This is a genomic window from Acinetobacter schindleri, from assembly GCF_010918895.1.
Lineage (GTDB): Bacteria > Pseudomonadota > Gammaproteobacteria > Pseudomonadales > Moraxellaceae > Acinetobacter > Acinetobacter schindleri.
On record NZ_CP044483.1, the window covers coordinates 922,621 to 1,383,993 of the forward strand.

Consider the following 461,373-nt stretch of genomic DNA (forward strand, 5'->3'; position numbering starts at 1 on the left):
GTATTGCTTGCGGATGATGCTGCTTATGCAAACCAGTTGGCTGAAAACGTAGCGAAACTGGTTGCTGAATTGGGCAAAGGCTATAGCCATATTCTTGCTGCTTCTACCACGACTGGTAAAAACATCCTGCCACGTGCAGCTGCATTACTAGACGTAAGCATGATCACAGATATCATTGCTGTTGATTCTGCAAACACATTCAAGCGTCCGATCTATGCAGGTAACGCAATTGCAACTGTAGAATCTTCTGAATCAGTTGTTGTTGCAACTGTTCGTGGTACTGCATTCGATCCAGTTGCTGCTGAAGGTGGTTCTGCTGCTGTTGAAGCTGCTACAGCGACTGGTGATGCTGGTATTTCTAAGTTCATTAACGAAGAAATCGTTAAATCTGAACGTCCAGAATTAACAGCTGCTCGTATCGTTGTTTCTGGTGGTCGTGGTGTGGGTTCTGGTGAGAACTATCACAAAATCCTTGATCCACTTGCAGACAAACTGGGTGCAGCTCAAGGCGCATCTCGTGCAGCTGTTGACGCAGGCTTCGTTCCTAACGATATGCAGGTTGGTCAAACTGGTAAGATCGTTGCGCCTGACCTGTACATCGCTGTAGGTATCTCTGGTGCGATCCAGCACTTGGCAGGTATGAAAGAATCTAAAGTGATCGTTGCGATCAACAAAGATGAAGAAGCTCCAATCAATGCTGTCGCTGACTACTGGTTAGTAGGTGACTTGAACACTGTTATTCCAGAATTAGTATCTAAAATCTAATTCCTGAATACAGTTTTAAAAGACGCTCTTGCGTGAGCGGTAAGTGAATACTTACTGCTCTGTTCAGGGGCGTTTTTTATTTATAATGAGAAATGAATAAAATAATAATGAAAGTTTCTATATTGCCTGTATATCAGCCTTTAATCGAAAATGCTCGATTTTATCGATTGTTTTGTTCAACTCTAATACTATTCATTCTTGCTGTATCGGCTTATTTGATCATCTTAATACAGATCGCTGGACTATGGCTTATTTTTGCTGCCTGTAGTTTTGTAGGGTTTATCCATCTGATCTATTTTAATGCGCTTTCAGATGCACAGATACTTGCGAAAGCAGAGCAATGGATCGAGCTTAATAATCAGCGATTTCAGAACAGTGCTTATGGTATCCAAGGCGATGCGCTGATGGTATTGGCGCCTATTTTTCCTTTTGTATTATCTACGTGGTTGTTATATGGATGTTCTAAATTATTTAAAAATTAAGTATGAAAATTTGAATAATGATTAGAAAATTGGACTGAAAATAAAGATTGGATATGTTGCTTTTGGTGCTTAATAGGGCAGATATTAAGCGAGCTTTAGAAGATTTAAAAGTAATACTAATATTCATATTTTAATTTACTTGCCGGTTTAGCGGCGTCTTCCTGTGAACTTTGATGATCTGTTACCCTGACGCATGCTGGTGATATTGATTGTCGTCCAGTATTTAATTACCTAGCCATTGATGCAGCTGGATTGCACGCAGGAAAATCTTCTTTGTATACTTGATCAAGAAAGAAACAGGGGATTCAGTACAAGATATTTCCGTGTATAAAATGCGATAATTCAAGCTAAGAATGAACCTCTGTGTGCAGAGGTTTTTTTATGCGTTAAAAATTGTGAAGTGGTTAAAATTTCTACTAAAAATCCTTTGGATAGTTGGGTCTGAAACGGCTTAATTTAGCCTGATTTATGCTATACTGTCCGACTGAATTTTAAATATTGGTTCAGCGTTTTTTGAACCAATTTATAGCTGGATTTACGACATATAAATACAGGTCAAACAGGGCCTGTAGAATAAGGAGTATGCATGAGCGTATCGGAAATTAGACCGATTGCCATTGAGGATGAACTTAAAAGCTCATATCTCGATTATGCGATGAGCGTGATTGTGTCACGTGCATTGCCAGATGTACGAGATGGTTTAAAACCGGTTCATCGTCGTGTGCTTTTCGCAATGCACGAATTAGGCAATGACTATAACAAAGCATATAAAAAATCTGCACGTGTAGTCGGTGACGTGATCGGTAAATATCACCCGCATGGTGATTTTGCCGTTTATGAAACGATTGTCCGTATGGCACAAGACTTTAGCTTGCGTTACCAGTTGGTTGATGGCCAGGGTAACTTCGGTTCTGTCGATGGTGATAGTGCAGCGGCAATGCGTTATACCGAAGTACGTATGCGTAAGCTGACCCATGAGCTCCTTGCTGATCTTGAAAAAGATACAGTGGAATGGGAAGACAACTACGACGGTTCTGAGCGCATTCCACAAGTCATGCCTACGCGTATTCCTAACCTGTTGATTAATGGTGTTGCTGGTATTGCCGTAGGTATGGCGACCAATATGGCACCGCATAACATGACTGAAGTCATCAATGCGTGTTTAGCCTATGCCAATGATCCGAATATCAGCATTGAAGGGCTGATGGAACATATTTCGGGTCCAGATTTCCCTACTGGCGGTATTATTTACGGTAAATCGGGTATTGTAGATGCCTACCGTACCGGTAAAGGCCGTTTGCATATCCGTGGTAAATACCACATCGAAGAAGATGCCAAAACTGGTCGTAGCACGATTGTATTCACTGAAATTCCTTATCAGGTCAACAAAGCGAGAACCATTGAGCGTATTGCTGAGCTGGTGAAAGAGAAAAAACTCGAAGGGATTTCTGAACTTCGTGACGAATCTGATAAAGAAGGGATGCGTATTGCGATTGACCTGAAGCGTGGTGAAAACGCTGAAGTGATCGTGAACAATCTGTTCCAGAATACCCAGTTAGAAAACTCATTCAGCATCAACATGGTTTGTCTGGACAATGGCCAACCGAAGCTGATGAACCTGAAAGACATCATTGCGGCATTTATCCGTCACCGTCAGGAAGTCGTGACACGTCGTACCATGTTTGAGTTACGCAAAGCGCGTGAACGTGGTCATATCCTGGAAGGTTTGACAGTTGCGCTTGCAAATATCGATCAGATTATTGAAACCATCAAAACTTCTGCAAACCCGGCTGAGGCGCGTGAGCGTCTACAAGCGGGCGAGTGGGCAGCAGGCGGTGTAGCAGCCCTGCTTGAAAAAGCAGGCGCGGTTTCTGTGCGTCCTGACGAAATTGAAGGTGAAGATCCTAGCCGTCCATTTGGTATTGATGGCGATATCTATCGTTTATCACCGACCCAAGTGAACGCAATCATGGAGCTGCGTCTCCATCGCTTAACAGGTCTTGAACAAGATAAGCTGCAAGTTGAATATTCTGAAATTCTTGCGCAAATCGCTGAATATACTGCCATCTTGAATGATTTTAATTTATTGATGAACGTAATTCGTGAAGAGCTTGCACTGATTCTTCAGCAGTATGGTGATGCACGTAAGACCGATATCGTTGAATCACGTATCGACTTCTCTCGTGAAGATTTGATTCCTGAAGAGCAAATGGTGCTGACAGTTTCAAAAACTGGTTATGCAAAAACTCAACCATTGTCTGACTACGCGGCTCAGCGTCGTGGCGGCCGTGGTAAGTCTGCAACCAGCATGAAAGAAGACGATTATATCCAGCATATGGTGGTTACTTCGAACCATGCAACCGTGCTTTGCTTCACCAATGTCGGTAAGGTTTACCGTCTGAAAGTCTACGAAGTACCACAAGCCTCTCGTGGTGCCAAAGGTCGTCCAATGGTGAACTTGCTGCCACTAGATGACAACGAAACCATTACTGCAATCTTGCCAGTGATTGATGCACCGAAGAAATTCAAAGAACGTTTGGAAGACTTTAAAGCATTTGCAAAAGCCAATGCTGCTCAGCTACAAAGCAACGAAGTGATCAACAGTCACTTTGCTGCACTAGAAGCGGCACTTGCTGAATCTGAAGAGGGTGCAGATGACATTTCTGATGCACTGCGTGTTCAGTTGAAAGAATTGGGCTTAGCGCTTTCAACCACTGATCTTGATGACGACATCATCAATGACTTTGCTCAACAAGCTGAAGCCGTTCGCAAGAATTTCTATGTGTTTATGGCGACCGAGTACGGTACGATTAAACGGGTAGAACTGGAACAGTTCTCGAATGTTCGTTCAAACGGTTTGCGTGCGATTGAACTGAATGGCGATGACACCTTAATTGGTGTTGCGATTACTGACGGTGAACAGCAAATCATGTTGTTCTCGAACGAAGGTAAAGCCATTCGCTTTGCAGAAACAGACGTACGCTCAATGGGTCGTTCAGCCAAAGGTGTACGCGGTATGCGTGTGACCATCGGTGCTTCGCAAGTTGAAGATACAGAAGATGCAGAGGTTGAATCTGATGATGAAGATGCAACTGAAGCGAATTTCATTAGCCGTATCGTATCTCTGGTTGTCGTACCTGAAACGGGTGAAGTACTGTGTGCCTCTGCAAATGGCTATGGTAAACGTACGCCTGTAGATGACTTCCCAACCAAAAAACGTGGCGGTAAGGGCGTGATTGCGATCAAGACTTCTGAACGTAACGGTGAGCTGGTGGGTGCAGTGGCAATTGATGCATCTAAAGAACTGATGCTAATTTCTGATGGCGGCACTCTGGTTCGTACCCGTGCTTCTGAAGTGGCACAAACTGGCCGTAATGCACAAGGTGTTCGTCTGATCCGTCTGGCTGAAGATGAAAAACTGGTTGGTGTAGAAGCGATTGAAGCCGTTGAAGATGAAGAATTGGATGTATTGGAAGAAACAGAAGTTTCTGAAGATAATCTGGCTGAAACTCCTGAGGCTGTAGATGCGGCTCAAGATGGCGAAAATACAGCAGAAGACTAAGTCTTCAATTCTTATAAAAAGGGCGCTTCGGCGTCCTTTTTTACAGACTTTACTGGAAATGACCATGATGAAAACTAAATTGATGTCACTTGCTGGGCTAGCTCTTCTTGCCGGCTGTAGCACTAACGAGCAGGTAGCAGATCCAAGTACAGCCCAAGCCCAGGCAGCAGAAATTGCCTATAACGACTTGCGTGATGGTAAATATGAAGAATTTTTAAGTTATCTGGATCCGAAATTACAGCAGTATTTTCAGGAAAATCAGAAAAACATGAAGAAGTTTTCGCATTCCATTCCTGAAGGTGGGTATAAGTCTAAGACCTTGATGGTAAAAACTTTTGTTGAAAAATCAGGTCAACCAAGTGAATACAAGGTCAGCTATGAAATCGCTTATCCAAACAATCTGGTGCAATACGATGTCAGCTTTGACAAGCCCAACGGCAGCAGCAAAATCCAGAACTTTTATATCCGCGTATATGGGGAATAAGCTTTTAGCTTAACAGGGTTCAAGCTTATTTAATGCGTGAGCATAGGCGATAATAACCTAAGCTAAAGCAAAAAAATCCAACAACCAGCAGATAGGCGAATTTCCCCAAAATCATGCTGGTCGGTACGCCCATCTGATTCAGTTGAATAAACATCTGTACGATCTGTGTGGAAGGCAAGGCCTGTCCAAACATCTGCATCCAGACGGGCATCGCAGCATGTGGCCAGGCGACCCCGGACAGCATAAATAAGGGAATTGAGGTAAAGACAATAACATGGCCGGCACGCTCTGGCATATCCAGAAAACTGGCAAACAGGGTCGTGATGCCGATGATGCAGAATACAAAAACCGGAACAGCCAGCAGCATGCCCCAGAAATTCCCGCCACGTGGATAGTCAAACAACCAGAAGGTGAAACCAAACAGGTAGTAGCAACCCAGACAGCCAATAGTCAAAATTGCCAGACTGATTCCACATAAGATCGTCAAATTGATCACCTGTTTATTTTCACGATACAGCGCAATTAACATGCTCAGTCCCAGAAAAATCGTCTGATGAATAATCAATGGGGCAACCGCTGGAAATACATAGCTTCCATAGCCAGAAAGTGGATTAAATAGTGGAATCTGGTGAATCGATAGGGCAGGAGAGAAATGCGAAATTTCGCTAAAGCGTTCTGCATATTCACTTAAGGTATTTTCGACAGAACCAACCAGGCCTAAACCGATCTGTTTGGTAATCAGAAAATTCGCTGCACTTAAATATAGCCCAATCCCGCCATTTTCACCATGTCGAATGGATTGTGAAAGGTTGTCTGGTAATAATAAAATCCCGTCAGCCTTTTGAGCCTCTACCCATTGTTTGGCCTCCGCAAAATTTCCAGTGACTGCCTTGATCTGTACATTCGGGCTTTGGCTAACATGACTGATAATAGTATTGGTTAAGTTGCTTTGCTCTTCATCGACAATAATAATGGGCAAGGCTTCGGCGTGTTCAGCCTTATACGCGGTTGGATAGAAAAAGCTGTAAAACAGTACAGATAGGATTAACGTAGTAAAAATACTGGTATTGCTAACAATATCTTTAAAAGTTTTGCAGTAAGCTGCCCAGAGTGCTTTCATGTGGACACTCCTTTCGCTATTTTCTTTAAAAATACATAGGCCAATGCAGCATAAAGTACCACATAGGCAGTCAGTATGAACATTGGTTGAGCTGAGAGATACAAGGGACTACCAATCACCCATTGTTCAGTCTGTAATTTTGCATAGGGTGTATAGGGAATAATATTGGCCCAGAGCTGGGTAAACAGTGGCGCATTATTGAGAGGCAACGTGACACCGGCGAAGCTGAGCGATGAGCCACCATAGACTGCCAGCAAACCAAAAGATTTGCTTAGATCCTGCGTTGCCAGTACGACCGCGCTACTGATAAAGGCATAAGCACTATAGAATAAGAATTGTGCCAATAAAATCAGCCATAATGAACCAGCAATAAACCAGCCACGAAACTCCACCATCCACAGCATCCAGGCCCAAGTCCAGAAACAGAAAATCGCGATATAGACCAGATTTTTAGACAGTAATACTGACCAGAGATTTTGTCCATTAATCCAATGATTAAAAGTATGACGCTTGATTTCCTGTCCTACAGCAAACGCCACACAGCAGCACAATAATAGATGCAAAATTGCCGGAACCATATAAGGTTCCAGATAAAATTCATAATTTAATTGCGGGTTATACAGCGGGGAAATTTTAATATTAGGTGTCGGTGCCTCCAGATAAGGTAGGGTATTACCCAGATACTGCCTGCCAGTAAATTCTGCCATTGCCTGAAGCGTGCTCAAGAACATAGCCGAAGAAATAGTATTGCCAATACTAAAATAGCTCTGATTAAAGGCAATACTAATTTCAGCATCCTGGGCTGTGACTAATCGTTGTTCTGCGCCCGCAGGAATATGGATATAACCCCAGATTTTATTCTGATTCAGCAGTTTTTCTACTTCAACGGTCTGATCAGAAACAATATATATCTGTAGGGTATGATTTAGCGATAAATGATTATAAATCTGGGTACTCAGGCGGCTTTGATCCTGATCAATAATCGCAATCGCTAAATGATCGGGCTTGCCTTGAGCAAACATGCTGCCGAGTAAAATCAAAATGCAGGCAGGGGCAAGTACAACCAAAGCCAGATCCCATTTTTCCCTGAGTAAATAGCACAGTTCACGCCGGATACCTGCCCACATTATTTTGAAGACTCTTGCAGCTTAAACAGCACACTCATGCCAGCTTTCAGTTCAGGAATTGTAGTCGCTGGTACAAGGTGGACTTTGAAGCTGCGAATATCGTAGCCACCAGTCTGACGTGTGGTTTTAATGGTGGCAAATTCACCTTCAGCACTAATACTTTTTACTTTAAATATTGCGTTTTTATTGAGTGCCGGGATAAAACCTTCGAGCTGCTTTTGTTCACCTAGAGAAGCATATTGGTCTTCACGAATATTCACACTGACCCAGCGTTCTGCCGAAATCAGACTGACCACAGGTACTGCGGTTGCAACCAGCTCAGAGAGATTGCCATAGGTTTTAGATACTGTGCCATCAATAGGCGCCAGTAGTTCGGTCTCTGCTTCCAGGGCATTGGCTTCAGCGACTGCTGCACGGGCAATGTCGACCTGTGCATCTGCTGAACTCTTCTGTTCTGGTGTGCTGCCACGTTTAGCGCGAATATATTGCTGATAAGCAGCTTCGGTCATCTGGGAGGCAGACTGTGAGGCAGCAAATAGCTCATCTCGGCGTTGACGGGAAATTACACCTTCTTGAAACAGGTTTGCACCGCGCTGATAAGAGGTTTTTGCCAGCTGTTCCTGTGCTTTGAGAGATTGCCAGTTGGCATACAGTGAAGCGACATTTTCTTCTTGTGATCCGCGTTCGGCTGTCGATTGTAAGGCTAAGGCAGATTGCAAGCTTGCTAAAGCCTGCTGTTTTTTCGCTTCTATTTCAGGACTATGCAACTTAACTAATACCTGACCTTGCTTGACGTCATCACCTTCCTGCACATAAATTTTTTCAATCCGGCTTGGAACTTTGGTCGCGACCTGTACGGTTTCAGCCTCAACCCGACCTTGCAGTTCGATGTCTTTAGGCTGATAAGTTTTCCACAAGCCAAAGCCAATTAAAACCAGGATGACTGGAATCAGACCTAACAGCAGGTATTTTTTGGTAGATTTGTCCTGTTTAGTTTCAGTAGGACTTTGTTTTGGTGAATCGATATGATTCATTTCTGAAGCCGGTTCATCAACAGGAAATTCTGGCTTTTGCTCATCAGTCATGTTTGGCTCCATTAACGAATATAGTGAGTATTGGCATGTTGCATATAGTCTGGAAATTCAGTAATTGAGCCATGGCTTTGCAATAAAGTGGCAAGTGACATGATGTATTTATAGGCATTCAGGGCCATTTCAGCTTTCAGGCCACTCAACATATTTTGCGCATCAATTACCTGCGTCGCGGTGCCAACATCTTCCTTAAAAGACAGTTCCTGAATACGCAGATTTTCTTGTGCTGCTTTCAGGTTTCGTTGTAATAACAGATCACTTTGCTGGGCGCTGACTGCTTCACTAAATGATTTATAAATCAGATTCTCAATTTCCTGTTGGGTACGTGCCGTCATCAATTCTGCTGCATGGCGCTTCAGTTCGGCAGCCTGAATATTCTTGTTTTTATCAATGCCGGAAAATAAGTTATAACGTGCTGCAACGCCTACAATCCAGTTCTGGTTTTCATCCAGACTATATTCACCAAAGGCAAATACATTGGGTCTTTTTGTTGCCTGCTGGGCTTTAACATTAGCTTTGGCCAGCTCAGTATCCATTTTCATCTTTTTAATAAGCGGGGAGTTCTGGCTAAAACTGCTGAGCAGAATATTTACATTTTGAGGTCCAGCACGATTTACAAATAAAGGTGTGCTCAGTTCGGTAATATGGCTGCCCTGTAGAAAGTTATTCAGCTGGAATAAGGCAGCATTCAGATTCGCCTGCGTATTTTGTTGTGTGCGTTCAGCATTGTTGCGTGCCACTTCGAACTGCATGCGCTGACCCTTACTGATGAATCCCTGCTTTTCCATTTTCAGCGCATTACGGTAATGTTGCTGCATGGCATTTGAATTAAAACGTGCGGCTTCCAATAACTGTTTTTGCAGTTGCACATTAAAATAAGCCTGAATCAGTTCAAAGCGTTGTGTATCCTGCTGTTGCTGGTTGCTCAATTCACTGCGTCCCGCCTGAATACTGGCTATTTCTTTGGCACTACGGGTGAGGCCTCCGGTATAAAGTGGCATCATCACTGAAATAGTAGGGCGAATAACTTCATCTCTAAGTACAACATTGGATGAATCTGGAATTAAACTAACACCATCCTGAATAGGTTGCTTCAAGCTTTCTTTAAGCGGGTCGGCAATAGCCTGGTCTAAATTAAACTCATCAATTTTATTATTTAAGCCATTGGTAAGTGACTGCTCAAGGTTATTTTTAATAGTACCTAAAGGAATGTCTAATTCATTACGAAAGGCATAAGCACGAACATTCAGATCAACCCGTGGCAAACCAATGCCTTTAACCGCTTCTGCTTCAAGTTTTGCAGCCTGTTCCAGATTCTGGAAAGCCTGACTGGTATAGGAACGTTGCAGCAGTTGTCGTTCTGCATCCTGAAAGCTGATAGTTTGTGCATAGGCAAAACCGCCATACATCATGGATGCAAGTACAGACAGACCCCAGTAAACACATCGTTTATTTTTCTTCATATTCATAAAGTAGAGATGCAAAAGCACATTAAATCAGTTTTATGAGTATTATAAGTCAAGTGCTTGTAGGTTAGGAGAAAAGGAAAGTTGTAATAGTGTTATAATCACGACTTATAGGAATCATTTATATAAGAATCAAATTCTATGGTTAATATCAAAATATATATTTTGTGTAAAATATAAACATAAATATTGAGATTGATTCTAAAAAATTGATAAAAAAACATTAGAAAATTTAGCAGAATTCATATGTGGAACAAATGAAGAAATATATCCGGTTTGTCGAAAAGGTTCAGATCTAACTTCTTTTTTTCATAGTGTAGGTATATCTGTTTATCATGATGGATCAACACGTGCTAAATGGGTATTCGAGCAACTTGTAAGTTGTAGTAAAAGTCAGCTAGCTGATGTTTTAAAAAGATTGGCTTCTCTAAAAGAATATAGTGGAAATCATTCAAAAGTAATAAGTGCATTAAGACTTCTTAACAAAATTTTGTATATAGAAGGCTTCGAAATTTATCTGGAAGGAATTGAACCCAAGTTTAAAAAAATACAAATAAATTTTAGTGAGAAGATTGAACCTGAATTCAAGCCAATCCCTAGACCCAATTTTCTAGTATTAGGTTTAGAACCTGGTGTAGGAGAAATTCTTGATTATAGATGGGACGAAATCCAACGTTGTATCGAAGCTGATGCTGATTTATCGGCGGTAATTCTTATGGGAAGCTTATTGGAAGGATTACTTTTAGGAGTAATTCATAAAAATATTAAGCTTGCTAATCAAGCATATTCAGCTCCTAAAACCCGAGAAGGAAAGGTTAAACCTTTTTCAGAATGGAAATTGAGTGAAATGATTGATGTTGCGCATTCATTAGGTTGGATTGAAATTGATGTAAAAAGATTCTCCCATTCTCTCAGAGAATTTAGAAATTTAATTCATCCTTATGAACATATGATATCGAATTTTAATCCTAATAAAGATACTACTAGTATTTCTTGGTTGGTTGTTCAGGCCGCTATAAACGATTTAACGAAAACTTTAAGTTAACAGTAGAAATTAAATTTATCCCTCGAATCTACATTGATTTTTTGACTCTATCTTCATTCATGGATTGAAATAATTTTGTGCAAGCTAAGTCCAGATATGGTTAAATGCCATCATTTTATTGTGTTTCACTCTGAAAGGAAAAATCATGCGCGCGTACAACTTCTGTGCTGGTCCTGCTGCATTACCTACTGCCGTTCTTGAAAAAGCTCAAGCTGAAATGCTCGACTGGCAGGGCAAGGGTCTTTCGATCATGGAAATGAGTCACCGTAGTGCAGACTATGTCGCGGTTGCTGAGAAAGCAGAAGCAGATCTACGCAAACTCATGAACATTCCTGAGAATTATAAAGTATTGTTCTTACAGGGTGGTGCATCGCTACAGTTCTCTGCAATTCCGTTGAACTTGTTGGGTAAAAACAACAAGGCTGACTATATCCATACTGGCATCTGGTCTGAAAAAGCATTGAAAGAAGCAAAACGCTATGGCGACATCAATGTCATTGAAGCAGGTACTAAAACTGCTGATGGTAAATTAGCGATTACTGAGCAAAGTACCTGGAACCTGTCAGATGATGCTGCTTATGTGCACTATGCAGATAACGAAACGATTGGTGGCCTGCAATTTGCCCATATTCCTGAAACTGACAAGCCATTGGTGTGTGATTTCTCTTCAAGCATTTTATCTGCGCCAATCGATGTAACTAAATTTGGCCTGATCTATGCCGGTGCACAAAAGAATATTGGTCCTGCTGGTCTGACGCTGGTCATTATCCGTGAAGATCTATTGGATCAAGCGAAACCGGAAATTCCAAGCATCCTGAAATATGCAGATCAAGCGAAAAATGGCTCTATGGTGAACACTCCATCAACTTATGCCTGGTACCTGTCAGGTCTGGTATTTGAATGGTTGTTAGAGCAGGGCGGTGTAGACGCAATTTATAAAGCTAACCTCGCAAAAGCTGAACTGCTGTATGGTTATATCGACTCTAGCGATTTCTATGCAAACCCGATTGCTAAAGAAAACCGTTCAATGATGAACGTGCCATTTACTTTGGCGAAACCTGAACTGGAAAAACAGTTCCTGAAAGAAGCTGAAGAAAATCATCTGTTGAACCTTGCAGGTCACCGTTCAGTAGGTGGTATGCGTGCAAGTATCTACAATGCGGTTCCGCTTGAAGGTGTTCAGGCACTGGTAAAATTCATGGATGAGTTTGCAAAACGCAATGCTTAAATCCAGCATGCAAAAAACCCAGCTCAGGCTGGGTTTTTTTATCTTCCGATTCTGAAAATTAAAACACGAAAAGATGAAGTAGAAAGGCGCAGATCAGCATGCCCAAGGCAAAAAACAAGCATGACATCATGTCAATGTCATAGCTCGAGCGAAGATGATGCTCGACTTGATGTAAATTTTCTTCCTGTACGATTTTCATAGATATTATTGTCCGATCTATTTATCGTTAATTACTATTTGTTATGAGCCTTTTTATCATAAAAAATTGGTCAAATAAAGTACATTTTTAATTTAACTGCATAAAGTTATTATTTTTCTCATCCATTAGATAAATCTACCTATTAATCCTGCAAAAGCAAGAGTCACTGTTTACAGGGTATTGCCAATATCATAAATAATATTCATTATTTTAAAAATGAATTTGTTTGAATTTAAAATTGTGGATAAGTGATTAATTTATGAATTTATAAAGTGTATTTAGAAGGGTAAATTGTGGATAAAATAACCAGCTCAATAAAAATCATTAATGAAAAATCTTTATTTAAAAAAACAGGAGATATTCAACGGATGTGAATATTTCCTGTTTTTGAATTTAAACTGTAAAATTTTTAGGCTTTGCTATAAATGTTGGCCTGAATCCATAGATTGCCACGGATATATTGCCCGATACTAAAGTCTTTATGTGCTGGATTGCGCGTAGCAACACGGAGCAGGGTGGCAGGGCGACCTTCATCATGAATCAAGGTGACATCATAAAGAGTGTATTCCTGATCCATAAATTGCATTGAAGTCTTACCGACAATATTGCCCTGGAACCAGGCTTCATCTTCCTGACCAATGGTTTCACCATAGAGGTAAGCCACCATTTTAGAGAAATCTACAGTAACCGGAGCTTTATCATCTTCAGATTTAGGTTCCCACGCATCAATCTGTTCCTGCAGATTTTCTGGTGCAACGCCATTGTTGGCTGCCAGAATATCATTCAGCGCACGGTGATGTTTGATTGAAGCCGGATCATCGACAATCAGATGTTCATGTTCCGCTACAGGCTCGAGTTCATAAGCCCAGGCATTCAGATTCACCAGATAATTTTGATCTTTATCATATTGTGTATGATTGACGCTATACAGACTGTCAAACGCATACACAATATTGTTCAGACCCAGATTCAGGCGTAATACGGCTTGAGTATTGGACTTGCAGCTGATAATCCGTTCAATTTGTGCCTTTACTTTATAAGGACTGTCGAAGCATGGAAAGGCAGTTTTGACTGCTTTGGGTTTATTGCTTTCCACCTCAATGATCTGGCTTAACTGCACAGTGGCCTTGCTCGGACCCTGAATCAGCCAGGTGTTTTCATCCATATCGCATTCTTGTTTGCAGAGACCCATCGGCATGACCGGGGCATCAAGTGCCTGAGTTAACCACTTCGGTACATCGGTACCTGGATTGTCTGTAAGGAGATTCCAGTGTTCAACATGACTACCGAAGTTTTGATCATCGATAGTGATGATCTCAGGACTATTTGAATTTTTCATATGCACAATTGATCTGGGATTGCTTATTTATAGTTAATCGAGGGTCATTCTGATTTTTCAAGTCAATCAGATGAATTTTAAAATTAAATTGCCATCAGATTCTTGTCAATTCTTATTCGCAGTCTAGAGATCAGCATAGTTGTAATTGTCCAAAGGGTGTACCAAACATGGTCATATCAAAAGGGTATAAAGAAAACCGGAACGATGAGCACTGCATTTGCTAGAATAGATGACATTCATTTCTATCCCGGACCCATGCGTGTTGCCATTTAAACTTTGGGTAGATGCCGATGCATTACCCCGTATTCTTAAAGATGTCATTATTCGCGCTTCAGACCGTTATCAGCTTGAAGTGACTTTTGTAGCAAACCAGCCTGTAGGGATCACTCCTTCAATTCGTATTAACTCGATTCAGGCACTCAGTGGTGCCGATGCGGCAGATCAGGAAATTGTAGATCGCATGAATGAACATGACATCGTGATTACCCAGGATATTCCGCTGGCGGCACAGGTCATTGAAAAAGGTGGTATTGCCATTCATCCACGAGGTGAAATCTATACCACGGCGAATGTCAAAGCGCGTCTGCATTTACGTGATTTTATGGATACGCTGCGTGGCGCAGGGGTACAAACTGGCGGACCGCCACCAATTTCTGAGCGTGATAAACGCGAGTTTTCCAGTTCACTCGATCAAACCATTCAAAAGCAAAAGCGTAAAACAGCTGCAAAATAACGAGAAAATTTTCAAATGCCCAAACAAAGTAACCTGATGGTAACCTATGCCTTACTGGTTTTCATCTGGTCCACCACACCACTGGCAATTGTCTGGAGTGTGGAAGATCTGCATCCAATGTGGGCATTGGCAATCCGGTTCTTTCTGGCTCTGCCTTTGGCTTTGGGACTACTTTGGCTGTTTAAAACCCGGTTACCATTTGATCGTGTTTCCTTGCACAGCTATCTGGCAGGGGCCTGCAGTTTTATCGGCTCGCAGACCTTTACCTATTGGTCTACAGACTATCTTAGCTCCGGTATCATTGCCCTGATGTTTGGTCTTTCACCTGTGATTTCCGGCCTGATTGGGCGCTTCATGTTTGGGATGCATCTTTCTCTCAATCAATGGCTAGGGATGACAATTGCCTTAACAGGACTTTCTATTATTTGTCTGGGGGATGCGGATCAGCATATTCAACCAGTCGGGATTGTGATTGCGCTAATTGGTGTGCTGGTTTATTGCATGTCCATGTATTGGGTGAAAAAGATTAATGCGCCAATTGACCCGATGGCACAGGCAGCAGGCTCGATTGGCTTGTCGGTAATCTTCTCTATCGGTATGCTGCCTTTTATCTGGCAATACGCACCTACTGCCATGCCACATGCCAAGAGTCTATTTGGATTAGGGTATGCCGTGATAATGGCTTCGCTGATTGCGATGTTCTGTTATTTTAAACTGGTGCAGAAGATCAAACCGACTACCTTGTCGCTTACCAATGTATTGACACCGATGTTGGCACTAATGATAGGCGCTTTACTGAATAATGAAAAATTGCCCCTCATTGCTTTGGTGGGGGTCGTAATTTTATTGTCTGGTCTTGTTGTATATTTCCTGAAAGAAATTCGGGCGAGCATTCAGGCCCGTCATAAAAAGCAATAATTTAGTCAGATTATGAAATTTCGTAAGCTTTCACACATTCGCTAATTTTTGCCCGGTCCTGTGGATGTAGAGTAATGAAATAAGCCCCAGTGCGGAATTGGCCATTATCTTCGGCACGGCTATAAACCACTTGCGCTGTCGCTGCAATATGGAAGAAGTTCTCCGGATGGCTTAAGGTCAGGTGAATATAGGTGCCTTCCTTGATGAGATGTTTACTAAAAAAGCTTAAGCCAGACTCGGAAAAGTTCACATCTTCAGGGACAGGTAACATGCTCTGTACAATTGAATCGTATAAAGACCCGGTGATCAGGTTTAATTTTTGGTTAAATAAGGATAAGATTCGAGCAATTTGTTGATCTTTTTCAGCTAATTGTTCTAATTCGTAGTTGAGTGCATGATCAAATTGATCTAACTCAGCAAGTAGTAGAAAATAGCGGGGCAATACGAAATTAGCATCGTAAGGATCATTTAAGGCTACATCATCGGAAATAATCTGATAATTAATTCGTAAGGCAGCATCGATGCGTGACATGACACGTCTTTCAGTAACTCCATGCTGATGCTGTAAATTTTCCATAATTTATTACCTCGGACTAGATGGTTATGTTCAAACCAATCTCGCTGTACATAGGGTTGAAATATACTCGCGCACGGCGCAGTAACCACTTTATTTCTTTTATCGCTTTAGTCTCTATGATCGGCCTCACGCTTGGTGTGGCAGTCCTCATTACAGTACTGTCTGTAATGAATGGTTTTGATCGAGAATTAAAAAATCGTGTCTTAGGAATGATACCTCAAGCCACTGTTTCTTCAACACAAATTTTAACAAATTGGCCTGAACTTGCAAAAAAAATTGAACAACATGAACATGTTCAAGGTGTTGCTCCATTTACCCAGTTACAGGGAATGTTGACTGCGCAAGGGCAGGTTGCCGGGATCATGGTCACAGGAATCGAACCAGATTATGAAAAGAATGTTTCTATCATTCAAAATCATATGGTTGAAGGCAGTATCGATCAGCTGAAAAAAGGTGAGTTCGGAATTGTGCTGGGCAAGCAGATGGCAGACTCAATGGGGGTCGGTTTAAACGACAGTATTACCCTGGTATTGCCGGAAGCCACGCCGTCACCTGCTGGTGTAGTGCCACGCTTTAAGCGCTTTAATGTGGTCGGAATATTCAGCATTGGTGCTGAAGTGGATTCAATGATGGGCTATATCGCCCTGAATGATGCGGCAACTTTGCTGCGTCTGCCAGATGGTGCACAGGGGATCCGCATGAAGCTGGATGATATCTTCCTGGCACCGCAAGTTTCACGTGATATTGTCATGAATTTGCCAGCAAACTTCTATGCATCTGACTGGACTTATACTCACGGTAACCTGTTTAGTGCCATTCAGATGGAAAAGGCAATGGTAAGTTTGCTGCTGTTCCTGATTGTCTTGGTCGCAGCGTTTAATATTGTCTCCTCTCTGGTGATGGTGGTAACTGACAAGAAATCGGATATTGCCATTCTGCGTACCTTAGGTGCTTCACCTGCAACTATTACCAAAATCTTCATGGTGCAGGGCACTGTCATTGGTGTAATTGGTACCTGTGCCGGCGCAATTCTGGGTATTATTGCTGCAACCAGTATTAGTAGTCTGGTGGGCTGGCTGAACAATACTTTAGGTCTGCATATGTTTGATGCTTATTTCATTAATTACTTGCCGTCTTATCTACGCTGGCAGGATGTAGTGCTGATTGTCGTATTGTCATTGGTCTTAAGTTTTGTAGCAACAATCTATCCTGCGCTACGAGCAGCCAAGATTCAGCCTGCGGAGGCATTGCGTTATGAGTAATATCATTCTAGATGCCCAGAATATTCAAAAATCTTTTACCGATGGTAAATCTACAGTTGAAGTGATCCGTGGTCTGTCTTTGCAGGTGCAGGCGGGTGAATTTGTTTCAATTGTTGGTTCAAGTGGTTCAGGCAAAAGTACTTTGCTGCATGTGCTCGGTGGTTTAGATCGTCCAACTTCGGGTCACGTGATGGTGAACGGCCAGCGTTTTGATACGCTGTCTGAAGCTGAGCGCGGTTATGTGCGTAATGAGCACTTGGGCTTTGTGTATCAGTTCCACCACCTTCTGCCTGAGTTTACCGCGCTTGAAAATGTGGCGATGCCACTGATGCTACGTAAGGCCAGCAAATTCAAGGAAGTAAAAAAACAAGCTGAGTATCTGCTGGAACGTGTGGGCTTAAGTCATCGTTTAACCCATAAACCGGGCGAGTTGTCTGGTGGTGAACGCCAGCGTGTGGCCATGGCGCGTGCCTTAGTGGGGAAACCAAAATTGATGATGGCCGATGAACCGACCGGGAATCTGGATCGTAAAACTGCGGTAAAAATTTTTGAGCTACTGACCGAATTACGTCAGGAGTTCAATATGGCCATGCTGATTGTAACCCATGATGAGCAATTGGCTCAGTCAGCAGACCGTATTCTGCATATGCAGGATGGATTATGGGTGAATGACTGATATTGTCCTAAAAATATTGGAATAATCCTCTTTGATTGAAGCTCACTCCGGTGGGCTTTATTATTGCGTCATAAAATAACAATAAAAAGAAAAATCATGCTGCAATGGCTAGGTGTAGGCTGGATTCTTGGCTTGACAACAATGGGGTGGAGTAAAGCTGAATACCAGTTATCAGCAGGATCAGTCTGCTTGATTATGCTGGTATGGCTGCTTATCTACCGGGTCATCCATTTAAGGCTGCATCATGTTTATCTACGTTTTATTTCTATTTTATTTTCCTTAAGTCTGAGCTTTTTATTAGGGCAGGGCTTTGCCAATCATGCTCTTGATCAGCGATTGCAATTTATCGAGAAAGAAGTTGGGCAGCGAGAAGTTATCGTTTATATCTCCCGGCTCAACAAAATAAATACCAATATTATTCAGCAACCCTTACAGGTATTACAGCCGAATGGGACGCTAGTGCAGTGGCTGGGTTCTGTTAAACAGGAAGGACCAGTGCAGGCTGCGTTTAATATGTCAAATCAACTCCAGCTGGGACAGTATTATCGACTGAATGGGGAAGTGCGACCGGCACATGCCTATGCCACGCCTGGTGCATTCGATGTGGAGAAATGGTATCTCGAACAGAATCTGATGGCAGGATTTCGTATTCAACAGATTCAGCCTATAACCCAGCAAGAAGTTTATGCACTCGGTTTTAGCCAGCATGTACGCCAACAGCAAAGTTTAAGATCCCAGCTACTTCTTTGGATTGAACAAAAACGATTAGAGTTAAGGGTATTTATTTATCAACAGCCAATACGAAACAAAGGGTTGATGCTGGCTCTGCTAACGGGTGATGAGAGTTTACTGGATCCAGCAATTGAACAGCAGTTTCGCCGTTTCGGCATGAGTCACCTCCTGGCAATTTCTGGGCCGCATGTAGTGATTTTTGCACTGATATTCTGTGCGAGTTTACAGTTTTTGACAGCCAGGATTTTTCCAGCTCTCTATCTGAAATGGCCCAGACAATATTACCTGAGTATACCTTTTTTACTTTGTGTCTTGCTGTACTGTGCCTTTGTGGGTTTTGAAATTCCGGCCTTACGTACTTTGTTGATCTGTGTGATGATCACGGCCAGTATCTGGTTGAGGCAGTATGTACAACCTTTAAAGTTACTGATCTTAAGTGCAGCAATATTACTGTTACTGGATCCCTTTAGTATTTTGTCCGCAGCTTTCTGGTTGTCTTATGGTGCCTGTTTTGTCTTGCTGCGAATTTATCAGACCATACAGCGACAACCACGAGATGTAATCCAAAGTCCAGGACAACGTCTGTATTTTGCAGTAAAAGTTTTAGTCGAATCTCAGTGGAAAATTTTTGTCGCGTTATTTCCCTTAATGATTATTTTCTTTAAACAGCTGGCCTGGATCGCACCATTGAGTAATTTGTTCGCGATTCCATGGATTGGTCTACTTATTGTGCCACTGGATATTATTGCCGCTCTATTTTTCTTCATTGTGGAACCATTCGCGGCACTGATCTTTCAAATGAACGATCTGATGATCAGTATGTTAGTTGGTTTTTTAAATCTACTGGATCATCTGTTTTCACCTGAACTGATCCCGGTCGCTATGACACCATGGCTACTGATATTGAGTATCATTATTCTTGTAATTCTTTTTATACCGTGTGGAGCGGTACCTAAGTCATGGGCAGCGTGTGGACTGGTACCCATCATAGCAATGCCCCTTTATCATTCGCCATTTCAATTGCATGTGCTGGATGTGGGGCAGGGTCAAAGCATCTTTATCCGTCAAGGCCAACATAACATGATGGTGGATACTGGTGGCAATTATGATGAAAGCCGTTTTAGTGTCGGTGAACAGATCATTCTTCCATTTCTATCCGTGCAGGGAATATCTAAGCTTGATCAGCTGGTATTGACCCATTTGGATCAGGATCATAGCGGAGCTTATATGCATATCCGTGATCAACTTAAGGTTTCAGAGCTTATCGCCAGTGAACAGCCTGAACTGAATGAAAGCACTCAATTTAAATTATGTCAGAAGGAACAGTCCTGGAACTGGAATGAACAGGTTTATTTTCAGGTGTTATCACCGCGGTCAGACTCACTTAATCAGTTTAAACCTGATAAAAATGAAAATTCCTGTGTTATCCATATACAAGTTAAAGATGCCTGGCCTTATCAGTATTTTTTACTGATGGGCGATACAGGCTGGCAAACTGAGTTTCAATTGCTAAGAGATTATCCGGATTTAAAAGTCGATGTGTTGATCTTGGGGCATCATGGTAGCCAGCACAGTTCAGCCTATCAGTTTTTACAGCATTACCGCCCCAAAATCGCGATTGCTTCTGCTGGGCGATTTAATCGTTATGGCCATCCCAGTCGATTGACTCAAGCACGATTACAAGCTTTAAATATTCCACTGTTAAGTACGCCAGAGCACGGTAGCATCGAGTTTTTTATTAAAGAAAAACAAATACATCTTGCATCTTATCGATCAAAATATAGATGGTTGCAGAGAGAAGATCTTAAGATTCAATAGCTGTATTCGTATTTAAAGTCTGTAAAGTTTCTGCTGCAAGTTTTGCCTGTTCGTCCTGATAGGCCTGGCGCAGATCATTAATTTTAGCTAGTGCTTCATCTTGTGGAATGCGATAAATGGTGCCGCCCAGAGACTCATGCGCTTTAAAGCGTTTATAGCTCCAATGGTAATGCTCAGGGTAACGATGAATCAATTCTTCCATTTTCTTGAAAATAATCTCGGTACCCTGATTCGGGGTAGAGCTATAAATTTGCTCATCGAGGGGCTCGAAGAATACATCAAAGCCTCCTTCAGTATTACGCATTGCAAAAAGGAACAGGCATTTTGCCTTGGTCTTTTGAATCAGTTTGGCGCTGAGATTACTTGAGCTGAGTGGTACACCAAAAAAAGGAATATATTCACCGCCTGCAGTTGGGGTATGGTCTGGAAGGATGACTGTCGTGCCACCTTGTTTCAAGGCTTTAAAAATCTGACGAACGCCTGTTTCATCGGTGGGTAATAAGGTGGCCTGCTCACGACTCCGTGCCTCACGAACAAAGTCATCCACAGCAGGATCTTTGACCGGCTTATACATAATGCTCATTTGAGTAAATTGAGCGAGATAAGCATTCATGATTTCCCAGGTACCAAAATGCGGCACAATCAGTACCAGTCCTTTATTTGCTGCAAGTGCTTCCTTAAGTAAATGTTGTCCTTCTACACGGTGGACACGTTGAAGATTTTTTTCATTGCTCGAGCCCCAAATACTAAAAAACTCAAAATAAGACATCAATTCATTCCGGATTGAGGCACGCGTAATCTCTTCGCGTTGCTGCTCTGAAAGCTCCGGAAGTGCAATTTTCAGATTAAAGCGAATGGTTTCTGAGGTCTTGGAAGTCTTCAATAGATTTACAATGCCCGCAAGACTGCTTGCCATCAATCTCGTAATTGGAAGTGGAAGTCGGCTGACGAATTTAAGCAAACCATAGGTTGAATTCTTTGAGCTTTGTGCAGTCATTGAATTGATATTAAGAGCAATGGGAAGGAATAATTGAAATTTATTATAGGATAAAACTGCTGGTTTAGACAGAAATACTCAAATCGGTGTATATAATGGGCACAATATAATTATGTGTTGGATTGTTTATGTCCGATTGGCCACCAAAACCTGAAAATCAAATACAAAATACGCCACAACCTCAGCAACCAACAGGACCTGAGTGGAAACTGCTTGAAAAAGCGGTACTTGCCTCTGTAGAAGAGCAGCGCCGTGCACGTCGTTGGGGAATCTTCTTTAAATTCCTGACGTTTGCCTATTTGCTGTTTATTATACTTGCCATGGGCAAAAGCTGCAGTACAGCATCGACTGATGCCACTAAAACTTCAGATGAGCATCTGGCGGTGGTTGATATTATTGGCACGATTGCATCAGACAAGCAAAGTGTGAATAGTAACAACACCATCAAGTCGCTGAAGAAAGCTTATGCAAGTAAGCAGGCGAAAGCAGTGGTTCTGAATATCAATTCTCCAGGTGGTTCACCAGTGCAATCTGATGAAATCTGGCAGGAAATTCAGTACCTGAAAAAGCAGTATCCGCAGAAAAAGCTGTATGCTGTAATTGGTGATACTGGCGCTTCGGGTGCTTATTATATTGCTTCTGCTGCAGATGAAATTATTGTCAATCCATCGAGTCTGGTCGGTTCAATTGGCGTAATCATGCCGAACTATGGCGTGAGTAACCTGATGCAGAAACTGGGCGTGGAAGACCGTACCATGACTTCGGGTGAAAATAAGGCACTACTTTCGATGACCCAGCCAGTTGATGCTGCACAGAAAGCCCATGTTCAAGGAGTGTTGGACAATGTACATGCTCACTTTATCAATGCAGTGAAACAAGGTCGTGGAGCAAAGCTTAAATCAACTGATCCTGCAATTTTCTCTGGTCTGTTCTGGACGGGTGAACAGGCAGTACAATTAGGTATTGCTGACCGTACCGGTAGCTTACAAACCCTGAAGCGTGAGCTGAAAACTGATAAAGCCTTGAACTACACCGTTGAATATAGCCCATTTGAGTCTATCTTAGGTCGTATGGGGGCTTCCCTAGGCGAAGGTATTGCCAGCTCGGTTGCTCAGAAACTCAGTACTGAAAGTCAGACCAAACTGCAATGAAGCCAATTATTCATTTTGCGCACGCCAATGGCGTGCCTTCTCGTGTCTATCAGAAACTGTTTGATGGACTAAAAGATGAGTATGACATTATCTATGTGCCGTTGCTGGGTCCAGATAAACGTTATCCGATTGATAATCATTGGAATAGCCTGACCCAGCAAGTGATCGACAGTATCGTATGCCAAGCGCAAGGTCGCCAGGTGATTGGTCTGGGGCATTCGCTAGGTGGAGCCTTAACCATGATGGCTGCTCGGCAACGGCCCGAACTGTTCGAGCAGGTGATCATGCTGGACCCACCTTTGATTATGGGACCATCTTCATTGATGCTGCATATGGCAAAAGTGTTAAAGCTAAAGGCTGTAGATACGATGTCACCTGCTGCTTTGTCTTTACGCCGTCGTGATCATTGGGAATCCCGTGAGCAGGCAACAGAATTACTACGTTCAAAGGGCTTTTATAAAGATTTTGATCAGGAGTGTTTTCAAGCCTATATTGATCATGCCTTGAAAGATGACCCAGTGCGGGGTGGGGTTGAGCTGACCATTCCCAAAATGGACGAAGTGAATATCTTTCGTACCAATCCATCCTTATGGTGGTTACCGCAAGCAAAGGTCAAACTGCCGATGCATCTTGTTGTAGGTGATGAAAGCCTGTTTCATAAAAGACAGTTTCCAAGATTGGTTCAGAAGAAGTTTGGTATTCCCTTTACGGTAACGCCAGGTGGACACATGTTTCCTTTAGAAAGACCGTATGAAGTCGTTGGTCTGATCAAGCAGCTCATCGCAGAGCAGTCTTTAAAGTAAAAAAAGTGAAGCATAAAAAAACGCATCCGGGGATGCGTTTTTTTATGCAGTGTATTCTTTAGAATTTGCAGAATTGAACCGGTTCCTGCATCAACTCACCGCGATACATTACGCCAGCAGCAGTATGCTGAATCGTACCAGTACAGATCCATTCCACCACTTGCGGGTAAATCAGATGTTCCAGTACATGCACGCGCTGAGCTAAAGTATGTGTTGTATCTTGATGAGATACTTTTAAAATACCTTGAGCCAAGGCCTGACCGGCATCCAATTCAGCGGTTACATAATGTACGGTACAGCCGTGCAGGGTATCCCCAGTATTCAGCACCCGTTGATGCGTGTGCATACCTTTGTAATTCGGCAAGAGAGAAGGATGGATGTTCACCATTTTACCTTCCCAGGCTTTAACAAATTTTTCACTTAAAATTCGCATAAAGCCTGCCAGTACTACTAAATCCACATCCCAATCTAACAGTTGTTGATGCATCACATCATCAAAAGCTTCACGATTCGGATACTGCTTGTGTTCAATCACTGCAGTCTGAATTCTAGCTTTTTGCGCACGCGCTAAAGCATAAGCTTCAGGTTTATTGGAAATTACGCCGACAATTTGCCCTGACAGATTGGCATCAATCAAGGCTTGCAGGTTAGATCCACTGCCTGAAACAAGAACAGCAATTTTAATCATGCGATTATGCGAAGATCACACGGATTTTTTCATCAGCGCCTTCTACAGACTCGGCATTGTCCGCAATGTGACCCATCGTCCATGCTTTTTCGCCAAGGCTGTTCAATACGTCTACAGTTTTGTCTGCATCTGCTGCATCAACAACAAGTACCATACCTACGCCGCAGTTAAATGTACGATACATTTCAAACTGTTCTACACCACCTTCGCGTTGAAGAAGCTTGAATAGTTCAGGCCATTCCCAAGAAGACTCATTCACAACTGCTTGAGCACCGTTTGGAAGTACGCGAGGCAGGTTACCTGGCAAACCGCCACCAGTGATGTGTGCCATTGCATGCACATCTACCTGTTTAAGCAATTCAAGAATCGGTTTTACATAAATACGTGTTGGTTCCATTGCTACGTCAGCAAGTGGTCGACCATCGATGATCTGGTTTAAATCAACGTTTTTCACGTCAAGAATTTTACGAAGTAGTGAGTAACCATTTGAGTGTGCACCTGAAGATGCAACACCAACTAGCACATCGCCTGCTTTAACTTTAGAGCCATCAATAATTTTACTTTGCTCAACAATACCCACACAGAAACCTGCAAGGTCGTAGTCTTCACCTTCATACATGCCTGGCATTTCAGCAGTTTCACCGCCAACCAATGCACAACCAGCAAGTTCACAGCCAGCACCAATGCCAGTAACAACATTTGCTGCGACATCAACATTCAAGTGACCAGTTGCATAGTAATCCAGGAAGAACAGTGGTTCAGCACCACAAACGAGAAGGTCGTTTACACACATTGCAACCAGATCCTGACCAATTGTGTCATGACGGTTCAAATTCAATGCTAAACGTAATTTTGTACCAACACCATCAGTGCCAGATACGAGAACAGGTTCTTCATAACCTTTAGGGATTTTACAAAGTGCACCAAAGCCACCAAGACCGCCCATAACTTCAGGACGTTTAGTGCGCTTAGCGACGGACTTGATTCGGTCGACTAACGCGTCTCCCGCTTCAATATCGACACCTGCATCTTTGTAGCTTAAACCAGTGTTTGGGGTAGAAGTTGAGTTGCTCATAATGAAGTCTCCGCATTCGCGGCGCTGATTATACCCGAATATACGAAACTCTTATGTTATTTATGTCCTAAAATGCTATCTTTATTCAAATATTTTACTTTTTATAATGATTAATAGAGAAAAGGCAAGACTTTATGGTAGATCGTACCTTACGTCGCATTTTTATCTTGGCTGGTATCGCCTTGATTATTTGGGTCTTATACCTGCTTAAGCCTGTTGTTGTTCCATTTGTCGGCGCATTTTTTATCGCCTATTTATTTAGTCCTTTGGTTGATCGTTTACATCGTATTGGTCTGCCGCGCTGGCTCTCTATCAGTATTGTTTTTATCGGGATTGGGGTAGTGCTGACTCTAGCCATGTGGTACTTGGTACCGTTGGTATGGAAACAGTTAATGTATGCCCGCGACAGCATTCCTGCAGGAATTCACTGGGTCAATTATACTTTCCTGCCATGGCTGTCTGATACCTTTAATCTCGTGCCAATGGAAATTGACACCAACCAGATTTCCAGTGTGGTCATGGATTATGTCCAGACCAATTATAGTGCCGACAGCATTCAGGCAATGGCCTTGAAATTGGCACAATCAGGGATCAGTTTTATTCAGATTGGTGGAACGATTGTTCTTGTTCCCATCATTGCTTTTTATTTTCTGCTCGACTGGGAACGTATGCTCGACAGCATGCGCCGACTCATTCCACGTCCATACGAGCGTAGTACTTTGGAAGTTGTTGGTGAATGCCACGAAGTTTTGGGTGCATTTGTGAAAGGACAATTTCTGGTCATGGTATTACTAGGCGTTGTTTATGCCGTCGGTTTACAATTGATTGGCCTGGAAATCGGCCTGATCATCGGGATGGTCGCGGGCCTTTGCAGTATTATCCCGTATCTGGGTTTTGCAGTTGGGATTATTGCAGCAGTAGTGGCGACTTTATTCCAGTTTGGAATTGACTGGTGGCAACTGGTTCTAGTGGGTATTGTATTCATGGTGGGTCAGGCGGTAGAAGGCTATATCCTGCAACCATTCCTGCTTGGCGATAAAATAGGCCTGTCACCAGTGGCTGTAGTATTTGCCGTATTGGCAGGTGCTCAACTGGCAGGCTTCCTAGGTATGCTGATTGCCTTGCCAGTCGCTGCAGTGATCGTTGTATTGCTGCGTCATGCGCGTGAATTCTATGAAAAAAGTGCACTCTACGATAATAGAACCCTCATCATCCAAAAAGCCTCTACTGGCTCTATCAATATTGAAACCCCTAATGTAGATGTAGATATTGACCTGAAATCGCCTCATGAGAAAGCACTGCAAGCAGATGAAAAATCGAGTAAGATTGAACAAACCCAGCTTAAAGATGGATAGGCCAAAAAATAGATATGCGTCAATTGCAACTTGATATTGAACCCCAGCTCGATGCCCGAATCAGTGATTTTTCGGGTCCGGGATGGGGGCATGTAATTGATGCGATTCGCCAGCTCCATGCGGGTCTGATTAATCGTTTCTATGTCTATGGTGGTGCTGGAACAGGTAAGAGTCATTTACTTTCTGCGATTTGTGATTCTTATCTGGAAGTGGGGAAAACTGCAATTCAGGTCTCTTTATTGGAACTTTTGGATGCACCTACAGAAGCCATTACCTCACTTGACCGCTATGATCTGGTAGCTTTAGATGATATTGAAGCGATTAGTGGCGTACCCCACTGGCAAAAGGCAGTTTTTCACTTAATTAATTATAATAATGAAGGCGGTGGTCAGCTGGTCTTTTCTTCAAGGTTTGCTCCGATTGAACTTAAGCTGGAATTACCGGATTTACAGTCTCGTTTGACCCAGGCGGTAAGTACGCGCGTTCCGAACGGAAGTCTTTATGCTGACCGTTTTGCTTTAGTATCATCAGTATTGGATAGACGTGGGATTCATCTGGATCAGCAAATTTTTGATTACCTGCTGAGTCATGGTCCGCATCAGACCTCAGTACTTTTACAAACACTTGAACAAATTATTCAACTTTTAAAGGGCGAGAAACTCAAAGTGAGTAATGCTAATTTAAGGCAGATTTATGCATTGATTGACGAATATCGATAAATAATAAAAATTCTTGAGTAATTACTCAAGTTATGACAGATTAGAGCAAAATAATTCAAATATCGCTAGGATGATGCGATTTTAGAATAAAAAGAAAGAATATAAGAAATTAGGAGAAGGTCATGCTCAAGAAGAGCTTAGGCATTGCTTTGCTATGTATTATGGGGCAGGCATACAGTGCTGAAATTGTCGTCACTACCACTGAAGATATCGTCAGGGATGATAAAGAATGTTCCCTACGTGAGGCTGTGCAATATATTAATCAGGGGATGGATAAGCCTTATCTGGGCTGTGGGGATGACAAGCCTGTTCCTGTTATCAAGTTAAAAGAGAAGGAAATTTATAAGCTAAATTCTCCATTACAAATAATACGCTCCATGTATATCCATACCACCTATGAAAAGAAGATGGGGGATAATCTAGAGAATGGTTTGAGCAATGCAACTATAAGAATTATGGACAATCTGCCTGCTAATACCTTGGGCGGAATTTTCAATATTGCTAATTCTGAAACAGTTTCAGAAAAAAATCAGACCGTATCTGTCAGACTGCGTGAAGTTACACTAGAAGGATGTGGTGCTATCAGTTGTAAAGTGAGCAAAGGGGGCTTAATTTATAACCAAGGTAAGCTCACCCTAGAGTATGTGAAATTACATCGTGGTATGGCCAACGATGGAGGAGCAATTTATATCGCTGGCACAAATAAGACCGATCAAACTAAAAATGGTAGCCTCACGGTTCAAAACTCCTTACTCGAAAACAATACAGCGAATGAAGGGGGGGCTATTTATAATGAATTACCAAACTTCCATATCAGGCAATCTGTAATTAGTAAAAATACGACGACAGCTACAAGTTCTCGTTCATCCAATATTTATACTGAAGATGTATTATCCAATGAAGAAACTGATGTACTTGTTTTGCCACAATCTTCAATTTACAGTTCTACTCTGTATGGAAATACAGGGGCAGCAGTAACTATTCTTGATGCTATTGCTATTAATAACACCACAATTATAAATAATTCAATTGGGGTCAAGTTTGATGTAGTAAACAAACCTGGTTATCTAGCAAATAGTATTGTATTGAATAATCCAGGGAGTACTTCTGCTAACACTGATCAGAACTGTCAATTTAGTTCTGAGCAAGTCAAAATGAGTTCCATTTTGCAGAATAACTTGGTAGGGAATTCCTGTGGTACGGGAGCTTCTATTTATGCGAATGAAATTCTGGATGATGCTTATACGGTTCTTGCTGGTGATCAGTTAGAGGGCAAGTGTCCGAATATTACCACTTCAGCAAATGCGATTTTATGCCCCTATTTTAAAAATGAAAAACAATTTTTGGGGTATTTCAGGCCAAGAATCCTGATGACATATACAAGTTTGAATACCACTCCAATCCTGAATAAAGGTGAACAGAATACTGATAAAACTAAAGCTGGATGTGTAGGTTATGACCAGCGTGGTAAGTCACCATTCGGTAAATGTGATCGAGGAGCAATCGAAATCCAGGATTCCAGAGATACGAGTCTGGTGGGACAGGATTTACTGATTGGTAAGTTAAATAATCAGGTGGCCCGGATTTCTATCATAGAAGCATTAGGTGATAGCGATCTTCTGCCTAAAGAGAAATGTAAGGAAGTTGTACTAGACCATCCTCAGGGTGAAGAATGGCAAGACGGCTGTTTACTGATTGAACAACAGGCTCATGTAAGTTCTAAGGGAACCGTTTCTTTGGATTTGGATGGTAATTTGGTTTATACCCCAAGAAACCCTAAAGCAGGCGCAGATCTATTTACTATACGTGTAGTGACTACGATGAATCGTTTTGATTCAAATGCAGCTTATCTTCCAATTCGAGTAAATATCGTAATGGAAGCAGAAAATAATATGAAAAGCGATAAGGTTAAAACATCAGGTGGGGCAACCAGTATATTCTGGCTGGTACTATTGATGGGCGGCTTGACCTGGCGAAAACTAAAAAAATAATTTGGAAATATATGATGAAGAATTATAAAAAAGGACTTTTCACAGCTGTCTTTTTGTCGACTATGTCATTGATGGCAGCTGAAAGTAGAATTATCCAAGTAACGACGACTTTGGATATAGATGATTTTAAATTATGTTCACTACGACAAGCAATCAGAACAGCTTATGAAAATAAAAGTTATGGAAGCTGTAATGTAGGCAATCGTTTACCTGGACAGCCTGATTATATTCAGTTAGAAAAAGGTGAATATATACTTACTCGGGGTGAGCTCAAGTTAAATTCACCAATATCTTTGTATGGTGCATTACCATTTGATGAGCAGGCTAAAGACTTATTAAAAGGAACTTTCCCGGCCCAACAGCCAATTCAGACCAGTATTAATGCACAAGGCCAGTCACGAATTTTTAATACGGTTACTTCTGGAACTACACTTGAAATTAATAATATTGCGCTAAAGAATGGTTATGCCAAGGCATCTAGTACCGATCGTGGCAATGGTGGAGCTTTATTTATTGGGGGAATACTCAAAATCTACAATTCCGCCATTCTCGATTCCAAAGCGGATAATGAGGGCGGAGCGATCTACTTTGTCGGTAGTGATAGTGAAAGAACCGTATCTCTCATTAAAACCCTGATCATGCGTAATCATGCACCACTGGGTAGTGTCTGGGCAATGGATTGTGAGCGTAAAGGACTACCAACGACCTCACCAACTAGTATCAGTCATAGCAGTATTGTCGAGAATGGTAATTATCAAACGGGAATGAGTTCCAGCACAAGCATTATTGATTATTGTGGCGCAGGCAGTATTGATATTCATGCTTCTACTATTGCTAAAAATAGGGTAGATGAAGAAGATGGTGCAATTATTCAGTTCAGCTCTCGTGCTAAAAAGCCTCTTAATGGTTTAGCTTTATTAGGTTTCGTGAGTAATACGATTGTAGAAAATGAAGCTGCTGCAACCCTCTTATATGATGATAAGGGAATGAAAGCATTTAACTCTAATATATTGGCATTTAATACCGGTCAATCCTGTAGTTATGCCTTAAATGGAGGGAATACGGCAGATCAGTCAATTAATATGATTCTGACAAATAATGCATTAGATAGTACATGTACGGTTCCGGCCGTAAAATTAATAGATGCTGCGAAAAACATCATCATCCCTGCAGCCATAGAACGTTCAGAATTGCTCTCGGATTATAAACCTGCCTCTCCATATAATATATATTTGCCACTGTATTACCCTATAGATAAAAACAGTAATACAGATTTTGTAAATGCTGGACATCTTAACTGTAGTGAAAGTGATCAGCGTGAAATTTTCCGTGTTTCGAATGGAACATTATTGCTCAATCCAGAGAATGCCAATACCTGCGATATTGGTTCTGTTGAATTGATGCGCCTAACTGCAGCGGATATACAGTCATTAAGTAATATCGCATATAGTGAAATGATTACTGTTTATGAAGATCGAATCCAGCAGCTGAAAGCTATGCTGGATGATCCTGGAAATGCACCAAGAAAATTGCAAATTCAGGCTGAACTCGATGACTTTAATTCTTTATTAACAAATACGAAAATATCTGCAAAATACCGTGCAATTTATATCGATCCATTTGAATTGGCATTACCTAAACAAATTGAAAAAGATGGTGAACTACGAAATAAACCATTTGATGCAGATCAGTATTCGATAAGTACTCAAGCCAAAGGTGTAGGAAAATTGGATGCCAGTGCTACAGGTGGAACTAACTTATTTCCTTTTGGTCCAGACGAACAACAAGTATGTGAATGGGTGCCTGAGCTGAAACGTATTATGTTTTACCGTAAGGATGGTGCTATCACACCGCCTGGTGTGAGTGAGTATTGTGTTTATACTCTTACAGAGAATCTTTCCGATAGTGAAAGAGCGAATGGTGTAGTGGCAGAAAGTTCATCGGGTGTATTAGCTGCAACCTTTAACAATATTGCACCTGTAGCTAAAAATGATATTTATACCATTCGTCCAGAAAATGATTTAAGGGTAGAAGTCAATCCATTAAGTAATGACTTCGACGATGATGGACCAATGGATAATTTAGCGCCACAATACAGGAAAACTCCAACTCATTTGGATAACACGGCAGCACCTATTCGCTTTGAAGATATTGATCCTTCATTAATCAATATGTATGCGGAACGTGAGGGAGTGTGTCTGGATGGAACGACGAGTGAGAAATGTTATGGTGGTAAAATTACTTTCGAGATTAAAAATAATTTAAGTCAGTTTGATTATCCAATTAAGTATCACTATTATGATACAGAAGGTATAAAGTCAAATACTGCAACTATTATTTTAAGAAATAGCGCGAAAAATACCAATAGCGATAGCAGCGGTGGCGGTGCCATTAATATCATTGCTTTATTCGGTCTGCTTGGCATTGCAGCTTATCGTTCACGTCGTTTATTCAAGAGCTAAAGCATTATAGAAACAATAAAAAAGCCTCAATTGAGGCTTTTTTAATATCTTTTATTTTTGGCAATAATTTTAATAGTCGGGCTGGGAGAGTTAGTTTTCAGCAACTATCAAATGTTTGTTGAAATATTCTTCACGAATCACAGGGCGTTGTTCAGGCGTTGCTTTTTGCATACGTGAAGCTAACTCTTTGCGTTCATGAGAACTCATTTTCTGCCAGGTTTCGCGCATCTTTTGCTTTTCAGCTTCGGGCAGTTGGGTAAACCAGTCCATGCGCTGTTGTAAGCTTACGCTTTGCTCTGCAGGAAGTTCTTTTAAGGTCTGATAACGCTTAATTAAAGCAACCTGTTCTGCATCTGAAAGACTATTCCAGGTTTCATTGACTTGTGTATCAGCATCTTTGGAAAAAATCCAAAAACGCTCAAATCCGGCAAAGCTGGTTTGCAGAAAGCCGAATGCACAAAATGCGAGTGCTAGTTTTTTAGCTGCCATGTGGAACCTGGTCCTCACCTAAAACCATTAACATTTCTAAGTCTTCAACCATTTGGGGTGAAAGCTTAGGTACGGACACTACCTGGGTTTGAGGCTCCTCTTGGTTAGCGACATTTGGTAAAACAACAATACCTGCAATGGCAGCTGCAAGTGCAAAACCTGACATTTTGAAGAATGCAAAACGAGAATGCTTGGTCTCCTGAATTTCTTCAAGAACACGGTTCATCACAACAGGTTTGTCCTTATGCTGTTGTGCCATACCATCAAGTTTGGAAGTTACTTTTTTTAAGAAATCATCTTGATTCATTCGGATGACCCTCCCAGAAATGGATTTAAATGTGCAAGTGAGGCACGCAGACCCTGAATTGCACGGTGATAGTGAGTTTTCACACTGCCTTCGCTGCAGTTCATAATTTGTGCGGTGGTATGCGTATCAAAGCCTTCCCATGCACGAAGCATGAAAGCCTGTTGCTGACGAACAGGCAATTGGGCAATGGCTTGCTGGATTTCTTCGGCTGTAACGGCTTGATCCAGAAACTCTAATGGGGATGGCGTTGCTTCATCGACAACATCATTGAGTTCGGCATCATCGTCATCGAGCTGAACTTTTTTAAAAAATGAAAATGGCTGATTACGACGCATTTCTTTACGTCGCCAGTCCTGTAACTTGTTATTTAAAATGGTGTAAAACAGGGGATACCATTCTTCAGTGGATCGGTCTGCATAGGATTTATGCAGGGAAATAAACGCTTCCTGGACCAGATCCATGGCAATGCCATGCTGGCTTTGGGTTGCACTTTCCATCATCACCAATGCACGACCCGTCACATCTTGCATAAAATTCTTCAGGCGTGACTCAGCTGTACTCTTTAGAGTACTAGCATCTTGCGACTGAAGCTGTTTTGGCGCTAAATCCATAGAGATGGAAAATCCTGTCATTGGATACCCACCATTATTTTCAAGTACATGTCTATATAACGTTGAAAATAATGGTTTGGTTGACATTACACTTGATTATTTCTTCTAGTGTAATCTATTTTTTATGCAGGTCGCTGAGAAATAAAATAAAGTAACTTAAATGTGTGATCAGATCCGTTGACGGACCATTTCAAAGAAACAGATTGAACCTGCAATGGCAACATTCAGTGATTCCTGACCGCCCGGTTGAGGGATAGTGACGGCTTCGGCATGTTCCAGTGCATAGTCAGAAACGCCTTGACCTTCATTGCCCAGAATCCATACACAGGCCTTACGCAAATCTTTGCTATATAAACTGCTAGAACGGTGAGAGCTGGTCACATAAACAGGAATCTTAAAGTTGTTGAGCACTTCTTCTAAAGTGACATTTTCAAAACACTGTAAAGAAAAATGTGCACCCATTCCTGCACGTAATACCCGTGGAGACCAGAGCGATGCAGAACCTTTGGTACAAATGATCTGATCAATGCCAGCCGCAGCAGCTGAGCGGAGCAGGGTGCCGACATTGCCCGGATCTTGAACATTTTCAAGAATCAGTGTGTCTGCGGTGTAATCCAATGCTTGGCTAGAGCTTGGAATATCCACGATCGCCATGCAGGCAATCGAAGTCCCTAATGTACTCAAGTCTTTATATAAAGATTCACCAATAACGAAAACGACACCGGTGTATTTCTGTAAAATGATCTCAAAGTCCGGATGTTGCAGGGCATGTTCGGTGGTGAAAATAGAATTGATTTTCTTGCTTTCATGAAGCCATGCAAGACAAAGGTGTGTGCCTTCAAGCACAGTTTGTCCTTGCTTTTTTCGATACGAATTCTGTTCAATCAAGCCACGCAAGTGCTTAATTTTAGGATTATCTTTAGATTCAAGGAAGATCGTTGGCATGGGAGAGAAGTCCACGGCAGTCAGCAGAACGCCAACTGCCGTTTTTAAATATTAGTTATGGTAGCTAGTGACAAGATCCACTTCGTTTTTCGAACCGATGATCACTGGAACACGCTGATGCAAGTCAGTAGGCTGGATGTCAAGAATGCGAACACGACCAGTCGTAGATGCACCACCTGCCTGTTCCATCAACATACTCATTGGATTTGCCTCATACATAAGACGTAAACGGCCAGCTTTTTTCGGATCTTTCAGGTCATATGGATACATGAAGATACCGCTACGGCACAGGATACGGTGAATGTCGCCTACCATACATGCAACCCAGCGCATGTTAAAGTCTTTTTCACGAGGACCAGTTTTGCCTGCAAGAAGTTCATCGATATAACGTTTTACAGGTTCTTCCCAATGACGTTGGTTTGATGCATTAATTGCATATTCTTTAGTATCTGCAGCAACCTGAATATTTTCAGAAGTCAGCAGGAATTCCTGGGTTTCTGGATCGAAAGTGAAAAAGATTGTACCTGCACCTACAGTCAGTGCCATCATGGTAGATGGACCATACAATACATAACCGGCTGCAACCTGATTGACACCCGCTTGCATGAAGTCTTCTGCCTGAGTTACAGCATTCTTAGCAGGTAAAATCGAGAAGATGGTGCCAACACACATATTGATATCAATATTGCTTGAACCATCAAGTGGATCGAACAATACCAGGAACTGACCATTTTCCTGTGCAGGAGTGAACTCATCCAGTTCTTCAGATGCCAGACCACCTACATTTGGATGAATTTTTAATGCATCGATCAAATAGTCATTAGAGATGACATCCAGTTTTTTTTGTTCTTCGCCCTGAACGTTCTCATGCTGAGCACTGCCCAATACGCCAGCCAATGCACCTTTTTGCAGTGCTTGATCAATTGTCTTACATGTATTTGCAATTGTTTCAATCACTTGTGCAAGTTCAGGTGTGAGATTCCCAGTTTTTTGCTGTAAAAATTGGGAAAGGCTTAGGTAAGACATGTCAGAAAAACTCCGAATAAAAATTTATCAGAATGATAAAAATGTAATTGGGCTATATTTTAGATGAGAACGAGGTAAAAGAAAAATTAAACTGAGACTATTTGCTATGATTTTACACTTGCAAGTCCGCTAGAAAATGCTATGTTGATTAAAAGGAAAACATAGGTTCAGGAGCACAAATATGACAACATTAAAGTTTGATGCGACTCCTACGCCGAGCGAAGCCATTAATTTAGATGAAATTTCTGAAGATAAGATGAAGGAAGCCTGGAAGGCTTATGAGGCTAAGCCGGAGTATAAAGAGTTCAATAAACACGACATGATTGAGTCGATGCAGCATCCCGAGGACGAAGAAGCTCAACACTAAAATATTTTTCGCATTCAAAAAAAGCACTCATCAATGAGTGCTTTTTTATTTGCAGAACTGAGAACAGTTCCGGCAGTTTTATTTGAGTAGTGGTGGAACCGCTTCGTAGTTAATTTCTACACGACGGTTTTCTTTCCAGGCATTTTCGTCATGACCTGGATTCACTGGCATTTCTTTACCATAGCTCACCGCTTCAAGTTGACCTGCATTCACGCCAGTTGTTATCAGGAAGCTTTCTACCGCTTTGGCACGACGTTCACCAAGTGCCATGTTGTATTCACGTGTACCACGTTCATCGGTGTGACCTGTCAAAGCAACACGTGAATTGGCATTTGCCATCAGGAATTGGGCATGGGCTTGCAGGGTAAGAAGATCGTCATTTGACAGTTCGCTACTGTCATAGTCGAAGTGCACCACACGTTTTGCCAGGTAAGCTTTATTTTCAGCAGTCACACCTTTAGAAGATGCACCAGCCATGCTTTGTGCATTTAGTGCAGCATCTTCGCTCAAACCTTGAGTGTCGACAGTTGTTGCTGAACCTGTGCCAAGTTCACCAGTTTGCGTTTGTGTTGCCGGTTTACGGCTGGCACAGCCAGTCATCACTAGTGCAGCAGCCAGTAATGGAAGTGCGAATAATTGTACTTTTTTCATCTTCATCTCCATGAAGTTTTGAGTATGTTGAAGTAATGGATTATTTAGGTGCCCAAGCTGGTTCACGAACTTCACCTTGTTCACTTGGCAGGTTCATACGGAAACGGCCATCAAGTGACATGATCGATAGCAGCCCACGTGAACCTTCACGTGTTGCATAGACTACCATCTGACCATTTGGTGAGAAGCTTGGTGATTCATCCAGACTGGTAGGCGTGAGGATATTATTCACACCTGAATTCAAGTCTTGAATGGCAACTTTGTAATTACTGCCACTTGGACGGTGAACTAATGCCAGTTTTTTACCATCTGCGCTTAAAGTACCGCGAGCATTGAAAGCACCACGGAAAGTAAGACGCTTGGTTGCACTGTTGGCAAAATCATAACGATAGATCTGTGGTGAACCGCCGCGGTCAGAGGTAAAAATAAAAGATTTGCCATCTGGTGCATAACGCGCCTCAGTATCAATCGCTGAGTCATTTGTCAGTCGTTTTAACTGGCGAGTTTCCAGATTCATTTCATAGATTTCAGGATTGCCATGCATAGAAGCTGTAAATAGCATGCTCTTGCCATCTGGGGAAAAACTTGGCGCACCATTGAGACCACGGAAGCTGGCCAATTTTTCACGTTGACCAGTTGCCAGATTTTGTAGGTAAATTGCCGGACGTTTGGTTTCAAATGAAACATAGGCAATCTTTTTCGCATCTGGTGTCCAGGCTGGGGACAGGATTGGATCACGTGAAGTCAGGATGGTTTTTGGTTGTTCACCATCGGTATCAGCAATCTGCAGGGTATAACGCTGATCAGGTGTCGCAGGATTGCGCAGTACATAAGCAATACGGCCGCTGAAATCGCCCGGAATACCGGTCAATGCCTGGAAAATGGCATCACTGATCATGTGAGCAGCTTGACGGGTGCGTGTAGCCGGTACTGTTAACAGTTCATTCAATAGATACTGTTTTTTCTCAATATCATAAAGCTGATATTGAATTTCATAAGAACCATCAGCATTGGTTTTGGATGAGCCTGTTACCACATAAGGGACACCTGCAGTCGCCCAGGCATCCGCATTCGGATTATTCAGGGTTGCTGTTGCCGGCAGGTTTTTTGAAGCACTAGTAAACTTGCCAGAACGGTTCAGGTCATTTTCCACAATCGGGTAGATGCTCTGGTCCTGACTGAATGGCACGATCGCAATCTTTGGAGCTGCTTCAGGAGCCTTGGTAATTTCAAGATGCAGTTGCGCCTGTGATTGTGTTGCAGTCAGTGTGCCCAGCGCAGCGAATATGGCAAGGCAGAGTAAGTGTTTGCGCGTTTTTTCCATCATTCGTTATTTACTCAAATCAACGGATTTATTGTGAATATGATTGCGTTACATCATCGCATGAATTTGGCTGAATGAAACCACTCAGCAATGATCAAACTGTTATAACACTGTGAAAAGTGAATATTATTTTGCCGCTTTTTGCTGAAGTTTAACTTAAAAAAATAAAAGCCATAACTGTTTTTCAGATTATGGCTTAAATTTTCATTGTGCAGTGAAGGTAGAGGTGAAACTCCGGGCTTCACGCCGTGCATCTGGATCTGATGGCATCGGGTAGGGTGCAGCAGCACGAACTGCGGCTTCTACACTGGCTTTCATGTCCGGATCGCTGGCATTCACGATCACAGAAACCACAGAACCGCTGTCACTTAAGGTAACCCGGGCAGTCGCTTTCTGACCGGAAGAACCAGTAGGCGTATCCCAGGCACGCTTGATCTTATTTTCAAAGTCGCGTTTTGCTGTAGAGGCAATCCGTTTTACTTCAGCTTTTTTCTGGGCAGCTTCTTCAGCAGCCTGTTTAGCAGCAGAAGCTTTTGCCTCAGCCTCAGCCTGTGCTTTAGCTTCGGCATCCGCTTTAGCTTTCGCATCGGCAGCAGCTTTATTTTTGGCGGCGGCATCCGCTTTAGCTTTGGCATCTGCTTCGGCTTTGCGTTTGGCCTCAGCATCGGCTTTCGCTTTTGCAGCGGTATCCGATTTTTCCTTGGCAGCGGCATCTGCTTTGGCTTTCGCGGCAGCATCAGCCTTACGTTTTGCTTCGGCATCAGCTTTCGCTTTTGCATCAGCGGCAGCTTTATTTTTCGCAGCAGCATCGGCTTTTGCCTTAGCAGCAGCTTCAGCCTTGGCTTTCGCCTGTGCATCCGCTTGCTGTTTAGCTGCTAAGTCAGCTCGCTTTTGTGCTTCTAGTTTTGCTTTTTCTGCAGCAGCTGCTTTCTGCTGAGCTTGCTGTTCTGCACGGCGGGCAGCTTCTTGTTCAGCTTTTGATTTATTTGCAGAATCAGCTTTTGCTTTAGCAGCCGCTGCCTTGGCCTGTTCTGCAGCCTCAGCACGTTTTGCTGCTTCTGCTGCTTGTTGTTCAGTCTTGCGTTGTGCTGCTTCTGCGACTTTCGCTTCTTGTGCGGCCTTTTGAGTATCTACTTTTGGTGCCGGTGGCGTCACTGGAGGGGCAGCAGTTGGAATTACTGAGGCTGCTTCCGTAGGCTCAGCAGTCTGCGTGATCTGTTCTGCCACATTTTCATGGGCAGTTTCATCAAACTCGGTTTCTTCACGTGTGACCGGTTTTAGGTCTTCAGGATTTACCAGTACAGTTTTAATCTGTTTTGGCGGTTCCGGCGGTTTGCTCATCCCCAGATAAAGTAATCCCACCAAAGCGACTGTATGGACTCCGATCGTGAATCCAATCGCAAGCACTTTCTGCTTAGAGGGTGGCTTTTTGAAATCTTTCATAAATTACTTTATAGGGGCGGTAAGCAAGCCGACTTGTGCGAGACCGGCATCCTGTAGGGCAGACATGAGTTTCATGACTTCGCCATAAGGACGAGTCTCACTCCCATTAATCAAAACGCTAAGCTGTTTGTTCGCAGTCTGTGCTTCATTTTGTGCATTGGTCAGGACTGTTTTTAATTCATCGAGCGTTAACACATCATTTGCGTGATTTTTATCTTCTAATTTAATCGTACCATCTGCTTCTAAAGTCACGATGGCAGGGCGGTCCTCAGCTTGAATCGGATTGCTATTGGCTTGTGGCAAATCAACCTTAATACCGGTAGTAATCATAGGTGCCGTCACCATAAAAATCACCAGAAGCACCAACATCACGTCAATATAAGGCACGACGTTCATGTCACTTTTCAGTGGTTTTTTAATACGCTCAAAGCGTCCTGAACGTTGAATAGCCATTAGTCATTGTCCTGAGGCCGGCCAAGTGACTGACGTTGTAACAGGGCCACCATTTCTTCTGCGAACAGGGCACGATCAGAATAAACTGCTTCACCTTTAGCTGTGTAATGGTTGAATGCCAGGACTGCTGGAATGGCAGCAAATAAACCAATTGCAGTTGCAATTAAAGCTTCCGCAATGCCTGGCGCTACAGTTGCTAGCGTGACCTGATCCATATCTGCCAGACCAATGAAAGCATTCATGATGCCCCAGACTGTACCGAACAGACCGACATAAGGCGCAACTGAACCGATACTGGCCAAGGCACCTAAGCCATTTTCCAGGCTACCCTGATCACGGCTTAAGCCCACGCGCAGAATACGTTCAGTGCCTTCAATCGACTGGGTGGTAGAGGCATTGCGTTTTTTCAGTTTAAGAAATTCACCCAAGCCCTGATAGAAAATATCTTCCAGACCAGTACGTTTAGAGTTCAGCTGAGCATTGTTATAAAGCGTATTCAGTTCAGCACCAGACCAGAAGATCTTCTGAAAATGTTCATCTTCAGCCTGTGCTTTTTTGTAGCCCATGTAAAGCTTGGCAATCAGATACCAGCTATACAGAGATGCCAGTAAAAGAGACAGCATAACCAGTTGTACGACAGGGCTTGCTTGTAAAATAAGATCTGATACTTGTAGGGATGATGCTAACTCGGTTGCCATAGTGTTTACATGTGCCAATTCATTTTTTTAATCTTGTTCCAATTCTTGTCGAATCAGGTCGCGTATTTCATCAGGTAGGCGACGTGGACGCATATCAGCGCCGATACAGGCCAGCTCTACCTCACCCGATGCAAGCATGATTTCACCACGATAAATATTTTGTTGCAATACAAAAGATGAAGCTTTAAGTGAAACGACACTTGCAGTGACGGTAATTAAGTCATCCATCATAATAGGACGCGAATATTTCACGTTAATTTTATGTACGACAAAATTGTAATCTTTTTGATGCCAGTAGTGGCTAATGCCTGATGCACGCAGCCATTCGGTACGTGTACGTTCCATAAAGCGAATATGATTGGCGTGATAGACAATGCCACCCGCATCTGTGTCTTCAATATAAACGCGGATATTGAATTCAAATTTATTCGCCATAATGCTTTTCCATTGGTTTTACATGCAGATTAATGCTGCTTTCTGCACCTAATTTTGAGCTTAGAATTTGCCAAAATCAGGCTACAAGTCAAGTGATATCAGGCTGGGCAGTTTAGCATACTGACTTTTTTGACCAATGGCACAAGATTTCAAAGACGTGAAAAATTTTACCTGTAGGGGCGGTATTAGAGAGACCGCTAGCGATAAGAACTAATCAATTAATTTTTAAACAGTCCTACATTGAACTGGATGATTGTCATAGTCGCCTTTAAAGAAAATGGATTGCGTATCGCGGTTTATGGACAGTACATAACTTGGACTGTTATGAGGGTGATCACGATCTACCCAGCGAATTTGAGGAAGTTGAAGTAGGGGTTGAGCGTTGACGTAAGTCAATGAAGCTTCACCATTCCAGCAGGCATTTTCGGCACAGATGGAGACATGTTTATGACGATTGACTGAGATTGTTAATTTATCTGGTGAAGAACTAGATGGGTTTTTAATACAATTTGGATGCGGGCAAAGACTTTGCAAAATTGCATTATTGCACTCCCAGACATCTTGGGCAGAAGTCATTGCTGGATATAAAATAGCGCAGGTCGCCAATAAGAACACTTTCATGACTTAATCCTCATTGAATACTTTTTTATAGTCTTAGAATGCCTATCTGCTGATCTTTATTTGTATTTTGAAAAGGATGTATGGAAGAAAATTTAATCAGAATAGACAGTTTAAGCTTTATATTTTTTCTGAAGAATTTTAATCACTTTTTATTTTAAGTGAGTATTGCTTCTCATTTTTTAATTTAAAAGGTTTATATAGACCGATCAATATCTTCAGAAAAAGGATTTGTAGCGAACGGTAAAGAGTAAGCATAATATGTAATAAAGAATTAAAGTTTTAAATCATATAATATATTTAACATGCTTGAATATTAGACGATAAGAGAGGAGATATTGAAGAAAAAATATACTTGAAAATACAAGTTATTTAGACAGCTTTTAAATAGATGAATGGCATGCATGCTATTAAATAATAGCTAAAAGAAATTAATCTCATCTTATACAGGTTTTTATTAAATTAATTGAAAAATATTAAGAATCACCAGCAAAAAAGTGAGTAAATCACCTGTTCTGATTCAAACACTAGACTCTAGCTGATTTGATCTGTTTTTTATTATAAGAGTTCATAAACTGATTTTCTTTCTAAGGGGAGCTGTAAATAGTACGGTAAATATCTACCTAGGATTATTCCGGAATATAAGACAAGAGAGCAGATGTTTAATCAGAATAGATAAAAAAGTGTTGTATCGAAAGATGAAAAAATGAATGAGTCTAAAAACTCATTCATTTAGATGCATCATATTATTTCTTCTTTTTCCAGTTGGCCTGCACCTGCTCAGCTACTTTTGGATAGTCCATAATAAAGCGAACATGACTTTCTATACCGGTTTTCAGGGTCGCATCATCCACAATGAAATTCGGGTTATGGTTTGGTGCGGCCTGATTCATATCCTGATCAGCTGGTGTTGCTCCAACAAACACAAACAGGGATGGCATCAGCTGGCCATAGTAAGCAAAATCTTCACTAGCGCTGGCATTGTTGTCTAAAACATGCAGTTTATCTTCGCCATGTACGCTTGCTAAGGTCGGATGCATTAATTCAGTCAAGGTTTTATCATTGGTGGTGACTGGTGCATAGGGAGAGATTTCAACCTTGACCTTGACATCGTTGGCAGCAGCATTGTGTTCCAGCATTTTCGGCAAGTCTTTTAAAATGCCTTGACGCACATCTTCACTATTGGAGCGGATGGTGCCGACCATATTGACCTGATCTGGAATGACATTACCGGTTGTGCCGCCCTGTATGCTGCCAATACTGACCACGCCCATCCCTTTAGTCAGGTCGGCTTTACGGCTGATCAGACTTTGTAAATTGGTCACCATCTGGGCAGAAGCATAGATCGGGTCTTTACCTGCCCAAGGCATGGAACCATGTACCTGACTGCCATTCACTTGAATACGTAGATGATCGGCACTATTCAAAATTGCGCCATCTTTATAGAAAATATTGCCACTTGGCATACCTGCCATGACATGCATCCCGAAAATCACTTCAGGTTTTGGATTGTTCAAGGCACCATCGGCAATCATTTTGCGTGAGCCAATCTGATCACCATGGGTGAAGTTATCGATATCGGCACCGCCTTCTTCGGCCGGCTGGAATACAAACACCACTGTTCCTGTAATCTTGTCCTTATTAGCGGCCAGAACCTTGGCTGCACCCAATAACATCGCAGTATGTGCATCATGTCCACAGGCATGCATCACATAAGATTCTTTGCCTTGATAAATGGCTTTTTGTTTGCTGGCGAAAGGCACAGGTGCAGTTTCTTTAATTGGTAGTGCATCCATATCTGCGCGTAAGGCCATCACAGGGCCAGGTTTTGCACCTTTTAATACACCGATTACACCGGTTTTGGCATAGCCTTTACGTACTTCAATACCATAGGACTTCAGTTCCCTTTGCACCAGTTCGGAGGTTTTAAATTCCATATTGCCTAGTTCCGGGTGTTGGTGGATATGCTGGCGTAATTTGATGGTATGAGCTTCAGCTTTCTGCACAGAATTATCAATCCAGTCTGCCAGACTCATCTGACTGGCAAACGCAAGTGGAAGACAAAGACAAAGCTGCTTATACATATTCATATCTGGGGAGAACCTTAAGAATCGGAGATGGTTAAAAGGATATTCTAGAATGGCATACTGGCTTTAAATTAACCAAAACCTGCACGGTATATAGTCAATACTTCTAAGGTATAAAGAGGGAGTTACCTTGCTGTTTAAGGAAATTATTCAGTAAGTTTTATTGTAATTTTATGTATCACAGGGACATGTAGTTTTTCTCTCTTCATATACCTGCTTTCTATATTGAAATTTATTCAAAGAAGTATAGATCGATCAAATGATTAAATTTTGAATATTTATGATGGGGTATGTACCAGATTGGCATTGGGATTGCATGAAGTTAGCTTGCATTAATTTTTCATGGAATTTGAACATATGTTAAAACCTTTAGCTTTGTCTCTTGCTGTTGCAGCAAGCTTTTCTTTTATTTCTGCACATGCGGTAGCTGAAGATTTTAAAATTTTAAAACAGCTTGAAAGTAAACCAGTCTTACTCAAAAGTGGGGAATATAAAGGGAATTATTATGTTCCAAGCACCTTGAATACCATCACTTGGGGCTATTTACCTAACAAAGATGCCAAACCTGTGTTGACCATTCCATCAGGCAGCACTATTACCTTTGATACAGTTTCGCATGAAGGCTTGCTTGAAGACCAAGGGCGTGATGCTGAAAAGTATTTCACTTCTAAAGGTGTGAAACCTGAGCATATTTTGCCTGAAGCGAAACTAATTACAGGTTCAAAGCTGAAACACGATTTCCATAAAGACGGTCCACATATTATTACCGGACCTGTCTATGTTAAAGATGCGATGCCAGGTGATATTTTAAAAGTCGAGATTTTAAAGGTTGAGCCACGTGTGCCGTATGGTGTGATTTCGAACCGCCATGGTAAAGGCACATTGCCTGAGTTTCCTAAGCGTCAAAAGCATGATCATGCATCGCCTGCAAACCCAGAAGCCTATGGCAATGTTTCCATCTTTACTCCAATTGAAAAGAATAAAGAGGGTGTTTGGGAAGGTATTTTAAAAACCGAGTCAGGCAAAGCAATTCGTTTCCCATTGAATCCATTTATGGGCACGATGGGCGTTGCACCAAATACGAGCGACCCTGTGCATTCTGTGCCACCATCGTTCTATGGCGGTAACATTGATATTAATGATTTAACCGCAGGTGCGACGGCTTATTATCCTGTACAAGTGCCGGGTGCGTTGTTCTATACAGGTGATAGTCACTTTGTTCAAGGTGATGGTGAGGTCGCACTGACCGCACTTGAAGGTTCTGCACGTGCGACCTTTAAAATTACGGTGTTAAAAGCGGGGAGTGACAAAATACCAGGTAAGTCATTAAAGCAGCCTTTGGGTGAAAATGATGAGTTTTGGATTACACCAGGTTTAGATGAAGACCTTGATGAAGCGATGCGTAAGTCGACTCGTGAAGCAGTACGTTTTCTGGTTGATGAATATGGGATTTCAGAAGAAATTGCCTATGCGTATTTAAGCGCTGCGACGGATTTTGAGGTGTCTCAAGTGGTCGATAAAACCAAAGGGATTCATGCCATGATTCGTAAAGCGGACTTTAAGGAGTTTAAGAAAGAAGAAAAATAAGCAGAATAAAACTTAGAAAAAGGTTTGTGCTTTTGCCAACTGATTTAGACATGGTCAGTTGGCTTTTTCTTTTGTCACGATTTGAAAGTGTTTAGAATATAAAGAATTATTAGTCGATTTTAAATAAGAAAGGGGATAACGTGGCAATAGAAGAAAAACAAGCTTTGGTACTAGAACAGCCTAAAGATCAGAAAGTATATTTAGATTTGCAGCATTCAACAGATACCACAGCGATTTGGTCTTTTGCCATTGCGATGGTAATTGCTTTTATATTAGGAATATCAGCCACAATTATTGCAATTTGGTATGGAAGAAAAAGTTTTGATTTAACAAAGCAATCTTTTGACTCATTAGTTAAACAAATCGAGAGTTCTGAAAAAATAACAGTTGCCTCTAATAATGGACTTGCACAATCTCAGGCAGATAGTAAGTTAACTGAATTAAGATTTTTGTATAAGAATTCAGAAATACAAAATCTTAGAAAAATGATCGCAGACTATTTTGCAACAGTCGTTGCTTTGAATACCCATATGGTATTTAAGGTAAGTTTTTTGAAAGATAATAAATTTTTAAATGATAATGATGAAAATAAATATATTCATGAATTATTTGATGAGATAAAAAGATATGCCAATGAAATTTTTACATTTAGTTTTCAAATTGATCTAATGCTGGATATGGATAATTCTAATGAAGAGAAAAAAATTGGAAATGAGCTAAATAATTTAAATAAAGCTCTTAATAAAATAATAGGAAATTTAGCTATGAATAAAAAAGATATTATAGATTCTGTAGTCGAATTTGGATTTGTATTTGACAGAGTTAAAGAAAAGCTTACTAAATATATATTAGCTGAAATTCAACTACATAAGGGAGAATAAATCTCCCTTATAAATCACTTCTATTTCGGTTCAGGCGGTGTCATCCCAAACTGCAAATACGCCATATTGGTTGCAATACGACCACGTGCAGTACGCATGACATACCCTTGCTGAATTAAATACGGCTCAATCACATCTTCAAGCGTTCCTGAATCTTCAGCCATTGCTGCAGCCAACGCTTCAACACCCGCAGGACCACCATCAAAACGCTCAAGCAGCATGGACAAATAACGACGGTCAAGCGTATCTAAACCATCTTTATCGACTTTCAGCATATCTAGCGCACGTTGTGCCATGTCTTGGGTCACTTCGCCTGTGCCTTTAACCTGTGCATAGTCACGCACACGACGTAATAAACGGTTAGCAATACGTGGTGTACCACGAGAGCGGCGAGCAACTTCAAGCGCACCTTCGTTAGTCATTGGCACATCCATCAAACTCGCTGAACGTTTCACAATATGGGTTAAGTCTTCAACTGAATAGAACTCTAGACGCTGCACAATCCCGAAACGGTCACGCAGCGGAGAGGTGAGCAAACCTGCACGTGTGGTAGCAGCCACCAACGTAAATGGCGGTAAATCCAGTTTAATCGAACGTGCCGCAGGACCTTCACCAATCATGATGTCGAGTTGGTAATCTTCCATCGCCGGGTAAAGAATTTCTTCAATCACGGGTGAAAGACGATGAATTTCATCAATAAATAAAACGTCACCTTCCTCTAAGTTGGTCAGCATGGCTGCCAAGTCACCCGCACGCTCTAAAACTGGACCAGAAGTCGACTTTAAGTTACCGCCCATTTCACGTGCGATAATATTGGCCAGCGTGGTCTTGCCCAGACCGGGAGGACCAAAGATCAGGGTATGATCAAGAGCTTCTTCACGGCCACGGGCTGCACCGATAAAAATTTCCATTTGCTCACGAACCACTGGCTGACCAATGTAGTCATCGAGGGAGGTTGGGCGAATCGCACGATCAAACTGATCTTCGGGTTTTTCAGAACCACTGATGAGACGGTCTTGCATATCTATTAACTTAATCTCTTTATTGAAGCTGTTTGATGCTGCGGAAACAGCCTCAAATAATGATTTGTGTTTAGCTGCCATTGTGTAGGCGTTGTTTTACTTTTGAAAGATCAAAAGTAACAAAAATCTTTTGTTGAGTTGAGGGTACGTCCTGTACCCCAACTCAACTGGCGACATCCATGTCGCGAGTAATTTATATAAATAGGAGAATAAACAAACTTATTTAACATTAAGTCATTTTCCTATTATTTATTCATCGACTTTAATGCCGCACGGATAATATCACTGGCTTCAGTAAAATCACCTTTGGCTGCATTAACCAGTTTTTGGGCTTCCAGAGGTTTGTAACCCAATGACTGTAATGCAGCTTCCGCTTCTGCCACTGCAGAATTGCCAGTAAATTGAATTTGCTCAGTGGTAGAGTTGCTTGGTGCTGTACCTGAAGCCATGGCTTTAAAGCGATCACGTAATTCAATCATTAAACGTTCTGCAGTTTTTTTGCCGACACCTGGCACTTTCACCAGTGTATTCACATCTTCATGTTCAACGGTATGAATCAGCATTTCTACACTCAGGGTAGACAGAATGCCAAGTGCCATTCTAGGGCCAACGCCGTTCACCTTTAATAAAGTGCGGAAAATAGTTTTTTCCTGGGCATTGATAAAGCCATAAAGTAACTGGGCATCTTCACGCACAGCTAGATGCGTCCATAGGGTAATTTTCTGGCCTTTTTGCAACTGACAAAAAGTGGTCAGTGGTGTATCAATTTCATAACCGACACCATTTACATTCAACAAAACAGTCGGTGCTTCCAGTACCAGCACTTCACCAATCAGACATCCAATCATTTTTTATAAATACTCAATTTCAATACGGGCATATTAGTCAGCATTCGGGCCAAAGGCAAAATACTGCAAATTAAAAAGTTGCGATTTGCCGAGATTATCAGCAAATCGTGTAAATCATTAAATTAATCCAGCTTTATTGCCATGCAGTTCCTGAGCCAGGTTATAAGCCTGATGATCCGAAAACTTGGAAATAATATCCAGTACCTGCATGATATTGTCATAATGATCTGCATGGAACTGTGCACCTGAACGGTTCAGAATCGCCATCAGGCGCTGTTCCTTAAAGCTCAGGTTTTTATGGGGTGTGGTTAAGGGAATAAAGGCATCCAGAATGGTTTGCAGACTCTGATGGGCAATAATTTCCAGACCGGCTTTTTGCGGATGTTCAAAGATTTTGTCTCTCGCCAGTTCTTTGGCCCGGTTAATCCCGATCTCTATGTCTGAACTGCAATAACCTAGCAATGAGCCTTTTAGCTGACCCATCAAAATTTCCTGCTGGTGATGGGCAAATGCCGTCGTGACTTCAGCTACCAGACGTTTCATTACCCGACCACGCAGGGCAGCAATTTTTTGCTGCCAGGTTGTATCCGGCATCCCGATCTCGGAAGGTGTTCCATAATCGCCTAACAAGTTTAAAAATACTGGTTCTACTTCGGCATAGCTGAGCATATTCAGACTGATGCCATCTTCGAGATCAATCAGGGCATAACAGATATCATCGGCAGCTTCGAGCAGATAGGTTAGGGGATGACGACAGTAGCGATATTCACCCAGCTGTATCAGTCCAAGCTGTTCAGCAATTTCTTTTAAAATCTCTTTTTCAGACTGATAACAACCAAATTTCGGACGATGGCTGGCTGGCGTATTGCCAGTAGGATCGATGGTCTGAGAGAGCCATGGATATTTCAAGTAAGCACCTAAAGTGGCATAGGTCAAACGCATACCGCCATCGTTAGGATGATAGTCAATCTTGGTCAGCAGGCGCAGACCTTGAGCATTACCTTCAAACTGACGAACATCGGCTTCCTGCTCCGGACTTAAGTTTTTCAGGAAATCAGTATGAGAGGCATCATCAAACCATTCACGAATAGCGTATTCACCGGCATGGCCAAAAGGCGGATTACCAATATCATGTGCCAGACAGGCAGCCTGAATGATGGCACCGACATCGGCAGGAGAAATCCAGGGAGGTAACTGATCCTTAATTTTTTCCGCAGCCAGCATACCCAGGGAACGCCCAATACAGGACACTTCCAGTGAATGGGTTAAACGGGTATGAATGCCATCATGCTGAGTCAGAGGGTGGACCTGGGTTTTACGATTTAGCTGGCGAAAACTTTGCGAAAAAATAATACGATCATAGTCTTTATGGAACGGGCTACGCGCCAGTTCAGAACTTTGCTTTTTGCTGCCAATACGGACAGTGGAGAGTAATTCCAGCCAACGCATTTGAGTCATTTATCATTATTCAATCAATTCTTTAACGCATGATGCCAAAAATGGAGCTAAAAATATATGGAGTTGCGACATAAGTTGCCGTCTTAAAGTGAGATAAGAGTAAAGAGTTTTTAAAAGATGATTTTAATATTGAGATACTTCAATAGACGACAAGAAATATTTATTTTCAAATAAAGGGAGTTTTTTTAAGGTATTCGGCACACTGAAGCAAGTAAGAAGGTTTAATTCTAGATAAATTTGTTGTTGAAAAATAATACAATTTTGCGACTAAAAATAAAACTTTAACGGTTTTGATTTTTCTGCAAGAAAATGTGTTAATCTAATCGACTACATTAAATTTTTTTAACTGAAAATAAAAGTATTATTTTAAAAATCCTGATAGTTTAGCGATCAGATTTATTAATTCCTCACTAGCTGATTCCAGTATTTCACAGTAGAATATGCGCTCTCTCAAGTCACATTGTGGCATGGTTCACAAGACCATCCCGTGGAGCCAAAATCAGCATGTTTATCGTTGCCGGTGCACCTGCACATTCTTCTTTTAAGAAAACTCAACTACTTTCGCGTTTGTCGTCAATTAGTTCTGTTCAATCACTAGAAAGTCAATTTGTTTATCTTTTTGACCAAGCGCTCAACGAGCAAAAACAGCAATCCGCTTTACAGCTTCTCAACGATGGTCAATCATTTGAACTGCACCAGGCTGCAAGTGATGAAATCCAGATTTTAGTCACACCGCGTGTCGGCACGATTTCGCCGTGGTCCTCGAAAGCGACTGATATTTTCAAGAATTGTAATACACCGGTTCATCGTCTTGAACGCGGTGTTTTATTTACGCTGAAGGGTGTAAAAGAGCTTTCTACAGAAGCATTACAGGTCTTGCATGACCGCATGACTGAAAGCGTATTTAACGCAATTGACGATGCGGCTGCACTATTCATCGAAACTGCGCCAAAACCTTTGAACTCGATTGATATTCTGGGTCAAGGAAAAGAAGCACTGGTAAAAGCCAATAACGAGTTTGGTTTTGCACTGTCTGATCAGGAAATTGATTATCTGACAGAAGCGTTCACTAAACTGGGCCGTAACCCGAATGACATCGAACTGATGATGTTTGCTCAGGCAAACTCTGAACACTGCCGTCATAAAATCTTTGGTTCTGAATGGACCATTGATGGTGAAGTTCAGCCATTGTCATTGTTCCAGATGATCAAAAATACCTATAAAGAATCACCAACAGACGTATTGTCAGCATATAAAGACAACGCATCCGTGATTGTTGGTTTTGATACCCAGCGTTTCTACCCAACGCAAGAAGAAAACGGTCAACACATTTATAAATACAAGAGCCAGGCTGCTCACATCCTGATGAAAGTGGAAACCCACAACCATCCAACAGCGATTGCACCATTTGCCGGTGCAGCGACAGGTTCAGGCGGCGAAATCCGTGATGAAGGCGCAACAGGTCGTGGTGGTAAGCCAAAAGCTGGTTTAACTGGTTTCACCGTATCTAACCTGAATATTCCTGGCTTTGAACAGCCTTGGGAAGAAAATTACGGCAAACCATCACGTATGGCATCTCCACTTCAAATCATGATTGAAGGTCCATTGGGTGGTGCCGCGTTTAACAATGAATTTGGTCGTCCTGCATTAAATGGTTACTTCCGTACTTTTGAACAAAATGTAAATGGCGAAGTCAAAGGTTTCCATAAGCCAATCATGATTGCCGGTGGCTACGGTAATATCCGTTCAGACCATGTTGAAAAAGATGCAATCCAGCCAGGCGATTTACTGATCGTTCTTGGTGGTCCTGCGATGCTGATCGGTCTTGGCGGTGGTGCAGCGTCTTCTGTAGACAGCGGTAAACTTGGTGAAAACCTGGACTTTGCTTCGGTACAACGTGAAAACCCGGAAATGGAACGCCGTTGTCAGGAAGTGATTGATACTTGCTGGCGCATGGAAGATCACAACCCGATCGTTTCAGTACACGATGTAGGTGCGGGTGGTATTTCAAATGCAATGCCTGAACTTGTGAACGATCATGAGCTTGGTGCGGTACTTGATCTGCGTAAGATTCCATCGCTTGAACCAGGTATGTCTCCAATGGAAATCTGGTCAAACGAAGCACAAGAGCGTTATGTACTTGCGATCCGTCCGTCTTCATTAGAATTATTTGAATCAATCTGTGCACGTGAACGTTGTCCGTTTGCGGTACTGGGTGAAGCGACTGAAGCGCGTCATTTAACTGTTGAAGATCCGTTATTCGGCAACAAACCTGTGGATATGCCAATGCAGGTGATGCTTGGCGGTACACCACGTATGAGCCGCTCATACGAAACGGCTGAACGCAAAGGCGACGACTTCGATGCGTCTAAAGTGACTGATCTTAAAGATGCGATTTATCGTGTCATTAAGAACCCGACGGTTGCCTCTAAATCATTCTTGATCACCATTGGTGACCGTTCGATTACCGGTATGGTTGCACGTGACCAGATGGTTGGTCCATGGCAAGTGCCTGTAGCCGATGCTGCAGTCACCACAACAAGCCTTGTAGGTTACACTGGTGAAGCAATGGCAATGGGCGAACGTCCACCAGTTGCATTGTTAAACCCAGCAGCTTCTGCGCGTTTATCTGTTGCTGAATCAATCTCGAATATCATGTCTGCCAAGATTGAGCAAATCAGCGATATTAAATTGTCTGCGAACTGGATGGCTGCTGCTGGTCAACCGGGTGAAGACCAAGCATTGTTCGAAGGCGTTAAAGCGATTGGTATGGAAATGTGCCCAGCATTGGGTATCGCGATTCCAGTGGGTAAAGACTCATTGTCTATGCGTACCACGTGGAATGACGAAGGCGAAGACAAATCTGTCACTTCTCCAATGTCAGGCGTGATCACTGCATTTGCACCAGTCACTGATGTTCGTAAAACATTAACACCTGAGCTTAAAAACCTTGAGTCTGTACTGGTACGTATCGACTTGTCTAAAGGTCAATTCCGCCTTGGCGGTTCGATCCTGGCTCAGGTTTACAAAGCAATCGGTTCAGTAACTCCCGATGTCGATAGCTTCGATGACTTCAAAGCATTCTTTGCTCTAGTTCAAGACTGGAACAACCGTGGTCTGATCAAGGCTTACCATGACATCGGTGATGGTGGTTTACTAGCAACTGTTACGGAAATGATGTTTGCTTCACGTCTGGGTGTGGCATTAGAAGAACAATCGGTTGCAGGTCTATTTGCTGAAGAAATTGGTGCAGTGCTTCAAATCGCGAAAGCAGATTGGGAAGCGTTACAAGCTGAAGTTGCAGCATCTACATTGAAAGATGCAATCAGCGTAGTTGGTACTGTGAACAATACAGACCAATTGTCTGTAAACGGTCTTGTACTTGAACGTGCTGATCTGCAAGTAGCTTGGACTGAAGTTTCTCACCAAATCCAACGTTTACGTGACAACGTAGAAACTGCGGACCAAGAATTTGCATTAGTTACAGACAAAGCGCACAAAGGTTTGATTGCTCAACCGACATTCGACCTGAATGAGCAAATCGAAGCACCGTTCATTAACTCACGTCGTCCAAGTATGGCTATTCTGCGTGAGCAAGGTGTCAACGGTCATGTCGAAATGGCAGCTGCGTTCGACAAAGTTGGTTTTAGTACAGTTGACGTACACATGAGCGACCTGCTGGCAGGCCGTATCAGCCTTGATGATTTCGAAGGTCTGGTGACATGTGGTGGCTTCTCTTATGGTGACGTATTGGGTGCAGGCGGCGGCTGGGCAAAATCAGTACTGTTTAACCAGCAACTGCGTGACCAGTTTGAGAAATTCTTTAACCGCCAGGAAACCTTCTCTTTAGGTATTTGTAACGGTTGTCAGATGTTGTCTCAATTGGCTCCATTGATTCCAGGTGCGGATGCATGGCCTCGTTTCCATCGCAACAAGTCAGAAGTATTTGAAGCGCGTAGCGTAAACGTTCGTGTAGAGAAATCTCATTCTGTATTGCTTGAAGGTATGGAAGGCTCAATCCTGCCAATCGCTGTGGCTCATGGTGAAGGTCGTGTGGTTGCATCAGCTCAAAGCATTGCTGCGTTGAATGCCAATAACCAGGTAATCATGCGTTATGTAGATAGCCAGGGTAATGCAACGGAGCAATATCCATTGAACCCGAACGGTTCGCCTGAAGGTATCTCTGGTGTGACCTCTAAAGATGGTCGTGCAACGATCCTGATGCCACACCCTGAGCGTAACTTCCGTGCAATCCAGCATTCTTGGAAACCAGAAGACTGGGATCAGGATGGTGCTTGGTTACGTATGTTCCGTAATGCTCGTAAATTTATTGGTTAATTAAATCAGTGAATTGAGAAAGCCACCGGAAGGTGGCTTTTTTTATTTGCCAAAACTCGTTTTGTATAATTCTCATATGTCAGTTGAATTTAGCTGAATTGTATTATGAAGTTAGAGGTAGAGTTTATTACAGCTTTATTTGATGCATAAAATAATTATAAAAATAATGACAGTGTTTATATTCACGTTTTTAGCAGGTTGTGAGTGGTATATGTGGGGAGTGAACTTTCATCGAATCGATACGGCTAAAAAATAGGATAGTTGCCAAAGCTCAGCGCAAGCAGTATTAATGGTAGATAAAACTGACACGATTCATGTGAGAAGATTAAATTTTGAAGTCGCACGAGCAATCTCTTACATATATGATGTATTTCCTCTAGAAAATCATGTTTCATCGAATGTTGTGAAAAGTATGAGGACAATCACAACCAATACTAAACAACGCTTTCACGAAAAATTAGAATTTTCTAAAGCATTGGATGGTACTTCGATGATAATGCCGCGAGATGATTATTGTAATTAATAGTTTTTAAAACAATAACTAAAATTTATCATATGGAAAAATAGTAATTTATTCAGTAAGATGTAGATACTCAGCCACTCATTCGGTGGTTTTTTGTTTTAAAGCATTTTGCTTTTATTTTTAATCTCTCACTGAACTGGTTTGGATTTTGCTTTTATATAGGTATAGAGGTGATATTGTGTAATTTATGCACAATAGATATGCATTTTAAAGCAAAGATGATATAGATCATTTCAGTATCAACACTCATGTATGAGGTGATGACATGGCTAAAACACTCAGAATAATAGATAGAACGGAACTACGTCAGAAAGGTTGGTGGTTATTTGGTTTTGTTGTTGGTTTACAGGTGCTATTTTTGCTAGGCAGTTATTTGCTACAGGGTTCTTGATCATCAGATTTAATAAAAGCCACCGAGAGGTGGCTTTTTTCATTTTTGATTTTATGTGTGTATTACTTTTAATGAAGCGTCTTGGTTACTTTGAAGAATGAGAAATATATTCCGTAAAGTAACCAAAATCCTTTGTTAGCCTGATGGGCATCTATGTCCTACGAGTTGACGAGTGGCATCTATGCCGTAGGGTATTTGTAAAATAATGAGATATTAGGGAAAAGATGTATGATCTTAATGATCGACAACTGTGATTCTTTTACCACTAATAAAGAAAAACCACCCGAAGGTGGCTCTTTATCTCTAAACAGTTAATTGAATCTGTTTCAACACCGCCTTCAGTGTATTCACAAAATCAAACTGATCATTGGTACTGTCCTGATAACGCCATGCCACATAACCATCCGGACGAACCAGAATTGCACCAGAGTCATGAATTTCAGACTTGGCATTCCAGGTACCATACACATCGCGGTAGTCACGTGAACCGATCTGAATGACATCCAAATAAGGTAAGTTCAGTGATTCGGTCGCCTGTTTCCAGCCTTTACCCGATAAACCAGTCAGCAGGGTAAAACGACCTTTACCGGTAATATCCAGGGTGGACTGCTTTTGACCATTGGCATTAACCAGCCAGGTATGTGGCACTTTAGCACCCGGACGTGTTGTTGCTTGCAGATAAAGCTGCTGATCACGCTCAAATCTTTCAGGCTCAGCTTCGCTAATGACTGCATTAGAGGTATAGCGCTGATTTAACTCTACACCTTGCGCATTAAACTCATAGTTTTTAACTGCCAATGCTTTAAACAGCTTTTGACGGATTTCAGCACCTTGCTCATCTTCAGCAAAGATACGTTCCAGCATTTGTTTTTGTGTAGCCACGCCTTGATCAAAACCAAAGACTTCTTTCAGGTATTTATAGTCAAAACGTGACTGGTTCGCTCGCGACACGATCTGTTTGCCCACAGGTGCACGTTCAGTTGTATAGGAATCCAGCAGGGAAGGCGCAGCCCAGCCCTTGACCGCATAAGCCAGTTTCCAGCCCAGGTTAAAGGCATCCTGCATACAGGTATTCGAACCTAAACCACTGGATGGTGGATGACGATGCACTGCATCTCCGCCACAGAACACACGGCCTTTGGAATATTCGGTTGCCCAGGTCTGGTTCACATACCAGTAAGACAGTTTTTGAATTTCGACATCTTCTACTTCAGCACCAACAAATGTATTGAGACGTGCCCGAACCTGTTCTTCAGTGACTTGTGGCTCACCTTTGGAAATGTCAAAGCCCCAGCCCATAATCCATTCATTCCATGGTGTAATGGCACGCAGTAAGCCCATACCAAGATCACCAAAACTCGCTTCCGGATTGACAATCCATTGTAGGATGGCAGGGCGGTGCTGCACATATTTAGTCAAATCAGCCTTAAAGGTCACATACACTGTACCGGCACGGGCCATGACACCTTCCAATAGCAAACCAAGTTGTTCCAGTACGCGTGACTTGGCACCATCCATACCGACCAGATATTTCGCTCTTAAGCTAAATTCAGTATTGGTAATCCGGTTCAGGAAAGTTGCTGTGACGCCATCTTCATCCTGTACATGAGAGAAATATTCAGTATTAAAGTTATAAATGGCGCCACGTTCACCAGCATTCTTCACCAGTAAAGCTTCCATTTTTGGCTGAATCAGATCAACCAGTGGGCATGGACTGCCTTTGATATAGTCACCATGACGTTCATCACCGGTACCCCAGGCACTCATGCGCGCAATTTCTTCGCCAACCAGGCTGGTAGTAATCAGGCTTTCACCCATTTGTTCCCAAGGTGTAGCAATTTCTTTGACCTGTTCTTCAACTCCTAAATCACGTAATACCTCCATGGCACGTTGGTTAGTAATATGTGCGCGTGGACTATTGGCCAGCCAGCTAAACTGGGTAAACAGTTGTACCTTGATACCATAATTGGCCAAAGCCAAACCCAATGTTGAACCTGCAGGACCGGTACCAATGATCAAAACATCAGTGTCATAATGCTGTGTCATACAAGACTCCATGTATATGCGTGAAGAACAAGCCATCTATATGGTCATGCAGTCTAGTAAAACAGGATCTGTTCATATAGCGATATTCATATAAACTATCGACCTATTCTTATTTGCAATGCGCGGGTCATAATCTTAAGATGCTGACCTGATCAGAAACCGGGCAGCTTATGGAACTTCGACATTTACGCTATTTTATGACTGTGGCGCAGCAACAAAGTTTTACCAAGGCTGCCGAAAAGCTGTTTACCGCTCAACCGTCATTAAGCCAGCAAATTAAGGATCTGGAACAGGAAGTTGGGGTAAACCTGTTTGATCGTTCATCCAGAAAAGTCAAACTTACCGATGAAGGGCGGGCTTTTCTGATCTATGCGGAAAAAGCACTGGAAAATGCCAAGCTGGCAGTGGCAGCAGCACGCCAAGTCGCACAGCAAAAAAATAATCAGATTCATATTGGCTTTCTGAATGTTGCAGAAATCAAGGTGATGCCTCAGATTCTGGCCCAGCTTAAAAAAACCATGCCGGACTTAAAAATTCACTTGCATAGCCTGACCTGTATGGAGCAGATTCAGCGGCTAAAAAATGCTGAACTGGATTTATGTATTACCCGTTTTCATCTGGATCATCCAGATTTTGACAATATTCATTTATTGACCGAACAGATTTACTTGCTAGCTGCTCAGCATTTGCATCCTACAGATCGAATCCTGAAACTACAGGAACTGAAAAATCACAATATAATTATGTGTGAGCAGAATGCATCACCCGTGTTTTATGAAAAGCTGGATCAGTTGCTCAATATTGATCAGCTAGAACATGAACAGCTACTGTGGGTGACCAATGTGTTGCAACACATCAATTTGACCAATATGGGAATGGGTTTTAGTTTTGCTCCTGAGTATTTACTGAGATTTTTGAATGATCATGTGAAAATCATCCAGACGGATCAGGTGCTCCCAAAACTAGGCTTGTATGCAACATTTAACAAGAATTCTCAAAATCCTGCATTGAAGATAATTACCCAAGCCCTTAAAAATACAATAAATATCTGAATTTCAGGAAAGAATATATGTTAAAGCTGATTTATTACGTACCGGACGAAAATCTGGAAGACACTAAAAATGCAGTCTTTGCAGCAGGAGGCGGTGGCATTGGGGAATATACCAATTGCGCTTGGCAGGTTTTAGGAACCGGACAGTTTAAGCCGCAAGAAGGTGCAGATCCTCATATTGGTGAAGTCGGTAAAATGGAACAGGTAGAGGAATGGCGGGTAGAAATTCTGGTGCCAGATGAAAAGGCAGTCGAGGTCGCTAAAGCCTTAAAAGACAGCCATCCTTATGAAGAGCCAGCTTTTGAGTTTATCCAGCTGCTGGATATCAAAGTCTAAACCTCAAAGTATTATTCATATCATATTCATTACGGCGTGTTCATCCTGGCGCGCCATCAGTCTACATTTAAAAAACAGTCAAACTGCTTTTGTTATTATAAAATTTGCCATAGCACTCCACATAAAAAATACAATAAGGAAAATAACAATGCAGTGGCCAAAACCGCTGAGCAGAATGCTCAAAAATACGCTTAGTAAATCCATTCAATACAGTGCAGAAATTCTGCATAGTCGTACTCCCTATTCCAATGATAATCCTTATCTGGATGGTATATTTGCTCCGCAACGGCAGGAGCATTTCTCTACTCAACTCATGGTAGAAGGACAGATTCCGGCAGAACTCGATGGTGCACTAATGCGGATTGGCCCAAATCCAATTCTGGTCAAAAATCCCAGAAATTATCATTGGTTCACTGGCGATGGCATGATTCATGCCTTGAGACTGAAAGGCGGTAGGGCACATTGGTATAAAAGCAGTTACGTCGGAGTTGCCAGCGTGCAGAAGAAACTTCACCGACCACTGATTCCAGGCAAAACGCGAGGTGTTGCTGATGCCGTGAATACCAATGTTATTAACTTTGCCGGAAAAATCTGGGCTTTAGTTGAAGCGGGTGCTTATCCAGTTGAAGTCAATAGTAAGCTGGAATCCGAACGACATCATCTTTTTGAAAATGAAGAGGATTTACCATTCACAGCTCATCCGCATGTTGATCCAGAAACAGGGGATATTCATGCAGTTTGCTATGATGCCTTGAGTCAAAATAAAGTTTTTTATCTGCATATAGATTCGCACGGTAAATTGAAACACCAGGTGGAGATTCCAGTGAAACATGGACCGATGATTCATGATTGTGCTATTACCAAATCTCAGGTGCTGATTCTGGATCTGAATGTAAATTTCTCGGTTCGCAGTGCTTTAAAAGGTTCAATGCTGCCTTATCAATGGAATCCAAAACGACAGGCACGTATAGGTGTATTACCTTTTGGTGGCAAAGTCACTGACATGCGCTGGTATGAGATTGATCCCTGTTTTATTTTTCATACCGTGAATGCCTATGACCTGAATACTGGCGATATAGTGATGGATGCGGTAGTACACTCCAAAGCATTGATCCGCTCGATTCAGGGACCGATCGAAGATCAGGATATACGACTAGAGCGCTTTATTTTTGAACAAGGAACGGGAAAAGTGACACGTACCGTATTATCAAATATCAAGCAGGAATTTCCACGGATTAATGAAGCATTTATTGGACGACAGTATCGTTATATCTATAGTATTTCTTTTGGTGAATTTGACGATCCTTCCCATGTCAGCTGCAATACGGTGATGTGTTTTAATTTAAGAACCAGAACCACAGAAAGTTACTCCTTTGGAGAAAACTGGGTCACTGGTGAGGCAGTCTTTGTCGCACAGGAAAATGCTCAGGCAGAAAATGATGGCTGGTTAATGTCTTATATCCATGCTTTAGATTGTAGCCCCTCGAAAGTGGTAATTCTGGATGCCCAGCATATTACAGAAGGACCCATTGCAACGATTCATTTACCAGTTCGGGTACCGGTTGGATTTCATTGTAACTGGATTGATTATCGGAAATTAAGAGCGAACTATTCTTAAAAAATCATTTAGCATCGACTTGTATTTGCTCTAAATAGATTTCTTCCTTTTCGCCATCCGCGTATCAAATATTATTTCTTTTCAAAATAGTAGTGAATTTACATTGAGGTGACATGGATGTCACCTGCCAGACAGAGGTTCAAGGATGAACCTTCTGTCTGGCAATGGCTTTGGTTACTTTGGCCTGTCAAAGTAACGAACATGCCTACGCGTATATCAGTTGATTTAAGAAAACAGTTGAGGCCGTAATATTCATTCAATAAACGTACTTAAATCTTCTGAATAAACAACTCACGATCAAAACGGTACTGCGGGAAGAACACACCATCTTTAGCACGTTCACCTGCACCAATCACCATGACCGGATACTGTTCGTCATTTAATTCCAGAATTTCACGAACCATCGGCTCATCGAAGCCTTCCATCATACAGCTATCAAAACCATAAGCGCGTAAAGCTAAAACCAGATTTTCACATGCCAGCGCCTTGGTTTTAGTCGCCCATAGTTTTGCATCAGCGGGGCTGAAAGCAGAAACTGGCATCTGCTTATCCAGAGTACGGGCTACTTTGAAAGCGACTTTCTTAAAGTTACCAAAGGCATTCAGATAACCTGTCTTGTAGTTATAGGGAATGTACTTATAGTACTTTTTGATTGCTGGAGGCGCCTCAGGAAATGGAAACTCACTAATATTCAGTTTCGCCATTTCATCAATGCGGTCAGTACGTGCAATACAAACAATCAATTCAGAAGCCGTTTTAGCCGCCAGTTGGCTCATGCAGGCTTTCACTAGATGCTTTTTCTTGGACGGGTTCTGCACAACATAAAATGTCCATGGCTGCAGATTTGATGAATTTGGTGCCAGTAGTGCCAGATCCAGACAGGCATCCAGTACCTCAGCAGGGATTGGTTTTTTGGTAAATTTACGCACTGAACGGCGGCTTTCAATGACCTTACGGAAATTCTCTACATCAATATCCTGTGGTGCTGGCTCGTAATAACGTTTCTTGTCAGGATTTGAACTATCGGTTGTTTGAGAAGTCGTTTGGGAGTTTTCATTTGTCATAAGCTGGATTCTTTCAAAAATATAAAAGATTGAGGCAGTCTAAACTGCCTCAATTAAAAGATAAGTTTCAGAATTAGTTGAATTGTGTGAAATCAGGTTTCCGTTTTTGCATAAAGGCCTGAACTGCTTCCATCATTTCAGGTGAGCCTACACGCTTCATAAAGATTTCTGCCTCATCATCAATACATTCAATAATTTCAGCCAGATTATGCTTCATTAGTGCTTTGGTCTGCTTAATAGACGCCAATGGCAAAGCAGCAAGAGTTTGAGCCTGTTTTTGTGCAGCTGCATACACATCTTCTTCGATGCTATTGATCAAACCCGCACTTAAGGCTTTTTCACTATTAAATCTTTGAGCTGTCAGGAGCAGTTCAGCAGCTTTGTGATAGCCAGCCTGTTGTACCAGCAGTTTGCTTGATGCACCTTCAGGAGACAGGCCAAGGCTGACAAATGGAATCTGGAACAGGGCCGTATTGTCGCTATACACCAGATCGGCGTGCAGCAGAATCGTTACCCCGATGCCAATGGCAACACCACGCACTGCAGCGATCAACGGCTTGGAGAATTTTGCAGCAGACTTCAACAGGACAAATGGCGGTGTATCACCGGCTTTACCCTGTAAAGGCGTCTGGATGAACTTCATAAAGTCCTGCATGTCATTGCCGGCACTAAAGTCCGCATCCTGACCACGCAAAATCACCACACGCACGCTACTATCCTGATCCGCTTCATCCAGGGCCTGAGCAATCCATAAGTAAAGCTCGCCATAGAGCGCATTTTTCGCTTCAGGACGGTGAATGGCTAAGGTCAGTATGCCATTGTCTAAATTTGCATTTAAATGCTGATGCGGTTGTTGAATACAGCTCAGTGTCATCGTACTATCCTTGCTTTATTAATATGAATTTATTGGCGCTTATTATGTCGTAAAAATTTCCCTACGACATAACTGATGCGTTCATAAAAGTAAGATGTGCTATGAAATATAAATTTGATTATCTGGTTTTTATTGGTCGCTTCCAGCCTTTTCATCTGGCACATATGCAAACCATTAAAATTGCTTTGCAGCAAAGCCAGCAGGTGATTCTGGCTTTAGGATCAGCGCAGCAGGAACGTAATATCAAAAACCCATTTCTAGCCTCTGAACGTGAAGAAATGATCCTGTCGAATTTTTCCGAAGCAGATCAAAAGCGTATTAAATTCGTACATGTCATTGATGTCTATAATGATGAAAAATGGCAAAAACTGGTAAAATTACTGGTTGCCGGAGTGGCAGAGCTAAATGCCAAAGTTGGTCTGATTGGACATTTTAAAGATGAGTCCTCTTATTATTTAAGACTGTTCCCAGAATGGGAAATGGTGGAACTAGACAGTCTAGTCGGTGCCATTTCAGCAACACCATTACGGGAAGCCTATTATCGTGGTGACATTATGGAATCAGCATTTCCTTTAGGAACCAGCGAGTTTTTACATAAGTTTAAAAATACTGAGACTTATCAACAATTGGCACACAAGTTTAAAACGAATGATAAAACGAATCTGAGCTAAAACTGTTTTAAGGTGAGGAGTTCATTTGATTGTTAGGGAGCAACACAATGAATCTTATCCTAAAAAATATAGCCTATGCAGGATGCCTTTCAGTAGTAAGTATATCAGCAGCCTACGCCAGCTGGAGCTTGACGCCTAAAAGTAGTGTGGGTTTTAGTATTAATTCATTGGGTTTGACTGTCGTAAAGGGAAGTTTTCAGCAATTCCAGGCCTCGATGCAGTTTGATCCTCAAAAACCACAACAGGCTTCAACTGAATTTACCATGCAGGTGGATAGCCTGCAGCTGTCCAAGCCAAGTCTAAAAAATATGATTATGGGTGAGGATTTGTTTGATGCTTCACGTTATAAAACTGTGAATTTTAAAAGTACCCAGTTTAAACCAAATGGAACGAATCGCTATCAAGTATTGGGTAATTTGACTTTACGGGGTGTGACGCGTCCAGTTGTTTTTGATACCACGCTAACACCAAATAAAACCAACCCGAATCTACTTGATGTAAATTCGAAAACAGTGATTAACCGTTCAGATTTTGGTATGAAAAAAGCCACGGCTGGTGTAGGTGAAAAGGTTAATATTCATCTGATCGGGCAGTGGAAAGCCTCATAATTTAGCTGTTCATTTCTTTGAATGTGGCAGAGCAGTCTAAATTGGAATGGAATAATTTAAATGTTACTCTGCCTGTTCTAGAATAGTTTGGGTGAGTTGTTGTAAAGCTTGTGACTGCTGTTTCCAGTGATGCCACTACAGTTTCACATCTGTTCTGCATTCTGGAAGGATTTTTAACAAAGCGTTTTGTTGAAACCGATCTAAAATCTAATAATCCGGCACCAGACCATAACCCAGTCCGGTAAAGACTGCTTCTGCAAAAGTAGTCGAAGAAGGAATATAGTAAGAAGGATAGCTTTGTTGAAAAAGACCGTAATGAGTCAGTCAAGCTTTATCATGCATGTGATCCTGATCATTATAAATAATCGCAGGGGCCTTACGTAGAGACTCGCGATGGATGCCTTGACCAAACCATCGCTGAAAAAATGCAGGTGTCGCTACCATTCTATAACGCATAGCACCAATCAGTTGAGCCTGACAGCCTTTCATGGCTTGTTGCTGTGAACTGATATCTTGATGTACTGATTGCGATGGTAATGTGGGGGAGTTGCAGTATCCCTGATCTTTGTGTGAGTGATAAAAAATGAGTCTAATTGGGACTCATTTTTTTATATCAAATAGATTTTAAGCTGCTTGGAGTGCTTTTAAATCTTCTAAAACCTGTTCAGCATGACCCGCTGCTTTTACTTTACGGTATTCCTTCACCAGTTTGCCATTATGGAAAATGAAAGTAGAACGCTCAATGCCCATAACTTTTTTGCCATACATGTTCTTTTCTTTAATCACGTCAAAATGATTGCAGAGTAGTTCTTCTTTATCACTGATCAGGTTGATGCTAAGGTTCTGCTTTTCCGTAAAGTTTTGGTGAGCTTTAACTGAATCGCGTGATACTCCCAGAATTGTTGTATTTAGTGCATCAAACTGGTCTTTTAAACAGGAAAAACCAACAGCTTGTGTAGTACAACCTGGGGTGGAGTCTTTTGGATAAAAATAGATGATTAACCACGCTGCATCTAATTGAGCCAAGTTGATTTCACCAGTCGTAGTAGGGAAAAAATGGTCAAGCAAGCCGATCTCAGACATAAAAAACTCCATTGCTGTTGTAATTTTCACAAAAAAATAAGCCACATTATAGTGGCTTATTTATGCAAAGAATAATCAGAAATTATTTTTTGGCAGCAGCAGCTTTTTGGGCCTGTTCAGTTAAGGTTTTTAACTTACCGGTTAACTGTGGACCAAAACATGTTTGCAAATCTTTATTTTGCTTTTGTACAAAAGCTAAAGTTGCTGGACTTTTCTTCTGGTTAATCGTGCTTTGAATTTCCCATTTCTGTGCATTGGTTAATTTACCATCTGCTTCAACAGCACAAGTACAATATTTGCTCACTTCAGAGCTGGTCAGCTGTTTGCCTTTGCCAGTTTCTTCTTTACAAACATTGATCAGAGCAGCTTTAATATTGGTACTTTTGTAAGCATTTTGCAGTTTGCTGTCATCTGCTTGAGCAGTAGTTGCAAACAGCGCAGCGGCTGAAACTAAAGCTGAAAGAACAATATTTGACTTAAAATTTTTCATAAACTTTACCTTGTTATTACGGTATATAACGTGTCGGATCTTCAACACCTGCATCTGCAAAACCTTGTTTACGCAGACGGCAACTGTCACATGTACCACAAGCACGTCCTTGGTCATCTGCCTGGTAGCAAGATACCGTTTGGCTATAGTCTACGCCATGATCAAGACCTAAGCGAATGATATTTGCTTTGGATAAATGTAACAGAGGTGTTTCAAATTTGAGCGCTTGACCTTCTACACCGACCTTGGTTGCAAGGCGTGCCATATTGGCAAAGGCTTCAATAAATTCAGGACGACAGTCAGGATAACCGGAATAATCGACGGCATTAATTCCGATCACAATTGCTTCTGCACCAAAAACTTCAGCTGCAGCCAGTGCATAAGACAAGAAAATTGTATTGCGTGCTGGGACATACGTCACAGGAATACCTTCCTGAAGTTGGTCTGGCACATCAATACTGTGATCAGTCAGGGCAGAGCCACCGAGGTTGCCTAAGTCAATATTGATGACACGATGTTCCACACCTGCACGACCAGTCAAAGCTCTTGCTGCATCAAGTTCAGTGGTCGAACGCTGGCCATACATAAAACTTAAAGCAATACATTCGTAGCGTGCCTGCGCCCAGGCTAAACACGTGGTTGAGTCTAATCCGCCAGATAACAATACAATGGCACGAGGGCGCATAGCTAAATCTCCAAAATATTTGATAAATAATTAACGACCAGTTTCGTCATTCCATAACAGTTTATGTAACTGTAGCTGGAAGCGAACAGGGAGATGGTCTTCTAAAATCCATTGGGCCAGATCACGTGCCAGCTGTGGCATACGCGCCGTACCTTTTTCAACTTCAAAAGCAGGCGAGAACCAGACCGTACTGACTTTTTCATTAAGCTGGTACTGTTCAACCTGCTGTTTGGACCATTCATAATCTTCACGATTACAGATTACGAACTTGATCTGATCGTGCTGGGTTAAATGGTCGAGATTGGAAAGCAAATTTCGTGCAACTTCACCCGAAGTTGGCGTTTTCAAGTCTAATACTTTTGATACACGAGGGTCTACCTTAGACACATCCAGCGCACCGCTGGTTTCCAAGGAGACTTCACAGCCTGCATCGGCCAGGCGCTGCATTAACGGCAAGGCATTCGGCTGCGCCAGTGGTTCTCCACCAGTCACGCAGATATAAGGTGTCTTAAAATCGAGTGTGGTTTGAATGATTTCTTCTAAAGATTTACGCTCACCACCTTCAAAAGAATAGGTAGTATCGCAATAGGTACAACGCAGTGGACAACCCGTCAAACGGATAAAGACTGTTGGCAGACCAGCTGTATTGGCTTCACCTTGTAATGAATAAAAGATCTCCGTGATGCGTAAACCCGCAGACGGATCAGAAACAGGGATAGCAGAAGATCGAAGCGTACTCATAACAAAATTAACCAGGGAAGAAAGAACAATGTATAAAAATAAAAATCCCTACGATCATTACTAACCGTAGAGACGAAGAGCGACTAAAGCTCTGAGGAACATTAAGTTCCTAAAAAGTTAAGACTTAGTCTTCACGCAACAGATCGTTCAGGCTAGTTTTCGCACGTGTTTTCGCGTCAACTTTTTTCACGATCACAGCAGCGTACAGGCTGTATTTACCGCATTTAGAAGGAAGGCTGCCAGATACAACGACTGAACCAGCAGGTACACGGCCGTAGTGGATTTCGCCAGTTTCACGGTCATAAATCTTGGTGGATTGACCAATAAATACGCCCATAGAAATCACAGAGCCTTCTTCTACGATTACGCCTTCTACGATTTCAGAACGTGCACCGATAAAGCAGTTGTCTTCGATAATGGTTGGGTTTGCTTGAAGTGGCTCAAGAACACCACCAATCCCTACACCACCTGAAAGGTGAACATTTTTACCGATTTGCGCACATGAACCTACAGTTGCCCATGTATCAACCATCGTACCTTCATCAACATACGCACCGATGTTCACATAAGAAGGCATCAATACCACATTTTTCGCCTGGTAAGAACCTTTACGTGCTACAGCAGGTGGTACTACACGTACACCAGCAGCTTTGAACTGTTCTTCAGTCCAGTCACCAAATTTAGTATCTACTTTGTCATAGAAGCGAAGATCACATGCTTCCATTGGTTTGTTGTCATTCAGTTTGAAAGACAACAATACAGCTTTCTTAATCCATTGATGAACAACCCATTCACCATCGATTTTTTCAGCTACACGTAAAGAGCCATTGTCCAGGCCAGCAATTACTTCCTCAACTGCTTGACGAACTTCAGCAGGACAATCCGCTGCTGTGAAATTCGCACGGTCTTCAAACGCTTGTTCAATGATTGTTGAAAGCTGAGACATGATCTTCCTTCCAGAAAAAAAATTTCCAAGATTTTACACTATATTGAGCAAAGATTAGATGGAAAACACGACTTGTATCAAAATTAATTCTTCCGAATTATGGAGAAAATGGATGTGTCAAGTTTCATTAAAAAATTAATGAATATTATATTTATATAGCTCATGATTTAATCAATAAACAGAAAATTTCCCGTAAAAGCATCCAATTAAGGTGACTGTGCAAAAAACCTCATGAAAATCATATAAAAGGCATCAAATGTATCAAAAGTTTACATAAACTCAGCAAAACTTGAATAAAGAGTGATCAGATTGTGAATTAAGATGCAGGCATAACGAAGAGTAAAAACGTTAAAAATAATTTTTTTGAGGAGACATAGATGAAAACTTTTGCTAAATATTTTGCGCTGTCTGTACTTGCTGCAGCAACCACTTCTGTCATGGCAGCTGATGAAGTCATTGTAACCGATGAAGGCGTTGCTGAATTCTCTTTCTTTAAGCCAGCATCTGTACGTGCTGAAGTCGGTACTACTGGTTACGGTGGTGCAATCTCTTGGAGCGCTAACCCATATGTAGGTGTAACCTTAGGTTATAACGGCGGTGATATCTCTTGGTCAGACGATGTTGAAGTAGACGATGTGAACTATGATGTAGACATGGACAATAATTTGACTTATTTAAATGCAGAAATTCGTCCTTGGGCTAACTGGTTCTATATGGCATTTGGGGTAGGGTATCTTGATCAACAATATGGTTTATTAGCACGTAATGATGGCGGTACTATTGAAGTAAATGGTGAAAATACAGGTCTAGAGCGATTAGGTTATGATCTAGATTACAGTAATAAAATTGCCCCTTATGTAGGTATCGGTTTCTCTCCAGCAATTACTAATCGTTGGGGCTTGTTTGGAGAATTAGGAGCGTATTATGCCGGTAATCCAACCGTTACCAATGTAAATTATTATGGTGGAACTCCAACTGATGTTGCTCTAGTAGAAGAGCACATTAATGAAGTACGTAATGATGATAAATACGAATGGCTTCCAGTAGCTAAACTGGGTGTAAGCTTCCGCTTCTAATGATTAGATTCAAGAAAAAACGAGCTTCGGCTCGTTTTTTTATATCTATCAAGTTATTAAATTAATTTAAGTGTTTAATCTTACTTCAATAAATCAAGCTAAAAATCCAGAAGCTTCTTAGTTTTTAAATATTATTTTAAAGTTCAATTATGCCTGTATTTTGAACCTACTCATTTCAAACAAACATAAAAAAGAGGCTAAAAAGCCTCATTTCATCTATTTAGATTTTATAGATTAGTCATCCGGATAAGCCACTTTTTTTAATGCTCGAATGTCTGCATCTGGAGAGCAAAGCGAGATAAATTCGTAGCCATAACCACGTAATAAATGGCCTTTACGTACAGCAATCCATGTGGTATTTACACCAAAAATATCAGTTTTAATCTGTTTTAAGCGATAATCACGTTCTGGGTCGTATGCCACATCATTGACAATACCGACCCCCATATTCAGCTCTACATAAGTTTTGATTACGTCGGCATCTAGGGCGGACATTACAATATCCACATCAAAACCCGCTTCTTCAAAAGCGGTATCAATTTTAGAGCGACCTGTAAAACCACCGTGATAAGTGATGATCGGATAATTCGCCAGATCTTCAATACGGATATTATCTTTCTTGGTTAATGGGTGGTTTTGAGGCGTGATAATGCTGTGTTGCCAGTTATAGTACGGCACACTGGCCAGGTTATCTTCAGTCGTTAAGGCTTCAGTCGCAATCCCGATGTCTGCTTCACCTTGTAGCAGCATTTCGGTAATTTCAACCGGACTGGCCTGTTGCAGAATCAGATGAACTTTTGGAAATTCTTTTTTAAACTGATTCACGATCGGCGGTAATACATAACGTGCCTGGGTATGCGTTGTCGCAATGGTCAATGTCCCTTCATCAACCTTGTTAAAGTCATCTGCCAGACGTTTGATATTGTCAGCATCGACCAGCATGCGTTCCACAATTCCGAGCAGTGCCTGACCTGGTTCAGTCAAACCGAGTAGACGCTTACCTTTACGAATGAACAGCTGTACACCAAGTTCATCTTCTAGGTCTTTAATATGCTTACTCACACCCGATTGTGAGGTATACAGTGCTGCAGAAGCTTCAGTTAAATTAAAGTTTTGACGAACAGTTTCTCGAATAATTCTTAATTGTTGGAAATTCATTTTCTATATACCCTATAAGCGGATGGGGCTGAAATGGCCCCATCTGAATGTGTCTTAAGCAACCTGATTCGCAAATAAATGCAGGTTAAGTGGACTTAACCATACAGTCTGATTTGGTCGGAATTGATGCGCTCGCGCTTCTTCCGGTGTTAGTGAAATTTCAATCAGGTTACCCTGACGGTCCTTCAGTTCTGCAACGACTTTACCGGCAATCCATAATTCACGAATAAAGGTCGCCTGAATTGCATTGTCCTGTGGCTGAGCAGAGATACGCAGTTCATCAGGACGGGCAAATACAATGACATCACCTTGTGGATGTTGTTGTGCCGCAGCAAATTGGATGCGATCTTCACCCAACTGAATGATGCCGCCATTATTCTGACCTTCGAAACGGTTGGCTTGACCCAAGAAGTCGAACACGAATGGCGTTTTCGGAGTTTCATATACTTCACGTGGTGAACCAATCTGTTCGACATTCCCTTTGTTCATCACCACAATTTGATCTGCAACTTCCAGTGCCTCTTCCTGATCATGCGTCACGAAAATAGAAGTGATATGCAGCTCATCATGCAGGGTACGTAACCAGCGACGCAGTTCTTTACGCACTTTGGCATCTAGCGCACCAAAAGGTTCATCTAGTAATAGTACGCGTGGTTCAACCGCTAGGGCACGCGCAAGCGCAATACGCTGACGCTGACCACCAGACAATTGAGCAGGGTAGCGATCTGCTAGGAAGCCAAGTTGTACCAGATCCAGTAAACGGGTGACACGTTTCTTGATTTCAGTCTCTGATGGACGGGTTGAACGTGGGCGAACACGTAAACCAAATGCCACGTTGTCATACACTGTCATATGACGGAATAGCGCATAGTGCTGGAAGACAAAACCGACTTCACGTTCACGCACATGAACATTGGTTGCATCCTGACCTTCTAGAATGACCTGACCACCATCTGCAGATTCAAGACCAGCAATAATACGCAGCAGAGTGGTTTTACCACAGCCTGAAGGACCCAAAAGTGCAACTAGCTGGCCATCCGGGAAATCCAGGGAAATATTATTCAGTGCATGGAATGCACCAAAGTGTTTTTCAATATTTTTAACTTGAATACTCATGTGGGCATTCCTTAAGAAACTGTTAAATCGTCATTACGTTTGTTTTGTTTTTCCTGGCGCATTTCTACCCAGGTTTTAAGCACCAGGGTTACAATTGCGAGGAGAGCCAGGAGCGAAGACACAGCAAACGCAGCACTAAAGGTATATTCGTTATAGAGAATTTCGACATGTAGCGGCAAAGTATTGGTTTCACCGCGGATATGACCAGATACTACCGATACCGCGCCGAACTCACCCATGGCACGTGCATTACACAGAATTACGCCATAGATCAGACCCCATTTAATGTTTGGCAGAGTCACTTTCCAGAAGGTTTTCCAGCCTGATGCACCGAGTACAATTGCAGCCTCTTCTTCTTCGGTGCCTTGAGCTTCCATTAAAGGAATCAATTCACGCGCTACGAAAGGTACCGTAATAAAGATGGTGGCCAAAACAATTGCGGGTACGGCATACAGGATCTTAATGTCATTATCCATTAACCAGCTGCCCATCCAGCCTTGGGTACCGAAAATCAGCACCAGCATCATACCGGCGATGACCGGTGATACCGAGAAGGGTAGATCGATAATCGTGGTCAGAATGGACTTGCCCGGGAAGTTAAACTTCGCCACTGACCAGGCAGCAGCCACACCAAATACCACGTTTAACGGTACTGCAATTGCAGCAGTTAATAGTGTTAGTTTTACCGCAGATAATGTGTCTGGATGAACCAGTGCCTGAGTATATACCCCGACGCCTTGCTTGAACGCTTCAACAAAGACCAATACCAGCGGCAGAATCAGGCAGCTTAAGAAGAAGATCAGGGCAATGGTGAGCAGGGTATAACGTACCCATTTTGGCTCGCGAGTTGCATCACGGGATTGCAGCTTTTCAGCAAGTGCATTGCTGTTGGTATTTAAACTCATCGTGCAGTTCTCCCTGTGCGACGGCTAGCCCAAGCTTGTAACAAGTTAATCAGGAACAGCATCACAAATGAAATCAATAGCATCACGACAGCAATCGTGGTTGCACCCGCATAGTCATATTCTTCCAGACGCGAGATAATCATGAGAGGAGCAATTTCCGTTTTAAACGGCTGGTTACCGGCAATAAAGATGACCGAACCGTATTCACCCACGCCACGTGCAAATGCCAGTGCAAAGCCTGTAATCAATGCGGGTAGCAGAATCGGGAAAATAATTTTGGTCACGATTTGGAAGCGGTTTGCCCCGAGCGCAGAAGCAGCTTCCTCAAGTTCAGTTTCCAGATCAGACAGTACCGGTTGAACCGTACGCACCACAAAAGGAATCCCAATAAAGATCAGCGCCAGCGTAATACCTATTGGGGTATAAGCCACTTGAATACCTATTGGTTCCAGATACTGACCGATCCAGCCTGTAGGTGCATACAGTGAAGTTAATGCAATACCGGCTACGGCAGTCGGCAGGGCAAATGGTAAATCTACCAGAGCATCAATAATACGTTTACCTGGGAAGCTATACCGTACCAGACACCAAGCCAGTAATAGACCAAAAACAACATTGATCAGGGCTGCGATAATGGCGGCACTAAAACTCAGCTGAAGTGACTTGAGAATACGTTCAGAGCTCAGGATTTCCCATAAGCCATCCCAGCCAATGCCAAGTGATTTAATAAATACGGCAGACAGCGGAATAAGAACGATTAATGACAAATACGCTAGGGTAAAGCCTAGAGATAGACCAAATCCTGGCAGCACTCGGGATCGCTGCGACATGATTACTCCTCAAAAGAGAGAATGCTGATTGAAGACAACCAGCGAATATTAAAAATGAAATTTGCGACAAGCATAATTTGCAACATCTAAAATGCAAATTTAAAAAAATACTTGCCTTCATCAGCATTACTGATATGTTGCATCGACATCTCTGAATTCAGGTATTGTTTAATTTCAGGGAAGGGGCCAAAGCCCGAAGCAACATTGACATGACCGACGGCGCCCAGATTAACCGGCTGGATTTTCCAGGATTTGGCAAAAGCATGTGCATCTTCAAAATTCAGCCAAGGATCATTTTCACTGATCAGCATGATGGTCGGAACCTGAAGCTTGAGCTGATGGAAATAAGCGCTGTAATCTGTTTGGCTATCACGTGCAAAGCCATTTTCACCAAAACGGGCCGGATTGGCCGGAGCCACCAGAACCAGCTTTTTAATTTTTCGACAAAGTTCTGGATGCTGGTCAAGCGCTGCAAGACTGGTCAGGCAGCCAAAGCTGTGCGCTACGATTTCAATATCATCTTCAATCTGCTGTACAGATTTGACAAACTGCGTTACCCAGGTACTCAGTACCGGATGGTTCCAGTCTTGCTGTTGAACACGGGAGCATTGCATCAGGCCACGTTGTAACCAGGATTGCCAGTGATCATGTTCACTGCCACCAACACCTGGAACAATGAGGGTATGTATCATGTGAATGCTCCTTGTCTGTTCAATACAAAACTTATTTTGCTGTATTGGCTTTTACGATTTGATCGAAAATTCCACCATTTTCAAAGTGAGCTTTTTGCACTTTGTCCCAACCTCCAAATTCCTGATCAATCGTCACCAGTTTTAGTGGCTTGAAGACCTGACTGTACTTTGCCAATACTTTTTCATTGCGTGGGCGGTAGAAGTTACGTGCTGAAATTTCTTGACCTAGTGGTGAGTAGAGGAAGTTCAGGTAACCTTGTGCCAGGTATTTGTTGCCTTTTTTCGCTACTGTTTTTTCTACGATCGCAACTGGTGGTTCAGCCAGAATAGACAGAGAAGGTGTGATGATTTCAAACTTGCCGGGTTGTTCACGAAGTGCCAGATGCGCTTCATTTTCCCACGCCAGTAATACGTCACCGATACCGCGTTCAGCAAATGTCGTTGTTGAACCACGTGCACCTGAATCTAGGACTTTGGTCTGCTTATAGATTTTGCGAACAAATTCTTGTGCCTTGGCATCATTACCGCCTGGGAGGTGTTTTGCATAAGCCCAAGCTGCCAGATAATTCCAACGCGCCCCACCAGAGGTTTTCGGATTTGGTGTAATGATTGCGACATTAGGTTTAACCAGATCGCCCCAGTCTTTAATGTTTTTTGGATTGCCTTTACGCACCAGAAATACGATGGTTGATGTATACGGTGTAGAATTGTGAGGCAATTTTTTTTGCCAGTCCGCAGGGAGTAATTTGGCTTTTTCTGCAATAACGTCAATATCAGCAGCCAGTGCTAATGTCACTACATCAGCTTGCAGACCATCAATCACAGCACGTGCCTGTTTACCAGAACCACCGTGTGACTGTTTAAAGTTAATAGTTTGGCCGGTACGGCTTTTCCAGTATTTGCCAAATTCTTTATTGACGTCTTCATAGAGTTCACGCGTCGGATCATAAGAGACATTCAGAAAATCCCGCGCTGCTGCACCAAAAGAAGTTGCTGAAACAACAGCAGCCAAAACCCCAATTTTTAATTTTGTTGTAATGCTCATGTGAACCTCAAACTCTTACACGTTTTGTAACATGAGTGAAGAATAAACTTATTCTTTATGCATAAAAAATAATTAAAAATGAATTTTATATGAAAATAAAAGATAAGTGGATAGGTAAGTATTTGAAAGAAAAATGGCCTTATTAAATAAGGCCATTAACGCTGCATTTATAAGACTTTATTTTGCACTGTTCGCTTTTACTATCTGGTCAAAGATACCGCCATTGTCAAAGTGTTGCTTCTGAACCTTAGTCCAGCCTCCAAATTCTTTATCAATCGTAACCAGTTTTAGTGATTTAAATACATGACTGTATTGCTTTAACACGGCTGCATTACGAGGACGATAGAAGTTCTTTGCTGCAACTGCTTGGCCAGCAGGTGAGTACAGATAGTTGAGGTAGGCTTTAGCCAGATTTTCATTACCATCTTTCTTGGCATTCTTTTCTACAATTGCCACAGGTGGTTCAGCCAGAATAGACAGAGAAGGCGTGATGATTTCAAACTTGCCGGGTTGTTCACGAAGTGCCAGATGTGCTTCATTTTCCCAAGCCAGCAATACATCACCAATGCCGCGTTCAGCAAATGTCGTTGTTGCACCACGCGCACCAGAATCCAGTACTTTGGTCTGTTTATAAATCTGGCGAACGAATTCTTGTGCCTTGGCATCATTACCCCCTGGCTGGTGTTTTGCCCATGCCCAAGCTGCCAGGTAGTTCCAGCGCGCGCCACCAGAAGTCTTCGGGTTTGGCGTAATGATATCTACACCCGGTTTAACCAGATCGCCCCAGTCCTTAATGCCTTTCGGATTGCCTTTTTTGACTAAGAAAACAATTGTTGAGGTATATGGTGTCGAGTTTTGCGGGAATTTCTTCTGCCAGTCTGCCGGTAATAGGCCACGTTTAGCAATTTCATCAATATCTGCTGCCAGAGCCAGTGTAACGACATCTGCATCCAGACCATCAATCACGGCACGTGCCTGTTTGCCTGAACCGCCATGTGATTGTTTAAAATTAATATCTTGGCCAGTAGATTTTTTCCAGTAAGCACTGAATTCTTTGTTAAAGTTGTCGTACAATTCGCGAGTTGGGTCATAGGATACATTTAAAAAATCCTTTGCAGACACACTAAATGCAGTCGCTGAAATCAGTGCTGCAAGTACCCCAATTTTTAATTTACGGACGTTCATATTTGCCTCAAGTGTTCTTGGTTTTTATTGGATGAGGCAAGAATAGCTGGAGTTTTTTTACATAAAAAATAATTAAAAAAGAATTTTATGTGAGTAAAACAGATATGTGGATGCAGTATAGCTTTGCATACCGTGACATCGACCTGAGAGGTGGGAAATCATGCTGTGTTTTAAAAATGCACAACAAGTCAATCAGATAGATTTGCTTGATCGCGCCTTTCATTATGGCGATGGCTGCTTTACTACAGCCCGAATTCGCAATAACCGTATTGAACTGCAGGAACGGCATTTATCACGCCTGCATATAAGTAGTCAGAAAATGCAGCTACAAGCGGACTTAAGCCTGATTGATGTAACCTTAGAAAAATTACGTGAATTAACTTCTAGCTTAAACGGCACCTTGAAAATTATTCTGAGTCGGGGCATTGGCCAGCGCGGCTATAGCTTGCCAGACCATCCAGCAGATGTTTGGCTGTATTACTATCCGCAAATGCTTCCTGAGCATCACTTTGAGCAGATTGAAAGTGGTGTCCTAAATACTGCACTTGGTCTGTGTATGCCGCAATTAGTTGGGTTAAAAACACTGAATCGTTTAGAGCAGGTCATGCTCAAACAGGAAGCAGATCAGCAGGGTTGGAGTGAAGCACTGGTTTGTGATGTGCAGGGTGAAATTGTTGAAGGGGTGAGCAGTAATTGTTTTTTAAGGATAAACAACACGTGGATTACTCCGGAACTTCGCTATAATGGTGTTACCGGGGTAATGCGTGCCGAGATTCTGGAACGTATGTTGCAGCAAGGCATTATTTGTGAACAGCGCAGTCTGGATTTGAATGAAATTTCTTCTATTCAGAGTCTATTCTTCTGCAATGCACTGAGCCCTATGAAAATTGTTACTCAATTTGAACAAAAAACACTGGATACAGAAGTCTGTATTGAGTTATTTCATCGTCTTCATTTACATCAGATCATTTAAAATATGTCCGCCAGCAAATCCACACGAAAAAAGAAAAATAAAGCGAAATCAGCTTTTCCACTTAAAGGTGTATTGGTCGTTGTCCTGGGTCTTGTATTGATCTTGGCCGTGATTCTCAAAAGCAGCCTGTTTAGAGATTATCCGGTTGAAGGTAAAAAACAGATGCTGGCGATCAGTGCTGGGGATACCTATTCTGGCTTTATTGACCGTCTGGCGAAAGAAGGTCATGTCAGCTTTCCGATCCTTTTGAAAGTTTATCAGCGCTTCATCATTCATGACACGATGAAAGCAGGTGTTTATGAAGTACGCGATGGCATGAGTATCTGTCAGGTGCTGGAAATGATTTCCAATTCGGAAAATGCCCAGATGAACCGTATTCTGGTGATTGAAGGTACCACTTTCAAACAGCTGATCGATATTTTAAAGAAAGATGATTTAGTCACGAAAGAAGTAGTAAATCTGCCAACTGATCAATTGTTGAAAGAGTTAAATATTCCGTTTGATCATCCTGAGGGTTTATTTGCACCGAATACCTATTTCTTTGCCAAAGGTGAAACCGACCGTAAGATTCTGACAGATTTGTATCGTCATCAGATGCAGTCTTTAGATGAGGCTTGGAAAAACCGTGCCAGTGATTTGCCTTATCAGAATAAATACGAAGCACTGATTATGGCCTCGATTATTGAAAAAGAAACCAGTCTGGACAGCGAACTGGAGCAGGTGTCTGGTGTATTTGTACGCCGTCTGAAAATGGGGATGCGTTTGCAAACCGATCCAACTGTAATTTATGGCATGGGCGATAAATATCAAGGCAATATTACCCGTCAGGATCTGCGCACACCGACAGCATATAACACCTATACCATTTCAGGCTTGCCGCCAACACCAATTGCCCTGCCGAGCAAAAAAGCGATTGAAGCAGCGATGCATCCAGATAATTCACAAAATATTTACTTTGTTGCAACGGGTAATGGTGGGCATAAGTTCAGTACGAATCTACAAGATCACAATAGAGCAGTGCAGGAATATCTCACTGTTTTACGTTCAAAAAATTAAGGAGTGAGCATGTTTATCAGCTTTGAAGGCACTGAAGGTGTAGGGAAAACCACGCTCATTCGTCGTATCTATGATGATTTTGTTGCACAGGGCAAAGAAGTGGTGTTGACCCGTGAACCGGGTGGCACGCCAATGGCTGAACAAATCCGTTCCCTATTGCTGACGGTGAATCATGAAGAAGCCATGTGTAATGACACTGAGCTGTTATTGATGTATGCCGCAAGAGCCCAGCATTTAGCACAGGTAATTCTGCCTGCGCTTGAGGCAGGTAAGATAGTCCTGTGTGACCGTTTTACTGATGCCAGTTTTGCTTATCAATGTGCAGGGCGTGGACTCAGTGAAGCCAAGCTGAATTTGCTGAATGATAATTTTGTGAAACGTATGCCAGATGTCACTTTCTGGCTGGATGCGCCAATTGAACTAGGCATGAACCGTGCCCGTGAACGTGGTGCGCTGGATCGTTTTGAACAAGAGAAAGTCTCTTTCTTTGAGAAAGTAAGAAGCGGTTATGAAACTTTGTGGCAGCGTCATCCGCAACGTATGAAGCGTCTCGATGCGACTCAAGCTCCAAAGCAGGTTTTTGCTCAAGCCATGGCAGAATTACAGGTGGTCTGAGCAGTCAGATTAAAACCAGTTCAATTCTTTAAAAATCTTCTATATTGTTTTCAATATGGAAGATTTTTTATGAAAAGTACACTTGAACAGATTCAGCAGTTTTTAGAAGTAGAATTTCCACAAAGCCTTGAGCATTGTGAGGTCATGGATATACAGCCTCAAACCTCAACTGTTCGTTACCGTGTGAGTGATAGTCAGCTGCGCCCGGGTGGCACGATTTCTGGGCCAACCATAATGACGATCGCAGACTTTGGTTTGTATGTCGCAATTTTAGGAGAGATTGGTCTGGTGGGGTTGGCTGTCACCACCAATATCAATATTAATTTTTTGCGTAAGCCGGATGGACAACGTGATCTGATTGGAAAATGTCGCCTGATGAAAGTTGGAAAAGCGCTTATTGTCGGGGAAGTTTGGGTCTATTCAGAAAGTATAGAAGAACCTGTCGCACATGTCACCGGAACTTATTCGATTCCGCTTAAATCAGTATCTTAATCACATAAAATAAAAGAACTATATTTTTTTCATAATGATAAAAATTAATAAATTCAATTGGTTGTGTTTTAATTGTTATTTATGCAGCTGATTTTGAAACGGCGATACAAAAGCTGGCCCTGCGCAAATAATGAGGCACAATTGACCGGAAGATTGGAAAGGTCAATGGCAACCGTAGATCATAAAATGGACAGCTATTTCAGCAGAAGCTGTATTCACTTGCGGGAAAAATTGCTAGAGAGACTTAATGAGCATTATTCACATCAGACTGCACGCCGTAGTTGTGCTTATATTCAAGTGATGAGTTCAGATCTATCTAAAAATCTTGAAAGCTGCAATCAAGATATGTAGCAAATAAAAAACCGGATCATGAGATCCGGTTTTTTACACTTAAGTATTTAAACTTCTGCTGCATTCACCAATGGTTGTTCCACTTTAAAACTTGGTGGAATCAGTACGGTTTTGCGTAACTCAGGTAACTGTTCCGGATAGTCCAAGGTATAGTGCAGACCACGGGATTCTTTACGTTGCATGGCACAGCGCACAATCATCTCCGATACCAGCACCAGATTACGCAGTTCTATCAGGTTTTTGCTGACCTGATAATCCTGATAATATTCGGTAATTTCTTTTTTCAGCATTTCAATCCGGTGTAAGGCACGTTCCAGACGCTTGGTGGTACGGACAATGCCTACATAGTTCCACATGGTCTGACGCAGCTCATCCCAGTTTTGCAGAATCACTACATCTTCATCCGGATTCGTTACCTGGGAATCATCCCAAGCTGGGACTTCAGGTACGGATTGATCCGCTTTAAAATTTTCCTGAATATGCTTGGCTGCACTCATGCCATACACAAAGCATTCCAGCAGTGAATTACTGGCCATACGATTCGCGCCATGCAGACCGGTATAAGACGTCTCCCCAATAGCATATAGACCAGCAATATCAGTCTGACTATTCTCATCAACCACTACACCGCCACAGGTATAGTGTGCTGCTGGTACGACCGGAATCATTTCCTTGGTGATATCAATTCCCAGCTCTAATAGGCGTGCATACAGCGTCGGGAAGTGCTCTTTAATAAAGCCTTCATCTTTATGGGTAATGTCCAGCCAGACATGACGGATCCCCAGGCGTTTAATTTCATAGTCAATGGCACGCGCCACGATGTCGCGCGGTGCCAGTTCAGCACGTTCATCAAAACGCAGCATGAAACGTTCACCATCCGGTAGACGCAAGTATGCTCCTTCACCACGCATGGCTTCAGTAATCAGGAATGAACGCGCTTGCGGGTGGTATAAACAGGTCGGATGAAACTGGTTAAACTCCATATTGGCGACACGGCAGCCGGCACGATAAGCCATCGCAATACCGTCACCAGTGGCAATATCTGGATTGGAGGTATAAAGATACGCCTTCATTGCACCACCACAGGCTAGGGCAGTAAATGGTGCTAGGAAAGTATGTACCTGTTCGGTGTGTTCATCCAATGCATACAGGCCGAGTGCCCGGTTTTCACCTGCATGACCAAGCTTTTTGGAGCAGATCAGATCAATCGCAATATAATTTTCAAAGATATGAATATTCTGCTTTTCTTGGGCGCGCTGTACCAAAGTAGTGGAAATTGCACGTCCTGTAGCATCTGCTGCGTGAATAATACGGCGCTGAGAATGGCCCCCTTCACGGGTCAAATGCAGTTGTTCCTGTTCATCTAGTGTGAACTGCACGCCATGCTTAAGCAGGAAATCGACTGAAGGCTTGCCCCCTTCAACGGTCTGCTTGACTGCATCCATTTCACACAATTGTGCCCCGGCAATCATGGTGTCATCGATATGCTGCTCGAGAGAATCCATTTCATCAAGTACAGCTGCCACACCCCCCTGGGCATAAAATGTACTCGCATCCGTAAGCGTTGATTTGGCTAAAACTGCAATATTAAAATGTTCTGGTAGAGATAAGGCTAAACTTAAGCCGGCGCCGCCGCTGCCCACAATAATCACATCAAAATGATGTGTCGTGTGTAAATTAGACATGACTATTCAGCTAACTGAAAAAAAGTCCGGCTATCACAGCGCTTTTTTGTACAAAAGGCAAGCATTTATCTACCCATAAATTTATGAAAAAAAGTAATGAAAGCTGAAACTTAAGTCTTTAAAAATGGCATAATATCAGCAAGTAGAATAAGAACATTTCGTTACTTAAATTTTGTATAGTTTATGATAAAACTAATTTAAATAGGTTTATCAGTCATTTGAGTGAATAAATATATGAAAATCTTGGATGTTAAACACGGAATATTTGCAGCAACGTTAACAATGACAGCATTGCAGGCGGGGGCAGCCACTCCAGTTGATTTTTCAAATCTGGTTGCACAAGTCAGTCCGGCAGTGGTGAGTGTCAATGTTGTTAAAAAAATGTCCGAAGAAGAACTATTACAACAACAAATTCCAGATATTTTACGCCGTTTCTTTGGTAATCAGGTCATTATTCCTCAGCCACGTGCACCTCAAGAAAAAACAGGGTATGGCAGCGCCTTCTTTATCAGTAAAGACGGCTATTTGCTGACTAATCACCATGTGATTGAAAATGCATCCAAGGTGACCATTACCTTAAATGACCGTCGTGAAATTGATGCGACAGTTGTAGGTAGCGATGAACGTACTGACGTGGCTTTACTGAAGGTCAATGGTGCAGGTTTCCCGGAATTACGCACGGGAGATGTGGGGCGTTTACGTGTCGGTGAGCCTGTACTCGCCATCGGTTCACCATTTGGTTTTGACTATTCGGCTTCTGCCGGAATTGTCAGCGCCAAGATGCGTAATATGATGGGTGAAACTGCAGTGCCATTCATTCAGACTGACGTAGCTTTAAACCCGGGGAATTCTGGTGGGCCGCTGTTTAACCAGCAGGGTGAAGTAGTCGGGGTGAATTCACGTATCTTTAGTGGAACTGGCGGTTATATGGGCTTGTCATTCTCCATTCCCATTGATGTCGCAATGGAAGTGGCAGACCAGTTGAAACGCAATGGTAAAGTTACCCGTTCTTATCTGGGCGTAAGCTTGCAAGATATTGACCGTAATCTGGCAGAATCTTATAAGCTGTCTAAGCCGGAAGGTTCATTGGTAACCCAGATTGCACCCAACTCGCCAGCGGCCAAAGCAGGCTTACAGGCGGGAGATGTCATTCTTAAATATAACGGGACTGATATTTCTCGGACCAGTGAATTGTTGAATTACTTAAACCGTTCTGCACCAAAACAGCAGATCCAGTTAGAAGTCTTGCGTGATGACAAACGCCGTAATATCAATGCCACTTTAAGTGCAGCACCGGACGATACCCCAGCGAATGCCAGCAATCAGGCGCAACCAAACAAAGGACCAGTCATCGGGGTCACTATTCGTAACCTGACACCAAATGAAATGAGTAGTTTAGATATCAAAGGTGGTGTAGTGATTCAGGATGTGCGTCCAGGTGGAGTTGCGGCACAAGCACGTATTATGCCGAATGATGTGGTGACCAATATTAATGGCAAGACTGTTCTGAACAGCAACCAGTTTGTGGAAACTGTATCTGAATTAAACAAAGGCAGCGTCGCGCGGGTAACACTTATCCGTCAAGGACAGCGCGTGATCGTGGGCATGCGGGTCTCATAAACGCATCATTGGTTGGTAAAAACCGTCTGAACTCAGGCGGTTTTTTTAATATTTGGCAATTTACCATGCAAATAAAATCTGTAGACTCTAAGTCGCTATATGATCTAAAGGATAAGAAACGCGTGAAGGGTATTTTTGATCTGAAGTTAACAGTAAAACCAGAACATATTGATATCTTGGGGCATGTAAATAATGTGGTCTATGTGCAGTGGATGCAGGATGTTGCAACCGCGCATATTGAACAGATCGGTTTGGGTCTAGAGCAGTACCTGGAATTAAAGCATGCCATGGTCGCAGTCGAGCATCATGTGCAATATCGCAAGGCAGCATTTGAAGGTGATGAGCTGATTTTGCGTACTTGGTTAAATGATATCAATGCACTCTATTCATTCCGCCAATATGCCTTCTATCGCCCGGCAGATCAGAACCTAATCTTTAGAGGGAGTACGCAATGGGCCTGTGTGGAAATTGCCACTGGTCGTCCGAAGCGGATGTCACCGACATTTACCCAAGCCTATCAACCCTTATTAGCAGATATCAATCCTTTGGATTTTAGTCAGTTGTATCTGACAGATTAAATATCAACAATGAAGCACACTTAAATGTGGTTGTGTGTATTTAAACGACAATCGCTCTGATGTTGCCAAAACTTGGTCAGAGCGATTTCATGGCAAACAAAGTAGTGGAATGAGCGACGAAAATATAATTCTTTTTCTGTAACTGCATTCTGCTATAATCCTCGGCAATTTCTATTCGGCTTTTGTTGTGCAATCCCTTTATATTGCATGGCGCGTTTTTTTCTCAAGGTAGCCCATGGCGCAAGCTAAAAAATCTGTTGATATTAAAAACATTCGTAACTTCTCGATTATTGCGCATATTGACCACGGTAAATCGACCCTGGCGGATCGATTCATTCAAACCTGTGGTGGTTTGCAGGATCGTGAAATGCAGGCTCAGGTTCTCGATTCTATGGAACTTGAACGCGAACGTGGGATTACCATTAAAGCGGCATCGGTGACCTTGTACTACACACACCCGAATGGCCAGGAATATCAGCTAAACTTCATTGATACTCCGGGACACGTGGACTTCTCGTATGAAGTATCGCGTTCACTTGCTGCGTGTGAAGGTGCATTGCTGGTTGTAGATGCAGCACAGGGTGTAGAAGCACAGTCTGTTGCAAACTGCTATACCGCAATTGAGCAAGGTTTGGAAGTATTGCCAGTTCTGAACAAGATTGACTTGCCGCAGGCTGAACCTGAACGTGTGATTCAGGAAATTGAAGACATCATTGGTATTGAAGCCACTGAAGCACCGACCTGTTCTGCAAAAACAGGCCTGGGTATTGAAGGTGTGCTGGAAACTCTGGTGAATGTGATTCCTGCGCCAAGAGGTGACCGTGATGCACCGCTGCAAGCATTGATTATCGACTCATGGTTTGATAACTACCTGGGCGTTGTGTCTTTAGTTCGTGTGAAACAGGGTCGTGTGCGTAAAGGCGACAAGATGTTGATGAAATCAACTGGTCAGACGCACATCATTACTTCAGTAGGTATCTTCAATCCAAAGCATACCGAAACCGATATTCTTGAAGCGGGTGAAGTAGGTTTTGTGATTGCGGGCATTAAAGACATCTTTGGTGCGCCAGTTGGTGATACGATCACACTTGCCTCTACTCCAGATGTTGAAGTATTGCCAGGTTTCAAGAAGGTAAAACCTCAGGTTTATGCAGGTCTGTTCCCGATTGATGCCAGTGACTTTGAACCTTTCCGTGAAGCGCTGCAAAAATTACAGATTAACGACTCTGCCTTGTTCTTTGAACCTGAAAGTTCAGATGCACTTGGTTTTGGTTTCCGTTGTGGCTTCTTGGGTATGCTGCATATGGAGATCGTACAGGAGCGTTTAGAACGTGAATACGATCTGGATCTGATTTCATCTGCACCGACTGTAATTTATGAAGCGGTGATGAAAAATGGTCAAACGATCTATGTCGACAGTCCATCAAAAATGCCAGACGGTTCAACAGTAGAAGACCTGCGTGAACCGATTGCAGAATGTCATATCTTAGTACCACAAGAATATCTGGGTAATGTGATGACCTTGTGTGTTGAGCGCCGTGGTGTGCAAAAAGACATGAAGTTCATGAGTAATCAGGTTTCAATTACCTTTGAAATTCCAATGGCTGAAGTGGTCATGGATTTCTTCGACAAACTGAAGTCTTGCTCACGCGGTTTTGCCTCACTGGACTATAACTTTGTGCGCTTTGAAAGTTCATCATTGGTTAAAGTTGATGTTCTGATTAATGGTGACAAAGTGGATGCCTTGGCGATGATCTGTCACCGTCAGGATGCACGTCACCGTGGTATTGCCCTGGTTGAAAAAATGAAAGACCTGATTCCACGTCAAATGTTCGATGTCGCGATTCAGGCAGCCATTGGTGCACAAATTATTGCCCGTTCTACTGTAAAAGCGATGCGTAAAAACGTATTGGCGAAGTGTTATGGTGGTGACGTGTCACGTAAGAAAAAACTTCTGTCTAAACAGAAAGAAGGTAAGAAACGTATGAAACAGGTGGGTAGCGTAGAAATCCCACAGGAAGCGTTCTTAGCCGTATTAAAAGTCGAACGCTAAAATAATAAGGATATAAGCCCATGGATTTTGATTTTAATTTAATTCTTGTTCCTGCCACGCTGTTTTTTATTGCAATATGGCTGCTTGATAAGTTTGTTCTGAAACAGCGACAGACCAAAGGCAAGGGCAATGAAAATTTTATCATTACCTGGGCTTATGACTTCTGGCCAGTGCTGACCGTTGTGCTGGTTCTGCGTTCATTCTTATATGAGCCTTTTAATATTCCATCTGATTCCATGGTGCCCACCCTGGAAACAGGTGACTTCATTCTGGTCAATAAATTCGAGTATGGTGTGCGTCTGCCCATCATAAATAGCAAAATTATTGATACTGGAAGTCCAGAACGTGGTGAAGTGGCGGTATTCCGTTATCCACCACAACCTGGTATTAGCTATATTAAACGTATTGTAGGTTTACCGGGTGATCATATTGTCTATGATCATGGTCAATTGATTATTAATGGTGAAAAAGTCACTAAAGTTCCCGTTGAATTTAGCCGTGAAAAAGACCGTTTAGATACGCCTGAATCAATTTATCACAAAGAGACTTTAGGTAAGCATACCTTTACCATGCGTGAGCTTGAAGGGGTAAATGTGGCGCGTCAGGCACCATTTATCAACTTTGTGGAAAATGGTAAATATTCAGGTGAAAATGGTTTATATTGGGAAGTAAAAGTTCCAGAAGGTCAGTACTTTGCGATGGGGGATAATCGTGATCAGAGTGCTGATAGTCGCTTCTGGGGATTTGTTCCGGAAGAAAATTTAACCGGTCGCGCATTCTATGTATGGATGCATAAAGAGCCAGGTTTTAAATTACCTTCGTTTAGCCGAAACGGAACAATTGACTAATTTATTGTTTCAATTGGGAAAATAAAAATGAGACATCAACAAGGTGCATCGTATATTGCAATATTGTTTGCAATTATGGGGTTTGCTTTTCTGGCAAAAATCGCAATTGCGGTATGGGGTCCGTATTTCGATGATCGTCTGGTAGATAGCCAGATTGAGGAGATATTAAAAACAGCTCCTGCAAATATCACGCCGGAGAAATTTAATTCGGAACTGTCTAAGCGTTTAGAGATGAATAACATTCGCGATTTTGACATTAAGCAGAATGTTATTCTCGACAATGCGCAAGCGATGGTCGTAAGAAAGAATTATGAAGTTCGCAAGAATTTTCTAATGAATATCGATTTAGTGATGAAGTTTGAGAAAGAGTTTGATCAAAGCACAGTCAAAGCTAAATGATGAACGTCTTGCCAAGCGGATCGGCTATCAGTTTAAACAGGCTGATTTGCTGAAACTGGCATTGACCCATCGTTCAGTCAGTCATAAACACAACTACGAGCGCCTGGAATTTCTGGGCGATTCGCTTTTAGGGATGATCATTGCCAATTATCTCTTCACTGCTTATCCACACGAAAATGAAGGCCGTTTAACGCGTATGCGTGCGACTCTGGTTCGTCAGGAAGCATTAGGAAAAATCGCCAATGATTTAAAGCTGAGCCAGAATTTAATTCTCAGTACCGGTGAATTGAAATCTGGTGGTCATCATCGTGAGTCTATACTGGCAGATACGGTAGAAGCCATTATTGGTGCGATCTATGTCGATTGCGGTGATCTCACCGTGTTAGAGCCGATTGTGTTAAAATGGTACGAACCGTATTTAGACCATATTGAGCCGACCGATCAGCTTAAAGACCCTAAATCTCGCTTACAAGAGTATTTACAAGCACGTAAGAAACCTCTCCCAGTTTACGAGGTTGTAGATATTCAAGGGGATGCCCCAAACCAGCATTTCAAAGTGGAGTGCCGGATTGAGGACTTACCTATCCTGATCGGCGAGGGTTCAAGTCGCCGTTTTGCTGAACAAGCAGTTGCAGCAGAAATTTTAAAACTATTGGAGCATAAGTCTTAATGACTACTCATTCCGATCACATCGATGCTGATCACGAGTCGCAAAGCGACAGCAATGACTTAATTAGTCAATTTTTTAGCGAACAAGGCACTGAAATCCCTTCGGATTACCGCAGTGGTTTTGTTGCGATTGTTGGTCGTCCAAACGTGGGTAAATCAACCTTGATGAACCATATTTTGGGACAGAAACTTTCGATTACTTCACGTAAGCCACAAACCACACGTCACAAGATTGTGGGCATTGATTCACATGAGAAATCTCAGGCAGTATTTGTGGATACTCCAGGGATGCACAAGAAAGAAGTACGTGCCATCAATAAAATGATGAACCGCGCTGCACACTCTGCACTACGGGATGTAAACCTGGTTTTATTTGTTGTTGATGCAGATAAGTGGACGCCAAACGACGACCTGGTTTTGGAAAAGCTGAAAAATGCGGATATGCCGGTCATTCTGGTGATCAATAAGATTGATACACTAGAAAATAAAAACCATGCATTACCTTTGATTCAAGAACGTGCCAAGCTGATGAACTTTGCTGAAATCGTACCGGTTTCTGCGCTTCGTGGTGCTAACCTTGAGCATCTGCGTACAACGATTGCTAACTATCTGCCGTTCCAGCCACCGTTATATTCACTGGATCAGCTGACTGACCGTTCAGAGCGTTTCCTGGCATCTGAAATTATCCGTGAAAAGATCATGCGTCAGTTGGGCGAAGAGCTGCCATACGACTTAACTGTTCAGATCGAATCCTTTAAAACGGAAGAGCCGACCCTGAATGAGAAAACCGGTCGCATGAAACCGGCATGTACCTATATTGATGCGACGATTTTTGTTGATCGCCCTGGCCAGAAAGCCATTGTGATTGGTGAAAAAGGCTCTAAGTTGAAAAAAATTGGCATGGATGCACGTGTCGATATGGAAAAAATGTTCGAACAGAAAATCATGCTGACACTTTGGGTGAAAGTCAAAGGTGGCTGGTCTGATGATGAACGAGCATTAAAAAGCTTAGGTTATAGCGATATTTAATTTTGCAGGAACGGATCATGATGAAATTGCTGGCAATTACTGCATGTGTTTTATTCTTGCAGGGTTGTATTCATAAAGTTGTGACCGTTCCAGTAAAAGTTGCTTATAAAACTACAAAAGTCGCAGTCAAAGGTACTGCGGCTGTTGTGGGCGCCGCCATTCCGGATGGGGATGACGAAGAAGATGAGAAAAATTCAAAAAAGAATAAAGATTAAAGAAGCAGCCTATGCGTAATGAAGTGCTGCATGGATACCTGATTCATCACCGAAAATATCGTGATCGCAGCCATATTGTGCATTTATTTACCCAGGAATACGGCCGTATCGATGGGATTTTAAGACAGACGCCACCACCACAATATCAGCCAATCAGCTTGCAAGCATCCGGTAAATCTGAACTCAAAAATTTTACTAAACTCGAAATTGTCAATCAGCCTATTTTCTTTTTTGGGGATGCATTCTTTTCAGGATTTTATCTGAACGAGATTCTGCTGCGACTTTGCCCACTCGAAGTAGAAATGCCGCAGACTTATGCCAAATATGGCGAAACTTTAGTGGCTTTACAGCAGCTTTCTACACAAACTGATCCGAATACCTATCTCAAGCAGATCTTGCGCCAGTTTGAGCATGTTTTGCTGGAAGAACTTGGTTATGGTCTGGACTTTTCAGTTGATGCGAATCAGGCAGTTATCGCTCCTCAACAGCATTACTATTTTCAGCTCAATGATGGTTTCATGCCTTCTGCCAAAGCCTCACGTTCAACCCTGTCGGGGCAGCAGATTTTAACTATGTTGAGCTATGAAAACGGTAGGGATTTTAATCCAGAACAGTTACAATTATTGACGAAGCTTTATCGACAGGTCATCACTGCCTTACTTGGTGATCGGCCACTCAAAAGTCGACAATTGTGGATCCAAAATTCTCAATCTCAATCGTAGTTAGGAAAATATTATGGCTGCATTACTTGGTGTCAATATTGACCATGTCGCAACTTTAAGACAAGCACGTGGTACGACGTACCCAGACCCAGTCAATGCTGCATTGATCTGCGAACAGGCGGGTGCAGAGGGCATTACCTTGCATTTACGTGAAGACCGTCGTCATATCCAGGATGATGATGTACGTCGTATGCGTCCGGTATTGACCACGCATATGAATCTGGAAATGGCTGTGACTGATGAAATGGTGGCTTTTGCTAAAGAAATTCAGCCGCAGCATGTCTGTTTCGTGCCTGAAAAACGTCAGGAAGTCACTACTGAAGGCGGTCTGGATGTGGTTGGTCATTTTGAAGATGTAAAGAAGGCTACTCAAGAGCTAACTACGATTGGCTGTGATGTGTCACTATTTATTGATGCTGATTTTGCCCAGATTGATGCTGCGGTCGCGTGTGGTGCACCAACGATTGAAATCCATACCGGTGCTTATGCGGATGCTGAAACACCTGAAGCACAAAAGGCCGAACTAGAGCGTATTATCAAAGGGGCTGAGTATGCAGCTTCTAAAGGTCTGGTGGTGAATGCCGGGCATGGTCTGAATCTGGATAATGTCACTCCAATTGCTGCAATTCCGCAAATTCATGAATTAAACATTGGTCACTCGATTATTGCAGATGCAGTTTTTGTTGGTCTGGCCCAAGCTGTACAACAAATGAAGGCTGCAATTAAAGCTGCACGTTAAGATTAAAAAGTTATGTCGAATATTGATTATGATGAACTCATGAAACCAGTCATTGGTTTTCTGGGTTGTGAAACTCCTAAATCCTGGCTTGATGAAGCCTTACAGAATCTGGAGATCCTGATGCAGGATCATGCCAACTGTGAGAAGAAAGCTGCCAGTACTGCAATGAACCTGATGTTTCGTTATAGTTTTTTCGTAGACTTACAGGTAAAGCTGGCACAGCTGGTACGCGAAGAAATGCTGCACTATGAACAGGTGCTGGAATTCATGAACAAGCGTGGTCAGCAGTGGACTGGTCTCAGTGCAGGACGCTATGCCGGTGGCTTGCGCAAAGAGATCCGCACTTATGAGCCGGAAGCGCTGATTGATGTGTTAGTCATTGGTGCTTTTGTGGAAGCTCGCTCTTGTGAACGTTTTTATGCGCTGGCACCGCATGTTGATGATGAGCTGGGACGTTATTACCGTTACCTGCTCAAGTCAGAATCGCGCCACTTTGAGGACTATCTGGCACTCGCTATGGATGTAGCGAAAACAGCAAAACTGAAAAATCCAAAAGAAGATATTCAGGCGCGTATTGAGCATATTCGTGAAGTAGAAAAGAGTCTGATTCTAAGTCCAGATGAGATGTTCCGCTTCCATAGTGGTGTACCAGTAAAAGCTGCTTAAACCATCCTTAAAAAAATCCTCCAAAATGGGGGATTTTTTATATCTATCGAAAGTATAGCTCAGTGTCTTTTAAGTTTAAAAAATAGCCTAAGCAATTTTAAATTTCTAATAATACTGTGTCGATTGAAAGGCGACTCTACTTAGGGGTATATTAAATATTAATTGTTAAAAAAATGTACGAGTTAAAAATAAAATCCTTCATATCTGATCAGAGTATGTTTATCAATCAGTATCATTCTAGTTTCATGGAGGAGTGAGACGGGGGAGATGAAAAGTTTTGATGCGAGTAAAGATTGGAGCAATAAAAAAGCCCAAGTCTTAAATGCTTGGGCTTTCTTGAATTTGGCTCTCCCACCTGGGCTCGAACCAGGGACCTGCGGATTAACAGTCCGTCGCTCTACCGACTGAGCTATGGGAGAATCTGAATGCGATTATAGAGGGATTTTGACAGGGGTCAAGCAAAAACTTCTATATTTATTGCAAATATAGTTTGTCTGATTTTAATTTAGACAATCAATTATAAAATTCAAAAAAAGCTTGTCAGCGCATAAGCGAATTGCTAAATTGAAAATATAAAGTCGTTTGACCAGATGGTCAAACAGTGTGGATTTAAACCTACTTGCCAGCACAAAAATGGCTAAACCGGAGAAAGCGAATGAATACGCTCACTATCCCTCAAATTTTCGCCCAACTGTCTTTCTATCAAGAAAACTACCTTGATATTATTCAAGATTCTACCCGATATTTTACTCCTGTTCATGGCGCTGAAATCCGTTTATGGCCCTTAACTGCAAAACAGTTGTATTTGGGTGACTTGTTACAATTGTGGTTTGCAGAAAAATGGCTGGTTGAGAAGGAACGCCAATTTAGCTTTGAAGTATTCCTGAATGCGCCTGAAATACAGCCAAAAGATCTGTTTATTTATGCTATTTCGGGCAATCTCATTACGGGTTCAAATCAGTCTAAAGTTTGGCAGACATCTACTGCACAGACTCAAGAATTAAGTCTGGCGAATGTCTCTAGACATTATTTTGAGTATCAGGCTTTGACTCAACCAAAAGCTGTTCAAGCACCGCATGCGAAGTGGGGTATGCTTTAAGCCTTTCTTAAACTAGAAGTTTTTAACGAAAAATCATACAGGTGGCTGTTGCATGAGCATAAAGCTTGCCATCTTCATCGATAATTTTTCCTTCTGAGATTGCAAGATTTTTGCTGGTATTAATGATTTGACCAATAGCCGTCAATGGTCTGTTTTGGGGAATGGGGCGACACATTTTAATATTGAGATTAATCGTGCCATATCCTGCGCCTGCTTCTAAAACGGTATGAATTGCACAGCCTGTTACGGTGTCCAGTACTGTTGCAGCAAAGCCCCCGTGTACACCGCCTAAAGGATTTAAATGGTGTTGATCTGCCTGCACCTCAAACGTGACCTGACCACTTTCAATTAAAGTAGGTTTCATGGGAATGGTTGTTGCCATAGAAGGCATCGGCAGGTTGCCATTACACATTTCTTGCATAATCTGTAAACCTGATAGATTCTTGATATCCATTGCTTGCTCTTGTTATTTTAGATTTTGGAATGATCTTTAAATTCTAGATGGATGGAGGCTCAGGCATCAATTAAAAATTGTATGATTGGAGTATGCAGGGTTTATACCTTGGCTTAAAAATAAATATAAAAAATAAGTTCAATGAGGAATACTGATGAAAGCAAGATGTTTATGTGGTGTGACTCGGTTTGAAGTACAACTCAGGAATCATGAAGTTGCTGCCTGTCATTGCTCGATGTGTCGCCGCCAGACCGGTGGGCCATTAATGACTATTGATATCGAAGATATTCATTTTGTCGATCAGCAGTATTTATCTGTTTTTAACTCTTCAGAATGGGCGGAGCGTGGCTTTTGTAGGGTTTGTGGTACTTTTATTTTTTGGCGGACCAAAGATCATTCATTTGCCCATATCAATGTGTTTACATTGGAGGAATTACCTGAGGATCTGGATTTTAATCTAGAGATCTATGTGGATCACCAGCCAGCCTTCTATTTATTTAATAATCAAACCCAAAAAATGACTGAAGCTGAAGTCATCGAGATGTTTAATTCGGATCGCTCATAATTTTAGTTTTGAAAGTGCAAAATTTAAGATTAAATTTAAAGAGAACAAATAAAAAACCCGCGATAAACGCGGGTTTTTTATTTAAAAACTTGAGAAAGTCTCTAAATTATTTAGCAGCTTTTTCAGCTTCGATAGAAGCAATCGCAGCATCTACGCCTTCGATTGAATCAGCAGCTTTCTTGATACGAGCAAGTGCATCAACCAGTACTTCGTCAGCAGTTGCGTAAGAGATACGCATGAAGCCGCCTAGACCGAATGCATCACCAGGAACGACTGCAACACCAGTTTCTTCCAGTAACCAAGCAGAGAATTCTGTGCAAGATTTAAGACCTTTGGCACGAATCAATGGTTTGATGTTTGCGTATGCATAGAATGCACCGTCCGCAGGTAGGCAAGAAATACCATTGATATCATTTAAGCCTTTTACAACCAGGTCATGACGACGTTTGAATGCTTCAATCATTGGCTCAAGTACGTCTTGAGGACCATTCAATGCAGCTTCAGCAGCAACTTGCGAAATTGAAGTCGGGTTAGAAGTTGATTGAGACTGGATTTTCTTCATTGCGCCAATCAGTTTCGCAGGACCAGCTGCGTAGCCGATACGCCAGCCTGTCATTGCATAGGCTTTAGACACACCGTTTAATACGATTGTACGGTCATAAAGGTCTGGCGCAACAGTTGCGATATTGTAGAACTCGTCATCCCAACGGATTGGTTCATACATGTCATCAGATGCGATATACACTTCTGGGTATTTACGCAGTACTGCAGCTAAGGCTTCTAGTTCAGCTTTCGTATAGATCATGCCAGTCGGGTTAGAAGGGCTGTTCAATACCACTAGACGAGTTTTGTCAGTGATCGCCGCTTCTAATTGTTCAGGAGTAATTTTGAAACGTTGTTCTTCACCACATTTCACAATAACAGGAACACCTTCAGCAATGATCACCATATCAGGGTAGCTTACCCAGAATGGTGCAGGGATGATGACTTCATCACCCTTGTTTAACAAGGCAAGTGCCAGGTTAAAGAATGATTGCTTGCCACCACAAGAAACCAGGATCTGGTTTGCTGCATAGTCAAGGTTGTTGTCACGTTTGAATTTGGCAATAATGGCTTTTTTAAGACCTGGCGTACCGTCTACAGCGGTGTATTTGGTGAAACCGTTGTTAATCGCTGCAATTGCTGCATCTTTGATGTGTTGTGGTGTATCAAAATCTGGTTCACCTGCACCCAAGCCAATTACGTTATGACCAGCAGCTTTAAGTTCAGCAGCTTTGTTAGTCACAGCAAGCGTTGGGGACGGTTTGATGGCATTTACACGATCAGAGAGACGTACGTCCACGGCAGTATTCCTTCTTATAGGGATTAAAAAATAAAAAGCACAATATCTTAGCCTATATTGGTGCACATTAGGCAAAAGAATTTATAAAACTTTACGGAAAAAGTGTTTTGATAGCCGAAGTTTATCTTGAACTTCGATGTTAAGGTGCAGTAACTGAAGGCTTTCAGGCTAAACTTAAAATCTATAAAATATGTGAAATATAAAATAAAAAAGGCTACCTGAGGGTAACCTTTTTTGTGCACTTCCTGTAAGGATTATGCCGTAAAACGTGACAAATCTTCTTCAGGGCGGGCAGTCAGGACTTCTACGCCATGTTTTGTTACTAAAAGAGTGTGCTCATATTGCGCAGATAATTTGTGATCCTTAGTCACAACCGTCCACTTGTCACCAAGCAATTTGGTTTGCCAAACACCCGCATTGACCATTGGTTCAATCGTAAATGTCATACCTTCTTCTAAGATCATACCGGTATTTGGCTGGCCATAATGCAGCACTTGCGGTTCGTCATGGAAAGTGGTACCGATGCCATGACCGCAGTATTCACGTACTACGCTAAAACGTTCAGATTCCACATATTTTTGGATCGCATGACCGATATCACCCATGGTTGCACCTGGCTTAACTACTGCGATCCCACGATACATCGCTTCTTGAGCGACTTTACATAGGCGGTTCGCCAGAATAGAAGTTTCACCCCCCACGATGTACATCATGTTGGTATCGCCATGAAAACCATCTTTGATGACAGTCACGTCAATATTAAGAATATCGCCTTTTTTCAAGATCTTGCCTTCAGAGGGAATACCGTGACAGACCACATGGTTGACTGATGTACAGATGGTATGCTGGAAAGCAGGACGGCCTGGCGCTGCGCCATAGCCCAGACATGCTGGAATCGCATTCTGTACATTTACAATATAGTCATGACAAATCGTATCCAATTCAAGCGTTGATACACCTGGTTTGATATGCGGTTTGATCATATCCAAAACTTCTGCCGCCAGTCGTCCAGCTACACGCATCTTTTCGATATCTTCAGCGGATTTAATTAAACGACGGGGAGCTTGATAAGTAGTGTTCATGATCTCTAAAAACTTTTGGAAATTTGTGTGCGACTATGGTATAAATAGCCGCCCATTTTATCAAATGCTTTTTCGTGAATATATTTGCGTAGCTTGATGAATGGTGTATTAAAAATCCGCACATATATCGTCACATTACTCTGGGTGCCCGCAAGGGTGGAGAATGCGGATATATGGAGGCCTAACCCAAATCTTTAAGGTAAAGAAAATGGCAGATTACAACGTAAGCATGCGCGACCTTCTACAAGCTGGCGCGCACTTTGGTCACCAAACTCGTTTCTGGAACCCAAAAATGCGTCAATATATCTTTGGCGCGCGTAACAAAATTCACATCATCAACCTTGAGCACACTGTTCCTGCGTTAAATGATGCTTTGAACTTTGCTAACCAATTGGCTAGCAAAAAGAACAAAGTTTTGTTCGTTGGTACTAAACGTGCAGCTTCTGCAATTATCCGTGAGCAAGCTCAACGCGCTGGTCAACCATACGTTGATCACCGTTGGTTAGGTGGTATGTTGACTAACTGGAAAACTCTTCGTCAGTCAATCAACCGTCTAAAAGACCTTCAAACTCAATCTCAAGACGGTACTTTCGCTAAGCTGACTAAACGTGAAGCTCTTGAGCGTACTCGTGAGATGGAAAAACTTGAACGCGGTCTTGGCGGCGTTAAAAACATGGGTGGTTTACCTGACGCACTATTCGTAATCGACGTTGATCACGAAGCAATTGCAATCAAAGAAGCTAAAAACCTTGGTATTCCTGTAATCGGTATCGTTGATACAAACTCTAACCCAGACAACGTAGATTACGTTATTCCGGGTAACGACGATGCGATCCGTGCAGTTACTCTTTATGCTTCTGCTATGGCTGACGCGATTCTTGCTGGTAAAGAATATGCTCAATCACAAGCAAATGCACAAGCTAAAGCAGAAGAAGCTCCAGCTTCTGAGGCTTAATGCGTTAGACGCTAGCTTGTCATTTTTGCGACACGTGATGGTGGCAAAGTAAGCGTCGTGTATGCAGGCGGCCCATGAGAATCCTCTGGGCCGTTTCTGTTCTATAAAGAATTCATTTTCTACCGAATTTAGGAGATAAACATGACTGCAGTTACAGCAAGCATGGTTAAAGAATTGCGTGATCGTACAGGTCTTGCAATGATGGAATGTAAAAAAGCTTTGACAGAAGCTGGTGGTGACATCGAACTTGCGATCGATAACCTGCGTAAATCTGGTCAAGCAAAAGCAGCTAAAAAAGCTGGTAACATTGCTGCTGACGGCGCGATCACGATCGCTCAGGAAGGCAACAAAGCAATTCTTTTAGAAGTAAACTGTCAAACTGACTTCGTTGCTAAAGACGAAAACTTTGCTGGTTTCTCTGCTAAAGTTGCTGCTGCTGCTCTTGCTGCTAACGAAACTGATGTTGCTAAAATCGCTGAACTTAAACTTGAAGATGGCGCTACTGTTGAAGAAGCTCGTATCGCGCTTGTTCAAAAAATCGGTGAAAACATCCAAGTACGTCGTGCGAAAATTGTTGAAGGCGAAAACCTTGCAGTTTACAAACACGGTCTTAAGATCGGTGTTGTTGTGTCTTATACAGGTGACGACGCGACTGGTAAAGGTATTGCAATGCACGTTGCTGCGTTCAACCCGGTTGCAGTTTCTGCTGAACAAGTTCCAGCTGAGCTAATCGCGAAAGAAAAAGAAATCGCTGAAGCGAAAGCACTTGAATCTGGCAAACCAGCAAACATCGTTGAGAAGATGGTTGTAGGTTCTGTTGAGAAATACCTGAACGAAGTTGTTCTTGAGCGTCAACAATACGTTATCGACAACGACAAAAAAGTTGCTGAAATCCTTAAAGCAACTGGTACTACAGTTGCTCAATTCACTCGCTTCGAAGTGGGTGAAGGCATCGAGAAGAAAGCTGAAATGAGCTTTGCTGATGAAGTTGCTGCTGCTCAAGCTGCTGCTGCTCAATAATTTTTACCTTTAGGTAAAAGTTAGAAAAGCCCCATTTAATGGGGCTTTTTTTATGATTAAGTCATTACTGATCAGGGGAGAATTATGGTAAATAAAACAAATATAGGGATTGGAGTAGTCATCGTACTATTGGTTGCTGCTTATTTAGGGCTTGATCTGTCTGAGCCCAGGCAACTGACCAATACTTTCACACCTGTACAGGAAGCTACTGAACAACATAAACAGCAGCCTGATCGTGCAAATATTAATACGGTAGATACGGGTACTGCACGTATACAACAGGCTTATCAGCAAAGACAAAGTGATATTCAGGTTCAAGGTGCAGGCGAGGTGATTGCGATATTAAAAGATGATAATGAAGGGTCTCGTCATCAGAAGTTTATTTTAGAACTAAACAATGGCCATACCGTGCTGATCGCTCATAATATTGATCTGGCACCGCGTATTTCAAATATTCAAAAAGGCGACGTGGTCGAATTTTTTGGTGAATATGAATATAGCGAAAAAGGTGGGGTCATTCATTGGACGCATCATGATCCAAGCCGAAAACATGTTGATGGCTGGTTAAAACATCAAGGAAGAACCTATCAATAAGGTCCTTCCCATGAAGGAAAATGAGAAATAGCGCTAAATGCGCTTCATTTCGCTTATTTGGCGACTTTTCCAAAAAGGAATTACTTTGCCTAGATAGGCATCCATGCACCAAATCGGGCCAATAAGAAGGAATTGGAGGTCTTTAAAAAAAGAAGGCTTTTTCCCTTCCACTTTATGGCCATAAAACTGGCCAACCCAGGCAAAAACAAATAGCCCGATATAAAAACCGACGCCAACTGGCAGGATCCAGATCAACCAGGCCATAACTAAAGTCAGTGCTGCCATAGCAACCGCCAATACAATATCAAGACGCGTATAAAAGATCATCGCCAAGACAACCAGTAATGCAGTGAGTAATGCACTGAAGTGAGCAAGAATACCGATAATAGAAAAATAGATGGTGGGAACGCAGACCCAGTGGATCAGCTTGTTAGTCTTGTTCTGATGACTGTCGCTGTATTCATCAAACCATTCCGTTACAGTTTTCATTTTCCACTCCTGCTGCTTCTATTTCTTAAAATATAAAGCAGAACAGGGTGGTGGTCAAAACGCACTCGTCAGGAAGTCAGCTTACTGGAGAAAGACCAATAGACGAGCAGGGCAGATAAGAGCAGTAACAGTACACCTGAAATAAGTTCTAATTTAAGCACAGCAAATCATTCCATAAAAAAAAGCCACATTATCTGTGGCTTTTGGTCAAATGCGTTAATAAGCTAAATCTTAAGAGTTTGGCCCTTGTACACGCTCAATACTAACTTTGGCAGTACCCGCATTGGTGATGCCAATTTGCTTGGCTGCACCATAAGATAAATCAAGTACACGGTTGCCATGGAATGGACCACGGTCATTTACTTTCACTACCACACTCTTACCATTGTTCTTGTTAGTCACACGAATGTAACAATTCAATGGGAGGCTGCGGTGAGCTGCAGTCATTCCGTTCATGTCGAAAGTTTCGCCGCTAGCCGTTTTACGACCGTGGAACTGACGACCATACCAAGATGCTGTACCAGTCTGGCTGAATTTACGAACTGTGTTGGAAGCAACAGTGTTCAGTTTTTCAATCACTGAAGGCTCATCTTCAGGGATTTCAATTTTAGCTGCAATCGTTTCACGACGAACTTTATCGCCAGAACGCTCAGTGATTGAAAGGCTGTTTAAATTTGTAAAGTTTGAATTGAAGCTTTGAGCTTCACGATTCAGAACACGTGTGGCAACACGCGAACGGTCATTATCATTATTTAATGATGATGACTGAACCAATTCTGCCTGCGACTGCGTCAGTGTGACGGTCGTGGCAATGGCCATTAAGTATTTGATTGAAGAATGCATCGAATCAACTCCTAGCAGCGGGTTCAAAAGGTTAATCTAAAGTGCTGAAAAACCAAGTAAACGAGCCTGATATTTAACTTATGCAACTACATTTGACGAAATGGATAATATTCATGCCGGTAATAGCCTGTCTAGTCTTTAATTAAAATAGTCTTGAAAAGAACGTAAAATAAACAATAATTGGTTAAAAAATAATCATAATTGTAACAAAGTATGAAAAAAGTCCAGAATTTGAACTATTTCTCATAAATATTTGTTGACTTTTGTGTCTTGCGGTAAATAAGAGCCTTATCGACTCACGATTTCTGTACCTAATAACCACAAAGCAGTGGCGTACATTCGGCTGCGATTATAGGTGGTAATCACCTGAAAATTTGGATAAGTAATGTAGTAAATCGGTCCATAATTTTCTTGCAATTGAATGACATTGACCAAATCCAGATCGTCGATTTTTACGATCGGATTCATAGGACTAATTCCTTGAGTTTTTAATACACCATAGGGTGTTGGCTGGGTCAGGTCCTTGGCAATTATTGCATCCGGATTTGAACCAGCATAACGTGCAGGGAAAGCAATTGGCTGGTTGCGTTGCCAGCCATGCTGAGCCAGATAATTGGCAATTGAACCAATAGCGTCCACAGCAGAGTTACGAAGATCAATATGACCATTGCCATCATAGTCGACACCAAACTTGGGAATATTGCTTGGCATAAACTGAGGATAACCGATCGCACCGGCATAAGAACCCACTACGGAGTTGGTTGGCACCCCATCTTTATATGACCAGGCAATCAGAGCAGAAAGCTCATCCTGAAAGTATCCATTGCGGCGATCACCATTAAATCCAAGAGTGGCTAATGCATCACGGGTGATAAAAGAACCTTTGTTGCTACCAAAACCGGTTTCTACTCCCAGAATCCCAAGAATAATCGCCTGTGGTACACCAAACTGCTGTTCAGCACGATTCAGGGTATCGGCATACTGCTGTTTAAAATGCACACCACGCTGAATGGTACTTTCAGCCAGAAAATTGGTTTTATAGCTATACCACGGTTTGCTTTCACCAGGACGGCTCATGATGCTCAGCACATTCGGCAAATTGCGTGTACCATTCATGGCCCAGTCAATCTGTTCATTACTTAAACCATACTGTTGCATGGTTTTGATTTTAAAAGCGGAATAAGAGGGATGCGTTTGGAAATCATTGGCTTGGCTAAAACTACTAAAACTTAGTGCAGCGAATACCAGAGAAAGTCGTTTAAGTTTTTTATAAAAATGTGGTTTTAACATCTGACAGTGATTTCCAATTTCATGAATGAGTTGGCAATAAGGGGCATCCTGCACTTCTATTTATGCCTGAGAAAAGAGGCAAAAAATCGATAAAATCTTGTAAACAGAACACAATTGCTCAGGACTATCAAAGATAACATTGACTGTATAATGACATCCAACCGCTTTGACAAAAAGAGACAAAGTATGGCTATTTTTAACGCATTTTTCTTGTGAAGATGCGTTTACTGTAACAAGCTATTTCATTGGCAATAAAAAAGCCCGACATCAGTCAGGCTTTTTTGATCAACTTATATTAAGAATAGAACAAAGTGTCGTGGTATTCCGCCATTGCCTTTAGTTCATCCTTGTTTAATTTCAGGATGATTTTATCAGCAGCAATGTTGATTGCCTTGATCACTGCAGAAGCACCGATATCGGCCGCTTTACGTTTAATCATGCCCAGATCCAGGGTTTTGTTAAAATCCACCATGAAATGACGCACAGTCGCCTCACCAAACTCTTTATAGAGATTGCTCAAGGTCTGTTTATCGATTTCATTGCCTGCTTTTACTTCAGCAAACTGGTACTTAAGGCTAGTGACCAGATTGGCATCCAGAGATTCACCGATACGGATGTTGCCTTCAGGATCCTTAAACAGACTGCGTTCAGAAAAGGCAATGGATTCACGTACCACATCATTGGGAGCTTTGCCCAATAACTGCTTGAGCAAGACTGCTACCGTGGACTTGATATATCCTGCCAGTTTTTCCGCAGTATCACGCTTATCACTTGCTGGAAACTTGCGTACAAGTTCAGTCAAAATAGCATCAATGATCTCATCATTGATCATTAATGCCGTTTTGTCACGAAGTGGATACAGCGGTTCGCTGGAATTTTTATTTTTCTGTGCAGTCTGAATTGTATTTAAAAGTTCTGCTGAAGGAATAAATCCAAAAAAAGGCATCGTTAAACCTCAATGTTTCTTATTGTCGCGCTAAACGAATAGGGCGAGGCATCCATGTGGAGTCCGATACACGGCAAGGGTTGATATCCAATCCACCACGGCGTGTATAGGTCGCATATACCATCAGCTTTTCCGGTTTTAGATTTTGCCAGATATCGGCAAATATCTGTTCCACACATTGTTCATGGAAACCGTTGTGCTGACGATACGAAATAATATAAGCCAATATGCTCTTATAACAAGGTTTTTTACCTTGATAGCGTATAAATACTGTACCCCAGTCTGGTTGTCCAGTGACTGGACAGTTACTTCTTAATAAATGTGAATATAGCTGAACTTCGACATTTTCATCACTTTCATTATCTAGAGCCAATAACGTCGCATCAGGATGATTTTCCAGACGTTCTGGGATCAGTTCATCCAGGCAGATTCCTTCAGGCTTGGAAATGTCCAGTTCATCTACATGGAACAGATCTAGCTTTACGTCCGCTTCAGCGGCTTTAGATAAATCCTGTTCGACTGTCGCAATAAAAGCTGATTTAGACTCAAACTTGGCAAAATTCAGGCTATTGAAATACAGCTTAAGAGACTTGGATTCGATCAAATTTGGAGAAGATGCGGGTAAAGTCATTCGACCAATTGTGACCTGTGGTACACCGGCAGCATTTAACCAGGATATTTCAAAAATATGCCACCAGTCCGTACCTTGTTGAATAGCTTCAATATGAGCATATTTCTCACGCGCAGGTGCACGTGAAATTGGGTACAGAATCTCCGGTTGATATTCTGTTGGATAGTTGGTGTCTTTACCAAGAAGAGAATGTTCTACACTCATTATTCACGCATTCCTGAACCACGAGACAATAAATAGTAAGCAATACCGTATAACACAGCACACCAGAAGGTAATTACAGCCAATGAAATGGAAACATTGACATCGCTATGACCTAAAATGCCGAAACGGAATGCATTCACCATATAGACGATCGGGTTAATTAAAGAGAGATTTTGCCAAAAAGGGCTTAAAACACTGATGGCATAGAATACACCACCTAAATAAGTCAGGGGAGTCAGCACAAAAGTGGGGATAATCGAGATGTCATCAAAGGATTTGGCATATACCGCATTAATAAAGCCACCCAATGAAAACAGTAGCGAAGTAACGAGTACTGTATATATAGTGACGAACCAGTTAGTAATATATAAGTCAGTAAAAAATAGACTCATGCTGGTCACAATAATTGCCACCAAAATACCACGTGCCACGCCACCTAGAACATAGCCCCACAGGATTGCATGTAGCGGTACCGGACTCATAATCAGTTCTTCAATGCTCTTTTGAAATTTAGAACTGAAGAAGCTAGAAGATACGTTGGCATAACTGTTGGTAATGACCGCCATCATGATCAAACCGGGCACAATGAACTGCATATAGCTAAAGCCGCCCATTTCTCCAATCCGTGAACCCACCAGATTACCAAAAATCACGAAATATAAAGTCATGGTAATGGCAGGTGGAAGTAGGGTTTGGGGCCAGATCCGCATAAAGCGGCGGATTTCTTTATAAATGATGGTATAGAGGGCAACGCCAAGCTGATTTAAATTCATTGCGCAGCTCCATTGAGGTTTTTCTCAACCATTTTCACAAACAATTCTTCAAGACGGTTGGATTTGTTACGCATACTACGTACTTGGATGTTTTGTGCTTCGAGTAACTGGAACAGCTCATTCATACTATGTGCTTTATCTAAAGTGACTTCCAATGTCATTGGATCGACCAGATTAAACTTCACACCAATAATATCGAGCTGGAGAGGTTCGATTGGTTCGGCCAGATCGAAGATAAAGGATTCTTCATTTAGCTGATTGAGGAAGTTCTTCATGGTGGTATCTTCTTTAATGACACCACGGTCAATGATTGCAATCCGGCGACACAGCATCTCTGCTTCTTCTAAGTAGTGAGTGGTCAGAATGATTGATGTACCTTTATTGTTCATCTCATTCAGAAAGTCCCACATCGAGCGACGCAGCTCGATATCGACACCCGCCGTTGGTTCATCCAGAATTAACAGTTTTGGTTCATGCATCATGGCACGGGCGATCATCAGACGACGCTTCATCCCGCCTGAAAGCATGCGTGCCTGTGTAGCGCGTTTTTCCCACAAACCTAGTTTGTTTAAATATTCTTCGGCACGTTCTTGAGCAACTTTCTTTGGAATACCGTAATAACCCGCCTGCGTAACAAGGATGTCGAACGTTTTCTCAAACTGGGAGAAGTTGAATTCTTGTGGTACTACGCCTAAACACTGTTTCGCTTCAGAAGGGTGGGTATCAAGGTTATGACCAAAAATTTCAACAGTCCCAGAAGTTTTTCTTGTTAAAGAACTAATGATGCCGATGGTTGTAGATTTACCTGCACCATTCGGGCCGAGCAGGGCATAAAACTCACCCTCTGGTACATCCAGATTAATACCTTTTAATGCTTGAAAGCCATTGCGATAGGTCTTTGACAAATCCCTTAAGGTCAATGCATCAGTCATGGAGATCTCAAATGGTGAAAAATTGAGATATTGTGAGTGATCTGTATAAATAAGCCAAGTGATTGAGTGGGAATTCTTTTATAAAGGTGTGAGAAGATTGTTCAAAGCGTAGTCACTAAAATCACTAGCTTATATATAGTTGTTTACCTTATGCGATTTTTTGTTATGATGTGCGCACTCCTCATATAAGCGCTCATAGCTCAACTGGATAGAGTACAGGTCTCCGAAGCCTGTGGCGTGGGTTCGAGTCCCGCTGAGCGCACCATTTCTGTGTTTGATCACATCCAACCTAATCCTAATATTATTAAAAATTAATAACTTATATCTATCTATTATCCGATAATGTCCGAAGGCGTTTTAGGATACCGTAAACTTTTACGGTATTTTTTACGGTACATTCCATTTCTGACAAAAATATACCGTAAAAATGCCTAAATTAGTTGTCGGTTTTATAGACTCAAAAGTTGGCGAGTCAAAAATAAGGGATGCTTCTTAGCTCCCTTATTTTTGTTTTCTTGTAGACTAAAAATATCTTTTGGCCTAAGTGTCCGTAATGAATACAATAGACTGCTACAATAAGCATGCAGAAAAATTTACAGCTTCAACGTTTGAAGTTGATATGGAAAGTCTATATCAGCCATTTTTAGCTGAGTTGTCTGAAGGTACTTGGATTTTTGATGTTGGTTGTGGCTCGGGGCCAGATATTCTGGCTTTTAAAAATAAAATCTATTAGGCCGATGCAAGAGATTATTCAGAAGAACTCGTTAAAAAGTAACTCAGCTTACAGGTATTCTTGTTAAGTTACAGAACTTTTATGAGATTTGGGTGCATTTCGTGCTGGTAGTATTTTGGTATTAGCTCCTTTTTTTTGCTGTGATTTTGGCCATTCCATTATTGGAGGAATGGCCAGAAACTGCGAGTTATATTGGCTTGACTGGATTATTGATTGCAATTTTTAAGCCATGGAAGTGGAAGTTTAGTTAATATCTTTCATACCACGACTGAGCAATAAACTGGTGAAACCTAAACTTGCCGCAATAAAAATCACCCAATTCATAGATGCTGGATGGTTATTAATAAAAAAGAGGCTGACGATAAGTTGTGGAATAAGAGCGCAAAAACCAATAACACCCAGTAAAGCAGCAGAATTGGTTAGTTCGTATATAATCCAAGCCAAGGCAACTTGTTGTATCCAGGTACCCAAAGTTGAAAGTGAATGACCAATAAAATAATTTCGGAAGTTTGGAGAACGTAAAGAACTAAAGGTATGCACACATTCACAATGTATAAGCTAATATATTAACTATTTTAGACTTTATTTATTAATATTAAAATAGAGTGATTCTGATGAATTTAATTTAGATCATTCCAGCTCCAAAATGAGGCTGTCTCATGTCTAGGATACTGGGAGCAATCCAGATTTTATATTCATACTGACGTATAGTGCAAATCGAATCTTCATAGTTTTTTTTCTAAATTGTTTATTTTTAGAATAAAGATAAACAGTACAGGGCTTAGAAATACCCATAAAGCCACAAAGCTAATACTCGAGCTAAACTGGGTACGTAATAAAAACATCGCGACGAATAAGAAAATACCCGCAGTGAATTTAGTGTGCGTAGGAAAATTAGCTAAAAAAGCGTAACGAGATTTTCGGGTTTTTAGGATCTGCTTTGCACTTACCGCATAAAAGGCAAAGCAGCTTAGCCATAAAAGAACGGTTACTGCGATCCATATCATGTGGAAGACTCCTGCTGCGCAGATTTTAGTTTGGCCTGAATTTTATTGACCGCCTTTTGCTGAATGGGCGTAATTTTCTGGTGTAAAAAGAGGGCAAGCAGTGCCAAGCTCCACAACATCAGATCGATTCGCAGAAATGGCCAGTAAGTTGTAAAAGAATCAATATAATCATGGAAAATGAGATAATAAATATTGATCAGCGGCAGCATAACAGCAGTACCAATCAGGATTTTAAGCTGAATTTTCCATAAATATTGCTGCGGTGTTAAACATGCCAGAATGAAACTGCCGAGCCAAATACTGAAAAAACTATAAATCTCATAATTTGGTGCACCTACAGGGATGCTGATAAAACGATTCGCATAGAGATAAGCCAGCATGGCAAGCGGCAAGCCAATGATCATGGTGATATTCAAGCGGTTCACTAAATAGTGTCCGATATGAAACCGCGCTGATTTTTTCTGCATCTGGCGTTTCAGACTCCACAGCAGCAGACCGGAGGCAATCATGGCGCAGCCCAATAGCCCAGAAAAAAACAGTCCTAAGCGTAAGACTGGCTCGGCAAAACGCGCCATATGCAAGCCATACATGCCGGCATTGAGTGTGGCAATTGCACTTTCATTGCGTGTACTTTCAAGCAATTTTCCGGTAGTCGCATTTAAAATAAGCTGTGCCTGATTTCGGGTAATGGAATGATCTTTGAGCTGAGTTAAGGTCATTTGTGCCAGCTGGGTATTGGGCTGCTTGACCGTGATATTGTCAAATTCCGCATGTCCCCAATGTTGCTGCGCCGTGGTGATAAAATGTTGAATTGGCAGCATCTCGGTTTTCACAGGAACTGAGGGGGTGGCTGATGTATTGATTGTGCGAATTTCTTCAAAATACTGAAAGGGATTGTCTGGATAAAGCTTTTTCATACCGGAAGGCAACACGATATAAAAGAAAATCGCCAACCCGGTAAATGTCATGGTCAAAAAGAACGGCAGAGCAATCACTGAACTAACATTATGAAAATCCAGATAAGAGCGCTGTCCTTTAAAGGCTCTTAGGGTAAAAAAGTCTGTCAGGATTTTTTTATGGGTAATAATTCCTGAAATTAGAGTCAGTAACATGATAAAGGCAGCAATCGTCACAATGAGACGACCAATCGTGTAGGGCATACCATAGAGCTGAAAATGAAAATTATAGAAAAAATCTCCCCCTTGTGTGGCTGAAAGTTGTAATTCTTTTCCTGTCGAAGCATTCAGGGTTTTGACTTCATAGCCACCATCCATTTTTTGCCAATAAACTTTATTCACAGGTGAATCTTGATTGGCAACTCCGATATACCAGTTTTGGGCGTCCGGTGCATGCTGCTGTAAATAGCTGTAAGCAGATTTTAAGGCAGTTTCCTGATTGACCTGCATTGTGGCAAATTCAGGCTGCATCCATAGACTGATTTCATGTCGGTAATAGGTGACCGCGCCTGTTAAAAAGATCGCAAAGAGTAACCAGCCAAAGCTTAAACCCAGCCATGAATGTAACCATGCCATGGATTGACGAACAGATTTATGCATGGTTTAACCTATGAAGCGGGAGAAGAGAAATAAAATAAGTAAAGGAATCAGGCTATAGATAGAAAGCTTTTTTAAACTTTGGATACAGAAGATTCCAATCACAAAACAGACATAAAAAATCAGGGCAGTAAATGCAGCCAAATAGACGGATTCTGCTTTAGGCAGAAAAGCCTGTAGAAAGTAAGCCAGATCGAGTGCGATCAAATAACTGCACAAGTAGCCCACCCCAAAGCTCATGCCTAAGCGATAGAGAATAGCGAGAGGCTGCATTACAGAAATCATATTTGGCCTTGAATAAATCTATACTGATGAAAATTTAAAAAACTTAATGAACAAAACTTAAAGTCGTGACCAGATACTGTTTTTTATAGGCCTGCTGATTCAATTTTCCTGCCTTGTCTGCTTCTTTGCCGACTTCAATAACATATTGACCTTTCCATGGCGTGGCAATGGTAATCTGGCCTTGGCTGTTGGTGGTGTATTTCTTTAGCCAGAATTGCGGAGAAAAGACCGTGACTTCAACATCTGCAGCAGCTTTACCCTGATACAGTACCGTAAATGTATTGCTATTGATTTTGGTCGGGACAATATCCAGTTCGGACTCAGCTTGCAGGTTCTGTCTACCTGCTTTGGCATGATAGCTCAGCAATGATTCTCCATAGATCAATTCATGACTGAGCTGGACATCTGTCTGGCCTTGGGTCGCATAAAGCAAATGATCTTGTTGCATTTGAGGACTAAAGCTTTTTCTAGACTGAACGGCCTTTGCTTGATTAAAAGACTTCAAGGCACCTTGCTGCGTTTCTTTAAGCTGTTCACTATATTCACCAAAGAACGCATGAGTCTGCTGATTTGTGCCACGTTCCAGCCAAAGCATATGCGCCTGAGCTGAAAGTGTCATAGACAGTCCGAGGGTCAGAGCGATCATTTTTTTCATTTGTTTTACCTGTTTTTGTGTATGTAGTGATGATTTAGCCCTGAACATGTCGTCAAGGCTAAGCTTGAAAATCAGTATTTAAATTTCACAGCAACGCTGTAATTTGCTGGTGCACCATAAAAACCTTGCTGATTGGGGAAATTAAACAAATATTTTTCATTGGTCAGATTGTTGCCGTTGGCTTGCAAGGTCATATGTTCATTCAGTTCATAGCTGGCCATTAAGTTCACGAGAGCATAGGCATCCTGCTCGATCACCCCGGCTTTCTGGGTAATCACTCCATTGGCGGTCGCTTCAGGTACATCCAGATAGGTTTGATCCTGCCACTGCACACCAAGGCCCAGTTTCAGTTTTGGAATTTGTGGCACCTGATAGGTCGTTAAAAGATTAAAAGACTGGGTCGGATTGAAGGTACGCGCATCACCGCCATTGATCAGATCTTTCAGGCTAAACTGGGTATAACCAAAGCTTAAGTTTAAATAGTCGGTCACTTGTCCTGCCAAGCCGAACTCGTAGCCTTGGGAACGCAGGTCACTAACCTGAGTCTTGCGTAAAGTCGGAATACCATCAGAATCACGAAGCGGATAATTACTTTGCTCCGTTCTGAACACGGCCATGGTGGCGGTAAGCTTGTCATCTAGCCAAGAGCTTTTCACTCCGACTTCATAGCTTTCACCTTCGATCGGTTTGTTAAGGCTACCATCCATTGCCTTGGTGGTTTGTGGACGGAAAATCGAGGTGTAACTCAGATAGCCTGTATATTCAGGGCTAAAGTTATAAGTCAGACCGGCATATGGTAAAACCTTATCTTCATCATAAACAGTATCTGTTCCATAACTACTCCCACTGCTTTCAGCCTGAACATAGTTCGCACCTAAAAGCAGTTTCAGATCATCATTGAAGTGTAATCGGGTTGCAGCATAAAGGCTCTGGTTCTTCTGCCGGATATGCATTTCACCACTAGTTTTCGACATATCCCAGGTTGGTTCTTCGGGTGTAAAGCTGGCTAAATCTGTGGTCAGCGGATTGGCAAAGCTGCCAGCATAACCCAATTCATCCAGACGATTTTTAGCCCAGACATAGCCCAATGAGGCTTCATGGCGTTGTCCCCAAAGCGGATAGGTACCGCTGAAACTCAGGCTGGTTTGTTGTTCTTTATTATCATCAATATACATGCCTGGGTAGAGGAAGATGCCTGAAGTGCCATTTGGACCGGGGTTGCCCAATAGGAACAAGAGTTTTGAATCCCGCTGAGTCTGTTTTTCATCATAGGTCAGTTTGGCTGTCCAGTCGCCACCCAGTTTTTGTTCAAGCTCGGCAAAGTAACTTTTAATATTGCTATCCCAGTGGGCCCAGCTTGGACTGTAATTATAATTCCGTGAGTAACTGAGCTGCTCGCCTTCAGTATTGATCAGTGGATTAGAACCCCAATTGACACCATTCGGCTTGTGATTAGTTTCGGTATAGCCAGCAGTCAATAGAGTTGTGTCAGTAATATCTGCCTCCACAACAGCACCTATGCCGTTTTTTTCCAGTTCATAACGATCCAGATAACTGTCGCCTGTTTGTTGATAGCCAAATACACGACCTCTGACTTTTCCATCTTGGGTGAGAGGAGAGGATACATCTACTTCATAGCGCTGCGTATTCCATGAGCCATAACTGGCATTAAAGGCTGTTTGAAGGTCGGATGTCGGGCGTTTGCGAATCATATTAATAGTTGCACCGGGATCGCCAATTCCATTATTTAAGGCATTCGCGCCTTTGACCACTTCTACACGATCAAACAAAAAACTGTCTGGATTATCATTATTATAATTATAGCCTTCGAGTGGAATACCAACGCCATCGACTAAAACATTTGAAATCTCGAAACCTCGGGCAAGGTACGAGGTCCGTTCTGTTTCCTGATTACTGACGATAATGCCAGGGGTATTGCGCAGTACGTCCCGGGTATTATCCAAAGCAAAGTCATCCAGCTGCTGGCGGGTAAGGACATTGACTGTTTGCGGCGTTTCCTTGAGTGGAATATTCAGTTTTGAAGCGGTTGACGAATTTTGGATGATATAAGCTTTACTCTGTTCAGAGCTGAGCTCACTCTGTTGTGATTCCGCTGTGACGGTAATCGTTGGTAGTTGCTGAGTATCATCGGCAAAACTTTGCTGTGTAATTAAAATCGAAAAACTGAGTAAAGATAGCTTAAATGATGAAGGAACAGTGTAAGACATTTTAGTTAATGTGAGTGATAATGATTATCAGTAATATTATTGTTTAATATCTTTTAAAGCAATCTAAACACAATAGAAAATATGAATGAAAAATGATTGAATGATAGGTAATTCGACAAGTAAAATTTGGATCTAAAAAGAAAGAACAATAAAAGGATCCCCTAAAAAATGTTTTATTAACTTACTTTTTGCTCCTGCCATAATTTTTTTTATATACTGCCTATAATTTTTCAAATTCTGAATTTGAATGTGAACAAGATTTTAAAGTGATTCAATGCAGTAAATCTAAGTTGGGCCAAAATTGGGTTAATGAATTTTTGTATTCTATAAAATTAATTTGAAATGAATAGGTTAGGTTTTGAGTTCAATTGATGCCATCTTAAAAATAATAATTTAATCTATTTAATTGATCTAGTTTTTAATGTATTTCAATAAAAGTAAACTAGGATCTGACACTACTCAAAAGAGTAGTGTCAGATCAAGACCTTTTATTTTTCAAAATCAATTGAGATTTATTTAAATTTCCAAGTGTAATCAATATTTACACGAGTTTCATTATCAGAACGGAAAGCCATACCTTGTGCAGGCATATCATTACGATAATGACTGTAACGCGCGCGCAGGTTTAAGCCTTCAAGCTTACCTGTTGGAATCCGATAGCTTAAATCGAAATCTAGTGCATCTTGTTCAAATTCTTCGCCCGGTAGATTTCTAATTTCAATATCCACTCCTTTACTATAACGGGTCATAAATTTAAGACCATTAAGTGCCGTGTCTTTAAAATCGTAGTCATAACGGACGTGGTAGACTTTTTCATTAATATTCGTAAAGTCAGCACTCATACTGTCTAGGAATACTGCAGGTTCAGCCCCTGCTAATGTAGGTAGGGCAGTATCACCAAACGATTGCATATAGCCAAGACTAAACGTGTGATTGCTACGATTCAAACCGAAGATTCCGCTGAAGTGCTGGTTCTCGATATCACCTGCAAGGGCATCACCTGAATCTTCACTCACGAACAAACGTAAATCAGATAGGAAATTACCGATGCCAATATCATGTTTGGTTTTTAGACCCAAGAAACTTTGTTGATATACATCATGTAAGTCTGCATGAAAAATTTGTGTCGCAATCTGATCATTTACCTTATATTCAGCCCCTAACATATGCAGGCCAGAAGATTCAGCAGTAGTGTTGAACCGTCCATTAGGATTACCTACTCGAATTTTTTCATAGTTAGTAGAATCTCGCTGGTTGACACGGTCTGTATAAAGGGCGTGAACCTTCAAGTTTTCTATTTCATTAAACTGGAGATGAGCACCACGATAGTTCTGCTGAAATAGACGGGCAGGGCTGGAAAATAATACAGGAAACATCGGTGTTAATGTCCCTACATGTAAAGTCGAGTCCTGTACTTTTGCCTTGGCGGTCCAACGGATTTCACCATATTGGTCAGCACGCTTTCTGTCTTTGCCCACAGGTAATAAACCTGAAGCAGCATACTCATTGACACTATCACCCAATAAGTTAAAACCTACCAGGCCCAGAATATCTACACCAAATCCGACAACCCCTGGCGTATAACCAGAATTTGCTTTCAAGATAAAACCCTGTGCCCAGTCACGTGCTGCTGGAAAATCATCTCCACGCTTATAATCACGATCAAAATAGAAATTACGTGCTGTCAATGTGATCTGTGAATCATCAGTAAAACTGTTTGCAAACGCAGGAGCTAAAACTACAGGCGAAAGTATCCCCAAAAAGATTGCAGAAAATCTCATAATATTGTCCCTATATATTTAAATAGAGCTGAACTTCATGTTCAGCTCATCATAATGAAGCGATAAAAGTGTTATGAACTTACAGTTGAGCTTTGGAAATTCAGTTGAGCTGCGTGTTTATTTTGTAATTTTGACAGGCTTAGAACAGTCATAATCGCAAGAACAAAAGCACCCGCATAATAGCCATACAGGGTAAGGGAAGAAATACCGCCGTCTAAGAATGCACCAGCAACCAATGGTGATAAAATTCCACCAATACGACCAAAACCAATTGCAGAACCTACACCGGTAGCACGAACATCTGCTTCATAAATTGATGGGGACATAGCATAAAGACCTGCCACACAGCCATTTGACAATACGCCCAGAAAAACAGATAGGATAAAGGCAATGGTAAGTGTGCTAGTACTATTCACAAAGAGCAGAATTAAAATAGCGGTTAATGCCAGGAAGGCAGCTTGCACATAGAATATACGTACACGTGCACTGATGAGACCAATCAGGGCTGCACCAAACATCCCTCCCGCGCTGATCAGTACACCTGCAGTCACCGCTTGTTCAGTCGTCATGCCATTTGCAGACAAGATTTTTGGTGTCCAGCTCATTACGAAGTAGAAGCCAAACATCACGAAGAAGAAACTTAACCAAAGAAAAATAGTTTGTAAGCCAAGACCGGCAGTGAATAATTTGGCAATTCCTATTTTAGGCTTTGCTGTATTATGGATAACTTCAGGAAGCTGAGGAATACGAGTTAAACCAATACGTTGGCAGAGATGATTAATACGATCCAAAGCATTTTTTGGCTGTTTGACCAGCAGGTAGTCAAGTGATTCAGGTAAAGTGAAGTATGCTACCACCAGCATTAACATGGTCGTTAAGCCACCTGCAAGGAACACAGAACGCCAGCCGAAATGGCTGATCAAAGCAATTGCGATCATACCACCAATAGTTGCACCAATTGCATATCCAGTGGACTGCAAACTTACTGCCAAGCTTCTCCAGCGTAAAGATGCATATTCACTGGCAATCACATTACTGCTCGCTAAAATACCACCAATCCCCAGACCAGTAATAAAACGCATAATACCGAGTTGAGTTGCATTCTGTACTAGTGAAGCAGCAATCATGCTGACACCACTAATTAGTAGACAAAGCAGGATTAATGGGCGACGACCAATTTTGTCTGCCCAAGGTGCCAGGAATAAAGAACCAGCCCCCATACCAAATAGACCAGCACTTAATAAAGCACCTAATTGCGCACCTGTAAGTCCCCATTCAGCTGATACCGATGATGCAGTGAATGCCATCACCAGCACATCAAAGCCATCGATGACATTTAAAAGAACACAGATACCGATAACAAACCACTGATATCTATTCATGGTTTTGTTATTCATTTCCTCACGAGGGTTCTGAACCATTTACTTTCTCCATGGATTTAGACACCTATCGCGGGGATATGAACCTATCAACGAATATCAATAATTGATTCATTTAATCAGCCCTACCTAGCCCTTAGGTGTCATCCTAGTAATGTTTTTAATATGTTCATCGCACCAAAACCCGTCCATGTTTTGTTGCTGAAGTTTTAATCAGCAAATCTGCGATATGCAAAATGTAGCATTATTGGATCCAAATTCAAGCATAAAATAAATGTTTTAATCGTTTTTATGGATTAATTGGATCCACAGATCCTAGGAAATCATTGAATAATCGAGTGAAATACTAGGAATTAAAAAGTATGAATACAGGCATTCATTTTGTAAAAAACAATATGTATGATCAATTACTCAGCATATAAAACATAAATGAGTATAGAAATCATGCAATATCATCAAAGTATGGCACGCAAATCATGAGCAGTTTGTTTGAGCAATGGAAGGATATTTTGTATTAAATAATTGGCATCAATCCGATTGCTTGAGCCAATACAGTTTAGCGCAGCTACAGTATCTCCCTGCATATTTAAAATCGGTACGGCCATCGCAGTGATTCCTAATTCATGTTCCTCTGTAGAAATACAGTAATCAAGCTGACCCACTTCCTGCAATATTTTTAAAAATACTTGAGGATCCGTAATCGTGTAAGGAGTGAGTCTTTTCAGGTTGAATTTATCTAGCCATTGCTGTTGGGCTTCAAAACTTAAACGTGAAAGCAATATTTTACCCGTTGATGTTGCATAAGCAGGCAGGCGATTCCCCAGATGTACACCAAGCGGACTAAGTTTGCTGGTATCAATTTGGGGAGCAATACTTTTTGCGACAGGTACGACTTCATGCTCATCCAGCACTACCACCGAATAGCTTAAAGCAGTTTTTATGCTTAAGAGATTAAGCATGGGCTGGGCAACTTTCGGTAAATATGCAGAACTGAGATAAGCACTGGAAAAGCGTAGCACCTTATAGGTTAGCCAGTAAAAATGTTCATCTGTATCGAGATAACCTAGAAATTTGAGTGTACGGACATAGCGTCGTGCCGCAGTACGGCTTAGTCCGGTACGTTCAGCAATCTGAGTAACATTGAGCTTTTGACGTTCAATACCGAAGCATTCTAGCAAACTTAAACCTTTTGCTAGACCTGCAATGTAATCATCATATTGAATAGACTCATTATTATTCTCACTAAAAATTACATCCTTGCGCAATTATATATCCCTCATTAGTTAATTTCTTAAATATCTTGTCCGATCATCGGACAAAAGTCACCTATTTCGGTAGGGATTGAGGCTAAAGTCTAGGCAGAAACATAAAAATTTCTTAGCTTGTAAAAAAGGATGGCTATTAAGGAATTGTCAGCATATGGAAATTTTAAATACTAAAGTCGCAATTATTGGTTCAGGTCCAGCAGGATTATTGCTTGGACAATTACTCTATAAAGCCGGTATTGATCATATTTTAATTGAGCAGCGTAGTGCTGAGTATGTAGCAAGCCGTATCCGTGCTGGTATTCTCGAGCAGGTATCTGTTGACCTTTTGGCTGAAGCCGGTGTAGATGCTCAACTCAGAGAAAAGGGCTTACCACATAACGGTATTGAAATTCTAACCAATGGTGAGAAACACCGTGTGGATCTAACCCAACTCACCGGAGGTAAGCAGGTCACTGTTTATGGTCAAACTGAAGTAACCAAAGACCTGATGCAAGCACGTACTGAAGCGCAATTAACGTCTTTCTACGAAGCAAGTAATGTACAAGTTCATGAATTTTATGGTGAGCAGCCTTCGGTGACATTTGAAGATGAAGGCCGTCAGGTCACGGTTCAATGTGATTTTATCGCTGGTTGTGATGGCTACCATGGTGTATGCCGTGCAAGTGTTCCTGAAGATAAAATCAAGACCTTTGAAAAAGTGTACCCATTTGGCTGGTTGGGTGTACTTGCAGATGTACCACCAATAGCAGATGAGTTGATTTATGTACAATCTGAACGTGGTTTTGCATTATGCAGTATGCGTTCAAATACACGTAGCCGCTACTATTTACAGGTCCCATTAACAGACAAAGTTGAAAACTGGTCAGATGAGCAATTCTGGGAAGAGTTGAAAAACCGTCTTGATCCTGAAAGCCGTGAAAAGTTAATCACAGGTCCTTCAATTGAAAAGAGTATTGCACCATTACGTAGCTTTGTAACAGAGCCAATGCGTTTTGGGAAATTGTTCCTGGCAGGGGATGCAGCGCATATTGTGCCGCCAACAGGTGCTAAAGGTTTAAATCTTGCTGCATCAGATATCGCATTCTTGTCTAAAGCCTTGATTGAATACTATGACAATGGTTCAGAAGCCGGCATTGATAGCTATTCGGAAAACTGTTTAAAACGTGTCTGGAAAGCAGAACGTTTTTCTTGGTGGATGACACATTTACTTCATCGTTTTGAAACAGAAACTGAGTTTGAACATAAAATCAAACAAGCAGAATTAAGCTACATTTTAGGATCAGAAGCAGGTCAGACGACACTTGCTGAAAATTATGTAGGCTTACCGCTACAAAAAGCGAGCTAAGTGCAAATTTAAAGACTTTTGTTATTTAAATCTGCGCTAGATTCAAAACACATCGAGTTCATTTGAGCTCGATGTGTTTTTTTATTTTAGAGAGAAGGTATTCATTTACAACATTAACATTCTATCTAGAAAATGGCTTAAACAAATTGACGGAATTCACGCGCTGTTTGTTGTAGTAAAGGCAAAATATGCTGTTGTAAATATTCTTTACTGGTACGTCCAGTAGGAGATACGATATTTAAAGCAGCAACCACATCGGCACGGTGATTATAAATTGGAACTGCGAGCGCATGAACACCAAGTTCATGCTCTTCTGCTGAATAGCAAAATTCATCAGCACGAATTTGCTGTAATAGAGCTAAAAATGCCTGATTATCTGTATAGGTGTATTTGGTCAATGATTTTAAAGGATATTGCTCAAGCCATTCTTGCTGTGACTCAGGACCTAAATAACTCAATAAAACTTTTCCTGCTGAAGTAGCATGCGCGGGTAACCGATTACCGAGATGTAAGCCATAAGGATTGACTCGATCAGTTTGTTGATGGGCGGCACTACGCGCGATGGTAATCGCCTCAAAACCATCCAAGACCATCACAGAGTAAATTAATGAAGTTTGCTGGGTCAGTAAATTAAGAAGTGGTTGAGCAATCTTGGGTAACTGTGCTCCACTCAGATAAGCCCCTGAAAATTTAAGTACTTTGGGACTCAAAGAATAAAAATGTCCATCAAAATCTAAATAACCAAGATATTCCAGTGTCAGTAAATGACGACGTGCAGCAGCTCGTGTAAGTCCTGTCTTTTCAGCTGCCATACTAACGTTTAAACGATATCGATCATTGGCAAAGCAATCCAGAATCGCCAGCCCCTTACTTACTCCAGCAATAAAATCTTCATGACGAATTATTTTTTTATTTTCAGGATTCTGGATCAGCTGATCGCGGGCACCGTTATTGATTGTCATGTCAATTCCTTAATCTTCATATATTAATTCACTCACTATTTTTACAGTTGCTTTATTCAATTCTGAGAATTAATAAAATTTTTGTTCGATCATCGTGCAATGATTATGTAAACCGTACAAAACTATTTTTAAACCGTAGTCGAAAGCTTGGAATTTATCAAGAATAGATCACACAGAATCCTAAGGATTTTGGTTGGAATTTGTTCTCCGTCCAGAATGTGTTCAAACCAGAACCTTAGGTTCTCAAAATTTTTGTACTGAGTGGCAATACATGGAGTTATTTGATGATCGATAAAAGTTCTGCCTCACTGGTCGAAGCACTTTCACAAATCAAACACGGATCTACCATCATGATCGGTGGTTTTGGTACTGCAGGTCAGCCTGCTGAGCTGATTGATGGTTTGATCAAACTTGGTGTGAAAGATCTGGTGATCGTCAATAACAATGCCGGTAATGGCGACTACGGTCTGGCTAAATTACTCAAAGCTGGTGCAGTGCGTAAAATCATCTGCTCATTCCCGCGTCAGTCTGATTCCTGGGTATTTGACGAATTGTACCGTGCAGGAAAAATCGAATTAGAACTGGTTCCTCAAGGTAACCTGGCATGCCGTATTCAAGCTGCAGGTATGGGCTTGGGTCCAATCTACACCCCGACTGGTTTTGGTACATTGCTAGCAGAAGGCAAACCAACCATGAACTATGAAGGCAAAGACTACGTTTTAGAAAACCCAATTAAAGCTGACTTTGCTTTAATCAAAGCACAGCAAGGCGACCGTTGGGGTAACCTGGTTTACCGCAAATCTGCACGTAACTTTGGCCCAATCATGGCGATGGCTGCCGATGTCACGATTGCACAAGTCTCTGAAGTGGTTGAGTTAGGTGCTTTAGACCCTGAACACATCATCACCTCGGGTATTTTTGTACAACATGTTGTACGAGTGAAACCTGCACAGTAATCACGGACTAGGAGAAAAGAAATGAGCTATACCAAACTGACCCGTGACCAAATTGCTGAACGTGTTGCACAAGACATTCCAGACGGTGCTTATGTCAACCTGGGCATTGGCTTGCCAACCAAAATTTCGAACTACCTGCCTTCAGACAAAGACGTGTTCTTGCACTCTGAAAATGGTTTATTGGCTTTCGGTCCGCCACCTGCAAAAGGTGAAGAAGATCCTGAGCTGATCAACGCAGGTAAAGAATATGTGACCTTGCTGGAAGGCGGTGCTTACTTCCATCACGGTGATTCATTCGCGATGATGCGTGGCGGTCACTTAGACATCGCGGTACTGGGTGCATTCCAAGTGGCTGAAAATGGCGACCTGGCTAACTGGCATACTGGCGCACCGGATGCGATTCCTGCGGTAGGTGGTGCAATGGACTTGGCGGTAGGTGCGAAAAAAGTCTTTATTACGACCGATCACGTGACTAAAAAAGGCGAACCGAAGATTGTCGCTGAACTGACTTATCCTGCAACAGGCTTGAAATGTGTAGACCGTATTTATACCGACCTGTGCGTGATTGACGTGACAGATGAAGGCATGAAAGTGATTGAGAAAGTTGAAGGTCTGTCATTTGAAGAATTGCAGTCAATGACCGGTGCCAAACTGATTGATGCGACTCAAAATTAATTTATAAATCCTCCCTAAGTCCCTCCTTTAATAAAGCAGGGACTTCCACCCTTTTTTCTTGAGGGGATTACTCCTCCCTTTAGTAAAGGGAGGTTGGGAGGGATTCAAAGATTTGGAAAGTAAAAATATGAAAAACGCATACATCATTGATGCCATCCGTACTCCATTCGGCCGCTATGCCGGCGGCCTCGCGCCTGTCCGTGCAGATGACTTAGGTGCGTTGCCAATCAAAGCCTTGATGGAACGTAATCCATCGGTGAACTGGGAACAGGTCGATGACGTGATCTATGGCTGTGCCAATCAGGCGGGTGAAGACAACCGTAACGTGGGTCGTATGTCGGCTCTCTTAGCCGGTTTACCGTACCAAGTGCCTGCAACGACAATTAACCGTCTATGTGGTTCATCGCTGGATGCGATTGCGATTGCAGCACGTGCGATTAAAGCCGGTGAAGCCCATCTGATTATTGCCGGCGGTGTAGAAAGCATGTCTCGTGCCCCATTCGTGATAGGCAAGTCAGAAACGGCGTATGGCCGTAGCCAGAAGATTGAAGACACCACGATGGGCTGGCGTTTTATCAATCCGAAACTGAAAGAAATGTACGGCGTGGAAACCATGCCGCAAACGGCTGAAAATGTCGCTGAACAGTTCGGAATTAACCGTGCCGATCAGGACAAATTTGCCCTGACCAGCCAGCAACGTACAGCTGCAGCACAAGCCAAAGGTTTCTTTGATAAAGAAATCATTCCGGTGGTGATTCCGCAGCGTAAAGGCGATCCGATCGTTGTCGATACTGATGGACATCCACGTGCTTCAACCACAGCAGAGGCATTGGCGAAATTGAAACCTGTGGTGAAAGCAGACGGTACAGTAACGGCAGGTAATGCTTCCGGAATTAACGATGGTGCAGCTGCTCTTTTAATCGCATCTGATGAAGCGGTTGCTCAGCATGGCTTAAAACCACGTGCCAAAATTATTGGTTCAACTGTTGTTGGTGTTGAACCACGCATCATGGGCTTTGGTCCTGCACCTGCCATCAAAAAACTATTGGCACAAACCGGTCTGACTTTAGAGCAGATGGATGTGGTCGAGCTGAATGAAGCTTTTGCTGCTCAAGCGTTGGCTTGTACCCGTGACCTTGGCATTGAAGATGGTTCAGAGAAAGTCAATCCAAACGGTGGCGCGATTGCTTTGGGTCATCCACTCGGTGCTTCAGGTGCGCGTCTGGTGACAACCGCACTGAACCAGCTTGAACAGACTGGCGGTAAATACGGTCTTTGTTCAATGTGTATTGGTGTCGGTCAAGGCATCGCTTTGATTATTGAACGTGTATAAATTTAAACACCTTTCATTTTTTGCTTAAAAACAAAACAATGAAAGGTATTTAAAACGAGTTAGAAAAAGGATATTCAAATGAGCCAATTGTACGCAAGTCTGTTTTACCAAACTGAGATTACTGCAATATTTAGTGATGAAGGGGTAGTGCGTTATATGTTGCAAGCAGAAGCAGCATTGGCTCAAGCTCAGGCAAAAGTGGGTGTGATTCCTGCTTCAGCGGCAGCAAATATTGTATACGTTGCCCAACAACGGGTGAATGAGATCATTGACTTTACTGCGCTTGCAAGTGCATCAGGACTTGCTGGAAACATTGCGATTCCCTTTGTGAAACAATTGACGGCTGCGGTTAAAAAAGTCGATGAAGATGCTTCGCGCTATGTGCATTGGGGGGCGACAAGCCAAGACATTATTGATACTGCATGTGTTTTGCAGTGTCGAGATGCCTTAGATATTATCGAAAAACAGTTGACGGTAGCTATTCAAGCAACTCAGGTACTTACCGAACAATATCGTGATCAAGTCATGATTGGTCGGACATGGTTACAACAAGGCCTACCACTAACCTTTGGTCATAAAACTGCCCGCTGGTTAGCAAGTTTGCAACGTGATCTTGAACGTGTACAAGCACTTAAAAATTCTGCACTCACTGCACAATTGGGTGGAGCCGTTGGCACACTTGCGTCACTTATTGATCAAGGCAGTGCAGTTGTAAAGGCGTTTGCAACAGAACTTCAACTCAATGTCCCGGATTGTACTTGGCATGGTGAACGTGATCGTATTGTGGAAATAGCCCATGTGCTTGCCATAATTACAGGTAACTTGGGCAAGATGGCACGCGATTGGTCACTGATGATGCAAACCGAAATTGCAGAAGTGTTTGAACCAAGCGGAGCAGGGCGTGGCGGATCATCGACGATGCCACATAAACGTAATCCTGTTGCAGCAGCATCAATTCTGGCAGCAGCCAATCGTGTCCCTGCACTCATGTCGAGTATCTATCAAAGTATGGTTCAGGAACATGAACGTAGTTTGGGGGCCTGGCATGCTGAGTGGCTGGCACTGCCTGAAATCTTCCAATTGTGTGCTGGTAGCCTGCAACGTGCGATAGAAGTTTTTGAGGGCCTGGAAGTACAGAAGGACAATATGTGCCGCAATCTAGAATGTACTCAGGGCTTAATTATGGCAGAAGCCCTCATGATGTCCTTGGCACCAAAGTTAGGCCGACTCAATGCCCATCATGTGGTTGAAGCCGCATGTAAACAGGCAGTTGCTGAACAACGTCACTTATTAGATGTAGCACAAAATCATCCTGAAATTTCAGCTGTATTTAATTCGGAACAATTAAGCCAGATTTTTAATCCACAAAATTATTTAGGTAATACCCAGCAGCAGATCGATGCAGTATTGCAACGTGTTCAAGGAAAATAGTCATCATGACACTTATCAATAATCGTAATGGCCAACAATTGGCAGTTTACACTTTTGGTGATACCGCTTATCCAGCCCTTATTTTTTCGAACTCATTGGGTACAGATCACGGCATGTGGCAGGCTCAAGTCGTTGCATTTGCTCAAGACTACTTTGTGATCTGTTATGACACCCGCGGTCATGGTAAAAGTGCGGTCATTGAAAATATCACGCTGAGCGACTTAGCTAATGATGTCATTGATATTCTTGATCACTTCAAAGTTGAAAAAGCGCATTTTTGTGGTATTTCGATGGGCGGAATCACTGGTCTGCAATTGGGTTTAATCGCGCCACAGCGTTTCCTGAGTATTACCATTGCCAATTCAGCCGCGAAGATTGGACAAGCTGAAGCATGGTTATCACGTGCAGATGCGGTCGAAGAACAGGGATTGGCCGATATTGTCAGCACAACACACACCCGGTGGTTCAGCAACAAATTTGATTATATCCACGATCGCCTTGCACAGCAGACCATTCAAAGTTTGTCGGTGACACCGCCGAAAGGCTATGCAGCATCGTGTCGTGCACTCGCTCAAGCTGACTTACGTGAACGGATTGCAATGATTCAAGTCCCTTGTCTGGCGCTATGCGGTGGGCTTGATCCTGTGACAACGGTGGCAGATGGCGAATTTATGCAAGCGCATATACCGAACTGTGAGATTGCGGTGCTAGATGCTTCACATTTATCAAATATTGAGGTTCCACAAGAATTTAACCAAGTCTTTGCAGAATTTATTGCAAAGCACTGATTTCAATTAAAGATCATCATGGAATGAAGGTGTTCCTCAGACATCTTCAATCCGCCTTATAAACTTGAAAGAGTGTATTTATCATGAATGATGAAGAACGTTACAAACAGGGAATAGAAGTACGCACTGAAGTGTTAGGTGAAGCACACGTCGGACGCTCTTTGGAAAATTTAAATGACTTTAATGAAGACTTCCAAAACTTCATCAGTCGTTTTGCCTGGGGAGAAGTATGGTCACGTCCAGGTTTACCACGTCATACCCGTAGTCTGGTAACTATCGGTATTTTGCTCGCATTGGGTCGTGAAGCTGAGTTACGTATGCATATTCGTGCATGTTTTAACAATGGCGTGACCAAAGATGAGCTTAAAGAGCTGTTTTTACATGCTTCTTTATATGCAGGTTTACCCGCTGCAAACGCTGCGATGCATATGGCAGAGGAAGTTTTTGTAGAACTTGGTATTGCACCGACAAAACTTAAATAACGGACGATTTTTTTAGGATTGAACAAGGAGAGATTCATGATTCAGAATCAACTAGGCGCTTATGCGCAACGTAATACGGATGATCATCCACCGGCCTACGCACCGGGTTATAAAACCAGTGTGCTGCGTTCGCCGAAAAATGCACTCATTTCAATTGCGCAAACACTGACTGAAGTAACGGCACCACATTTCACTTCAGCACTTTTAGGGCCTAAAGACAATGACTTGATTTTGAACTATGCCAAAGATGGTTTACCTGTTGGTGAACGTGTCATTATTCATGGTTACTTGCGTGACCAATTTGGTCGTCCGGTTAAAAATGCCTTGATTGAAGTCTGGCAGGCAAATGCCTCTGGTCGTTATCGTCATCCAAATGACCAATATATCGGTGCAATGGATCCTAACTTTGGTGGTTGTGGTCGTATGCTGACGGATGAAAATGGTTTTTTCATTTTCCGTACCATTAAACCGGGTCCATATCCTTGGCGTAACCGTATCAATGAATGGCGTCCTGCACATATTCATTTCTCGGTCATGGCAGATGGCTGGGCACAACGTCTCATTTCGCAATTTTATTTTGAAGGCGATACTTTAATTGACAGCTGCCCAATTCTAAAAACGGTTCCTTCAGAGCAGCAACGCCGTGCTTTGATTGCCTTGGAAGACAAGAGTAATTTCATTGAGGCTGACAGCCGTTGTTATCGCTTTGACATTACTTTACGTGGTCGCCGCGGAACTTATTTTGAAAATGAATTAACGTGATAAGGAGCATCATGATGAACGGTTGGAATTTTCAGGAATTACATGAAACACCATCTCAAACAGGTGGTCCATACGTCCACATTGGCCTGATGCCCAATCAGGCAGGCATTGAAGTATTTGAGCATAGTTTTAATAATCAATTGGTTAAAGCTGAAACTCAAGGTGAACGTATTCGCCTTGAAGGTCAGGTATTTGATGGCCTCGGTCTACCTTTACGTGATGTATTGGTTGAAATCTGGCAGGCAGATGCAAATGGTGTCTACCCAAGTAAGGCAGATATTCAGGGTAAACAGGCTGATCCACATTTCTTTGGATGGGGCCGTGCGGCTGCAAACTTTGAAACGGGGTTATGGAGCTTTGATACAATTAAGCCAGGCGCTGTACCGGGGCGTAAAGGTACCCGTCAGGCACCGCATATTGCTTTAGTCATTTTTGCACGTGGTATTAACTTAGGTTTACATACCCGTATTTACTTTGATGATGAGGCAGAAGCCAATGCTAAAGATCCATTGCTGAATGGAATTGAATGGGCGCCACGTCGTCAGACTTTAATTGCTAAACGTGAAGAACGTGATAGTGAAGTGGTTTATCGTTTTGATGTACGTATCCAGGGTGATAATGAAACGGTATTCCTAGATATCTAAGCATTCGATAGAAAGTGTTAAAATGACAAAAGGTCAGCATTTGCTGACCTTTTTATTGAGAGATATTTCAAAATAAATACCATATGAAATATTATTTAAAGCGCAATTTTGATACTTATTTTTGAATATATTTTTCCATAAAAAATTCATTAATATCATTAATTTCACTATTTAAAATGTTTAAGATCCGAATTAAATGCTCTTGATCTTCGGCAGAAAGTACCTCTAAAATTTTTTCTTCCCGCTCTTTGGCTACGTGATACATTTTCTCATACATTGCCAGACCAGCAGGTGTGAGCGTATTTTTTTTTGCACGCGAATCTTTTTTATCTACTGTCATTTCAATATAACCACGTTCTTGGAGTTTTGCTAAAGAGCGACTCACAGCACTCTTATCCAGTCCAATAACATGGCAAATTCTGCTTGCAGGAATATTCTCTTCAACCGCTAAGAGAGAAAGGATGCGCCAATCCGTGACTCCCATATCAAATAAAAAAGCATACAATTGTGATGCACCATTCGACATCTTATTTGAAAAAAAGTTAATTAAAGCAGGAATATATCGATCTAATTGAAGTTTAAGTGAAGTGTCCATACAGCGTGTATCAGAAAGTCTTTTAAGCACTTTAACATGGTTTGTTAATATATTGTTGTCATGTCAACCAATTGGTTGACATGACAACTAAATTGACTTATTTTTATTCATATAGACCTTATTCTGTATTTATAAAGCTCGTATTTTTAAATCAGGATAATTGTGATTAAGGAAAGCATCAGAATCATTACAAAAAGGATGTAGTGCTATGAATAGTGGTCGTCAAATTAAGCTTGTAGATCAAGAAGTCTCAACAAGAAGTCCTTTCCCAAAAGATCAGTGGTATATCATCGCACTCTCTAAAGAGCTACAAGATAATTTACTTGGACGTAAAATTTTAAATATTCCAATGGTTATCTTTAGAGATAAAAAGGGCAAAGCTGTTGCACTAGAAGATCGCTGCTGCCATAGGGGGATGCCGTTATCCCAAGGACTTTTGGAGCAGGGTAAAATTCGCTGTAGCTACCATGGATTGCTATATGATGAAAATGGACACTGTGTAGAGGTTCCAGGGCAAAATAGAATCCCTTCAAAAGCGAAAATCAAATCATTCTATCTTGAAGAAAAACAAGGTTTGATTTGGTTGTGGTATGGAAAAGAAGAAAGTGTACCTCTCATAGAAGCACCAGACTACCCATATCATGATGATCCAGATTACTTATATGATGGAGACCGATATCATTATCAGGCACCTTACCAGCTCATTCATGATAATTTAATGGACTTAAGTCATTTAGCCTATGTTCATTTAAAAACTATTGGTGGTAATGCAAAAGCTCATATGAATGCGACCATGAAAACCAAAGTGATAGGTAATCAAGTCATAGTCACACGGCATATGCTCGAATCGGACCCACCGCCAACCTACAGTATGGCTTATCCGTTTAAAAATAAAATAGACCGTTGGCAAGAAATTGATTTTAGAGTTTCTCATATCCGTATTTGGACAGGAGCCATAGAAGCAGGTGATGACTCCCTGGAGAATCCAGATCGCAAAGGATTTCATATGAGAGGTTTTCATGCAATTACGCCTGAAACAGAGAATTCTTGTCATTATTTTTGGACTATGTCTACTAACCCTAAACATGACCGCGAACATATTGCAAAGCTAGTCATTGATCAGACAAAACAGACTTTTGATGAAGATAAAGAAGTGATAGAAAACCAGTACAAGAACCTAGAAGAGTTTAATCAACCAGAGATGATCGGTATACATATTGATGTGGGTTTGACCCATGCCCGACGAATCATTCAGTCTTTAATTTAAACGTTAAAATAATAAGCTTTATCTATATCTATTTATGCTAATTGCAACAGTAGGTTATTTAGTTTCTAGCCTGCTGTTGCAAATAAGCAACTAACCATTTGAACTAGATAAAATAGCTATGGTGATCAGCTAAATTTAAGGGGTTAATTTAAGAAAGAATAATAAAAGAGGCACTGGTTTTCGCAACCAATTTATTATGTTGCCATGCTTCACTTTCGATACTGAGAATTTTACGCCCTTCTTTAATAAACCACGCTTTTGCCTGTACTTCACCGACTTCACATGGTCGAAAAAAATCCATCGATAAATTAATCGTCGCGGCAGGTTTTGAAGTCTGATTTAGTGCTGCCAAAATCCCCATAGCATCATCAAGCATAGCGCAAATCATACCGCCTTCGATGCTACCGCGCGGATTGGTAAAGCTCTCGAGCGCAATGTAGTTCACGGTAAGTTGACGTCTTTCAGCATCCCATTGAATATTATGTCCCCCCAATAAATGATGAATTGGTGGGAGATGTTCCAGAATCTTGTTTTCCATAGTGATGAATCCTTCAATCTTTACAAATACTTATTTTTTCTCATTCTTTTATTTTAAGGTAAATGCATCATAAATCACCGCCTTACCTAAACGCATTGCACTGCCTACAGCTACGGTTTGGTTTAACCAGGCATATTGGGGTGCACTGGTCTCGAATTGCATAGTCAACTTGAAATAATACTGACTTGGATCGACATCTTTACCTGTACTTAACTGTTTCAAAATTTCAGGTGAAGCATGTCGGTAACCTTTAGTCTGTAAATAAATCAATGCGCCGTCATCAGTTTTCAAAAGATATCGTGTATCGATAATCGCTAGGCCTTTGCTATCTACGATTTGCCAGTCTGCGCCATTGTTGAGAATACGTCCTCTAAATGAAGGACCTTCAAAAGTGCCGCCAGTAATCGGAATAATCCGTCTTTGTCCCATATCCGCCGTTTTGCCTAACTCCCAAACTGGAGCATTTAATTCAACCTTGAAAGTGGCCAAGGGTTCAAGTTTAAGTGGTGGAGGCGAAAACTGTGTATCTGCATAACTGAGTACAGATAGATTTAGGCCGATCCAAATGCCAAATAAATATTTCATTTATCATCCTTTAAAATAAAAAAGGCCCTAAAAACTAGAGCCTTTGAAGGTATTATTTAAATTTCCATGTGTAATCAATATTGATACGGGTTTCATTAGCCGGTTTAATATTGGCAGTAATCGGCATATCATTATCATAAATTGCATAACGTGCACGTAGCCCAAGGTTTTTCAGTGGGCCATTTTGCACGGTATAACCTATGTCAAAGTCGAGTTCATCTTCCTCAAAATCGGTGCCTCCGAGTTGCGGCGCATAAATATTGCTACCATGGGTATAACGAGTCATAAAACGTAAACCCGGAACATAATCTTTAAAGTCATATTCATAACGGGCACTATAAACACGTTCTTTGGCATTTAAAAATTCGCCGGTCCATGTATCGATGGTTAAGCCTGTTTCACCGCCAGTTAGATAAGGAAAGGCCGTGTCACCTAGATGATGGAAAGTCGAAAGAATAAATTTATGGTTTTGATGCTTTAGCTCTGAGTGGCTATGAATTAGATTATTATCTACTTTACCTGCTTTGGCAGCACCATCAGCATCGCTCATATAATAACGTAGCTGGCTGGTCAGTGCGGTATCCTCATTAAAGGCATGCTTGTAGGTGACGCCTAATAATGATTGATGATACAGATCTTCGACATCCATATGGAAGGCTGTCAGTTTTAGCGGATAATTGTTGATATCATAATGGCCACCAAAATAGTACAAATGATCTGTTTCAACCGATCTATAACGGCCGTTTACCCCAGAGATTTTAATGTTTTCATAATTGGTCGAATCACGGTGATTGACCTTGTCAATATAGGATGCTTGTAAATCGAGACCCTGCACATCTTTAGACTGAACTGCAACCCCGCGATAGGTTTGAGGTAACAGGCGCGCAGGGGAACCGACAAGTACTGGTGTCATCGGTTGTAATGTACCGATACGGACTTCAGTTTGAGCAACTTTGGCTTTAGCCGTGATCCCAATTTCCCCATATTGATCTGCTGGCTCATTGGTTCTGGCATTACGTGGTAGGTTTCCTGTACCACCATACTTTGCATCGCCATCCAGCTTAAACCCGGCAGTGGCCAAAATGTCGATACCAAATCCAATAGGACCTTCGGTATAACCTGACTGAGCTTTGAAAATAAAACCTTGACTCCAGTCCCGGAGTGCCGGATAACGGTTTTCAACCTGGAAATCGCGATCAAAGTAGAAGTTGCGAGCCGTTAAATCCACTTTACTTTGCTCAATAAAACTATTGGCAAAAGCAGGTGTAGTTAAAAGTAAAAACGGTGTGATCCATAAATTTTTCATCATTATTTCATCCTGAAACATTATTGAAAATATTGTTTTTAAGTCATGCGTGTTTTATTTCCCCAAGAGTTCGCGTGCTACGATCTCCTTCATAATTTCATTGGTTCCCCCATAAATTTTTTGCACACGCGCATCGACGAAGAAGCGCGAAATTGGATATTCCTGCATATAGCCATAGCCCCCAAACAGTTGCAGGAGCTGGTCAATGACTTCACATTGGGTATCAGTAATAAAACACTTCAATGCGGCCACTTCAGTCACACTTAGAGCATTTCGGCTATATAGGTCTTTACAGCGTTCAACGAATGCTTCAGCTGCAAGCGCTTTAATTTGCGCTTGCGCAAGCACAAAACGTGTATTCTGGAATTGCGATAAAGCTTGACCAAAGGCTTTACGTTCAAGTACATACTCTTTGGTAATGTCGATAGCACCTTGGATTGCTCCCAGTGCCATGAGTGAAATACTGAGACGTTCGCGTGGGAGTTCTTGCATCAGATAGCTAAAACCATGGCCTTCTTGACCCAAAAGTTGACTTTTAGGTACATAAACTTGGTCGAAAAACAGTTCAGCAGTGTCTTGAGCATGTAGTCCAATTTTTTTCAGGCCGCGTCCTTTTTTCACTCCATTTAAATGAGCATCAACGAGTAAAATGGAAATGCCTTTGGCACGTGCTTGCGGGTCAGTTTTTGCAACCAGTACGATTAAGTCGGCATGATGCCCATTGGAAATAAAGGTTTTAGAACCGTCTACCACATAATGATCGCCATCTAAAATGGCTTGGGTGCGAATTGCTTGTAAATCTGAACCAGCATTGGCTTCCGTCATTGCGATCGCGGTGACCACCTCACCCGAGACCATCTTGGGTAACCAATATTTTTTTTGTTCTTCGCTACCAATATTTTGGATATAAGGGGAGACAAGTTCACTTTGCCCTCCAATACCGACTGCCAAGGCAGTAAAACCAGCTTTGGCTGTTTCCTGGACCAACATTTGTGAATAGTGAATCGGTGCACCAAAGCCCCCGTACTCTTCAGGGACATCAACACATAAAAAACCATTGTCCCCAAGCTTGTGCCATAGTTCACGAGGGATTAAGCCTTGCTCTTCCCAAGTTTCATAAAATGGTGCAACGTGTTCTGCTAAAAAACGTTGATAATTATCACGAAATAGCTCGAAATCACTATCTTTTTGCATAGAATTATCCTTAATTTGGATGCAACTGCCCAAGTAGTGCTATAAAAAGCGCTGCTAAACTCAGGGTAAGGGCTTATTGTTTAAGGGTTGGAATACGAATAATCAGTGGATTATTGACATGTTTCTCATAGAGTTCCTGCACCATGGCAGCACGACGTTTTAAAATGCCACTCTGATTTAAGTTACCTTTATCAGTGGTTTCTCCGGCATCCAGCTGTGGAGCTTCTGTCATTAAATACAGCATTGATACGGTATTTGAACTGCCAGTAGCATCTTTATTGAAGTCCACCAGAAATTGTTTAAACCATTGCTGCACTTTAGGGTGGCTCAACACTTCTTGGGCCGTCGTGTGTTTAAGATCTAAACCTGCATATTCAGCACAAGCTGAAAGTTTCGGGAAAATCAGAAAACCAATCGCATTCAGGTTAGAACCGGTAATGCAGACATCTTGAATAAGCAGATTGCCATTAATCAGGACTTTATTCCGTAAGGTGCCCACATTAACAAAGGTGCCAGTATTGAGTTTAAAGTCTTCGGCAATACGTCCGTCATACATAAGGCCTTGGCTTGGGTCGTTTGGATCAACAAGTTTTACAGCGTCGCCGGTACGGTAAAACCCTTCTTCATCGAAAATACCAGCTTGTTGTTCTTGAGGCAGACGCCAATAATGTTTCATGACATTTTTGCCACGAACACAAAATTCAAGTTTATCGCCACATGGTGCCAATTTGACTTCACAGCCCGGCGCTGGATAGCCAATAAAGCCTGCCATGACTTTAGGACCTGTAGTAAATACACAAGATGGCGCGGTTTCTGTCATGCCTAAGCCACTCATAATACGGATGCGTTCACCGCAATGGGCTTGTGCAATCTGATCTAGACGGTTCCAACCTGCTTCAGATAGCGCAGCCCCAGCAAAAAACAACACTTTGACACGGCTAAAGAATTTTTCACGGAGTTCAGCATCCTGTTCAAGTGCTACCGTGATTTCTTCCCAACCCTTCGGTACATTTAAATATACCGTTGGTGCAATTTCTTTCAGGTTACGAATAGTTTCTTCCATTTTCCCCGGCACCGGTTTGCCATCATCAATATAAATCGTGCCGCCATTGTAAAGTGCGATTCCGACATTATGGCTACCGCCGAAGGTATGATGCCATGCCAACCAATCGACCAAAATCGGTGGTGTATCTTCAAATTCTGGGAAAGTTTGCAGCAACATTTGCTGATTGGTGCAGAGCATCAAATGTGTGGTCGGCACTGCCTTTGGCATTTTGGTTGAACCAGAGGTAAATAAAAATTTGGCAATTTGATGTTCATCAATCGTTTCGTAGTGCGCTTTAATATCTGTAATTTCAGACTCAAGAAGCGTAGAGAAAGCAATACAAGTTTTTCCACCGAGTTTGCCAGAGTTTGTAACGACTTCAATATCATCAGCATTACGGCAGTACTCAATGGCAGTAGCAAAATCCTCTCCATTATTGGCAAAAACTAAACCTGGCGTGAGGACATCAAAGACATGTTTGAGTTTGCCAAAATCTTTGGAAATTAAAGAATAAGCAGGGGAAATAGCTGAAAATGGGATCCCTGCAAGCATTGCGCCCATGGATAAGGTGAGGTGTTCGAGATCGTTACCAGACAAAATAACAATGGGACGTTCGGTCGATAAATGCGGATATTGTTTTAAGCTTTGGGCGATACGCCATGCACGATTCGCAGTTTCTGCATATGTCAGTTCAATCCATTGACCTGAACTATCACGTTTAGCGGCGAAGACACGGTTTGGGTATGTTTCTGCGTACCGTAATAAACGATCGGTCAATTTTTGCGGATAAGGCTTAAGTTGTTCTTTGGGAGAAATGTATAAGATGTCATTCTTATATTCAACATGTGTTTCATGACTGCCTAATTTAACAAATCGTTCAGGATACTTATGTGATTGAACTGTCATGTGTGCCATTGTTATTACTCCGTGTATTTTTATCTATTCTTTTTCAACGAAAAGAGTTGACTTCATGTCAACTCTCTTACTTTCGTTAAATTGGGTAGTGGCGTGGGCTGGTTTGTATGGTCACCCAACGTAATTCAGTAAACTCAGCCACAGAAACTTTACTGCCAAATCGTCCATAACCACTTTGTTTGACACCACCAAATGGCATTTGTGCTTCATCATGTACAGTGGCACCATTGATATGGCAAATACCGGATTCAATCCGTTTTGCTACGGCAAGCGCTTGTGCTAAATCTTGGCTAAACACGGCTGCTGACAAACCAAATTCAGAATCATTTGCCAATTCTACGGCGTCATCAACTGTTTTAAAGCGTTGTACTGTGCAGACAGGACCGAACGATTCTTCGGCATAAATCTGCATTTCTTTGGTGACATCAACCACTATTGTAGGTTGCATAATAGCACCTTGGATGTCCAAGCCGAGTGGTAAATTTGCACCTTTTTCACGTGCATCTTCAATTAACTTCCCAATACGTGCAGCTGCTTTTAAGCTTTCCAGTACACCAAGTGGAGCATCATTCTCAAGTGGATTGCCAGCGCGAATAGTTTTGACCTTCGCCACGAGTTTTTCGATAAAGGAATCAGCAATTTTTTCATCAACAAGAACACGTTCTGTCGACATACAGATTTGACCCTGGTTAAAGAATGCACCGAAAGTCACGGCATTGACCGCTTCATCGATGTCAGCTTGATCAAGCACAATCACAGGTGCTTTTCCACCAAGTTCGAGCAGGACCGGTTTTAAATATTTTGCTGCTGTTTCAGCAATAATTCGGCCCACATGGGTTGAACCGGTAAAATTAATACGCTTGGTTAGTGGGTGGCTAATTAAGCGTTCCACAATTTGAGGGGCATCTTGGGCCGCATGAGTGATGACATTGACTACCCCATCTCCAATCCCTGCTTCATGTAACACTTCACCAATCAGACGATGTGTTGCAGGGCATGCTTCAGATGCTTTAAGGACCACAGTGTTACCACAGGCAAGAGGCATAGCTAATGCACGTGTGGCAAGAATCACAGGGGCGTTCCATGGTGCCATCCCGACGATAACACCACAGGGTACGCGAATGCCCATCGCCATATTGCCCGGTACATCTGATGGAATAATACTGCCATCAATTTGTGTGGTCATAGCAGCAGCTTCACGTAGCATATTGGCTGCAAGGTGAACATTAAAACCATACCACGTTGCAGTTGAACCTATTTCATGAATCGCAGTCTGAATAAATTGTTCAGTTTTTTGATCCATCAGGTCGGCCGCTTTAAGCAGTTTTAAACGACGGTCTGTTGGAGAAAGGGCAGACCATGATTTAAATGCCTCGTGTGCGGATTCGATCGCACGATCAACATCCGATAAAGTTGCAGCAGCACTAATTGAAGCAACTGAGCCATCGATCGGACTGATTCTTTCAAAAGTTTGTCCTGAACTTGCTGCAACGGATTGACCGTGAATAAGTAACTGTACGTTTTGCATGGCGAATGTTTCCTTACATGTCCATCATGACGAATGTGAATTGATACTGCTTAAGCAGGGCGTTTGTAAGCTTGAAGACCTGGCTTAATTGACTTGTCATCAAGGAATTGCTTCAGACCTTGTTCACGACCACCTTCATCATCACGATGATTACATTGATCCAGTTTTGCATATAAGTAATCTTCGTTTTGTTCCCAAGTTAGTTCACGGCAACGTTTGAAACCATTTTTCGCAGTACGCAGTACAACTGGATTTTTCTCAAGTAAGTTGTTGGCAAGTTCAGTTACTTCAGCACGAAGTTGAGCAAGTGGAACACTTTTATTGACTAAGCCCATATTGGCAGCTTCAACACCTGAAAAGGTCTTGCCAGTCATGATGTAGTACATCGCAGTACGGTGGCCAACTGTATCCGCCATTGCTTTGCTTACAAGGTTACCTGGTGGGATGCCCCAGTTAATTTCAGATAAACCAAAAGTAGCTTCGTTTGCAGCAATGGCAAGATCACAGGCAACCAGAGGAGAGAAGCCACCACCAAAACACCAACCGTTTACCATCGCAATTGTTGGTTTTGAATAGAAACGAAGTAAATGCCATTGCCAGCGAGATGCATCACGGCGAATACGTTCTTGGAAGATCTCCGGTTGATTATCAACTTCGCGGAAATATTCTTTCAAATCCATACCCGCTGTCCATGAATCACCAGCGCCAGTCAAAACAAGTACTTTCGCTGCAGGGTCAAGTTCTAAGGTTTCAAGTACATCTATCATTTCTTTATTGAGTGTTGGACTCATTGCATTTTTCTTTTCTGGGCGATTTAAAGTAACCCATGCAATACCTGCATCAACTTGTACATCAACGGTTTCCCAGCGGTTTTGATAAGACATGTGTTGCTCCTTAATGTTCGTTTTATGTCCTGATAGGATTTAATCTAATATCAGTTAAACTTACATTCAAGTCTTATTTTACATTTTTTTAAAATAATTTATAAGACGATGTAATTTAATAAAATAAATATTTAAATTGTAAAAATATAAAAATACATATTGATTAAATTATAAGTTTAGGTGATATTTTTTGAATTGCTTAGGACGGAAGGCAATACATAGGAAGTGTATGAATTAAAAAATTCTAAAAGGACAATAACGAATGGAAAATAGTGTAAGTAGCAAAGGTAAAGCTACGCTTACACTCGTATTGTGTTTTGCAATTGCAGTGTTTGAGGGTTTTGATCTTCAATCGATGGGCGTTGCAGCACCACGGATGCGAGCGGAGTTTGGCCTGGACAATGCCCAAATGGCCTGGGCATTCAGTGCAGCAATTTTGGGAACCTTACCAGGCGCAATCATTGGTGGACGGTTTGCAGACAAAATCGGGCGTAAAGCAGTTTTGTTAACAAGTATTTTAGTTTTTGGTGTTATGTCGGTGTTAACCGCCTATGCAGCAGACTATACCTTGTTACTGATTATTCGTTTCTTGACCGGTCTTGGGATGGGTGGTGCATTGCCAATGATGATTATTATGGCATCGGAAGCTGTGTCGGAGAAACATAAAGGGATTGCTGTCAGTATTATGTACAGTGGTATTCCATTTGGCGGTATGTTGACCTCATTTGTCGCGATGGCACTTGCAGGTGATGCGCAGTGGCGGCATATCTTCTATGTCGGTGGTTTTGCCCCGATTTTATTAATTCCCTTATTAATTAAACTCTTACCTGAATCGAAAGACTATTTGACAGCAGCGCAGCAAAAAACTTCGACACCATTCTTTGAAGTGCTGTTTGCCAAAGAACGTCGTTTCTCTACCATTCAGATCTGGGTCAGTTTCTTCTTTACCCTTGTGGTACTGTATTTCCTACTCAACTGGTTACCTCTGTTAATGGGTGCACAAGGCCTAGGTAAGACAGAAGCAAACTATGTTCAGATTGGCTATAATATTGGCGGTATATTTGGTTCGATTTTAATGGGCGTCTTGCTAGATAAAATTCGAATGAGTACTACGGTCAAACTGATTTACATTGGTATTCTAGTCTCGCTGTGTTGTCTGGCTATTTCACCAACCGTGGCATTACTTGTATTATCTGCTGTCGGATGTGGTCTATTTATTGTCGGTGGTCAGTCTGCATTGTATGGTCTTGCAGCCATGTTCTACCCAACTGAAATGCGTGGAACAGGGGTTGGTGCAGCAGTTGCAGTTGGTCGAATTGGTTCTTTTGCCGGGCCTCTTTTCGCAGGTATGCTGTTATCGCTCGGTTCAAGTTCAGCGATGGTCATTGGTGCAAGTATTCCACTGATTTTAATGGCAATGATCGCAGCGTTACTTTTGGTCCGTAAATCAAAAGTTTCACGGCAGGTCTCTGTATTAAATACGTCAACTCAAACTCAGTAATGTGATGACTTAAGTATGGCCAAATTGGCCATACTTTTTAATGGTTAGAATTTAAGGTTGAATTAAGTATTATGGAACATCAGTTAAATCAACTGCCAACCCTGAGCTATATGATAGCTCGTGTTGATCGTATTATCAGTAAATTACTGAATGAACGCCTAAAGCCTTTAGATATTACTTTGCCTCAGTTCACGGCATTGTCAGTACTCGCAGCAAAAGGAAATCTCTCCAATGCCAAACTGGCGGAGCGTTCTTTTATCAAACCCCAATCGACTAATAAAATTCTACAGGATTTATTAAGTAGCGGCTGGATTAGTAAGGAATCGGACCCATCTCATGGTCGTCGTATTCTTGTCAATGTCACTCAAGCAGGGTTAAATAAATTAAGCGAGTGTCGGGCAGTCGTTCAGGAACTGGAACAAACGATGCTAAAAGGCGTGGATATTAATCTGGCCTTTTTGATCAGGAATAATCTTGAAATCATGGCCATTAATTTACAGCATTTTCAGGAAGGATAATTTTCTATATCATCAGGTCGGATTTGAGTTCGTCTAGCTACTTTTCAATGTCTATTCTTGAGGAAGCAATAACTTAATAAGCTGAATAGGATCTTCATGACTTCTGTTGAATTATTTTCATGCACCCGGTAGCATCAGTACACATATTATAAATGAGTAAGTCCATGTCATCAGGTCAGCAAGTACTGATTGAACTTAGAAAAATGATTATTTCAGGTGAAATTCCGGGCGGTGCTCGCATGGCTGAAATTCCAACAGCAGAAATGCTTGGAGTTTCACGTCAACCGGTGCGTATGGCATTTAAACTGCTTGAGCAAGAAGGATTATTATTAAAAAATCCAACCCGAGGCTATACAGTTAGAGAAATTTCGCCCAAGTTGATTCAGGATGCACTTGAAGTGCGAGGAGTACTTGAAGGTCTGGCAGCAAAAAAATTGGCAGAAAAAGGGCTAAGTACGCAGCAAAAAGATCAGTTAATGCAGTGCATTATTCAAATAGAGCCAATATTTAAAAAAACTGAACTAAGTAATGAAGATATTGAAATCTATCATTATTACAATACCATTTTTCATAATACGATTATTCAAGGCTCAGATAATATCGCTATTGTACAGGCTCTGAGTAAGAATAATCAGCTACCCATGGCTTCTGCCCAAGCCTTAACTTATGATAAAAATAATCCGCTCTCAGAAATTCGCCGTCTGCATCATGCCCATATTCAACACTGTGCCATTTTCAATGCTTTAAAAAATCGTGATTCGGCACGAGCAGAGAGTCTGATGCGTGAACATAGCCATGTAGTCACTCTGGGCGATATGATACGTTCTATTTTTAATTCACATGTGCATTCCTAAATTTAAGCCTTTTCTTTAAATAAAAAAATCCCTTCTGAGGGTGCAGAAGGGCGGAAAGTGGAGAAAGATTAAACTGCTATTTTTAATGAGATAGCAGTTTTTTATTTTTTAAAGATCAATAATTAGCATTTTAGATTTTGCACGCGAGCAGCATGGAGTAAATTGATCTTGTGCCGCCTGTTCTTCTTCAGTTAAATACATATCCCGGTGGTCAATTTCACCCTCTACTACCTTCACTAAGCAGGTACCACAAATACCCTGTTCGCAAGAAACAGGAATACTTACCCCAGCAGCTTCAAGTGCTTGTACAGCTGTTTGGTCTTGTGCAACATGGATCAGTTGGCCGGTTTTTTGAACTTTAATATTGAAACTACCATCTTCACTAGTATCAATTGTTGGTGCACTAAAGTGTTCTTTATGAATATGCGTCTCAGGCCAGGATTGCTGTTGGGCAGTCTGGATCACGAAATCCATAAAACCTTGTGGACCACATACATAAACATGATGTGCTAAGTCAGACTGAGCAAGCGCACTTAGTAAGTTGCAATGTGTGGCGGCTTCATCATCAATGTGCAGATGAACTGAATCACCGAGAAGATTGAGATCCTCATGAAAAGCCACTGCCGAACGAGTTTTAACAAAGTAAAACAGCTTGAAAGATTTGTTCAGTCGTTTTAACTCTTTGGCCATTGCCAGAATCGGTGTAATCCCAATCCCGCCTGCACATAGGACTGCATGTTCAAGCTCTGTATTCAACTCAAACAGGTTACGGGGTTCACTAATCTGAATGCGTTGTCCCACCTGTAACTGTTCATGCATAAAGCGTGAGCCACCACGCGAGTTGGGATCATTCAGTACACCAATCACGTAGCGATGCTGCTCACTACTGCAATTCGCCAGTGAGTATTGGCGAATTAAGCCTTCGCCCATATGTACATCAATATGAGCACCTGCTTTAAAAGGAGGTAGAGGCTCCCCATTACAACTCATGAGCTCAAATGAATTTATTTGAGAATTGTGTTGATGGATCTGATGAATGGTCACTTCCATGTGAGTGCCGCTCCTAAAATTTAAAAAATCAAAATACTGTTCTAAAACTTTAACTATTTAACCAAGCGTGACTGACGGAATCTGCTCTTTGCCTGCAATCTCGTTAACCTGTTCTTGGCTAATCAGACGATCAATCACTTTGCGTGCTTGCACTCCGCCTGCATCAATATTCAGCATCAGCAACTTGCGGTCAGGATAGCGGAGCAGGTTTTGTTGTTGCTGTTCCAGCATGTCCAGATCTTCAGAGAAAATCTTGCCTTGTCCTTCACGGATCTGATCTGTCAGTTCCGCATTCTCTGGCTGGAAGTGACGGGCCATACCCCAGAAATACCAGTGAGAGGTTTCTGTTTCAGGCGTAATAAAGTCCACCACAATAGAAGATACTTTATGCTCGGCAGCTGCCTGATAGCCACCTTTACCTGCATGTGCTACGCCAACTTCAATATGAACATTACTTGGCGCAAAGAAATGACAGATCTGCCAGCGGTCTACCGGAACATCATCAGCCAGATTGTTGCCTCTTAATGCCATTTGCCAGAATGGAGGTGCATAGATATTTTCCATATGGCGTTCTGTAATGACATGATCCCCATCTATACGAGTAGTAGGTGCTGCTTCATCAATTTCTTTTTGTCCAATACTGGCTGAGTGAACATAAGTTTCATGAGTAAGATCCATTAGATTGTCAATCATCAGACGATAATCGCAATTGATGTGGAACAATCCACCACCATATGCCCATTCAGGATTATCTGCCCATTCAAGTTCAGGTAACTGATCTTCACTTGCAAGTGATTGGTCACCTGGCCATACCCAGATAAAACCGAATTTCTCTACAACACTGAAACTCTTATTACATGGAAAACCACGAACACGCTGTCCAGGCATAGCAACTGTCTTGCCATCACAGCCCATAACTAAGCCGTGATAACCACAAACTAGATTGCCATCCTCTACAAAGCCTAAAGAGAGTGGAGCACCGCGATGTGGGCAGAAGTCTTCTACTGCATAGACCTTATTTTCTTTACCACGATAAAACACCATCTTTTCACCACAGATCTGACGACCTAATGGCTTTTCGATAACTTCTTCAGGACGCGCTGCCACATACCAAGCATTTTTAATGAACATATTCTGATCTCCTTATCAATTGGATCCAATTTATGACTATTGATGCGAATAGTCAATATAAAATGTACAATAAAAGTATAAATTGGATCCATTTATAATATTGAGGGGTAAAATCTGCTTTTATGATTTACTGATGCGTAACTAGTTTCTTTAAGAAATACAACTTGTGAAAAATTGTTTTAACCTCTTTATTGTTGCTATCTTGAGCAGATTACGGATTCTGCCTAGTGTGAAGCATGGGAGAGTGAGTGCTATTAAAGACGTTCCTGTAAAGGGAAATAGTATAATTGCACAATTTGTATTAAGAACTATTTACTATTACCCAGTATTATTATGAAGGTTTACAAGTGATTGTGATCTTGTATAGATGCTCCGATTGCCTAAAAACTCATGCAGGGAGGTAATCAATAAGTAAGATATAAAATAGATAATATTTATACGGTATTTTTTACGGTATATGCTGTTAAGAATTAATTTTTTATATTTATTAATCAACAAGATAAAACTTTATTCTTGTCGCGCTGAGCGCACCATTTTATTGTTTGATCACATCTTATTTAATCCTGATATTATTAAAAATTAATAACTTATATCTGTCTATTGTCCGGTAATGTCCGAAGGCGTTTTAGGATACTGCAAGTTTTTACGGTATTTTTTACGGTACATCCTGTTTCTTGACAAAAATATACCGTAAAAAGATGCCTAAATTATTTATTAGTTTTACACAATCAAAAAATAAACAGCATTAGTAAAAAAAGATGAATATCTAAAACTTCAATACTTCTTTTTTTATCATTCTCTTAAGTAGCTTTACACCGTATATTGTATCTATCTAACATATTGCTATTAAAACGTATTAAGGGAACTGAGTGGAATTAAAACAGCTAAAATACTTTATCACAATTGTAGAGTCTGGAAGCCTGGGCAAAGCTGCACAAAAACTAGATGTTGGGACATCTGCTTTAAGTCAGCAAATTGCTAAACTGGAAGATGAACTATGCACCCGCCTATTAAGCCGTACTTCTACCGGGGTTACACCTACTCCAGCAGGGTTAGCTTTTTTCAAGCAAGCGCAATTATCATTACGTCATGTACAGTATGCAATCGAGGCCGCGCATTCTTCTCGTCTAACAGGTCATGTAAGCGTGGGCTTTTCACCAAGTATTGCATCTGTACTGGGCATACCATTTATGCAACTCATGTCCGAACGCTATCCGGATATCAAGATTCATTTAGTGGAAAGTTTATCTGGAAACCTCACCAATCTTGTCAATTCAAGACAACTTGATATTGCTATTATTTTTACACAGGACGTAGATGCCAATTGGTCTGTTCAGCCTTTATTAAAAGAACAAATGTTTTTAATGGCTAACAGAGCCTTATTACAACAACATGATTTAGAAAATTGTATTCAAAACGGCCAAATTGATTTGGAAAGAGTAGACTGTTTACCACTCGTTTTACCTAGCCAAAGACATGGTTTACGTAAGTTCTTAGACCAGAAAGTAGAGTTATTAGATGTTGATTATGAGGTCGATGGACTGCATTTACTGATGAACTGTGTCAGTCACTTAAATATGGCCACGATTCAGCCTGTGAGTGCTCACTTCGATTATCTTAAATCTGATATTTGCTTGTTGAAAGTAGTCGAACCAGAACTTGCCAGAATCAACTATTTAATTAGTATTTCAGAAGAAGAACTTTCTCCAGCAAGTCTTGCCACCAAAGTTGCAATAAAAATTTGTGTTAAGGAATTAATAAATAAAGGTTTATGGTCAGGTGCAGAACTATTAGACTTTTAGCCTATTTAATTTTATTAAACACCTATTTAAATTCAGCCTATCACTGAAATCCCTATTTTTAGTCTTAAATTGCATCAAATTCGAAAGGGAAGACATCGAATGCATGATGTAATTGTGATTGGCGGTGGGAATGCCGCATTATGTGCAGCACTCACTGCACGAGAAGCGGGTGCTTCAGTATTGCTTTTGGAGGCAGCTCCCAAAGAATGGCGAGGTGGAAACTCACAGCACACACGTAATTTACGTTGTATGCATGATGCACCTCAGGACGTGCTGATTGATGCCTATCCTGAAGAAGAATACTGGCAGGATTTATTAAAAGTTACTGCTGGTAAAACTAATGAGCATCTGGCTCGTCTCGTTATTCGTTCAACTGCAACCTGTCGTGACTGGATGCGTAAGCATGGCGTAAATTTTCAGCCACCTTTATCGGGTGCTCTGCACGTAGCGCGAACCAATGCCTTCTTTATGGGTGGGGGAAAAGCCCTGGTCAATGCCTATTTCAGAAGTGCACAAAACCTCGGTGTTAAGATTCGCTATAACACTAAAATTACCAAGCTGATCATTGAAAATGGTGAATTTATTGCAGCGATTGCAGAAGATGGCACACGCTTTGAGGGTGCTTCCTGTGTTCTTGCTGCGGGTGGATTTGAGTCGAACCGTAAGTGGTTACGTGACGCCTGGGGCCAAAATGAAAATGGCGAATGGCCAGCAGATAACTTCATTATTCGTGGCACACGCTTCAACCAAGGTAACTTGCTGAAATTCATGATAGACCAAGGTGCAGATATTATCGGTGATCCATCACAATCGCACTGTGTTGCTGTTGATGCACGTGCACCGCTTTATGATGGTGGCATTTGTACACGAATTGATTGCGTATCTTTAGGCATTGTAGTGAATAAAAATGCCGAACGCTTTTATGATGAAGGCGAGGACTTCTGGCCAAAACGTTATGCGATCTGGGGACGCCTGGTAGCCAAACAACCGAACCAAATTGCCTACTCGATTATTGATTCAAAATCAGTGGGGCGTTTCATGCCACCTGTATTTGAAGGCACTAAAGCGAATACGATTGAAGAGCTTGCTGAAAAACTCAATCTAGATGTTGTAACACTATCTAAAACCGTCGCGGACTATAACCAGGCTTGTGTCAAAGGCGAATTCAACCATACTGTTCTCGACAACTGTCATACCGAAAACCTGACACCAGCTAAAACTCACTGGGCTGTGCCTTTGGATCAGCCACCATTTTATGCTTATGCATTACGTCCGGGGATTACTTTCACATACCTAGGATTGAAAGTCGAAGACGATGCGGCAGTACGTTTTAATAATAAACCAAGTCCCAACTTGTATGTAGCAGGCGAAATGATGGCAGGGAATGTGTTGGGCCAAGGATATACCGCAGGTGTAGGCATGTCGATTGGCACAACCTTTGGACGTATTGCTGGTAAAAATGCGGCAAAAGCTGCATTAAAGCAGGGAGTTTAAAATATGAATGCAAATGTAAAGACTTTAATTCCTGTAGTGCAGCTAACCGATAATGAACAACAAGTAAAACAGGCTTTGCAGATTTGTAATGCCTGCCGTTATTGTGAAACGTTCTGTGCTGTATTCCCTGCCATGACGAAACGTCTTGAGTTCACTCAGGCAGATATTCACTACATGGCTAATCTTTGCCATAACTGTGGTGCCTGTCTGCATGCCTGTCAGTATGCACCGCCACATGAATTTGGTGTGAATATTCCACAAGCGATGGCGCAAGTCCGTCTGGAAACCTATCAGGAATTTGCAGTACCTGCTTCTTTTGGCTCAATTTATAAGAAAACCGGTATTCCATTGGTTTCTGCAATGTCTGTGCTTTTCTTCTTGCTCATGTTGGGTGGTGTTTGGCTAAATGGTACTGATTTATTCGGTCGCTACCAAGGTAATTTCTATGCGATTTTTCCGCATAACTTCTTGGCAGTGTTGTTCGGCTCAGTATTTATTGTGGCATTCATTCTACTCGGTTTAGGGATTGCGAAATTCTGGAGACAGACTTCAAAAATTATTCCAGAAGGTGTGGCACAACCAGATATTCTACAAGCCTCTAAAAATGTACTAACGCTAAAATATCTGGATGGTGGACATGGTAAAGGCTGTAATGAAGAAGATGATCGTTATACCCAGATCCGTCGTATTTTCCATCACTTCACTATGTATGGCTTCTTACTTTGCTTCGCTGCGACCAGTGTTGCGACACTTTATCACTACTTCTTAGGTTTACAGGCACCGTATGGTTACACCAGCTTGCCTGTCATTCTGGGAACACTAGGTGGCTTAGGTTTGGTGATTGGTCCAATTGGCCTTCTATATCTGAATATCAAACGTCATCCTTTGCATGGTGATGCAAAACAGAAACCAATGGATCGCGGCTTTATCTTCTTACTGCTGCTGATCAGTATTACTGGCCTGGCTTTATTGGCTTTCCGTGATACTTCAGCGATGGCTTTATTACTGATTATCCACTTGGCTACCGTAATGACCTTCTTCCTGACTATTCCTTTCGGCAAGTTTGCCCATGGATTCTACCGCAGTGCGGCCTTATTAAAATTTGCAGTCGAAGAGCGTGTTGCAAAACATCGTGCAAAAACTAAGTAAAGATTTAAACACCCAAACCAGAACAGGACCATGGAGGTCGATGATGGCTATAGGTAAGAGATTTAAAAACCTAAATGGACAACAAGTAAGTTATAAGGAAGTAACAATCATGAAAAATCTAAAATTAATTGCAGTCGCATGCGCCAGTTTAGCAGTCGTAGGATGCGGCACTGGCAATGCATCTAAAGATCCTGGTCAGCCAAAGCGCCCTGAATGTATTGCTCCAGCCAAACCAGGTGGTGGTTTTGACATGACCTGTAAGCTTATTCAGTCAGGTTTTAAACAGACTGAAACCCTAAAAGACCCGATGCGTGTGACTTATATGCCGGGCGGTGTCGGAGCAGTCGCGTATAACAAGATTGTGAATAACGATCCGGCAAATAATAACGCGGTGATTGCATTTTCTACTGGTTCACTTTTGAACCTGGCACAAGGGAAATTCGGTAATTTTACTGAAAAAGACGTGAAATGGCTGTCTGGTGTGGCCGTAGATTATGGTCTGGTTTCTGTACATAAAGATTCACCATTAAAAACGCTGGACGACTTAATGAAAGCCCTGCAAAAAAATCCAAAAGCAATCAGCTTTGGGGGGGCAGGTAGTGTAGGCGGCCAGGACTGGATGCAAACTGCCATTCTGGCGAAGAAAGCTGGTGTGAACCCTGCTGATATGAGCTTTGTGGCACTTGAAGGTGGTGGTGAAGTCCTGACTTCGCTGCTTGGTCAACATATTCAGGTGGGTGTGGGGAATGTCAGTGAAGTAGGCGCTCACCTCGAAGCAGGTAATATCCGAATTCTGGCTGTTTTCTCTGACAAACGTTTAGAAGGTAAATTCTCTCAGCTACCAACTGCAAAAGAGCAGGGCTATGATCTGGAATGGCCTGTAATTCGTGGCTTCTATATGGGTCCAAAAGTCAGTGATGAAGCCTTTAACTGGTGGAAAAATGCTTTTGATCAAATGATGGCTAACCAGAAGTTCGATGCAGTACGTGAAAATCAAGACTTGTTGCCATTCGAGTTGACCGGTGAAGAACTGACTGCTTATGTCTATAAGCAGACTGCGGAAATGCGTCAGTTATCTGAAGAATATAAATTGTCAAAATAACAAAAGAACTGAGTTGAAAACCATTTTCAGCTCAGTTTTTGTTTTGAGGGTAGATGATGAAATCTGAACGTATTCTTACGGGCATCATTGCGGTCTGCGGATTATTTTTACTGATCTATGCTTGCAGTTTTGAAGCTCCAATTTCCTACGATCCAGTAGGACCCAAAGCCTTTCCAATTTTACTAATGGGCTTAATTACAGCAAGTGCAGTCTATCTGACCGTACGTCCAGCCATCATGTTTGAACCGGTTGAACTGGGATGGACCAAGCATTTGCTGGGCAAGCTAGTGCTGTGTGTACTGGCCTTGACCGTGTATGCAGTTATTTTTGAAGGGTTCGGCTTTATCGTTGCGACCTTACTCATGACCATTGCAGTGGGCAAGCTTTTTAATGGCAAAACCATTCCAGTGGCAATCACAGGTCTGGTTCTCAGTATGTGTACCTACTACCTGTTTGACCGTGTACTAGACGTGCCATTACCACTCGGATTCTTCGGTTAAGGATGACAACGATATGGATATATTAAATTTTTTAATGATGGGATTTGAAGTTGCCTTACAACCACAAAATCTTCTTATTGCTTTTATCGGTGCATTTATTGGTACGATTGTCGGTCTATTACCGGGCTTAGGACCAATCAATGGTGTAGCCATCCTGTTACCGTTTGCTTATGCGCTCGGCTTACCTGTAGACAGTGCTTTAATTCTCTTGGCAGCAGTTTACTTAGGTTGTGAATATGGTGGTCGTATTTCTGCAATTCTACTCAACGTACCGGGTGATGCTGGCGCGATTATGACCACCCTGGATGGCTATCCGCTAGCACAGCAAGGTAAAGCAGGCATTGCATTATCACTGTCCTCCGTTAGTTCGTTTATTGGGAGTACGATTGCTTTTATTGGAATCGTATTGTTTGCACCGTTATTGGCGAAATGGGCGATTGCCTTTGGACCAGCAGAATACTTTGCATTGATGGTGTTTGCCATTGTCTGCTTAACTGGTCTGGTGAGTACGCAGCCATTTAAAACCCTAATCATGGCGCTGATGGGCTTAGCGCTATCAACCGTTGGGATGGATGCCATTACCGGTGTATATCGCTTTACTTTTGATAGTGTTGGTCTTAGTGATGGTATCGCCTTTACTACTTTGGTGATCGGCCTATTTAGTGTTAGCGAAATTTTATTGATGCTAGAACGTACTACGATTGGCAAAGTTGTGCTGAAACAAGGTAAACGCTCATTATTTAACGTCAAAGAATTCTTTAGCGCATTGGCTACCATTATTCGTGGCTCTCTGATCGGATTCTTCTCTGGAATTTTACCAGGCGCAGGTGCAACTGTAGCAAGTGCGATGGCCTATACCACTGAACGTAAAATGGCACGTGACAACAGTCAGTTTGGTAAAGGGGATTTACGTGGTCTGGCAGCGCCAGAAAGCGCTAACAATGCAGCAGCTTGTGGTTCATTTGTACCAATGCTGACTTTAGGTGTACCTGGTTCAGGAACAACTGCGGTCATGATGGGTGCGTTAATGATGTATAACATTACCCCTGGCCCACAATTATTTAGTGAACAGCCAACATTGGTGTGGGCACTGATCGCATCTCTAATGATCGGTAACATTATTCTGCTGGTCTTAAACCTTCCATTGGTTGGCTTCTTTGCCCGTATGTTAAGTGTGCCAAGCTACATTCTGATTCCGATTATTGCGACAGTGAGCTTTGTTGGTGTTTACGCCATTCACTCCAATATCTTCGACCTATTGCTATGCATGGGCTTAGGTGTAGCGGGTTATGTATTAAGAAAATTTGACTTCCCATTGGCACCGCTAATTCTTGGCTTTGTTTTAGGCGAGTTAATGGAGTCGAATCTACGTCGTGCGTTATCTATTTCTCAAGGTGAACTCAGCATCTTGTGGAGCAGTAATATCAGCATGGGACTTTGGTTGATGTCAGCATTGTTACTGATTCTTCCAGTAGTACGTAAATACCTGTTCATCAAAAAGCATCAAGCTTAACTAGACAATAATAATGATCAGTTTGTGCTGATCATTATTGCTTAGGATTATGAAAACAATAATGTTAAATGCCAAAGGATTGGCCATTGCTCTGCTTGGGGCAATACTCGCGAAATATCTGCATATTCCTTTGCCATGGCTACTCGGGCCGTTGCTGGCTGCATTATTCATGGGAAGTGTTGGAAAGCCATTGTCCTGCCATTCTCACTGGCGTAAAGGAGGGCAGATTATTATTGGTATGGCACTCGGTCTATATTTTACCCCAGCCTTGGTACAAGCCATTTCTGCGTATTGGGGCTTCATTCTGCTCGGTATTCTGTGGTCGCTGGTGCTGGGTACCATGTTGGCAGTGCTGCAATATCGGATCAATAAACTGGACTGGGCCACTGCATGGTTTTCTTCAGCAATTGGCAGTGCCAGTGAAATGGTTAATATTGCCGAGCAATACAATGCCCAGGTCGATAAAGTGGTGGCTGCACATAGTCTGCGGATTGTGATTTTGGTAGTGCTTATACCAATTTTTATGGGACTGTATTTTCAGGTTGAATGGTCTGATCTGATCGTGCAGGATACTGAACGTTATGGATTTGATCAGGTTCTGCTGCTTTTTTTACTGGCTTTATTTACAGGCAAAATCTTTCAATATTTTAATTTTCTTAATGCTTGGATTTTAGGTCCACTGACGATCATTGGTCTTTTGTCTTTTTTTGGCATTTTACAATTTCGCTTTCCAGAGTGGTTTATTGCCTTTGGGCAACTCTGTATTGGCTGGTCGTTAGGCAGCAAATTTCCATTTAGTTTCTTAAAAAACAGTAAAAAATTTATCGGATTGACTGTTTTATTCAATTTATTGGCATTGGCATTGTCTATTATTTTTGCCTTGCTATTGATTCGCTTAAGCCATGCCGATACTCAGATTCTGATTCTAGGGCTATCTCCCGGTGGAATTGCTGAAATGTCCTTAATGGCGAAAGCCTTGGGACTGGCTGTGCCGATTGTAGTGGCTTTTCAGCTTTCACGCCTGATTTTTGTGATTTTAACTACTCGTTTTTTTTATCAACGTAGCCTGCAACTTCTTTTTAAATCTATGAATAAATCTCAGGAGATGGATCACTGATGAATAGTGACGTGTATATACGGATTTCATATAAAGATTGGCTGTATCAGCTACAGCATGATGGCTTGCTTTTAAAATATATCCCTCATCAGGATATCCAGTTGTGTACAGTGGCGGTTAAAACTAATCCTAGAGCGCTTAAGTACGTACAAGTGCAAAATGATGAAATGTGCTTACTCGCTGTTTCAAACTGTGGTGATACGCTCAAATATGTCAAAAATAAAACTCATCGAATATGTCTAAAAGCTTTAGAAAATGAAGGATTAGCGATTCGCTATATTGATAATCCAACAGCAGAGATGTGTTTAACTGCAGTTAGACAAAATGGTTTTGCTCTTAAATTTATTCAACAACAAAATGAATTCCTGTGTAAAACAGCTGTCTTTAACAATCCTTATGCAATTAAGTATGTGCACGATAAAACTCAGGAAATATGTCTATTAGCAGTTCGAGCTGATGGAAATACATTGCAATATATTCCTCGGACCACTGATTTAATTTATGAAGAAGCTGTTAAATCAAAGCCAGAAGCAATTCAATATATTCATGATCAAAGCGAGCATATTTTAAGACTTGCGCTTAAGAAAAAACCTTACGTTATTCAATATGTCACAGAATGCCATGAAACTGTCTGGTTAGATGTGATCCAAAAAGATTCATCATTTATCAAATTTTTAAAGAATACCAATGAAAAATTAATCATTCATGCCATTCGGCAAAATCCAACCTCTATTAAATACCTTGACGAACAACCTGAAAATTTATGCAGATTGGCCATTTCTCTGGATTATGAAGCGATTGCAGGAGTGAAACATCAAACCGAAAGCGTATGTCTGTATGCACTTTCCAAGTCTAAGCATGCGATTAATTTTATTAAGCAAAAATATAAAAGTGAAATTGTGAAAAACAAGTATCTAGAACTATATGGAGGATAAAACAAAAAACTGATTTTTAATGTGTTGGATGAAATTGGATTCACTTTTAAAGGATTAATATGAAATTTTATAATTTAGCTTTTATATTTATTGGTAGTACGGTTATTTCCACAGCATATGCTGATCAAACAGCGCTTACAGAAATTGAGAAATTGAAGTCAGAGGTTGCTGAGCTCAGACAAATATTACAGGCCCAACAAATCTCAGGGACAAGCAGAGATTTTCAGCAGGAACAAAAAACACCAGCAGTAAATAAGTGGTTATCAAAATCTGGTGCAGAAATTAAGCTCTATGGCTTTATTCGTGCTGATGCTGCTTATCAAATCGAAGGCGCAAAAGGCATGTTTAATAGCATCAATAGCGTAGCGCTAGAAGGAGATGTCAATAAGAAATCTACTGAAGATCGTTTGGATTCGACATTAACAACCACCCGCATTGGTTTGGATTTTAAGTCGCCATTTCAGAATGCTGATGTCGGCGCTAAAGTTGAAATCGATTTCCGTGGCGGTACAGATAAGGATACGGTCAGATTACGTCATGTCTACATGACTTATAACAACTGGTTAATCGGTCAAACTACGTCGACCTTCTTGTCGACCGAAACCTCACCAGAAATGCTCGATTTCAATACTCCACTCGGTGGAGGAACGACACGTACTCCAATGGTGCGGTATACAGATCAACTAAATGCCAATACACAGTATTTTGTTGGATTAGAAAAAGGTAATGACGAAAACAGGTTACCTGCAGCTACGGCAAAATTGAGTCATAAATTTGCGGAAGGCACCGGTTTAGTCACTGCACGAGGACTTTTACAAGAAGTACGAGTACGTGATCTGGATGATGAGACAGAGCTAGGTTGGGGGATTGGTCTAGGGGTAAATTATAAGCCAGATAATCAACTTATTTTGAATGCTAATTACTCGCATATCTCTGGAGATAATAAATTTTTATTAGCAACTTCTGATAACAAACGTTATGTACAGCGTGGCAATGATATAGATCTCATTGATTTTGATGCTTTTACATTGGGTGCAACCTATAAATTTACTCCTCAAATCAGAAGTACTTTGGGCTATGGCTCTGTAATTTATGATGATAACAACGCCAACAGTAATAATCATTTACAGCAAGGCTGGTTAAATGTCATGTATAACCCGATTAAACCCGTTACGTTGGGTATGGAATATGTCTATGGTGAACGCGAGACTGTTGAAGGTAGAACAGGAAATGATAACCGTATAGAAATCATGGCGAAATATGATTTTTAAAATAGCGGGGCTAAAAGGGTAGAGAGATTTCTCTATCCCTTTTAATGGAGTTTGCTAGCTTATTTAAGCTTAGAACTATTTTATTTCACACTTAATATCTATAGGAAACATCCTATAGAGTTCTTTCATAAATTATTTTTTAATCATTAAAATGAAATTCCTCTCTCCTTGTAGGAGATGAGCAGCATTGCTGTGCAAAGGAGAGGTTATATCTAAGAAATCTCCCTTATCCTCTTGCGAAGTAATACTTCTCATCCTAAAGGGAGAAGGAACTTTCAATATCCATTTAAATATGAATATAACGATCATTTTTTGATTTATGAAATAGATCTTATATAGAAGATGTTTTTTTTTAATAAACAGAGTAGTCATTAATGAAGTTCTGACTCAGAATAAATTAAAATTCAAAATATAAAAAAAGGAAGTCATCTATAAGACACTTCCTCATAAAAAAATAAATTTTATCGCTATCTTTGATTAAAAATAGATCAGGATTCAAATGCATCTTTTTTTAATGCAAGTAAAAGATTACATGATTCTCTCTTTAAACTTAAATAGCTCATTACTTTGAGCATAGAAAGACCGACCGTCCATATTTAAGTCAACTTCAAGACCTGACTGTAAAAGAACTTTCTTGCCAACTTCGACCCATTTAAAGCCTTGGCGGGTATTTTGCTGTTTATTTAATGGGATAAGAGAAACCAGGATTTCAGTGCCATTGGCTGCTTTAGCAATTAAATTATTAAATTGATTCATTGTGTTACCTATTATTTTAATGTTTCTTCTATTTTTGAAAATAGAATAAAACTAGGGATTTCAAAAAATGAGAGGGAGCCTGATGTGCAGGCTCCCTCTAATGAATGTTGTCGATTAAAGAGCGACAATATTCACAGCATTAGGACCTTTTTGACCTTCAACAATGCTGAAAGAAACCTGTTGGCCTTCAAATAAAGTTTTGAAACCTGAACTGCTAATTTCTCGGAAATGAGCAAAAACGTCTGGACCTGATTCTTGTTGAATAAAGCCAAAACCTTTAGTTTCGTTGAACCATTTTACTGTGCCAGTAACTGTATTAGACATAAAATAACCTTTTGATTTTTAGTATTTTTCGAATTAAATAAACGAAAATATGCTGAGAATAGGAAAGAATTGAAATGATGATCTGAAAAAACGAATGCTTATAAAATAATTAAAAACGACGATACTTAAAGAAAATAGAATAACAACACTTTGTATTTGATAGTCATCATACATGATATATCAAAATATTCAATAAAAAATTAAATTATTATACAAATAATTTATAAGAGACTGTTCATGCACAGATTATTAATCGTCTTAAGTCCTACTTGAAACTATTTTAAGTCACGTCTTAGCATTTGCTGAATACAGACTTCTCCTTAAACATTAATTGATCTATACACGGTGTCACAAAGCGCTACAACTTCCACGTATGCCCCATAGTATTTTAGAAAGGCGCCTAATAAGCGATATAACTCCTTTGAATGTGAGTGAACAATCGCCGTCATTTAAATAATAGAAGATAAAAAACAAAAGCTTAAAGCCAAATTTGTTTTTTATCAAAAGGGTAATAATAAGGAAGTCACATGAAAGATACCAAGAGTGAGCTAGCAGGTACTGATCGTCCGGATTTGAAAAATCATAATGAGAAGAATGCCCAGCTTGATGCATACCGTCGTGATGCAACTGGGCAGGCTCTGACCACCAACCAGGGGGTGAAAATTTCTGATAACCAGAATAGCCTGAAAGCTGGTACCCGTGGTGGAACTTTGCTGGAAGACTTTATCTTTCAGGAAAAAATGACGCATTTTGACCATGAGCGTATTCCTGAACGTATTGTGCATGCCCGTGGTGTGGCAGCACATGGTGTATTTAAGGCTTATCCTGGCAATGAGCGCTTTACCAAAGCTGGATTCCTGACCGATACTGAGCGCGAAACTCCCATGTTTGTCCGCTTTTCTACCGTACAGGGTCCACGAGGTTCAGCGGATACAGTACGTGATATTCGCGGTTTTGCGATGAAGTTCTATACTCAGGAAGGGGTATATGACCTGGTGGGAAATAATGCACCAGTATTCTTTATCCAGGACGGAATCAAGTTCCCGGATTTCGTGCATGCGATGAAGCCTGAACCACATACCGAGATTCCTACTGCACAGACTGCGCATGATACATTCTGGGATTTCGTTTCTCTTGTACCTGAAACTGCCCATGCGGTGATGTGGGCAATGTCTGACCGTGCTATTCCACGTAACTTCCGTTCAATTCAGGGCTTCGGTGTCAATACTTTCCGTATGATCAATGCGGATGGTGAAGCAGTTTTTGTTAAATTCCACTGGACACCAAAACAAGGTCTGACCCAGCTGACTTGGGATGAGGCACAAAAACTGGCAGGTCGTGACCCGGATTTTCATCGTCGTGATTTGTATGATGCAATTGAGTCAGGCAATTATCCAGAATGGGAACTAGGTGTACAGATCGTGCCTGAAGCTGATGAGCACAAGTTTGATTTTGACCTGCTGGATGCGACTAAACTCATTCCTGAAGAGCTTGTACCGGTTACACCAATTGGTAGCTTTGTACTTAACCGTAATGTGGAAAACTTCTTTGCAGAAACCGAGCAGGTGGCTTTCTGTCCGGCACATATTGTACCGGGGATTGATTTCTCGAATGACCCATTACTACAGGCACGTGTGTTCTCCTATACCGATACACAGTTGATTCGTCTGGGTGGACCAAATTTCCACCAGATTCCAATTAATCAGCCAGTTTGCCCATTCCATAATAATCAGCGTGATGGTTATCATCAGCGTGCGATCCATCGTGGACAGGCCTCTTATGAACCAAATTCTATCGATAATAACTGGCCAACGGAAACCACACCGGCAGCGTCGAATGGTGGTTTCGAAAGTTATGCCGAGCGTATTGACGGACGTAAGATTCGTGAGCGTAGTCCATCATTTAGCGACCACTTTACCCAGGCACGATTGTATTACCGTAGTCTGACGCCATATGAACAACGTCATGTGGTGAATGCGTATGTTTTTGAGCTGAGCAAGGTGCAACGTTTGTATATCCGTGAACGTGAAGTGCTAGAAATTCTGTGCAATATCGATCTGGATCTGGCTCAGCAAGTGGCAACCAAACTGGGGATTGTAATTCCGCCAGAAAAACTGAATGTGGAATTGCCGGAAGTAACGCCATCTAAACGCATTTCTCTGGAAGCCTTCCCGGCGCCCGATATTAAGGGCAAGAAAATTGCTGTTCTAGTGCATGACAAGGTTAATCAGGCGAATGTGGATGCGGTATTGGCTTGGGCCAAGGAGGAAAGTGCCATTGCTGAGGTACTCGCTCCGACACCTGCACCTGTATTGAGCAGCAATGGTGCAGAAGTAATGGCAGATGGTATGCAACGAGGTGAGCCATCAGTACTTTATGATGCCGTTGTTATGGTCGATGGTGATAATTATGACCAGGTGTTGAAAGACGGCACGGCAAAACACTACATCATTGAAGCTTACGTACACTTAAAGCCAATTGTACTCTTGGGTGAAAAAGCTGATCTGATCAATACTTTAGGCCTGGTCGCTGATGAAGGCACGCTTTCACATCAAGACTTCAAATCCGTCGCTATGGAATTAAAGCAACTGATTATGAAACATCGTGTTTGGGCGCGTGAACCAGTGTCAGAAATGATTCCAGGTTAAAACAAGCCAAGTCAAAAAAAACTCCCTCAATTGAGGGAGTTTTTTAAGCTGTATATTTTAAATCAATCAGCTCGTATCTATATGTATTTATCCATAAATGCATTCTGTTCAAATGCAATCCAAATGAGCGCCACAAAACCTATCCAGATGATTAAAATCCTTATAAATTTTCATGATTGATAACTGGATTCATTATTTATTTCAGATGAACTTCTTTATTTTTCACCAAGTGGCCAGCGGCGGTTTACGGAGTTACCTGCATTATTATAATGAATCACTTTGGCATAATTTCCCACGGCTGTGGCATTTTCAGGAATGTCTTTAGTGACCACACTACCAGCACCGATCGTGGCATTGTTGCCAATTTTGACATTATCAATAATGCAGACATTCGGCCCAATATAGACATTATCGCCGATATAGGCTGCCTGTTTCCCGCCATTGGCACCAATGGTCGTAAATTGTGACAGATTCACATTGTTACCAATGATTGTAGTGGGGTTCACTACTACAGGTCCACCATGGCCGATATATAATCCATAACCAATTTGCGTACTGCAATGAATGTCGATGCCGTATTTCTTTTTCTTATAATAAAAAATAGGGTAGGCCAATTTCGCAATAAATGAGTTGGAAGAGGCCATACGCAACCAGAAGCTAAAATTAAAACCGCGGTTAAACAAATAGTTTTTAATCAGAGATTTTGCTGAAATATTACCGCAATAGCGATACAGATCACTAAGAATAAGTTGCCAGATCATGACTGAGCATCGGATAGAAAAGACAGCGTATTTTGCGCTGAAATGAATAAATTCGGAAGTCTGCAAGACTAGCGGATTTTATATAAATCACAATTGAAAAATTGTATGAATCTACTTTTAGAAATGTAATCAGGACTTGTGCCACTATGAAGTGCAGCCTATATTAAGCTTACGGTAGGTCAAAAAACCATGCGACGCTACCAATAAGTTGGACGGATCAATGACAGTTAGTTGAGCTCGAATCTCGATTCAGGCAATAAATCTAGCACTAGCCATCCAACACAGAGCCCGCAGCGATGCGGGCTTTTTAATGTCTGGTTTTTTAGTTTTTTCTGTGCGATTAAAGGGAGTAGCAACAAACTATTCATTTGGTTCTGCAATCCATCTTATGCCGGAATAATATCCTGCTAAAAAATCTTACATATTCGTTTGAAAGCCTTTTAAATAAATATGTTATAAGAATTTAGAAGATGAGAATTAATAAATCCAAATTAAAAGGAGGGCACCGCAATGACAAAAGAGATGATTGATGTGCAAGTCAAAAACCAGTATGGAAAAATCCTTGATGTAAAAGCATTATTGCGCGCCGGTGCCCAGCATAGAGATCCTTCCCAACGTTTAGAACAGCAAGTTGAATACATTGTGGTGGACGATGAAATTATCCGGCCAACGATTGAATTGCTATTTGCCAGTGAGCAAACAGACTGTATTTATCGTGTTATGGAACCAAAATAGGAAACTATTTTTTAGTTAAGCCTGGCAATATAGAATCTATAGCTCATCTAAGGATGGGCTATTTTTTTTAAATCCTATTGTTTCAGATTAACTGATTAAAAATAAATGCCAGCAGATGATAACGAACCAAGGGATGAGGATCGGATACTTCGCTACGGTTTATACGGATTTGTTGGCATACCTGTCCTAAGTCATGTTTCTGTGCAAGGAGATATTCTTGAGACAGAGGATCAGGTTGAAGCCTGAGCTGGTGACTTTGAGACTTCAAATTAAAAGCATTCAGGCATTCTTCTATATTTTGGTGAAGCTGAAATAGGACGAGGGCTTGAGTATTATGTTGATGAGCATATCGCATAATTTAGATTCTATTCTTATCTATTATTATGCACTTAGCTTAACGCGATTTTTAACTCAATGCCTGAATAGTAGATAGTTCAAGCATTTAGTTAATAACTTGTCAACGAGCTTAAACTTAAAAACTTTTTAGAGTGACATTCACATCATAACGACCAAATTCTTCCAGAATCTGCTGAAGCGTTTGTTGTCCCAATGCATCTGCAGCTGCAATTTGTACTTCCTGATTGGTCTTGCTGTCAAAGCATTCAATCGTCTGAATCAGCCATTGATGTTCATAGGCAGTTTTCTCAATCAGTATGCGACGTGGTTGCAGCGCATCACTGATCTGGCGAGGCAAAACATACGTGATCGCCAACTGAATATGTTCTAGTTCATCGGCAGCACTGACAAAAGTAATGACCCAGTTTCCCACCTTGCTCAGTTGCATGGGGTTATCAAAGGCATCGAATTCAAGATAGTGTTGCATAAGCGTGGGAAGAATAAAAAGTAATACATTCTATATGGCTTTAAATCCTTAATATAGCTATGCATCTATAGTCGAAAGTAAATGAATAAAACTACTTTTGTACGAATTAAAATTATATTTTTCAATTAAATAGAAAAATTTTTTCGCCGGATTTATTCATCTTTAAACTTAAACTAGACTTAAAAAGACTGAATCTATGGAGAGTTTTAAGCCTGAGCACGCAGCATGGATAAAGCATGACTAATTTGCTTGAACAGTTGGTTTAACTCTTGTGAAGGCATGCGGCTTTCCTGGAGGAGTGTCAACCATTGCACCTGACAGACTCTTAAGGCATTAACATCTGGTGCTTGAGCAATATTTTGAATGTGTTGTTTGGCCAATAAGCCACAGTATTTTTTTAAACTGTCCAGCATCAAGCTGCGTATTTGTTCTTGGTTGAGTGTTATATAGGTAATGTCAGCAGGTACGTTAGGCACGTGGGTCGTGGCAACTAATGTCGTGGTAATCGGCGCTTCAAGATCGGCAGATGGGGCAGGACGAGTGATTGAAGTCTGAATATTTGATTCAGGAAAGTGTGGAAATGAGGCTTTTACTGAGTTATTAGCAGGCGCTGAAGTCTGTGCTGACTCTGTACCGACTGCTGCATTTGAAGTCTCTAACTCTTGTATTTCAATTAATCCTATATCACACAATTGTTGCAGCAAATCATGTGGTGCAATACGCGCTTTAAACTGAGGTGTGAGTAAATCAAAATCCTCAGTGCCAATTAAAACCAAAAGACGTCTTTGACGTGCATTAAGCTCGACATTGCGATGTTGAAGAACATGTAGACCCTTTGCAGTTTTTGAATAGCGCATCATACCTGAATGCCTTATATACAGAGTTCAAGTAGATGCTAATATGAGAAAATTACACTAATATGAAGAGGCTGTTAAATTTACTTAAAATTAAAGTGTTGTAATTGCAATATTTTCTAAAGCCTTACGCAGATAAGGATCGAGATCCTCCTGACGAAGCAGCCATTGCACATAGTCAGCAGGCAGTTCAGCAATCGCAGTGCCACGATGCTTACCAAAATTGATGGTACGTGGAATACGCGCATCTTCAGAAGCTTCATATAGTTCTTCAATACTGCTGATTTTCAGGTGATGCACAATATGCATCAGGATATTCGCAGTCAGAATAATATCCATATCAGCACGATGCGCTTTACGGATCATTTCACGGGCACGGTCACTGCCACGGGTGATCATATAAATCAGGGCAGAGATATTGTGGGCCTCAGCATCTGGCCATACGCGACGAGCCAAAGCGAGCGTACAAATCGCTTTAATATTAGATGAATTTACACCGCATTTTTCTAAGGCACGAATATCATAATCAATATTATGACCAATGATATAAGTAGTTTCCTGTGGAAGTTCGAAACTGCTGTAATGTGGCTGTCCTTCCAGATCTGATTCCAGAATATGATGCACAGCCATGGCTGCAAAAGAAATTGGTTCATCACAGCTATAGAGCTGATCAAACAGTCGGCTTTTATCCAGGCTGATTTTATGGTCCAGAATGTCCACAGGCGCATACGCAATTTCAATCGGCTGACCGTTTAGTGTATGGGTTTCAGTGTCGAGAATGATGGCCTGCATGACGAAAATTTGCCTGAAAAAGGTGAGGATTAAAATCTAACATTATTATTTCACTACTGACAATTGGAATGCCTGATTTTTACTTTTAATTGAAGGCTTTTTGTCTGATACAGAACATTTGTAATCTAGATTCATAAATAAAAGTTTTTAAAGTTTATGTAGATATTTCCAAAACTTAAATTTATCGTATCGGAATGGTCATAAATTAAATCGCTATTTATTAGAAAAATAACAAAATAATCTCTTGTATTTAATGAAATAACTTGGGAAATTATTGTCTAGTTTTATCAATGGATAAAGATAAAACTATAAAAATCATGAAAGATAATAATTAAGACAAGGATAAGATCGATGAAACGTCATGTATTGACTGGTTCTCTACTCGCCCTAAGCGTAGCTTTAAGTGCGTGTAATGATAGCGATGATGATCGTTATTATGAATCCAAACCCGCTATTCCGGTAAATAATATTGCCAATCCGGTTGTAGCAACGCCTGTAGCCTATACCAAAACAGATCTGACTGCTGTTGCCGATGAGAGCGTGGTCATGACCTATAAGATGTTAGGTATTAATAATAAGGAAACTCAAGCGACGGCACTGCTTTTCACTCCAAAAGGAACGTCTCCTGCAAAAGGTTGGCCGATAGTGGTCTGGGCACATGGTACGACGGGTGTGGCTGATCAGTGTGCACCAAGTCGCAATGAACTAAATCCTGATATCAAAGATATGATTGCTGGATTCCTTCAAGCTGGATACATTGTCGTTGCACCTGATTATGAAGGCTTAGGAGAACCGAGTGGCACAGAACTTCATCCTTTCCTTAATCTTAAGAGTGAAGCCTATTCAATTACCGATGCAGTGGTAGCTGCAAAAAAATATTTAGGATCGGAAGCTTCTAATCAATGGATGGCTGTCGGACATTCTCAAGGTGGTCAAGCGGCTTTAGGTGCTGCTCAATATGCAGCACGTGCATCTCAAATGACTTATAAAGGTACGGTAGCTTTAGCACCTGCTTCTAATTTCAGTTTGATTTTGGCAGGTGGTGAGGCTCAAGCTGGACAGGAAACTAATCTGAATAAAAAAATTGAAACTTTAGCCTCTTTAGATACTTTTACTGCACTGATTGTAGCTGGATTGCGTAATCCGAACCCGAATCTGCAATATAACCAAGTATTTCAAAATCCAACGGATGAGATTGCGAAGAATGCTGAATCAGATTGTTATGATGTATTAGGTATAAAATTCGGTAACGCAATGGGAACTTATGCTGGAACCAATGGAAATCTGGAAGGGTATCCACGTACTCAAGCTCATTTTATGAGTATTCCAGTGGTCAAAACCTTCCTGGAAAAAGATTCTCAGCCTTTACAGGTAAAAGTAACTACACCAGTAATTATTTATCAGGGAGGGGCAGATAAGACTGTTCCAAAAGCTGCAACAGATGTTTTAGTTAGATCAGCAAATCAGAAACAAACCTCATTAGGATATATTACGAACAATTCATGGGATCACGGCAGTGTCTATACATCGAATATTCTTAATATTATTGAAGATGTAAAATCTCTAATGCCAATTCAATAACTTATTTTTATCTATATAGCTCATGTTTTTTAAGCATGAGCTATTTTTATTGCAAACTGGATAAAGTTCCTAGTCGAAAATAGCAAAGTTCATGCTACAATACGCGCCAATCTTAGCACGGCTTAAAAGCCCTAATTTAATAGGACCTCGCTAATGTTTGCCAATATCTCTATTGCTGAATTTGATCCAGAAATCGCTCAAGCAATCTCTAACGAAGATGCTCGCCAAGAAGCGCACATCGAGTTGATCGCTTCTGAAAACTATTGCTCACCAGCAGTAATGGAAGCTCAAGGATCAAAACTCACTAACAAATATGCAGAAGGCTACCCAGGCAAACGCTACTATGGCGGTTGTGAATATGTAGATGTCATTGAACAATTGGCAATTGACCGTGCTAAAGAATTATTTGGTGCTGATTACGCTAACGTTCAGCCACATGCTGGTTCTCAGGCAAACTCTGCAGTTTACCTAGCGCTTCTTAACCCAGGCGATACAGTATTGGGTATGAGCCTGGCTCACGGTGGTCACTTGACTCACGGTGCGAAAGTAAGCTTCTCTGGTAAAACTTATAACGCAATTCAATACGGTCTAAACCCGGAAACTGGTGAGATTGATTACGAAGAAGTTGAACGTCTGGCAGTTGAACATAAACCACGTATGATCGTGGCTGGTTTCTCTGCGTACAGCCAAATTGTAGATTGGCAACGTTTCCGTGAAATCGCGGACAAAGTAGGCGCTTACCTGTTTGTAGATATGGCTCACGTGGCTGGTCTGGTTGCTGCTGGCGTTTATCCAAGCCCAGTTCAAATTGCTGACGTAACAACGACAACGACTCACAAAACACTTCGTGGTCCACGTTCAGGTTTGATCCTTGCGAAAGCAAACGAAGAAATTGAGAAAAAACTTCAATCAGCTGTATTCCCAGGTAACCAAGGTGGTCCTCTGGTTCACGCGGTTGCTGCTAAAGCGATCTGCTTCAAAGAAGCAATGGCACCTGAATACAAAGCTTACCAGCAACAAGTTGTGAAGAATGCGCAAGCAATGGCTGAAGTTCTGATTGAACGCGGTTATGACGTTGTTTCTGGCGGTACAAAGAACCATCTGTTCTTATTGTCTCTGATCAAACAAGACATTACTGGTAAAGATGCTGATGCTTGGTTAGGTGCTGCTCACATCACTGTGAACAAAAACTCTGTACCAAACGATCCACGTTCTCCATTCGTCACTTCTGGTATCCGTATTGGTACACCTGCAGTAACCACTCGTGGTTTTGGCGAAGCTGAAGTACGTGAACTTGCTGGCTGGATCGCTGACATCCTGGACAGTAAAGGCGAAGAAGCTGTGATCGCTGCGGTTAAAGAAAAAGTTGCAGCTGTATGTGCAAAATTCCCTGTATATGCTAAATAATTGTACTTGAAGCAGAAAAAAAGCTCCCGATCTGGGGGCTTTTTTTATTTTTTATTTTTTAATTCAATCAACTAAATAGCCTGTTTACTTAATAATCAATCGCGATCAACAAGCTCAAAAAATCTGCTTTTACAGCTTATGCTTTAAATTCGGAATACAGTAGAGTAATCGTATTGATCTATGGCTTGCGGATGTCGATAATTAAAAATAAAGCTCTGAATATCTGCACTGATACTGGTTTTCATTTCCATACTTGAAAAATGCTTCAAAACATAATCAATCGGAAATACGATCTGCCCATGAAGCTCCAAGCCATAGTAACATTGTGAATTGGCAAACTCGGTACCTGGTATTAACGCCACCATCTGGAGTTCTTCAAGGCTTAGCCAATGTTCAGTACAGTTCAATTCAGAACTGATAAAATAACCGATCTGGCTGGTGATCAAGAGCACAGTATTCAGCTTTTGAATGGTCTTGTTAAAGTCAGCTGTCAAAATTCCTAAATGCTTCTTAAATGCCTGAAAAAATTGATCAAGACGAAGCAGGCTTTCTGGACTATTATCAAAGTTAATGGTCTTTAATGCCTGACTGACATAAAAGGTACGTTCCGAATCCGGATGATGCAGCTGAGCACGCAGACCTTGCATGAAATCCGTGCTACTGTATGTTGAAGTAGATTGTGCAAATGCCATCTTATTCTTCTTTTTATTTCGTTATTTTAGTTTTAAATATATTGCAAATATTTTTTAAATCAAGAATTTAATTTTAATCTGTTTACGAAGATTCATTGAAATGCTCGATCAGGAGAGAGTGCATGCAAAAAACCAAGCTTATTTTGTCGGAACAGGATCTGAACCGTCTGGAGACTATGCTTGAAAATCAACCCAAGCTGACTCCAACCATGCAGCAGCTAGAGGATGAACTGGCACGGGCAGAGGTAGTTAAACCTCAAGATATTCCTGCCAATATCGTTACCATGCATGCACGCGCCTTGGTCACAATTGCTAACCAGACCAAAGAAATTACGCTGGTCTATCCGCATGAGTTCAAAGGTGAGCCGGGACAGCTGAATATTGTAGCGCCTGTCGGTGCCGCGATCCTTGGGCTGGCGGAGGGGGAAACAATTGAATGGCCGCAGCCAGACGGTGAAATGATGAAAGTCAAAATAGAAAAGGTACTGTATCAGCCAGAACGTGAAGGAGACTATTTATAAAGTCGTTCTGATCTCTTACATAATTGAACAGCCCCATATCAATGGGGCTTTTTTATTTAGTTTTGGTGTTTTGTAATTTTATTAAGATAACTAAAGCTTAAATTCAACAATATCTTTAACTTATATAAAAAATTCTATGCCTTAAAGGCTTTCCTTTGCAAAATGCTACATGTTATGTTGAAGGAAACCACGTACTATAAAAATCGGTTCAACTGAGTTTAAAGGGCTATGTCACAGATAGATGTTTTGATCCCGATCCAGGATGTTGCAGCAGATCCGAGTGAGATTTTAAGCATCAAGCGTAATGAGCTTGTCCCTTTGCTCAGTGATCAGTACAGGTTGAATCATTATGCCGATCAGTTGATTCAGGCCCAGGCAGTCCTGTTAAATGGGGTTGATCCGCAACTGACCCAACAGCTCAGCCAGACCATTGAAAAAATTATTCAGGCGCTGGCAGATTCCAGGAAATATCTGAAACAGCGCAAGTTTAATGCCTTGCAAAAATGGCTAGGAATTGATCTGGATTATGGCTCCAGTCAGGTTGAGTATTATAAAAATCTGGATCGCTTGCTGGATCAGGCCAGTCATCTCAGCCGTAAACTACAGATTGAAATCCAGAAATCCCAGTCACGCTTCCAACAGCTCACAGGTTTACGTGAACAGATGGCTAAACATATTCTGGCTGCAGAAGAATTTCTGCAGGAATATCCACAGTTTGTGAAAAACCAGCATCCGCTGGATAATTTCTCAGAACGTTTATCCAAGAAAATCCATACCTTAAAAACCCTGCAAGCCAGTAATGATATTGCCATTACCCAGATGCAACTGTCCCAACAGCTTTCCTTTAGTCTGCTGGACCGGTTTAAGGAAGCACAGCAGGTATTGATTCCGGCCTGGCAATATCATGTCAAACAAAGCAACAGTAAACACTCGACAAGTGATCTGGAAAAACTTGATAATAGTCGGGAAAATCTGATTAAAACGTTAAGAAAATCGCTCGAGAAACCCTCGAAAATATAACAAGATAAGGTGAACTATGACCAATCCTGATACTGTGAATCTGCCTGTCAAAAAAGACAATGAAATTGCTGAACAGAAATTTCAGCAAATGGACCTGAAAGAACTGGGTTTACAGCCTGAGGATTTTCAGGAAGTGCTGGCAGTGCGCAAGGAATTGCAGGAAATGAGTCATAATGCGGTTGCAGAATACGGCAAGAATATTGCCAGCAAGACTGCGACCTATACTGATGAACTGCTCAATCTGGTTCAAAACCGGGATCTGGATACAACAGGTCAGAAACTGAATCAGGTGGTTCAGGTGGCACAGCAGCTGAATGCTTCCAGTATTCTGAGCAAAAATAAAACCTCAGGTTTCTTTGGTAATTTACTTAATAAATTCAAAGGTGCCAAACAGAATTTTGATACTCATTTTAATACCACCAAAGAACAGATTGATGTACTGGTCAAAGAAATTGAGACTTCACAATCTGGCTTGAAAGCACGTGTGTCGACTTTAGATAAAATGTTCGATGGTGTGCAGGATGAATACAGGCAGTTGGGCATTCATATTGCTGCAGGGCGCATCCGTGAACATGAATTACAGCAGGATATTGCTGCATTGACAGCATTACCACAAGATCAGACCACTACCCAGAAAATTTATGACCTGAATCATCTGGCCAATAATCTGGAAAAACGTATCAGTGATTTGCAGGTATTACAGCAATCCGCGATGCAGACCTTGCCCATGATTCGCATTATTCAATCTAATAATCTGATGCTGGTCGACAAATTCTATGCGATTAAAAACATTACCTTGCCGGCCTGGAAGAACCAGATCAGCCTGGCGATTTCCCTGCATGAACAAAAGAGCAGTGTCCAGCTTGCCAATAGTATTGATGATGCGACCAATGAGCTGTTACGTCGCAATGCTGACCTGCTGCATCAGAACTCTGTCGACACGGCTCGTGCCAACCAGCGTTCAGTCATTGACATAGAAACACTTGAACATGTCCAAAATACCCTTATTAATACAGTAAATGATGTGATTCAGATTCAGAAAGAAGGCATGCAGAAACGTACTGAAGCAACAGCACGTTTAAAAGCCTTGCAGGATAATCTGAATTATCTGGTCATTGAATCAAGTACGGACAGGTCGGAATAATATCGAGCACCTGTCCCCGGATTTATTAGAGGAGTCAGGTTTGCCACCATTAGATGAGTATGCTGTAAATCCTCGTGAGATTGAGCAGGGTGTCGTTGCACTGAAAAAGCGTCAGAATCGCCTGACCTTACTTAGTGTCACGACGGCCACCGTCGCTATTGCATCCTTAATTGGCCTGTTTCTGCATCAGGAACTGATCTATGGGTTTTTCGGACTCAGTACCGAAGTGCAGCAATTGCATCTACCGGTTAGTGTCGATGCCAATTTAGCCAGTATTGGTGACAGCCCAGACTATTTCTTTAGTCTATTAAGCTGGTTTGGCTGGCTGATTCTGAAATTGTTTGCTTCTTTTATTGGTGCATTCTTTGTCGTGCACTTCCTGAAAAAAATCCGTTATTTTTATGTTCGCTTTCAGTCCTTTGTAATGAAATTTGTGGGCTGGTTGATTGCTTTTATCCTGATCTGGGGCGGACTGAGCTACTGGCAGCACGACCTGAATGGTGATCATGATGATGCATATCAAAAGGCGGTATATTACGATAGCAATATCAATGACAGTGATATTGCCCGTTATTTAGTGGATTCGGAAGATATTAAAGCACCGGTGAAGTCCTATTTGCTTGCCCAGACCGCTTTATTGCATGAACCAGCCGATTTATCAGCCGCCCGACCGCATGTACTGCGACTAATTGAGGCGGAGAAAAGCGACAATCAGTTTGATCAATATGGTTTTAAGGCAGAGCAGCTGTGGACTATGCAACAGCAGGTATACGGCAAGGCCCTGACACCGGCAGCTGAATCGGTCAGTACCCAGGTACAACAAGCCAATCAGTTGACCGATATTGTTCAGGTAGTCATCAGTATTATATTGGCCGTATCTGTAGTGATGAGTTTGATTTTCTTTGCATTGGCCAATGCCATTAAAAAACGTTCATTGCGGATTGAACAACGCTTGAACTAAACGAATAAAGCTCCAGTCATGGAGCTTTTCTTTTTATTGCTTTCTCTTTGTTGGGAGCAGACAAAATATGGTTGTTTAATGAAATAGCCATATGCCAATGTATTGAAATTATGATAAAAATTATTTAATAATCTAAAAAAACGATCATTTGTATAAAAACAAACTGTTTTACCTGTATTTTGATTTATCTTATTATTCTTTCATCGAATAAATTATTACTCCTTTGGAGACGTTAGCAATGTTAGATCAAAATACAGCAGCCCAATTAAAAACCCTTTTAGAACGCCTTGAAGGACCAATCGAACTGGTAGCCACTTTAGATGCTTCGGATAAATCTGCAAAAATCAAAGAACTTGTAGAAGAAATCGCTGCACTGTCTGATTTAGTGACTGCCCGTTTTGATGGTACCAACAAACGTGCACCAAGCTTTGGTGTGGCTAAAGCCGGTGAACAGCCTCGTGTTTTCTTCGCAGGCCTGCCAATGGGTCATGAGTTCACATCGCTGATTCTGGCATTGCTGCAAACTTCGGGTTATGCACCGAAAGTATCGAATGAAGTTCTTGAATCGATCAAAAGTTTAGGGATCAAGTCTGACTTTGATGTGTTTGTCTCTTTAAGCTGTCATAACTGTCCGGATGTGGTTCAGGCACTCAACCTGATTGCAATCTATAATCCGGATACAACAGCTACCATGATCGATGGCGCTTTCTTCCAGGAAGAAGTGGAAGAACGTAAAATCATGGCTGTACCTATGGTGTTCCAGGACAACCAGCACATCGGTCAGGGTCGTATGACTTTGGAAGAAATCATTGCCAAGCTGGATACCAATTCTGCTGCCAAAGACGCTGAAAAGCTGAATGCCAAAGAAGCGTTTGATGTTCTTGTGATTGGTGGTGGTCCTGCGGGAAATACCTCTGCAATCTACGCAGCGCGTAAAGGCATTAAAACTGGCATCGTGGCTGAACGTATGGGCGGTCAGGTCATGGATACCATGGACATCGAAAACTTCACTTCAGTGCAAAAGACCCAAGGTCCAAAATTTGCTGCCGAGATGGAAGCACACGTACGTGAATATGGTGTCGACATCATGAACCTGCAACGTGTATCTGACATCAAGGGTGCAGATGAAACTGCCAATGGTCTGGTTGAAGTGACTTTAGAAAACGGTGCCAAGCTTGAATCTAAAACTGTAATCCTGTCAACTGGTGCTCGCTGGAGAGAAATGAACGTTCCAGGTGAGCAGGAATACAAAACCCGTGGTGTTGCGTACTGTCCACACTGTGATGGTCCATTGTTCAAAGGCAAACGTGTTGCGGTGATTGGTGGTGGTAACTCGGGTGTAGAAGCTGCGATTGACCTTGCTGGTATTGTTGAGCATGTCACCCTGGTTGAGTTTGATACCAAACTACGTGCGGATCAGGTACTTCAGGACAAACTCAACAGCTTGCCGAACACCACGGTGATCAAGAATGCGCTTTCAACAGAAGTAGTGGGTGATGGTTCACAGGTAACTGCACTGAAATACAAAGACCGTGCGACCGATGAAGAACATACGGTTGAGCTTGCAGGGATCTTCGTTCAGATAGGTTTGTTGCCGAATACCGACTTCCTGAAAGAAACCAAAGTTGAGTTAAGCAACCGCGGTGAGATTGTGATTAACGAGCGTAACGAAACCAATGTGAAAGGTGTATTTGCAGCGGGTGACTGTACCACAGTACCTTACAAGCAGATTATCATTGCCACAGGTGAAGGAGCCAAAGCATCACTGTCTGCATTTGACTACATCATCCGTTCAGGTCAGTAATAAAAGAAAGCACCTGGGTTCCCCAAAACCCAGGTGCTAGAACATCAATCGACTCTATTTCTTATTCCCTTTTTACAGGAACTCCGGACGCTAACACCAGAGTTCCTTTTTTTATACTTACTTTCCTTCGTTTTAGAACAGTCAGAAGCATCCCCAATTGCTTCTGACTGTTCTTTTCCTCTGCGCTGTTTTTGTTTTAGTTTATTATTATACCTTCCCCAAGGTTGTTCTTTAGATCAGCATAAAATATGCCATCTTTAAGATTTCATTAAGAGTTGAATAGATTCAGTCCCTTAAATTTCTCCATCAATTGTTCTTTGGTCTCCACATGCTCCGGATGGGGCACAATGCACTCAATTGGACACACGGATACACAGGTTTGATGATCATAGAAACCGACGCATTCCGTACAGCGATTGACATCGATTTCATAGATTTTGTCGCCTTCATAAATGGCATCATTCGGACACTCCGGCAGACACATGTCGCAGTTGATGCATTTATCGGTAATCAAGAGTGCCATGCTTAGCCTGCCTGATAAGCCAGTGAAGATGCGGAAATATCTGCAGTCGATGTCGGCAGGTTGCGAATCAGCAGGGCATATTGCATATCAATATCTGCTGGAATCGGAATTTCGACGATATGCCCCGAACCTTTGGCATCTTCAATCAGATTGCCTTTACGGTCTTTGATTTCCGTCAAGGTGAAGGTAATGTTGCCTTTAGGCGTCATCAGCTCCAGTGAGTCACCGACTACAAAACGGTTTTTCACATCGATCTTGATGTAATCTCCATTTCGCTCTAGTACTTCACCACAGAAAATTTGATGATCAAAACTGGAAGAACCATTTTCATAGTTCTGATATTCACTATGTACATGGCGGCGCAGGAAGCCTTCGGTATAACCCCGATTTGCCAGACCTTCCAGTTGGGTCATCAGTGATGGATCAAATGGCTTGCCAGCTAAAGCATCATCAATGGCTTTGCGGTAAATCTGTGCAGTACGTGCACAGTAGAAATAGGATTTAGTCCGACCTTCGATTTTTAGCGAATGCACACCAACTTTGGTTAATCGTTCTACATGCTGGACTGCACGCAAATCTTTTGAGTTCATGAAGTAAGTGCCATGTTCATCTTCTTCGGCAGCAAACATATCTTCATCGTTACGCTGAAGTAGGACCGGCTCGTCAAATTGATGTTGAGCTACTTTATGAGCTTCATCCATATCTTGGGAGCAGCAGCCTGAATCCAGATTTTTCACCGGTATCACATCACCGGTCACATCTTCTTTGGCATCCAGAACTTTGTATTCCCAGCGGCAAGCATTGGTGCAGGCACCTTGGTTGGCATCGCGTTTGTTCATATAGCCTGATAGCATGCAGCGTCCCGAATAGGCCATGCACAGGGCACCATGTACAAACACCTCAATTTCCATATCGGGAACTTGAGTTTTAATTTCTTCAATTTCCTCAATGGACAGTTCGCGCGACAGAATCACCCGGGTCAGGCCCATATTTTTCCAGAACTTGACCGTGGCCCAGTTAACCGCATTGGCCTGTACCGACAGGTGGATGTCCATGTGCGGGAAGTGTTCACGCACCAGCATGATCAGGCCCGGATCGGACATGATCAGTGCATCCGGTTGCATCGCGACCACAGGTTCAAGGTCACGGATAAAGTTTTTCAACTTGGAGTTATGTGGCTGGATATTCACCACCACATAGAATTTTTTGCCTAGTTCGTGTGCTTCTTTGATGCCAATCGCGAGATTGTCATGATCAAATTCATTATTACGAACACGCAGGCTATAACGCGGCTGACCGGCATAGACTGCATCTGCACCATAGGCAAAAGCATAGCGCATATTTTTCAGTGAGCCAGCAGGTGAGAGAAGTTCAGTAACAGGGATTATACTCATGACGAAATCGAAAGACATATAAAAAGTACGGCTTTTATTTTATTCATCTAAAAACAAGATTCAACCAAGTAAATCACTCGGAAATCATGGTTTTTGTTGATATTTTCAACATTATCAAATAAGTAAAACTGAAATAAATATACAGACTATTGATCTTCGATTTCAGACCGTTCCAGGGTTTTCAGGATTTGACAATGGTCAACCGTAGTCGGTGTATTACAGCTATTTCTTAGCTCGGTAAGCTGAGTTTTAAAAGCTGCTAATTCTTTCATTTTACTGGTGATATCCTGTAGATGCTGGTCAATAATATTGTTGACTGCTGTACAGTTCTGCTCGGGATTTTGTTCTAGTTCGATTAAGGTCTCGATTTCCTTTAAGGACATATCCAGATCACGACAACGCTTGATAAAAATCAGTCTTTTAAGCGCTTCATCATCAAAATAACGATATTGATTATTTGCTCGAAAATTCGGCGTGATGAATCCTTTTTTCTCATAAAAACGCACCGTGTCAGTACTTAAATGTGACTTTTTGGCGATTTCTGAAATCAGATACAAAGACATATACACCTCGGGCTTGACCTTGGAGTTACTCCATAGTTTCTAATCACTGTATCGTATTTCGTATAAAAATACATCGGAGAATAATATGGCCTGTAGCTGTAGTCATGAATCGGCACCCATCAAGCCAAACAGCAAGTTTAGAATGGCTTTATGGATTGCTTTATGGATTAATCTCAGTATGTTTCTGGTAGAGCTGGTCGGTGGAGCCTATGCTCATTCTTCAGCTTTATGGGCCGACTCGCTAGATTTCTTTGGGGATGCAGTGAATTATGGGATTTCACTGGCTGTATTAGGCGCAAGCCTGTACTGGCGAGCCACTGTAGCCTTAATTAAAGGCCTGACTATGGCAGCCTTTGGTCTGGTGGTGATGGCTAAAGTCATCTATGCCTATCTGCTCGGTATTCCTCCTGAAGCCATCACGATGGGTATCATCGGCGCAATCGCTTTACTGGCCAATGTGATCACGGCTGTGATTCTTTATGCTTTCCGTGACGGAGACTCAAACATGAAGTCTGTGTGGCTGTGTAGCCGAAATGATGCAATTGGCAACGTAGCAGTTATTTTTGCGGCCATTGGTGTATTTGGAACCGGTAGTTTATGGCCCGATATGATTGTGGCGGTGATTATGGCCAGTCTGGGATTAACTGCAGGATATCAGGTGGTGAAGCAGGCATTACAAGAACGTCGTACACCTGCATGATAAAAATTAATACTAAATAAAAAACCGGGCAATTTTGCCCGGTTTTTTAGATTCAAGGAATCTTATTTTTCAACGAACGCACGTTCAATTACATAATCGCCTAGAACACCCATACGTGGAGATTCTTTCAGACCATGTTGGTCAAGAAGCGCAGCAACGTCATCAAGGAAGGCTGGGCTACCGCATAACATCGCGCGGTCAGTTTCAGGGTTAAAACGTGGCAGGCCGATTTTTTCAAACAGTTCACCAGTTTCAATTGCAGTCGTTACACGGCCTTGATTTGGATATTCTTCACGAGTTACCGTTGGGTAATACACTAATTTTTCTTTAGCGCCCAATTCTGAGAAGAACTCATGGTTTGGAATTTCGTTCAGAATCAGATCTTGATAAGCCAGTTCTGAAATGAAACGTGTACCATGAACCACGATAATTTTCTCAAAACGTTCATAAGTTTCAGGATCGCGAATAGTCGACAGGAAAGGTGCAAGACCAGTACCTGAAGATAACAAATACAGATTCTTACCAGGATTCAGGTCATCCAGAACCAGTGTACCTGTCGGTTTTTTAGAAACCAGGATTTCATCGCCAACTTTTACTTTTTGCAGAATAGAAGTCAGTGGACCATCTGGAACTTTAATCGAGAAGAATTCCAGTTCTTCTTCATAGTTTGCACTTGCAATTGAATATGCACGCATTAAAGGCTTACCATTGACCTCAAGGCCGATCATCACAAACTGACCGTTTTTAAAACGTAATGCAGTATCACGAGTCGTTTTAAAAGAGAATAATGTGTCATTCCAATGGTGGACGTGAGTAATCTTTTCGACGTTAAAAGCAGCCATTAAAGGTCTCAATAAGTTATCAAATTAGAACAGGTTGCTATTCTAAACCAAATTCATTCTCGATAAACTGAATATATTTAATTGAGCTTATCAAAAAAAGTGATTATGACTGAACTGACTATACCTGTAATCGGTATAATGAAATCTCCCTATAAAGAAAAATTTGGTATTCCACGTCAGCCTAATCTGGTGGAAGTGGAATCCTATATTGAAATGCAGGCGCCTTATAATGATCTGCTGGCTTTTGAGGGAATTGAGGAGTTTAGCCATTTATGGCTGCTCTGGCAGTTCCATGACAATAAAAATCAGGAAAACAGCAAGTTTCGTCCACAGGTACGCCCACCACGTTTAGGTGGAAACCAGAAAATAGGGGTGTTCGCGACACGTAGTATGTATCGTCCTTCGCCGATTGGTTTATCCGTGGTCAAGCTGAAAGAAGTGAAAAAAGTTGGCAAAACAGTCCGTGTTTATGTGACGGGCAGTGATCTTTTAGATGGTACTCCGATTGTCGATATTAAACCTTATATTCATTATTCCGATGCTGTGATGGAAGCGCAAAGCGGTTATGCTCAAGAGGAGCCGGTACGCAAATATGTGGTCTGGTCGGAACAGGCAGAGCTGGAAAGAGAGCAGTTAGTCCAAACGAAAGGTCTTTCGGAACAAGTCATTCGGGAACTGGCAGAGGTTTTATCCCTTGATCCACGTCCAGCCTATCAGGAGGATCCGGAGCGAATTTATGGTATGCACTTTGCAGATTTCAATATCAAATTTATTGTAAATGAAACGTCTGTCCTGATTGTAGAGATTGAGTGATGGCTAAAGGGCTAGGGTACTTATACTTTCTGCTCAAATCATTCTAAAGTTTCAGCGTCCACCACAAAATTCCGATCAGAACTGCCATATGTAGAATCTGTACAGGTACAAAATACATCGCATATTTGAATCCGCCTGACAGGCCGGAATTTAAAGATTTTGCTAAAGCATGGGCTGCAAGGCCTATGAGCAGGGCCTGAATTAGCCGTGTATTGCTCGGGTCACCCTGAATGACCACACTGGCCATGGCTGCATGAATCTCGAATAGTGAAGCCAGCAGGGTACCTGCCAGCAAGCCGGCATCGCCGAGTAAGAGTTCCAGCCCATAAATCGCAGCCTGAATCAGTGTCAAGGTGACTGCAATGATGACCGCTTCTTTCAGGCTAAACATCCGGCTATCTTCTTCTTTTTCACAATTTTCTGGCGGTTTGGCTTTACGCAGCAATAGAAATGCACAGGCAGCCAGAATGGCCATTGCCACCAGGGAAGGAAGAAAAATAATTTTAAGCCAGCTAAAAGATACGCCTCCGACCACAATGAACAGCAGTACTAAAGTCGAGATACAGGACATGAGTGCGGCACCCGCATTGGATCGAGCATCCATCTCACCTTTACGAACTTGTAGGCCCAATTGGGCTACTGTAGCTGTGCTGGAAACAAAACCAGAGGCAATGGAAGAAAGCATCAGGGCATTTTTTGTAGAAAGTAAGCGTTTGGCAATATGCGCTAGCGCCTGTACCATTAAAATTAAAGTTAAGAGTTTCAGAATCAGGTAGGGATTAAGCACCTTGCCCCATAGCGGTGTATCGGGTGTCAAAGGCAAACCAATCAAGACCAATGCCAGTAACAGTAAACCATCCCGGAATTCAGCTTCAGTAATCCATTTTCCAGCAATGTTATGCATGGAATGTTTGGCCATCAGAATGACGGTAATGAGTACTGCAAGTCCGGCAGCTAGCGGAATATTCCACAGACAGATTGCCTCAATAAAATAGGCCATCACAAAAGCAAGTTCGGTGGTAATTCCAGGATCATCCGGCTGATTTCGGATAGAGGAAATGACCATACCACCAATAATCAGTGCGCCCACCAGGCCAGTGATTATTCCGAATAAAAAACAGACAGCTCCCAATAGGGCGCAAATAGCAAAAGAACGTAAGCCGGCAAAGCTTGGCTGTTGCTCCCGCTGTTTATGCCGTTCTCGTTCCAGGCCTATCAATAAGCCACAGCCCAATGCTGAAGTCAGGATAGTGAGCAGTTCCTGAAAGGAGCTGTCATTCATGGGCACTGCGCTAAAATCCATATCTGGCCTCAGCTATGAATAAGTAATTATTTTCAAAGGTATCTCTAAAATATAGGCCATAAGCTAGAGGATGAACAAGAGAGAAATGTGAGAGATAAGATAGGGGAAAAGATTGGTAACGCTAAAGATTGGCATCAGCTAGCAGAAACAGCCAGAAGACACAGCAGGAGAATGCGAAAAATAGCAAAAACTTGTTATAGTGAAGGCAAGTTTAGGGGCCTATAACAATGAAATTTGACTTTGAAATTGATACCGCGTGGTGTCTGGAGCAACTTTTTAAAGACGGTAAGATCACTGATAGAGACCGTATGCTGGTACAGACGACGCATCGTCAGCGTGAACAGCTGAAATGGCATCCTTTACAGTGGATTGCCAATTTTAATCTGGTCGACCGTTCTCATCCCCAAAGTACACTTACCCTAAACCGTTTATGTCAATGGCTGTCAGAAAAAACAAATCTGCCATTTTATATTATTGATCCTCTAAAAGCAGATGTTCAGGCACTTACCGCAGTAATGTCGCAAGAATATGCGCTCCGTAACCGTATTCTCGCCGTTGAAATCCAGCCAGACAAAATCCTGATTGCTACAGATCAGCCTTATAAAATGGAATGGGTGTCGAATCTACAGCAGAATATCAGCCCGCGCCGTATTGAACGGGTGCTACTGAATCCGGAACAGTTGCAGCGATATATTGTCGAGTATTATCAGGTTAGTCGTGCTGTCAGTGGATCACAAAAATCCTCGGCTTATGACCGTGAAAATAAGGGTGTAGAAGCACTTTTACAGCTCGGTGATTCGCAAAATCCAGATGCCAATGACCAGCATATTGTTAAACTGGTGGACTGGGTATTGCAGTTTGCCTTTGAACAGGGTGCCAGTGATATTCATATGGAACCACGCAAAGATACCGGGAAAATCCGTTTCCGTATTGATGGCGTGCTGCATACCATTTATAAAATGCCAGCCAATACGCTTACTGCAGTGATTTCACGTATTAAAATTCTGGGCCGGATGAATGTGGCAGAAAAGCGCAAGCCACAGGATGGCCGTCTAAAAACCCGTACGCCTAAAGGGCAGGAAACGGAACTGCGTTTATCGACCTTACCCACCGCTTTTGGTGAAAAACTGGTAATGCGTATTTTCGATCCAGAGGTATTGGTACGCAGCTTCCAGCAACTGGGTTTTGAAGGGCATTTGCTGAATGAATGGAACACGCTGACCAGTCATAGTCATGGCATTATTCTGGTGACTGGACCTACAGGCTCGGGTAAAACGACTACGCTGTATTCAACTTTAAAGCAGCTGGCGACCGAAGAGGTCAATGTCTGTACCATTGAAGATCCAATCGAGATGCTAGAGCCAAGCTTTAACCAGATGCAGGTAAATACCGGGATTGATCTGGGTTTTGCCGATGGTGTACGGGCATTAATGCGTCAGGATCCAGATATCATCATGGTCGGTGAGATTCGTGATCAGGATACTGCCAATATGGCGATTCAGGCAGCATTGACCGGTCACCTGGTTTTATCCACATTACATACCAATGATGCACCGTCGAGTTTAACCCGTCTGCATGATCTGGGTGTACAACCATTCCTGACTGCTGCAACGATTCTGGGTGTATTGGCTCAGCGTCTGGTACGTAAATTGTGTCCACACTGCAAAGCAGAAGGCTTTATGGATGAGCAGGAATGGCAGCATTTGGCAGCAGATTATCCATTGGCCCGTCCAGAATTTGTGTTCCGTCCAGTAGGTTGTGAGGAATGTCGTCATACGGGTTATAAAGGGCGTATAGGGATCTATGAATTTATGCCACTGAGTTTGGTAACCAAACAGCTGATTGGCGCAGATGCCAACTTGAACCAGTTACGTGTTCAGGCGAAAAAAGAAGGTGTAGAACCACTTAGAATTGCGGGTGCACGAAAAGTCATTGAAGGTGTCACCACGCTAGAGGAAGTACTACGTGTAGTGCCACTGAATTAACTTTTAAAACCCATTTTTGAAAATGAAGTTTTCTTAAGATTCAATTCATCTTTAGCTGTTTTAATAGATTCATCGAAACAAGACAGCTTAAAAGGTACTGAATATGAAAAATATGACCAAAGCATTTGTAGCAGTGGCACTTATTGGCTCAGCAACAACTGTGACTATGGCAGAAAGTACAGTAAACCAAAGTGCTTTTGCCAAAACTGTAACTGTAAAACAAGCACTCACCATGAAAGATGACAGTAAGGTACAAATCAAAGGTCATGTGGTGAAATCAGTAGGCGACGAAAAATATCAGTTCCGTGACAACACAGGCAGCATCAATGTCGAAATTGATGATGAGTTATGGCAAGGCAAACCGATTTCTGCCAAAACACCAGTAACCATTATTGGTGAAGTAGATATCGATTACAAACCAGCGAAACGTGTTGAAATTGATGTTGATGGAGTGCGTTTCAATTAAGGCATTGGCGATAGCCGAATGACCTGACTAGAGAAAACCACATGCAATATTACAAAAAGCATGTGGTTTTTTTTTGTTTAAAATTCATGATTATATGTTGAAAATAAGGGGGAATTCAGCATGCGTATTCTTTTGGCGGAAGATGATGCTTCACAGGCAGAAAGCATTCAGACCTGGCTGGAAATGGATGGCTATGTAATTGACTGGGTTGAGCGTGGGGACCATGCCATTCTGGCGCTTGAACAGCATCAGTATGACTGTGTGTTACTGGATCGTGGTTTACCGCGAGCCAGTGGAGATCAGATTCTGACGACGCTACGTAAACTGCAGAAAGATACGCCAGTTATTTTTATTACCGCTCGAGACAGTATTGATGACCGGGTAGAAGGACTTGATTTAGGTGCCAATGATTATCTGGTCAAACCTTTTAGCCTGGAAGAATTGTCTGCACGAATTCGTGCCCAGATCCGCTTGCAGCAAAAAAATCTGAGCCATGTGCTGACCTGGGACGACCTGCAGCTGGATATACAGGCTAAAACTCTGACTAAAGCAGGTGAAGTGGTGAACTTAACGGCCAAAGAGTTTCAGATTTTGCATAAATTGATGCAAAAGCCAGAGCATGTAGTGACCCGGGAACAGCTGGAAGAATCCCTTTATGCCTGGGGGGATGAAATTGAGAGTAATGCCATCGAGGTTTTTATTTATCAACTACGCAAGAAAATTGGCAGTCAGATGATCAAGACCATACGTGGGCTGGGTTATCGTATGAATAAAGCTGAAGGATAGATCAATCATGGCTCAGGTGATTTCACTGCAACACAAGCTGATCAAGAATGCCATGTATAGTTCCATTCTGGCGGGCTGTCTGGCCTGGTTGTTATTACTGGGCATTTCTGGCTATCAGTCTATGCAGATTCATGATGAACTGATGGAAGATATTGCAGAACTGTTACTTGGCGATGTGACTCAGTCCCAAGGTCACAATGTGGATGATATCAGTGAAGAGTTTGAGATTCAGTATCGACTTTGGCTGAATCAGGACCAGCTAACCACTTCCGAAAAGAACAATCTGTTGCAACATCAGTTACATTATCAATCAGGCCTACATTTTTATTTTGAAGATGGACAGTTATTACGAACTTTGATAGCTGAAGATAATGGACTTAAAGTTCAGGTCATACAGCCAGTATCCATACGCTTTGAACAGATCTGGAATAGTATTCTGGGTTTTGGTTTAATCCTTCTAATATTATGGCTGGTGAAATGGTTGTTACTTCATCTATTGATTAAGCGTCAGTTAAAGCCGCTTAACCGGATTTCACAGGATATTGCCTCCAAATCCGCCCAGGATCTAAGTCCGGTGCAATCACCCGAACCGCAAATTGCTGAGCTACAACCCATCGTCAGTCAGTTAAACCGGATGCTGGCTCGGGTAGAGCAGTCCTTGAGTGCAGAACAGCGCTTTACTGCAGATGCTTCGCATGAACTCCGCTCACCCTTATCAGCGATTCAAATGCGCCTGCAGGTGTTAAAACGCAAATATCAGACTCATGAGACATTGTCTCAGGATCTGGCGCAGATTCAGAAAGATGTCAGTCGCGGTACTCAGGTTCTGGAAAACCTCTTGCTGCTGGCTCGACTGGACCCTGAACAAAATCATAACCTGCCACAACAAAAGGTAGATTTGCCTGAACTTATTCAGGATGCTTTAAAAACACTCACGCCGTTCGTAGAAGAGAAACAGCTGGACCTAAAACTTGAGCTAAATACTGGTGATACTTTAGGAAATGCCGAACTCATTTTCAGTTGCCTGCGAAACCTGATCGACAATGCCATCAAATATACCCCGTCTGCGGGTACGGTTCTAATCCAGTGTCAGCCTAAGGCGGATAAAACAGAAGTGGTGATTGAGAATTCAGGAGAGGGAATTTCTGAGGAAACTTTACAGCGACTGGGTGAGCGTTTTTATCGCGCTTTGGGCACTAAAACCCAAGGATCAGGTCTGGGATTATCCATCTGCCAGAAAATCATGCAATTGCATCATGGTGACATTCAATTTATGGCTTCTGATCTGGGCGGGTTAAAAGTCGTATTGCGCTTTTAGATCCAGAATCAGGAAACAGACCAAATGAGAAAAAAAGCAGTACGCGCTGATTCATACTGCTGATGACCACGTTTATTATTGTGTGAGTTATTTTATTTATTTAGTGAGAATGAGACGATTATTTCGGGTCAAGCGTAGGCGGTATTCTTCACCCGCATGCATGATGCGAATTTCGCGTCCGAGAGCAAACAGGTTATTTGAATGCAGCATTGGTAATGCATGATGAGCGTCATTGTTACGTGTAAACAGGCTAAAAGGTGCGTTCATTCCATCGACTCCGTGGTATGTGCTTGGATTGATTTAAATGATAATCATTATCGAATAGAGCTGTCAACGCCTAAATTTTGCAATTCCTAAAAAATCCGCTATCACTTACAATTCGTAATATTTCCAGTCAGTTTATCTTCGTATGTCCAAAGCAAATATTCATGTCGCGATTGCCTTGTTATTTCACCAAAATCAGGTTCTGGTTGGCTGGCGGGAAGCGAAACAGCATCAGGGAAATAAACATGAATTCCCTGGCGGCAAAGTAGAAGAAGGTGAAAAACCGCTGCAAGCCTGCCGTCGTGAGATCCAAGAAGAAGTCGGTATTGATATCGAGCTTTGGCATTCTTTCGATTTTATTCGTCATGAATATGAAGATGTGATTGTGCATCTGCATTTATTCCATGCCAGTGTAGCTGAAGCACAGTTAGCCCAGATTCAGCAACCCTGGAAGTGGTATAGCCGCGAGCAGTTACAGCAGCTGAATTTTCCGAAAGCCAATGCGGTGATTTTAGAAAAACTGTTATGGCCACAGATGATTAAAATCAGCAGTGATCTGGCAGATCTGCATCAGCTCGACAAAGTGCAAATGCTGTATTGGCGAGTTGACGCCAACGCAGAACAAGCCGAGAAATTGGCAACCCTGCTAGCAGAACAATTATCCCAATTGATTATTAATCATGACTTATATCTGCTGCTGGATGAACAACAGCAACAGAGTATTCAGACTTTACATCTTAAGCAGGCACAGTTGAATCAACTAAGTACCAGTGATCTGGTTATAGGGAAACGCTATATTGCTGCGTGTCATGATCATGCGTCTACACAACGGGCAGAACAGCTGGGCTGTGAAGCAATTTTTCTGAGTCCTGTGCTTCCAACAGCGACTCATACAGAAGTAGAGCCACTGGGATGGATTACCTTTGAGCAGATTGCCAAACAGATTCAGATTCCTGTGTATGCACTTGGTGGAATCAACAAAGAAGATTTGAGTCAGGCTCAATCCCATCATGCCTACGGGATCGCAGGCATTCGTGGGATATAAGTAAGTTCATTACTAAAAGTAATTATAGCTTAAAGAGCGCTTAATGCCTTCTGTGCTTTTTGAATGGTTTGTGGATTTTTTTGCAGCTGACCAGCTTTAAGAATCACCTGCCAGAGCTGCTTTTTCATGGCATTACTTTGGGCGTAGCTAAGGCCGCGCTGCGCAAACGCTTGCGCATTGGCGGGTTTATTCTTGCGATTCGCCAGCATCCCTAAATACAGATAGGTTTCAGGAGACTGCGGTGCCAGTCGCTGCGCCTGGGTGACATAGGCTTCAGCCTGATCAAACTTTTGTGCTTTATACGCTGTTTGAGTCTGCTGCATCAATTTTTTGAAAGCAGGTAACTGACGGCCATCATCAAACTGCTGTGGTTTAGGTTTCTGCTGTGGCACGACCACTTTTTGACGTTTGATTTCAGGATGATCATAAGGCGTAATTACTACACCATCAGATTTCTGCACCCGTGGCTTTTCAGGTGCAGGCTTGGCTGGAGCAGATGGTTCCTGCTGTATGGACTGACAGCCGACTAAAGCAACTAAAATTGAACCAATCAGGATTTTTTGAAACATATATCTCACTCAATTAGGGTGAATAACTACCGCTTGAGATGATACGTGTATCTTGTAAAGAATCACGTTGGTTTTCCGTTTCAGTTTCTTCAATCCAGATCCCAATTTCATCGCTTGGATCGTCAGAAACTTGAGGTTCTTCTGAATCAATTGTATGTGGGGCAGGGGCATAATGCGATGCGCCACAAGCAGTAGCCTGATTTGGCATGCTGTGACGAGTCAGTGGAATATACATGGCACCTTCACAGCCTTGAGCAGACAAATGACCTGTCGCGCGATCGACCCATTGCCATTGTACCTCACCTGGTTGATGCAGATTTACCGGCTTCTGGCGTAACTGCTTCATGACACTGGTCCATACCGGTAGCGCACCAGATGATCCGGTCAAACCAGTAATCTTATTGTCATCCAGACCTAACCAGACCACAGCTAGGTAATTACCAGAATAGCCTGCGAACCATGAGTCACGGGTATCATTGGTTGTCCCTGATTTGCCAGCCAGACCAAGATTGCGTGGCAGGGTATTATAAGCAGATTGGCCGGTACCGCTGCTCATGACCTGCTGTAAACCGTTGTTCAGGATATAGGCATAAGCCGGATCAATGGTCGGCTGAACCGTCAAGCCATAGCGATCGACCAGACGACCATTGGCATCGACTACGGAACGAATGGCTTTGACCGGATATTTAAAACCGCCAGTCGCGAAATTACCATACAGACTCATCACTTCCATAGGTGACATATCTACCGCACCCAGATAAATGGAAGGGTAGGACGGAATATCAGAAGTCACACCAAATTTCTTCAGGTGATTGATAAAGGTTGACATACCGAATTCCTGCGCCAAACGTACCGCGGACAGGTTATAGGAATTTGCCAGTGCTTGAGACATTGGAACCACACCATGTGGGCGGCCACTATAGTTCTTGGGTGTCCAGGTCTTGCCATCAGTTTTAATGCTCAGCTCGCTGTCTTCGATCGGGCTACCCCAATGGTAACGGTTCGATTCAATTGCGGTCAGGTAAATCACAGGTTTTAATAACGAACCCACCTGACGCTTGGCATCCAGGGCACGGTTAAAGCCGGTAAAGTCCTGGGTCGAACCAACTGCAGCAACCAGTTCACCATTTTCTGGATGAGTGACCAGCACCGCACCTTGCAAATCTTTTAAACGTTTCGGATTTGATCTGCTTAAGTTCGCCACTGTATTTTTGAAGCTTTGCTGAATACGGGTCTGTGCCAATGGATCCAACGTGGTAAAGATGCGTAGGCCCTGATTGGTAATGTCACCTTCCTGATATTCGGTACGCAGCTGACGACGCACAATATCCAAGAAGTCAGGAAAACGTGCTGGACCCAGGGTTGGTTTTGTAATGACATTGAGAGGGCGTGCCTTCTCGGTTTCGTATTGCTCTTGGGTCAGATAACCCATGACCAGCATATTGTTCAGCACAATATCACGACGTCTTTTCGCCGTTTCAGGGTTACGCCATGGATTGTAGAGGGAAGGACCTTGTACCAAACCAACTAAAAATGCCTGTTGGGAAATATTTAATTCGCGCAACGGCAGACCAAAATAGAATTGGGAAGCCAGACCGTAACCATTAATAGAATAATTGCCATTCTGGCCCAGATTCACTTCATTTAAATAGGCTTCAAGGATTTCATCCTTGTCATAATGCAATTCAATCAACATCGCCATAAAGGCTTCATTGACTTTACGCTTTAAAGTACGCTCTGGACTTAAATAGAAGTTTTTGACCAGCTGCTGGGTTAAAGTCGAGCCACCCTGACGTTTACCGCCGGTAATATTGCTGACTACTGCACGTGCAATCCCGCGTGGAGATACACCATGATGGTGGTAGAAATTACGGTCTTCGGTGGCGATCAGTGCTTCAATCAAAGGTTTAGGTACTTTATTCAGCTTGATCAGTACCCGGTCTTCATTATGTTGGGGGTAAATCCCGCCAATTAATAAAGGTTCTAAACGGGCAATTCCGGACGTCGAGGGCTTGGTGGCACTTACGTCATTAATCTGTTCACCATTGAAGCTGACTTTTAAAATCTGCTCAGGCTCAACCCGGTCACCAAAGTCAAAACCACGGGTATGTACATATAAAGTATCACCAGAAGTCACATAACTTCCGGACTTGGTATAGCTTTCAGCACTCTTATATCCAAGCAGTTTGAGCTCTTCCTGAAGATCCTGTTGGCTGACAGGTGCATTGACATAGATTTCCATCGGACGCGCGAAGACTTTCGCAGGAATGTCCCAGCGCTGGCCTTCAAATTTGTCACGTACAATATTATCCAGACGAATCAGATAGATACTAAAGGCAACAAAAGCTGAAATGACCAAAACGGAAAAGATTAAGGCAATAAACCCCAAACCACGTTCATACTTCATAAATGATGATAAGCGTCTGTAAAATTCTGCTAATCATGCGAAGCTTTTAGGGAATTTGCAATATTTAAAGAGAAATTGGTTAAAAAATATCAATTAAAAAATACACTTAGTCTGCATAATATTATTTCTAACTTGCTCTACTTATACATAAAAACCAGGGAAAATTGTCAACGAGCCAGAGCTTAATGCTATTATAGGAGCGATTCGTAGCGGAGCGACGAGACTGGTGCTAATTTCACATAAGACATTCCGAAATATCGGGTTAGTAGGACGTCCTGATAAATCTTCAGTAGTTGAAACCTTATGTCTTATTCATGATCATTTGTTGAACGTGGGCCTGCATCCAGTGTTTGATGCAGATACCGCTGCGCTGGTACCTTATGAAAATACCCAGACAGTGAGCCGCGCCTTGCTGGGTGAGGTGGTCGATCTGGTCATTGTGGTTGGTGGTGATGGTTCATTGCTGCATGCTGCCCGGGCACTGGTCAAATATAATATTCCTGTCATCGGTGTGAACCGTGGCCGCTTGGGCTTCCTGACGGATATCAAGCCGACAGAAGTTATCTTCAAGCTGGATCAGGTTCTTAAAGGTGAATTCCAGCTTGAGCGACGTTTCCTGTTAGAACTGGAAATCCGGTCTAAAGGCGAAATTATCCATGATGCGATTGCCCTGAACGATGTCGTACTCCATTCTGGTAAATCCGTGCACATGATCGACTTTGAGCTGAATATTGATGGACAATATGTTTATCGTCAGCATAGTGATGGTCTGATCGTGTCAACACCAACAGGCTCAACTGCCTATGCACTTTCTGGTGGTGGGCCAATTGTACATCCAAGTATGGATGCGATTGTGCTGGTACCCATGCATCCGCATACCCTGTCATCCCGACCGATTGTGGTTGGAGGACATAGTGAGATTAAGCTGGTGATCCGTAAAAATCGCGTGATGCCGATGGTCAGCGCAGATGGACAGCACAGCATTTCTTTGAATGTGGGAGATACGGTTCACATTCGTAAACACCCATTTAAACTGCAACTTTTACATCCACCGGGTTATGATTTCTATATGGCGTGTCGGACCAAGCTCGGCTGGAACCAAGACTTTGATTATCAGAATCGGGATTAAATCATGAATATTGAACAAATGCTTTCTATGCTCAATCCTGAGATTGTAGACCGACTGCGTACTGCGATTGAAATTGGTAAATGGCCGAACGGTGTGGCATTGACGGAAGAGCAGCGTCAGACGTGTATGCAAGCCGTGTATGCCTGGGAAATTAAACATCTGCCTGAAACTGAACGTAGTGGTTATATCGACCGCGGTACCAAAGAAGAAGGTGAAGAATGTGATGATGATCATCACAAGAATGAACCGGAATTCAGACCCATTCGTTTCGTTTAATTGAAACCAAAAAGACCACAAACGTGGTCTTTTTAATGTCTGAAATAAATGATTTTGTTCAAACCGAAAGACGAGTATTCCAGAGTTCTTTAGCTTTCTGCATCGCTGCTTCATAGTTCTCACATTTGCCCATGGTATATAGTGCAATACCGATGGTTTCAACCACTGCGGTTTCACCATACTCATGCGAACGTTGACCCTCCCAGACTTCTTTAAATACAGCCAGATTCAGCTCTTCTTCAATCGGACTGCGATTGTCCGTCAGTTTAGGCAGTTCGTGTTCATACAGTTCGCCATTCTTGATACCACAAATTAAGGTTTTGGCATCAGGGTTACGTTCAAACTCGCCACCTTCACCTTTAATCACAGCACTATTTTGATAACCGAGCTGAAAAGCAGCGCGCTGGTGTGAACCACGATAAGCCGGATGGAAAATGGCCTGTAAAGTCGCTTTGGCATTGAATGGATTAATCAGGCGCGCCAATGTATGAATAGGAGAACGTAAACCCATAACATTCCGCAGTCCGATCAGCTCAGCCAGGATAGGTGAAATCACATCTAAAGGCAGATAAGCAAAATGTCTTTCTTGCAGCTGCTGTTCGACTTCAACCTCACTGTGGCAAATAGAATAGCCTAAGTATTCTAATACTTGTTCAGTATAAACCCGATTCAAAGTATGCCCAGCTGCACCATGCATGACAATATTATAGCCATGCTTGGCCAAGGTGAGGGCAGACAGGATAAACCATGGATAATGCTTGCGCTTGCCAGCATAAGATGACCAGTCCAAGTCTACATCCAGAGCTTTAAAATTAAGCTGATCCCGGGTTGCCTGAACAAAACCTGCCAGCTCTTCGACGGATTCTTCTTTTACGCGCAGTAGCATCAGGAAGGCACCTAGCTGTACATCCAGCACTTCATTTTTCAGGATCATACTAAAAGCTTGATAGGCTTCATCATAACTGAGCGAGCGTGCACCATTCTTTCCTTTACCAATAATACGAATAAACTGGGCAAAAGGATGTTCAGCATCTTTATAAATATTTCGCTTTGTGGTCATAGGGATAGATCAATCATGTTCATCAAGTATTGGCATATTTTACGCTGATATTGGTATTTCACCTTCTTATTTTGCAGAAGAATTATGGTTTTATAAGACTATAGTCTAAGGAATATTGTTTATTATTTAGACGAATTTAACATTTTGGGTTAAACAAAAGTCTAAAAAGCGGTTAAAATTTCTCTTGATTCTTTGTGTTTGCTTCATCTCCTGATCAATGCACTAACTTCTGCTGAAGAGCGGTGTTCCTGTAATTGTTAAACGTACATACACAATCTATTTTCAGTATCAGATTAATTTCTTGATACGTAAGCACTTTTTTGTTTAAGGCAATGAAGTATTGGATGCTTATTTTCTTAAATAAGTGAAAACTGAATATTGCTTCTTGTTAGAAGTATATTGTGAACTAAGGTCATGGCTAAAAAACCTATTTATAAGTCACTTTATTTTCAAGTGATTGTTGCCATTATTGCCGGTATCCTTGTGGGTCACTTCTCACCAAGCGGTACGCAAATTATCAATGGTGCTGAACAATATGTTCCTGGTTTGGGCGAACAGCTGAAACCATTGGGTGATGGCTTTATCCGCCTGATCAAAATGATTATCGCACCAGTAATTTTCTGTACGGTAGTGAGTGGTATTGCAGGTATGGAAAGCATGAAATCTGTCGGCAAGACAGGTGGTATTGCTTTACTATACTTTGAAATCGTATCGACGATTGCCTTGGTGATCGGTCTGCTCGTGATCAATATTGCCAAACCTGGTGTTGGTATGAACGTTGATCCAGCAACTCTCGATACAGAAGGTATCTCGAAATATGTTGCATCAGGTGAGTCACAATCGACCATCGATTTCTTCATGAATATCATTCCAAATACGGTGGTGGGCGCATTTGCTGAAGGTGAAATCCTTCAGGTACTGTTATTCGCTCTCCTGTTTGGTTTTGCCCTGCATCAGCTGGGAGATAATGGTAAGCCGGTATTGAAGTTCATTGACCAGATTTCACATGTATTCTTTAACATCGTGAACATGATCATGAAACTTGCACCTATCGGTGCGTTCGGTGCCATGGCATTTACGATTGGTAAATATGGTATCGGTACACTGGCGCAGCTGGGTCAATTGATTCTGTGCTTCTATATCACCTGTATCCTGTTTATTTTCATTATTCTTGGTTCGATTGCACGTTTCACCGGCTTCAGTATCATGAAAATGATCCGTCTGATCCGCGAAGAATTGCTGATTGTACTGGGTACTTCATCCTCTGAATCTGTATTGCCGCGTATGCTGAAAAAGCTGGAACTGGCAGGTGCAGAAAAATCAGTAGTCGGTCTGGTTATTCCAACAGGTTATTCTTTCAACCTGGACGGGACTTCTATTTACCTGACCATGGCGGCAGTCTTCATCGCTCAGGCAACCAATACCCAGCTAGATCTATCTCATCAGATTACCTTGCTTCTTGTGCTATTGATTTCATCTAAAGGTGCAGCAGGTGTAACAGGTTCTGGCTTTATCGTAATGGCTGCGACCCTGTCTGCAGTAGGTCATATCCCGGTAGCAGGCTTGGCACTGATTCTGGGTATCGACCGTTTCATGTCTGAAGCACGTGCTTTGACTAACCTGATTGGCAACTCATTGGCGACTCTGGTTGTTGCAAAATGGGTCGGTCAACTTGATAAAGAAAAACTGGATTATGCGTTAAATAATCCGGCAGAAATTGATGAATTAATGCAGCAAGAAGGCGTTAAATCTCACTGATTTCAGTCTGTTTAAAAAAGGAAGCTTCGGCTTCCTTTTTTAAATTTTTATTAAAATAAATTGACTGTAAAGTTTGAAAAAAAATCATATTAGCGCATGACACTGACCTTAAAAATCGCTAGCCTGTTTGTGGAAATATAATGATAAACACCACAAGGATAGAACAATGCTGGCATATGATGCAGACTTAGAATTATTCCGCGATAACTTTAAACGCTTTATGAGCGAACAGATTGCACCGCACTATGAGCAATGGGAACGTGAGGGCAAGATTCCACGTTCGGTATGGAATGCGCTGGGTGAAAATGGCTTTCTTTGTGTGGATGTTCCAGAAGAATATGGGGGCTATGGTGTGCCAACCCATTACTCCTTAATGTTACTCGAAGAGTCTGCACGTGCAGGATTTAGTGCACTCTCTATTGGTTTGTCATGTCACTCGGATATTGCTGCACCCTATATCCTGCATATCGCCACTGAAGAACAGAAGAAATACTGGCTGCCTAAAATGGTAACCGGTGAGGTGGTCGGTGCCATCGGTATGACTGAACCAGGTGCGGGTTCTGACTTGCAGGCAATTCGAACCAGTGCCATTTTGCAGGACGACCATTATCTGTTAAATGGTTCCAAAACTTTTATTTCGAATGGTCAGCATGCCGATCTGGTGGTGCTGGCTGTAAAAACCGATCCACAGGCACGTGCCAAAGGTGTTTCACTGCTTTTAGTAGATACTCATCTGGAAGGTTTCAAGAAAGGCACCAATCTGGACAAGATTGGCCTGCACTCGCAAGATACCTCTGAGCTGTTCTTTGATAATGTCAAAGTGCCAAAAGATCAGTTACTCGGTCAACCAGGCCAAGGCTTTGCATACCTGATGCAAGAACTGCCACGTGAGCGCACTGCGATTGCGGCTACGGCTTTGGGCGCAATTCGTGGTTCAATTGATATCACCACGACCTATGTCAAAGAGCGTCAAGCCTTTGGTCAGGCAGTGGGCCAATTCCAGAACACTCGCTTTGTATTGGCACAGGCCAAGATTGATGAACTGGCAACAGCGGCGTTTTATAACCAGAATGTTGAGTTATATATGCAGGGCAAGCTGAATGTTGAAACTGCAGCAGCCTTAAAAAGTTTTTCAACTGACATGCAGATGAAAATTGCGGATAATTTGCTACAGCTGTTTGGTGGCTATGGCTATATGACTGAATATCCGATTTCCCGTTTCTTTGTCGATGCGCGTATCCAAAGGATTTATGGTGGTACGAACGAGATCATGAAAGAAATCGTAGCACGTAGCCTATTAGGTCGATAAAAGTATTTCATTCGCTATAAAGTAAAAGTGAGCCTATAAGGGCTCATTTTTATGTAAGGGAGCAAAGGACATTTTTCATATTTTAAGACCTTAATACTTCTAGGCACTCATCAATAAACACAGGTAAATCGTCTGGTGCACGTGAAGAGATCAACTGGTTATTATCATTGACCAGTTCTGCATCATAGTAACGACCGCCTGCATCTTGCAGCCAGTGCGCATGGTCACGAATACTGGTAATAATCCGGTCCTTCAGCACGTCAGCTGCACCGAGTAATAATGAAGCATCGCAGATGCTAAAGATGGTTTTATTGGCTGCATTAAATTCCTGAATCAACTTTAGAACGACAGCATCTGAAGTGAAGGTCAGGGGAGATTCTCCACCTGGAATCAGTAGGGCGTCAAAATCATCGACACAGATATGGTCAATACTTTCATCTATGGTCACTGAAGCTGTATGTTTCTGACCATATATGACCTTTCCAGCTTCATGGTCAATATTGCAGATACTGTGACTGGCAGCACGAAAGGCTTCTACAGGTTCGAAATATTCCTGATCATCAAAGTTATGAGTGACGAGCACAGCTATTCTTTTTGGCATGTATTTGCTCCTGCCTAAGTTTTGAACAGACTAGCGGGATAAGGTTTAAAAATCGTCCCTGCTTTGTAAATAAATACATGTTAAATGTAAAAATCCCTGTTAAAACAAGTAAAAAAAGCATATGTGCAGGAGGTTGAGCGGTAATTTTAAAATGAACTATTGATTATCTAGCAACATCTTTCCCTTGCTGGTTTTTGAGTCTTTGCATGATTTTTCTTATGGTTAAAATCGTTATATAGATTAAGAAATAATGATAATTCATCCATCCTAAAATCAGTTAAGATGCAAACGCAAACTTTACAATTTGATAATGTAATTTTTGCTGAATACGCTGTGGAAAATGTTACCAAACATTGCAGATGCGATGAGTGGTTAGGCAACGCATAAATAACTGACTTTTAAAAGACAAAGTCATATTGCGTAACATTTGAAAGCTTACTATTGTTATACTGAAACAGTTACGGTTTATGAAGGGCGACATAACAATGATCAACGACGATCAAAACACTACGACTTCTCTTGATTTGGCTAAGATTCGTGAAGATATCGATTCAGTTGATCAGCAAATTCAGCAATTGATTAATCGCCGTGCGCGTTTGGCCGAAGCTGTAGCAAAAGCAAAGTTTGCTTCAGAAGAGAATCCACTGTTTTACCGTCCTGAACGTGAAGCGCAGGTTTTGCGTAATGTTATGGAACGTAATGAGGGGCCACTGTCTGATACCACCATGGCACGTCTGTTCCGTGAAATCATGTCGGCATGTTTAGCGCTCGAAGCACCACAAAGTATTGCTTTCCTGGGGCCTGTGGGTACCTATACACATTCAGCAGTATTGAAACATTTTGGGCATGATGCTGTAGTACGTCCATTGCCAACCATTGATGAAGTGTTCCGTGAAGTAGAAGCGGGAAGTGCGCATTATGGTCTGGTACCAGTTGAAAACTCGTCTGAAGGTGTGGTGAACCATACTTTAGACTGTTTCAAAACTTCGCATTTGAATGTGATTGGTGAAGTGGAATTGCCAATTCATCACCAGTTCCTGATCTCTGAAAATACCCGTAAAGACAGTATCAAGCAGATTTATGCGCATCAGCAAACTTTGGCACAATGCCGTAAATGGTTAGATGCCCATTATCCAGGTGTTGAGCGTGTCGCACTCAGTTCAAATGCCGAAGCAGCGCGCCGTATTCAGAATGAATGGCATTCTGCCGCGATTGCCTCTGAAATTGCTGCAAACATCTATAATCTTGAGATTATGCACAGCAATATCGAGGACAATCCGGAAAATACGACACGTTTCCTGGTGATTGGTCGCGAGAAAGTGCCACAAAGCGGTAATGACAAAACTTCACTGCTGGTATCAGCGCATGACCGCGCCGGTGCATTGCTAGAAATTCTGGCACCATTTGCCAAGCACAACATTAGTCTAACAAGTATTGAAACTCGTCCTGCACTTCCTGAAAAATGGGCTTATGTGTTCTTTATCGATCTGGAAGGTCATATCGATCAGGAACATGTTAAAGCTGCGATTGAAGAAATTCGCCCATTGGTGAAAGAAGTTCGCGTATTGGGTTCATATCCTCAAGCTGTACTTTAAGTCAGCCATTTGTGGTCAGTGCGAGGGTGCTGACCACTGTTTCACACGTAAATCGGAAGTATAAAATGTCGTTCGTGCCAGCCAATCAAGGCATCTCAAAGTTAAAGCCATACCAGCCAGGTAAGCCAATCAGTGAACTTGAACGTGAGTTAGGGATCACCGATATCGTGAAACTTGCTTCAAATGAAAACCCGTTGGGCTGTTCAGATAAAGTCAAAGAAGCAGTCGCTGCAGAACTGGCAGAAATTGGTCGTTATCCAGATGGTGGTGGTTTTATCCTGAAAGACCAGATCAAAGAGCAATTTGGTTTTAATCATGACCAGATTACTTTGGGCAATGGTTCAAACGACTTGCTGGAAATGTTTGCCCGCGCATTCGTTTCTGAAAAAGATTCCGTGATTTACAGCCAGCATGCATTTGCAGTATATGCTCTGGTAACTCAAGCGATCCATGCTGAAGCGATTGAAGTACCAGCAAAAGGCTTCTCGCATGATCTTGAGGCCATGGCGGCTGCAATTAAAGACAATACCAAGCTGATCTTTATTGCCAATCCAAATAATCCGACAGGCACCTGGTTTGAAGAAGCTGAATTTGAAGCGTTCATGCAGAAAGTGCCGGCAAATGTGATCGTAGTGCTGGATGAAGCGTATGTGGAATATTTCCCGGAAAACTTCAATAGCCTGAAATTCCTGAAGCAGTATCCTAACCTGATTGTCAGCCGTACTTTGTCTAAGTGTTATGGTCTGGCTGCACTGCGTGTTGGTTTTGCATTGGCATCGGTTGAAGTAACGGACTATTTAAACCGTATCCGTCAGCCATTTAACGTTAACCATTTGGCGATGGTGGCTGCAGTTGCTGCACTGAAAGATGAAGCCTTCATCGAAAAATCTCGTGAAGTGAACAAGGCAGGTATGGCACAGCTTGAAGCGGGTTTTAAAGCTCTAGGTCTAAACTATGTGCCATCTCGTGCCAACTTCATCCTGGTCGATGTTCAAGCAGATCCTGCTGAAACCTTTAATGGTTTATTAAAGCAAGGTGTGATTGTGCGTCCAGTGGGTATTGCTAACCACTTGCGCGTATCGATTGGTACCGAAGCTGAAAATGCCAAATTCCTTGCTGCACTCGGCAAAGTACTTGGCTTAGAGGCAAAAGCTTAAGTTATGTCGCAGCCACTGTTTGAAAAAGTTGCCTTTATTGGACTTGGACTGATTGGTTCAAGTCTGGCACGTGTGATTAAGGCTGAACATTTAGCCAATGACATCGTGGCATCGACCCGCTCGCAAAAAACGCTGGAAGATGCCAAAGCCTTGGGATTAATTTCCGAAGGCTATGCAGATCCTGTAGAAGCTGTCAAAGGTGCAGACCTGATCGTCCTGGCTTTACCCGTACGTGCTACGCAAAAAGTATTGGAAACGATTCAGCCTTATCTGGCTGAAGGTGCCATTATTACCGATGTGGGTAGCACAAAGGGCAATGTAGTTGAGGCGGCCAAAGCGGTTTTTGGTGATGCATTACCTGCAGGTTTTGTACCGGGTCATCCGATTGCCGGTGCAGAACATACGGGTGTGCATGCAGGCAAAGTTGATCTGTTTGCCAATCATAAAGTGATTTTGACGCCGTTGCCGACCAGTGCAGCGTGGGCAGTCGATAAACTGATTCAACTGTGGCAGGCGGCAAAAGCGGAAGTGATTTGCATGGATGTGGAAAAGCACGATGAAGTGCTGGCGCATACCAGTCATCTTCCGCATCTGATGGCCTTTAACCTGGTCGAACAACTGGCCAAGCGTGAAGACAATTTAGATATTTTTCGTTATGCTGCGGGCGGCTTTCGGGACTTTTCCCGAATTGCAGCCAGTGATCCACAAATGTGGCATGACATCTTTTTTGCCAACAAAAAAGCAATTCTGAATGCTGTAGATGGCTTTGAGGCTCAGCTGGAAATTATCCGCAAGCTCATTGAAGACGAAGATTCCCAAGCATTGATGGGCTTACTGGGACATGCGCAGGCAGCTCGCCAGCATTTCAACCATATGCTCGCCAAGAAACCTTTCATGGAGAAAAATCAAGTGACACAACAATTTACCATTCAGCCGGGTGCCAAGAAATTCCAGGGCAAATTTACCGTGCCAGGTGACAAATCTGTGTCACACCGTTCCATCATGTTTGGTGCTATCGCTGAAGGTACAACCCATGTGACCGGTTTCCTTGAAGGGGAAGATGCTTTAGCGACTCTGCAAGCTTTCCGTGATATGGGCGTGAGCATTGAGGGTCCTAAAAATGGTGAAGTGACGATTCATGGTGTGGGGATGCACGGTCTGAAAGCACCACAGTCTGCATTGTATATGGGCAACTCAGGTACCTCAATGCGTTTGCTGTCCGGTATGCTGGCAGCGCAGAAATTTGATTCTGTGATGACGGGTGATGCTTCTCTATCTAAACGTCCAATGGAGCGTATTGCCAAGCCTTTGCGTGAAATGGGTGCACAGATTCAGACTACAGGTGAACGTGGTACCCCGCCGGTATCCATTACAGGCAATCAAAACCTGAAAGGGATCCACTACGACTTGCCAATGGCATCAGCTCAGGTGAAATCAGGGATTTTACTGGCAGGTCTTTGGGCTGAAGGTGAAACTTCGGTGACTGAGCCTGAACCAACACGTGACCATACTGAACGTATGCTGCGTGCCTTTGGTTATGAAGTAAAAACTGAAGGTAACCGGATTTCACTGCAAGGTGGCGGAAAATTGGTCGGCACCAATATCCAAGTGCCATCAGACATTTCATCTGCTGCCTTCTTTATGGTGGGTGCGGCAATTACTGAAAATGCAGACGTGACTTTAGAAGCTGTAGGCATTAACCCAACCCGTACCGGTGTCATTGAAATTCTGAAGCAAATGGGTGCGGACATTACGGTTGAAAACGAGCGTATTGCGGGCGGTGAACCGATTGCAGACATTCGTATTCGTGGTACTCGTACCTTAAAAGGTATTCATATGCCTGAAGATCAGGTGCCATTGGCAATTGATGAATTTCCGGCATTGTTTATTGCAGCAGCATGTGCGGAAGGTCAAACGATCTTGACGGGTGCGGCTGAACTGCGTGTCAAAGAATCGGATCGTATTCAAGTCATGGCAGATGGCTTAAAAACCATGGGCATCGACTGCACGCCGACTGAGGATGGTATTATCATCGAAGGTAAAGGCAAGGCAGGTGACTGGTCACCAATCTTCACTGGTGGTGAAATTGAATCGCATCATGATCACCGTATCGCAATGAGTTTCTCGATTGCAGGTCTGCGTAACTCAGGTGAAATCAAGATTGTCGGGACTGAAACAGTCGCGACCAGCTTCCCAACCTTTACTGCACTGACATCTCAGGCTGGTCTGGCGATTAAAGTGACAGAATAATCCTTAAATTTATGTGAAACAGCCAAGCTTTTGCTTGGCTGTTTTGTTTATATTGGCTTATGCTAAACCCATACAAGAAAAAAGCCATTTGGATGTAGCGATGCGAAAATTAAAATTTATTGCCAATACTCAAAGCCAACAGCAATTACAGGATAGTCGTGAGACCCAAGAGTATGTCGCGCAATTTCTTGCTGATGAACTCGGAAAATATGGCTTTCAAACCCTGCCACAAAGTGGTGGACAGGTTGCTGTTGCAGTAGATGAACACGCATTGCCACTTTCGGTGAGTTGTGAAAGTCGCGACAGTGAAGGGCATTTTGTCTGTGAGATTGCATCTTATCCAGATGAAGAACAAGACTGGCTGGATCGGATTACCGAACAAAGCCTTCTTAATCAACTGGCACAGGCCGTAGAAGCTTCACTCAAGGAGCAAGAAAGCTTTAGTGAATTCGAATGGAAAAATTAAAAAAAGCGGCCATTGAGCCGCTTTTTTTAAATTATGGAATTTTTTACAGCATTAAAAAGCGCGTAATCGCAATACGCAACTGTTTGAGGTAACCAGTAAAGAAATGATTGGCACCTGGTAAAATGGTCAACAAATGACGCTGTGGTTTAGCCCATTCAATCAGATCCGACAACAGGGTTACATCATCGGCTTCACCATGCAGGAACAGAATGTCACCTTTAATATGCGGTGTTACATAGTGGCGTAAACCTGCTACGGTGGCGGTTGGCAAACCGCATAAAACCGTCTGTTTAGGCTGTAATTCTATAGGTAGCATGGCATAGCTTTTGGCCATGACATGTGCACCGAAACTAAAGCCACCTGCATAGAATGGCAAGCCAATATGTTGAGTACGAGCGAATTTAATCACTTCAAGTACATCATCAGTTTCACCATAGCCTTCGTCATGTATTCCATCACTTTGACCAGAACCACGGAAACTTGGACGATAGACAACACAACCACGCTCTAAAAACATTTGTGCCAGCAATACTGGAACTTTATGTTGTGGTGTACCGCCTTGCAATGGATGGGGGTGACAAACAACCGCGAATCCTTTCACTTCACCCTGAGGATAATCCACAAAAACTTCAATTTGTCCCACAGGACCCTGAAGGAAAATTTGCTCGGACATAGGAAAATCGATAAATGAGGGGAGAAAGGCGTATTTTAACGATTGTATTAAGTAAAAACATGAATTGGAATTAAAATAACTCGACTGATATAGTTTGATTAATCACTTTTTAACCAGGTTGGCTATGCTCGCATTAATTTCCCCTGCAAAGACCCTCGACTACGAATCATCGTTACCAACAGATCAGCATACACAAGCAAGATTGCTGGAACATTCCCAGGAATTGATAGAAGTTGCCAGCAAGTTATCAGCAACAGAAATTTCCATTCTGATGTCAGTAAGTGAAAAAATTGCCAATCTTAATGTTGAGCGTTTCCGTGACTGGCAGCCAGAGTTTGATCTGTCGAATGCACGACAGGCGATTTTTGCCTTTAAGGGCGATGTTTATACAGGTCTGGATGCCTATAATCTAAAAGATCATGACATTAGCTATGCCCAGGAACATCTGCGTATGCTGTCCGGCTTATATGGTTTATTACGTCCATTGGATCTGATGATGCCATATCGATTAGAGATGGGAACAAAACTTGCCAATTCTCGTGGTCATAACCTGTATGAATTCTGGGGACATACCATTACTGAGCTGATCAATTATGATCTTGCAGCAGCGAATTCAGAACTTTTAGTGAATATTGCTTCTGATGAATACTACAAATCTGTGAAGGAAAATAAAATCCAGGCAGAAATCATTAAGCCTGTGTTTCTGGATCAAAAAAATGGCAAATATAAAGTGATTAGCTTTTATGCCAAGAAAGCACGTGGCCTGATGGCACGCTTTGTTATTGAAAACCAGATCGATCGCGTAGAGGATCTGAAAGGTTTCAATACTGAGGGGTACTACTTTGATGCAGAGAGTTCTCTTAAAGGTGAGCTGGTGTTCAAGCGTGATGAACAACTCGCTGCTTGAAGTCTTATTTAATAGAGAAAAGATCACCTGTGGGTGATCTTTTTTTTATATATGAATAATTAAGCATTAAAAAGGCGCATAAAATAAGTTTTTTCTTTTTACAGATAAGAATTCTGCTACAAAAAGGAGCATTAATTTTAAAGGATAAAATTTAGTCTATTTCAAAGTAGAACGGCAAATATGGGAGAGTTAGCAGTTAAAATATACAAGTTTTAATCGATGATTTTGACAATGGGTCAGAAAAATTGATTTAGAAAAATTTATAGATAAGGCTGTAAGAAACTCAATTTTCCTCATTCTTTATTTTAAAACAATTAAAGTTTATTTAAATTAAATATTCACTAGAAATAGATATTTATTTAAGATTTTCATAATTAATTTTAATTATAGGATTTTTTTATAAATCATTTTTGAATCCCTATAAAGGGAATTACCTCTCCTACAAGGAGGCTTGCGGAGCATGCTCCTCAGAGAGAGATTTTTTCTAATAAATCTCCTCACCCTGTTCGAAGTAATATTTCTCATCCCAAAGGGAGAAAGGGCTTTTAATATCTATAAATATGAATAAAACAATCATTTTTTGATTTATGAAAGAAATGTATTTTAATAAAAATATTTAAGAAGATTAATGCTTTGTATTAACAATAAAAGCATTATTTTTTTATTGTAGAATTCCTGATATTGATAAAGCTAAACTGAGTCAATTAGGTTACAAATTCATAATATTGATTACAATTCATATAGAATTTCACCTACTTTGTCACATGATTAGTTGATAATTTATTCATACAATTTTAAAAATGTAAAAGAATGCCTATAATTATGAAAAGTTATGTAATTCCAGTTTGCGCTTTATTGGTCGGGGTACTGGGATACTATGTGTATAAGCAAAGTGAAAACAGGCGCCAGCAGGAAATAAGCCGCATCATTACCGATGCCAAGATTTCTTTGCAGGCAATTGAGGGTAAGCACATTCGTCATTAAGAAGATATCTGCTTGAGTGAGCTATTAACTGCATAAAATCAATGAACTTTTCAAATGACTGAACAGTTGAAAATTGAATAGAGAATTAAAGTTAAATTTTAGAAACAATAAAAAATCAATGTGTTATAATTCTGAAAACAAAATATTGGATCAGATTTGAGTTATTGTAACCAATTGATTCAATTCATTTATTAATGAGCTGCATAAGGTTATGCAGCTTTTTTGTTTAGTTTTTTTGTGCTTAGTGCATAGTTACTGTTTTGCTGTGCTTTAAGATTACTTGACCCGTCGAATAGCGATGCTGGCATATTCGTTGCTAACTCATCCATAAAATCCTTTACCTAATAAGTAGAAGGATTTTATGGAATGCTCAGGCATAAAGTTTACTCAATAGGGGCTAGGTCATGACGACTCCTAATCCATCTTCCGAAAACATGCTGGAACGTCTGTTCAAACTGAGTGAAAACAAAACCAGTTTCCGTACAGAAGTTCTTGCAGGTGTAACGACATTCTTAACGATGTGTTACATCATTATTGTCAATCCAATGATTTTATCCGAAACAGGGATGGATCATGGGGCTGTCTTCGTTGCAACCTGTCTTGCAGCCGCAATTGGCTGTCTGGTGATGGGTCTTGTAGCAAACTATCCAATTGCGCTTGCACCTGGCATGGGCTTGAACGCTTTCTTTACCTATTCTGTATGTCTGGGAATGGGTGTGCCATGGCAAACTGCATTGGGCGCCGTTTTTGTGTCAGGTCTGGTATTTATTGCCATCAGTATGTTCAAAATACGTGAGGCAATCGTCAATGCTATTCCAATGTCCTTAAAACTGGCGATTGGTGGTGGTATTGGTTTGTTCCTTGCGCTTATTGCGCTGAAAAATGCAGGAATTATTGTCGATAACCCAGCAACTTTAGTTGGTCTAGGCGACCTTAAACAGCCATCGGTATTGCTTGCATTGCTTGGTTTCTTAATGGTTGTGGTGATGCATCATTTTAAAGTTCGTGGTGCAATTATCATCAGTATTTTAGTACTGACGGGCATTTCGGCTGCCATGGGCCTGAGCGAATTTAAAGGTGTGGTCGGTGCTGTACCTTCAATTGCGCCAACTTTTATGCAAATGGACTTTGAGGGTTTGTTTACTGCAAGCTTGATCGGTGTCATCTTCGTATTCTTCTTGGTCGATTTATTCGACTCAACAGGTACTCTTGTTGGTGTTTCTCACCGCGCAGGTTTATTAAAAGATGGTAAATTACCTCGCTTGAAAAAAGCACTATTTGCTGACTCATCTGCAATTGTGGCAGGTGCAGCATTAGGTACGTCTTCAACTACACCATATATTGAGTCTTCAGCAGGTGTAGCTGCAGGTGGTCGTACAGGCTTAACCGCAGTGATTGTCGGTTTCTTGTTTATTGCCTGCTTATTCTTGGCACCTCTTGCTCAATCTGTACCAAGCTTTGCAACAGCACCAGCCCTTTTGTTTGTGGGTGTGTTGATGATTCAAGGCATCGTACATATTGATTGGGACGATATCACAGAAGCTGTTCCAGCATTCTTGACTATCGTGTTCATGCCATTCACGTATTCAATTGCTGATGGTATCGCGATGGGTTTTATCAGCTATGCTTTGATTAAATTACTCACAGGTAAGGCTTCAACTGTACCGTATATGGTGTGGATTGTTGCTGTGCTTTGGGCATTGAAATTCGCGCTATTCGGTGGCTGATTTTTGTCAAATTCAGAAAGGGTGTAAACTCAGTTTGCGCCCTTTTTTATTTTTCTCAGGTTTAATCAGGAGTAGTGATGAACCGTCTTGAATTAATACAGGCGATGCCAAAAGCAGAGCTGCACGTGCATATTGAAGGTACTTTTGAACCTGAGTTAATGTTTGCAATTGCACAACGTAATGAGATTGCCATTCCTTACCAGTCGGTTGAGGAAGTTAGGCAGGCCTATAATTTCCATAATCTGCAATCCTTTTTAGATATTTATTATGCTGGTGCCAATGTTCTGATTCATGAACAGGATTTTTACGATCTGGCCTGGGCATATTTTGAAAAATGTGCCGAAGACAATGTTGTACATACCGAAATGTTCTTCGATCCACAAACCCATACCGATCGTGGAATTGCTTTCGAAACGGTACTGAATGGTCTGCAACGTGCGTGTGATGATGCCGCAGAAAAACTCGGTATTACTTCACATCTGATCATGTGTTTTTTGCGTCATCTCAGTGAAGCAGCAGCATTTGAAACTCTAGAACAGGCTTTGCCATATAAAGATCAAATTATTGGGGTGGGGCTGGATTCAAGTGAAGTTGGACATCCGCCCTCTAAATTTGAACATGTCTTTGCTAAAGCGCGTGAAGCAGGTTTCCTGATTGTGGCACATGCGGGTGAAGAAGGTCCGGCAGAATATGTCTGGGAAGCTTTAGATCTGTTGAAAGTGAACCGTATTGATCATGGTGTACGTTCTGAGGAAGATCCGGCATTGATGCAGCGTTTGATTGCAGAAAAGATGCCGCTGACAGTATGCCCACTGTCAAACTTAAAGCTTTGTGTGGTAGATGATATGCAGCAACATAATATTCGTCGCCTGTTACAGCAGGGCGTGCATGTCACTGTGAATTCGGATGATCCATCTTATTTTGGTGGTTATATGAATGACAATTTCATTGCTATTGCTGAAGCTTTGGATCTAAGCAATGATGAGTTAAAACAGTTAGCGATCAATTCTTTTGAAGCCTCATTTATCAGTGAAGCAGACAAGGCCAACTGGATTAGCAAGATCAAAGTATTGGTCTAAGTAAACTGTACATAAGAGGTGGAGTTCGCTCCGCCTTTTTTCTGTTGAATGAGTAAATTCATGAAAAAATATATTATCGCGATATCTGTGGCTGTTTTGGCTTTCTGGACACATAGTCATGCCGATATAAGTCTGACTCAAAAAGCTTTAAAGCCAGTGATTGTCTATCAATGTGGGCAAGAACTCAAAGACTCCAAAGTCTGGAAAGTTTCGACCTATCTGATGCAGGACACTAATAAAGCCAAACTGGAACACAATGTCTGTGATTGTGTGGGTGAACATGCTTTAAAAGATGTACCGGCATCAACTTTGCTTAAAGCAACAGTAAATGAAGAAGCGAAAAACCAGTTGGCACGTCAAGCCGTAGCGAATAGTCTGAAAGGCTGTGTACAGGAATTAGTGAAATAGGTCAGGGTTTTCAATGGGCGTCGTTTAATTGCACAACTGACTCCATGGGCTGAAATAGTGATTTATTCACGCTTTAATTTTCGGCAAAATAGTGCATCTTTAATTTACAACATAGGATTTACAGTGAAAAAATTAGCAGCTGTACTTGCACCCATGGCTTTTGTTTTAACTGCTTGTGTTACCACTGATGGTACAACAGGTTCAACTGCTGCAACTACAGCGAACGGCTTGGCAATGGCCGCAGTAAAAGTGGGTGTGCAGGCTAAATGCGTCACTGAAATCAATAATAATACTTACTGGAAAACAGCATCTAAATTGATGACTGAAACTCAGCAGACTGAATTACAAAACGAAGTATGTTCATGTGTAGCTGAGAAAGCGACTACCAGCGTAACAGCAGCTGACCTGGTTATTGCTGCAATGGACAAAACTTCTCAAGCAACCTTGGTGACTAAAGTGGTAAGTAGCACATTGAATGCCTGTGTTGTAGAAACTTTGAAAAACTAAGCAAGATTTGCTTAAATGAGCGGCCACTTTGGCCGCTTTTATATTTGGGCTGAATAATTGAAGGAAATATGATGCGAATTGCAGGTGTAGATGAGGTAGGGCGTGGTCCATTGGTGGGTTCAGTGGTGGCGGCTGCAGTTATTCTTGATCCGAATAATCCGATTGAAGGCCTGAATGACTCGAAAAAACTCACTGAAAAGAAACGTGAGAAGTTATTTATTGAAATTCAGGAAAAAGCATTGGCTTGGGCAATTGCCGAAGCATCTGCAGCAGAAATTGATGAACATAATATTTTGCAGGCTTCATTGCTGGCGATGCGTCGTGCGGTAGAAGCACTTGATATTCAACCAGATCATGTACTGGTTGATGGCAACAAGATTCCTCGAGGTTTGGCGATGAGTTGTGATGCTGTCATTGGTGGGGATGCACTGCATGCCGAGATTTCAGCAGCAAGTATTCTGGCTAAGGTAACTCGTGATCATCAGATGGTTGAAATGGATCATAAATTCCCACACTTTGGTTTTGCCAAGCACAAAGGTTATCCAACCAAAGCACATTTTGAAGCAATTGCCTTGCATGGGGTAATTGAAGAGCATCGACGCAGTTTTGGTCCTGTGCGTAAAGCCATTGCAGCTATGCAGGAACAGAGTGAACTGGAGCTCTAAGACATTTATAGAATATTTTATAAATACATAGAATGTCTAAGTGAACTGCGGTAAAAGTGTAGAAAAAATAAAAGCGGCCTAGAGCCGCTTTATTATTTTTCGCAGAAATTAACGATTAAAGTTATTCTGAGAAGAGGTATCATCTTCAAATGAAGGCTGATAGTCCTGGTCAATATGTTGAAGATGCTCATGCATTGCACGTTCATGCTGAATACGCTGGTAAATTTCTTCACGGTGGACAGAAACTTCCTTTGGCGCATTCACCCCAATACGTACCTGGTTGCCCTTTACGCCAAGCACAGTCACGCTGACTTGGTCTCCAATCATCAAAGTTTCTCCGACACGGCGAGTCAGAATCAGCATGTTTATCTCCTTGCAAAACGCTAAACGTGCATTCAATTTAGAATGTATGTTGAAACACAACTTGAAATCACAAGAGAAAATCGAACAGATCACCACGCACCATCTTGGTTGGGATTATCATCTATTTAAATTTTCTATAAATCCTCGCCCTTAATATAACAGAGCCACTATAAAAAAAACTATAGTGGCTCTGATTTTTTATGAAGTTTTGCAAAATAATGTCAGACAACGACAATAAATTACAAATCAATCATTAAGCACGTGCGCTTGATTCGCCAGACTCACGATCTAGACCAAATGCAGTGTGAAGTGAACGTACCGCAAGTTCTAGGTAGTTTTCTTCAATGATCACTGAAATTTTAATTTCAGAAGTCGAGATCATCAGAATGTTAATGCCTTCGTCTGCAAGAGCAGTAAACATTTTGCTTGCTACGCCTGCATGTGAACGCATACCTACACCCACGATTGACACTTTTACGATGTCATCACGAGTTGCTACTTCACGTGCACCAATCGCTTGCGCGGTTTCTTCAAGGATTTTTTTCGCTTTAGCCAGTTCGCCACGGTTGACTGTGAACGTGAAGTCGGTGGTGCCATCTTCTTCAACGTTTTGGATGATCATATCGACTTCGATATTGGCATCACCAATTGGTTTTAAAATTTTAGAGGCAATACCTGGTTCGTCTGGAACACCCAGAATAGTCAGTTTAGCTTCGTCACGGTTAAACGCGATACCAGAGATAATTGGCTGTTCCATGTTGTCTTCCAATTCAGTCGTAATAAGAGTGCCGACGTTGTTTTTAAAATCTTCGTCAAATGCGCCATCGTTGTCGTTATCAAAACTTGATAATACACGTAGCGGAACTTGGTATTTACCTGCAAATTCTACAGAACGAATTTGTAGGACTTTAGAGCCAAGTGACGCCATTTCAAGCATTTCTTCAAACGAAATACGATCTACTTTTTTTGCTTTAGGTGCAACACGCGGATCAGTTGTATAAACACCATCTACATCTGTGTAAATTTGGCATTCATCAGCTTTTAATGCAGCGGCAAGTGCAACACCAGAAGTATCTGAACCACCACGACCTAGAGTCGTTGTGTTGCCATTGGCATCAAAGCCCTGGAAACCTGCCACGACAATGACACGGCCAGCATCTAGGTTTTCAGTCAAAACATCGGTATCAATCGATTCAATACGAGCCTTGGTGAAAGCGCTGTCGGTTTTAATCCCAACCTGGCGACCAGTCAAAGATTTAGCTTCAACACCGATCGAGTTCAATGCCATTGCTAACATCGAAATCGTTACCTGTTCACCGGTAGAAACCATTTGGTCAAGTTCACGCGGGTCAGGGGTTTCGGTAATGGCTTTCGCTAAAGCAAGTAAGCGGTTGGTTTCACCACTCATCGCTGATACAACAACAACCACCTTGTGGCCGTGGTCATGCCAGCGCTTCACACGACGAGCAACATTTAAAATGCGCTCGGGAGTACCCATAGAGGTACCGCCATATTTTTGAACGATTAATGCCATAGTTGTTCCATTCAAACCATGACCCTGATGTTCCAATCAGGGTCAGTTACACAAAATGAAGTTTTTTATTTTGCTTCAAGCCAAGCTGCTAAGTCAGCCATCACTGATGCAAACTTCTCGTTTAGTGGCGCGCCACCTTGTGCCAAGTCAGGTTTACCACCACCTTTACCACCCAGCTCAGTCGCCAAGTGTTTGATGATGTCACCCGCTTTAATAGAAGCAGTGAAGTCTTTAGCTACAGATGCGATCAAGCTCACCTTGTCACCCTCTACACCTGCAAGCACAATCACTGCATTTTCTAATTTCGATTTCACACCGTCGTGCAAGTTACGAAGTGCTTTTGCATCCATGCCTTGAACGGTTGTGATCAGTGTTTGACGACCTGCAATGGTTTGAACTTGGCTTAACAGTTCACCCGCTTGTAGGCTTGCCAATTTTTGATTCAGTTGTTCGATTTGTTTTTGCAAACTTGATGCTGTATCAACAATCGCTTCAACTTTCTCTAAAGTTTGATCTTTTTGTGCTTTAAGTAAAGCATTAATCGTGTTGATGTCACGATCCGCTTTTTGAGCCACTTCAATGGCTTTGGTACCTGTTACTGCTTCGATACGACGGACACCGGCTGCCACACCACCTTCAGAGGTGATTTTGAACAGGCCAATGTCACCTGTACGTTTTACATGAATACCACCACATAGTTCGATTGAGAAGTTTTTCTCTTCAATCACTGAACCCATAGACAGTACGCGTACTTCGTCACCGTATTTCTCACCGAATAACATCATCGCGCCTTTGGCTTTCGCAGATTCGATATCCAGAAGTTCAGTCGTTACTTCAGTGTTTGCGATGATTTCAGTATTTACAAGACGTTCAATTTCTTGAAGTTGTTCAAATGTCACAGGTTGGTCGTTGGCAAAGTCGAAACGTAATACGTCAGACGCAACCAATGAGCCTTTTTGCTGTACGTGTGAACCTAAAATTTGACGAAGTGCAGCATGTAGAAGATGCGTTGCAGAGTGGTTACGAGCTGTTGCTGCGCGAATGTCTGCTTTTACTGTTGCTTCTACATTTTGAGTAACTTTTAAGTTACCCATGGTCACAATACCTTGGTGAACGAACGCACCACCAGATTTTTTCGTATCTTGAACTTCGAAAATACCGGTATCGTTTTTGAAAATACCTGTATCACCGATTTGACCACCGCTTTCTGCATAGAAAGGGGTTTGGTTCAGAACGATTAACGCTTCGTCGCCTTCAACCACTTCATCGACTTGCTCGCCATCTTTATAGATTGCGATGATTTGACCTTCACCCGCAGTTGCATCGTAGCCGTCAAATTGAGTTTCACCTTCAACTTTCACAACAGAGTTGTAGTCGATCGCGAATTTGCCGGCATCACGTGCACGTTGACGCTGAGCAGCCATTTCAGTTTCAAAGCCAGCTTCATCAATCGTTAAATCACGTTCACGTGCGATGTCCGCTGTAAGGTCAGTTGGGAAGCCATAGGTATCGTAAAGTTTGAATACAACTTCACCTGGAATCACGGAACCTTTCAGTTGAGCTAATTCACCTTCAAGCAATTTCAAACCTTGCTCTAAAGTTTTTGCAAATTGCTCTTCTTCTTTCAGAAGTTGCGCTTCGATACGTGCTTGGTTCGCTGCAAGTTCAGGATAAGCAGCACCCATCACTTCAATCAAAGGCTTCAACATTTTGTGGAAGAATGAACCTGTCGCACCCAATTTGTTACCGTGACGAACTGCACGGCGGATGATACGACGTAGGACATAACCACGACCTTCATTCGACGGATTTACGCCATCAGCGATCAAGAATGAACATGAACGTGCATGGTCAGCCACAACTTTAAGTGAAGCAGGGTATTCAACTGGCTTGCCTTCGGCTTGTGCTTTCGCTTCAAGTTCAGCAGTATCTAAACCAATGATTTCCGCAGCTGCTTTTAATAAGTGCTGGAATAGGTCGATTTCGTAGTTTGAGTTCACATGTTGTAGAATTGCAGAAATACGCTCTAAGCCCATGCCTGTATCCACAGAAGGCGCTGGAAGAGGGTGGAGTACGCCATCTGCAGTACGGTTGAACTGCATGAATACGTTGTTCCAGATCTCGATGAAACGGTCTCCATCTTCTTCAGGTGTGCCCGGTAAACCGCCCCAGATGTGATCGCCATGGTCATAGAAAATTTCAGAACATGGACCACAAGGACCTGTATCGCCCATTGCCCAGAAGTTATCTGATGCGTATTGACCGCCTTTGTTGTCACCAATACGGATAATGCGAGATGCATCCAGACCGATTTCTTTGTTCCAGATGTCAAAAGCTTCGTCATCGGTGTGGTAAACCGTGGCATAAAGTTTGTCTTTAGGAAGACCTAACCATTGCTCAGAAGTTAAGAAATCCCAAGCAAATTTAATTGCATCACGTTTAAAGTAGTCACCAAACGAGAAGTTACCCAACATTTCAAAGAATGTGTGGTGACGCGCTGTGTAGCCAACGTTATCTAAGTCGTTGTGCTTACCGCCTGCGCGTACGCATTTTTGTGAAGATGTTGCACGCACATAATCGCGTTTTTCTAGACCTAAGAAGCAGTCTTTAAACTGGTTCATACCAGCATTGGTAAACAATAATGTTGGGTCATTGGCAGGAACCAGAGAACTCGACGCGACACGTGTATGCCCTTGCGATTCAAAGTAGCTTAAAAAAGCTTCGCGAATTTCAGCTGATGTCATAAAACGAGTACTCACAACCAAGTCACTCCATAATTTCTGATTGGGCAAAAGCAGTGCAGTCTGACAAGAAGGTTGGTTCTTTGCTGCAATGCGGGGCTTAAATTTTTAAAAACGCCAAATTATAACGGAAAATGCCTGTTCGACCAATGATTTTCATATTTATAGATCATAAAACTATAAGGAATGAATATTGGAAAAATCAGAAAAATGCCCTGCAAAATCAAAAGCTATTGTCATTACAGCAATTTATTTCAAATCTCGGTAACAGAAACTTCGGATTGCCTTCATTAAAGCATGAATTTTTCGATGAAATATTGGACATTCTGTGTAATTTTGGTGGTGTTTCAAAAAGTATGCTGAAAAAAAGCAGGTTGGATTTTGATAAAATAGAGAAATGCGAATAACTCTAGAAATCAAGTGTCCAGCCTGCCTAAGTGACAGTATAAAGAAAAATGGCACAAAAGTAGATGGTAAGCAAAATTACCAATGTAAAATATGCAGACGTCAATTTATTGGTGATCATGCTCTCAGTTATCAAGGCTGTCACTCAGGTATCAAAACCAAAATATTACACCTCATGGTGCGAGGCAGTGGTGTCAGGGATATAGCAGAAATTGAAAGAGTAAGTATCGGTAAAGTTCTACGGACACTTAGCCAATCAAAATATCAACTTCGAGCACAGCAAAGTCATTATGAAACCCTTGAAGTAGATGAGTTTTGGACTTTTGTTGGTCATAAGCAAAATAAACAATGGCTAATTTATGCCTATCATCGAGAAACAGGTGAAATTGTTGCTTATGTATGGGGTAACCGAGATTTAGCCACTGCAAAACGACTTAAATTAAAATTGAAGCAGTTAGGTGTAAGCTATACATGTATATCAAGTGACCATTGGGATAGCTTTGTTACGACCTTTAAAGAATGCAAACAGTTGATTGGTAAATTTTTCACTGTGGGTATAGAAGGCAATAATTGTCGATTACGGCATCGAATCAGGCGAGGCTTTAGGAGAAGCTGCAACTTCTCCAAAAAGCTTGAAAATCATTTCAAAGCCTTTGATTTAGTGTTCTTTTATATCAATAATGGATTCGTTTAATGCCAGCATACTTTTTGAAACACCACCGTAATTTTTAGTGGATTTAGCTGAATAGTTATCAGTCAGCTGGATAATTCCATTAATATAGGTGCACAAAGTTTTATGCCGCAGTAGGGAACGTCGATGCAACGTATCGCAATTAATGGTTTTGGACGAATCGGACGCAATGTGTTACGTGCATGGTTTGAAAATCCGAAAGATTTTAATTTTGACATCGTTGCCATTAATGACATTGCCGATGTGGAAACTTTACTGCATCTGTTCAAATACGACACCACTCATGGCCGCTTTCCAGGGCAGGTCGACCTCAGCTATGAACAGGAACGTGTTTATCTGCATGTGTCTTATCAGGATGCCAGTTTAAAAGTCGAAGTCCTGCGTCAAGCCAGCCCAGCTCAGATGCCATGGCAGAAGCTGAATGTTGATGTGGTACTGGAATGTACCGGTCTGTTCCGTTCCCGTGAAGCAGCGACCCAGCATATTACTGCCGGTGCCAAACGTGTGATCATTGGTGCAGCGCCGTTTGACAGTGTAGATGCTGCGATTGTTTATGGGGTGAACCATCGTGATGTGAAAAACAGTGACCAGATCATTTCCAGCGTATCTTGTACCACGCAGGCATTAGTGCCGCTGGTTAAAATCATAGATGATGCTTTCGGTATTGATACCGCGCTAATGACTGAAATTCATGCGGTCACTGCGGATCAATCAGTCCTAGACCATGCACATCGTGACTTACGTCGTGCCCGAGCTTCAGGGCAAAATATTATTCCGACGACGTCATCTGCTTTAGGCGCACTCAAGCAGGTCATGCCGAAAATGGAAAACCGGATTGATGGTTATTCGATTCGTGTACCGACCATTAATGTGGCAGCGATTGATTTAACTTTTGTGACTCAAGCCAATATTAGCGATCATCAGCTGAATGACGTCCTAATCAAAGCAGCAGCTCAGGACTATACTGAAATTATGTCGATTACGGATGAACCTTTGGTCTCTTCCGATTTTAATCATTCACCGTATTCATTGATTGTGGATATGACCCAGACCATAGTCGTAGGCAAGCAGGCCAAAGTATTTGCCTGGTATGACAATGAATGGGGTTATGCCAACCGGTTACTAGATTTATGTCATTCCTTTAATGCATAAAGCGCTCTAATCTATGGCTTAAGTAAATTTTATTCTCAAGTATATTGATGTATAAAGAAAATTAATCTACTTTGCCAGTCGATATCTGGTGCTGGCATTCCGATAAAATCGTTACAATATCGCTTGTTTTTTTGATTATGATAAAACTCAGGCGACCAACTAGAAGAGCAAAAGCAATGTTATTAATGTGGGGCTTTATTACACTCCTGACACTGGCGGTGATTTTCCTGATCTGGCTGCAGTTCAATCAGGTTGAAACTGGTCCTGAATTGGAGGGTGTTGCGGTCGAGCAAAAGGTCGCAAATCTGGAAGATAATCTAAAAAAGACCTTAGAGATTATGCAGGATCTGGCTAAAAAGATGCATGTACAGCAAGAAGTACTGGACCAGACCACGACCAAACTAAAACAGGTCGAATTACAAAATGCCGAGCTGGTGCATCTGCTGGCAAAAGTGGTTGAACCAAAACAATAATCTTCGAAAATGGTTTTCTGATTAAGCAGTCTAAAAGAGCAGGCTGCGCAAAACTCCTGCCGAAATTACCCTCATCATAATGGTAGACAGCATGCTGAAACCTGATGTATTACATATAGATGTAGGCTAAATTTAATCTAATAACGAACTGTATTTTTATAAGAAGTGCAGGGTACTGTCCTATTAACTTCAAATTTGCCTGAATAGTGCTGTTTTCTTAGGTATTCAAATCCGTGCAGTTTGTATTTATGCGGGATTTTTTTAAACATTTAAAAATTAATTTTTCTGAAGTATTTGCTGGTTATTTTGGAAAGTATAGAGTTCAAGATAAAACCTTAAAGTTTTTTTAAGGAATAAATTTTTTAAAATCATGTTGATAGTTTAGCTTTTGATATCTTTTTAATTGACTTGGCCCAAGTCTTCACCGCTGGATTTTCATTATCAATGTTAGTCATTTGATCAGTCAGAGAAAATTATAAAAATTGCGATGCACAGCCTAAATGATCGTGCTAGACTAGGAGAAATCGGGTGTGCTCCCGATTTTTTTATGCGGATTTGTTCCGCGCTGACAAGAATTTAGGTTTACAACATGCCCATTTCAGAGACATGGTTATTACCTGATGGTGTAGCTGATGTATTACCAGAACAAGCGCAAGTCATTGAGCATTTGCGTCGTAAATCACTGGATTTCCTCGCATCTCGAGGTTATCAGTTGGTGTACACGCCATTCATTGAATACATTGAATCTTTATCTTCTCTCTCAGAATCGAATCAGGATTTAGACTTAGCCACTTTTAAAGTGATCGACCAGCTTTCTGGTCGTTTGCTTGGTGTGCGTGCCGATATGACACCACAAGTGGCTCGTATCGATGCGCATGTACATCCAGTGGAAGGTGTAGCTCGTTACTGCTACGCAGGTACGGTTTTACATACCAAACCCCAGGGTTTTAACACCACGCGTGCACCGCTGCAGTTGGGTGCAGAATTATTCGGTTCAGACAGTATTGATGCCGATGTAGAAATGATTGACCTGATGGTGAGTCTGATTCAGGAATCTGGTCTGGCAGATGGTATTCACCTTGACTTGGGTCATGTCGGTCTGTTCCGTAGTCTTGTAGCTCAAGCGGGCTTAAGTAAGGCAGCTGAACGTCAATTGTCTGACCTATATCAGCGTAAAGCGTTGCCGGAATTGCAAGAGTTTACTGCGACACTGAACCAGGGCCATGATTTCTACGTATTGGGTCGCTATGCAAGTGATTTGAATGCATTACAAACACAATTGAGTACTGAAGTACTCGCAAATCCAGACTTTAAACAGGCACTGGATGCATTGATCAACACTCAACAGGAAATTCAGGCACGCTGGCCGAATCTGGAAATTGGTGTCGATGTGGTTGAATTGCGTTCTTACCATTACCACACTGGCCTGATGTATGCCGTGTATGCACCAAACCGTGCTGCACCACTGGCACAAGGTGGCCGTTATGACGGTATTGGTCAACACTTTGGTCGTGCCCGTCCTGCAACCGGTTTCTCTTGTGACTTGTATAGCTTAAGTGCAGGCAAATTTGAAACTGCACAGATTATTGTTGCACCTAAAGGTAATGATGCTGCTTTGCTTGATGCGATTCAGGCAACACGTGCACAAGGCTTAAGTGTAATTCAGTTATTAGGTAATGATGGTTTAAACTCGGTGCCGTATGCAACTCACCAGCTGGTGAATGTTGACGGTGAGTGGACAGTCAAAACAATTTAATGGTCAGGCTCAGTATTCATGTCGCTGGGCCAGGCTTTTCAACTTTAACAGCATGATGTAATGAGGCTATTATGGGCAAGAATGTTGTGGTACTTGGTACCCAATGGGGCGACGAAGGTAAAGGTAAAATCGTCGACCTGCTCACAGATCAAGCGGCAGCAGTTGTACGTTATCAAGGCGGTCACAACGCAGGCCATACTCTTGTAGTTGGTGGTAAAAAGACAGTTCTTCACCTCATTCCATCAGGTATTTTACGTGAAAACGTACTGTGCTTAATTGGTAACGGTGTGGTTCTTTCACCTGAAGCGCTCATCAAAGAGATGGATATTCTTGAAAAAGAAGGCGTGCCTGTTAAAGAGCGTCTGCGTATTTCTCCAAACTGCCCTTTGATTCTTCCAAACCACATTGCGCTTGATCAAGCACGTGAAATCAAACGTGGTAATGCGAAAATTGGTACGACTGGTCGTGGTATTGGCCCAGCTTACGAAGATAAAGTGGCTCGTCGTGCAATCCGTGTTGCTGATCTGGTACGTGGTGGTGAACATCTTAAAGCACAGTTAACAGAGCTTCTTGAATACCATAACTTCCAGTTAACTCAATTCTACGGCGTAGAAGCAGTTAAGCTTGAAGAAGTACTTGCACTTTGCGACCAATGGCGTGAAGTGGTTGCGCCGCTTGTTATCGACGTAACAGGTGAGTTGCATAAATACCGTAAAAACGGTGATAACATCATGTTTGAAGGTGCGCAAGGTTCACTTCTTGACGTTGACCACGGTACATATCCGTACGTGACTTCTTCAAATACGACTGCGGGCGGCGTAAGCTCAGGTTCAGGTCTTGGTCCATTACACCTTGATTATGTATTGGGTATTACCAAAGCATACACAACACGTGTAGGTGCTGGTCCATTCCCAACTGAACTTGTGTACGATGCTGCAAATGATGTTGGCGATGCAATCGGCAAACACTTAGGTACTGTAGGTTCAGAATTTGGTGCGTCTACTGGCCGTCAACGTCGTTGTGGCTGGTTCGATGCTGAAATCCTGCGCCGTTCAGTAGAAGTAAACTCACTTTCTGGTATTTGCCTGACTAAACTTGACGTTCTTGACGGTTTAGAAGAAGTAAAAATCTGTGTAGGTTACGAAGCTGCTGATTCTGGCTGTGTAGGTTCTTCTGATGCACTTGCATTCGAAACTTTAAAACCGATCTACGAAACGATGCCAGGCTGGTCTGAGTCTACTTTCGGTGCCAAATCATTAGATCAATTGCCACAAGCTGCAATTAATTATGTGAAACGTCTTGAGCAATTGATTGAATGTCCAATCGACATCATTTCAACTGGTCCAGACCGTGAAGAGACAATTGTTCTTCGTCATCCGTTTGATGCTTAATCCCTTAAGCTGAAAATGAGAAAAACCCTGTGAATTTCACAGGGTTTTTTTATAACGTATCGATTAAGGAATACTGGCGCACGACTAAAGTTGCATCACAGAGTGATGTGTAATGCTGCTGTGCTTGTTAGAATAAATATTAAAGAAAATATAAGAGCTTGCAGGATGCAAAAAAATATCTCGGCAACCATGTTCTATTCGTTGCTGTTTGCCATGGGCGGGGCACCGACTATTGCCATGCTGATTATTCGTGCTCAAACCAGTAATCCTGAAATTATCTATAATGCGCTGGTGGGCTTAAGTGTCATTATTGCCTGCATATTGGTGCCAGTGATCCTGATCCAGAACGCTATCCTGTTTGCCAAGCGCAAAAGTGAAAGCCTGGAAATGAAGATCCAACCTTTGAGCCAGTTTTATCTGGTTTTAAATGTACTTTGTCTAATTTATTGGCTTGGCATACAATTCATCACCTGAAATATTACATAAATGCTAAAAAGATGAAGTAATTACACGTTTCAGGTATAGCGATGTTTCAATTATAATTTTTATCAAGTATTGTGCCTTGAAACTGGGGTGGAGAATCTATAATGAAAAATAAATTTTTGTTCAGCATGTGTGCGGCAACAGTCGTCACTTTATCAGGTTGTACCACTGTCGCTGATATAGCGGGCGCGGATACATCAACCTTAAACGCTGTAGCGACACAAGGCTTTAACAAGACCGTTCAGGAAGCACGTGCTGCCAATACACTGGATACGTCTTCTGCTACCTATAAGCGCGTTAACACTGTATTTAACAAATTGCGTCCTTATGCAGACCAGCTGAACCAGACAGGCACCCGATTTGACTGGCAGTTGGCTGTACTGAAGAGCGATCAGGTCAATGCTTATGTTGCCCCAGGTGGTAAGGTGGTGTTCTATACGGGTATCGTCAATAAATTGAACTTAACTGATGCTGAAATTGCAGCAATTATGGGTCATGAAATGGTGCATGCGCTAGAAGAGCATTCTAAACAGAAGATTGGTGCTCAGGCACTGACTGACTTGGCTTTGGGCATTGGCCTGAGTGCGGCAGGTGTAGGGCAGGGTGGTGCAGCAGCTGCACAGCTGGGCAGCCAGATTGGTATTGGTCTGCCATACTCACGTAACCTGGAAAGCCGTGCTGACCAAGGTGGCTTAATGTTGATGGCTCGTGCAGGTTATAACCCGAATGCTGCAATTACTCTTTGGGAAAAAATGAGTAAGCAAACCAGTAGTGGTGTCGCGTTCTTATCGACTCACCCATCAAGCAGTCAGCGTATTGCCGCAATGCGTCAAAATCTGCCAGCCGCAATGCAGATTTATAACCAACGTAAATAATCATTGCTTGAATTATAAAAAAGCAGGGCAGAGGCTCTGCTTTTTTATGCCTGAATAAAATATATAGGCAACAAAAAAAGGCAAAGTTTTCACTTTGCCTTTTGCACTTCAGATCAATCAATCTTAGTGGTGGTGACCGCCTGCACCGTGTACGTGACCATGGTCAAGTTCTTCTTGAGAAGCTTCACGGATTTCCACGATTTCAACGTCGAAAGTCAGGTCTTGGCCAGCAAGTGGGAAGTTCGCATCAACAACAATGTTTTCGCCTTCAACTGCTTTAACAGTTACGATTTGAACGCCGTCATCAGTTTGCGCCTGGAATTGCATACCAGGTTGGATGTTGTCCACACCCTGGAACATTTTCGCAGGAACTTCTTGTACTAGCTCTGGGTTGTATTCGCCATAGCCTTCAGCTGCTGGAACAGTTACAGTGAATTTGTCGCCTACAGTTTTACCAAGTAGTGCATTTTCAAGGCCAGGAATGATGTTGCCTGCACCATGCAAATATGCAAGTGGTTCACCTTGAGATTTATCGAGAGTTTCACCCTCTGCGTTAGTCAATGTGTAGTGGAAAGAAACCACGAGGTCATTTGCAACTGCAGTCATGATATTGATCCAATCAAATTTTTTAAGAGATACATCATAAAGTGAAATTGAGTTTTTGTAGACTAAAATTAGCAAAAAAAATGCAATTTCCCTATATAAATGCTGATTTTTTCATTGATGGGGGCGTATCTGTAAATTTCAATGCAATTTTATCTTCGGCGAGATTTTTCTTGTAACGAAGTCTTTTACTGTCATTACCCCAGCCTGAGTATAGCCCAAGATCGTGGCCTGATGCAGCCGATATAATGAAACATACATCGACTTGGCGACAAAGCCCTGTACATTGACCTGACCGAGTAATTCACCTACGGCTTTATTTTCACTTAAGGACACCAGAGAACCTTTATCCGAGAAGACAAACATCGGTAACTGTGTCTGACCATTCGCACGTAATCGTAAAGAATTGACAAGGAAACTGGCCTGCTGGCTGGCAACCTGTGCACGTGGTCCCAAGACGGGTTCATCAGCTCTAGGCTTGCAATGTGCACAATCCCCAAAGGCAAAAATATTCGGATCTGCGGTCGTCTGCAATGTCGCATAAACTTTAAGGCGATGAATATTGTCTCTTTCCAGTCCCTCAAGTTGCGTGAGTACCTCAGGCGCCTTGATTCCGGCTGCCCAGACTTTTACTTCTGCTTCCAAACTTGAACCATCTGCAAAATAAATATGCTCTTCATCGACTTTAGCCACACGATGTTGAGTTAGTACTTCAATACCTAGCTGTTTCAGCTGCTTCATCGTGTGCTCAGCAACTTTGGGAGACAGGGCAGGAAGAATACGATCTGCAGCTTCAATCAGGGTAATTTTGACCTTATTCGGATCGATCTTGTTTAGACCATATTTATGAAAATTATTCTTGGCAGAAACCAGTTCTGCTGCCAGTTCAACGCCTGTAGCACCTGCACCAATAATGGCAATTTTCAGTTCACGGCTATCTGCTTCATTCTGGGCATTTAAGTAAAGATGTAGCAGGTCTTGCTGGAAAATATCCGCCTGTTCGCGACTGTCGAGGAAATGACAGAACTGTTTGACACCTTTGGTATTAAAGTCATTTGAAGTGGAGCCTAAAGCAAGCACCAAGGTGTCATAGTCAATATTTCTATTCTTGGTAGGTTGGACTTTTTTAGAAAAGTATTCGGTTTCAACCAAAATCTGTTTGGTTTCACGGTCAATATTTTTAAACGTGCCCAGAACAAATTCATAATGATTTGCTGCGGCATGGGCAAAATAATTGGTTTCTTCTTCATGCGGATTGAGTGTTCCCGCTGCAATTTCGTGAAGAAGAGGTTTCCAGATATGGGTCAGCTTCTGGTCGATCAGGGTAATCTGGGCCTTACCATTTCTGCCTAAGCTTTGTCCTAACTGGGTAGCCAGTTCCAGACCACCTGCACCACCACCTACAATCACAATTTTATGGGCTGTCATACCTTATTAACCTATTTATTTTTTTAATGAAATAGAAAGAAAACATACTATGACTGGCTTAAAATAAGGTCTTGATAAGAATTGTTATACAGCTTACAAATTGTAGCAATTCAAGGATATAAATTAATAATGTCTTTTATGGAGGTTGTTATTGGTAAAATTAAAAATAAATGTAGGCAATAAAAAAGGACGGCTAATTAATATAATTACCATCCTTTGTCTGTCTCAGATTTTATTTGCCAATCGGATACAATATAACGTCTGCGTTCGTATTTGAGAATAGGCCAAATAACCATTGCAGGAACTTTTCAAAGAAATTCGCTTCTTCAATATCGACCTGATCTTCAATCAGGATGGTATGAATCAACTGATTATTCTGATAGACGTTTACCGTTGCCAATTGCATGACTTTTGCCAGTGGCGCGGTCAGTTGGGTCTCATTCACTTCAATGTTTAAGTGGGTCTGAGTTTCGCGTAATGGCTCAATGCTTTGTAGAGTACCATTCCCTGTATCTAACATCACGCGTTGAGTACTTTGATCAAACTGGTTCAGGTCAATGCTATAGCTCTGATCATAGAGTGAAGTAGTAATTAATTCAGGTTTTTTGGTCGCTACCTTAAACATTTTCAGGGTAGATTGAACCACAGGCAGTTCAGCCAGCACTTGCTTGTCCTTAAGTGCTACCTCATTGCGGGTATAGGTATAGGCCAGATTCATTAGCTTATGAGCGACTTCCGCACGTTTTACCGCACTTTTGCTCCCCATCACCACGACGATTAAACGACGGTTAGATAGACTCATGTCCATGCTTGGACGGATCGCGGTGGCAGCTAGGTTATAACCCGCGGCACGGGTAAAACCAGTTTTCAAGCCGTCTACTGTTGGGTCTATTTTTAGCAATAGATTGGTGGCACGGTGGAAACGCTGGTTATAACTGAAGCTCTGTTGCTTGGAATAGAACAGATAGTTTGGCGTTTCATTGACCAAAGCCTGAGACAGTTTGGCCAGGTCGGCTGCCGTGGAATAGTGCTCAGGCATGGTGATACCAGCCGGATTCTGGAAGTTGGTATGCTGCATGCCCAGTGCTTTGGCTTCCTGATTCATACGCTCCACAAATTTGGGTACGCTTCCAGAAATTTTTTCCGCCAACGTCACTGCGGCATCATTGGCAGACATTACAATTAAGCCTGCTAATAACTGATCTACTGAAATCTGATCACCTTCTTTTAGGTACATCTGGGATTCATCCCACATCACCATATTGACTACAGATGTCGCAGTTATTACTTCATTTTTATCTAATTTTCCGGCCTGAATTTCCTTGAGCGTGATATAAGCTACCATCATTTTGGTCAGGGAAGCCGGAGCACGTTGCAGGTCTTCATTATGTGAAGCAATAGTCTGACCGGTCTGGCTGTCCAGAATAGTCCAGGCTTCTGCCTCAACACTTTCAGGATTAATATTCAGCAGGGCAGCATGCGAGATTGCGGACATAAAAAAGCACAATGTCGCAATCAGTGAGGCGATAAATTTCAAGGGGGTTCCTTATTCGACCAGTCCGTTGGCGAGCAAAAAAATTTTAGGCATGCTAAGCCTTTTTTTTTGTCATGGCTAGTACTCATTGTAGACATTTAAGACACTTCCGCAATGTATTGGAAAAAAATGTTAAGCTTAGACTTAACACATTCTAATTTCTTTTGAATCGCCCATTATGTTGCATTATCAAATCGAATTTGACGATTATCGTCAGCATCTTGTTCACGTGACTGTTCGCTTTTTAGCAGACCCTACACAGGTGTTGTCTTTGCCAACGTGGATTCCGGGCAGTTACCTGATTCGTGAATTTTCCAAGCACATTGAAGGGGTGAAAGCCTTTGATGAAGCAGGACGCCAGCTGAAAATCCAGAAATTTGAAAAGAATAAATGGCGCCTGTTTAATACCGACCATGAACTGATCACGGTTGAATATGATGTCTATGCCTATGATCTGTCCGTACGGGGTGCGTATGTCGATGGAACACGTCTATATGTGAACCCGGCCTGTACTTGTCTGGGGCTGGAAGGACAAGAAAGTAAAGCGATTGAAGTTGAAATCTTCCTGCCAGATGAACTGAAACACTTCCAGTTAGCAACCGGTATGGCATCCAAGAGCCTGGTCAAAGGCCGCTATACGCTTAAAGCAGAAAATTATGCCGAGCTGATCGATTCACCATTTGAACTGGCAGAACAGACCCGTTTTAGCTTTGAAGCCAATGGTATTCCGCATGAGTTCGTGGTTTCTGGCAAACATGAGATGAATGCTGAACGTATGCAGCAGGATCTGGAAAAGATCTGTAGTACCGAAATTTCTATGTTTGGTTCGGCGCCATTTAGTAACTATACTTTTATGACCATGGCAACAGGCAACAGTTATGGTGGTCTGGAACATCCAAATTCAACCAGTCTGATTACACCACGTGACGATCTGCCGAAAGCCAACGAGCCGGAAGAGCCATCGAAGGATTATCAGCGTTTCTTAGGTTTATGTAGCCATGAATATTTCCACTCTTGGTTAGTGAAATTTATTCGCCCTGAAAACTTTGTAAATTACGATTTAAACAAAGAAGGCTACACCTCTTTACTTTGGATCTTTGAAGGATTTACTTCTTATTATGATGACCTGATTCTGCTACGTAGTGGTGTGATTAACCAGGAATCATATATTGCTTTACTGAAAGCACAGATTGACCGTTATTTGCAAAACCCAGGTCGCTTTATTCAAAGTGTGTCTGAATCAAGCTTTGATGCCTGGGTGAAATTCTATCGTCAGGATGAAAACTCGAATAATGCTGGCACCAGCTATTACAACAAAGGTTGTTTAGTGGCACTTTGCTTAGATTTAGGCTTGCGTCTACGTGGTTCAAGCCTGGATGCCTTGATGCGCAAGTTGTATGAAAATGCGCAAAATGGCATTCAGGTGAACGAGCGTACTATCTTCGAGTTATGTGAAGAATTGACTGGCGATAACTGGTTAGAACAGATCAACCATCTGATCAATACCACAGAAGAATTACCATTGGATCAGTTATTCCCTGAGTTTGGGGTAAGCTATACCCTGAAAAATGACAAGTCTCTGCCATTTGGTTTGAAATTGGTAGATAAGCCTGAAGGTGTATTTATTCAATCCGCTCGTCGTGACAGTGCTGCTGCGAAAGCAGGCCTGTCAGCCAATGATGTGATCATTGCAATTGATGGCTTGAAAGCGACGACAAAGCTTGCCGAGAAATATGCGAAGCAGGAAGGAGCTTATACTGTTCATGCATTCCGTCGTGATGAGTTAATGGCCTTTGAGGTTCAAGCAGCTGGTTCTGCATTGACTGAAGTCGAACTTAAAATTGAAGATCAAGCTAAAGCTGAGAATTGGTTGAAAGCGTGATTTGCATAGTTTAAATAAACCATGTAAAACCGGTGCTTAGGCATCGGTTTTTTTATGTGAATATGAATAAGAAGAGATTAAATTGGGGAATGGGAATTACGGTTGTCTGGTTAGCCATAATTTTTATATTTTGGTTTTTCGGAGATTTGAAAAGTCCAATATCTTTAAATGAATTAGGTGATTTTCTTGCAGGTATAGTTGCCCCTATCGCTTTTTTGTGGCTGATTTTAGGCTATGTCCAGCAGGGTAAACAGTTAGAGCAGAATTCTAAATCAATTAGGCAACAATCTGAATCTTTGCAATTACAAATAGAAGAATTTAGAAAGATGGTTGAAATTCAAGTTCAGCAAATGGAATATAGAAATCAGAGTGCAAAACCATTATTTAGTTTTAAGAGTGGAAGTTGTATAAGAAAATATGAATTAAATGAGGAAGATGATTATTTTGATATTTATTTAAGTATGTGTAATTTAGGCAAGGGAGATGCTTATAATATTAAAATCTTGGTAGATGAAGAATATCACTATGAAGTTTATGAGATAAAAAGATTAACAAAAGATTTAACTCACGAAGTTAATTTTATATTGAATATTTCTAGTTTTGATAAATTCCTAGATGGAATGATTTACCGTAAATTTTTATTCCTCGAATTTAAAGATTTATATGGGAATAGGGTAAAGGAAGCTTTTACCCTTTATATCGGTAGAAAAGAGAATGATATGGGAGCATCATTTATTCATGTGGTAGAAGGTCGAGACATTATTTATGATGAGTTTGTTTCGAGTTGATAGTCACTTTTCTCTAATTAATTCCCCCGATACGTTGAATATCCATAAGAACTTAACAAAAGTGGAATATGGTAATGCTCCAAAGTACCATCAATCACAAACACAACCGGAATTTCTGGGAAAAAGGTGCGTTGATTATTGGCCTTAAACCAGTCGCCCGTTTTAAAAGTCACCTTATAAATGCCTTTTTGTAGCGCAGTCTCTTTAGGATAGAATTCTTTAATCCGGCCATTATTATCTGTTTTGGCTTCATTGAGTTTGACCCATTTCTCACCTTGCTGGGCTTCTAAAGTTACCGTGATATTGGCAGAAGGCAGGCCAGTTTCCTGATTTAGCACATGCACACTGAGTGGATTGGCAAAGCCAAGAGTTGAAAGGGAAGTCGCAGCTAAGGCAAAAATAATTTTTTTCATGAGACCCATCGCAAAATGAATAATTATAATTAGTCTAAAAGACTAAAAAATAAAAAATATTAAATTTATGTAATAAAAAAAGCCCACCGAAGTGAGCTTGATAGATTTTATTAAAACTTAGCCACGACCGCGTCCGCGACCACGTGGTGCTTTGGTATTTGGACGTGTCGTACCATTGGTCTTACGACGTGGTTTTTCACCTTCTTCCAGTTGCCAAACACGTGGTGTACCGGTTTTCTTCTTGGTACCGTCTTTATTCACTTTTTTATTGAGTGGTTTGCCGCCCGTACCACCTGGTTTTTTCACATAAGAACGTGAACGGTATGGCTCTTCTGCGGGTACATCTTTAAAGTCAGGGTAAAGCAAAGGTTCAATTTCTTTGGTTTCACCCGGTTGCAGACCCAATTGAACCAGATCAATAGAACCGATTTTGGTACGGATCAAACGTAAAGTTGGGAAACCTACGGCAGCAGTCATACGACGTACCTGACGGTTACGGCCTTCACAAATTGAGATTTCTACCCATGAAGTTGGCACAGAAGCACGGTAACGAACTGGAGGATCGCGATCCCATAACCATTCAGGTTGCTGAACCTTGATTGCTTTTGCAGGTAAGGTCATACCATCTTTCAGCTCTACACCTTTACGTAACTGCTCAAGTGCTTCTTCAGTCACGTCGCCTTCAACCTGAACCAGGTAAGTCTTGAATTTTTTATTGGCAGGATTGGTAATGAACTGGTTTAAACCACCATGATCGGTCAGGAATACCAAACCTTCCGAGTCCATATCGAGACGACCTGCCAGACGCAGTGTAGGATCATCTACGAAATCAGACATCGTCATGTGTGCTTCGTCTTTACGAAACTGGGAGAGGACGTCATAAGGTTTATTTAGAATGACGATTTTCATAGGAAAAGACTTCTATAATTACAAAAATTTGAAAATGAGCAGATTTCTTCGCGTGGGGATAGTCGTGATCTCCCATTGAAATCTAAAAAGCGGTGGATTTATATATGGGTATTATGAGGGAAGACGGCCTTAAAGTGTTGCTTATCTCGAAATATTTTTGAAACCGCTCGCAGTTGAATCTGTAAATAGTATCTTGTAAAAGGGTAAAGTGCAGCTATAAGCGTTAATAAAAATCAAACCTGAATCTGTTTTAAAATTAAACGGAACAGCTCAGCCTGAAAGATCGCATCCTGTAATGCATTATGATTGCCTCTGCTTTGTGGCTTTAAAATTTCAATAATATTCTTTGCCCGTGTTTCTGACCAACGTCCGCCAAATGCACCCATATAAAGAGATTTAATATCGAGTGAGGAAACACCAAAAGGATTGTGTCCGATAAATTTATGGAAATAATAATTCATAAAAGACCAGTCAAAACCGGCATTTAATCCGACAAAAATTGGTGTTTCAGATTTGGAAAGATGTTGCTCAATCCACGCAGTGCAATTCTGCATCGCAGTGGTGGGATCTATCCCATTTTTTGTTAAATCTTCTAAATTGAAATCGGTAACGGCCAAGGCTTTCGGGTCAGCTTTAAAGGAAACAGGCTGTAATTCACAATAAAACTGGATCTCAGGTTGATCGACGAGACACATGCCGATAGATAGCAAATCATATTCCCCAGGAATCGGGCCGGAAGCTTCAATGTCGACGGAAATAAACACTTCTTTTTTAGCCATTTTTGTTTGATCACTCTCATCTATCTGTAAAAATTTAAATCTTGCTTGCCAGGTTTTCTGAATATACAGACTAAAATCACTATTGTGGCAGAGAAAGGACTCTTCTAATATCTTAGATAAACAACACAGGGTTAAAATGACCGAGTTAAAGTCATCATAATCTATGATCTTTACAGTCGGAGCTGACACTAAAATTTTGGCTTCATAATTATAAACCTCAATATATAAATTATACGCTGAGTAATCTCATGTTTCAGCGTGCAAACATCTGTAAGACTTGTAATAACCAAAAAACATGTCCCCTTAAAACAGAATAACTTAGCTAAAATGTAATTACATTGAAGCAATTAGATACGACTCTGGCATTGGTTATTTATTTATAGTGGTTAGAGTAGAAAAACAATCTTTTTGATCGAGATGAGTAGGAGTCAAAAATGGCTAGATCTCAGGCAAAACATAAGCAGGTTCAGCAAAAGGACAAAAAGGATTCCATGCAGGATGAGGATCAACAGCAGCAACAGCAGCAACCTCAAAAATCTAAACCATCACGGGCGAAAAAACGTAAATAGTCCATGATTGTGAATCGGTGATAATCAATGACAAAACCCTCTATAAGAGGGTTTTTGCTGTTTAGAAGAGAAAATAATATTCAAAGGAATCATCAATAAAAATTACAAGAACAGCACGTGTAATCAGATTGAATTGAATAAGATTATTTTAAGAAGAATGAATGAGAAATTGCAGTGCCGAATTTAAGCGCTTCCTTGTTACTGATTACTATATTAATACTTCTGAGTGGCTGTCAGCCACCACCTTCTGGTGAGTCAGCGGGCTGGAAAAGTCCTTATCTGTATTGGCAATTGAGAAAAGAAACTTTATCACAACCTTTAACCATTCCAGTCGAAGGTGTGACGCAAAGACAGCTCAATGATACTTGGGGTGCTTCACGAAGTGCAGGCCGTAAGCATGAAGGAATAGATATCTTTGCCAAACGAGGTACACCTGTGCTGAGTGCAACCCAGGGTATCATCAGAAATATTGGAACAAATAATCTCGGTGGTAAAGTGATCTGGGTAACAGGGCCGGAGCTGAGCCAGCATTATTATGCACATCTGGAGGATTATGCTGAGCATATTCAGGAAGGTGACTGGGTGGAAGCTGGCGAAGTCATTGCCTATGTGGGCAACACCGGTAATGCTAAAACCACACCACCACATTTGCATTATGGAATTTATTTTAGTGGGCAGGGCGCAACGAATCCTTATCCTTACTTGAAAGCTGAGGAATTAGAATAAACGCCATAATGTAAGATAAATATAAAAAAATTTATTCTGAAATTGGAAAGGCATAAAATAGCTTATCTCCCGCTTTTCCTGTTTTTATGAGTATTGCCTACAGACCAGATATCGATGGCCTACGTGCTATTGCGGTATCTCTGGTTATTTTCAATCATTTAGGCTGGTCACTATTTTCTGGTGGCTATATTGGTGTAGATATCTTCTTTGTAATTTCAGGTTATCTGATCACCATTATTCTCACACGCGATATTCAGGCCCAACAATTTTCAATTGCACGATTCTATAAAAAACGTGTAGTTCGTTTGGCACCAGCGTATTTTACCGTACTCGCTGTGGTTAGCCTGATTGCCTGGCAGGTGATGCTGCCGGGTGAACTGACTGAATACTTTAAGAGTGTCATGTATGCCACGGTGCTCATTGCAAACCTCTATATGCGCAATGAAGTGGGGGATTACTTTAGCCCGAGCGTGGAAAATGTACCGCTATTGCACTTATGGTCATTGGGGGTGGAAGAACAGTTCTATATTTTCTGGCCTTTAATATTATGGCTATTTCTTGCCAGAGCATCACGCAAATATCTCTGGTTGATGATCAGTACATTGATTATTGTTCTACTGGTTTATGCCCAGTACCAACTCACGCAAAATCCAACCAAGGCCTATTACAGCATGCCGGTCCGGGCTTTTGAGTTACTGATTGGCGCATTGATTACCTGTTTGCCACGACCAAAACTCCCTAAAAAATTATTACAAATTCTGGTGTGGCTTGGGGTTCTTGTTTTATTTGCAGCAGCGATTTATTTTGATCAACAGACACCATTTCCCGGTCTTATGGCGCTGATTCCGTGTCTGGCAACAGCAGTAATTATTTATCTGGGCCAATCTGTATCCGTAACCAATCTGCTGCTCAGTAATCAGCTGAGCACCTGGATCGGAAAAATTTCATATCCGCTGTATTTATGGCACTGGCCGATTATCATGTTATTTGACATTTATATGCTGCCACTCAATACAGAAAATCAGATCATCATTCTCCTGCTGTCAGTGCTTTTGGCATTTCTTACCTATCAGCTGGCAGAAAAACCCCTAAAACGCTTTGTAATGGCTGCCAATTACAAGGTGATTCTTCTCGGATTTTTAATTCCTGCGATTATCTTTATTGTGATTGCCCAGATCATTAAAACTAATGAAGGTTTTCCTGATCGGTTTCCACCCTCCGTATATGTCAAGCAGGAAGCATTGCAGGCTTATGCGCATGTGATTCGTAGCCAGTGTATGGATACGAATCCGAAAACCTTACCTGATCCCAAAGATTGTATATTAGGGCACACGAAGGATGATATTGATTTCTTGTTGATCGGTGATTCACATGCCAATGCCTATACGGCAATGCTGGATGAATGGGCCAAAGATGCCAATTTACGTGGTTATGATATTACCCAGAGTTCAACTTTTTATTTGCCTGGCGTGCAGCGTTCTGAGTTAAAGCTCGGACGTTGGGAAGAACTCATTAAGTTTCAGCAACGTAATAATGCTCTTACCGAACATCTGTCTAAAACCCATTATCCAATGATTATTTTAGCCGGTTCTTATGCGCCATATTTTGGAGATGAGGTGAAACTTAAAGATGGGATTCATCAGCGTAATAATGAAATCTTTAAAGCCGGCTTGATGAAAGCGCTAGAAATTGCCCACAAAGCGAGTGATCAAGTGGTAATACTGAACGATGTACCACGATTGGATTGGGATGGGATACCTTCAGACTGTAATATCCGTAATGAAATTCTAAATCGACATGCACAATGTACGGTTTCCAGAAGGAGTTACGAAACCCATTTAGAACCATTTAACCAAATATTGGCTGAAGCCAAACTGAAATACCTTGATTTGAAAATCATTGATCCGACCAAAGTGATCTGTGATCAGCAGGTATGTAAGATCATCGTGAATGATGTGCCTTTATATCGCCTAAAAGATGATAACCATATTAATGATCAGGGTTCACGTCAATTAGGGATTGAATATCTGAAACAATTTGGTAATCCACTAAAAGATTTAAAAGCAAATTAATTATAAAAAAACCGCGTTATTAAACGCGGTTTTTTTATCGGTGCTATTAACGAATTTTTGCCAGGAAACGGCTCAAACGGTTAATGGCTTCACGCAGTTCATTTTCTGCTGGCAGAAATACCACACGGAAATGATCCGGAGTTGGCCAGTTAAAGCCTGTACCTTGAACCAGCAATACTTTCTCGGCACGCAGCAGATCCAGCATCAGTTTTTCATCATCTTCAATCGGGTAAATTTCCGGATCTAGACGAGGGAAGCAGTACATTGCACCTTCTGGTTTCACACAAGTGACACCAGGAATTTCATTCAGCATTTCCCAGGCAATATTGCGCTGCTCATACAGGCGACCACCTGGGCGGATCAGGTCATTAATTGACTGGTAACCCCCGAGAGCAGTCTGAATTGCATATTGCGCCTGATGGTTGGCACAAAGGCGCATCGATGCCAGCATATCCAGACCTTCGATGTAATCTGCTGCACGAGACTTATCACCCGTAATAGCCATCCAGCCAGAACGGTAACCTGCAATACGGTAAGCTTTAGATAGGCCATTGAAAGAGATACATAGCTGATCACCGGCAAGTGATGCAACGGCAACATGCTCAATACCGTCATAAACGATCTTGTCATAAATTTCGTCAGCAAACAAAATCAGGTCGTGCTTTTTCGCCAGATCCACGATTTGCTGTAATACGTGACGTGGATAAACTGAGCCTGTCGGGTTATTCGGGTTAATGATCACGATACCGCGGGTATTTGGTGTGATCTTGCTTTCCATATCTGCGATGTCTGGATACCAGTAATTTTCTTCATCACATTTATAGTGAATCGCAGTACCGCCAGACAGGTTCACTGCCGCAGTCCACAACGGATAATCAGGCATTGGAATCAGCATTTCATCGCCGTCATCCAGCAAGCCTTGCATTGCCATTACAATCAGCTCGGACACGCCGTTACCCACATACACATCATTGACGTGCATATCCAGAATGCCTTTTTGCTGATAGTACTGACAAATGGCCTTACGTGCCGGGAAAATACCTTTTGAGTCGGTATATCCAATCGCATTTGGCAGGTTGAGTGCCACATCATTGATAATTTCTTGGGGTGCTTCAAAACCAAATGGAGCAGGGTTGCCGATATTTAGCTTGATGATCTTATGTCCGGCTTCCTCCATCTCGTTGGCCGCTCGTAACACTGGTCCGCGAATGTCGTAGCATACATGCTCGAGTTTAGACGATTTTTTGATTTCGCGAGATTTTTGGAAAGTGTTCGGCATTTTGATGTTCTCTGAAAGAGTGGAGGTCACTTTTGCATAACGATATAAATAGCTTTTAAATGTCTCAGTGGTGACTAGATCGAGATCGTGCTCATCTCGGAGTAATGCAACAATTTTTTCATGCGTAAATCCAAGCTGTTGATATTGTTTAATCACCGGCAATAGGTTTTTAAAAATTACGCTTTTTTTTTGCGACATTATTTAATCCTGAGCAAATTTAGTACCAAGCCTACCACTAAAATTGCTTACAAAAAAGCATTTAATGAACGAAATGCTTACTTTTATTTTGTTTATTTGCTTACTTTTTGCTTTTTTGGGAATTATATGTCTTTTGTAAAATGTTAAACAAACACTAGAATTTTTAAAATGAATGACGTAAATATAGAATTATCCTATTTAAAATAGCAAGATAGAAAGGACCGTCATCATGGGAAAACTCAGTAAATCAGACAGAGAATGGCAAAGAGAGTTATCACCTGAAGAGTTCCGTATTACACGTCAAAAAGGGACGGAGCCAGCATTTACCGGTAAATACTGGAATACGAAACAAGATGGTACTTATGTATGCCGTTGTTGTGGTGAACCTTTATTTACCTCAGAAACCAAATATGACAGTGGCTGTGGCTGGCCAAGCTTTTATAAGGCGATCAACGGCTCTGCAATTGAAGAGCATTTAGACACATCTCATGGTATGGTCAGAACAGAAATTGTTTGCCATCACTGTGATGCACATTTAGGGCATGTTTTCACTGATGGACCTCAGCCAACAGGCTTACGTTATTGTGTGAACTCCGCTTCATTAGAATTAAAAACACAAGAAAAGAATGATGAGGAAACTTATCCATGACCAGCATATATCAGTTTGAAGCTGAATTGTTAGATGGAAAAACCAAACAATTTGCAGACTATGAAGGAAAGGTACTGTTAATTGTGAATACCGCAAGTAAATGCGGTTTCACACCGCAGTTCGCCGGCCTGGAAAAACTTTACGAGAAATATAAAGATCGTGGCCTGGAAGTTTTAGGCTTTCCCTGTAACCAGTTTGGCGGACAGGATCCAGGCAGTAATGAGCAAATTGGTGCATATTGCCAGAAGAACTATGGGGTGACATTTGCGATGTTCTCCAAGATCGATGTCAAAGGTCCTGAAGCACATGCAATTTTCCGTTATCTGACCAATAATTCTAAAGGGATTCTGGGTAATGGTATTAAATGGAACTTTACCAAGTTCCTGATTGGGCGTGATGGCAAGGTACTGAACCGTTTTGCGCCAACCACCAAGCCTGAAGACCTGGAAGCTGAGATTGAAAAAGCGCTATAAGACGCTTATTCAGGGCGGTTATTGGCCGCCTTTATTCTCTTCAAGTCATTGCCATGCCATCCAGAATTCTCGTTCAGAGCCTGCTATTTAGCACATGTATCGGGCTGTTTTTAGCTCCTGCTTATGCACAGGATGAAAAAACCCAGCAATTACTAAAAAGGCTGAAGCAGCCTGTTCCAGCTTATCAGCCGCCTACTGTCAAAAATGCTGTTCCGCCACATTTGCTGGCGAAGCAGGGCTATGAAGTCAGCTGGCTAAAAGCACCGTATCTGAGATTTAATGATGCAGAACTGCAACGTGCCAAGACAGTAATCGTGCAAATGACGGTCATTGCCAATACAGGGCGGATTACCGACGTTGAGATCATTCAGAGTTCTGGCTTGAGAGTTGTCGATGCTAAAGTTAAAGAAGCGGTACTGGCTGCCAAGCTGGAGCCGATTAAGGGTGTAGACCACAATCTGGTGTATATTCTGGAATATAAGATTGAAATAAAAAATCCACTATAAATATAGTGGATTTTTATTAAAAATTTTAGGTTAAAGAATGGCTTTTAATCGCTCAATGACTTGCTCACATTGTGCCAGATCAGCCACCAATGCCAGACGTACATGGTTTTCACCTGGATTGCCTTGCTCAGTATCACGAGACAGGTAGCGACCAGGAAGTACTTTGATATGCGCCTGTTCCATTAAGCATTTGGCAAATTCTTCGTCATTGTCTACTTTCAACCAGTAGTAGAAACCCGCATCCGGTTTTTTTAGTGGCAACAAGTGACCAAGCTCTTTCTGGAACAGATCAAACTTGGCACGGTACTGTACGCGGTTTTCTTCAACATGTGCTTCATCATCCCAGGCAGCAATTGAAGCCAGCTGATGTTGAACCGGCATCGCTGCACCGTGGTAAGTACGATATTGCAGATAAGGTTTAAGCAAATCCGCATCACCCGCAACAAAACCTGAACGCATGCCTGGAAGATTCGAGCGTTTAGAGAGCGAATGGAATACTACGCAGTTTTTGTAGTCATCACGACCGATTTCTGCACAGACTTCCAGTAAGCCAACCGGTGCTTCATCAAACCATAGCTCTGAGTAGCATTCATCTGAAGCAATCACAAAATCATATTTATCAGAAAGTACAATTAGCTTTTTAAACTGTTCTTTAGACAGGACTGCACCTGTCGGGTTACCCGGTGTACAGACAAATAGAAGTGCGGTTCTTTCCCAGACTTCAGCAGGGACTGTATCAAAATCACCAAGATAATTATTTTCCTCATTGCAGTTGATAAAGTAGGGTTTTGCACCTGCAAGTAGCGTTGCACCTTCATAAATCTGATAAAAAGGATTTGGCATCACCACATAAGGTGCATCTTCACGATTAATCAGGGCCTGTACAAAAGAGAAGATTGCTTCACGGGTACCCGATACTGGCAAGATATTGCTGTCTGCGCTAATGCTATTCAGTTTAAAACGGCGAGTCAGCCAGTTGGCGATACTGGTACGCAGTTCAGGTAAACCTTTCGAGTTTGGATAAGTCGAAAGATGCTGAAAATTATCAATAATCGCCTGTTTCACGAACTCAGGAGCTGGATGCTTTGGTTCCCCAATCGATAGGGGAATGAGTGGCATATTCGCAGGCTTAATATCCGCAAAAAGTTTATTCAACTTTTCAAATGGATAAGGATGCAATAAAGACAAGCTAGAGTTCATGAATAAGTTACCGCGTTTTAATGTGAGTGTTGACTGTTGACCTGATTAGAGGCTTCATCCAGTGCTGCTTTTAAAGCACAGGAAAATTCAGAAGATTCTTCAGGGTTCAACGGCATGCCATCTTTTTTGGTGACAAAGAAAATGTCTTCGGCACGTTCGCCAAGTGTGGCAATTTTAGCAGAATGGATATCCAGACCACGCATCATAAATAATCCGCCTACTTTGGCAAGTAGACCCGGTTGGTCGAGCGTGGCAATTTCCACCATATTCTGGTTCAAAACAGGGTTCAGGCTGATATCTACCGTATTTTCAATATCAAAATGACGGAGCTGACGTGGAATACGGCGCTGCATCAGGCCTGGGTATTTATCGGAATGACTTAAAGCATCTTTAAGTGCATCAATCACTTTCAGCTCGCGTTCCGGATCGGTAAGCAGTGTACCGAAACGGTCAAGCACGACATACGTGTCCAGGCTGAACGCCTTGGTTGCTGTGATAATTCTTGCATCCTGTACATCCAGGTCCATGCGGTCCAGAACGGCCACTGTGGTGGCAAACAGATTTGGTTTATCTTGTGTATAAATAAAGATCTGCACTGCATCTTGCGCATATTTACGATGCGGGCGCATCAGCACCAGCGGTTCAGAATTATCACCATGCTGTAAGATAGCACGGGTATGCCAGGCGATTTCATCTGGCGATTCTTTCAGGAAGTAGTCATCACCCAGCTCCTGCCAGATGGTTTCTACATCATACAAAGAGAAGTCCTGTACCAGTAGTTCGCTGGCAGCAAACTTGGTGTCTTCAATCAGCATTTGATAATCCACCGGACGACCCAGACCAGAACGGATCACATCACGCGCATGCGTATATAGCTGACGCATTAAAGATGCACGCCAGGTATTCCACAGTTTTGGATTGGTGGCATTAATGTCGGCAACAGTCAGGGTATACAGATAGTCCAGATGCTCCATATCACCCATTTTTTCTGCAAATTCACGGACCACATCCGGATCAGAAATATCTTTTTTCTGTGAAGTCACTGACATGATGAGGTGATTCTGAATCAGCCATGCAACCAGATTGCATTCACGCTCGGTAAAGCCATGCGTGCGGCAGAATGCAATCGCATCTGTGGCACCGAGTTCGCTATGGTCACCGCCACGACCTTTGGCAATGTCATGGAACAGGGCAGCCAGATAGACGATGTCACGACGGGCCAGACGCTGAAACACCGAACTGACTACCGGAAATTCCTTGGCGAATTCTGGTTCCTTAAAGCGGTTCAGGTTACGTAATAGCAATAGGGTATGCGCATCTACAGTATAGATATGGAACAGGTCATACTGCATCAGCCCCATAATCTGGCCAAAGGCCGGAATATAATTCCCCAATACGCCGTAGCGTTTCATTGCTACCAAGGTTTCATATAAACGATGTGGTGAACGGATAATCGCCATGAACAGCGCTTGATGAACGGGATTATTGCGATAATCCTGATCAATCCGTTTTGCTGCGAGCGTTAAAAGACGCAAGGTACGGGCACGGATGCCTTCAATCTCCGGACGATTTGCCAGAAGATAAAAGATTTCCAGAATCGCGCTTGGATTTTCCGAGAAAGTTTTATGGTGCTGTACCGCAAGTTTGCCATCAACCAGTTTAAAGTTCTGGTTAATTTCTTCGATATTACGCTCATAGTTTGGCAGACGCGGAGTAATGACCGATTCATTGAAATAAGCTAACAGCATTTCATTCAGCGTTGATACCTGCTGGGCATTGCGGTAATAGCGCTTCATAAATTGTTCAATCGGATAGTTCTGCGGTTGGCCTTCTTCGCGTACATAGCCGAACTTCGCGGCGATATCACGCTGATAGTCGAATAACAGGCGGTTTTCATCACGTTTGGTGATGCGATGCAGATGATGACGGATTTCCCAGAGGAAACTTTCGGCTTCTTCTAAAACAGCCAGTTCAAATTCTGAAATAAAACCAAGATGTACCAGATCATAAATACGGTTTACGCGGAAATGACGTTTGGCAATCCAGCCGATCTGGTTAATATCACGAATACCACCTGGGGCATTTTTAATGTCCGGTTCGAGATTACTTTCGGTATTGTTATGTTGAGCATAGCGTTTATGCTGCTCTTCCATTTTGGCATCAAAAAAGGTCTTGTCGGTCCAGGATTGAGACACGATACGACGTGGCCATTTGGCCAGGCTTTCATTACCGGTAATCAGACGGGACTCAATCAGGGTCGTGGCTACAGTCAGGTCACTGCTGGCCTGATTGACACATTCACTAATGGTACGGACGCTAATACCTGGCTTGAAATTGCCGACATCCCATAAGGATGAAATAAAGGTCGAAATCAACTGTTCCTGTTCAGACGTAATTTCATCTTCTGACAGGATCATGATATCGACATCAGAATAGGGCAGCATTTCGCGGCGACCGTAGCCACCGACAGCAAATAGCCCCAGATCAGTCTGATCGAGTTCAGCATGCTTCCACAGGAACTGTAGCGCTTCATCAATCAGATTTGATCGGGTCAGAATAATGTCACGGATCGACTCGCCATTTTCAAAACATTCCTGCAGCTGGTGCTCGACATCACTGCGCCATTCGTTAATGGCTTTAATGTCATGGTTACTTTTGGTGTAATTCAGCAATGGCAGGGTATTGATCATGAACAGTCGTCCGTTTCGTTTTTCAGCTTAGTTTTGGTTGACACTGACTTGTTGAGCCACCTGTTGCGCAAGCTCACGTGCCTGATCTGTTGTTTCAGCACGTGCAGTTGCTACACCCATACGACGTCGTTTGAAGCCTTCAGGCTTGCCAAACAGGCGCAAGTCTGTGTTGCCATCTGCTAAAGCAAGATCCAGACCAGAATAAGAAAGATTCTGATCATCTACACCGGCGTAAATCACAGCACTGGCTGCAACGCTATGACGAGTGGTATTTACCGGAAGGCCCAGGATCGCACGCGCATGCAACTCAAATTCACTTTGGAACTGGGAAGCTAAAGTGACTAAGCCGGTGTCGTGTGGACGTGGTGACACTTCACTAAACCATACTTTGTCGCCTTTGACAAAGAGTTCTACCCCAAAAATACCGCAACCACCGAGCGCAACGGTTACTTTATTGGCAATTCGCTTGGCTTCTTCCAATGCAGCAGGTGTCATTGGCTGAGGTTGCCAGCTTTCAACATAGTCCCCAGAATCCTGACGGTGACCAATCGGGTCGCAATAAGAGGTTTCGATTTCACCTGTTCTCGGATTTTTGGCACGAACAGTGAGCAGGGTGATTTCAAAATCAAAATCAATCTGTGACTCAACAATGACGGTACCTTGATTTACACGACCACCCGTTTGCGCATATTCCCAGGCAGCATCAACTTCATCGAAGCTTTTGACTCGAGACTGACCTTTGCCTGAAGAGGACATCACAGGCTTCACAAAGTTTGGATAACCAATATCATCACAAGCGGCACGGAAAGATTCTAAAGTATCGGCAAAACGGTAAGCAGATGTTGGCAGGCCCAGTTCTTCAGCAGCCAGACGACGGATGCCTTCACGGTTCATGGTCAGATTCACTGCTTTCGCGGATGGAATTACCGTTGCGATATTCTGCTCTTCAATTTCAACCAGCACCTGGGTGGCAATCGCTTCAATTTCCGGGACAATCAGATTTGGTTTCACCTGATCAATCAGCTGTCTAAGTTCTGATGGATTAGCCATATTCAGGGTATGCGACTGATGGGCAACTTGCATGGCAGGTGCATGGTCATAGCGGTCAGCTGCGTGAACCTCGACACCTAACCGTTGCAGGGAAATCACCACTTCCTTGCCCAGTTCGCCTGAACCCAGTAATAAAACCTTGAAGGCAGAAGCCTGTAGTGGGGTACCAATCGTCACGCTCATGTAAATCATCCATGCTTGATTTTATGGGCTTTTAGCATAGCAGAACTCTCTGCAGAGATAAGCCAAGTTTCATACAAAATTGTGATATTGACCAACAATTTTATTTATAAAGTTCGCAAAATTTAGATTAAGAAATCAGAAAGATACTTCCACTGGATCGATTTGAGGATCTAAATAATAAATATGATTTTGCGGATTGAGTTTTTTCATTTTCAGAAGCTGGCCCGGAATTAATTTCAGCCAAGGTAGGAGTTTCATGGTTTGATTGGGTTGCTAATAAAGATAGGGAGCAGCAAAGGGAAGAACCAAGCCAATAAAAAGACTGAGTAAAGCATTTGAAATCCGGCAGGGAAACAGTTTTGGGAATATTGTAAAGTTCCAGCCCAGTGCTGATGGATAAAGATTTTCCGCTCAAGTATTTGTCCTGGTTCAAACATGCCAGTTTTCTTATTATCATTAAAAAAAGGCTTATACTGGAACGTAGCATAAGCCTCTTATATTCATTGATTCATTTTTTAAAAATGAATCGGCAGGTAAGTATAAATCAGGCCATAGGTGAGGGCAGCCGTCAAAGTGGCCATCACAATGCGTTTAAACTTGAAATACAGCACTGTTAATACAATAAAACCAGCCAGCATCGCCACACTTTTATCGGGAGTTTCCAGCAAAGGTGGTAGTGTCGCCACGACCAACATTGAGCTAATTGCAGAAATTCCAATCGCACCTAAGGCAATTTTCAACCACAGCGCACCACGCTTTTGCGAACCTTGCTGCGATTTCTGTATCACAAAAAAAGGTCCGAAACGGGAAGCGAAATTGGCAATCCCGACCAGAATACCAACCAGAATAATTTCTAAATTCATAGTTCTTCTCCCATATGCTCAGGATCGGGACGTTTGAGTACATAGTGCTTGAACAGGCCTGCCAGAATACCGGAACTGATGCCGATAAAGATTGCAGCAGACAGGTCGATCATGTAGCAGGCTATGGCTGATACGACAATCGTCACAGCGACAACAAAAGTATGTTTCTTCTCAAAGGCTGCCAGCAGGAAGCTTAGGAATAGCGCAGGTAACAGGAAGTCTAAAGCTGCCTGTAAAAATTGCGGTAAGTTGCTGACCTGATCTGCAAATAAGCCACCCAGAAAAGAACCTGTTGCCCAGGACAGCCAGCTGAATAAACTCAACCCCAGCATCCACGATTCAGACCATTCCTGACGCCGTTGCGACAGTTTGATCATGCCAGAGGCAAATACCTCATCTGTGAGTCCCCAAGCCCAGACTGCGGTTTTTTTCAAATTGAGCCGATCCTGAATCAAATTCTGTAGCGCAGGGCCATAAAGTAGATGACGGATATCCAGAGCAATCACGGTTAATGCAGTCATCCAAATGGAGGTGCCACTCCCTAAGAGTGCAACAACCAGGAATTGACTGGCACCTGCATACATGGAGCAGGACAGGAATAATGCTTCCCATGCGGTAAAGCCAAATTGGGTCGCAGAAACCCCAAAGGCAAAAGAAACGGGCAAATAGGTAAAAATAATCGCCTGGCTGTCTTTGGCACCTTGCCAAAAACTGGCAGGTTTTACAGCGTGTTGATTCAGTTCGGACACAGCACACCTTGGAGGGAGAGTTGAACAAGGGGTCAAATGGTAATTGAGTATTGTACGTGAATTTAATAGCATAGTGCCGAATTGTTTAAGATGGCGAGCCTGATAATGTTCATGTTCAAGACACGTTATATATTGAGTGTTGCTTTAGTCAGCACAGCATTGTTGTTACAGGCATGCGGAAATGAGGGTTCAGGCAATCAAGCACCGGAAATTAAGCCAGCCCCGAAACTGAGCAATGATGCGACCACTTATGCCCATGAAGCTTGGACATTTATGAATGAAGTAGATCCGCTGGTCTACAACAAGCAGATTGATCAGATTGAAAAACGCGTTCGTCAGCCTGCACGCAAGTTGAGCACGGATTGGCGCATTAATGTGAAAATGACTGATTCCGTGACTGAAGGAAAATATGCATTATGTCGTAAGGCTTTAACCAGTCTGGAAATCTGGGCACGTACCACACTTGAAGATGGGAATAGTCTGGCACAGAAGCAAGCCGATTATGAACGTGACAAAAAACAGTGTGAAAGTGCAATTGCTCATCCACAACTGGGCAATACTGATCCGAAACAGGTGGGTGTCGCAAGCTGATCGATATTTTATTCGTATCAAAAAGGCTGAGTCATATGCTCAGCCTTTTTGATTTTCTTGGTTCGGAATCAGTGGAGCGGGACGCCAGTCAATTGATGTAGTCGTTGCACATCCAGAATTTCAATCTGTTTAAAGGCAATTTTCAGGATATTCATTTTTTCCAGCTGTTGGAGTTCCTGATTAATAGTCTGGCGGGAACACATCAGCATTTGTGACAATTGTTCCTGCGACAACTGAATGGTACGGTTTTTAATGACCAGGTGATTGCCATAGCCTTGTAAAATAAACAGTAAACGCTGCGCTAGGCGTTGTTGCATGGTTTGGGTCTGAATAGAAAATAATTCCAGAAACACATAACGTAATTTCTGGCTCATGAGCTGGGAGATGTGAAACCAGAATGCAGGGTGTTCAGCGACCAGCTTATAAATAAATTGCGCGGGAATATGCAAGAGCAGGGATTTCTTGCAGGCGATGGCGTGATGAGAACGCGGCTGCTCATCCACCAATGAGATTTCACCAAACCAGACAATGGGTTCTACAATTGCAGAAACTGCCTCTTTACCCTCAATATTGATAGAACCTAAACCAATTGCACCTTCTAATACAGCATAAATTCCATCAAAAACATCACCTGAATAAAATACGGTCTGGTCTTTATCAACGGATAAGGTAACTGCATGTTTCAGCAGGACGTTCTGGAAATGAGAAGGTAATTTTGAGAACCAGGAATTTTTTTCTAATTCAACAAGATATTTTTCTTCCACTCGCTTTATTGCTCCAAGTTTTATGAGTTGTCGTCCAGCTGACAACTTATCTTTTATTGTTGCGCTATAGTCAAATTCTATGGCCAGTCAAGGAAGAATAATATGACCAGAGTAGAACGACTATTAAGCCAGTATGCAGCTTATCATTTAGACCGTAAGAATGTCATGACACATTTTATTGGGGTCCCATTAATTGTTTTTTCTATTATTTGTCTTACTGCACGTGTATCACTGATGATGTCCGGCTTTGAGGTGACTCTTGCCTTGGGACTTCTCATTGTTTCAATTCTTTATTATTTAACTATTGATGTATTTTTTGCATTGATCATGGCCTTCATTTTTATGTTTGTTTATCCTTATGCCTATAATGTGGCACAGTGGGATACTGGAACCTGGCTGAGTACCAGCGTTGGAATTTTCGCCATTGGATGGGCATTCCAGTTTGTAGGTCATTTCTACGAAAAGAAAAAACCGGCATTTATGGATGATCTGATTGGCCTGGCGATCGGACCTTTATTTGTTCTTGCGGAATTAATTTTCCTGTTCGGCTTTCGCAAGGAACTAGAAGCAAAAATGTTACTTGAAGCACGTAAGCAACGCTTGCTAATGGAACAAGACACCTCATATGCGGAAATAGCAGCTGATTAATCCTTTTTAAAATACATAAAAAATGCCCCGAATTATCGAGGCATTTTTATCTTCAACTTATACGTTGAAGCGGAAGTGCAGAACATCGCCGTCCTGAACGATATAAGTTTTACCTTCCAGACGCCATTTACCTGCTTCTTTGGCGCCAGCTTCGCCGTTGTACTGTACGAAGTCATCGTAAGCAATACATTCAGCACGGATAAAGCCTTTTTCGAAGTCAGTGTGGATTACACCCGCAGCTTGAGGGGCAGTCGCACCCACTTTTACTGTCCAGGCACGAACTTCCTGTACGCCAGCAGTAAAGTAAGTTTGTAGACCAAGCAGTGAATAACCTGCGCGAATCACCACGTTCAGACCTGGTTCTTCCATGCCCATAGCTTCCAGGAATTCAGCACGGTCTTCATCTTCAAGCAATGAAATTTCAGCTTCGATCTGGTTACAAAGCGGAACCACGATTGCATTTTCAGCAGTAGCCAGTTCACGTACAGCGTCTAAATGCGGGTTGTTTTCAAAACCGTCTTCTGCCACGTTGGCGATATACATGGTTGGTTTAAGCGTTAACAGACCAAAACCACGTACCAGTTTACGTTCGTCATCATCTAAGGTTGCAGCACGAGCAGGTTTGCCTTCATCTAAAAGAGGCAGAATCTTATCTAGAACTGCTTTAGTCGCGATCGCTTCTTTATCGCCACCTTTTGCAGATTTCGCTAAACGAGTCACAGCTTTAGTCACAGTTTCCAGGTCAGCCAATGCAAGCTCGGTATTAATGGTTGCGATGTCATCAAGCGGATCGATTTTACCGTTCACATGAATCACGTTTTCATCTTCGAAACAACGCACCACGTGAGCAATCGCATCTGTTTCACGGATGTTTGCCAGGAACTGGTTACCCAGACCTTCACCTTTAGATGCACCAGCGACAAGGCCCGCGATGTCCACGAATTCCATAGTTGTCGGGATCACGCGTTGTGGTTTTACGATTTCAGCAAGTTTGTCCAGGCGTGGATCTGGTACAGGCACGATACCGGTGTTTGGTTCAATCGTACAGAATGGGAAGTTTTCCGCAGCAATTGCAGCTTTGGTTAATGCATTGAAAAGCGTAGATTTACCAACGTTAGGCAGGCCTACAATACCACAATTAAAACCCATGAAATAACTCACAAAGCGTTATATAAAAATTGCCAGTGATTTTACATGAAAGCCATGACAAAGTCAGGTCATGGCTGAGGGCTTTGTTGAAAACTTATGAAAAGAGAGGTTTTTAAATTTTGCGTTTGTCGAGCTGATTGGACAGGGTGTCACCAGCGGTCTGAATCAGCATTACCAGAATAACCAGTACTACAATCACGGCCAGCATGATCTGCATATCAAAACGCTGATAACCATAACGGTATGCAATATCACCTAAACCGCCGGCACCAATCGCACCAGCAATGGCTGATGAGTTGATCATGGTCACCAAGGTCACGGTAAAGCCAGCCACAATTCCTGGTAAAGCTTCAGGCAATAACACATGCCAGATGATCTGCTTACGGTTACAGCCAATGGCTTGTGCAGCTTCGATCAGTCCCTGATCCACTTCACGTAAACTGACTTCAGCAATCCGGGCAAAGAAAGGGGTAGCTGCCAAGGTTAAAGGCACAACTGCGGCCCAGACCCCATAACTGGTGCCGACAATCCAGCGGGTAATTGGAATCAGCGCGACCATCAGAATCAGGAAAGGCACAGAACGGGTGATATTTACAATCCAGCCTAAAGCCTGATTAATTGGTTTGGATGGATAAATGCCATGCTCCGAGGTACTGACCAAAACCACCGCCATTGGTAACCCAATCAGAAAAGCAACGATGGCAGAGACGCCTACCATGATTAAGGTATCGGTAGTTCCCGTCAGTAATAAATCAATGAGTTGGTCGTGCATAGCCAATCACCTCAATTTGTGCAATGTGTTGTTTGAGTTTTTGCTGGAGCAGGTTGGTATCCAGATTCAGGTCAGCCACCGCGACAATCAGACTGCCGACCAGATGGTTTTGGATACTGTCGACATGACTCTGATAGAGGTGAACCGGATGATCAAACTGCTCAAAAATTACCTTTAAATCTGGTGAATGCTGAACACTGGAGGCATAGCGCAGTTTGACAATGCTATGCGTGGTATCCGCGGTTACTTCAGGACTAATGGCAAATGGGAATTCCAGTTGTTCCAGATTCAGCAGTTCCTGAGTAATCTGCTGCTGAGGATTGGAAAATACTGACCAGACTTCACCCGCTTCGACAATTTCACCCTTATCAATCACTACTACCTGATCGCAGATTTCACGGATCACCTGCATTTCATGCGTAATCAGCACAATGGTAATGCCAAGTTTCTGGTTGATTTCTTTCAGTAAAGACAGCACCACTGAGGTACTTTCTGGATCTAGTGCAGAAGTGGCTTCATCACAGAGTAAAATTTCCGGATGATGCACCAACGCGCGGGCAATACCGACACGCTGTTTTTGTCCACCAGAGAGTTGAGAAGGATAGCTCTGCGCCTTTTCGCTTAAACCGACCAGTTGCAGTACTTCATTGACGCGTGCATCGATGTCTGACTTTTTATAGTTTGCAACTTTGAGCGGCAGAGCGACATTTTCCCAGACGGTTTTGGCAGACATCAAATTAAAATGCTGGAAGATCATGCCAATGCGCTGGCGCAGTTGAATCAGTTCAGCGTGTGAGAGTCCAGCCAGATCTTGTTGATGGATATGGATATGACCTTCACTGATCTGTTCCAGACCATTCAAGGTACGTAGCAGCGAGGATTTTCCCGCGCCACTTTTACCGATAATTCCGAAAATCTTGCTTTCAGGAATATCCAGGTTAATGTTTTTCAATGCCTGAACTGATTTGCCTTGAACTTCATAATATTTATTCAGGTTGCGGATTTTGATATGTGGGACGGAAAACGCTACCTGAGAACCAAAACTCACCATAGTATTTTCCTTATTTCCAACCTGGGAACCAGAGCTTCACACCAAAGTCAGCATCAAGAGCTTTCTTTACGCGAGGTGAATTCTGATAGATGTCGACAAATCTCTTTAGCTTGTCATTCTTGTCCTGATAGTCCTCACGTACTGCAAACAGAATTGCATAGCGGTTGTCCTTATTAGAGTCAAATAACAGTGCTTTTTCAGGATCAACTGTTTTTGCCAGTCGCAGGTAATGCGGATAACCAAATGCCAGATCGACATCATCAATGGCACGTGCAGTTTGTGGACCTTCAACTTCAACAAACTGCAGATTCTTCGGATTTGCTGCAAGATCTTTCAGGCTAGATAAATGATTATTTGGATTTTTGAGTGTTACCAGTTTGGCCTGTTGCAATAACAGTAGGGCTCGACCCTGGTTTACAGGATCATTGGGAATGACCACTTTCGCGCCATCATTTAGCTCATCAAAGCTTTTGATTTTCTTGGAATATAGGCCAACATGAGTGGCTGCACCTTTAGCAAAGGCTTTGATCTTAAAGTCGGTTTCTTTCTTGGTATTATCCAAAAACGGCTGATGCTGGAAGAAATTGGCATCAATATCGCCATGATTCAGAGTGATATTTGGTGTATTCCAGTCCGAGAATTCGACCAGTTTGACATTGATACCTTGCTGTTTGGCTTCTTCTGCTGCCACCTGTAAAGGTTTGGCAAAAGACGGACTGATACCAATAACCAGTTCATCCGAACCAGATTTTTTTTGTTGGTTCCACACCATCAGCCCGATAATGACGACGGCAATAATCACCCCAATAATGGTGAATTTTGTTTTAGCGGTTTGTGCCATGTTGCACCTCAAAATAAATTTATGCTGATTGTTTTTGCTTTAGGTTTATGTTCGCTGTTGAGGCGGAGCTTTGACATCGAAATTGCTGCACTGGATGAGCGCTGGATAAGCGATCTCCTTGCTGGAATAGCTTGTGTCTGAAACTGCCTTGTTTATATTCAGTCTTATAGCGTCCGCGCTGCTGTAATTCAGGAATAACAAAATGGATAAAATCCAGATGCGATTCTGGAGCCACCGTACGGGTCAGGTTGAAGCCATCTATCCCGGTTTCATCGACCAGCTGAATCAGTTTTTCTGCCACCGTTGCACCACTGCCCACGATCAGTGGATAACGCCCACCCAGTACATGCTGTGCTTTCAGATCAGTTGGTGTAAGCTGTTGTTCTTTAAACTTGTTATTGACTGAAGCAATGCTGTTGGTTTGCTGGTAAGGAATTGGCTCATCATCGGCAAATGTGGACAGGTCAATTCCGACTGAACTGGAGAAATGTGCAAGGCCAGCTTCAGGGCTGGCATAAAAACGATATTCTTCCAGCTTTTGCTGCGCCATTTCATCCGTTTCTGCGGTTACCACAGTGATACCAACAAAAATTTTGATCGCTTCAGGATCACGTCCTTGTTCAGTGGCCTGGCGACGGATCTGATGGACCTGTTTCTTGATTCTGTCCGGATGATCACCACCAATAAACATGCCTTCCGCATGCTGGGTGGCAAAGGCCATACCACGCGGTGAAGCACCAGCCTGGAACAATACCGGAGTACGTTGAACAGAAGGGGAAACCTGAAATACGCCCTGACTGCGGTAGAACTGACCTTGATGATTAACCTGATGCACTTTGGCCGGATCGGTAAAGATCCGCTGCTGTTTGTCTTTCAGCACGGCATCATCTTCCCAAGAGCCTTCCCAGAACTTGTAGCACAGCTGCAAAAATTCTTCGGCCTGTTCATAGCGTAGATCATGGTCTTTCAGACCATTTTCACCAATCAGGCGCTGGGCACTGTCCAGATAACCAGTAACAATATTCCAGCCGATACGGCCATGGGTCAGATGATCCAGACTGGCGAAGCGACGGGCGAACTGATAAGGCGATTCATAGCTGAGATTGACTGTAACGCCAAAACCAAGATGCTCGGTCACGGCTGCCATGGCAGACACGAGGGTGCTTGGATCATGACTCGGTAATTGAATCGATTCTCTTAGAGTCAGATCAATGCCATTCTGGTAGACGTCATAGACCCCGGTGATGTCGGCAATAAACAGACCATCAAACAATCCTTGTTCTAACATTTTTGCCAGATCGGTCCAGTAGCTCAGCTCATTAAAACGATGCGATTCATCCCGTGGATGAGTCCACAGGCCATGATTGATATGACCTACGCAGTTCATATCAAAGGCATTGAGCAGGATTTCCTTCGCTTTCGAGCTGTTCATAATATTTGTCATTACAACGTCCCCCGGCGTGGAGGCAGAACACCATTCAGCAAATAATTAGCAATGAAATAATATTTCCAGCGTGAAGCATCATGCAGGGTATGCACGCGAGCATTGCGCCAGAAGCGGTCCAGACCATCTTCACGCTGGCTACCACGGCTGCCAGCCAGTTCAATAAGTTTGAAAGATGCTTTTAATGCAGTTTCGGTACTGTGCGCACGCGCTTTAGCCACATCTAGAGAGGCTTTGGCAACACTGGTTTCAGTCGGATTGGCTTTGGCAGCATCGACAGCGTACGCAGCCTGTTTGAGTAAAACTTCAGAAGCACGTACATCAGCAACTACGCGGCCGAGTTCAAATTTGGTCAGTGGATCATCTGTGGCTTGGTCCACACCAGAATCAATCCACGGACGTGCCTGACGCACGCGGTTTAAGGTTTCTTCAAAGGCAGCACGGGCAATACCAGTTTCAATAGAAGCATGCAGCAATTGTGCGAAAGGACCAGAAATGGTGGGACGAGAGTAGGCAGTATCAAAACGTACGACATCTTCTTCAAGCACTGGAACATTGTCAAATTTTACTGTACCACTGCCAGTCGTGCGCTGACCAAAACCGCTCCAGTCATCAATCAGCGTCAGACCGGCGCTGTCACGTGGGACGAAAGCCAGAAATTGCTGCTCATTTTCATCTACGACCAGTGTCGGAATGCGGTGTGCGAATAGGCTACCGGTACAATAGAACTTCTCTCCATTAATTACATATCCTTGCTCGGTCTTGCGGATTGCAGTCTGGCGTTGTGCGGCAGTCTTGGTTTTGAACTCAGCCAGGGCATTACCGAAACGGGCGCCTTTTAGCACTTCGGCATAGAGTTTATGTTTTTGTTGCTCAGTACCGTTATTGCGCAGAATTTCCAGACCATAAAAATGATTTTGTGGAATCTGGCCAATTGAGCCATCTACACCGCTCATCAGGGCAATGACTTGTGCTACGGTATAGCTAGACACTTCTGCGCCGCCATATTCTTTAGGCACGGTAATTGCCCAGAGTCCAGACTGACTATAAGCTTCGATTTCCTCGAACGGCAGAATACGTTCAGCATCACGCTGTACCGCACCCACCTTGAATTGATCTGCTAGATTACGGGCAATTTCTAAGGCTTCCTTATCAGACTGGATGATATGAGCTTGCGCCAGCTGCTCGGATTGAAATGGAATAATGTTTTGAAATGAAGTCATGGCAAATCTCCTTAAATCCAGGCGTGGCGGGCAGGGAGTTTATGATTCAGGTAATAATCCCCGAGTGCATGCAGCTTCCAGCGGATCGGGTCATGCAGGGTATGTACCCGGGCATTGCGCCAATGCTGATCCAGATTGTGCTGACTCAGGCTGGAGCGGCTGCCGCCCAATTCCAGTAATTTTTCCGAAATATTTAAGGCTGCATCATTGGCATAGACCTTGGCTTCAGCCACCAGAATTGAGGCTTTGGCTGCCTGCTCATCGGTCACTGCTTCCAGTTGATCCAGTTCATCCAGATATTCAGCAGCTTCATCCAGCAGTAGAATCGCGGCATCTAATAACACAGATGACTTACCCACTTCCTGCAGGGTGTAATGCTCAAAGCTGGCTTTTTCGACTTGTGCATCCACAACCGGACGAGCCTTATGTATGGCCGTCAGCGTATCGGCAAAAGCCGCTTCAGCAATCCCGACATCAATTGCCACCTGCATCAGTTGAGAATAGGCACCACGGTAACTTGGTTGATTCCCTAACAGACGCTCATCAAAAATCAGTAGTGGATCGACTTCGACATGTTGCAGTTTAACGGTACCGCTAGAGGTGGTGCGTTGACCAAAACCATTCCAGTTATCAATCACTTCAACACCGTCAGCAGTCCGGTCGACAATAGTGAGCACCACATGCCCTTCAGGATGAATCGCTTTAATTGCCAGCCAGTGCGCGAAGCTGCTACCAGTTGAATAGAATTTTTCGCCATCGACAAAATAGCGACCATTTTCGATTGTAAGCGTGGTCGCCAGAGTTTTAGTATCTTTGGTATGACGTTCCGGACCGCCATTGGCCAGACGTTTACCCTTTAAAATTTCACTATAAAGAAACTTTTTTTGTTGTTCTGTACCCATGATCTGGATCATGTTGAGTAATGCGATCTGGTTCTGAGGGATTTGCCCGACACTCGAGTCAGCTTTATTCACAATACGGAATACATGCGCCAGGGTTTTATTGGAAACGAAGGCACCGCCGTACTGTTTTGGAATACGTATACCGCCCAGACCCCTTTGGCTGAACAGGTCAATTTCAGCAAGAGGAAGTACACGTTGCTGATCACGCTGATTTCGGCCTTCCAGAGCAAAGTCTGCAACATGGTAGGCAGCATTAATTGCGTCGTGATCATTTTCAATAATATGAACTTTTTCAAAAGTTAAACGAGACATAATGACATCCTAAATCGATATCAAAACGTTACAGGCTAAGCTTTATGAGATTAAGTAATTGCTTTCGCAAAGCTTATGAAAAAACCTATTTAGGACAAAAACTGCTAGGTTTTTATCAATTTTGAATATAGTAAATAGTTAAAAAACAACAGGATTTAATTTGTTTTTCAATCTATAAGTATGGATTTTAAAAAGACATATCTGCTTTAAATATAAACAAGACAAAAAAATGTATAAAAATAAACATTGTGGAGTTGAATAAGTAACATCTTAATTTTGAATTAAAAGCACATTGTATTTCCAATGAAGGGTGTCTAAAGTATCCAACTGAAATAGATGGTTTTAATGCGACCGAATTTAATAATCAAGATGGAGATTTTATGCGCACCTTATACCAGTTTCCTTTATCACATTTTTGTGAAAAAGCACGTTGGATGCTTGATCATAAAGAACTGGATTATGTCGCACAAAACCTCATGCCAGGTGCGCATCGTGCCTTTGCTCGTCTTAAAACGGGACAGAACCGTCTGCCAATTTTGCGTGACAAGGAACAATGGATTGCAGATTCAACCCAGATCGCCTTGTATCTGGATGAACATTATCCTGAGCATCGTTTATTACCAGTAGAAGCACGCTTACGCCAAAAGGTGCTGGAGATTGATGAAATGACTCAGGAACTGGGACGTCATATCCGTCGCTGGATGCTGGCCCAGGCTTTATCCCATGATCATGAATCGATGGAGATCCTGATCGGTGAAAAAGGGTATCTGCGTCAGTTCGAAAAATTTTCCAAGCCTTTGCTTAAAACCCTTCTCAGCAAAGGTTATGCACTTACTGAAGATACACTTGCTCAGTCCCGTGAATATATTAAAGAGACAGTTGAACAGCTGAACCAGACACTGATCGAGAATAAGGGAGCTTATTTTGCTGGATCGCGTTTTAGTCTGGCCGATATTGCAGTCTGTTCAATGTTGGCACCTTTGTTGGCAATTTCCGGTACACCGTGGGAGCGTGACAGCTTTGAATCTATGTCAGATGAATATCGGGATTATCAGACCTATCTCTCGGAATTGCCTTTAGGCCAATATATTAAAAACATCTATCGTCATGAACGTAATGCTCGTATTGATTGGCGCGGTGTATAAGTTAAATAGTGAAATAAAAAAACGCGCTTAAAGCGCGTTTTTTTATTTGATACTTAGCCCCAAGGGTTTGTGAGATCAATATCACTCTGTTTATTAAAGCCACTGAGAAGTGAGCTAAAGTCAAACTTCGGTAATGGACTACCGCTCGAGATATTGGAAATTGTTTCTTTGATGGTCGGAATAATTTCAGTAATACTGATATTGTTATCAACTGAGCTACCACCTGAAATAAGATCACCTAATTCTGGAATAATGCTCGAACCTAAGTCGCCTAGACTTCCATCAAGTAAGCTTTCAAATGCATTTGAACCTAAACCATTGCCTAGGTCGCCTAAACCACCCAGTAAGCCACTCAGATCAGAGCTATCATTTGCACTCACGAGACCACCAAGTAAATTGGTCAATTGTGAAAGGTCGAAGTCACCAAGACCACCTGAACCACCAATTAAGCCACCGACCAGTTGAGCGATCTGACCGATATCGATGTCACCATTGCCTTCAATTAAGCCGCCAACCAAGCCTGCAATTGCCCCGATGTCGATACCTTCAAGACCACCAGAGCCACCGATTAAGCCACCGACAAGTTGAGCGATCTGCGCGATATCAATATCGCCATTCCCGCCAATCAGATTGCCGACTAGTCCTGCAATTGCGCCAATATCAACACCTTCAAGACCGCCAGAACCACCAATTAGACCACCGACAAGCTGAGCGATCTGACCGATATCAATGTCACCGCCTTGCAGAAGGTTGCCAGCCAAGTCAGCAATTTTACTGAGATCTAAATTACCGGAACTACCACCAATTAACCCACTGACCAATTTAATCACAGCATTTAAATCTAAATTTGATGCATTGTTACCCATTAAACTACCCAGCAGATTACTGATCGAACCCAGATCAAAACTGCCGCCGTTGGCTTGAGTGAGTTTGCTAATTAAACTGTTAATATCGAGTTTTGTAGCATTCGAACCGGTAAATTGAGTAATTAAATCAGTCAGGGAGCTTGAACTTAAACTCTTACCTGAAATTAAGCTATTTAAGAGGGAATCTAGGGAAGGAGTAGCGGGAGTAGAACCCGTGATAGAACCAATAATGCCAGAAAGACTGCCACCTAATAAACCGCTAAGTAAACTCTTGTTTTGCGTCTCTGTCGTGAGCACCGGGCTGAGTTTACTTTTAATTGAACTAAAAATACTGAAAGCCATAACCGTTCCTTGCGTTTTTGTCTTGTTTTGATTATTTTGCGTTGTAAATAAAAAGCCTAATTTTTATTCAATTTCTATACAAGTGTAAATCTAAGCATGAATAATCACATTTTGAAAATAGTATTATTTGCCTGAATAAAGCTTTAAATAGATTAATTTATGATAAATAATAATGGTTTATTAGATGTTTGCGTTTATCTAAAATATATTTTATGCGATGAATGACTATGGAAATGACTTAAATTTCCTCTAGATTATCATCTGGTATTTTTTTGCAAATATCTGGTAATTCATGAAAAAATATTAATACTATGCGTAGAATAATGATGTATTTTAATAAAGTGGCAAGAGATTAAAAATGGAATTAGATCGTTTTGATAAGCACATTCTTGAAATTTTGACCCATGAAGATGTCAATTTGAATGAACTCTCTGAACGGGTGAATCTTTCGGTCAGCTCGGTTCATCGCCGTATTAAACAGTTGATTGACCATAATATTATTAGTGGTCTAAAACGGGAAATTAATTATCAAAAGCTTGGTTTCAGTCTGCATGTACTTTTGCAGGTTTCCTTAAGCAAACATGATAGTGACACTTTTGCCAAATTTCTGGGTGAGCTGGAAAGTATTCCTGAAGTGATTAATGCCTTTCTGGTAACAGGACAATCGGCAGATTTTATTGTCGAAGTAGTTGCACGTGATATGGAAAACTACAGTGAGATCCTGCTTAACAAGATCGGCAAGATTGAACATGTGGTCGCACTGCATTCCAGCTTCGTGATCAAGGAATATAATGTTTTTAACTGCAGTGGCTTACTCAATAAAGTTTAATTGAAGGGAGAGCACTATCTAAATATTTGTCTCCGAATAACTAAGTAAATTGATTGAAATCACCTACAAAATGATTCCATAAGATAGATCAAAATAAAAAACGCACCCAAAGGTGCGTTTTTGTCTTCCTGAAGATTAAGCGTCTAGCTGAGCCAATACTTCTTCAGAGAATTCAACGTTGGTATAAACGTTTTGAACATCGTCCAGATCCTCAAGCATATCAATCATTTTCATGATTTTTTTCGCTTGATCTATATCCGTGATTTCAGCTTTGGTAGAAGGGCTCATTACAACTTCAGCATTATCAGATTTTAAACCTGCAGCAGCTAAAGCATCTTGAACTGTACCGAAGCTTTCTGGTGTAGTAATGACCAAGATTTCATCTTCATCAACTTCGATATCTTCAGCACCAGCTTCAAGAGCGACTTCCATGATTTGATCTTCTAAAGACACATCTTCAAAAGTAATCTCACCACGTTTGGTGAACAGGAATGCAACTGAACCATTGGTCCCTAAGTTACCATCAGTTTTAGAGAAGCAGTGACGTACGTCAGGTACAGTACGGTTCAGGTTGTCTGTCATTGTTTCTACAATTACGGCAACACCACCTACGCCATATCCTTCGTAAGTTACTTCTTTAAGATCGTCGTTATCTTCGCCGCCTGCGCCACGTTGAATCGCACGGTTGATCACATCACGTGTCATGTTTACAGACAATGCTTTTTCGACAACAGCACGTAAACGTGGGTTGCTACCCGCATCTGGTCCGCCGAGTTTTGCAGCAGTAGTTAATTCACGAATATATTTGGTAAAAAGTTTACCGCGGCTAGCATCTTGTTTTGCTTTACGATGCTTAATATTGGCCCACTTGGAATGACCCGCCATGCGAAATATGCTCCTTGTAGATTGGCTGTATGCCTATCGAATTGGGCAAATTCTACCATAAGGGCTTTTTTTAAAAAAAGAGCCTGGTTTTTAGATTTAACGATAATGACAAAAAAATAGACGCATTGAGAAATTTATTCGGGGATTAAAGGTAATAATTTAGTTTAAAAATAAAAAATATTTATTGTGGAAAAGAGGATAGAAGGAGAAGAAGAAATGAGATGCTAGGTCATGCATAACATCTCATGGACATACATTATTTTTTTTCAGGGATCACGATATCCAGACCGACATTGTCTTTATAAAGCTGTTTCATTAAAGCCAAGTCATGTTCAAGGTCTGTTGGATAAATTTTTCCGAAAATGCCACCCTGTTTGGTTTTAGAGTTGGCATACATGAGTACAATAGGCACATTCGCTGCTTTGGCAATATGCCAAAAACCGGTACGAATTGGTCGACGCTCTTCACCATTTTTGGCACGAGTCGCTTCAGGTGCAATCACCAAATTGAATTTTTCATTACTCTGAAAAAGTTCAACCATCTGGGTCACAATATCCTTGCTCGATTTACGATCTACCGGAATACCGCCAATGTTTTCTAATAATGGCTTAAATGGACCTTTAAATAATTCTTTTTTAATCAAAGTATGAATTTTGATGTCGTATATCTGAAATAAGGCCAGAGAAAGCACGGCATCCATCATTGAAGTATGCTCAAAGCCCACAATCACTTGCTTGTCTTCAAGCACATTTGGTTCAACGTGATATTGCCAGCCTGCAAGTTTAAACGCAGATTCGCCAATGAATTTCTTAAACATAGGGGATGGAGTGTGTGAAAAAAAACATAATTTGTGCTTGTTCTTATATTTCGTCAAGTGGAATTAATTTAAAAGCCTTAAATACATTCAAAAAGCAAGCGAATAAATATATTGAGTAATGGTTAATTAAGATTTAAAAACAATAACAAAATTAATTTTAATTAGTTAAACGTCTTATAATAGATAAAAATACTCTTAAAAATTCTAAAAAATGGCTGTTCAGTACAAAAAATAGTTATTAGACTTTTGTCGAAGCCCAAGGATATGTTTCGGCTTTAAGACACTTCCAATCATGTTCGCGAGAGAGGATAAAGAATGACTTACTTAACGGCTTTGGTGCTCTCATTGTTCATTTTTGCACTCATTGTTGTATGGTCTTTGATCGAAATTTATCTGGATATGCGCAAAGAAGAGAATTTGGAGCACGAAGTTTAAGCTTTTAATTAATTTCATAGCTGAATTGATCCGGATATAAAAATTAATTCAGCCATTCAAAGTATTTAAATAATTATATATAAAAAGTATAAAAGTATAGTCAAAGCTAATTTTTAAATATATTTTGATAGCAGCTCTGTTTTGTAAAGAAATGGAAATTTTCCTTCTGAATGACTATCAGAGCCTTCTAAAGTATGAGGAATTTCCAAAGTGTCTATTTTTTTCTAATTTATAATTGCTGATGAAGTGTGCAAGTGGGCATAAAAAGGCTTGTCTTTTAAAAAAATCTTAGCTAGTATTCTTGTCGCCTAAACCTATTGATAAATAAGGTTTTCGGTATATAGGGCCTATAGCTCAGTCGGTTAGAGCAGCGGACTCATAATCCGTTGGTCCACAGTTCGAGTCTGTGTGGGCCCACCAAATTATTAAGCACTTAGAAGTAAACGTCTAAGTGCTTTTTTATTTATCCCTTTCATAAAAATAAATATCTAAAATAATTAGAAAATAATGAAAATTCAAAACTTTATCAAAGGTAGGATTTTGGTAGGTAGGATTCTTTTTAGCTTCATTCAATACTCTAATGACGGTGAGGGTCACCGATAATAAGATGAATGGTAGAAGGAATCACACCATGGCTTTTAAGAATATTGCAGATCAAACCAACGGTTTTTATATCCCTTGTGTTTCACTTTTCGGTCCAGGCTGTGCCAAAGAAATTGGTGCTAAAGCCCAAAATCTAGGTGCAAAAAAAGCCCTGATTGTGACCGATGACGGCTTATACAAATTTGGTGTCGCAGATACCATCGCAACTTATTTAAAAGAGGCGGGTGTCGACAGCTATATCTTCCCGGGCGCAGAGCCAAACCCAACCGATATTAACGTCCATAATGGCGTGCAAGCCTACAATGACAATGGCTGTGATTTCATTGTCTCGCTAGGCGGTGGTTCATCGCATGACTGTGCCAAGGGTATTGGTCTGGTCACAGCAGGTGGTGGTCATATCCGCGATTACGAAGGTATTGATAAAAGTACAGTACCGATGACACCACTGATCGCCATCAATACCACAGCTGGTACAGCATCGGAAATGACCCGCTTCTGTATCATCACCAATACTGATACCCATGTAAAGATGGCGATTGTGGACTGGCGTTGTACACCGTTAATCGCAATTGATGATCCTAAACTGATGGTTGCCAAACCAGCAGGCTTAACTGCAGCAACCGGTATGGATGCCTTGACACATGCGGTAGAAGCTTATGTGTCGACTGCGGCCAATCCGATTACCGATGCCTGCGCTGAAAAGGCCATTACCATGATCAGTGAATGGCTGAGCCAAGCAGTAGCGAATGGCGATAATATCGAAGCGCGTGATGCGATGAGTTATGCACAGTATCTGGCAGGTATGGCATTTAACAATGCATCCTTAGGATATGTGCATGCCATGGCACACCAGCTTGGCGGATTCTATAACCTCCCGCATGGTGTATGTAATGCCATTTTACTCCCGCATGTATGCGAATTTAACCTAATTGCCTGTCCAGATCGTTATGCAAAAATCGCTCAGTTGATGGGTGTAAATACAGAAGGACTAACAGTCACTGAAGCAGCCTATGAAGCAATCAATGCCATTCGCCAGCTTTCAGCTTCCATTGGAATTCCATCTGGTCTGACAGGACTCGGTGTAAAAGAAACAGACCTTGGCATCATGGCAGAAAATGCGCAAAAAGATGCCTGCATGCTGACCAACCCTCGTAAGGCCAGTCATGCGCAAGTAGTCGACATTTTTAAAGCGGCAATGTAATGCCTCAATGTAAGTCATCTCTCCACTCGGCAGACTTACATTTTTTGCAACCCTGCTCGCACTTCCTATGAAGTGTGCCAAGACAAGCGTATCCCCATATGTTTGTCTTGGCTTATCCTAAATCCTTGAGAGGATAAGGAGCAGACGTTGCTCTTTTTTTTGCTTAAAATATCAGTTACTTCGAAGATATATCAACGGTTATTCCATCTGGGAGTGACAGATTAAGAGAGGATGAGTGATTTTTCAAAAATAAAAATGATTAAATAATATACCTTGCTACAAGGTGATTCTTGTCATGGATTCAGTGAAAAAGTTTTATAAAAATTATAATTTTAAAGTGTTTAATGACTTTTTATATTGAGCTAAATTAAAAAATTTATTGTTAGATAAATCAAATCTATTGTTGACTGAAAAGTTAAAAGCCCAACAAATTCTGATGTTTAAATATCTTGAAACTTAAGTAGTGTCTGATGCACTGGATGGTTTTTCGGCATCAATTCAATCAAACGTTCTACTGCATCAATCGCTTCAGGAAAACGTGCCACATGCTTGAGTAGTACATCAGTTTCATTGGCCTTGAAAATGGCATCACTAAGACGTGATTCCAGACAATCCCGCCAGGCACATAAAAATGGACTTTCGGTTTTTGCCAGAAATACGCCAGTATAGAGTTTTAAGGCAGAATCGATATAACCAGCATCTAACGACTGTTCTGTTTGCAGGAAATCCGCTTCCACATGGGCGAGTAAACGATAAGGTCTGGAACCGAGCATACCGCCTAATAGATCTCGCAGTTGTGACATTTCCGCTTTTAAGGTGCCGATGCTGACTTTACGTTCTCCATAGAGTGCCTGGTGCAGACTATCCAGACTTAGACCTTGTGGACATAAAGCTAGAATCGCTAAAATTTCAGTTTGACGAGGTGTTAAGACCAGCGCCTTGCCATTAAAAATTACCTGAGGCACTGAAAAAGCCCGAATATACAATCGCTGTTTCTGGTATTCCAATAAGGCTGATTGAATAAGTGTGGAGCAATGCTCAGCAGCAAGCAGCCCTAAATTGTTATGTTTATGCCAGGTTGTTGACAGATCAATCACACCCAGGATTTGTTTCGAATAAGGATCAATAATCGGTGCGGCATAACAGACCAGGTCATGTGCTGATGACATGTAATGTTCACTGGAAAACACACAACTCGACTGCTGGGTTTTGATCGACAGGGCGAGGGCATTGGTGCCGACCAGTTCCTCCCGCCATTGACCACCTTCGATCAGGTGCACATTTTCAGCAACTTTGCGCATTTCAGGACAGGATGCTGTCCAGAGAACGGTGCTACCAATATCTCCCACAGCCAATACCATAGAAGACTGTTTGGCAATATGCCTTAGATTTTCAGCACAATATTGTAAAGCATGGCTTAAAGTCGAGGATGAACCGACTTTCTGGATATCGACCAGTGGGGCGGCCAAACGATCCTTCGGTATATCTGCTGAAGATGAGCGTTGCCAGGAGCTGACAATGCTCTGTTCTAACTGTGCAGCATGCAATGGCGATAAACTGCTGCTTTGACGTAGCTGGTCAATTTTTTGCCTGTGTTGTATCAAATTCTGCTCTGTCATCATTCCTTATCCTCACAATAATTCATGATTTACATCCGATGTAATTATTATTGTTTTTATGAAGAATCAAAAGAAATGTAAACCTGCTGAGTTCCAACCTTTCTCCAACCTTATACAGGTTATGTTAATCAAATAATGTACGGGTGTACCTTATACCAAAGCTGTAGATGCGGCTTTTTTATAGATTAAAATAAGCAAAGGAAATACATATGCGTTATATCGATCCGAATCAGCCTGGCTCAAAAGTTCATTTCAAAGCCCAGTATGAAAATTTTATTGGAGGGCAATGGATCGCTCCAATTAAAGGCGAATATTTTGATAATCTCTCACCTGTAGACGGTAAAGTATTTACCCGAGTGCCGCGTTCCAGTGTAGAAGATATTGAGCTGGCGCTAGATGCTGCGCACAAAGCCAAAGTGCAATGGAATAAATCTTCTCCAACGACGCGTTCTAATATTCTGTTAAAAATTGCGGATCGTCTGGAAGCCAATCTTGAGCAGCTGGCAGTTGCTGAAACCTGGGACAACGGCAAGCCGATCCGTGAAACCCTGGCGGCTGATATTCCTTTAGCAATTGACCATTTCCGTTATTTTGCTGGCTGTATCCGTGCACAGGAAGGCGGCATTTCAGAAATCGATGAAGATACCATTGCCTACCACTTCCATGAACCTTTGGGTGTGGTCGGTCAGATCATTCCATGGAATTTCCCGATTCTTATGGCAGCATGGAAACTGGCACCGGCTTTAGCTGCGGGCAACTGTATCGTACTGAAACCGGCTGAGCAGACACCAGTCAGCATCCTAGTGCTGGTAGAGCTGATTCAGGACCTGTTGCCAGAAGGCGTATTAAACATCGTTAATGGTTACGGTGTAGAAGTGGGCCGTCCACTGGCGACCAATCCGCGTATCGCGAAAATTGCCTTTACCGGTTCTACCGCTGTGGGCCAGCAGATCATGCAATATGCCACTGAAAATATTATTCCGGTAACGCTGGAGCTGGGTGGAAAATCACCGAATATTTTCTTTGAAGATGTCATGGCACAGCAGGATGATTATCTGGAAAAAGCCTTGGAAGGCTTTACCATGTTCGCCCTGAATCAGGGGGAAATCTGTACCTGTCCATCGCGTGCGCTGGTACAAGAAAGTATCGCAGATCAATTCCTGGGACTGGCAATCGACAGAGTAAAGCGTATTAAAACCGGGCATCCGCTGGATACTGAAACCATGATTGGCGCTCAGGCATCTCAAGAGCAACAGGACAAAATTCTGGGCTGTATTGCCACAGGCCGCGGTGAAGGAGCTGAAGTTTTGGTAGGTGGCGGTGCACGTCATGAAGTAGGTCAGGGGTACTATATTGAACCGACCATCTTTAAAGGTACCAACGACATGCGTACTTTCCAGGAAGAAATTTTTGGACCAGTGCTTGCAGTCACTACCTTTAAGGATTTTGACGATGCGATCAAAATTGCCAACGATACTATCTATGGTCTAGGAGCTGGTGTATGGTCACGTTCAACCCATACTGCTTATCGCGCTGGTCGTGCCATTGAAGCGGGTCGTGTCTGGACTAACTGCTATCACATCTATCCGGCACATGCGGCCTTCGGTGGTTATAAAAAATCAGGCATTGGTCGTGAAAACCACAAGATGATGCTGGATCATTATCAGCAGACCAAAAACCTGCTGGTCAGCTACTCGACCAAACCGGCTGGTTTCTTCTAAAAATAATGCAAAAAGCGGACTTCGGTTCGCTTTTTTATCCTGGTGATTCTTCAATATGTAGCAGTTGCGATGTTTATCACAGTTGCTGTTTAAAAGTATGAATCAATTGAAATTTAACTTTATCGGAAAGTTGAAAAAATGCATGAAATTGATTTTACATTTCGAAAAAAGATGATTATAAGTAAGAGGTGGTTTTTTAATCAAAACAACAATAGACACTCAGGAAGAGTGGGCTACAGAAGCGTATTTAAATAATGATGAAACGGGAGTTTTGACAATGCTTCAGCTTTTGAAAAAAATATTTTGCTTGCATATTTATGAATATCAACACATGGAAGAAATTGGCACACAGCGAGAATGTCGCAAGTGTGGCATCAGTAAAGATTAAAACCTAACCCTAAGAAAAAGTGAGCATTTGCTCGCTTTTTTTATGCCTGAAATTAAGAATATTCCGTTAAAATACGACATATATAAAGAGCTTAAATTGGTGTGCAATGAGCAAAGATTTTCAGGCTGAAACCTATATTGTCGATGAAAATCTGGCAGATACTTTACATTGGCTGAGTCTGCATCAGGAAAGTTTCGAGTCACTACATTATAATGCGATTACTCAGACACTTACAGTAGAACATGCCAATGGCAGTGATGTCATTCGGGTAGGGGATTACCTCAATGCGAAATATGGCATCCTGATTACGGCACATAATTTTGCTGACACCTCTAACTTCGATCAAAAATAATCGATTTACGTAATGGGAGTTGGATCTGAGCTGATAAATAGAAAATCTTTAATTAAAAAGGTTTATCAAGTGAAAAATCAATAAATTTTAAACTCATATAATAAAGCCTACCTAAGGCGGGCTTTATTAACTTCAGAAGCGATTTATTCCTATTCACGGTGATTGCCATGAATATTCTGATTTTGCAGATCTGCTCGATGCTGTTTATTTAAAACCCGTTCATCCTGCTCGTGCTGATTGTTCTTGGGCGAATTGACTGGCCCATGCTGCTGAGGTTGCTGCTGTTGCTGAATTTGATTCTGGTGTTCATTTTGCAGCTGTTCCAGCAACTCTTGATTTGGATTTTTTGATGACATCATCGTCCCTCCATTTTAGTTCTGAGACTATTTAAATTTATGCCACAGTCTGAAAATAAGGTGTGTAAGGCTTTTAAGGGAATCTGTGACACCAGGTAAAAATAGACAATTATCTGGATTTAGAAAGTTGTTCCTGAATCGACCAATCGATATGTACCTGTACAACTTCATCATGTTGAGCGCGAGAGTTTTGCAAGGCCTGAATAATCGCTGGATTAAACGGCGCATTGCCTAAACCAATAGCAATATTGCGCATAAAGCTTTGATAACCGGTACGCCGTAGTGGACTACCTTCTGTCGAAGCTAAAAAGGTGGGCTCATCCCATTGCCATAAATCCAGCAGGCTGGCTTGATCCAGTCCATGCCGTGGATGAAAGTCTGCAATGGTCGTCGTCTTGGCAAAGCTGTTCCATGGACAAATCAACTGACAGTCATCACAACCAAATACCCGGTTACCAATGCCACGACGAAGATCCTCAGGGATAATACCTTTATATTCAATGGTCAGATAGGCAATACAGCGCCGTGCATCCAGCATATACGGCTCAACAATCGCCTGTGTCGGGCAGATATCGATACAGGCCGTACAAGAACCACAGTGTTTGGTCGTCGGTTCATCAAATGGCAGTTCCAGTGAAGTAAACAGTTCGCCGAGTACAAAGAAAGAACCGGATTTTTTATGAATCAGCAGCGTATGTTTACCAGTCCAGCCCATACCGGCATTTTCAGCCAGAGACTTTTCAAAAACGGGTGCTGAATCGGCAAAAGGACGTGATTCAAATTCTCCGACTTTTTCTTTGATTTTAGCTGACAGCATTTTTAGCCGACCACGCATGGTCTTGTGATAATCACGACCACGGGCATAGCGGGCAATAATTGCAGAATTTGGTGCATCGGGAACCATTCTCGGTTCAGGTGATTCGACTAGATAATCCATACGAACACAGATGATTGATCTAGTATTTGGAATTAATAGTGTTGGATCAGCGCGTTTTTCCAGATTTTCTTCCAGAAATTTCATATCGCCATGATAACCACGCTCCAGATATTCCTTCAGACGTGGCAATTCTGCTTGAGCATCCGGCCGGGCAATGACACAATCAGAAAAACCCAATTCCAGCGCTTGTACTTTGATCCATGCTTTGAGGGCTTCTGAATCCTCTTGAAAAACCTGAATTTGCGCGGGAGAATCGGGTGTAGTCATAAACCGGGAACAGGGAATAAAAAATGCAGCAACAAGTTTACCATAGCCCCGTTTATCATAGCCAAAGTATTCAAGCTTGGGAGCAGCGTTGGTTTGCCCGAAAAAACAGTTCTTATGGTCTGATGCAGCAAGTGGCCTGGAGCATTGTACAGCGCCTGATTCCTTTATTTGTTGAAGAGAATGTTCAAAAGGTCGCGGTCTGTTGTGGGCAGGGTAATAATGCCGGAGATGGCTATCTGGTCGGGAAGTACCTACAGCAGGCTGGTTTTGAGGTAGAGATTTATGCAGCAGAAAAGGGTGGTTCACAGGATCTGGCTTCGGCGAGTCAGGAAGCACTTGATGCAGGCATAAAAGTCTATCCGCATTTTGATTTTCAGACTGAATATGATGCCTATATTGATGCGTTATTTGGGATAGGTCTTAACCGTGATCTCAATGACACATGGCAACAGATGATTCTAAGTATTAATGCTCAAAAGGGCTTAAAAATCGCAATCGACATTCCAAGTGGTCTCCATGCTAATACTGGGCAACCTTTGCCAGTCGCTATTCAAGCTGATTATACTTATACGGCACTGGGGCTTAAAACAGGTTTGTTTACCGGGCAGGGGAAAGCCTACGTTGGGCAAGTGGAATGTATATCTGCAATTCCAACCGATGCTGAATTGAAACCTGTTGCTCAGTTATCTGATACTCACATCCATTTACCAAAACGTCAGGCCTTTGGACATAAGGGTAGTTATGGACATGTACTGGTGATTGGCGGTCATGCTGATATGGGTGGTGCAGTAATCATGTCAGCTGAAGCTGCATTTGCAGCAGGAGCGGGTAAAGTGACTGTTATTTGTGATGCCAAACATCATACGGCAATCCTTTCACGGGCACCAAATATCATGCTCCGGGATATGAATGCCCTAGATGAAAATCAGCGTGACAATCTGTTGCAGCAAGTAGATGCCGTTTGTTTTGGTATGGGCTTGGGACGTGATCTCTGGGCTGAACAGCAGTATCAGTTCTGGTTTAGTGCCATTCAGCAATCTCAGCTGGAGATCGTACTAGATGCTGATGCGCTGTGGTTCCTGGCAAAGCGACCAGAACAATTAAATCCACGAACCTATTGCACCCCTCATCCGGGCGAAGCCGCGACTTTATTGAAATCTAAAACTCAAGAAATCGAAGCTGACCGAATCGCTGCTATTCATACCTTACAGCAGAAATTCCAAGGACAGTGGGTCTTGAAAGGCTCAGGCAGTCTGATTCTGGAAGATCAGCTGTATATCTGTACTGCTGGCAATCCGGGTATGGGCACTGGAGGGATGGGCGATGTACTGGCTGGCATGATTGCCAGTCTGAAAGCCCAGTTGCATGAGGATATTCATCTGCACGAAGTCGTGACTTTACATGCCTTGGCCGGAGATGAGTTGGCAAAATATGGTCAGCGTGGTTTGCAGGCACAGGATATGAAACAAGCCATTTATAAAGTGGTTAATCTTTAGGGAAGTCATGATGCAGGCCGTGAAACTGATTATTTCAGGAACAGTGCAGAAAGTAGGCTATCGAAATTGGTTTGCAGTTCAGACAGTAGAACTGGAATTAAAAGGCTAAAAATCTGCCAACTGCACAGGTAGAGGCTGTAGTGGTTGGAGATGAGAGAAAAATTCAGGAGATGATTATACGTAGTCAAAAGGGACCAATTCATGTGGATGTAGCTGATATTCAGCAACTTGAATTAAATCCAGCTGAATATCAGTTTGACAATTTTCAGATCAAACGTTCATTTAATGATTAACGACGTCTGCTGACACGGCTACGTCCACGTGCCATGCCACCTAAAGCATTCAGTACTGCCATCTTGCTCATGCTACCCGAAGCATGGGCATGACAGATTGCTGCAGCCAAGGCATCCGCTGCATCCTGTTGGGGTTTGATGCTGAGGTTTAGAATTTTCATGACCATCATCTGCACCTGTTCTTTTTCTGCTGCACCGTAGCCAACCACAGACTGTTTGATCTGACGTGCCGTATATTCAGCGACTTGCAGATCCAGATTGACCAGTGCTGCAATGGCCGCACCACGGGCTTGGCCGAGTTTCAGGGCAGAGTCCGGGTTTTGTGCCATAAACACTTGTTCTACAGCCGCTTCTGTCGGACCATAGAATTTAACAATACGTTCAACCCCGGCAAAAATTCGCTTTAATCGCTCAGGCATTTCCGCAGTTTCTGTCCTAATGGTTCCTGCATCCACAAAAGACAGTTTGGAACCTTCTTTTTGAATAATGCCATACCCTGTAAGACGTGAACCTGGGTCAATCCCAATAATTAATGACATGCCTGCACTTTAAAAATAAAATAATGCCCATATTGTTACATAAGCGTATCAAAAAAGCTTGATCCTGATGAAGCAGTTGATTACATCCTTAATTATTGAATAGAGATTAGATTAATTTTCATGAAATTATTTCTTATTATCCTTGCTGGCGTAATCCTGGAAGTATTTGTGTGGATTGGCGTGGGCGACCTCGTCGGGAGCATGTGGTACGTCTTTTTCTGGTTTGTGGCCGCATTCTTTATCGGTATGAACCTGATTCGTAAATATGCCACCGGACTCATGCCGCAGATGCAACAAATGCAGATGGGCCAGATGAGTGCCGATCCGGCCATGACCAATAATCTGCCGAAAATTCTGGCTGGGTTTTTCCTGCTGATTCCAGGTCTGATTACAGACGTGCTGGCGGTATTAATGCTGATCCCGGCTGTACAACAGGCATTTAAAGCAGCGATGATGAAAGTCATGATGAAACGCCAGCAAGCCATGATGGAAAAAATGATGGGTGGCATGATGGGCGATATGGGCGGTGCTCAAGGTCAGAATCCATTTGCAGAAATGATGCGTCAGATGCAGGAAATGCAAAATCAGCAAGGTGGTCGTGGCGATTCAACCATTATTGATGGTGAAGCACGTGAAGTGACGCCAGAAGCGAAAAAGATTGAAATGAAAGATGTGAATCCAAAATAATTTCGATTTACATTTATGCAGCCGGATCCCATGATTCGGCTTTTTTATGTGAGTAAATTAAGATAAAAGTACTGCGAAAATTTAAACAAAAGTTATAATGCTGCGGTTTCAGTCATTGCTAATAGAAGAAATATGTCTTTGTTGTTAACCATTTGTGGTTTGCATTTTATTGCTCAACTGAGCCCCGGACCGGACGTCCTGCTGATTGCACGAAGTGCAGCATCTACTACCCGTGCCAATACCTTAAAAATTATTGCCGGCATTTCGGCAGGGATCGTGGTTTGGGTAGTGCTGACCCTGGCTGGTTTTACCGTGCTGATTGACCAATTCCCCTGGATTCAGCAAGTACTCATGATTGTGGGTGGAGCATTTCTGGCAAGAATGGGCTGGGCGATGCTCAAAGGCGGATTACAGGCATTTAAACAGCGCCATGAAGCCAGCGATGATCAAATAATGATGAATGAAGCGAAAAATTATTTTACTTTGGGTTTGTTGACCAATCTGTCTAATCCCAAAACACTGATTTATTTTAGCAGTGTTTTTTCATTGGCCCTCAGCTCATCAGCTTCAGATTATCTGAAATCACAGCTGGCAGTGATTATTCCACTACAAACTTTCCTGACTTTTGCTTTGCTGATGCTACTCATCTCTCAGCCGAAAATCAAAGTGCTGTACCAACGTGCAGGCAACTATATAGATTTGATTTCGGGCATACTGTTCCTGATCTTTGCAATCTGGCTTTGGTATGACGCATTGGTTTTAATGAATTAAGAAGATCAATCCTGACGAGAGAGATCTTGGTCAACTAAAATAGGGGAAACAGTAGCTTCCTCTTTTTTTTCATCTGTTTTTTGTGAAGAGCTATAACGGTTTGGTTTTAACGTAGCTTCTGTATTTTCTGAACCTTGATAACTGCGACTGCGGTTCGCACGTTCTCTTAAACCACCTTTGCGAATTAACTGCACCATACTCAAAACCTCTACAAGACTTGTATTATTGTAAATCAACTGGACAGAGCATTGCGGAATTTCTAAGGTATATACCTAGTCTTGCAAGAATCAGTGTTTATAAAATGATTCGGCCTGATACTGAATATCAGGCCCCTGAGGAAAATGAACCATGAAAATCATCACTGTTTGAATTAAGAAGATTGTTTTACTTCGAGTTGTAATGCATTGAAAATAGTGTCTTTGGTGGGTACATCCTGTTGGGCTTGTGAAGAGACATGAACCACTTTAAATACGACTGCTGCAGCTAAGCAGGCCAATAGGCACAACATCCAGAAACTATAAGGACTTCTGATGTTGTGTGAGCCACAATTTGGACATGAAGTATCGGTAGATGAAACAGCTTTATTGCAGCATGCACAATGATATTGATACTGCATATTCTTCTCCTTATTTTACTAGTTTTTATGGTTATTATTTTTAAACATCAATTTTGAATTGTGTGTTTATATTATGTGAGGAAATGTTTGTATTCGATAGTGCATAGTGAGGTTAAGCATGTAAGCAATTGTGGACAATGTTTTATCCAGAAAGAGTTTTAATTTATTTAAATTATCTGATGATGAACAGAATTTCCTCTAAAAATTCTCAACAACTCTATTCAAGCATATCGCCTATTTAATGTAATCTTTAAATAAAAACAGCCTGCATAAAGCAGGCTGTTTTTATTTAATTCAAATGATTACTGACCCGAACGGATGATGTAATCAAATGCCGACAGTGATGCTTTCGCGCCTTCACCTGTGGCAATGATGATCTGCTTGTAAGGTACTGTGGTGCAGTCACCCGCAGCAAATACACCTTTCACATTGGTTTCATTGCGCTCGTTAATCACAATCTCACCGCGGTTGCTTAACTCAACTTTGGTTTCTTTCAGGAAGTCGGTATTCGGCAACAAACCGATCTGAACGAAGATCCCTGCAAGCTCAACCGTATGCTCTTCATCGGTCGCACGGTCTTTGTATTTTAGTGCAGTTACTTGTGAACCATCACCCACTACTTCTGTTGAAAGCGCATTCTTGATCACCGTGGTGTTCGGCAAGCTGTTGAGTTTGTCCTGAAGTACCTGATCCGCACGTAGTTTGGTATCAAACTCAACCAGGGTGACATGCTCAACAATACCAGCAAGGTCGATCGCAGCTTCTACACCTGAGTTCCCCCCACCAATTACCGCAACACGTTTGCCTTTGAATAGTGGACCATCACAGTGTGGGCAGTAGGCAACACCACGGGTTTTGTATTCCTGCTCACCTGGAACATTCATCTCTCTCCAGCGTGCACCGGTTGACAGGATTACAGTTTTAGATTCAAGTTTGGCACCATTTTCTAAAGTCACTTCAACCAGACCGTTGGCAGTTTCATCTGCACCCTTGATGTCAGATACACGTTGCAGGTTCATGATGTCGACACCGTATTCACGTACGTGGGCTTCCATCTCGGCAGCAAATTTTGGACCTTGGGTCTTTTGCACTGAAGTGAAGTTTTCGATGTCCATGGTATCCATGACCTGACCACCCATACGTTCAGCCACGATCCCGGTTTTGATTCCTTTACGCGCTGCGTAGATTGCAGAGGTGTTCCCCGCAGGACCACCACCAATCACAAGAACATCAAACGCTTCTTTGGTATTGAGTTTTTCAGCATCTTTCGCTGCAGAATTGGTATCCAGTTTGGCAATGATTTCTTCCAACGTCATACGACCCTGACCGATGTGTTCATTGTCCTGAAATACCATAGGTACAGCCATGATTTTACGTTCTTCCACTTCTTCCTGGAAGAAAGCACCATCGATCATGGTTGCTGTTGTACCTGGGTTATAGATAGCAATCAGGTTGAGTGCCTGAACCACATCCGGACAGTTATGACAGCTTAAAGAGACAAACACATCAAAGTCAGACTTGATCCCTAAACCTTTGATCGACTCAAGAACTTCATCCGATACTTTCGGTGCATAACCCGAAGTTTGCAGCAATGCCAGAATCAGCGATGTGAACTCATGACCCATTGGCAGGCCTGCGAAGAACACACGAGGCTGTTCACCGGCTTTAGCCACACCAAAGCTTGGTGCACGTTTGTTGTTACCATCAAAACGGGCAGTCACTAAATCAGACAGTGCAGCGATTTCTTCTACAAGTTCTTTGATTTTTGCAGATTTATCCGAAGCATCTAAAGTGGCTACCAGTTCGATTGGTCCTTCAAGGCGTTCTAAAAGGGTTTTTAATTGGGCTGCTGTATTTTGATCTAACATTGCTAACGTCTCCAAAGGAGTAATAATTTATTCGATAAAAGAATATTAAGTGAAATAGATGAATAGGTAAAACAGGTAGTTTTTATTTATTCAATCGGAAATTTAGATGAAATAGAAATTTCATCATTAATATCAAACTTATATCGGGGTAATAATGGAATTTTCAAGTGATCTAGCAGTATTGTGATAATTTTCAGTTAAGATGAATCTGCTTCAATCGAGTGAGTAAAATAATGGAACTTCAACGCGGAATTTATCAGCATTACAAAGGTCAATTATACCAGGTTCTGCATGTTGCCACGCATAGTGAGACTGAAGAAAAGCTGGTGGTTTATCAATGTCTATACGGTGACTATTCAATCTGGGTGCGTCCACTCAGCATGTTCACTGAGGTGATAACTTTAGATGACGATCGTGAATTAGAGCGCTTTAAACTGATCACAGCACTATAAAACCTAATCATTTGAATAAGAGAGTAGAGCGTGGAAAACATAAGTCATTTTCAAAACTATGTTCGTGAATTATATGCTCGCTTTAGTGCGCATGATGCTGGTCTAAGTGATCGGTTACAGCGCTATCGTAATATCGAACCTGCATCGGCACAGTTTCTCTCTATACTTATTCGTGCACAACAGTCTAAATGTGTGCTTGAGATCGGAACATCTACAGGTTATTCCACTTTATGGTTGGCCGAAGCTTTATCAAGCACGCAAGGTCACATGGTGACTCTGGAAATTGATGCCGAGCGCTCGAAAGAAGCCCAGTTACATGCTCAACATTTAAAGCTGGACAGTTATATTGATTTTCAGGTAGCAGATGCATTGGATTATTTACAATCCTGTCAGCAGCAGTTCGATTTTATTCTGCTGGATGCTGAGCGTGATGCTTATGTTGAATATTGGAGTTACCTGCCGCAATTATTGCAACGGCAGGGGGGGTTACTTGTAGTGGATAATGTACTTTCTCATGCAGAACAGGTAGCAGTATTCAAGGCATTGGTCGATCTGGATAAGCGTTTTGTTTCTTCTACAGTGGATATCGGTGCAGGCTTACTCCTGATTACTTTTCAATAATAGTTTCGAGTAAATAGTCCGTTTTAATCACTGTAAATCCGGGTAAAATTAAGATCATATTCCAGGTATTTTTTCACAAAGGCCGCCTTGTCATGACGCCTGAGTAAGTTGTCATAAATATATTCGGGCACTGGATGATAGAGCTCGGTTAAACCATTGTCATAGAAAATTTTAAGCTGGCGGCTTGAAGGATTATATTTCCAGGAAATTACTGTTAAAAGTAGAGCCATACTACACCTCCAATAGACAGGAAGATTTAGATTTAATTCTTATTGGTCTATCTCTTGAACTTAATTCAAGGGCACTGAGTTCTATATAGTTGCTTTGTAAATTTACTCTCTTTCTTAGCTCTTCTAACATGATCAATTCAATCAATAGCTCAGGGTAAAATCTTCATCAAGAAACGATACATTTCAATTAAGCAAAAAATATGCAAACTATTGATACCTGTTGTAAGAAAATGCTACAAAAAATTTAAGGTAGTCAAAAAAAACTGCTTTAAGATGAGGGGAAAACAAGAACGAAGCAGAGTTATTTCTACATGCAATTATTTAAGTGCTCCCATTGCCATCAACCTGTTTATTTTGATAATAATTACTGTACTGCATGTCAACATCTGCTGGGGTTTGATAGCTCGACCATGTTGATGGTGGCTTTAGAATCCAATGCAGATGGATCAATACTGACAGAACCAGATACACAGGCCAAATACCGTTATTGTGCTAATGCCGAGTATGCGGTGTGTAACTGGGTGATTCCGCAAGAAGATCCGCATGACTTCTGTCTGGCTTGTCGCCTGAATCGTGTGATTCCCAATTTAAATGAACCCCAGTATCGACTGCGCTGGCATAAAATTGAACTCGCAAAACATCGCCTGGTTTATTCTTTATTGCGCTGGAAGTTACCGTTGCAGTCTCGGCAGGAAAATCCTGAATCTGGTTTAGCTTTTGATTTTAAGGCCAATCCAAATAGTCCTGATGAACCTAAAGTCATGACTGGACATGATAATGGGGTAATTACCCTTAATATTGCAGAAGCAGATGATGTCGAACGCGCCATGGAACGCAAGAATATGGAGGAGCTTTATCGCACCTTGCTTGGGCATTTTCGGCATGAAATTGGGCATTATTACTGGGATGTACTGGTAGATAACACCGAATTCCTGGAGCCTTGCCGGCAACTGTTTGGGGACGAGCGCATGGACTATCAGGAAGCTTTAGATCGGCATTATCATCAAGGACCACCCGCAGACTGGATGGAGCGTTATATCAGCACATATGCCACCATGCATCCTTGGGAGGACTGGGCTGAAACCTGGGCACACTATCTGCACATCGTCGATGTGCTGGAAACCGCCGATTCCTTCGGCATGCAGATCCATCCACATGTAGTAGAAGAACGTGATGATCAGTTCATGACCTTGGTAAAGCGGATTAATCCTTATTACACCTGTAATTTTGATGAAATTTATCAGGCCTGGTTACCCGTAGCTTTTGCCATGAATAGCTTGAACCGCAGTATGGGGCAGGATGATTTTTATCCTTTCCTGATTAATCCGGTCGTGCAACAGAAATTGAAATTCATCCATGATGTGATTCAGACGACAGCTGGTGCACAGCGTAAAGTTGCCTGATACTGTTTAAATAAAAAAGCCACGCAAATGCGTGGCTTTTTTCAATCAGTGCCATCTAATACAGATTAGATTTTACCAACTAGGTCGATTGAAGGAGCAAGAGTGGCTTCGCCTTCTTTCCATTTAGCTGGGCAAACTTCGCCTGGGTGAGCGTGTACGTACTGAGCTGCTTTAACTTTACGAAGAAGTTCTTGAGCATCACGGCCGATACCACCAGCGTTGATTTCAACGATTTGGATTTTGCCTTCTGGATCGATAACGAAAGTACCACGGTCCGCAAGGCCGTCAGCTTCGATTAGAACTTCGAAGTTTTTAGAAAGAGTCCAAGTTGGATCGCCGATTAATGGGTACTGAATTTTACCAATTACGTCAGAAGTATCGTGCCAAGCTTTGTGAGTGAAGTGAGTGTCAGTAGAAACACCGTAGATTTCCACACCTAGTTTTTGGAATTCAGCGTAGTTGTCAGCAAGGTCACCAAGTTCCGTTGGGCAAACAAAAGTGAAGTCAGCTGGGTAGAAGAATACTACAGACCATTTGCCTTTAAGGTCAGCTTCAGTAACTTCAACAAATTGGCCATTGTGGAAAGCAGTTGCTTTAAATGGTTTAACTTCAGTATTAATCAAGCTCATCATTGTCTCCATGATTGAGGTTAGTCTTTAATTTTGAATAAGAGTATCGAACTTTGGGTCTTAGCTAAAATGGTATTTTTACATTACAAAAATCGGAAAAACCGAATTATGTAACTGACTGCCAGTTTACCCAAGTCATCTTTATGTACATTCGGCATAGCCAGAGCTGCCTGGATGACAAAACATGTTCGGTCATCAACCTGCATAAGAACATGATGTTTTACGCGACAAAATTCAAGGGTAAAGCTTAAAAAAATCTTATTTTTTTCAAATAAATTGATTTAATTTGAGAATGTGAAGACTGCGAAGCTCCTGATTTTATAAATATCTTGTAGTTTGATGATATGTGAAAAGTAAATCGTATCAGTCGTAAGCAAAGGTGTCTTTTTAAATAGCCTAAGCATTTTATGGCTTATTTTAAAATTTTGACTTGAAATGGATAGCTCTGGGTATTGAGAGAGAAGCCTGAGTATTTACTTGCTGGCAATATTTTAAAAATACGAATCAGCTCCAGATCCGAGCGCAATGTAAATCATAGCTTTTAGTCACGCTGCAACAACCAAATTACGCTCTAAGTGCGCATAAGTACATTGGGAAAATGCATGAAAGTGAGTAGAATAGTATGTTTTAGAATAGTTGTAGGGCGCTGACTTGGCTGCGAAAGGTTTAAATGTCGAAAACTGGGTGATGGCACGTGACCTCCACCGTTTAAATCGTTTACGTAAGGGTAAGGATGCCAATGAAAAGCAATACCAAGAATTATTCGAAAAATCGCATTTAAAAGTTCTAGAGCGTGTCGAACGTATTCCGAATATCAAGCTGAATCAGGAACTTCCGGTCACCCAATATACCGATAAACTGATTGAAGCGATTCAAAAACACCAAGTTATTATTGTTGCTGGTGAAACGGGTTCCGGTAAAACCACACAGTTGCCCCAAATTGCCATGTTGGCCGGACGCGGTCTGACCGGCCTGATTGGTCATACCCAGCCACGTCGTCTGGCTGCGCGTAGTGTATCGCAACGTATTGCAGAAGAAGTTGGGGAAAAGCTCGGCGAGTCAATTTCCTTTAAGGTCCGTTTTAATGAGCAGGGTTCACAGGATTCTCTGGTTCGTTTAATGACGGACGGTATCTTGCTGGCTGAACTGGCCAATGACCGCTTCCTGACCAAATATGACACCATCATTATCGATGAAGCACACGAACGTTCATTGAACATCGACTTTATTATGGGTTATCTGAAGCAGTTACTGCCACGTCGTAAAGATCTGAAGGTTATCATTACCTCAGCAACACTGGATGTAAACCGCTTTAGTAACTACTTTAATGGTGCACCAATCTTTGAAGTCGAAGGTCGTAGCTATCCGGTTGAACTGCGTTATCGTCCAATTTCGGAAATGACGATTGGCGGTAGTGATGACGACGAATTTGATGATTTTGAAGAAAACCTGCCACGTGCAGTCGTAGCCGCTGTAGAAGAATGTTTTCAGGATGCGCAAGAGAAAGGTCATCCTGAACATGCCGATATCCTGATTTTTGCCAGTACTGAACAGGAAATTCGTGAGCTTCAGGAGACTCTGATCAAGCATGGTCCACGACATACTGAAGTTTTACCGTTGTATGCGCGGCTGGCTTTAGCTGAACAGCAAAAAATCTTTAATCCATCTGGTGGTGGTCGACGCATTATTATCGCGACCAACGTGGCGGAAACTGCACTGACAGTGCCGAACATCCGTTATGTAATTGATAGCGGTTTTGCCCGTATCTCGCGTTATAACTATCGCTCACGTGTACAGCGCCTGCCAATTGAAGCGATTTCCCAGGCCGCAGCGAATCAGCGTAAAGGTCGTTGTGGTCGTATTGCGCCGGGTGTATGTATTCGCCTGTATTCAGAAGAAGACTTTTTAAGTCGTCCTGAGTTTACTGAACCGGAAATCAAGCGAACTAACCTGGCATCAGTCATCTTGCAAATGCAGAGTCTGAAACTGGGTTCACTGGAAGAATTCGATTTTATTGAGCCACCAGATCACCGTTTAGTGAATGATGGTCGTAAGCTCTTAATTGAGCTTGGGGCAATGTCCGAGAAGAAAAATGAGCTGACCAAGATTGGTTATCAAATGGCAAAAATGCCGATTGATCCACGTCTGGCACGGATGATTCTCGGTGGAGCACATTTCGGCGTTTTGAATGAAGTATTGGTGATTGTTGCTGCGCTGGCTGTCCAAGACCCACGTGAACGTCCAGCTGACAAGCAGATGCAGGCTGATCAAAAACACGCGCTGTTCCGTGAAGCAGATTCAGATTTCCTGTTTTATATCAAATTGTGGGAAACCCTGCACGCCAATCGTGAAAATATGAGCGAGAACAAGCGTCGTACTTTTGCGCGGAATCATTTCCTCAGTTGGCTACGTTTACGTGAATGGAAGAAAACCCATGAACAGTTGGTTGACCTTGCTAAGGGATTGAACCTCTCCTTTAATGAAAAGAAAGCCAGCTATGAAAATCTGCACCGTGCCTTATTAACCGGTCTGTTGTCTTTCATTGCCAACAAGACTGATGAACGTAATGTGTTTATGGCGGTGCGTCAGCAGAAGGCGCGTGTATTTCCGGCTTCGACTTTGCATAAGACCAATACCCCCTGGGTGATGGCCTTTGAAATGGTGGAAACCTCACAGGTGTATTTACGGACGCTTGCCAAAATTGAGCCGGAATGGATTCTGCTCGCTGCACGTGATCTGGTAAAACACCATTACTTTGAACCACACTGGTCTAAAAAAGCTGGCGTGGTGAATGCCTATGACCAGATTTCACTGTTTGGTCTGATCATTGAACCCAAACGTCAGATCAATTATGAGAAAGTGGATCAGGAAGCTGCACATGAAATCTTCCTGCGTGATGCACTGACCACAGGTCATCTGGGAATTACGCCACCATTCTTGAAGTATAATTTACTCAAGCTTGAAGAAGTGGAGCGGGTTGAAGACAAGCTGCGCCGTCGTGATCTGGTAGTGGATGAAGAAACCATTTATCAGTTCTATGCTTCCAAAGTGCCGCCAGAAGTGGCAAGTCGCCGTAGTTTCGAAGACTGGCGTGCTACGGTAGAGCCTCAAGATCCGCGATATCTGTTTATTGATGATGATGCATTATGGTTGAATGACCGTCCGACCACGCAGCAGTTCCCGGACTATTTGCGTAATGGTGAGTTACGTCTGGCAGCCAGCTATCGTTTTGACCCAAGCCATGATGAAGATGGCGCGACCGTTCGTATTCCACTACAGGCTTTGCCTCAAGTGGATGAAAATCTCTGGTCCTGGGGGATTCCAGGCTGGCGTCAGGACCTGATCGAAGCTTTATTAAAAGCTTTACCAAAAGATAAACGACGTAATCTGGTACCCATTCCGGATACTGCACGTAAGTTAATGGCACGTATTGATGCGACAGATTTGCAGAAGCATATCTTTAGCTTTCTGGCATTCCAGTTGCGTGGTGAACAGATTACCGAAAAAGACTTTTCGCTGGAACGCGTTGAGCAGTATCTGTTGCCTTTAATTAAGGTGATTGATGAGAAAGGTCGTGTGATTGAGCAGGGCCGCGATCTGGAAGAGCTGAAAGCCCGTTGTCGTACTGAAACACATAGTCCAGTCAAACAGCTGAAAGGTGAATATAAAACTTTCCCGGAAAGCTTTGTATTTGAAGCTTCGCAAAAAGTGACAGGTGTAGTGGTGAAACAATACCAGGCTCTGGTACCCACTAAAGACTTTGCTGCACTGGAACAGAAAGATGAATCTGGTGTGGTGATTCAGACCTTTAATGATCAGGCTGAAGCGGTTCGTCAGCATCGTGCCGGGATAATCCGCCTGGTGCATATGCAGCTCGGTGATCTGATTCGCCAACTGAAAAAACAGATTTCTAAACCACTGGCATTGGCCTATTCACCCTTGGGTGATAAAGCCAGGCTGGAACAAATGTTAGTTTATGCCACACTCCAGATGGCAATAAAAGAGCTTCCTGTCAATGTGCAAGAGTTCCAAAAGTTGTTAGAAGATGTAAAAAAATCTTTCCTAACTTATGGTCAAGCAGCTTTACGGGATATCACCGATATTTATACCCAGTGGCAGGAAATACGCCGGAAATTGTTGGTTTTAGACGGTTCTGTGTTTGGCAAGAACATTGATGACATTGAGGATCAGCTAGATTTGATGAATCTTTCTGACTTTGTTTATTCCGTACCGGCGGATGTCTGGATTGAATTTCCACGCTATCTCAAGGCACTGATTTTGCGTCTTGACCGTTTGCCAAATAATTTACAAAGGGATGATTCTGCCATTGATCAAATTGACCCTTGGATGGAAAAATTGTTCCAGTTTAAAAATGACGCTCGCCTGAAAGAACTGTATTTCATGGTTGAGGAATTGCGGATCTCTTTATTTTCACAACCGATGAAAACTAAAGCACCAGTTTCTCCGAATCGCCTACAAAAAGTATGGGATCGTCTTGGAATCAGTTAACATATAGGTAATTTCTAAAAGGAGTTTTACATGGGCATCCGCATTACAGGTACTGGTCTGTTCCATCCAACAGATTTCATTACCAATGAAGAGTTAGTTGAAAGTTTAAATGCTTATGTGGAACAGTATAACCTCGAGAATGCTGACAAAATCGCTGCGGGCGAAATTGAAGAATTGCGTGGTTCGAGTGCAGAATTTATTGAAAAAGCTTCTGGCATCAAACGCCGTTATGTCGCTGAGAAAACTGGTATTCTGGATCCAAAACGTCTTCGTCCTTTACTGCATGAACGTTCAAATGATGAATTGTCTATTCAGGCAGAGTGGGGCGTGGCTGCAGCGAAACAGGCGATGGAAAATGCAGGTGTAACTGCAGAAGACATCGATGTTGTGATTCTGTCATGTTCGAATATTCAGCGTGCTTATCCAGCGCTTGCAATTGAAATCCAGACCGCTCTGGGTATTCAAGGCTATGCATATGACATGAACGTGGCATGTTCTGCAGCAACTTTCGGGATTAAGCAGGCCGCTGATGCGATCAAGTCTGGCGCGCGCCGCGTATTAATGGTAAATGTTGAAATCACCTCTGGTCATACCGATTTCCGTTCACGTGACTGTCACTTCATCTTTGGTGATGTCGCTACTGCTTCAATCATTGAAGAGACTGAAACTAAAACTGGTTTCGAAATTGAAGATATTGAACTGTTCACCCAGTTCTCAAACAACATCCGCAATAACTTTGGTTATCTGAACCTAAGCGAAGTGGATGCTGATATCGACAATAACCGTTTCCGTCAGGACGGTCGTAAGGTGTTCAAGGAAGTTTGTCCGCTGGTTGCGAAGATGATCACCAAGCAGTTGGAAAAGAATCAGATTGAACCGACTAATGTAAAACGTTTCTGGTTGCACCAGGCGAACGTGAATATGAATGAGCTGATTCTAAAACTGATCGTAGGTAAAGAACACGCGAAGTCAGAACTGGTACCATTGATTTTGGACGAGTTTGCAAATACATCTTCAGCAGGTGTCATCATTGCATTGCACCGTACGGCACATGAAGTAAATGACGGTGAATATGGTGTGTTATGTTCATTCGGTGCGGGCTACTCTGTAGGCTCAATCCTGGTGAAAAAGCACATCGCTTAAGCTAGAGCAGACATCTTGCAGGTTCAGCATGATGCAGCCTGGATCAAACGCTTAAGCGGGTTATCCAAACTGTATTTTACGCCGACTTTTTTCGGTGCTCAGCACATTGATGCTTCACGACCAGCAATGTATGTCGGTAATCATTCGATCTATGGAGTGTTTGATTCACCCATGATTATTGATTACCTGTACAACGAACATAAAGTGGCTGTGGTCAGTATTGCGGACCATAGCCACTTTTATATTCCGCTCTGGCGTGAAATCTTCAGGAAGTTTGGCGCGATTGATGGTGTGCAGGAATATGTACGTGAAGTTATGCGCCAGGGTTATTCGATTCTGGTCTTCCCGGGTGGAGGACGAGAAGTGCTGAAACGCGAAGGCGAGCAGTACCAGCTGATCTGGAAACAGCGTTATGGCTTTTTAAGGCTGGCACAAGAATTTGACTACAATATCGTACCGTTTGCTGCCCTAGGCGGTGATGAAATTTTCGAAATTGGCTTTGATGCCCGTCAGGTCGTGGAAAATAAATACTTTCAGAAATTACTCAAAGTTTCTGCACTTAATAAACTCTTGCGTAAAGGGGATGTTATTCCTTCCTTGCCGAAAAATCTTTTCCCCAAGCGTTTACCTTTCTATTTTCAGTTTCAGCCAGCTTTATCTATCTCTCATATCCAGAGTCAAGAAGATATGACACTATTCCGTGATCAGATTCAGCAACAGATCTATCAGGCAATTGAAGAATTAAAAAATATCCGGGCATCCGAGCTATCACCTAAATCCTGAAAAATAAAAATGAACTGGGTTTAAATACGAGCTGTTTATCTGATTTATTTTATTATTTTTCTATATGAGCTATTTTACTGGTCTGTGTCAGATGACTTGAATATGCTTAAATGAGTTTATAGTCCATTTTAGGTGCGTGTATGGAACAGGAGAGTTTAGTACCGCAGTATCAGCAGCTCGCCAGGCAGTTGCTTCGTATTTCAGATTGCTTGTATGATATTTATCAGGATCAGTGGGACATTGTGGGGAATTTAAATGCCCAGAATATGTTCAAGCTGGTTCATGAACGATATCGGATCGTCTTGGCAAATGGCCTGTTTCATATCCAGCTGCATACGCCTCAGCACATTCAGCAGGGCACAGCGCAATTGCTGGCAGAACCACATTTTAGTGTGCAGCATCACAAGTCAGACACTCTGGAAGAGTTCTTTTTACAGGATATCCATTTCCTGACTGGTGATTTAAAACCCCAGCATTCCCTATTCTTGCGTGATAAAGCGCAACAGTTACGTAAGCTGCTGATCGAACAGGTCTATCAATGGGTCAATGGGCCTGCACGTGTGCTGAAATTCGTGCAGCAACTTTCCGTTGTGCAGGCAGAAATCATTGATCATCTGATGAGAAGAGCGGGTCTGTATACCACGCCAGTAATGAGTGACTATGTCTTATATGCAAAAGAACCACCTCAAAACATTTTGCAGCAAATGCAGAAGATTTTTTCCTTAGAATATTTAGCGCCCGCTGACTTTTTTTCGATTCAGGGACTTATGCACAGTCTGGATGAATTCTGTTTTAGCGCAGCACAATTTTTGCATCCGGCAATCTACCGTATTATGAGTTTATCCTTTGAGGAACGCTTTAATCTGCATGAGCTGAATGATCATGTAAACGACATTGAACTCCTGTTCAGGCACGCCTTAGAGCATAGCAATATGCTGGGTTTCGTGCGTTTGATGAATCGTGATACTTGGGGACGGGATGATCTGCTGAGCAAGAAGCATTTTCTGGAAAATAATCATCAGTTATGGCAGAAAAAAGTCGCGAAACTGCCGTTGTTTGACTGTAATCGGGCGATCAACTGGCTGTTCAAGCAGTCTGCTGAAGTGTTGGACTGGATTAGCACGAATATTCAGCACAGTAGTGTACGCGTTACAGTCACGGCGATCAGTTTCCTGAATACTCATCAGGTACATCCACAGGTGCTGCTGGCGACCTTGCAATATTTTCAATATGCTTCAGCGCGGTTATTTATTCATAGTGTGCATCAGTATGCCATACAGTATAAATGGTTCACGCATCCGGATAACAAATCCGTAGTATTAAAAGGAACACGTCAGGCGATTAATGACCACCGTATTGCTATCAGTCCGTCAATTCTGTATCTGGACGAGTGGATCGGCCTGATGCGCGAAGTAGTCAAGATGGATGATTGCACCACCAAGAAGGTATATATGGGTTTAAGCCGGGTCATGCAGGCCTATATGCAGCATTTACATAAAGCAACTTCTCATCTGCCTGAAGCGGTACAGCAATATATCCGGCCAGCTACTCAACAAAATCGCGATTTTTATACCGAGTTGCAGCGTTATCGGATTCAGTTGACTGAGTTTCGACAGCTGTTTTATCTGCAAGATGCCAATGTGCGCGAATCAATTTTTGACAGTTATGTACGTGACTATCTGGCAGAATATTTTGCTATACATAAAAATATTCCAAAAAGTCTGACCTGGAAGGGTTTGTTTATTCAGGCCATTGCCTGGCATGACCAGATTCAGAAGCAGGAAATTATTGCCCGACTGAAAAAGGACTTTGCACTTAAGGACTGGAAAAGTCTGACGAATGAAGCACATTTCTATTATTTTGACTGGAAATTTGAAGAGTTAAAAAATATAGACCAGATTATTGAGGAAGCTCGGATTTTTCAGAACTGTCTGGCCGCCAGTTATGCACAGCGGATCATAGAAGGGGAATATGTTGCTTTTCATGTCAGTCATGCAGAATTATCTACGCCACTGCTCTTGGGTTGTCATATACAGGATCAGGAAATTATTTTTGATCAGCTGGAATATCCCCACAACCAAAAAGCAGATCCGCAATATATCGATATGGCAATTCATTTCATCAGCTGGTTTAACAGACGACTGCATACGTCGTGTATAGATTCTGATTTGGACCTGAATACTTAACTTTTGCCGGAAAAGTCGTTAGGCTATAGCCGTTCTTTCACGGTATAGGTCATATGAAACAGGAAACTGCACTTAAGTTACTCAAAGCGGGCGAAAATGTATTTTTAACAGGCTCGGCTGGTGCAGGGAAAACCTATACCCTGAATCAATATATCAATTATTTGAAAGCACGTAAGGTATCTGTTGCGATTACAGCGTCTACAGGTATCGCGGCAACGCACATGAATGGCATGACCATTCATACCTGGGCCGGTATCGGGATTAAGGACTTCTTGTCAGAAGAAGACCTGAAGCGTATGAAAGAGCGCAAATATCTGAAAGAACATCTGGAAAATGCTCAGGTACTGATTATTGATGAGATTTCTATGCTGCATGCCAAGCAGCTAAATCTGGTTAATCAGGTATTAAAGTATTTCAAAGAATCTGATGAAGCTTTTGGTGGTATTCAGGTGATCGTTGCTGGCGATTTCTTTCAGTTGCCTCCAGTGGGCAAAAATGATGAACGCAACCGGGATAAATTCTGCTTTATGTCAGATGCCTGGGTTGAAGCCAAATTTCGCGTTTGTTATCTGACTGAGCAGCACCGTCAGGGCAATGACTATCTAAATGATATTCTAAATGCGATCCGTGCACAGGCGATTGGTACAGAACATCGAAATGCCTTGCAAGGAACACGTCATCAGGAGATTGGCGACACCTATACGCGTCTGTATACGCATAATATGGATGTGGACAGTATCAACTTCCGGCATTTAAATGAAATTGATAATGAGCCGCGCCAGTTTGATGCCCAGTGCGACGGCAATGACAAGCTGATCGAAACGCTGAAATCTTCAGTGCGTGCACCAGAAACCTTAACACTGAAAAAGCATGCTAAAGTCATGTTTGTTAAAAATAATTTTGACTTGGGTTATATCAATGGCAGTTTGGGTGAAGTTATCGGTTTTGAAGAAGATGATGAATTTGGGGTATTGCCTAAAGTCAAACTCACAGATGGGACGACGTTGCTGGTTGAGCCAGAAACCTGGTCAGTAGACAATGAAGCGGGTAAAACCATTGCCAGTTTCCAGCAAATTCCCTTACGTCTAGCATGGGCGATTACGATTCATAAATCACAGGGTATGACCTTGGAAGCTGCCGAAATTGACTTGAGCCATACTTTTGAAAAAGGACAGGGCTATGTGGCACTTTCGCGTTTAAAAACTTTAGATGGTCTACGTCTGAAAGGTTTTAACGAACAGGCATTGGAGCTGGATAGTCTGGCAATTAAGGCAGACCGCCGTTTTCAGGAGTTGTCGAGTGAAGCCGAAGAACACTTTGAAAATATTGATTTAACCAAACAACATAATGCCTTTATCCGTCACTGCGGTGGCACGCTGAATGAAACTGAAATTCAGCGTAATGAAAAAAAACTGGCGAAAAATGGCGGCAAGCAGAATTATGCTGCCGCAACGCTGGATGAAACGCGTGAACTGTTTGGAGAAGGTTATGATATTGCCGATATCGCCACTGAGCGTGGCTTAACACCGGCAACGATTATTAACCATTTAGGTCGACTGCATAAAGAGCAAGGTTTAGATATATCTGTAGCTCATCCGGGTGAGGAAGTGGTTGAACAAGTGCGTAAGATCTATAAACGTCTGACTAAGCGACAGAATACCGATCATTTCAATGATGATGGGTCTATTAAACTGCGTCCGATTGTCGAGTTAACCAGTCCACGTATGGGTTATGACCAGGTGCGTTTGGCGCTACTATTTGTGGAATAAGAAAAGCTATTTGATATAAAAAACTTCTATGAGCGGAATGGATTTCTAGCTTGTAGGGTAATTGTAGTAATTATTATCATTTGCTCATTCTTAGTTAATAAGTTCAAGATTTGGCATGTTGTAATTACCTTACTTTTGACAGGCCATGAGAAACATCGTTTCGCAAGATAAAAGCCATTTATTGATCTGACAGCATATCCTGAGCAAGCTTTAAGTACTGCTTTATAGCTTGCGCAAGGCAATCAATGTGCGACCTCAATGCCGCTAGTCATATAATTTGATCTCTAAATATTTTTAGAAATCCTGGAAGAATGGATGTTTAAGTTAGGGTTAACTAAATAGGAATTTTATTTCAAACTTATTGCGTACTAATCAATAATGATAAAATTCCTGCGGCAATTAACGGCCCGACCGGAACACCTCTTAAGAAAGCCACACCTGCAACTGTCCCAATCAGTAAACCTGCAACCACATTGGGTTGATTGGTCATCAGTTTGACTCCGCGGCCACCCAGCCACGCGACAAAAATACCTACTGCAATCGCCAGTAAAGATTTCCAGCTCAAAAAAGACTTCAAAATACTGTCACCTGAAATCTTGCCGCTGGCAATTGGTGCTAATACGCCAATGGTTAAAATAATCACGCCGATATTCAGGCCATGTGTCTGGACATAGGGCAGCATTTCATTCAGCGGTGTGATTTTTAATACGAGCAGCACACCTGCAGCAATCGTCACAGCGGTATTGTGGCTGAAGATACCACACGCCAGTAAAATCAAAAGTACCAGCAAATTCAGATCGAGTTGAGGCATAAGATAGGAGTTGAGAGAATAATCACGCTATTGTAGCCATTTTCAGCAACCGAAACTAACCTTATATAAAGCTGAATCCAGAGTGCACGGTTTCGGTATAGAATAGAGCTTGAATGAAATATCAGAGATTGAAGTTTATGCTTCTGGAAAAAATGTTGCAGTCACAAGGTTTTGGCTCGCGTAAGTATTGCCAGCAACTGATCAAGAATGGCGCTGTGAGCATCCAGGGTGAAATCATTGATAATCCAAAGCATAAACTTGATTTGGATCAGCTAGAGTTCAATGTGTATGACGAAATCTATCAATATCGGGAAAAAGTCTATATTGCCTTAAACAAGCCACAAGGTTATGAGTGTTCGCATCAGGCAACCCATCATTTTAGTGTCTTTGAGCTGTTTGATGACTTGCTCATGAATCGTGGAATTCAGTGTGTAGGTCGTTTAGACCAGGATACGACAGGCTTGCTGTTACTGACTGATGATGGTCAATTTTTGCAGGCATTAACTCATCCTAAAAAGCATGTTGCCAAGATTTACCAGATGGATACCGCAGACCCTGTTACGGATGAGCAGATCAAGCAGCTAGAACAAGGTGTTGAGTTACGCAATGAAAAAGGTATGTATGCTGCTACGGATGTCATTCGTCTGGAAGAAAAGCGTTTGCAAATGACAGTGCATCAAGGTGTTTATCATCAGGTGAAACGTATGCTGGCAGCTGTGGGGAATAAAGTTGAAAAACTACATCGGGCTCAAATAGGTCAATTGACTTTGAATGATTTGCCAGAAGGTGAGTGGATTTATTTAATTGAAGATCAAGTGATTCAAGCTAAATACCGTGCCGAATAAAGTTTAGGATTTACTTAAGAAAACAATGGAAAGTGACAAATTCATCATCTCGCATAAATCCCATTGATTCATATAGTTTATGCGATTGGTGGTTGTTTTTCTGGGTGTCCAGGCTAATGCGAAGTGCATTTTCATGTCGGGCAAATAAAATAGCGGTATCAATCAGTTGTCGTGCAGCGCCATGACGGCGATACACTGGAGTGATATACACATCATCCAGCACATAAAACTTTGAACAAGCTACTGAGGAAAATCTTAAATAAAGCAGGATAAATCCGGTAAAAATATCATCCTTGGTGTTGATAAAAATCACCGTCTGTTGGTCTTCAAATCGCTGTTTTAGAAAATGATATGAAAGTTCCTGATTTGAGGAAGCTCCATAAAACTGGCGATATTCATCAAATAAAACTGAAAGCTGTTGCAGGTCTTCTACCTGAGCACGTCGGACAAGCATTAATTACTCCATGTTTTATTATTATGTATTCATGGAGCATAACGAAGTTTGGGGAAGTGTAGCGTACGAAATTGTTTGAAAATGCGACAGTGTTAAATTTTGTCACTTTCGCCCAAAATGGCATTCAGTTCTTCAAATAAATCAAAATGATCATCATCAGCATGTAGATCCAATGCTGCCTGTTCTGTAGTGTCTGCAATCAGGCCGGCAGTTACAGGTTTAGATTCACTTTGCTTCAGTTTGCGCAGCTTGATTAATTGTTCAAGGTTAATATTCTGATTTTCAATAGAGAAGGGGATGGATTTAGTCAGCACTACCTGTTTGAAAAACAAGCGGACTGCTTGAGCTGGTGTGATTCCCAATTGCTTAAATACGGCAAAGGCTTGTTTCTTTTCTTGAGAATCCAGGCGTATTTGGTAGACTTCAGTTTTTCTCATAATATATTCAAGACTTTAAAATACTTAACTTTTCGCATTCATTTTAATCCATTACATTTGAAATACAATCCTTATACGAATCAATTCTGAAAATAAATCGTAATGACAGCTGCATTACAGTGTCAGCACTTGCTCGGAAGAAAACTGCATCAATTGCTGGGTAATAGGGTCAATAAACTGGATGTGTTTGGCCAATAACTGTAAGGGTGCAGAAAAATCATTATCTGCTTTATGTGCAACGCTAGGATAAAACGGATCATTCAGAATCGGTATGCCCAAAAAGTTTAAGTGCACACGTAATTGGTGCTGCTTGCCAGTATGTGGTTTCAGTTCGTATTTGGCTAAATGATCTTGCTGTTCTAATAAGGTGATTTCGGTTTCACTATTAGGCTCACCTTCTAAAACCTGCATAGTATAGAAAGGCTGACCTTTATCCATGCGTAAACGCACAATTTGCGGAAAGCGAAGTTCTTCACGATAACCTGCAATCGCATGATAGGTTTTCTGTACTTGGCGTGTAGCAAACAACTGCTGATAAAGTCCACGCGATGCTACATTTTTAGAGATAAGCACTACGCCAGCCGTCTCCCGATCCAGTCGGTGAATCGGAGTTAGGTGCTCAATCCCGGTCTGTTTCTTTAGACGAACCAGCAGGGTTTCCTGTACATATTGTCCGGTCGGGCTCATGGTTAGAAAATGTGGTTTATCAATCACCATAAAATGTTCATTTTCGAACAGGATTTGGTGTTCGAAAGGAACATGCACTTCGTGTGCCAGAAAGCGATAATAAAAACAGTGGCTATTCGCCTGAAAGAGGCTATTTAGATTTAAGCTATTTCCCTGTGCATCATAAACCAGACCCTCCTGAAAACGAGATTGCCATTCACTGGTCTGGATATGCGGAAACTGTGTACATAAATAGTCATAGACTGTTGCAGCAGTGGATGGTTGCAAGAAAACTTTGCTGGCACTGACGCCGTTGATCATCGGTGGGATAAATTCAGCAGAAGTATTCATATGGGGAAGTGGATCTCATTCAGGAAACAAATGCTATGAAAAAATACAGTTTCTCATGCGGCGGAATAGGCTTTTAAACTGCGGCGATGCTATCATATTTGTTCCTTTGAATCATGTCGTGAGTCATATGCCTTATTCATTTACTGTCACCTTAAATCATGAAGAAGATACCCAACAGCTGGCTAAGGTATTGGCCGCGAATTTTAGTACGGGAGTGATCTATCTGATCGGTGATCTGGGAGCAGGCAAGACGACATTGACGCGCTATTATTTACAACAGCTCGGTCATGAGGGTTCGGTCAAAAGTCCAACCTATACATTGGTAGAACCTTATAATATTCAAGGGAAGGATATTTTCCACTTTGACCTGTACCGTTTAAATGATCCCTATGAACTGGAACTGATGGGTATTCGGGATTATCTTGAAACCCCAAAGGCATTATTCTTGTTTGAATGGCCATCTAAAGGTGGTGATGAAATACCTGAAGCAGATCTGATCATTGAAATTCTTAAATCCGAAGATGAGTTGACTCGTACTGCAACGTTGACTTCATCAAACTCAGTATTACAGCAGGCTTTGGAGCAGCAATTCCCACATGTCGAATGATTTAAGCGTACGCCGTATCCGTTCACTTGATCCTGCACTGGCGAACCAGATTGCAGCGGGTGAAGTGATTGAACGACCTGCATCTGTAGTGAAAGAACTGCTCGAAAACTCGATTGATGCTGGTGCGACTGAACTGGTGATTCGTGTAGAACAGGGCGGTAGTACACTGATCGAAATTATTGACAATGGTCGAGGAATTCACCCGGAAGATTTAGCGCTGGCGGTCATGCGTCATGCCACCAGTAAAATTCAGACAGCAGAGGAATTGCATGCCATCACCAGTCTGGGTTTCCGTGGTGAGGCGCTGGCTTCGATTGCAGCCGTATCGCGTCTAACCTTGACCAGTAGCCAAAGCGAAGATGGCATTGGTTATCAGGTTGAAGTGAATGGTACTGCTTTTGACCATCAGGAAATTCAGGCAGTTGCCACTTCACGTGGTACCCATATCCGGGTGCAGGATCTGTTCTTTAATGTACCGGCACGTCGTAAATTTCTGAAAAAACCGGGCACTGAATTTGGTCATATTGAAGAGATTGTACGTCGTCTGGCACTGACTCATTTCGATATCCGTTTTGTGCTGGAACATAATGAAAGTATCAAGCTGAATCTGCCTGTGGCAGACAGTGGAGCATTACGTTTCCAGCGTGTGCAGCAGTTATTGGGGCGCCAATTTACTGAAAATGCTTACTGGATGGATGCAGATAGTATCAACATGCGTTTGTCTGGCTGGCTCGGTCATCCTTCGGATGCGCGTGCGCAAGCCGATATGCAATATGTCTATGTAAATGGTCGTATCGTAAGAGACAAGACCATTTCTCATGCATTGCGTATGGCGTATGACGGCATTCTGCATGGAAACCAGCATGCAGCTTATCTGCTGTTTCTGGAAGTAGATCCGGAAAATATTGATGTCAATGTACATCCAACTAAACATGAAATCCGTTTCCTGAATCAGCGTGAAGTACATGAGTTTGTACGTCATTATGCCAAAGAAACGCTAGCACAGTTCCAGACCGCAACAGCTAATCTGGCTGATGCAATGAAAACTGAGGAACCTGCGCCACTTACGCCTCAGCCGCGTTATCAGGAACAGTTTAGCCTGCATCAGGCTGCACCGCAGTCCCCTCCTGAACCTTATGCAGTTCAGCAGCATCTACATCCTCGTAATACGCATAAATATATAGAAGCTGAAGCTTCAGATGTGCTGACTGACTTTGAATCTTCGCGTCCACAAACTGTGCATTATGTGCAGGATTATACCAAGCCTTATAGTGGTTCACAGCAGCTTAACAATGCCTTACAAAGCTATTTGGCACCACTTAGAGCAAACTCTGAAACTGAGCAGCTGAGCCCTGAGCAGTCTTTTCACACACATGTGCAGGCCAAAGTAGATGAGCATCCTTTAGGCATTGCGATTGCACAGCTGCATGGGATTTATATCCTTGCACAAAACACAGAAGGTCTGATTATTGTAGATATGCATGCAGCACATGAGCGTATCGTGTTGCAGCAAATGAAGTCTGCCTGGGATAAACCGGAGTTCTGGACATCGCAGCAGCTTTTAATTCCTAAGGTGGTGTCTATCAGTCGTATGCAGGCCATGCGTGTAGAAGAGTTGAAGGAACAGCTGGCCCGATTTGGTCTGGAGATTGACCAGTATGGTGATGAACAGGTGATCGTGCGCGGAGTTCCTGCGATCCTGCATAAGGCAGATTTTGATGCCTTGATTCCTGAATTACTGGATGATCTGGACCCAACGGATCAGGCGCAAGGCCTGTTGCAAAAGCGTGACCAGATCCTGGCGGGCATGGCCTGTCATGGTGCGGTACGTGCAAACCGTATTTTAAGCCTGTCTGAAATGAATGCCTTATTGCGTCAGATGGAACAAACTGAATTTGCCAGCCAGTGTAATCATGGACGTCCAACATGGCGTGCTTTCCCACTGGCTCAACTAGATAAACTTTTTGCTCGAGGAGAGTAGTGGTACATGTCAAATCAATTGCCGGTCATCAACTTAATGGGACCAACTGCAAGTGGTAAAACCGCTTTGGCATGTGAACTCTATGAGCAAGGAAATTTTGAGCTGATTTCCGTCGATTCTGCACTGGTTTACCGGGAAATGGACATTGGTACAGCCAAGCCAACCAAAGCAGAATTAGAGCAATATCCACATCATCTGATTGATATTATTAGTCCTTTAGAGGTCTATTCAGCAGCCAATTTTGTCGAAGATGCCTGTCGCCTGATTGATGATATGCATGCACGTGGCAAAACCCCAATTTTGGTTGGTGGAACAATGCTTTATTTCAAAGCATTGCTAGAAGGATTATCTGATAATCTACCCAGTGCAGATTATAAGGTACGTGCGGAAATTGAAGCAAAAGCCGAACGGGAAGGGTGGGAAGCAGTTTATGCGGAATTATGTACGGTAGACCCAATTGCAGGGCAAAAATTTAAAGTAAGTGACAAACAGCGCATTATTCGTGCTTTAGAGGTTTATAAGCTGACTGGCCAAGCTATAACAAAACTACAAGCAGAACAACCAAAAAATCAACCATATCGTTACAGTTTTCATAATTACGCGCTGATCCCAGACCGAGTAGAATTACACAAGCGTATTGAAAAACGATTAGAAATTATGTGGGAAATCGGTTTTTTAAATGAAGTGGAAAACTTGATGAAAAAATACGATTTTGATGAAAATCTTCCATCCATGCGTTCCGTTGGTTACCGTCAGGCGATCGAATTTATAAAAAACAGTGAGCGAAGTATTGAAAAACAGCGAGAAATGGAAGACAAGGCATTGTTTGCAACACGACAACTGGCTAAACGTCAATACACATGGTTAAGATCTTTGCAAGATAAGCATAAATTTACTACATATTTTACCGCACAGCAGGCTCAAGAAGACTTGCGAAACTGTTACGGATAAAGCAAAATTTACAGACTATCTTTTTTATAATTTTTAATTGAAAAATAAAGATAGTTTTTTGCGCTGATTTTAAAATTTTTTGGAGTTATAACATGTCTAAAGGTCAAACTTTACAAGATCCGTTCTTGAATTCCCTACGTAAAGAACGTATTCCTGTTTCTATCTTCCTGGTTAACGGTATCAAACTACAAGGTCATATCGAATCATTTGACCAATACGTTGTATTATTAAAAAATACTGTAAGCCAAATGGTTTACAAACACGCGATTTCTACCGTAGTTCCTGCACGTAACCCACGTCCTGCTGGTGCTCCTGCTGGTCCTCAAGGTGCTGGCTTCGGCGGTCAAGGTGGCTTCGGTGGTGGCCAACCTGGTGGCTTTGGCGGTCAAGGTGGCTTCGGTGGCGGTCAACCTGGCGGCTTCGGCGGTCAAGGTGGCTTCGGTGGCGGTCAACCTGGCGGCTTCGGTGGTCAAGGTGGCTTCGGTGGCGGTCAACCTGGCGGCTTTGGTGGTCAAGGCGGCTTCGGTGGTCAAGGCGGCTTTGGTGGTCAAGGTGCTGGCTTTAGTGACGATGCAAAATTCGAAGATTCTCAAGATGACGAAAACAACCGTTAATCTGATTTAAGAATCTAAAAAACCTCTCAGAAATGAGAGGTTTTTTTATGGTAATAGTCTTATATAGATAATAAAAAACCGGCCAAAAGCCGGTTTTTTTAAAGATGCTGAATATTAATTCTTTTTACGGTCCAGTTGTGGATCTTTAATCTCAACAAAGGCATTACTGCGGGTCTCACGTAACCAGCTATCCAGTTCTGTATCAAACTGACGTTCGCCTAAAAGCTGACGTGCCATACGTTCCTGGTATTCTGAAGTCATATCCTGTTGGCGCGTATCTGTCACCTGTAGAATATGCCAGCCAAACTGAGACTGGAACGGTTCACTGATTTGGCCCACAGGTGTTTTTTTCATACGTTCTTCAAATTCTGGGACCATCACACCTGGATTCACCCAGCCTAGACTACCACTGTCACGTGCTGAACCAGGATCATTGGAGAAGGTAGCCGCCAGTACGGCAAAGTCTTCACCATTTTTTAGGCGGGTATACAGACTGTCAATCATCTGTTTGGCATTTTCAGGACTCACTACTTCCGAAGGCTGAATCAGAATATGACGCGTCTGATATTGTTGTACGAGTGCACGCTTTTCACCCGCTTTACGATCAATCAGCTTAAGAATGTGAGCACCATCGCGGGCTTCAATCAGTTCAGAGGTTTGACCAGGCTGAAGGCTGGTTACACGTGATGCAAGCTCATCTGGAATATCTGAAATATTACGGAAGCCCATGTCAGCAGCTTCAACTTTGACACCATTTTTGGAGTATTTCTTCTCAATTGCTTTCAGGTCGGTAGAGCTTTCTAACTCTTTCTTTACCTCTGCTGCAACTTGAGCTGTATTGTCACCAGAAACACGGACATGTTGTACATGAACCTGACTACCGAGTAATGCCTGACCTTGCGGGGTTTTCAGGAAGTTTTCCACATCCTGATCGCTGATTTTGATACGGGAAGTCACAATCTGTTGACGTAAACGGTTAATCGCAAGGTCTTCTGCGATACGGTTACGTAGAGCAGCATAAGTATTTGGTGCAATTGAATCCAGCTTTTGCTGGAAAGCTTCCAGGCTGGAAGAACCAGAGTCGCGTGCAACTTTTAATACTGCATCATTAAGCGCTTTTTCATCAGGACGAACATTATAACGCTTTACCTGTTCAAGTTGAGCCTGACGTAAAATCAGTTGCTCTAAGGCTTGTTGTTGCAGGATTTGTTGTGACGGTGCAGGCTTCTTTTGCTTTTCGAGTTGATGAGAAATCTCTGCAATGCTTTGATCCAGGTCACTACGAAGAATCACGCTATTGTCGACAACAGCTACAACTTCATCCTTGGTCTGTGCAACAGCAAAAGTAGGTATTGCTGCAGAAAGACATAGCGCAAGTGTGGTTGCTTTAAAAAAATGTTTTAACTGTTTTGTCTTCATTAACGTTCTGTCCAAGTCTGATTGATATTATTAAAGCCCAGAATACGGTTTTCCAGTAGTGATGCCAATTTATTGTTGAATCCACCCAGGCCTCTCAGGCTGAGTTCTGCCATGATCATGCGTTTTGGTTTAACACCAGCTTCATTGATGTCATCCAGATCATTGTAATATGAGCGGCCATAGACGGAAACACCCCAACAGCATGACTCATAGTTCACGCCAAGTAAATATTCACGTGCAACGTTGTTTTCCAGATCGTATTGAGCATGACCAATCAGACGCCAGTTATTGAAAACAGGCTGAATGAATGAACCAACCACTTGATCATAGCTTTTTTGACGGTCAGTAATTTCATTGCGATAGAAATAGCCTACATTGTAGAGATTACCTTGTTCACCAGTGTAATAGGCTTGCACATCGCGCTGTGCATTCTGACCATTCGACATCCATGCTGAGTTAAAGTTGACATGGAAATTATTGGAAAGCTGGCTGGATAGTTGAATTACAGGACCAGTATGCGTTTCACGGTCATATTCATCAATATCCCGTTCTAAAGTCACGCGACGGTCTTCGAAGAAGAAACTTTGGCCTATACTGGCACGCAGGCGTTCTAAACCAACATCATTGAACAGGCTGTAGCTTAAGCCTACGGATGCAAAGTTATTGTCTTCTAAACGGTCATGACCATAGAAACGACGTGGGCTGAATAGCTGATCATAGCTGATCGAAGCATTCACTGAGTCAAAATTTGGCTGACCTTCTTGATTCTCGTAAGGTGCGTAAGCATAAAACAGACGAGGTGTTAGTGTCTGTAAATAGCGTCCTTCTTTTTCAAAAATCAAACCAGCATCGAGAGTGAATTCTGGCACTACAATAGATTTATCTTCACTTGAAGAATTAGTTTGGTTCTGGTCTAAAAGATCAATCGTGTCCTTGTCATAGAAGGTATTAATATTGCGCAAGGACAATTGAGGAAGCAGGAATAAGCCAGGCGTTCGATGATTATAGCGAACTGCCAGATCGTTATAGATACGTGTACCACTCGGTTCGTAACTGCCTGTAGCTGGATTTATATTATTAACATCTTTTTTGAAATAGGCAGTATCGTGATTGGCTTCGAATTGCCAGCCGAGTGGGTTGCCCGTTTTATAGTTAACCAGGAATTGTGGCAAACGCGCATAAGGACGGTCTTCATCTGCAACTTCTGGGTCTAGGGTCTGGAAATCTTCTACTTTTAACTGTGCTTTTAAGCCAGGAATACCATTTTTATAGTTAATTTCCCAAGCACGACGTAAATTCAGATCAGTTTTAGAATTTGGGTTGTTATTTAGATCTGAGAAGAAATCTTTATCTGAAGCATAGTTATATTCAAGATTGGTTGAGAACTGCTCGTTAATTTGCCAGTCATGACGGAAATGCAGGTCTTTACGGTCTTGATCGTCATAGCTACGATCTGAAGGTAAAATGCCCCCCCAGATTTGACCATAGCCAAAGTTCTCGGTTAAGTAACGGAACTGACCATCCAGCATTGCACCACGGTCAGCGATATAACGTGGTGTAATGGTAGCATCATAATTTGGTGCCAGATTTAGATATACTGGAACGCCTAGTTCTAAGCCACCATCATTGGTAAAACCAAAACTAGGGGTCAGAATTCCGGTGGTGCGACGATCATCAATCGGGAAGTTAAAATAAGGTACTGCAAGAACAGGCACATCTTTAACGTATATTTTGGTATTACGAGTTTCACCACGACCTGTTTCCTGATTCAGCTTGATGCGATCCGCCTGAATTTTCCAGGTTGGCTTCTGTTCAGGTGGGCAAGTGGTATAGGTTGCATTTTCTAGCTCAACTGTTTCAGTGGAAGTTCTGGCGATTTTTTCTGCACGCCCATGCGCATGTTGTTCTTCTGCAATATAAAAGCTGTTATTTAAGTCGCCTTGTTGGGTTTTTAGGTTGTAATTAATATCATCACTTTGTGAGAGCAGACCTGCTTGTGCCAGCTGTACTCGACCTTGAGCTTTGGCGTAGGTCTGGGTCTGGTCAATAGTCACTTGATCTGCACGAATCTGACGACCTTGCTGATCAATGATGACATTGCCTTCTAAGTAGGAATCGCCATTCGGATTATAGTGGCCATAGTCAGCAGTAACAGTAGAGGTTGCTTGATCTGGAGCAACTGCTTCAACTTCAGGTGAAACCGGAGTAATCCAGGTGCCTTGACAATAGGCAGAACTTAAATACTGTCCCTGTCGTTGTTGTGCTTCAGGCGTGGATTTGTCAACATAATATTGAGAGAAAAATGCTTCACCAGGATAGGTTTCCTGTAAGCTTTGTTTAAGCTGCTGATTGTTGCTGTTGGATGAGTCATTTTCTGCAGCATAGCTTGAAATTGAGCTACCACATAACAAAGTTAAGATCGCAGTCGCTAAAGGATTATATTTAAACTGATGCTTCATTTGTCTCATTAACCAATCATGCTTTTATCGCAATTAATTATTGTCGCATCATAGAGAAAAAGTTGATAAGTAGCTACACTTAGCACTTTAAAAACTCAGCCTGTACTAGAATTTATTGCAAATGAATACTCAACGCGAACAATTGATACAATCTTGGATTGCTTCTGTACTCGGTTCAGATCAATTTGAAACTCATTTTTTAGCAGGCGATGCCAGTTTTCGTCGTTATGCACGAATCAAACTGAATAATAAAACATTTATGCTAATGGATGCACCACCAGAAAAAGAAGATTGTGTGCCTTTTGTGACGATAGATGAATTTTTTGATGCGAATGGTGTTCGCGTGCCGCACATTGTGGCGAAGGATCTGGAAAATGGTCTATTACTGCTCGAAGATTTCGGCAATGTAATGCTGTCTGATCTGCTCAATAACGACACTGTCGATGCTTATTATGAGCAGAGTTTTAAACAGTTAGTTCAGTTACAGTCTATTCAAGGCCAAGGTCATTTCCCTGAGTATTCTTATGAGAAACTGATCTCGGAAATGGAATTGCTGACTGACTGGATGTTGCCCGCTTTAAAAGTCATTCCGACCGCAGCGGAAAGTGCGCTGATTAAGCGTACCTTTGCCATTCTGGCGAATGCAGCATTAGCCCAACCTCAAGTGATTGTGCACCGTGATTTCCATAGCCGTAACCTGATGCAGATAGCGGGTGAAACAGATCTGGGCGTGATCGATTTTCAGGATGCCGTGATTGGTGCGGATACCTATGATCTAATCTCGATTACCCGCGATGCCTATGTGCAGTGGAATGCTGACCGTGTCTATCGCTGGTTTGAAACTTTCTACAATTTATTGCCGGCTTCTGCCAAAGAGGGTCGTGATTTTGGACAGTTCAAGAAAGATGCCGATATGATGGCCATTCAACGCCATATCAAGATCCTGGGTATTTTTGTGCGCCTGTTTGAGCGTGATGGTAAATCGGGATATTTGAAAGATTTGCCGCGTGTGATGTGGTATCTGCTGGAAGAAAGTAAACCTTATGCAGAATTGCAGCCGTTTATGCAATTTATCAATGAGCGCGTATTGCCAGCCTTTGAAGAAAAATATGGTTCATATGAGGTGGCTGCATAAATGAAAGCGATGATTCTGGCTGCAGGCCTAGGTAATCGCATGCGCCCTTTAACGCTGCATACACCAAAGCCACTCTTGGAAGTAGGTGACAAGCCTCTGATCGTCTGGCATATCGAAAAGCTGGCGGCGATCGGTGTCAATGAAATTGTCATCAATACTGCATGGCTCGGTGAAAAACTTGTGGAAGCTTTGGGTGATGGTTCGCAGTTTGGTGTCAAGATTTTATGGTCACATGAAGGTGAGGGACTGGAAACTGCTGGTGGTATTATCAACGCTTTGCCTTTATTGGGGGATCAGCCTTTTATTCTGGTGAATGGTGATGTCTGGACCACCATGGATTTTGCGCCATTATTGACAGTGGAGCTGGGTGAAAACCTGGCACATCTGGTGTTGGTGCAAAATCCACCTCAGCACCCACAAGGTGATTTTAGCTTGGCTGAAGGTAAAGCTTATACCTTTGATCAGAATGTTCAGGGTGAAAATCTGACCTTTAGTGGTGTCTCTTTGATTGATCCAAAAATGTTTGTAGGTCTGGAAGCAGGTAAGTGTCCACTGGCGCCATTACTCAAAGAGGCGATGCTGGCAAATCAAGTCGCTGCCTCAAAGCTGATGGGTAATTGGGTTGATGTAGGGACGCCAGAGCGTTTGGCTGCACTGGATGCTGAAATTCGTGAAGGGAAATATGCTTAAGTGAATATTCACTAAGCACTCCCTACTGTGCCAATATAGAGAAAGCGGTATACTTTCTTCTAATTTTTTCGAGCGTTAATTGTTTATGCATACGTTTTTTCAGGAATTAAAGCAGGGTAGCCAGGCTTTAGGTTTAGCATTGAGTGATGAAACTTTAAATTTATTACTCAAGTACCAAGACGCTTTGGTACTGTGGAATAAGGCATACAATCTGACTGCCATTCGTGATCCGAAAGAAATGCTGGTCAAGCATCTGCTAGACAGCTTAAGTATTTTAAAGGATTTGCCATCAGGCCGTTTGCTCGATATTGGTACCGGCGGCGGGATGCCGGGCATGATCATTGCATTATGTCAGCCGGAACGTAACTGCGTACTATTAGATTCAAATGGCAAGAAAATCCGTTTCCTGAAGCAGTTTATTGCTGACTTGAAGCTAAAAAATGTGATTGCGGTGCAAACACGCGTTGAAAATGAAGACAGTATTAATGAACTCGGTCAGTTTGATGTGATTACCAGTCGTGCCTTTGCATCATTGACCGATTTTGTAGATGCATCAAAACCTTATATGCATGAGCAAAGTATTATTGCATCGATGAAAGGTTTAATTCCTGAAGATGAAGTTAGTGCTTTAAAAGATGAATTTAGTTGTGAGATTATTGAACTTAAAGTTCCGCGCTTAGACGAACAACGTCATTTACTTTTATTAAAACGTATTTAAGATTTTCAAAGGAATTGGGGTCAACATGGCACAAATTATTGCGATTGCAAACCAGAAGGGTGGCGTTGGCAAAACCACAACCGCAGTAAATTTGGCGGCATCTCTCGCAGTATTAAAAAAACGTGTGCTGCTTGTGGATATGGATTCACAAGGTAATGCTACGATGGGCTCGGGCATTCAGAAAAATGATTTACTTTATTCAGTAACGGATGTGTTGCTTGGTGAAGTGCCGATTGAAACGGCAATTACTAAGGCGGAAGTTGGATATAAAGTATTAGGCGCTAACCGTGATCTGGCTGGTGTAGAGCTGGCAATTGCCGAACAGGAAGGCCGTGAATTTATTCTGCGTGATGCCCTGCAGGAAATTGAAAAATCATTTGATTATATTATTGTAGATTGTGCACCAAGTTTAAGCTTGATTACCGTAAATGCCTTGGCTGCCGTCGATGGCGTGATTATTCCAATGCAATGTGAGTATTATGCATTAGAAGGATTGGCTGATTTGACTCAGACCATTGACCGGATTCAGCAGGCTTTAAATCCTGATCTACAAATCGTGGGTGTATTACGTACCATGTATGATGCGCGTAATGCACTGACACGTGATGTCTCTGAAGAATTACAACAATATTTTGGCAAGAAACTTTACGACACCGTAATTCCACGTAATATCCGTCTGGCTGAAGCACCAGCACATGGTTTGCCAGTGATTTATTTTGAAAAAAGTTCCAAGGGTGCAGTTGCTTACCTCAATCTGGCGGCTGAAATGTTAAAGAAAAGCAAAGTGAAAAAAGGAAGTAAAGCATGACCGTGAAGAAACGTGGACTCGCCAAAGGTCGTGGTTTGGATGCATTACTGGGGTCAATTCAAAAAGAAAAATTACAACTTGAAGCACAAGGTCTGGATCATGGCCAGCTGAAACAGATTGATGTGAATCTGCTGAAACGTGGTGAATATCAGCCACGTCGCTATATCAATGAACAGGATTTGCAGGAACTGGCTGCTTCAATTGAGAAGCATGGCATCATGCAGCCGATCGTCATCCGCCCGGTAGATGATGAACGCCATCCTTATGAAATTATTGCGGGTGAGCGTCGCTGGCGTGCAGCACAATTGGCAGGCCTCACTGAAGTTCCTGCGATTGTGCGTGATCTGAATGATCAGGTGGCAATTGCGCTGGCTTTGATTGAAAATATCCAGCGTCAGGATCTGAATCCAATTGATCAGGCGATGGCGCTGCAACGTTTCCATGAAGAATTTGGTCTGAGCCATCAGGAGATTGCCGATACAGTAGGCAAGGCGCGTACGACAGTCAGTAATTTACTGCGTTTACTGACCTTGGCTGAAGAGGTTAAAGACTTTATGCAGCAAGGGCTGCTTGATATGGGACATGCCCGTGCGATCCTGACTTTGAAAGCCAAAGACCAGCTGCAAGTGGCTGAAATGGTAATTGAGAAGAGCCTGTCCGTACGCCAGACTGAGCAATTAGTGCGTGATTTTAATACTCCAAAACAAGATAAACCAAAGCCAGTCGTAGCGCCGGATATTCAACAACTGACACAACGTCTGTCAGAACGTTTTAGTGCAGAAGTAAAAATTGATTATAACAAGCAGGGCAAAGGCAAACTGGTCATTAGCTATCATTCACTGGAAGAGCTAGACGGTATTCTTTCGATCCTGGATGACGAATAAAACTTGATTCTTGATTGGGGATAAATCAGATGTGGGAATTGGTAAAAGCAGGTGGGTGGCTGATGCTACCCCTCGTATTATGTTCGATTTTCATGGTGGCCATCTCGTTAGAGCGATTTATTCGCCTGAAAAAGAGCCTGATATTACCTAAAGCGCTTTTGATGGGTCCCGGGCAAAATGCCAATCAGGTGATGCAAAAACTAAATGTAGATAAATCCCTGCAAGGGAGTACATTAGGCCGTGTTTTTGCAGCAGGTGCTGCCAGCCAGCAACAGACCGAGCAATATGCACGTGCCCAGATGGAAGTCGTTGCTTCGCAGGAAATTGGTTATCTGGAAAGAAATATTAATTTTTTGGGAACTTTAAGTGCGGTTGCACCTTTGCTGGGTTTGCTCGGTACAGTGATTGGAATTATTGAATCTTTTCTTATGATTGACGTGGGTACTACCAGCGATCCAGTGCTGATGATGCCGGGGATTTCCAAGGCGTTAATTACGACAGCTGCCGGGATGCTGATCGCGATCCCTGCCTTATTTGCACATCGTTATTTCCAGCGTCTGGTACAGGAATATGTGGCCGAGCTGGAGCAGCAGGCGACTTTATTTCATGCTGACCTGTTTTATTCGCATGCTTCAGAAGCCGATGAAAGCCTTCAGAAGGCGAGCTGAGGTGAGTCATGAAATTCAAACGCAATCAGGTTGAAGATGTTCATATCAACCTCACTCCGATGATTGACTGTCTGTTATTTATCTTGGTATTTCTATTGCTTTCTACGACTTTCAGTCAACTCAGCCGTATGAATTTGACCTTGCCAGACGCGCAAGGAGTTCCACCGAAAAACTTTGATCAAAAGGTTGAAGTCACTGTGGATGCAAATGGGCACTATGCAGTGAATGGGCAGTCATTGGCGAGCAAAGAAGTGGCTGATTTAAATACCGCAATTAAACAGATTTCTAACGAACGACGTGATTTAATGTTCGTGATTGCTGCTGATGCAAAAGCAGCGCATCAGGATGTGATTCGCGTTATGGATGTTGCAGGGCAACTTGGCTTTGTGAACATCAACATCAGTACGAAAGTACCTACCCGAGGTTATTAGTGAAGCAAGATTTAAAAGTCTATTTACGTCTTCTCAGTTATTTAAAACAATTTTGGGGATTGGCCTTACTGGTTATCCTGGGTTTCGCCATCAATGCTGCAACAGAAGTTTCTGTTGCCAAGTTGCTGGAATATATTATTGAAGCGATTCAGACTCGTGATCAGGGTTTTACAACGATCTTCCCGTTTCTGGTGGTCTTGCTGATCTTTTTCCGCGGTGTAGGTTTGTTTTTGGGTGGCTATTTTACTGCAGTCATTTCCCGAAATCTGGTCTTTAATATTCGTCAGGAAGTCTTTGCCAAGCTGATGCGTCTGCCTTCGCAATATTTTCTGGATAATACCAGTGGTCATATTACTGCTAAAATTATGTATAACGTTGAGCAGTTGACTGCTGCCTCAAGTGATTCACTTAAGGTGATTGTGCAGCAAGGTCTGATCACAATCGCGCTGATTGGTTATCTGCTTTATACAAACTGGCGTTTAACGTTAATTATTCTGATTTTTGCACCGATCATTGGTCTGCTTATTCGCAAAGCTGCACAGCGTATGCGTAAGCTGTCCAAGCAAGTGCAGAATACCATGGGTGATGTGAACCATGTGGTACAGGAATCTGTAAATGCTAATATGGTGGTGAAAGCTTTTGGTGGTCAAACGTACGAGCAGGAACGTTTTAGAAAACACTCTCTAGAGAACTTGCGTCGTGGCTTGAAAATGGTTGTAGTGAAAGAACTCAATAGCCCGATCGTACAGTTCATTATGTCTATTGCGTTGAGTATTGTCATGTTTCTGGCTTTGCGCCCGGAAATCTTGCGTGATACGACTGCTGGTGAATTTGTCGCTTATATTACCGTAGCAGGCATGTTGTCCAAACCGATCAAGGCACTCACTGAAGTCAATGAAAAAATTCAGCGTGGTATGGCGGCAGCTTATTCAGTGTTTGAATTACTGGATATGCCGGAAGAAAAAAATGCAGGTACTTTTAAAGATACTTTAAAAGGCAATATCCAGCTGAAAAATGTGAATTTGACTTATTCTGATGGGTATCAGGCATTAACCGATCTGAATCTTGATGTAAAAGCTGGACAAACAGTGGCATTAGTAGGTCGCTCAGGTGCAGGTAAAACTTCATTGGTGAACCTTTTAATGCGCTATCAGGAAGCAAGCTCTGGTCAAATCCTGTTTGATGGCAAAGACATTAAAGATTTTGAGCTGAATGCTCTGCGTACCCAGATCTCGATGGTAAACCAGCAGGTGGTGCTGTTTAACCGTACCGTGCGTGAAAACATTGCTTATGGTCAGCTGGAAGATGCTGCAGAAGAAGATATTATTGCCGCGGCTAAAGCTGCTTATGCCCATGACTTTATTATGGCTTTGCCAAATGGTTATGATACTGAGCTGGGCGCACAAGGTCTGAATCTGTCTGGCGGTCAGCGCCAGCGTATTGCGATTGCGCGTGCTATTCTGAAAAATGCACCAATTTTAATTCTGGATGAAGCAACCAGTGCGCTGGATAATGAATCTGAATACTTCATTCAGCGTGCTTTTGATGCGGCAATGCAGGATCGTACCACTATCGTTATTGCTCACCGTTTATCTACGATTGAGAATGCCGACAGTATTGTTGTCATGGATCAAGGTCGCATTCTGGAGCAGGGAACCCATCAGGAATTGATCAACCGCAAAGGTGCTTATTACCAGTTGCATCAACGCAACTTCGAGGAACAATAAGTATGTCACTGGCACAGGTCATTCAGGATGCCTGGAATACACAGGCTAAATGGCTCATTGTATTTCGGCCATTGTCATGGCTGTACCAGATCGGATTTAGCTTAAATAAAGCCTTATATGATAAAGGTTTTAAAGCAAGTTATACCGCACCTGTACCTGTGATGGTGATTGGTAATATCACTGTGGGTGGGAGTGGGAAAACTCCATTACTGATCCATTTGGTTGAATATCTAGAAAAACAAAATGTCCGGGTTGGTGTGATCAGCCGGGGTTATGGAGGTAAAGGTCCATTTCCTTGCTATGTCGATACGCAGGCGACCGCAGAAAGTGTGGGGGATGAACCCGCACTGATTGTTCAGTCGACGGGTGTACCGATGGCTGTTGGTTCTAATCGTCAGCAGAGTATAGAGCTGCTATTGTCCAAACATAATCTGGATTTGATTATTTGTGATGATGGTTTACAGCACTGGGCTTTGAATCGTCAGATTGAGTGGATCGTACTGGATAATAATCGTGGTCTGGGCAATCAGAAACTTCTGCCTGAAGGTTATTTACGTGAGCCGGTTGAACGTCTAGAAACTGGTACTGTAATTGAACATACGGCTTATCCGCAATCTGACTTGCATATGCATTTGGCTCCCTCACAGCCGTATTTACTCAATCGGGCAGGGTCGCAGACTTTTGATCCGAACTTACCTTTTTATGCCGTCGTCGGGATTGGTTTTCCACAGCGTTTCTATCAGACCTTGGAGAGCTTGGGTATTCAGCAATTCCAGTGCCATGAGTTTCCGGATCATCATGACTATGAAATTGAAGATCTGCAGTTTGAAGATAATTATCCGATCATTACCACTGAAAAAGATGCAGTAAAGATTATGGCTTTACTCAAACAGAATCCGGAATTTAATCGTGATATCTGGGTGGTGCCTGTTGAGGCAATATTATCGCCGGCCTGTTATGCAATCTTGCAGCAACAACTTGGTGAATACGGTATTTCTATTTCTTAAGGTTTATTCATTATGAAACACATTGTTATTCCTGCACGCTTTGCCAGCTCACGTCTGCCGGGTAAACCTTTATTAGAGATTCATAGTCGTCCAATGATTCTGCGTGTGGTTGATCAGGCGCGTAAAGTAGAAGGTTTTGATGATCTATGTGTGGCGACGGATGATGAACGTATTGCAGCAGTATGTCGTGCTGAAGGTGTGGATGTTGTCATTACTTCACCTGATCATCCATCGGGAACCGACCGACTAAGTGAAGTGGCAAAAATTAAAGGTTGGGCAAGTGATGATATTATCGTTAATGTCCAAGGCGATGAACCGTTATTACCTGCGCAACTGGTTCAGCAGGTGGCTCAGCTACTGGTCGATCAGCCAGAATCGTCTATGTCGACACTTTGTGAGCCGATTCATCAGCTTGAAGAATTTCAGCGTGACAGTATCGTAAAAGTGGTGCTTTCAAAGCACAATCAAGCGCTGTATTTTAGCCGTGCAACGATTCCTTATGACCGTGATGGAGCAAAACAAGCTGAGCAGAAACTGCATAATCAGGCTTATCGCCATTTGGGGTTGTATGCTTATCGGGTGAAGTTGCTTCAGGAATATGTAACCTGGGAAATGGGCGTTCTGGAAAATCTGGAATCTTTAGAACAGTTACGAGTGCTGGAAAATGGTCACCGTATTGCCATATCTGTTGCTGAAGTGAGTTTGCCCCCTGGTGTAGATACCCAGCAAGATCTGGATCGTCTGAACCAGCTTGATCCATCTGTATTCGCCTAATTTGAGAATTTAGCATGCCGCTTGATGCCACCGCACAAATTTATCCTTGGCAACAACAAGTCTGGGATACGCTTACTGGGCGTTTTCCCCAGCTTGGGCATGGACTACTGTTTTATGGCAAAAAGGGTTGTGGTAAGGAAGCTTTTACCCAGCAATTTCTGGCATGGGTACTATGTCAAAATCGTCATATACGCAATTTGCCATGTGGTGAATGTGGCAGTTGTCAGTGGCTTAAAGCAGATACTCATCCCAATTATGTTTACATCAGTACCGATGAAGACAACAAAAAACAGAATGCCAAAATCAAGATTGAAAAGATCCGGGATTTATTGCCATTTGTGCAGCAAACTGTTGATGGTTGGCGTGTTATTGTCATAGAACCTGCTGAAGCACTGAATATTGCCTCTTCCAATGCTTTGCTGAAAACCCTGGAAGAGCCAGGTGAAAATATTGTCATTATTCTGCTGGCTGATCATTACTTAAAATTACCTGCGACAATTCGCAGCCGTTTACAGCATTTTGCTTTGGATCGCATTACATCAGATCAGGCTACAAATTATTTAAACGAATATTTACCAGATGCAGGATCTTCCCAACAGCAATTATTAATGAATCTGGCCAATCAGATGCCGTTACAGGCGATTGAAGTGGCTCAGAGTGCCTGGATGCCGATGCGTCAGGATTTTTTGCAAGATTGGAAAAAACTGGTCATAGAGAAAAATATGCCGATCGCAATTGCAACGCGATGGAACAAAAGCCTAAGTTTTAATGATTTTGGGCAGATGTTTGAATACTTGTTGTCGGATTTGATTTGTGTCAAGCTAAATCAGGCCATTAAAAACATCGATTTGGAATTTGACGTATTGGCTGAATATTATTCATTAGAACAGCTTTTTGATATTTATGGGGAATTTCAGCAGTCCAAGCAGTATCTGGAACAGAATGTACAAAGCAATCTGGTTCTGGACCAGCTCTGTATTCGACTGATGAATCTTTAACGAAGAAGGAGAAGAATATGCAATCACGTATGGGGGGTATTATTCAGGCGAATATTCCCGATATTGAAACTCTATTTGCCAGTTATATGCCATTTGTTACAGGCGGTGGTCTTTTTATTCCTTCCAATCAGACAGTAAAGCTCGGAGATGAGGTTTTCGTGCTGACTACTTTACCTGAACAATCACAAAAAATTCCTTTAACTGGTAAAGTTATTTGGGTATCACAAAAACAAAATGGTATTAAACCACAAGGTTTTGGCATCCAGTTAAGTGGTGATAAAGGCGTTTTCTTTAAAAATGAGGCCGAACGACTGATTACGGGGCTTAAATCTGCAGGGCGTAGAAGCTACACTATGTAATTCTCCCTGCTGAAAAGGACTACACCGTGTTTGTAGATACGCATTGTCATTTAACTTTACTCGACTTAACACCTTACAGCGGTGATCTGGATCTGGCACTGGCACAGGCACGTGAAGCAGGTGTTTCCAAGTTTATGAGTATTTCGGTAGATCTTGATGATCATATCGAACTGGCCAAGATTGCGGCACGACATGCTGATGTAGGCTACACCGTGGGTGTGCATCCTTGTGAAGATGCTGCAACCATGGCGCGCGCAACTACGGATTATCTGGTTGAGCTGGCGCAGCCAGAAAAAGTTTGGGCTTTAGGTGAAACAGGTCTGGATTATTTCCATAGCACTGATTTTATCCAGGAACAGAAAGAATGTTTTGCGCGTCATATTCATGCTTCTCAAGTCGTGAAAAAACCGGTGGTGGTCCACACCCGTTCAGCCAAACATGACACAGTAGATATCATTCGCGCTGAAAAATCTACACATGGCATTTTGCACTGTTTTACTGAGGACTGGGAAACAGCCAAAGCAGTTCTTGACTGTGGTTATTATGTCTCTTTCTCAGGCATTGTTTCTTTCAAAAATGCGCAGGATTTACGTGATGTGGCGAAGCAGGTTCCACTGGATCGTGTGTTGATAGAGACAGATAGTCCTTATCTGGCACCCGTGCCTTATCGGGGTAAATCAAATGAACCGAAATACGTTCCATTTGTAGCCAAAGCCTTATGTGATGTATATGATAAGAGCTTGGAAGAAATGGCTGCAATCACAATGCAGAATTTTGAAAATCTTCTAAGTTTTAAGTAATACGAATTAAATAAGAGCAGAAGAGAGTTATAGGGTGAAGATGGATCGTCAGGCTCAGTTTCGAGCAAGAGAAACCTTGATTTTTCAAGTGGCAGAACAGCTGCTACTTGAAAATGGTGAAGCTGGTATGACGCTAGATGCGTTGGCTGCAGAACTGGATTTGGCTAAAGGCACACTCTATAAACATTTCCAAAGCAAGGATGAGCTGTACATGCTGCTCATCATCCGTAATGAACGTATGCTGCTGGAAATGATCCAGGATGCGGAAAAGGCTTTTCCAGAACATTTGGCTTTCTTCATGTTGCATCATCTGCATCATCCGGAGCGTACGGTACTGTTTCATCAGATTGAGGAACGCTTATCGACGACTGGGGTGGGCATTCAGCAATTATTTACTGAGCTTTACCAGATCCGGAAACAGCGTTTACGTCTGATTATTCGCATGACAGAAAGCTATCTGGAATCAATTAAAAGCAGTATGCCAGTACGTGATTATCTGGCTTCGATCTGGTCACTGACTCATGGTGCAGCTGCAATCCTGAACTCCAGTTTCTATCAGCGTTACCTTGGTTCTCGTGATACTTTACGTGTGGCCTATATCGACCAGGCTCTGGCTTTACCCAAGAAAATTAATTCGGTTGAGCAGTTTGCTTAAAGGCATTCCATGAAAATCCAGTCTCTATCATCAAATCGTGGTTTTACACTCATTGAGTTGATGGTGGTGATTGTCATTATGGGAATTCTGGCATCTCTGGTGATGCTGAATATAGGTGGGGTAGATCAGCGTAAAGCGATGCAGGCACGTGAAGTGTTTATGCTGGATTTACAACGTATTTTACATGAAGCGAATGATCAGGCTCGGGTACTCGCCTTGCAGACCCAGCCGGCAACGGATGTCAGCCCATTTCAGTACACTGTGGTGGAATATCAAAAAAATCCCACCAATACCGATTTTAGCTTAAGTAGCACATCACAGAAATGGATTCACTATATTGAATTTAAGACCCAAGCTTTGCCAGATAAAGTATCTTTGCAGATTCAGCCCTTGGACCAGCGTTATGAAAATGCACAAAACCGGGATTTGACCATGCAGGATGCGCCAAAATTGATTTGGCTCGGCAATGGGGAAGTGAAGCCGGTACGGATTCAGTTTTATCTTGATAATAATGAAGTCGGTTCTGCAATTGAAATCGACCACCTGGGTAAAATCAATGAAATTTAAATATTTCAAGCAGAGTGCTGGGGCTGAGGCAATCAAGTCATTTAAGGCGAGTGCTGATCGATTTCATTATGTGTACCTCGAGCATAGCTCTTTATCTTACACAGCGGTGAAGCAGCATTACACTCATCGCAGTTCCTCAAGCACAGCTTTCGGACTTTCTTGTGCGACAATGCCACTCAGGTCGAGTGTTACTCGACTTAATCGTGCCTCAGGTTTTACTTTGCTGGAAGTCATGGTCGCACTGGCAATCTTTGCTACCGCAGCCATGGCACTGACTAAAGTGGCAATGCAATATACCCAGTCGACTTCCCATGCCATCTTACGCACCAAAGCCCAGTTTGTTGCTTTAAATGAAGCAGCACAAATGGAAATCAATCAGGAATGGCTAACAGGAACTTCATCCCGGCAAATTACCCAGCAGGGTGAGTCCTGGCGGATTGATAAGAAATCTGAACCAACCATTAGCCCAAATGTACAGCGTGTTGATATTCAGGTCGGTATTGTCAATGCTGATACTGGGCAACTGGAATCTGGTGTCAGTAGTCTGGTGTTTTTTAATCATCGGGTGAATCAGACACAATGAAAAAAAATGGATTTACCCTGGTCGAGCTTCTGATTGCGATTGCAATCTTTGCCGTATTGTCTGCATTAGGATGGCAGGTCTTTGATCATATCCGGGTGACACGCGATCAAAATACCCTTCATGAACAAAAGCTAAATCAATTACAGCAGGGCTATCAGCAGATTCTGCGTGATACGGTGCAAACAGTACCCTTAACCGCAAATGTAAATGGTGAGATCCAGCCAGCTTTAGTATTGCAAGATGGTCGTTTTAATTTTAGTAAGACTGGTGTTACGGATCCACTGGAACAAGGCATCGCGCCGGATGAGCGGGTGGAATATCAATATCGGGCGGATGAGCAAAAAGTCTATCGGCTTAAATTCAGGAACCTGAACCAGACCGGACGCGATCAACCGGAATCGAGCATATTGCTGAGCGATGTAGAACAGTTTCAAATTACTGCACTGAATCCAAATGAAATCACACAATGGCCGGAAAGTGGACTGGATTTAAATCGTACTGAAAACAAGCAGCTTTTACCGAAAGGCATCAAGATCAATCTGACTGTACAGGGTGTGCAATATGAATGGTTATTCAGTCTGCTGAACACAGATTATCTGTCAAATAATACCAATAATATAGGCAGTTCATAGGATCAAAGTATGAAGCAGCAACATGGCATCGCATTAATAACCATTCTGGTGATGGTTGCACTGGCAACCATCCTGGCGGCAACGATTGCCAAACGTCAGGCTGCGACTGCGGAAAGTACAGCTTATCTGATGCGCCAAAATCAGTCCTTGATGTATGCCAAAAGTGCTGAAGCGTTTTTTTCTGAATTGCTAGTTGATGACGCAGAGAATGCAGCGGAAGTTGATCATTTAAATGAAACCTGGGCGCAGCCAATGCCGGCTTTTCCAGTTGAAGATGGTTATGTCTCGGGAATACTGCAAGATGAGTCAGCTAAGTTTAATTTAAATAGCCTGATTACAGCAGAAGGTACGGTGAATGAAAATGCTAAAGCCTGGTTCGAGCTGATATTAAAACGTGCTGGATTGCCAGAGCAGTTGAGTGAAGCTGTGATTGACTGGCAGGATGAAGATGAAATGCCAAGTGGACCAATGGGCGCAGAATCCAATTATTATCAGGGTTTGCCGAATGGTTCTCTACCTCCGAATGCCAAATTTCATAGCGTTGAAGAGCTGAAACTGGTACGAGGCTTTGAAGAAAACAAGTACAAACTAATTGCACCTTATCTAAGTACTGCGCCTGTAGCAGATACTACGGTCAATATTAATACCGCATCTGCATTTCTTTTGGCGAGCATGGATGAAAAGCTGGATGTGAATGCCGTGCAGCAATTGCTGGATCGCCGTCAGGCAAATCTGGAATATTTTTCCAATGTAGCTGATCTCTGGACACTAGAACCCTTTGCTCAGGTGGATGCAGCCAAACACAACCTGTTTAATAACCTGCTTGGAGTGCAATCCAATCACTTTAAAGCACGTATCGAAGTGATGCTGAGTGAACGTAAACGTCAGTTTAGTAGTGATCTGGTGCGGCAGGACAAGAAGGTTTATATTGCCTATCGAAGCATGGCGCCTTTTTAAAATACCGCCATTTAAGGATGCTCTCATTTCTTGAATTTAATCTATTTTCGCTTTAATCCCTTTTCCCTATCATGACGAACTGCAAAATTAATCCTCATAGGTTTACTTTTGCTTTATAATTGAAATTAATTCACCTATTTTTTGACGACATTACGGCATATGTTAATTCGTAAGTTATTTAAGTTTGAAAATGCTCATATTGTGCGTAACTGCACCTCGGATCGCTGCAAACGTTCGATCCATGGTCACAGTTATAAAGTCGAGTTATTGCTGAAAGCGTCGAAGTTGGATCATGGTCAGATGGTATATGATTTTGGTCTGCTCAAAGGGGTGATTAAGGATTTCTTTGATTCTTTTGACCATGCGATCTGCTTCTGGCAAAAAGATGATCCTGAATATATTCAGGCATGTAAGAATTTTAGTGCACGCTGGGTATCTTTGCCGGTCTCGCCATCTGCAGAACAGTTTTCACGTATTTTCTTCTTCCTGGCTCAACAGGTATTGGCATCCACCATTACTCAGAATGGTGAAGGGGATGTTGAAGTTTATTCTGTGATTGTTCATGAAACTGATACCGGCTATGCGCAAAGCTTCTTGGAAGATATCCAGAATGAACAGATGGGTCCACTTAGCCTGGAACAGATTGAATTCTCGGAGCAGGTGCGGGCAGAGTGGACAGATCCAGAGATGTTTGCGAAACTGAAACAGGGTCTTCCATTTCATAATCCGGCTGTGGATCTGCAAGTCCAGCCTTAAAAATTCGAATATAAACGCAGACTGACATAGATTTAGGATTGAAGCATGTCTTTAAATGAACAGCAAATTGCGAAACTGAATAAAGTTCAGTTAGATGACAGCTGGAAATATGGACTCAGTGAGTTTTTATTGAGTCCAAAAATGGATGCGTTAAAAACGTTTTTAATTGAAGAAAAAAAAGCAGACAAGGTGATTTATCCACCGAATCACCTGATTTTTAATGCTTTGAATACGACGCCATTAGACCGGGTTAAAGTGGTGATTATTGGTCAGGATCCTTATCATGGTCCGAATCAGGCGCATGGTTTAAGCTTCTCGGTGCAAAAAGGGGTTGTATTACCTCCATCTTTACGTAATATTTTTCATGAGTTACATAATGATTTAGGCGTAAAAATCCCTAAACATGGTGATTTAACTCATTGGGCGGAACAGGGTGTACTTCTGCTCAACGCTGTACTGACCGTAGAGGCAGCACAGCCAACTTCACATCAGAAACGTGGTTGGGAAGAATTCACAGATCACGTCATTGATGTATTGAATGAACAACGTGAACATATCGTTTTTATTCTTTGGGGCGCATACGCACAGCGTAAAGGACAGCGCATTGATCAAAATAAACACCTGGTCTTAAAGGCAGCACATCCTTCGCCTTTGTCAGCAAACCGGGGTGGTTTTTTTGGTTGTAAAGTTTTTTCGAAAACGAATAATTATCTCAAACAACATGGCATTGAGCCTATAGACTGGCAGCTGGACGCATGACTTATTCTCCTGTAACTAAACCTTACCATCCGGACCTGATTGTTGAACAAGCCAATAATGGCTGGCGCATTGTTCGCCTGAATCGTCCAAAATCATTACACGCTTTAGATGAATCCCTGGTTTCTGCACTACTGGAAGTTTTTCAGGACTTTCATACAGATGACAGCGTAAAAGCGATCTGGCTGGATTCAACAACCCCTAAAGCATTCTGTGCAGGTGGAGATGTACGTAAATTGCGTCAGTTAGTCATCAATGACGAAGTTGCAACTGCGAACAAATTCTTTGAGCAGGAATATGCTTTAGATCTGTTGCTACATAACTATGCCAAACCAGTGCTGGTATGGGGCGAAGGTTATGTGATGGGTGGTGGTCTAGGTTTATTTATGGCGGCACCGTTCCGTCTGGTAACGCCATATTCCCGTCTGGCAATGCCTGAAATCAATATCGGTCTGTATCCAGATGTTGGTGCAACGCGTTTCCTGGCAGATCGTGGCGCGATTGGTTTATTTACCGGTTTAACAGGTTCAATCATGACTGCGGCTGGCGCGTATGGTATTGGCTGGGCTACCCATATCTGCGATATGCAGCGTGATGCTGTTCTGCACAAAATGGTCAATGTTGACTGGGAGCATTATCCGGCGGGAGATTTTCGCGCTATTGATGATACGTTAAATAGTATGCATCGTCCTGTAGGGCCTGGACCATTGCAAAATTCACTTGATGTCATTCATAGTGTCTGCCGTGGCGTTAACTTTGAACATGATTATGAAGCTATTGTTGGTTTAAAGGATGCGCGCAGCGACTGGTTGCGTCAAGCCAGTGAAAACCTTCAAAAAGGTTCTCCAGCGACTGCTGCCTTAACTTGGTTATTATGGCAATGGGGTAAACAGGTACATTCCTGGAATGAAGTTTTTCAGCTGGAAATCCAGATTTCCGACTGGAAAATCCGTCATCCGGACTTTGTCGAAGGTGTGCGTGCACGTCTGGTCGATAAAGATCTATCTCCGGAATGGGAGAAAGGTACTGACCTGAGTCTGAAAGGTATCTTTGGCAATAATCCGCCAGTTACTCAAATTGACAGCTGGAATGCGCTATTAAGACAGTATGGTGTCATCAGCTGATTCATGACTAAATATATTAAAACCGATGCCGAATGGATGCAGTTTGCCTACGAGCAGGCTGCATTAGCGGCAGCGCAGGGAGAAATTCCTGTGGGTGCAATTATTGTCAGTAATAACCAGATTATTGGTCAAGGCTTCAACTCTCCAATTTCATTGAATGACCCTACCGCACATGCGGAGATTGTGGCCATCCGTGAAGCCTGTCAGGCCATTCAAAACTACCGCCTGCCTGATGATGCAGTTCTCTACGTGACTTTGGAGCCTTGCACCATGTGTGTAGGGGCACTGGTACATTCACGGATTTCCCGCGTGGTTTTTGGTACTACAGAGCCGAAAGCAGGCTCACTGATCAGTGCACGTAAGCTCTTTGAGACTGGCTACTACAATCATGTTTTTGAGTTTGAATCGGGATGCTTGCAAGCTCAGTGTGCCGGGCAGCTCAGCGATTTCTTTAGAATGCGCCGGGAACAGAAAAGACAATTAAAGTTACAAGAAAGGCAAATGAATGCTCAGAATCAGGCCTGAATTCTGTTTAATATTAGCCCTTAAAAATAACAACCCCAACCAGGACTTATGATGAACGCCATACAAGTAAAAAAAGAATTTCCTGCACCTTTAGCGCAGGTGTTTGACCTGTTGTCTAAACACGCAACTTATAATGTAGCCTTTGCCCCGATTCAGGTGGAACGTATCAAGGATTCTGCGGATCCTGAACGTCCTGATGGTCTGGGGTCAATTCGTAGCTTGGGCATTGGGCCGATCAAGCCGTTAAAGGAACAGATCACACTGCTTGAGTCGAATTCGCGGATTGAATATAAAATTATTAAAAATCCGCTGGTGAAACATCACTTGGGTATTATTGAGTTTGAAGCAGTTTCAGATGATAAAACGCTGGTGACCTATACCATTGAATTGCAGGCTCGTGCACCATTTGTCAGCAAATTAATCCTTGCACAGCTAAAAGCAGGGATTAAACTAGGCTTCGCGAAACTCGCAAAATCTGTTTAAACAACAATGGAAAAGCAATGACAGTTCAAATTATTACCATTGATGGACCAAGTGGTTCGGGCAAGGGGACACTCGCTGCGAAAATTGCAGCACATTACGGTTTCCATCTGTTAGATTCAGGTGCGTTATATCGCCTGCTTGGATTGTCATTGCAGCAGCAGGATTTGCTGGAATCATTAGATAGTGAACTGGAAAAATGCGTACACATTGCTACAAATTTAGACATCCAGTTTACAAGTACTGCGACCGGCATACAGGTATGGTTAGAAGGTGAGGATGTGACCAATACTATCCGTACTGAACGTGTTGGTGAGTTTGCCTCAAAAGTTGCTGCAATTCCTGAACTTAGAGCTGCATTAGTCGGCCGCCAGCATGCTTTTGCACAAGCACCAGGTCTGGTGGCAGATGGTCGTGACATGGCAACCAGCATCTTTCCGAATGCCCAAGCCAAGATATATTTGACCGCATCGGCTGAATCACGTGCGAACAGACGAGTAAAGCAGTTGCAGGGCATGGGGCTGGATGCTAAAATAAGCGACATTTTAGCTAATATACAGGCTCGAGATAAAAGAGATATGGAACGCACGGTCGCTCCGCTCAAGCCGGCAGCAGATGCTTATATCATCGACAGCTCAGAACTGGGTATCGATGAGGTATTTAATCTGATGACCGCTTATATCGACAGCCAGTTAGCTCATTAACCGAATTATCAAATTCAGCAGACGCATAGCTCGATCAGTTTTATATGGGACTATGTAGACGCTTAACTAAACCGGCCTTGTCTGATCCAAGACCGCTGACTTTATCGGAAATATCATGACCGAATCTTTTGCAGCCCTCTTTGAAGAAAGCGAATTAAACCTCAACGTTGAAAAGGGTGCAGTCATCCAAGGCGTTGTAGTAAGCATCGACTCTGACTGGGTAACTGTTGACACTGGCCTTAAATCTGAAGGCGTTGTTGACCGTGCTGAGTTCTTAAATGAACAACGCGAACTTGAAGTTCAAGTTGGCGACACTGTAGACGTAGTTGTTGAAGCACTTGACAACGGTATGGGTCAAACTGTTCTTTCTCGCGAAAAAGCTAAACGCGCTGAGACTTGGACTAAACTTGAAAAAATCTTTGAAGACGGCGAAATCGTTACTGGTGTTATCTCTGGTAAAGTTAAAGGCGGTTTCACTGTTGACATCGGTCCAGTACGTGCGTTCCTTCCTGGTTCTTTAGTTGATACTCGTCCTATTCGTGATACGACTCACTTAGAAGGCAAAGAGCTAGAATTCAAAGTAATCAAGCTTGACGCTAAACGTAACAATGTTGTTGTTTCACGTCGTGCTGTTATGGAAGCTGAATCTTCAGCTGACCGTGAAGCGCTTCTTGCTCAGCTTGAAGAAGGTCAAACAGTTACTGGTACGATTAAGAACCTTACTGACTACGGCGCGTTCGTTGACCTTGGCGGTATCGACGGTCTTCTTCACATCACTGACATGGCTTGGAAACGTATCAAGCACCCATCAGAAGTTGTGGAAGTTGGTCAAGAAGTTACTGTTAAAGTACTTAAATTCGACCGCGAACGTAACCGCGTATCTTTAGGCCTTAAACAATTAGGCGAAGATCCATGGTTAGCGATCATGAGCCGTTACCCTAAAGGTTCTATCGTTAAAGCTCGCGTAACTAACCTGACTGACTACGGCTGTTTCGCAGAAATCGCTGAAGGCGTTGAAGGTCTAGTACACGTGTCTGAAATGGACCACACTAACAAAAACATCCACCCATCTAAAGTAGTTCAGATCGGTGACGAAGTTGACGTTATGGTTCTTGAAGTAGACGAAGAGCGTCGTCGTATTTCTCTTGGTATCAAACAAACTCGTGCTAACCCATGGGAAGAGTTTGCTAAGAACCACGACAAAGGCGAGAAAGTATCTGGTACGATCAAGTCTATTACTGACTTTGGTATCTTCATCGGTTTACCAGGCGGTATCGATGGTCTAGTTCACTTGTCTGACATTTCTTGGAATGAACAAGGCGAAGAAGCGATTCGTCGTTACAAGAAAGGTGACACAGTTGAAGCGGTTATCTTGTCTGTAGACGCTGAAGGCAACCGTATCAGCCTTGGCATCAAACAATTGAACAGCGATCCATTCAACGATTTCTTAGCTGCTAACGAACGCGGTGCGCTTGTTAAAGGTACTGTAACTGCTGTTGACGCTAAAGGCGCTACAGTTAAGTTAGCTGACGAAGTTGAAGCGACTCTTAAAGCATCTGAAATCAACCGCGACCGCGTTGAAGATGCAACTAAGTTCCTTGAAGTTGGTCAAGAAGTTGAAGCTAAGATCATCAATGTAGATCGTAAATCTCGCTCTATCAACTTGTCTATTAAAGCGAAAGACGAAGCTGAAGAGAAAGAAGCAGTTGCTAACTTGAAAACAGCTGCTGCTGGTCAAGAAAATGGTCCTAAGACTATTGGTGACCTGATCAAGGCGCAAATGAGCAACTAAGTAAGCACAGGAAATGTATTGTTAATGTAAGTTAACTAATATTTTCTGAACGATTACTGTAAACGGTAGCGTAGTATTTAATTATTGCGCTACCGTTTTGTATTTAAACAGGTTATTATCGCCATAGAGTCCAAGTAGCTTGATAATTAAAGAGGTCGCAGATGACTACTGAAGCACTTAATAAGTCTGATTTAATAGAGCGTATTTCCCTAAAGAACCCGCATTTAGCTGAGCCTTTAGTTGAAGAAGCTGTGAAGATCATGATCGATCAAATGATCGAAGCATTATCGACAGACAACCGTATTGAGATTCGTGGGTTTGGCAGCTTCGCATTGCATCATCGCGAGCCACGTATTGGGCGAAACCCGAAAACCGGTAAGTCTGTTGAAGTCGCAGCAAAAGCGGTTCCACACTTCAAACCAGGTAAGGCACTACGTGATGCTGTAAACGAATCAGCAAATAAATAATTCAAGGGGCGTGTTATGCGTTACGTACTCGTCGTTTTATTACTCGTTGTATTTGGGTATTCACTGGCACTGGTATTGCAAAATGGAACTGAACTATCTGTAGACCTGTTATTTACCCAGGTGCCTGCAATGCGTTTAGGCCTGTTATTGTTGCTGACACTGTCATTGGGTGTCATTCTTGGCCTACTGCTAGGTGTACAGGTATTTAAAGTTTTCCAAAACAGCTGGGAAATTAAGCGATTGCGTAAAGACATAGACCACCTGCGTAAAGAGCAGCTGAATACAGCGAAGTTGATGGCAGCAGAAGCGGCTGCTCATTCACGCCATGAAAAGACAGTTGTTGATATCCATCCTCAGGATCGACCTTCGACACCTTTATAAGGATGTGATGTAATAACTTTGACTATTTAAACTTTTCCTGATTATATTTAAAGCACTCTGATTCTTGCTCAGGGTGCTTTTTTATGCTTTAAGTTTTATAAACCCATTAAAAATAAAATTAATTAAAAAAATTGTTTTAGAAATAAGAGATTTAAATTGATTTAAGAAACAGTTTTCATAATTTATATATTTGTTCATACAGCTGAAATCCGTATAATGCTTTAATTTTGTCAATTTAAAGGGTCTTGTTATGAGTATTATCGTTGCCTTGGATGCAAAAAGCCAATATGACGCATTAACGATTGCCGAGCAATTAGACCCTGAGCTTTGCCGTGTAAAAGTTGGTAAAGAGTTATTTACCCATGAAGGCCCATCAGTCGTCAAAGCACTGCAAGATAAAGGTTTTGAAGTTTTCCTTGATTTGAAATTTCACGATATTCCAAATACTACTGCGCAGGCAGTATGTGCAGCCGCAGACCTGGGTATATGGATGGTGAATGTACATGCTTCTGGCGGTCGTAAAATGATGGAAACCTGTGTCGAGCGTCTTAAAGCTGGGAATTATAATACCCAACTGATCGCGGTAACGGTATTAACTTCAATGGGTCGTGTAGATTTAAAAGATATTGGTCTGGATATTGAACCCTTTGAGCATGTGAAACGTCTTGCTACTTTGACCAAAGACAGTGGTCTAGATGGTGTGGTGTGTTCAGCACAAGAAGCAAAAATGCTACGTGAAACTTTAGGACAAGATTTTGCTTTGGTAACACCAGGGATCCGTCCGGAAGGCTCAAATGCTGATGATCAAAAACGTATCGTAACGCCAAAACAGGCAATGCTAGATGGTTCGACTCACTTGGTGATTGGTCGTCCGATTACCAAATCTGAAAATATGTGTCAGACTTTAAAAGATATTCTGGCAACCTTGTAATTCTATCAATCCGATAAAAAGCCTTTCAAATGAAAGGCTTTTTTTATACATTGAAAAAACAGTATAAAAATAAAAAAGGAATTTACAATGAAAACGCGAGAACAAAAATTACTGGAACAAAATCATGAATTGGAAAAAATAGCGGATCAGCTTGAACAGCAAACACTTCAGAAACAGTATAACTCTGCGAGTTCATGGAATTGGATGGCACGTCTTGATGGCGTTGATATTGTAGAGCTGGCTTCAGAGATGGTTGATACAGTGGAAGAACTATTGGGAGATTAGCTTAAGTATTTGAACATGATTCTTCAATATTTTCCCTCACCTTTGCGAACTCAAAATATATTTTGAGATTCTTCATTTCCCAAGGGGGGCTTCTTCTATTATTTTATAAGCTTCGCTTCTCTCCCTTTGGGAGAGATTTAAAGAGAGCTAATGAATTAGATGGCTGCTAAAACACTGACCATCACCGGTGCCAATACCGACAAAATAAAACCGCTTAACATGGCATGAGGAATAAAATCATTCCCACAGGCCTGTTTTACCATCGGTAAGGTGACATCCATAGATGTTGCACCTGCAGCTGCAATTGCAGCACGTGGATAGCGCCAGCCAAGACAATACATCAGTAAAATTGCAAAAATTTCCCGAAACAGATCATTCATCAGTGCAATACTGCCCAATTCAGCATTTCTGAGTTCAGTTATCACAATACCGCTCATCGAGTAGAAGCCATAACCTTGGGATAACATAATCAGGTCTTGAAGTCTGATATCAGATTGCCATATGCCATAGAGCAGTACACTCAGTAGTGAACCGAGAATACAACCGAGTGGTACCAGCAGAATTTTCCAGTTTAGCCATGAGCGGTCAAGTGGGGAATAGGCAAGATCGAGTCCGATCAGGAACATAAACACAAGCAGTAAATGCCAGGTACTGATTTGTGCCTGAATATTTAAGCTACCTAAACCCGCATGCAGCAAATAACCCATGCCGAGCGCAATAAAGGCATAACTGATATTGATGAGTGATTTAATTACCAGTTGTGTAGAAACCCGTCCTGAGGAAGGTTGATAGCCTGCCCACTTAAACAGTAGATAACAACAGGTAAAGGCACCGAGTGAAGTGATCGCTGCAATACTGAGAGAGGTACTCAGAATTTGATAAGGGTGCTTTAGTTCATCGAGAAGTTGTGAAAACTCAAAAGCAATCGAGATCAGTAGCACATAACTAAAATAGGGTAGAACGGCAAAAGATACTTTAACAACAGTTTGAGGCAACTTTCTGGCATACAGAAAGCCGATCGCCAGACAAAACAGTAATTGGAAGATAAGCCAAAAGGATTGCATAATCAGGAAAAATAAAAATTTTCCATATTATGCCATCCCTTTAACGAATATGTTGTTGCTTTAACTGGCTTTACTCAGTAAATGGTAATCTGATGGATTAGCCCACTTGGTTTTCATCCAGTATTTCCAGGTATAGGTGGGCCATAAGGCAAAATTTTTGCCACCATCCTGTTGATACCAGCTCACGCAGCCCGATTGCCAGACAGTATTCTCCATCATGTGTTGTACCTGTGCGTTAAACTGATCATGTACTTCATCTTTGACCAAGATTGCCTCGGTATGCGATCGTTCAACCATCTGGATTAACTGCAGAATATATTCTACTTGTGACTCGATCATAAACAGGACCGAGTTATGCGCCAGCACAGTATTTGGACCAAGCAGCTGGAACAAATTCGGGAAACTCTTGATACAGATACCATAATAGCTTTCTGCACCATCTTTCCAGACCTCATTGAGCTTGATGTCATTTAAACCAGTGCATTCAAAGTTTTTCAGATAAATACGCGGATCAGTAATAAAACCTGTGCCATAAATCAGGCAGTCAATCGGCCGTTTTCTACCATCTGCAGTAATAATACTGTCTTCCGTCAGTTCCTGAATTGTGTTAGTGACCAGTTCGACATTAGACCGATTAAAGGTGGGGAAATATTTATTGGAAACCAGAATCCGTTTACAACCCATGATGTAATCTGGGATTAACTTTTGTGCAACTTCCTTATCTTTGACCTGATAGCGGATATAAGCTTCAGCCAGTTTCTGTGTATATTTCATCACGGTCGGTTTTACGATAGGGACGACACGGGATTCATTCGACCAGTACAGACGAATACGATGTAATTTACGAAACCAGTCAAAGCGTGCAAAAAGCTTCTTTTCCAAATCATGATACAGCCGCTCATCACGTGGAATCACCCAGGCTGCAGTGCGCTGCATTACATAGAGCTGTTTGCATTGTGGAGCGATTTCTGGAATGTACTGAATGGCACTGCCACCTGTTCCAATCGAAGTGACATTTTTACCAGTGAGGTCATAGCTGTGATCCCATTGAGAGGAGTGGAAGACTTTACCTTTAAATTTTTCGATTCCGCTAATCTTCGGAATTTGCGGGACATGCAAAGGGCCGGATGCAAAAATGACATATTGTGCTTCCAGCTGTTCATCTTCATTTAAAGTTAATGCCCAGCGACAACGCTTTTCATCATAATGTGCAGCTTTAACTTCAGTATTTAGACGGGTAAATGCAGGAACATTGAATTCTTTGACCAGTTGTTGAATATAGGCAAAGATTTCCGGCGCTTCTGCATATCTTTTTGACCAGTCAGCTTTCGGTGCATAAGATAGAGAATACATGTGAGATTGCACATCACAGGCTGCACCCGGATACTGATTTTCACGCCAAGTACCGCCAAAATCATTGGACTTTTCAAGAATTATAAAGTCTGTAATTCCTTGTTGTTGCAAACGAATGGCCATTGCAATTCCGCCAAAACCTGCACCAATAATAGCAATTTTGGTTGTGTTATTTTTCTTTGTAGTATTCATGCTGTGCAATCCGTGCATATCCAGATTTATTAGAATATTGTAAAGTTCTAAGATCAAACATGATTAATAAGACGACAAAATTGATCAAAACGGCAATAGAGAATTTTTAAAATTTATAGTAAAACAGGAACAATCCTATTAAATTCAAATCGCAATGAAGAGATCGATACTCAGTTTGATGTACTTGATTCAGGGGATGCGCAAGGCAGGCATTGCATTGGAGCATAAGCTGGACAATATCGGGCTGCGTATAGATGACCTTGATCCTACGTCGATCATTCATCCCAGTCTGGAATATGATGTACTCAAAGTTGTAGGTGAGGGAGTTGTACCAGAAAAAGGGATCTTGATCGGACAGCATTATGCACTGGCAGGATATGGCCCGCTGCTCATGCTACTGGTGACTAGCCCTACTGTGAGAGATGCACTAGTTCATGGTATCCGTTTTCAGCAGTTAACCCATCTGACTGGGGAAATGAGTTTCAAGCAGGCGGGGCATCGCATTGCACTTTGTTATCGTCCGAGTAATTTGCAGGACCAATTAGGTCAGCTGGTCGCGCAGGCTGAAATCTCTGGGACTTACAAGTTTATTCAGGACCTGTACAAGATGATGGGACTTTCGGTGCCTGAAGTAAGGATTGAATTGCCATTTCCAAAGCCGGAAGAGTTAAAACAGTTACAGCTCTACCATGATTATTATGGGCATCAGGTACAGTTCAATGCCGATCAGGCCGCTTTCTGGTTTGATGAAGCGGTGTTAAATGTCAAGATTCCTTCAGCAGATGAGATGACCTTCAAGCTGTATGAAAAGAAGTGTATTGCTGAACTGGAACGATTGCGTGAAGATGAAAAGACACCTTCATTAATCCAACGGGTGCAGGACTATCTGGAGCTGCAAAGTGGAGGAATGCCGACCATGGCAGAAACTGCGCAAGCCTTGAATATTCCGGAACGGACCTTACGGCATCAGCTACAGCAGCTGAATACCAGTTATAAGCAGATCCGTGAGGATATCATTAAGGATAAAGCCTTAAGAATGATTGAATATAAACAATATTCAATTGAAATGATTGCAGAACTGCTAGGATATTCTGAACCGGCGGCGTTTAATCACGCATTTAAACGCTGGTTTGGTCAGAGTCCGCGCCAATATGTAAAATAGCCTAAGTTTGCTAATGCCAAAGTGTTATGGCTTGAAGTTAAATCTTCGCTATAATTTTTTATGAATCTTAATAGTAATGAACCTTATGTCCGACTTAAATTCACATCAGCACAACGCCTTTAGCCCCTTATCTCCTGCAGAACGTTATGCACAGGCACTGTCTTCGGGGCAGTTCATGCCGGATGATGCACAAGCGATTGCAGTACATGAGCTAGACCGTGTTTGGGTGGAGTTAATTCAACGCTTTAAGGCTTCCAAGAAAGCATTTCGCCGTTTTCGCCGTCAGACCTCACCGAAAGGTGTGTATATGTGGGGTGGTGTAGGTCGTGGTAAAACCTGGCTGATGGATCAGTTCTACGATTCCATTCCATTTCGTCGTAAAATCCGCATGCATTTTCACCACTTTATGCAGCATGTGCATCGTGAGCTGAACAAATTATCCGGTCAACGTAACCCGCTAGATTTAGTGGCAGACCAGATTTATAAAGATGCCGTGGTCATCTGTTTTGATGAATTTTTCGTATCGAATGTAACCGATGCCATGATCCTTAGTGATCTGTTCCAGAAACTGTTTGAGCGCGGCATTACCTTGGTCGCGACCTCGAATATTGCCCCAGATGGCCTATATAAAAATGGCATCCACCGTGACCGTTTTATTCCGACCATTGAGCTGGTAAAAAAGAATTGTGTAATTCTAAATGTCGATGCAGGTGTGGATTATCGTTTGCGTGTACTCAAACAGGCACAGTTATTCAAGTTCCCGTTAACGCATGATAATAAAAACTGGATGGCACAGCGTTTTAGCGCACTAACCCAGACCCAGCAGCATTCTGATGAACCGATCATCATCAATAATCGTATTGTCGAAACTGTGGCACATACCGAAGATGTATTATGGTGTGAATTTGCAGAACTGTGCCTGAAACCGCGTAGTCCGGCTGACTTTATTGAAATCGCCAATATCTATAATACTGTGCTGGTCAGCAATGTGCCGCACCTGACCGACTTCTTGAATGATGGTACACGCCGTTTCATTTACCTGGTAGATGAATTCTATGACCGTGGTGTGAAATTGCTACTCACTTCTGAAGACAATATCGTTGACATCTACCAAGGTGAAAAACTGGCTTTCGAGATTGAACGGACCCGTTCACGTCTGCTGGAAATGCAATCAGATGAATACTTACATTCGGAGCATCGCCAGATTGAGAAAATTGCCTCCAGCAATGCTGAATAAAGCTTCAAAAAGCGTCGGTTATCCGGCGCTTTTTTTATGCAAAATTACTGGGCAGTTTATCGACAATAAGCACATTTCATGGCTTAATCGGACTTCAAGAATGACAATGTATATGGAAATGCGTGATTTTTGCGCGAAAATCTGAACTTAAGTCTAATTTCTACATTTCGAAAACTTTATACACTGTCATTAGGGTATTTAGTGAATTGATGACGAAACATTCCGATCAATATTAGCGGACATGAGGGTGACGCTAAATAAAATGATCATTATTTAGGAATGTGATAGTACTATTCAGCTAAATTTTAATCGTTATACTAGAATCTCTTGTATAAAAAGTAGCAATATCAGGAAAGACAATGACTGCACGTATTCAAAAAGGCAAGTTAGCGATTGCTAAAGAACTTTACGATTTTATCGAAAATGAAGCACTACCAAGTTCTGGTTTGGACAGCGAAACATACTGGAAGAACTTTGAACAAGTCGTTGTTGATCTTAGCCCTAAAAACAAAGCACTTTTGGCTAAGCGTGATGACATTCAGGCGAAAATCGATGAATGGCACCGCAATAACACATTTGAATTACAAGCTTACAAAGCTTTCTTGACTGAAATTGGCTACTTGCTACCAGAAGTAGAAGATTTTCAAATTACGACTGAAAACGTAGATGAAGAAATTGCACTATTGGCAGGCCCACAGTTAGTGGTACCTGTACGTAATGCACGTTACTGCTTAAATGCGGCAAACGCACGTTGGGGTTCTTTATACGATGCACTTTACGGTTTTGACGTAATCTCTGAAGAAGATGGCGCAGAAAAAGGTAAAGGCTATAATCCAAAACGTGGCGAAAAAGTTATCGCATTTGCGAAAAACTTCTTAGACGAAACTTTCCCATTGGCAAATGGTTCACATGCCGATGCAACCAAATATGCGGTTGAAGGAAATGCGCTTGTTGTAACGCTAAAAGATGGCTCTACAACAACTGTTGCAGATGCATCTAAATTTGTAGGTTATAACGGCGAAGCTTCTGCACCAACAGAAGTTGTACTTAAAAACAATGGTCTACATGCAATCATCCAAATTGATGCAGCAAGCGCAATTGGTCAAACTGATGCAGCTGGCGTAAAAGATGTGGTGCTTGAAGCAGCTGTAACGACAATCCAAGACTTGGAAGACTCAGTTGCAGCCGTTGATGCTGAAGAAAAAGTAGAAGGCTACCGTAACTGGTTAGGCTTGATGCGCGGTACGCTTGAAGAGTCAATTGAAAAGAACGGCAAGACAGTTACCCGTAAACTGAATGCTGACCGTACTTTCAAAAATCTGGAAGGTAGTGAAACTAAAGTTCACGGTCGTTCATTGATGTTACTTCGTAACGTAGGTCACTTGATGACTAACCCGGCGATCTTGGTAGATGGCGAAGAAATCTATGAAGGCATCATGGATGCATTGGTTACTCCGCTTCTTACGATTGCTGACATTCGTGGTGAAAACACGATCAAGAACTCACGCAAAGGTTCGATGTACATCGTGAAGCCAAAAATGCATGGCCCTGAAGAAGTGGCATTTGCAGTTGAACTGTTCGAGCGTGCTGAACAAGCGCTTGGCTTGCCTGAAAAAACCCTGAAAATCGGTATCATGGATGAAGAACGCCGTACTTCTGTTAACCTGAAAAACTGTATTGCTCAGGCCAAAGACCGCACGATCTTCATTAATACCGGTTTCATGGACCGTACTGGTGACGAAATCCATACCTTCATGGAAGCAGGTCCATTCGTACGTAAGGGCGAAATCAAAGGTCAAAAATGGTTCCCGGCTTATGAAAACCGTAACGTAATGATCGGTTTGCAAACAGGTTTACGTGGTAAAGCACAGATTGGTAAAGGTATGTGGCCGAAACCGGATATGCTATTAGACATGTACAAAACCAAGACTGAGCATCCAGAAGCAGGTGCAAGCTGTGCATGGGTACCGTCTCCAACAGGCGCAGTGATTCACGCGATTCACTACCATCAAATTAATGTGGCAAACCGTCAGCAAGAATTACTTGCAACTGAAGCATTGCCTCTTGATGACTTGTTAACACCACCATTGGCGGCCAACACCAACTGGACAGAAGAAGAGAAACTGAAAGAACTGGAAAATAACTGTCAGGGTATCCTGGGTTATGTGGTTCGTTGGGTTGATCTGGGTGTGGGTTGTTCAAAAGTGCCTGATATTAACGATGTAGGTTTGATGGAAGACCGCGCAACTTTACGTATCTCTTCTCAACACGTTGCAAACTGGTTACGTCACGGTATCGTAACTCGTGAACAGGTTGAAGAAGTGATGCAGCGTATGGCAAAAATTGTGGATGAGCAAAATGCCAATGATCCATTCTATACGCCAATGGCAGCTGACTTTGATAACAATATTGCATTCCAGGCTGCTTCTGACCTGATTTTCAAGGGTGGTGAGCAACCTGCAGGTTATACAGAGCCTTTACTTCATGCAGCGCGTTTAAAATTGAAAGGTTATACAGGTGACTAATCCTGTCTGATCTAAAAAAGCCTCTTCGGAGGCTTTTTTGTTGGCTGTCTAAAATGAATCAGTTATTAAAAATAGAAAACATATAAATTTGTCGATAAAAGCGTAACAATTCGTCGCTCAGCTCTGATCTATAAAATTGTTCTGATAAAGTAGAGAAAAATTCACAAGTTGTAGGGATGGAAATGACAGCCTATCAAAATCTAGATCAACAATTTATTGGCGGGCAATGGCAGCAAGGCGGCTCGATCCACACGATTCAAAATTTTAATCCCTATACTCAACAGGAAATTTTTACCTTGCAGGCAGCAAGTACTGAAGATGTAGATACTGCTTATCAGGCAGCGCTGGCAGCGTTTGAGCAAGGTACCTTAACTTCGGTTCAGGTGCGTAAAGGGCTGATCCAAAACCTGGCCAATATCATTCAGCGACGCCGTGAAGAGATTGTAGACTGGTTGATCCAGGAATCTGGTAGTACGCGCTTTAAGGCAAATCTTGAAGTAGATGCATCGCTGGGAATCATTCAGGAAAGTGCTAAATTTCCGGATCTAATCCAGCCAGAAGAGCTGGAAAGTCGAGATCCTGCACGTAAAAGTATTGTGATACGTAAACCGCTTGGTGTGATTGCAGTAATTAGCCCTTGGAATTTCCCTTTTCATTTATCCATGCGTTCAGTCATTACCGCAATCGCTTGCGGAAATACGGTGGTACTCAAGCCGGCCAGCGATACGCCAGTCACGGGTGGAACACTGCTTGGAAAATTATTTGAAGAAGCGGGTACACCACATGGCGTCTTTAATGTGGTAGTCGGTGCTGGTAAAGAAATCGGTGATTATTTTGTCGAACATCCTATTCCAAAAATGATTTCATTTACTGGTTCAACTGAAGTTGGGCAGGGTGTGGGAAGTAAAGCACTGTCAAGTTCGCGTATGAAACGTCTTGCACTGGAATTGGGTGGAAATGCACCTTTGGTCATTCTGGATGATGCGGATCTGGATCTGGCAGTAGAACTTACTGTTATGGGACGCTTTATGCATCAAGGACAGATCTGTATGAGTACCAATCGGGTCATTGTTGATCAGAGCCTGCATGATGCTTATGTAGATAAGCTGATAGAGCGGGTGAAAACCATCCCTGTGGGTAATCCCGACTTGCCAGAGACCATCATTGGACCAATTATTAATCAGAGCCAAGTTGAAAAGCATCGCAAGATTATCGAACATGCCAAACAATTAGATGCACAGCTGGTCTATGAAGGCGGTATAGAAGGAAATGTAGTGGCACCGCATATCTTTACTCATGTCGATCCTTACTTTGAAATCGCTCAGGAAGAAAGTTTTGGTCCGATTCTACCGATCCTAAAAGCAGATGATGAAGAACATGCAGTGAATTTGGCAAATAACTCTCGCTTTGGGCTTTCCAGCGCAGTCTGTACCTCAAATATTGAACGCGGTGAACGTTTTGCTGCTCAGATAGATGCGGGTATGACGCACATTAATGGAATTACGGTTGCAGACCAACCAAATGCACCATTTGGTGGGGAGAAAAACTCAGGTCTGGGGCGTTTTAATGGACGTTGGATCTTTGAGGAATTTACCCGTACACATTGGATGACCTTGCCAAAACAATAGTCCTGTTAGCAAAAACACACAGGTCTGTGATCACCGAAGTATTATAATATTTCGGTGATTTTTTGTTTTTAAAGATTTTATGTGCGCTAACTTTAAACCGCTCACCTTGCAGCAACTGCATGACCTTAATCTTCCTGAAATTCCGTTTGAATATCCAGAAGAAGTCTATCCCAATTATCAGCTGCCTTTATTATTCAAGTCAGAATTTGGTTTGGAATGGCGCTCGGTGAATTTTGGTTTGATTCCAAAATGGGCTGAGGATAAAACCATCGGAACTCGCACTTATAATGCCCGTAATGAAACCTTGCTACAGAAGCCTAGTTTTGCCGAGGCAACAGCGAAATGTAAATTTGGCGTAATCCCGGTAACAGAGTTTTATGAGTCTAAATATTTCGATAATAAGCCAAAGCGCTGGGGTGTAAGACGTAAGGATGGGAAAGCATTTTATATTGCTGCCCTATATGAAATTGCGCGCGTGCAGGATGAGATCGTACGTTCAAGCACCATGATTACCATGGACGCAATTGATCATCCTATGATGAAGGATTTCCATGAACCGGGAAATATCAAGCGTTCTGTCATTGTGATTCCACATCAGCGTATGGATGAATGGCTAAATCTGAAATCACCAAATATACAGTCTTTTGTTGAGGGATTTCCCGTAGAGGAGTTTGAGTGTTCACATGTACCCAAGGAGGTGCTCAAAAAATTCAGTCCCCAAATGAATTTTTTTGAATGATTCCTGGAGAAGCAGAAAGATAAATCTAGCCTATGAATTCATCTTTCTGCTTAAGTCACGCTAGTGCCTGATCAGTTTTTTATAGTTTTTAGATCAGCGCGCAAGGTTTTTGAAGATGTGACGTAAACTTTCCATAGTTTTTTCGATTTGAAGTGGTGTTAGGCCTTCAAATGACTGTTCCAGAACAATGTTAGTCAGGTCATTAATCTTATGGAACATCTCATGTCCTTTTTCTGTAAGAACCACACGCGTAATACGTGCATCGTCTTCACAAGAATAAGTATCAACCAGGCCTTCGTCTTTAAGACGATAGACGATTTTCGTGGTGGTCGACATTTTAGAAACCACCATCTCGGAAAGATCAGACACGCTTGCATGTGGTTTCGCTTTTAAGGCAAGCAGAATACGGCGACGTGAATTGTCAACGCCATATTTCTTGAGCGCGTGATCAACATTTAAAACATATTGTGCGTGGACTTGAGTAACCCAATAGTAGGGAAAATTTTCTAAAGTAAATTCTTCTGTTGAAGGCAAAAACTTCGCATACTTTTTAGTCATGGTAGATTCCTTGTATTTATTTTTGTAAGGCAGTTACATTCTATGAAAATGTTTATATAAGTTTCAACCATTATTTTTAAAAAATGCGACAAAATGTGAATCAATGTTTTTAATAATGCTAATAATTGACACAAATTATCGGCTGGTCGAGAAAGACCTAAGTTTACCTATTTTTAACTCATCTGTTACCTATTCACTTCTGCCATACATCGGGAAATTTGTTATGAACTTTGATTCAATTAGAAATAAAATTATATGAAAGAAAGATTTAGTAATAAGAGTTAAACTTGAAGGTGTATTTAACCCGATGAATGTCATTTTAATTTTTAAAATAAAATAAGAAAACGTGGGGAAGATCACTGATGTGAGGATAGTACCGTCTTTATTAAGTCATTCTTCATTCCGCTATTCAGAAATTTGTTACTAAAACTATTTATGAAAATATCTCTAAGCGTTATCTCTATTTAGGGATATATCTGAGAAAAGCTGGTACTGAAATTGATGATGAGAGGGTGATTGTTTACGAAAACTGATGAGTGACTTGGACAGTAACGCTTTTTTCGCATATCAGCTAAATTAATACGAAGACAGGGGTTAAGTGAAGTACTAAAGAACAATCCTGGCTATTAATCGCTGACCAGTTTGCAGAGAATTCTATATAAACAAGTATTTACCGAATTAATATAAAAAGACCATTACAAATTAAAAGCTTTGTGCATAATAAGAGAGTCTTAAGTCAAAAAGGTTAAAATTATGGATCCCTCGCCGTGCGTTGATCTTCCATCTTTATTTCTAGCTTACTCGAACGGGGTAATTCTCTAATGGAGTTTTTATTAGATCCCGGAATCTGGGTGGGTTTAATTACACTTATTATTCTTGAAATCGTTTTAGGTATTGATAACCTAGTCTTTATTGCCATTCTGGCTGAAAAATTACCTCCTGAACAACGCGATAAAGCCCGTGTGATTGGTTTATCTCTGGCGTTGTTTATGCGTTTAGGATTGTTATTTGCAATCTCTTGGTTAGTTACCTTAACCGAACCTTTAATTACCATATTTGATAAAACATTCTCTGGCCGAGATCTGATTCTCTTGGGTGGTGGTTTGTTCCTAGTCTATAAGGCTGTGGGAGAGCTGCATGAGAAGATGGAAGGCAAGCCTGAAGTCAAAGTCACAACGAATGTCGTTTATGCAGGTTTCACTGCCGTTGTTGCTCAGATTGTGATTCTAGATGCCGTCTTCTCGCTCGATTCGGTGATTACCGCAATTGGTATGGTCGACAACATCTATGTGATGATGGTGGCAATGGTTGTCGCAATGATGGTGATGTTGCTTGCATCCAAACCTTTAACTGCCTTTGTCAATCGTCATCCAACCGTCGTGATTTTGTGTTTAAGTTTCTTACTCTTGATTGGTATCAGTTTGATTGCAGAAGGTTTTGGCTTCCATATTCCAAAAGGCTATATCTATTCAGGTATTGGTGTTGCTATTGCTATTGAGGCGTTTAACCAGTTTGGTCAGCGCAATGTTGCAAAACATGAAGCAAAAATTCCATTACGTCATCGTACTGCCGACTCGATTTTAAAATTGATGGGCGGCCGAGTAGAAACCAGCAGTCCAGATATGAATGCTGAAGCACAAGAAACCTTTGCAGATGAAGAGCGCTATATGATTGGTGGCGTGCTCACTTTAGCGGAACGTTCTGTAGCATCTATTATGACACCGCGGGGCCATATTTCCTGGGTAAATCTTGATGATAGCCCAGAGCAGATTCGTGAAAAAATCTTGTCGGTACCGCATAGTCTGTTTCCAGTCTGTCGTGGCAGTCTGGATAAGGTGATCAGCGTTGTTCGTGCCAAAGAATTGCTGGATGTACTGGAAGAACCAGAAGCGTTAAAAGCATTGATTAAGCGTCATCGTCCTATCTTTATCTTTGAAAATATGAAGGTTATTGATGCAATTAATACCTTGCGGACTTCTAAAGGTTCTTTGGTTCTGGTGAGTGATGAGTTTGGTCATGTACAGGGTCTGATTTCACCACTAGATGTATTTGAAGCGATTGCAGGGGAATTCCCGGATGCAGACGAACAGCTGGATTTAGTTCGTGTGGATGATACGCATTGGATTGCTTCAGGCATGCTGGATCTGTATCAGCTGGAACTAGAGCTAGGTATGCTGGATCTAATTGAAGAAGATGCTGGTTATATCAGTGTTGCAGGTCTGATTCTGGATAAAACCAATGGTCATGTAGAAGTTGGTACAACACTGGAGCATCAACAGGTTACCTTCCAAGTGACTGAAATGGAAAATAATCGTATTAAGTCGGTGAATATCCATTACCAAGGTTAAGTTTGATGTTCTGACTTAAACTGGTTTATCCAGGAAAAGCCAGCAAGTAGTTACTTGCTGGCTTTTTTATGCCTAAATACTGTGATACAGACAGTAGAATAATTTTAAGCTTGGAAATTAATCAGTCAGCTAAAAACTATAAAAATTACTTATTTTCTCTGAAAAATTGAGGTTAAAAATACATAATTAAATAAAAGCTTGATACAGGTCTCATTATTTATATATAATAACTATTAAATTCAATAACTTAAATTTATAGTGAACTATTTGGTAACTGATAAGTCTGATATTGTGTATAAGAACTTAAAAATCCTATGCTAATCTGCCAAATCAGAAGATTTACTAATCACACGCTTTTAGCTTGGAATCAGTAGAAAAGTATCATGAATTAACTGATCTGCCTGCCGCTTCAATGGATGACATACATGAAAATCAGAGAAACCATCATTGATTTTGCAACTTTGCCAGCCCAGCAGAAACATGATTTTTTTCAGCAGATGCTGGAATTTGATCAACTCATTTTTCCCTTTGCGCCTGTTGAACAGCTATATCAATATGTACATGATCCAGAAGCAGTTTCTGTACCAGTCATACAGTATTTCGTCGGAGAGCGGCTGATTGGCCAGAATATTATGCCAATTCTCAAATTGCAGCTGCAGGATAAGCCTGTTTTTGTGGTGACTTCACGTGCCGGCGTACTGGAACAGTATCGTCGTAGTAATCTGACTTTAAAGACTGCCATTCGTGTGGCTTTGCGCTATCGTTTATGTTATCCGGCTATTCCACTTTGGTTTGTCACCACCTTGATGCAGCCGAAGGTCTATACCTTGTTTGCCTCACGTAGTCGTTATTTTTATCCAAGAAAAGGTTACACCATGCCGATTGCTCATCAATCCGTACTTGAGCTGATGCACAGATACAAGTCTCAGGTAGATAAACGTGGGCAGGGTATTTATGTTGCACCGGCACTGATGCCTAAAGTCACGCCAGATCAGTTGATTCGACTGCGCAAACGCAGTGATGTTCATTACCAGTTCTTTATGCAGCACGTGCCAGACTATTTTGATGGGAAAGGATTGATGTGTGTTTGCCGCTTAGATTTCAAAACAATTTCTGAAACAATTATGAATCTGGCTTTCGGGAAATCTGTGCACTAGACACAGCTTTCCTTAATGATAATAAATCAAAGCAGCTCAAAATCAGCATATTGTTGAATAATTTCAGGATTCAACAGATGAATCTGATCGATAAAGGCAACATTAAAGCTGCCCAGTGTAGAAGTAATTTCAGCAGCTCTTTTACCGGCAATCGCGAAATGCAGATGTGCAGCAGTTGCCGCAATTACCGGGTTAGCCACAGCACTATAAGCTGCAATCAATGCACCCAAGGCACAACCTGTTGCAGTCACACGTGGCTGTAATTCTGATCCGCCCATCACCTTAATCACAGGATAATCCTGGGAGATGATGTAATCTGATTCTCCGGAAATGGCGATGCACTGGCATTGTGCCAGTAATGATTTAGCTTGTTGATAGACTTTTGAGCTGTCTAATGTCGTACCTACACCTTTGCCTGTAACCTGTTTGCCTGCCAGAGTACCGATCTCGGAGGCATTGCCACGTACAATAGTTGGCTGAAATGCCATTAATTGATCAGTCACTTCTGAGCGCCAGTGCAGAATTAAACCATAACCAACGGGATCCAGCACCCAGGGTTTTTTAATCGCATTCGCAGTCTGTGCAGCAATCAGCATGGCCTGAACTTGTTCAGATGTTGGTGTTCCCAGATTCAAACTGACGGCCGCTGCAATTCGGGCAAAATTTTCAGCTTCAAAAGGATTGTCAATCATGGCAGGTGCAGCATTCGCAGCCAGTAGAACATTCGCTACATAATTACTGGCAACAGCATTGGTCATGATATGCACTAAGGGTTGCTGTTGTTGTAATGCTGTCCAGGCATCACAAACACCTTCTAGAATGTCATGGTGCAGTTGAGAAAGATTGGTATTCATATTGATATTCACAGTGCGTCTGGCTGAATCCATCAGCGGGTAAAATAATGGTCTTGATGTTTGCAGTTGCGGCAGCAGAGACTGACATAGTCCGTGGCATCATAATCCACAGTCAGTTCCTCGGAACCACAATGCATACAGCGTTTATTGGAATAGAATTTTAAACGAGGCTCAATCTGCTGCCATGAACGCCAGATTGGCTGGAAGAAAATATTTTCATCATAGCCAAGGAAACGAAAGAACAGAATTGCACTCATTTTGCTTAAAGGCAATTGTGGTGGGCGCGGCAGGGTAGAGGTTTCCCATTTTTCGTTGATGGCACGTTCACGGTACTGCTGCAGGGTTTTTTTCAGCAAATTGGTATTGATGAAATTTTCATTGCGAGCTTGCAAGGCTTTCTGTTTGTATAAGTATTCCAGCGCCGTTTGTACTAGATAATAAATCTGTCCGACTGCCAATACATCCAGCATACGGTAGCAGAAAGTCTGAAAGCTTTTATTACCCGCAATCTGAATGCCCCAGCTACGACAATAAAACTGGGCAAATTGAATCACTTCCTGATACAGCAGAAAATATAGGGTTTCTTTAACTTCATCTGCACTTTTAAAAGGCACACCTTTGCTTAAATTCTCAAAGAACCAATGGCGTAATTGCTGGGTAATGCTGAACAGGCTCGGCTCTGAATAACCATCCAGACGCACATTAATATAATAGTGCTGCTGATCGGCATTAAAGTCTTTCAGACTTAGAATATTTTCCTTGCTGAGGCGTTTAACCAAAGCATTTTGCATCAGATAATTTGGACTGATGTTGTGATATTTGATCTGATCCCAGTCTATATATTCAGCGTGCTGACTGTGCTCATGTACATGATCATCCAGAATCGCCAGCAAAAATAATTTGTTTAAAAAGCTGAGCTGACCTAATTCATATTGATGTACATCTTTCTTACTTTGATGCTGGCGATTTTCCTGGAGACGTGTTTCCTTCATTTGACGTCTACGATTGGCCAGACATTTTGCACAGAAGCAATTATGTTTTTGGTCAGGATAAAGCTGATGATGACAGTGACTGCATTCGTGATAATTCAGTTCCTGATCAAATTGTTCTGCCTCGACCCAGTACATTGCTGCCTGACACAAGGGACATGCGGTACTTTCATCAAGCTGTTTCTGCAAAACATTAAGCGTCATATCAACTAGCAATCGTAAAATGAAGAAGGAAAATCATTATACACAGTGCAGCTTGGGCAGGTGTGGTTCAGGCTAAAGTTTTCATCATGAGCTGATAATCAGACAGGCAAGAGGACCACTCAAGTGGCCCTCTATTTATTGTCGAAAATGGCCTTTAGACTGGGCAAGGCAGAGTTTCGTCCTCTTCACCCAGATGTTTGGCATTAATTAAAGCCTGGACTTTTTTAGGCTGAACCTTTTTGGAACCGAGTGCATTATAGCTGTTTAGAATAGCACCCACTTCATAGGCTTGCATCTTGATGCCCTCACAGCTCATAAATAGTGCAATTACTTTATGGTCAATATTGGCTTGATCAAGTGCTTGCAGGGTCTTGATGTTTTCAACACGTACGATATGTTCTTTAAGATACATAGTTCACCTCATTTTTTATTGTAGATATAGTTGTGTAATCTGCACGTTTAAATAAAAGCAAGAAGTATGCACAAACTGTTTTTTATGTACTGAACTTTTAAAATGCAGAATAAATTGAATGTAGGATACTGATTTATTTAATATTAAAAATATTTAAAACCATTATTGAAATGACTGGTTTCTGGCTTGGAGATACTTAATTCCATATTAATGTGCTTTTCAATGCAGACTTGTGCATGAAAATGTACATAGGCTTAAATACATGCACGCAACTGATTGGCCAACTTGCGATTCAGTGCTTCCTTTCTTGCCAGATTAAGCTGTATTCCAAACGAGATTGGCATGCTCAGTTGCGGGCTGGTATATATTGCAAAAAGAATTTGATTGTCTTTGTTTACGGCAAAAGTATATTCACCTGTTTGTTTTTCTCTGAGCATTTCAAAGTAATTATAATGTATGAGAGAGGGTGGGTTCCCCACACCCATAGCAGAATCGTAGGACAGGTTAATCTTTTTTAAATGTGGAAAATACATCACATCCTGAATCTGGTCAGGTTCAGAGTTGGCGACACTGATCATAAGAATTGTATTGGTTTGTGTGGAAGCCAGACATTGATAGGGTATTTTCCCTGAATAGTTTGCAGCCTGAACAGAAGCGATATGGAAAACAGAAAAGCCGGCAAGCATTAGAATTTTTTTCATATTTATTTTAGTAATATCTTAAGACGGCATATTTTTGTTTATTGTTTAAATATAAGTCAATTACTTTCAGTAATTTAAATACCTGAATTGAAATAACTCCAGTTTAGTCCCATATATAAAAACACAATGAAATGCACAGACAGGCAGATTAAGTTGTCGTATGATCAATATCATTAACATTTTTTGCTTTACATAAGCTGTGTAAAAAGATCAGGACATTAATATGAATATTGCGGCTAATCCAGCGATCGAAGCAGATCAAACCATTTATTTAAAAGATTATCAAAAACCTTCTTATATCGTTGACTCGGTTGAGCTCAATATTCAAGTTTATGCAGATCATACACTGGTCAGCGCTACACTGGTAATGCAGCGTCAGACTGAAGGTGAGCTGGTTTTACTCGGTCGTGATCTGGAACTGCAATCAATTCATGTTAATGGTAAGCCACTTTCTGAAAGTGAGTACAAGCTTGATACTGAACAGTTAGTGATTGGCAATGCACCGGATCAGGCTACGATTGAAACTGTTGTTCGTATTCATCCTGAATCCAATACCCAATTAGAAGGCCTGTATCAAGCCAGTTCGGATCTGTTTGTGACTCAGAATGAACCAGAAGGTTTCCGTAAAATTACCTTCTATCCGGACCGTCCGGATGTCCTGTCTGTTTTTACTACACGTGTTGAAGCAGACAAGAAATTCCCGGTACTTCTTGCCAATGGTAACCTGATTGAAACGGGTGAAGCGGGGGAAGGCCGTCACTATGCGATCTGGCAAGATCCAACAAAGAAACCAAGTTACCTGTTTGCTTGTGTGATCGGTGATCTGGCGGTGATGAAAGATCGCTATACCACTTCTGAAGGCCGTGATGTAGCACTTGAAATTTATGCTGAAGAGAAAGACATCCCAAAATGTAAAATTGCCATGGAAGCCTTAAAGCACTCTATGCGTTGGGATGAAGAACACTATGGTCGTCCTTATGATCTCGATAATTACATGATTGTTGCCACGAGCGCGTTTAATATGGGCGCAATGGAAAATAAAGGTCTGAATATCTTTAATACTTCATGTGTACTGGCAGATGAAGAATTTACCACTGATGCTGCAATCATGCGGGTACAGTCAGTGATCGCACATGAATATTTCCATAACTGGACCGGTAACCGTATTACCTGCCGTGACTGGTTCCAGTTGTGTTTAAAAGAAGGTTTGACTGTCTTCCGTGACCAGTCTTTCTCTGAAGATCTGCAGTCTGCAGCCGTACAGCGTATTGATGATGTTGCAGTGCTTAAGGCGCATCAGTTCCCTGAAGATTCAGGTCCATTGTCGCATCCACCGCGTCCAGACCATTTTGTAGAAATTAATAACTTCTATACTGCGACGGTGTATGAAAAAGGTGCGGAAATTAACCGTATGATGGCGACCTTGCTCGGCAAAGCCAAATTCCGTATGGGTACAGATGAATATTTCCGCCGTCATGATGGTGAGGCAGTGACGGTGGAAGACTGGGTTGCAGCATTAAGCGCAGGTTCTGGTGTCGATCTATCTAGCTTCCTGATCTGGTATAACCAGCCAGGTACCCCAAAGCTGGAAGTGCATGGTGAATATGATGCAGAAGCACAGACCTATTGCCTGAACTTTAAACAAAGCCTGAAAGCACACCCGAAATATCCAAATCTGCAAGCTGTCCCGATTCCGGTGGCATTGGCCCTGTTTGATGCAGAGAGTGGTGAACAACTGACTTTGAATTCAACAGCGCTGTTTGAAAATGGTGTCAAAGATGGGGTGTACCTGTTTGATCAGGAGCAGTCACGTATCGAATTTACTGGGGTAAAAGCAAAACCAGTGGTGTCATTACTGCGTAACTTCTCGGCACCAGTCAATCTGGAATTTAACTATTCGGATAAAGAGCTGGCCTTCTTGCTACAGTATGAAACCAATGGTTTTAATCGCTGGCAGGCGACCCAGACTTTACTTGAGCGTATTCTCCTGAATGATCAGCCTGCGGACATTTATGTTCAGGCGATGTTGAATACCTTGCCGGGGGTAATTGAACAGGATCCGTTATTGGCATCTCGTCTGTTTGATGTGCCAACTGAGGGTTATCTTGGCAGCCGGATTGATGTGGACTATCGTCCAAGCAAAATTCAGGAAAAACGTAACGCCTTACTGAATAAATTGGCACGTGCTTTTGCTGATACTGCCAAAGAAATTTACCTGTCACTTGATCCAGATCTGCAATCTGATTTCTCTCAGGCAATGGGTACCCGTGCATTAAGAAATATCATGCTTACCATGATCGCACGTCAAGGGGATGACTCTGCTTTTGATTTGGCTTATGAGCAGTATCATACCGGGAACATGTCTGAACGTCTGGGAGCGCTTAAAGTCCTGGTCTGGAATGATGCACCACAAGCCCAAGAAGTTCTAGTAGACTTCTATAGCCGTTTTGAAGATGAAGCTTTATCTTTAGATCAATGGTTTATGGTGCAGGCGGCGCATCCTCAAGCAACTGCTGAAACGATTGCTTATCTGACACAGCATCCTGATTATGATCTGGCTGTGCCGAACCGTATTCGTGCTGTAAGTGGTGGTTTGAATGCAAATCCGGTCAATACCTGGGGTTTTGGTGTACAGTACTATATTACTTTGGCGAAATATCTGGATGAGAAAAACCCGATTGTCGGTTCACGTCTGCTTCAAGTTCTCTCTCGTTGGTATACTCTGGCTGAACCGCAACGTAGTGAAGTGAAAGCTCAGCTTGAAGCTCTGAAGCCGCTGGTCAAATCTAAAAATGTTTGTGAAACCTTGAACAGTATGCTCAGTGTTTAATTAAACCTTGTGAAAAAGCCGGGTTTAATATCCGGCTTTTTTATTTAGAACATCAGTAATATTTATTCAATATGTTATTAAAGAAAGTATGTATTAAATTTTGCTTTACTATAGCAACACATATCGAAGTATGTGTGACGCCATTTTCAGGCGCTCACGATGTAAAGATCAAGATGATCTGATAATTGGGCGAATTGAAATGTTATTTAAAATTGAGGATGGATTTTATTTAAATACTCAACACATTATTGCTGTGCGAGTCATCAAGGACAGTACGCGTGGAGTATTCGAACTTCATCTGGAATACACGCCAAATTCGGTACAGAAATCTGGTGAATATATTAAAGTGTTCAGCTCCCAGTTGGAAGCGGAAATGTTCCTCAACCAATTGAACCAGAAAATTCGCTAGTTTCTAGAAAATCAAAAAGCCTGTCATTAAGACAGGCTTTTTGATGAGCAAGGGTATTTATTCTTTGACAATTAGTATTGGAGTTTCAGCCAAGCCGAGTACATTTTGTGCCACGCTGCCTAAAATCAGTTTTTGTAATCCTTTACGCCCATGTGAACCCATCACAATCAAATCTACAGGTAATTCATGACTGGTTTGCAGAATGCCTTCCGAGGGTGACATGCCGTGTAGAATCCGAATATCCAGATCTATACCTTCACGCGTAAAGGTATGTTTTAGATCATTAAGCCTATCCAGTGCATTTTGCTCGGCCTGCATAAAGTAATCGGTAACAGCTGGGGCAACCTTATAAAAATCTACTCCAGAAAAAGGATCAACTGCAATGACGCTGATTAAGGTCACTTTGCTGCCAAAAACTTTTGCAATATCGAGCGCATGTTCTGCAGCCGCATAAGAGATAGGCGATTCATCAATTGCGACCAGGATATGTTGATAATGCTTCATAAAAATTCCTGATAATGATGCACGCTTGGAAACAGGATACAGCTGTAGCTGGCGTGATGAATAATAGCAGTGCTTTAAAGCATGATTTATTGTCATGCGCATCAAGGGATGCGCAGAACCAGATTATTTTTTAATGATCAGCACTGGAGTTTCCGACACACCCAGAACATCTTGTGCAAAGCTGCCCAGAATGATCTTCTGGAAGCCTTTACGACCATGTGAACCCATCACAATCAAATCTGCACCAGTTTCTTCTGCAGTATTTGCGACATGCTCGGCATTCACCAAACCAGTCACAATATGTGTTTCGGCTTCCACACCTTCCTCTTGGGCAATGATGCTTGCTTGTTTCAATGCTTTTTTGGCATTGGCATGTGCTTCAACAAAATATTCTTTCATAATGGCAGAGCTATAGTAGAAATCTGCCTCAGTAAAAGGATTTTCTGCAATCAGACTCACAAGTGTCAGTCTGCTACCAAAAGCTTTTGCAATTTTTGCAGCATGATGTACTGCTGAAAAAGAAATTTCTGAACCATCCACAGGGACTAAAATATGTTGATAGGCCATCTTATTTATACTCCGGTTTCGTTTTTGTCTTGCTTTAAACTATTGATAGCACAGTGACGGAGGGGGTTCAATTGCAAAATATAAAAAAATCTGAAAATTCATTAAATTACAGTGATATATTTACGAAAACTGTAGACTGATTGGCAGATAAAACAGACTGGAATACCCGGATTTTAAGCAGGTTTGCTCAATCTCTATTAAGCTGGTTGGGTTAAAATATATAGAGCGTTGAAACTTGGAAAATTATTAGTGGAAATATTCAAGATATGGTGAATACACATATAGTCAAAGCTGGAAAAGGATTATTAGGATTAATACTTTTATGTGGGTTATATGGCTGTCAGAGTACGGCACAGAACAGTAAAATTATTGCCACTGCTTTTAATATGACGACAGCTGTACAGCAGAAAATCATGGATCGTTATGCACCGGATGATGTCATTGTGCAGCAAAATATTCTCTATGATTCTGGTCGGCGGCTAGGTTTGGACTTATATCAGCCACAAAATATGACTCAACTGGAACAACGCCCAACAGTGATCTGGATTCATGGCGGTGGCTGGATTTCCGGATCTCGCGAACATGCACGGGGTTATTTTAAACTGCTGGCATCAAAAGGTTATAACGTGGTGTCTGTGCAATATCAGCTTGCTCCTCGGTCAACTTATCCAAGCCAGCTACGGCAAATTAATATGGCATTGGCTTATCTCCAGACACATGCTTCCCAATACAAGATTGATCCAGATCAGCTTTATCTGGCTGGAGATTCTGCCGGTGCCAATCTCGCCAGCCATTATGCGGCCTTGTTAACCAATCCGGTTTTTGCCCGCAACTCTGACTTTGTGCCATCAATCCAGCCTGCACAGCTTAAAGGGCTAATTTTACACTGTGGCATTTATGACCTGAACGCGTTTGTGGATACGGCACCAGAAAAAATCAAACTGATTGAATGGGGAGTTCATAATATGGTGCAGGCCTATACAGGTGATCGCCGGCATGATGTGGAGTTCCTGAAAAAGATCTCACCTATTCAGCACATCACTCCAAATTATCCACCAGTGCTGATCAGTGGTGGAAACAAGGACTTTCTCACAGAAACGCAGTCCTATCCATTTGTGCAGGTCTTGAAAGCGAATCAGATTCCGGTAAAGGAAATCTTTTATCCAGAATCAAAAACATGGCTGATTCATGAATATCAGTTTTATATGGGTAAAAAAGAAAGCCAGCAGACCTTTGAACAGACACTTCAATTTCTGCAATCACCTACTGGTGTGTTATCCAACCTTAATTAAAATAAGACTCTTAATAAGTTTTACGCCATTTAAAGAACAGATGTACTATCAGGCCAAACAATAGTCCCCAGAATGCTGAACCGATGCCAAGGAATTGCACTCCTGAAGCACTAAACAGGAAAGTTAATAATGCCGCCTCGCGTTCATCCATGTGGTTGAACGCGAGTGTAATGTTATGTCCAATGGTGCCCAACAGGGCAATACCTGCCAGTGCAGTAATAAAAACGGCAGGGAAGGCTAAAAGAATACTGGTCAGTGTGGCTGCAAATAAGCCCATGAGGATATAGAAGAAACCACAGCTCATACCAGCGATATAACGTTTCTTGCTATCCGGGTGGGCCTGATCATCCAGGCTGATCGCTGCGCTAATCGCCGCAATATTGACGGCAAAACAGCCAAAAGGAGCCAGTAAGGTCTGAGCAGTGCCGGTCCAGCCAATCAGCTGATTAACATGTGGCGTATAACCATAACTTTTAATCATTGCCAAGCCGGGTAAATATTGCGATGCCATATTAATAACAAAGAGTGGCAAGGCCAGACCAAGAATCGCAGTCCAGGAAAATTCAGGGCTCACCCAGACTGGATGAGCCAGTGACCAATGCAGGCTCGGTGGATTAAAGTCCAGAAATATGGGATATAGGGCGACACCAGCAATCACGGTAACCACAATGCTATAACGGGGCGATAGCCGCTTGGCAATGATATAGGCAGCGAGTAGACACAGGATAAAGCCCAGCTCATGTTGCAAGCTGGCAAACAGACCAATCCCGAATTTAAGTAAGACTCCTGCCAGCATTGCGCTGGTTAGACTTTGCGGAATCGCATGCAGAACTTTCTCAAAAATACCTAAAAACCCCAATACGGCAGTGACAAGGCCGCACACCAGAAAAGCGCCCAAAGCTTCAGGCAGGCTATAGCCTGTGCCGGTTGCCAGGATTAAGGCCAGACCTGCGGTTGACCAGGAAGTTGCTACTGGATATTTAAACTTCCAGGAAAGAATAAGCCCGCAAAGACCAATCCCGATCCCTAGGGCCCAGAACCATGAAGTAATTTCAGCTGTGTTCGCGCCTAAGAGCTGTGCAGCCTGAATTACCAGCACAGAGGAAACGCTGATCCCAACTAAAAAAGTAATAAAACCGGCAAATGCTGCGGGTAGGGAGAAGTCTTGAAGGAATTTTTGCATATCCGTTGCAGAGATAATCGGTATGAGTGAAAAGTGCACTTATGATACGCGCTTCACTAATGCTATTAAAGGCAAAAACAACCTAAATCACGTAGGGTTATAAGTTGTTGGGACATCATGCATTTCATAAAGTTGAAGTCGCCAGTTTTAGCCCAAAGCCACAAAAGAGGATTGCCACACTGGCTACACAAAGTGAAGTCAGACGGTAACGATGCCCAAAAAATTGAGCCAGCGTAGCACCTGAAAAAATCAGAATACTGAGATAAGACATGCTGATGATCTGCAAAATAATTGCCAGAATCGTAAAAGTCAGTGCAGGGTATGAATAGGATGGATCAACAAACTGCACAAAGAAAGACAGATAAAACAGAATCGCTTTGGGATTCAGAATGCTGATGGTCATCGCGGTACGGAAGGGATGTAATTGCTCCAGATTCTGCTCGGCTTGCTGGATCTGTGCATTGCTATGTACGGTATTCCAGGTGTGGTAAGCCGCAATCAACAATTTAATACCCAGATAGCTCAGATACACCGCACCAATAATTTTCAGAATAGTAAACAGGACCGGAAAAGCATGCAGTAAAGATGCTGCACCGAGTGCGGTCAGGAAAATTAAAACCATATCTCCAGCATAGACACCGAATGCGGCCTGATATCCGGTTTTAATCCCGTAGCGAGAAGCTATCGACATGACGTAGAGGGAATTCGGTCCGGGTAACATCACAATTAACGCTGTTCCAATGATAAAGGTCGTTAAATCAGTGATACCAAACACGCAAAATCCACATACAAAAAAGCCGATGCGGCATTATACCTGCATCGGCTTATAGCTGAATTAAGATTTAAGCCTTAATTTCTGAATCTGTTGTAAAACTTTGGCTTAACAGGGTAGATAGCTGTTCACGTGCTTTAATAAAGCCTTGAATACCCGCTTCCAGTAACTGGGAAGCCATTGGATCTTGTTCTAGTTGCTGTTTAAAGTCTTCCTGGCTAATTGGAGTTAAAGCCCCTTGCTTTGGCACATGGTCCGAAGACAGCTGCGGCTCAACAACACGGTTATCCTGTTCCAGTTGATCGAGCAGGTTTGGTGCAACAGTTAACAGGTCGCATCCAGTCAGACCCAGCACCTGATCAATACTACGGAAGCTGGCACCCATCACTTCAGTCTGTATACCGTGTGATTTGTAGAAGTTATAAATACTTTTTACCGATAACACACCTGGATCTTTTTCAATCGGATACTGATCTACACCTTCAGCCTTTTTGTACCAGTCCAGAATACGGCCAACGAATGGCGAAATCAGGGTAACTTTGGCATCTGCACAGGCATGTGCCTGATGCTGACCAAAGAGCAGGGTCAGGTTGGTATGAATGCCTTCGGCTTCCAGCGCACGTGCGGCCTGAATACCTTCCCAGGTCGATGCGATTTTGATCAGGATACGATCTGAAGCAACGCCGTACTGTGCGTACAGTGCCAGTAATTCTTTGGCTTTGGCAATCGTCGCTTCAGTATCATAAGATAGGGAGGCGTCTACTTCAGTGGAAACACGGCCTTCAATCAGTTTAAGAATTTCCACACCAAATTTAACCGTAAGAATGTCAATAGTACGTTCAATCAGTTCATTACCCACATAACCTTCGGTTTTAGCCTGCGCATAGGCATCTGCAATCAGAGCTTTGTTTTCAGCCTGATTGGCTGCAGCAGTAATCAGTGAAGGATTGGTGGTTGCATCGAGTGGACGGAATTTTTCAATCGCAGCTAAATCGCTGCTGTCCGCAACAATGGTGGTGAATTGTTTTAGTTGGTTTAACGCACTTTGTGTCATTTGGATCTAGTTCTTAGGTTATTGCTTATGCATTCTGTTATATCACAAAGTGCTTATTTCCCAAGTGTTCACCGACTATTTTCAGTAACTAATCTGTATTTTTGCGTTGATTTCTGATGTGATTAATCAAAAAATGTGCAGCCTGACCGAGTTTTGTTTCACGACTCCAGACCAGATCGACAAAATAATCAAACTTTGGGGTGAAATCATACAGATCCAGAATATGCAGTTGTTCCTGAATATGTGGATGTTCATGCAGCATTTCCATCGGTAAAATCCCCCAGCCCAGACCCTGTTTAATCAGTCGATAGGCAGAGTGATGGTTATCGGTACGCCAATAGTTTCTGGAAAATAACAGTTCTGGCTTGATCTGATGATCACGGCTGGCAACTACAATCTGGCGACTATTCAGAATCTGCTCATAGCTAACCTGATCAAGCTGACTTAAAGCATGGGATTTCGCGGCAACGGCAACCAGCGTTTCTTTTTTCAGTTCTACAAACTGCTCCCGGGTCTCCAGTTGCTCTCGTTCAAACATCAATGCAAGTTGGGCAGCGCCTTCAAATAACAACCGGTGAGCATCTTCTTGCGGGGCAGAAAATACATTGATTTGTAAATCCGGAAACTGCTGTTCCAGTAAGACTACATAATCGGTCCAGCGTGTATGTAGGAGCTCAGATACAATGACAATATTCAGTTCAGATTCTAGCCCTGAGCTTAATGCTTGAGCATGTTGCTTCCACTGATTCATTTCTACTAACAGTTGTTCAGTCTTTTCATACAGCACTTGAGCTGCTGTTGTAGGCTGTGGCTCACGGCCAATCCGTTTAAAAAGCTGTAAATCCAGATCAATTTCCATGTTGGCAATGGCCATACTCACCGCGGAGGGCACTTTGCCAAGCTTGCGTGCGGCTGCCGAGAAGGAGCCAGTCTCTATCACTGCTTTAAACAGCAGTAATTGTTCCTGATTAATATTCATGTTTTTATCTATCAATATTTTTGAAAGATTCTAACTCGAATAATCAAATAATTGAAAATAAACTAAGCGATATTATTAATCTATTTGAGTAAGCAGAAATGTTAATTTCAAGCAGAAGGATTGTGCATGCATTGAGCTATGAGGTCATTCTGTTAATCATTATTGCCATTACCCTGAGTTATATCTTTCAGTTGCCAATGGAAGTTACCGGAACTTTAGGTGTTGCCATGGCAGTCACTTCCGTAGTCTGGAATATGCTGTTTAACCATTATTTTGAAAAAATTGAGGCAAAACATCAGCTGAAAAGAACCATTAAGGTGCGTATTGCGCATGCCATCGGGTTTGAAGGTGGCTTGATGCTGGCGACCATTCCGATGGTGGCATATGCCTTAGAGATGAGCTTGTGGCAGGCAATTTTGACAGATTTGAGTTTAACGCTATGCATTCTGGTCTATACCTTTATTTTCCAGTGGTGCTATGACCAGATTGAAATAAAAATGGGAATTCGTCCTGAATATGCTAAAAGTTGATTTGTCTTAAAGCATTGCGTGACCAATAAAAAAGCACCTCATATGAGGTGCTTTTTTAAATCAGCTGTAAAGATTATTTTTCAATAATCGCAGTCACACCTTGACCGCCAGCCGCACAGATCGACACTAGTACACGACCTGAACCTTTCTGGTTTAATAGTTTCGCAGCAGTCGCGATGATACGGCCACCTGTTGCAGCAAATGGGTGACCCGCTGCCAGTGAAGAGCCTTTTACATTCAGTTTGGCACGGTCGATTGAACCCAATGGTGCATCCAGGCCTAAACGCTCTTTACAGAATTTCGGATCTTCCCATGCTTTCAAAGTTGAAAGTACTTGCGATGCAAATGCCTCATGGATTTCATAGTAGTCAAAGTCTTGAAGTTTCAGACCAGCACGCTCCAGCATACGTGGAACGGCATAAGCAGGTGCCATCAACAAACCTTCTTTTTTCTCCACGAAATCAACTGCCGCAGTTTCCTGGAAAGTTAAGTAAGCCAGTACTTCATGGCCATTGGCTTTCGCCCATTCTTCAGATGCTAGTAGTACACAAGATGCGCCATCCGTCAGCGGAGTAGAGTTACCCGCAGTCATGGTACGTGCATCGCCCTTACCGAAAGCAGGTTTCAATTTTGCCAGTTTTTCAACTGAAGAATCTGGACGCAGGTTATTGTCACGCTCAAGACCTAGGAATGGTGTGATCAGGTCATCAAAGAAACCTTCTTCGTATGCTGCTGCCATTTTCTGGTGTGAAGATGCAGCCAGTTCATCCTGTGCTTCACGAGAGATACCCCATTCCAGTGTTGTGATTGCCTGATGGTCGCCCATAGACAGGCCGGTACGTGGCTCACCATTTTTCGGTGCATCCATCAGGTCTTTCACATTGATTTTGGTTAAAGCTTTCAAACGATCTTTTGCTGTTCTAGCAATGTTCAGTTCAAGTAAAGCTTTACGTAAACCATCACCAAATGCGATTGGCGCGTCAGAAGTAGTATCTACACCACCAGCCACACCGACTTCGATTTGACCTAATGCAATTTTATTGGCAACCAGGAATGCAGCTTGCAGACCAGTACCACATGCCTGCTGAATGTCATAAGCCGGAGTTTCAGGTGCAAGGGCAGTGTTCAGTACGCACTCACGCGTCATGTTAAAGTCACGGCTGTGTTTCAATACTGCACCAGCAACGACTTCACCCAGGCGTTGACCTTGTAAATTAAAACGTTCAATCAGGCCATTCAGGGCTGCGGTGAACATATCAGTATTGGATGCCGTAAAGTAAGCACCGTTAGAACGTGCAAATGGAATGCGGTTACCACCGATAATAGCAACGCGGCGAACTGTATTTTGGCTCATGTTTTGGTCCTGTTGAACAGAAATCTGTGTTTTTGGTGTTAAGGTTTTATTGCTTGAAGTCGTATTTTCCGCACGATTAGACGCAGCACGGGGGCGCGTGGTTTTCGTCGGACTTTTTTCTGCAGACGTTGCGCTCGTCGTTTTGCTTGTGCGCTTGCGTGCTGTTGATGGTTTTGACACGCTTTCGGCTACAGGATTCTCGACCGCTGGATTTTCTTGAGTTGTTTTGCTCATAAGGCTTTACCAGGCAAATTGATCATCTTCTTGGTCGCTACATTAGCATAGAAGGCTATAGGCTGAATTGACTAGAATGACATTACAGAGTGCGCTTAGGTCAAGTCATCTGTTTATTATCTCAAGTATTATTGACCGGAATCTGATGGATCTATTGAATTATAAGTATCTGACATCATATTGAAGTTAAAGCATAACTTTAGATCGATCAAAAATTAATTTGTATGAGAGATAATAATCATGACTGACCAGTACCAAGCGTTCGCAAAATCTCCTATTGGTAAATTTGTCATTAAAAACCTGGGCCTTCCATCCCCAACCTTCCTTGAGCGCTATGACTCTGCAACTCCTGTAGTCAAAGGCGCCGTTTTAGTAGGTGCTGCACCTGGCAGTACTTTGACTGGTTCAATTGCACAGGTTTTGGCAAATATTCATGCCAATAGCTATGCGGGAAATAATGCTGAACTGCAACAGGCAGCTGCACAAGCGGGTCTGAACCTGGGTGCATTTAACCAGGGCGACAAAGAATCAAAATTCAAAGTAGCAATTTTTGATGCGTCTGGTATTCAGAATTCGGACGATTTAAAAGCGTTATATGATTTCTTTAATCCAATCGCGCGTCAAATCCAGGCATCTGGTCGTGTGGTGATTGTAGGAACAACTCCTGAATCAGCAACGTCAGTGAAGCAGGCGATTGCACAACGTGCGCTTGAAGGTTTTGTAAAATCAGTGGGTAAAGAATTCAAAAAAGGTATCGCAGCGAACCTGATCTATGTGGACAATGGGGCTGAAGCAAATCTCGAGTCTGCACTGCGCTTTGCGATTTCTCCACGTTCTGCGTATGTGTCTGGTCAGGTGATTCGCGTATCTCAAGCAGCGACCCAAGATGTGGACTGGACTAAACCTTTGGCAGGCAAGACAGCTGTAGTCACAGGTGCTAGCCGTGGTATTGGTGAAGCGATTGCTCATGTACTGGCACGTGATGGTGCACATGTGATCTGTCTGGACGTTCCGCAACAGCAAGCAGATCTTGATCGTGTAGCAGGTGAGATTGGTGGTTCTACCTTAGCAATTGATATTACGGCTGCAGATGCAGGTGAAAAAATCAAAGCTGCGGCAGCTGCGCAGGGCGGTTTAGATATTATCGTGCATAATGCCGGTATTACCCGTGACAAGACTTTGGCAAACATGAAGCCTGAGCTTTGGGATCTGGTAATTAACATTAACCTTTCAGCGATTGAGCGTGTCAATGATTACCTGTTGAATAATGACGGTCTGAACGCTAACGGCCGTATTATCTGTGTATCTTCAATCTCTGGTATTGCAGGTAATCTGGGTCAAACTAACTATGCGGCTTCTAAAGCGGGTGTAGTCGGTATTGTGAAATATACAGCCCCAACTTTAAGCAATGGTATTACCATTAACGCCGTTGCTCCTGGTTTTATTGAAACTCAAATGACTGCTGCAATTCCTTTCGCAATTCGTGAAGCTGGCCGCCGTATGAATTCAATGAGTCAAGGTGGTTTACCAGTCGATGTCGCTGAAACGATTGCAATGTTCGCTTCAACTGCATCTACAGGCTTGAATGGCAATGTGGTTCGTGTCTGTGGTCAGAGCCTGTTAGGGGCTTAATTCTTTCTGAAAAGTTCTTTTCTCTTTCTACGTTAACCCGTAGAGTAGATCAAGAATTCCCTCTCCTCGTAGGAAAGGTTAAATAAATTAAATAGAAGGCAGGATGAGATATTATCCTCATCCCAGCCTTCTCCCAGAGGGAGAAGGGGCTTTCAATCTAAATTGAAATAAAAATATTCCAAAGGTTCAGTATGCATACTCGCCATTTTAATCAACTTCCAAAGCCGTATCTTGCTTATCCAAAAATCATTCAGGGCATCATTTCAAAAAAGCCAAAGGGTGAAAAGGTCCTGCCGCAAGTTGAATACGTGGTAGATTCATTCAAGGTCGATCAAAAGCATTTAAAAGCTTACAACGCCGTCTGTGGTTTTAAGAACAATGGTTATATCCCGGCGATCTATCTGGCAGTACTTTCACAAAGCCTGCAAATGCATATGATGACCTCGGAAGCTTTCCCATTCCCAATTTTAGGATTGGTGCATATCCGCAATCAGGTCAAGCAATACCGTAAAGTGGGTGTGAATGAACAGCTGACTTTATCTTGCACGTTCGGTGAGTTGCAGCCACATGACAAAGGCGTACAGTTTGATTTCATTACTACAGTGAAAGTCGGTAATGATGTCGTGGTTGAAGCATTAACCACTTATTTGTCCCGTCAAAAAACTGATGCAAAAGCATCTGCAAAAACCATAGAAAGCAAAATACCGAATTATGAAGTGAATGCTGAATGGGACATTTCTGAAAATACTGGTCGTCGCTATGCCATGTCTTCAGGTGACTTTAACCTGATTCACATTCATGCACTAACAGCTAAAGCTTTCGGTTTTAAACAGGCGATTGCCCATGGTATGTGGAGTAAGGCAAGAGCGTTGGCCAGCCTGACCCTGCCAGATGCCTATGAAGCGGATGTGTGGTTTAAGCTACCGATGTACTTGCCATCTAAAGTGCAGTTCACGACTGCGAAATCAGGCAATGATACTGAATTCCTGATCCGTAATGCGAAAAGCCAGAAACCGCATGTTTCAGGTAGCATCAAAGCTTTATAATGATCTAAAAAGCCTAAACTTGATTTAGGCTTTTTTTATTTCAGCCTGTATAAATATTAGATCTCATTTGAAACATGTATCAAGGAAGGACGCATGAAACCGATTAAACAATATCTATCTGCCAGTACCGAAAACTATCTAGGTTATGTTGATCCTCGCTTTCAGGATCTGGCCGTGCAGTTTAGTCGTTTTCAGGATGCACGTGCCGAACAGGGGGGTGCTGCACTGGTGGTTTATCATCAGGGTGAAAAAGTCCTGGATATTTATACCGGCAAAAAATCTGAACAGGAACTGTGGCAACCGGATACGCTGTCAGTGTGTTATTCCACTGGCAAAGGTGTCTTAGCGACCTTGGCACATATCCTGGTCAGTCATGGACTGATCAGCTATGACACACCTGTAGCAGAATACTGGCCAGAGTTTGCCCAGCAAGACAAAGACCAGATCACGCTGGCACATATACTCAGCCATCAAAGTGGTTTGTATGATATTCGCAATATCATCGAGGATGCCCGGGAAATGGTGGACTGGTCGCATATACTGCAACGCGTTGCCGCAGCCAGACCACGTTTTGCTTTAGGAACGGATGCAGCTTATCAGCCACTCACTTTTGGCTGGCAGGTCGGTGGAGCATTGGAAAAAGCGACTGGCAAAACACTTGCTGAGTTGATGGAGCAATATCTGGTGCAACCATTACAGCTAGATGGTGCTCACTTTGGTGTGCCTGAGCATGAATTGGTACGTGTTGCTCGTCCGATTCACCGGAAAAAAGAACAGACTCGGTCACGCGCAGATCAAACTCATCAACCAAGGAAGCCTAATGTGATAGAACGCGCCTTAGAGCTGAGTGGTCAAAATCCGCAGGATTTTCAGGATGCCATGATTCCTAAAGGTATGAAGCATCTCAACTTCTTTAGTGATGAAGGGCTTAAAGCCATTATTCCTGCAGCAACCGGGGTATTTACTGCTCAGAGTCTGGCAAAAGTCTATGCCATGCTGGCACAACAAGGCCAATGGCAGGGACAAGACCTTATTTCCCAAAAGACTTTTACACGTTTAAGTACGGTGCAATATACCCATCGTGACCGGATTATGCCGTTTCCGATGCATTGGCGTCTAGGCTATCACCGCATCCTGACCTTAGGAAAATCAACAAAAGGCTTTGGTCATGTCGGTTTTAATGGCTCTGGAGCCTGGTGTGATCCGGAACGTAAACTGAGTTTTGCTTATACCCATAATTTTCCTACTGCTTCCATTACTGGAGATTACCGTCTGTGGGGCTTAACTCAGGAAGCCTTACGTTGCGCTGATCAGGTCCAGACCGGACGTAAGGGCTGGTTTTAAGATTCCCGACAAATTAATGCAATTTACCTCACGGTGTTCACTATGGTATGTTGCCGCATAATCAACATGCTGAATCTAGAATCATGAAGAAAGTTATTTTGATTCCACTCGTGGCAACGGCGGCACTATGGGGTTGTCAGGATACCAAACAGGATAAAGCCCAAACTGCAATTGAAGCTCAGGCGATGCAAACGGCCTGGGCGGGTGAATATCAGGGCACAACACCGTGTATGGGATGTTTATCCAGCTGTGAAGATTGTCCGGGAATGGCTGTAAAACTTCGACTAAATGAAGATAAAACCTTTGTGCTGGAACGTGAGAGTCTGAGCGGTCATAATGAGATTGAAACGATTAGCGGTAAAATCCGTTTTCAGGATGACAGTCGACAGAAGATTGAATTGCTCAACGTCGCTAAACGAAATTTACTGTTTGTTGATCTGGAAAAGGGTTTACTCGAAATTCGTGAAGATCAAACAGGCAAACGCTATCAGATGCAAAGTGATTTTATTTTAGCTGAAAGCCTAAATTCTTGATAAAAGTTTTTGTTTTATATCCCTTTTTTTATCTGAATAAAAAAGGGATTTTTATTTATTCAATTCCTGCATTTATTTCACTATTTATCAAAAAAACAGTATGCTTAGACCTGTAAAAAGGAGCATACATGTATCAGGTACTTGCACGAAAATATCGTCCTCGTAATTTCAATGAATTGGTGGGTCAAAACCATGTTTCTCGTGCCTTAACCAGTGCGCTCGAACGTGGTCGTCTGCATCATGCCTATTTGTTTACGGGTACGCGCGGTGTGGGTAAAACGACGATTGCACGTATTCTTGCAAAATGCCTGAACTGTGAAACAGGTGTGACTTCAACGCCGTGTGAGGTCTGTCCAACCTGTACTGCCGTGAATGAAGGCCGTTTTATTGACCTGATCGAGATCGATGCAGCTTCCCGAACAAAAGTTGAAGATACACGTGAACTGTTAGATAACGTTCCCTATGCACCGACTCAAGGGCGCTTCAAGGTCTATCTGATCGATGAAGTGCACATGCTCTCCACCCATTCTTTCAATGCCTTGTTAAAGACGCTGGAAGAACCACCTGAACATGTGAAGTTCCTGTTTGCAACCACAGATCCGCAAAAACTCCCGATTACGGTTATTTCGCGCTGTTTACAGTTTACTTTACGTCCATTAGCAGTCGATGAAATTACTGATCACCTGGGTCATATTTTACAAAAAGAAAGTATTCAGGCTGACCAGGATGCAATCTGGCAAATTGCTGAATCTGCACAAGGTTCATTGCGTGATGCACTGTCGCTGACTGATCAGGCCATTGCCTATGGCCAGGGTGCGATTCAGCATCAGGACGTGAAAGAGATGCTGGGCCTGATTGACCGCACCATTATCTATGACCTGATTTTGGCGATTCACCAGAATCAGAAGGCCCGTGTCAGTGAACTTTTACTTCAGTTCCGGCAGCAGGCACTAGATGTATCTCTAGTACTAGATCAGCTGATCTCGACCTTGCATGAACTGGCACTTTTACAATATTTACCAGATTTAAGTCTGAAATATAGTGCTGAAATTAACCAGAAAATCATGCAGCTCTCAGGACTGATTTCGGCACAAGATCTGCAGCTGTATTATCAAATTGCCTGTAAGGGTCGTGCTGATCTGCAAATGGCAGTAACGCAGGAGCAGGGTTTTGAAATGACGGTGCTGCGCTTGCTGGCTTTCCGTCCATTACAGCCAAATGAGATTCCAGCCAATACTGTACCAGTACAACAAGTGGCACCTGTAGCTGCACAGCCAAGTATTGTACCCCAACAGGAAAGTGCTCCAGTTGCATCACCGGTGATCGAAGATTTTCCATTAGATGATGGTTATGAGGATGAGCCAGAATATAGCTCAGCCACTGCGCAGTCTGAATCATCTTCTGATGATTTTCTCGATGTGGAAGATGAACCAGATTTACATGCTGCGCCTGTCGAAGCACAGGCAGCAGAACCTACGACAGTTAAGCAACCAAGTACGGATCAGATTATGTTTGATCCAAGTGTGGATGATGGACTGTTTGGTTTTGATGATGTGCCGGCGGAACCAGCTACAGCAAGCACAGAAGCCAGTAGTGATGATTTCCTGTTAGAAGAATATCTTCCTGAAAATCGTACTGCTGCGCCTGTAGAACAGAATGAGCCTGAATCCAGTTTGTTTGCAGCAGCACCTGAGCCAGAAACTGTTGAAAATATTGCAGTTGAATCCCAAGTAGCGCCTATTGCACCGACAGAAGTTGGACATGTCCAGATAGCAAATGCAGATATTTCAACAGATCGTAATCTAATGCCACAGGATATCCTGCAAATTCCGGTACAGGACATGCAAGGTGAATGGACTGTAGAAAAATGGGAATTCTGGTTCCGCAATAGCCAGCTTTCACCAGCGGTACAGGAGCTGGCACAGTACGGCATTATGACCGGGCAGATTGATGGAGAATCAGTTTTTCATATTCCGGAGCGTTACCAGCAGCTACTCGGTCAGTTGCAACATACCTTAGAAGAAGCTTTAAAACAGCAATGGACAGGTACGCAATTCAAGGTGAAGTTTGAAGATGTCAATGAACTGACACCTTATACCATGCAGCGTGAACGTAAAGTGCGTGCATTTAAACGAGCTGAGGAATTGCTACATGCAGAGCCCGCTGTGAAAGATCTGGTACAAAACTTCGATGCAGAATTGAAAAACATTCAGCTGAAATAAGTTCTAGATTTCACAGCTACTGTGCATAAACGGACATAGGGCATCCCGCATTTCATTTGAAATCGGGGTGCTTTTTCGTGTATGACGATCGACAAAAACATGTACAAAACTGCCTTGGGCAGCAGCCTGGTCGTTGCCTTGCTTAAAAATAGCCAGGTCATAAGTCAGGGAAGAACCTCCTAGCTTGGCGATACTGACACCGACCTCAATCACTTCAGGATAAGACAGTTCCTGATTGAACTGACAGCAGGAATTCACCACCAAACCAATATGAGGAGAAGTCCTTGGATCAAAACCGGCATGCTGGATCAGCAGGGCATTGGCTGCGGTATCAAAATAGCTGTAATAGGTGACATTATTGACATGACCATATAAATCATTATCCGCCCAGCGGGTCTGGATGCTGAGGAAATAAGTATATTGCTTACGGGTTTTGACAGTTGTTTTACTCATGAATCATTTCTTATAAAAATTGAGATTAATTTAAGCGTTTAATTGGTAAACATTAGGCATAAATCGCCTGATAGATCTGTAAAGCATCCTCTACAGTCATATCACGCGGGTTGTTTTGCAACAGTCGAGTCTGTTTCATGGCATCTTCAGCCAATATCATCAATATATGCTCAGGAATATCCAGCTGAGCAAGTTTTAAAGGTAAACCACTGCGTTGCAGATGATTATTAAAATGATCAATGAACAGATCAGTTAAGCCATCATGACAGCCTTTACTGTGGGGATCGAGCCAGGTCATTAGTTCGGCATATTTCTGTTTGGCAGCAGGGGCATTAAACTTCAGTACTTCTGTCAGCACAATCGCATTGCTATGCCCATGGGACAGATGAAAATGCCCGCCAAGTGGATAAGCCAGTGCATGTACCGCACCGACAGGTGCATTGGCAAAAGCCTGACCAGCCAGCATGGAACCGACCAGCATATTCTGGCGTGCTTCCAGGTCATCTCCATCATCCAGAACACGAGTCAGATTGTTGTTCAGGAGCTTTAATGCCTGTTTGGCCAGCATATCCGAATAGGGATTTTTCTTGATTTTCGATGTATACGCTTCTATGGCATGCACCATCGCATCAATGCCAGTCGCTGCCGTAATATGTTTAGGTAAACCACGGGTAAAGCTGGCATCCAGAATTGCAATATCAGCAAACAGCAAAGGCGAAACAATTCCGGTTTTAGTGGTTTCACCTGTGGTCACAATTGAAATGGGGGTGACTTCCGAACCGGTTCCTGCCGTAGTCGGAATCAGGATCAGTGGTAGACGTGGGCCTTCAACTTGATCGATACCATAGAGTTCATTCAGGCATTGGGTTTGCTGTGGATGGCTCAAGACCGCAATAATCTTGGCCACATCCAGTGAACTGCCACCACCAAAACCAATCACAACATCGATCTGTTCCTGACGGGCGAAAGAAATGGCATCCGCTATAATATGTTCTGGTGGATCTGCCTGCACATCGGCATAGATAGCATAATCCAGACCTGCTTCATTGATAATGTATAAAACTTCCTCATGCAGATTCTGCGCAATCATGCCTTGATCGGTCACCAGTAGCACGCGGACATATTTGCCTTTCTGTAGAATTTGGTGCAGCTCACGAATCGTGCCAAGTCCGGCAATGATGTTGGGAACAGTCTGAAATTGAAATCTTTGCATGGCTGCTTCCTTAATTTTTATCCAAATTCATATTATTGTGGCGTTGTGATATAGGATTCACTATACAAATAACTTAACATAAGAATCCTGAAAATAAAGTAGTGCTGAGGTTGTTTATGTCATCCAGAACGCCATTTAAGGTGTTATGTGTTTGTCTGGGAAATATTTGTCGTTCTCCCACGGCAGAGGTGGTCCTCAGACATTATTGCGATGTACATAATCTCAATATCATGATTGATTCGGCGGGAACCAGTAATTATCACCCGGGTAAAGCGCCTGATCTGCGCAGTCAGGAACATGCCTTAAAGCGGGGTTATGATCTGTCTGCATTGCGTGCCCGTCAGCTGACTCTACAGGATTTCCTTGATTTTGATCTGATGCTCGCGATGGATGAAGACAATCTTAGGGATATTCTTGCACTTCAGAAACGTGCTCAACAACAACTTGGCCAATTACGTGCTGAAGTCGCCCTGATGAGTGAATATGATTCTGACTATCCAAAACAGGCAGTACCCGATCCTTATTATGGCGGTGCTGAGGGTTTTGAACGTGTACTCAATCAGTGTGAATCCAGCAGTCTTGCGTGGATCGATGTCTTTAAAATGCAACAAAAAGAGCTTAAGGTTTAAGTCATGCAAATCCAAACACAGGTTCAACTTAAACCTTTTAATACTCTCAGTCTGGATGCAATTGCATCACATTACTGCAAAATTCAATCAAATGATGATCTGATTCAGGCTCTGGATTTTGCCAAACAGCAACAGCTGAATGTTCTGATTCTGTCTGGTGGTAGCAATATGCTTTTACCGGAACAGATTCATGCACTGGTATTGCATATGGACATTCAGGGCATTGAACTGCTGGATGCGGATGATCAGGTGCAACGCCTTCGTGTTGGAGCAGGCCAGAGTTGGCATGATTTTGTATTATGGACCACACAGCAAGACTTTTATGGCCTGCAAAATCTGGCTTTAATTCCAGGTCTTGTTGGTGCTTCGCCAGTACAAAATATTGGTGCCTATGGGGTAGAGGTCGGGGAATTTATTGAAAGCGTTGAAGTCTATGATCGTGAAAATCACAGTTTTAGCTCAATCAAAGCAGCAGATTGTGACTTCGCCTACCGTCATAGTATCTTTAAAGATCATCCGGGTCGTTACATTATTACCCATGTCATCTTCCGTCTGTTGAAACAGCCGGAGCTTAAACTCAATTATGGTGACCTGAAAACAGCAGTGGGTGAGGAACAGACGCCAGAAAATCTGGAGCGCCAAGTGATTCAGATTCGTCAGAGCAAATTGCCTGATCCTAAAGAATATCCAAATGTGGGTAGTTTCTTTAAAAATCCAGTAGTTGATTTACAATTCTTTGACCAAATTGCTCAACAATTTCCGAATTTACCTCATTATCCACAGCCAAATAATCAAGTTAAAATGGCAGCCGGCTGGTTAATTGACCAAAGCGGATGGAAAGGTAAACAGCTGGGGTCAGTCGGCATGTTCCATAAGCAGGCGCTGGTGCTGGTGAATTATGCCAATGCCTCGCTCAAGGACGTGCGTGCAACCTACCAGGCCGTACAGGCGGATGTTCAGGAAAAATTTGGGGTTCTGCTTGAACCGGAGCCAGTTTTATTTGCTGAAAATGGCATGATCCGCTCACATCAGGATTAAAGGATAAATAGATGGATAAAGCACACTGGATGGTTCGAATAGTTCAAGTAGTCTCAGTACTATTTGTGCTGTGCGCACTGTTCGTAGTCTTTCTTTATTCGCCGTTTTATTCACATCTGGTGGTCAAAGGACTGAACTATTTTGTTCCGGTCGAGGTCAATCAGATCGCGGCTGAAAGCCAGAAACAGGCTTCCTTAAGTGTTAATGAAACACTGGAGCCAGGTTCTGAGCTATGGATTGCGCGTCAGGCCTATCTCAAGGTGATGGAAGAAGATATTTCCAAAAATCAGTCACAGAACCTGTCACTGATTCAGGCACGCTATAAAGCTTTACAGCAGTTACTTGAAGATGAACGTGAAGCTGAGGCAGAAAAATCTGAACAGCAGAAAGTTCAGGTACCATTGCTGGTGACTGAAACAGAAGCAGCTGATGTAGTAGAACCAGATGATCTGACTGAATTGTTAAGCTTGAGCAGTGATGAAAATGCTGCCCAGATGGGACAGTTTATAGAATTCCTGAAAAGCTATGATGTTGAACAGCATCAGCAAAATATTGCGCAAATGACCAATGTGGAATTTGCCGAAGACCTCGCGACTTTAAATCATGGCCAAAAGCCAGTGCAGGATGAGATGTCCAAACCTTATGCTATTGTGGTCTTGGGCGGCGGTTTGACCCTGCATGAAAATGGCAAAGATATTATCGTCAATGACTATACTCGTCTGCGCCTGGAAAAAACCCTGGAAACCGAAAAACAGTATGATCTGCCGATTGTTTTGAGTGGTGTAGAAGCACCGTATATGCAACGCTGGTTGCAGGCCTATGACGTAGATGCCAAACTTCTTGAAGACCGTAGTATGAATACCTGTGAGAATTCTCGTTTCAGCTCATTGCTGTTACAGAAGAAGGGTGGAGCCCCTACGGTGATCTTGATCACGGACCGCTATCATATGCCGCGTACACGCCGTCTGTTCGCACTTAACGGTATTCAGACCATTCCGGTGGAAGCGCCAATGCCAAATTCACTTACTACATGGCGTCCAAGTGTTAAAAACTATGATCATAGCCGACGGGCTAACTATGAACTCTTAGCAACACTTCGGGATGTGTGGTTTGGATCAAGTGACTGTCGGGAGGTACCTTAATGTCAGATATCCCATTTTTAAACCCGACAATTCTCAAACAGCTGGAATTACCAGTCCCCAACCGGGATATTACACCACAGCTGTTGCAACCATTAAATCTGAATCGGGACATGCAGTCTACGCTGGAATTACAGGCTTACCGGAAACTGTATGGTTTTGACCTGCTCAATGCGAAACACTGGCAAGGTTATGTGCAAATGCCATTGTTTAAATTGCATGTGCAAGTCTTTGAGCCGGATCTGACCGAAAGCCGTTTTGATAAAATTCAGGGAACGGTGTTTCTATTGCATGGCTATCTAGAACATAGCGGGATCTATCAGCCAATTGTCAAAGAGCTACTGGAAGAAGGGTTTAGTGTACTCACCTTTGATTTGCCGGGGCACGGTTTGAGTAATGGTTCATCAGCCAATATTCAGAACTTTGACCATTATCAGCAGGTATTGCATGCAGTACACCGTTATGTACGTCATGCAACGCAGTTGCCAAAACCATGGTTAGGTATCGGACAAAGTACTGGTGGTGCAATCTGGATGCACCACTTGCTGGAGTTTGCAGAACGTCGTGAAAATCCCTTTGTAGATCGCGTACTGCTACTTTCACCACTGATTCGTCCAGCTAAAACAGCATGGTGGCATAACTCTGTAGGTCTCGGGATTATTCGCCGGATTAAGCGTGAAGTACCACGCCATTTCAGACGTAATAACCATAACCCTGAATTCCTGCGCTTTGTACGTTTAAAAGATCCATTACAACCCCGTATGATGGGCATGGACTGGATTCTCGCGATGTCACGCTGGATGCAGCAGATGGAAGACCGGCCAGCTTGCCGTATTCCGGTATGGCTGGCACAGGGTGCGCAGGATCAGACGGTGGATTGGCGTTATAATATCGAATTTATTCGGCGTAAATTCCGCCTGCAGACATTGTTGATGTTAGAGGAAGGTTCGCATCAGCTGATTAATGAGCGAGCTGATATTCGTGCGGCACTGACCGGTCTGATTCCAGCCTTTCTGCATGCGCAGGGTGGTCGAACTTATTATTAAGTTCAGATGATGAATAGTAGATAAGGCGATTCTAAAGAATCGCCTTTTTCATTTAGATATATTTAAAATTTTTCTGCAGTTGCGATATTCCACATGCGGTAATAAAAGTTTTCTTCATCACGATTTTCACAGTGAAGCAGCTCATTTTCTTTCATCCAGAAGTGTAATTGTGCATAGTTTTTAATCTCATGGCTGTTGATGCGTTGAGCCAGTTGATGAGGTTTAATACCAGATGGATGACAAACACCAGCAGATGCAATCATTTCGGAGAGGGCTTTAAGGGTGCTTTTATGATAATTATAGACCCGTTCAGCCTTGCTTGGCACATGTAGCGCCTTTTGGCGGCTCTTATCCTGAGTAGTGACACCAACCGGACACTGGTTAGTATGACAGCTTTGCGCTTGAATACAGCCAATAGCAAACATAAAACCACGTGCTGAATTGACCCAGTCTGCACCAATGGCGATCGTACTGGCGATATCGAATGCACTAATGATCTTGCCGCTTGCACCAATTTTGATCTGTTTGCGTAATCCTGCACCCACTAATGTGTTATGAACGAACAATAAGCCTTCACGCAGGGGAACGCCAATATTATCAATCATCTCAATCGGTGCTGCACCTGTACCGCCTTCTGAACCATCGACCACAATAAAGTCCGGCAGGATTTTGGTATGCAGCATCGCTTTGACGATACTCATAAATTGCCAGGGCTGCCCCAGACATAGCTTAAAGCCAACCGGTTTGCCACCAGACAGCTCACGTAATTGCTGAATGAATTCCATCATTTCAATTGGTGTGCCAAACGCAGGATGACTGGCTGGTGAAACACAGTCATGTTCGCGGCTAACTCCGCGAATCTCCGCAATTTCCTCAGAAATCTTGGCTTTTGGAAGAATCCCACCATGTCCTGGTTTCGCACCTTGAGACAACTTGATTTCAATCATTTTCACTTGTGGAATTTTGGCTTTCTCCGCAAATTTGATCGGATCAAACTGGCCGTCCAGTGTACGACAACCAAAGTAAGCACTACCAATTTCCCAAACTAGGTCTCCGCCATTTTCCAGATGATAAGGGCTAATACTGCCTTCACCCGTATCATGGTAGAAATTGCCCATTTTGGCACCCAGATTAAGCGCGCGGATGGCATTGGCACTCATACTGCCAAAACTCATGGCGGAGATATTCATGATTGAAGCACTATAAGGCTGCTTGCATTGTTCATTGCCAATCGTAATCCTGAAAGTTGCTGGATCTGCGGGTGGGCAAGGGATAATCGAATGCGTGACAAACTTATAGTCATGGTTATAGACATCGATAATCGAACCAAAAGGTTTGTCAGAATTTTCATTTTTGGCACGTTGATAAACTAGACTGCGCTGCATACGGGAAAAAGGCAGGGCATCCTGATCGGCTTCAATAAAGTACTGGCGAATTTCAGGACGGAACTCTTCAAAGAGGAAGCGGAAATGACCCATAATCGGATAGTTCCTGAGAATAGAATGCCGGTGTTGCAGTACATCATATAGCCCCACCACACTCAGAACAGCGCTAATAATCCACAGTGTATTGACCAGCGTTTGAGGCATGAAATAGTAAATATAGCGGGGCGAATAGCCGATATGAAAGCCGGTAAATACCAACGCAATAAAGATACAAAGGAACCAGATGGAATAGCGTGAAAAGAAGGTATTCAGCAGTTTATGCCGGACAAGTTGAGCTGGATTTGCCATAAAATCTTGATTCCCTGTTGTTCTTATCAGACCTTCAGATTTTCAAGGCTTGGCGGTTTTATACAAGAACAAAATTGTTATTCGATTTTATAGGTTTAACTTGGAAAGATAGTTTGGATTGAAAATTAATCAAAATGGATATGTTTAGCAGGAAAAATCCTATGAAAAAAATCTGCAAAAGGCATCGCTTCTTTTTATTTCACATGCAGGAAAAGCTGGTTTAAAGTTATTTTATCCAATAGCGGGGGAGATGGTATGACGAAGAAATCAATCCGGTTCAATACTGCAGAGCTGGCGTGCTCATGTATGTAATGCCCTTAACTATGAAACTTCCTTACTGCATATATCTGGGGGAACAAGACAGATATATGCAGGATCAGCAGCCGATTAACCAGAACAATAACAAAAACAATATAAAAAATTATGAGTCCCGGGAATGGGACTTTTTTATGTCAGTTTTTATGCTTCGTCTTGTTGATATACGGCTCGGGAAACGTGCTCAGGTTCAATTTTTTGAATTTTGTTACCAAAGCTGCGTAGCCACCATACCAGCTGTGAAGTAAAAGGAACCGTGGCACTAATAAGAGCCATACCATGATCAAGTTTTTCAATCTGTTGGTCGCGGCTGAGCTGGCTTTCTTCAAAATAATGTGCATCTGCTTCAGGCATGTGCAGCTTCAGCATGACATTTTCAGTAGGCTGGTCAAAGTTGACCCGGAAGCCCAAAGCACCGGATTCAATATATTCATCAATATCAAAGTTCACCGGATGCAGGGCACGCGTATTTAAAACATTCGCAGACTTAAAGCGGTGCAAGGCAAAGGTCTGAATATCGGATTTGTCATGACGGGTACATACCAGATAAATGATCGAACCTTTCTGTACTAATGCCAGCGGATTAAGAATATAGGTTTTTTCTTCACTATTTTGCCCACGACCCTGATAGATACATTCCAGCTGCTTGTCCTGTAACAGACCTTCATAAACCGCCTGTTGTGCCTGACGGTCGACAACAGGTGGAATCAGCGGCTGAGTCGCAGGAACGATACGGACCCGGTTAATCCATTGTCGTACATTGTTCTGGGTTGACAGGCTGCGACGTGCGAGATCAAACCAGGGATTCATTTCTTCAATCAGACTGGGTGGTAACAGATGTTTGAGATGTTCCTCAACCATCATAAACGTCACTGCTTGTGAACTGGTCATGTGCGGCAGACTTTGAATCGGTGCATCGGAACGCCAACGCCAGCCCTGTGGAATAGTTTTGCTGCTTTCAATGGGAAAACGCTGCGCAATCTGATTCAGGTCACGCTGAATAGTGCGCAAACTAATTTCCACACCTTCACGTTCCAGGATTTCCTGCAATTCGCGAGTGCCCATCCATTTCCCGGTCGTCAGGCGCGATAAAATTTGCCATTGGCGATAAAGGCTATTCGAAGTTTCTTTTTCTTGTGCGGTCATAAGCTGAAATCAGGATCTGCAAATTGAGAAAAAATCATTAACACAATAAAAAATCTCTATTTTTTTCGCAAGTATTTTAAGCAATCGAGAATAGCAGAATAGATACACATTGGTGCAAAAATGCCATTGAGTCACTTGGAATTAAAGGGATTAATGGTAAGTACAAAAATACCGCATGGCATGGATATTGCTTTGTTAAATATACAATTTGATTACAATACGACGAGGTTTGTATGCTAAAAGAAACCCAGGATACAAATATCACAACGACTATAGAAAATTTTACAACAACGGCGATTAACACTAATTTTACAGAATCGAAGGACACGGTAGCAACTCACACAGGCAAACCTCTACAAGTGCTGCAGCAGATGGCATCTAAATTCTTTAATGAAATGCGTGATGACCAGAATATGAATGGTCTGGCTGGGCAAAAAATCGAAGAGTGGCTGTCAAAGCATACTTTAGATGAGCTTAACACCCTGAATAAATTGGCAAAAGAACATTTTCTTTATGAAGGAATTACCTTCACGGTTTATGGAGATGAAGAAGGCACCGAACGTACCATCCCTTTTGACATTATTCCACGCGTGATTGCACGCAAGCAATGGAATATGGTGGCACTCGGTTGTGAACAGCGTGTTAAAGCCCTGAACCTGTTTTTGCATGACATCTATCATCAGCAGGACATCCTCAAAGCTGGGATTGTGCCTGAGCTGCAAGTGCTGACCCATGAGGCTTATCAGCCACACATGTATCAGCATAGTCTGAAAGGCAGCATTTATAGTCAGATCAGTGGTATTGATATTATCCGTGACTCAAAGGGTGAGTTCTATGTACTTGAAGATAACCTCAGGACCCCTTCAGGTGTGTCTTATATGCTGGAAAGCCGTAAGATCAGTGAAAAGTTGATGCCAGGCCTGTTTGAACAGACACCTATTGCTGGTGTAGAGCAATACCCACATTTACTCAAAGAAATTCTGGCAGAAAACTCAGCTGTCGATAATCCGTTTATCGTGGTTCTGACTCCGGGCCGTTTCAATAGTGCTTACTATGAACATGCTTTCCTGGCAAGGGAAATGGATGTGCCATTAGTGACATCACGTGACCTTTATGTAGAGAACGCGAAAGTTTATGTAAAAACTATACGTGGTCGTCAGCAGGTAGATGTTATTTATAGACGTGTCGATGATGCCTATATCGATCCGCTTTGTTTTAAACCTGATAGTACCCTTGGCGTACCAGGCCTGATGTCTGCCTATTTGCAGCACAACGTTGTTATTGCGAATGCACCGGGAACCGGCGTAGCAGATGACAAGTCGATCTATCCTTATGTGGATAAGATGATCAATTTCTACCTTGGCGAACAACCCATTCTGAAGAATGTTCCCACTTACCAATGCCGTGAAGCTGAAGATCTTGGTTATGTATTGGCGCATCTTGATGAACTGGTTGTGAAAGAAGCCCAAGGTTCAGGTGGCTATGGCATGCTGATCGGTCCACAGGCGTCTAGACAGCAGATTGAAACCTTTAGAGAGAAAATCATGGCTGCGCCACATTTATATATTGCCCAACCAACGCTGGATCTGTCTGTCAGCCCAACTTTAACCAATTATGGCATTGCAGAACGTCATATTGATTTGCGTCCATTTGTACTTAGCTCACCCTATCGTACTGAAATCGTACCGGGTGGACTGACACGTGTAGCAATGCAAGCAGGTTCGCTGGTCGTGAATTCCTCCCAAGGCGGTGGCATTAAGGACACTTGGATTGTCGATAATCTCCATTCATAAAAATAGCAAAGAAGGAATTTGTCATGCTTTTACTTAATTCCAATGCGCAACATATTTTTTGGTTGGGTCGCTACTTATCAAGAACACAGTTTTTATGTGCCCATTTTCCATTTTTAGAAGATGATGCGGCAGTTGCGTATGCGCATGCATTCTGCCTCCCAGCCTTTGATGCCAGTTCGCTAAATGAACTGGTGCTGGATCCGGCTCAACCTTATTCATTCCATCAACAGTTTAAAGTGGCGCGTGACAATATTCAGGAACTACGTGGTGTACTGTCTGCCAAAGCTTATGCAGAACTGAACCGCCTGATTCGTACTGCTGATCAGAATGCCGGTTATATCTGTGATGTCGTTACAGATTGTCAGGATATTCTGGAAGGTGAAGCTCCGGATGTGTTTCTGTTTTTTAGTCTGGGCCAATGTCTGGAAAAGCTTGATCAGGAGCTACGTCTAGGTGAAGACACCACCACTACAATTGCAAAAATTGATTATGTAATTGAATCCTTGGTTGAGATGGGCTGGTCAGATCTGAATGAATACTGGAACCAGCTACGTGACCATACTGACCTGATCAATTTTTACCAATTCAGTGATTATATTCATCATATGTTTGAGATTAATGTATGAAGTTGATGGTGAATCACCAAACACATTATAGCTATACCGAGACTGTCACCAGTAGTATTCAGTACATTAAGATGATGCCTTCCAGTAATGTACATCAGCAGGTGCATTCCTGGGATGTCAGCGTGCCGGGCAGTCGGGAGCTGAGCCGGGATGCCTTTCATAATTTGTGGATTACCAGTACTCAGCGCACACCTTATCAGTACTTAACCATTATGGCGCAAGGTATAGTCGATTTAAATCCCTTGAATAATGATCAGGGAATGAATGACCAGATCAATCCAAACCTGTTCTTGCAGCCAACTTCAACTACTCAGTGTAATGAGGAGATGAAGGACTTTGTAAAACAGTATGTGCCAGTTCCAACGCGTCTAAATCTGATCGCATTGGCTCAGGCGGTATTGGAGCATGTACCGTATATAACAAATAGTAGCTCGGTACATGGATCCGCCATTGATGCTTTTGAGGCGAAACAGGGTGTCTGCCAAGATCATGCTCATATTTTCATTGCCATGTGCAAATATCTGGGCTTACCGGCACGTTATGTTTCGGGTTATCTGTATGCTCAAAATACTTCTCACTTGGCCAGTCATGCCTGGGCAGAAGTATTTATTGACCAGGCTTGGTATTGCTTTGATGTAAGTAATCAGTTATTTGTACCTAGTGCACATATTTATGTTGCCATTGGGCGTGACTATTGGGACGTCGCGCCGGTACGTGGGGTAAGAGAAAAGGGCGGAGTAGAATCCATGCATTCTATCGTCCAGGTTCTAAGTTGTTAGTAAGGACAAAAAATGACTTATTGTTGTGCGCTTCGTTTGGAGCAGGGGATGGTGTTCATTAGTGACACTCGGACAAATGCAGGTGTGGATCACATCTCGGTATTCCGCAAATTATATACCTTTGGTATTCCGGGTGAACGCGTCATTGTTATTCAGGCATCAGGAAATCTGGCTACGACACAAGCGGTGATCGGACATATTAAAAATCAGCTGGAACTAAATCAGGAACCTAATATTCTCAGTTTGCATACCATGTTTGAAGTCGCGGAACTGGTCGGCCGTACCTTGAAGCATGTGATTGAAAGTGTAACTACAGATACCATGGAGCAAAGCAACTATTATTGCAGCTTATTGGTGGGTGGTCAGATTGCTGGACAAGATATGCAGCTCTATCATATTTATCCGCAAGGCAACTTTATCTGTGCAACCAGTGATACGCCGTATTTCCAGATCGGGGAAAGTAAATATGGCAAGCCAATTCTGGATCGGGCACTCAGCTATGATATGCCGCTAGATGAAGCACTGCGATGTTCACTGATTTCCTTCGCTTCGACTTTACGTTCCAATGTTTCCGTAGGTATGCCGTTGGATGTGCTGGTTTATCATAAGGACACATTTGAAATTCCGGCAGGTAAACGCATTCAGGAAGATGATGAATATTTCACCAAAATCAGTAAGCAGTGGTCGGATACTTTGAAGAAAGGTTTGCAGGAATTACCTAAGCCAACTTTAGATTATTTTCAATAAAACTATCTATCTGTTTGATATCACGTTACAGTGGCATGCTAAATTTAAGAAAATTTAAATTACAGAGGTTAGCATGCATCATTTTTGTTATGCCAGTCAGAGTACCTCTGATAAGTCGAATTTGCTCGATGACTTAGCGGATATTCTGGCCGAGGCACGAGATTTTAATTATCGTCACGATATTACTGGGGCGTTATATTTTGCAGATGGCTATTTTTTTCAATGTCTTGAAGGTAAATTGGAACATCTGAATGTATTATTTGAAAAGCTAAGTAAAGATCCACGGCATGAGAATATCAAACGTTTTGAAATGCGTCCGCTTGAGCAGATTAATTTTGCCGGCTGGTCGATGAAGTATATTTCACGACGCGATGAAATCCGGGACTTTTGTACAAATATGGGTTTTAATGACTTTACACCACATAGTTTTGAACAAGTGCATGTAGACGCGCTATTAACTCAGCTACAAACTCAAGACCAAGAAGAAACTACAGAAAATTAAATTAAAAAGCCCAATTAATATTGGGCTTTTTAATGCACGGTATTTTAAACTAGTTTTCGGACTGGACGTGCAGACATACGACACAGCAATTCATAGCCGATAGTGCCATTTGCTTCAGCGACATCATCGACCAGGCGGGTTTTACCCCACAGTTCTACTTCAGTGCCAAGCTGCAGATTAAGATCAGTTGCATCTATTGCGATCATATCCATTGCGACACGACCAATCACGCGAGTCTGTTGTCCATTAATTGCAACATAATTCTGTTTCGGGAAGGCGCGTGGATAACCATCACCATAGCCAATTGAAACAATGGCCAATGTCATGTCCTGATCTGCGGTGAAAGTTGAACCATAGCCGACGTGTTCACCCGCTTTAATATGATTCAGCGCAATGACTTCAGCTGTGAAAGTCATCACTGGTTTTAAATCCAGATCATGAATCGTTTTATCTGCAAATGGGGTCGCGCCGTAGAGCATGATACCTGGACGGACAAAGTCAAAATGCAGTTCAGGATATTTATAAATCGCAGCCGAGTTGCAGCATGAACCCATGAGTGGGGCACAGTCATTTTTCACTTCAAGGAACTGCTGGATTTGCTCTTCATTCAATGGGTGATCAGCGTCTGCATTGGCAAAATGCATCGCAAGTACACAAGTAAAACCTTCGGCTTTGAGTTGATTGATCACCTGTTTAATCACATCAATTTTAAAGCCCAGACGGTTCATACCGCTGTTCAGTTTCACCCAGACTTTAAGGCTTTTAGTGATATAAGCATTTTTATGGGCCAGTAGCCAGTCAAGCTGCGCCTGATGATGCACCACAACTTCAATATTCTGATTGATCACGATCTGCATTTCATCAGCAGAGAAAATACCTTCAATCAGCGTAATCGGTTGCTGATAGCCGAGTGCACGAATTTCCAGTGCTTCCTGAAGGCAGGCGACACCGAAGGCATCGCTATCTTTTAAGGCTGCTAAGCAGTCTTTAACTCCATGTCCGTAAGCATTGGCTTTAACCATGCTGACGATTTTAGCGGTTGGGGCAAGTTGTTTGACACGGTTTAAATTATATTGCAGTGCTGTACTGTCAATATAAACTGTTGCTTGGCGCACCCTAGATACTCCTTCGGGATGACAAAATGATGTTGTGTGAAATACACAAAAGAGGGAGAGAAATAACTGTATTGATAAAACAAAATCAGTCATTTCAAAATTGTAAATATTGTAGTCCTATCCGCCACAAATGGACATGCTCATTTATATAATTTCCTCCAAGGTATGCTTAAGCAATAAAAAAAGAGACCATTTGAGTCTCTTTTTTTTAATCAGGTTTAAGCAGAATATTTATTCTTCATCATCATACTGCGCATAGAACTCAGGAGAGAGGTTACTAAAGCGCGTGTACTGGCCTTCGAAGGCTAGACGCACAGTACCAATTGGACCGTTACGCTGTTTACCGATAATAATTTCAGCAGTCCCTGCTTCTTTAGATTCCTTGTTATAGACTTCATCACGGTAAATAAACATGATCAAATCGGCATCCTGTTCAATTGCACCAGATTCACGCAAGTCAGACATGACTGGACGTTTATTTGGACGGTTTTCCAGAGAACGGTTCAACTGCGATAAGGCAATGACAGGGCACTGCATTTCTTTAGCGAGCGCTTTTAAGCTACGGGAAATTTCCGAAATCTCGCCGACACGGTTATCACCCATGCCAGGCACTTTCATGAGCTGCAAGTAATCGACCATGATACAGCCGAGCTTACCGCCATGCATTTTGGCAATGCGACGCGCACGCGCACGAACTTCCGTTGGTGGCAGAGCAGAGGAGTCATCGATATACAGGTTCTTTTCTTGCAAATGCACAATGGTGCTGGTGACTTTAGACCATTCATCACTGTCCATTTTACCGGCACGTAAATGACCCTGATGCACACGACCAAAGGATGAAATCAAACGCATGGCAATCGAGTCGGCTGGCATCTCCATCGAGTAAACCAGAGCAGGCAGGTTATTGTTAAACAGTACACTTTCGACCAGATTCATGGCAAAGGTGGTTTTACCCATCGATGGACGGGCTGCGACAATAATCAGGTCACCAGATTGCATGCCGGAAGTTTTGTTGTCGAGTTCGACGAAGCCGGTGGTGAGACCGGTAATCGAACCTTCCATTTGTGAAAGTTCATTCAATTTATCAAAGACATCTGCAACAACGGTATTGATTGCCTTCGGCCCTTGTGCCTTGGCATTATTATTATGTTGCTCGGCAATCGAAAAAATATTGGTTTCTGCCAGATCCAGAATTTCACTGACGCTACGACCTTTGGTATCATAGGCATTTTGCAGGATTTCAGAACTGACTTTAATCATGCTACGTAGAGTCGAGAATTCCTTGATCTTGTTGGCGTAGGTTTCCAGGTTGTAGAAACTTGATGGCGAGTCAGCCATGAGCTGCATCAGGTATTCTTCACCACCGATGGCATCCAGCAGATTCTGTTTAATCAGCCAGTCATGCACCAGTACGGCATCGTAAGGAGAGTTGTCCTTGGACAGCTGATCAATCGCACGGAAGATGTATTTATGGCGGGTTGCATAAAAATCGTTCTCAGTAAGCACATCACCGACTTGTTCAAAAGATTCGGCAACCGTCATTAAGGCAGCAAGTACAGCTTGTTCAATCGCTAAATTGTGCGGAGGTGTGCGAAACTCCTTGAGCTGAGTATCAGCAACAATTTCTGGTTTAGCGCTGTTCTGCTTAGTGCTGGCATTCGCCTGTGACATATAAAGCCCTGAATTTTAATACAATGGTTTAAATATTCTCGGAGATGGATAGCAACTATCAACTACGAAGTGAAATAATACGCGTTCCGTTAAAAAATGCGAAGTGTATTTTTAAAATTACGCGAATAATAAAATGAAAGTGAGATATGCCATATCTTCGAATTATTTTAGATAAAAAAAGAGCATGCCAAAGCATGCTCTTTTTCTTGGTGAGAAATTACTCAGCTACGATAGTAACCAGAACTTCTGCAACAACATCATGGTGCAATTGGATTGCGATGTTGAATTCACCAGTGTTGCGAAGCGCGCCATTTGGAAGACGTACTTCTGCACGGTCAACTGTAAGACCAGCATTTGTCAACGCGTCAGCGATATCACGAGTACCGATAGAACCGAACAGTTTACCTTCATCACCAGCTTTCGCAGTGATTACGATATTTACTTCGTTCAATTGGTCAGCACGTGCTTGAGCAGCAGCTAAAATATCAGCTTCAGCTTTCTCAAGTTCAGCACGACGAGCTTCAAAAGCCGCAGTGTTTGACTCAGTAGCAGCAACTGCCATACCTTGTGGGATCAAGAAGTTACGGCCGTAACCAGCTTTAACTGAAACTTTATCACCAAGTTTACCAAGGTTTTTAATGCGTTGTAATAAGATAATATCCACAGCTCAACCTCACTTATGATTGTCAGTGTAAGGGATCAAAGACAAGTAGCGAGCTTGTTTAATAGCAAGCGCTAATTGACGTTGGTAACGAGCTTTAGTACCTGTAATACGGCTAGGAACAATCTTGCCGTTTTCAGTGATGTACTGTTTTAAAGTGTCGATATCTTTGTAGTCGATGTACGTAACGTTCTCAGCTGTAAAGCGGCAGAACTTGCGACGACGGTAAAAACGTGCCATGTTAGGTTCTCCTTATGCTTCAGCAGAGTCTTGAGCGTGTTGTGCTTCTTCACGTTGAGCTTTACGCGCACGTTTTTCTTCAGCACTCTTAGCCAATAGTGACTCTTCAGTGATAGCGTTTTCACGACGGATGATAAGGCTACGAATGATTGCGTCGTTATAACGGAATAATTCTTCAAGCTCATCAAGAGTAGTTTGACCACACTCAACATTCATAAGAATGTAGTGAGCTTTGTGGATCTTGTTGATTGGGTAAGCCAATTGACGACGGCCCCAGTCTTCAAGACGGTGGATTTGACCTTCAGCTTCTTTGATGTGAGTTAGGTAACGTTCTACCATACCCACAACTTGATCGCTTTGGTCTGGATGTACCAATAGTACGATTTCGTAGTGACGCATTGTCAGCTCCTTACGGTTTAAACAGCCCCAATTTTTAAGTCAATTGAAGCAAGGAGTCACAACCAAGGTTGTGTCGCAATATTTGCGAAGCGTGAAGTTTAGTGGGTTTTGGGGAGAAATACAACCAGATTGGCAAGAATTGCATAATTAAACAGCAGTTTTGTACGGGCTGGAATGAGTAGTGTAGAAAAGAGAAGGAAAAGTTGACTGAGATTAATTAATTGGTGATTTAATGATGGTTGGTAATGAGAGAATTCTAATCTCGCCATCTCGTCATCTCGCCATAATGAGTATCTTTTTACTCAAGTAGAATTCTTATTTTATGCGTTAAATGCACTTTAGAAAGATTGAAGTGTATTTTTGCAGTTGGTTTCAGAAAGACAGGATTTTAAAAGGCAAGAGTAGAAGTATTTAAAAGAGAGTCGAGGGAAATAACAGGCTTAAATAAAAAAAGATAGAGTAAAACTCTATCTTTTAAAAAATGATGTATGGCATTTGGGGAGCAGTCGATGTAAAGCAGAACAGAATACTGATCACAGTAATCAGCTTCACAGAATACATAAAATACTGCTTGGCCCACGCCTCATCATCTTTAGCCTTAAAGCCCTGAATACTTAAATAAATCCAGTACAAGGTTAAGATGTTCAACACCGCCATATAGAGCCAGTTGGCATAGCCAAAGAAAAATAGGCCATTCATGACAACCCCAAACAGAATCACATAAATCAGCGATTCGACCTTGGTGCGGTGAATTGAACGTGCTACAGGTAGAATAGGAATACCTGCATTTTTGTAATCTTGAAAACGGTAAACTGCAATTCCCCACGAGTGAGGCATTTGCCAGAAGGCATACCCAACGAAGATCAGCAGGGCACCTAAGTCAAACTGATTTGCAACTGCGGTATAACCAATCACAGGCGGAGCTGCGCCGGAAATACTGCCTACCAGAGTCTGGTGAATAGTTGTTCGTTTTGTCCATAAGCTGTAAAAACCAACGTATACGACAAAACCAATAACTGCGAATAGGAAAGCGTATGCATTTACCCAAAACCAGAGAACACTAAAACCGACCAGGCCTAATACAAAAGCAAAGGCAAGTGCGACAGGTTCAGAAATGGTTTTTTTAACAAGAGCACGATTTTGTGTGCGCTGCATTTTCTGGTCGATGTCCTGGTCAATTACATTATTGACCACACATCCTGATGCTACAACGAATGTAGTACCAAAAAGGGTAAGGAGCAGGAGAAGGAAATCTACAGAACCTTGAGCGGCTACAAAGTAGCCGCCCAAAGTGGTAACAAAGTTACCAAAGAGAATTCCTGGCTTAGTCAGGAATAAATACTTTTTCAGCATGACAACCAGTTTAGATCATCATGTTGTAGTGAAGGTAGTTCATGATCCATACAGAACCTACTAAAAGAATAGCAATGGTTAAGATGGTATACACAAATGCAATTACGTTCCAGCGTTGCTCTGAAGAAGAGTTCATGTGCAGGAAGTAAATCAGCTGTACAAGAATCTGAGCAACCGCAGTGATCGCGATGACAGTAATCAAGATACCACGGCCAAAACCGCCCGCCATAACCATACCGAATGGAATTACAGTAAGGATAACAGACAGGATGAAGCCGATAGTGTATTGCTTCACGTTACCGTGTGATTCGCCAGCAGCGTTATGATCATGACTCATTACAGAACTCCCATCAAGTAAACTACGCTGAATACACAGATCCATACGATGTCAAGGAAGTGCCAGAATAAGCTTAGGCACGCAAGACGACGAGTGTTAGGTAAAGTCAAACCATATTTCTTGATTTGAATCATTAACACAATCATCCATACCAAACCTGAAGTCACGTGGATACCGTGCGTACCTACCAGCGTAAAGAACGAAGACAGGAACGCAGAAGTGCTAGGGCCATGACCCGCATGAACTAAGTGATTGAACTCATAAAGTTCCATGCCGATGAAGGCAGCACCAAATAACCAAGTGATCGCTAACCAGGTAAGAACCTGACCAACGTTTTTCTTGTAGGCAGCTAGAACGGCAAAACCAAAAGTTACAGAAGAGATCAGAAGGGCGAAGGTTTCAGTAAGAACGAAACCTAAAGAATCGCCAAACAGATCTTTCGCACTTGGAGTGCCCACAGGAATGTGGCTACTCAAAACAGCGAATGCAATGAAGAGTGTACCGAAAAGGACAAGGTCACTCATCAAGTAAGTCCAGAAACCAAAGACAGTGATGTCAGTATCATCGTGATGATGATGCTCATCGTGTCCGTGGTTGTCGTGATGAAGTACTTCAGCCATGGTCTTAGTCCTTCTTCAAGTGTTTTTCAAGGATCGCATAGCGTTCACTTTCGATACGCTCAACTTCAGCAGCTGGGACATAGTAATCCACTTTCTTGGTGAAAGAAGAAACGATGAAGCTGATGATAGATGCAACGAAAGTAACAACTACTAACCACCAGATGTGCCAGATTAACGCGAAGCCCATAACAGTGATGAACATGGCGATAACGAAACCAGCAGCACGGTTAGTCGGCATATGGATGTCTTCGTACTTGGTTGGTTTTGCGTATGCAACGCCATTCTCTTTGTCAGTCCAGAAAGTATCAATACCATTGATCTTTGGAAGATAAGCAAAGTTATAAAATGGAGATGGAGACGAAGTAGCCCACTCAAGTGTACGACCATCCCAGATATCGCCTGTATAGTCCATATTTTGTTCGCGTTGCAAGAAACCAACAACGATCTGCATAACGAAGCAGGCAATACCTAGTGCAATAAGAATCGCACCGAACATCGCGATATTTACATATGGGTCCCATTCTGGGTTGTCAAATGTATTCAGACGACGAGTCATACCCATGAAACCAAGGATATAAAGTGGCATGAATGCAAAGTAGAAACCGAAGAACCAGAACCAGAACGCTGCTTTACCCCAAGTTTCATTTAGCTTCCAACCAAACATTTTTGGCCAGTAGTAAATGATACCTGCGAACATTGCGAATACTACACCACCAATAATTACGTTATGGAAGTGAGCGATCAGGAATAAAGAGTTATGTACCAGGAAGTCCGCTGGTGGAACTGCCATCAATACACCTGTTAAACCACCGATACCGAAAGTCACAAGGAAGCCAAGTGTCCATAGCATTGGAGTGGTGTAAGTGATGCGGCCCTTGTACATGGTGAACAACCAAGAGAAGATTTTTACACCAGTCGGGATCGCAATAATCATGGTCATGATACCGAAGAACGCGTTAACGTTGGCACCAGCACCCATGGTAAAGAAGTGGTGAACCCAAACAACCAGTGAAAGAACACCAATTGCTACAGTTGCGTACACCATAGATTTGTAGCCGAACAATGCTTTGCGTGAGAACACTGAAGTTACTTCTGAGTAAATACCAAAAGCTGGTAATACCAAGATATAAACTTCTGGGTGACCCCAAGTCCAAATCAAGTTCACGTACAACATTGGGCTACCACCCATGTCATTTGTGAAGAAGTGGAAACCGAAGTAACGGTCAAGAGACAGCATTGCAAGTGTTGCAGTTAACACTGGGAAGGTTGCAACGATTAATACAACTGTTACAAGCGAAGTCCAAGTGAAAATCGGCATATCCATCATCTTCATGCCAGGCGCACGCATTTTGATGATGGTAACAAAGAAGTTAACACCAGTAAGAAGCGTACCTAGACCTGAAACCTGAAGTGCCCAGATATAGTAGTCAACACCAACACCTGGAGAATATTCAATGCCTGATAGTGGAGGGTATGCCATCCAACCAGTTGCAGCGAACTCACCAAGAGCCAGAGACACCATCATCAGACCCGCAGCACCAGCAAATAGCCAGAAGCTTAGAGAGTTCAATAATGGGAAGGCAACGTCACGTGCACCGATTTGAAGCGGTACAGCTACGTTCATTAAGCCAACTACAAGACCCATTGCTACGAAGAAGATCATGATCACGCCGTGCGCGGTAAAGATCTGGTCATAGTGCTCTGGGTGCAAGTAACCTTCACCACCACCTTTTGCAAGGAACTGCTGAAGACGCATCATGATCGCATCGGCGAAACCACGCACAAGCATGATAATCGACACGAAGATATACATGATACCGATTTTTTTATGGTCTACAGATGTGAACCATTCGTTCCACAGGTAGCCCCATTTTTTGAAGTAGGTGATACCAGCAACAACTGCGATACCGCCTAAGATCATCATTGCAACAGTAACCAATACGATTGGATCGTAAGGAATTGCATCTGGACCTAACTTACCTAATAAGTTCATGTCTTATTCCCCTTGAGAAGCAGTCGCATGTGCATCAGCTACATGTGCTTCAGAAGCAGTAGCTTCTTCGTGCGCAACACCGTGCTCTGCAGCAGGAGCTGAGTGGTCAGCACCATGGTAGTTGCTCATGTAGTGATTAATCACAGATTCAAACAAACCTTGCTCTACAGAAGAGTAATAAGTCACTGGATGTGGCTTAGTTGGGTAAGGCTTCATAGCTTCAGCAGCAGCCTTCTCTTCAGGAGTATTTGCTTTTGCGATCAGCGCTTCAATCTGGTGTTTACCACGGTTGCCGTCACGCAGAGATGCGAATTCAGCCTGGTCTAATACAGATTTCTGAACAGCTTCTGGATTTACTGAAGTACCATTACCTGCTTGAACAGCAGAAACCCATTCAGCAAACTGAGCGTCAGTCACAGAGTGAGCGCGGAAGCGCATTTGTGAGAAGCCATAACCAGAATAGTTAGAAGAGAAACCGCGGTAGCCTTCAGCTGGGCTAGTTTCGTCTGCCAACAGGTTCAGGTGAGTTTGCATGCCCGCCATTGCATAGATCTGACCACTTAACGCCGGGATGAAGAAAGAGTTCATCGTGAAGTTAGACGTAATACGAAGGCTAACCGGAGTTTTTTCTGGGAAGCGCATTTCGTTAACAGTGGCAATACCTTGCTCAGGATAGATAAAGATCCATTTGAACTGTTCAGCAATAACTTGAACGGTTAATGGAGCTTTGTCAGATTCAAGCGGACGGTATGGGTCGTACTTGTGGGAACCCCACCAAGTTAACCAGGCAAGAATAGCAATAATAATAACTGGGATACCCCAAACTACAATTTCAATTGCAGTAGAGTGTGCCCAAGTAGGTTTATAGTCTGCGTCTTTATTCGATGCGCGATATTTCCAACCGAACCATAATGCCATGATTGCTGATGGAATAACCACCAGAAGCATTAAGTAAATCGCAGTCATCATCAGGCTACTTTGGCCTGCTGCAACTGGACCTTTAGAGTTCAGAAGTACTAAATCACCACCACACCCTGTTAAAAGTGCGGACATCGCAGATAAAGACAATACAGCTAAAATCGTTTGTCTCATTTTACAACCTCGGTGAAGAGTCCCATTCCCTAAATTAATATGGGATAGCGATTAAAGTGTCGCATGATTAAAAAGATTCATTTGTTAACAAAAAATCTTCCTAATCATGAGACACCGCTACGTTGTAGGGCATTATGCCTGATTACAACAAACTAAGCTATATATAAAGAGGCTTTAAATGACTGTAATAAAAACCGATTTTACTGCTCGGGATTGTCGAATATTTATAGTAATTTTATTTTAATTTCAAAGTTATGAGCGAAAAAAGGGGATGCAGAGCATCCCTTTAAAGAGAACTTAATTTTATTGCTTGATCACCTTGGTTTTCGCCAGTTTATCGTGCAAAGTCTGACGGTTTTTGCCCAAACCGAAAATCCAGTCCACAAGCGAGAACAATGGAATAAAATAAATTGTAGGCAAAATGAAGACGATACTGCGCAAAGTAAAGGCACGCATGAGTGAAGTTTGAGTACCAGTTTCAGCGTCTACAATCTTAATTTTAGTCAGTTTTTTACCAATGCTTTGACCAGATTTTGCAATCAGGTAACCTTGGATAACCAGCATGATCAGCAGATATAAACCTGCTGCTGTCCAAGCCTGAGTAGAGAACATATCCAGCATTTGAGACTGCAATTCCAGCACGCGGTTCTGATCCGCACTGCCACCCATAGCCTGCGTCATGATCTGCTCATTTAGCTGAGTAAAACGCAGTTTTTCTTCAGCTGTGAAGAAGGCAGTCAAAATGAAAGTTGCTGGAATCCAGAGCAGCAGGTCGACGAACTTGGCAAAAATACGTGCAGGAATACTCGCCAGTTCAAATGTGTTCGCTTTTGGTGCAGGACGTGCATAAGTATTGGTTTGTGCTGCAGGCTGCTCAAATGGTGCTGCTGGCTCGGCAACTGGTGCAGGTGGAATATAACCTTCAGGTTCATAAACGAATTTACCCTGCGTGAGCTCACCCAAAGCTTTCCATTCGGTCATGCCTTGGTGCCAGGCCAAATCAGTCAATAATACTTGCTGGCTTGCAAGCATCTGATTTAGCTGTTCAAGCGTATATGGTCCAGCTTGTTGATTGTTTCGTGCCAGGTAAATCTGCATAAAGACTGAATCTCAAAATGTACGTTGAAAAGGTTTAGCTTCGATTTTATTGAATTATAGCCATAACACAAACAAAATCTTAAGCTAAACATGCGCATATGTCGGACATTTTTAGGTGAAGTACAACCAAAACAACACAAAAGAAAACGAATTTGAGTTAGGAAACTAAAAAAATCCAAATTTTTAGCCATCTACATAAAATAAAGTATCCAAGATTGGTGGTTTAAAAACTGTAATTTTAATGTAATGACGAAAGATTTTTTTGATTATAAATATCAAGGGAATGATTAGTTAAATCTAATATCTTAAATTCATATAAAATTTATTACTAAAATAAAAAAGACCCTCATTTGAGGGTCTTTTTTATTTACTGAATTTCAGCTTATTTAGCTTCTTGATCAGCAAGGAAGAACCAAGTATCCAATACTGAGTCTGGATTTAAAGATACAGATTCAATACCTTGTTCCATTAACCATTTTGCAAGATCTGGGTGATCTGAAGGACCTTGACCACAGATACCGACATATTTACCTGCTTTACGGCAAGCCTGGATCGCCATAGAAAGAAGGACTTTTACAGCAGCGTCACGTTCATCGAACAGGTGAGATACGATACCAGAATCACGGTCTAGACCTAGTGTTAACTGAGTCAAGTCGTTAGAACCGATAGAGAAGCCATCGAAGTGTTCAAGGAATTGATCAGCTAACAGCGCGTTAGTTGGCAATTCACACATCATGATAACTTTTAGACCATTTTCACCACGTTTCAGGCCATTTAATGCCAGTAGCTCAATGACACGTTTCGCTTCGTTTACAGTACGTACGAAAGGAATCATGATTTGTACGTTGGTCAAACCCATTTCGTCACGAACTTTTTTCAGTGCACGGCATTCAAGTTCGAAGCAGTCACGGAAGTTGTCAGAAACGTAGCGGCTTGCACCACGGAAGCCCAGCATCGGGTTTTCTTCTTCTGGTTCATACAACTTGCCACCGATCAGGTTCGCATATTCGTTTGACTTGAAGTCAGACATACGTACGATCACTGGCTTGTCAGCGAATGCAGCAGCAAGGGTAGAAATACCTTCAACCAGTTTTTCCACATAGAACTCGATTGGAGATGCATAACCTGCAGTACGCGCCATCACAGCAGCACGCGTTTCACGAGGCAGGCTGTCAATGTTCAGCAATGCTTTAGGATGTACACCGATCATGCGGTTAATGATGAACTCAAGACGAGCAAGACCAATACCTTCGTTTGGAATTTGTGCGAAGTCAAATGCACGATCCGGGTTACCTACGTTCATCATGACTTTGAATGGAAGTTCAGGCATAGATTCGATTGAGTTCGTTTGAACTTCAAAATCAAGCGCGCCTTCGTAGATAAAACCAGTATCACCTTCAGCACAAGATACAGTCACTTCCTGACCGTCTACCAGTACTTCAGTTGCATTACCACAACCAACGATTGCTGGAACACCCAGTTCACGTGCAATGATTGCAGCGTGACAGGTACGACCACCACGATTGGTTACAATTGCAGCAGCACGTTTCATCACTGGTTCCCAGTCCGGGTCAGTCATGTCAGATACAAGTACATCACCGTCTTGTACTTTGTCCATTTCTTTAATAGACGTTACGATGCGGACTTTACCAGAACCGATACGTTGACCAATTGAACGGCCTTCACATACTACCGTACCTTTCTGTTTCAACAGGTAACGTTCCATCGTACCAACGTTTTCACGGCTTTTTACAGTTTCAGGGCGCGCCTGAACGATGTACAGTTTGCCGTCATCACCGTCTTTTGCCCACTCGATGTCCATTGGCGCACCATAGTGTTTTTCAATAATCAGTGCTTGTTTAGCTAGTTCTTGAAGTTCTTGGTCATTTAAAGCGAACTGTTGACGTTCAGCTTTTTCAACATCTACCACAACTACTGATTTACCAGCAGCGCCTTCTTCACCATAAATCATTTTCTGGTGTTTAGAACCAAGATTACGACGAAGGATCGCATGCTTACCACCATTTAGAAGTGGTTTAGAGATATAGAATTCGTCAGGGTTAACTGCGCCCTGTACAACCATTTCACCCAAACCGTAAGAAGCGGTGATGAATACTGCATCACGGAAGCCTGATTCAGTATCCAGTGTGAACATTACACCAGCTGCGCCAGTTTCAGAGCGAACCATACGTTGTACGCCAGCAGAAAGGGCAACCACGTCATGGGCAAAGTTTTGGTGTACGCGGTAAGAGATTGCGCGGTCATTGTATAAAGATGCGAAAACTTCTTTGATCGCAATCAATACATTGTCGATGCCACGGATGTTCAAGAAAGTTTCTTGCTGACCAGCAAAAGACGCGTCTGGTAAGTCTTCTGCAGTTGCAGATGAACGAACGGCAACCGCGATGTCAGGGTTGCCGTTAGAAAGTGCATCAAATGCTGCACGAACTTCTTGTTCTAATGCTGCAGTAAGCGGAGTCTCTACAATCCATTGGCGAATTTTAGCACCAGTTTCAGCAAGAGCGTTTACGTCATCAACGTTTAGGCTGGCAAGCTCTGCATTGATTTTAGCGTTTAGGCCGCTTTGCTCGAGAAATTCACGATATGCACCAGCAGTTGTTGCAAAACCACCTGGTACAGATACGCCAGCGTTTGCTAGGTGGCTGATCATTTCGCCCAAAGATGAGTTTTTCCCACCAACAAGCTCAACATCGTGTTTCCCTAATTTTTCCAGACCAATTACGCGCGCTTCCAAAGTTGTTACTCCACTTTTGCAGTATTAATCATTATCTTGGCATGAGAGTATAGCAAATCACCTAGGTGGATGATTTTACTAAGCGACAGTCATGTAAGATCGGTTTACTATAAAGATTATATAGTACGAAGACAAATGTTTGAGGAGAATTTTAATGTCGGAAGGTAAACAGATAAAGCGTAGTGTTTTCTTCATTTCTGATGGTACTGCGATCACCGCAGAGACGCTGGGACACTCACTTTTGGCACAGTTCCCTCATGTCGATTTTGATATACATATCATTCCCTATATAAGCTCCGAAGAAGCTGCGACCAATGTCGTAGCTGAGATCAATGCACGTGCCCATGAGGAAGGGCAGAAACCACTGGTTTTTGATACCTTGGTGGACCCGTATGTGCGTGATATTATTAATACGGCAAATGCAGTAAATCTTGATGTATTTGAAGGGCTTATTAGTAAACTTTCCGAGGAGCTAGGTACAGATCCAACGACGCTGGTAGGACAAACTCATGCGGTAACTGACTCAGCATCCTATAAAGCGCGTATTGATGCTGTACATTTTGCCCTGGATAATGATGATGGCGCGCGTACTCGCCATTATGACAAGGCTGATCTGATCCTGATTGGAGTATCACGTTCTGGTAAAACACCGACTTCGATTTATCTTTCTCTGCAGTTTGGAATTCGTGTTGCAAACTACCCACTGACTGAAGAAGATCTGGATGATAACCGTCTGCCAGCTGTGCTGCGCCCGCATAAAAACAAGCTTTTCGGCTTGATGATTGATGCCGATCGCCTTGTGGCAATCCGTACTGAACGTAAGGCAAATAGCCGTTATGCCAGCTTTAGTCAGTGCCAGATGGAACTGCGTGCGATTGAAGGAATTTACATTTCTGAGGGCATTAAATATCTGAATGTGTCCGAGATGTCGATTGAAGAAATCTCGACGCGTGTATTGCAAATGACCGGTTTAAAACGTCGTATTGGATAAGGGCCTAGTTAATGGAGTCAAAGCTGGTATTTGGCTCCATTGGTTATCAAAAATTTATATATTAAAATAATTAATGATAGAAATTAACGATGATAAGATAGCAAATATTAATCATTACTATTTCGCTACGAAATACCTCATAGAAAAAAATAAACGTATTTAGATGCTAAATTTGTATAAAAAATAATCAATAAAATTTAAAGCTTTATTCTTTTATAGTATTTTTTATGAAATATATATCAAAAAAAAATAAATAGATTTTTATTTAAAGGTCTGAATAATGACATCAACCGGATAATTTTCACCATGTATGCAATGAATTGCATGATCAGAAATTTTCAAAATTGGCCAGGTAATAAGCTGGCAGTTTTCACGTTGCAGGGCGATATAGAAGCTATCTGACTTAAAGTAATGACGATTAGAGGCTGCCAGATTAGGCATGAGCTGGCGTCTTAACCAGGGATTTTTGACCTGCTGTTCTAAAAAGCGTAAAGATAATAACCCTTTAATCCGGTTACTAATGAGATTTTTATTTTTGCTGATTAGCGGATGATTCAATACGCGTTGAAGCGTGCGGCTGGTACTCGGCATCACAAATTGCGGTTCAATCTGAAAGACTTTAACAGATGCCGCTTGCTGGCAAATGCGGTCAAGATGACTCACACTAAACTGGTCAAGCCCAATTACTGCCACATTTAAATCCTGAAAATCCATATCTTTAAGGGCGGCAGAATCGACTTTAGTCCCATTAAAGCTTTTAAAGTGTTCAGGGTTGTTTTGAAAAATACCGGCACCTGTATCCTGCTTAACGCCCATATTGATATCCTGTAATTATTTAATTTTTATTCTGTTGTGATAGATATAGACAATATCGGCAGGGGCGTAAAGTCACTTTCATGGAATCTCGAGTCATCAATAATTCGACATTTTAAAATCCACTTCAGTTATGGATTTTGGGAATTATATCGATGTAATTTTTCTTGAGCTTTTTAAAGGTTGTGTTCATACAGTTTAATACCGTAAGTAATAGTGCCAATAATTAAAGTGTCCAACTTGCTGCAACAAAGGTTGCAGTCGGTTTGTTAATATAATGATTGATGTTTTTATCCTGAACGTATAATTGTTAGTTTTTTTATTTGAATGCAGATTGCATTTAATAAATCAATGGATTACCTCCTAAAAAGTAACCGCTGACTGGCAGCGGTTTTTTGAAAAAATTTATGAAAGGGAAATTTTATAAGCCCTGCTTAGCCTGCATTAACAAATCGAAGTTATATAGGCGTTTGTCAGTATCATAGATGTCACAAGTAAAAATAAACTCATCTACATCATATTTGGCTAAAAGTGCTTCCAGTCCGGCCTTGACTGTTTCCTTAGAACCGACCTGTGCCATGGCAAAGAAATTATCAACGGACATTTTTTCAGGCGGTGACCAGAGTCCTTCCATTGAATCAATAGGTGCTTTCAGTTTCAGGCTTTGACCACGAATCAGGGAAAGTACACGCTGATAGGCGCTGGTTGCCAGATATTGAGCTTCTTCATCCGTATCTGCGACACAGGTCGGTACGCCCATAGAAACATAAGGACGATCCAGGTATTCAGACGGTTCAAAGTTTTCACGATATAATTGAATAGCCTGGCCCAGCATACGTGGGGCAAAATGCGAAGCAAAGGAATACGGCAGGCCAAGTTTCGCTGCTAACTGAGCACTAAACAGGCTAGAACCAAGCAGCCAAACCGGAACATGAGTACTTTGACCCGGAGTAGCTACAATGCGTTGGCCCGGAATCGGATCTTTAAAGTACTGCAAAATTTCTAGTACATCTTGAGGGAACTGATCTTCAGTTTCCTGACGACCGCGACGCAAAGCACGCATGGTCATCTGATCGGTGCCGGGTGCACGTCCCAGACCAAGTTCAACACGCTCAGGATATAAAGTCGCTAAAGTACCAAACTGCTCAGCTACGACTAAAGGTGCATGATTCGGCAACATGATGCCACCTGAGCCTAAAGTTAAGGTTTTGGTATTTGCCAGTAAATAGCCAAGCAGGACAGCAGTTGCTGAACTGGCAATACCATCCATATTATGATGCTCGGCTAACCACATGCGGCGGTAACCCAGCTTTTCTGCAGTTTGTGCCAGTTCCAGAGCATGTTGCAGGGAGAATTGAATGGTTTTATCGTCACGAACAGGAACCAGTTCAAGAATGGAGAACTGAGTATCGTTAAGCGTACGCATAATATTACTCTTTATTTGACATGACTAAGAGCATACGATGTTCAACCGGATTTGTATATCGAAAAAAAACGATATAAGTGTAAACGAAATGTATAGGCAAAAAAATAAGCATCCGAAGATGCTTAAAAGAGGGAAGGTTGTAAAAGAGATTAAGCTTTGTATTGAACGCTTAACGACGGCCACGGTTGTTATAGCGGTAGTCGTTATAACGGTAATTACGTGAGGAATTATAACGGCGGTCATAACGGTCATCATAACGACGGTCTTCACTTACTTTCTTGCCAAGTGCAGAACCACCCGCAGAACCCAATGCTGCACCAATCAGGCCACCATTGTTACCACCCATATTTTTACCTACGGCATAACCTGCACCGCCACCCAGTGCGCCACCAATAATGGCACCGTTACGGTCACGTTTATTCGCTGAAATGGCTGCACCTGCACCACCACCGATTGCAGAACCGATCGTTGCACCAGTTGTGCCACCAACTCTATTACCTACTGCAGCACCAACTACCCCACCAAGTGCAGAAGCAAGAGCAGTATTCGTTGTATTACCCGCATTCGCTGCTGTCATACCCATGCCCATAGCTGAGGTAGCAACAACCGCGATCATTAGAGATTTGTAGTTCATGAGTACACCTTTTATATATATGGCTGTATTTGTCTATAAGTTAAATTTAATCTAGCAAGAGCGAAACAGCATGGAGAGTCTGTAGACGAAATGTGTTTTTTATCTCCTTAATTTATTCATAATTAATAAACAATATTTTTCACGTATTACAAGTAGTTAGACTCATTTAGAAGCAATTAAAAAAGCACCCGAAGGTGCTTTTTATGTCAAATGTAAGATGCAATTGAGAGACTATAAAGGCTGAATTAACGGTAGCGCTTTTTCCAATGTTTCGCACGTTTTTCAGCTCGACGGTCTGCTGTTTTGTCTTTGGCAATTTTATTACCTAAAGCTGCACCACCTGCTGCCCCTAACGCAGAACCAATGTAACCACCGTTGGAGCCACCCATGCTTTTACCTACGGTATAACCAGCACCGCCACCTAAAGCACCACCAATGGCAGACTCAGTACGGTTTTTCTTGTTACTTGCTACAGCTGCACCACCAGCACCGCCAAGAGCTGCACCAATTGTTGCACCTGTGTTGCCCCCCATGTTTTTACCCAAAGCTGTACCAGCCACACTACCTAATGCACTTGCAGCAGCAACACGAGCAGTGCTGTCGGCATGAGCATTAACGGTCATCATTGACCCTGCGGCTAAAGCGGTACTTAATAAAACTGCGCTCAGTTTCATGCTGGAACTCCATATCCGTGATCGGATTATATTGTGTATCGATGGCGGAAAATGTAACAAAAAATCGTCATTACATTGTGAAGAAAGATCTCCATATTTAGATGCTTTATTTGCGAGTTTGTAAAATAAGTAAAGAATGCGGATTAAATTGATTAAAAAAGAGGCGTTAGGTTGATTTTAATCGTATGGAAGTTAATTATCTGGATGCTTTAGCCGCAGAAAGCTTGTACTGAATAAAGATGTTCTTTATGCCTGAGAATCGTTAAACTAGGCGCAATTTTTGATTTCGCTGTGCTAAGACCTTTATTTAGCTATAGCCTTAGTTTGAGATACTTTAAAAAATGAAAGAATCGTTACGTTTACGATTAGACCAGCTCTCCGACCGTCACGAAGAACTCACTGCCTTATTAGCAGATGCGGAAGTCATTTCAGATAATAAACGCTTTCGCCAGCTTTCCCGCGAGCACAATGATCTGACCGAAATTACTGAAGTATGGACCAAATATAAACAGGCTGAAGAAGATATCGAGACTGCTCAAGCCATGCTGAGCGATCCTGACTTTAAAGAAATGGCTCAGGAAGAGATCAAGGAAAATAAAGCCCTGATCGAACAGCTGGAAGCAGATCTGAACATTTTGATGATTCCGAAAGATCCGAATGATGCGAACTCGGCTTATTTGGAAATCCGTGCAGGAACCGGTGGTGACGAAGCAGCGATCTTCTCGGGTGACTTGTTCCGTATGTATAGTAAATATGCAGAGAGTCAGGGCTGGCGTATCGAAATCCTGTCCGAAAATGAAGGTGAACACGGCGGTTATAAAGAAGTGATCTGCCTGGTCAATGGTGAAGGTGTCTATGGTCGTCTGAAATTCGAAAGTGGCGCACACCGTGTACAACGTGTCCCAGCAACAGAATCCCAAGGCCGTGTACATACTTCAGCATGTACAGTCGCGATTCTTCCTGAGGTTGATGTGGATACTTCAGTTGACATTAACCCGTCAGATTTGCGTATTGATACTTATCGTGCATCAGGTGCCGGTGGTCAGCACATTAACAAAACCGACTCTGCAGTACGTATTACCCACATTCCAACGGGGACTGTGGTGGAATGTCAGGATGAGCGCTCACAGCATAAGAACAAGGCTAAAGCGATGGCGCTTCTGGTGTCACGTCTGGAAAATGCCAAACGTGCAGCAGCGGATGCAGCAACGTCGGAAATGCGCCGTGACCTAGTCGGTTCGGGTGACCGTTCAGAACGTATCCGGACTTATAACTATCCACAGGGTCGTATGACTGATCATCGTATTAACCTGACTTTATATAAGCTGGATGCGGTGATGGAAGGTGATTTGACTGAATTGCTGGATAGTCTGCACCGTGAATATCAGGCGGATCAGCTTGCCATGCTCGCACAGCAGAATGGTGGATAATGAATATTTTACAAGCGCTGGCTTTGCGTGGTGAACCAGAGAGCTATGAACGTCAGGAAAATGCCTGGTTGCTGGAACACATTACCAAGATTGATTCTTTTGATCTAGTGATGAAAAAGGATCAGGAACTGACACCCGAACAGGAACAGGCTTATGTAGATGGTCTGGCTCGTATCCAGGCCGGCGAACCTTTGGCTTATGTGACTGGTTCACAACCGTTCTGGACACTGGACCTGAAAGTAACCAAAGACACGTTGGTGCCACGTCCCGATACAGAAGTATTGGTTGAAACTGTACTTAAGCTGGACTTGCCTGAAGATGCCCGTGTGGTAGATCTGGGGACAGGTACTGGTGCGATTGCCTTATCCTTGGCTTCGGAACGTCCAGCGTGGTCAGTTACTGCAACTGATATTTATGAACCGACTCTAGAGGTGGCCAAGTTCAATGCTGAACAGCATGACTTGTCTCAGGTACAGTTTGTATTGGGTTCATGGTTCAAACCATTGGGTCGTCAGTTCTTTGATGTGATTGTTTCTAATCCACCGTATATTGATGCAGCCGATGAACATATGCAGGATCTGGCGACTGAACCAGAACGTGCTTTAGTAGCAGACAATAAAGGTTTGGCTGATTTAGAACAGATCATCGCTCAAGGCAAAAAACACCTGACTGTGAATGGTTGGGTAGTGCTTGAACATGGTTATGATCAGGGGGATGCAGTCCGTCATCTATTTACCCAGGCTGGTTATAAACAGGTGCGTACTGTTAAAGATTATGGCGGTAATGACCGAGTGACCTTGGCTCAGTGGCCACATTGATTTTCCAAATTTTGTTTTTAATAAAAAAGCGACCTTGAAGGTCGCTTCTTTAGTTTCAGGATTTTTTGATGACATCGCGCCAGCGCAGCAAACGATGTTCAAACAACTTCATAATACTGTCAGTAATCTTACCCAACACTGCCAGTAAAATAATGGCAATAATTACAATATCCGGTCGAGAGGTCTCCCGACCATCACTGAGTAAATAGCCAATCCCTTGAGTCGCCGCAATCAGTTCTGCTGCAATCATAAACATCCAGGACAAGCTTAAGCCGTTTCTTAAACCTGTGAGAATTCCCGGTGATGCCGCAGGTAACACAATCTGATGAATCTGTTGCCAATATTTTAGCCGGTAGACTCTGGCTACTTCAATCAGCTTGCGATCCACACCCTGAATGGCAGCAACGGTATTGGTATAAGTAGGGAAGAAGGCACCAATTGCAATCAAGGTAATCTTGGAGCCTTCATCAATGCCTAACCATAGTAACAAAAGTGGAATCCAAGCCAAACTCGGAATAGATTTGATTGCAGAAAATGTTGGTTCCAGGAAGTCTTCGGCATGACGATTTAACCCGACTAAGATCGCAAAAACTAGGCCCAAGCCACTACCAATGCCAAAGCCTAAAAAGACACGCCAGCTACTTGCCCAGAGATGCTGCCATAGATCACCTTCAGCCAGTTCGGTCAGAGACTGCCATAAACTGCTGGGTGCAGGCAGTAAATAAGGCTCAATTACACCATTGCGAACCAGAATTTCACATGACAAGATCAGGATCACCGGAATGGTGATCCCTTTCAACAGACGAATACCACGGGGAAGAGCAACAGATTTAGGTTGATTTTCCTTCACAAGTTGTTCGGAGATAGTGTTTGGTGCTGACATTACTTCTTAACAACCTTTTGCGCATATTTGCTATCAAAGAGCTGAGTTACGACCTGATTGACATTGGTGCCTTTACGTACCAAATCTTCTTCAGTCAGAATAGAACCTGCTTTTTGTAATGCAGCAATATGTTTTGCTGTTGGAATGTTTTGATCCAGATTGGTACGGCTTAGCTGTAATTTCGCCACTTCAATTGGCAGTTTGGCTTCACGGGCTAACAGTTCAGCCAGCTTATCCGGATTGGCTTTGGCCCATTTACGCGCCTGTTCATAGACTTTAATGACTGCATCAACGGCTTCAGGACTTTGCTTGGCGAAGTTTTCTTTAATACTGAGTACACTATATGAGTTAAAGCCGACATTGCGATACAGCAATTTCGCACCCGACTGCACCTGCGCAGAAGCCATCAGCGGATCAAGACCCGCCCAAGCATCGACCTGTTTACGCTCCAAAGCTGTTTTGCCATCTGGGTGTTGCAGGTGTACCAGCTCAACATCACGTTTACCCAAGCCGACGGTATCTAAAGCCTGCAGCGTAAACAGGAATGGATCGGTGCCTTTGGTGGCAGCAATTTTCTTGCCTTTTAAATCCTTGAGAGATTTGATATTGGAATCTTTGTTAATGACCAGCGCAGTCCATTCAGGCTGGCTTTGAACATAAACCGTTTTAATTGGGCTGCCATTGGCACGACTAAGTACTGCCGCTAAACCTGCGGTTGAAGCAAAATCTGTACTACCACTGTTCAGATATTCAAGCGAGCGATTACTGCCTTGGCTAAATACCCATTTAATTTTGGTTTTAGGCAGTGCTTTTTCCAGTAGTTTTTGCTCCTTAACGACCAAGCTGGTAGGTGCATAATAAGCATAATCCAGTTTTAATTCGCTTGGAATTGCCGCGACTGTCAACCCGCTCACTAGAGAGATAGAAATAGTAATTAAGCCTAATTTTGTTGTTGCTAAAGTTTTTTTCATGAGGAGCTCTAATTTATTTAGGAAATTTTCGACATAAATAGCGGTAAATGAATAAACAGACAAAAAAGAAAAACAGATAATCAAATCAACAAATAAAATATAAAGGTGTAAATTTTAATAAGTTATTGTTTATAATTAATTTAATTGTAATGAAGGTGATTTTTTTAGACTTAGCTGAAATTTCTACAAGATTATGGCTGGATTTGATAAGCAAATATTTTTAAATCTCATTGCATTGATTCTGTAGAGGATAAACCTCTATAAAAAAGCGACCCTCAAGGTCGCTTTTTTATTTATATTTTTACATTGGATAATCTTGTAGACAGTCAGAAACTTCAACCTGATCCAGTGTATTGGTTTCCATTGCCAGACATAGGGTTACCACTTTCAATGTGTCTGCAATGAACTGCTCATCTTTCAGTGCAATCCCTTGTTTCAGGCTTTCAATACGTTCAGCAGAGATTTCAAGTGCCGCCGCTGCGTCAAGAACATCAATACGATTGAGGAAAGTCACCACTGCATCTTTCAAAGCTGAATCAGATGCGTTCAAAATCCCTTGATTGAGCTGTTCAGAAAGAAGGTCCGCAGAATGAAATAAAGCATTAGAGAAGTTTTGAACCAGGTTTTGGCCAAGAACATCAGTCATGTTTAACATAAGAGTACCTTAAGTAGGGAGAGGAATGAGCAACTAAATAGATGCATCAAATTGTGTGAAAAATAATCTAAATTAACGATAAATACAAAGGTATTGGGATGACCGTAGAGTCTCATTTTATTTGATGATATAGCTTGAAAACCAGATGTTCTGCAAAATTAAAAACTTAAATAGAAAAAGCTGATATTAATTGTTTTTAAGTCTAATAGAATATATTTAATTGATAATTAAACTGCTGCGGTCATAGTTTGATTTGCTTCCTATTTGGGCAAAGATTAGTCTAAGAAAAATTCAAAATGACATGGATGAGCTATGAATATTCAAAATAAAGTCTTTGTAGTGACGGGTGGAGCTTCAGGACTCGGTGCCGAAACATCACGCTATCTGGTGGAGCAGGGCGCTCAAGTCGTACTGGTCGATATGAATCTTGAACTTGGGCAGAGTCTCGCACAAGAACTTGGGGAACAGGCGCAATTCCAGCAATTAGATGTGACTGATGAAACAGCTGTCAGTGAATTTTTTAAGATATTAGAACAGACGCATGGACAACTCAATGGATTGGTAAACTGCGCTGGTATTGCGCCATCTGCTAAAGTACTTGGTCGTGATGGATTGCATGACTTGGCGATGTTCCAGCGTGTGCTGAATATCAATGTCACGGGCACCTTTAATATGCTGCGCTATGCTGCTGAGCTAATTTCGAAATATGAATTAAAACAGGGCGAAGAGGAACGTGGTGTGATCATCAATACCGCCTCTGTAGCTGCATTCGATGGACAGATTGGACAGGCTGCTTATTCCGCATCTAAAGGGGCAGTAGTTGCCATGACTTTACCACTGGCACGTGAACTCGCTAAAAATGCGATTCGTGTCATGACGATTGCTCCAGGAATTATGGAAACACCGATGCTAAAAGGTTTACCGCAGAATATACAGGATTCTCTTGGGCAGATGGTACCGTTTCCTCCACGTTTAGCTAAGCCATCTGAGTATGCAAAATTAGTTGGGCATATTCTTGAAAACACCTATCTGAATGGTGAAGTCATTCGTTTAGATGGAGCAATCCGGATGGTAGCAAAATAGCCTAAGCTATATTGATTCCTTAAGTTACCGTTTAATGCTGATCCTAAAATAAGTGTAATGGATTAAAAGGAATTCAACTTTTTTCGAAATGTGAGCTTCTACTAAACTAAAAATATACTTTCAACATGCAAAAATTTAGCCTCTTAGATAAGAGGCTAAATAATAAATAAATTTGCTTTAATTTTTATAATTGTACTTTTGCATGATCAGTATCTGGCTCTTCAGGCTTGCCAGTAATATTGCCTTTTAAGACTTTCAGTAGATGAGTAACTTTATTGTCCTTCACATTCCAGTACTCTGCGCTGACTGCTTTGGCAATAAGCACACGTACACTCGGATCATCCTTGCCTTCGAACCAGTTTTCTGCCCAAGGGTTCCATAATTCTTCAATCAGGATACGGTCGGTACTGATTTCGCCATGAGCACTGATAGAGACATAGATATCATCTGATGGTTTGGCAAAGGATAAACCAAGATGCTGACGACCTGCATTAATTGCTTGGACAATATCATTAGTGTCTTTCATGATGAAATACAGATTCTGACTTTCATGCATTTTTTCTGAATTAAGCATGGTCATTGGCTGGGAGTGAATTTCTTGAGTTTCAGCCTGATGGCTGATCATAGTGAAACGCACATCTTTAATGAGTTCCCATAATTTTTCACGGTCATTGTGTTCTGAATATTGTTCTGTCATATGCTGCTCCATATTCTTGTTAAAGGTTAAATTTGGATAACGTTAAGCAGCTTAATCATATTTATAGCAGGATGCTGTAACTCTCACTGAACTCGTACATTTACATACTTAAATTGAGAAGAGCACTACACGAATTACCATTAAACAGGTTTCAGTTACAGCACAGTAAAAATTATCCGATAAATTTTTTAGATAGAAGCTAATAAGAGATTTGGAGCAAGCAAGGTCTAAAAATAATGATAAATTCTGCAACCTCATTGTAATTTAAATTAATTAGTTAATTTTGATATTGCATTGTAATTACAAATAATGGACGTTTTTGAGTGTTTCAAAATAAATACCTGATTTTATATTTTTCAAAAAGAGACTTTTAGCTAGTTTAAGTACTTATTCTTTAAGAAAGCATCAACCGAATTTTTGAAGCAAATAAACAGAAAAGGAGATCCGGATTAAGAATTCTGTCGATCCTATATAAAACCTAATTTAGGAAGAATGCGATATCTTTGGGGTCAATATAGTGCAGGGATTTTTGTTTTCCATTGACCATAAGAACGGCACAAAGATTTTGACCACAGAGAATTTTATAGGCTTCCTGATTTTCTTGAGATTTAAGTTGAACTTTTCTTAATTTTTCTGAGTAATTCATTAAATCATTTTGAGCACGTTGCTTTGCTTCAGTTTCGATATAAGATAAATATTTTACTGAGCCTAACAATAAGACCAGAATAAAGTAGGAGGCAAAAAGCTTACGATTAAATTGTCTTTCATTTTCTAATTCAAAAGAGCTGTTATGGATCACCGGTCTATGCTTTGTATCCTTATGAATAGCGATCCTTAAATTTTGTAATTTTTTATGGAGCCATATATTGCCTCCAAAATTATTAAAGATGGAAGGTACAGCAATAAAAAGTACAAATAAAGCCAAAGTAAAATACAGTGTAAGAACAAGGCTCTTTAAAAAGCCGTAATACAATTTATCTTGAACGGTAAGATTTAGTACAGTAATGTCGGCGCCAAATATACTGATATAACCTGCAAGAAATACCTGAGCTACAAGATAAAGTAGTGCAGTTAAAGCAGTAATGATCAAGGCGGCATCTAATGAAAAATTAAATTTCATTTTATCTAAGTTATTTTTGTTGAATGCTTTATTAAATGTTATTCATTATTTTAAATCAACAAGATGAATTGAAATTATAGATTCATCTTTTAAAGAACACGGACGGTATAGTGGTAGACGCTTTAAACACTGAATTCGAACTCACCGATGCGGAAATGCATTTGTATGCACGTCAAATCCTGTTAGAAGGCTGGGACATCGAAGCACAGGAAAAACTGAAATTTTCCGATATTTGTATTATTGGCTGTGGGGGAATTGGCTGTGCACTCGCGGAGTTACTTGCCCGTGCAGGTGTGGGAAAAATTACCCTGATTGATCCGGACACGATTGAGATCAGTAATCTGCAGCGTCAACTCACATTTACCCCACAAGATGTCGGCTTTTATAAAGCAGAAACGCTAGCGAAACGTTTGCAACAGATTAATCCGTATGTGCAAATTGAATATTATAATCAGGCAATATCTATCGATAATGCACAAGTCCTGATTCAGCACCAGGATTTGGTTTTGGATGGATGTGATCAATTTGAAACCCGTTATCTGGTGAATCAAACCTGCCGACAGTTTGATGTAGCATTGATCAGCGCCTCTGCGATTGGTCTACAAGGCCAACTGTTTATGGTGGAAGGTGATTCTGCCTGCTATAACTGCCTGTTCCCGCAAGAAGATCAAACTGATATAGCTATGCGCTGTGCGGATTCTGGCGTACTGGCGACAACACCGAATGTCATGGCAAGTCTGCAAGCACATCATGCTTTGCTTTATCTGGGACTTGGGAAAATGCCATTACGACAAAAACTGCTGTTATGGGATGGTCAGAGCATGCAACAACGTATTCTCAAATTTGAGAAAGATACGAATTGTCCAATTTGTCAGGCAAGATAGAACAGATCAGCCTGAATATTTGTTACACTCGAGAAAATTTGAAATTACGCTGACATTATGAAAAATAATATCTTCCTGGATGGTTTGCGTTCTGTGGCACGTGTCGGTGAAACCGCCGTCATTGCTGCACGTGCAGGCATCAAGTATGCGACTGAAAAACCAAGTAATGCTAAACTGATGCGTGAAACCTTTGAATCCTTAGGTTCAACATATATTAAATTAGGGCAGTTTATTGCCTCTACACCCTCTTTATTTCCTCGTGAATTTGTCGAGGAATTTCAGGGTTGTCTAGATCAAACCCCAAGCCTGCCATTTAGCTATGTACAGCAGGTGCTGGCATCTGAGTTTGAAGGCCGTAATCTGGATGAAATCTTTGCCTCGATCGAGGAAACGCCATTGGCTTCAGCATCTATTGCACAAGTACATGCTGCCAAACTGGTTTCTGGCGAAGATGTGGTGATTAAGGTACAAAAGCCAGGTGTAGAAACCATTCTTTATACGGATCTGAACGTACTACATTGGGCAACCAAGCTGCTTGAAAAAGCCGTGCCAAAAGTGAAATTTGCATCTTTGGCAGATATCGTTGAAGAAATTAAAACACGTATGGTGCGTGAAGTTGACTTTATTGAAGAAGCTAAAAATCTGGATGACTTCGTTAATTATCTGAATGTCACCAATAATCATGCAGCGACAGCACCAAAGGTCTATCATCAGTATTCCACGCGTCGTGTACTGACCATGCAGCGTTTGTATGGCGTGTCATTGACCGATTTTGATGTAGTGAAGAAAGTGGCTAAAGATCCTTCTCAGGTGCTGATTACTGCAATGAATACTTGGTTTGGCAGCCTGATGATGTGTGAAAGTTTCCATGCAGACTTGCATGCCGGTAATCTGATGCTACTCGAAGATGGCCGTGTTGGTTTTATCGATTTTGGTATTGTCGGTCAGCTGAATCCGGAAGTCTGGACAGCATGTATGGCCTTTATGGATGCACTGCAAAATACCAATTATGATCTGATGGCAGAAAACATGCTGAAAATGGGCATGACTGCAGTTGCCATTGACACGAAAGTATTGGCCGCAGATCTTGAGCGTTTATTTAGTGGTGTAATTATGGCAGATCCACAAGAATTGCTAAGTTCCAATCCAAGTGACCTTAATGATGTCATGATGGATATGGTCGCCGTTGGTGAACGTCATGGCATTCGCTTCCCGCGTGACTTCGCCTTGCTGTTCAAGCAAATGCTGTATTTCGACCGTTTCATGCGTATCCTTGCGCCATATACCGATATCTATGCGGATCAGCGCTTACAGATGATTCAGACAATTGACCCGAATTTATTGTTGAAGCATTAATTCTAAAAGATGAATTCCTCCCAACCTCCCTTTGAAAAAGGGAGGAGCTACACGCTCATAAAAATACTTCGAGATGTAGAATTCCCTCTTTCATAAAGAGGGACTTAGGGAGATTATTGAAGTGATTTTAAAACTCCTGAGCAGAAATATGGACGCAATTATCATTGAAGGTTTGAAGGTTGAAACAGTAATTGGCTGTTTTGACTGGGAACGTCAGATTATTCAGCCTTTAATGCTGGACTTGGCTATTCAGACAGATTTGGAACAGGCATCCAATTCTGATGCCTTGGCAGATACACTAAATTACGCCGAGATCTGTGAAATTTCCGCACAGGTAATTCAGCAGGCACAGCCAGAATTGATTGAACATGCAGCAAAGTTAGTGCTAAACACACTTTTTACTACCTTTACAGCAATTGAATCGATTAAAATTACTATTCGTAAGCCTGCCATTATCGCGCAAGCCAATTCTGTAGGGATACGTCTTGAACGCCACCGAAACGATATTCGCCTTAGCACTGGCGAGTAATTGTCATCCTCAGCAACATTTTCAAGCTGCACAACAACGTATTTCCACTTGGGGAGAAGTGCAATTCTCTCCCATCTATATTATTCCGTGTCGTGACGGGATTGGTGAGAATTACTGGAATTCAGCATGTCTATTACAGGTTGAAATGACAGTTGAAGAAATGCTTCAGCAGCTTAAACAGATGGAAGCGGATTCAGGACGAGTGCGTCCCTCACATCAGATCAGCCTGGATATCGATCTGATAGCTTGGGGCAGTGATTTAAGTCAGATGCAGTTTAATCCAAAAAAGTTACCGTTGGCTTTAGATATCAAAATTCCAATGCATGAGATCTGGTCACATCCGGCATTTGAATATGACCATCAACTCCAGTACCCACAGGTTAAACTTAACGCAGTGCTATAAATCCTGATGCTAAACCTTGTGCAAAATAGGGTTTAAAAAGAGGAGTGGAAGCATATGCTGGTATATTAAACGAAGTTTTTTCTAGGGTTAAACCTTTAGCAGTTGTGCTGATGTGGAGCACATGTTTTGTCAGTCTAAAGCGAGTTGCTATCAGATTAGTCCCTTATAAAAGCAAAAGATAAAAGGTTTCATAAATTAGAAAATTGTCAGATATATATATGCTGGTTTAACAACTGTCTAAAGAAGAATGCGATGGTGATATTGGCTATATGTATGAACTGAAAATTCAACCGGAACGGATCAAATTCAATTAGTATGACGTGGGGCCTAGACGAGCACGCTTAAAATCTAAGCTTGGCTAATCAGCGCACTTTTATATATTAAATAACAAGAATTGACCAAAATTGGTAAATTTAAAGAAAAGCACGCCGATTATTTTTTCTTGTTATAAAAAATAATCAGTAGTACGGTAATAACCGCTAATATGACAAGAATTATAACTGTTTCCATAACATGACCTTAATGAATATTTTTATTTTAAGCTTTTAAATTAGCAATAAAAGGATGGGAATGACCAGCAACCTTATCTATTTTATTAGCACTCCCGGAAAAAACAGGATATTTGAAGAAAGTAAAATTATAACATCTATTATCAACCCTCTTCTTTAAGAAAATGTGACGGTCTATGAAGAGGTGGGCTAGAAACTCGCTTATCTATATGACCTATAAACGAATAACAGAGCTTAGCTTTTATATTTGTTAATAAAATTATCAATATAAATAATAACTTAGAGAATATTTATTGTTGAGCTGGCATCACGATAAAGAGAATAATCATGAAAGAAAAAAATGCAACTTATCCATGCCTAGTATGTGGAAAATATTATTCCTTAAAAAATCTTACCCCGATGGGAACAGTGAGAAAAGTCATTACTGAAGAGATTGCTAAAGATATTCCAGACTGGTCACCTGACCATTATATTTGCCAGACAGACTTGACCAAATATCGCATACAGTATGTTCATGCATTGTTAAAGTCTGAAAAGGGTGAAGTCACTAATCTTGAATATGAAGTGATCAAGAGCATGCGCCATCATGAGCTGATTACCAAAGATGTAGAAGCCTCCCTGGAGCAAAAGTGGACTTTTGGTGAAAGATTGGCTGATAAAATTGCTTCTTTTGGTGGAAGCTGGTCATTTCTGATCTGTTTTACTATTTTTATTACCCTCTGGATCGGAATAAATACGATAGTTATCGTAACCAAACCGGTTGATCCTTATCCCTTTATTCTTTTAAATCTGATACTTTCCTGTATTGCAGCGATTCAGGCGCCGGTCATTATGATGAGCCAAAATCGGCAAGAAGCCAAAGACAGATTGCGTTCCCAAAATGATTATCAAATTAACCTCAAAGCTGAACTTGAAATCCAGCATTTACATGAAAAACTGGATCATCTTCTTCAGCATCAGTGGGAAAGACTGGCTCAGATACAGGAAATACAACTCGATCTGCTTTCTGAGATGAGTAAGAAGTATTGAGTATAGGAGCCTGAAACCTTTGTAGTATTTAGTGGATTGAATACGCATAAAAAGCCCACATCAGTGTGGGCTTTTCTAGCTTAGTTGTTAAATATAATAACTGGTCTTGGTCATTAATTTAGAAATGCCGGTCATGGCAATTTTGACCGGTAAAGGTAGATCTACACCACCCGCTGCTAATGCTGTATCACGGTGATGCAATTCATCTTCATTCATCTGTTCCAGAATACGGCGTGAACGCTCATCATGCGGTGGTAACTGGCTGATATGGTGTTGCAAATGCAGGCTGACCTGACGTTCTGTTTCAGCAACAAAGCCAAGGCTGTATTTGTCGCCAGCAATTCCGGCAATGGCACCCATCCCAAAAGAAAGACCGTACCAAACCGGATTCAGCAAGCTGGTATGACTTTCTAATTCTTTTAAACGATCTTCACACCAGGCCAGATGATCCTGTTCCTCAATTGCTGCCTGTTCCATTTCACGACGGACATTTGGCAGTTTGGCGGTCATCGCCTGACCATGATAAAGCGCCTGTGCACAGACTTCACCACTGTGATTCACCCGCATCAGACCCGCAACATGACGAGCATCAGAAACTGCCAGTTGGCTATCAGTATTTTCAGCAGGATTAGTGCGCTGTGCAGAAGTCGTACCTGGGACAAGACTACGTAATGCCTGGTCAAAAGAATGAATGAGCTTATCGACACCTGTAAATTGACGCATGCATTAATCCTCCAATGATGCTTGTGCAGAGTTGATCATCGGTTTAAGGCGCAGTAATAACCATAAGGTAAATATGCCGCTTAAGACCGCTGTAATACAGAAAAGTATTTTAAGATCAAACTTTAAGACACTTAAAATGATAATCGAAAATATAGCAGAAGATACCATGAAAACAGCATTCAGAATGTTATTTGCTGCAACCACCCGCGCACGATGTGAGCGGGGAGAATGTGCCTGCATCATGGCATACAGTGGAACAATATAAAAACCACCACTGATACCCAATAAGGTCACGGCAAACATCACATGGTAATAGCTCCAGCCCTGACGGAATACATCTGCCAGACCCAGCAGTTCGCCAGTACGCTCAGGTATAAAAGCCATGCTGACAGCCAGATAAATGGCAAAGACGGTCAGTCCAACTGCACCAATTGGCACCATACGAATATTAACTTCAGTCCCACCTAATCTACGGCATAGATAAGATCCCAAGCCAATCCCGATCGAGAAGAAAGTCAGCAGTAAACTTGCAACATTTTCAGAAGCATGCAGGTTCTGCAGGGTCAGTTGTGGAATCTGGGTTAAATAGGTCGCGCCGTAGAACCAGTACCAGGAGTTGCCAAGCAGAATCAGAAAGATCAAAGGCAGGCTTTTGGCATATTTCAGGGTTTGAAAACTGGTACGGAAAAAGTTCCAGTCAATTTGAATATCAGGTGCAGGAATGCTTTGCTTTAAAATAAAGCGGCTTGATAAATAACCGATGATGGCAATAACCACTACGGTTAAGCTGATCCAGAGTAAATTGCCAGCCGATGCTGCAATCACCGCACCCCCCAGAATCATACCGAATAGGATCGCCAGGGAAGTTCCAGACTGAAAGAGTGCATTACCTGACATCAATTCCTCTTTCTTGAGCACTTCTGGCAAAATTGCATATTTAATCGGACCAAAGAAAGTCGATTGCGTCCCCATTAAGAACAGCGCAAACAGTAGAATCCATAGATTACCCATCAGGAAACCGATAGTACCGAGAATCATCACCACGATTTCCAAGATCTTTAAATAACGAATCAATTGGGAACGTTCATATTTATCGGCAATTTGTCCGGCAGTCGCAGAAAAAATAAAATAAGGCAAAATAAAGAGTAATGCAGCAAGATTATTTAAGGTGCTAATGCCCGCACTTTGCTGAATCCATCCATACGTAATGACCAGTAATAATGCCTGTTTAAATACATTATCATTTAACGCCCCGAAGAATTGCGTCAAAAACATGGGTAAAAAGCGACGAGAGCCTAACAAATGTTCGTTATTGTTCATATTGGACGTGCTACATTAAGATTTATTAAGAAATGTCAGTGATGCGTGAACATCTTGAAAAATCATGTAAGATACCTTTGACCACGGAAATGGCAAAATCCTATAGATTCAAGTTTCTTAGCTTATATTTTTCGGTCAAATAATCAATTAAAGAATGTATTTGTTTAGAGTTTGCTATGCCTGCAAAAATAAAATTTAAAGAAACGATACTGAGTCAGAGCATGAGTCCACTCATATCTGCACCTACAGGCAGCTGCCTGTGCATGAGTATTTTCTTGATGATGTTGGCCCAACATGGCATGGCACAAACTCCAGAAACGGAAACACCCGTGGCAGTTTCACAGGCGGAAATGATTGATGAACTGTCTAAGCAGGCGGTGCAACAGGGTGTAGCTAATTCCGAAGACGAAGCTGCCGAGAAAATTGAACAGGCTTTGCAGCCAGAAAATGAAATAGACAGCCTGGAAATGCTGCAACAGCAGGAACAGCAAGGCGCACAGCTGGATGTATTTAAGCCGATTGAGTTTGAAGACCTAGAAGAATTACCGGTTCAACCGATTGATCAGGCGATGGCGGATGAAATTTACCGAGTGGCTGAGCAAGCCAAGCAGGAAGCACAAAGCTATCGCCAGACCCAGCAGACAGAAACCGTGGTTGCCGATATCAGCCAGCAGGAACTGGTGGAAATCAATCAGGCGCCAGTCAATGTTGATCAGCTGATGCAAAGTATTCAGTCTGACAGCCAGATCATTGTGCAGGCGAATGAAACAGGCAGTACCTTGCCGGAAATTCCTCCGCAGCAACTTACGCCAGCAGATGACAAGAAACCGAATATTTTTAAACGACTTTTTTATAAAATCCGTCCGCCACGCCAGATCATGACAGCTAGTGTGCCGCGGATTGATGCAGACGTGGTTATACGTAATGGTGAAAGCAGTACTCAAACGAGCAATGGATTAAGTTCGGCTGCACGTATACAGGCCTATGAAAACCTGGCAGAGAATATTGAAAATAAACTGTCGAGTTTCACTCAGGAATCCTTTAGCGATTTTCCATCTGCATTGCCACAATTACGTAGTCTGTCTAACCAGGCTGCTCAGGCAGTTGGCTTCTATAATACCGAATTCCGTTTTGAAAAACTTTCTGAATCACGCGTCAGGGTGCATGTAACTCCGAATGAGCCAGTCATCATTCAAAGCCAGAACCTGGAATTTACCGGTGCTGGTGCTGAGCAACCACAGTTCCAGGTCATTAGTGTATTGCCAGATCAGGAAGTGGGTGATGTGTTTAATCATGGTGAATATGAAAAAACCAAGGAGCGAATTGTCGAAGCAGCGAGTAATAACGGCTACTTCGATGCGCACTGGCGGCTGCATGATGTCAAGGTCGCACAGCCACAGAATACGGCAGAAGTAAATCTGCGTTATGAAACTGGCGATCCTTATAAACTTGGACCGGTGACCTTCCGGATGAGTGATCCGGATGAGGAATTCCCGCTAGATCCAGATATCTTGCAAAGTCTGGTGCCTTGGGAAGATGGTGCCGATTACCGTTTCTGGCGGGTAAACACACTAGCCAATAACCTGACCAACTCACGATATTTTAACTATACCCTGGTTGATGCGGTGAAACCGGACCCAGTTGAAGCGGAACTTGAACTGGCACCTGATCTGCAGTTGCTGGTCGATCAGCAAAAAATCTCTGAAGGGGTTTTGGCCCAGGAGAAAAAAGCCGAGGCTTCTTCCAGGGAAGTTACCCAAAACGTGGTTGATGAAAGCCAGTTTGCTGGTAGCCGTGAGGAAGAAAACCCGGATGTACGCGCCATGCGTACTGCGCAGGAAACCAAGGCCAATGAGCAGGAACGTTTAAAAGCCCAGGCACGTGAAGAGAAAGAGATTCCGGTAATTGTGACTTTGAATGCTGACAAGAAAAACAGCGCTGAAGTCGGTCTAGGTTATGGAACCGATACCGGGACACGTCTACGGGGTCAGTACCGCCGTGCCATCGTTAACAAACGTGGACATTCTTTTGATGCCAACCTCGAGCTTTCAGGAATCCGTCAGTCTATTGATGGTCGCTATAATATTCCATATAAACACCCGCTCAATGATTACATCAGTATTGTCGGTGGTTATGAGCGTGAAGAACGTGATGATGTTGCACAAGGTGATGGACTATTGATCGAATCTGCCGTAATTGGTGCTGATCGTTATATTAAAAATCCACGAGGAAGCTGGCAGCATACTTATGGCGTACGTTACCGTCTGGATCAATTGACTCAGGATGGTACTGTGAATGCTGATGATATTCCGGATGCCTTCCTGGTCAGTACTGCAGAAACCCAAGAGTCTTTATTATTCGGTTATGAAGTTGCTCGTACTACCAGTGACCGTCGGGTAAACCCAACCAAAGGCTTTAGACAGACCTATAAGATTGAACTGGGGAGTGAGGCGCTGTTGTCCGATGCTGATATGGCCATTGCCAATGCTGGCTGGCGCTTTATCTATTCACTGGGTGAAAATGCTGATCATCAGTTTGTCGGTCGTGCCGATGCAGGCTATATTTTTACTGAAGATTTTACCAAAGTACCGTATAACTTAAGATATTTCACTGGCGGTGACCAAAGTATTCGTGGTTTTGACTATAAGAGTCTGTCACCAGAAATCGATGGCTTTAAAGTAGGTGGACAGGCCCTGGCCATTGGTTCCTTGGAATATAATTATCAATTCAGGGAAGGCTGGCGTGCGGCAGTATTTGCAGATGCCGGAAATGCCTATGACAAGGACTTTAGTAATCCGACTGAATATGGGGTAGGTCTTGGCGTGCGTTGGGCATCGCCAATTGGTCCGATTCGTATTGATGTGGCCTCAGGCATTTCGGATGATAACCATCCAATCCGCGTGCATTTCTTTATTGGCTCACAGCTATAAAACAAACTGATTAAAAATTTTAGATATTTGGGAAGAACATGGTCGAGAACCAGCAACCACAAGAAGCAGAGCCGGAAAATACGCCTTTACCTAAAAAGCGCCGTATTTTAAGAAGCATCTTACTGTCGGTGCTGTTTTCTATTCTGTTTTTACTCGCGGCACTGGCGATCATGTTCTCGACGGATCGTGGCAGCAAGTTTTTACTGGATCAGGTATTGCAACGTCAGCAGATTATTCATTATGAATATGAAGGCGGTAATCTGTGGCGCGGCATTATTGTGCGCAATGTGCTGGTGACGCTCAAATCGGTTGATGTCAAAATCGACCGTGCCGATGTCATTCTAGGCTGGCGGGCAATTCTCAAACGGGAAATTCATTTAAATAATGCAGATATGCGCAATCTGCAGGTCATTAGCAAGAATCCGCCAAGTGATAAGCCGTTTTCTTATAATGATATTCGTTTGCCATTTGTATTGCGGGTCGATCATCTGGATCTGGATCACCTGCTGATTAAAACACATAGTTCCTCAGTTGATTTTTATGATGTGGTGATTAATGAGGGACTCTGGTCGGGAACTAAGCTGACCTTCGAAAATTCGCGTATGAATATGGGCTATCTGTATGTTTATGATGCCACGGGTGATATGGACTTCCATGGTAAATATCCACTGAATGCGACCGGCGTACTGAATATTCCATCATTAAACAATAGTCTGAATATTCGTGATATTCGTATAGCAGCCCGAGGTACCTTAGAGACTATTGAAGCCGGTGTTGCCACCTATACGCCAGACTTGCTGACTGGCTGGGCCGTGATTCATCCGATGAATTCACATGTGCCGATGTTTGGTAAACTTAAATTTGAGCAGTATCACTGGCCAATATTGGAAGATCAGAAACTATTCTCCAAAGATGGTATGGCGGAATTTAATGGTGATATCAAAAAACTGAATATTAATCTCAATACAGACCTGAGCGGCAAGGATATTCCGGAAGGCCAGTACAATGCCATGATGCATACCGATCTGGTCAATCAGCTGAATATTACTGACTTTAATGGACAATTAATGAAAGGTTCGGTCAGTCTGGCAGGTATGGTCGGCTGGCATGATCAAGTGACCTGGGATGTGTCTGGCCGTGTGAATCGTCTTAATCCTAAAGATAAAGTGATTCCACAGGTCGTGCAGGACTTTCTGCCACCAAGTCTGGATGGAAATATCGCTTCTAAAGGCACATTGGAAAAAGGTTTACACCTGACAGCGCTGGTTGATTTCGATCGTTATGAAACTTGGAACATCAAGCTGGATCAGAACGAAGCGAAAAATAAAAAAGCCCAGCCGATGCTGATGAATGTGGCATGGAAGAATATCGACCGTGCAGTGCCTTATGTAGGCTGGTTAAAGAGCGAATCCGGAGATGTAAATCTGGCACTAACCGAAGGTCAGCAGGACATCTTTGTAGCAACGCAGGTGGCTGCCCATGAGCAAGGTATGCTGCCAACAGGTATGTATCAGGCGAAACTGAATCTGAAGAATAACATTCTCAAAGTGCCAAGCTTTAGTTATGCTGCGCAAAGTGGTGGCCTCACCGGTAACGCCGTAGTAGAACTGCCGGATAAAAAACGCCAGTTAAAATGGAGCGCTGTGCTAAATGCCAAGAATCTGAATACGCAGGTACTGGCAGCGGCATCACCAGTCGATCGCCTCAATGGTCGCGTTACAGCGAGTGGTTATGCCAAGCCAAATCAGCAGATTATCAACTTAAAAGCGATTGATCTGACAGGACGCCTTGCTGGTCAAAATGAAACAGTGCGACTGACCGGTAGCAGTACGGCAGCATTGTTATTCCATGATGAAAAACGGGGCGGTGGCTTCAAGGGCTATGCAATCAATTATGATGGCAATTTAAATGCCAGCCAGTTCGCTGCAAGTAAAGGTTTACTCAAATTCAAGGTATCCGGTACACCTGAATTATTGAAAATCAATGAATTCAGGCATGATGGTATTGCCGGCAAGATCAATGCCAGTGGTCTGGTGAACCTGGCGAATGGTTTTGGCTGGGATATTAATGCTTCACTGGTTCGCTTTAAGCCACAATATTTTGCTTCCAGTGTCAAAGGTGAGCTATCGGGAAATGTGAAAACCCGTGGCGTATGGTCAGATGCGTTGAAACGTATTCAGATTGAACGTCTGAATCTTGCCGGAATACTGAATAACAAGCCGGTACGTGGTACAGGTAATCTGTCGATGATTATTGATAACAAACAGAGCGGATTTGTACCACAGCAGTTTGAAGCCAATAATCTGTTCCTGTCTTATGCCAGTAACCAGATTCAGGCAACCGGTAATGCACAGAATCTTCAACTCAAGGTGAATGCGCCAGCGCTCTATGAGTTATATCCAGGACTGCGTGGTCGTGCATATGGTTATATCAATATGCAGGCGCAGCCACGTTTGCGTGCTTCAACCAACCTGGCAGTTGATGATTTTGCCTTTAATAATCTGTTTAGCGTGCAGAAAATCCGGGTACAAGGCCAGTTGCCAACTTCACAAAGCACACCAACCTTGCTCACCGCAACCATGGATAACCTGCGTAGTGGTAATCGTCAGATTACCCGCGGTGAAATATCTCTAGCTGGGACACGTGCAGCGCATATCTTAAAAGTTCAGGCAGAAAACAAACTGTCCAAGTTTTATGTACAGTTGGCCGGTGGTTTTAATGCACAAAACAACTGGCTGGGGCAGATCCAAAATGGTGATTTCGATTCCCTGCGTACGCGTCTGGTACAGCGTCAGAATGCCTCTGTGATCTATAACACAGCACAGTCAGATCTGTTTGTCGGTGCGCATTGCTGGATGAGCCAGCAAAGTCAGTTGTGCTTTGACCGGCCAATACGTGTCAACAAGACACGTGGTAGTGTCTCATTCCAGACCCAGAACCTGGATCTTAATGATTTTAGTGCGTTCATGCCTGAAGGGCTGGCAATTACCGGTAAGGTCAATGGCTACGCGCGTGCAACATGGGCGCAAGGTGCGAAACCGAAGATTGATGCGCGACTTGTCACCCGAAATGGTGTGGTGGGGCTAGCTGCTGAAGATCCGCAATATCTAGGGCAGACCCTGAAATATGATGAAGTCGGATTGGTCGCGAAAAGTGTTGCAGATGGCTTGCAAATTCGTCTGGATGTGAAAACACCGGATATCGGAACGGGATATGCCAATGTCATTATTGATCCATATCGTGACAGTAAACCGATGCGTGGTGAAGTCGCTTTTAACGAAGTACAGCTAAAAGTATTCAAGCCATTTATTCAGGATGTGCGTACGCTGGAAGGCACCTTATCTTATGCGGGTAAGATCGGCGGTACACTAACCCAGCCATTATTAAACGGTGAGATTCGCGTAAAAGATGGGGCGATCAGTATGATTTCCCTGCCAGTGAATCTGACCAATGTGCAACTGTATTCATCTGTACGTCAGGATTCTGCGACAATTAATGGTGCATTTAACAGTGGTCGTGGTGTAGGCCGCTTGACTGGTTCGGTGGACTGGAAAAACGATCCACGTGTTCAGTTACGTCTCAAAGGTGAAAATCTGCTGATACGCCAGGCACCACTGATTACAGCTGTCGTCACGCCAGATTTGGCTTTGGACCTTTATCCATTTAACAAGAAACTCAGTCTGAATGGTTCAATAGAAGTTCCACGTGCTTTGATTTCTATGCCGGAAGCGTCTAAACCAGTTGTTAATATTTCTTCAGATGTCCGTATTGTACAGGAAGGTCAGGATCAGCTGGCAATTCTAAAATCAGCACGTCCATGGGATATTCGTGCTGATGTTGCGGTGTCACTGGGTAACCAGGTGATCTTCCAGGGCTTTGATAGCCGTATTCCATTGATTGGACGGGTCAACCTGTCTCAACGTGGTCTGGAAACAGCGATGCGTGCCAATGGTGCGATTGGTGTGTCCCAGCGGGTAAAAATCGAAGCGTATGGTCAAAGTCTGGATCTGAACCGTGCCATTGCCCGTTTTAACGGTCCATTGTCTAATCCGACCCTGGATATTGATGCCAACAAATCTGTACAAGGTAGTGTCGTAGGTGTACGTGTTACCGGTACAGCCTCAAGTCCTGCTATTCAGGTGTATAACGATGCCGGCTTGTCTGAACAGGAAGCATTAAATGCCTTGATCACCGGCCGGATCAATGAAGGTAGTTCAGCATTAAGCCAGTCTGAAAGTTTCAGGTCTGATGTTAACAATACCATTGCCGCTGCGGGGATCAGTTTGGGTCTAGGTGGTACCCGCGCATTGACCAACCAGATTGGTCGTACTTTTGGTTTAAGTGGTCTGGCATTGGATGCACAGGGTACAGGCGATGATACCCAGGTATCAGTTACCGGTTATATTACGCCAGACCTGTATATTCGCTATGGTGTAGGTGTCTTTACCCCCGTGAATAAACTGACTTTGCGTTATCAGATGAATCAGCGTCTATATCTGGAAGCGAGTCAGTCTCTCGAACGAGCCATCGACTTGTTCTATAACTGGCGTTTCTAAAAGAAAAAAAGCCCTTCAAGTGAGGGCTTTTTTTAATTGTGGAGTTGAAGCAACTCTTGTCTTTTTTAAATGATAAAGATGTATAACATTTCTAGCCTTGATGTCGGGTCCCAATCTGTCATATCTATGGGTTAAGTATATTGAGTAAAGGAACACATATGACCAATCTATCAGAGCAATCAGATAAAGATGTTACGCCACATAAAGAATCCAACGATGATAAGGGTAATCAGGCTTCTTATAAGAATGTTAAGCCTGAGAAAAAACCCAATGCAGAGCCTGAAAATCCGCTAAGAGAGCAAAAATAGACTGTTCTCATCTAAAAAAGCCTTCTTTATGAAGGCTTTTTATATTCGAAAAATAGCCTAAGCTATATTTTAAACCTTATTACTTGCGCTAAAAAATAAACATAACAGGAGATAGAACCTAAAGTTTATTCATTAAAAGTGTCATCTAATGCCTGTTGTACCGCATCGACACGTGTCTTACAGGCTTTATAGGCTGCCATGGATTCCTCAACAATCTTCATCAGATTATCAATATCAGGTTCCTGCTGGGCATCCAATAATTCCGCATTCCGTTTCAGAATTTCATAGCCTTCTTTAAAGCTTAAAGTATTGTCATTATTCATGTGGATTTACCTGTGTGATAGTGGCTACAAAAATTCCATCCTGCATTTCGACCTGCACCTCATTTTCAAGTTCATGGACTGAACGCACAGCATGACTTTGTTGACGGACGATGGCATAGCCTTTGGAAAGTACTGTTTTCGGATTCTGGATCAGCGTTTCACGTAACAAGGCTTCAATCTGTTGTTGTGCAATTCGGGTTTGCTGGCGGGCCAAATTGCTGATATTAGATTTCAATTGAGTAACTTCTTTGAAAGCATCCGAGACTTTGGCATTGGCAATACTTTGAATCAATGTCATCAATTGATCATTCTGGTTTTGATAGGCCTGAATCTGCTGCCGGGAACTACGCTGAATAATTTGCAGATTGGTAATGACATCCTGCACACGCTCCACAATGTGATTGCGAATCCCAGCGATGACTTTACTCGGGGTATCATAGGAACGATGTGCAATTTCATCCAGAATGGTCCTGTCTTTTTCATGACCAATACCAACCCAGATTGGCACACTACGCTTACACAGTAGGGCAGCCAGTTCATAATCATTCAGGTAGGCCAGATCATTGACTGCACCACCACCGCGGATAATCACGATTAAATCAGGCGCCGTTGTGTAATCTTCTGCCCACTGTTTCAGCCCTTGTGCCAGGCTTTGGCGAATACTTTGTGGTGCAGTATTTCCCTGAAAAGTCGCCGAGTGATAAACAAACTCGCATACCTGTGCATCCGCTAGTGCATCTGCATCCTTTTTAAAGTCACCTAAACCAGCAGCATTTTCAGGAGCAATCACCAGAATCCGGTTTAGGTCGAATGGTGTTGGTAATTGCCGGTTGCGTTCAATCAAACCTTCTGCCGTGAGTCGTTGTACGATTTCCTGATAACGTCGGGCGATATCACCGAGGGTATAACTGGAATCTATTTCAACGATATTCAGGGAAAAGCCATATTGCGGATCAAAACTGGCTTTGACCTTAATCAGAACATTTAAATCACGACTTAACTCAATCCCAGTTTCCCGTTCAAACGGGGTCACAATTTTCTGTGCAGCAAATTTCCAGATGGTGGCACGGCAACTGGCAATCACCTGATCATTGTCAGGATCTTTTTCTGCCAGTTCCAGATAGTAATGACCTGCCTTGATATTCAGGTTGCGTATCTCTGCCTTGACCCATACCGGTGTATCGAAGGTGAGTTTAATCACCTCTTGCACGGTAGAGAGATATTCCTTAAGCGAGAATTGGGGATCTTGCATAGCCGCAGAAAAGTTTAAAATTCAAGCAAATTTTAGCTTAAACCTGCCTATCACTCAAACCAGATTGCTAAGTATTCTTGTGGCTTAATTGCAGCAGGGCAATATAAAAGCATCATGATTTATCGCTGAGAGTAGCTTCAGCATTGATTTACATACATTTAGATAAACTTTCTTGGGTATGACTATGTTAAATTAAGTCGGAATGGTCCTTTAGAAGAAGATCGCCAATGAAAAGAATCATGCATCTGGGCATGTTGATCGCCGTATTAACAGGATGTGCAGCACAGCAGCCGGAAGAAACACCGCGTATTGGCATGCCGAATCCTGCCAGTGCTTATTGTGTGGATCAAGGTGGGAAGCTTGATATCCATAATGAAGTAGATGGTCAGGTGGCCTATTGCCATCTGCCAGATGGTAAAGTGGTGGAGGAGTGGGCATTGTATCGTAGCAATCAGGACATCTGTCTGTCTGAAGCAGCACATAGTCTGATCGGTCAGTCTGGTCTGAGTGAAGCGCAAATCAAAGCCAAAACCAAAGCTAAAATTGTGCGTATGATACAACCGGGACAAGCAGTAACTATGGATTTCCGTGAAGACCGTGTTACGGTCACCGTAGATCCAAAAACTGGGAAAATTGTTCAGTCCAGCTGTGGTTAAATCATTTTGACAACAAAGCCCTGTAGAGGGCTTTTTTGTTGCAGCCGGACTTGGCAAATTAAATGACAAATGCGCTGTGATCTTTTATATTGCCCTGCGTAAGGAGAAGTTCATGAAAAAGTTATTTGCTTTATCTGTTTTGGTGGCTTTGGCTGGCTGTGCCGAAAAGAAACCACTCACCCCTGAAGAGCAGTGGCAAGGTTATTGTCGTAGTGTGGGCAATGCTGCACGCAGTATCATGCTGGACCGTCAAAATGGCATTGAGAAAGAAAAAGCTGTTGAACATGCCAGCAAGGTTGAAGATGAAACTACCAAAGCATTCGTCATGACCATTATTGATGACGTCTATAAAATGCCATTGGATGAAATCACCAAAGATGTGAAAGAATCGCGTGAAAAAATCCGTGCTGAATATACTGAAAAATGTATTGCGACACCGCATGACGAATTGCCAGATTATAAACCGTTCTAAGGAACGGTTTTTTTTATAGCTTTGCCATATTCAAATTATTTTATGCAAGCGTGAAGAAGTTATTTATCTGACTGCTGATTTCTTATAAAAATAGCCTAAGCCTTTTGTACAATTTGTGACAAATTCTAAATCTAAAATATAGCAATACTTATCTAAATATCGAATAATGAAAATATCTCCAAAATAATTAGAAAGGAGCAACATTATGAACGTTGTGGGATATTTACATCATGCAGATCTGTTGCTCGAAGATGAACAGGGCATGGCGATCATTGGTGGTGGAAACTACGTGCTAAGCGTTGGTGATAAAGTCAGTTTAAAACGTATTCTCGATCAAAATAAAAAACTTTATCTGGTGCATATTTCCTTTGCCAGTAATAATCATAACGGCACCTACGAAGACCAATGTGTACTCAAATTTGAAGGCTGTCGTGATGCATTTAACCAATATTTGAGCACAAGCACAGTACACTAAGGTGGAGTATCTTTTTTCTTATAACTCAGGCAACATTCGTGTTGCCTTTTTTATAAGTGAAATTCAGCTAAAAGTGCTCAATTGGAGCTTAATTTATGCAAGAAAACAGATTTTTGATTATCAAATAATCATTATGCACATCATTTATTTACAAAATAATGAGCATCACAAAGAAACACTTTACTTGCATTAACTTTTAACTGGAATTTTAGTAAAATTTGAGAGTCCATATTATTTGTGAAGCTTTATAAAGTAGGAATTCACAGATAATTTTTTAAAAAAGAGGAATAAACCGTGCTAGAAGCTTACCGCCAACACGTTGAAGAACGTGCCGCACTCGGAGTCCCACCGAAGCCACTTGACGATGCTCAAACTGCTGCATTAGTTGAATTATTAAAAAATCCACCAGCGGGTGAAGAAGCATACCTAGTTGACTTGCTTGAAAACCGTGTTCCTGCAGGTGTTGACCAAGCTGCATACGTAAAAGCTGCGTTCTTAGCTGCATTGGCAAAAGGCGAAGCGACTTCTCCACTAGTTTCTAAAGAACGTGCGGTTTACTTACTGGGCACTATGCTTGGTGGTTATAACGTTGCTCCTTTAGTAGAACTTTTAGACGACGCTGCACTAGGTGAACTTGCTGCAGAAGCGTTGAAGAAAACTCTTCTTGTATTTGATGCGTTCCATGACGTTGCTGACAAAGCACGTGCAGGCAATGCAAATGCGAAAGCAGTTCTTCAATCTTGGGCTGACGCTGAATGGTTCACAAACCGTAAAGACGTTCCTGAAGAAATCAAACTGACAGTTTTCAAAGTAACTGGCGAAACGAATACTGATGACCTGTCTCCAGCACAAGACGCTTGGAGCCGTCCAGACATTCCATTGCACGCAAATGCAATGTTGAAAAACGTACGTGATGGTATCAACCCAGAAGTTCCTGGTGAAGTTGGTCCATTAAACCAGATCAAAGAACTGATCGCGAAAGGCAACCAGGTTGCTTACGTAGGTGACGTTGTTGGTACAGGTTCTTCTCGTAAGTCTGCTACTAACTCTGTGCTTTGGTTCTTCGGTGACGAAATTCCGCACATTCCGAACAAGAAAGAAGGCGGTTACTGCTTAGGTTCTAAAATTGCTCCGATTTTCTTCAACACGATGGAAGATGCTGGTGCGTTACCAGTTGAAATCGACGTAGCAAACATGAACATGGGCGACGAGATCACCCTTAAGATCGACAAAGCTGCTGCTAAAGTAACTGCGTTCAAAGACGGCGCGCAAATTGCTGAAGCAGATCTTAAAACTCCAGTACTTCTAGACGAAGTTCGTGCCGGTGGTCGTATTAACCTGATCATTGGTCGTGGTTTGACTACTAAAGCGCGTGAAGAGTTAGGTCTTCCTGTTTCTACACTGTTCCGTACGCCTGTACAACCTGCTGCAACTGGCAAAGGCTTCACCCTTGCTCAGAAGATGGTTGGTCGTGCTTGTGGTCTTCCAGAAGGTCAAGGTGTTGTTCCAGGTACTTACTGTGAACCACGTATGACAACTGTTGGTTCTCAAGATACAACAGGTCCGATGACGCGTGACGAACTTAAAGATTTGGCTTGCCTAGGCTTCTCTGCTGACCTGGTAATGCAATCTTTCTGTCACACAGCTGCGTATCCAAAACCAGTTGACGTTCAAATGCAACACACGCTTCCTGATTTCATCATGAACCGTGGTGGTGTTTCTCTACGTCCAGGTGACGGTATTATCCACTCTTGGTTAAACCGTATGCTTCTTCCGGATACAGTTGGTACTGGTGGTGACTCACATACTCGTTTCCCAATCGGTATTTCATTCCCTGCGGGTTCTGGTCTGGTAGCATTCGCTGCTGCAACTGGTGTTATGCCACTTGACATGCCAGAGTCTGTTCTTGTGAAGTTCAAAGGTAAAATGCAACCTGGTATCACACTACGTGACCTGGTACATGCAATTCCTTACGTAGCGATCCAAGAAGGTGACCTGACTGTTGAGAAGAAAGGTAAGAAAAACATCTTCTCTGGCCGTATCCTTGAGATCGACCTGACAGAAATGGAAACTGACCTGACTGTTGAGCAAGCATTCGAACTTTCTGATGCTTCTGCTGAACGTTCTGCTGCTGGTTGTGCGATCACGCTTTCTGAAGAGAAAGTTGCTGAATACCTACGTTCTAACATCACTATGCTGAAGTGGATGATTTCACAAGGCTATGGCGATGCTCGTACTATGGCGCGCCGTGTTGAGAACATGGAAAAATGGTTGGAAAATCCATCACTTCTTAAAGCTGATGCTGATGCTGAATACACTAAAGTGTACGAAATCGACCTTTCTACAATTACTGAACCAGTTCTTTGCTGCCCGAACGACCCAGATGATGCAAAACTTCTTTCTGACGTTCAAGGCGTGAAAATTGATGAAGTATTCATCGGTTCTTGTATGACTAACATCGGTCACTTCCGTGCAGCTGGTAAACTTCTAGACAAAGTACCTGGTGGTTCTTTATCTACTCGTCTATGGTTGGCTCCTCCAACTCGTATGGACGAACACCAATTGATGGAAGAAGGTTTCTACAATACTTATGGTAAAGCGGGCGCTCGTACAGAAATGCCAGGCTGTTCATTATGTATGGGTAACCAAGCACGTGTAGCTCCGAACACGACTTGTGTATCGACTTCTACTCGTAACTTCCCGAACCGTCTAGGTCAAGGTGCGAACGTTTACCTGGCATCTGCTGAGCTTGCTTCTGTTGCTGCTGTATTGGGTAAATTACCTTCTCCAGAAGAATACCAACAGTACGCTGCTCAAATCGACAGCATGTCAGCTGACATCTACCAATACTTGAACTTCGACAAGATGAGCGAGTATACAGATGCTGCTAAAGATATCGATACGAAGAAAATTGCTGCTGCTCAATTAGCTTAATGAGCGAGAAGGAGAAAAGCCGAAAGGCTTTTCCTGAGCGCAAGAGTAAATGTATGATTTACTTTGAAAATTAAGTTATAAGTAGTTTAAGATAAGGGCTGAGTAATCAGCCCTTATTTTTTATGAAAATTATATATTCACCTAATATTTCTCAATGGAAAAGTCCTCCAGTGTTACCATTTGATTCTTATATATCATTATCTCAAAATGAATGGGATGATTATGGTGATCGTACTTCATTAAATATTAAGGTAGTGATTGATAAGGTTGAAATTGAAGTTAACTCAGTTATAAAAATAAAAATTGAGAAAGAAAATTATACGTATAGTTATTTAAATAAATTAAGAAGAGAGGGATGGGATGGAGAATTTCCTATTCCAAATGTTAAATATATTTCGTTGCCTAATAATATTCTCTTTTATCAAGCATTACAGTCAAAACTAAGCCTGGATGAAATTAAAAAAATATTAAAAAAAATAAATGATGTAGTTTATTTAGAAAATTATGAGCCACAATCTGAAAATTTGATTTTAAAAAATGATGAAAGTTTCTATTCATCTTTATTGAGAGAAAGTGGTGAAAAATTAGCATACAAGGAAGGATATAATGTAATTATAGAGAAAAAATTTGGTATTAATGATTTTGAATATTTATTTGATGATAAGTATGATAATGAGAGAGTAGTAAAATTTAACTTAAATTCAGAGTTGTTGCCATACGATATAAATGTGTTGATTGGACCAAATGGAGTCGGTAAATCATATTTCATAAAAAATTTATTATCAGAATTATTGTCTTTGAATTTGGTAGATAATTTTAATAAGAAGAAAGATATTTTAACAAGCTTTAATCGTATAATAATGATTTCGTATAGTTTGTTTGAAGATTTTGATGTGGATTTAAAAGATTATACAAAAATTTTAGATAAAGAAGCTTATAAATATTTTGGTTTTAGAAATAGAAAAAATGATGGAAGTATTGGTGTAAGTCGAAGTACTCCAGTATATGATTCTGCATTTTCTCTAATCAAATGTATCACTGATGATAGGCAATTTGATTATATTAATAATTGGATTAGCAAATTTAGTACAGTTTTTGATGTATTAGGCAGAGCATTTGATTTTGATGAAATTTGTTTATATCGAAATAATAATAAATTGATTAGCCATCAGGAAATTTTATTAAATATTTACCGAGATAAATTTGAAGAAGAAATAAACTATTCAAAAGGAATTGTATTTAAATATAAAAATGAAATAGTGAATTTGAGTTCCGGTCAAAGATTTTTTTCATTTATGATCATAAATATTTTAGCTAATATTAAAAAAAATACTTTGATTTTTATAGATGAACCTGAATTATTTTTACATCCAGTTCTAGAGATTGAATTAATGTCATTATTAAAAGATGTTTTACAGAGATTTAACTCTAAAGCAATTTTAGCAACACATTCACTTTCAATAGTTAGAGAAATCCCATCACGTTGTGTTCATGTTTTTAAAGAGGAAGATGAAATGTTATTTATTAATCATCCACCTTTTGAAACTTTCGGTGGTGATCTACAGCGAATATCATCTTATGTTTTTGGGGATAACTCTGTATCTAAACCATTTGAAAAATGGCTTGACCAAAAATTAAAGGAATTTACTCCTAAAGATTTAATGGAGAGATTGGGAGATGAGTTAAATGAGGAAATGGCTATTAAGATTTTAAATCATGGTGATAATGATGTTTAAGAAACTGGATAAGCCGCAAATTGATTGGAAGTTGTATTTAGATAATTTTTTTGATTCTAGAACAAAATATAAAGAATTTTATAAGGATATAAAAGATGATTATATTGAAGCTCATTTAATATATGATAGAAATAGTGGTGACTTTAATAAAATTTTTCCATTGGATATAAGTAAATATTGTTGTAGTGTGGAAGATACTGCTGGTAAAATAGATACTTTAAAAAAACTTATATTTAAACAAGACAAGTTATTTTTGTAATTTACTTGATAATTTAAGAACTAATAATGGCTTACAAAGTTGTCCAAATTGTGGCGAAGATGGATCTCCAAATACATTAGATCATTACCTTCCTAAGCTTGCTTATCCTGAGCTTTCAGTTTGTATTTATAACCTAGTTCCAATGTGTTCTAAATGTCAAAATGAGAAGTCTATAGATTATAAAGATTCGAATAATAATAAATTATTCTTTCATCTATACTATGATAATTATGCAACTGATATGTATATTCTTGAAGTAATACCTCAATCTACATATAGAACTCCTTCTATTTCTATAAAAGTAAGAAATAGTGTGCCAACTGACCTTAAAAAAATAGCTTTAAGTCAATTTAAAGAGCTAAATTTAGCCAATAGATTTAGTAGTTTTATTACGCAAACCTATCTAACGACTGTGGATAATTTATTGTCTACAGATACTGATGTAAATGCATTGTTAAATATATTTATAAATATGCATATTAAAAAAGGAGTTAATAATTGGAATGTTATTTTATATAAATCATTACTTGAAAATAATAATTTTATAGAGTGGGTTAAAAAAGAGAGATAAACAATAGATTTTTCTTACATACACTTTTTTTAATTTTTTGAAGTAATAAAATGCCCAAACAATCTCGATTCCTCTGCATTGGCGGTTTCTTAAATGGAACTCAGGTTAAAGACCAAGGCGACAGCTTTGTCTGTGTCGAAAATGGCAAACAAGTAACTTACACTAAAAAAGAAATCTTCCATCAAGACGCTTGGGATCATGATTACTATGTCTGTGAAACCACCACAGACCAGCAAGCGAAAAACTGGGTTTATGATATTCCACCACATTAATTGTCTCTATTCAGGCTGTAAATCAAACAATTACTAGAAACAATAACTTGCATAACATTTCTAAAATTGATTTTTCATACTATTTTCCTAAAACTGTATGAAAATAAAGCCAATAGGGAATATTATGAATTATGAAATCGATGCCTTTGGCACCTTGGTGATTGCGGTATTTTTTCTTTTTATTGGGCGGTATCTTGTTAGTAAAATTGGCTTCTTTAGAAACTATAACTTACCTGAACCCGTGATCGGCGGCCTAATCGCAGCAATTACAGCTTTTATTCTCTATAAATTTTTTAATATCAGTGCCACATTTGACTCAGAAATCCAAACCATTCTGATGCTGATGTTCTTTACCTCTGTGGGTTTAAGTGCAGACTTTACCAAGCTCAAAGAAGGCGGGAAATCACTGCTGATCTTTCTGGTCTGTGTCATTCTATTCGTAGTTGTACAAAATGCGGTGGGTATGAGCTTAGCTACAGCACTTGGGCTTGATCCATTGATTGGTCTGATTGTTGGTTCTGTTACCTTAACAGGGGGTCATGGTACTGCCGGTGCTTGGGGTGAAGTGCTTGAAACTCAATATGGAATCCAGGGGGCGATTGTACTTGGTATGGCTAGTGCTACATTTGGTTTGATTATTGGTGGACTGGTGGGTGGTCCGGTTGCCAAATTCCTGATTAAACGCAATCAATTGGCGGAAACAGTAGCGCAAGAGACCAATGAACAACAACTTGACACTAGCATCAACACCGCACCCTTCGAATATCCAAAGAAAACCCGACTGATCACAGCCAGTAATGCGGTATCAACTTTGGGGATGTTTGCCCTATGTATTTTTGTCGCCAATCAGATGACAGAAATCAGTCAGGGAAGATGGTTTGAACTGCCAACCTTTGTTTGGGCTTTAGGGACAGGGGTGATTGTACGTAACATCCTGGAGCATGTGCTAAAAGTTGATATCTTTGATCGTGCCATTGATGTATTTGGGAATGCATCATTATCCTTATATTTATCTATGGCTTTACTGTCACTGCAACTCTGGTTATTGGCCGATCTGGCAGGCCCGCTTATTACGATTTTATTGGTACAGACAGCGGTATTGATCCTATTTACTGCAATTGTGACCTTTAGAATTATGGGGAAAAATTACGATGCAGCAGTATTGGTGGCAGGGCAGTGTGGTTTTGGTATGGGGGCAACACCGACCGCAATTGCGAATATTCAGGCAGTAACCAATAGCTATGGTCCATCACATAAAGCCTTTTTAATCGTGCCGCTGTGTGGTGCATTTTTTATTGATATTGTGAATGCTGTGGTGATTCAGAGCATCATTGCATTTTTTGGTTAAAGGTTAATACGACTTTAATATCATGCAGACATGAAAAAGCCCCATGGTTAGGGGCTAGTCGTATGCACATCTAAGGCACATACTGTAAGAGGCTCATCTCATACTGTAAGTATTAAAACATAAATCTCCAGTAAAAGATAATGAAACATCAACTGTTTAAAATGATTCAATGTAGGAACATCATTTTAATTTAAGTTTGTTCAAATTATAAAATTCAATTTAAATACTTTAGCTTAATATTGAAAATGCTTTTTACATTCTCTGCCAGCAAAGGTTCGGATACTGAGCCGTACCAATTTCAATCAAAAGGTTGAGAGAGATTATATTTCTAAAATTTAAATAAAAAGAATTGCTTTTAAATTAAACAATAACATCAAAAGTTTGCTATACAAAGCCTGACCGAGTTCTTAGAATAGCGGCTATTTTTCAATCTTAAAGCGCATTGATGCCAACCCAAGAACAGCTTTTATCCGTCATTCATACCCAAACAGAAATTATAAAACTAGGCCATGATCTGAATGCAGTCATGACACTGATTGCAGATAAAATTCAACAGATTACTGGTGCTCAAGGTGCTGTGGTGGAATTAAATGAAGGCGAAGATATGGTCTATCGCGCAGTGTCGGGCGGGGCAGCACATTTATTGGGTTTACGCCTTGCAAGAGAGAATAGCTTGTCCGGCTTATGTATCGCAGAAAACCGTATTCTATATTGTGAAGATTGTGAAAATGATCCACGGGTAGATCGTCAAGCCTGTCATCGAGTCGGCCTACGCTCTATGGCAGTCGTGCCTTTAATTCATGCCAATGAAGTAGTCGGTGTACTTAAAATCTATTCTGATCAAGTTGCAGCATTTAAACTTCGTGATTTAAAATTATTAAGCTTGATGTCCGAAACATTTGCCGCAGCGATGTATCATGCCACCAAATTTGATGCACAAGTATTATATAAAATGGCAACTCAAGATAGTCTAACCGGACTTGCCAATCGGGCATTATTTTTAGATTGTCTACGGCAACGCATGAGCTTGGCGGAACAGCAACAGCAATCACTAAACGTTTGTATGCTGGATATGGATAGACTGAAATCGATTAATGATCAGTATGGGCATCGAGTAGGAGATGCAGCATTAAAAGAAATTGCAACACGACTAAAAGCAATACTAGACGATGAGGTTGTCATAGCTCGGCTGGGTGGGGATGAGTTTGCACTTATCTTAGATATGAATACTGACCGAAATCAGGCTCTATTAACGATGCAAGATATTTCTCAAGCCTGTGATGCAGTTTTTAATTTTGAAGAAATGAGCTTACAGATTGGTTTAAGTATCGGACTGACAGTTTATCCTGAAGACGGTGTGGAAATTGAGACATTATTAGAGTGTGCCGATTTACGCATGTATGCGCAAAAACACCAACGTAAGCACCAGGGCATAAATAAAAACCATCAGGTTGGGTTACAGGCCTGATGGTATAAATCAACAAGTTGAAAAAGCATTAGATTGAAGCCATTTCCCGCTCAATCACAGGCCATAAATTCTGATGGCTACGTTTAAACATCAACATATGACCAATCGCTTTATGTCCAAAAGAGGAAGGTTTAAGTTCTTTATGACTGGTTTGGGCGTTTGGATATAAACGGATCAAATCTTTGACATTGGCTTCGGTCGCAATTTCATCATCCGAACTCCACAGCACCGTAATCGGGCAGGTGATCTGTTCATGATGATTTGCTGTTTTTGCAACTGTCTTGCCAATTGCATTGAGGACATAACCCGGCTTGCTACAGAACTGTGCCCACTGTTTGGCCACATCTTTAGGCAGGTTTTCACCCATACCAATCTTGCTGGTCGGGCCATAACCCAGTGTAAAACGTGACAGTGGAAAAATTACATCAAACATCACAGGAGCGAGTAGTTTGGTTCGACCTTTTAAGCCTTTCACATGACCGGTTGAGCCAGATACAGCGATGACTTTGGCTACTTTGTCATAGTTCGGTACGATCCCGAGTAACTGCCCACCAGCACTATGACCAACCAGAATGACTTGTTCAGCTTTGGTTTTATCTCTCAAGGCATCAATCGCAGCGGGAATATCTAACTGTCCCCATTGCACAATGCTGGCTTTAGATTTTTTTAAAGGACCATTCAGGGACTGACCAATACCGCGAAAGTCAAAACACAATACATCATAACCTTGTGCCTGCAGCCACACATTAAAACTGTGATAGAACTGTGCTGTAATTCCGGTCGCCGGGCAGATTAGTATAGGTAAAGCTTTTCGGCTAGCTGCATTGGTGGCGTAAAAACGTGCTGTCAATGGATAGCCATCCTTGCACTTAATGGTCAATGTTTCAAATTCGGACATGCGCTACACTATATTTTTGGGATTATTATCAAGAATTAATCTACACCAGTTCCGGGTAGGAGCGGTTTTAAAACATGACTAAAAAGTCAAAATAATGAACATAATGGAATTAGGATATGCAGCTAATCGAGCTTAGTCTGGCAGTTAAACTGGCAATTTTATTTAGTGGAATTTTCTTATGGGTAGGGATGTTGACAGGAGTGTGGAAATATCTGCAGATCCGCAATTCAGCCCAGTCACGGGCACATTATTATGTCGATATTGCCCATCGTAGCAGCTTGTTGTATGCACCAGCCACACTAATTCTTGCGGTATTGGCTTATTATTCTCAATTTTCAGAAACTATAAATCTGATCTGTGTAGTATTGAATCTGGCTTTTTTCAGCTTCTCAATTGGGGCTTATATTCTGCATGGCATGCTAAAAGACACCACCAACCAATTCAAAAAACCGCATCAATTGGGCAAGGTTCAGTTACCGGGCATATTGATGACTTTGGCGATGATCGGGTTAGTTGTGGCAGAACTGGGTGGAACAGGGATTTTACTTTGGGGCGCAGCACAGGGGCTGTTTTAGATTATTTTTATTATGATTAGAAGGAGAAATACTTGAATTGGACTTTTCTTTTTCTTCTACCACATGGATGAGTGGCCAAGTCATCCATGTGGTTCAACATCAAGTTTGATTAGCGATATTTCTGGTCAATGACCACCCATAGGTAAAATGCAGCCGAGACGATCAGCGCATACGCTAAATACTCTGGCTTTAAATTGCCTTGAATTACGCAGTGAACGATTAAAGTCAACATCAGCGCAAAGGTGGTGCTTAGAAACACCACAAGGTTAGAATTGGCTTTAAGAGCGTCAATGAAGACTTGCTTTTTGAAATGTACTGATAACATCTCCATCCCTCCTATTTTTAGTGTTATTGATGTCCAAAACTGAGTGGATTGATCAGAATTGAACATACAGTTGTACTTCGAATATTAGAACTTTTCAATAGCTCCGGATGACTGTTCTGGTGAAATACAGCAACTTTAGTCGTAGAGCTATAAAAATTATCAAAGTACAGCAATTTACCTGGACCATTTAAATGTTTAAATTAGGATTTAAGGCAGTGCTGGGTGATAAAACTTAAATGGCACAAGCGGAAAAATGCAAATTTTACGCCACAATATGTAGTTTACTCGGCAGAGAATGTAAGCACGTGTATACGGGATGCTGAAGAATTATAAAATTTGTTAGAATATTGATATAAGTAAATGAAATTGAATAATTTTGGAAATGATTAGGTTAGTTTAGCTAAACGAATGGTTAAATTGTGTATCAGCTAAATTTTTTTCTACTTTTAACTGAACGCTTGCTTAGTGATAATCGTGCAGTGAATTGAACCAATAAATGTCCGTTTGGGTAAAACCTGACAATTATTGATCACGCTTAAATCGTATTCTGGGTAAAAAGACGATTTATTGACACTGCGCAGAAAGATTAGTTTCTGATACGGTCAATCACAGCTGAAATCACGAGAACAATCAGGGCTGGGATAAGCCATGCCATGTTTTGTTCAGAAAGCGGCAAATTCTGAAGTGCAGCAGGTAAATCAAAACCGGCAACTTTAAGACCATCAAATATACCGAAAATAAATGCAACCAGTGTGGTGGGTGCAACAACTTGAGCAGGCTTTTTAAAGAAATGTCCACAGAAGCTCAGCAGGATCACTGCAATTGCAGGCGGATAAATCGCGCTCAGTACAGGCACAGAAACGGCAATCAGTTTGGTCAAACCAAGGTTTGAAATCACCAGCGAGAAGCCAACCAGAACAAATACAAAGGCTTTGTACGGTAAACGGGTAATCGATGAGAAATATTCAGCACATGCACAGGTCAGGCCGATCGCAGTTACCATGCAGGCAACAAAGATCATGATTGCAAGGAAATAGGCACCCATATCACCAAAGGCATGTTGTACGTAAGCATGCAGAATAATCGCACCATTGGCAGCATTTGGGGCAACTTCATGACTACCCAGACCCAATTTAAACAGGCTGAGGTAAACCAAGGTTAGGCCGATCCCGGAAATAATGGCAGCATTTACCGCATATTTGGTAATCAGCTTACGGTCAGTGACCCCACGAGAAGTAATTGCACGCACAATCACGATACCAAAGACCAAGGCACCCAAAGTATCCATGGTCAGATAACCATTGACGATGCCCTCAGTGACCGGGCTAGAAACATAATTACCAATCGCAGCAGGTGGGTTACTGGCAGGAATAAGAACTGCGGCCACCCCTAAAATGACCAAGGCGATAATTTTCAATGGAGACAGGAAGTAACCCACAGTATCCAGAATTTTATTTGGATACAGTGAAACCAGTGTCACAACAGCAAAATAGATCACGCTATAGATCAGCAGATTACTTGGCTCATTGCCAAAATAAGAAGAGAAACCAATTTCATAGGAAACGGTTGCAGTACGTGGCGTTGCGAATAAAGGTCCAACAGTGAGATAACAAACTACGGTCAGTAAAAGACTTGCAGCTTTACCTAAAGGTGAACTTAAGATCTGGATTGAACCTTCAACACGAGACAGTGCCACGATGGTGATAACAGGCAGGCCAACTGCAGTAAACAGGAAACCTAGAGCAGCTAACCATACATGCTCACCGGCTTGTTGAGCCACAATCGGTGGAAAGATAATGTTGCCGGCACCGATGAACAGTGCAAAGGTCATAAAACCTAAGGCAACAATATCCCGAGTACGGAGACTTGTCATAGAGGGAGAGTAAACGAACAAAAGAAAGCGATTTTAAAGGAAATATGCTGATTTTTGGAGCACATTTTGGTTTGAGCTTCGATGAATTTCCTTGAGTAATCTTCTGTTTAACTGATAGGTAGAACTTTGGTGAAAATAAATTTATGAATTCAATCAAATAAATTTATAAATCATAAAAATCATCATAAATTATCAATATTTCTAAAAAATCCTGAATAGTTTTATTTGTTTAATCTATAAGCAATACATATTTTAAATATACATTTTCCGATCGCTGTTATTGAAGGAATTCACCGCATCTTTCAGAAAAAGGGTCTATAATTCAAGGATTGACCAAGAGGATGAACACATGAGAGCTTCGACGATAAGTCTTAAAACTGAACAGGATATCGAAAAACTTCGTATATCGGGCCGTCTGGCTGCTGAGGTTTTAGCAATGATCGGAGAGCATGTGAAGCCGGGTGTCACGACAGAATATCTGGATGACATCTGTAATGATTTTATTGTGAATAAACTCCAAGTTATTCCGGCGAATGTGGGGTATTACGGTTATACCAAGACTACCTGCATTTCACCTAATGAAGTGGTGTGTCATGGCATTCCATCAGCAACTACCGTATTAAAAGATGGCGATATCATCAATATCGATGTTGCGATTATTAAAGATGGCTATTTTGGTGATACCAGTCGAATGTACTATGTTGGTACGCCTTCGGCTGAAGCAAAAAAACTGGTTGAAACCACTTATGAAGCAATGGTCGCCGGTATTCATGCGGTTAAACCGGGTGCAACGTTGGGTGATATTGGTTATGCCATCCAGTCTGTGGCACATCGTGAAGGTTATAGTATCGTACGTGAATACTGTGGTCATGGCATAGGTAAGGTGTACCATGAACAGCCAAACATTCTGCACTATGGTCAACCGGGTCAGGGTCTGGTACTAAAAAAAGGCATGGTATTCACTATTGAGCCAATGGTGAATCTGGGTAAAGCGCGTGTTAAAGAACTTAAAGATGGCTGGACAGTGGTGACTGCAGATAAATCGTTATCTGCGCAGTGGGAGCATATGGTTTATGTGACTGACACTGGCTTTGAATTGTTATCTCCATGGCCAGAAGGCACGGGCTCTTATCCTGCAATTTAAATAAAAGATAAATCTCTGATTGTGAAAACACTGATTTTTAAAAAATCAGTGTTTTTTTAATTGTAAATGAGCATACACATACGTTTTCAAAACAATACAAAATATTACGACTTGCAGTGGTGCAAATGAGATTCATTCTCTATATTTATATGAGTTAGATAGATAAGCTGTATCAATCTCTTTATCAATCTCTTTTATTTATTCTTGCTCGTATAATTAACTGATTAAGAGCCAAGAGAATGATCTAAGCGATATATTTTTTGATTCACAGAGTAAATATTGTTACCCCTTAATGCTGTAGTGACTCTGACTAGCTCATCCTCCGTAGATGAGCTTTTTTTTACTTATTATTTTATTTTACTTAGATGCTCATTAATCTAATCATGATGCAGGTGCTCAACCAGATAATCGATAAAGACCCGAACAGCAGGTAACAAGCCACGACGTGACGGATAAACCATATGGAAAATACCATGTGCTGCTTTCCATTCCGGAAGTACACGTACCAGTTCACCACGTTCCACATATTGCTGCACGACGTTATCAGGTAATAGGGTGATACCACAGCCTGAAGCAGCCAGTTGTGCCAGCATGCTTAGATCGGAGCCCAGTACTGTTGGCATAACGCGGATCTTTTTCTGTTGTTGAATATGATTGTGTAATATCAAAAACTGTTCAGTATGTTCATCCGCCATGCTCAGGATTTTATGCTCGGACAATTCTTCCGGATTTTTCAGATGACCAAATTCATTCAGATAGCCCTGACTGGCAAATAGATGCTGTTCGATCTGGTCAAACTGACGGATTACCAGATTTGGATCATCATCCAGACTGGAACGGACGCGTAGGGCAATATCAAAACCTTCATTGATGATATCCACACGACGATTTGTGACCATCATCTGAATTTTGATTTCAGGATATTGTTTCAGGAATGCAGGGAGAATGCGCGCAATTTCGTTTTGTGCAATGGATACTGGCAGGCTGAGTTTAATAATACCGCGTGGTTCAGTACTGAGATGATCGATCAGATCATGGGCGGCTTGGGCGGCACTGAGCATAACCTGGGCATGACGGTAAATATTCATACCGATATCAGTTACGGCAAAATGACGTGAGCTGCGTTGAATTAGCCGAACACCAAGACGTTCTTCCAGATTATAAACCCGGCGACTGAGTTTGGATTTGGGAATGTCAGTGGCGCGTTCTGCTGCACTAAAGCCACCATGTTCCACCACTTGGGCAAAACAATAAAAGTCATCCAGATCCGTCAGCATGAGTTCATTCCATATACGCAACAATAAGGTGATTAAAGAATTATTGTTGCAATGTGTCAATGCTGACTTTGTCTTTTTATTGACTATCTAGCTTCATTGAGCAGTTTATCTTTCAGATATTGCATGCCTTGGGTAGCAGTCATGGCAATCTTCTCAAACTGAGGAGGCAAGTGCTGCTGATTGGCTTTAGGATCAATATAGTAAGCGCTGCAATTTGATGAAATCTCATGAATCAAGCCAGCAACCGGATAGACCTGCAAACTGGTGCCAATCACAATAAAAATATCAGTATCTCGCACATAGTCTTGTGCTTCTGCATAAGCAGGTACAGCTTCACCAAACCACACGACATGCGGACGTAGTGGATAGCCATCCGTACAAAGGTGTTTATTGAGATCCAGTTCAGCACCATCAATTGGATAAAACTCGGTGGTGTATTGCGCTTTTGGCCCAGATGTTTTTGCCAGCCGGATATTGCCATGCAGGTGAATGACTTTTGAACTTCCAGCACGTTCATGCAGATCATCAATATTCTGGGTAATCACATGTATGTCATAAGCAACTTCCAGTTCAGCAATCAGTTGATGCGCAGCATTGGGTTGTGCAGCCAGAATCTTTTTGCGCCGCTCATTATAGAAGCGCTGTACCAGTTCAGGATCACGTCGCCATGCTTTTGGTGTTGCCACATCTTCTACACGATGCTGCTCCCAAAGGCCATCACTGTCGCGGAAGGTATTAATTCCGCTTTCAGCACTCATACCTGCACCAGAAAAGACCACCAGTTTTTTCATCTTGTTTCTTTTCTCCTCTAAGCTGCGTGATTGCTGTGCTTAGCACTGGCTTTTAAGAATGCCGCGATTTCCTTGCTAAATTTTACCGGTTCAGTCAAAAGGGGAGTATGCCCGGATTTTTCAAAACGTACCTGTTTGGCATGTGGAATGCTTTGGGCAATCAGGGTTTGACCTTCAACTGGATAAAGTTTGGATTGTGAGCCGCTAAGGAAAGTCACCGGGCATTGCAGTGTCTGGATCGCTGCCCGGTAATCTTCTCGATGATAAAGATAATTATTGATATACCAAGCCATATAGTCGACCCGGTTTGATGGTAATAGCAGACTTTGCAGGCGTGGCTGATTCAGAATCCATTCAAAGGCTTTCAGGCTGTATTTATTGTTATTTTGCAAGCCAATAAACTGCAGCCAAAGTTTGGCAATCTGATGGCGAGTGTTACTGTCCAGATCCTTAATGTATTTTACATTCTGATGTGGTGCCAGTAATTCTGAAATCTGGGTCAGAATAGAAATAAATACCGGATGATGTTCACCAAACAGGCCATAGCCCCAACTGTCATCTACCGGGATTTTTGGGGTCTGGTCAATATGCAGATAGGCAGTGATATGCTCGGCGAAATTAGCATAGTGCATACCATGCATGGCCGTAGTGGCACCCATGGAATATGCAATCACCATCACCTTATCAAGATATAATTGCTGGATTACCGACTGTACATCCAGCCAGTGACTGGAAATCGCATCCATATCTGGAATCTTGCAATCACTGGAAGCACCAAAACCACGCCACTCCGGAATAATAAATCTGAACTGATGCCGATGCGGATAGAGGAAAGCCGCCCATTGCCAGCTCAACATCCCCAGGCCGGACAACACCAGTACCGGCTGACCCTGTCCATATTCGCGTACAAAAAGCATTTCGCCATCGGGCATTTTGTAATATGACATCGACTGAGTCCTTATTTTTATATGCTAGCCAGCAGCTGCATTATTAAATTGTTTTAATTTTGGAATCATGATTTCTAACCAGCTAATCCAGCCTACTTCCAGATCGATACCCAGTTGCAGAATCATTTTATGAATATACAGTGTGCGGTTATTTTCGTCAGCTGTTGCAAAATCTTTGGCAAAAATCTGTCGGTAAATATTCAGTTTTTCCCGGTGTAACTCTAAATGCCTTTCTAGTTCTGGCAAAATAGTATTGCTGCCCATTTGGGCTTCAGCACGTAAGCGTACCATCAATTCTTCACGCAGTTGAGCTGGTGGACTTTGTTCCAGCATCCAGTTGGCCAATTCCTCACGTCCTGGACGTTCTACCTGATAAGTCTTTTTACGTGAACCGCTGTCTTCATCTTCTATGGTGGAGATCCAGCCTTTTTGTAACATGGCATTTAGTTCACGATAGATCTGCTGATGGGTGGCATTCCAGAAAAAGCCCATCGAACGGTCAAAGCGGCGTCCTAACTCAATACCGGTACTTGGTTTTTCCAGTAAACTGGTCAATAGAACATGCGATAAAGACATAAACGTCTCAAGAAAAATGACTCGAGATTATTATGCAACATGTTGCATAAAAATCAATTCTGAACTATAAATTAATGCAACAAGTTGCATAAAAGCTGATGACTGAGGGAAATTTCACATCAGCCGATATAACAATAGCCAGCTGACAGGCACGCTAAGGAGTCGAAATGTCAAAGTATCCGCATTTACTTGCCCCATTAGATCTGGGTTTTACCACATTAAAAAACCGGGTTCTGATGGGCTCTATGCACGTCGGGTTAGAGGAAGCCCCGGGTGGTTATGATCGTATGGCGGCATTCTATGCTGAACGTGCTAAAGGGGGTGTTGCTCTGATTGTGACTGGTGGCATTTCGCCAAATGATCACGGTGTGACTTTTCAAGGCGGCTCCAAGCTCGACACGATAGAAGAAGCTGAAAAGCACAAGGTAATTACTCAAGCAGTGCATGAAGCTGGCGGCAAGATCGCCATGCAGATTTTGCATACCGGACGTTATTCCTATCAGGCTGAAAATGTCGCGCCGTCTGCGATTCAGGCGCCAATCAATCCGGTCAAACCACATGCCTTAACTTCGAGTGAAGTCCAGCAGACTATTGATGATTTTGCCAACTGTGCACGCTTAGCCCAATATGCCGGTTATGACGGTGTGGAAATCATGGGATCGGAAGGCTATCTAATCAATGAATTTATTGCCGCGCGTACCAACCACCGTGATGACGAGTGGGGTGGCAGTTATGAAAACCGTATCCGTTTCCCGATTGAAATTGTGCGCCGGACCCGTGAAAGCGTAGGTGAGAACTTTATTATCATCTATCGTCTGTCGATGCTGGATCTGGTCGAAGGTGGTTCAACGCTAGAAGAAGTGATTCAGCTGGCACAGGAAATCGAAAAAGCAGGTGCAACGATTATCAATACCGGGATTGGCTGGCATGAAGCGCGTATTCCAACCATTGCGACCAAAGTGCCACGTGCAGCTTTTACCTGGGTAACTGAAAAGCTAAAAGGTTCAGTCAAGGTTCCTTTAATTACCTCAAACCGTATCAATACCCCAGAAATGGCAGAATATGTCCTGGCTGCCGGTCATGCGGATATGGTTTCCATGGCGCGGCCGATGCTGGCGGATGCAGAGTTTGTGGTAAAGGCGGAGCAGGGCCGTAGTGATGAAATCAATACCTGTATTGGCTGTAATCAGGCCTGTCTGGATCATATTTTCTCGATGAAAATTGCGACCTGTCTGGTCAATCCGCGCGCCTGCTATGAAACTGAACTGATTTTCAAAGAAGTGTCTACACCAAAAAATATTGCAGTAATTGGTGCGGGTCCAGCTGGTTTAAGTTTCGCGATTTATGCTGCAGGTCGTGGTCATCATGTCACTGTCTTTGAGGCATCCAATCAGATTGGCGGTCAGTTTAATATTGCCAAAACTGTTCCGGGCAAAGAAGAATTCTACGAAACCATTCGTTACTTTAAACGCCAGATCGAATTGCAACCCCGTATTCAGCTCAAACTGAATCATACAGCGACTTTTGAGCAGCTGCTGTCTTCAGAATTTGATGAAATCGTCGTAGCGACTGGGGTGAATCCACGTCAGCTGGATATTCCAGGCATTGATCATCCAAAAGTGCTGTCTTATCTGGATGTACTAAAAGAGCGTAAGCCTGTGGGTCAGCATGTCGCCATTATTGGTGCAGGCGGTATTGGTTTTGATACCGCGGAATATTTAAGCCATGAAGGTGAAAGTGGCAGCGTCAATCCGCAGAAATTCTATGATGAATGGGGAATCGATACCGGTTATGACAATGTCGGTGGTTTAAAACAGCCAAGTGTAGAGCAGCCAAGTCGTGAAATTTACTTGATGCAGCGTAAAGCAAAATCCGTGGGCGCAGACCTGGGTAAAACAACCGGATGGATTCATCGTACAGGTCTGAAACACCGCCACGTAAAAATGATCCCTGGTGTCAGCTATGAAAAAGTGGATGATCAGGGCTTGCATATTACAGTCAACGGTCAGCCAACGTTGCTTGAAGTAGATAATGTCATCATCTGTGCAGGTCAGGAATCTTATACTGCCATGTTTGATGAACTGAAACAGTCAGGCAAGAGCGTGCATCTGATCGGGGGAGCTAAAGAAGCCGGTGAACTGGATGCCAAGCGCGCGATTCGTCAAGGTGCTGAATTGGCAGCGGTGATTTGAAAATATTAAAACCTGCATTTCCGTTTTTTGTTTGCAAACCAAGATTTGTAGTGATGTAAACAAATGGATATGTAATTTTCCCTCTCCTTTAATAAAGGAGAGGGTTAGGGAGAGGATTTAACTATTAAATATATGACTCCCCCTTGCGAAGTAGAACTTCTCACCTTTAAAAAAGGGCGAAACTGCTTTCTAACAGAAAGGGGATCATATTTAAAGGCATCAATCTTTAGCGTTTCTATGCGGAAATTTAAAAAACAACAAAGGACCCAAAAATGACTCTACAAACCACCAAAGCTTCACTCGCATTCTGGCACGAAATGTTGGAAAGCCGTGACATGAATATTCTGAATGAATTACTCGCAGATGAAGTGGTATTTCGTTCACCAGTGGCATTTAATCCATACTCAGGTAAGCCTGTAGTCTTTTTTATTTTGACTAATGTGATTCAGGTCTTCGAGAACTTTACGTATCACCGTACTTTCTATTCAGAAGACGGTAACCATGTTGTACTTGAGTTTTCTGCCAATGTGGGGGATAAGAAATTAAAGGGTATCGATATGATTCAGTTCAATGATGAAGGAAAAATTATCGACTTCGAAGTGATGATTCGGCCGAAGTCAGGTCTTGAAGCGCTTGCTGCACAAATGGGACAGCGGATGATGGCCTTCCAAAACTAGTCTGATTCAGGAGCCATCATATAACCCGGCATGAAATTTGTAAGGCACTGAAGGACAACTGGATGGAAAGACAAATGAAAATGTTGATAAAAAAAGTAGTTCAGCTTTCAGGTGAATATTTGGACCGTGTGATTGGTGCGGACACGCCTACTTTATATTACAACCCAAATGGCGTATTTCAGAACCTGATTGATCATTTACCACAATTAAAGCAAAAATACCGTCCTACACCGTGGCTATGCAATGCGCATGCCCATATTCTGTATTTTGACTTGATCAAAAAGAAAACTATCAAACTAAAATATGATGCAATTGAGCAGCTGAACATGTCTGATGGCGGAATCACTGGTATTGCCTGGTATGGACTCGACCTGCCAGTAGATACGCCAACGATTGTTTTACTGCATACCATTACCGGTTCACCAGAATCAATGGGTGAGCTGGTCAGAGATCTGCATCTGCACACGGGTTGGCGAGTGGCATTATGTTTACGCCGTGGTCATGCCAATTTGCCGATGCCTGTTCCGAAAATGAACCTGTTTGGCTCCACTCAGGATTTACGTGAACAGTTACTTTATATTCAGGATAAATTCCCGCAATCTGAACTATATGGTGTAGGTTCTTCCGCTGGCACAGGTTTGTTGGTACGCTATCTGGGAGAAGAGGGTGAGCAAACTCCACTCAAAGCAGCCTTTGCATTGTGTCCGGGCTATAACACTGAAAGTGGTTTTGCTTATGTGCATCCATTTTATAGTAAGGTTATGGCTAAAAAATTACTGAAAAAATTTATTCATCCTTATCAGGACACCTGGAAAAATATACCTTCCTGGGAGCAGATTCTTTCCGTTCAAAATCTGGCCGATTTTGAGAAGCTGTATTTTCAGCTGGCTGGCTATGAAGACTATGAAACCTATACCAAGGCCACGAACCCAATTTATGTCTTTGAAAATGTCAAAATCCCATTGATGATTCTGAATGCAGAAGACGACCCAGTCTGTCATATTAATAATCTGCATCCATATAAAGACCGTATCCGTGCCATGCCGAATATTATTGTAGTTACTACGAAAAGGGGCAGTCATTGCGGTTTTTATCAGGGCTTAACCAGAACTGAATCATGGGCTACTCGTCTTATGGCACAGTATCTGAAGCAGCTTTCTATGGCCGCGGCAGCAATAGAAGAAGCAGAACCTGAATACGTAGCATTAAAAAACCCAGCATAAGCTGGGTTTTTTAACTGAAAAATAATCAGTTTTCAAGTGCTGGCGTAGCAGCTGCAATGGCTTCTGCCACAGCATCATCCTCTGACTGTTCTGCACCTGAATTGGTTTTAGGCTTGTATTCAGTCTCAGAATCCTGGGTGTTTGGTGCTTGAGCAGGTTGTGATGCTGCCGGTGCTGTAGCAGGAGTACTTTGAGCAGGTCGAGTTTCACGACGAATTTCAGTTGTGGTATTCGGCGTTTCTTCACGAATCACTTCAACTGTTTCAGGAATTTCCTCAATTAAAGGCTGATCTTGTTCTGCTGGTTCCAGTGTTTCGAAATTCGGCTGTTCTACTGGGGTTGCTTCCGATGCTGCAGCAACTTCAGTCTGTTCCTCTTCCTTTGGAGCTTCTTTCTTTACACATGCAGTAAGTAAAAGTCCGGTTGCAAGCGCGCCACAGATTAAAAGTTTCTTATTCATCATTACTTCATAGGTAAATGTAGAGGGGATTACAATATTATAGCAGTAAATTAGCAGATAGAAATGATCTGAACTTACTCTAATTTTTTATCGGAAATGCTGCTAGAATAGTCAATTGTTTATTGTTCTTTGAATTGATGCGGATTGACTTTGCTTTCTAGGTGCAAGGTAAAGTAAAATTGCGCAACATTGCAGGCCTATTTAGGCTCGATTGTACGAGAAACCCAATGACCCATTTTATTTTCGTTACTGGTGGTGTTGTATCATCACTAGGTAAAGGTATTTCAGCTGCTTCTGTTGCTGCACTTTTAGAAGCCCGTGGTTTAAAAGTGACCATGGTAAAAATGGATCCATACATTAATGTCGATCCGGGGACCATGAGCCCATTCCAACATGGTGAAGTTTTTGTTACAGAAGACGGTGCTGAAACAGACTTAGACTTGGGTTACTACGAACGTTTCTTACGTCGTGCGAAAATGACCAAACTGAATAACTTCACATCAGGTCGTGTTTACCAGGATGTTCTGAATAAAGAACGCCGTGGTGACTACCTGGGTGGTACTGTGCAAGTTATTCCACACATTACTGATAATATTAAAGAACGTGTACTTCGCGCTGGTGAAGGTTATGACGTTGCGATCGTTGAGATCGGCGGTACAGTAGGTGACATTGAATCTCTCCCATTCATGGAATCTGTACGTCAGTTAATGGTTGAACTTGGTCACAAGCGCACGATGCTTATGCACTTAACGTTACTCCCATACATTAAGTCTGCAGCAGAATTAAAAACCAAACCAACACAGCATTCTGTTAAAGAACTTCTGTCGATTGGTATTCAGCCAGACATTCTGATCTGTCGTACTGAACACGATGTTGATGCAGATACTACGCGTAAAATTGCACTGTTCACTAACGTTGAAGCACGTGCAGTTGTCGTATGTAAAGATGCGCGTACGATTTATCAGATCCCACGTACTTTCTATGAACAAAATGTTGACGATTTAATCTGTGAACGTTTTGGTTATAACGACCTTCCTGAAGCTGACTTAACAGATTGGGATAACGTTGTAGAAGCTTTACTGAATCCTGAATACACCGTACGTGTTGCAATGGTCGGTAAATACGTTGAACTTCCAGATGCATATAAATCTGTGAATGAGGCACTTTTACACGCAGGGATTCAAAACCGCGTTAAAGTTCAGATCGACTATGTTAATGCTGAAGAGCTTGAAAGTCAGGATGTAAACGAAGTACTGAAAGATGCTGATGCGATCCTGGTTCCAGGTGGTTTCGGTGAACGTGGTACTGAAGGCAAGATGCAGGCAATTAAATATGCCCGTGAAAATGGCATACCGTTCCTGGGTATCTGTTTGGGTATGCAGTTGGCAGTAATTGAATATGCACGTAATGTTGCCGGTATTGCTGACGCAACATCGACTGAATTCAACCGTTCAACCAAAGCTCCATTGATTGGTCTGATCACTGAATGGTTAGATGAGCGTGGTGAAGTGCAACAGCGTTCTGTGGATTCTGACCTTGGCGGTACAATGCGTCTAGGTGCACAGAAGTCTGAACTGGTACCAGGGACCAAGACTGCTGCTGTGTACGGTTCTGATGAAATCATCGAACGTCACCGTCACCGTTACGAAATGAACAACCGTTATATCCCAGTGCTGGAAGAGAAAGGCATGAAGATTTCTGGTTATTCACCGATCCAACATTTAGTAGAAACTGTTGAAATTCCTGAACATCCTTGGTTTATTGCGGTACAATTCCACCCGGAATTTACAAGTTCACCACGTGATGGTCATCCATTATTTGCTGGCTTCATCGACGCTGCAAAAAAACAGCATCAAAAAGCACAACAATTGGTTTCAGGACACAACTAGGAAGTTTAAATGTCGCAATTAAAACCACAAGAGATTGTACGTTTAGGCGATATACAAATGGCAAATCATTTGCCATTTGTACTATTCGGCGGGATGAACGTACTCGAGTCCAAAGACCTGGCTTTTGAAATTGCAGAAACTTATGTAGATATCTGTAAACGTTTGGGAATCCCATACGTATTCAAGGCAAGTTTTGATAAAGCCAACCGTTCAAGTTTGAACTCTTTCCGTGGCCCAGGTCTGGAAAAAGGTCTCGAGTGGTTAGCGGACATTAAAAAACACTTTAATGTGCCGATCATTACCGATGTACATGAGCCGTATCAAGCAGCTCCTGTGGCAGAAGTTGCCGACATTATTCAGTTGCCAGCTTTCTTAAGTCGTCAGACTGATCTGGTTGAAGCAATGGCAAAAACCGATGCTATTATTAACATCAAGAAAGCGCAGTTCCTTGCTCCACATGAAATGCGCCACATTCTGCACAAGTGTCTGGAAGCCGGGAATGACAAACTGATTCTTTGTGAACGTGGTTCAGCATTTGGCTATAATAATTTGGTTGTAGACATGCTGGGCTTCGACATCATGAAAGAAATGAATGTACCGGTGTTCTTTGACGTTACCCATGCGCTTCAAACGCCAGGCGGTCGTGCTGACTCTGCTGGTGGTCGTCGTGCCCAGATCACGACACTTGCACGCGCGGGTATGGCAACCGGACTGGCAGGCCTGTTCCTGGAAGCACATCCGGATCCGGAAAAAGCCAAGTGCGATGGTCCTTGCGCATTGCGCCTGTCACAGCTTGAGCCTTTCCTGGCGCAGCTGAAAGAATTAGATACCTTGGTCAAAGGTTTCGCAAAGCTAGATACACATTAATTCAATACACATTGATGCGTCTTTTTTGACGCATCATTTTTATTAATCAACTGAGGAATAGTTCATGAGTCAAATCGTTGACATTCGTGCACGTGAAATTTTGGACTCTCGTGGTAATCCAACCATCGAAGCAGACGTTATCTTAGCATCTGGCGTAGTTGGCCGTGCATGTGCACCATCTGGTGCTTCAACTGGTTCTCGTGAAGCTTTAGAACTTCGTGATGGCGACAAGGCACGTTACCTGGGTAAAGGTGTTAAAACTGCGGTTAACAACGTAAACACTTTGATCCGTGAAGCTTTGGTTGGTAAATCAGTATTTGAACAAAAAGACATCGATAACACGATGATCGCTTTAGATGGTACTGAAAACAAAGAAAAACTAGGTGCAAACGCAACTCTGGCAGTTTCGCTTGCTGCTGCACGTGCTGCGGCTGAAGAAAAGAAAATCCCACTTTTCCAATACATCGCAGACCTTCGTAACAACAGCATTCTGACAATGCCTGTTCCAATGATGAACATCCTGAATGGTGGTTCACATGCGGACAACAACGTTGACATTCAAGAGTTCATGATTGAGCCTGTAGGTTTCACTTCATTCTCTGAAGCACTTCGCGCTGGCGCTGAAATCTTCCATTCACTTAAATCAGTACTTAAAAAACAGGGTTTAAATACTGCTGTTGGTGATGAAGGCGGTTTTGCTCCGAACTTACGTTCAAACGAAGAAGCGATCACTGTTATTCTTGAAGCAATTGAAAAAACTGGCTACAAAGCTGGTTCTGACATTATGCTTGCGCTTGACTGTGCGTCTTCAGAATTCTACAAAGATGGTCAGTACATTCTTGCAGGTGAAGGTAATAAAGCATTCACAAGCAACCAGTTCTCTGACTACCTTGCAGGTCTGGTAAATCAGTACCCGATTATCTCGATTGAAGATGGTCTGGATGAATCTGACTGGGAAGGCTGGTCTTACCTGACTTCGATTCTGGGTGACAAGATCCAGCTGGTTGGTGATGACCTGTTCGTTACGAATCCTAAGATTCTGCAACGTGGTATCAATGAGAAAGTAGGTAACTCTATTCTAATCAAGTACAACCAGATCGGTACTTTGACTGAAACTTTAGATGCAATCTACCTTGCAAAAGCAAACGGTTACTCTACTGTAATTTCTCACCGTTCAGGTGAAACTGAAGATTCAACTATTGCGGATCTTGCAGTAGGTACAGCAGCAGGTCAAATCAAGACTGGTTCACTTTGCCGTTCTGACCGTGTAGCGAAATATAATCAATTACTTCGTATCGAAGAATTGACTAATGCTGCATATCGCGGTAAAGCTGAATTCAAAGGTTTGAACTAAGCGATTATCGTTGATGTTAAATGTATTCGACTCTTTGATGAGTAAAGTACTGTTGGGCCTTGCGATCCTTGTGATCGCAGGGTTTCAATATTTATACTGGTTTGGTGAGGGTGGTTATCAAGACCATCAGGCACTGACACAGAAAATACAACAACAAGTAGAACTGAATGAAGAGCTGAAAGAGCGCAACCGTGTGCTGGCAGCTGAAGTTTATGATCTGAAAAATGGTGATCAAGCCATTGAAGAACATGCACGTCTGGATCTGGGTTTAATTAAGCCGCATGAAACTTTTGTGCAGATGAGTACTATCAGTACCCAATATAAACCGATTTATCTCGATCAAAATTCTAAAGTAGACCTGCGTACCAATGAGTCAGCTGAAAATTCAAGCACACCATAAATTATGGGCTATCATTCCAGCTGCAGGTTCGGGTAGCAGATTCTCTAAAACAGAACTAAAGCAATATCAAATGATTCAGGAGCGTACTGTTCTTGAACATACGGTTGCACGTCTGAATCAACTTCCGCTGACCGGTTATGTGCTGGCGATCGGTAGTCAGGATGATGTTGCTATAACCTTGCCATTTTCCAATCAGGATAAAGCCCATTTTTGTGCCGGCGGTACAGAGCGGGTCAATTCTGTCCTCAATGCCTTAGCTTACCTAACTGAAATCACTTCAGAAGAAGATTGGGTATTGGTACATGATGCGGCACGTCCATGTGTCAGTCAAAATGCATTGATTGATCTGGTCAATACGGCGACTGAAACTGATCAAGCTGCTATTTTGGCAATTCCAGTCCGCGATACCTTAAAGCGCGTCGTACAAGGTCAGGATATCGAAACTACTGTAGACCGTTCGACTCTCTGGCAGGCACAAACACCACAAATGGCCAAACTGGGCCGGTTAAAACGTGCCATTGAACAGGCATTACAAGATGGTGCCAATATTACCGATGAAGCCAGTGCACTTGAGCATGTAGGTGAAACCGTACGTGTGGTACAGGGGCGATCTGATAATCTCAAAATTACCTATCCGGATGACCTAGAACTGGCTCGTCTGATTCTGGCAGCACAAGCCTAAATTTATTTGAAGAAATACATAATAAATAGAGCACTGGCGATCAATTCTCCGCTGCTTTCACTTATAATTTCGCCATTGTTAGTTTTGAACCTTTTGTCACAATGATACCTTCACAGCAGTATCGTTTTTTACGACAATCCGCACGTGATGGATTGAGTATAAAACACGATTCCTCAAGATGGACCAAGCTACATCTGGACCCGTGGTTGCTATGCTTCCTGTTACTGAATGCTGCCTTGGGGTTGATGGTAGTTTATAGTGCGACCTCTGAAAACTCAGGCATGGTGATCCGTCAGGCGATCAGTTTTGGTGTCGGTTTTGTGGTGATGTTTATCTGTGCGCAGGTTCCGCCAAAAGTGTATCAAGCCGCAAGCCCGTATTTTTATGCCTTCGGGATTTTTATGCTGCTGCTGGTCTTTGTGATTGGTGAAAGACGACTCGGAGCAACACGCTGGATTACTTTGCCGGGCGTGGGAAGTATGCAGCCGAGTGAAGTGATGAAATTTGCCATGCCACTGATGATGGCTTGGTACTTTGCCCGCAAACCATTTCCACCGAAGTTTATGCATATTGTTGGTGCCTTGATTTTACTGGGTATTCCATTTGTGCTTGTGGCATTGCAGCCTGACTTGAATATCGGGCTGGTGATTCCGGGGATCTTTGTTTTATTTTTGAGTGGTATGTCCTGGCGCTTGATTGGCGGTGCAATGGCAGCATTAGCTGTGGTCGCACCATTAATGTGGATGTTCCTGTTACAGGAATATCAGAAAAAACGTGTCCTGACGCTATTTGATCCTGAATCAGATGCACTCGGTGCAGGCTGGAATATTATCCAGTCTAAAATCGCCATTGGTTCTGGAGGAATGACTGGCAAAGGTTATTCGCAAGGGACACAGTCACATCTGGGTTATCTGCCAGAGCATCATACTGACTTTATTATGTCGACTTATGCCGAAGAATTTGGCTTTATCGGTGTATTTTTATTATTTAGTCTGTTTGCCGCTATTATTATTCGTTGCCTGATGATCGGAATGAACAGCTTTCATAACTTTGGCCGTCTATATGCGGGTGCTACAGGTCTAACCTTTTTCTTTTTCGTATTCCTGAACTCAGGCATGGTGAGTGGTATCCTTCCAGTGACAGGCGATCCATTACCACTGATGAGTTATGGCGGAACCGCTGTGATTTCTTTGCTCGCCGGTATGGGTATTGTGATGTCAATCCATACCCATCGCTAAATAATAGAAGAAAAGAAAAAGCCAGATTTATTCTGGCTTTTTTATTGCTTGAGATTTTATGTTATAAATATTCAATAACTTACATAAACAACTATATTTGCATATTGGGGACGAGATGAAGAGGTTAATGTTGGTGATTGGACTTGTAGGATTGTCAGCAACTGTATGGGCAAAGCCATTGAGTTCAGCGGAATTTAAATCTCAAGTTAAGCAGCATTATGATGCATTAGAGTTAAAACAGGCTGCACTCAATGTGTCGGTGGATCGTCGTGAGCATCCAACAATTATGATTGCTAAAGCATGTGAATATTCTAGAGGTCTAAAACAACTTAAGCAGTTTTCCGAACAAAATCTGCAGCTGGCTGAAGCCAAGGATGAACTACAATTTATTCGTTCATTGGATACAAGCTTTAATCAGTCCTTCATTGATTTGGGTACTACTTATGAAACGGGGTGCCTAAAACGGTAGGGGAGTGAATTCTACCTATACGGTTCACAAAGGCTCTAAAGACGCTTTTAAAATGGCATTTTTATTTGATTAAAAGTTAGGCTTTGCATTGGTTGGTTTTTTCCGGTCTATGATTTTGCTTTAGTCGCCATCCAGCAAAGCAGTGAACCAAAACACACCATCAATGCACCTTTCCAGAAGCTGAAGGTTAATTGTGTGCTCAAAATCAATGCTGAAACCACAGAAGAAAAAACCGGGATAAAGTATGAAGCTGTTGCCAATACAGTCACATTTCCATGCATAATCCCGATATTCCATGCCCCATAGCCAATGCCCATTGCAAAAGCAGCTAATACCAGATAAATGCTGGAATTCAATTCGAAATTCGGTATGGGCTCAGCAGAGAAAATCCATTGGGTCCATAGTACAATCGACACCCAAATAAAGAATAAGGTAATACCATTTTTACCATTGGCAGCACGAGCAGTCAGGGTACAATAGGCAGCCCATAGAAAGACACCGGTTAAAGCCAGTCCATAACTCAGTGGATTGGCCTGTATATTGGACAGCATTGTTCTAAAGCTAAATCCAGCTTCACCACCAAGCACCAGACAGATCCCTGCCACAGATAAACATATCCCGGGAAAGATAAGAAAATTGGCTTTCTGCCTGTTAAAAATAATTGAAAATAGAATCGTGGCTGTCGGCCACAGATAATTCACCATTCCGATTTCTATGGCTTGTCTGTTATTGCTTGAATAACCTATAGACAGGGCAAGACAAATTTCATAAGCCACAAAAAGCAGGCTTCCCCAAATCAGATATTTAAGGGGGAATTCTTTCAGATGTGTCCAGCCAAATGAGAACAATAGAATAATCGAGGCGCATGAATAGATTAACGCAGCTCCCCCGATCGGTCCAAAGTAATGACTGACTTCTTTGATGAGAGCAACAATGAGACTCCATAAGAAAACTGCCGTAAGACCAATCAATGTCGCTTTGTTTGAGTTCATTACTCTTGTTCAGGATAAATTTAGAAGATAGTTTAGGCCAAAATTGATAAAAATATCATTGTTCTTTTTAAAAATATGAGAGTAAAGATCTTGTATTTATCAAATTTAAGCTCTCCGAAAAGAGCTTAAATTTTGTTTGAATGCTCAGGCGATGAACCAGGTGTAATAGCCCCAGATCATTAAAGGCCATGCTAAAAATGGACTAAAGAGCCATTTCCAGAACCAGTGGCGTGGCATAAAGCCTATACCATGAACAAAGCCTCCAGAAATACCAATCATAATAAACATCATGGCTCGATGACTATATGCACCATTGTCATCCAGCATCGCAGCTGGATGTACCAGTAACACCGCTGCGAGTGGAAATGCCAGCAGGCAGGAAATCACCATCGCAAATTTGTTGGGTTTCTTGTCTATAACGGGTTTCTCTAGCGCAGCTTCAGTCATGATTTATTCCTCATCCAGGTCTTGGTGCTGTTCCATGTAAATTGCAGCAATCACACTGGCAAAACACGCCATAAGTACCCCTAGAATCCATGCAAAATACCACATAATTTCGTCTCCTTAGGACACAGTCTTAGTACAGGCTGTGTGAATTCTCTTGAATGTGTTTGTTGGTGATTACGCCCCACATCTTGTAGTAACACCAAGTGGTGTAAAGCAGGATAATTGGAACAAAGATACATGCAGCGACAGTCATTACCGTCAAGGTATTTTTACTGGATACTGCATCCCACATGGTCAAGCTGGCAACAGGGTTAATGCTAGATGGCATTAAGAATGGGAACAGGGCAAAACCGGCAGTCAGGATTGCACCGATCACCGCCATAGATGAACCTAGGAAGCTCAGGCCTGCTTTGGCTTTAGATGCAGCCAGCACGACAATAATACCGCCAAGGATACCCATAATTGGCGCAATCATGGTAATTGGATAAGTTGTATAGTTATTCATCCAGCCAGGGTTGCTATTGATCAGTACTTCTTTAGCCAGTGGATTTGCAACACCATTGGTGTCATATGGAGTCACCAGTGTATAACCTTGAATACCGCCGAAATATAACCATGCGCCAGCAGCAAGGAAAGTCACCAGATAAACCAGTCCCATAATTTTGGTTGCTTGAGCAGAACGTTCACGTAATGCACCATCAGTACGCAGCATTAACCAAGCGCCACCGTGTGCGCACAACATAGACAAGCTTACAATACCGCACACTAAAGCAAACGGATTCAGAAGAGCGAAGAAACTGCCGGAATAAGTTGAACGAACAGTTTCATCTAGAGTGAATGGTACGCCCAGGAACATGTTGCCGAAAGCGACACCGAAGACTAATGCAGGAACCGCACCGCCAACAGCTAGGCCCCAGTCCCAGGAATTACGCCATTTGGTATTTTCCAACTTGGAGCGGTAGTCAAAGCCGACAGGTCGCAGGAACAGTGCAAATAGTACTAACAGTAGCGCCCAGTACATGCCAGAGAAAGCAGTAGCATAGACCATTGGCCATGCTGCAAACAGGGCACCACCTGCAGTGATGAACCAGACTTGGTTACCATCCCAGTGTGGGGCAATTGTATTGATTGCCGCACGACGTTCCTGATCATTTTTACCTACAAATGGCATGATCGCCATTGAGCCCATATCGAAGCCATCAGTCAGTGCAAAGCCAATCAGCAAAACGCCAACCAATACCCACCAGATAATTTTGAGCAGTTCATATTCAATCATGATTTCACCTCGCCAGTTGCACCTTCTGGAAGAGCTGCAGCTGCGTCTTCTTGCTCGGCAGTTACTTGAGAATTAGGTTTTTCGAAATGGTATTTGCCAGTATGTAATGAGCTTGGTCCCAGGCGAGCGAACTTGATCATCAGGTACATTTCAATGATCAGTAATACTGTGTAGAACGCTGCCAGTGCCAGGATTGAACCCATAACATCGCCTGTGCTTAAAGTAGATGCAGACAGGTGGGTAGGTAATACTTCACCAATGGTCCAGGGTTGACGACCTACTTCAGCCACATACCAGCCAGTTTGTGCAGCAATCCAAGGCAGTGGTAAAGCAAACAGGGCAAATTTTAATAACCAAGGTTTGTTTTCAGCATTGCGTTTCGCTACAGCAAAAGTCGCTAATACGAACAGCAGCAACATCAGGAAGCCAGAACCTACCATGGCACGGAATGCCCAGAACAGACTTGGTACATGTGGAATAGTGTCTTTGGCAGCAGCTTTGATGTGTTCGTCAGAAGCATCGACGACATTTGGAGTGTATTTTTTCAGAAGCAGACCATAACCAAGATCTTTTTGGGTATTTTCAAATGCTGCTTTTACTTCAGGAGATTGATCGCCTGCACGTAATTTTTCAAGCTGTTCGTATGCCAGCATACCGTTGCGGATACGATCTTCATGTTCAACCAGCAGGTCCTTGATCCCTATCACTGGAGTATCTATTGAACGGGTTGCAATGATCCCCATGACATAAGGAATTTTGACTGCATAATCTGTACGCATGGTTTCCTGATTTGGGAAACCAAACAAAGTGAATGCAGCTGGGGCTGGTTCTGTTTCCCATTCTGCTTCAATCGCAGCCAGTTTAGTCTTTTGTACATCACCAATTTCGTAGCCAGATTCATCACCTAGTAAAATCACTGAAAGTGTAGAGGCCAGACCAAAAACTGCAGCAATAGCGAAAGAACGGCGGGCAAAAGGCAAGTCACGTTTTTTTAGCAGATAGAAGCTTGAGATTGCCAGAACGAAAATCGCACCTGTTACATAACCTGCAGAAACAGTGTGAACAAATTTTACTTGAGCGACCGGGTTAAAGATCAGTGCACCAAAATCAACCAGTTCCATACGCATGGTTTCATAGTTGAATTTAGAACCCACCGGGTTTTGCATCCAGCCATTGGCAACCAGAATCCACAATGCAGACATGTTGGAGCCGAGTGCCACTAACCAGGTTACACAGAGATGCTGAACCTTAGACAGACGATCCCATCCAAAGAAGAACAGGCCAATGAAAGTAGATTCCAGGAAGAAAGCCATTAAGCCTTCAATCGCTAGTGGTGCACCAAAGATATCACCTACATAGTGCGAATAGTAGGCCCAGTTGGTACCAAACTGGAATTCCATGGTCAGACCGGTAGTTACCCCGAGTGCAAAGTTAATCCCGAAGAGTTTCCCCCAGAATTTGGTCATGTCCCGATAAATTTCCTTACCGGAAATCACATAAGTGGTTTCCATAATGGCCAGGATAAAGGCCAGGCCTAAGGTCAACGGAACGAAAATAAAATGATACATCGCAGTCATAGCAAACTGGAACCGCGAAAGATCGACCACGCTTTCAGCAATCATCAACGTGTCTCCTTGATTTGGGAAGGACTGCCGGCAATACGCTCGGCAACTTGAGAGTCAAAATTTTTGGGAATCGTAGGCGCATCAAACCAGATATGTTTGATTGTCAGTAGTAGAATGACCTTGATGATTAAAATCAAAGTGATCTCTCTTACAACTTTTTGATTTAGATTTTCTGGAACTAAGCTCATGTAAATAAGCCTGTCTTTATAACGTGTTAATTTATTATTAATCTAATATGATAAAAAATAAATAGACTAAACAGTTTAAATAAACATATATTTATAACTATTTGAATATTAAATAATTAAAATTATAGTTTTTTAAAGAATAATCAAAATATTTGTGATTATTTTGTGTAAACATAATTATTTTTAAATCCGACTTTTTTACTTATATTTAAAAATTAATATCCTATTAAAATGGTTGGATTAAGAAAAAAATAATATTTTAAATCTTGATTATTTTACTTGGTTTATTATATTTTTATTGAAAATGAGAATAGATTAAAATTTTAGGGATTAAAACGAGAAGGGTATTTCGTGGAATCTAAAGGTGAGGTGGATTCTTATTATTGAGAAAAAGCAGGCAAAAAAAGAACATACATGCAGCATGTTCTTTTTAAGCTTTTGGAGGAGAGTAGAGCTTAGAAGTCGTAACGCATACCTACAGACAAGCCCATTGCAGTTTCACCTGCTGCATTTACACCTTGGGATGAACCTGCTTTATTACTACGTGCTTGTGACCAAGGGGTCAGGTTAGCAGCGTCATCATTCAGCATGGCTGCCAGGTTGCCATAAACGCGGAACTGTTTATCTAGGCGATGCTCTAAGCCCAATGCAAGTAAGGTTGAGTTAGCATCAGCTGTATCAATATCACGGTGGAAAACGTGACCGCGTAATGTATTTTTATCTGTTAGTTTATATTCCGCGCCTACACCGAAAACATTAGCATCCGCATTGGTGCCACTGCCATCATCCAGTGCAGTAAACTGGTAAAGTGCGCCCACATTCAGTTCAGGCGTTAATTTATAAGCTGCTGCTAAACGAATACCATCTCGTTCACCGCGGCTCACATCTTCTGCATAATGCTCATAAGCAGCCGCGACATCCCAGTTACCCGCGTTATAATTTAAACCTAGGTCATATGCTTGAGATTTTTCATTACTATCCTCAGTCGTATCATTGCTGATCATCGTACCATCATGTAAAGATAAGGCTGCTGTTGCAGTGAAACCACCACCAAATTTTGGTGTTTTATACTCAATTGTATTCGGGTTACGTTCATCGAAGCGGTGATTGTAAGCACGAGTGATATTACGCAAGTCGCCGACCTGGTCACCAAAGAAGTTTGCCGGACCACGTGCCGCTTTAAATGGGCTGTCAAAACGGCCCATTTTAACTTGACCAAAGTTACCTTTGACTCCGACATAAGTATCTCGGGTAGAGAAGTTTATAGAATCCTCACTATCATCCGATCCGCTAGAAAAGTTGATTTGCTGTTCGATCTGAGCGAATGCAGTCAGATCTTCATTAATCTTGTGATCGACTTTAAAGCCTAAGCGTGATGAGTTTGAGGATAAAGCCACCTCATTATAGTCCTTGCCGTCATCCAGATAATCCAGAGAAACGTGTGCACGACCATATACTTTAACGTCAGCAGCAGCTGCCATTACTGGTGTTAAAATTGTTGCCCCAACTGCCAATGCGCAAAGAGTTTTTTTCATGTGTAGCTCCAATAAGACTTGTTTTGGTCCTAACAAGGATGTTGTGGTAGCTTTGTTAAATTTTGCTACCGTCCTGTATTGGTGCTAAGTATCGATTACAAATAAGACAATAAGATTAAGGAAATATTTCAAATATATTAAATGTTTCGTTATGTAAAAATATGAATAGTATATGTTTTACTTTAAGAAAGTTATTATTAATCAATATATTAAATTGTTTTTTTTATCGGCTTTCATAAAGATTAATATTTTTGATTTTTGGGTGGTAAAAAAAATGGAGCCAAAGCTCCATTTCTATATCGGTTTAATCTAGCATTATAACGCTGCTTTGATTTTCTCAGCTAGCGCCTTGATTTTCTCCTGATCACCCATGACCAAGGCATGTTTGCCCAGATTGTGCAAAGAGGTAGGAACCAGATGGAAATGTACATGGGGTACGGTCTGACCCGCTGCGGTACCTGATAATTGCATCAGCACGATACCCTCTACACCTAGGCCTTTTTCAATGGCTTTGGCAATCTTTTGTACGATCTGAATGGTATATGCAGCCACTTCAGGATCCAGATCAAGTAGTGTCACCGCAGGCGATTTAGGGATGACCAAAGTATGACCGTCTGCCTGAGGCATGATGTCCATAAATGCAAGAACCTGATCGTCTTCATACACCTTGATTGCAGGCAGTTCACCGCGCAGAATTCGTGCAAAAATATTTTGATCATCGTAAGTCATGAGGGCATTCCTTGAACGTCATTGAATTAAATTATTTACAGTTCAATTCTTTCTGACGATCTTTGATCGCGTCAAGACGTTGTTGCTCTTTTTCTGAAAATTTTGGCTTGGTTGTGTAGCAATTGTCATTGCCATACTTTGCTTTGGCATCTGGATCTTTAAAACAGAAGCCCTTGGAAGCATAAATCACATCATGATCATTTTTCAGTTTTTTGCATTCTTGTTCAGAAGCTAAAACTGAAGTTGAAGCCCCTAGCAATGCTGCAAAACTCATCACTGTCGCAACAGTCAATTTTTTCATGCGGGTTTCCTCTGGTGTTGAATCATGTGTCTATACCTAAACACAATATTGGGTTTTGTTCTCACGATTCAATGGCGATATATTACTCAATAGTAATTTTACTCCATGATTCATACATTTTTATTGCAGCAGAAAAGTCACTATTTTCTTCTGCCTGAAGGTTAGCTGCCTGAATCAGGTTCTGGGTTAGCGATAGCAATGGTGCAGACAGCTTGGCATCACGAACCAGATCTACCGCAATCCCTGTATCTTTGGCAAGTAGCGGTAATGCAAAGGTAAGCGGGAAACTGCGGTTTAAAATACGCTGCGGCATCACGGTCTCAGTTACGTTACTTTTACCGCTTGATGCATTAATACATTCCAGTGCTTCATTCAAACTTACACCATGCGCTTTCAGCGTCATAAAGCCTTCTGCAACTGCACACAGGTTTACAGCCATTAACATATTATTGACTGCTTTCACTGCAAAGCCCGCGCCAGATTCACCAACATGTTTGATCAGCTTGCCGAAAGCCTGAATCGCGGGAAGGGCTTGTTCAAAACCTGCTGCACTACCACCAATCATAACAGTTAAAGTGCCATTTTCAGCACCGATCGTCTGACCGCTGACGGGTGCATCCAGAAAAATCACGCCTTGATCTGCTAAAGTTTCTTCCAGACGACGAGCGGCATCAGGTACACCACTGGTGCAGTCGACCCAGATACTGCCTGCTTTTAATTCCAGACCTTGGACTAAAGCTTCAACATCAGCACTGGTGGGTAAGCAGGAGAAGATTATATCTGCCTGGATGGCCTGTTCCAGACTTGCTGCCTGTGTACCATATTCAGTTGCATGCTGCTCTGCCTTGGTAGCAGTACGGTTCCAGACATAGACCGTATCAAAATGCTTTGGTAAATGCGCAGCCATGCGATAGCCCATAGCACCCAAGCCAAGAAATGCAACTGATTGAATCATGATAACCCTCAAAATCTTTTAATTAAAAATTATAAGCTTGAAGGCATCTCTCGAATTATTGCGCTAGTCGAGTAGAACGCTGCTCAAGCCAGGTGGTTAGTTTAGGCCAAAAAGTGTTGGCTGTCTTTTGATTTGACATTAAACCAAGGTGTCCACCTGGAATCAGGGTAAAAGTAATATCTTTGCTGCTGGTCAGCTGGGTGAGTGGTTCTGCAGCTTCTCGGGTAACAATCTGATCCGTCAAACCAGCACCGACCATGAGTGAGCAGGAAATATTTTTTAAATCAATCTTATTGCCATGCAGATTAATCGAACCATCTTTAAGAGGATTCTGTAACCACAGGTGCAGCACCATATCCTGATTGATTCCACCCGGGTAATCGATCATTTTATTCAGGAAATGACCCATGGTGGCGTGTTCATAGACATAGTCGGGTTTTTCCAGATTCAGCAAAAACTGTTTCTGACTTTTAAACCAGCCCACAGGATCCAGCAGTTTAAAGCCTAAGGCATTCAAAATACCTGGCGTATGAATATAGTGTTTGGGGATTAATCCCTTATGTACGGTATTTCGCAGGGCTGGATTTTGTGAAATCAGTTTATTGGTAGTTTCAAACAGTTTACCGATGCGGCCAGAGGCATAGCTGTCAATTGGACTGCCCATTACCATCAGGTTTTTCACATGCTCTGGAGAGTGTAGCGCAGTATATAGGGTGACAAAGACACCTGCCATACTCCAGCCATGCAGGGAAATATAGGGACTGTCTGCATGTTCGCAAATATGCTCTATGGCATCTGGAATGGATTGATCGATAAAGGACAGAAAATTCAGCTCTTTGTGTTTGAAGCTGAAACGGTTCCATTCCACCAGGTATACTTCAAAACCGCTATGCTGGAAATGCTTTACTAATGAACGGTAGGGATACAGATCATAAATACCCATGTTAATCGCCAGCGGCGCAACAAATACCAAAGGTTCCTTAAACTTTCTTTCAGGTGCTGGATAATGCCGGACTTTATATAATTCAGTTTCCTTGATGTACTCAAACGGGGTTTTTTGAGACAGCACCAGTGAGGAGCTGTTGAAAAACCGCGCACGCAGGTGCTTGAGTTTTTTCTGTTGACGTTGCAGATTTTGTTTTAACTGAATCATAAAGATAAATTGTCCGTGTGCGGTAGGGAGTGATCGAAGTCTAGGCAATAATTGCTTATTATGCCTTGACCTGAAATAGCATAGGCGCTCAAAATGTTGGCAATTTTTTACAACAGGCAGTCCGCCAGGGCTGAATTAGAGCGATGAGCCAACAAGACGATTATCAATTAGATACTTTAGCCATCCGTACAGGTCATACACGTAGCTTTGAGGGTGAGCACGGAGAACCGATCTTCCTGACATCTTCTTTCGTCTATGAAAATGCGGCCGAAGCGGCAGCAAAATTCTCAGGTCAGGAACCTGGCAATATTTACTCACGCTTTACCAATCCTACGGTAGCAATGTTTGAAAAACGTCTGGCTGCGCTTGAAGGTGCTGAGCGCGCCGTAGCGACCAGTTCGGGTATGGCTGCGATTATGGCAGTGGCAATAGCCTTTTTGAAAGCAGGCGACCATGTGATCTGTTCACGTGCAGTATTTGGTTCTACAGTTTCTCTGTTTGAAAAATATGTAGGCAAGTTCGGTGTGGCAGTTGATTTTGTGGACTTGACCGATGTCGATGCCTGGAAAAATGCAATCAAGCCCGAAACGAAACTATTCTTTGTAGAATCTCCGTCAAACCCACTGGCTGAAGTGGCTGATATTCAGGCGCTTTCAGATCTTGCACATGCTCATGATGCATTACTGGCAATTGATAACAGCTTCTGTACACCTGTATTACAACAACCAATCAAATTTGGTGCTGACCTCGTTGTATATTCAGCTACGAAGTACCTGGATGGTCAGGGTCGTGCATTGGGTGGTGCAGTTGTCGGTAATCACAAATTGCTTGAAGAAATCTTCGGTTATGTGCGTACCACAGGTCCATCTATGAGTCCGTTCAATGCCTGGGTGTTCCTGAAAGGTCTGGAAACCTTACGTCTGCGTATGCGTGAACACTCCGCAAGTGCACAGAAACTGGCTGAATACTTAAATGCACATCCAAAAGTAGAAAAAGTGTACTACGCAGGTCTGCCTGAGCATGTAGGTCATGAGCTGGCGGCAAAGCAGCAAACCGGCTTCGGTGGTATCGTATCATTTGAAGTGAAAGGTGGTCGTGAAGGTGCCTGGAAAGTCATCGACAATACTCAGTTTATTTCCATCACGGGTAACCTGGGTGATGCGAAATCAACGATTACTCACCCGGCAACGACAACGCATGGCAAACTTTCACCTGAAGCAAAAGAAGCCGCAGGTATTCGTGAAGGTTTAATTCGTGTTTCTGTTGGTTTGGAAGATATTGATGATATTATCCGTGACATTACACGCGGTTTAGATCTAATCTAATTTTTATAAATTTATGTTCGGAGATTTTTATGAACATTAACATGTTGATGCAGCAAGCTCAGCGCATGCAAAAGGAAGTAGAAACCAACCTGAAAAAAGCCAAAGAAGAGCTTGCGCTGGTAGAGGTTCATGCTGAAGCGGGTGGTGGTCTGGTAAAAGTAACGATGACTGCACGTAATGTGGTAAAACGCATTCAGATCGATCCAGAACTTCTACAGGATGATCCGGATATGATTGAAGATCTGATCGCGGCTGCAATGAATGATGCGGCACGCCAAGCTGAAGCAATTTCAGAAGAACGTATGAAGTCTGCAAACCAGGGCATGGGCTTACCTCCAGGTCTGGCTGGCCTGTTCTAAGGAAATTTGCGCAATGTTTAGTGATCGTTTTGATCAACTGGTTCAAGCATTACGCATCTTGCCAAGCGTTGGGCCGAAATCGGCTCAGCGTATGGCATTGCATCTGATCATGAAAAACCGTGAAGGTGCGATTGGTCTGGCACATGCATTGACTGAAGCGACCAACTATATTCATGAATGTTCAATCTGTCATTCACTCACTGAAGATGAAGTCTGTAATATCTGCACCTCAACTGAACGTGATGATGAGCTGCTTTGTGTGGTGGAATCACCAGCGGATGTGATGGCTATTGAGCAGAGTGGCAGTTTTCGTGGTAAATACCATGTATTGGGTGGACATTTGTCACCACTAGATGGAATTGGGCCTGAAGAAATTGGGATTCCATATCTACTCGAGCGTTTAAACAGAGGTCAGATTCGTGAAGTGATTCTGGCTACGAATGCAACTGTAGAAGGACAGGCGACTGCGCACTACCTCATGGAAGCCAGCAAGCATTTACCGATTCAGATTACCCGGATTGCCCAAGGTGTACCACAAGGTGGTGAACTGGAATATGTAGACAGCCATACCTTAAGCCAAGCTGTACATAACCGCATGCGGATGAAATAAACCTGTTTCTCTGCATGCGTTTTACTAAAGAGAAGAGCAAGTTAGAAAAAATACAAGAATATTCATTTAATTTATCGATATTGTTATTGCGAAATTTTATAGCTAAATGTTTATTTTTTTATCATAAATATTATAAATATAAGTTAAGATAACTATATTCGGACATCCACATTACGCTGATTCAGTCATTTATGTTTCAATTTATTCAAGATCAAGCTGGACTCGATCAAGTACTTGCACAAATGGATCAAAGCTCGGTTTATGCTTTGGATACAGAGTTCATCAAGGTCGATACTTTATGGCCGAAACTTGGTGTGTTCCAGATTAATGTCTGTGGCAATGTCTATCTGCTCGACGGCACAACGCTGGATCTGACCGAGTTCTTCAAGCGTCTCTTTGCAGCACAACAGAACATTTTCCATGCCTGTGGAGAAGACATTGATCTGATCTATCACTATACCCAGCAAAAATCTCTAAGTAATGTTTTTGATACCCAAGTAGGGATGGCGTTTCTGGGGCATGGTTTGCAGGTCAGCTATCAGAATGCCTTGAAGCAGATGCTGGATGTAGAAATTGAAAAAGATCAAACCCGTTCAAACTGGTTGGCACGTCCTTTAAGTCATGAACAATTGTTGTATGCAGCCAATGATGTGCATTATCTGGTGCACTTGGGTGATCAGATCAAGCAGGAGTTGAAACAAAAGCACCTGTTAGACTTGGCACTGGAAGATTGCCGCTTCATGACTCGGGAAATTGGTGAGGAAACACCAACAGCCTTGTTATATCAGGATGTTGGTAATTATCGTCATTCACGCCGTCAGCTGATGCAGCTACAGCAGCTTGCAGTATGGCGTGAGCAGATTGCCAAGGCACTGAATATTCCGCGCAGTTTCATCATGAAAAACTCGACCATGATTAATCTGGTGGAAAAGAACCCTAAGAATATGTTCCAGCTCAGCACTGTGAAAGATCTGCGTGCCAATATTATTCGTGATCATGGCAAGATGATTCTGGATCTGCTGAAATTCTTGCCAGATCAATCAGAGTGGCCATTACGTCTGGCACGTCCTATCCGTCATTCTTCAAGTGAAGTCGGTACAAAAATTGATGCCATCATTCAAAATGTCGTAGATGAAACCTCCATCCCGAAAGAAGTCCTGATGCGCAAAAAATGGATGAATGCGTTGTACCAGCATGTTGTTTTCCATAATGATGAACAGGATTTGCCGGAATTTTTACTTGGCTGGCGTTATGACCATCTGACCAAGCCCCTGGTTGAACTGCTACGTCAGGATGAATCCTATCTTTCTAGACAGATGAAAGTTGTTGACTAAAGCCTGGATAGAAACTTAACTGCAAAACTGATTAAAGAAAGAGCAATTATACAAAATCACGACTGATGCGTTAATTATGGCTAATGCCTCAGGTGACGTTTTAAGGTATCCTTGCAACTGATTTTTCTAAATTGTTGTCTAAATCAAAATCATGCAAGTGTCTATCTACAAATCGAGCAAAAAGGATGAAATGTACCTTTATGTGGCTCGTCCAGCTGAAGAAAATGAAGCTGAAACTTTCGATCCACTTCACGTACTGGGCGAAGCTGTCCGCGTAGCATTTGGTCGTGCGACTTTTGTCATGCATCTTGAACTGAGCGAAACCCGCAAGCTGGCACGGGCTAATGTGCTGCACGTGATCGACTCGATTGAAACCCGTGGTTTCTTCCTACAAATGCCGCCTGAAGGTTTGATTAACCCGAATGCTGTAGAACCAGAAGGTCTTCGTGGTGCTTAATATTTATTCAGGAGTTGTGGAATGAATGGTTATGTAACTGTATTAGATTCAATTCCTGAAGAATCGATTGCCATCGCGGTATACCTGATAGGCAGTATAATTGCACTGTTGTGCTGGTATGGCGTGACTAAGCGCCTGCCAAAACCGGCAGGTGGCTTTCTCTGGATTTTAGTGTTTGCCATCCTGCTAACGCCGACAGTATCCGAAGGCCCGAATGCCTCATTAGCCCCAGCGATTTTCGGACTGATATTTGGTGTATTGACTAAGGAACAAGAACTGGTCTGGATCAATGCCTCACTCATTCTGTTTGTGATTGGTATTGCTTCACTGATCGGCTATTGCTGGTCAAGCTATGTAACAAATAAAGCAAAGATTGCTGTAAACAAAAAAACTTCACCACTGTAAATAAAAAAATAAGGTTAAATCATGTCTGTGGATCATCAACAGTTTTCTGGTACAAGTCAGTATATTGCAACTGATAGTTTAAAATTGGCTGTCAAAGCCGCACGCAGTTTACAAAAACCGCTGCTGGTCAAAGGCGAGCCGGGCACAGGTAAAACCCTGCTGGCAGAACAGGTGGCTGAAAGCCTGGGAATGAAACTCATCACCTGGCACATCAAGTCCACCACCAAAGCCCAGCAAGGCCTTTACGAATATGATGCAGTATCGCGTCTGCGTGACAGCCAATTGGGTGATGACCGTGTCTATGACATCAAAAACTACATCAAGCCAGGAAAACTGTGGGAAGCATTTAGCAGTGAAGAGCGCTGTGTATTGCTGATTGATGAAATCGACAAGGCAGATATTGAATTCCCAAATGACCTGTTACATGAGCTCGATAAGATGTCGTTCTTTGTGTATGAAACAGGCGAAACTATTACTGCAAAACAGCGTCCAATTGTCATCATCACCTCAAATAATGAAAAGGAATTGCCGGATGCTTTCCTGCGCCGCTGTTTTTTCCATTACATCGAATTTCCTGATGAAGCAACCATGCGTGACATCATTGATGTGCATTTCGAGAATATTTCAGCAACCTTGGTAAATGAGGCATTGCAAGTATTCTTTAAATTACGTCAGGTTCCGGGCCTGAAAAAACCACCTTCAACTTCCGAATTAATTGACTGGTTAAGTCTGTTAATGGCAGATGATATGCCAGAAGATGTATTGCGTAATGCCGATAAATCTAAAGCCATTCCACCGCTGTATGGTGCGCTGATCAAAAACGAGCAGGATGTCCAGCTGCTTGAACGCCTAGCATTCATGTCACGCCGTTAAGGGAGAAACACGCATGTTCGTGCGACTGTTTTATACCTTACGCAAATACGGCGTACCGGTATCGACCCGTGAGCTGATTGATCTGAATCAGGCAGTTGCCGCAGGACTGGTCTTTGCCGATCAGGACGAGTTCTATCAGCTGGCCAAAACCGTCATGGTCAAAGACGAGCGCTATTTCGATAAGTTCGATCGTGCCATGAAAGACTATTTTGATGGGATCGCCACTTTCGATCTGGATGAATTGCTGAATCAGGTGCATAAGCTGCCCAAAGACTGGTTTGATCTGGAACTATTGGAAAAGCATCTGACACCAGAACAGCGTGAAGAGCTGAAAAAAGCCGGTTCACTAGAAGAACTGATGAAAATGCTGGAAGAGCGCTTGCGCGAGCAGCATAAAAAACATCAGGGCGGCAATAAAATGATTGGTACTGGCGGCACTTCACCTTTTGGTGCCTATGGCGATCATCCTGAAGGTGTGCGTATTGGCGGGCCGGGGCGTAAGCGTTCAGCAGTCAAAGTCTGGGAACAGCGTCAATACCGTAATCTGGATGATGACCAAATTTTGGGTAGCCGTCAGATGCAGTTGGCACTGCGTCGCCTGCGTAAGTTTGCCCGTCAGGGTGCTGCTGAAGAACTGGATATTGACAGTACCATTCGTGAAACAGCCAAGCAGGGCATTCTGGATGTGCAATTGGTGCCGGAACGCCGTAATCGCATCAAAGTACTCATGCTATTTGATGTTGGCGGCTCCATGGATGCACACATTGCCCAGTGTGAGAAACTGTTTAGTGCTGCCAAAACTGAGTTTAAGACTTTGGAATATTTTTATTTCCATAACTGTCTGTATGACTATGTCTGGAAAGATAATTTTCGTCGTTCCAGTACCCGTATGAATACCTGGGATCTGCTGAATACTTATGGTCGCGATTATCGAGTAATCGTGGTTGGTGATGCCAGTATGGCGCCATATGAGCTGCATTCAGTGGGAGGCTCGGTGGAATATATGAATGATGAAGCAGGACAGGTCTGGTTACAGCGTCTGCGTCAGCATTTTGAAAAAACCGCTTGGCTGAATCCGGAAGAAGAGCGTTACTGGCACTATACGCAGACCATCGGATTGATCCAGCAGATCTTTGAAAAGCATATGTATCCAATGACCCTAAAAGGCATTGAAGATATGACCAAATATCTGGCGCGCTGATTCCATTTATCTATTGATGACTTTATTTATAGTTATTAGTCCTTTAAAACAAAACATTTTAATATAAAGTAGTTTTTATAAATTTAGTCCAGATTGTTAAGGATCGCTATGGATCATCAAATTAATGGTATTGCATTGCCAAATGAAGAGGGTTTTTTTGGGAACTACGGCGGTCAGTTTATTCCGCCAGATCTAAAACAGGCAATGGATGATATTAATGTTGCCTATCAGGAAATTCGTCAAACTGCTGAGTTTCAGAATGAATTAAAAGACCTGTTTGCAAACTATGTTGGTCGTCCGAGTCCATTATTTCATGCCAAACGTCTATCTGATCAACTCGGTGGGGCGCAGATCTACCTAAAACGTGAAGATCTAAACCACACAGGTGCACACAAAATCAATCACTGTCTGGGTGAGGCGCTGTTAGCAAAATACATGGGTAAAACCAAAGTGATTGCTGAAACAGGTGCCGGGCAACATGGAGTTGCTTTGGCAACGGCGTGTGCATTGGTTGGTATTCCATGTGAAATTCATATGGGGCAGGTGGATATCGAGAAAGAACACCCAAATGTGGTGAAAATGAAAATTCTCGGTGCCAAACTTATTTCAGTCACTCGTGGTACGGCTACCTTGAAAGATGCGGTAGATAGTGCCTTTGAAGAATATTTAAAAGACCCGAAAAACTACATTTATGCAATCGGCTCGGTAGTAGGGCCGCATCCATTTCCAATGATGGTGCGTGATTTCCAGTCGATCATTGGGGACGAAATCAAGGTACAAAGTAATAATCGTTTTGGTGCAAACCCGGATTATATCGTAGCTTGTGTAGGGGGCGGTTCCAATGCAGTGGGCGCATTCACCGCGTTTTTAAATGAACCAGAAGTAAAACTGGTGGGTGTGGAGCCGGCAGGTCATGGTCTGGATACTGACAAACACTCTGCAACCCTGACTTTAGGTAAGCCCAGTCAGATTCATGGTATGGCATGTTATGTATTAGAAGATGAGCAGGGTGAACCTTTACCAGTGCATTCAATTGCATCTGGTCTGGATTATCCGGGTGTCGGTCCGCAGCATAGTCTGCTTAAAGATTTGGGTCGTGTGGAATATACGACGGCAACAGATCAGGAATGTCTGGATGCCTTTATGACTTTATCACGTGTAGAAGGTATTGTGCCTGCACTGGAAAGTTCACATGCTGTGGCTTGGGCGATTCGTGAAGCAGGTAAATTGCCAGAAGATGTGAAAATTGTTGTGAATCTGTCAGGTCGTGGTGATAAAGACTCTGACTATGTGGCTGAAAAGTTAGGTCTCAACTAATCTAGCTATATCTGTAAATGAAAAACCGCTCAAATTGAGCGGTTTTTTATGTTTATCATTTCTTTGTCAATCTAATGTCATTACAAAATGGCTTTTTGAATTAATATTTAACCCGAAATATATTGTTGTAGTTGATCAATCAAAATTTGCTGATCATTCATGGCTGCTTTAACTAAGTCACCAATTGAAGCCAATCCCACCAGTTTTCCTGCTTCTACCACTGGTAAATGACGCAAATGTTTATTGGTCATTAAGCTGAGACAGTCCGGCACAGAAGTGTGGCAATCTACCGTGATTACATTAGAAGTCATGATCTGGCTGACAGTCGTATCAAAGGAAGTACGTTCCATCAGCACAATCTTTCGAGTGTAATCACGCTCGGAAAGAATTCCGATCACTTTATCTTCTTCGACCACTACAATCGCACCGATATCTTTATCTGCCATTAAAGTAATGGCTTCAAGAACCGTTGCTTCTGGATGAATGGTATAGATTTCTTGAGAGGGCTTGTCTTTGAGTACTTGCGCTACATTCGTCATTATTAAGTCCTTAGCTGTTATTATTTATCCTGAAGTTTAAGCTGTTTATCTTCAGGTAATTGCTGTACTGACTCTATAAATAACATGTTATGCAGCGAAGTGCAGCCCTTGTCCTGAAAAAAAGAAATGACGCACCTGTCCAATTGTCAGCTTAATTTGTTTGCCACTGCCACGTACCAGGACAGGAGTGACATTCAGACGATGCAAGGTGGGTAACAGTGCCCGCTCAAAATCCTCAGGCGTGATTTTGCGCGGAGTATAATTTGGCCAGTTCTTTTTGGCGTAATTTGCCGCATGAGATGAATTAAGCCAGAACGGGAACAGGGTTTCATCCTGATCGCGCATCATGCCCCAGCCTTCATGGAACAGTCCCCAAAGTACCCCGCAGTACATCATCGATTTCAGGATGGTGATTTTGACCGCAAGGTCTTTAGGCAGTGGTTGGATATCTTTAATATTTGGCATTTTCATTATGATCAAGCTATCGTAGAACAACGCTGTCATTTTAAGAAAACTATATGAAATTACTGTTTCAGCTTTGCAAGAAATCGTTATGTTAATGCTTCATCATGTATAAGTAATATTGTAAATATAAAAAAACGCCACCGGGGTGACGTTTTTTTAGGCTTGCATGGTGGCCATGTTTTGCCAGTATTGGGCTTTCATTGAGTCGCGCTCGACACGGAAACCTTGATAATAAAGTTCAGCTAAAAAAAGCGCCGCTTTACCATGGCCTGCACGTGCAGCATCTTCAAGTTGTTTGACAGCATCTGAAAAATTCATTTGTGACTGGATTGTATTCACAGCTTCAGCATACAGATGTTCAAGTTCATGTGGAGAGAATTGTTGAATCATATAAAAACTCCTTAATTTTAATTATGATTACGGATAGACTTTTTAGTCTAACTACAAATATAACTGGGTAATGTTAAACTAATATTACAGAATGGGTGAAAAGTCAATTATTTCATCGAATTTTATTTTTGTTATGTAGTTTACATGATTAAACTATCATCAAATATATTTTTTATTACTATAAGAAGTAACTATTAAGCTAACAACAAGGAGAATAACATGTCGCGCACATTAGATGGAATTGATTTTGATATTCCCCCGACAGCTGGCCAAGTAATGGCATTGGCGCAACTGCACCGGAAAAAATTAGATGCAGCTATTTTCCATAAAGAAATCCATCTAGGGGAATATAGTCTGGCACAGCGTAAAGCAGTCTATGATTTTACCCGTCAGCTAGACGAGAATCAGCGTGAACAATTCTACAAACTTTATAATTCAGAACTGGTACGTCTTGCCGATCCCGACCGCCTACACCCAGCCAGTGCAGAGTCTGGGCTGAGCAAGTTTGCTATCTTCCTGATTCTGGCAATTACTGCGGGTATGCTGGGAAGTACCGTTTTTATCGCTTTATTTAAATAGAACAGGCAATACTCAACTAAAGTAAGCCGTCTGCAAATCAGGCGAATTTCCGGTTGATTACTTGAACTTATTGCAATGCAGCCATACACTACTTTGAATTAGAGGTAGTGTATGGCTATTGACGTAGAAAAAATCAGGATATTTCTGTCCAAATTAACGCTGGAGCAAATTTATAACAGCGTTTTTATTTTTATTTTTTTATTTATTATGGTGCTGGCAAGTATTGCACTTTATCGTCCTGTCACTACGGTTCAATCTGAACAAATTCAGCAACTTTCCATACAGCAACAGTTACCACAAACGCAAGATATGGCTATAGCCTTGCTTGAGCGGCCAGCGGTTTATCGTGGACAATATCTTAAACTGATGCAGGCATACCAGCAGGAATCAGTCCGTGCACACCAGCTACCTGCAGTAAAAGCGGATCAGCCTTAAAATTTAAGGTGTGAGTATTAATTTTTCACTCGTAACCGTACTTGTTAAATTCGCTTTTAAGACTGTTTTTAGTTTATCTTTATCCAGTGTCTGACTGACCACCACTACGGTTAAACGGTCTGGATGCAGATGTTTGTGTACAGCATCTTCAACATCTTTTGCAGTGATTTTGGCTAATCGTTCTGGATAGGTGGCGAGATAATCGCGTGGCTCTGCATAGAATCCTATCGTTCCGAGCTGGGCGTTAATGGTGGCATTGCTACTGTAGTTATTTGGAAATGCCCTTAACATGCCAGATTTGGTTTCTTCCAGTCGTTTAGTATTTATCGGCTGATTTACAAAGTTGATCAATGCCTGATGCGCGACCTGAATACTGTCTAATAGCTGGTCTTGACGGGTCGAATAGCGGAAACTAAATACACCCGGTGCCTGAGTAAAGCTAAAAGTGCTATAGGCAGCATAAGTAAAGCCACGCTTGACTCTTAACTCCTGCATCAATACCGCATTAAAGCCACTACCACCAAATATACGATTCGCAACTTCTAAAGCCAGCCTATCTTTGTTAAAGCGACTGGGTCCGATATGCCCGAACATTACATGAGCCTGACTTGAGTTATAGGGAATATGGATTACCTCAATATCATTTTTTAGCTGTGGATCAGGCAATGACTTTGCTCGTGTGCCTTGCTTGAGATTTCCTGTAATGCGTTCTGACAGGTCTAAGGCTTCTTTGGGGCTAAGTTTTCCGGTAATCGCAATATTCATATTTTGCGCAACCAGAAACTGATCACGGAACTTCTTTAAATGTTCAGGATTTACTTTTTGAGTGCCGCCAATGGTACCTGTAATTGGCTGTGCGTAAGGATGCTGACCATATAAGGTTCTATAAAAGCGGATATCCATTAAGCGGCCTGGATTTTCCTGTAGCTGTTTTTGACCAACGTTGGTGTTGCTAACAGCCAGGCTGATGCTCTGATTTTTAAAGGAAGCATGTTTAAGTACTTCCATCATCATTGCCAATGCGGGTTCCAGTTTTTTCGGATCAGACATTACACGTAGGCGGATGACGAACATATCCCGATATGCCTGGGCACTAAATTGTGCGCCACTTTGATCAAAAACAGCCGCAATTTCCCGCGCAGTATATGTATCGGTTCCTTCCCGGATCAGTTTGGCTGCCATACTGGACAAACCAAACAAACCCTTCTGAATTTCCTCATCCCGTGCTGCACCAGCATTAAAGGTTAGTTGAATATCGACCATCGGCAGATCTTTGGTTTCGACAAACAGCGTACGTACTTTGTAGCGATTATTCAGCTCATGTACATAAGGTGCCTGAAACTGTCTTTCATTCTTGAGATTTTTTAAACTTTGTAGCAAAGGAATAGATTGCAACTGGGTGGGATTATCTTCCGGTATAACTTCTGTATTTTGAACACTTTCGGCCCAGACCACAGAAGCACAGTTCAACGCAACAATTAATAAACTATTCGAACATGCAGACTTGAACTTGATCATCATTGTGCTTTTGTTTCCGGTGCGAGGTATAAGGTACTGAGATTTTCACGAATAAAATAGCTATTCGCGACACGCTGAATATCGCTCATACTGACATTTTCATAATATTTAGGAAGTTCATCCATCAGTCGGTAACTTAAGCCGTTCACTTCCAGATTGCCGATCATTTTAGCCTGACCAGCAATACTATCCTGATTATAAATAAGGTTGGAAACAAAGCGGGTAGTGATGCGTTCAAGTTCATGCTTGGGAATATCTTCGGTTTTTAATGCATCAACTTCTGTCTGAATGGCTTTTTGCGCATCTTCAAAACTGACGCCATTTGCAGGTAATGCAGAAATACTAAACAGGCTGTCACCACGGTTATACGGATCATACGATACACTGACAGAAGTTAGTAGTTTGCGGTCTCGTACCAAGCGATCTTGCAGCCGTGAGGAAATACCACTGTCCAGCAAACTCCGGATAATTGTCAGAGCATAAGCATCCTGCGGATTGATTGCTGAAGCCAGTGATTTGACATTCCAGGTCATGTACAAGTTGGGCACTTGCACATCGGTATTGATTTCCATGTGACGATAGCCCAAGTGTTCAAACTCAAGTACATCATTGCGTTGGGGGGTAGCACGTGAAGGTGTGTCAGCAAAGTATTTCTGTACTTGTAACAGCGCTTGTTCAGACTCTACATCACCAACAATCACCAGAATGGCATTGTTCGGCGTATACCAGGTCTTGTACCACTGCTTTACATCGTTCAGCTGGATATTATTCAGGGTTTTCATATGACCAATCACCGGTTGGCGATAATGGCTGGTGGGATAACTGATCCATTTAAAACGTTCAAAGGCACGTGAACGAGGATTATCCTCGGTGCGCTGGCGGCGCTCTTCCATAACCACTTTCATTTCCGGCTCAAAATCCTGTTGGCGTAGCAGCAGATTACTCATACGGTCTGCTTCGAGTTCGAGCGCCATCGGGAAGTAGGCCTTGGGATAAAGCTGATAATAATTGGTGTAATTGGTAAAGGTTGCAGCATTGATACTGCCTCCATAAATCCGGCTAATCCGTGTAAATTCATCATTTGGAACTTTGCTGGTGCCCTTGAACATCATATGTTCCAGCACATGAGATATACCCAGAGTGTTGCCGGATTCATCCGTACTGCCGACTTTATACCAGATCTGGGTCATGACCATCGGTGCACGGTGGTCTTCCCGGATAATGACTTTTAGACCATTTTTCAGGGTGGTTTCAAAGGTACTACGCGTCAGTTCAGATTTGGCTTTTTCTATAGTTTGTGCCTGAAGCTGGCTGCTGCTTAAACACATCAGTATTGTACCAAGCGAATACATGTATCGCTTAAACTGGATTGGACGAGCGTGCATAAAAATAAGTGATTTGAACACTGGATATTCCAAAATAAGCAGATGTATTTATAAGCCATTTTAAGAATTGTGCAATTGAAAGCAAACCGGTGCTGTTGCTTTTTGGTGTAGTAGAAATGGAATTTTAATCTAAAGCTAAAACCTTATAACTTATGGTAGAATCCCATTTTTTAACGCAATGCTTTTCAAGGATTCGGCATGCAACAGCAATCTAATGAGCAAAACAAATTTTTGATTGATGCTGATATTGGAGATGACGATGTCACATTACCGAGTTTACCTGCGGTCAATGTGCCAATTATAGAAACGCCACGCGAACAAGCCGTTGTTTCAGCGCCTGCCGCAACAGAAATACCGAGTGAAGAATCTGCTCCTAAAGGCGGTTTCTTTAGCCGTATGAAGGAAGGTTTAACCAAGACCCGCAAAAACTTTGCAGATGGTATGGTCAATATCCTCATCGGTGGCAAAGAAATTGATGACGAATTACTAGAAGAAGTAGAAGAGCAATTATTGGTTGCAGATATTGGTGTAGATGCAACCAAGACCATTATTGCCAATCTGACAGAACGTACAGCACGTGGTGACTTGATTTACTCTCATTCATTATATAAAGCGCTTCAGGAAGAACTGGTGGCTTTATTGGCACCGCGTGTAAAACCATTACACATTGACCCGAACAAAAGTCCTTATGTAATTTTAGTTGTCGGTGTAAACGGTGTGGGTAAAACCACAACCATTGGTAAGCTGGCGAAGCGTTTACAAGGCGAAGGCAAGAAAGTCATGCTGGCAGCGGGGGATACCTTCCGTGCTGCGGCAACTGAACAGCTGCAAATCTGGGGTGAACGTAATAATATCGCCGTAGTTGCTCAAGGTCATGGTGCCGATTCTGCCTCTGTTATTTTTGATGCTTTTGAAAGTGCACGTGCCAAAGGTGTAGATGTCCTGATCGCTGATACGGCAGGCCGTTTGCATAACAAGAGCCATCTGATGCAAGAGTTGACCAAAGTGAAACGTGTAATGCAGAAGATTGATGCAACTGCACCACATGAAGTGATGCTGGTTGTAGATGCTGGTACAGGTCAAAATGCGATTAATCAGGTAGAAATGTTTGATGAAGCAGTCGGTCTGACGGGTATTACGATCACCAAACTGGATGGGACTGCGAAAGGGGGTGTGCTGTTTAACATTGCCAGCCGTACTCATGTTCCAATTCGCTTTATTGGTGTAGGTGAGAAAATTGACGATCTTCGTCCATTTTCTGCCAAGTCATTTGTTGCTGCATTATTTGAAACTGAAAATAAATAATCGTGTAATAAGTCACACAAACTCCGCTTAGCGCGGAGTTTTCTGTTTTTAGATCGATTGTTTGCTGTAAAAAGCAACAGCCTTGAAAGCTTATGTCATAAGCCTTTTAGTCAAAACCTTTACAATAAACAAGTCTACCTATTGGTAGGCATGTGTTGATTGGGGGAAAGTGTAAATGGCGTTATTAAATAAGATTGGGCATGTACTTACGGCAGACCTGACGAAAGATTTTAAATTTTCAAAAAAAAGCAAAACTGTACAGGGAGATGAGCTGACTTTTATTGATCAGCTGAAAAAGCGCCGTAGTATTTATGCTTTGGGGAGACGAGTTCATTATAGCCAGGCGTATATTGCTGAACTGATCCAAGCTGCGGTACGTAGTTGTCCTTCAGCATTCAATTCACAAAGTGCACGAATCGTGATTCTGTTTGGTGATTCACATTATAAATTCTGGGAAATCGTGAAAGAGGTCAAACGTCAGAAAATGCCTGCTCAGGTATTCGAAGGAATTGAAATCAAGATTGATCAATGTGCTGCTGCCTTTGGAACTGTTCTATTTTATGAAGATCAGACAATTATTCAGCAGTTACAAAAGAAAATGCCAATGAGTGCTGAAGATTTTCCGGTCTGGTCTGAACAAACTTCGGGTATGGCGCAGTTTGCTGTCTGGACAGCACTTGCAGATTCAGGATTAGGAGCATCCTTACAGCACTACAATCCAATGGTGGATCAGGCAGTTGCAGCACATTTTAAAATAGATGAAAACTGGCTGCTACGTGCCCAGCTTTGTTTTGGTTCTATTGAGCAGCCTGCAGAAGCCCGTCCAGATCCTAACTTTCAGGATCGCTTTCGCGTATTTACCTAAAATCATAAAGACCAAAAACCCGCTGGAAATGTTTGCCAGTGGGTTCAATACAAATATTAAACGTTAAAAATCCTCTTATTGTTCTATAAATAAAACACTACGTTTTTTATATACGCCTGTTTTTGGGTGATAAAAAGATTAATCTTTCTTTATCAACTTTGAACAAGACAAGATATACAAGAGGTTCTTCATGGCATTTTTAGATCAGATCAAACAACGTCGCAGCATTTATGCAATTGGTAATAATGTAAGCCTAGATCAGACAGAAGTTGAAAATACAATTAAGGAAGCGGTACGTCATAGCCCATCTTCTTTTAACTCGCAAACTTCTCGTGTGGTGATCCTGTTTGGTGAATCGCATCAAAATTTCTGGAATATTGTTCGTGATACTTTAAAGAAAATTGTTCCAGCTGATGCGTTTGAAGGAACAAATAATAAAATTAACAGTTTTGCAGCGGGTTATGGTACAGCCTTATTTTATGAAGATCAGGAAGTAGTGAAAGAGCTGCAAGCACAATTCCCATTATATGCAGATAATTTCCCGGTATGGTCAGAGCATTCTTCAGCAATTGCCCAATTTGCCACTTGGACAGCGCTGGCGGAGAAAAATATTGGTGCCTCTTTGCAGCACTATAATCCGATCATTGATGATGAAGTTGCGATTGCTTTTGATGTGCCTTCAAACTGGAAGCTACGTGCCCAACTTGTGTTTGGTTCGATCGAAGCACCAGCTGGTGAAAAAACCTTTATGGATGATGCAGAGCGTTTTAAAACTTTTAATTAATTGAGTTAAATAATAAAAAAGGAGTGCTTCGGTGCTCCTTTTTTATTTTGTATTCATTCAAGACAAAGTGCTTAGCTGAATAAATCAGATGGATATATAGATATATGCTTAAAATCTTGGCTATTTGTCTAAGTGATTTATCATAAAATTGTCACGTATACTCGGCATAGTGCAAGCAGACTTAAATAATCAGGAAAAAGAAGCGAATGAATTTACGTATTATGATCGCAGTTGCGACTTTAATGGGAAGTACTTCTGTTTTTTCAGCAGTGACCTTGACGGCACCAGAAGAAGTCAAGATTGTCGGGGTGAATGAGCGAGAAGTGAATAGTGGATTAATCCGTAAAAAACAGACTTATAAGCTAGATCCGGGTTCAAACAGTATTAGTGTACGTTATATCGAATTCTTCCAGCATAATGATAACAGTCATGACATTTTAAAATCGGATGTAGTAACAGTTAAAACACCTGAATTAAAAGATGGTGAAAGTTATCGTTTGGCTTTGATTAATGCACCTAAAGATTTTGATACTGCACAAAAATATAAAGACCAACCAATCATTGGTTTATACGACGCCAGAAATCAATTATTAGTACAACAGTCAGGCGCAAATAGTGAAACCAAACTATTATTGGGTAAAAGTGTATTAGGTAAAGCACTAGACTTGACAACTAAAACAGTTGCTCCTGCAAATCAGCCTGCGCCTGTTTATGCACAGGCAGCGGTATCACCAGTGGTAGCGAATCTAAATTCAGCTGAAACAGCAATAAAAACTTCCACTGACCAAAAGCTGATTCAGCTTTGGCAGCAAGCATCTAAAGAAGAGCGTCGGAAGTTTATGTTATGGCTAGCAGAGCAAGGGAATTAAAAAAACATGAAAAAGATCGGTTTATACCGATCTTTTTTAGTTTGAGAGCTAAACGTTACACTTTGAAAATATATTTCCGGCCAGAATGATGGATTTACACACCTAAAGCTGCTAAAAATACGCATTCAGAGTAAAAAATGAACGACCAAATCATATTTTTATATATTTTTATGAAAAGCACTTGCGCTCATTGTGAAACTGTATAGAATACGCAGCACACCAACGCAATGCATGAAACGAAAAGTTAAGTGATTGGGTTGGAACTTAAAACTGACGAGGTTTTAAGTAAGATCATTAAGAGATTATGAAGAACAACTTGTGTGGATTTTTACTGGTTGATTGATCGAAATTATTTTCATTGATTGATGGTAGAAATTACTCGAAGTTTATTTGAGAAATTGATGTCAGAAAATTGATGAGCCAAGATTTGGTGTTTTGAATAAAGCACTATTGATTTTAAACTGAAGAGTTTGATCATGGCTCAGATTGAACGCTGGCGGCAGGCTTAACACATGCAAGTCGAGCGGGGAGATGTAGCTTGCTACATATCCTAGCGGCGGACGGGTGAGTAATGCTTAGGAATCTGCCTATTAGTGGGGGACAACGTTCCGAAAGGAACGCTAATACCGCATACGTCCTACGGGGGAAAGCAGGGGATCTTCGGACCTTGCGCTAATAGATGAGCCTAAGTCGGATTAGCTAGTTGGTGGGGTAAAGGCCTACCAAGGCGACGATCTGTAGCGGGTCTGAGAGGATGATCCGCCACACTGGGACTGAGACACGGCCCAGACTCCTACGGGAGGCAGCAGTGGGGAATATTGGACAATGGGCGGAAGCCTGATCCAGCCATGCCGCGTGTGTGAAGAAGGCCTTTTGGTTGTAAAGCACTTTAAGCGAGGAGGAGGAACTCTAGACTAATACTCTAGATGTTTGGACGTTACTCGCAGAATAAGCACCGGCTAACTCTGTGCCAGCAGCCGCGGTAATACAGAGGGTGCGAGCGTTAATCGGATTTACTGGGCGTAAAGCGTGCGTAGGCGGCTTTTTAAGTCGGATGTGAAATCCCTGAGCTTAACTTAGGAATTGCATTCGATACTGGAAAGCTAGAGTATGGGAGAGGATGGTAGAATTCCAGGTGTAGCGGTGAAATGCGTAGAGATCTGGAGGAATACCGATGGCGAAGGCAGCCATCTGGCCTAATACTGACGCTGAGGTACGAAAGCATGGGGAGCAAACAGGATTAGATACCCTGGTAGTCCATGCCGTAAACGATGTCTACTAGCCGTTGGGGCCTTTGAGGCTTTAGTGGCGCAGCTAACGCGATAAGTAGACCGCCTGGGGAGTACGGTCGCAAGACTAAAACTCAAATGAATTGACGGGGGCCCGCACAAGCGGTGGAGCATGTGGTTTAATTCGATGCAACGCGAAGAACCTTACCTGGCCTTGACATACTAAGAACTTTCCAGAGATGGATTGGTGCCTTCGGGAACTTAGATACAGGTGCTGCATGGCTGTCGTCAGCTCGTGTCGTGAGATGTTGGGTTAAGTCCCGCAACGAGCGCAACCCTTTTCCTTATTTGCCAGCGGGTAATGCCGGGAACTTTAAGGATACTGCCAGTGACAAACTGGAGGAAGGCGGGGACGACGTCAAGTCATCATGGCCCTTACGGCCAGGGCTACACACGTGCTACAATGGTCGGTACAAAGGGTTGCTACCTCGCGAGAGGATGCTAATCTCAAAAAGCCGATCGTAGTCCGGATCGCAGTCTGCAACTCGACTGCGTGAAGTCGGAATCGCTAGTAATCGCGGATCAGAATGCCGCGGTGAATACGTTCCCGGGCCTTGTACACACCGCCCGTCACACCATGGGAGTTTGTTGCACCAGAAGTAGGTAGTCTAACCGCAAGGAGGACGCTTACCACGGTGTGGCCGATGACTGGGGTGAAGTCGTAACAAGGTAGCCGTAGGGGAACCTGCGGCTGGATCACCTCCTTAACGAAAGATTGACGATTGGTAAGAATCCACAACAAGTTGTTCTTCATGACGATGTATCTGAGGGTCTGTAGCTCAGTTGGTTAGAGCACACGCTTGATAAGCGTGGGGTCACAAGTTCAAGTCTTGTCAGACCCACCACTACTGACGAAGCAAGCAATTGCAGAGTAAAACAGAAGATCAGAACATTGACTTATTGATAAGCTGGGGACTTAGCTTAGTTGGTAGAGCGCCTGCTTTGCACGCAGGAGGTCAGGAGTTCGACTCTCCTAGTCTCCACCACTCATTGCGATGCAATGAGTTAAACATTAAGCAAACGAACTGATAGCTTATAGAGCTTAGTGATTAAGTTGCGTATAATGCGCGGCATTGTTATTAAGCTCTGTGATTTATCACAGTTGACTGTAGTCCGACGAGGATACAGTGAATCATTAACAGAATATATTTGAGTTGAAATAATTTGTTCAAACTCGTTTCAAGTAGGCAACTACAAGAAATGAGTTCTAGCGATTAAACTGAATCAAGCGTTTTGGTATATGAATCTAATTGAAGCTGTATAGTGATTAAGTTCACGAAACTCTAAACTGTAATGTTGATAGTACTACTTGTAGGTACTAGCGACTGTTTGGGGTTGTATAGTCAAGTAATTAAGTGCATGTGGTGGATGCCTTGGCAGTCAGAGGCGAAGAAAGACGTGATAGCCTGCGAAAAGCTCCGGGGAGGCGGCAAATATCCTGTGATCCGGAGATGTCTGAATGGGGAAACCCACCTGGTATAAGCCAGGTATCGTATGATGAATACATAGTCATACGAGGCGAACGGAGGGAAGTGAAACATCTCAGTACCTCTAGGAAAAGAAATCAATTGAGATTCCCTCAGTAGCGGCGAGCGAACGGGGAACAGCCCATTAAGTCATATCAGTTTTAGTGGAATGCTCTGGGAAGTGCAACCATAGTGGGTGATAGTCCTGTACACGAAAGGGCTGATATGATGATGTCGAGTAGGGCGAGGCACGTGAAACCTTGTCTGAATATGGGGGGACCATCCTCCAAGGCTAAATACTCCTGACTGACCGATAGTGAACCAGTACCGTGAGGGAAAGGCGAAAAGAACCCCTGTGAGGGGAGTGAAATAGATCCTGAAACCGCATGCATACAAGCAGTGGGAGCCAACTTGTTTGGTGACTGCGTACCTTTTGTATAATGGGTCAGCGACTTATATTCAGTAGCAAGGTTAACCGTATAGGGGAGCCGTAGGGAAACCGAGTCTTAATAGGGCGTTTAGTTGCTGGGTATAGACCCGAAACCGGGTGATCTATCCATGAGCAGGTTGAAGGTTAGGTAACACTGACTGGAGGACCGAACCCACTGTCGTTGAAAAGCCAGGGGATGACTTGTGGATAGGGGTGAAAGGCTAATCAAACTCGGTGATAGCTGGTTCTCCCCGAAAGCTATTTAGGTAGCGCCTCGGACGAATACCATTGGGGGTAGAGCACTGTTTCGGCTAGGGGGTCATCCCGACTTACCAAACCGATGCAAACTCCGAATACCAATGAGTACTATCCGGGAGACAGACTGCGGGTGCTAACGTCCGTAGTCAAGAGGAAAACAATCCAGACCGCCAGCTAAGGCCCCTAAATTATAGTTAAGTGGGAAACGATGTGGGAAGGCATAGACAGCTAGGAGGTTGGCTTAGAAGCAGCCACCCTTTAAAGAAAGCGTAATAGCTCACTAGTCGAGTCGGCCTGCGCGGAAGATGTAACGGGGCTAAAACTATATGCCGAAGCTGCGGATTTACACATTAGTGTAAGTGGTAGGGGAGCGTTCTGTAAGCCGATGAAGGTGGATTGAGAAGTCTGCTGGAGGTATCAGAAGTGCGAATGCTGACGTGAGTAACGACAAAGCGGGTGAAAAACCCGCTCGCTGAAAGACCAAGGGTTCCAGTCCAACGTTAATCGGGGCTGGGTGAGTCGACCCCTAAGGCGAGGCCGAGAGGCGTAGTCGATGGGAAATTGGTTAATATTCCAATACTTCTGTTTAATGCGATGAGAGGACGGAGAAGGTTAAGTCAGCCTGGCGTTGGTTGTCCAGGTGGAAGGTTGTAGGCATGTATCTTAGGCAAATCCGGGGTACTCTATGCTGAGAACTGATAGCAAGCTGTACTTGTACAGTGAAGTGGCTGATACCATACTTCCAGGAAAAGTCTCTAAGCTTCAGTTAAACAGGAATCGTACCCGAAACCGACACAGGTGGTCAGGTCGAGTAGACCAAAGCGCTTGAGAGAACTCTGCTGAAGGAACTAGGCAAAATGGTACCGTAACTTCGGGAGAAGGTACGCTGCCGGCGGTGATAGGACTTGCTCCTTGAGCTGTTGGCAGCCTCAGAAACCAGGCCCCTGCAACTGTTTATTAAAAACATAGCACTCTGCAAACACGAAAGTGGACGTATAGGGTGTGATGCCTGCCCGGTGCTGGAAGGTTAATTGATGTGGTTAGCGCAAGCGAAGCTATTGATCGAAGCCCCAGTAAACGGCGGCCGTAACTATAACGGTCCTAAGGTAGCGAAATTCCTTGTCGGGTAAGTTCCGACCTGCACGAATGGCATAATGATGGGGGCGCTGTCTCCAGCAGAGGCTCAGTGAAATCGAAATCGCCGTGAAGATGCGGTGTACCCGCGGCTAGACGGAAAGACCCCGTGAACCTTTACTGCAGCTTGACATTGAACTTTGATCTTACTTGTGTAGGATAGGTGGGAGGCTTTGAAGTCGCGACGCTAGTTGCGATGGAGCCGTCCTTGAAATACCACCCTGGTAATATTGAGGTTCTAACTCTGTCCCGTTATCCGGGACGAGGACCATGTCTGGTGGGTAGTTTGACTGGGGCGGTCTCCTCCTAAAGAGTAACGGAGGAGTACGAAGGTGCGCTCAGCGTGGTCGGAAATCACGCGTAGAGTATAAAGGCAAAAGCGCGCTTAACTGCGAGACCCACAAGTCGAGCAGGTACGAAAGTAGGTCTTAGTGATCCGGTGGTTCTGTATGGAAGGGCCATCGCTCAACGGATAAAAGGTACTCTGGGGATAACAGGCTGATACCGCCCAAGAGTTCATATCGACGGCGGTGTTTGGCACCTCGATGTCGGCTCATCTCATCCTGGGGCTGAAGCAGGTCCCAAGGGTATGGCTGTTCGCCATTTAAAGAGGTACGCGAGCTGGGTTTAGAACGTCGTGAGACAGTTCGGTCCCTATCTACCGTGGGCGCTGGAAATTTGAGAGGATCTGCTCCTAGTACGAGAGGACCAGAGTGGACGAACCTCTGGTGTACCGGTTGTGACGCCAGTCGCATCGCCGGGTAGCTATGTTCGGAAGGGATAACCGCTGAAAGCATCTAAGCGGGAAGCCTACCTCAAGATAAGATTTCCCTGTGACTTTATGTCACCTAAAGAGCCGTTGAAGACTACGACGTTGATAGGTTGGATGTGGAAGCATAGCGATATGTGAAGCTGACCAATACTAATTGCTCGTGAGGCTTGACTATACAACACCCAAACAGTTGTTGTATCAAGCATCAATTGATTCGATATTAAGCAAAGTAACTTGATTTAGTTAACGCTTAAGAACAAAATATACAACTCAAGTATCCCTGTTAATGAATTCTATTTGGTAGAAAGCTCAGGCATCTAAATAAGACCTAAGTGAGTATCCATAAACAGTTGTGCTGGCGA

Annotated in this window: 445 protein-coding genes, 5 tRNA genes and 3 rRNA genes (2 of these 453 cut by a window edge); 253 read left to right on the plus strand and 200 right to left on the minus strand. The window is 42.3% G+C overall.

What is annotated here, in order from left to right:
* The 4 genes from FSC11_RS04500 to FSC11_RS04515 form a co-directional block, all read left to right on the plus strand.
* A protein-coding gene (locus tag FSC11_RS04500) for an electron transfer flavoprotein subunit alpha/FixB family protein (protein WP_004815039.1) crosses the window boundary here: on the plus strand, positions 1-765 show its 3' portion. Its footprint begins 168 nt before the window's first position; only the last 765 of its 933 coding nucleotides appear in the window; its start codon lies off the left edge, out of view; the stop codon is at positions 763-765.
* A 107-nt stretch (positions 766-872) separates the two neighbouring features.
* A complete protein-coding gene (locus FSC11_RS04505; RefSeq protein WP_227591006.1) occupies positions 873-1,247 on the plus strand; it encodes a hypothetical protein in 375 nt (124 codons plus the stop codon).
* Between the two features lie 586 nt (positions 1,248-1,833).
* Positions 1,834-4,809 (plus strand): DNA gyrase subunit A, encoded by a 2,976-nt coding sequence (gene gyrA, locus FSC11_RS04510; RefSeq protein ID WP_163165397.1) that lies wholly within the window; start codon positions 1,834-1,836, stop codon positions 4,807-4,809.
* Between the two features lie 67 nt (positions 4,810-4,876).
* A complete protein-coding gene (locus FSC11_RS04515) occupies positions 4,877-5,293 on the plus strand; it encodes a DUF4878 domain-containing protein (RefSeq protein ID WP_171521730.1) in 417 nt (138 codons plus the stop codon).
* Positions 5,294-5,318: 25 nt separating this feature from the next.
* Here the strand turns inward: FSC11_RS04515 and FSC11_RS04520 are convergent, their stop codons facing one another.
* From FSC11_RS04520 to FSC11_RS04535, 4 genes are all read right to left on the minus strand, one after another.
* Positions 5,319-6,413, minus strand: coding sequence for an ABC transporter permease (locus tag FSC11_RS04520; RefSeq protein WP_163165401.1), 1,095 nt, complete (start codon positions 6,411-6,413; stop codon positions 5,319-5,321).
* Positions 6,410-7,540, minus strand: coding sequence for an ABC transporter permease (locus tag FSC11_RS04525; RefSeq protein WP_163165403.1), 1,131 nt, complete (start codon positions 7,538-7,540; stop codon positions 6,410-6,412). Before FSC11_RS04525 ends, FSC11_RS04520 begins: the two co-directional genes overlap by 4 nt.
* Positions 7,540-8,574 carry an HlyD family secretion protein gene (locus FSC11_RS04530; RefSeq protein ID WP_420791319.1) on the minus strand — a complete coding sequence of 345 codons (1,035 nt, stop codon included), beginning with the start codon at positions 8,572-8,574 and terminating at the stop codon, positions 7,540-7,542. Before FSC11_RS04530 ends, FSC11_RS04525 begins: the two co-directional genes overlap by 1 nt.
* A 62-nt stretch (positions 8,575-8,636) precedes the next feature.
* Positions 8,637-10,100: a TolC family protein gene (locus FSC11_RS04535; protein WP_163165407.1), complete on the minus strand. Its 1,464-nt coding sequence runs from the start codon at positions 10,098-10,100 to the stop codon at positions 8,637-8,639.
* Between the two features lie 415 nt (positions 10,101-10,515).
* On the opposite strand from FSC11_RS04535, the gene FSC11_RS04540 reads away from it, so the two are divergent.
* The gene (locus tag FSC11_RS04540) at positions 10,516-11,142 is read left to right on the plus strand and encodes a hypothetical protein (RefSeq protein WP_227591007.1); all 627 of its coding nucleotides are present in this window, start codon (positions 10,516-10,518) and stop codon (positions 11,140-11,142) included.
* 145 nt (positions 11,143-11,287) lie between these two features.
* Entirely contained in the window at positions 11,288-12,370 is a 1,083-nt protein-coding gene (serC, locus tag FSC11_RS04545; protein ID WP_005222827.1) for a 3-phosphoserine/phosphohydroxythreonine transaminase, read from the plus strand.
* 608 nt (positions 12,371-12,978) lie between these two features.
* On the opposite strand, the gene FSC11_RS04550 is transcribed toward serC, so the two are convergent.
* Positions 12,979-13,908, minus strand: coding sequence for a hypothetical protein (locus tag FSC11_RS04550; RefSeq protein WP_004815058.1), 930 nt, complete (start codon positions 13,906-13,908; stop codon positions 12,979-12,981).
* 229 nt (positions 13,909-14,137) lie between these two features.
* Between FSC11_RS04550 and FSC11_RS04555 the strand changes: the two genes are divergently transcribed.
* Both FSC11_RS04555 and FSC11_RS04560 read left to right on the plus strand, forming a co-directional pair.
* The gene (locus tag FSC11_RS04555; protein WP_163165409.1) at positions 14,138-14,641 is read left to right on the plus strand and encodes a YaiI/YqxD family protein; all 504 of its coding nucleotides are present in this window, start codon (positions 14,138-14,140) and stop codon (positions 14,639-14,641) included.
* 15 nt (positions 14,642-14,656) lie between these two features.
* Positions 14,657-15,559 carry a DMT family transporter gene (locus FSC11_RS04560; protein ID WP_004892136.1) on the plus strand — a complete coding sequence of 301 codons (903 nt, stop codon included), beginning with the start codon at positions 14,657-14,659 and terminating at the stop codon, positions 15,557-15,559.
* Positions 15,560-15,569: 10 nt separating this feature from the next.
* Here FSC11_RS04560 and FSC11_RS04565 read toward each other — a convergent pair whose 3' ends face one another.
* Complete coding sequence (locus FSC11_RS04565; protein ID WP_163165411.1) at positions 15,570-16,136, minus strand: PilZ domain-containing protein; 567 nt, start codon at positions 16,134-16,136, stop codon at positions 15,570-15,572.
* A 26-nt stretch (positions 16,137-16,162) separates the two neighbouring features.
* Here FSC11_RS04565 and FSC11_RS04570 point away from each other — a divergent pair, with 26 nt between their 5' ends.
* From FSC11_RS04570 to FSC11_RS04580, 3 genes are all read left to right on the plus strand, one after another.
* Positions 16,163-17,398 carry a lipoprotein-releasing ABC transporter permease subunit gene (locus FSC11_RS04570; RefSeq protein WP_004815071.1) on the plus strand — a complete coding sequence of 412 codons (1,236 nt, stop codon included), beginning with the start codon at positions 16,163-16,165 and terminating at the stop codon, positions 17,396-17,398.
* Complete coding sequence (gene lolD / locus FSC11_RS04575) at positions 17,391-18,074, plus strand: lipoprotein-releasing ABC transporter ATP-binding protein LolD (RefSeq protein WP_005222821.1); 684 nt, start codon at positions 17,391-17,393, stop codon at positions 18,072-18,074. Before FSC11_RS04570 ends, lolD begins: the two co-directional genes overlap by 8 nt.
* A 96-nt stretch (positions 18,075-18,170) precedes the next feature.
* Positions 18,171-20,624, plus strand: a complete 2,454-nt coding sequence (locus FSC11_RS04580; RefSeq protein WP_163165413.1) for a DNA internalization-related competence protein ComEC/Rec2 — start codon at positions 18,171-18,173, stop codon at positions 20,622-20,624.
* On the opposite strand, the gene FSC11_RS04585 is transcribed toward FSC11_RS04580, so the two are convergent.
* Positions 20,611-21,621 carry a lysophospholipid acyltransferase family protein gene (locus tag FSC11_RS04585; RefSeq protein WP_163165415.1) on the minus strand — a complete coding sequence of 337 codons (1,011 nt, stop codon included), beginning with the start codon at positions 21,619-21,621 and terminating at the stop codon, positions 20,611-20,613. The genes FSC11_RS04580 and FSC11_RS04585 overlap by 14 nt on opposite strands.
* Before the next feature lie 128 nt (positions 21,622-21,749).
* Here FSC11_RS04585 and sppA point away from each other — a divergent pair, with 128 nt between their 5' ends.
* Together sppA and FSC11_RS04595 are read left to right on the plus strand one after the other, a co-directional pair.
* Positions 21,750-22,772, plus strand: coding sequence for a signal peptide peptidase SppA (gene sppA / locus FSC11_RS04590; RefSeq protein ID WP_004815079.1), 1,023 nt, complete (start codon positions 21,750-21,752; stop codon positions 22,770-22,772).
* A complete protein-coding gene (locus tag FSC11_RS04595) occupies positions 22,769-23,575 on the plus strand; it encodes an alpha/beta fold hydrolase (RefSeq protein ID WP_163165417.1) in 807 nt (268 codons plus the stop codon). Before sppA ends, FSC11_RS04595 begins: the two co-directional genes overlap by 4 nt.
* Positions 23,576-23,633: 58 nt before the next feature.
* On the opposite strand, the gene purN is transcribed toward FSC11_RS04595, so the two are convergent.
* Both purN and purM read right to left on the minus strand, forming a co-directional pair.
* Positions 23,634-24,263, minus strand: a complete 630-nt coding sequence (gene purN, locus FSC11_RS04600; protein ID WP_163165419.1) for a phosphoribosylglycinamide formyltransferase — start codon at positions 24,261-24,263, stop codon at positions 23,634-23,636.
* 4 nt (positions 24,264-24,267) lie between these two features.
* On the minus strand, positions 24,268-25,338 hold the full coding sequence (gene purM / locus FSC11_RS04605; RefSeq protein ID WP_163165421.1) for a phosphoribosylformylglycinamidine cyclo-ligase: 1,071 nt from the start codon (positions 25,336-25,338) through the stop codon (positions 24,268-24,270).
* 134 nt (positions 25,339-25,472) lie between these two features.
* Between purM and cxpE the strand changes: the two genes are divergently transcribed.
* The 4 genes from cxpE (at position 25,473) to FSC11_RS04625 (ending at position 31,865) form a co-directional block, all read left to right on the plus strand.
* Positions 25,473-26,693, plus strand: a complete 1,221-nt coding sequence (gene cxpE / locus FSC11_RS04610; RefSeq protein ID WP_111810410.1) for a chloramphenicol efflux transporter CxpE — start codon at positions 25,473-25,475, stop codon at positions 26,691-26,693.
* A gap of 14 nt (positions 26,694-26,707) precedes the next feature.
* A complete protein-coding gene (gene hda, locus FSC11_RS04615; protein WP_004815088.1) occupies positions 26,708-27,412 on the plus strand; it encodes a DnaA regulatory inactivator Hda in 705 nt (234 codons plus the stop codon).
* 122 nt (positions 27,413-27,534) lie between these two features.
* Entirely contained in the window at positions 27,535-29,403 is a 1,869-nt protein-coding gene (gene rbtA, locus FSC11_RS04620; RefSeq protein WP_163165423.1) for a rhombotarget A, read from the plus strand.
* An 11-nt stretch (positions 29,404-29,414) separates the two neighbouring features.
* Entirely contained in the window at positions 29,415-31,865 is a 2,451-nt protein-coding gene (locus FSC11_RS04625; RefSeq protein WP_163165425.1) for a hypothetical protein, read from the plus strand.
* 90 nt (positions 31,866-31,955) lie between these two features.
* On the opposite strand, the gene FSC11_RS04630 is transcribed toward FSC11_RS04625, so the two are convergent.
* From FSC11_RS04630 to FSC11_RS04650, 5 genes are all read right to left on the minus strand, one after another.
* On the minus strand, positions 31,956-32,354 hold the full coding sequence (locus FSC11_RS04630; RefSeq protein ID WP_004892165.1) for a DUF3106 domain-containing protein: 399 nt from the start codon (positions 32,352-32,354) through the stop codon (positions 31,956-31,958).
* Positions 32,344-32,661: a hypothetical protein gene (locus tag FSC11_RS04635; protein ID WP_004815094.1), complete on the minus strand. Its 318-nt coding sequence runs from the start codon at positions 32,659-32,661 to the stop codon at positions 32,344-32,346. The genes FSC11_RS04630 and FSC11_RS04635 overlap by 11 nt, the downstream gene beginning before the upstream one ends.
* Positions 32,658-33,272, minus strand: coding sequence for an RNA polymerase sigma factor (locus tag FSC11_RS04640; protein WP_004815096.1), 615 nt, complete (start codon positions 33,270-33,272; stop codon positions 32,658-32,660). The genes FSC11_RS04635 and FSC11_RS04640 overlap by 4 nt, the downstream gene beginning before the upstream one ends.
* Positions 33,273-33,440: 168 nt before the next feature.
* The gene (locus FSC11_RS04645) at positions 33,441-34,217 is read right to left on the minus strand and encodes a TrmH family RNA methyltransferase (protein ID WP_048882448.1); all 777 of its coding nucleotides are present in this window, start codon (positions 34,215-34,217) and stop codon (positions 33,441-33,443) included.
* Positions 34,218-34,268: 51 nt separating this feature from the next.
* Positions 34,269-35,243: a class 1 fructose-bisphosphatase gene (locus FSC11_RS04650; protein ID WP_004892169.1), complete on the minus strand. Its 975-nt coding sequence runs from the start codon at positions 35,241-35,243 to the stop codon at positions 34,269-34,271.
* A 181-nt stretch (positions 35,244-35,424) separates the two neighbouring features.
* Here FSC11_RS04650 and FSC11_RS04655 point away from each other — a divergent pair, with 181 nt between their 5' ends.
* Positions 35,425-35,610 (plus strand): NF038105 family protein, encoded by a 186-nt coding sequence (locus tag FSC11_RS04655; RefSeq protein WP_004815102.1) that lies wholly within the window; start codon positions 35,425-35,427, stop codon positions 35,608-35,610.
* Between the two features lie 78 nt (positions 35,611-35,688).
* Here FSC11_RS04655 and pal read toward each other — a convergent pair whose 3' ends face one another.
* From pal to FSC11_RS04695, 8 genes are all read right to left on the minus strand, one after another.
* Positions 35,689-36,261, minus strand: coding sequence for a peptidoglycan-associated lipoprotein Pal (gene pal / locus FSC11_RS04660; RefSeq protein WP_004815103.1), 573 nt, complete (start codon positions 36,259-36,261; stop codon positions 35,689-35,691).
* A gap of 40 nt (positions 36,262-36,301) precedes the next feature.
* On the minus strand, positions 36,302-37,585 hold the full coding sequence (tolB, locus tag FSC11_RS04665) for a Tol-Pal system beta propeller repeat protein TolB (RefSeq protein WP_026056787.1): 1,284 nt from the start codon (positions 37,583-37,585) through the stop codon (positions 36,302-36,304).
* 204 nt (positions 37,586-37,789) lie between these two features.
* Complete coding sequence (gene tolA / locus FSC11_RS04670; RefSeq protein WP_163165427.1) at positions 37,790-39,028, minus strand: cell envelope integrity protein TolA; 1,239 nt, start codon at positions 39,026-39,028, stop codon at positions 37,790-37,792.
* A gap of 3 nt (positions 39,029-39,031) precedes the next feature.
* Positions 39,032-39,481, minus strand: coding sequence for a protein TolR (gene tolR, locus FSC11_RS04675; protein WP_004815110.1), 450 nt, complete (start codon positions 39,479-39,481; stop codon positions 39,032-39,034).
* Complete coding sequence (gene tolQ, locus FSC11_RS04680; RefSeq protein WP_163165429.1) at positions 39,481-40,179, minus strand: protein TolQ; 699 nt, start codon at positions 40,177-40,179, stop codon at positions 39,481-39,483. Before tolQ ends, tolR begins: the two co-directional genes overlap by 1 nt.
* 27 nt (positions 40,180-40,206) lie before the next feature.
* Positions 40,207-40,614 (minus strand): tol-pal system-associated acyl-CoA thioesterase, encoded by a 408-nt coding sequence (gene ybgC, locus FSC11_RS04685; RefSeq protein WP_004815113.1) that lies wholly within the window; start codon positions 40,612-40,614, stop codon positions 40,207-40,209.
* Positions 40,615-40,839: 225 nt separating this feature from the next.
* Positions 40,840-41,235 (minus strand): hypothetical protein, encoded by a 396-nt coding sequence (locus tag FSC11_RS04690; RefSeq protein ID WP_163165431.1) that lies wholly within the window; start codon positions 41,233-41,235, stop codon positions 40,840-40,842.
* 743 nt (positions 41,236-41,978) lie between these two features.
* The gene (locus FSC11_RS04695) at positions 41,979-43,316 is read right to left on the minus strand and encodes an amidohydrolase (RefSeq protein WP_163167716.1); all 1,338 of its coding nucleotides are present in this window, start codon (positions 43,314-43,316) and stop codon (positions 41,979-41,981) included.
* 360 nt (positions 43,317-43,676) lie between these two features.
* On the opposite strand from FSC11_RS04695, the gene FSC11_RS04700 reads away from it, so the two are divergent.
* Together FSC11_RS04700 and FSC11_RS04705 are read left to right on the plus strand one after the other, a co-directional pair.
* On the plus strand, positions 43,677-44,906 hold the full coding sequence (locus tag FSC11_RS04700; RefSeq protein ID WP_163165433.1) for an acetamidase/formamidase family protein: 1,230 nt from the start codon (positions 43,677-43,679) through the stop codon (positions 44,904-44,906).
* A gap of 140 nt (positions 44,907-45,046) precedes the next feature.
* On the plus strand, positions 45,047-45,787 hold the full coding sequence (locus FSC11_RS04705; protein WP_163165435.1) for a hypothetical protein: 741 nt from the start codon (positions 45,047-45,049) through the stop codon (positions 45,785-45,787).
* 20 nt (positions 45,788-45,807) lie between these two features.
* Here the strand turns inward: FSC11_RS04705 and ruvB are convergent, their stop codons facing one another.
* The 3 genes from ruvB to FSC11_RS04720 all read right to left on the minus strand — a co-directional run bounded on the left by ruvB (position 45,808) and on the right by FSC11_RS04720 (position 49,115).
* Positions 45,808-46,809 (minus strand): Holliday junction branch migration DNA helicase RuvB, encoded by a 1,002-nt coding sequence (ruvB, locus tag FSC11_RS04710; protein WP_163165437.1) that lies wholly within the window; start codon positions 46,807-46,809, stop codon positions 45,808-45,810.
* 245 nt (positions 46,810-47,054) lie between these two features.
* Positions 47,055-47,657 carry a Holliday junction branch migration protein RuvA gene (gene ruvA / locus FSC11_RS04715; protein WP_163165439.1) on the minus strand — a complete coding sequence of 201 codons (603 nt, stop codon included), beginning with the start codon at positions 47,655-47,657 and terminating at the stop codon, positions 47,055-47,057.
* A 117-nt stretch (positions 47,658-47,774) separates the two neighbouring features.
* Positions 47,775-49,115, minus strand: coding sequence for a deoxyguanosinetriphosphate triphosphohydrolase (locus tag FSC11_RS04720; RefSeq protein WP_004815127.1), 1,341 nt, complete (start codon positions 49,113-49,115; stop codon positions 47,775-47,777).
* Positions 49,116-49,619: 504 nt separating this feature from the next.
* On the opposite strand from FSC11_RS04720, the gene purL reads away from it, so the two are divergent.
* Positions 49,620-53,453: a phosphoribosylformylglycinamidine synthase gene (gene purL, locus FSC11_RS04725; RefSeq protein WP_163165442.1), complete on the plus strand. Its 3,834-nt coding sequence runs from the start codon at positions 49,620-49,622 to the stop codon at positions 53,451-53,453.
* Positions 53,454-54,241: 788 nt separating this feature from the next.
* Entirely contained in the window at positions 54,242-54,367 is a 126-nt protein-coding gene (locus FSC11_RS16390) for a KGW motif small protein (RefSeq protein ID WP_004815134.1), read from the plus strand.
* 303 nt (positions 54,368-54,670) lie between these two features.
* Here the strand turns inward: FSC11_RS16390 and FSC11_RS04735 are convergent, their stop codons facing one another.
* Positions 54,671-56,413 (minus strand): FAD-dependent monooxygenase, encoded by a 1,743-nt coding sequence (locus FSC11_RS04735; RefSeq protein WP_163165444.1) that lies wholly within the window; start codon positions 56,411-56,413, stop codon positions 54,671-54,673.
* Positions 56,414-56,583: 170 nt separating this feature from the next.
* On the opposite strand from FSC11_RS04735, the gene FSC11_RS04740 reads away from it, so the two are divergent.
* From FSC11_RS04740 to FSC11_RS04750, 3 genes are all read left to right on the plus strand, one after another.
* On the plus strand, positions 56,584-57,465 hold the full coding sequence (locus FSC11_RS04740; protein WP_163165446.1) for a LysR substrate-binding domain-containing protein: 882 nt from the start codon (positions 56,584-56,586) through the stop codon (positions 57,463-57,465).
* Positions 57,466-57,482: 17 nt separating this feature from the next.
* Complete coding sequence (locus FSC11_RS04745; RefSeq protein WP_163165448.1) at positions 57,483-57,800, plus strand: YqfO family protein; 318 nt, start codon at positions 57,483-57,485, stop codon at positions 57,798-57,800.
* Between the two features lie 148 nt (positions 57,801-57,948).
* Positions 57,949-59,418, plus strand: coding sequence for a carotenoid oxygenase family protein (locus FSC11_RS04750; RefSeq protein WP_163165450.1), 1,470 nt, complete (start codon positions 57,949-57,951; stop codon positions 59,416-59,418).
* A 269-nt stretch (positions 59,419-59,687) separates the two neighbouring features.
* Here FSC11_RS04750 and FSC11_RS04755 read toward each other — a convergent pair whose 3' ends face one another.
* Both FSC11_RS04755 and FSC11_RS04760 read right to left on the minus strand, forming a co-directional pair.
* Entirely contained in the window at positions 59,688-60,482 is a 795-nt protein-coding gene (locus FSC11_RS04755) for a nitroreductase family protein (protein ID WP_163165452.1), read from the minus strand.
* Between the two features lie 73 nt (positions 60,483-60,555).
* Positions 60,556-61,356: an enoyl-CoA hydratase gene (locus FSC11_RS04760; RefSeq protein WP_163165454.1), complete on the minus strand. Its 801-nt coding sequence runs from the start codon at positions 61,354-61,356 to the stop codon at positions 60,556-60,558.
* Between the two features lie 101 nt (positions 61,357-61,457).
* Here FSC11_RS04760 and FSC11_RS04765 point away from each other — a divergent pair, with 101 nt between their 5' ends.
* Both FSC11_RS04765 and FSC11_RS04770 read left to right on the plus strand, forming a co-directional pair.
* Positions 61,458-62,027, plus strand: coding sequence for a nicotinate-nicotinamide nucleotide adenylyltransferase (locus FSC11_RS04765; RefSeq protein WP_005222785.1), 570 nt, complete (start codon positions 61,458-61,460; stop codon positions 62,025-62,027).
* 47 nt (positions 62,028-62,074) lie between these two features.
* Positions 62,075-62,635, plus strand: coding sequence for a YceI family protein (locus tag FSC11_RS04770; protein ID WP_163165456.1), 561 nt, complete (start codon positions 62,075-62,077; stop codon positions 62,633-62,635).
* A 324-nt stretch (positions 62,636-62,959) separates the two neighbouring features.
* Here the strand turns inward: FSC11_RS04770 and FSC11_RS16115 are convergent, their stop codons facing one another.
* From FSC11_RS16115 to dapD, 6 genes are all read right to left on the minus strand, one after another.
* Complete coding sequence (locus tag FSC11_RS16115; RefSeq protein WP_171521701.1) at positions 62,960-63,124, minus strand: type 2 periplasmic-binding domain-containing protein; 165 nt, start codon at positions 63,122-63,124, stop codon at positions 62,960-62,962.
* Positions 63,125-63,259: 135 nt separating this feature from the next.
* Positions 63,260-63,718 (minus strand): peroxiredoxin, encoded by a 459-nt coding sequence (locus FSC11_RS04775; protein ID WP_103800258.1) that lies wholly within the window; start codon positions 63,716-63,718, stop codon positions 63,260-63,262.
* Positions 63,719-63,800: 82 nt separating this feature from the next.
* Entirely contained in the window at positions 63,801-64,208 is a 408-nt protein-coding gene (locus FSC11_RS04780) for a hypothetical protein (RefSeq protein ID WP_163165458.1), read from the minus strand.
* Between the two features lie 16 nt (positions 64,209-64,224).
* The gene (queC, locus tag FSC11_RS04785) at positions 64,225-64,893 is read right to left on the minus strand and encodes a 7-cyano-7-deazaguanine synthase QueC (RefSeq protein ID WP_004815160.1); all 669 of its coding nucleotides are present in this window, start codon (positions 64,891-64,893) and stop codon (positions 64,225-64,227) included.
* A 30-nt stretch (positions 64,894-64,923) separates the two neighbouring features.
* Positions 64,924-65,634 carry a 7-carboxy-7-deazaguanine synthase QueE gene (queE, locus tag FSC11_RS04790; protein WP_004815161.1) on the minus strand — a complete coding sequence of 237 codons (711 nt, stop codon included), beginning with the start codon at positions 65,632-65,634 and terminating at the stop codon, positions 64,924-64,926.
* 124 nt (positions 65,635-65,758) lie between these two features.
* Positions 65,759-66,580, minus strand: a complete 822-nt coding sequence (dapD, locus tag FSC11_RS04795; protein ID WP_004815162.1) for a 2,3,4,5-tetrahydropyridine-2,6-dicarboxylate N-succinyltransferase — start codon at positions 66,578-66,580, stop codon at positions 65,759-65,761.
* A 377-nt stretch (positions 66,581-66,957) separates the two neighbouring features.
* Here dapD and carO point away from each other — a divergent pair, with 377 nt between their 5' ends.
* A complete protein-coding gene (gene carO / locus FSC11_RS04800) occupies positions 66,958-67,656 on the plus strand; it encodes an ornithine uptake porin CarO (RefSeq protein ID WP_163165460.1) in 699 nt (232 codons plus the stop codon).
* 234 nt (positions 67,657-67,890) lie between these two features.
* On the opposite strand, the gene FSC11_RS04805 is transcribed toward carO, so the two are convergent.
* The 7 genes from FSC11_RS04805 to FSC11_RS04835 all read right to left on the minus strand — a co-directional run bounded on the left by FSC11_RS04805 (position 67,891) and on the right by FSC11_RS04835 (position 74,587).
* The gene (locus FSC11_RS04805; RefSeq protein WP_004815164.1) at positions 67,891-68,814 is read right to left on the minus strand and encodes a CysB family HTH-type transcriptional regulator; all 924 of its coding nucleotides are present in this window, start codon (positions 68,812-68,814) and stop codon (positions 67,891-67,893) included.
* A 54-nt stretch (positions 68,815-68,868) separates the two neighbouring features.
* Positions 68,869-69,930 (minus strand): sulfate/molybdate ABC transporter ATP-binding protein, encoded by a 1,062-nt coding sequence (locus FSC11_RS04810; protein WP_163165462.1) that lies wholly within the window; start codon positions 69,928-69,930, stop codon positions 68,869-68,871.
* An 11-nt stretch (positions 69,931-69,941) separates the two neighbouring features.
* Positions 69,942-70,835 (minus strand): sulfate ABC transporter permease subunit CysW, encoded by an 894-nt coding sequence (gene cysW, locus FSC11_RS04815; RefSeq protein WP_163165464.1) that lies wholly within the window; start codon positions 70,833-70,835, stop codon positions 69,942-69,944.
* Positions 70,832-71,665, minus strand: coding sequence for a sulfate ABC transporter permease subunit CysT (gene cysT, locus FSC11_RS04820; protein ID WP_004815168.1), 834 nt, complete (start codon positions 71,663-71,665; stop codon positions 70,832-70,834). Before cysT ends, cysW begins: the two co-directional genes overlap by 4 nt.
* Positions 71,666-71,751: 86 nt before the next feature.
* Entirely contained in the window at positions 71,752-72,357 is a 606-nt protein-coding gene (locus tag FSC11_RS04825) for an RBBP9/YdeN family alpha/beta hydrolase (protein WP_163165466.1), read from the minus strand.
* A gap of 31 nt (positions 72,358-72,388) precedes the next feature.
* Positions 72,389-73,402 carry a sulfate ABC transporter substrate-binding protein gene (locus FSC11_RS04830; RefSeq protein ID WP_163165468.1) on the minus strand — a complete coding sequence of 338 codons (1,014 nt, stop codon included), beginning with the start codon at positions 73,400-73,402 and terminating at the stop codon, positions 72,389-72,391.
* Between the two features lie 177 nt (positions 73,403-73,579).
* Entirely contained in the window at positions 73,580-74,587 is a 1,008-nt protein-coding gene (locus FSC11_RS04835; RefSeq protein ID WP_163165470.1) for a sulfate ABC transporter substrate-binding protein, read from the minus strand.
* Between the two features lie 160 nt (positions 74,588-74,747).
* Here FSC11_RS04835 and pabC point away from each other — a divergent pair, with 160 nt between their 5' ends.
* The 5 genes from pabC (at position 74,748) to FSC11_RS04860 (ending at position 78,074) form a co-directional block, all read left to right on the plus strand.
* Positions 74,748-75,560 carry an aminodeoxychorismate lyase gene (gene pabC / locus FSC11_RS04840; RefSeq protein ID WP_163165472.1) on the plus strand — a complete coding sequence of 271 codons (813 nt, stop codon included), beginning with the start codon at positions 74,748-74,750 and terminating at the stop codon, positions 75,558-75,560.
* Between the two features lie 3 nt (positions 75,561-75,563).
* A complete protein-coding gene (gene mltG / locus FSC11_RS04845) occupies positions 75,564-76,616 on the plus strand; it encodes an endolytic transglycosylase MltG (RefSeq protein ID WP_163165474.1) in 1,053 nt (350 codons plus the stop codon).
* A gap of 9 nt (positions 76,617-76,625) precedes the next feature.
* A complete protein-coding gene (gene tmk, locus FSC11_RS04850) occupies positions 76,626-77,231 on the plus strand; it encodes a dTMP kinase (protein ID WP_163165476.1) in 606 nt (201 codons plus the stop codon).
* A 69-nt stretch (positions 77,232-77,300) separates the two neighbouring features.
* The gene (locus tag FSC11_RS04855) at positions 77,301-77,723 is read left to right on the plus strand and encodes a PaaI family thioesterase (RefSeq protein ID WP_163165479.1); all 423 of its coding nucleotides are present in this window, start codon (positions 77,301-77,303) and stop codon (positions 77,721-77,723) included.
* A 165-nt stretch (positions 77,724-77,888) separates the two neighbouring features.
* The gene (locus FSC11_RS04860; RefSeq protein ID WP_163165481.1) at positions 77,889-78,074 is read left to right on the plus strand and encodes a hypothetical protein; all 186 of its coding nucleotides are present in this window, start codon (positions 77,889-77,891) and stop codon (positions 78,072-78,074) included.
* A gap of 47 nt (positions 78,075-78,121) precedes the next feature.
* On the opposite strand, the gene nadB is transcribed toward FSC11_RS04860, so the two are convergent.
* Positions 78,122-79,765: an L-aspartate oxidase gene (nadB, locus tag FSC11_RS04865; RefSeq protein ID WP_163167718.1), complete on the minus strand. Its 1,644-nt coding sequence runs from the start codon at positions 79,763-79,765 to the stop codon at positions 78,122-78,124.
* A 228-nt stretch (positions 79,766-79,993) separates the two neighbouring features.
* On the opposite strand from nadB, the gene FSC11_RS04870 reads away from it, so the two are divergent.
* The 11 genes from FSC11_RS04870 (at position 79,994) to FSC11_RS04920 (ending at position 89,297) form a co-directional block, all read left to right on the plus strand.
* Complete coding sequence (locus FSC11_RS04870) at positions 79,994-81,379, plus strand: Do family serine endopeptidase (protein ID WP_004892260.1); 1,386 nt, start codon at positions 79,994-79,996, stop codon at positions 81,377-81,379.
* A 122-nt stretch (positions 81,380-81,501) separates the two neighbouring features.
* Positions 81,502-81,957, plus strand: a complete 456-nt coding sequence (locus FSC11_RS04875; protein WP_264821155.1) for an acyl-CoA thioesterase — start codon at positions 81,502-81,504, stop codon at positions 81,955-81,957.
* A gap of 235 nt (positions 81,958-82,192) precedes the next feature.
* Complete coding sequence (gene lepA / locus FSC11_RS04880; protein WP_163165486.1) at positions 82,193-84,010, plus strand: translation elongation factor 4; 1,818 nt, start codon at positions 82,193-82,195, stop codon at positions 84,008-84,010.
* A 20-nt stretch (positions 84,011-84,030) separates the two neighbouring features.
* A complete protein-coding gene (gene lepB / locus FSC11_RS04885) occupies positions 84,031-84,858 on the plus strand; it encodes a signal peptidase I (RefSeq protein WP_163165488.1) in 828 nt (275 codons plus the stop codon).
* A 27-nt stretch (positions 84,859-84,885) separates the two neighbouring features.
* Positions 84,886-85,257, plus strand: a complete 372-nt coding sequence (locus FSC11_RS04890; RefSeq protein ID WP_163165490.1) for a DUF4845 domain-containing protein — start codon at positions 84,886-84,888, stop codon at positions 85,255-85,257.
* Positions 85,229-85,927: a ribonuclease III gene (gene rnc, locus FSC11_RS04895; RefSeq protein WP_004815197.1), complete on the plus strand. Its 699-nt coding sequence runs from the start codon at positions 85,229-85,231 to the stop codon at positions 85,925-85,927. Before FSC11_RS04890 ends, rnc begins: the two co-directional genes overlap by 29 nt.
* The gene (gene era / locus FSC11_RS04900) at positions 85,927-86,955 is read left to right on the plus strand and encodes a GTPase Era (RefSeq protein ID WP_163165492.1); all 1,029 of its coding nucleotides are present in this window, start codon (positions 85,927-85,929) and stop codon (positions 86,953-86,955) included. Before rnc ends, era begins: the two co-directional genes overlap by 1 nt.
* Before the next feature lie 17 nt (positions 86,956-86,972).
* The gene (locus FSC11_RS04905) at positions 86,973-87,170 is read left to right on the plus strand and encodes an NF038104 family lipoprotein (RefSeq protein ID WP_163165494.1); all 198 of its coding nucleotides are present in this window, start codon (positions 86,973-86,975) and stop codon (positions 87,168-87,170) included.
* Positions 87,171-87,181: 11 nt separating this feature from the next.
* Positions 87,182-87,892 (plus strand): DNA repair protein RecO, encoded by a 711-nt coding sequence (gene recO, locus FSC11_RS04910; RefSeq protein ID WP_076753836.1) that lies wholly within the window; start codon positions 87,182-87,184, stop codon positions 87,890-87,892.
* Between the two features lie 13 nt (positions 87,893-87,905).
* Positions 87,906-88,631 carry a pyridoxine 5'-phosphate synthase gene (gene pdxJ, locus FSC11_RS04915; protein WP_163165496.1) on the plus strand — a complete coding sequence of 242 codons (726 nt, stop codon included), beginning with the start codon at positions 87,906-87,908 and terminating at the stop codon, positions 88,629-88,631.
* A 12-nt stretch (positions 88,632-88,643) separates the two neighbouring features.
* Positions 88,644-89,297, plus strand: a complete 654-nt coding sequence (locus FSC11_RS04920) for a MiaE family protein (RefSeq protein ID WP_163165498.1) — start codon at positions 88,644-88,646, stop codon at positions 89,295-89,297.
* A 343-nt stretch (positions 89,298-89,640) separates the two neighbouring features.
* Here the strand turns inward: FSC11_RS04920 and FSC11_RS04925 are convergent.
* Positions 89,641-89,716 (minus strand) — tRNA-Asn (locus FSC11_RS04925).
* Between the two features lie 236 nt (positions 89,717-89,952).
* Between FSC11_RS04925 and FSC11_RS04930 the strand changes: the two genes are divergently transcribed.
* Positions 89,953-90,396, plus strand: coding sequence for a hypothetical protein (locus tag FSC11_RS04930; protein ID WP_163165500.1), 444 nt, complete (start codon positions 89,953-89,955; stop codon positions 90,394-90,396).
* Between the two features lie 22 nt (positions 90,397-90,418).
* Here FSC11_RS04930 and FSC11_RS04935 read toward each other — a convergent pair whose 3' ends face one another.
* Entirely contained in the window at positions 90,419-90,850 is a 432-nt protein-coding gene (locus FSC11_RS04935; RefSeq protein WP_163165502.1) for a PaaI family thioesterase, read from the minus strand.
* A gap of 154 nt (positions 90,851-91,004) precedes the next feature.
* On the opposite strand from FSC11_RS04935, the gene FSC11_RS04940 reads away from it, so the two are divergent.
* Entirely contained in the window at positions 91,005-91,415 is a 411-nt protein-coding gene (locus FSC11_RS04940; RefSeq protein WP_004892283.1) for a GFA family protein, read from the plus strand.
* Between the two features lie 106 nt (positions 91,416-91,521).
* Here FSC11_RS04940 and FSC11_RS04945 read toward each other — a convergent pair whose 3' ends face one another.
* Entirely contained in the window at positions 91,522-92,757 is a 1,236-nt protein-coding gene (locus tag FSC11_RS04945) for a pyridoxal phosphate-dependent aminotransferase (protein ID WP_004815219.1), read from the minus strand.
* Between the two features lie 254 nt (positions 92,758-93,011).
* Positions 93,012-93,839 (minus strand): type I methionyl aminopeptidase, encoded by an 828-nt coding sequence (gene map, locus FSC11_RS04950; RefSeq protein WP_004892289.1) that lies wholly within the window; start codon positions 93,837-93,839, stop codon positions 93,012-93,014.
* A 208-nt stretch (positions 93,840-94,047) separates the two neighbouring features.
* On the opposite strand from map (FSC11_RS04950), the gene rpsB reads away from it, so the two are divergent.
* The 3 genes from rpsB to FSC11_RS04965 all read left to right on the plus strand — a co-directional run bounded on the left by rpsB (position 94,048) and on the right by FSC11_RS04965 (position 96,408).
* Entirely contained in the window at positions 94,048-94,794 is a 747-nt protein-coding gene (gene rpsB / locus FSC11_RS04955; protein ID WP_004892292.1) for a 30S ribosomal protein S2, read from the plus strand.
* Positions 94,795-94,935: 141 nt separating this feature from the next.
* A complete protein-coding gene (gene tsf / locus FSC11_RS04960) occupies positions 94,936-95,814 on the plus strand; it encodes a translation elongation factor Ts (RefSeq protein ID WP_004815225.1) in 879 nt (292 codons plus the stop codon).
* Between the two features lie 84 nt (positions 95,815-95,898).
* Entirely contained in the window at positions 95,899-96,408 is a 510-nt protein-coding gene (locus FSC11_RS04965) for a DUF3465 domain-containing protein (RefSeq protein WP_163165504.1), read from the plus strand.
* A 33-nt stretch (positions 96,409-96,441) separates the two neighbouring features.
* Here the strand turns inward: FSC11_RS04965 and FSC11_RS04970 are convergent, their stop codons facing one another.
* From FSC11_RS04970 to FSC11_RS05000, 7 genes are all read right to left on the minus strand, one after another.
* Positions 96,442-96,897 (minus strand): Mpo1 family 2-hydroxy fatty acid dioxygenase, encoded by a 456-nt coding sequence (locus tag FSC11_RS04970; RefSeq protein ID WP_004815228.1) that lies wholly within the window; start codon positions 96,895-96,897, stop codon positions 96,442-96,444.
* Positions 96,898-97,128: 231 nt separating this feature from the next.
* The gene (locus FSC11_RS04975) at positions 97,129-97,740 is read right to left on the minus strand and encodes a septal ring lytic transglycosylase RlpA family protein (RefSeq protein WP_004815231.1); all 612 of its coding nucleotides are present in this window, start codon (positions 97,738-97,740) and stop codon (positions 97,129-97,131) included.
* A 288-nt stretch (positions 97,741-98,028) separates the two neighbouring features.
* Positions 98,029-99,030, minus strand: a complete 1,002-nt coding sequence (mltB, locus tag FSC11_RS04980) for a lytic murein transglycosylase B (RefSeq protein ID WP_163165507.1) — start codon at positions 99,028-99,030, stop codon at positions 98,029-98,031.
* A gap of 295 nt (positions 99,031-99,325) precedes the next feature.
* Positions 99,326-99,976 (minus strand): hypothetical protein, encoded by a 651-nt coding sequence (locus FSC11_RS04985; RefSeq protein ID WP_004892307.1) that lies wholly within the window; start codon positions 99,974-99,976, stop codon positions 99,326-99,328.
* A 19-nt stretch (positions 99,977-99,995) separates the two neighbouring features.
* Positions 99,996-100,811, minus strand: a complete 816-nt coding sequence (gene queF, locus FSC11_RS04990) for an NADPH-dependent 7-cyano-7-deazaguanine reductase QueF (protein WP_163165509.1) — start codon at positions 100,809-100,811, stop codon at positions 99,996-99,998.
* A complete protein-coding gene (locus tag FSC11_RS04995) occupies positions 100,811-101,584 on the minus strand; it encodes an ABC transporter permease (RefSeq protein ID WP_004815236.1) in 774 nt (257 codons plus the stop codon). Before FSC11_RS04995 ends, queF begins: the two co-directional genes overlap by 1 nt.
* Positions 101,581-102,516, minus strand: coding sequence for an ABC transporter ATP-binding protein (locus FSC11_RS05000; protein ID WP_163165511.1), 936 nt, complete (start codon positions 102,514-102,516; stop codon positions 101,581-101,583). Before FSC11_RS05000 ends, FSC11_RS04995 begins: the two co-directional genes overlap by 4 nt.
* Before the next feature lie 189 nt (positions 102,517-102,705).
* Between FSC11_RS05000 and FSC11_RS05005 the strand changes: the two genes are divergently transcribed.
* Positions 102,706-102,781, plus strand: a tRNA-Arg gene (locus FSC11_RS05005).
* Between the two features lie 288 nt (positions 102,782-103,069).
* Positions 103,070-103,249 carry a hypothetical protein gene (locus FSC11_RS05010; protein WP_420867676.1) on the plus strand — a complete coding sequence of 60 codons (180 nt, stop codon included), beginning with the start codon at positions 103,070-103,072 and terminating at the stop codon, positions 103,247-103,249.
* A gap of 243 nt (positions 103,250-103,492) precedes the next feature.
* On the opposite strand, the gene FSC11_RS16395 is transcribed toward FSC11_RS05010, so the two are convergent.
* The 9 genes from FSC11_RS16395 to FSC11_RS05055 form a co-directional block, all read right to left on the minus strand.
* Entirely contained in the window at positions 103,493-103,789 is a 297-nt protein-coding gene (locus FSC11_RS16395; RefSeq protein ID WP_262478168.1) for an MFS transporter, read from the minus strand.
* Positions 103,790-103,974: 185 nt separating this feature from the next.
* Positions 103,975-104,256 (minus strand): hypothetical protein, encoded by a 282-nt coding sequence (locus tag FSC11_RS16455; protein ID WP_163165513.1) that lies wholly within the window; start codon positions 104,254-104,256, stop codon positions 103,975-103,977.
* The gene (locus FSC11_RS05025; protein ID WP_163165515.1) at positions 104,253-105,812 is read right to left on the minus strand and encodes a PepSY-associated TM helix domain-containing protein; all 1,560 of its coding nucleotides are present in this window, start codon (positions 105,810-105,812) and stop codon (positions 104,253-104,255) included. The genes FSC11_RS16455 and FSC11_RS05025 overlap by 4 nt, the downstream gene beginning before the upstream one ends.
* A gap of 3 nt (positions 105,813-105,815) precedes the next feature.
* Positions 105,816-106,094 (minus strand): hypothetical protein, encoded by a 279-nt coding sequence (locus FSC11_RS05030; protein ID WP_163165517.1) that lies wholly within the window; start codon positions 106,092-106,094, stop codon positions 105,816-105,818.
* A 43-nt stretch (positions 106,095-106,137) separates the two neighbouring features.
* The gene (locus FSC11_RS05035; protein ID WP_163165519.1) at positions 106,138-106,749 is read right to left on the minus strand and encodes a DUF4198 domain-containing protein; all 612 of its coding nucleotides are present in this window, start codon (positions 106,747-106,749) and stop codon (positions 106,138-106,140) included.
* A 71-nt stretch (positions 106,750-106,820) separates the two neighbouring features.
* Positions 106,821-108,977 carry a TonB-dependent siderophore receptor gene (locus FSC11_RS05040; protein ID WP_163165522.1) on the minus strand — a complete coding sequence of 719 codons (2,157 nt, stop codon included), beginning with the start codon at positions 108,975-108,977 and terminating at the stop codon, positions 106,821-106,823.
* Between the two features lie 512 nt (positions 108,978-109,489).
* Positions 109,490-110,758 (minus strand): OprD family outer membrane porin, encoded by a 1,269-nt coding sequence (locus FSC11_RS05045; protein ID WP_163165524.1) that lies wholly within the window; start codon positions 110,756-110,758, stop codon positions 109,490-109,492.
* Positions 110,759-110,829: 71 nt separating this feature from the next.
* Entirely contained in the window at positions 110,830-112,179 is a 1,350-nt protein-coding gene (locus tag FSC11_RS05050; RefSeq protein ID WP_163165526.1) for an MFS transporter, read from the minus strand.
* 413 nt (positions 112,180-112,592) lie between these two features.
* Positions 112,593-113,402 carry an IclR family transcriptional regulator domain-containing protein gene (locus FSC11_RS05055; RefSeq protein ID WP_163165528.1) on the minus strand — a complete coding sequence of 270 codons (810 nt, stop codon included), beginning with the start codon at positions 113,400-113,402 and terminating at the stop codon, positions 112,593-112,595.
* A gap of 154 nt (positions 113,403-113,556) precedes the next feature.
* Between FSC11_RS05055 and pobA the strand changes: the two genes are divergently transcribed.
* Entirely contained in the window at positions 113,557-114,750 is a 1,194-nt protein-coding gene (gene pobA, locus FSC11_RS05060) for a 4-hydroxybenzoate 3-monooxygenase (RefSeq protein ID WP_163165530.1), read from the plus strand.
* Positions 114,751-114,887: 137 nt separating this feature from the next.
* Here the strand turns inward: pobA and pcaU are convergent, their stop codons facing one another.
* A complete protein-coding gene (gene pcaU / locus FSC11_RS05065) occupies positions 114,888-115,712 on the minus strand; it encodes an IclR family transcriptional regulator PcaU (RefSeq protein WP_004892336.1) in 825 nt (274 codons plus the stop codon).
* A 284-nt stretch (positions 115,713-115,996) separates the two neighbouring features.
* Between pcaU and FSC11_RS05070 the strand changes: the two genes are divergently transcribed.
* The 8 genes from FSC11_RS05070 (at position 115,997) to pcaG (ending at position 122,783) form a co-directional block, all read left to right on the plus strand.
* Entirely contained in the window at positions 115,997-116,668 is a 672-nt protein-coding gene (locus FSC11_RS05070; protein WP_163165532.1) for a 3-oxoacid CoA-transferase subunit A, read from the plus strand.
* A 21-nt stretch (positions 116,669-116,689) separates the two neighbouring features.
* On the plus strand, positions 116,690-117,343 hold the full coding sequence (locus FSC11_RS05075; RefSeq protein ID WP_163165534.1) for a 3-oxoacid CoA-transferase subunit B: 654 nt from the start codon (positions 116,690-116,692) through the stop codon (positions 117,341-117,343).
* 127 nt (positions 117,344-117,470) lie between these two features.
* On the plus strand, positions 117,471-118,676 hold the full coding sequence (gene pcaF, locus FSC11_RS05080; protein ID WP_163165536.1) for a 3-oxoadipyl-CoA thiolase: 1,206 nt from the start codon (positions 117,471-117,473) through the stop codon (positions 118,674-118,676).
* 78 nt (positions 118,677-118,754) lie between these two features.
* Positions 118,755-120,107 (plus strand): 3-carboxy-cis,cis-muconate cycloisomerase, encoded by a 1,353-nt coding sequence (locus FSC11_RS05085; protein ID WP_163165538.1) that lies wholly within the window; start codon positions 118,755-118,757, stop codon positions 120,105-120,107.
* A 5-nt stretch (positions 120,108-120,112) separates the two neighbouring features.
* Positions 120,113-120,895 carry an alpha/beta fold hydrolase gene (locus tag FSC11_RS05090; protein WP_163165540.1) on the plus strand — a complete coding sequence of 261 codons (783 nt, stop codon included), beginning with the start codon at positions 120,113-120,115 and terminating at the stop codon, positions 120,893-120,895.
* 83 nt (positions 120,896-120,978) lie between these two features.
* Entirely contained in the window at positions 120,979-121,377 is a 399-nt protein-coding gene (pcaC, locus tag FSC11_RS05095; RefSeq protein ID WP_004892353.1) for a 4-carboxymuconolactone decarboxylase, read from the plus strand.
* A 36-nt stretch (positions 121,378-121,413) separates the two neighbouring features.
* A complete protein-coding gene (gene pcaH, locus FSC11_RS05100) occupies positions 121,414-122,139 on the plus strand; it encodes a protocatechuate 3,4-dioxygenase subunit beta (protein WP_048881502.1) in 726 nt (241 codons plus the stop codon).
* Between the two features lie 14 nt (positions 122,140-122,153).
* Positions 122,154-122,783: a protocatechuate 3,4-dioxygenase subunit alpha gene (gene pcaG / locus FSC11_RS05105; protein ID WP_004892358.1), complete on the plus strand. Its 630-nt coding sequence runs from the start codon at positions 122,154-122,156 to the stop codon at positions 122,781-122,783.
* A 115-nt stretch (positions 122,784-122,898) separates the two neighbouring features.
* Here pcaG and FSC11_RS05110 read toward each other — a convergent pair whose 3' ends face one another.
* Positions 122,899-123,378, minus strand: a complete 480-nt coding sequence (locus FSC11_RS05110; RefSeq protein ID WP_163165542.1) for a MarR family winged helix-turn-helix transcriptional regulator — start codon at positions 123,376-123,378, stop codon at positions 122,899-122,901.
* A 208-nt stretch (positions 123,379-123,586) separates the two neighbouring features.
* On the opposite strand from FSC11_RS05110, the gene FSC11_RS05115 reads away from it, so the two are divergent.
* A complete protein-coding gene (locus FSC11_RS05115) occupies positions 123,587-124,645 on the plus strand; it encodes an aromatic ring-hydroxylating oxygenase subunit alpha (protein WP_163165544.1) in 1,059 nt (352 codons plus the stop codon).
* Between the two features lie 148 nt (positions 124,646-124,793).
* Here FSC11_RS05115 and FSC11_RS05120 read toward each other — a convergent pair whose 3' ends face one another.
* From FSC11_RS05120 to FSC11_RS05150, 7 genes are all read right to left on the minus strand, one after another.
* Positions 124,794-125,183: a PaaI family thioesterase gene (locus FSC11_RS05120; protein ID WP_163165546.1), complete on the minus strand. Its 390-nt coding sequence runs from the start codon at positions 125,181-125,183 to the stop codon at positions 124,794-124,796.
* Between the two features lie 48 nt (positions 125,184-125,231).
* Entirely contained in the window at positions 125,232-125,768 is a 537-nt protein-coding gene (locus tag FSC11_RS05125) for a DUF3237 domain-containing protein (RefSeq protein ID WP_004892370.1), read from the minus strand.
* Positions 125,769-125,820: 52 nt separating this feature from the next.
* A complete protein-coding gene (locus FSC11_RS05130; protein ID WP_205681860.1) occupies positions 125,821-127,074 on the minus strand; it encodes an OprD family porin in 1,254 nt (417 codons plus the stop codon).
* Between the two features lie 54 nt (positions 127,075-127,128).
* Positions 127,129-128,268: an acyl-CoA dehydrogenase family protein gene (locus FSC11_RS05135; RefSeq protein ID WP_163165550.1), complete on the minus strand. Its 1,140-nt coding sequence runs from the start codon at positions 128,266-128,268 to the stop codon at positions 127,129-127,131.
* A gap of 73 nt (positions 128,269-128,341) precedes the next feature.
* Positions 128,342-130,228 (minus strand): feruloyl-CoA synthase, encoded by a 1,887-nt coding sequence (locus FSC11_RS05140; RefSeq protein ID WP_163165552.1) that lies wholly within the window; start codon positions 130,226-130,228, stop codon positions 128,342-128,344.
* Positions 130,229-130,304: 76 nt separating this feature from the next.
* Positions 130,305-131,756 carry an aldehyde dehydrogenase gene (locus FSC11_RS05145; protein WP_163165555.1) on the minus strand — a complete coding sequence of 484 codons (1,452 nt, stop codon included), beginning with the start codon at positions 131,754-131,756 and terminating at the stop codon, positions 130,305-130,307.
* 50 nt (positions 131,757-131,806) lie between these two features.
* The gene (locus FSC11_RS05150) at positions 131,807-132,640 is read right to left on the minus strand and encodes a p-hydroxycinnamoyl CoA hydratase/lyase (RefSeq protein ID WP_163165557.1); all 834 of its coding nucleotides are present in this window, start codon (positions 132,638-132,640) and stop codon (positions 131,807-131,809) included.
* A gap of 262 nt (positions 132,641-132,902) precedes the next feature.
* Between FSC11_RS05150 and mhpT the strand changes: the two genes are divergently transcribed.
* The 3 genes from mhpT to FSC11_RS05165 all read left to right on the plus strand — a co-directional run bounded on the left by mhpT (position 132,903) and on the right by FSC11_RS05165 (position 135,513).
* The gene (mhpT, locus tag FSC11_RS05155) at positions 132,903-134,141 is read left to right on the plus strand and encodes a 3-(3-hydroxy-phenyl)propionate transporter MhpT (RefSeq protein ID WP_163165559.1); all 1,239 of its coding nucleotides are present in this window, start codon (positions 132,903-132,905) and stop codon (positions 134,139-134,141) included.
* Positions 134,142-134,212: 71 nt separating this feature from the next.
* On the plus strand, positions 134,213-134,659 hold the full coding sequence (locus FSC11_RS05160; protein ID WP_004892388.1) for a MarR family winged helix-turn-helix transcriptional regulator: 447 nt from the start codon (positions 134,213-134,215) through the stop codon (positions 134,657-134,659).
* Between the two features lie 164 nt (positions 134,660-134,823).
* Positions 134,824-135,513, plus strand: coding sequence for a GntR family transcriptional regulator (locus tag FSC11_RS05165; RefSeq protein ID WP_127801141.1), 690 nt, complete (start codon positions 134,824-134,826; stop codon positions 135,511-135,513).
* Between the two features lie 108 nt (positions 135,514-135,621).
* Here the strand turns inward: FSC11_RS05165 and FSC11_RS05170 are convergent, their stop codons facing one another.
* Both FSC11_RS05170 and FSC11_RS05175 read right to left on the minus strand, forming a co-directional pair.
* Positions 135,622-136,563 carry a PDR/VanB family oxidoreductase gene (locus FSC11_RS05170; RefSeq protein WP_163165561.1) on the minus strand — a complete coding sequence of 314 codons (942 nt, stop codon included), beginning with the start codon at positions 136,561-136,563 and terminating at the stop codon, positions 135,622-135,624.
* 57 nt (positions 136,564-136,620) lie between these two features.
* Positions 136,621-137,694: an aromatic ring-hydroxylating dioxygenase subunit alpha gene (locus FSC11_RS05175; RefSeq protein WP_075168017.1), complete on the minus strand. Its 1,074-nt coding sequence runs from the start codon at positions 137,692-137,694 to the stop codon at positions 136,621-136,623.
* An 869-nt stretch (positions 137,695-138,563) separates the two neighbouring features.
* On the opposite strand from FSC11_RS05175, the gene FSC11_RS05180 reads away from it, so the two are divergent.
* The 9 genes from FSC11_RS05180 (at position 138,564) to FSC11_RS05220 (ending at position 148,577) form a co-directional block, all read left to right on the plus strand.
* The gene (locus tag FSC11_RS05180; protein ID WP_163165563.1) at positions 138,564-139,496 is read left to right on the plus strand and encodes a LysR family transcriptional regulator; all 933 of its coding nucleotides are present in this window, start codon (positions 138,564-138,566) and stop codon (positions 139,494-139,496) included.
* A 99-nt stretch (positions 139,497-139,595) separates the two neighbouring features.
* The gene (gene tcuA / locus FSC11_RS05185) at positions 139,596-140,990 is read left to right on the plus strand and encodes an FAD-dependent tricarballylate dehydrogenase TcuA (RefSeq protein ID WP_163165565.1); all 1,395 of its coding nucleotides are present in this window, start codon (positions 139,596-139,598) and stop codon (positions 140,988-140,990) included.
* Positions 140,991-140,993: 3 nt separating this feature from the next.
* The gene (gene tcuB, locus FSC11_RS05190; RefSeq protein ID WP_163165567.1) at positions 140,994-142,139 is read left to right on the plus strand and encodes a tricarballylate utilization 4Fe-4S protein TcuB; all 1,146 of its coding nucleotides are present in this window, start codon (positions 140,994-140,996) and stop codon (positions 142,137-142,139) included.
* Between the two features lie 43 nt (positions 142,140-142,182).
* Entirely contained in the window at positions 142,183-143,241 is a 1,059-nt protein-coding gene (locus tag FSC11_RS05195) for a Bug family tripartite tricarboxylate transporter substrate binding protein (RefSeq protein ID WP_004892406.1), read from the plus strand.
* Positions 143,242-143,294: 53 nt separating this feature from the next.
* A complete protein-coding gene (locus tag FSC11_RS05200; protein WP_100222411.1) occupies positions 143,295-143,741 on the plus strand; it encodes a tripartite tricarboxylate transporter TctB family protein in 447 nt (148 codons plus the stop codon).
* 13 nt (positions 143,742-143,754) lie between these two features.
* A complete protein-coding gene (locus FSC11_RS05205; protein WP_004892411.1) occupies positions 143,755-145,254 on the plus strand; it encodes a tripartite tricarboxylate transporter permease in 1,500 nt (499 codons plus the stop codon).
* 49 nt (positions 145,255-145,303) lie between these two features.
* A complete protein-coding gene (locus FSC11_RS05210; RefSeq protein ID WP_163165569.1) occupies positions 145,304-146,371 on the plus strand; it encodes an AbrB family transcriptional regulator in 1,068 nt (355 codons plus the stop codon).
* Complete coding sequence (locus FSC11_RS05215; RefSeq protein WP_163165571.1) at positions 146,371-147,306, plus strand: DUF4116 domain-containing protein; 936 nt, start codon at positions 146,371-146,373, stop codon at positions 147,304-147,306. The genes FSC11_RS05210 and FSC11_RS05215 overlap by 1 nt, the downstream gene beginning before the upstream one ends.
* A gap of 59 nt (positions 147,307-147,365) precedes the next feature.
* The gene (locus FSC11_RS05220) at positions 147,366-148,577 is read left to right on the plus strand and encodes a DcaP family trimeric outer membrane transporter (RefSeq protein ID WP_163165573.1); all 1,212 of its coding nucleotides are present in this window, start codon (positions 147,366-147,368) and stop codon (positions 148,575-148,577) included.
* A 528-nt stretch (positions 148,578-149,105) separates the two neighbouring features.
* Here FSC11_RS05220 and FSC11_RS05225 read toward each other — a convergent pair.
* On the minus strand, positions 149,106-149,333 hold the full coding sequence (locus tag FSC11_RS05225) for a hypothetical protein (protein WP_004815297.1): 228 nt from the start codon (positions 149,331-149,333) through the stop codon (positions 149,106-149,108).
* Positions 149,334-149,447: 114 nt separating this feature from the next.
* Positions 149,448-149,657: a cold-shock protein gene (locus FSC11_RS05230; protein WP_004815299.1), complete on the minus strand. Its 210-nt coding sequence runs from the start codon at positions 149,655-149,657 to the stop codon at positions 149,448-149,450.
* A gap of 527 nt (positions 149,658-150,184) precedes the next feature.
* Between FSC11_RS05230 and katE the strand changes: the two genes are divergently transcribed.
* The gene (katE, locus tag FSC11_RS05235) at positions 150,185-152,305 is read left to right on the plus strand and encodes a catalase HPII (RefSeq protein WP_163165575.1); all 2,121 of its coding nucleotides are present in this window, start codon (positions 150,185-150,187) and stop codon (positions 152,303-152,305) included.
* Between the two features lie 215 nt (positions 152,306-152,520).
* Here the strand turns inward: katE and FSC11_RS05240 are convergent, their stop codons facing one another.
* Positions 152,521-153,066: a serine O-acetyltransferase gene (locus tag FSC11_RS05240; protein WP_163165577.1), complete on the minus strand. Its 546-nt coding sequence runs from the start codon at positions 153,064-153,066 to the stop codon at positions 152,521-152,523.
* Positions 153,067-153,576: 510 nt separating this feature from the next.
* On the opposite strand from FSC11_RS05240, the gene FSC11_RS05245 reads away from it, so the two are divergent.
* Positions 153,577-153,801: a hypothetical protein gene (locus FSC11_RS05245; RefSeq protein WP_004815310.1), complete on the plus strand. Its 225-nt coding sequence runs from the start codon at positions 153,577-153,579 to the stop codon at positions 153,799-153,801.
* A gap of 472 nt (positions 153,802-154,273) precedes the next feature.
* Here the strand turns inward: FSC11_RS05245 and FSC11_RS05255 are convergent, their stop codons facing one another.
* The 3 genes from FSC11_RS05255 to FSC11_RS05265 all read right to left on the minus strand — a co-directional run bounded on the left by FSC11_RS05255 (position 154,274) and on the right by FSC11_RS05265 (position 156,270).
* On the minus strand, positions 154,274-154,624 hold the full coding sequence (locus tag FSC11_RS05255; protein ID WP_163165579.1) for a hypothetical protein: 351 nt from the start codon (positions 154,622-154,624) through the stop codon (positions 154,274-154,276).
* 206 nt (positions 154,625-154,830) lie between these two features.
* Positions 154,831-155,484: a hypothetical protein gene (locus tag FSC11_RS05260; protein WP_163165581.1), complete on the minus strand. Its 654-nt coding sequence runs from the start codon at positions 155,482-155,484 to the stop codon at positions 154,831-154,833.
* 87 nt (positions 155,485-155,571) lie between these two features.
* Positions 155,572-156,270: a DUF3820 family protein gene (locus FSC11_RS05265; RefSeq protein WP_163165583.1), complete on the minus strand. Its 699-nt coding sequence runs from the start codon at positions 156,268-156,270 to the stop codon at positions 155,572-155,574.
* A 351-nt stretch (positions 156,271-156,621) separates the two neighbouring features.
* Here FSC11_RS05265 and FSC11_RS05270 point away from each other — a divergent pair, with 351 nt between their 5' ends.
* Complete coding sequence (locus tag FSC11_RS05270; RefSeq protein ID WP_163165585.1) at positions 156,622-157,851, plus strand: alpha/beta hydrolase; 1,230 nt, start codon at positions 156,622-156,624, stop codon at positions 157,849-157,851.
* A 153-nt stretch (positions 157,852-158,004) separates the two neighbouring features.
* Positions 158,005-159,258, plus strand: a complete 1,254-nt coding sequence (gene glyA, locus FSC11_RS05275) for a serine hydroxymethyltransferase (protein ID WP_004815326.1) — start codon at positions 158,005-158,007, stop codon at positions 159,256-159,258.
* A gap of 143 nt (positions 159,259-159,401) precedes the next feature.
* On the opposite strand, the gene FSC11_RS05280 is transcribed toward glyA, so the two are convergent.
* Positions 159,402-159,950 carry a hypothetical protein gene (locus FSC11_RS05280; RefSeq protein ID WP_103801010.1) on the minus strand — a complete coding sequence of 183 codons (549 nt, stop codon included), beginning with the start codon at positions 159,948-159,950 and terminating at the stop codon, positions 159,402-159,404.
* A 122-nt stretch (positions 159,951-160,072) separates the two neighbouring features.
* Here FSC11_RS05280 and rnk point away from each other — a divergent pair, with 122 nt between their 5' ends.
* From rnk to ahpF (FSC11_RS05305), 5 genes are all read left to right on the plus strand, one after another.
* Positions 160,073-160,471, plus strand: coding sequence for a nucleoside diphosphate kinase regulator (gene rnk, locus FSC11_RS05285; protein WP_004892459.1), 399 nt, complete (start codon positions 160,073-160,075; stop codon positions 160,469-160,471).
* A 228-nt stretch (positions 160,472-160,699) separates the two neighbouring features.
* Positions 160,700-161,491: a tellurium resistance protein gene (locus FSC11_RS05290; RefSeq protein WP_163165587.1), complete on the plus strand. Its 792-nt coding sequence runs from the start codon at positions 160,700-160,702 to the stop codon at positions 161,489-161,491.
* A 16-nt stretch (positions 161,492-161,507) separates the two neighbouring features.
* A complete protein-coding gene (locus FSC11_RS05295) occupies positions 161,508-162,635 on the plus strand; it encodes a toxic anion resistance protein (RefSeq protein ID WP_163165589.1) in 1,128 nt (375 codons plus the stop codon).
* A 40-nt stretch (positions 162,636-162,675) separates the two neighbouring features.
* Positions 162,676-163,596: a hypothetical protein gene (locus FSC11_RS05300; RefSeq protein WP_163165591.1), complete on the plus strand. Its 921-nt coding sequence runs from the start codon at positions 162,676-162,678 to the stop codon at positions 163,594-163,596.
* A 238-nt stretch (positions 163,597-163,834) separates the two neighbouring features.
* Positions 163,835-165,400 carry an alkyl hydroperoxide reductase subunit F gene (gene ahpF, locus FSC11_RS05305; RefSeq protein ID WP_163165593.1) on the plus strand — a complete coding sequence of 522 codons (1,566 nt, stop codon included), beginning with the start codon at positions 163,835-163,837 and terminating at the stop codon, positions 165,398-165,400.
* A gap of 268 nt (positions 165,401-165,668) precedes the next feature.
* On the opposite strand, the gene FSC11_RS05310 is transcribed toward ahpF (FSC11_RS05305), so the two are convergent.
* The 3 genes from FSC11_RS05310 to FSC11_RS05320 form a co-directional block, all read right to left on the minus strand.
* Positions 165,669-165,923, minus strand: coding sequence for a YfhL family 4Fe-4S dicluster ferredoxin (locus FSC11_RS05310; protein ID WP_004815339.1), 255 nt, complete (start codon positions 165,921-165,923; stop codon positions 165,669-165,671).
* A gap of 2 nt (positions 165,924-165,925) precedes the next feature.
* Positions 165,926-167,335, minus strand: coding sequence for a prephenate-dependent tRNA uridine(34) hydroxylase TrhP (trhP, locus tag FSC11_RS05315; RefSeq protein WP_163165595.1), 1,410 nt, complete (start codon positions 167,333-167,335; stop codon positions 165,926-165,928).
* 128 nt (positions 167,336-167,463) lie between these two features.
* Entirely contained in the window at positions 167,464-167,880 is a 417-nt protein-coding gene (locus FSC11_RS05320) for a Cd(II)/Pb(II)-responsive transcriptional regulator (RefSeq protein WP_163165597.1), read from the minus strand.
* A gap of 85 nt (positions 167,881-167,965) precedes the next feature.
* Between FSC11_RS05320 and FSC11_RS05325 the strand changes: the two genes are divergently transcribed.
* Positions 167,966-168,580, plus strand: a complete 615-nt coding sequence (locus tag FSC11_RS05325; RefSeq protein WP_163165599.1) for a cation efflux transmembrane domain-containing protein — start codon at positions 167,966-167,968, stop codon at positions 168,578-168,580.
* Positions 168,581-168,642: 62 nt separating this feature from the next.
* Here FSC11_RS05325 and FSC11_RS05330 read toward each other — a convergent pair whose 3' ends face one another.
* Positions 168,643-169,422, minus strand: a complete 780-nt coding sequence (locus tag FSC11_RS05330) for a ferredoxin--NADP reductase (RefSeq protein WP_004815348.1) — start codon at positions 169,420-169,422, stop codon at positions 168,643-168,645.
* A gap of 105 nt (positions 169,423-169,527) precedes the next feature.
* Between FSC11_RS05330 and tsaA the strand changes: the two genes are divergently transcribed.
* Positions 169,528-170,235 (plus strand): tRNA (N6-threonylcarbamoyladenosine(37)-N6)-methyltransferase TrmO, encoded by a 708-nt coding sequence (tsaA, locus tag FSC11_RS05335; protein ID WP_048881048.1) that lies wholly within the window; start codon positions 169,528-169,530, stop codon positions 170,233-170,235.
* 43 nt (positions 170,236-170,278) lie between these two features.
* Here tsaA and FSC11_RS05340 read toward each other — a convergent pair whose 3' ends face one another.
* On the minus strand, positions 170,279-171,538 hold the full coding sequence (locus FSC11_RS05340) for an MgtC/SapB family protein (protein ID WP_163165601.1): 1,260 nt from the start codon (positions 171,536-171,538) through the stop codon (positions 170,279-170,281).
* A gap of 227 nt (positions 171,539-171,765) precedes the next feature.
* On the opposite strand from FSC11_RS05340, the gene tfpB reads away from it, so the two are divergent.
* The 4 genes from tfpB (at position 171,766) to FSC11_RS05360 (ending at position 176,093) form a co-directional block, all read left to right on the plus strand.
* Complete coding sequence (tfpB, locus tag FSC11_RS05345) at positions 171,766-173,523, plus strand: type IV pilus assembly ATPase TfpB (RefSeq protein ID WP_163165603.1); 1,758 nt, start codon at positions 171,766-171,768, stop codon at positions 173,521-173,523.
* 103 nt (positions 173,524-173,626) lie between these two features.
* On the plus strand, positions 173,627-173,989 hold the full coding sequence (locus FSC11_RS05350) for a NirD/YgiW/YdeI family stress tolerance protein (protein WP_163165605.1): 363 nt from the start codon (positions 173,627-173,629) through the stop codon (positions 173,987-173,989).
* Positions 173,990-174,109: 120 nt separating this feature from the next.
* Complete coding sequence (locus FSC11_RS05355) at positions 174,110-174,775, plus strand: response regulator transcription factor (RefSeq protein ID WP_163165607.1); 666 nt, start codon at positions 174,110-174,112, stop codon at positions 174,773-174,775.
* Between the two features lie 7 nt (positions 174,776-174,782).
* A complete protein-coding gene (locus tag FSC11_RS05360) occupies positions 174,783-176,093 on the plus strand; it encodes a sensor histidine kinase (protein WP_163165609.1) in 1,311 nt (436 codons plus the stop codon).
* A 96-nt stretch (positions 176,094-176,189) separates the two neighbouring features.
* On the opposite strand, the gene hemP is transcribed toward FSC11_RS05360, so the two are convergent.
* Positions 176,190-176,360 (minus strand): hemin uptake protein HemP, encoded by a 171-nt coding sequence (gene hemP / locus FSC11_RS05365; protein WP_004815360.1) that lies wholly within the window; start codon positions 176,358-176,360, stop codon positions 176,190-176,192.
* Between the two features lie 142 nt (positions 176,361-176,502).
* On the opposite strand from hemP, the gene FSC11_RS05370 reads away from it, so the two are divergent.
* A complete protein-coding gene (locus tag FSC11_RS05370) occupies positions 176,503-177,402 on the plus strand; it encodes a thiamine phosphate synthase (protein ID WP_163165611.1) in 900 nt (299 codons plus the stop codon).
* Positions 177,403-177,431: 29 nt separating this feature from the next.
* On the opposite strand, the gene FSC11_RS05375 is transcribed toward FSC11_RS05370, so the two are convergent.
* The gene (locus FSC11_RS05375; protein ID WP_004892500.1) at positions 177,432-177,971 is read right to left on the minus strand and encodes a tetratricopeptide repeat protein; all 540 of its coding nucleotides are present in this window, start codon (positions 177,969-177,971) and stop codon (positions 177,432-177,434) included.
* Positions 177,972-177,984: 13 nt separating this feature from the next.
* Positions 177,985-180,378 carry a penicillin-binding protein 1B gene (mrcB, locus tag FSC11_RS05380; RefSeq protein WP_163165613.1) on the minus strand — a complete coding sequence of 798 codons (2,394 nt, stop codon included), beginning with the start codon at positions 180,376-180,378 and terminating at the stop codon, positions 177,985-177,987.
* Positions 180,379-180,604: 226 nt separating this feature from the next.
* On the opposite strand from mrcB, the gene FSC11_RS05385 reads away from it, so the two are divergent.
* Together FSC11_RS05385 and FSC11_RS05390 are read left to right on the plus strand one after the other, a co-directional pair.
* Positions 180,605-181,507 (plus strand): NAD(+) kinase, encoded by a 903-nt coding sequence (locus FSC11_RS05385; protein WP_004815364.1) that lies wholly within the window; start codon positions 180,605-180,607, stop codon positions 181,505-181,507.
* A 3-nt stretch (positions 181,508-181,510) separates the two neighbouring features.
* Entirely contained in the window at positions 181,511-181,783 is a 273-nt protein-coding gene (locus FSC11_RS05390; protein WP_004815365.1) for a YeaC family protein, read from the plus strand.
* Between the two features lie 58 nt (positions 181,784-181,841).
* Here the strand turns inward: FSC11_RS05390 and FSC11_RS05395 are convergent, their stop codons facing one another.
* Complete coding sequence (locus FSC11_RS05395) at positions 181,842-182,843, minus strand: glycosyl transferase family protein (protein WP_163165615.1); 1,002 nt, start codon at positions 182,841-182,843, stop codon at positions 181,842-181,844.
* 414 nt (positions 182,844-183,257) lie between these two features.
* Between FSC11_RS05395 and FSC11_RS05400 the strand changes: the two genes are divergently transcribed.
* Together FSC11_RS05400 and FSC11_RS05405 are read left to right on the plus strand one after the other, a co-directional pair.
* The gene (locus FSC11_RS05400; RefSeq protein WP_004892515.1) at positions 183,258-184,601 is read left to right on the plus strand and encodes a dicarboxylate/amino acid:cation symporter; all 1,344 of its coding nucleotides are present in this window, start codon (positions 183,258-183,260) and stop codon (positions 184,599-184,601) included.
* Positions 184,602-184,767: 166 nt separating this feature from the next.
* Positions 184,768-185,910 (plus strand): acyl-CoA dehydrogenase family protein, encoded by a 1,143-nt coding sequence (locus FSC11_RS05405; protein ID WP_004815368.1) that lies wholly within the window; start codon positions 184,768-184,770, stop codon positions 185,908-185,910.
* 82 nt (positions 185,911-185,992) lie between these two features.
* On the opposite strand, the gene FSC11_RS05410 is transcribed toward FSC11_RS05405, so the two are convergent.
* Complete coding sequence (locus FSC11_RS05410) at positions 185,993-186,511, minus strand: DJ-1/PfpI family protein (protein ID WP_163165617.1); 519 nt, start codon at positions 186,509-186,511, stop codon at positions 185,993-185,995.
* Between the two features lie 485 nt (positions 186,512-186,996).
* Between FSC11_RS05410 and pheA the strand changes: the two genes are divergently transcribed.
* From pheA to FSC11_RS05430, 4 genes are all read left to right on the plus strand, one after another.
* Positions 186,997-188,106 (plus strand): prephenate dehydratase, encoded by a 1,110-nt coding sequence (gene pheA, locus FSC11_RS05415; protein ID WP_004892523.1) that lies wholly within the window; start codon positions 186,997-186,999, stop codon positions 188,104-188,106.
* A gap of 65 nt (positions 188,107-188,171) precedes the next feature.
* Entirely contained in the window at positions 188,172-189,263 is a 1,092-nt protein-coding gene (gene hisC, locus FSC11_RS05420) for a histidinol-phosphate transaminase (RefSeq protein WP_163165619.1), read from the plus strand.
* Between the two features lie 3 nt (positions 189,264-189,266).
* Complete coding sequence (locus tag FSC11_RS05425; RefSeq protein ID WP_163165621.1) at positions 189,267-191,513, plus strand: bifunctional prephenate dehydrogenase/3-phosphoshikimate 1-carboxyvinyltransferase; 2,247 nt, start codon at positions 189,267-189,269, stop codon at positions 191,511-191,513.
* 100 nt (positions 191,514-191,613) lie between these two features.
* On the plus strand, positions 191,614-191,979 hold the full coding sequence (locus FSC11_RS05430) for a hypothetical protein (RefSeq protein ID WP_008302545.1): 366 nt from the start codon (positions 191,614-191,616) through the stop codon (positions 191,977-191,979).
* A gap of 43 nt (positions 191,980-192,022) precedes the next feature.
* On the opposite strand, the gene FSC11_RS05435 is transcribed toward FSC11_RS05430, so the two are convergent.
* Complete coding sequence (locus FSC11_RS05435; protein ID WP_103799901.1) at positions 192,023-192,652, minus strand: alpha/beta hydrolase; 630 nt, start codon at positions 192,650-192,652, stop codon at positions 192,023-192,025.
* 124 nt (positions 192,653-192,776) lie between these two features.
* Here FSC11_RS05435 and yaaA point away from each other — a divergent pair, with 124 nt between their 5' ends.
* The 7 genes from yaaA (at position 192,777) to rnhB (ending at position 198,929) form a co-directional block, all read left to right on the plus strand.
* Complete coding sequence (gene yaaA / locus FSC11_RS05440; RefSeq protein WP_163165623.1) at positions 192,777-193,559, plus strand: peroxide stress protein YaaA; 783 nt, start codon at positions 192,777-192,779, stop codon at positions 193,557-193,559.
* Positions 193,560-194,381: 822 nt separating this feature from the next.
* The gene (locus FSC11_RS05445) at positions 194,382-194,543 is read left to right on the plus strand and encodes a hypothetical protein (protein ID WP_155756525.1); all 162 of its coding nucleotides are present in this window, start codon (positions 194,382-194,384) and stop codon (positions 194,541-194,543) included.
* Between the two features lie 404 nt (positions 194,544-194,947).
* A complete protein-coding gene (locus FSC11_RS05450; protein ID WP_004892544.1) occupies positions 194,948-196,270 on the plus strand; it encodes an NCS2 family permease in 1,323 nt (440 codons plus the stop codon).
* A 77-nt stretch (positions 196,271-196,347) separates the two neighbouring features.
* Entirely contained in the window at positions 196,348-197,349 is a 1,002-nt protein-coding gene (locus FSC11_RS05455; protein ID WP_005222664.1) for an adenosine deaminase, read from the plus strand.
* A gap of 60 nt (positions 197,350-197,409) precedes the next feature.
* On the plus strand, positions 197,410-197,757 hold the full coding sequence (locus tag FSC11_RS05460) for a hypothetical protein (protein ID WP_008306691.1): 348 nt from the start codon (positions 197,410-197,412) through the stop codon (positions 197,755-197,757).
* A gap of 123 nt (positions 197,758-197,880) precedes the next feature.
* Complete coding sequence (locus FSC11_RS05465; protein WP_004892554.1) at positions 197,881-198,264, plus strand: hypothetical protein; 384 nt, start codon at positions 197,881-197,883, stop codon at positions 198,262-198,264.
* A 71-nt stretch (positions 198,265-198,335) separates the two neighbouring features.
* The gene (gene rnhB, locus FSC11_RS05470; RefSeq protein WP_163167720.1) at positions 198,336-198,929 is read left to right on the plus strand and encodes a ribonuclease HII; all 594 of its coding nucleotides are present in this window, start codon (positions 198,336-198,338) and stop codon (positions 198,927-198,929) included.
* Positions 198,930-199,037: 108 nt separating this feature from the next.
* Here rnhB and csrA read toward each other — a convergent pair whose 3' ends face one another.
* From csrA to alaS, 3 genes are all read right to left on the minus strand, one after another.
* Positions 199,038-199,292: a carbon storage regulator CsrA gene (gene csrA / locus FSC11_RS05475; protein WP_004892562.1), complete on the minus strand. Its 255-nt coding sequence runs from the start codon at positions 199,290-199,292 to the stop codon at positions 199,038-199,040.
* 253 nt (positions 199,293-199,545) lie between these two features.
* Positions 199,546-200,826, minus strand: coding sequence for an aspartate kinase (locus FSC11_RS05480; RefSeq protein WP_048881035.1), 1,281 nt, complete (start codon positions 200,824-200,826; stop codon positions 199,546-199,548).
* A gap of 65 nt (positions 200,827-200,891) precedes the next feature.
* On the minus strand, positions 200,892-203,585 hold the full coding sequence (alaS, locus tag FSC11_RS05485; protein WP_171521702.1) for an alanine--tRNA ligase: 2,694 nt from the start codon (positions 203,583-203,585) through the stop codon (positions 200,892-200,894).
* Positions 203,586-203,964: 379 nt separating this feature from the next.
* Between alaS and FSC11_RS05490 the strand changes: the two genes are divergently transcribed.
* The 7 genes from FSC11_RS05490 (at position 203,965) to FSC11_RS05520 (ending at position 210,793) form a co-directional block, all read left to right on the plus strand.
* Positions 203,965-204,666 (plus strand): IS1 family transposase, encoded by a 702-nt coding sequence (locus tag FSC11_RS05490; protein ID WP_004282341.1) that lies wholly within the window; start codon positions 203,965-203,967, stop codon positions 204,664-204,666.
* A gap of 123 nt (positions 204,667-204,789) precedes the next feature.
* A complete protein-coding gene (locus tag FSC11_RS05495) occupies positions 204,790-205,815 on the plus strand; it encodes a type I glyceraldehyde-3-phosphate dehydrogenase (RefSeq protein WP_163165625.1) in 1,026 nt (341 codons plus the stop codon).
* 176 nt (positions 205,816-205,991) lie between these two features.
* Complete coding sequence (locus tag FSC11_RS05500) at positions 205,992-206,288, plus strand: hypothetical protein (protein ID WP_004892573.1); 297 nt, start codon at positions 205,992-205,994, stop codon at positions 206,286-206,288.
* A 589-nt stretch (positions 206,289-206,877) separates the two neighbouring features.
* Entirely contained in the window at positions 206,878-208,044 is a 1,167-nt protein-coding gene (locus FSC11_RS05505) for an ATP phosphoribosyltransferase regulatory subunit (RefSeq protein WP_004892575.1), read from the plus strand.
* Between the two features lie 71 nt (positions 208,045-208,115).
* Positions 208,116-209,435: an adenylosuccinate synthase gene (locus FSC11_RS05510; RefSeq protein ID WP_004892578.1), complete on the plus strand. Its 1,320-nt coding sequence runs from the start codon at positions 208,116-208,118 to the stop codon at positions 209,433-209,435.
* 165 nt (positions 209,436-209,600) lie between these two features.
* On the plus strand, positions 209,601-209,909 hold the full coding sequence (locus tag FSC11_RS05515) for a hypothetical protein (RefSeq protein ID WP_163165627.1): 309 nt from the start codon (positions 209,601-209,603) through the stop codon (positions 209,907-209,909).
* 113 nt (positions 209,910-210,022) lie between these two features.
* Positions 210,023-210,793 carry a M48 family metallopeptidase gene (locus FSC11_RS05520; protein ID WP_163165629.1) on the plus strand — a complete coding sequence of 257 codons (771 nt, stop codon included), beginning with the start codon at positions 210,023-210,025 and terminating at the stop codon, positions 210,791-210,793.
* A gap of 123 nt (positions 210,794-210,916) precedes the next feature.
* Here FSC11_RS05520 and slyD read toward each other — a convergent pair whose 3' ends face one another.
* The 3 genes from slyD to FSC11_RS05535 form a co-directional block, all read right to left on the minus strand.
* Positions 210,917-211,399 (minus strand): peptidylprolyl isomerase, encoded by a 483-nt coding sequence (slyD, locus tag FSC11_RS05525; protein WP_004815419.1) that lies wholly within the window; start codon positions 211,397-211,399, stop codon positions 210,917-210,919.
* A 138-nt stretch (positions 211,400-211,537) separates the two neighbouring features.
* Entirely contained in the window at positions 211,538-212,824 is a 1,287-nt protein-coding gene (locus tag FSC11_RS05530) for an NAD(P)/FAD-dependent oxidoreductase (protein WP_004815420.1), read from the minus strand.
* Between the two features lie 232 nt (positions 212,825-213,056).
* Entirely contained in the window at positions 213,057-214,361 is a 1,305-nt protein-coding gene (locus FSC11_RS05535) for a D-alanyl-D-alanine carboxypeptidase family protein (RefSeq protein WP_163165631.1), read from the minus strand.
* A 175-nt stretch (positions 214,362-214,536) separates the two neighbouring features.
* Here FSC11_RS05535 and FSC11_RS05540 point away from each other — a divergent pair, with 175 nt between their 5' ends.
* A complete protein-coding gene (locus FSC11_RS05540; protein ID WP_163165633.1) occupies positions 214,537-216,240 on the plus strand; it encodes a M61 family metallopeptidase in 1,704 nt (567 codons plus the stop codon).
* Positions 216,241-216,302: 62 nt separating this feature from the next.
* Positions 216,303-217,028, plus strand: a complete 726-nt coding sequence (locus tag FSC11_RS16245) for a hypothetical protein (RefSeq protein ID WP_227591018.1) — start codon at positions 216,303-216,305, stop codon at positions 217,026-217,028.
* Positions 217,029-217,045: 17 nt separating this feature from the next.
* On the opposite strand, the gene uraH is transcribed toward FSC11_RS16245, so the two are convergent.
* The 3 genes from uraH to FSC11_RS05560 form a co-directional block, all read right to left on the minus strand.
* On the minus strand, positions 217,046-217,441 hold the full coding sequence (gene uraH / locus FSC11_RS05550) for a hydroxyisourate hydrolase (protein WP_103799889.1): 396 nt from the start codon (positions 217,439-217,441) through the stop codon (positions 217,046-217,048).
* A gap of 117 nt (positions 217,442-217,558) precedes the next feature.
* Positions 217,559-218,350 carry a pseudouridine synthase gene (locus FSC11_RS05555; RefSeq protein WP_004815429.1) on the minus strand — a complete coding sequence of 264 codons (792 nt, stop codon included), beginning with the start codon at positions 218,348-218,350 and terminating at the stop codon, positions 217,559-217,561.
* Between the two features lie 233 nt (positions 218,351-218,583).
* A complete protein-coding gene (locus tag FSC11_RS05560; RefSeq protein ID WP_163165635.1) occupies positions 218,584-219,318 on the minus strand; it encodes a 3'-5' exonuclease in 735 nt (244 codons plus the stop codon).
* 245 nt (positions 219,319-219,563) lie between these two features.
* On the opposite strand from FSC11_RS05560, the gene FSC11_RS16400 reads away from it, so the two are divergent.
* The 3 genes from FSC11_RS16400 (at position 219,564) to FSC11_RS05570 (ending at position 222,496) form a co-directional block, all read left to right on the plus strand.
* Entirely contained in the window at positions 219,564-219,698 is a 135-nt protein-coding gene (locus tag FSC11_RS16400; protein ID WP_004892608.1) for a hypothetical protein, read from the plus strand.
* Positions 219,699-219,872: 174 nt separating this feature from the next.
* Positions 219,873-220,424, plus strand: a complete 552-nt coding sequence (locus tag FSC11_RS05565; protein ID WP_163165637.1) for a M23 family metallopeptidase — start codon at positions 219,873-219,875, stop codon at positions 220,422-220,424.
* A gap of 86 nt (positions 220,425-220,510) precedes the next feature.
* Positions 220,511-222,496 (plus strand): acyltransferase family protein, encoded by a 1,986-nt coding sequence (locus FSC11_RS05570; RefSeq protein ID WP_163165639.1) that lies wholly within the window; start codon positions 220,511-220,513, stop codon positions 222,494-222,496.
* A gap of 46 nt (positions 222,497-222,542) precedes the next feature.
* Here the strand turns inward: FSC11_RS05570 and FSC11_RS05575 are convergent, their stop codons facing one another.
* The gene (locus FSC11_RS05575; protein ID WP_071320667.1) at positions 222,543-223,973 is read right to left on the minus strand and encodes a pyridoxal phosphate-dependent aminotransferase; all 1,431 of its coding nucleotides are present in this window, start codon (positions 223,971-223,973) and stop codon (positions 222,543-222,545) included.
* A 229-nt stretch (positions 223,974-224,202) separates the two neighbouring features.
* Here FSC11_RS05575 and msrB point away from each other — a divergent pair, with 229 nt between their 5' ends.
* The 3 genes from msrB to FSC11_RS05590 are packed head-to-tail and all read left to right on the plus strand — an operon-like array spanning position 224,203 to position 225,601.
* Complete coding sequence (gene msrB, locus FSC11_RS05580; protein WP_004815441.1) at positions 224,203-224,622, plus strand: peptide-methionine (R)-S-oxide reductase MsrB; 420 nt, start codon at positions 224,203-224,205, stop codon at positions 224,620-224,622.
* A complete protein-coding gene (locus tag FSC11_RS05585) occupies positions 224,619-225,095 on the plus strand; it encodes a glutathione peroxidase (protein WP_163165641.1) in 477 nt (158 codons plus the stop codon). Before msrB ends, FSC11_RS05585 begins: the two co-directional genes overlap by 4 nt.
* 53 nt (positions 225,096-225,148) lie before the next feature.
* The gene (locus tag FSC11_RS05590) at positions 225,149-225,601 is read left to right on the plus strand and encodes an energy transducer TonB family protein (protein WP_163165643.1); all 453 of its coding nucleotides are present in this window, start codon (positions 225,149-225,151) and stop codon (positions 225,599-225,601) included.
* 30 nt (positions 225,602-225,631) lie between these two features.
* Here the strand turns inward: FSC11_RS05590 and dapC are convergent, their stop codons facing one another.
* The 6 genes from dapC to FSC11_RS05620 all read right to left on the minus strand — a co-directional run bounded on the left by dapC (position 225,632) and on the right by FSC11_RS05620 (position 232,336).
* The gene (gene dapC, locus FSC11_RS05595) at positions 225,632-226,801 is read right to left on the minus strand and encodes a succinyldiaminopimelate transaminase (RefSeq protein WP_163165645.1); all 1,170 of its coding nucleotides are present in this window, start codon (positions 226,799-226,801) and stop codon (positions 225,632-225,634) included.
* Positions 226,802-226,818: 17 nt separating this feature from the next.
* Positions 226,819-229,491: a [protein-PII] uridylyltransferase gene (gene glnD, locus FSC11_RS05600; protein WP_163165647.1), complete on the minus strand. Its 2,673-nt coding sequence runs from the start codon at positions 229,489-229,491 to the stop codon at positions 226,819-226,821.
* 27 nt (positions 229,492-229,518) lie between these two features.
* A complete protein-coding gene (gene purT, locus FSC11_RS05605; protein ID WP_171521703.1) occupies positions 229,519-230,733 on the minus strand; it encodes a formate-dependent phosphoribosylglycinamide formyltransferase in 1,215 nt (404 codons plus the stop codon).
* Positions 230,734-230,851: 118 nt separating this feature from the next.
* Positions 230,852-231,139, minus strand: coding sequence for a hypothetical protein (locus tag FSC11_RS05610; RefSeq protein ID WP_163165651.1), 288 nt, complete (start codon positions 231,137-231,139; stop codon positions 230,852-230,854).
* A gap of 100 nt (positions 231,140-231,239) precedes the next feature.
* Complete coding sequence (gene ygaH, locus FSC11_RS05615; protein ID WP_005222633.1) at positions 231,240-231,587, minus strand: L-valine transporter subunit YgaH; 348 nt, start codon at positions 231,585-231,587, stop codon at positions 231,240-231,242.
* Positions 231,584-232,336 carry an AzlC family ABC transporter permease gene (locus tag FSC11_RS05620; protein WP_103799883.1) on the minus strand — a complete coding sequence of 251 codons (753 nt, stop codon included), beginning with the start codon at positions 232,334-232,336 and terminating at the stop codon, positions 231,584-231,586. The genes ygaH and FSC11_RS05620 overlap by 4 nt, the downstream gene beginning before the upstream one ends.
* 105 nt (positions 232,337-232,441) lie before the next feature.
* Here FSC11_RS05620 and FSC11_RS05625 point away from each other — a divergent pair, with 105 nt between their 5' ends.
* Positions 232,442-232,927, plus strand: coding sequence for a hypothetical protein (locus FSC11_RS05625; RefSeq protein ID WP_004892643.1), 486 nt, complete (start codon positions 232,442-232,444; stop codon positions 232,925-232,927).
* 68 nt (positions 232,928-232,995) lie between these two features.
* Here the strand turns inward: FSC11_RS05625 and FSC11_RS05630 are convergent, their stop codons facing one another.
* Complete coding sequence (locus tag FSC11_RS05630) at positions 232,996-233,691, minus strand: Crp/Fnr family transcriptional regulator (protein ID WP_163165653.1); 696 nt, start codon at positions 233,689-233,691, stop codon at positions 232,996-232,998.
* Positions 233,692-233,793: 102 nt separating this feature from the next.
* Here FSC11_RS05630 and FSC11_RS05635 point away from each other — a divergent pair, with 102 nt between their 5' ends.
* Entirely contained in the window at positions 233,794-234,339 is a 546-nt protein-coding gene (locus FSC11_RS05635; protein WP_163165655.1) for an Mpo1 family 2-hydroxy fatty acid dioxygenase, read from the plus strand.
* A gap of 57 nt (positions 234,340-234,396) precedes the next feature.
* On the opposite strand, the gene ychF is transcribed toward FSC11_RS05635, so the two are convergent.
* The 7 genes from ychF to FSC11_RS05670 all read right to left on the minus strand — a co-directional run bounded on the left by ychF (position 234,397) and on the right by FSC11_RS05670 (position 242,033).
* On the minus strand, positions 234,397-235,488 hold the full coding sequence (gene ychF, locus FSC11_RS05640) for a redox-regulated ATPase YchF (protein ID WP_163165657.1): 1,092 nt from the start codon (positions 235,486-235,488) through the stop codon (positions 234,397-234,399).
* A 112-nt stretch (positions 235,489-235,600) separates the two neighbouring features.
* The gene (locus FSC11_RS05645) at positions 235,601-236,260 is read right to left on the minus strand and encodes a methionine ABC transporter permease (RefSeq protein ID WP_005222624.1); all 660 of its coding nucleotides are present in this window, start codon (positions 236,258-236,260) and stop codon (positions 235,601-235,603) included.
* Positions 236,241-237,311, minus strand: coding sequence for a methionine ABC transporter ATP-binding protein (locus tag FSC11_RS05650; RefSeq protein WP_163165659.1), 1,071 nt, complete (start codon positions 237,309-237,311; stop codon positions 236,241-236,243). Before FSC11_RS05650 ends, FSC11_RS05645 begins: the two co-directional genes overlap by 20 nt.
* 10 nt (positions 237,312-237,321) lie before the next feature.
* Positions 237,322-238,152: a MetQ/NlpA family ABC transporter substrate-binding protein gene (locus FSC11_RS05655; protein WP_163165661.1), complete on the minus strand. Its 831-nt coding sequence runs from the start codon at positions 238,150-238,152 to the stop codon at positions 237,322-237,324.
* 19 nt (positions 238,153-238,171) lie between these two features.
* Positions 238,172-239,584 (minus strand): LLM class flavin-dependent oxidoreductase, encoded by a 1,413-nt coding sequence (locus FSC11_RS05660; RefSeq protein WP_163167724.1) that lies wholly within the window; start codon positions 239,582-239,584, stop codon positions 238,172-238,174.
* 11 nt (positions 239,585-239,595) lie between these two features.
* The gene (locus FSC11_RS05665; protein ID WP_163165663.1) at positions 239,596-240,819 is read right to left on the minus strand and encodes an SfnB family sulfur acquisition oxidoreductase; all 1,224 of its coding nucleotides are present in this window, start codon (positions 240,817-240,819) and stop codon (positions 239,596-239,598) included.
* A gap of 11 nt (positions 240,820-240,830) precedes the next feature.
* Positions 240,831-242,033: an SfnB family sulfur acquisition oxidoreductase gene (locus tag FSC11_RS05670; RefSeq protein ID WP_163165665.1), complete on the minus strand. Its 1,203-nt coding sequence runs from the start codon at positions 242,031-242,033 to the stop codon at positions 240,831-240,833.
* 380 nt (positions 242,034-242,413) lie between these two features.
* On the opposite strand from FSC11_RS05670, the gene FSC11_RS05675 reads away from it, so the two are divergent.
* Complete coding sequence (locus FSC11_RS05675) at positions 242,414-243,178, plus strand: glutathione S-transferase family protein (protein ID WP_005222615.1); 765 nt, start codon at positions 242,414-242,416, stop codon at positions 243,176-243,178.
* 53 nt (positions 243,179-243,231) lie between these two features.
* Here FSC11_RS05675 and FSC11_RS05680 read toward each other — a convergent pair whose 3' ends face one another.
* The gene (locus FSC11_RS05680) at positions 243,232-244,386 is read right to left on the minus strand and encodes a hypothetical protein (RefSeq protein ID WP_163165667.1); all 1,155 of its coding nucleotides are present in this window, start codon (positions 244,384-244,386) and stop codon (positions 243,232-243,234) included.
* 358 nt (positions 244,387-244,744) lie between these two features.
* On the opposite strand from FSC11_RS05680, the gene FSC11_RS05685 reads away from it, so the two are divergent.
* A complete protein-coding gene (locus FSC11_RS05685) occupies positions 244,745-245,215 on the plus strand; it encodes an Lrp/AsnC family transcriptional regulator (RefSeq protein WP_004815486.1) in 471 nt (156 codons plus the stop codon).
* 135 nt (positions 245,216-245,350) lie between these two features.
* On the opposite strand, the gene FSC11_RS05690 is transcribed toward FSC11_RS05685, so the two are convergent.
* A complete protein-coding gene (locus FSC11_RS05690) occupies positions 245,351-246,100 on the minus strand; it encodes a YebC/PmpR family DNA-binding transcriptional regulator (RefSeq protein WP_008304266.1) in 750 nt (249 codons plus the stop codon).
* 256 nt (positions 246,101-246,356) lie between these two features.
* A complete protein-coding gene (locus FSC11_RS05695) occupies positions 246,357-246,917 on the minus strand; it encodes a 1-acyl-sn-glycerol-3-phosphate acyltransferase (RefSeq protein ID WP_004815491.1) in 561 nt (186 codons plus the stop codon).
* 778 nt (positions 246,918-247,695) lie between these two features.
* On the opposite strand from FSC11_RS05695, the gene FSC11_RS05700 reads away from it, so the two are divergent.
* Positions 247,696-247,772, plus strand: a tRNA-Ile gene (locus FSC11_RS05700).
* A 211-nt stretch (positions 247,773-247,983) separates the two neighbouring features.
* Positions 247,984-249,156: an iron-dependent methanol dehydrogenase gene (gene mdh / locus FSC11_RS05705; protein ID WP_004892680.1), complete on the plus strand. Its 1,173-nt coding sequence runs from the start codon at positions 247,984-247,986 to the stop codon at positions 249,154-249,156.
* 440 nt (positions 249,157-249,596) lie between these two features.
* On the opposite strand, the gene FSC11_RS05710 is transcribed toward mdh, so the two are convergent.
* Positions 249,597-250,778, minus strand: coding sequence for a transcriptional regulator (locus FSC11_RS05710; RefSeq protein ID WP_163165669.1), 1,182 nt, complete (start codon positions 250,776-250,778; stop codon positions 249,597-249,599).
* Between the two features lie 206 nt (positions 250,779-250,984).
* On the opposite strand from FSC11_RS05710, the gene exaC reads away from it, so the two are divergent.
* Both exaC and FSC11_RS05720 read left to right on the plus strand, forming a co-directional pair.
* A complete protein-coding gene (gene exaC, locus FSC11_RS05715; RefSeq protein WP_005222596.1) occupies positions 250,985-252,496 on the plus strand; it encodes an acetaldehyde dehydrogenase ExaC in 1,512 nt (503 codons plus the stop codon).
* Between the two features lie 494 nt (positions 252,497-252,990).
* Positions 252,991-253,236, plus strand: coding sequence for a hypothetical protein (locus FSC11_RS05720; protein ID WP_163165671.1), 246 nt, complete (start codon positions 252,991-252,993; stop codon positions 253,234-253,236).
* Positions 253,237-253,385: 149 nt separating this feature from the next.
* Here the strand turns inward: FSC11_RS05720 and FSC11_RS05725 are convergent, their stop codons facing one another.
* Together FSC11_RS05725 and queG are read right to left on the minus strand one after the other, a co-directional pair.
* Positions 253,386-253,595: a hypothetical protein gene (locus tag FSC11_RS05725; protein ID WP_004892694.1), complete on the minus strand. Its 210-nt coding sequence runs from the start codon at positions 253,593-253,595 to the stop codon at positions 253,386-253,388.
* A 106-nt stretch (positions 253,596-253,701) separates the two neighbouring features.
* Positions 253,702-254,796, minus strand: a complete 1,095-nt coding sequence (queG, locus tag FSC11_RS05730; RefSeq protein WP_163165673.1) for a tRNA epoxyqueuosine(34) reductase QueG — start codon at positions 254,794-254,796, stop codon at positions 253,702-253,704.
* A 23-nt stretch (positions 254,797-254,819) separates the two neighbouring features.
* Between queG and FSC11_RS05735 the strand changes: the two genes are divergently transcribed.
* From FSC11_RS05735 to FSC11_RS16495, 3 genes are all read left to right on the plus strand, one after another.
* Positions 254,820-256,292, plus strand: coding sequence for an NAD(P)H-hydrate dehydratase (locus FSC11_RS05735; RefSeq protein WP_163165675.1), 1,473 nt, complete (start codon positions 254,820-254,822; stop codon positions 256,290-256,292).
* A 7-nt stretch (positions 256,293-256,299) separates the two neighbouring features.
* Positions 256,300-256,401 carry an acylphosphatase gene (locus FSC11_RS16490; protein WP_227591008.1) on the plus strand — a complete coding sequence of 34 codons (102 nt, stop codon included), beginning with the start codon at positions 256,300-256,302 and terminating at the stop codon, positions 256,399-256,401.
* A 61-nt stretch (positions 256,402-256,462) separates the two neighbouring features.
* Entirely contained in the window at positions 256,463-256,585 is a 123-nt protein-coding gene (locus FSC11_RS16495; protein WP_264821145.1) for a hypothetical protein, read from the plus strand.
* On the opposite strand, the gene ruvC is transcribed toward FSC11_RS16495, so the two are convergent.
* Positions 256,582-257,124: a crossover junction endodeoxyribonuclease RuvC gene (ruvC, locus tag FSC11_RS05745; RefSeq protein WP_004815506.1), complete on the minus strand. Its 543-nt coding sequence runs from the start codon at positions 257,122-257,124 to the stop codon at positions 256,582-256,584. The two genes, FSC11_RS16495 and ruvC, sit on opposite strands and share 4 nt — an antisense overlap.
* Positions 257,125-257,244: 120 nt before the next feature.
* Between ruvC and FSC11_RS05750 the strand changes: the two genes are divergently transcribed.
* Both FSC11_RS05750 and FSC11_RS05755 read left to right on the plus strand, forming a co-directional pair.
* A complete protein-coding gene (locus FSC11_RS05750; RefSeq protein ID WP_004815508.1) occupies positions 257,245-257,811 on the plus strand; it encodes an FxsA family protein in 567 nt (188 codons plus the stop codon).
* 132 nt (positions 257,812-257,943) lie between these two features.
* Positions 257,944-258,582 (plus strand): LysE family transporter, encoded by a 639-nt coding sequence (locus tag FSC11_RS05755; RefSeq protein WP_163165677.1) that lies wholly within the window; start codon positions 257,944-257,946, stop codon positions 258,580-258,582.
* Between the two features lie 5 nt (positions 258,583-258,587).
* Here FSC11_RS05755 and FSC11_RS05760 read toward each other — a convergent pair whose 3' ends face one another.
* The 3 genes from FSC11_RS05760 to ahpF (FSC11_RS05770) form a co-directional block, all read right to left on the minus strand.
* On the minus strand, positions 258,588-258,779 hold the full coding sequence (locus FSC11_RS05760; RefSeq protein WP_163165679.1) for a hypothetical protein: 192 nt from the start codon (positions 258,777-258,779) through the stop codon (positions 258,588-258,590).
* Between the two features lie 173 nt (positions 258,780-258,952).
* Positions 258,953-259,198 carry a hypothetical protein gene (locus FSC11_RS05765; protein ID WP_163165681.1) on the minus strand — a complete coding sequence of 82 codons (246 nt, stop codon included), beginning with the start codon at positions 259,196-259,198 and terminating at the stop codon, positions 258,953-258,955.
* Between the two features lie 302 nt (positions 259,199-259,500).
* The gene (gene ahpF, locus FSC11_RS05770; protein WP_163165683.1) at positions 259,501-261,066 is read right to left on the minus strand and encodes an alkyl hydroperoxide reductase subunit F; all 1,566 of its coding nucleotides are present in this window, start codon (positions 261,064-261,066) and stop codon (positions 259,501-259,503) included.
* A 233-nt stretch (positions 261,067-261,299) separates the two neighbouring features.
* On the opposite strand from ahpF (FSC11_RS05770), the gene FSC11_RS05775 reads away from it, so the two are divergent.
* Together FSC11_RS05775 and FSC11_RS05780 are read left to right on the plus strand one after the other, a co-directional pair.
* Positions 261,300-261,518 carry a DUF1653 domain-containing protein gene (locus FSC11_RS05775; RefSeq protein WP_048881330.1) on the plus strand — a complete coding sequence of 73 codons (219 nt, stop codon included), beginning with the start codon at positions 261,300-261,302 and terminating at the stop codon, positions 261,516-261,518.
* Positions 261,519-261,548: 30 nt separating this feature from the next.
* Entirely contained in the window at positions 261,549-262,139 is a 591-nt protein-coding gene (locus FSC11_RS05780) for an O-methyltransferase (RefSeq protein WP_163165686.1), read from the plus strand.
* A 23-nt stretch (positions 262,140-262,162) separates the two neighbouring features.
* Here FSC11_RS05780 and FSC11_RS05785 read toward each other — a convergent pair whose 3' ends face one another.
* Positions 262,163-262,369, minus strand: a complete 207-nt coding sequence (locus tag FSC11_RS05785) for a KTSC domain-containing protein (RefSeq protein ID WP_004892722.1) — start codon at positions 262,367-262,369, stop codon at positions 262,163-262,165.
* Positions 262,370-262,680: 311 nt separating this feature from the next.
* Here FSC11_RS05785 and FSC11_RS05790 point away from each other — a divergent pair, with 311 nt between their 5' ends.
* Positions 262,681-263,772 (plus strand): zinc-binding metallopeptidase family protein, encoded by a 1,092-nt coding sequence (locus FSC11_RS05790; protein ID WP_163165688.1) that lies wholly within the window; start codon positions 262,681-262,683, stop codon positions 263,770-263,772.
* A gap of 65 nt (positions 263,773-263,837) precedes the next feature.
* On the opposite strand, the gene ahpC is transcribed toward FSC11_RS05790, so the two are convergent.
* Positions 263,838-264,401 (minus strand): alkyl hydroperoxide reductase subunit C, encoded by a 564-nt coding sequence (gene ahpC, locus FSC11_RS05795; RefSeq protein ID WP_004815527.1) that lies wholly within the window; start codon positions 264,399-264,401, stop codon positions 263,838-263,840.
* A 687-nt stretch (positions 264,402-265,088) separates the two neighbouring features.
* Here ahpC and hrpA point away from each other — a divergent pair.
* From hrpA to FSC11_RS05820, 5 genes are all read left to right on the plus strand, one after another.
* Positions 265,089-268,910: an ATP-dependent RNA helicase HrpA gene (hrpA, locus tag FSC11_RS05800; RefSeq protein ID WP_163167726.1), complete on the plus strand. Its 3,822-nt coding sequence runs from the start codon at positions 265,089-265,091 to the stop codon at positions 268,908-268,910.
* Positions 268,911-268,940: 30 nt separating this feature from the next.
* Positions 268,941-270,053: a beta-ketoacyl-ACP synthase III gene (locus FSC11_RS05805; protein WP_163165690.1), complete on the plus strand. Its 1,113-nt coding sequence runs from the start codon at positions 268,941-268,943 to the stop codon at positions 270,051-270,053.
* Between the two features lie 15 nt (positions 270,054-270,068).
* Complete coding sequence (locus FSC11_RS05810) at positions 270,069-270,836, plus strand: lysophospholipid acyltransferase family protein (protein ID WP_163165692.1); 768 nt, start codon at positions 270,069-270,071, stop codon at positions 270,834-270,836.
* Between the two features lie 140 nt (positions 270,837-270,976).
* Positions 270,977-273,022 (plus strand): hypothetical protein, encoded by a 2,046-nt coding sequence (locus FSC11_RS05815; RefSeq protein WP_163165694.1) that lies wholly within the window; start codon positions 270,977-270,979, stop codon positions 273,020-273,022.
* 53 nt (positions 273,023-273,075) lie between these two features.
* Positions 273,076-274,791, plus strand: a complete 1,716-nt coding sequence (locus tag FSC11_RS05820) for an AAA family ATPase (RefSeq protein WP_163165696.1) — start codon at positions 273,076-273,078, stop codon at positions 274,789-274,791.
* 358 nt (positions 274,792-275,149) lie between these two features.
* Here the strand turns inward: FSC11_RS05820 and FSC11_RS05825 are convergent, their stop codons facing one another.
* The gene (locus FSC11_RS05825; RefSeq protein ID WP_163165699.1) at positions 275,150-275,602 is read right to left on the minus strand and encodes a DUF441 domain-containing protein; all 453 of its coding nucleotides are present in this window, start codon (positions 275,600-275,602) and stop codon (positions 275,150-275,152) included.
* Between the two features lie 137 nt (positions 275,603-275,739).
* Between FSC11_RS05825 and FSC11_RS05830 the strand changes: the two genes are divergently transcribed.
* Positions 275,740-276,447: a pseudouridine synthase gene (locus tag FSC11_RS05830; RefSeq protein WP_163167728.1), complete on the plus strand. Its 708-nt coding sequence runs from the start codon at positions 275,740-275,742 to the stop codon at positions 276,445-276,447.
* Positions 276,448-276,457: 10 nt separating this feature from the next.
* Here the strand turns inward: FSC11_RS05830 and FSC11_RS05835 are convergent, their stop codons facing one another.
* The 3 genes from FSC11_RS05835 to FSC11_RS05845 all read right to left on the minus strand — a co-directional run bounded on the left by FSC11_RS05835 (position 276,458) and on the right by FSC11_RS05845 (position 278,355).
* The gene (locus tag FSC11_RS05835; RefSeq protein WP_163165701.1) at positions 276,458-276,901 is read right to left on the minus strand and encodes a GNAT family N-acetyltransferase; all 444 of its coding nucleotides are present in this window, start codon (positions 276,899-276,901) and stop codon (positions 276,458-276,460) included.
* A gap of 92 nt (positions 276,902-276,993) precedes the next feature.
* Complete coding sequence (locus FSC11_RS05840; protein WP_048881322.1) at positions 276,994-277,338, minus strand: type II toxin-antitoxin system RelB/DinJ family antitoxin; 345 nt, start codon at positions 277,336-277,338, stop codon at positions 276,994-276,996.
* Between the two features lie 114 nt (positions 277,339-277,452).
* On the minus strand, positions 277,453-278,355 hold the full coding sequence (locus FSC11_RS05845) for a pseudouridine synthase (RefSeq protein WP_163165703.1): 903 nt from the start codon (positions 278,353-278,355) through the stop codon (positions 277,453-277,455).
* Positions 278,356-278,482: 127 nt separating this feature from the next.
* On the opposite strand from FSC11_RS05845, the gene tsaE reads away from it, so the two are divergent.
* The 4 genes from tsaE (at position 278,483) to hfq (ending at position 282,508) form a co-directional block, all read left to right on the plus strand.
* Complete coding sequence (gene tsaE / locus FSC11_RS05850; protein WP_163167730.1) at positions 278,483-278,962, plus strand: tRNA (adenosine(37)-N6)-threonylcarbamoyltransferase complex ATPase subunit type 1 TsaE; 480 nt, start codon at positions 278,483-278,485, stop codon at positions 278,960-278,962.
* The gene (gene mutL, locus FSC11_RS05855; protein WP_163165705.1) at positions 278,952-280,943 is read left to right on the plus strand and encodes a DNA mismatch repair endonuclease MutL; all 1,992 of its coding nucleotides are present in this window, start codon (positions 278,952-278,954) and stop codon (positions 280,941-280,943) included. The genes tsaE and mutL overlap by 11 nt, the downstream gene beginning before the upstream one ends.
* A 6-nt stretch (positions 280,944-280,949) precedes the next feature.
* Entirely contained in the window at positions 280,950-281,894 is a 945-nt protein-coding gene (gene miaA / locus FSC11_RS05860; protein WP_005222552.1) for a tRNA (adenosine(37)-N6)-dimethylallyltransferase MiaA, read from the plus strand.
* A gap of 92 nt (positions 281,895-281,986) precedes the next feature.
* On the plus strand, positions 281,987-282,508 hold the full coding sequence (gene hfq / locus FSC11_RS05865; protein WP_004892762.1) for an RNA chaperone Hfq: 522 nt from the start codon (positions 281,987-281,989) through the stop codon (positions 282,506-282,508).
* A gap of 114 nt (positions 282,509-282,622) precedes the next feature.
* Here hfq and FSC11_RS05870 read toward each other — a convergent pair whose 3' ends face one another.
* Positions 282,623-283,927 (minus strand): peptidylprolyl isomerase, encoded by a 1,305-nt coding sequence (locus tag FSC11_RS05870; protein ID WP_004892764.1) that lies wholly within the window; start codon positions 283,925-283,927, stop codon positions 282,623-282,625.
* On the minus strand, positions 283,927-286,386 hold the full coding sequence (locus tag FSC11_RS05875) for an LPS-assembly protein LptD (protein WP_163165707.1): 2,460 nt from the start codon (positions 286,384-286,386) through the stop codon (positions 283,927-283,929). Before FSC11_RS05875 ends, FSC11_RS05870 begins: the two co-directional genes overlap by 1 nt.
* 121 nt (positions 286,387-286,507) lie before the next feature.
* On the opposite strand from FSC11_RS05875, the gene FSC11_RS05880 reads away from it, so the two are divergent.
* The 29 genes from FSC11_RS05880 (at position 286,508) to FSC11_RS06020 (ending at position 308,980) form a co-directional block, all read left to right on the plus strand.
* The gene (locus FSC11_RS05880; RefSeq protein WP_163165709.1) at positions 286,508-287,521 is read left to right on the plus strand and encodes an aminoglycoside phosphotransferase family protein; all 1,014 of its coding nucleotides are present in this window, start codon (positions 286,508-286,510) and stop codon (positions 287,519-287,521) included.
* Positions 287,522-288,211 (plus strand): N-acetylmuramate alpha-1-phosphate uridylyltransferase MurU, encoded by a 690-nt coding sequence (gene murU / locus FSC11_RS05885; protein ID WP_163165711.1) that lies wholly within the window; start codon positions 287,522-287,524, stop codon positions 288,209-288,211.
* A gap of 85 nt (positions 288,212-288,296) precedes the next feature.
* Positions 288,297-288,929 carry a 16S rRNA (guanine(527)-N(7))-methyltransferase RsmG gene (gene rsmG / locus FSC11_RS05890; RefSeq protein ID WP_005222543.1) on the plus strand — a complete coding sequence of 211 codons (633 nt, stop codon included), beginning with the start codon at positions 288,297-288,299 and terminating at the stop codon, positions 288,927-288,929.
* A 25-nt stretch (positions 288,930-288,954) separates the two neighbouring features.
* Complete coding sequence (locus FSC11_RS05895) at positions 288,955-289,737, plus strand: ParA family protein (protein WP_004815561.1); 783 nt, start codon at positions 288,955-288,957, stop codon at positions 289,735-289,737.
* A complete protein-coding gene (locus FSC11_RS05900; protein ID WP_163165713.1) occupies positions 289,734-290,621 on the plus strand; it encodes a ParB/RepB/Spo0J family partition protein in 888 nt (295 codons plus the stop codon). The genes FSC11_RS05895 and FSC11_RS05900 overlap by 4 nt, the downstream gene beginning before the upstream one ends.
* A gap of 29 nt (positions 290,622-290,650) precedes the next feature.
* Positions 290,651-291,289 carry a MotA/TolQ/ExbB proton channel family protein gene (locus FSC11_RS05905; RefSeq protein WP_005222540.1) on the plus strand — a complete coding sequence of 213 codons (639 nt, stop codon included), beginning with the start codon at positions 290,651-290,653 and terminating at the stop codon, positions 291,287-291,289.
* An 8-nt stretch (positions 291,290-291,297) separates the two neighbouring features.
* Positions 291,298-291,720 carry an ExbD/TolR family protein gene (locus FSC11_RS05910; protein WP_004815566.1) on the plus strand — a complete coding sequence of 141 codons (423 nt, stop codon included), beginning with the start codon at positions 291,298-291,300 and terminating at the stop codon, positions 291,718-291,720.
* Positions 291,720-293,447 carry a lipid A export permease/ATP-binding protein MsbA gene (gene msbA, locus FSC11_RS05915; RefSeq protein WP_163165715.1) on the plus strand — a complete coding sequence of 576 codons (1,728 nt, stop codon included), beginning with the start codon at positions 291,720-291,722 and terminating at the stop codon, positions 293,445-293,447. Before FSC11_RS05910 ends, msbA begins: the two co-directional genes overlap by 1 nt.
* A 2-nt stretch (positions 293,448-293,449) precedes the next feature.
* The gene (gene lpxK / locus FSC11_RS05920; RefSeq protein WP_163165717.1) at positions 293,450-294,454 is read left to right on the plus strand and encodes a tetraacyldisaccharide 4'-kinase; all 1,005 of its coding nucleotides are present in this window, start codon (positions 293,450-293,452) and stop codon (positions 294,452-294,454) included.
* Positions 294,455-294,466: 12 nt separating this feature from the next.
* Complete coding sequence (kdsB, locus tag FSC11_RS05925; RefSeq protein ID WP_163165719.1) at positions 294,467-295,228, plus strand: 3-deoxy-manno-octulosonate cytidylyltransferase; 762 nt, start codon at positions 294,467-294,469, stop codon at positions 295,226-295,228.
* Between the two features lie 14 nt (positions 295,229-295,242).
* Positions 295,243-296,226, plus strand: a complete 984-nt coding sequence (locus FSC11_RS05930; protein WP_163165721.1) for a DNA polymerase III subunit delta' — start codon at positions 295,243-295,245, stop codon at positions 296,224-296,226.
* Between the two features lie 17 nt (positions 296,227-296,243).
* Entirely contained in the window at positions 296,244-296,585 is a 342-nt protein-coding gene (locus FSC11_RS05935) for a PilZ domain-containing protein (protein WP_163165723.1), read from the plus strand.
* 26 nt (positions 296,586-296,611) lie between these two features.
* Positions 296,612-297,385 carry a TatD family hydrolase gene (locus FSC11_RS05940; RefSeq protein ID WP_004892792.1) on the plus strand — a complete coding sequence of 258 codons (774 nt, stop codon included), beginning with the start codon at positions 296,612-296,614 and terminating at the stop codon, positions 297,383-297,385.
* 40 nt (positions 297,386-297,425) lie between these two features.
* The gene (locus tag FSC11_RS05945; RefSeq protein WP_071320090.1) at positions 297,426-298,040 is read left to right on the plus strand and encodes a TetR/AcrR family transcriptional regulator; all 615 of its coding nucleotides are present in this window, start codon (positions 297,426-297,428) and stop codon (positions 298,038-298,040) included.
* A gap of 9 nt (positions 298,041-298,049) precedes the next feature.
* Entirely contained in the window at positions 298,050-298,607 is a 558-nt protein-coding gene (locus FSC11_RS05950) for a type II secretion system protein (RefSeq protein ID WP_163165725.1), read from the plus strand.
* Complete coding sequence (gene gspI, locus FSC11_RS05955; RefSeq protein WP_163165727.1) at positions 298,597-299,190, plus strand: type II secretion system minor pseudopilin GspI; 594 nt, start codon at positions 298,597-298,599, stop codon at positions 299,188-299,190. The genes FSC11_RS05950 and gspI overlap by 11 nt, the downstream gene beginning before the upstream one ends.
* Entirely contained in the window at positions 299,187-299,822 is a 636-nt protein-coding gene (locus FSC11_RS05960) for a type II secretion system protein GspJ (RefSeq protein ID WP_163165729.1), read from the plus strand. The genes gspI and FSC11_RS05960 overlap by 4 nt, the downstream gene beginning before the upstream one ends.
* A gap of 9 nt (positions 299,823-299,831) precedes the next feature.
* On the plus strand, positions 299,832-300,779 hold the full coding sequence (gene gspK / locus FSC11_RS05965) for a type II secretion system minor pseudopilin GspK (protein ID WP_163165731.1): 948 nt from the start codon (positions 299,832-299,834) through the stop codon (positions 300,777-300,779).
* A 159-nt stretch (positions 300,780-300,938) separates the two neighbouring features.
* Positions 300,939-301,535: a 6-pyruvoyl trahydropterin synthase family protein gene (locus FSC11_RS05970; RefSeq protein WP_159123992.1), complete on the plus strand. Its 597-nt coding sequence runs from the start codon at positions 300,939-300,941 to the stop codon at positions 301,533-301,535.
* Positions 301,536-301,580: 45 nt separating this feature from the next.
* On the plus strand, positions 301,581-302,294 hold the full coding sequence (gene ung / locus FSC11_RS05975) for a uracil-DNA glycosylase (RefSeq protein ID WP_163165732.1): 714 nt from the start codon (positions 301,581-301,583) through the stop codon (positions 302,292-302,294).
* Entirely contained in the window at positions 302,291-303,415 is a 1,125-nt protein-coding gene (locus FSC11_RS05980; protein WP_163165733.1) for an enoyl-CoA hydratase/isomerase family protein, read from the plus strand. The genes ung and FSC11_RS05980 overlap by 4 nt, the downstream gene beginning before the upstream one ends.
* 3 nt (positions 303,416-303,418) lie before the next feature.
* Complete coding sequence (tadA, locus tag FSC11_RS05985; protein ID WP_163165734.1) at positions 303,419-303,940, plus strand: tRNA adenosine(34) deaminase TadA; 522 nt, start codon at positions 303,419-303,421, stop codon at positions 303,938-303,940.
* A 51-nt stretch (positions 303,941-303,991) separates the two neighbouring features.
* Positions 303,992-304,423: an SRPBCC family protein gene (locus tag FSC11_RS05990; protein ID WP_163165735.1), complete on the plus strand. Its 432-nt coding sequence runs from the start codon at positions 303,992-303,994 to the stop codon at positions 304,421-304,423.
* 17 nt (positions 304,424-304,440) lie between these two features.
* The gene (gene cmk, locus FSC11_RS05995) at positions 304,441-305,124 is read left to right on the plus strand and encodes a (d)CMP kinase (RefSeq protein WP_163165736.1); all 684 of its coding nucleotides are present in this window, start codon (positions 304,441-304,443) and stop codon (positions 305,122-305,124) included.
* Positions 305,125-305,239: 115 nt separating this feature from the next.
* Entirely contained in the window at positions 305,240-306,916 is a 1,677-nt protein-coding gene (gene rpsA / locus FSC11_RS06000) for a 30S ribosomal protein S1 (RefSeq protein ID WP_004815604.1), read from the plus strand.
* Positions 306,917-307,077: 161 nt separating this feature from the next.
* The gene (locus tag FSC11_RS06005; RefSeq protein WP_004815605.1) at positions 307,078-307,383 is read left to right on the plus strand and encodes an integration host factor subunit beta; all 306 of its coding nucleotides are present in this window, start codon (positions 307,078-307,080) and stop codon (positions 307,381-307,383) included.
* A gap of 15 nt (positions 307,384-307,398) precedes the next feature.
* Complete coding sequence (locus FSC11_RS06010) at positions 307,399-307,764, plus strand: lipopolysaccharide assembly protein LapA domain-containing protein (protein ID WP_004815608.1); 366 nt, start codon at positions 307,399-307,401, stop codon at positions 307,762-307,764.
* A 250-nt stretch (positions 307,765-308,014) separates the two neighbouring features.
* A complete protein-coding gene (gene pyrF, locus FSC11_RS06015; RefSeq protein ID WP_163165738.1) occupies positions 308,015-308,695 on the plus strand; it encodes an orotidine-5'-phosphate decarboxylase in 681 nt (226 codons plus the stop codon).
* 87 nt (positions 308,696-308,782) lie between these two features.
* Positions 308,783-308,980, plus strand: a complete 198-nt coding sequence (locus FSC11_RS06020) for a hypothetical protein (protein WP_008304023.1) — start codon at positions 308,783-308,785, stop codon at positions 308,978-308,980.
* 155 nt (positions 308,981-309,135) lie between these two features.
* On the opposite strand, the gene FSC11_RS06025 is transcribed toward FSC11_RS06020, so the two are convergent.
* Both FSC11_RS06025 and FSC11_RS06030 read right to left on the minus strand, forming a co-directional pair.
* Positions 309,136-310,044 (minus strand): LysO family transporter, encoded by a 909-nt coding sequence (locus FSC11_RS06025; RefSeq protein ID WP_163165740.1) that lies wholly within the window; start codon positions 310,042-310,044, stop codon positions 309,136-309,138.
* A 60-nt stretch (positions 310,045-310,104) separates the two neighbouring features.
* A complete protein-coding gene (locus tag FSC11_RS06030; RefSeq protein ID WP_163165741.1) occupies positions 310,105-311,589 on the minus strand; it encodes a flavin-containing monooxygenase in 1,485 nt (494 codons plus the stop codon).
* 154 nt (positions 311,590-311,743) lie between these two features.
* On the opposite strand from FSC11_RS06030, the gene FSC11_RS06035 reads away from it, so the two are divergent.
* From FSC11_RS06035 to FSC11_RS06055, 5 genes are all read left to right on the plus strand, one after another.
* Positions 311,744-312,751: a helix-turn-helix domain-containing protein gene (locus tag FSC11_RS06035; RefSeq protein ID WP_026056729.1), complete on the plus strand. Its 1,008-nt coding sequence runs from the start codon at positions 311,744-311,746 to the stop codon at positions 312,749-312,751.
* Positions 312,752-312,836: 85 nt separating this feature from the next.
* On the plus strand, positions 312,837-313,988 hold the full coding sequence (gene zapE / locus FSC11_RS06040; RefSeq protein WP_004815619.1) for a cell division protein ZapE: 1,152 nt from the start codon (positions 312,837-312,839) through the stop codon (positions 313,986-313,988).
* Positions 313,989-314,347: 359 nt separating this feature from the next.
* Positions 314,348-316,513, plus strand: coding sequence for a malate synthase G (locus tag FSC11_RS06045; protein WP_163165743.1), 2,166 nt, complete (start codon positions 314,348-314,350; stop codon positions 316,511-316,513).
* A 182-nt stretch (positions 316,514-316,695) separates the two neighbouring features.
* Positions 316,696-318,141 carry an aldehyde dehydrogenase family protein gene (locus tag FSC11_RS06050; protein WP_163165745.1) on the plus strand — a complete coding sequence of 482 codons (1,446 nt, stop codon included), beginning with the start codon at positions 316,696-316,698 and terminating at the stop codon, positions 318,139-318,141.
* Positions 318,142-318,220: 79 nt separating this feature from the next.
* Positions 318,221-318,880 carry an SOS response-associated peptidase family protein gene (locus FSC11_RS06055; protein ID WP_163165747.1) on the plus strand — a complete coding sequence of 220 codons (660 nt, stop codon included), beginning with the start codon at positions 318,221-318,223 and terminating at the stop codon, positions 318,878-318,880.
* 93 nt (positions 318,881-318,973) lie between these two features.
* Here FSC11_RS06055 and FSC11_RS06060 read toward each other — a convergent pair whose 3' ends face one another.
* Positions 318,974-319,438 carry a MarR family winged helix-turn-helix transcriptional regulator gene (locus FSC11_RS06060; RefSeq protein ID WP_005222487.1) on the minus strand — a complete coding sequence of 155 codons (465 nt, stop codon included), beginning with the start codon at positions 319,436-319,438 and terminating at the stop codon, positions 318,974-318,976.
* Between the two features lie 821 nt (positions 319,439-320,259).
* On the opposite strand from FSC11_RS06060, the gene FSC11_RS06065 reads away from it, so the two are divergent.
* On the plus strand, positions 320,260-321,786 hold the full coding sequence (locus FSC11_RS06065; protein WP_004892844.1) for a TerC family protein: 1,527 nt from the start codon (positions 320,260-320,262) through the stop codon (positions 321,784-321,786).
* A 425-nt stretch (positions 321,787-322,211) separates the two neighbouring features.
* Entirely contained in the window at positions 322,212-322,943 is a 732-nt protein-coding gene (locus FSC11_RS06070) for a hypothetical protein (RefSeq protein ID WP_163165749.1), read from the plus strand.
* A 26-nt stretch (positions 322,944-322,969) separates the two neighbouring features.
* Here the strand turns inward: FSC11_RS06070 and thiM are convergent, their stop codons facing one another.
* The 4 genes from thiM to FSC11_RS06090 all read right to left on the minus strand — a co-directional run bounded on the left by thiM (position 322,970) and on the right by FSC11_RS06090 (position 326,103).
* Complete coding sequence (thiM, locus tag FSC11_RS06075; RefSeq protein ID WP_163165751.1) at positions 322,970-323,797, minus strand: hydroxyethylthiazole kinase; 828 nt, start codon at positions 323,795-323,797, stop codon at positions 322,970-322,972.
* Positions 323,798-323,829: 32 nt separating this feature from the next.
* Positions 323,830-324,990, minus strand: a complete 1,161-nt coding sequence (locus FSC11_RS06080) for a hypothetical protein (RefSeq protein ID WP_163165753.1) — start codon at positions 324,988-324,990, stop codon at positions 323,830-323,832.
* Positions 324,991-325,144: 154 nt separating this feature from the next.
* Positions 325,145-325,402, minus strand: coding sequence for a hypothetical protein (locus FSC11_RS06085; RefSeq protein WP_004815641.1), 258 nt, complete (start codon positions 325,400-325,402; stop codon positions 325,145-325,147).
* Positions 325,403-325,656: 254 nt separating this feature from the next.
* Entirely contained in the window at positions 325,657-326,103 is a 447-nt protein-coding gene (locus FSC11_RS06090; protein ID WP_163165755.1) for a hypothetical protein, read from the minus strand.
* Positions 326,104-326,326: 223 nt separating this feature from the next.
* On the opposite strand from FSC11_RS06090, the gene pepN reads away from it, so the two are divergent.
* Together pepN and FSC11_RS06100 are read left to right on the plus strand one after the other, a co-directional pair.
* Positions 326,327-328,933, plus strand: coding sequence for an aminopeptidase N (pepN, locus tag FSC11_RS06095; RefSeq protein WP_163165757.1), 2,607 nt, complete (start codon positions 326,327-326,329; stop codon positions 328,931-328,933).
* 199 nt (positions 328,934-329,132) lie between these two features.
* Positions 329,133-329,342 carry a hypothetical protein gene (locus FSC11_RS06100; RefSeq protein ID WP_026056698.1) on the plus strand — a complete coding sequence of 70 codons (210 nt, stop codon included), beginning with the start codon at positions 329,133-329,135 and terminating at the stop codon, positions 329,340-329,342.
* Between the two features lie 57 nt (positions 329,343-329,399).
* On the opposite strand, the gene FSC11_RS06105 is transcribed toward FSC11_RS06100, so the two are convergent.
* Together FSC11_RS06105 and FSC11_RS06110 are read right to left on the minus strand one after the other, a co-directional pair.
* Complete coding sequence (locus tag FSC11_RS06105) at positions 329,400-329,846, minus strand: universal stress protein (RefSeq protein ID WP_004815649.1); 447 nt, start codon at positions 329,844-329,846, stop codon at positions 329,400-329,402.
* Between the two features lie 123 nt (positions 329,847-329,969).
* Entirely contained in the window at positions 329,970-330,413 is a 444-nt protein-coding gene (locus tag FSC11_RS06110; protein WP_076753723.1) for a universal stress protein, read from the minus strand.
* Positions 330,414-330,679: 266 nt separating this feature from the next.
* Here FSC11_RS06110 and FSC11_RS06115 point away from each other — a divergent pair, with 266 nt between their 5' ends.
* A complete protein-coding gene (locus FSC11_RS06115; RefSeq protein WP_163165759.1) occupies positions 330,680-331,705 on the plus strand; it encodes an alpha/beta hydrolase in 1,026 nt (341 codons plus the stop codon).
* A gap of 10 nt (positions 331,706-331,715) precedes the next feature.
* Here the strand turns inward: FSC11_RS06115 and FSC11_RS06120 are convergent, their stop codons facing one another.
* The 4 genes from FSC11_RS06120 to aceR all read right to left on the minus strand — a co-directional run bounded on the left by FSC11_RS06120 (position 331,716) and on the right by aceR (position 335,693).
* Entirely contained in the window at positions 331,716-332,888 is a 1,173-nt protein-coding gene (locus FSC11_RS06120; RefSeq protein ID WP_163165761.1) for a benzoate/H(+) symporter BenE family transporter, read from the minus strand.
* Between the two features lie 124 nt (positions 332,889-333,012).
* Positions 333,013-333,663: a leucine efflux protein LeuE gene (leuE, locus tag FSC11_RS06125; protein WP_163165763.1), complete on the minus strand. Its 651-nt coding sequence runs from the start codon at positions 333,661-333,663 to the stop codon at positions 333,013-333,015.
* 67 nt (positions 333,664-333,730) lie between these two features.
* Positions 333,731-334,714 carry a transaldolase gene (gene tal, locus FSC11_RS06130; RefSeq protein WP_005222474.1) on the minus strand — a complete coding sequence of 328 codons (984 nt, stop codon included), beginning with the start codon at positions 334,712-334,714 and terminating at the stop codon, positions 333,731-333,733.
* 88 nt (positions 334,715-334,802) lie between these two features.
* Positions 334,803-335,693, minus strand: coding sequence for an HTH-type transcriptional regulator AceR (gene aceR / locus FSC11_RS06135; RefSeq protein WP_071320068.1), 891 nt, complete (start codon positions 335,691-335,693; stop codon positions 334,803-334,805).
* 98 nt (positions 335,694-335,791) lie between these two features.
* On the opposite strand from aceR, the gene aceI reads away from it, so the two are divergent.
* Positions 335,792-336,223: a chlorhexidine efflux PACE transporter AceI gene (gene aceI / locus FSC11_RS06140; protein WP_163165765.1), complete on the plus strand. Its 432-nt coding sequence runs from the start codon at positions 335,792-335,794 to the stop codon at positions 336,221-336,223.
* Between the two features lie 73 nt (positions 336,224-336,296).
* Here aceI and FSC11_RS06145 read toward each other — a convergent pair whose 3' ends face one another.
* Complete coding sequence (locus tag FSC11_RS06145) at positions 336,297-337,811, minus strand: acetyl-CoA C-acetyltransferase (protein WP_004815659.1); 1,515 nt, start codon at positions 337,809-337,811, stop codon at positions 336,297-336,299.
* 240 nt (positions 337,812-338,051) lie between these two features.
* On the opposite strand from FSC11_RS06145, the gene FSC11_RS06150 reads away from it, so the two are divergent.
* From FSC11_RS06150 to dnaX, 5 genes are all read left to right on the plus strand, one after another.
* Positions 338,052-339,443 (plus strand): 3-oxoacyl-ACP reductase, encoded by a 1,392-nt coding sequence (locus tag FSC11_RS06150; RefSeq protein WP_163165767.1) that lies wholly within the window; start codon positions 338,052-338,054, stop codon positions 339,441-339,443.
* Positions 339,444-339,634: 191 nt separating this feature from the next.
* Positions 339,635-340,489: a MaoC family dehydratase gene (locus tag FSC11_RS06155; protein ID WP_163165770.1), complete on the plus strand. Its 855-nt coding sequence runs from the start codon at positions 339,635-339,637 to the stop codon at positions 340,487-340,489.
* 93 nt (positions 340,490-340,582) lie between these two features.
* Positions 340,583-341,833: a serine hydrolase domain-containing protein gene (locus FSC11_RS06160; RefSeq protein WP_163165771.1), complete on the plus strand. Its 1,251-nt coding sequence runs from the start codon at positions 340,583-340,585 to the stop codon at positions 341,831-341,833.
* Between the two features lie 83 nt (positions 341,834-341,916).
* A complete protein-coding gene (locus FSC11_RS06165) occupies positions 341,917-342,366 on the plus strand; it encodes a copper resistance protein NlpE N-terminal domain-containing protein (protein ID WP_163165773.1) in 450 nt (149 codons plus the stop codon).
* Between the two features lie 128 nt (positions 342,367-342,494).
* Positions 342,495-344,588: a DNA polymerase III subunit gamma/tau gene (gene dnaX, locus FSC11_RS06170; protein WP_163165775.1), complete on the plus strand. Its 2,094-nt coding sequence runs from the start codon at positions 342,495-342,497 to the stop codon at positions 344,586-344,588.
* A gap of 3 nt (positions 344,589-344,591) precedes the next feature.
* Here the strand turns inward: dnaX and FSC11_RS06175 are convergent, their stop codons facing one another.
* Both FSC11_RS06175 and FSC11_RS06180 read right to left on the minus strand, forming a co-directional pair.
* Entirely contained in the window at positions 344,592-345,041 is a 450-nt protein-coding gene (locus FSC11_RS06175) for an acyl-CoA thioesterase (RefSeq protein ID WP_071320061.1), read from the minus strand.
* Between the two features lie 52 nt (positions 345,042-345,093).
* Positions 345,094-346,254, minus strand: a complete 1,161-nt coding sequence (locus FSC11_RS06180; protein WP_163165777.1) for an iron-containing alcohol dehydrogenase — start codon at positions 346,252-346,254, stop codon at positions 345,094-345,096.
* A gap of 116 nt (positions 346,255-346,370) precedes the next feature.
* Between FSC11_RS06180 and FSC11_RS06185 the strand changes: the two genes are divergently transcribed.
* Genes FSC11_RS06185 through FSC11_RS06200 form a run of 4 tightly spaced genes read left to right on the plus strand, consistent with a single transcriptional unit; the run spans position 346,371 to position 350,106 of the window.
* Positions 346,371-346,883, plus strand: a complete 513-nt coding sequence (locus FSC11_RS06185; protein ID WP_004892888.1) for a low molecular weight protein-tyrosine-phosphatase — start codon at positions 346,371-346,373, stop codon at positions 346,881-346,883.
* Positions 346,884-346,886: 3 nt separating this feature from the next.
* A complete protein-coding gene (gene murB, locus FSC11_RS06190; RefSeq protein WP_004815672.1) occupies positions 346,887-347,921 on the plus strand; it encodes a UDP-N-acetylmuramate dehydrogenase in 1,035 nt (344 codons plus the stop codon).
* An 11-nt stretch (positions 347,922-347,932) separates the two neighbouring features.
* The gene (locus FSC11_RS06195; RefSeq protein ID WP_005222452.1) at positions 347,933-349,063 is read left to right on the plus strand and encodes a YdcF family protein; all 1,131 of its coding nucleotides are present in this window, start codon (positions 347,933-347,935) and stop codon (positions 349,061-349,063) included.
* Positions 349,063-350,106 (plus strand): alpha/beta hydrolase, encoded by a 1,044-nt coding sequence (locus FSC11_RS06200; RefSeq protein WP_005222451.1) that lies wholly within the window; start codon positions 349,063-349,065, stop codon positions 350,104-350,106. Before FSC11_RS06195 ends, FSC11_RS06200 begins: the two co-directional genes overlap by 1 nt.
* A gap of 62 nt (positions 350,107-350,168) precedes the next feature.
* Here the strand turns inward: FSC11_RS06200 and FSC11_RS06205 are convergent, their stop codons facing one another.
* Positions 350,169-351,839: an FMN-binding glutamate synthase family protein gene (locus FSC11_RS06205; protein WP_163165779.1), complete on the minus strand. Its 1,671-nt coding sequence runs from the start codon at positions 351,837-351,839 to the stop codon at positions 350,169-350,171.
* Positions 351,840-352,298: 459 nt separating this feature from the next.
* Positions 352,299-353,300, minus strand: a complete 1,002-nt coding sequence (locus FSC11_RS06210) for a helix-turn-helix transcriptional regulator (protein WP_005222449.1) — start codon at positions 353,298-353,300, stop codon at positions 352,299-352,301.
* Between the two features lie 233 nt (positions 353,301-353,533).
* Between FSC11_RS06210 and FSC11_RS06215 the strand changes: the two genes are divergently transcribed.
* From FSC11_RS06215 to FSC11_RS06235, 5 genes are all read left to right on the plus strand, one after another.
* Positions 353,534-355,093, plus strand: coding sequence for a circularly permuted type 2 ATP-grasp protein (locus tag FSC11_RS06215; protein ID WP_163165781.1), 1,560 nt, complete (start codon positions 353,534-353,536; stop codon positions 355,091-355,093).
* Positions 355,094-355,116: 23 nt separating this feature from the next.
* Positions 355,117-355,719, plus strand: coding sequence for an alpha-E domain-containing protein (locus tag FSC11_RS06220; RefSeq protein WP_004892897.1), 603 nt, complete (start codon positions 355,117-355,119; stop codon positions 355,717-355,719).
* Positions 355,716-356,498 (plus strand): transglutaminase family protein, encoded by a 783-nt coding sequence (locus FSC11_RS06225; RefSeq protein WP_004892899.1) that lies wholly within the window; start codon positions 355,716-355,718, stop codon positions 356,496-356,498. Before FSC11_RS06220 ends, FSC11_RS06225 begins: the two co-directional genes overlap by 4 nt.
* A 12-nt stretch (positions 356,499-356,510) precedes the next feature.
* Positions 356,511-357,245, plus strand: a complete 735-nt coding sequence (locus FSC11_RS06230; protein ID WP_005222442.1) for a proteasome-type protease — start codon at positions 356,511-356,513, stop codon at positions 357,243-357,245.
* 73 nt (positions 357,246-357,318) lie between these two features.
* Positions 357,319-357,747 (plus strand): BLUF domain-containing protein, encoded by a 429-nt coding sequence (locus tag FSC11_RS06235; protein WP_163165782.1) that lies wholly within the window; start codon positions 357,319-357,321, stop codon positions 357,745-357,747.
* 44 nt (positions 357,748-357,791) lie between these two features.
* Here FSC11_RS06235 and alr read toward each other — a convergent pair whose 3' ends face one another.
* The 12 genes from alr to ppsA all read right to left on the minus strand — a co-directional run bounded on the left by alr (position 357,792) and on the right by ppsA (position 371,081).
* Entirely contained in the window at positions 357,792-358,862 is a 1,071-nt protein-coding gene (gene alr / locus FSC11_RS06240; RefSeq protein WP_163165783.1) for an alanine racemase, read from the minus strand.
* Positions 358,863-359,093: 231 nt separating this feature from the next.
* On the minus strand, positions 359,094-360,533 hold the full coding sequence (gene dnaB, locus FSC11_RS06245; RefSeq protein WP_005222435.1) for a replicative DNA helicase: 1,440 nt from the start codon (positions 360,531-360,533) through the stop codon (positions 359,094-359,096).
* A gap of 217 nt (positions 360,534-360,750) precedes the next feature.
* Positions 360,751-361,197, minus strand: coding sequence for a 50S ribosomal protein L9 (gene rplI, locus FSC11_RS06250; RefSeq protein ID WP_004815692.1), 447 nt, complete (start codon positions 361,195-361,197; stop codon positions 360,751-360,753).
* Positions 361,198-361,206: 9 nt separating this feature from the next.
* Positions 361,207-361,434 carry a 30S ribosomal protein S18 gene (rpsR, locus tag FSC11_RS06255; protein ID WP_004278792.1) on the minus strand — a complete coding sequence of 76 codons (228 nt, stop codon included), beginning with the start codon at positions 361,432-361,434 and terminating at the stop codon, positions 361,207-361,209.
* Between the two features lie 12 nt (positions 361,435-361,446).
* The gene (gene rpsF, locus FSC11_RS06260) at positions 361,447-361,833 is read right to left on the minus strand and encodes a 30S ribosomal protein S6 (protein ID WP_004278789.1); all 387 of its coding nucleotides are present in this window, start codon (positions 361,831-361,833) and stop codon (positions 361,447-361,449) included.
* A 474-nt stretch (positions 361,834-362,307) separates the two neighbouring features.
* Positions 362,308-363,186: a heme o synthase gene (gene cyoE / locus FSC11_RS06265; protein ID WP_005222432.1), complete on the minus strand. Its 879-nt coding sequence runs from the start codon at positions 363,184-363,186 to the stop codon at positions 362,308-362,310.
* 10 nt (positions 363,187-363,196) lie between these two features.
* Entirely contained in the window at positions 363,197-363,523 is a 327-nt protein-coding gene (locus FSC11_RS06270) for a cytochrome o ubiquinol oxidase subunit IV (protein ID WP_004815696.1), read from the minus strand.
* On the minus strand, positions 363,523-364,143 hold the full coding sequence (cyoC, locus tag FSC11_RS06275) for a cytochrome o ubiquinol oxidase subunit III (protein WP_004892918.1): 621 nt from the start codon (positions 364,141-364,143) through the stop codon (positions 363,523-363,525). The genes FSC11_RS06270 and cyoC overlap by 1 nt, the downstream gene beginning before the upstream one ends.
* Before the next feature lie 4 nt (positions 364,144-364,147).
* The gene (cyoB, locus tag FSC11_RS06280; RefSeq protein ID WP_005222430.1) at positions 364,148-366,136 is read right to left on the minus strand and encodes a cytochrome o ubiquinol oxidase subunit I; all 1,989 of its coding nucleotides are present in this window, start codon (positions 366,134-366,136) and stop codon (positions 364,148-364,150) included.
* A gap of 3 nt (positions 366,137-366,139) precedes the next feature.
* On the minus strand, positions 366,140-367,228 hold the full coding sequence (cyoA, locus tag FSC11_RS06285; RefSeq protein ID WP_163165784.1) for a ubiquinol oxidase subunit II: 1,089 nt from the start codon (positions 367,226-367,228) through the stop codon (positions 366,140-366,142).
* A gap of 303 nt (positions 367,229-367,531) precedes the next feature.
* Positions 367,532-368,326, minus strand: coding sequence for an RDD family protein (locus tag FSC11_RS06290; protein ID WP_004892926.1), 795 nt, complete (start codon positions 368,324-368,326; stop codon positions 367,532-367,534).
* 382 nt (positions 368,327-368,708) lie between these two features.
* Positions 368,709-371,081 carry a phosphoenolpyruvate synthase gene (gene ppsA / locus FSC11_RS06295; RefSeq protein ID WP_163165785.1) on the minus strand — a complete coding sequence of 791 codons (2,373 nt, stop codon included), beginning with the start codon at positions 371,079-371,081 and terminating at the stop codon, positions 368,709-368,711.
* A 154-nt stretch (positions 371,082-371,235) separates the two neighbouring features.
* Between ppsA and ppsR the strand changes: the two genes are divergently transcribed.
* Positions 371,236-372,072: a posphoenolpyruvate synthetase regulatory kinase/phosphorylase PpsR gene (gene ppsR, locus FSC11_RS06300; protein ID WP_004815709.1), complete on the plus strand. Its 837-nt coding sequence runs from the start codon at positions 371,236-371,238 to the stop codon at positions 372,070-372,072.
* A gap of 261 nt (positions 372,073-372,333) precedes the next feature.
* Here the strand turns inward: ppsR and FSC11_RS06305 are convergent, their stop codons facing one another.
* From FSC11_RS06305 to FSC11_RS06320, 4 genes are all read right to left on the minus strand, one after another.
* Positions 372,334-372,888 (minus strand): NAD(P)/FAD-dependent oxidoreductase, encoded by a 555-nt coding sequence (locus FSC11_RS06305; protein ID WP_004815711.1) that lies wholly within the window; start codon positions 372,886-372,888, stop codon positions 372,334-372,336.
* A gap of 418 nt (positions 372,889-373,306) precedes the next feature.
* Entirely contained in the window at positions 373,307-374,311 is a 1,005-nt protein-coding gene (locus tag FSC11_RS06310) for an LLM class flavin-dependent oxidoreductase (RefSeq protein WP_071320049.1), read from the minus strand.
* A 169-nt stretch (positions 374,312-374,480) separates the two neighbouring features.
* Complete coding sequence (locus FSC11_RS06315; RefSeq protein ID WP_004815715.1) at positions 374,481-374,945, minus strand: glycine zipper domain-containing protein; 465 nt, start codon at positions 374,943-374,945, stop codon at positions 374,481-374,483.
* A 245-nt stretch (positions 374,946-375,190) separates the two neighbouring features.
* Positions 375,191-375,619 (minus strand): glycine zipper domain-containing protein, encoded by a 429-nt coding sequence (locus FSC11_RS06320; protein WP_004892936.1) that lies wholly within the window; start codon positions 375,617-375,619, stop codon positions 375,191-375,193.
* Between the two features lie 341 nt (positions 375,620-375,960).
* Between FSC11_RS06320 and prfA the strand changes: the two genes are divergently transcribed.
* The gene (prfA, locus tag FSC11_RS06325) at positions 375,961-377,049 is read left to right on the plus strand and encodes a peptide chain release factor 1 (RefSeq protein ID WP_004815719.1); all 1,089 of its coding nucleotides are present in this window, start codon (positions 375,961-375,963) and stop codon (positions 377,047-377,049) included.
* Entirely contained in the window at positions 377,049-377,867 is an 819-nt protein-coding gene (gene prmC / locus FSC11_RS06330; protein WP_163165786.1) for a peptide chain release factor N(5)-glutamine methyltransferase, read from the plus strand. The genes prfA and prmC overlap by 1 nt, the downstream gene beginning before the upstream one ends.
* 55 nt (positions 377,868-377,922) lie before the next feature.
* Here prmC and FSC11_RS06335 read toward each other — a convergent pair whose 3' ends face one another.
* The 3 genes from FSC11_RS06335 to FSC11_RS06345 all read right to left on the minus strand — a co-directional run bounded on the left by FSC11_RS06335 (position 377,923) and on the right by FSC11_RS06345 (position 380,376).
* Entirely contained in the window at positions 377,923-378,750 is an 828-nt protein-coding gene (locus FSC11_RS06335; protein ID WP_163165787.1) for an ABC transporter permease, read from the minus strand.
* Positions 378,750-379,721: an aliphatic sulfonate ABC transporter substrate-binding protein gene (locus FSC11_RS06340; protein WP_163165789.1), complete on the minus strand. Its 972-nt coding sequence runs from the start codon at positions 379,719-379,721 to the stop codon at positions 378,750-378,752. Before FSC11_RS06340 ends, FSC11_RS06335 begins: the two co-directional genes overlap by 1 nt.
* 301 nt (positions 379,722-380,022) lie before the next feature.
* On the minus strand, positions 380,023-380,376 hold the full coding sequence (locus FSC11_RS06345) for a hypothetical protein (RefSeq protein ID WP_004815725.1): 354 nt from the start codon (positions 380,374-380,376) through the stop codon (positions 380,023-380,025).
* Between the two features lie 312 nt (positions 380,377-380,688).
* Here FSC11_RS06345 and FSC11_RS06350 point away from each other — a divergent pair, with 312 nt between their 5' ends.
* Positions 380,689-381,459: a 3-hydroxyacyl-CoA dehydrogenase gene (locus FSC11_RS06350; protein WP_163165791.1), complete on the plus strand. Its 771-nt coding sequence runs from the start codon at positions 380,689-380,691 to the stop codon at positions 381,457-381,459.
* Between the two features lie 184 nt (positions 381,460-381,643).
* Here the strand turns inward: FSC11_RS06350 and FSC11_RS06355 are convergent, their stop codons facing one another.
* Positions 381,644-382,156, minus strand: coding sequence for a pyridoxamine 5'-phosphate oxidase family protein (locus tag FSC11_RS06355; protein WP_004815728.1), 513 nt, complete (start codon positions 382,154-382,156; stop codon positions 381,644-381,646).
* 478 nt (positions 382,157-382,634) lie between these two features.
* Positions 382,635-383,276, minus strand: coding sequence for a hypothetical protein (locus FSC11_RS16255; RefSeq protein ID WP_227591009.1), 642 nt, complete (start codon positions 383,274-383,276; stop codon positions 382,635-382,637).
* Positions 383,277-383,431: 155 nt separating this feature from the next.
* Here FSC11_RS16255 and FSC11_RS06370 point away from each other — a divergent pair, with 155 nt between their 5' ends.
* The 5 genes from FSC11_RS06370 to FSC11_RS06390 all read left to right on the plus strand — a co-directional run bounded on the left by FSC11_RS06370 (position 383,432) and on the right by FSC11_RS06390 (position 387,986).
* The gene (locus FSC11_RS06370) at positions 383,432-384,160 is read left to right on the plus strand and encodes a HesA/MoeB/ThiF family protein (RefSeq protein ID WP_171521733.1); all 729 of its coding nucleotides are present in this window, start codon (positions 383,432-383,434) and stop codon (positions 384,158-384,160) included.
* A 57-nt stretch (positions 384,161-384,217) separates the two neighbouring features.
* The gene (locus FSC11_RS06375) at positions 384,218-385,516 is read left to right on the plus strand and encodes an ABC1 kinase family protein (RefSeq protein ID WP_004892962.1); all 1,299 of its coding nucleotides are present in this window, start codon (positions 384,218-384,220) and stop codon (positions 385,514-385,516) included.
* A gap of 148 nt (positions 385,517-385,664) precedes the next feature.
* On the plus strand, positions 385,665-386,045 hold the full coding sequence (folB, locus tag FSC11_RS06380; protein ID WP_163165794.1) for a dihydroneopterin aldolase: 381 nt from the start codon (positions 385,665-385,667) through the stop codon (positions 386,043-386,045).
* Positions 386,002-386,448 carry a 2-amino-4-hydroxy-6-hydroxymethyldihydropteridine diphosphokinase gene (locus tag FSC11_RS06385; RefSeq protein ID WP_103799695.1) on the plus strand — a complete coding sequence of 149 codons (447 nt, stop codon included), beginning with the start codon at positions 386,002-386,004 and terminating at the stop codon, positions 386,446-386,448. The genes folB and FSC11_RS06385 overlap by 44 nt, the downstream gene beginning before the upstream one ends.
* Positions 386,449-387,284: 836 nt before the next feature.
* Positions 387,285-387,986 (plus strand): DUF1003 domain-containing protein, encoded by a 702-nt coding sequence (locus tag FSC11_RS06390; protein ID WP_163165796.1) that lies wholly within the window; start codon positions 387,285-387,287, stop codon positions 387,984-387,986.
* An 87-nt stretch (positions 387,987-388,073) separates the two neighbouring features.
* Here the strand turns inward: FSC11_RS06390 and coq7 are convergent, their stop codons facing one another.
* Together coq7 and FSC11_RS06400 are read right to left on the minus strand one after the other, a co-directional pair.
* Positions 388,074-388,709 carry a 2-polyprenyl-3-methyl-6-methoxy-1,4-benzoquinone monooxygenase gene (gene coq7, locus FSC11_RS06395; RefSeq protein WP_004815744.1) on the minus strand — a complete coding sequence of 212 codons (636 nt, stop codon included), beginning with the start codon at positions 388,707-388,709 and terminating at the stop codon, positions 388,074-388,076.
* 3 nt (positions 388,710-388,712) lie between these two features.
* Complete coding sequence (locus tag FSC11_RS06400; protein WP_163165798.1) at positions 388,713-390,029, minus strand: MFS transporter; 1,317 nt, start codon at positions 390,027-390,029, stop codon at positions 388,713-388,715.
* A gap of 176 nt (positions 390,030-390,205) precedes the next feature.
* On the opposite strand from FSC11_RS06400, the gene FSC11_RS06405 reads away from it, so the two are divergent.
* From FSC11_RS06405 to FSC11_RS16120, 3 genes are all read left to right on the plus strand, one after another.
* A complete protein-coding gene (locus tag FSC11_RS06405; RefSeq protein ID WP_163165800.1) occupies positions 390,206-392,959 on the plus strand; it encodes an autotransporter assembly complex protein TamA in 2,754 nt (917 codons plus the stop codon).
* 38 nt (positions 392,960-392,997) lie between these two features.
* Positions 392,998-397,515 carry a translocation/assembly module TamB domain-containing protein gene (locus FSC11_RS06410; RefSeq protein WP_163165802.1) on the plus strand — a complete coding sequence of 1,506 codons (4,518 nt, stop codon included), beginning with the start codon at positions 392,998-393,000 and terminating at the stop codon, positions 397,513-397,515.
* A gap of 158 nt (positions 397,516-397,673) precedes the next feature.
* On the plus strand, positions 397,674-397,823 hold the full coding sequence (locus FSC11_RS16120) for a hypothetical protein (protein ID WP_004892982.1): 150 nt from the start codon (positions 397,674-397,676) through the stop codon (positions 397,821-397,823).
* A gap of 125 nt (positions 397,824-397,948) precedes the next feature.
* Here the strand turns inward: FSC11_RS16120 and xseB are convergent, their stop codons facing one another.
* Positions 397,949-398,146, minus strand: a complete 198-nt coding sequence (gene xseB, locus FSC11_RS06415) for an exodeoxyribonuclease VII small subunit (protein WP_071320036.1) — start codon at positions 398,144-398,146, stop codon at positions 397,949-397,951.
* The gene (gene xseA, locus FSC11_RS06420) at positions 398,139-399,398 is read right to left on the minus strand and encodes an exodeoxyribonuclease VII large subunit (protein ID WP_163165804.1); all 1,260 of its coding nucleotides are present in this window, start codon (positions 399,396-399,398) and stop codon (positions 398,139-398,141) included. The genes xseB and xseA overlap by 8 nt, the downstream gene beginning before the upstream one ends.
* 227 nt (positions 399,399-399,625) lie before the next feature.
* Between xseA and FSC11_RS06425 the strand changes: the two genes are divergently transcribed.
* The 10 genes from FSC11_RS06425 (at position 399,626) to FSC11_RS06470 (ending at position 409,589) form a co-directional block, all read left to right on the plus strand.
* Positions 399,626-400,054 (plus strand): I78 family peptidase inhibitor, encoded by a 429-nt coding sequence (locus FSC11_RS06425; RefSeq protein ID WP_163165806.1) that lies wholly within the window; start codon positions 399,626-399,628, stop codon positions 400,052-400,054.
* Positions 400,055-400,166: 112 nt separating this feature from the next.
* Positions 400,167-400,526, plus strand: coding sequence for a hypothetical protein (locus FSC11_RS06430; protein ID WP_004892990.1), 360 nt, complete (start codon positions 400,167-400,169; stop codon positions 400,524-400,526).
* Positions 400,527-400,731: 205 nt separating this feature from the next.
* Entirely contained in the window at positions 400,732-401,001 is a 270-nt protein-coding gene (locus FSC11_RS06435) for a hypothetical protein (RefSeq protein WP_005222398.1), read from the plus strand.
* 294 nt (positions 401,002-401,295) lie between these two features.
* On the plus strand, positions 401,296-403,935 hold the full coding sequence (locus FSC11_RS06440) for a bifunctional aconitate hydratase 2/2-methylisocitrate dehydratase (RefSeq protein ID WP_163165808.1): 2,640 nt from the start codon (positions 401,296-401,298) through the stop codon (positions 403,933-403,935).
* Between the two features lie 170 nt (positions 403,936-404,105).
* Positions 404,106-405,671 carry an AAA family ATPase gene (locus FSC11_RS06445; protein ID WP_163165809.1) on the plus strand — a complete coding sequence of 522 codons (1,566 nt, stop codon included), beginning with the start codon at positions 404,106-404,108 and terminating at the stop codon, positions 405,669-405,671.
* Positions 405,664-405,930, plus strand: coding sequence for a hypothetical protein (locus FSC11_RS06450; RefSeq protein WP_163165811.1), 267 nt, complete (start codon positions 405,664-405,666; stop codon positions 405,928-405,930). The genes FSC11_RS06445 and FSC11_RS06450 overlap by 8 nt, the downstream gene beginning before the upstream one ends.
* A 241-nt stretch (positions 405,931-406,171) precedes the next feature.
* The gene (locus tag FSC11_RS06455; protein WP_163165813.1) at positions 406,172-406,501 is read left to right on the plus strand and encodes a hypothetical protein; all 330 of its coding nucleotides are present in this window, start codon (positions 406,172-406,174) and stop codon (positions 406,499-406,501) included.
* Positions 406,502-406,551: 50 nt separating this feature from the next.
* A complete protein-coding gene (locus tag FSC11_RS06460) occupies positions 406,552-406,773 on the plus strand; it encodes a hypothetical protein (protein WP_163165815.1) in 222 nt (73 codons plus the stop codon).
* Positions 406,774-406,897: 124 nt separating this feature from the next.
* The gene (gene gltS / locus FSC11_RS06465; RefSeq protein WP_163165817.1) at positions 406,898-408,121 is read left to right on the plus strand and encodes a sodium/glutamate symporter; all 1,224 of its coding nucleotides are present in this window, start codon (positions 406,898-406,900) and stop codon (positions 408,119-408,121) included.
* Between the two features lie 445 nt (positions 408,122-408,566).
* Positions 408,567-409,589, plus strand: a complete 1,023-nt coding sequence (locus FSC11_RS06470; RefSeq protein WP_163165819.1) for a sensor domain-containing diguanylate cyclase — start codon at positions 408,567-408,569, stop codon at positions 409,587-409,589.
* Positions 409,590-409,617: 28 nt separating this feature from the next.
* Here FSC11_RS06470 and FSC11_RS06475 read toward each other — a convergent pair whose 3' ends face one another.
* A complete protein-coding gene (locus tag FSC11_RS06475) occupies positions 409,618-410,487 on the minus strand; it encodes an alpha/beta hydrolase family protein (RefSeq protein ID WP_163165821.1) in 870 nt (289 codons plus the stop codon).
* Positions 410,488-410,603: 116 nt separating this feature from the next.
* Between FSC11_RS06475 and FSC11_RS06480 the strand changes: the two genes are divergently transcribed.
* Positions 410,604-411,062 (plus strand): hypothetical protein, encoded by a 459-nt coding sequence (locus FSC11_RS06480; protein ID WP_163165822.1) that lies wholly within the window; start codon positions 410,604-410,606, stop codon positions 411,060-411,062.
* Positions 411,063-411,171: 109 nt separating this feature from the next.
* On the opposite strand, the gene FSC11_RS06485 is transcribed toward FSC11_RS06480, so the two are convergent.
* Complete coding sequence (locus FSC11_RS06485) at positions 411,172-411,387, minus strand: hypothetical protein (protein WP_004893017.1); 216 nt, start codon at positions 411,385-411,387, stop codon at positions 411,172-411,174.
* Positions 411,388-411,973: 586 nt separating this feature from the next.
* On the minus strand, positions 411,974-413,260 hold the full coding sequence (gene brnQ / locus FSC11_RS06490; protein WP_163165824.1) for a branched-chain amino acid transport system II carrier protein: 1,287 nt from the start codon (positions 413,258-413,260) through the stop codon (positions 411,974-411,976).
* 349 nt (positions 413,261-413,609) lie between these two features.
* Here brnQ and map (FSC11_RS06495) point away from each other — a divergent pair, with 349 nt between their 5' ends.
* Entirely contained in the window at positions 413,610-414,404 is a 795-nt protein-coding gene (gene map / locus FSC11_RS06495) for a type I methionyl aminopeptidase (RefSeq protein ID WP_163165826.1), read from the plus strand.
* 377 nt (positions 414,405-414,781) lie between these two features.
* Here map (FSC11_RS06495) and FSC11_RS06500 read toward each other — a convergent pair whose 3' ends face one another.
* The 4 genes from FSC11_RS06500 to FSC11_RS06515 all read right to left on the minus strand — a co-directional run bounded on the left by FSC11_RS06500 (position 414,782) and on the right by FSC11_RS06515 (position 417,995).
* A complete protein-coding gene (locus FSC11_RS06500) occupies positions 414,782-415,681 on the minus strand; it encodes a LysR substrate-binding domain-containing protein (protein ID WP_163165827.1) in 900 nt (299 codons plus the stop codon).
* A gap of 83 nt (positions 415,682-415,764) precedes the next feature.
* The gene (locus FSC11_RS06505) at positions 415,765-416,472 is read right to left on the minus strand and encodes an SIR2 family NAD-dependent protein deacylase (RefSeq protein WP_163165828.1); all 708 of its coding nucleotides are present in this window, start codon (positions 416,470-416,472) and stop codon (positions 415,765-415,767) included.
* Positions 416,473-416,489: 17 nt separating this feature from the next.
* Complete coding sequence (locus FSC11_RS06510; RefSeq protein WP_163165829.1) at positions 416,490-417,419, minus strand: alpha/beta fold hydrolase; 930 nt, start codon at positions 417,417-417,419, stop codon at positions 416,490-416,492.
* Positions 417,420-417,443: 24 nt separating this feature from the next.
* Positions 417,444-417,995, minus strand: a complete 552-nt coding sequence (locus FSC11_RS06515) for a PadR family transcriptional regulator (RefSeq protein WP_004893032.1) — start codon at positions 417,993-417,995, stop codon at positions 417,444-417,446.
* A 167-nt stretch (positions 417,996-418,162) separates the two neighbouring features.
* Between FSC11_RS06515 and FSC11_RS06520 the strand changes: the two genes are divergently transcribed.
* The 3 genes from FSC11_RS06520 to FSC11_RS06530 all read left to right on the plus strand — a co-directional run bounded on the left by FSC11_RS06520 (position 418,163) and on the right by FSC11_RS06530 (position 422,087).
* Positions 418,163-420,187 (plus strand): NADPH-dependent 2,4-dienoyl-CoA reductase, encoded by a 2,025-nt coding sequence (locus FSC11_RS06520; RefSeq protein ID WP_163165830.1) that lies wholly within the window; start codon positions 418,163-418,165, stop codon positions 420,185-420,187.
* A 272-nt stretch (positions 420,188-420,459) separates the two neighbouring features.
* Positions 420,460-420,864: a nuclear transport factor 2 family protein gene (locus tag FSC11_RS06525; RefSeq protein WP_163165831.1), complete on the plus strand. Its 405-nt coding sequence runs from the start codon at positions 420,460-420,462 to the stop codon at positions 420,862-420,864.
* Between the two features lie 74 nt (positions 420,865-420,938).
* Positions 420,939-422,087: a YheT family hydrolase gene (locus tag FSC11_RS06530; RefSeq protein WP_163165832.1), complete on the plus strand. Its 1,149-nt coding sequence runs from the start codon at positions 420,939-420,941 to the stop codon at positions 422,085-422,087.
* 25 nt (positions 422,088-422,112) lie between these two features.
* Here FSC11_RS06530 and FSC11_RS06535 read toward each other — a convergent pair whose 3' ends face one another.
* Positions 422,113-422,547 (minus strand): hypothetical protein, encoded by a 435-nt coding sequence (locus FSC11_RS06535; RefSeq protein WP_008304156.1) that lies wholly within the window; start codon positions 422,545-422,547, stop codon positions 422,113-422,115.
* A 227-nt stretch (positions 422,548-422,774) separates the two neighbouring features.
* On the opposite strand from FSC11_RS06535, the gene FSC11_RS06540 reads away from it, so the two are divergent.
* From FSC11_RS06540 to FSC11_RS06570, 7 genes are all read left to right on the plus strand, one after another.
* Positions 422,775-424,436 (plus strand): CTP synthase, encoded by a 1,662-nt coding sequence (locus FSC11_RS06540; RefSeq protein WP_163165833.1) that lies wholly within the window; start codon positions 422,775-422,777, stop codon positions 424,434-424,436.
* 9 nt (positions 424,437-424,445) lie between these two features.
* Positions 424,446-425,303, plus strand: coding sequence for a 3-deoxy-8-phosphooctulonate synthase (gene kdsA / locus FSC11_RS06545; protein WP_076753679.1), 858 nt, complete (start codon positions 424,446-424,448; stop codon positions 425,301-425,303).
* A gap of 64 nt (positions 425,304-425,367) precedes the next feature.
* A complete protein-coding gene (gene eno, locus FSC11_RS06550) occupies positions 425,368-426,657 on the plus strand; it encodes a phosphopyruvate hydratase (RefSeq protein WP_004893069.1) in 1,290 nt (429 codons plus the stop codon).
* Positions 426,658-426,670: 13 nt separating this feature from the next.
* A complete protein-coding gene (locus FSC11_RS06555) occupies positions 426,671-427,057 on the plus strand; it encodes a septum formation initiator family protein (protein ID WP_004815804.1) in 387 nt (128 codons plus the stop codon).
* Positions 427,026-427,739, plus strand: a complete 714-nt coding sequence (gene ispD / locus FSC11_RS06560; RefSeq protein ID WP_163165835.1) for a 2-C-methyl-D-erythritol 4-phosphate cytidylyltransferase — start codon at positions 427,026-427,028, stop codon at positions 427,737-427,739. Before FSC11_RS06555 ends, ispD begins: the two co-directional genes overlap by 32 nt.
* A gap of 101 nt (positions 427,740-427,840) precedes the next feature.
* Positions 427,841-428,977, plus strand: a complete 1,137-nt coding sequence (gene rodA, locus FSC11_RS06565; RefSeq protein ID WP_163165837.1) for a rod shape-determining protein RodA — start codon at positions 427,841-427,843, stop codon at positions 428,975-428,977.
* 127 nt (positions 428,978-429,104) lie between these two features.
* A complete protein-coding gene (locus FSC11_RS06570; RefSeq protein ID WP_163165839.1) occupies positions 429,105-429,446 on the plus strand; it encodes a hypothetical protein in 342 nt (113 codons plus the stop codon).
* A 107-nt stretch (positions 429,447-429,553) separates the two neighbouring features.
* Here the strand turns inward: FSC11_RS06570 and yddG are convergent, their stop codons facing one another.
* The 11 genes from yddG to FSC11_RS06625 all read right to left on the minus strand — a co-directional run bounded on the left by yddG (position 429,554) and on the right by FSC11_RS06625 (position 438,647).
* The gene (gene yddG, locus FSC11_RS06575; RefSeq protein WP_163165841.1) at positions 429,554-430,438 is read right to left on the minus strand and encodes an aromatic amino acid DMT transporter YddG; all 885 of its coding nucleotides are present in this window, start codon (positions 430,436-430,438) and stop codon (positions 429,554-429,556) included.
* A 144-nt stretch (positions 430,439-430,582) separates the two neighbouring features.
* The gene (locus tag FSC11_RS06580; protein ID WP_163165843.1) at positions 430,583-430,885 is read right to left on the minus strand and encodes a cyd operon YbgE family protein; all 303 of its coding nucleotides are present in this window, start codon (positions 430,883-430,885) and stop codon (positions 430,583-430,585) included.
* Between the two features lie 3 nt (positions 430,886-430,888).
* Complete coding sequence (gene cydX / locus FSC11_RS06585) at positions 430,889-430,990, minus strand: cytochrome bd-I oxidase subunit CydX (RefSeq protein WP_004278713.1); 102 nt, start codon at positions 430,988-430,990, stop codon at positions 430,889-430,891.
* 25 nt (positions 430,991-431,015) lie between these two features.
* Positions 431,016-432,161: a cytochrome d ubiquinol oxidase subunit II gene (gene cydB, locus FSC11_RS06590; protein ID WP_004815815.1), complete on the minus strand. Its 1,146-nt coding sequence runs from the start codon at positions 432,159-432,161 to the stop codon at positions 431,016-431,018.
* Complete coding sequence (locus tag FSC11_RS06595; RefSeq protein WP_163165845.1) at positions 432,158-433,783, minus strand: cytochrome ubiquinol oxidase subunit I; 1,626 nt, start codon at positions 433,781-433,783, stop codon at positions 432,158-432,160. Before FSC11_RS06595 ends, cydB begins: the two co-directional genes overlap by 4 nt.
* Complete coding sequence (gene cydP / locus FSC11_RS06600; RefSeq protein WP_004893080.1) at positions 433,783-433,974, minus strand: cytochrome oxidase putative small subunit CydP; 192 nt, start codon at positions 433,972-433,974, stop codon at positions 433,783-433,785. The genes FSC11_RS06595 and cydP overlap by 1 nt, the downstream gene beginning before the upstream one ends.
* Before the next feature lie 455 nt (positions 433,975-434,429).
* Complete coding sequence (locus FSC11_RS06605; RefSeq protein WP_163165847.1) at positions 434,430-435,509, minus strand: porin; 1,080 nt, start codon at positions 435,507-435,509, stop codon at positions 434,430-434,432.
* A gap of 315 nt (positions 435,510-435,824) precedes the next feature.
* Positions 435,825-436,238, minus strand: coding sequence for an HIT family protein (locus tag FSC11_RS06610; protein WP_071320013.1), 414 nt, complete (start codon positions 436,236-436,238; stop codon positions 435,825-435,827).
* Between the two features lie 31 nt (positions 436,239-436,269).
* On the minus strand, positions 436,270-436,512 hold the full coding sequence (locus tag FSC11_RS06615; RefSeq protein WP_372510725.1) for a YARHG domain-containing protein: 243 nt from the start codon (positions 436,510-436,512) through the stop codon (positions 436,270-436,272).
* 109 nt (positions 436,513-436,621) lie between these two features.
* A complete protein-coding gene (locus FSC11_RS06620; RefSeq protein ID WP_004893085.1) occupies positions 436,622-437,494 on the minus strand; it encodes an NAD(P)-dependent oxidoreductase in 873 nt (290 codons plus the stop codon).
* Positions 437,495-437,549: 55 nt separating this feature from the next.
* Complete coding sequence (locus FSC11_RS06625; RefSeq protein WP_005222359.1) at positions 437,550-438,647, minus strand: alpha/beta fold hydrolase; 1,098 nt, start codon at positions 438,645-438,647, stop codon at positions 437,550-437,552.
* A 143-nt stretch (positions 438,648-438,790) separates the two neighbouring features.
* Here FSC11_RS06625 and FSC11_RS06630 point away from each other — a divergent pair, with 143 nt between their 5' ends.
* The 9 genes from FSC11_RS06630 to trpB all read left to right on the plus strand — a co-directional run bounded on the left by FSC11_RS06630 (position 438,791) and on the right by trpB (position 446,528).
* Positions 438,791-439,972, plus strand: coding sequence for an O-succinylhomoserine sulfhydrylase (locus FSC11_RS06630; RefSeq protein WP_163165849.1), 1,182 nt, complete (start codon positions 438,791-438,793; stop codon positions 439,970-439,972).
* 29 nt (positions 439,973-440,001) lie between these two features.
* Complete coding sequence (locus FSC11_RS06635; protein ID WP_004815831.1) at positions 440,002-440,331, plus strand: YbaB/EbfC family nucleoid-associated protein; 330 nt, start codon at positions 440,002-440,004, stop codon at positions 440,329-440,331.
* A 13-nt stretch (positions 440,332-440,344) separates the two neighbouring features.
* Entirely contained in the window at positions 440,345-440,941 is a 597-nt protein-coding gene (gene recR / locus FSC11_RS06640; RefSeq protein ID WP_163165851.1) for a recombination mediator RecR, read from the plus strand.
* Between the two features lie 191 nt (positions 440,942-441,132).
* A complete protein-coding gene (locus FSC11_RS06645; RefSeq protein WP_163165853.1) occupies positions 441,133-442,275 on the plus strand; it encodes a ribonuclease D in 1,143 nt (380 codons plus the stop codon).
* A 151-nt stretch (positions 442,276-442,426) separates the two neighbouring features.
* The gene (locus FSC11_RS06650) at positions 442,427-442,732 is read left to right on the plus strand and encodes a YcgL domain-containing protein (RefSeq protein ID WP_026056700.1); all 306 of its coding nucleotides are present in this window, start codon (positions 442,427-442,429) and stop codon (positions 442,730-442,732) included.
* 21 nt (positions 442,733-442,753) lie between these two features.
* Positions 442,754-443,137: a hypothetical protein gene (locus FSC11_RS06655; protein WP_004815838.1), complete on the plus strand. Its 384-nt coding sequence runs from the start codon at positions 442,754-442,756 to the stop codon at positions 443,135-443,137.
* 21 nt (positions 443,138-443,158) lie between these two features.
* On the plus strand, positions 443,159-444,010 hold the full coding sequence (locus FSC11_RS06660; RefSeq protein ID WP_004815840.1) for an AAA family ATPase: 852 nt from the start codon (positions 443,159-443,161) through the stop codon (positions 444,008-444,010).
* A 13-nt stretch (positions 444,011-444,023) separates the two neighbouring features.
* Positions 444,024-445,211, plus strand: coding sequence for a vWA domain-containing protein (locus FSC11_RS06665; RefSeq protein ID WP_163165855.1), 1,188 nt, complete (start codon positions 444,024-444,026; stop codon positions 445,209-445,211).
* A gap of 108 nt (positions 445,212-445,319) precedes the next feature.
* On the plus strand, positions 445,320-446,528 hold the full coding sequence (gene trpB, locus FSC11_RS06670) for a tryptophan synthase subunit beta (protein ID WP_163165857.1): 1,209 nt from the start codon (positions 445,320-445,322) through the stop codon (positions 446,526-446,528).
* 107 nt (positions 446,529-446,635) lie between these two features.
* Here trpB and FSC11_RS06675 read toward each other — a convergent pair whose 3' ends face one another.
* From FSC11_RS06675 to FSC11_RS06685, 3 genes are all read right to left on the minus strand, one after another.
* Positions 446,636-447,067 (minus strand): CBS domain-containing protein, encoded by a 432-nt coding sequence (locus FSC11_RS06675; RefSeq protein ID WP_163165860.1) that lies wholly within the window; start codon positions 447,065-447,067, stop codon positions 446,636-446,638.
* A gap of 87 nt (positions 447,068-447,154) precedes the next feature.
* Positions 447,155-447,538, minus strand: a complete 384-nt coding sequence (locus FSC11_RS06680; protein ID WP_008304198.1) for a DUF2750 domain-containing protein — start codon at positions 447,536-447,538, stop codon at positions 447,155-447,157.
* 150 nt (positions 447,539-447,688) lie between these two features.
* Positions 447,689-447,922 carry an SEL1-like repeat protein gene (locus FSC11_RS06685; protein WP_004815850.1) on the minus strand — a complete coding sequence of 78 codons (234 nt, stop codon included), beginning with the start codon at positions 447,920-447,922 and terminating at the stop codon, positions 447,689-447,691.
* 219 nt (positions 447,923-448,141) lie between these two features.
* Here FSC11_RS06685 and FSC11_RS06690 point away from each other — a divergent pair, with 219 nt between their 5' ends.
* Together FSC11_RS06690 and FSC11_RS06695 are read left to right on the plus strand one after the other, a co-directional pair.
* Positions 448,142-448,501, plus strand: a complete 360-nt coding sequence (locus FSC11_RS06690; RefSeq protein WP_004815853.1) for a hypothetical protein — start codon at positions 448,142-448,144, stop codon at positions 448,499-448,501.
* Between the two features lie 111 nt (positions 448,502-448,612).
* The gene (locus tag FSC11_RS06695; RefSeq protein ID WP_004815854.1) at positions 448,613-448,936 is read left to right on the plus strand and encodes a hypothetical protein; all 324 of its coding nucleotides are present in this window, start codon (positions 448,613-448,615) and stop codon (positions 448,934-448,936) included.
* Positions 448,937-448,939: 3 nt separating this feature from the next.
* On the opposite strand, the gene FSC11_RS06700 is transcribed toward FSC11_RS06695, so the two are convergent.
* Complete coding sequence (locus FSC11_RS06700) at positions 448,940-450,457, minus strand: M16 family metallopeptidase (RefSeq protein ID WP_163165862.1); 1,518 nt, start codon at positions 450,455-450,457, stop codon at positions 448,940-448,942.
* Positions 450,454-451,782: a M16 family metallopeptidase gene (locus FSC11_RS06705; protein WP_420867678.1), complete on the minus strand. Its 1,329-nt coding sequence runs from the start codon at positions 451,780-451,782 to the stop codon at positions 450,454-450,456. Before FSC11_RS06705 ends, FSC11_RS06700 begins: the two co-directional genes overlap by 4 nt.
* 255 nt (positions 451,783-452,037) lie before the next feature.
* On the opposite strand from FSC11_RS06705, the gene ftsY reads away from it, so the two are divergent.
* The 9 genes from ftsY to rrf form a co-directional block, all read left to right on the plus strand.
* Positions 452,038-453,144 (plus strand): signal recognition particle-docking protein FtsY, encoded by a 1,107-nt coding sequence (gene ftsY, locus FSC11_RS06710; RefSeq protein ID WP_048881222.1) that lies wholly within the window; start codon positions 452,038-452,040, stop codon positions 453,142-453,144.
* Between the two features lie 175 nt (positions 453,145-453,319).
* Entirely contained in the window at positions 453,320-454,009 is a 690-nt protein-coding gene (locus FSC11_RS06715; protein ID WP_163165864.1) for a nitroreductase family protein, read from the plus strand.
* A 190-nt stretch (positions 454,010-454,199) separates the two neighbouring features.
* Positions 454,200-454,793 carry a nitroreductase family protein gene (locus FSC11_RS06720; protein ID WP_108619602.1) on the plus strand — a complete coding sequence of 198 codons (594 nt, stop codon included), beginning with the start codon at positions 454,200-454,202 and terminating at the stop codon, positions 454,791-454,793.
* Positions 454,794-454,999: 206 nt separating this feature from the next.
* Positions 455,000-455,662: a DUF2057 domain-containing protein gene (locus FSC11_RS06725; RefSeq protein ID WP_163165866.1), complete on the plus strand. Its 663-nt coding sequence runs from the start codon at positions 455,000-455,002 to the stop codon at positions 455,660-455,662.
* Between the two features lie 458 nt (positions 455,663-456,120).
* Positions 456,121-457,658: ribosomal RNA gene (locus FSC11_RS06730) — 16S ribosomal RNA — on the plus strand.
* 61 nt (positions 457,659-457,719) lie between these two features.
* Positions 457,720-457,796: transfer RNA gene (locus FSC11_RS06735), tRNA-Ile, on the plus strand.
* 65 nt (positions 457,797-457,861) lie between these two features.
* Positions 457,862-457,937, plus strand: a tRNA-Ala gene (locus FSC11_RS06740).
* Positions 457,938-458,292: 355 nt separating this feature from the next.
* Positions 458,293-461,186, plus strand: a 23S ribosomal RNA gene (locus FSC11_RS06745).
* A gap of 179 nt (positions 461,187-461,365) precedes the next feature.
* Positions 461,366-461,373, plus strand: a 5S ribosomal RNA gene (gene rrf / locus FSC11_RS06750) (it continues 107 nt past the right edge of the window).
* The 16S, 23S and 5S rRNA genes sit together here with 2 tRNA genes alongside, the layout of an rRNA operon.

What these genes read in the sequence shown, in the direction of transcription:
- brnQ (WP_163165824.1), bottom strand. Translation starts at nt 413,260, where the DNA reads ATGACAAGTCTCCGTACTCGGGATATTGTTGCCTTAGGTTTTATGACC.
- FSC11_RS04505 (WP_227591006.1), top strand. Translation starts at nt 873, where the DNA reads ATGAAAGTTTCTATATTGCCTGTATATCAGCCTTTAATCGAAAATGCT.
- FSC11_RS05575 (WP_071320667.1), bottom strand. Translation starts at nt 223,973, where the DNA reads ATGTCGCAAAAAAAAAGCGTAATTTTTAAAAACCTATTGCCGGTGATT.
- FSC11_RS05935 (WP_163165723.1), top strand. Translation starts at nt 296,244, where the DNA reads ATGCAATCACGTATGGGGGGTATTATTCAGGCGAATATTCCCGATATT.
- aceR (WP_071320068.1), bottom strand. Translation starts at nt 335,693, where the DNA reads ATGAATATTAATCAGGAACAATTACTGCTGTTTAAAGCAGTGATAGAG.
- mhpT (WP_163165559.1), top strand. Translation starts at nt 132,903, where the DNA reads ATGGAAAATAGTGTAAGTAGCAAAGGTAAAGCTACGCTTACACTCGTA.
- purN (WP_163165419.1), bottom strand. Translation starts at nt 24,263, where the DNA reads ATGATTAAAATTGCTGTTCTTGTTTCAGGCAGTGGATCTAACCTGCAA.
- FSC11_RS05030 (WP_163165517.1), bottom strand. Translation starts at nt 106,094, where the DNA reads ATGATTTCTGTAATGCAGCCTCTCGCTATTCTCTATCGCTTAGGCATG.
- FSC11_RS06350 (WP_163165791.1), top strand. Translation starts at nt 380,689, where the DNA reads ATGAATATTCAAAATAAAGTCTTTGTAGTGACGGGTGGAGCTTCAGGA.
- ygaH (WP_005222633.1), bottom strand. Translation starts at nt 231,587, where the DNA reads ATGAATTTAGAAATTATTCTGGTTGGTATTCTGGTCGGGATTGCCAAT.
- FSC11_RS05500 (WP_004892573.1), top strand. Translation starts at nt 205,992, where the DNA reads ATGTTATTAATGTGGGGCTTTATTACACTCCTGACACTGGCGGTGATT.
- FSC11_RS06020 (WP_008304023.1), top strand. Translation starts at nt 308,783, where the DNA reads ATGAAAACGCGAGAACAAAAATTACTGGAACAAAATCATGAATTGGAA.
- FSC11_RS05395 (WP_163165615.1), bottom strand. Translation starts at nt 182,843, where the DNA reads ATGACCACAAAGCGAAATATTTATAAAGATGCTGAACATCCTTTTGCC.
- FSC11_RS06655 (WP_004815838.1), top strand. Translation starts at nt 442,754, where the DNA reads ATGAATGGTTATGTAACTGTATTAGATTCAATTCCTGAAGAATCGATT.
- FSC11_RS04565 (WP_163165411.1), bottom strand. Translation starts at nt 16,136, where the DNA reads ATGGAAAATTTACAGCATCAGCATGGAGTTACTGAAAGACGTGTCATG.
- FSC11_RS16390 (WP_004815134.1), top strand. Translation starts at nt 54,242, where the DNA reads ATGGCTAAAACACTCAGAATAATAGATAGAACGGAACTACGTCAGAAA.
- FSC11_RS06210 (WP_005222449.1), bottom strand. Translation starts at nt 353,300, where the DNA reads ATGACCGCACAAGAAAAAGAAACTTCGAATAGCCTTTATCGCCAATGG.
- lepA (WP_163165486.1), top strand. Translation starts at nt 82,193, where the DNA reads ATGGCGCAAGCTAAAAAATCTGTTGATATTAAAAACATTCGTAACTTC.
- FSC11_RS06225 (WP_004892899.1), top strand. Translation starts at nt 355,716, where the DNA reads ATGAAGTTGATGGTGAATCACCAAACACATTATAGCTATACCGAGACT.
- FSC11_RS04625 (WP_163165425.1), top strand. Translation starts at nt 29,415, where the DNA reads ATGATGAAGAATTATAAAAAAGGACTTTTCACAGCTGTCTTTTTGTCG.
- tolQ (WP_163165429.1), bottom strand. Translation starts at nt 40,179, where the DNA reads ATGGCAACCGAGTTAGCATCATCCCTACAAGTATCAGATCTTATTTTA.
- FSC11_RS05310 (WP_004815339.1), bottom strand. Translation starts at nt 165,923, where the DNA reads ATGGCACTCTTGATTACCGATAAATGCATCAACTGCGACATGTGTCTG.
- FSC11_RS06185 (WP_004892888.1), top strand. Translation starts at nt 346,371, where the DNA reads ATGTCATCCAGAACGCCATTTAAGGTGTTATGTGTTTGTCTGGGAAAT.
- FSC11_RS05330 (WP_004815348.1), bottom strand. Translation starts at nt 169,422, where the DNA reads ATGGCTGCTTTTAACGTCGAAAAGATTACTCACGTCCACCATTGGAAT.
- FSC11_RS06145 (WP_004815659.1), bottom strand. Translation starts at nt 337,811, where the DNA reads ATGAGCAAAACAACTCAAGAAAATCCAGCGGTCGAGAATCCTGTAGCC.
- FSC11_RS06625 (WP_005222359.1), bottom strand. Translation starts at nt 438,647, where the DNA reads ATGATTCAGTTAAAACAAAATCTGCAACGTCAACAGAAAAAACTCAAG.
- FSC11_RS05875 (WP_163165707.1), bottom strand. Translation starts at nt 286,386, where the DNA reads ATGAAGCATCAGTTTAAATATAATCCTTTAGCGACTGCGATCTTAACT.
- ftsY (WP_048881222.1), top strand. Translation starts at nt 452,038, where the DNA reads ATGCAACAGCAATCTAATGAGCAAAACAAATTTTTGATTGATGCTGAT.
- hrpA (WP_163167726.1), top strand. Translation starts at nt 265,089, where the DNA reads ATGGCACGTGACCTCCACCGTTTAAATCGTTTACGTAAGGGTAAGGAT.
- FSC11_RS04570 (WP_004815071.1), top strand. Translation starts at nt 16,163, where the DNA reads ATGTTCAAACCAATCTCGCTGTACATAGGGTTGAAATATACTCGCGCA.
- FSC11_RS04985 (WP_004892307.1), bottom strand. Translation starts at nt 99,976, where the DNA reads ATGCCTTTTTTTGGATTTATTCCTTCAGCAGAACTTTTAAATACAATT.
- tcuA (WP_163165565.1), top strand. Translation starts at nt 139,596, where the DNA reads ATGCATGATGTAATTGTGATTGGCGGTGGGAATGCCGCATTATGTGCA.
- tolR (WP_004815110.1), bottom strand. Translation starts at nt 39,481, where the DNA reads ATGGCTATTCAACGTTCAGGACGCTTTGAGCGTATTAAAAAACCACTG.
- FSC11_RS04935 (WP_163165502.1), bottom strand. Translation starts at nt 90,850, where the DNA reads ATGGATATCAAGAATCTATCAGGTTTACAGATTATGCAAGAAATGTGT.
- pyrF (WP_163165738.1), top strand. Translation starts at nt 308,015, where the DNA reads ATGAGTATTATCGTTGCCTTGGATGCAAAAAGCCAATATGACGCATTA.
- FSC11_RS06090 (WP_163165755.1), bottom strand. Translation starts at nt 326,103, where the DNA reads ATGAAAAAAATTCTAATGCTTGCCGGCTTTTCTGTTTTCCATATCGCT.
- tolB (WP_026056787.1), bottom strand. Translation starts at nt 37,585, where the DNA reads ATGGAAAAAACGCGCAAACACTTACTCTGCCTTGCCATATTCGCTGCG.
- FSC11_RS05430 (WP_008302545.1), top strand. Translation starts at nt 191,614, where the DNA reads ATGCGAAAATTAAAATTTATTGCCAATACTCAAAGCCAACAGCAATTA.
- ung (WP_163165732.1), top strand. Translation starts at nt 301,581, where the DNA reads ATGTCTTTAAATGAACAGCAAATTGCGAAACTGAATAAAGTTCAGTTA.
- FSC11_RS06685 (WP_004815850.1), bottom strand. Translation starts at nt 447,922, where the DNA reads ATGATTCAACAATTCTCTCCACATGAACTTGAACATCTGTATGCTGAA.
- FSC11_RS05720 (WP_163165671.1), top strand. Translation starts at nt 252,991, where the DNA reads ATGAGCAAAGATTTTCAGGCTGAAACCTATATTGTCGATGAAAATCTG.
- FSC11_RS05010 (WP_420867676.1), top strand. Translation starts at nt 103,070, where the DNA reads ATGAATACAATAGACTGCTACAATAAGCATGCAGAAAAATTTACAGCT.
- pepN (WP_163165757.1), top strand. Translation starts at nt 326,327, where the DNA reads ATGAATATTGCGGCTAATCCAGCGATCGAAGCAGATCAAACCATTTAT.
- rpsB (WP_004892292.1), top strand. Translation starts at nt 94,048, where the DNA reads ATGGCAGATTACAACGTAAGCATGCGCGACCTTCTACAAGCTGGCGCG.
- FSC11_RS06700 (WP_163165862.1), bottom strand. Translation starts at nt 450,457, where the DNA reads ATGATGATCAAGTTCAAGTCTGCATGTTCGAATAGTTTATTAATTGTT.
- tal (WP_005222474.1), bottom strand. Translation starts at nt 334,714, where the DNA reads ATGACACAAAGTGCGTTAAACCAACTAAAACAATTCACCACCATTGTT.
- FSC11_RS05000 (WP_163165511.1), bottom strand. Translation starts at nt 102,516, where the DNA reads ATGACTGATGCATTGACCTTAAGGGATTTGTCAAAGACCTATCGCAAT.
- FSC11_RS05405 (WP_004815368.1), top strand. Translation starts at nt 184,768, where the DNA reads ATGCTGGCATATGATGCAGACTTAGAATTATTCCGCGATAACTTTAAA.
- prmC (WP_163165786.1), top strand. Translation starts at nt 377,049, where the DNA reads ATGAATATTTTACAAGCGCTGGCTTTGCGTGGTGAACCAGAGAGCTAT.
- FSC11_RS04975 (WP_004815231.1), bottom strand. Translation starts at nt 97,740, where the DNA reads ATGCATTCTTCAATCAAATACTTAATGGCCATTGCCACGACCGTCACA.
- FSC11_RS06160 (WP_163165771.1), top strand. Translation starts at nt 340,583, where the DNA reads ATGAAACCGATTAAACAATATCTATCTGCCAGTACCGAAAACTATCTA.
- FSC11_RS06155 (WP_163165770.1), top strand. Translation starts at nt 339,635, where the DNA reads ATGCATACTCGCCATTTTAATCAACTTCCAAAGCCGTATCTTGCTTAT.
- cyoA (WP_163165784.1), bottom strand. Translation starts at nt 367,228, where the DNA reads ATGAGACAAACGATTTTAGCTGTATTGTCTTTATCTGCGATGTCCGCA.
- FSC11_RS05930 (WP_163165721.1), top strand. Translation starts at nt 295,243, where the DNA reads ATGCCGCTTGATGCCACCGCACAAATTTATCCTTGGCAACAACAAGTC.
- exaC (WP_005222596.1), top strand. Translation starts at nt 250,985, where the DNA reads ATGCGTTATATCGATCCGAATCAGCCTGGCTCAAAAGTTCATTTCAAA.
- FSC11_RS05355 (WP_163165607.1), top strand. Translation starts at nt 174,110, where the DNA reads ATGCGTATTCTTTTGGCGGAAGATGATGCTTCACAGGCAGAAAGCATT.
- yddG (WP_163165841.1), bottom strand. Translation starts at nt 430,438, where the DNA reads ATGAACTCAAACAAAGCGACATTGATTGGTCTTACGGCAGTTTTCTTA.
- FSC11_RS06635 (WP_004815831.1), top strand. Translation starts at nt 440,002, where the DNA reads ATGAACATTAACATGTTGATGCAGCAAGCTCAGCGCATGCAAAAGGAA.
- dnaX (WP_163165775.1), top strand. Translation starts at nt 342,495, where the DNA reads ATGTATCAGGTACTTGCACGAAAATATCGTCCTCGTAATTTCAATGAA.
- FSC11_RS05725 (WP_004892694.1), bottom strand. Translation starts at nt 253,595, where the DNA reads ATGATGTCATCAAAAAATCCAAATCAAGAGTTGCTGGAACAGCTGCAA.
- FSC11_RS05845 (WP_163165703.1), bottom strand. Translation starts at nt 278,355, where the DNA reads ATGAATACTTCTGCTGAATTTATCCCACCGATGATCAACGGCGTCAGT.
- FSC11_RS05280 (WP_103801010.1), bottom strand. Translation starts at nt 159,950, where the DNA reads ATGGCATTTGCACAATCTACTTCAACATACAGTAGCACGGATTTCATG.
- ispD (WP_163165835.1), top strand. Translation starts at nt 427,026, where the DNA reads ATGAGTCAGCTGAAAATTCAAGCACACCATAAATTATGGGCTATCATT.
- FSC11_RS05825 (WP_163165699.1), bottom strand. Translation starts at nt 275,602, where the DNA reads ATGCCTCAACTCGATCTGAATTTGCTGGTACTTTTGATTTTACTGGCG.
- FSC11_RS06055 (WP_163165747.1), top strand. Translation starts at nt 318,221, where the DNA reads ATGTGCGCTAACTTTAAACCGCTCACCTTGCAGCAACTGCATGACCTT.
- cyoC (WP_004892918.1), bottom strand. Translation starts at nt 364,143, where the DNA reads ATGGCTGAAGTACTTCATCACGACAACCACGGACACGATGAGCATCAT.
- gltS (WP_163165817.1), top strand. Translation starts at nt 406,898, where the DNA reads ATGAATTATGAAATCGATGCCTTTGGCACCTTGGTGATTGCGGTATTT.
- FSC11_RS05360 (WP_163165609.1), top strand. Translation starts at nt 174,783, where the DNA reads ATGGCTCAGGTGATTTCACTGCAACACAAGCTGATCAAGAATGCCATG.
- FSC11_RS06010 (WP_004815608.1), top strand. Translation starts at nt 307,399, where the DNA reads ATGCGTTACGTACTCGTCGTTTTATTACTCGTTGTATTTGGGTATTCA.
- hfq (WP_004892762.1), top strand. Translation starts at nt 281,987, where the DNA reads ATGTCTAAAGGTCAAACTTTACAAGATCCGTTCTTGAATTCCCTACGT.
- FSC11_RS05555 (WP_004815429.1), bottom strand. Translation starts at nt 218,350, where the DNA reads ATGAAAATCGTCATTCTAAATAAACCTTATGACGTCCTCTCCCAGTTT.
- FSC11_RS05215 (WP_163165571.1), top strand. Translation starts at nt 146,371, where the DNA reads ATGAATAGTGACGTGTATATACGGATTTCATATAAAGATTGGCTGTAT.
- FSC11_RS05815 (WP_163165694.1), top strand. Translation starts at nt 270,977, where the DNA reads ATGGAACAGGAGAGTTTAGTACCGCAGTATCAGCAGCTCGCCAGGCAG.
- FSC11_RS06050 (WP_163165745.1), top strand. Translation starts at nt 316,696, where the DNA reads ATGACAGCCTATCAAAATCTAGATCAACAATTTATTGGCGGGCAATGG.
- FSC11_RS04735 (WP_163165444.1), bottom strand. Translation starts at nt 56,413, where the DNA reads ATGACACAGCATTATGACACTGATGTTTTGATCATTGGTACCGGTCCT.
- FSC11_RS05590 (WP_163165643.1), top strand. Translation starts at nt 225,149, where the DNA reads ATGCCATCCAGAATTCTCGTTCAGAGCCTGCTATTTAGCACATGTATC.
- FSC11_RS04930 (WP_163165500.1), top strand. Translation starts at nt 89,953, where the DNA reads ATGAATACGCTCACTATCCCTCAAATTTTCGCCCAACTGTCTTTCTAT.
- mdh (WP_004892680.1), top strand. Translation starts at nt 247,984, where the DNA reads ATGGCTTTTAAGAATATTGCAGATCAAACCAACGGTTTTTATATCCCT.
- ruvA (WP_163165439.1), bottom strand. Translation starts at nt 47,657, where the DNA reads ATGATTGGATGTCTGATTGGTGAAGTGCTGGTACTGGAAGCACCGACT.
- murB (WP_004815672.1), top strand. Translation starts at nt 346,887, where the DNA reads ATGCAAATCCAAACACAGGTTCAACTTAAACCTTTTAATACTCTCAGT.
- FSC11_RS04650 (WP_004892169.1), bottom strand. Translation starts at nt 35,243, where the DNA reads ATGTCTTACCTAAGCCTTTCCCAATTTTTACAGCAAAAAACTGGGAAT.
- FSC11_RS06025 (WP_163165740.1), bottom strand. Translation starts at nt 310,044, where the DNA reads ATGCAATCCTTTTGGCTTATCTTCCAATTACTGTTTTGTCTGGCGATC.
- FSC11_RS06530 (WP_163165832.1), top strand. Translation starts at nt 420,939, where the DNA reads ATGAAAATGTTGATAAAAAAAGTAGTTCAGCTTTCAGGTGAATATTTG.
- FSC11_RS04780 (WP_163165458.1), bottom strand. Translation starts at nt 64,208, where the DNA reads ATGAAAAATTTTAAGTCAAATATTGTTCTTTCAGCTTTAGTTTCAGCC.
- FSC11_RS06705 (WP_420867678.1), bottom strand. Translation starts at nt 451,782, where the DNA reads ATGTGTTTAAGCAGCAGCCAGCTTCAGGCACAAACTATAGAAAAAGCC.
- sppA (WP_004815079.1), top strand. Translation starts at nt 21,750, where the DNA reads ATGTCCGATTGGCCACCAAAACCTGAAAATCAAATACAAAATACGCCA.
- FSC11_RS05635 (WP_163165655.1), top strand. Translation starts at nt 233,794, where the DNA reads ATGACCAGAGTAGAACGACTATTAAGCCAGTATGCAGCTTATCATTTA.
- FSC11_RS05125 (WP_004892370.1), bottom strand. Translation starts at nt 125,768, where the DNA reads ATGAAATATTTATTTGGCATTTGGATCGGCCTAAATCTATCTGTACTC.
- FSC11_RS06680 (WP_008304198.1), bottom strand. Translation starts at nt 447,538, where the DNA reads ATGAAAATGCCAAATATTAAAGATATCCAACCACTGCCTAAAGACCTT.
- FSC11_RS04720 (WP_004815127.1), bottom strand. Translation starts at nt 49,115, where the DNA reads ATGACTCAAATGCGTTGGCTGGAATTACTCTCCACTGTCCGTATTGGC.
- pcaU (WP_004892336.1), bottom strand. Translation starts at nt 115,712, where the DNA reads ATGACAATCAATAACGGTGCCCGCGATCAGCTGATCCAGAATCCTGAA.
- FSC11_RS04655 (WP_004815102.1), top strand. Translation starts at nt 35,425, where the DNA reads ATGACAACATTAAAGTTTGATGCGACTCCTACGCCGAGCGAAGCCATT.
- glyA (WP_004815326.1), top strand. Translation starts at nt 158,005, where the DNA reads ATGTTTGCCAATATCTCTATTGCTGAATTTGATCCAGAAATCGCTCAA.
- FSC11_RS05540 (WP_163165633.1), top strand. Translation starts at nt 214,537, where the DNA reads ATGTTGCATTATCAAATCGAATTTGACGATTATCGTCAGCATCTTGTT.
- FSC11_RS05900 (WP_163165713.1), top strand. Translation starts at nt 289,734, where the DNA reads ATGACCGTGAAGAAACGTGGACTCGCCAAAGGTCGTGGTTTGGATGCA.
- FSC11_RS04740 (WP_163165446.1), top strand. Translation starts at nt 56,584, where the DNA reads ATGGAACTTCGACATTTACGCTATTTTATGACTGTGGCGCAGCAACAA.
- FSC11_RS06115 (WP_163165759.1), top strand. Translation starts at nt 330,680, where the DNA reads ATGGTGAATACACATATAGTCAAAGCTGGAAAAGGATTATTAGGATTA.
- FSC11_RS04835 (WP_163165470.1), bottom strand. Translation starts at nt 74,587, where the DNA reads ATGAACGTCCGTAAATTAAAAATTGGGGTACTTGCAGCACTGATTTCA.
- FSC11_RS05750 (WP_004815508.1), top strand. Translation starts at nt 257,245, where the DNA reads ATGAAATTATTTCTTATTATCCTTGCTGGCGTAATCCTGGAAGTATTT.
- FSC11_RS05140 (WP_163165552.1), bottom strand. Translation starts at nt 130,228, where the DNA reads ATGGCACACATGACAGTTCAATCACATAAGTATCCTGAACGATTTGTT.
- FSC11_RS06620 (WP_004893085.1), bottom strand. Translation starts at nt 437,494, where the DNA reads ATGATTCAATCAGTTGCATTTCTTGGCTTGGGTGCTATGGGCTATCGC.
- ybgC (WP_004815113.1), bottom strand. Translation starts at nt 40,614, where the DNA reads ATGGCGAATAAATTTGAATTCAATATCCGCGTTTATATTGAAGACACA.
- FSC11_RS04700 (WP_163165433.1), top strand. Translation starts at nt 43,677, where the DNA reads ATGTTAAAACCTTTAGCTTTGTCTCTTGCTGTTGCAGCAAGCTTTTCT.
- FSC11_RS05240 (WP_163165577.1), bottom strand. Translation starts at nt 153,066, where the DNA reads ATGATCTGGCAACTTATTCTTAGTGATCTGTATCGCTATTGCGGTAAT.
- FSC11_RS05200 (WP_100222411.1), top strand. Translation starts at nt 143,295, where the DNA reads ATGATGAAATCTGAACGTATTCTTACGGGCATCATTGCGGTCTGCGGA.
- ppsR (WP_004815709.1), top strand. Translation starts at nt 371,236, where the DNA reads ATGTCGGAAGGTAAACAGATAAAGCGTAGTGTTTTCTTCATTTCTGAT.
- FSC11_RS06110 (WP_076753723.1), bottom strand. Translation starts at nt 330,413, where the DNA reads ATGGCCTATCAACATATTTTAGTCCCTGTGGATGGTTCAGAAATTTCT.
- FSC11_RS05210 (WP_163165569.1), top strand. Translation starts at nt 145,304, where the DNA reads ATGAAAACAATAATGTTAAATGCCAAAGGATTGGCCATTGCTCTGCTT.
- FSC11_RS05400 (WP_004892515.1), top strand. Translation starts at nt 183,258, where the DNA reads ATGGCTAAAAAACCTATTTATAAGTCACTTTATTTTCAAGTGATTGTT.
- uraH (WP_103799889.1), bottom strand. Translation starts at nt 217,441, where the DNA reads ATGAAAAAAATTATTTTTGCCTTAGCTGCGACTTCCCTTTCAACTCTT.
- FSC11_RS04520 (WP_163165401.1), bottom strand. Translation starts at nt 6,413, where the DNA reads ATGAAAGCACTCTGGGCAGCTTACTGCAAAACTTTTAAAGATATTGTT.
- FSC11_RS06230 (WP_005222442.1), top strand. Translation starts at nt 356,511, where the DNA reads ATGACTTATTGTTGTGCGCTTCGTTTGGAGCAGGGGATGGTGTTCATT.
- FSC11_RS06405 (WP_163165800.1), top strand. Translation starts at nt 390,206, where the DNA reads ATGCCTGCAAAAATAAAATTTAAAGAAACGATACTGAGTCAGAGCATG.
- lolD (WP_005222821.1), top strand. Translation starts at nt 17,391, where the DNA reads ATGAGTAATATCATTCTAGATGCCCAGAATATTCAAAAATCTTTTACC.
- rsmG (WP_005222543.1), top strand. Translation starts at nt 288,297, where the DNA reads ATGCATACGTTTTTTCAGGAATTAAAGCAGGGTAGCCAGGCTTTAGGT.
- FSC11_RS06165 (WP_163165773.1), top strand. Translation starts at nt 341,917, where the DNA reads ATGAAGAAAGTTATTTTGATTCCACTCGTGGCAACGGCGGCACTATGG.
- FSC11_RS05775 (WP_048881330.1), top strand. Translation starts at nt 261,300, where the DNA reads ATGGAACTTCAACGCGGAATTTATCAGCATTACAAAGGTCAATTATAC.
- gyrA (WP_163165397.1), top strand. Translation starts at nt 1,834, where the DNA reads ATGAGCGTATCGGAAATTAGACCGATTGCCATTGAGGATGAACTTAAA.
- FSC11_RS06100 (WP_026056698.1), top strand. Translation starts at nt 329,133, where the DNA reads ATGTTATTTAAAATTGAGGATGGATTTTATTTAAATACTCAACACATT.
- pcaH (WP_048881502.1), top strand. Translation starts at nt 121,414, where the DNA reads ATGATTCAGAATCAACTAGGCGCTTATGCGCAACGTAATACGGATGAT.
- mutL (WP_163165705.1), top strand. Translation starts at nt 278,952, where the DNA reads ATGTCGAATGATTTAAGCGTACGCCGTATCCGTTCACTTGATCCTGCA.
- FSC11_RS06675 (WP_163165860.1), bottom strand. Translation starts at nt 447,067, where the DNA reads ATGACGAATGTAGCGCAAGTACTCAAAGACAAGCCCTCTCAAGAAATC.
- FSC11_RS04805 (WP_004815164.1), bottom strand. Translation starts at nt 68,814, where the DNA reads ATGAATTTCCAACAATTAAGAATTATTCGAGAAACTGTTCGTCAAAAC.
- FSC11_RS05820 (WP_163165696.1), top strand. Translation starts at nt 273,076, where the DNA reads ATGAAACAGGAAACTGCACTTAAGTTACTCAAAGCGGGCGAAAATGTA.
- FSC11_RS05445 (WP_155756525.1), top strand. Translation starts at nt 194,382, where the DNA reads ATGAAAAGTTATGTAATTCCAGTTTGCGCTTTATTGGTCGGGGTACTG.
- FSC11_RS06150 (WP_163165767.1), top strand. Translation starts at nt 338,052, where the DNA reads ATGACTGACCAGTACCAAGCGTTCGCAAAATCTCCTATTGGTAAATTT.
- pheA (WP_004892523.1), top strand. Translation starts at nt 186,997, where the DNA reads ATGATCAACGACGATCAAAACACTACGACTTCTCTTGATTTGGCTAAG.
- FSC11_RS05505 (WP_004892575.1), top strand. Translation starts at nt 206,878, where the DNA reads ATGCCCATTTCAGAGACATGGTTATTACCTGATGGTGTAGCTGATGTA.
- FSC11_RS06060 (WP_005222487.1), bottom strand. Translation starts at nt 319,438, where the DNA reads ATGACTAAAAAGTATGCGAAGTTTTTGCCTTCAACAGAAGAATTTACT.
- msrB (WP_004815441.1), top strand. Translation starts at nt 224,203, where the DNA reads ATGGGAAAACTCAGTAAATCAGACAGAGAATGGCAAAGAGAGTTATCA.
- FSC11_RS05270 (WP_163165585.1), top strand. Translation starts at nt 156,622, where the DNA reads ATGAAACGTCATGTATTGACTGGTTCTCTACTCGCCCTAAGCGTAGCT.
- FSC11_RS05045 (WP_163165524.1), bottom strand. Translation starts at nt 110,758, where the DNA reads ATGAGATTTTCTGCAATCTTTTTGGGGATACTTTCGCCTGTAGTTTTA.
- FSC11_RS05760 (WP_163165679.1), bottom strand. Translation starts at nt 258,779, where the DNA reads ATGGTGCAGTTAATTCGCAAAGGTGGTTTAAGAGAACGTGCGAACCGC.
- ruvC (WP_004815506.1), bottom strand. Translation starts at nt 257,124, where the DNA reads ATGTCATTAATTATTGGGATTGACCCAGGTTCACGTCTTACAGGGTAT.
- pcaF (WP_163165536.1), top strand. Translation starts at nt 117,471, where the DNA reads ATGAAAAACGCATACATCATTGATGCCATCCGTACTCCATTCGGCCGC.
- folB (WP_163165794.1), top strand. Translation starts at nt 385,665, where the DNA reads ATGGACGCAATTATCATTGAAGGTTTGAAGGTTGAAACAGTAATTGGC.
- FSC11_RS06645 (WP_163165853.1), top strand. Translation starts at nt 441,133, where the DNA reads ATGTTTCAATTTATTCAAGATCAAGCTGGACTCGATCAAGTACTTGCA.
- FSC11_RS16255 (WP_227591009.1), bottom strand. Translation starts at nt 383,276, where the DNA reads ATGAAATTTAATTTTTCATTAGATGCCGCCTTGATCATTACTGCTTTA.
- slyD (WP_004815419.1), bottom strand. Translation starts at nt 211,399, where the DNA reads ATGACTGCAGTTGCAAATGACCTCGTGGTTTCTTTCCACTACACATTG.
- FSC11_RS05510 (WP_004892578.1), top strand. Translation starts at nt 208,116, where the DNA reads ATGGGCAAGAATGTTGTGGTACTTGGTACCCAATGGGGCGACGAAGGT.
- FSC11_RS04770 (WP_163165456.1), top strand. Translation starts at nt 62,075, where the DNA reads ATGAATCTTATCCTAAAAAATATAGCCTATGCAGGATGCCTTTCAGTA.
- FSC11_RS05150 (WP_163165557.1), bottom strand. Translation starts at nt 132,640, where the DNA reads ATGTCTTATCAAAACCGCTGGGAAACCGTTGATGTACAAGTTGATGCA.
- FSC11_RS06270 (WP_004815696.1), bottom strand. Translation starts at nt 363,523, where the DNA reads ATGAGTCATGATCATAACGCTGCTGGCGAATCACACGGTAACGTGAAG.
- FSC11_RS05135 (WP_163165550.1), bottom strand. Translation starts at nt 128,268, where the DNA reads ATGCAAAAAGATAGTGATTTCGAGCTATTTCGTGATAATTATCAACGT.
- FSC11_RS06715 (WP_163165864.1), top strand. Translation starts at nt 453,320, where the DNA reads ATGGCGTTATTAAATAAGATTGGGCATGTACTTACGGCAGACCTGACG.
- carO (WP_163165460.1), top strand. Translation starts at nt 66,958, where the DNA reads ATGAAAACTTTTGCTAAATATTTTGCGCTGTCTGTACTTGCTGCAGCA.
- FSC11_RS05205 (WP_004892411.1), top strand. Translation starts at nt 143,755, where the DNA reads ATGGATATATTAAATTTTTTAATGATGGGATTTGAAGTTGCCTTACAA.
- tsf (WP_004815225.1), top strand. Translation starts at nt 94,936, where the DNA reads ATGACTGCAGTTACAGCAAGCATGGTTAAAGAATTGCGTGATCGTACA.
- kdsB (WP_163165719.1), top strand. Translation starts at nt 294,467, where the DNA reads ATGAAACACATTGTTATTCCTGCACGCTTTGCCAGCTCACGTCTGCCG.
- FSC11_RS05165 (WP_127801141.1), top strand. Translation starts at nt 134,824, where the DNA reads ATGTCATCAGGTCAGCAAGTACTGATTGAACTTAGAAAAATGATTATT.
- FSC11_RS05905 (WP_005222540.1), top strand. Translation starts at nt 290,651, where the DNA reads ATGTGGGAATTGGTAAAAGCAGGTGGGTGGCTGATGCTACCCCTCGTA.
- FSC11_RS04535 (WP_163165407.1), bottom strand. Translation starts at nt 10,100, where the DNA reads ATGAATATGAAGAAAAATAAACGATGTGTTTACTGGGGTCTGTCTGTA.
- map (WP_163165826.1), top strand. Translation starts at nt 413,610, where the DNA reads ATGAGAGCTTCGACGATAAGTCTTAAAACTGAACAGGATATCGAAAAA.
- FSC11_RS16490 (WP_227591008.1), top strand. Translation starts at nt 256,300, where the DNA reads ATGATGCAGGCCGTGAAACTGATTATTTCAGGAACAGTGCAGAAAGTA.
- FSC11_RS16400 (WP_004892608.1), top strand. Translation starts at nt 219,564, where the DNA reads ATGGCTAGATCTCAGGCAAAACATAAGCAGGTTCAGCAAAAGGACAAA.
- FSC11_RS04525 (WP_163165403.1), bottom strand. Translation starts at nt 7,540, where the DNA reads ATGTGGGCAGGTATCCGGCGTGAACTGTGCTATTTACTCAGGGAAAAA.
- FSC11_RS06195 (WP_005222452.1), top strand. Translation starts at nt 347,933, where the DNA reads ATGGATAAAGCACACTGGATGGTTCGAATAGTTCAAGTAGTCTCAGTA.
- FSC11_RS05110 (WP_163165542.1), bottom strand. Translation starts at nt 123,378, where the DNA reads ATGGACACTTCACTTAAACTTCAATTAGATCGATATATTCCTGCTTTA.
- FSC11_RS04515 (WP_171521730.1), top strand. Translation starts at nt 4,877, where the DNA reads ATGAAAACTAAATTGATGTCACTTGCTGGGCTAGCTCTTCTTGCCGGC.
- ahpF (WP_163165593.1), top strand. Translation starts at nt 163,835, where the DNA reads ATGTTAGATCAAAATACAGCAGCCCAATTAAAAACCCTTTTAGAACGC.
- FSC11_RS05040 (WP_163165522.1), bottom strand. Translation starts at nt 108,977, where the DNA reads ATGTCTTACACTGTTCCTTCATCATTTAAGCTATCTTTACTCAGTTTT.
- FSC11_RS05230 (WP_004815299.1), bottom strand. Translation starts at nt 149,657, where the DNA reads ATGTCTAATACAGTTACTGGCACAGTAAAATGGTTCAACGAAACTAAA.
- FSC11_RS04870 (WP_004892260.1), top strand. Translation starts at nt 79,994, where the DNA reads ATGAAAATCTTGGATGTTAAACACGGAATATTTGCAGCAACGTTAACA.
- dapD (WP_004815162.1), bottom strand. Translation starts at nt 66,580, where the DNA reads ATGTCTCAGCTTTCAACAATCATTGAACAAGCGTTTGAAGACCGTGCG.
- queF (WP_163165509.1), bottom strand. Translation starts at nt 100,811, where the DNA reads ATGAGTGTAGAACATTCTCTTCTTGGTAAAGACACCAACTATCCAACA.
- FSC11_RS06120 (WP_163165761.1), bottom strand. Translation starts at nt 332,888, where the DNA reads ATGCAAAAATTCCTTCAAGACTTCTCCCTACCCGCAGCATTTGCCGGT.
- FSC11_RS05130 (WP_205681860.1), bottom strand. Translation starts at nt 127,074, where the DNA reads ATGAAAAATTTATGGATCACACCGTTTTTACTTTTAACTACACCTGCT.
- pcaC (WP_004892353.1), top strand. Translation starts at nt 120,979, where the DNA reads ATGAATGATGAAGAACGTTACAAACAGGGAATAGAAGTACGCACTGAA.
- FSC11_RS05970 (WP_159123992.1), top strand. Translation starts at nt 300,939, where the DNA reads ATGTTAATTCGTAAGTTATTTAAGTTTGAAAATGCTCATATTGTGCGT.
- FSC11_RS06430 (WP_004892990.1), top strand. Translation starts at nt 400,167, where the DNA reads ATGAAAAAGTTATTTGCTTTATCTGTTTTGGTGGCTTTGGCTGGCTGT.
- lepB (WP_163165488.1), top strand. Translation starts at nt 84,031, where the DNA reads ATGGATTTTGATTTTAATTTAATTCTTGTTCCTGCCACGCTGTTTTTT.
- FSC11_RS06650 (WP_026056700.1), top strand. Translation starts at nt 442,427, where the DNA reads ATGCAAGTGTCTATCTACAAATCGAGCAAAAAGGATGAAATGTACCTT.
- FSC11_RS06205 (WP_163165779.1), bottom strand. Translation starts at nt 351,839, where the DNA reads ATGGCAAATCCAGCTCAACTTGTCCGGCATAAACTGCTGAATACCTTC.
- FSC11_RS05960 (WP_163165729.1), top strand. Translation starts at nt 299,187, where the DNA reads ATGAAAAAAAATGGATTTACCCTGGTCGAGCTTCTGATTGCGATTGCA.
- FSC11_RS06335 (WP_163165787.1), bottom strand. Translation starts at nt 378,750, where the DNA reads ATGTCAGCACCAAACACTATCTCCGAACAACTTGTGAAGGAAAATCAA.
- FSC11_RS05370 (WP_163165611.1), top strand. Translation starts at nt 176,503, where the DNA reads ATGTCCAAAGCAAATATTCATGTCGCGATTGCCTTGTTATTTCACCAA.
- FSC11_RS05410 (WP_163165617.1), bottom strand. Translation starts at nt 186,511, where the DNA reads ATGCCAAAAAGAATAGCTGTGCTCGTCACTCATAACTTTGATGATCAG.
- FSC11_RS04830 (WP_163165468.1), bottom strand. Translation starts at nt 73,402, where the DNA reads ATGAGCATTACAACAAAATTAAAAATTGGGGTTTTGGCTGCTGTTGTT.
- FSC11_RS04760 (WP_163165454.1), bottom strand. Translation starts at nt 61,356, where the DNA reads ATGACACTGAGCTGTATTCAACAACCGCATCAGCATTTAAATGCAAAT.
- FSC11_RS06695 (WP_004815854.1), top strand. Translation starts at nt 448,613, where the DNA reads ATGGCTATTGACGTAGAAAAAATCAGGATATTTCTGTCCAAATTAACG.
- FSC11_RS06035 (WP_026056729.1), top strand. Translation starts at nt 311,744, where the DNA reads ATGAAGAGATCGATACTCAGTTTGATGTACTTGATTCAGGGGATGCGC.
- FSC11_RS06475 (WP_163165821.1), bottom strand. Translation starts at nt 410,487, where the DNA reads ATGTCCGAATTTGAAACATTGACCATTAAGTGCAAGGATGGCTATCCA.
- pcaG (WP_004892358.1), top strand. Translation starts at nt 122,154, where the DNA reads ATGAACGGTTGGAATTTTCAGGAATTACATGAAACACCATCTCAAACA.
- FSC11_RS05645 (WP_005222624.1), bottom strand. Translation starts at nt 236,260, where the DNA reads ATGCACGACCAACTCATTGATTTATTACTGACGGGAACTACCGATACC.
- purL (WP_163165442.1), top strand. Translation starts at nt 49,620, where the DNA reads ATGTTTATCGTTGCCGGTGCACCTGCACATTCTTCTTTTAAGAAAACT.
- FSC11_RS05665 (WP_163165663.1), bottom strand. Translation starts at nt 240,819, where the DNA reads ATGACTTCATTTCAAAACATTATTCCATTTCAATCCGAGCAGCTGGCG.
- FSC11_RS04595 (WP_163165417.1), top strand. Translation starts at nt 22,769, where the DNA reads ATGAAGCCAATTATTCATTTTGCGCACGCCAATGGCGTGCCTTCTCGT.
- mltG (WP_163165474.1), top strand. Translation starts at nt 75,564, where the DNA reads ATGTCCGCCAGCAAATCCACACGAAAAAAGAAAAATAAAGCGAAATCA.
- FSC11_RS05265 (WP_163165583.1), bottom strand. Translation starts at nt 156,270, where the DNA reads ATGCAGGCCATCATTCTCGACACTGAAACCCATACACTAAACGGTCAG.
- FSC11_RS04550 (WP_004815058.1), bottom strand. Translation starts at nt 13,908, where the DNA reads ATGAAAAATTCAAATAGTCCTGAGATCATCACTATCGATGATCAAAAC.
- cysW (WP_163165464.1), bottom strand. Translation starts at nt 70,835, where the DNA reads ATGAGTTTAAATACCAACAGCAATGCACTTGCTGAAAAGCTGCAATCC.
- recO (WP_076753836.1), top strand. Translation starts at nt 87,182, where the DNA reads ATGCGTAATGAAGTGCTGCATGGATACCTGATTCATCACCGAAAATAT.
- rpsR (WP_004278792.1), bottom strand. Translation starts at nt 361,434, where the DNA reads ATGGCACGTTTTTACCGTCGTCGCAAGTTCTGCCGCTTTACAGCTGAG.
- FSC11_RS05650 (WP_163165659.1), bottom strand. Translation starts at nt 237,311, where the DNA reads ATGGTGAGTTTTGGTTCTCAGGTAGCGTTTTCCGTCCCACATATCAAA.
- FSC11_RS05290 (WP_163165587.1), top strand. Translation starts at nt 160,700, where the DNA reads ATGTCACAGATAGATGTTTTGATCCCGATCCAGGATGTTGCAGCAGAT.
- FSC11_RS06180 (WP_163165777.1), bottom strand. Translation starts at nt 346,254, where the DNA reads ATGCAAAGATTTCAATTTCAGACTGTTCCCAACATCATTGCCGGACTT.
- FSC11_RS05785 (WP_004892722.1), bottom strand. Translation starts at nt 262,369, where the DNA reads ATGGCTCTACTTTTAACAGTAATTTCCTGGAAATATAATCCTTCAAGC.
- FSC11_RS06070 (WP_163165749.1), top strand. Translation starts at nt 322,212, where the DNA reads ATGAAAATCAGAGAAACCATCATTGATTTTGCAACTTTGCCAGCCCAG.
- prfA (WP_004815719.1), top strand. Translation starts at nt 375,961, where the DNA reads ATGAAAGAATCGTTACGTTTACGATTAGACCAGCTCTCCGACCGTCAC.
- FSC11_RS05495 (WP_163165625.1), top strand. Translation starts at nt 204,790, where the DNA reads ATGCAACGTATCGCAATTAATGGTTTTGGACGAATCGGACGCAATGTG.
- FSC11_RS04905 (WP_163165494.1), top strand. Translation starts at nt 86,973, where the DNA reads ATGATGAAATTGCTGGCAATTACTGCATGTGTTTTATTCTTGCAGGGT.
- FSC11_RS05685 (WP_004815486.1), top strand. Translation starts at nt 244,745, where the DNA reads ATGGAATTAGATCGTTTTGATAAGCACATTCTTGAAATTTTGACCCAT.
- FSC11_RS05655 (WP_163165661.1), bottom strand. Translation starts at nt 238,152, where the DNA reads ATGGCACAAACCGCTAAAACAAAATTCACCATTATTGGGGTGATTATT.
- gspI (WP_163165727.1), top strand. Translation starts at nt 298,597, where the DNA reads ATGAAATTTAAATATTTCAAGCAGAGTGCTGGGGCTGAGGCAATCAAG.
- FSC11_RS05755 (WP_163165677.1), top strand. Translation starts at nt 257,944, where the DNA reads ATGTCTTTGTTGTTAACCATTTGTGGTTTGCATTTTATTGCTCAACTG.
- FSC11_RS04810 (WP_163165462.1), bottom strand. Translation starts at nt 69,930, where the DNA reads ATGAGTATTCAAGTTAAAAATATTGAAAAACACTTTGGTGCATTCCAT.
- FSC11_RS06310 (WP_071320049.1), bottom strand. Translation starts at nt 374,311, where the DNA reads ATGCGTACGCTTAACGATACTCAGTTCTCCATTCTTGAACTGGTTCCT.
- FSC11_RS05735 (WP_163165675.1), top strand. Translation starts at nt 254,820, where the DNA reads ATGCAGCAACAAGTTTACCATAGCCCCGTTTATCATAGCCAAAGTATT.
- FSC11_RS04890 (WP_163165490.1), top strand. Translation starts at nt 84,886, where the DNA reads ATGAGACATCAACAAGGTGCATCGTATATTGCAATATTGTTTGCAATT.
- FSC11_RS05670 (WP_163165665.1), bottom strand. Translation starts at nt 242,033, where the DNA reads ATGTCTCGTTTAACTTTTGAAAAAGTTCATATTATTGAAAATGATCAC.
- hisC (WP_163165619.1), top strand. Translation starts at nt 188,172, where the DNA reads ATGTCGTTCGTGCCAGCCAATCAAGGCATCTCAAAGTTAAAGCCATAC.
- tfpB (WP_163165603.1), top strand. Translation starts at nt 171,766, where the DNA reads ATGAAATTTGACTTTGAAATTGATACCGCGTGGTGTCTGGAGCAACTT.
- FSC11_RS06305 (WP_004815711.1), bottom strand. Translation starts at nt 372,888, where the DNA reads ATGGGCGTTAAGCAGGATACAGGTGCCGGTATTTTTCAAAACAACCCT.
- FSC11_RS05680 (WP_163165667.1), bottom strand. Translation starts at nt 244,386, where the DNA reads ATGGCTTTCAGTATTTTTAGTTCAATTAAAAGTAAACTCAGCCCGGTG.
- FSC11_RS16495 (WP_264821145.1), top strand. Translation starts at nt 256,463, where the DNA reads ATGATTATACGTAGTCAAAAGGGACCAATTCATGTGGATGTAGCTGAT.
- FSC11_RS05480 (WP_048881035.1), bottom strand. Translation starts at nt 200,826, where the DNA reads ATGGCATTAATCGTTCAAAAATATGGCGGTACCTCTATGGGTACTCCC.
- zapE (WP_004815619.1), top strand. Translation starts at nt 312,837, where the DNA reads ATGTCCGACTTAAATTCACATCAGCACAACGCCTTTAGCCCCTTATCT.
- FSC11_RS05425 (WP_163165621.1), top strand. Translation starts at nt 189,267, where the DNA reads ATGTCGCAGCCACTGTTTGAAAAAGTTGCCTTTATTGGACTTGGACTG.
- FSC11_RS05145 (WP_163165555.1), bottom strand. Translation starts at nt 131,756, where the DNA reads ATGCAAAACGTACAGTTACTTATTCACGGTCAATCCGTTGCAGCAAGT.
- dapC (WP_163165645.1), bottom strand. Translation starts at nt 226,801, where the DNA reads ATGAACTCTAGCTTGTCTTTATTGCATCCTTATCCATTTGAAAAGTTG.
- ahpC (WP_004815527.1), bottom strand. Translation starts at nt 264,401, where the DNA reads ATGAGCTTGATTAATACTGAAGTTAAACCATTTAAAGCAACTGCTTTC.
- FSC11_RS05195 (WP_004892406.1), top strand. Translation starts at nt 142,183, where the DNA reads ATGGCTATAGGTAAGAGATTTAAAAACCTAAATGGACAACAAGTAAGT.
- FSC11_RS05660 (WP_163167724.1), bottom strand. Translation starts at nt 239,584, where the DNA reads ATGAACAGCTCGAAAGCGAAGGAAATCCTGCTCAATGCCTTTGATATG.
- ychF (WP_163165657.1), bottom strand. Translation starts at nt 235,488, where the DNA reads ATGGGTTTTAATTGTGGTATTGTAGGCCTGCCTAACGTTGGTAAATCT.
- FSC11_RS06520 (WP_163165830.1), top strand. Translation starts at nt 418,163, where the DNA reads ATGTCAAAGTATCCGCATTTACTTGCCCCATTAGATCTGGGTTTTACC.
- pabC (WP_163165472.1), top strand. Translation starts at nt 74,748, where the DNA reads ATGCTGTGTTTTAAAAATGCACAACAAGTCAATCAGATAGATTTGCTT.
- glnD (WP_163165647.1), bottom strand. Translation starts at nt 229,491, where the DNA reads ATGATCAATACCCTGCCATTGCTGAATTACACCAAAAGTAACCATGAC.
- eno (WP_004893069.1), top strand. Translation starts at nt 425,368, where the DNA reads ATGAGTCAAATCGTTGACATTCGTGCACGTGAAATTTTGGACTCTCGT.
- FSC11_RS05950 (WP_163165725.1), top strand. Translation starts at nt 298,050, where the DNA reads ATGAAAATCCAGTCTCTATCATCAAATCGTGGTTTTACACTCATTGAG.
- FSC11_RS06220 (WP_004892897.1), top strand. Translation starts at nt 355,117, where the DNA reads ATGCTTTTACTTAATTCCAATGCGCAACATATTTTTTGGTTGGGTCGC.
- FSC11_RS04560 (WP_004892136.1), top strand. Translation starts at nt 14,657, where the DNA reads ATGCCCAAACAAAGTAACCTGATGGTAACCTATGCCTTACTGGTTTTC.
- FSC11_RS05255 (WP_163165579.1), bottom strand. Translation starts at nt 154,624, where the DNA reads ATGCAACACTATCTTGAATTCGATGCCTTTGATAACCCCATGCAACTG.
- FSC11_RS04970 (WP_004815228.1), bottom strand. Translation starts at nt 96,897, where the DNA reads ATGAAAACTGTAACGGAATGGTTTGATGAATACAGCGACAGTCATCAG.
- FSC11_RS06085 (WP_004815641.1), bottom strand. Translation starts at nt 325,402, where the DNA reads ATGTATCTTAAAGAACATATCGTACGTGTTGAAAACATCAAGACCCTG.
- FSC11_RS16455 (WP_163165513.1), bottom strand. Translation starts at nt 104,256, where the DNA reads ATGATATGGATCGCAGTAACCGTTCTTTTATGGCTAAGCTGCTTTGCC.
- FSC11_RS06370 (WP_171521733.1), top strand. Translation starts at nt 383,432, where the DNA reads ATGCATTTGTATGCACGTCAAATCCTGTTAGAAGGCTGGGACATCGAA.
- FSC11_RS04775 (WP_103800258.1), bottom strand. Translation starts at nt 63,718, where the DNA reads ATGTCTGAGATCGGCTTGCTTGACCATTTTTTCCCTACTACGACTGGT.
- FSC11_RS06470 (WP_163165819.1), top strand. Translation starts at nt 408,567, where the DNA reads ATGCCAACCCAAGAACAGCTTTTATCCGTCATTCATACCCAAACAGAA.
- tsaA (WP_048881048.1), top strand. Translation starts at nt 169,528, where the DNA reads ATGACTGAACTGACTATACCTGTAATCGGTATAATGAAATCTCCCTAT.
- FSC11_RS06660 (WP_004815840.1), top strand. Translation starts at nt 443,159, where the DNA reads ATGTCTGTGGATCATCAACAGTTTTCTGGTACAAGTCAGTATATTGCA.
- FSC11_RS06690 (WP_004815853.1), top strand. Translation starts at nt 448,142, where the DNA reads ATGTCGCGCACATTAGATGGAATTGATTTTGATATTCCCCCGACAGCT.
- FSC11_RS06080 (WP_163165753.1), bottom strand. Translation starts at nt 324,990, where the DNA reads ATGACGCTTAATGTTTTGCAGAAACAGCTTGATGAAAGTACCGCATGT.
- FSC11_RS06570 (WP_163165839.1), top strand. Translation starts at nt 429,105, where the DNA reads ATGTTGGTGATTGGACTTGTAGGATTGTCAGCAACTGTATGGGCAAAG.
- FSC11_RS04640 (WP_004815096.1), bottom strand. Translation starts at nt 33,272, where the DNA reads ATGGATTTAGCGCCAAAACAGCTTCAGTCGCAAGATGCTAGTACTCTA.
- FSC11_RS05840 (WP_048881322.1), bottom strand. Translation starts at nt 277,338, where the DNA reads ATGAGAAAAACTGAAGTCTACCAAATACGCCTGGATTCTCAAGAAAAG.
- FSC11_RS04995 (WP_004815236.1), bottom strand. Translation starts at nt 101,584, where the DNA reads ATGAATTTAAATCAGCTTGGCGTTGCCCTCTATACCATCATTTATAAA.
- pdxJ (WP_163165496.1), top strand. Translation starts at nt 87,906, where the DNA reads ATGGCTGCATTACTTGGTGTCAATATTGACCATGTCGCAACTTTAAGA.
- rpsF (WP_004278789.1), bottom strand. Translation starts at nt 361,833, where the DNA reads ATGCGTCACTACGAAATCGTACTATTGGTACATCCAGACCAAAGCGAT.
- FSC11_RS06455 (WP_163165813.1), top strand. Translation starts at nt 406,172, where the DNA reads ATGTATATTCTTGAAGTAATACCTCAATCTACATATAGAACTCCTTCT.
- rodA (WP_163165837.1), top strand. Translation starts at nt 427,841, where the DNA reads ATGATACCTTCACAGCAGTATCGTTTTTTACGACAATCCGCACGTGAT.
- queG (WP_163165673.1), bottom strand. Translation starts at nt 254,796, where the DNA reads ATGACTACACCCGATTCTCCCGCGCAAATTCAGGTTTTTCAAGAGGAT.
- FSC11_RS06355 (WP_004815728.1), bottom strand. Translation starts at nt 382,156, where the DNA reads ATGACAGAACAATATTCAGAACACAATGACCGTGAAAAATTATGGGAA.
- FSC11_RS05570 (WP_163165639.1), top strand. Translation starts at nt 220,511, where the DNA reads ATGAGTATTGCCTACAGACCAGATATCGATGGCCTACGTGCTATTGCG.
- FSC11_RS04965 (WP_163165504.1), top strand. Translation starts at nt 95,899, where the DNA reads ATGGTAAATAAAACAAATATAGGGATTGGAGTAGTCATCGTACTATTG.
- FSC11_RS05805 (WP_163165690.1), top strand. Translation starts at nt 268,941, where the DNA reads ATGGGCATCCGCATTACAGGTACTGGTCTGTTCCATCCAACAGATTTC.
- rnhB (WP_163167720.1), top strand. Translation starts at nt 198,336, where the DNA reads ATGCGAATTGCAGGTGTAGATGAGGTAGGGCGTGGTCCATTGGTGGGT.
- FSC11_RS06555 (WP_004815804.1), top strand. Translation starts at nt 426,671, where the DNA reads ATGTTAAATGTATTCGACTCTTTGATGAGTAAAGTACTGTTGGGCCTT.
- FSC11_RS06580 (WP_163165843.1), bottom strand. Translation starts at nt 430,885, where the DNA reads ATGACTGAAGCTGCGCTAGAGAAACCCGTTATAGACAAGAAACCCAAC.
- FSC11_RS04630 (WP_004892165.1), bottom strand. Translation starts at nt 32,354, where the DNA reads ATGGCAGCTAAAAAACTAGCACTCGCATTTTGTGCATTCGGCTTTCTG.
- FSC11_RS06065 (WP_004892844.1), top strand. Translation starts at nt 320,260, where the DNA reads ATGGAGTTTTTATTAGATCCCGGAATCTGGGTGGGTTTAATTACACTT.
- rnk (WP_004892459.1), top strand. Translation starts at nt 160,073, where the DNA reads ATGCAAAAAACCAAGCTTATTTTGTCGGAACAGGATCTGAACCGTCTG.
- FSC11_RS05375 (WP_004892500.1), bottom strand. Translation starts at nt 177,971, where the DNA reads ATGTTTCAAAAAATCCTGATTGGTTCAATTTTAGTTGCTTTAGTCGGC.
- cysT (WP_004815168.1), bottom strand. Translation starts at nt 71,665, where the DNA reads ATGTCGCAGCGATCCCGAGTGCTGCCAGGATTTGGTCTATCTCTAGGC.
- thiM (WP_163165751.1), bottom strand. Translation starts at nt 323,797, where the DNA reads ATGAATACCAATCTTTCTCAACTGCACCATGACATTCTAGAAGGTGTT.
- FSC11_RS06425 (WP_163165806.1), top strand. Translation starts at nt 399,626, where the DNA reads ATGAAAAGAATCATGCATCTGGGCATGTTGATCGCCGTATTAACAGGA.
- ahpF (WP_163165683.1), bottom strand. Translation starts at nt 261,066, where the DNA reads ATGTTAGATCAAAATACAGCAGCCCAATTAAAAACCCTTTTAGAACGC.
- FSC11_RS04745 (WP_163165448.1), top strand. Translation starts at nt 57,483, where the DNA reads ATGTTAAAGCTGATTTATTACGTACCGGACGAAAATCTGGAAGACACT.
- FSC11_RS06345 (WP_004815725.1), bottom strand. Translation starts at nt 380,376, where the DNA reads ATGTTAAACATGACTGATGTTCTTGGCCAAAACCTGGTTCAAAACTTC.
- FSC11_RS04530 (WP_420791319.1), bottom strand. Translation starts at nt 8,574, where the DNA reads ATGAATCATATCGATTCACCAAAACAAAGTCCTACTGAAACTAAACAG.
- dnaB (WP_005222435.1), bottom strand. Translation starts at nt 360,533, where the DNA reads ATGTCACAGGCGAATGCCAGCACTAAGCAGAACAGCGCTAAACCAGAA.
- aceI (WP_163165765.1), top strand. Translation starts at nt 335,792, where the DNA reads ATGTTAATTTCAAGCAGAAGGATTGTGCATGCATTGAGCTATGAGGTC.
- kdsA (WP_076753679.1), top strand. Translation starts at nt 424,446, where the DNA reads ATGTCGCAATTAAAACCACAAGAGATTGTACGTTTAGGCGATATACAA.
- cyoE (WP_005222432.1), bottom strand. Translation starts at nt 363,186, where the DNA reads ATGCTGAAAAAGTATTTATTCCTGACTAAGCCAGGAATTCTCTTTGGT.
- FSC11_RS04635 (WP_004815094.1), bottom strand. Translation starts at nt 32,661, where the DNA reads ATGAATCAAGATGATTTCTTAAAAAAAGTAACTTCCAAACTTGATGGT.
- tsaE (WP_163167730.1), top strand. Translation starts at nt 278,483, where the DNA reads ATGCCTTATTCATTTACTGTCACCTTAAATCATGAAGAAGATACCCAA.
- FSC11_RS05090 (WP_163165540.1), top strand. Translation starts at nt 120,113, where the DNA reads ATGACACTTATCAATAATCGTAATGGCCAACAATTGGCAGTTTACACT.
- FSC11_RS16115 (WP_171521701.1), bottom strand. Translation starts at nt 63,124, where the DNA reads ATGAAAGGCTGTCAGGCTCAACTGATTGGTGCTATGCGTTATAGAATG.
- mrcB (WP_163165613.1), bottom strand. Translation starts at nt 180,378, where the DNA reads ATGAAGTATGAACGTGGTTTGGGGTTTATTGCCTTAATCTTTTCCGTT.
- FSC11_RS05450 (WP_004892544.1), top strand. Translation starts at nt 194,948, where the DNA reads ATGACGACTCCTAATCCATCTTCCGAAAACATGCTGGAACGTCTGTTC.
- FSC11_RS05695 (WP_004815491.1), bottom strand. Translation starts at nt 246,917, where the DNA reads ATGTTTAAGAAATTCATTGGCGAATCTGCGTTTAAACTTGCAGGCTGG.
- yaaA (WP_163165623.1), top strand. Translation starts at nt 192,777, where the DNA reads ATGCTCGCATTAATTTCCCCTGCAAAGACCCTCGACTACGAATCATCG.
- queE (WP_004815161.1), bottom strand. Translation starts at nt 65,634, where the DNA reads ATGAGTACGCTTCGATCTTCTGCTATCCCTGTTTCTGATCCGTCTGCG.
- FSC11_RS06175 (WP_071320061.1), bottom strand. Translation starts at nt 345,041, where the DNA reads ATGAGTAAAACAACTGTCAAAACCCGTAAGCAATATACTTATTTCCTC.
- FSC11_RS05455 (WP_005222664.1), top strand. Translation starts at nt 196,348, where the DNA reads ATGAACCGTCTTGAATTAATACAGGCGATGCCAAAAGCAGAGCTGCAC.
- FSC11_RS06410 (WP_163165802.1), top strand. Translation starts at nt 392,998, where the DNA reads ATGGTCGAGAACCAGCAACCACAAGAAGCAGAGCCGGAAAATACGCCT.
- tolA (WP_163165427.1), bottom strand. Translation starts at nt 39,028, where the DNA reads ATGAAAGATTTCAAAAAGCCACCCTCTAAGCAGAAAGTGCTTGCGATT.
- FSC11_RS06045 (WP_163165743.1), top strand. Translation starts at nt 314,348, where the DNA reads ATGACTGCACGTATTCAAAAAGGCAAGTTAGCGATTGCTAAAGAACTT.
- FSC11_RS05325 (WP_163165599.1), top strand. Translation starts at nt 167,966, where the DNA reads ATGGCCTGTAGCTGTAGTCATGAATCGGCACCCATCAAGCCAAACAGC.
- FSC11_RS04690 (WP_163165431.1), bottom strand. Translation starts at nt 41,235, where the DNA reads ATGAAAGTGTTCTTATTGGCGACCTGCGCTATTTTATATCCAGCAATG.
- queC (WP_004815160.1), bottom strand. Translation starts at nt 64,893, where the DNA reads ATGCGCCCTCGTGCCATTGTATTGTTATCTGGCGGATTAGACTCAACC.
- cydP (WP_004893080.1), bottom strand. Translation starts at nt 433,974, where the DNA reads ATGAGCTTAGTTCCAGAAAATCTAAATCAAAAAGTTGTAAGAGAGATC.
- FSC11_RS05530 (WP_004815420.1), bottom strand. Translation starts at nt 212,824, where the DNA reads ATGACAGCCCATAAAATTGTGATTGTAGGTGGTGGTGCAGGTGGTCTG.
- FSC11_RS06400 (WP_163165798.1), bottom strand. Translation starts at nt 390,029, where the DNA reads ATGAACAATAACGAACATTTGTTAGGCTCTCGTCGCTTTTTACCCATG.
- FSC11_RS05880 (WP_163165709.1), top strand. Translation starts at nt 286,508, where the DNA reads ATGAATACTCAACGCGAACAATTGATACAATCTTGGATTGCTTCTGTA.
- FSC11_RS16245 (WP_227591018.1), top strand. Translation starts at nt 216,303, where the DNA reads ATGAATAAGAAGAGATTAAATTGGGGAATGGGAATTACGGTTGTCTGG.
- FSC11_RS06595 (WP_163165845.1), bottom strand. Translation starts at nt 433,783, where the DNA reads ATGATTGCTGAAAGCGTGGTCGATCTTTCGCGGTTCCAGTTTGCTATG.
- FSC11_RS05895 (WP_004815561.1), top strand. Translation starts at nt 288,955, where the DNA reads ATGGCACAAATTATTGCGATTGCAAACCAGAAGGGTGGCGTTGGCAAA.
- FSC11_RS05765 (WP_163165681.1), bottom strand. Translation starts at nt 259,198, where the DNA reads ATGCAGTATCAATATCATTGTGCATGCTGCAATAAAGCTGTTTCATCT.
- FSC11_RS05390 (WP_004815365.1), top strand. Translation starts at nt 181,511, where the DNA reads ATGAATATTGAACAAATGCTTTCTATGCTCAATCCTGAGATTGTAGAC.
- csrA (WP_004892562.1), bottom strand. Translation starts at nt 199,292, where the DNA reads ATGCTGATTCTGACTCGCCGTGTCGGAGAAACTTTGATGATTGGAGAC.
- FSC11_RS05710 (WP_163165669.1), bottom strand. Translation starts at nt 250,778, where the DNA reads ATGATGACAGAGCAGAATTTGATACAACACAGGCAAAAAATTGACCAG.
- FSC11_RS06525 (WP_163165831.1), top strand. Translation starts at nt 420,460, where the DNA reads ATGACTCTACAAACCACCAAAGCTTCACTCGCATTCTGGCACGAAATG.
- FSC11_RS06605 (WP_163165847.1), bottom strand. Translation starts at nt 435,509, where the DNA reads ATGAAAAAAACTCTTTGCGCATTGGCAGTTGGGGCAACAATTTTAACA.
- FSC11_RS05520 (WP_163165629.1), top strand. Translation starts at nt 210,023, where the DNA reads ATGAAAAATAAATTTTTGTTCAGCATGTGTGCGGCAACAGTCGTCACT.
- xseA (WP_163165804.1), bottom strand. Translation starts at nt 399,398, where the DNA reads ATGCAAGATCCCCAATTCTCGCTTAAGGAATATCTCTCTACCGTGCAA.
- FSC11_RS16120 (WP_004892982.1), top strand. Translation starts at nt 397,674, where the DNA reads ATGACCAATCTATCAGAGCAATCAGATAAAGATGTTACGCCACATAAA.
- FSC11_RS05870 (WP_004892764.1), bottom strand. Translation starts at nt 283,927, where the DNA reads ATGAAGACAAAACAGTTAAAACATTTTTTTAAAGCAACCACACTTGCG.
- FSC11_RS05220 (WP_163165573.1), top strand. Translation starts at nt 147,366, where the DNA reads ATGAAATTTTATAATTTAGCTTTTATATTTATTGGTAGTACGGTTATT.
- FSC11_RS06725 (WP_163165866.1), top strand. Translation starts at nt 455,000, where the DNA reads ATGAATTTACGTATTATGATCGCAGTTGCGACTTTAATGGGAAGTACT.
- FSC11_RS06485 (WP_004893017.1), bottom strand. Translation starts at nt 411,387, where the DNA reads ATGTTATCAGTACATTTCAAAAAGCAAGTCTTCATTGACGCTCTTAAA.
- FSC11_RS06720 (WP_108619602.1), top strand. Translation starts at nt 454,200, where the DNA reads ATGGCATTTTTAGATCAGATCAAACAACGTCGCAGCATTTATGCAATT.
- FSC11_RS05350 (WP_163165605.1), top strand. Translation starts at nt 173,627, where the DNA reads ATGAAAAATATGACCAAAGCATTTGTAGCAGTGGCACTTATTGGCTCA.
- FSC11_RS05435 (WP_103799901.1), bottom strand. Translation starts at nt 192,652, where the DNA reads ATGTCCGAGCAAATTTTCCTTCAGGGTCCTGTGGGACAAATTGAAGTT.
- FSC11_RS04645 (WP_048882448.1), bottom strand. Translation starts at nt 34,217, where the DNA reads ATGCCAACGATCTTCCTTGAATCTAAAGATAATCCTAAAATTAAGCAC.
- FSC11_RS05585 (WP_163165641.1), top strand. Translation starts at nt 224,619, where the DNA reads ATGACCAGCATATATCAGTTTGAAGCTGAATTGTTAGATGGAAAAACC.
- cyoB (WP_005222430.1), bottom strand. Translation starts at nt 366,136, where the DNA reads ATGAACTTATTAGGTAAGTTAGGTCCAGATGCAATTCCTTACGATCCA.
- FSC11_RS05115 (WP_163165544.1), top strand. Translation starts at nt 123,587, where the DNA reads ATGAATAGTGGTCGTCAAATTAAGCTTGTAGATCAAGAAGTCTCAACA.
- tcuB (WP_163165567.1), top strand. Translation starts at nt 140,994, where the DNA reads ATGAATGCAAATGTAAAGACTTTAATTCCTGTAGTGCAGCTAACCGAT.
- FSC11_RS04825 (WP_163165466.1), bottom strand. Translation starts at nt 72,357, where the DNA reads ATGATACATACCCTCATTGTTCCAGGTGTTGGTGGCAGTGAACATGAT.
- rbtA (WP_163165423.1), top strand. Translation starts at nt 27,535, where the DNA reads ATGCTCAAGAAGAGCTTAGGCATTGCTTTGCTATGTATTATGGGGCAG.
- pal (WP_004815103.1), bottom strand. Translation starts at nt 36,261, where the DNA reads ATGAAAAAAGTACAATTATTCGCACTTCCATTACTGGCTGCTGCACTA.
- FSC11_RS06450 (WP_163165811.1), top strand. Translation starts at nt 405,664, where the DNA reads ATGTTTAAGAAACTGGATAAGCCGCAAATTGATTGGAAGTTGTATTTA.
- FSC11_RS05070 (WP_163165532.1), top strand. Translation starts at nt 115,997, where the DNA reads ATGATCGATAAAAGTTCTGCCTCACTGGTCGAAGCACTTTCACAAATC.
- FSC11_RS05625 (WP_004892643.1), top strand. Translation starts at nt 232,442, where the DNA reads ATGTTCATGTTCAAGACACGTTATATATTGAGTGTTGCTTTAGTCAGC.
- FSC11_RS05790 (WP_163165688.1), top strand. Translation starts at nt 262,681, where the DNA reads ATGCAATTATTTAAGTGCTCCCATTGCCATCAACCTGTTTATTTTGAT.
- FSC11_RS05490 (WP_004282341.1), top strand. Translation starts at nt 203,965, where the DNA reads ATGCGAATAACTCTAGAAATCAAGTGTCCAGCCTGCCTAAGTGACAGT.
- ruvB (WP_163165437.1), bottom strand. Translation starts at nt 46,809, where the DNA reads ATGCAAGACCGTCTCATCAGTGGTTCTGAAAAACCCGAAGATCAGTTT.
- murU (WP_163165711.1), top strand. Translation starts at nt 287,522, where the DNA reads ATGAAAGCGATGATTCTGGCTGCAGGCCTAGGTAATCGCATGCGCCCT.
- FSC11_RS06315 (WP_004815715.1), bottom strand. Translation starts at nt 374,945, where the DNA reads ATGAACTACAAATCTCTAATGATCGCGGTTGTTGCTACCTCAGCTATG.
- FSC11_RS05225 (WP_004815297.1), bottom strand. Translation starts at nt 149,333, where the DNA reads ATGAATCAATTTAATAATTTAATTGCTAAAGCAGCCAATGGCACTGAA.
- cxpE (WP_111810410.1), top strand. Translation starts at nt 25,473, where the DNA reads ATGGTAGATCGTACCTTACGTCGCATTTTTATCTTGGCTGGTATCGCC.
- tadA (WP_163165734.1), top strand. Translation starts at nt 303,419, where the DNA reads ATGACTAAATATATTAAAACCGATGCCGAATGGATGCAGTTTGCCTAC.
- hda (WP_004815088.1), top strand. Translation starts at nt 26,708, where the DNA reads ATGCGTCAATTGCAACTTGATATTGAACCCCAGCTCGATGCCCGAATC.
- cydB (WP_004815815.1), bottom strand. Translation starts at nt 432,161, where the DNA reads ATGATTGAATATGAACTGCTCAAAATTATCTGGTGGGTATTGGTTGGC.
- purM (WP_163165421.1), bottom strand. Translation starts at nt 25,338, where the DNA reads ATGAGCAACTCAACTTCTACCCCAAACACTGGTTTAAGCTACAAAGAT.
- FSC11_RS05945 (WP_071320090.1), top strand. Translation starts at nt 297,426, where the DNA reads ATGGATCGTCAGGCTCAGTTTCGAGCAAGAGAAACCTTGATTTTTCAA.
- FSC11_RS06105 (WP_004815649.1), bottom strand. Translation starts at nt 329,846, where the DNA reads ATGAAGCATTATCAACATATCCTGGTCGCAATTGATGAATCGCCTATC.
- hemP (WP_004815360.1), bottom strand. Translation starts at nt 176,360, where the DNA reads ATGAACGCACCTTTTAGCCTGTTTACACGTAACAATGACGCTCATCAT.
- FSC11_RS05910 (WP_004815566.1), top strand. Translation starts at nt 291,298, where the DNA reads ATGAAATTCAAACGCAATCAGGTTGAAGATGTTCATATCAACCTCACT.
- xseB (WP_071320036.1), bottom strand. Translation starts at nt 398,146, where the DNA reads ATGAATAATGACAATACTTTAAGCTTTAAAGAAGGCTATGAAATTCTG.
- pobA (WP_163165530.1), top strand. Translation starts at nt 113,557, where the DNA reads ATGGAAATTTTAAATACTAAAGTCGCAATTATTGGTTCAGGTCCAGCA.
- FSC11_RS04855 (WP_163165479.1), top strand. Translation starts at nt 77,301, where the DNA reads ATGAAAAGTACACTTGAACAGATTCAGCAGTTTTTAGAAGTAGAATTT.
- FSC11_RS05830 (WP_163167728.1), top strand. Translation starts at nt 275,740, where the DNA reads ATGCTTCTGGAAAAAATGTTGCAGTCACAAGGTTTTGGCTCGCGTAAG.
- FSC11_RS04695 (WP_163167716.1), bottom strand. Translation starts at nt 43,316, where the DNA reads ATGTATAAGCAGCTTTGTCTTTGTCTTCCACTTGCGTTTGCCAGTCAG.
- FSC11_RS06480 (WP_163165822.1), top strand. Translation starts at nt 410,604, where the DNA reads ATGCAGCTAATCGAGCTTAGTCTGGCAGTTAAACTGGCAATTTTATTT.
- FSC11_RS05835 (WP_163165701.1), bottom strand. Translation starts at nt 276,901, where the DNA reads ATGCTTGTCCGACGTGCTCAGGTAGAAGACCTGCAACAGCTTTCAGTT.
- FSC11_RS05075 (WP_163165534.1), top strand. Translation starts at nt 116,690, where the DNA reads ATGAGCTATACCAAACTGACCCGTGACCAAATTGCTGAACGTGTTGCA.
- serC (WP_005222827.1), top strand. Translation starts at nt 11,288, where the DNA reads ATGCGCGCGTACAACTTCTGTGCTGGTCCTGCTGCATTACCTACTGCC.
- FSC11_RS06235 (WP_163165782.1), top strand. Translation starts at nt 357,319, where the DNA reads ATGCATCATTTTTGTTATGCCAGTCAGAGTACCTCTGATAAGTCGAAT.
- FSC11_RS06615 (WP_372510725.1), bottom strand. Translation starts at nt 436,512, where the DNA reads ATGAGTTTTGCAGCATTGCTAGGGGCTTCAACTTCAGTTTTAGCTTCT.
- FSC11_RS05245 (WP_004815310.1), top strand. Translation starts at nt 153,577, where the DNA reads ATGACAAAAGAGATGATTGATGTGCAAGTCAAAAACCAGTATGGAAAA.
- FSC11_RS06340 (WP_163165789.1), bottom strand. Translation starts at nt 379,721, where the DNA reads ATGAAAAAAACTTTAGCAACAACAAAATTAGGCTTAATTACTATTTCT.
- FSC11_RS04585 (WP_163165415.1), bottom strand. Translation starts at nt 21,621, where the DNA reads ATGACTGCACAAAGCTCAAAGAATTCAACCTATGGTTTGCTTAAATTC.
- FSC11_RS06665 (WP_163165855.1), top strand. Translation starts at nt 444,024, where the DNA reads ATGTTCGTGCGACTGTTTTATACCTTACGCAAATACGGCGTACCGGTA.
- coq7 (WP_004815744.1), bottom strand. Translation starts at nt 388,709, where the DNA reads ATGCGTCAATTTACAGGTGTCGATAAGCTCATTCATTCTTTTGACCAG.
- trhP (WP_163165595.1), bottom strand. Translation starts at nt 167,335, where the DNA reads ATGTCTTTCGATTTCGTCATGAGTATAATCCCTGTTACTGAACTTCTC.
- FSC11_RS05120 (WP_163165546.1), bottom strand. Translation starts at nt 125,183, where the DNA reads ATGGAAAACAAGATTCTGGAACATCTCCCACCAATTCATCATTTATTG.
- miaA (WP_005222552.1), top strand. Translation starts at nt 280,950, where the DNA reads ATGTCAAATCAATTGCCGGTCATCAACTTAATGGGACCAACTGCAAGT.
- FSC11_RS06375 (WP_004892962.1), top strand. Translation starts at nt 384,218, where the DNA reads ATGAAAAATAATATCTTCCTGGATGGTTTGCGTTCTGTGGCACGTGTC.
- FSC11_RS06290 (WP_004892926.1), bottom strand. Translation starts at nt 368,326, where the DNA reads ATGCAGATTTACCTGGCACGAAACAATCAACAAGCTGGACCATATACG.
- FSC11_RS05170 (WP_163165561.1), bottom strand. Translation starts at nt 136,563, where the DNA reads ATGGAAGTGACCATTCATCAGATCCATCAACACAATTCTCAAATAAAT.
- FSC11_RS05035 (WP_163165519.1), bottom strand. Translation starts at nt 106,749, where the DNA reads ATGAAAAAAATGATCGCTCTGACCCTCGGACTGTCTATGACACTTTCA.
- lpxK (WP_163165717.1), top strand. Translation starts at nt 293,450, where the DNA reads ATGTCACTGGCACAGGTCATTCAGGATGCCTGGAATACACAGGCTAAA.
- cmk (WP_163165736.1), top strand. Translation starts at nt 304,441, where the DNA reads ATGACAGTTCAAATTATTACCATTGATGGACCAAGTGGTTCGGGCAAG.
- FSC11_RS04765 (WP_005222785.1), top strand. Translation starts at nt 61,458, where the DNA reads ATGAAATATAAATTTGATTATCTGGTTTTTATTGGTCGCTTCCAGCCT.
- FSC11_RS06200 (WP_005222451.1), top strand. Translation starts at nt 349,063, where the DNA reads ATGTCAGATATCCCATTTTTAAACCCGACAATTCTCAAACAGCTGGAA.
- FSC11_RS05160 (WP_004892388.1), top strand. Translation starts at nt 134,213, where the DNA reads ATGGAACATCAGTTAAATCAACTGCCAACCCTGAGCTATATGATAGCT.
- FSC11_RS05260 (WP_163165581.1), bottom strand. Translation starts at nt 155,484, where the DNA reads ATGATGCGCTATTCAAAAACTGCAAAGGGTCTACATGTTCTTCAACAT.
- FSC11_RS05990 (WP_163165735.1), top strand. Translation starts at nt 303,992, where the DNA reads ATGAACGCCATACAAGTAAAAAAAGAATTTCCTGCACCTTTAGCGCAG.
- FSC11_RS05085 (WP_163165538.1), top strand. Translation starts at nt 118,755, where the DNA reads ATGAGCCAATTGTACGCAAGTCTGTTTTACCAAACTGAGATTACTGCA.
- FSC11_RS06390 (WP_163165796.1), top strand. Translation starts at nt 387,285, where the DNA reads ATGAAAGAAAAAAATGCAACTTATCCATGCCTAGTATGTGGAAAATAT.
- FSC11_RS06435 (WP_005222398.1), top strand. Translation starts at nt 400,732, where the DNA reads ATGAACGTTGTGGGATATTTACATCATGCAGATCTGTTGCTCGAAGAT.
- mltB (WP_163165507.1), bottom strand. Translation starts at nt 99,030, where the DNA reads ATGTTAAAACCACATTTTTATAAAAAACTTAAACGACTTTCTCTGGTA.
- FSC11_RS05025 (WP_163165515.1), bottom strand. Translation starts at nt 105,812, where the DNA reads ATGCATAAATCTGTTCGTCAATCCATGGCATGGTTACATTCATGGCTG.
- FSC11_RS06610 (WP_071320013.1), bottom strand. Translation starts at nt 436,238, where the DNA reads ATGACTTACGATGATCAAAATATTTTTGCACGAATTCTGCGCGGTGAA.
- FSC11_RS04555 (WP_163165409.1), top strand. Translation starts at nt 14,138, where the DNA reads ATGACATTCATTTCTATCCCGGACCCATGCGTGTTGCCATTTAAACTT.
- FSC11_RS05980 (WP_163165733.1), top strand. Translation starts at nt 302,291, where the DNA reads ATGACTTATTCTCCTGTAACTAAACCTTACCATCCGGACCTGATTGTT.
- recR (WP_163165851.1), top strand. Translation starts at nt 440,345, where the DNA reads ATGTTTAGTGATCGTTTTGATCAACTGGTTCAAGCATTACGCATCTTG.
- FSC11_RS06630 (WP_163165849.1), top strand. Translation starts at nt 438,791, where the DNA reads ATGAGCCAACAAGACGATTATCAATTAGATACTTTAGCCATCCGTACA.
- FSC11_RS06540 (WP_163165833.1), top strand. Translation starts at nt 422,775, where the DNA reads ATGACCCATTTTATTTTCGTTACTGGTGGTGTTGTATCATCACTAGGT.
- FSC11_RS06030 (WP_163165741.1), bottom strand. Translation starts at nt 311,589, where the DNA reads ATGAATACTACAAAGAAAAATAACACAACCAAAATTGCTATTATTGGT.
- FSC11_RS06535 (WP_008304156.1), bottom strand. Translation starts at nt 422,547, where the DNA reads ATGAATAAGAAACTTTTAATCTGTGGCGCGCTTGCAACCGGACTTTTA.
- FSC11_RS05340 (WP_163165601.1), bottom strand. Translation starts at nt 171,538, where the DNA reads ATGGATTTTAGCGCAGTGCCCATGAATGACAGCTCCTTTCAGGAACTG.
- FSC11_RS06005 (WP_004815605.1), top strand. Translation starts at nt 307,078, where the DNA reads ATGACTACTGAAGCACTTAATAAGTCTGATTTAATAGAGCGTATTTCC.
- FSC11_RS06460 (WP_163165815.1), top strand. Translation starts at nt 406,552, where the DNA reads ATGCCCAAACAATCTCGATTCCTCTGCATTGGCGGTTTCTTAAATGGA.
- FSC11_RS06320 (WP_004892936.1), bottom strand. Translation starts at nt 375,619, where the DNA reads ATGAAACTGAGCGCAGTTTTATTAAGTACCGCTTTAGCCGCAGGGTCA.
- FSC11_RS04860 (WP_163165481.1), top strand. Translation starts at nt 77,889, where the DNA reads ATGGCAACCGTAGATCATAAAATGGACAGCTATTTCAGCAGAAGCTGT.
- FSC11_RS05050 (WP_163165526.1), bottom strand. Translation starts at nt 112,179, where the DNA reads ATGGTTCAGAACCCTCGTGAGGAAATGAATAACAAAACCATGAATAGA.
- FSC11_RS05690 (WP_008304266.1), bottom strand. Translation starts at nt 246,100, where the DNA reads ATGGCGGGTCATTCCAAGTGGGCCAATATTAAGCATCGTAAAGCAAAA.
- era (WP_163165492.1), top strand. Translation starts at nt 85,927, where the DNA reads ATGACTACTCATTCCGATCACATCGATGCTGATCACGAGTCGCAAAGC.
- FSC11_RS05295 (WP_163165589.1), top strand. Translation starts at nt 161,508, where the DNA reads ATGACCAATCCTGATACTGTGAATCTGCCTGTCAAAAAAGACAATGAA.
- FSC11_RS06215 (WP_163165781.1), top strand. Translation starts at nt 353,534, where the DNA reads ATGCTAAAAGAAACCCAGGATACAAATATCACAACGACTATAGAAAAT.
- FSC11_RS04755 (WP_163165452.1), bottom strand. Translation starts at nt 60,482, where the DNA reads ATGACAAATGAAAACTCCCAAACGACTTCTCAAACAACCGATAGTTCA.
- FSC11_RS06500 (WP_163165827.1), bottom strand. Translation starts at nt 415,681, where the DNA reads ATGCTGACGGATCTGGATGACTTTTATTGTTTTGCCCAAGTGGTGGAA.
- map (WP_004892289.1), bottom strand. Translation starts at nt 93,839, where the DNA reads ATGAACACTACTTATCAAGCTCCCCGTCGTTTAATTAAATCCGCTGAA.
- FSC11_RS04940 (WP_004892283.1), top strand. Translation starts at nt 91,005, where the DNA reads ATGAAAGCAAGATGTTTATGTGGTGTGACTCGGTTTGAAGTACAACTC.
- FSC11_RS05515 (WP_163165627.1), top strand. Translation starts at nt 209,601, where the DNA reads ATGCAAAAAAATATCTCGGCAACCATGTTCTATTCGTTGCTGTTTGCC.
- FSC11_RS05175 (WP_075168017.1), bottom strand. Translation starts at nt 137,694, where the DNA reads ATGTTCATTAAAAATGCTTGGTATGTGGCAGCGCGTCCTGAAGAAGTT.
- FSC11_RS06510 (WP_163165829.1), bottom strand. Translation starts at nt 417,419, where the DNA reads ATGTCATATTACAAAATGCCCGATGGCGAAATGCTTTTTGTACGCGAA.
- rpsA (WP_004815604.1), top strand. Translation starts at nt 305,240, where the DNA reads ATGACCGAATCTTTTGCAGCCCTCTTTGAAGAAAGCGAATTAAACCTC.
- FSC11_RS05675 (WP_005222615.1), top strand. Translation starts at nt 242,414, where the DNA reads ATGCGCACCTTATACCAGTTTCCTTTATCACATTTTTGTGAAAAAGCA.
- trpB (WP_163165857.1), top strand. Translation starts at nt 445,320, where the DNA reads ATGGATCATCAAATTAATGGTATTGCATTGCCAAATGAAGAGGGTTTT.
- cydX (WP_004278713.1), bottom strand. Translation starts at nt 430,990, where the DNA reads ATGTGGTATTTTGCATGGATTCTAGGGGTACTTATGGCGTGTTTTGCC.
- gspK (WP_163165731.1), top strand. Translation starts at nt 299,832, where the DNA reads ATGAAGCAGCAACATGGCATCGCATTAATAACCATTCTGGTGATGGTT.
- katE (WP_163165575.1), top strand. Translation starts at nt 150,185, where the DNA reads ATGAAAGATACCAAGAGTGAGCTAGCAGGTACTGATCGTCCGGATTTG.
- FSC11_RS06505 (WP_163165828.1), bottom strand. Translation starts at nt 416,472, where the DNA reads ATGAAAAAACTGGTGGTCTTTTCTGGTGCAGGTATGAGTGCTGAAAGC.
- FSC11_RS05460 (WP_008306691.1), top strand. Translation starts at nt 197,410, where the DNA reads ATGAAAAAATATATTATCGCGATATCTGTGGCTGTTTTGGCTTTCTGG.
- FSC11_RS06515 (WP_004893032.1), bottom strand. Translation starts at nt 417,995, where the DNA reads ATGTCTTTATCGCATGTTCTATTGACCAGTTTACTGGAAAAACCAAGT.
- tmk (WP_163165476.1), top strand. Translation starts at nt 76,626, where the DNA reads ATGTTTATCAGCTTTGAAGGCACTGAAGGTGTAGGGAAAACCACGCTC.
- FSC11_RS04920 (WP_163165498.1), top strand. Translation starts at nt 88,644, where the DNA reads ATGTCGAATATTGATTATGATGAACTCATGAAACCAGTCATTGGTTTT.
- FSC11_RS04580 (WP_163165413.1), top strand. Translation starts at nt 18,171, where the DNA reads ATGCTGCAATGGCTAGGTGTAGGCTGGATTCTTGGCTTGACAACAATG.
- FSC11_RS04750 (WP_163165450.1), top strand. Translation starts at nt 57,949, where the DNA reads ATGCAGTGGCCAAAACCGCTGAGCAGAATGCTCAAAAATACGCTTAGT.
- FSC11_RS05320 (WP_163165597.1), bottom strand. Translation starts at nt 167,880, where the DNA reads ATGTCTTTGTATCTGATTTCAGAAATCGCCAAAAAGTCACATTTAAGT.
- purT (WP_171521703.1), bottom strand. Translation starts at nt 230,733, where the DNA reads ATGATTTACATGAGCGTGACGATTGGTACCCCACTACAGGCTTCTGCC.